The sequence below is a fragment of the Nocardia sp. CDC519 genome (assembly GCF_059509835.1).
Genome location: NZ_CM183377.1, coordinates 1560589 through 2021961 on the forward strand (window position 1 = coordinate 1560589; position 461373 = coordinate 2021961).

The window sequence follows — 461373 nt, forward strand, 5'->3', positions numbered from 1 at the left end:
AAACCCTCGGACGCGCCGTAGACGGCCGCGCCGAGTCCGGCCGGTCCGCCGCCGACGACGATCAGATCGTAGAAATCGCCGACCGGTTCGGTGCTGAGCCCGACGCTGCCCGCCAGTTCACTGTCGCTGGGTTGCAGCAGCGCCCGCCCGTCGGCGGTGATCACCACCGGACATCGCTGCGGATCGGCGCCGGCGGCCTCGAGCAGCCGCGCGCCCTCGGGTTCGTCGGCCAGGTACCAGCGGTAGGGCAGCTGGTTGCGGGCCAGGAATTCGCGCACCTGTGAGGAGCGCGGCGACCATCGATTGCCGATCACCTTGGTCCCGGTCACCGGTTTCTGGTCGCTGCCGCGCCATGCCTCCAGCAAGGCGTCCAGCACCGGATAGAGCTTCTCTTCCGGCGGATCCCACGGCTTGAGCAGATAGTGATCGAGATCGATGACGTTGATCGCGTCGATCGCGGCATTGGTGTCGGCGTAGGCGGTGAGCAGCACCCGCCGCGCGTACGGGTGCAGGTCCATGGCCTGTTCGAGGAATTCGATGCCGTCCATGCCCGGCATGCGGTAGTCGGCGATCAGCACCGCGACCGGCTGGTCGCGCAGTTTCAATTCACGCAGCGCCTCTAGGGCCGCCGGGCCCGATTCCGCGCGCAGGATGCGGTAGTCGGCGCCGTAGCGGCGGCGCAGATCGCGCACGACGGCCCGGGAGACTCCCGGGTCGTCGTCGACGCTGAGAATGGCCGGCTTGGGTGCAGCGGGGGAACTCACCTCATGAGTATGCGCTGCTGTCGTAGCGGCGGAGGGTGCGCTCACACGCGGTGACGCAGTACCAGTTCGAGTTCGCTTGGGGTGAGCAGTCTTTCGAGACGTTCCTCGACGCGCGGGGTGGATTCACCGTCGGGCTCGATCAGCGGCAATTGCGGAAGGTTCGATGCCGCCGACCTCGATTGCGGCGGATGACGATGTAGGAGGGAGCGCAGTTTCACGGCCGATCACCTCACTGTTGCGGGCGGTTCGCTGGTGGCTGTGTTCTCTCGTCTATCCCCATTGTGCGCCGCTCGTTACATTCGGGCCCGCAGACATGCGAAAATGTGACCTGGCCATCATTACGATTAGGATGCGCGTCACTCGTAGTCGCACATAACCGGAGGCAGTGTTGCCGAACAATCTCGAAGCCGCCATCGACATCGCCGCGCCGCCGGAGAAGGTCTGGAAGGTCGTCTCCGACCTGAAGCGGATGCCGGAGTTCAGTCCGCAGTGCGTCAAAATGGTCCCGCTGGGCACGCCGAAGGCCGGCACCTGGACGATCAATCTGAACAAAGACGGGTTCAAGCGCTGGCCGACCACCTCGCGCATCGTGCGGTACGAGCCCAACCAGGCCTTCGCCTTCCGGATGAACGAGAACCGCACCGTCTGGAGCTACACCCTCGAGCCCAGCGCCACCGGTACCCGCCTGATCGAGCGCCGAGACGTGCCCAACGGCGTCACCTGGCTCGTGCGCAAGGCCATCGACGGGGTGCTCGGCGGTGAACAGGCCTTCGAGGACGCGCTGACCAAGGGCATGAACGAAACCCTGGCCAAGATCAAGGTAGCGGTCGAGGCGGGCGCGTAGTCCGCACCCGCCTCGCCTGCGCCGTCAGGACTGCCAGTTCGGCAGCGATACCACCTGCGCGGCCCAGGACAGGCCCGCGCCGAAGGCGATGAGCAGGGCGGTATCGCCCGGCTTGGACTGCCCGGTGCGCAGCAGCTGCTCCATCGCCAGCGGAATCGAGGCGGCCGAGGTGTTACCGGTCTCCTCGATATCGTTCGCGAGCGCGCAATGCTCGGGCAGCTCCAGCACCCGCGCCATGATCTCGATGATCCGGCCGTTCGCCTGATGCGGAATCATCGCGTCGAGATCGCCGGTGGACAGGCCTGCCCTGTCGATGGCCTCCCGGCACACCTTCTCCAGCGAGTGCGCCGCCCAGCGGAACACCGCCGTGCCCTCCATCGCCAGATACGGCCGGACGGCGTCGAGGCCCTTCTCGTCGATCTCGGCGAAGAACTCCATCCAGTCCTTGTCCTGGCGGATGGCGTGATGCTGGGTGCCGTCCGAACCCCACACCGTGGGGGCGATGCCCTGCTCCTCGGACGGGCCGACCACGACCGCGCCCGCGCCGTCGGCGAACAGGAACGCGGTGGAGCGGTCGGTCGGATTGATCGTGTTCGTGAGCTTTTCCACCCCGACAACCAGCACGTTCTTCGATGTGCCCGCGCGTACCAGATCCGAGGCGAGGGCCAGCCCATGGCAGAAGCCGGCGCATCCGGCGGAGATGTCGAAGGCGGCCGCACCGTTCATGCCGAGCTCGGTCGCGATCTGCGGCGCCGCGGCCGGGGTGAGCAGCAAATGGGTCGAGGTGGCGACGATGACGCAATCGACCTGGTCGGCGGCGACTCCCGCCGATTCCAGCGCCCCGCGCGCGGCCGCGACGCTCATGCTCTGGATGGTTTCGGAATCGTCGGCGAAGCGCCGGGTGCGAATGCCGGACCTCGTCCTGATCCATTCGTCGCTCGAGTCGATCGGGCCCGCTACCTCGTCGTTCGTGACCACACGGGCGGGGCGATAGACGCCGAGCCCGAGGATCGCCGTGTGCTCTGCGCCAGTGGTCTGGGCGAAACGAGCAGCCATGGTGCGTCTCCTATGTACCTGCGGCGTCGGCGCCGCCGGGGTGTCCCCGAATATCGATGTGGATCCTCACTGGTCGATAGCTACGAATCAGCTGGTACTACGCGAACTCGTAGACATGAGGCTCCCTCATATTAGCGCTACCCGGGGTACACGCGAGTGCGTATTCTCACAATGACCCGGGTATATCCCAGGCACACGCCGCAAACCGGCGGCGTGCCCAACCACAGATTCGAGGACACCATGCTCGGAATCGGGATCATCGCGTGGATCATCATCGGGGGCCTCGCGGGCTGGATCGCCAGCAAAATCATGAAAACCGATGCTCAACAGGGCATTCTGCTCAATATCGTGGTGGGCGTGATCGGCGGCCTGCTCGGCGGATTCGTCCTGGCACTGTTCGGGGTCGATGTGGAGAGCGCCGGCTGGTTCTTCAGCTTCTTCACCTGCCTCGCCGGTGCGGTCATCCTGCTCTACCTGGTGAAACTGTTCACCGGGCGCCGCTCAGCGCACTGACACCGGGTGCCACGGGCGCGGTTCCCGTAAGGTGTGAACGCTTGCGCCGAACCTGTTCGACGACCGCTTTCATCCGTCGACGGGCATCGAGACCGTCGCCGTGACGGGCCTCGAACGGCGCGTTCGTCTTGCACCGAGCACGAAAGAGGAGCCTGTGGCACGCCGTCCCACCCCGCCCGGCACGCCCGAACGCACCGGCCTCGGCCACGTCGCCGATCTGGTGCGCCATGCGATCCCGCCGTTGCACCCGGCCGGTCTGCCGTTCGTCGCGGCACCACTGGCCGTCGCGGTGCTCGGCGGCAAACGTCGCTGGGTGCGCCGCGGCGGGTTGGCGGCGGCCGCGGCCTGCGCCACGTTCTTCCGGCATCCGCACCGGGTGCCGCCCAACCGGGCCGGCGCCGTCGTCGCACCCGCCGACGGCGAGATCGCGCTGGTCGACACCGCGGTGCCGCCCGCCGAGCTCGGCCTCGGTGATCAGCCCCTGCCCCGCGTCAGCATCTTCCTGTCCGTTCTCGATGTCCACGTGCAGCGGGTGCCCGTCTCCGGGACCGTGCGCACCGTGCTGCATCAGGCCGGCCAGTTCCGCTCGGCCGACCTGCCCGAGGCCAGCTCGGTGAACGAGCGCAACAGCATGGTCATCGACACCCCGTCCGGCGCCCAGATCGTGGTCGTGCAGATCGCGGGCCTGCTGGCCCGCCGCATCGTCTGCGATGCCAAGCCCGGTGACGTGCTCACCATCGGCGACACCTACGGCCTGATCCGTTTCGGTTCCCGGGTCGACACCTACTTCCCGGCGGGCACCGAACTGCTCGTCGACGTCGGTCAGCGCACCATCGGTGCCGAGACCGTGCTGGCCGTATTGCCGACCGCAGGGTCATGATGGAGCCGGGCACTGCCGGACGGCGGCGCCGGTCGATCCGGCTGCTGCCGAGCATGGTCACCATCATGGCGCTGTGCTCCGGCCTGTCCGCGGTGAAGTTCGCGCTCGACGGTGAATTCGGGGTCTCGCTCGCCATGATCGGCGCGGCGGCCGTCCTGGACACCCTCGACGGGCGGCTCGCGCGGATGCTGGCCGCCACCACCAAGATCGGCGCCGAGCTGGATTCGCTCTCCGACGCCATCTCCTTCGGTGTCGCACCCGCTCTCGTGCTCTACATCGGGCTGCTCAGCGACAACAGCACCGGCTGGATCATCGCCCTGCTGTTCGCGGTGAGCATCGTGCTGCGGCTGGCCCGGTTCAACACGCTGATGGACGACGACACCCGCCCGGACTGGGCGCGCGAGTATTTCGTCGGCGTCCCGGCCCCCGCCGCCGCGCTCATCGCCCTGGCCCCGGTCGCGCTGTATGTGCAGTTCGGCGACGGCTGGTGGGTCGGCTTCGGCATGGTCTCGGCGTGGGTGGTGTTCGCCGCCCTGCTTGCGGTGAGCACCATCCCGACCCTGGCGATGAAGTCGGTGTCGGTGGCGCCGCAGGCCGCCGCCGGGCTGCTGGTGCTGGTGGCGGCGGCCGCGGCCGCGCTGGTCACCTATCCGATCGTGCTGCTGCTGGTGCTGATCGTGCTGTACCTGGGGCATATCCCGTTCGCCTGGTATTCGCAGCGCTGGGTCGCGGCCCGGCCGGAGACCTGGGAGCACAAACCGGCCGAACGGCGGGCGCAGCGGCGGGCACAGCGGCGGCGTCCGGCGATCCGGCGGCCCGCCATCCGTCGCCCGGCGATGCGCGGTTCGTCGCGGCTGCGGCTGCGCCGTCCGGGTGGTAAGCGCGAACACAACGGCGTCGAGAGCTGAGCGGCCGCGGGTATCGTCACCGCTGACGGCGCGGGAGGTGGCGGATGGACGCACAGGGGCTGGCGGATTTCGAAGCCGAGCGTCCGCGCTTGTTCTCGCTGGCCTACCGGATGCTCGGCTCGGCGGCCGAAGCCGAGGACGCCGTGCAGGAGACCTACCTGCGCTGGGAAGCCGCCGATCGCGGCGAGATCCGTTCGGCGCAGGCCTGGTTGACCACGGTCGTGGTGAATCTGTGTCGCAGCTGGCTGGATTCGGCGCGGGCACGGCGGGAGAGGTATGTCGGGCCGTGGCTGCCCGAGCCGGTGCCGACCGGTGCGGGGGAGCTCGGCCCGCTGGAATCGGCGCAGGAACGCGAGCTGGTGTCGTTGGCGCTGCTCACCGCGCTGGAACGGCTCACTCCGGTCGAACGCGCGGTGTTCGTGCTGCGCGAGGCCTTCGGATATTCGCATCGTGAGATCGCCGGAATGCTCGAGCTCACCGAATCCAATGCGCAGCAGATCTTCCATCGCGCGGGCCGACGAGTGCGGGATGGCAAGGCGCGCTTCGATATTCCGGCCGAGCAGGCGCGTGCGCTGATGGAGCGGTTCTTCGCCGCCGCCCGCAACGGCGAAATCGCCGCACTGGAGCAGATGCTCGCCGCCGACGTGGTCTCGGTGGCCGACGGTAACGGCATGGTGGGTGTGGCCCGGCGGCCGGTGGTCGGTGCGTCGAAGGTCGCGGTGTACCTCACCAAGCTCTTCGGCTGGGTGGTGCCGGGTGTGACGATCGAGATCGTCGAGGTGAACGGGCTGCCCGCGGTCTGCGCCTGGGCCGACGGCGCGCCCCTCGCGGTCTGTACCGCCGATTCCGACGGTGAGGTGGTGACGGCGCTGCGACTGGTGGTCGCGCCGGACAAGCTAGCCTACTTCGGCACCGCCCGAGCAGTGTGACCGGCCTCACTTCCGCGAGCTGTCAGGGATCGGCGGGTCATCCGGTCTGAGTGGTGTCACCGTCCCCATTCCCTGAGGAGCCCACCATGAGCGCACAGCATCGGATCGTTGTCCTCGGCGCCGGATACGCGGGCTTGGCGGCTGTGCGCCGGTTCGCGAAGAAGACGCCCGGCGCCGACGTCACCGTGGTCGATGCCCGAACACATTTCGTCGAGCGCGTGCGGCTGCACCAGCGCTTCGCCGGCCAGCAGACCCGGGCGTGGGAACTGCGAGAACTCTTGGAACCCAGGGGTATCGGCTTCGTGCACGCCCGGGTGACCGAGCTCGACGCCGAGCGCGCGCTGCTGCGATGCGCCGATCGCGAACCGCTCGGCTACGACACGCTGGTCTACGCGCTCGGCAGCGTCGCCGACGACGCCGGGGTGCCGGGCGTGGCCGAATACGCCTATTCGGTGGCGACGCCGGAAGCGGCGGCCCGCATCCCCGCGGACGGCCCGATCGTCGTGGTCGGCGCCGGCGCGACCGGCATCGAAGTGGCCGCCGAACTCGCCGAATCCCGCAGTGACGTCTGCGTGGAGCTGGTCAGCGCAACGGAACCGGGTGCGTGGTTGTCACCGCGGGCGCAGACGCATATCCGCCGGGTGCTGGAAGGGCTCGGTGTCCGGATTCACGCGGCGGCGAAGGTCATCGAGGTGTGTGCGGACGCGGTGCGGCTGGCCGATGGGACCTCGCTGCAATCCCGTGCCACCGTGTGGACCACCGGTTTCGGTGTGCCGCAGCTGGCCGCGCGGGCAGGTCTCGCGGTGGACGCGCACGGCCGGATCCGCACCGACGCCACCTTGCGTTCGGTCTCGCATCCGAACATCTACGCTGCCGGCGACAGTGCTGTGGTCGCCGGTCCCGGTGATCGTGAGCTGCGGATGGCCTGCGCGACCGCGCTGCCGACCGGCTCCTACGCCGCCGCGGCGATCACCGCTCGCCTGCGCGGCCGGGAACCGGGCGAGCTGAAGTTCCGCTACTACCTCCAGTGCCTGAGCCTCGGGCGTCATGACGGCGTCATCCAGTTCGTGCGCGCCGACGACGCACCTGGACGAATGGTGCTGACCGGGCGCACCGCGGCGCGGGTCAAGGAGACGATCGTGCGCTTCGCGGCCGCCGGGGCAGGCGCGAAGTAGCAATCGTCAACCAATGGTTGACGACACTGGGTCGTCAACCTATGGTTGACGCATGACTTCTTCGCTCAAGCTCGACGACCTCATCGAAGGCATCAAAAAGGCCCGTCCCGACAACGTCCTCGATCAATTGGCCGATGCCATGGTCGCCGCCGGACACCTCGGCGAACTGGCCGATCACCTGATCGGCCACTTCGTCGACCAGGCCCGCCGCTCCGGCGCCTCGTGGACCGATATCGGCGCGAGCATGGGCGTCACCAAACAGGCCGCGCAGAAGCGGTTCGTGCCCAAAGCACCCGGTGACGCGGGTGCCATGGACCCCGAAGCCGGCTTCGCTCGCTTCACGCCACGCGCCAGGAATGTGGTCATGGCGGCTCAGGAGGCGGCCCGCACGGCCGGTAACACGCAGATCGCGCCGCCGCATCTGGTGCTCGCGCTGCTGTCCGAACCCGACGGCCTCGCGGCCAAGGAATTGCTCACCCAGGGCGCCACGGTCGAGTCGGTGCGTGAGGCTGCCACGGCTGCCCTGCCGCCAGGTGGCGGTGAGGTGCCCCCGCTGGTGCCGTTCGACCCCGAGGCGAAAAAGGTGCTCGAACTGACCTTCCGCGAGGCGCTGCGGCTCGGCCACAACTACATCGGCACCGAACATCTCCTGCTCGCCCTGCTCGAGCAGGAGAACGGTACCGGCGTGCTGTCCGGTATCGGCATCGACAAATCGACTGCGGAGGCGCATCTGGTCGAACTGCTCGCCGGTCTCATCGAGAACAACAAATCCTGAATCCCGGCCGCGCTCGCCTCGCCGCGGCCGATCGGCGAGCCGGCATCACCGGATGATTGCCGGAAGGTCGCGGCGGGGTGGCAGCTGGACGTGCGGCCGCCCCGCCGCCGGCACTGCCGGTAACCTATAGCAATGGCGGATGATGAGAACTCCGACCTGATCGCGGGGGAACGGCGCGACGATCTGTTGCGCGCGCTGTCGTATGTCTCGACCGAATCCCTCGATGACGGCAGTTACATCGTCAACGGCGACCTGCCGCCCGAGGTGGCGCCACCGTTCATCCGGGCCATCATGCGGGTGGAGGCCGAACTGCTGATCAACGACGCCGAACTCGTCACCGTGGACGAGGGTGAGCCGCGCTCGCCGGAGGAGCGGCGCGCCGATGCGTTCCTCGCGCTGGCGTTGCGAGTGACCGATCGTTTGCAGGGCTAGCCCGGGCCCGACCTTGCACTCGTCACGGGCGAGTGCTAAAAAGGGCTTGGCACTCTCTACCCGTGAGTGCCAGGTCGGGACGGTGAGATCGGGTATCCAAGACACCCCTGGTCGTCCGTCGCGGGCACCGAGCCTGGCCAGCGTAAATAGGGTGGCCCGACAATGCGGTCATCCTGTGTGTCAGCCTCATTACTTGGAGGATCTCACCGCAATGGCCAAGACAATTGCGTACGACGAAGAGGCCCGTCGCGGCCTCGAGCGGGGCCTGAACAGCCTCGCCGACGCGGTCAAGGTGACGCTGGGCCCGAAGGGTCGCAACGTCGTGCTGGAGAAGAAGTGGGGCGCCCCCACGATCACCAACGATGGTGTGTCCATCGCCAAGGAGATCGAGCTGGAGGACCCGTACGAGAAGATCGGCGCCGAGCTGGTCAAGGAAGTCGCCAAGAAGACCGACGACGTCGCGGGCGACGGCACCACCACCGCCACCGTGCTGGCCCAGGCGCTGGTGCGCGAGGGCCTGCGCAACGTCGCGGCCGGCGCGAACCCGCTGGGTCTCAAGCGCGGCATCGAGAAGGCCGTCGAGGCCGTCACCGCCAAGCTGCTCGACACCGCCAAGGAGGTCGAGACCAAGGAGCAGATCGCCGCTACCGCCGGTATCTCGGCCGGCGACCCGTCCATCGGTGAGCTGATCGCCGAGGCCATGGACAAGGTCGGCAAGGAAGGCGTCATCACCGTCGAGGAGAGCAACACCTTCGGCCTCCAGCTGGAGCTCACCGAGGGTATGCGCTTCGACAAGGGCTACATCTCGGGTTACTTCGTCACCGACCCGGAGCGTCAGGAAGCGGTCCTCGAGGATCCGTACATCCTGCTGGTCGGCTCGAAGGTTTCCACCGTCAAGGACCTGCTGCCGCTGCTGGAGAAGGTCATCCAGGCCGGCAAGCCGCTGCTGATCATCGCCGAGGACGTCGAGGGCGAGGCCCTGTCGACCCTGGTCGTGAACAAGATCCGTGGCACCTTCAAGTCCGTCGCCGTCAAGGCCCCGGGCTTCGGTGACCGCCGCAAGGCCCAGCTCGCCGACATCGCCATCCTCACCGGTGGCGAGGTCATCAGCGAAGAGGTCGGCCTCTCGCTGGAGACCGCGGGCATCGAGCTGCTCGGCCAGGCGCGCAAGGTCGTCGTCACCAAGGACGAGACCACCATCGTCGAGGGCGCGGGCGACGCCGAGGCCATCAAGGGCCGCGTCGCGCAGATCCGCACCGAGATCGAGAACTCGGATTCGGACTACGACCGCGAGAAGCTGCAGGAGCGCCTGGCCAAGCTGGCCGGCGGTGTTGCGGTCATCAAGGCCGGTGCCGCGACCGAGGTCGAGCTCAAGGAGCGCAAGCACCGCATCGAGGACGCCGTCCGCAACGCGAAGGCTGCCGTCGAAGAGGGCATCGTCGCCGGTGGTGGCGTGGCCCTGCTGCAGTCGGCTCCGGCTCTGGACGATCTGAAGCTCGAGGGTGACGAGGCGACCGGCGCGAACATCGTGCGTGTCGCGCTGTCGGCTCCGCTGAAGCAGATCGCCTTCAACGCCGGCCTCGAGCCCGGCGTGGTCGCCGAGAAGGTTTCCAACCTGCCCGCCGGTCAGGGCCTCAACGCCCAGACCAACGAGTACGAGGACCTGCTGGCCGCCGGCGTCGCCGATCCGGTCAAGGTCACCCGCTCGGCCCTGCAGAACGCGGCCTCCATCGCGGCCCTGTTCCTGACCACCGAGGCCGTCGTCGCCGACAAGCCGGAGAAGGCCTCGGCCGCTCCCGCCGATCCCACCGGCGGCATGGGCGGCATGGACTTCTGAGTCCTGCCTCCCGGCAATACATCTCGAACCGAAGGCCGGTCCACCACCAGGTGGGCCGGCCTTCGGCGTTCCTGCCGCGGTACCCCCGTAACCCTCATGCGGCCGGCCGGCTCCTTCATTCGGATGACCTAGGGTGCATCGTGGTATTCCGCGGGGCGTGAACCGCTCCGAGCCGCAACGGGGGCCCAGGCGGTCATGGCGAGCTCGGCGACCCGGCTCAGGAAGTGCCGTGGGCGTCGTCATGGCGAGTGGAGGTCGGTACATTGCTGGGATGGCCGGACGCATGTGGCAAACGTTGCGGGAGAACGCGTGGGCTTATCTGACGTGGTTCCTGCTGACCGGCGCATTGATCGCGTGGGGAGTGGCGGGGTGGCTCGATTCGGACGTGGTGTGCCGCAGGTGGAGCTTCACCGAGATCAGCGGCTACGTGATATCGCCCGACCAACTGTGTAATCCGGATGAGACAGGCCGGTGGGGGACCAGTTACGCCCGAACGAAACAGGCCAACAATGCCCTCGACGGCGTCAAGGTCGTCGTCGGTGCGGCGCTATTGGGGCTGGTGAGCTATGGCGTTGTGCTGAAGGCGCGTGCGCGGACCGAAGATCCGGTGTCCGAGTAGGGAAACGGCGGACCCGAGCCCGAATCACCTGTCCCGCAACCATTTCTCGATCCGATCGATGGTGCTGTCCGGATCGGTGATCCACCCGTTGTGCCCGAGCGGTCGGGTCTCGTGCCAGGTGGTGATGTCGGCGTTGGGTAGCTTCTCCAGCAGGTGGCGGGCGGAGGGTTCGGGGGTGAGGTCGTCGCCGGTCATGGTGATGGACAGGACCGGGAGTTTGAGGCGGGCGATGCGTTCCTCGTAGTCGATGTCGGCGCCGACGGGGACGAAGCGGCCGGTGCGGGCCAGGCGCGCCCAGTCGGAGATCAGGACTTTGGATTGGCGGCCGAAGCCGTTGGGGCCGAAGCGGTCACCGGGCCAGAAGCCGGCCAGGTTGGCCGTCAGCGAGACGGCGGCGGTGCCGACCAGCATGCCGGGCCCGGTGAGCCCACGGTAGCCGCGGTAGTAGGGGGTGCCGGAGGCGATCAGGATGAGGCCGCCGAGGCGGCCGCGGATGCGGGCCGCGTACATGACGCCGAGCTGGCCGCCCATGCTGTGGCCGAGCAGGTAGGGCGTGCTGTCCGGGAAGCGGTCGCGCACCACCTCGAACATGGCGGGGAAATCCACCGAGACCAGTTCGTGGTAGCCGTAAGTGCTCGACGAGTCGGGTTTGGGGGTGCTGGCACCGTTGCCGCGTAGCTCGGTGATCGCCACGTCGAAACCGCGCTCGGACAGCAGCCGGGCGAAGTATCCGTAGTACTCGCCGGGGACGCCGAGGCCCGGCACCAGCACCACGACCGGGCGCGGCACGTCCGGCGTCACCGGATGACGATGGGCACCCGAGGCCGACAGCAGCCGCACCGGGACGGTGCTGCCGTCGGGCATCTGGATCGGTACGGTCTCCACGCGCCAAGGCTACGCGGAGTACCCGGCCTCGATCACGCTCCGACGGCACCCATGATGACCCGGCTGAGCACGCGGATCACGTCGTCGAGGGGGCGGCGCGGTTCCGAGCCGCTCCATTCGTCGACCACATAGTTGACCGCGCCGATGATGGCCAGCATCCGCATCTCGTAGTCGCCGGGCGGGATCTCGCCGTGCATGGCCGCGTCCTCGGCCGCGCCCGCGAGCAGCGAACCCCACATGCGGCGCAGCTCGAGCCGCAGCTTCTCCACCTTCGGCCCGGCGCCGACCACCTCGACCAGTGCCACTCTGGCCTTGCGCGGATCGGTGCCGATGGATTCCACGTACGCGCGGACCGCGGCGTCGATGCTCTCCACCGCGCTCGCTTCGGACCGCTCCGCCAGCGCCGCCTCGACCGCGGCGCGCGATTCCCGATGGATCTGCTCGTACAGCTCGATCAGCAAGGATTCGCGGCCGGTGAACTCCTCGTAGAACTGCCGCGACGACAGCCCCGCATCCTTGCAAATGGCGCCGACCGAACTGTTGGCGTATCCGTCGCGCGCGAAAACGGTCAGACCGGATTCCAGAAAACGCGCACGCCGTTGGCGCTGCCGGTCCTCTACGGGTTGCCCGGCATACATTCGTCCCGTATTCGCATCCTGTGACATTGGGGCAGACAATACCGAAGGGCCCGATCCCCTCGTCATGGATCGGGCCCTTCGCCGCAACTGACGGCCGACCGCGCGTCGGCCGAGTTGGCAAGTCTGCGTCGGCTCGTTATTCGCTCGTGGCGTCGGGGCAGGCGAGATGTTCGACACTCACCGGCCTTCCCCATCGCCGACGGCATGCGAGCGACTATCCGAGCACGTCGGAGGGAACACCTGTCAAACACGAACTCCGATCTGGGATTACCTGGCCAGTGTCACTGGCTGTTTGCCGAATCGGACGATACCGAGAGCTACGGCGGCACGGGCGATTTTGAAGGGAATTCCTAGAATTATTTAGAAGGCTTCGGCGCGGAAACAGAGGCGGTACCGCCCATTGACCTACCGTGGCCGAATGGGGACCGCACTGCTCTACGGATTGGGCACGGCAGTGCCGTTGGTACTCGGCGCCGTTATCGGTCTGCGGTGGTCGTTGCCGAAGCCGTTGCTCGCCTCGCTGATGGCCTTCGGCGCGGGCACCATGATCGCCGCGGTGACCAATGAACTGTTCGAGCCCGCGTTCGTCGAAGCGGGTGCGTGGATCGCCGGTATCGCACTGTTCGCGGGCGCGACGGTCTACGTGGTCGCGAACCGTTTCATCGAACAGCGGCTCGGCCCCACCGCGATCGGCTGGGCGTTGATGCTCGGCACGGTGCTCGACGGCGTTCCGGAGAACACCGCGCTCGGCGTCTCGCTGTCCGGCGGCGGGGGCGTGGTGCTGCTGGTCGCGGTGGCGGTGGGGAATGTGCCAGAGGCGATCGGCGGTTCGGCGCTGATGCGCGACCGGCACGGCTTCGCGCCCGGGCGCGCACTGGCATTGTGGACCATCACCGGCGTGGTGCTGGTCGTGGTCACTGTGCTGGGAAACGTGCTCTCCGACAACCTTTCCGGGACGCAGATCAGCACTGTGCAAGCGTTCGCGGGCGGTGCGACGATCGCCGTCCTCGCGGATTCGCTCATGCCAGAGGCGTACCGCGAAGGTGGATGGTGGGTCGGGATCGCCACGGCCGCAGGTTTCCTCGTAGCTTTCGTCCTCGGCTAGCGCCCGCCGAAGGCGGTGGCCTTACGCAAAGTTCCGACTACCTCACGCAGCTTTCACCCGTACCGAAATGCCACAGCCTACGCTGCGAGCCCGATGACGACCTCGCGCTCAGCGGATGACAGCTCGAATCGGGAGCCGGCGGGTCAGTTCGGGGTCGCGAGGAGGGCGGGTAGGTCTGCTATCGAATCGATGACGTGATCCGGTTGGCGTGGCGACGCTTCCAGTACGGCGGTGCGGAACTTGCCGGTGCGCACCAGGACTCCGGTCATGCCGACATCTTGGGCGGCCAGCACGTCCGAGTGCAGGTCGTCGCCGATCATCACGACCTGCTCAGGTGTCAGGTCCATGGTCGCGGCGCAGGTGCGGAATCCGGTGGCCGACGGCTTCCCGATGACGGTGACGGTGGCGTTGCCCGCGGCTTCGAGGCCGGGCAGGTAGGTGCCGGTGTCGATGCGCAGGCCGTCGTCGGTGGCCCAGGTCATGCCGCCCTGCATGGCGACGACCGGTACCCCGTCGAGCATCAATTCGACGACGCGACTGAGCGCGCGGTGGCTGAATTCAGGGCCTGCGCCACCGAGGACGACGACCTCGGGGTCGGTGTCGTCGAGCCGCAGGCCGGCCAGGTCGGCGTCGATATCGCCGTGATTGAGCACCCAGGTGCGGGCGCCGGGGTGGTTGCGGCGCAGGTACTCGACGGTCATGCGGGCCGCGGTGACGATCTCGTCGGCGGAGACCTCGATGCCCGCCGCGCACAGCCGTTCGGCGATCTCGGCCTGGGTGCGCGAGGTGGTGTTGGTCAGGAAGGCGCGGCGCAGACCCTGCTCGGCCAGGCGCCGCACGGCATCGGGTGCACCGGGCAGGGCGCGCCAGGAAGTCACCAGCACGCCGTCGATGTCGTAGAGCACGCCGGCTGTCCGATTCGGCTCGGCCATAGCGTCACTGTAGACCGGCCGCCGGGGCGCGCGGGGGCGTGTCGGCAGCATGATCGGGTCGAAAGATGCGGGAGCGGACGGGGTTCGAGCGCGCCCGCCCGGCTCTCGCCCGATCGCCCGTCGCCCGCCCGGCTCGGCGATCCGCACGGCCTGCACGGCAAGATCGTCGCGCCGGTCCAGAGCAGCTCGACGACGGCATCGGCCGCACCTGTTAGGGCTAGTGCCGCTCTTGTGCGGCGGGCGCCTCGCCCCGGGTGGCGTCGAAGAGGTCCGCGCAACGGGTGAGCAGATCGATCAGGGTCTGGCGTTCCCCGGCGGTGAATCCGGCCGCGACGGCCCGCTCCACGGCGACGGCGCGGACGTCCGCGTCGCGCATGACCGCCTCACCCGCCTCGGTGAGCCGGGTTTCGAGGACGTTCTTGTGCCAGGCGTGCGGGGTGCGCTCGATCAGGCCGCGGTCGACGAGGTTGGTGAGCACCGTGTTCATCGTCGGCGGCGTCACACCGCACAGCCGGGCCAGCGCGGCGGCGGAGATGCCGGGGTTCTCGGCCAGGTAGAGCAGGGCCGCGTACTGCGCAACGGTGACGCCCGCCGGCTTCAGCGCGGCGTTCTTGGCCGCGTTCAACGCCTGCTCGGCGCGTTTGACATACGAACCGATGCGTTCGTCGGCGGGCATGGACGTCATACGGGCATCGTAACCAGCCTTCCCGTCATTAGAGTCTTGACGAGCATTAGAACTCTAATCTACATTCGTGCACGCCGATCGGTTTGGCTACGAATAAGCTGTCTGCAAAGGGGTCCACACCATGTCTCACGCATCGCCTCGCCGCTGGTCGGCGGCGGTATTCGCGGCAACCGCCACTCTCACCCTCGCCGGATGCGGCGGCACCGCGGAATCGGCGGAACCCGCACCGCGTATCGAGACCGCCTTCGAACTGCCCGGCGATCGCGTCTACCCGGAGGGCATCGCGGTCGACGAGCGCAACGGCGATATCTACGTCGGCTCCTTCGCCGACGGCACGATCTACCGCGCCGCGGCCGGGGCCGAACGGGCCGACGTCTTCCTGCCCAGCGGCACCGACGGCCGCGTCACCGCGAACGGGCTGCGCGTAGACTCGGCCGGGCGGCTCTGGGTGACCGACTCGACGGCCGGGGTGAGCGTGTACGACATCGCCTCGCGCGCCCTGCTCGCCCGGCTCGACGTGCCCGGCAGCGGCGAGCGCTTCGTCAACGACATCGCGATCACCGCCGACGGCACCGCCTACCTGACCGACAGCAAACGCGCCGTCCTCTACCGCGTCAGCCCGGCGGACCTGAACCGCGTCATCGCTGGTGGCGGCCGGGGTGAACTGACCGTTGGCTTCGACCTGAACCCGGTGATCGAACCGCACGGTCCCGAGGCCTACACCCTCAACGGCATCACCGCCGATGCCGCCGGCAGCTTGCTGCTCGTCGTCGATTCGGCCGGTGGCGATCTCTACCGGGTGGACCTCGGCGGCGACGCCGGAGGCGCTATCGGCAAAGTCGATCTGAACGGCGGTGAGGTGTCGATGGGCGACGGCCTCGAGTTGGATGGCACGACGCTGCGGGTAGCCCAGAACATGAAGAACACCGTCGTCCGCTGGACTCTCACCGCGGACGGCACCGGCGCGAAACGCGAGGCCGAAGTGTCCGATCCGACCCTCGCGGTCCCGACGACACTGGTGCATATCGACGACCGAACCCTCGTCGTCGCATCGCAATTCGACAAGGGCGGCCCGCTCGGTCCCGGTACTCCTGCTACCCCGTTCCGCATTCTGTCGGTAACCGGGATCTGAGCTCGCACCGCCGGACGCGTCGCGTCCGTTCGGGCGGATCCGCGGCTCGGCGTCACCAGTCCCATCCGACGGTGGCCGCGCGATCCGCGCACCGTGCACATATATCCATCAGCCGGGAACAAAACTCGCCAACTGAACACATATATTCGTCATACTGTTGTCATGCGACGAGCGGAGTATCGGTGACGGATTCGGGGTCGGCGCTGCTGGTGCGGGCGTTGGAGGCCAATGCGTCGCATACCTCGGAGTCGGTGCGGGCGGTCACCGCCCGGTTGATCCGGGACGGCTCGCTCGAGACGGGGATGCGGTTGCCCACCATCCGGGAGCTCGCGCAGCATTGCGGATTGAGCACGCGCACGGTCGTGGCCGCGTGGGGTGAGCTGCGCAAGGAAGGTCTCATCGCCACCAATCGGCGCGGCGGGACGGTGGTGGCCGCGGTGGATCCGGCGCCGGCCGGGCGCACGCTCGCCGATCGTGACCTGCTCACCGGCAGCCCCGATTACGACCTGCAACCGGATCTGGCGCCCGCGATGCTGGCCGGGCTGCACACCGAGCGGCTCAACCGGCCGGGGCGCGAGTACATCACCGATCGGTTGCGTGACGCGGTCATCGACGGCTGGCCCTTCCCCGCCGAAGCATTCGTCGCCGCGGGCGGGGGTTCGGAGGGGCTTTTCCTCGCCGTTCATGCCGCCGCGCCCACGGGTTCGCTGGTCGCGGTGGAGGAGCCGGTGATGCCGGGCTTCCTCGACACCCTGGCCGACGTCGGCTACGAAGTGGCCGGCATCGAATCCGATGAATTCGGCGCCCTGCCGGACGCATTGGCTGCGGTGCTGCGCCGGTCGCCGTCGGTGGTGGTGCTGCAACCGGAGGGCGCCTATGCCGCGCGCGGAGCGCTGTCGGAGGCCCGCGCCGCCGAACTGGCCGAGGTGTTGCGCGCCGCCGAAACGGTGCCGTGGATCGTGGAGGACGATGCGGTCGGGCCGCTGGCCTACGCGCAGGCTCCGTCGCTCGGCGGCTTCTTCCCCGAGCGCAGTGTCCGGGTGCGCAGCTACTGCAAGGCGTACGGGATGGATATCCGCACCTGCGTCATCGGTGGTAGTGCGGAACTTGTCGAACGAGCCATCCGCGGCCGAGTGCACGGTATCGCGGCCAACAGCCGGATCTTGCAGGATGCCTTGGCGCATCTGATCGCCGACCGGTCCACCGCCGCACTGATCGAGACCGCCCGCGATCGGTATGCGGCGCGGCGCTCCGGGCTGCTCGCGGCCCTGCGGGAGCGTGGCGTCACCGCACGATCCGGAGTGAACAGCCTGGTCGTGTGGGTCGAGGTGGCCGATGAACAGAGCGCACTGCTGGGCCTGGCCAGGCACGGGGTGATCGTGGGTTCGGGCGCGAAATCCCATGTGGCGCCGCAGCGGCCGGGGACGGTCCGGGTCGCGGTGCCCCAGCTTCCCGATGATCCAGCCGCCCTTGCCGAACTCGCCGGCCTGCTGGCCGATGCGGCGGGCGCAACCCTGCGCGAGTTCTTGGACTGAACGGAATCGCTCTCTCGGGTGGAGGGTGCGCCGTCCGCCGCCCACCACGCGCAACGCCCTCCGCGCCACCCGTTGCCGCTGGCCACACCACACGCCGCGCCGCTGGCGCGCAATGGACCGGGCGGCACAAGCCCGGTGCTGGGCCACTGTGAACGCTTCATGGGGCCGAATTCGCTGGGGCAAAACGTGTTTGCCAATGATGCCGGGCGAGCGGGCGCGACCGGATGTCGCAGCGCGTCGCCGAGGGGTTTTCGTACTATCGGATCGGCAACGTGGTCAGTCGCGGCGCGATCTCGGTGCTGATCCGGTGCAGGCATTCCCCGTACCGAGGGTGGCCCACCGCGAGCGGAACATAGAACAGCACCTCGGTCGCGGCTGCCCGGCCCGGATCGGCGCGCAACTCGTCCACGATCTGCGCGGCGGATCCGATGTGGATCCGGTTGTCCGCCAGGTACCGGCGCCGTTCGGATTCGCCCGGCAATTCGGGATAGAAGGCGGGACTCAGCGCGATATCGGTGTCGAGCAGGTCCAGCGAATCGTGTTCGCTCGCGCCCGGCAGTACCGCGACGCTCGAACCGATACGCGGGGTGCCGCGGCACTGCTCCAGGTAGGCGTCGACCAGTTCGGTGACGCTGCCGCCCGCCCGCGCCTGGGAATTGCCGTGCGGCAGCAGGCCGTCACCGGCGGCACCGGCGCGGCGCGCGGTGTCGATATTCCCGGTGGACTGCCACATGCGCGATCGCAGTGTTCCCGGCGGCGGATACAGCGCGACCTCGTCGGTGACCAGGCCGTCGTCCAGGATGCGGTGCACAGCGGTGAGCCGCTCGGCGTAGATCGACTCCCGTTCGCTGTCGGGAACGCCGAATCCGGCCCAGCTGCTGGCCGAAAGCCCGAACCCGAGCCCCTTGCCGACGCCGAGCTCGAGCCGTCCGCCGCTGAGCGCATCGGTGACCACGGCATCCTCCGCCAGCCGGACCGGATGCTCGAACGGGATGCTGACGACGCCGGCACCGAGCCGGATCGTCGCGGTGTGCTGGGCCACGGCGGTGAGAAACGGGAACACCGAGGGCAGCGCCGCGTGATGGGCCCGGAAATGGCGGGTGGCGAACCAGATGGTGCGATATCGGAGCTGCTCGGCGCGCACCGCGATATCGATGGTGTGCCGATACACCTCGGCGGCGGGCGGGCCGCTGCGCAGCTGGACGAACAATGACGGCGCGCTCACAGCCCGTAATGCCCTCTCAGGGTGGTGGTCGCGTATTCGGTGCGGAAGATGCCACGCCGTTGCAGTAGCGGGACCACATGGTCGACGAAATCGGCCAGCCCACCGGGCAATTCATCGATCATCACATTGAAACCGTCGCAGGCGCCGCCGCGGAACCAGTCGGTGATGAAGTCGGCCACCTGCTCCGGCCCGCCGACCACCTTCGCGTGCACGCTGCCCGACGCCAGCAGCCGAGCGGCGCCGCGGGTGTCGGCTCCGCTGGCGCGGACGTATTCGAGCAGCACAGCGCGCTGGCCACGGGAACCGGCGTCGGTGTGCTCGGCGGGGATCTTGTCCCACGGGAACGGCGCGTCCAGATCGAGGTCGGTGGGTGCGATGCCGAGCCGGTCGGCCAGGTTGACCAGCTGGACCTCGTCGGGGATGAGGTCGATCAGTTCGCGTTCCCCCTGCCGGGCGGCGGCCTCCGAATCGGCGAGCACCACGATCAGACCGGGCAGCAGCTTCACGCTGTCGGGATCGCGTCCGGCATGCGCGGCCAGCCGCCGCAGTTCGGTGCGGCGGGCAGCGGCCGAGGCCGGATCGACGTGCGCGGAGTACACCGCGTCGGCGGTCGTCGCCCCCAGTTCCACGCCATGTGTGGAGGCGCCGGCCTGGATCAGCACCGGACGGCCGTGGGTCAGCGGCGGCGCCTTCAACGGACCGGCCACCCGGAAGAACTTGCCATCGTGGCCGATCGGGCGCACCACCGCAGGATCGAGATAGCGCCCGGTCGCCTTGTCGCCCGCGATGGCATCGGCGGGCACCGAATCCCAGAGTGCGAGCACCACATCGAGGAACTCGGCGGCGCGCGCGTACCGCTCGGATTTCGGCAGCGCCTGATCCAGCGAGTAGTTGCGGGCCGCCGCATCGCCGCCGGTGACGACGAAATTCCAGCCAACCCGGCCGCCGGAGATCGCGGACAGCGCGGCGAAGGCGCGGGCCAGATTGTAGGGGTCGTTGTAGGAGGTGGTCGCGGTGATGATCTGGCCGATGCGCTCGGTGCGCGCGGCGATCACCGATTGCGCGATGAACGGGTCGAGCAGCCGGCTCGGCGCGGTCCAGTCCTTGGCCTGGATATCGGGGGAGTCGGCGAGGAAGACGGCGTCGAGCAGGCCGCGTTCGGCGGTGCGCGCGACGTCCAGGTAATGCTCGATGCCGACGAAATGCGCCGCGGGTTCCTCGGCCCGCCGCCATGGGCTGCCGATGGTGCCACCCGGAATCAGATTGGCGTTCAGGATGACGTGACGGGGCTGGTCTGCCATGGAATCTCCTGGCTGGTAGCGGATCAGAGGGCGGGAGCCGGGTCCGGCGTGACGACCGCGCTGCCGACGACCAGACGGGCGGGATCAGCGGTCCACTGCGACAGCGATCCCGGGTACAGGGCGATCTCGAGGCCGAGGGTGGCGAGCACGAAAACCTGGAGCGCGGCGGCCATCGCGCTACCGCAATAGGACGCGGCCGCGGTCGCATCGGTGAGTCCGAGCGAGCGATAGCGGGTCCACAGCGTCTGCTCGTCGCGGAGCAGTCCGTGCTGATCGAAATCGTCGAACACCGGCGCGCTGACGGCTCCGGGAATATGGCCGCCGAATTCGCCGGCGCCGCGATAGTGCGACTGCGGGCGGGCATCGAGCAGCACTCCGCGTTCCGGCAGCGTGGCGACAGCGGCGGTTTCGATGACGGGCAGCCCACCGGGTTGTGCTGTGGCCGTGCCCTTTTCGCGTGGCTCCGAGCCCTCGCCCGACACGACGGGACCGCCCGCGGCGAGCCAGGCCGGTAACCCACCGTCGAGCACGCGCACATCCGGCAGCCCCGCCCACCGCAGCACCCACCAGGCCCGGGCAGCTGGTATCGAACCGGCATCGTCGTAGACCACCACCGTGCTGTCGGCGTGAATGCCCCAGCGCTGCAACGCCGCGGTGAGATCCGCCGGTTCCGGGAGCGGACGGGCGCCGGAGTACGGGGTCGCGCTGCCCGTGAGATCGGCGTCGACGTCGACGAATCGCGCGCCAGGCAGATGGCGTCGCGCGCAGCCGGGGCCGCCCGCACCCGCCCGGACGTCGAGCAGCACCAGCCGCTTCGGCGGATCGGTACGCAGCCGACCTGCGGAAATGAGGTGGGCAGCACGGTGGCCGGACATCGGGCCCCTTTCGGCGATCGGGAGGCAACGCGCTGCCGAGGATATGTATCCCGAATCAGGGAACACATAATTGGAGTCTGCTTGACTTTTTGTGTTCCCGGCAGCGTGGCGGGCCTCTTATGTTTTCGCCACCGAGCTCAACGGAGCCGGTGGTACGAGCGGGAGGTCTGCGGTGGGAAGTGTCGTGACGAGCCGTGTCGTCGACGCGGAATGGTTGCGCTCCCGGCTGACCGATCCGGGCGTCGTCGTCATCGAGGTGACCAATACGCCTGGTGCGGCACCGGGCAGCACCCTCGGCGAAGCAGGTGGTGCGCCGAGCGTTCCCGGTGCGCGCACGGTGTATTGGAAAGACCTGCTGTGGCACCGCACGCGCCGCGAGTTCGCCGCACCGCACGAACTGGTCGCCCGGCTGCATGCCCTCGGCGCGGATGCGGAATCCACGGTGATCTTCGCCGGCGAACCCACCCAATTCGCCGCCTACGCCCTCTGGGTGGCGGCGGCCGTCGGCGTCGGCGGAGACCTGCGCTATCTCGACGGAGGACTGCCGGCCTGGCGCGGAGACGGTCGTGCGCCGGTACCTTCGCGACCGTCTGCGGCTGAACCGCCTGAGGCCATACCGCCTGCGGCTGAACCGCCCGCGCCCGTGTCACCTGCGGACCCATCGCGCGCCCCCTCGGCACCGCCACTTCCCTTGGTGGCTCCGCGTACTGACGAACTCGTCGCCGGCCGTGAGGACGTCCTCGCCGCGATCGCTTCGCCGACCGCGATCGTGGATCTGCGCTCGCCGGAAGAATATTCGGGCGCGCGGGTCGCCCCCGTCACCGAGCCGATCGATCACGGGGCCGAGCGTGGCGGGCATATTCCGGGTGCGTCGAGTCTTCCGGTGCAGGATCTGCTCGATGAGCAGGGGTTGTTGCGGCCGGTGGCCGAGATCCGGGCGCGGGTCGCCGAACTGGGCATCGACGCGGCCACCGAGATCATCGCCTACTGCCGGCTCTCGCATCGGGCCGCGCTCGGGTGGTTGATCTTCGAGGAGCTGCTCGGTGATCGGCGGGTGCGCGTGTACGACGGGTCCTGGACCGAATGGGGCAGCCTGGTCGGCGCGCCCATCGAGGTCTGAGCGATGACTGCGCATCGTCACGTCGTGCTCGGCCGCATCGTCGGCGTCGTGCTGTCCGCGGTCGCGATGATGTGGGCCGCGGTCACCCTGGCCTTCCTCGCCGTACACATCGCACCGGGTGATCCGGTCACCGCGATCATGGGTGAGTCGAGCGATCCCACCCAGCGAGCGCGGATCGAACAGGACTGGGGTCTGGATCAACCGATCGGCGTGCAGTACGTGCGGCATCTGGACCGGCTGCTGCACGGTGACCTCGGCTACTCCTATGTGCGCGGCGAACCGGTGACCGACATCCTGTTCGGCGAACAGCTCGGCACCAGCGCGCAGCTCGCCGGATTCGCCCTGCTCATCGCGGTGGTGCTGGCGCCGCTGCTGGCCGTGCTGACCGCCGGGCGGCGCGATGTGTTCAGCCGCGCACTCGGCACAGCGGAGGTCGTGCTCGCCTCGGCGCCGCCGTTCTGGATGGGGCTCATCCTGATCTGGATCTTCGCCTTCACCCTCAAGGTGCTGCCGGTGACGGCGGGAAACGAGTTCCAGCGGCTGATCCTGCCCGCCGTCACGCTGGCGCTGCCGATCGCCGCGGTGCTCGCACAGGTGATGCGCGAGGGGATCGAGCGCGCGCTGGAGCAGCCGTTCGCGCTCACCGCACGCTCGCGCGGGATCAGCACCACCCGGCTGCGATTGCGGCACGGGCTACGGCATTCGCTGATTCCCGCGGCGACGCTGGCCGGCTGGGCGGTCAGTGGGCTGCTCACCGGGACGGTCGTGATCGAGGAAGTCTTCGGCCGCGCGGGCATCGGCCGCGCGACCGTGGAGGCGGTCACCTACTCCGATGTCCCGGTGGTGCTCGGTGTCGCGCTGCTGACCGCGGCGATCTACCTGACCGTGACGGTGCTTGTCGACATCGCCTACCTCTGGATCGATCCGCGACTGCGGGAGGCCACGCCATGACCACGAAAGTCGCAGCACGCCTGCGCTTTCCCGCGCTGCCCGCGCATCCGGCAGCCGTATGGGCAGCGACAGCGGTGCTGGCGCTCGCGGCGCTGGCCGCGCTCGCGCCCGGCGTGCTCGGGCCGGGAGACCCCCTGCAGACCGATCTGCTCGCCGCGCACCAACCGCCATCGGCCGCCCATCTGTTCGGCACCGATCAGCTCGGCCGCGACGTGTTCACCCGGGTGGTGCACGGGGCCAGGCTGTCGCTGACGATCGGCGTATCGGCGACCGCGCTCGCGGTACTGATCGGGGTGACGCTCGGCCTGATCGCCGGGATCGGCAACCGCATCGTCGACGCGATCGCCTCGCGCACCTTCGATCTGCTCGGCGCCTTCCCGGAGATCCTGCTCGCCCTGGTGCTCATCACCTTCACCGGCACCGGCACGCCGAATCTCATTCTCGCCATCGGTATCGCGGCCGCACCACGCTTCGCGCGGGTGATGCGGGCGGAGACGCGGGCCGTGCGCGGCAGCGAATACGTCGCACAGGCGGGCCTGTTCACCCGGTCGCGCACCCGGATCGTGGTGCGCCACATCCTGCCCAACGCCCTGCGTTCGCTTCCGGTGGTGGTCACGCTCGGGCTCGGCACCAGCATTCTCGGCGCGGCGGCCCTGAGCTTCCTCGGCTTCGGACCGCAACCACCGGAACCGGAATGGGGCTCGATGCTCGCCGAGGGCCACGGCGATCTGCGGATCGCCTGGTGGTCGGTGGCCTTCCCCGGCGCCGCCATCACGGTGGTCGTGCTGGCGACCACCGTGCTCGGCCGCTACGCCGGTCACCGCTTCGAACGGAGGGCACACCCATGACGCTCACGGCCACCGCCGAACCATCCGCGGACACCGAGGCCGAGACCGTGCTGCGGGTGCGGAATCTGCGCATCGGATTCGCGGGCCGCGCCGGCGATGTCGTCGACGGAATCGACTTCGAGCTGCGGCGCGGGGAGATCCTGGCCATCGTCGGCGAATCGGGCTCCGGCAAATCGGTGACCACCCGCAGCCTGGTCGGCCTGGCGGGCGACGGCGCGCGGGTGCGGGCCGACCGGTTCGACCTGTTCGGCACCTCCGCGCAGGAGCTGACCGAGCGGCAGTGGCGCCGGATCCGCGGCACCCGGATCGGCCTGATCCTCCAGGACGCCCTCGTCGCCCTCGACCCGCTGCGCACGATCGCCGCCGAGATCGGTGAATCCCTACCGGCACTCCCGCGTGCCGAACGCGACCGCCGCATCGAGGAACTGCTGACCTCGGTCGGCATCGCCGAACCCGCGATTCGCAAGCGGCAGCATTCCTTTCAGCTGTCGGGCGGGCAGCGTCAGCGCGCACTGATCGCCGCGGCGCTGGCCGGCGATCCGGATATCCTCATCGCCGACGAACCGACCACCGCGCTCGATGTGACGGTGCAGGCGCAGGTGCTCGACCTGCTGGTCAGCCAGGTCGCGGGCGGCCGGTCGATGATCCTGGTCAGCCATGATCTGGCGGTCGTCGCCGCGGTGGCGGACCGGATCCTGGTGATGAAAGCGGGCCGGATCGTGGAGTCCGGCCCGGCCCGGCAGGTGATCGAAGCGCCCGCGCACGCGTACACCAGGCAGCTGCTGGCCGCGGTGCCGCAGGGTAGCGCGGGCGCGCCGCCCCCGGCCGGGCCGCCGATCTTCCGAGCAGATGGACTCGGCAAGTCGTATCGGGTGCGTGGGCGTTCGGTCCCGGCCGCCACCGGCATCTCATTCGAGGTGCAGGCAGGCGAGGTGCTCGGGGTGGTCGGCGAATCCGGTTCCGGGAAATCCACCGTGGCGAAGATGATCAGCGGTCTCGTCGAACCCGACAGCGGTGCGATGCGTTTCGGTGACGCGCCGTTGACCAGAGCCACCCGCCGACCCGGCGAGATCGGGCTGGTGGCACAGGATTCGGTGGGCTCGTTCGACCCCCGTTACCGGGTCGGCGACATCATCGCCGAAAGCGTCGCCGTGCGGTTCGGTCGTGGCGAACGCGCCGCGGCCGAGGTGCGGCGGCTGCTGGACGCGGTGCATCTGCCCGCCGAGGTGATCGATCGCCATCCCCGCGAGCTGTCCGGTGGACAACGGCAGCGGGTCAATATCGCCAGGGCGCTCGGCGCGCAGCCGCGGCTGGTGGTGTGCGACGAACCGGTGTCGGCGCTCGATATCTCGGTCCAGGCCCAGATCCTCGCGCTGATCGCCGAACTCGCGCGCGAACGTCACGTCGCGGTCGTCTTCATTTCCCACGATCTGGCCGTCGTCCGGCAGATCTGTCATCGCGTGCTGGTCCTGCACGACGGGGAGATCGTCGAATCCGGTTCGGCCGACGACGTTTTCACCGCACCGTCGGCGCCCTACACCCGTGCCCTGCTCGAATCCGTTCCGCGCCTGCCCGCGCGGGCCACCACAGAAAGCTATTCGCGTGCGTAACCGCATCACTCGACCCTTCCTGCTACTGCTCGCCACCCTGGCCTTGGCGGTGGCCGGCTGCGCCTCCGACCCGGAACCGGGCAGCGGCGGTGGCGGCCCGACCTCCCCGCCGCAGGCGGGCGGCACCTTCACCATCGCCCTCCCGAACTATCCTGAACGCGGCCTCAACCCGCACTTCGGCGCGGCGTTCGACGCCTCGCAGGTGCTGCGCAACAGCTACGACAGCCTGATCGCCGAGGACCGCGAAGAACAGTTCCACCCCTGGCTGGCCACCGAGTGGACCATCTCACCCGACGGCACCGTCTACGAGTTCACCCTGCGCCAGGACGTGACCTTCCACAACGGCGAGAAATTCGACGCGAACGCGGTCAAGGCGAATATCGATCTGCTGCGCGATCCGCAGTCGCCGTCGTGGACGGTGCTCGGGCTGTTGCAGTATTCGAGCGTCAGCGCCGTCGATGTGCTCGACCCCTACAAGGTGCGGATCACGCTGAGCACGCCGCGAGCGGATTTCCTGTCCACCCTGGCCGGACTCAGCGGCGCCATCGTCGCGCCGAGCACGCTCACCGGCGATAAACAGGCCCTCACCAGCGGTGCCGGTCTCGTCGGATCCGGGCCGTTCATCTTGGACAAGGCGGTGCAGGGCCAGGAGATCAGGTTCCGGAAGAACCCCGATTACCGCTGGGGCCCGGCCACCGCCACGCATCAGGGCGCCGCCTACCTGGACGAGCTGGTGGTCAAGTACATCCCGGAGGCGTCCACCAGGGCCGGTCTGCTGCGCAGCGGTGAGGTCGACGCGATCGGCACCGTCAAGGCCACCGATATCGGGCTCTTCGACGGCATCGACGGGTTCCAGTACGAGCAGATCGGCTCGGCGGCCTCGCCCACGGTCATCATGCTCAATCTCACCAATGGGCCGACCACCGATGTGCGGGTTCGCCGGGCCATCGCCAAGGGCGTCGATATCGCCGCGGTGGTCGACAGTCTCACCAAGGGCTCCCAGCGCCGGGCCTGGAGCCTGATCTCGCCGGACAGCGCCTACTACGACGCCAAGTACGAAAACCGCGGCACCGCAGATCTTCCCGCCGCGCGCGCCCTGCTCGACGAAGCCGGCTGGACCGGCAGCGACGCCGACGGCTATCGCACCGACAGCACCGGCCGACAGCTGGTCATCCGGCTGCTCGCGACCGTACCGACCTATCCCGAAGACGATTTCCTGAAGGCCTGGCAGGCCGAACTGCGCCAGAACCTCGGCATCCGGGTCGACTTGCAGTTCGTGGAGAACGCCCAGGTCTACGACCTGCTCGCGCGCAACCAGTACGAGGCGTTCCCACGCCAGGTGGGCGGGCTGGATCTGTCGCTGCAATTCAACCGCGCCTACGGATCCACCTCGCCGGACCTGAAATACGGCCAGATCGACGGCATCACCATCGGCTCCATCGTCGCCGGCTCCAAACTCGCCGATCCGCAGGTGGACCGCTGGCTCATCGACGCCACCAAGGCGACCGACCGGCAGCAGCGCAAGCAGCTGTTCGATCAGATCACCGCCCACCTGCTCGACAACGCCGTCGCGATCCCGCTCTACACCGACCGCAACAGCGTCGCCGCCACCTCCGCCGTGCACAACGTGACCTCGCTGTTCGACCCGCCTCGCAACAGCGTCAACGCCTGGGCATACGACATCGCCGTCCGCTGACCAGACCGCCGCCACCCCCTCCTGGAAGGCTCGATCATGACCGCAGCAACGCAGACCCCGACCCTGACCTTCGACCGCAATATCCCGCGCGGCATCGTGCACCGGGAATCCATCGCCGAGGTGTTCCTCACCGACGCCCAGCCAGTGCCGGGCGGCGCCGTCTTCGCCGCCCAATTACCCCGCAACCACTCATATTTCAGCGATCACCGCGGCACCTCCACCACCTACGATCCGCTGCTACTGATCGAGGTGTTCCGGCAGGTCGCCATCTACTACGCGCACACCTTTCTCGGGGTGGATCGTTCGGAGAAGTTCATCTTCGGCTCCGCCGATTTCGCCATCGCCGATCCGGACACCCTGCGCATCGGCAACTGCCCCGGACATTGCGTCATCGAGGCGCGGGTGGTCGGCGAGAAGCGCCGGGACGATCAGATCATCGGCCTGTCGCTGGAGATGGTGGCCGAGATCGAGGGCCACGAAGCCGCCAGGGAGGTGATGGTCTATCAGTGGATGCCCGCGCCGGTGTGGAACCGGATCCGGGTGCGCGGGCGCGAATCGCTCGGCCTGCCGCCGCAGCACACGATTCCGGAGCAGCTGCCGGTCGCGCGGATGCGGCCGGGCTCGGTGGGCAGGCACAATCCGCGCAATGCCATCCTCGCCAACCCGGTGCTGGCCGGGCTGGAGCTGTCGGCGCTGACGATCATCGACACCAACCACCCCTCGCTGTTCGATCACGCCCTCGACCATGTGCCCGGCATGTTGCAGTTCGAGGCCGCCCGCCAGATCGCGATGGCCGCCGCGAACGCCGTGCTCGGACTGGACACCAGCCGCATGGTGATGCATCGGCTGGATATCGAGTTCACCAAATTCGGTGAGTTCGAACGCGATACGGTCGCCAAGGCCACCGTGGCCGCGGTGCCCGGTGACGCCGGCGGTGCGCGGGCTCAGGTGAGTCTGGTCCAGGGCGATGACGTGATCGCCGCCGGTGCGGTGGAACTGCGCTTCCGCCCGGCCGACGTCTGGACCATGGTCCAGTGAGCGGGCCGATCACGTCGGGGCCGTTCGTCTGGTTCGATTTCGGTGGCGTGCTCTCCCCACCGCTGGATGAGCTGTTCCTGCGGTACGAGCAGGTGACGGGCATTCCGGTGGACCTGTTCAAGTACGCGATCGCCGAAGTCGGCGCCCAATACGGGCTGCCGCCGCTGGCGCCGATCGAATTGGCCCTGCTCGACGAGCGGGCCTGGGTGCGCAAGCTGCATGCCGCGATCCGGGCCAAGGAACCCGATCTCGACCTCTCGCGCAGCGAAGCGGATTTCGGCCGGCAGTGGTTCGCCGGGCACCAGGTGAACCCGGCGGTGCGCGATTTCGTCATCGAACTGGCCGAAGGCGGAACTCCGGTGGGAGTGCTGAGCAACAACGTTGTCGAATGGGAACCGCACTGGCGCAGCATGATCGATCTCGATGGCGTGCTCAGTGCGCTCGTCGATTCCTGCAAGGTGGGGTTCCGCAAACCCGATGCGCAGATCTTCGCCATCGCGGCCGAGGCCGCGGGCGTCGCACCGGAGCAATGCGTCCTGATCGACGATCTGGCCGAGAATTGTGCCGCCGCACGGGCGTCGGGCTGGACGGCGGTGCGGTTCCGTGATGCCGGGCAGGCCATCGCCGAGGTGCGTGAGGTCCTCGACCGATGGCCCGGCTGACCATTGCCTCACAAGGTGGCGGCAAGGTAACCGTCGGGCCGGATCAGGGCCGAGGTCCACGTCTGGTCCGGGGTTACCTTGCCGGTCACCACCAGGGCATCGGCCGGTGCGTCCGGCACCGGTGTGTGCTCGTCGGGCCGGATCGCCACGAATCGGCCCGCGCGCAGCAACTCCACCAGGGTGCGCTCGCGGCCATCGGCCTCGGTCAGCACCAGATCGTGCTGGAAACCGGGCTGGAACTGCCCGCTGATGAGCTGGGCGACGGCATCATGGATCACCGGAACCGCGAGCATGGCCAGCACGGCATCGCGCAGTTGCGGGGAGTGCGGGTTCATCATCCGCGATTGCAGCACGGTATTGCCCACCACCGCCGAGGCGACGGCCACGCGTTCGCGCGAGTAGTCGTCCAGGATCGTGGGCGGGTCGCCTCCGGTGATGACCCTGGCCAGCCGCCAGCCCAGCGCGAACGCGTCCTGCATGCCGGTATTGAGGCCCTGGCCGCCCAGCGGATAGTGACTGTGCGCGGCATCGCCTGCCAGCAGCAGGCGTCCGTCGCGCAGGCGGGTGCGGAAGCGGCCGTGGTCGCTGAACCGGGTCAGGTGGCTGATCTCGGCCAGTTCCGGCGGAGTGCCGAGCACGTGACCGAGACGGTCGCGGTACTCCTCGACGGTCGGTTCCGGGCGGTGCTCGAGTGGACCGCTGAAATCCATCGCGATGATTCGGGCCTGGCCGTACGGGTTCGGGTTGTGCATGGTCCAGCCGGTGGACGTCGGATTCCAGCCGGGCGGAATCTGTTCCGGCGCTGCGGCGACGGCAAGCCCGGCAATGGCATTCATGCTCGCCGGGTACGTCGTGGCGGGAAAATTGCCGGTCCGCGCGACGAGGCTGCGGGCGCCGTCGGCGCCGACGGCATAGGCCGCGCGAATCCGCAGGGTGCGGTCGCCGGCGAGGTCGAGAACATCGGCGCGCACCGCTTCGGCGGTTTCCGTCAGCCCGGTGACGGTGTGGCCGCGCAGAATTCGCGCACCGAGTTCCCTGGCGCGTTCCTCGAACGCGGCCTCCAGCCGGGCCTGCGGGATCCCCGCGATCGGCGCCGGTTCCACACTCGGCGCGCTGAGGGCGAGCACCGGCTGGGCGGCGAATTGGAATCGTGTCCGGCGCACGCCGTGCGGATCGCGGCGGATGTCCTCGGGCCGGACACCGGGGAGATAACCGCGACGGGCCAGCAGCGACAGCGACCGCGCGTGCACCGTACCCGCGCGCGGGCGCACATCGAGTTCGATGCGGGTTTCCACGACGACGGTCCGGATCTGCTGCAAGGCCAGTTCTGCGGCGACCAGCATGCCCACCGGGCCGCCGCCGACCACCAGGACATCGGTGTCGATGAGGGCATCGGTGCTGCTGTGGTCGGGCCGGGGCGCCGTGGTCATCACATTCTCCTGGGGCGAGGTGGTCGCGGGCCGGTGCGCGGTTGCGGTTGTACTAGAAGGATCGTAGCTACTAGCATCATAGTACCTATCGGCCGGGTAGTCGCCGACTCCGCAGCCAGTCCATCCACCGCCCCAGGGGTATTCATGTCGACAGTCACCACCGAAACCGAAGTACCGAGCGCGACACCGAGCCGGGCGACGCTGCCCGTGGTGCTCGCCGCTCAGTTCGTCACACCGATGGCGATCGCGGGCACCGCGATCGCACTGCCACTCATCTCCGAAGATCTGGGCTCGAATCCCACTGCGCTGCAATGGGTTGTCAACGGATTCAATATCGCGTTCGCGCTCACCACGCTGCTGTGGGGAGCGGTCAGCGACCGGATCGGGCATCGCCGCACCTTCGGTCTCGGTGCCGCGCTGGTGGTCGCGGGCAGCGTCGGCAGCGTCGCCGCGCCGAATCTGCTGGTGCTCGACCTGGCCCGGGTGCTCGCCGGTGTCGGAGCCGCGGCCATCCTCACCGGTTCCACCGCCCTGCTGTCCGCCGCATACGAGGGCCCGGCCCGGACCAAGGCCTTCGCCGTCTTCGGCACGGTGAACGGCCTCGGCCTCGCCCTCGGCCCGACCATCTCCGGCCTGCTGATCTCACTGCTGGACTGGCGCGGTGTGTTCGTGGTGCACGCGTTGATCCTGGCCGCCGCCGGAATCGGCACGCGGCTGCTGCCCGCGGCGAAACCCGCTGCCGCCGACCACGGTCCGATCCTCGATCTCGGCCTGCTGCGCAATCGGGAGTTCCTGGCGATGTGCCTGGTGCCGGTGGCCGGTTCGATCGGTTTCGTCACCCTGCTCACCTATCTGCCCTCGGCCCTGAGCGGTATCACCGACCTGTCGGCCGGCACCTCCGGGCTGCTCATGCTGGCGATGACCATCCCGGTCTTCGTCGCCCCGGTGGCCGTCGGGCAGCTGATCACCCGCTTCCCGGCGCTGACCATCGGCAAGGTCGTCTACCTCAGCCTCGGCGCGCTGATCCTCGGCAACGCCGGTGTGCTCACGCTGTCCCAGGACCGCTCGGTCGCGTGGATCATCGTCCCGATGGTGCTGCTCGGCCTCGGCTTCGGTCTGCCGATCGGCCTGGTCGACGGACACGCGTTGTCGGTGGTTCCCGCCGAACGCGGTGGTACCGCGGCCGGGCTACTGAACTTCTTCCGCATCGGCAGCGAGGCGGTCTTCGTGGCCGGCTACGCCATCGTGCTGGCCGCGGTCGTCGGCACCCAGCTCAGCGGAGCGGCCGCCCATGACACCGCGGCGGGACAGTTCGGCCACCCCGACGTCTACCGGACGGCCTTCACCACCACAGTCGGCGTTCTCATCGCCCTGCTCGTCGTGCTCACCCTCCTCATCGTCGCGGTGCGCGGTCGTGCACGAACCACCGAGAACCGGGAATTCGGTTCCAGCCCAGAAGGAGTCACCTCATGACCCACGCACTCGACGCGGTCCGGGTCGATCTCGACGGTCTCGCCGGTATCGCCCCGCCCACCATGATCGAACCGTTGCCCGAGCGTTCGCGCGGAGGACTACCGCAGGTCACGCTGCCCAGCGGGCATACCGCCGCGCACCTCACCTCCTATCGCGACGTGCACGCGGTGCTGACCGATGTCAGCTTCGCGCGGGCGGAAACCAATGTGGACGACGGTCCCACCTTCCTGCCGACGATCATGCCCACCGAGATGTTGCTCAATCTGGACCATCCCGGCCACGGGCGGCTCAAGGGCTTCGTGGCCTCGGCCTACAGTGCGGCCACCATGGCCCGGCGGGTGCCTGCCGTGCACCGGGTGCTCGACGATGCGCTCGCCGAGCTGCGGGCCCAGCGTGAACGCGGTTCGGCCGACCTCGTGGGTGCGCTGCTCGATCCAGTGACCATCGGCGTCAATGTGGACTACCTCGGCATCCCCACCGCCGATATCGCCCACTTCCGGCATCTGTCGCGGGAGATGCAGCTGGCCCACGACACCGATGTGGACAAGCTGCTCGCCGATTTCTGGACGCTCTACCACTACATCGAGGACCTGGTGGCGCGGCGCCGCGACCTGCGGCCCGGCCTGATCCTCGACCTGCTCGCCGCACGCGATTCGGTATCGCCGCCGGTTACCGATGCCGAATACGCGGCGATTCTGCTCGGCTCGGTGGTCGGCGGGGATCAGAACATCCTGTCGGTGATCACCAAGATCGCCTATGTGGCGCTGGCCCGACCGGAGTTGTGGCGGTACCTGGTGGATCATCCCGACGACATCCCCACTGCCGTGGAGGAGTTCCTGCGACTGCTTCCGCTCGGTCGGATCTCGACGTTTCCCCGGGTGAGCACGCGCGAGATCCAGCTCGGCGCAGGCGTGCTGTACCCCGGTGAGATCGTCTACGCCGACGCGCATGCCGCCAACCGTGACCCGGATGTGTATCCCGATCCGGCAGTGATCGATCCCGCACGTAATGGCAAGCGCCACCTACAGTTCGGCTACGGTATGCATCACTGCATGGGTGCGGCGATGGCGCGGATGGAGATCACCGAAGTGCTGCGCCGCCTGGTCGCCGAACTGCCCACCCTGGAACTCGCGGTGCCGGAGAACACCATTCAGTGGGAAACCGGGGTGCTCGTGCACCGGCCGGTCTCCCTGCCCGTCACCTGGTAGCCGGCGCGGCCGGATGACGACGCCGGTCGGCGGCGAGAATCGCCTCGAGCAGCCCGGGGAACACCCGCTCCATATCGTCGCGCCGCAACTTCGTCATCCGGCCGTTGCCCACATCCCGCTGCCAGATCAACCCGGCCTTGCGCAGCACCCGGAAATGGTGGGTCCGCGTCGACGGCGCCCACGGCATCCCGAACACACTGCAGAACTGCTCGGTCCCCTCCGGCTCGGCATACAACTGCGCGATCACGCTGCGCCGATTGTCATCCGCGAGCGCGGCCAGCACCGTGGACAGATCGAACTCCTCGAGATCAGGATGCCCATCCGCATCGGCCACGATCCACTCCTTCGATGGGTGCCATAGCTATGTCAGCCATAGTACCTTTGGTCGTGGGTGCCGGATGCCCGCTCGTCGCCGAAAAATGCCGGGTCCAGGCGGCTCAGGCGTTCACGGTCGGCGAAAATGTCCAGCTCGGCGATCGTGCCTCCGGCGACGGTGAAGGCCAGTACGGCGAGCGGCTGACCGTGACTCGCCGCGACCAGACCGGCAGCACCGTTGACGAGTGCCGGGCGGGCGTTCTCCGCGCGCGACGCGAACGCGATTGCCTGCTCGGCGATTTCCGATGCGCCTCGGAGGTGCCTGACCACACCGCCGCCGGTTTCGGCATGCACGGCGACATCGGGGTCCAGAGTCGCGACAAGGGCGTCCAGGTCACCGGCTCTCGCCGCGGCGAGGAAGGCGTCGACCACCCGACGCTGTCGACCGAGGTCGGGATCGGGCATCGGTGCGGCCCGGACTCGTCGACGGGCACGACTGGCAAGCTGCCTCGCCGCCGCCTCGGTTCGGCCGACGATCGGGGCGATCTCGTCGAACGGCATCTGGAACATGTCGTGTAGCACGAACGCGACCCGCTCGGCCGGCGCGAGCGTATCGAGGACGATGAGCATCGCGAGCCCCACCGCATCCGCGAGCACCGCCTCCTGCTCCGGGTCTACGCCCGCCCGGGTGATGACCGGTTCGGGTAGGCGCTGGTCGAATGGCTCCTCTCGGCGCGAGGTCCGGGTGCGCAGCATGTCCAAGCAGATATGGCCGACCACAGTGGTCAGCCATCCACCTTCTGGGCCGCGCATGGGGTCGACGGTGCGATCCGCCCGGCCGCGACGATTACCGTCGAGCCGCGCGGTGACCACGGCTGCCGGGTGACCTTCACCCTCGACTTCGACGGCCGCGGGGCGGCCACCGCCCTGGTGCCAATGGTTCGGCGCGTGGCGGCCAAGGGCGCACCGGCCAGCCATCAGCGGTTGAAAGAACTGCTCGAGCGTGGTGAAGGCCCCTCGGCGTAGGCCAAGGCGTCGAACTCCTACCCCCGCTTCTCCACCAGCATCTGGGTGAAGAATTCGTAGATCAGCGCCGCTTGGAACGCGGATTGTTTGTTGTCGGCGGCGCCGCCGTGTCCGCCTTCGATGTTTTCGTGGTACCAGACCTGGTGGCCCAGTTGTTCGAGTAGCGCCGCCATTTTGCGGGCGTGGCCGGGGTGGACGCGGTCGTCGCGGGTGGAGGTGGTGAGCAGGATGGGTGGGTACTGCTTGTCGGCGCGGACGTTCTGGTAGGGGGAGTACTTGCTGATGTACTCCCATTCCTCGGGGTTGTCGGGGTCGCCGTATTCGGCCATCCAGGAGGCGCCGGCCAGCAGGCGGTGGTAGCGCTTCATGTCCAGCAGCGGGACCTGGCAGACGATGCCGCCGAACAGTTCCGGGTAGCGGGTGAGCATGACGCCCATGAGCAGGCCGCCGTTCGAGCCGCCGACGGCGCCGAGCTGTTCAGGGGTGGTGATGCCGCGGGCCACCAGGTCGCGGGCGATGGACGAGAAGTCCTCGTACACCTTGTGCCGGTTGGCTTTCTGCACCGAGGTGTGCCATTCGGGGCCGTATTCGCCGCCGCCGCGGATATTGGTCATCACCCAGGTGCCGCCGCGTTCGAGCCAGCCCATGCCGGAGGCGCCGCTGTAGGCGGGGGTGCGGGATACCTCGAAGCCGCCGTACCCGGACATCACCGTCGGCTGTGGCGAGTCCTTGTGGTCACGGTGGCGGATGACGAAGTACGGCACCATGGTTCCGTCATCGGAGCGGGCGAAGAATTGTTCGGTCTCGATGCCGTCGGTGTCGAAGAAGCCGGGTTCCTGTTTGAGGCGGGTGGTCTCGCCGCCGACGGAACCGGCGAGCAGCGTGGCGGGGGTGGTGAATCCGCTTGTGGTGAGCATGTATTCGTCACCACCCTCGAGCGGGTCGAGGTTCAGCACGCCGGTGGTCGACATCGGCGGAGTGTCGGCGAGCGGTTCGCGGCGCCAGCCGTCCGCGCCGGGAGTGAGGACGTACAGCTTGGTCTGCACATCCTCGAGTGTGACCAGCAGTAGATGGTTCTCGGTCCAGCCGTAGCCGTGCAAGGCGGTGTGGGCGTCGGGTTCGAAGAGCACGTCGAAATCGCGTCCACCGGAAAGGAAATCGTCGAAGTTCGTGACGAGCAGCGCGCCGGCGGGGTAGGTGGTCGACCCGACCTCCCATGGCGATTTCAACCGCACCAGCAACCAATCCTTGTACCAGGATTCACTGGCATCCAGCGGTGTCTCCAGTTGACGCCAGGTGCCGTCGGCCTCGAGCAGGTACACCTCTTCGTTGAAGAAGTCGATGGCGCGCCCGATGTAGTGACGCTCGTAGCCGGGCGTCCGGTCGTAGCCTGCGGACACCGCCACATCGGCGGCCTCGCCCTCGAACACCGTCTCCGCCGCCGCGAGCGGGGTGCCGCGACGCCAGCGCTTGGCGATGCGCGGATACCCGGAATCGGTGAGCGAACCGGGCTCGAAATCGGTGCCGACGTACACCGCGTCGATGTCGATCCAGCTGATCTGCGATTTCGCCTCGGGCAGGAAGAACCCGCCATCCTCCGGAGCGATGAACTTCCTGGTCTCCAGATCGAATTCGCGTACCACCTTCGCGTCGGCGCCGCCGCGGGAGAGCGAGATGAGCGCGCGGCTCTGCGAAGGTCGCAGCACGCCCGCACCGCCCCACACCCAGTTCTCGTCCTCCTCGGCGGCGACGGCGTCGAGGTCGATCAGCACATCCCAGTCCGGGTTGTCGGTGGCGTACTCGTCGAAGGTGGTGCGCCGCCACAGTCCGCGCGGATGTTCGGCGTCGCGCCAGTAGTTGTACAGCCACTGCCCGCGACGGCCCGGGTAGGCGATCTTGGTGTCGGTGTCGAGCATGTCCAGGATGCGGCGCTGCAACTCGGTGAACCGGTCGGCGGAGGCGAAGCGCTCGACCACGACGTCGTTATGCGAGCGGGCGAAGTCGAGGGCGGCCTCGCCGGTCACCTCTTCGAGCCAGAGATACGGATCAGTCACTTCCTCGTCAACGCCGCTCATCCTCACATTGTTGCCCAGCGGTGACGACCGCCACGCGGCTACCCTCGGCCGCCGTCGGCGAGACATAGGATGAGCTGCTCGGATACTGAACTATCCAGGAGGTTGCCGTGCCGCCGTTTCTGTGGGAGCAGCACAGCTGCCTGCCGCTGCTACCGACCGCCGACGTCAGCGAGCTGGCGCGCTACCCGCTGGGGTCGTACCTGTCGGTGAACGTCGGCTATTCGCCGCAGTCGAGCGCCGACACCCTCGCCCTACTGCACAAATTTCGCGCCGACGCCCACGCCGACGGGCGGTTCCGGCTGGTCACGAAGGTTTCCGAGATCGGCGACCCGAACACCATCGCGCTCGCCTTCGACCTCGAGGACGCGGCCCCGCTCGACGGCGACCTGGACAACGTCGCCCGCTTCCGCGATCTGGGCGTCCGCTCGCTGCTGCCCACCTACAACCACGCGAACGCCGCAGGCTGCGGCTGCCTCGATGCCGAGGACACCGGGCTCACCGGCTACGGCCGCGACCTGGTTCGCGCGTTGAACGAGGCGGGCGTGTTCGTCGACGGTGCGCACTGCTCCCGCCGCACCGGCTTGGACCTGGCCGAACTCACCGAGGCCCCGATGATCTACAGCCACGCCAACTTCGACGCGGTCTGGGAGCATCCGCGCAATATCACTGACGATCAGGCCAGGGCCTGCGCGGCCACCGGCGGCGTGATCGGGATCAACGGCGTCGGCATCTTCCTCGGCCGCAATGGCGAGCACGAACGTGCCGAACGGGTGCTGGCGATGGCCGACCACATCGAATACGGCGCGGAACTGGTCGGCATCGACCACATCGGCATCGGTTCCGACTACTCGTTCGACGCCGAGGACTTCAACCACGAGATCCGCACCAATCCCGGCGCCTTCTCCGATGCGTACACCAAGTGGGGCCCTTTGCAGTGGACCCCACCCGAAGACCTGCTCGGCCTCGCCGAGGTGCCAGGACTGGACAACGTGCTCGCCGAGCGCGGATTCAGCGAAGCCGACCGAGCCGCGGTGTTCGGCGGGAACTTCCGCCGCGTCGCTGAGCAGGTCTGGGTCGACTGACGGTCGACGCATCGACCACGCTCGCCGGCGGCGCTGCGGGCGGCCAGGGGCGGGGCGATGACGAGCCCCGTCCCTGACGGCGAGCAGTCCGCGTCTCATCCGAGGCGGACCAGCATCTTGCCCGAGTTCGCGCCGGTGAGGACACCGAGGAAGGCGGCGGGGGCCTGGTCGAGACCTTCGTACACGGTGTGCCGGGTGCGCAGGGTGCCGTCGGCGAGCCATCCGGCGGCCTTGGCGATGTATTCGCCGAAGATCGGGAAGTAGCTGTTCACCAGCATGCCGCGCAGGGTGATTTCCCTGGTGGCGGCCAGGAACAGGTCCGGTCCCCGCTGGGTGGAGTCGCCGTTGTAGCCGCTGATGGCGCCGACCAGGGCGATCCGGCCGTGCGGACGCATCGCTTCGACGGCGACGCGGAGGTGTTCGCCGCCGACGCTGTCGAGGTAGACGTCGATGCCCTCGGGCGCGGCCTGCGCCAATTGGCCGGCGAGGTCGCCGGCGCGGTGGTCGATGGCGGCGTCGAAGCCGAATTCCGTTGTCAGCAATTCGGTTTTGGCCGGGCCACCCGCCGAACCGATCACCCGGCTCGCGCCGAGCTCGCGCGCGATCTGCCCGGCCACGCTGCCGACCGCTCCCGCCGCCGCCGAGATGAACACCGTGTCGCCCGGGCGGACCGGGGCCACGTCGGTCAGCGCCGCGTAGGCGGTGAGGCCGGTGGTGCCGAGGGCGCCGAGATAGTGGTGTGGTTCGGCGAGGGACGGGTCGATGACGGTGGCGGTGTCGCCGTCGATCACCGCGTGCTCGCGCCAGCCCGCGAAGTGGGTGACGGTGGCGCCCAGGGGAATTCCGGTGAACCGGGACGCGATCACCTCACCCAGCGCCGACCCCTCCAGCGCCGCACCCACCTGGAACGGCGGAATGTAGGAAGGCTTGTCGTCCATCCGGCCGCGCATGTACGGGTCGACCGACATCCAGGTGTTGCGGACCAGGATCTGGCCGTCGGCGAGGTCGGGGATCGGCGTGGTGACGAGATCGAAGTCGGCCGCGGTCGGCGCACCGGAAGGGCGTGCGGCCAAACGGATCTCGCGGGTGGTGCTGGGGGCGGGCGAGTGAGCTTGCTCGTTGGCCGCAATCTGCTGTCCGGTGGTGATCTGCATCGTTGTGCCTCTCTCGCTTCGCGGACTGTCCGTCCGGATACGACGAAGGTATGGCGGTTCCGGGACGCATCCCAGGTCCGCGCATGCCACGAACCGGTCCGGACGCGCCGCCCGCCGACGAAGCCAGTCGCAGCCCAGCCGCAGTGGGACTCGTCGCCGCCGGCCCCGTCGGCAGCCGACTGGTCGGGCTCCGGTGCCGGCTGCGCGGGCTGAATCTCAGCGGCGCCGAACAGTTCCTGGCGAGGCTCCGCTCCAGCGCCGAAACGCTTTGCGCAGTGCGCGATCGTCGGTGAAGCCGAGGCGGGCAGCCACGGTGGCGGTCGTCGATCCGGCGCTCAGGAGCTCCTCGGCGCGGCGATATCGCACCCGATCGAGCTCATGACGCCAGGTGGTGCCGTGGTCGGCGAGACGTCGTTGCAGGCTGCGGGGGCTCATCGCCACCCGGGCCGCGACCTCCGCGAGGGTCGGAGCGCCCGCGTCGATGGCAGCGGCGAGGGCGGTACGGAATTCGTCCAGCGGTCCCGCGACCGGACGCGCGGCGGCGAGCACCAGATCCGCGTGACTGCGCAGCAGCTCCGCGAGAGCGGGATCGGCGCGGACCAGCGGGGCGAGGGCGTCGGCTTCGGCGAAGGTGATGGTGTCGGCGGGCGCGTCGAACTCGATGCGGCTGGTGCCGAACGCTTCGGTGAGCATCCGGTGCTCGCGCGGAGCCGGATGGCTGAAGGTGATCCGGGCCGGGACGACGTTCCTGCCGAGACCTTCGCGGGCCCGCCGCAGGTAGTAGCCGAGCACGTACTCGTTGACGACCGAGGCCACCGCCGGATCGCCCGCCCCGGTGCGGTAGCCGATGGTCAGCTCACCAGCATGGTGCAGATCGAAACCTTCGGTCGCGGCGGTGACGAGCTGGTGGTACGGCTGGGCCGCAGTGAGCGAATCGGCGAGAGTCGCGCCAGTGGTGATCAGATAGTCCCAGGTGCTGAGCCGGCCCAGCGGTGCGTCCTCGACGACGGCGAGCCCGGCACCCGGCCCGGCGCTCGCGAGCAGCTCCCACAGCTGGATCAGCGAGCGCATCGGTACCCGGTCGAGTTCGCCGCGCAGTGCGTCGTCCGAGGTGCCATGAATCGTCGCGAGGCGTTCGGGGGCGATGCCTGCCCGCAGCGCGGTGTCGCGGACCAGGCGGATCAGCTGGGTGGAGGCGGTTCCGCCCAGCGTGTCGGCGGCCGCCGCGCCCCGGTGCACTCGTGCGTCGACGTGGTCCGCCTCGGCGCTCCGGGCGACATACGAGCCCACTCGCTCGTCTGACCGGCCGAGGCGCCCGGTATCCGGCGAAGTGCTGAACCGATCCGATCGGCCCGGTTCGGCGCGGGCGGTGCTCGCGGCCCGCGGTCTCGTTCGCGCCCGCGATTCGGCCCCGCCGGACATCGTCGCGGCACTGAGACCGGCACTGCCGTATCGCCCGGTAACCACGGGACCACCGTAACCACCCGCGACAGCTGGAATAACTACTCACGAGTAGCCCCGGACTCCTCACCATTGCGGGGGATAGGCGAGTGAACTTCCAGCAACAGCGTTAGGCTCGAAGCCGTGACTTCCCACTACGATGTCGTCGTTCTCGGTGCTGGTCCCGGCGGTTACGTCGCCGCGATTCGTGCCGCTCAACTCGGCCTGCGAACAGCGATTGTCGAGCAGAAATACTGGGGTGGCGTGTGCCTGAACGTGGGCTGCATCCCATCCAAGGCGCTGCTGCGCAACGCGGAGCTGGCTCATATCTTCACCAAGGAAGCGAAGACCTTCGGTATCTCCGGTGAGGCGTCCTTCGATTTCGGTGCGGCGTTCGACCGCAGCCGCAAGGTCGCCGACGGCCGGGTCAAGGGCGTCCACTTCCTGATGAAGAAGAACAAGATCACCGAATACGACGGTCTCGGTACCTTCACCGACCCGAACACCCTCTCGGTGGCGTTGAGCAACGGCGGCACCGACACCGTCACCTTCGACAACGTGATCATCGCGACGGGCACCGTCACCAAGCTGCTGCCCGGCACCTCGCTGAGCGCCAACGTCGTCACCTACGAGGAGCAGATCCTCACCCGCGACCTGCCCGGATCCATCCTGATCGTCGGCGCGGGCGCGATCGGCATGGAGTTCGGCTACGTGCTGAAGAACTACGGGGTCGACGTGCGCATCGTCGAGTTCCTCGACCGCGCGCTGCCCAATGAGGACGCCGACGTCTCCAAGGAGATCACCAAGGCGTACAAGAAGCTCGGCATCACCATCACCACCGGTGCGGCCGTGCAGTCCATCGAGGACGACGGCTCCAAGGTCACCGTCAGCATCAAGGACAACAAGTCCGGCTCGGTGGAGACCGTCACCGTCGACAAGGTGTTGCAGGCCGTCGGCTTCGCGCCGCGGGTGGAGGGCTACGGCCTGGAGAACACCGGCGTCGCGCTCACCGATCGCGGCGCCATCGCCATCGACGACTACATGCGCACCAATGTGCCGCACATCTACGCCATCGGCGACGTCACCGCCAAGCTGCAGCTTGCGCATGTCGCGGAGGCGCAGGGTGTGGTCGCGGCCGAGACCATCGGCGGTGCGGAGACCATGCCCCTCGGCGATTACCGGATGATGCCGCGCGCCACCTTCTGTCAGCCGCAGGTCGCCAGCTTCGGTCTCACCGAACAGCAGGCCCGCGACGAGGGCTACGACGTGAAGGTCGCGACCTTCCCGTTCACCGCCAACGGCAAGGCGCACGGCCTCGGCGATCCCACCGGTTTCGTCAAGCTCATCTCCGACACCACGCACGGTGAACTGCTCGGCGGCCACCTCATCGGCCCCGACGTCTCCGAGTTGCTGCCGGAGCTGACCCTGGCCCAGAAGTGGGACCTCACGGTCAACGAGCTCGCCCGCAACGTGCACACCCACCCGACGTTGAGTGAGGCCCTGCAAGAAGCCATCCACGGCCTCGCGGGACACATGATCAACTTCTGATCGCGAACCGATCGGTCCCTGCCGACCCGGCGCCGGTGCCACCCGCACCGCGCCGGGTCGCTTGCGTTCATGGGCCTGAAAAATGCGCTGCGGCTCACCGCGCGGTCGTCGGTCGATGCGTCGGTGCTGCCGACCTCATTCGGTGATCGCCCGGCGGCGGTGAAAGTTCCACAGCGGATCACGCGCGTGTTCGTTAGCCTGCCTACATGTCTGATGTGGCGGCGGAACAGGACCGGATCGCGCTGGTGCTCGGCGGGGGCGGGCCGGTAGGGATCTGCTGGCTGGTCGGTCTCGGGGTCGGGTTGCGGGAGGCGGGAATCGATCTGACGCGAGCGGATCGGTTTGTCGGGACCTCCGCGGGCGCTGTGGTCGGCTCGGTGCTGGCGGGCGACGGCGAGCTGTCGCGGCTGATGGCCGCCGAACGGTCGGATTCGGCTCCCGTGCAATACGATTCGACGGTCATGATGGAGATTACCGGCCTCATCGGCCGGCGGGGGCAGGATCCGCAGCAGATGCGCAGGCGGATCGGCGAGCTGGCTCTGGCCGCCAGGACCGGTGAGCCGGCCGAGCATATCGAGCGGATCGGCGCGCTGGTCGGCTTCGCGGACTGGCCGGATGCGGACCTGGTGATCACCGCCATCGACGCGGGCACCGGTGAACTGCGGCCGTGGACCCGCGACGACGTCGCCACTCTCCCGCAAGCGCTGGCCGCCAGCACGGCCGTGCCCGGTGTCTTCCCGCCCATCCCGATCGACGGCAGCCACTACTACGACGGTGGCTACCGCTCCAGCATCAACGCCGATCTGGCCGCCGGGGCCGACGTCGTGGTGATCATGGAGCCATTGGCACACGTGTATCCGCGCAGCCGCGCCGACCGCGAGCACGGCTGCGGACGGGAGATCTCGATCGTGCCCGACGCAGGCGCCATCGAAGCGTTCGGAGTGGACCTGTTCAGCACCGCCGCGCTGCAACCCGCGTACGAGGCCGGGGTACGCCAGGCCGCCGAGGCGGCCGCACGACTGAAAGAAGTGTGGCCGAACCGATGACGGGCCGACGATGAAGCGCCGGGTCTTGATCGGCGCGGCGGTGACGTTGGTGGTGGTCGTTGTGCTGGCCGTCGGCGGCTACTCCTTGATGAACTCGCGGACCTTCCAGTTGGCCGGCCGGATCGTCGATCGAGTCGACACCGACGAGAAGGTGGTCGCACTGACGCTGGACGACGGACCGACCACCAAAACTCCCGAGGTACTGAAGGTGCTGGCCGAGGCCGAGGTGCCCGCCACGTTCTACCTCAACGGGCGTGATCTGGCCGCGCACCCGGAGTTCGGCGCGGCGATCGCGGCGGCCGGTCACGAGATCGGCAACCACACCTACAACCACCGGCGCATGGTGTTCGTGACGCCCGGCACCGTCGCCGACGAGGTGGGCCGTACCGACACCGAGATCCGCAGGACCGGATACCAGGGCCCGATCACCTTCCGCCCGCCCTACGGCAAAAAGCTGTGGACGCTGCCGAAGTATCTCTCCGACCACGACACGACCACGGTGATGTGGGATGTGGAGCCCGACTCCGGGAGCGCGCCGAGCGCCGAGCGGATCGTCGAGCAGACCGTGGCCGAGGTGCGGCCCGGCTCGATCATCCTGCTGCACGTCATGTTCGGGAACCGGGCGAATTCCCTGGCGGCGATCCCGGGCATCGTTGCCGCGTTGAAGGCGGACGGGTACCGGTTCGTCGTCGTTTCGGACCTGCTCGGGCGATAGCAGGCCCTTGTCCGCAGGGCAGGTCCGGCTCTGCATGTCGGGGCCGGACCCGGAGCCGAGGAGGGCCCGATCGTCTCGGCAGCTCGGCAGCTCGGCAGCTCGGCAGCTCGGCAGCTCGGCAGCTCGGCAGCTCGGAAACTCGGGAACTCGGTGGGCGCGGGCTGTCGCGCACCGCGGACGCTGGTGGGTGGTCTCCGGGGCCCCACCCGCAGCCGAGGCGCGGGTAGGCTCGGGCAGGGCCTGCGCGTCCGGTCGTCGCACGGCCGGGTGCACCGAGTTTCGTGAAAGAGGCGAGCGCAGATGGTTTCGACGTCGCAACCACGTGTGTCCCCGGGGCGATTGCGTCAGCTGGGACCGATCAATTGGGTGGTCTGGCAGGTGCTCTCGCGGGCCGCGGGTACCGCGGACGCACATCTGTTCAGCACCCTCGGCCGTACCGGCGGATTGTTCCGCGGCTGGCTGCACTACTCCGGCAAGCTCATGCCCGGCGGCAAGCTGACCAGGCACGAATCCGAACTCGTCATCCTGCGGGTCGCGCATCTGCGCTCCTGCGACTACGAGATGGACCATCACATCAAGCTCGGCAAGCGCGCCGGCGTCACCCCCGAGATCCTGGACCGGGTGCGCACCGGCCCGGACGCCCCCGGCTGGTCCGAAAAGCATCGGGCCCTGCTCACCGCCGTCGACCAATTGGTCACCACCCGTGACATCGACGACGCCGCCTGGGAGCAGCTGGCGACTTACTACGACGACCGCCACCTCATCGAAATCGTCCTGCTGACAAACCAGTACGAGGGTCTGGCCTCGACGATCACCGCGCTGCGCATTCAACGCGACGAGATGAGGCACTAGCACCGACCGGGACGCGGCGTCTGCTGTGCGAGCGTCACGGGCATCGAACCGTGGCTGTTCGCCGAGCGGTGACGTCAGCACGCGGGCTGGAACGGATAGCACGGGGGCGGCGGCGGTTTCGCAGCCGTCGGCGGCGCGGGAACGGGCACCGGCGGCGGCTGCCGTTCGGCATCGACTCCGCTCGACCCGACAGTGCTCACCACCAGCGCGATCAGCCCAGCGATCAGGCCGAAGAACACACACATGATGCCGATGCCCAAGATGCTGTCGATATCGGTGTCGCGTTCGGTGGCGGCCACGGGCCGGGTGCCGTACGGGGAGCCGAAGCTCCGCGATGATCGCCTGACGCGGTAGTGGTGATAACGCGGTGATCGGTATCTGCGTCCTGACGGGCGACGGTCATGGGCGCGGACCGGACGCCCGTTCCTGATATGAGCACGTACGTCGGGCATATTCACATTGTCGCAGCCGGTGCGCGCAATGTGCACCGATCTTGCTGTGGCACAAGGCTTGTCGATCAGTTGCCGGCGCGGCCGATCAATCTTTCCAGTCCGTCGAGCACCCGGGCGAGCCCGAACTCGTAGGCGTGATCGGCGCTGTAGGCGGCATCGTGGGCCGCGCCTGCGGCGGCGCCTACGCGGGTGGCGAGCGGGTATCGGTCTGGGGAGATGAGGGATTCGAGCAGCGGCGCGGCGCGTTCCCACCATTCGGTGTCGGACATCGAGGTGTCGGCGGCGGCGCCGGCGGTGTCGTTCGCGATGCGCGCGACGGAGGTGACGAAGCCGAGCAGGTAGGTCAGGGCGGCGTCCATCTGGACGTCGTCGAGGCCGAGGCCGTCGAAGGCGCGCAATTCGTGGTCGTATTTGGCGGTTTGGCCCGGGCCGAGCGGCGGGCGGGTGGTCGGGATGTAGGCCACCCATGGGTGCTCGGTCAGCATCGCGCGGTTCTCCGCGGCGACGGTCGCGACCCGTTCGCGCCACGGCAGGCCGGTGAGGTCGGCGCGCGGCATGGCGAGGTAGACGGCGTCGAGCATGAGATCGATCAGCTCGGCCTTGCCGGGGACGTAGGTGTAGGTCGCCATCGGGGTGAGCCCGAGGTGGGCGGCCACCGCGCGCATCGTCACGGCGCCGATGCCCTCGGCATCGGCGATCTCGATGGCCGCGGCGACCACCTCGTCGACACTGCTGCGCTGCTTGGGCCCGCGCCCGGACGAACTGGGCACCCGCCACAGCAACTCGAGGGTCCGTACGGGGTCTCCCGCGCTACTGCGTTCCTTCGGCCCGGCCATCCCACCTCCATAGAGTGATTCACATCACAATGCGGCGCATCGGAAATTTCTCTACAAAGTATAGCGTACTTAGTAAAGAGAACCGCCATCAGAAGGAGCCCGGTATGCGCATCACCGAATCCGCCATCTCGCTCAATGTCGCCGACCCGCAGGCCTCGGCGAAGTTCGTCACCGATCATCTCGGGTTCACCGAGAAGATGTCGGCCGACGGGTTCGTCTCGCTCGCCCGGGACGACGCGGGCATGAGCCTCATCTACCTGCGCACCGGCCTGAAGAGCTTCAAGCCGGCCAGTGCCGCGGGCAGCGCGGGCGACGGGCTGCTCGTGGTGTTCGTCGTCGACGACATCGATACCGAATACGCGCGCCTGCGATCCGAAGGCGTCCCGATCGTCACACCGATCGAAACCGAGGAATGGGGCGAACGCTACTTCCAGATGGCCGACCCCAACGGCATTCTCTACCAGCTGGTCCAGTGGGTTTGACCGAATGGCACCCGGCCGCGGTGAACTGCGGGTACACCGCGCGCCGAGGTGCCGCCCCGCGCCCGTCGTCGCCATTCGGGTGGATTTCCCTCGTGCGGGGCGTCATCATCTAGCGGAACGGCTCGGGCGGCGGCCCTGCGTGTGCGTGGCCCGGCGCCGGGAGCGAAGGCTGGATCGGGACGCACGTCAGGGGTAGTGCACGATGCTGGTGAAGATCGAGTCGGACGCGGAACTGTCCGCGCCCGAACGGGAATTCGTCGAATGCCTGCGCAGGCTCCCGACCACCGGTCTGGCCCTCATCGATCTACAGGTGGGCCCCGAACGCGGAAAACGCCAGGTCGACGCCGTCGTCTGGACGCCACGCGGGGTCACCGTGCTGGAGGCGCGCGGGTTCCGGCGCAGGCAGAGCGGGATTCTCGAGGTGGGCGGCGGCGGGCCGTGGACCATCAGCTCCCAGCCCGCCGACCTCGAACAACCCGAGGGCGTCAGCGTTTCCGACCAACTCGAGCACGCGGTGCACGAGGTGAAGGCGGCGCTGGAGCGTTCGCTGCAAGACCCAGGCCATCTCTGCGGCGCCGTTGTGCTGTTGCCGTGGCGTGGGGCAGTGGTCCGGCCCGCCCGCACCACCCTGCGCCCCGGCTTGGACGTGGTGGTCGCCAATGCCGCCGACACCACCGAATTCCGGATCTACCTGGAGAATTTCGCCGCAGGCCCGCGCGCCTGGACCGCCGATCGCGTGCTGGCCGCGGCCTCGGCGCTCATCCGATCCTGCGGCAGCGACATCCAGCTGACCCGCGATGATCTGCTCGCCGAAGGGTTCGACGCCGCCGCGCCGAAACCGAAACCGGTACCCGCCCGCCCCGCGCCGAGCCGCGAACCGAAACCCGAGAACAGCGGCAGGCAGACCGCCGCGGCGTGGGTGGTGTTCACCGCGGGCGTGCTCGGCACGCTCGTGGTGCTCGGCGTGATCGTGCGGGCCGTGCTCACCGACGGACCCGACGTCGAACCGACCGCCACCACGACGACCGGTGCCACCGCCACGCCGCAGAGCCGGGCTACGGTTCCCGCGGTGCCTGCAGGCGGCATCGCATCGCCGCGAGAGCCAGTGGCCTGCTGGCCGTTTCAGCCCGGTTGCTGACTACCGCAGGCCGGTACTGCGCGGCCGTGACCGTGAGGGATACGCAGTGCGCCACGCTGTCGCGCACGCACCGACCTGTACCTGCCCGTGCCGACACGAGCGTTGACTCTCGATCCGCACGACCTGTATCGGTGCGGCCCGACGCGAGCACCGCCCGGTCAGTCCCGCACGACCTGCGCCAGCTTGGTCAGACGCAGCGCCGCCTTCGCCCGCGCGATCACATGCGACCGCGACGAATCGATATGCGTGGTCAGCGTTTCCAGCGCGGCGGCGGGATCGCCCGCCAGTAGCTGTTCGGCGATGGTGATGTGCTCGGCCGTCATGGTGGCGATGCGGTCAGGGGTTGGCATATCCATGGTCCGCACCGGACGCACCCGCACCTGCACCGAGGCCAGGGCGTCGGCGAGCGCCGCATTGCCCGCCGAACGCAGCAGCACGATGTGAAAATGGTCGTCGGCGGCGATGAGCGCCGGCCCGGGTTCGGGCGGTTGTGCTGCCAGCCGACGCCAGTGCTCGAGTTCGGCGCGGACCAGCTCGAGGTCGTGCGTCGGTTCGCCGAGCGCGCGCTGGATTCCCCTGGATTCCAGCACATTACGCAGTTCGTAGAGCTGGTCGAGTTCGTCCAGGCGCGGCCGGAACGGGTACAGCCCGTCGGCGCGGCGCTCCACCAGTCCATCGGCGAGCAGCCGGGCGAGCGCCTCGCGCACGGGTGTGCGCGACACCCCGTAACTATCTGCGAGCCGTTCCTCGCCCAGCCGCTCGGTCGAGGCCAGCGCGCCGGCCGCCAGATCGCGGCGCACCGCCTCGTACACCTGCGCGCTCAGCGGGATCCGCCCCCGTCGCGTCACGGCGGCTCAGATCGCCATCGCCGAACGGACCACGGACTCCGCGCCCGCACCGCCTTCGCCGGACGACGTGATCCGGCCCGATTCCAGCACGTAATAGCGCTGGGCGGCCTGCAAGGCGAAGCCGATGTGCTGTTCCACCAGTAGCACACTCAGCCCGCCGCGCCGGGTGAGATCGATGATGGTGCGTTCGATCTCCGCGACCACCGACGGCTGGATGCCCTCGGTCGGCTCATCCAGGATGAGCAGTTTCGGTTCGGTGATCAACGCCCTGGCAATGGCGAGCTGCTGACGTTGGCCGCCCGACAGCAGCCCGGCCTTGCGGGTGAGCAGTTCGCGCAGCGCGGGGAACAGGTCGAGCGATTCGTCGATCAGCGCCTTGCCGCGCTTGCGGCCGTCGGCCACCACCTGAAGGTTCTCCGCTGTGGTCAGCTGTGGAAAACTCTGCTGCCCCTGCGGAACGTAGGCGATCCCGCGGCGCACCCGGCGCGAGGGCGAAAGTGACGTGATCACCTCACCATTGAACGTGATGCTGCCGGATTTGCAGGTCAGCAGGCCGACGGCGGTGCGGAGCAGGGTGGTCTTGCCCGCTCCGTTGTGTCCCATGACGGCGACGACGCTGTCGTCGGGCACGGTCAGGGAGACGCCGTGGATCACTTCGGTCCGGCCGTAACCGGAATGGATATCAGCCAATTCGAGCATCGGCGCTCTCCTCGTCGTTCGATTCGGCGGCGGTGCCGAGGTAGACCTGCTGCACCTTGGGATCGGCCTGCACCTGTTCCACGGTGCCTTCGCTCAACACCCGGCCGCCGGCGAGCACCGTCACCGAGGTGGCGAAGGCGCGCATGAAATCCATGTCGTGCTCGACCACGACCACGACGCGCTCACCGCCGATGCGCCGCAACAGGTTTCCGGTCTCCTCACGCTCCTCGGCGCTCATGCCCGCGACCGGCTCGTCCAGCAGCAGCACCGACGCGTTCTGCACCAGCAGCATGCCGATCTCGAGCCACTGCTTCTGGCCGTGCGCGAGCACACCGGCGGGCTGATCGCGCAGCGCGCCGAGGCCGGTGATCTCGAGCGCCTCCTCGATGCTGGGCAGCACCGATTTGCGCCGCCGCAGCAGGGTGAGCGCGGAACGTCCGGCACCCGCGGCGATATCGAGATTCTGCACGACACTCAGCTGCTCGAAAACGCTCGCGGTCTGGAAGGTGCGCCCGACGCCGAGCCGCGCGATCTGATGCACCTTCTTGCCGAGCAGCTCCACGCCCGATTTCTGCGCCGACCCGGTGGCCGGGGTGAGGCCGGTGATGGCGTCGATCAGGGTGGTCTTGCCCGCGCCGTTGGGTCCGATGAGGAAACGCAGATCGCCCTGCAACACCGTCAGATCGACCTCGGTGACGGCCTTGAAGCCGTCGAAACTCACCGACAGGCCGCGAACTTCGAGGTATTCGCTGGACATGCCCGCGTTGCCACCGAGCTTGGGTTCGTGATCGCTCATCGCGTGTGCACCTTTTCTTCGGTCCGCACCGGCAAGGGTTCGGCGGCCGGCTGCGCCGGTGGTGCGCTGTCGCGGGGCTTCGGTCTGCGTTCGGCGATCACGCGGCGCAGCGTCGGCCACAGTCCGGCCAGCCCGGCCGGCACGAACCCGACCACCACGATGAACAGCACGCCTTGCAGGTAGGTCCAGCCGGACGGGAACTGCTCCGACAGCGCCGTCTGCGCCCACGCCACCCCGATCGCGCCGAGCACCGGGCCGAGCAAGGTGGTGCGGCCGCCGATGGCGACGCCGATCAAGAACGCGATCGACGGCACGACCCCGATATCGGCCGGTGAGATGATGCCGACGATCGGCGTGAACAGCGCGCCCGCGATCCCGGCGAAGAACGCCGCGACCACATACGCGACGATCTTCACGTTGGCCGGGTCGTATCCGAGGAAACGCACCCGCTCCTCCTGATCGCGCACCGCCACCAGCAGCTCCCCGTATCGGCTGTGCATGAGCTGACGCACCACCGCGACCACCGCGAGCAAGGTGCCCGCCGCGATGAAGAACAGCATCTGCCGGTTGACCGGATCGGTGAGCTTGAAACCGAAGAAGGCCCGGAAATCCGAGAGCCCGGTGAATCCGCCGATGGTCTGCTGACCGGTGAGCAGAATCGCCAGCGCCGCCGCCAGCGCCTGACTCAGAATGGCGAAGTACGCGCCCTTGACCCGGCGCTTGAACACGCCGTAACCGAGCGCCGCGGCGACCAGGGCGGGCAGTACGAGAATGGCGATGATCGCCACCGGCGCCGACGCGAACGGCTGCCAATACGCGGGCAGCTCCCGGATCCCGGAGATCTCCATGAAATCCGGCACATCGTTGCCGAGCCGCGCCGCATCCGCCATCTGCAGATGCATCGCCATGATGTAGGCGCCGAGACCGAAGAACACCCCCTGGCCGAGGGTGAGCATTCCGCCACGCCCCCAGGCCAATCCGATGCCTGCGGCCACGATGGCGAAGCACAGGAATTTCGCGAGCAGATTCAACCGGAAATCGCTGAGCACGGCGGGCGCCACTGCGAACAACAAGATCGCGGCCAGGGCGAATCCGCCCCACACGCGGACCGAGGGATTCGCGAACCAGCGCGCTGCGGTGGTCATGCCAGGCTCCTTGTCCGTACCGTGAACAGGCCCTGCGGGCGGACCTGCAAAAAGATCACGATGATCACGAAGACGATCACCTTGGCGATCGAGGCGGTCGTCGAATACTCGATGAACGAATTGAGCAGCCCGAGCGCGAACGCGGCGATCACCGTGCCCTTGATCTGGCCGAGCCCGCCGATCACCACCACCAGGAACGCATCGATCACATAGCTCTGACCGATGGTGGGGCTTGTGGAACCGATCAACGTGAGCGCCACACCAGCGACACCGGCCAGCCCGGAACCGATGAAGAAGGTGCTGATATCGGTGAAACGTGAAGAAACACCGCTGGTTTCGGCGAGATCGCGGTTCTGCACCACCGCCCGGATCCGCCGGCCCAGCGGCGTCGTCTTCAACACGATCGCCAGCGCCGTCACCGCGACCACGGCGAGCACCAGGATGAAGATTCTGGTCTTGGGCACCACGGCATCCAGGATCGTGACACCACCGCTCAACCACTCCGGGACCAGCACATTCTTGGCCGGCGCCCCGAAGATGTCGCGAGCCAGCTGCTGCAACACCAGGCCGACACCGAAGGTGACCAGCAGCGTGTCCAGCGGACGGTGATACATCCAGCGGATCAATCCCATCTCCAGCGCCGCCCCCAACGCGCCGCCGACCAGGAATCCGACCAGCAACGACACCAGTAGCGACACCCCGGCCGACGACACCACCTGCTGGACAACGTAGGTGGTGTAACAACCGGCCATGATGAACTCGCCGTGCGCCATATTGATCACGCCCATCTGACCGAAGGTCAGCGCGAGCCCGAGCGCGGCGAGCAACAGGATCGACCCGAGGCTCAACCCCGTGAAGAGCTGGCCTACAACGACTTCCATCCAAACTCCGTATCTTCTTGCCGCTGGCGCGGCGTGTTCGCGGCCCACGGGCCGCGAACCGGGCTACTCGGGGTCGCCCGTAGCGTGGCCGGCCCTGTGGTCCTGTTCTCGGCGGGGCGTCTGATGCTGGTCGGGTGGTTCGCGGCCCCCTCATGGGTCCTGGCAACCCGTGGCGGGGATGCTTCGTCGCATCCGGCTCGTGAGCTGCCGGACCAGGCCGCGAACCGCGGTCGTCCAGAACCTGCCGCGGCGGTCGGCATCCGCCGCGGCAGCCGGGCTTACTTCAGTCCCTCGGCCCAGGGGTAGGTGTCGAGGTAGGGGTCGGGTGCGATGGGCTGCCCGGAATCCCAGACCGTGTAGATGAGGCCGTCCGCGCGAATTTCGCCGATCCGTGCGGTCTTGGTGATGTGGTGGTTGCTGCCGTCGATGGTCACCAGGCCCTCGGGTGCTTCGAAACTCACGCCGTCGGCGGCGGCTTGAATATCGGCCACCGCGAAGGAATTCGCCTTTTCCACCGTGTTCTTCCACAGGTACACCGAGGCGTAGGCCGCTTCCATCGGATCGGAGGTGGGCTTGTCGGCGCCGAAGGCGGCCTTGTAGGCGTCGACGAAGGCCTTGTTCTGCGGGGTGTCCACGGTCTGGTAGTAATTCCAGGCGGTGAGCTGGCCCGCGATGTGCTGCGCGCCGATACCGGCCACCTCCTCCTCGGCGATCGACACCGACACCACCGGCATATCGGCCGCGGTCAGGCCCGCGTTGGTGTACTCGCGGAAGAAGGCGACATTGGAATCACCATTGAGGGTGTTGAACACCGCGTCGGCATCGGCGCTGCGCACCTTGTTGATGATCGTGGAGAAATCGGTGGAGCCGAGCGGGGTGTAATCCTCACCCTTGATCTCGATACCGTTGGCCGATGCGTACGCCTTGATCTCACGGTTGGCGGTCTGCGGGAACACGTAGTCGCTGCCGACCAGGTACAGCGATTTCACGCCCTTCTGCTTCAGATAGTCCAGGGCGGGCACGATCTGCTGATTGGTGGTCGCGCCGGTGTAGAAGATGTTCTTGCTGTCCTCCAGACCCTCGTACTGAACGGGGTAGTACAGCAGCGAATTCAGGCTTTCGAACTTGGGTTTCATCGCCTTACGGCTCGACGAGGTCCAACCGCCGAATACCGCGGCCACACAGTCGGAGCTGATGAGCTTTTCCGCCTTCTCGGCGAAGGTCTTCGGGTCCGAGGCACCGTCTTCGAGGACCAGCTCGATCCGCTTACCCAGCACACCGCCCGCGGCATTGATCTGGTCGACGGCCAGCTTGGTCGAATTGGCAACGGTCACCTCGCTGATGGCCATCGTGCCCGACAGCGAATGCAGCGAACCGATCTTGATCGTGTCCTTGGCGGTGTCGACACAGGAGACGGCGTTCGAGCCGTCCGCGGCGGCGTCGTCCCTGGCGCCGCAGGCGGTCAGCAGCACGCCGGCCAGCGCGAGCGCGGTCGGTACCGCGAGGGCCTTGACCGAACGCCGGGATCGGACGCTGCCGCGATGTCGGCGGAATCGGGAGGAATCGGACATGGGCGAACCCTTCTCACTCATCAGTTGTGGTGGCGGCACCGCATGGGTTCCGCACCGAATACCTGCGCGTTCGCCCCGGTCACGGCTGTCGACCGGGTTGTATACAGAGCCTGTATTCGTGCTGCGAAACGTTAGACAGAAGTTGTTGCGCCGGAATATCTCTCGATGACGAGTCGGTTTCCTGCGTTGCCGTGAGGTGAAACCTTGCGCACAAGCGTCCAGTACGGGGCGGTGAGGTCGGCGCGTGCTTACGGTTGCGTAGCTCGTGAGCGGTGCGGCACGCTTCGGTTCGTAGTAGTCACAAGCCGGAAGACCCTCACGGTCGGCTGACCGCGGGCGGTGAGTCGAGGAGGACGCGGTGGGGCATTACAAGGCGAACCTGCGCGATATCGAGTTCAACCTGTTCGAGGTGCTCGGACTGGACAAACTGCTCGACACCGGCGCCTACGGCGACCTGGATTCCGACACCGTCCGCGAGATCCTGGCCGAGGTCAAACGCCTCGCCGAGGGCCCGGTAGCGGAATCCTTCGCCGCCGCCGACCGCGACCCGGTGCGGTTCGTCCCCGCCGAGCACACCGTCACCGTGCCCGACGCGCTGCGCCGGACCCTGACCACGGTGCGCGAAGCCGACTGGAGCAGGCTCGGTCTGCCCGAGGGCATGGGCGGCACGCCCGCACCGTCGGCGCTGGTGTGGGCGGTCAACGAGATGATCACCTGCGCGAACCCGTCGGCCTCGTTCTTCAATATGGGCCCGGTGATGGCGGCGGTGCTCTACAACATCGGCACCGAACAGCAGCAACACTGGGCGACTCGCGGCTACGAGAAGGGCTGGCAGGGCACCATGGTGCTCACCGAACCCGATGCGGGCTCCGATGTGGGCGCCGGGCGGACCAAGGCCATCGCGCAGCCGGACGGCACCTGGCATATCGAGGGCGTGAAGCGGTTCATCTCCGGCGGCGACGTCGGCGATACCGCGGAGAACGTCTTCCATCTGGTGCTGGCGCGGCCCGAAGGCGCCGGGCCGGGCACCAAGGGCCTGTCGCTGTTCTACGTGCCCAAATTCCTGTTCGACCCGGAGACGCTGGAACTCGGCGAGCGCAACGGCGTGTTCGTCACCAATCTCGAACACAAGATGGGCCTGAAATCCTCGCCCACCTGCGAACTCACCTTCGGCGGCGAGGTGCCCGCCGTCGGCTGGCTGGTCGGCGAGGTGCACGACGGTATCGCGCAGATGTTCCAGGTGATCGAGAACGCGCGCATGATGGTCGGCGTCAAATCCAGTGGCACATTGTCGACCGGGTACCTGAACGCGCTGGCCTACGCCAAGGAGCGGGTGCAGGGTGCGGACCTGACCCAGATGACGGACAAGACCGCGCCGCGCGTCACCATCACCCATCACCCGGATGTGCGTCGCTCGCTGGCCATGCAGAAGGCCTACGCCGAGGGCCTGCGCGCGGTGTACCTCTACACCGCCGCACACCAGAACGCGGATGTGGCGCAGCTGGTCTCCGGGGCCGATGAGGAACTGGCGCACCGCGTCGACGATCTGCTGCTGCCGATCGTCAAGGGCGTCGGCTCCGAGCGCGCCTACCAGTACCTCACCGAATCGCTGCAGACCCTGGGCGGATCGGGCTATTTGCAGGATTACCCGATCGAGCAGTACATCCGCGACGCGAAGATCGACTCGCTCTACGAGGGCACCACCGCCATCCAGGCGCAGGACTTCTTCTTCCGCAAGATCGTGCGCGACAAGGGCTTGGCGATCGGCCATGTGACCGGCCAGATCAACGCTTTCCTCGACGCGAAGAGCGGCCGCTTCGAACCCGAACGCGAACGGCTGCGCACGGCCTTGGCCGATGTGCAGACCATGGCGGCCACGCTCACCGGCTACCTGATGGCTTCGCAGCAGGAGCCGAGTGAGATCTACAAGGTCGGGCTCGGTTCGGTGCGGTTCCTGCTGGCCGTCGGCGATCTACTCATCGGCTGGCGCCTGCTGGTCCAGGCCGAGATCGCCGCCGCAGCCCTCGCCGGTGAGGTGAGCGAGAAGGACCGTGCGTTCTACGCCGGAAAGGTCGGCGTGGCGACGTTCTTCGCCAGGAACGTGCTGCCCACGCTGACCTCGGTCAAGAACGTGATCGCGGCGCTGGATACCGACATCATGGCGCTGGACGAGGCGGCGTTCTGAGCGGGGGCCGGGCATCCGGATCTCCAGTGCCCGAAGTAGCCGGGCGTCCGAGTAGCCGGAAGGTCCGTACAGCGGGCGTTCGAACCGGCGGTGGATGCCGCCCGCTAGTCCGCCAGGAGTTTGAGGACGACGGGCCGCGATAGCGTCCCCGAGACCTGGCGGGCCAGCTGGTTGGCGCTGGTACCCGCGGCGTGGGCGTCGCGCAGGGCCGACGCCAGCTCGGCGCGCGCGGCTTCGACGGTGGCTTGGGCGGCGCGTAGGCGTTCGGCTGCCGCGTCGACGGGATCGGAACCGGAAACCTGGGGACCAGCGGTCGCCTGTTGCGTGCGGCCCGCTGCGCGGGAGCTCGCGCCGGGCGTATTCGCGGTGCAGTCCACGCGTCCGGATTCGGTTGCGGCTGATTCAGGGGCGGAGGGCGGCCGGGAATCGTTGGCGGTACCGGCCTGCGCCCCCTCTCTCGGGCTGGTCAAGACATTGACCGGCGAGCTCGGGTCATAGCGCAGGGCAGCGCGGGCGAAATCGGCCATGAACGCGCGGATGGTCGCGGTGTCGTCGGCGGCGTCGCCCAGTAGCAGCCGCGCGGTCTGCGGAAGAGTGTTGGCCCAGTTCGCCACTCCGCACAGGGCGATGAGCAGCAGGCCCGCGCGCTGCTGATCGACGCCGAATTGCTGTTGGGCGCGGTCGAATTTGCGTTCGTAGAAGTCGGCGCGCCAACCGTCGATATCGTGCGCGTCGGCACCGCGGTGCAGTGCCTCCCACAGCATCAGGCGCAACAGCTTCGGGTTGTCGTGGTGGTAGTCGAACAGCTTGGCGACGTAATCGCCGACCTCGGTGTCGGCCAGCGGCTGCACGGTCTCCATGAACTCGCGCAGGCTGTCGATCAGGATGACGTCGAAGAGCTTGTCCTTGCTGCCGAACAGCCCGTAGATGCGTTCCTTGTTGACGCCCGCCGCCTCGGCGATGCGGTCGACCCTTGCGCCGGCCAGCCCGTATTCGGCGAACTCGTCGCGGGCCGCGCGCAACAGAGCCTGCCTGGTGGCGTCGCTGCGTTTGGTGTTGGGCGTCATGGGCAAGACTTTACCATTCCATTAAACCAACTATTTGGTTGACGAATGGTCGATCGCGGACGTACGCTTCCTCGCATGGCATCGCCGACAGCCCCTCTCGCACTTCCCGATTCGATCCCGGCGCCCACCGCGCACGCTTCGACCGCCAAGACCCTCCCGGTCTTCGTCCTCTCCGCCCTGCTCGCCACGGGCCAGATGTATGTACCGATTCCCCTGTTCAGCGCCATGAAATCCGATTGGCACGTCGGAGCGGGTGTGATGACCTGGATCATCAGCGCGTTCGCGTTCGGCTACGCGGGCGGGTTCGTGCTCTTCGGGCCGCTGTCGGATCGGTTCGGTCATCGCCGGGTGCTGTTCACCGGCATGCTCACCGCCGCGGTGGTCACCCTCTTGACCGGTTTGGCCTTCAGTGCGTCGGTGGAGATCCCGCTTCGGGTTGTGCAGGGTTTGGTCGTCGGGTCGATTCCACCCGCGCTCATGGCCTATGTCGCCACCCGGATAGCACCCGGGCACCGGGCGGTGGTGACCATGTCGATGGCCACCTCGTTCCTCGCCGCGACCGTATTGGCACAGATCGTGTCGCAGGCGGTGGTCGGCTGGTTCCCGTGGCGCACCGTGTTCCTCGGCTCCGCCGCCGCGTTCGCCGTGCTCGCCTTCGCGCTGCGTTCGGTCATGCTCGACGACGCCCCCGCCGCCGCGAATCTGCCCCTGCGCCACAGCTACGCGGCCATCCCCGCGGTGCTGCGCATCCGGGCGCTGCTCCCGATGCTGATCGCGGGCGCCCTGAGCATGGCGGTCATGGTCGGGGTGTACACCGGCATCGAAATCGCGGGCTTGGTCCACGGATCCGGAGAACTGCTTGCCCTGCGGGCCGGCGCCCTCCCGGTCATGCTGGCCCTGCCGTTGCTGGCGATTCCGCTTGCCCGGCTCTCCCGGCACGCCCAGATCGTGCTCGGCGTACTGGTCGCCGCGGCCGCCATGATCGCCGCGGCCCTGGCCGGCACGGGCGTAGCCCTGCTGACGGTGCTGCTGGCCGTGCTCGTCGGCGGTCTCGGCGTCATCGCCCCCGCCGTCCTGCAATCGGCGGGCGAACTCGGCGGCGACGCTCGAGCGGCTGCCTCCTCGGTGGCCATGTTCAGCTTCTACGTCGGTGCCACCACCGGCCCCCTGGTCGCCGCCGCGGCCGCCCCGCACGGGTTCGCCGCACTGTCCTGGACCCTCGCCGCCCTACTGCTGCTCGCCTTGATCCTGACCCTCATGGCCCCCCGTCCATCCTCCGATTGATCCGGTTCGCCATCCTCCGATTGGTCCGGTTCGCCGCCAGAGTCACATGAGCCAGCGGTCTACTCGCGCCTCGCCTCGGCCCGTGTGACTCTCGGTCAACCGATAAAAGGGGGAGGCCATACGGTGGGCTCCGGCCATTACCCGAAGTGCCGGAATCTTAGATGAACACGACACGGACGCGATTTGGCATCCGTATGAAAATCGTCAAAACGGATACCGCACACTGGACGGCGTGACCGTTGAATTGCTGGTTCTGCTCATCGTCATCGTCACGGCACTCGTATTCGATTTCACCAACGGCTTCCACGACACCGCCAACGCGATGGCCACCTCGATCGCCACCGGGGCGCTGCGCCCACGGGTCGCGGTCGCGTTGTCGGCGCTGCTGAACCTGATCGGTGCGTTCCTGTCGGTGGCGGTCGCGGCGACAGTGGCCAAGGGAATCGTGCAACTCGACGCGGTGTCCGGGCACGACCTGCTGATCATCGTGTTCGCCGGACTGGTCGGCGGCATCCTGTGGAATCTGCTCACCTGGCTGTTCGGCCTGCCGTCGAGTTCCTCGCACGCCCTGTTCGGCGGTCTCATCGGCGCCACCCTGGCCGCGCTCGGCTGGAGCGGGGTCATCTGGGCCGACGGATCCAGCGGCGTGCTCGCCAAGATCGTCATCCCGGCGGTGCTCGCGCCGGTCATCGCGGCCCTGGTCTCCGCGGTGGGCACCTGGCTGGTGTACCGGATCACCCGCGGCGCCGAAGAAGGCAAGGTCAACGAGGGATTCCGCTGGGGTCAGGTGGGTTCGGCGTCGCTGGTCTCGCTGGCGCACGGCACCAACGACGCGCAGAAGACGATGGGCGTCATCTTCCTGGCGCTGGTCGCGCACGGCAGCCTCACCAAAGACGACGAGATGCCGCTGTGGGTGATGGCCGCCTGTGCCGTCGCGATCGCGGCCGGCACCTACCTCGGCGGCTGGCGCATCATCCGCACCCTCGGCAAGGGGCTGGTGGAAATCGACTCGCCGCAGGGCCTTGCGGCCGAATCGTCCTCGGCTGCGATCATCCTGACCTCGGCGCACTTCGGCCTGCCGCTGTCGACCACGCAGACCGCCACCGGCTCCATCCTCGGCACCGGACTCGGCAAGGGCGCCGAGGTGCGCTGGAGTGTGATGGGCCGCATGGTGGTGGCCTGGCTGCTGACGCTGCCCGCCGCCGGAATCATGGGCGCCATCTGCTGGGCCATCGCGCACTTCATCGGCGGCCTGCCCGGCGTGCTCGTGGTCTTCGCCCTGCTGATCGGCCTGGCCGGGCTGATCTACCTGCGGTCGCGGCGCAACCCCGTCGACACCACCAACGTCAACGAATGGCCGGGTGACGGCCCAGCGGCCGGCGGCGACGGATCCGTGGACACCGGCATCATCGAGGATGTGCGGCACGGCCCGGCGCCTGGCCCCGACACCGGCCACAATCGTTCGGCCCAGGTTTAGGAGCTCGCTGTGCACACTCTTGTCACGAATCTGAACTCGCTGTGGAAGGTCGTCGCGGCCGGTCTGGTGTTCGGCGCGGGGCTGCCGATGATTTTCGCGTTCGGGGTGCGGTTCTGGTCGGCCTCGGAGATCCGCGCCGACGGCGGGGTGATCCGGCGCAACTATCCGGCGCTCGCCGGGGCTCTGGTATGTCTGGGGTTGGTGATCGCCGCGGTGGTGGCGGGTGTGCTCTATACGGCCAAAGCGTTTCTCGCCGCCAGGTTCGGCATCCATCTGTTCGGCGAGTCCTGAAGGGCGTGCAGTGACCGATTCGACCCACCCCATCCAGTCCGAGCCGGAGCGGCCGAAGCTGCTCGGCCGGATCATCGGCTGGCTGCGCGCCGGCTACCCGCAGGGCGTGCCGCGCTCGGATTACGTCGCCCTGTTCGCCGTGCTGCACCGCCACCTCACCGACTACGAGGTGGCCGCCGTCGCGGAGGAGCTGGCGCGGGAGAACCCGGAGCGCGAGATCACCCTCGCCGATATCGAGGACGCGATCGCCCGCATCGCCAAGGAACAGCCCGCCCCGGACGACATCTCGCGAGTGGCCTCGCACCTGGCGGCCGGCGGCTGGCCGCTGGCCGAACCGCTCACCGAGCCCGATTGATGCCCCATGCCGCCCTTCCTGAACGCCATCATCGACTGGCTGCGCGCCGGTTACCCCGAGGGTGTGCCCGAATCGGACTACATCCCGCTGCTGGCGCTGCTGCGCCGCCGCCTCTCCGACGACGAGGTGCGCCAGATCGCCACCGAACTGCTGCGGTCCGGCGAGAACCCGGACCGCATCGACATCCAGGTGCTCATCACCAAGATCACCAACGAGATGCCGTCGGACACCGATGTGGAGCGCATCCAATCGCGGCTCGACCCGCCCACCTGGCCGGAACCCTGAACGCGCCCCTGGCAGCCCGGACGGTCGCCACCGCGCGCCGACTCGGCCGGCCCTGCCGCTCGCCTGCCGCCGGGCGGCGTCGACGTCGACGAACACCGAGCATGTCCCGCGCGGAAAGGGGGCGCCGCCGGTCCGCTCACGGCAGCAACGCGCGCACGGTATCGATCGTGTCGGCCTGCTCGGGCGTCTTGTCCGGCCGGTAGCGGACGACCCGGGCGAAGCGCAGGGCGACGCCGCCGGGGTAGCGGGTGCTGGTCTGCACGCCGTCGAGGGCGATCTCCACCACCAGCTCCGGCCAGAGATACACGGTGTGCTGGTCGCGGGTGCGTTCATGGCGCGGGAATTCGGCGGTCTGCCAGTGCAGCAGGGCGTCGGTGAGGCCCTTGAAGGTCTTGCCGACCATCACCGGTTCGCCGGACGCCGGGTCGCGGGCACCGAGATGCAGATTCGACAGGTAGCCGGTGCGCCGGCCGTAGCCCCATTCCGCGCCGAGAACCAGCAGGTCGAGGGTGTGCGTCGGCTTGATCTTCAGCCAGGACCGGCCGCGCCGCCCCGCCGCGTACGGCGCGTCGAGGGATTTGATCATGACGCCTTCGTGGCCCGAGGCCAGCGCCCCGTCGAAGTACTCCGCCGCCGCCTCCGCATCGGGCCGGATGAGGGCGGGAATGCTGTGTTCCCCGGCCACTTTCGTGAGCGCCGCGCGCCGTTCGAGCAGCGGCTCGTCCAGCAGGTCGCGGCCATCGAGATGCAGGCAATCGAAGAAGTAGGGATGCAGCAGCAGCTCGCGGGTGGAAGTCGGCATCGGCCGTAGCTCCGTCGGGACAGTCGGCTCCGAGCCGGCCGGGTCGACCGAGCCACCCGAGCCGCCCGAGTCGGCGGGGTCGCCTGAACCGCCTGAGCTCCCTGAGCCGCCGGGGCTGCCTTCGCCGCCCGAGTCGCCGGGGCTGCCGGTACCGCCGGGGCTGCCCGAGCCGCCGGGGTCACGGGAACCGCCGGGCACGCCGGAGTCGCCGAATGCGCTGGATGGCGGCGGGACGGCGACGCCCTGCCCTGGATCAGCGGACGCGAACCGCGCCATCGTCTCCTGGAAGGGGCGCGGACGCCCGGTGTCGGTGAGGGCCAGCGTTTCACCGTCCAGGACCACGCTGGTGCAGTTCAGTCCCGCGACCAACTCGACCAGCTCGGGCACGTTGGCGGTGATATCGCGCAGGGTGCGGGTGAAGACCCACACCTGGTCGCCGTCGCGGTGTACCTGGATGCGGGCGCCGTCGAGTTTGTGTTCCACGCTGACGGCGCCGTCGAATTCGGCGAGGGCGTCGTCGAGCGCGGCGCCGGGGGAGGCGAGCATGGGCTGGATCGGGCGGCCCACCTCCAAGCGGAACTCGCGCAGCGCCGCTTCGCCGCCGGTCAGCGCGGCGATGGCAGTGACCGGCAGCTTCCCGGACAACATGTAGGCCCGGCGAACGAGCTCGAGCGGGACGTCGGCGGCGCGGGCCACCGCTTCGGTGACCACGGCGGTGAGTGCGCCCTGCCGCAGCTCACCGGTCAGCAGACGCAGCAGGAAGGCCTGCTCATCGGCGGTCGCGGTGCGCCACAGCTCGCTCAGCAGTTGTTTGCGCCGATTCGCCGAGCCGGGGCCGGAGGTGGCGGCCAGTTCGCCGAACAACTCGTCCACCCGGGCCGCGGTGAGGGTGGGAGTATCGGCGGCAGTCTCGCCGAGCCCGGTGAGGGTGCGCCAGCCGGTGCCGATGCGGCCCTGCCGCAATTCTCCCGACACCCAGGCGACGACGGCGGCGAGCTCGTCGGCCTGCGCCGCGCTCAGCAACTCGGCCAGCGCGGCGATCTTCGTTTTCCGCGAGCGGGTGGCGCGGACGGTCTCCGACGCTCGCACGACATCGGTGAACAGCACCAGACGACGGTAACCCGCCGCTGTGACATATTGCTCGAACCCACTGCTAATTCTGCTATTGGCAGGTTTGCGAAATCAGCCATAAGCTGGACGCATGGCCAAGACTTACGTCGGGGCGCGGCTTCGTCAGCTGCGGACCGAACGCGGGCTCAGCCAGGTCTCGCTCGCTCAACAACTGGAGATCTCGGCGAGCTATCTGAATCAGATCGAACACGACGTGCGTCCGCTCACCGTCCCGGTGCTGCTGCGGATCAACGAGGTGTTCGGCGTCGATGCCACCTTTTTCTCGTCGCAGGACGACACGCGGCTCATCGCCGAACTACAAGAAGTGGTGATGGACGCCGAGCTCGGTATCGAGGCCGACGCCAAGGAGATCGCCGAAATCGTCTCCGCGCATCCGAGTATGGCGCGCGCGCTGGTGAACATGCACAGCCGCTATCGGAATACCAGCGCTCAGCTGGCGGCCGCCACCGAGGATCGTTTCGCCGACGGCTCGGGTAGCGCGACGATCAGCAAACCGCACGAGGAAGTGCGCGACTATTTCTATCAGCGGCAGAACTACATCCACGAATTGGACACCGCCGCAGAGGAACTCGCCAATCGGATCCGGTTCCACGGCGGCGACGTGAACAGCGAGATCGCACGCATGCTGCGCGCGCACGGTGTACGTATCATCGAGCGGATCGACCTCGGTGAGGGCGTGCTGCACCGCTACGATCCGGACAGTCTCCGGCTCGAGATCGCACCGCACCTGTCCGGCGGCCAGCGCACCTTCAAACTCGCCGCCGAACTGGCCTATTTCGAATGCGGGCCACTGCTGGAAAGGCTCGTCGACGAGGGAAGTTTCGCCTCCGAGGACGCCAGGAAGCTGGCCATGCTCGGGTTGGCGAACTATTTCGCCGCGGCGACGGTGTTGCCGTACACGCATTTCCACGAAATCGCCGAGGATTTCCGCTACGACATCGAACGGCTGTCGGCGTTCTTCACCCAGAGCTACGAGACGATCTGTCACCGGCTCTCCACTTTGCAACGACCGGAATTGCGCGGCGTGCCGTTCTCGTTCGTCCGGGTGGACCGGGCCGGAAATATGTCGAAACGCCAGTCCGCCACCGGGTTTCACTTCTCCTCCAGCGGCGGCACCTGTCCGCTGTGGAATGTGTACGAGACCTTCGCCTATCCGGGCAAGATCATGACCCAGATCGCGCAGATGCCCGACGGCCGCAAGTACCTGTGGGTGGCGCGCACCGTCGAACGCCGTGCCACGGCCTACGGGCAGCCGAGCAAGACCTTCGCGATCGGGCTCGGCTGCGAGCTCCGCCATGCCGGACGGGTGGTCTACGCCGACGGCATCGATCTCGGCGAAGCCAAGGCCACCCCCATCGGCGCCGGCTGTCGCGTCTGCGAACGTGCCAACTGCCCGCAGCGCGCGTTTCCCCCGCTGGGCAAGGTGCTCGACATCAGCGAGCACCGCAGCTCGGTATCCCCGTACGTGCTCAAGTAGGCGTTCAGGCCCGCGGCTGTACGGCCTCGGCGATCTCGCGGCCGTCCGGATCGGCGGAGATCTGCTCGACCCGCACGGTGGGTGCGAGATGGCTGCGCAGCCGGCGGTCGATTTCGCCCGCGACCGGGATGACAACGGCCGCGGCCGAGGTGGCGACGGCGTCGGTGAGGATCGCAGGCCAGTCCGGCGCCTTCCTGGTCGACAGCGCCGCGATGACGGCGGCGGTGGCCGAATCGCCCGCCCCGGTCGGATTGCCCGCGAGCGGTTCGGGCAGCGCGGCCGTCCACGCGCCTTCGGCGGTGACCGCGACCATGCCCTCGGCGCCCCGCTTGGCCAGCACCGCGAGCACGCCGCCCGCGATCAGCGGCCGCACCGATTCGACGACCTCGGCGGGTGTCCGCGGATCGGAATCGGTGAGCCGTCGTAGCTCACCGCGGTTGGGGGTGAGTACCACCCCGGGTAGCCGCGCGGCCAGTCGCATCGCCTCACCGTCCAGATCGCAGATGGTCGGCACGCCGTGCTCCAGGGCGCTGCGCGCGATCTGGGCGGGTAGTTCCGGATCGATGCCGCCGGGTAGCGAACCGGCGATCACCAGCCCGGAGATATCGGGCAGCAGACCGGCCACGCGCACCGCGAGTTGTTCGGCCGCATGCGGATTGGTGATCCTCGCACCCGGCTCCCAGAGCGCGGTGGCCGTTCCGGAACCGGATTCGCTGATCACCACGGTTCTGCGCACCCAGGGCAGCGCGTGTACGAAATCGACCGGCAGTTCCAGTTCGGCCGCGGCGGCGAAGGCGTGGTCGGCGAAACCGGTGGCGCGGGCGTATTTGCCGAGCTGGTTGAGCACCCTGGTGACATTGATTCCCTTGCCCCCTATGCGCTGCTCGACCGATCGCACCCGATGCGCCCGACCCCGTTCGAGTTCTTCGACTCGGTAGGTCATGTCGTAGGCGGGATTCATTGTCACGGTGAGGATCACGACCTCAACTGTCCACGCCTACGCGGTGCGCGCAACCGCTGGGGTGCGATCGGTGCGGGTTTATCAGCCGTCCCGAAGTTTCGCGGCGGGCATTTGTGCGATCGCCTGAAATCGGCGGCAGCGGGTGGCCGCGCCCGCCGGCGCGGGTAGTGTCCGCCGCCGGGTAGACGGCGAACCGATCCGGCCTAGGGTGTGAGCGCGGGCGACGGTTGCTCATCGGCCCGATCCGACGCCGCGCGGCGCAGGGTGCGCACCCAGACCGTGAAGCCCCACGCCACGAATCCCGCGTACACCAGATACAGCACCGCCGACGGGTAGTACCCGGCTCGTACGAGCAGCGGGATGCCGACGATATCGACGCCGATCCAGATCAGCCAGAACTCCGCCCATCCGCGCGCCATCCCGTAGGTGGCCAGCACCGAGCCGGTGAAGATCCACGCCTCCGCCCAGGGGCCGTAGGAACCGATCCAGGCGAAGACCTGGGCGAAGCCGAGCGTGCCGACCGCCATGGCCGCGACCAGCAGCCAGCGTTCCCGTGCGCTCGCCCAGCGCGGATCGACCCCGCGGTGCTCGAGCCCGGTCTCGGCGCGCGCATAGCGATACCAACTCCACCAGCCGTAGGCGCTGACCGCGACGAACATCAGCTGACGGCCCGCCTGTCCGGCCATGTTCAACTGCTGCGGGGTATTGAACACCCCGCCGACGAACACCGTGAACAGCAGCGCATTGCCCGCGATGCCGATCGGCCACGCCCACACCCGCCGCCGCATACCGCCGAGCGCCGAGGCCATGCCGAAGCCGTTGCCGACGATCTCGCGCCACAGAATCTCCGAGCCGGCGATGTGGAGTTCGGCGTCGAGCAGGGCGAGGAACGGATTCACCCTGGGTGTAACCGGGCGCGGCCGTCATCTCATCCAACCGGGGGTGGTTCGGCTCGGGGTGAGCCGAACTCATCGTGGCTCAGATCGCGCGCTGGGCGAGTGTGCCGACCGATTGCCTGCGTTCGCCGGTGCGCCCGGCCGCGCGTCCGGCCCGAGCGGCCAGCAGTTCGGCGGCGATGGCGACGGCGGTTTCGGCCGGGGTGCGGGCGCCGATGCTCAGGCCGGCGGGGGAGTGCAGGCGCGCGAGCAGTGCGTCGTCGAAACCGCCCGCGCGCAGATCGTCCACGCGGCGGGCGTGCACCGAGGGTGAACCGAGTGCGGCCAGGTACCCGACCTCGGGCAGCCGCAACGCGACGGTGAGCAGTGGGATCTCGAATTTCGGATCCTGGGCGACCACGATGATGCCGGTGTCGGCGTCGATCTCACCGGCGGCCGAGAGCGTATTGAGGTATCGGTGCGGCCAGTCCACCACCACTTCGGCGCCGGGAAAAGATTCCGGGGTAGCGAAATTGGGCCGGGTATCGCAGATGGTGATTCGATAACCGAGCAGTTGCCCTTGGGTCGACAATGCCGCGGCGAAGGAATTGGCGCCGAAGATGATCAGCCGCGGCGGCGGGGCGAACGAGGAGACGAAGATATCGGACTGCGGCAGCGAGACCAGTTCGGTGTTGTGCCGTTTGTCGGTGATCAGGTGCTGGCCGATCACCTCCGGCTCCGGATTCCACACCACGGTGAAAACGGTGACCCGGCGATGCGCGGCGATTTCGGCGGCGACCGTCGGGAACTCCGGGAAGTGATCGCGCGAGAACGGCTCGGTGAATACGTCGATCACGCCGTCGTCGCGGCCGGGGTCGAGCGAATTGGTGACGCTGAGCCGGTGCATGCCGCGCTGTCCGGTGCGGGCCGAGGTCGCGGTGGCCTCATAGGCGGCCTCTTCGATGCCGCCGGCGGTGATCGAGCCGAAGACACCGCCGTCGGGGTCGACCAGCATGGCCGCGCCCACGGGTAGATCGGTCGCACCATTGGTGCGCACAATGGTCGCCAATCCGCCCGTCCGGCCCGAGTGCCACACCCGCAACAGGTCGTCGACGATGTCCCGCATCACACAACTCCGATCCACCCGTGCACCGGTCGCGCGGGCGTTCACCGGACGACGCCCGTCGCCGAATCCGGCGCACGTGACGCACACCATATCGTCCCGGGAGTACAAATAGGTGTGCCTGCCGCAATCTTGGGTAGCGCTCGTGTGAACGTCACGCCAAGGCTTGTGGCCGGTCACCAAGAAATGTCGCGCGGGCTGTGAAATGCGAGACATATCAACGGGTCAGCCGCCTGGTCACAGCGTTTTCAGACCATGCAAAGCGTTACGGTGCGCCCGATGAATTCAAGCCTGAATGAATGATCGGCCGAGAGTGGTATTCGCCACACTACGACCATCAGCGGGAAGTGGTTCGCGCCACAGTGCGGCGGGCGGCACCGGAAACGAATCGACGCCGCCCGCCGGTGCGGATCTCAGGAAAGCTCGACCCGGATCAAGACGGTCTCACCCGTGGCGTCATCGACGCCGTCGTTATCGGTGACGACATACAGCGCGCCGTTCCCGGCGATCGCCATCCCCTCCACCTTCTCCTGCACCCAGCCGTTGGTGGCCGACAGCTCCGGCAGCAGATCGTGCGCGCGGGTCTTGGGCAGCACCGTGGGCGCCGCGGCGCCCACGACACCCGGCGCACCGGGAATCGCGACCCGGTAGACGGCCTTCACCGCGGCGGCGGGACCGCTGAGCTTGTCCCGTTCGAGCAGCAGCAGCGAATCGCCGTCGACCGCGATCTCCGAGACGCCGATCCAATCGCCGTCGGTCGAGGTGGTGTCGAGTTGGTAGCCGTACCACTGCCATTCGCCCGACGCCGGTGCGTACCTGCCGATCCGCGTCAGGCCCTTCGGATCGGACTTCAGTTCGCGTTGCAACACCACCCAGACGGTTTCCTCGGCGCCCGAGCCCTGGACGGCCACGCCCTCCAGCCCGTACTTGCCGAGTCCTGCGCTGATCTCGCCGGGCAGAGCGATACGCCGTTCGACGACCCCGTTCCGGGTCACCTGAACCAGGGCGTTGCCCGGCCCGTCCGCGCCCTCCACCGCGAGATAGAAGCCACCGTCGGCGCGCGCGGCGAGGCCTTCGATATCCAGGCTCACCGGGGCGCCGTTCTCGGTGATCGGCAGCTCGGTATCGAGGACGGCGGGTTCGGTCGATACGTCGAGGCCGAGGATCCGGGACGGGCCGTACGCCGAGTCGGTGGCGGTGTAGAGGCGGTCGGCGGCGGCCGGATCGGCACTCAGCGCACCGAGCGCGCCCCAGCCGATCGGTGCGCCGTTCGCGCCGTCGGCGGAGACGACGGACGGGAACTGCGGCACACCCCTGCCGGCGAATTCGCCGCCGTAGCCGAAGATCGTCACCGCGCCGCGCAGGCCCTTGTCCGCATCGTCTTCCTCCGACGACACCGCGAGCAGATTGCGCGACGGGATCGGCAGGATCCCCTCCGGCCCCACATTCGTCGCGAGGATCTGCCGGAATCGTGGCGCGGCCGGGTCGGCGACGTCGTAGACCGCGACGAAGTTGCTGCGCTCGGAACCGACCAGCACGACCGGCTTTCCGTCCAGTTCGGTGACGGCGAGGCCCTCCGGTTCCGGTCCCTTCTTCTCCGCGCGGCCCTCGGCGTGCAGCCCGGTGCGCACGGTCAACTGCTCGAAGGTATTGCCCGCATCCCACACCACCTCGCCGGTGGCGGCGTCGAAGACGGTCCAGCCACGGCTGCCGCCCTTCCAATCACCTTCGTTGGCCACCGCGATGTGGCCGTCGCCGATCCAGCCGACGGCGTCGGGCTCGCGCGCGACATCGGTGATCGATCCGGACTGGTCGATGGCGCCGTCCTCGGTGGTGTCGATGCCCTCGACGCCGACCTTGCCCGCCGAGAACACCTTCCGGACGGTCGCGCTCGCGGCGTCGATGATGGCGATGCCGTTGTTCTCCTGCAGCGTCACCGCCACTTCGCCGCGCGAGTTCATGCTCACGTACTCGGGCTCCAGGTCCTGCGGTGTATCCAGACCGGCGTCGCGGGCGGCGTTCTCGTCGATGCGCACCGGCCGCGCCGACCACTGGTTCGGCTCGCCGGCCAGGTCGAGGATCTGCACGAAACCGGTGGGCGGCTGGGGAAGATCACCTTCCTCGCCGCCCTCGGGGGTGAACTTCTCGTCGCGCTGGTTCTCGATGGCGATGGCCGCGCGGGTGCCGTCTTTGCTCACCGCGATGGAGTCGGGCTGGCCGCCGAGATCGATGCTGTGCACCTTGGTGCGGTCGCTGATCCGGACGATATCCACCCGGCCCGAGGGATGCGCGAAATCGCCTCCGCTGCTGTCGATCACGACCAGCACGTAATCGCCTGCCACCGCCACCGAGGTGGGCTGATCGTCGGCATGGCCGAGCTGTTCGAGCGAGATCGAGCCCGCCCCTGCGGGCGCGGCCGGATCGCTGAGGTCGAGGAAGCCGATGCGCTTGCCCGGCGCGTCGGTGTAGATCAGCGTCTCGCCGTCCTCGGTGACCGCCGAGATCTCCGCGACGGTGCTGGCATCCGGCGCGGTGCCCGCGGGCAGATTGCGGAAGACCGGATAGGTGGCCAGCCGGTGGTAACTGGTCGCGGCGTCGCGTTGCCAGCCGTCTGCTGCGGGCGGGCCCGCGTCACCGTCATCGGTTCCGCAGGCGAGAACCGCCACCGAAACCGTTGCCACCGTGGCGATCAACCACGGCCGTCTCATCCTGGCCACCATCGGCCCCTTCCTGCTCGACACGCCTTCTCGCCGCGGCGAGAATTCCGGCGATCGTTACCCAGCCGAATGACGTCGTGGTGACCGGAGGATGAATGCTGCGCGGAGTTAGCCGGGCCGTGGATCCGGCCGGGTTCCGCGCCGCGTCAGGCGAACAGGTCGCGCACGAACGGCAGCGAGTCGGGCAGCGAATCGTTGACGGCGCCGTCGTGGCCGGTCGGATAGGTGTGCAGGGTGACCGGCTCGCCCGCGGCGGCAAGGGTCGCGGCGAAGTGCAGCGTCTGCGGGGTGATGACGTCGGTGTCGCGCAGGCCCTGGCCGAGGAACAGCGGCTTGTCGTAGCCGGATTCGGGCAGGCCCATGTAGCCGCGCAGCAGGCCGTGCAGGTTCGGAATCTGGTTGAGCGGGCGGGCGAACAGATCACCGACGACGACATTGTTCGCGCTCAGTTCGTCGCCGAAGGCCACGATGCAGGCCTGCCGGGCGCGCGCGAGCCAGGCGCGACCGGCATCGGTCAGGAAGGACTCGATGTCGAGCTCGGGATAGGTCGTGCGCAGGCCGTTGAGGATGTAGAGCACGTACGCGGTGGTGTGCGAGCTCAGCTCGATCGGCGGCATGCCCGGGCCGAGGGGCAGCAGGATGTCCTCGATGTAGGCGGGCACGCCGGTGCCGACCGCGCCGCGATAATCCAGTTCCCCGCCACCGAACTCGGTGGCGTAGCGCGCGGTGAACACCGCGGCGCCGCCGCCCTGTGACTGCCCGACCACCACCCACTTGTTCGACAGCGTGTCGAATCGGCGCGTCGCCGCCTTCACCGCGTCGACCACATTGTGGGCCTCGACCACGCCGTTCAGATACGGATGCTCACCGGGCCCGCCCAGACCTGCGTAGTCGGCGGCGACGATGGCGTAGCCCTGATCCAGCCAGGTACCCAGATAGGCCCAGTCCCGTTCCACCGCACCGGGCCCGGCGATGCTGTAGGCGCAGTCGTCACCGAGGCCGACGGTGCCGTGCGCCCACGCGATCACCGGCCAGCCGCCCTCGGGTGCCTGCCCCGGCGGGAAGTAGACCGCGGCGCTGGTCTGCATGGGGACATCGCCCGCGCCGGTGGACGAGTAGGTGATGCGGACCGAATTCACCGAGCCGGGCAGGGTCGCCGCCGGGGAGAGCGGCTGGATCGAGTCGACCACGCCGGTCTCGGCGGGCGCCGCGTGCGCGCTGGGCAGCAACAATGCCGCGGCGGCGCAGCTGGTCACGATGGCGGCGGTGATGCTGGTGGTCCGCATGGTGCTCCTGTCTGACGCACTGCGACTGTGCCTGCCGCACTGCGACTCGTCGCGTGAGCCGTCGATGTAACTGGACGCTCGTCCGGGAGACGACTGGTGTCGAGTCTGCCCGATCGGTCGCTCGCAATCCTGCCCGGCCCGCGTCGGTGCAGGTAGCGATTGGGCTGGCTCGGTCGCTCGGCGTCGCCGATCGCCCGCGGTCATCGGCGCAGGTTCCGGTTCCCATGTGGTTCGGCGTGCCGTGCCGTCGTGTCGCGGATGCGGCCGGATGATTCCGGCGAGTGGGACGAGTGGTCGCTCGGTAACCGGTCCGGGCGGCTTCGCGTGTCCGCGCGTGACGGGTCGCACAATGGCCCGGCCGCGAGCTCTGTGAGTGTGCTCACAACCCGGCGCGTCGGCCGCGCGGGGTGCCGCACCACCCTCTGATCCCAAACAGTACGAGCGTTACGCTAAAACCGCATGTCAGCGCTACTCGCGAGTAGATTTCACGCTTGCAATTAGCCCGCAAATTTCGCAGAGTTAGCAAACGACGGGTGAAACCTAGCTGAGATTCACAGTACCAACAGGTAGACGGCTATTTCTGGATGTGCCATCGTGTGGAAGTACACCCCTTGGGCCTAGCAAGCCTGCAAATTGCCGCTCCAGCAGTTCGAGCGAAACCTCCCTCAGCGGAGCACGAACGGTGCGGCACCGACCGAACGAGGAAGTGGAGTCACAGATGTCGACTGTCGGCACCCCGAAGACCGCTGCCGAAATCCAGCAGGATTGGGACACCAACCCCCGCTGGAAGGGCATCACCCGCAACTACACGGCCGAGCAGGTCGTCAAGCTGCAGGGCACCGTCGTCGAGGAGCACACGCTCGCTCGCCGCGGCTCGGAGATCCTCTGGGATCTCGTCAACAACGAGGACTACATCAACTCGCTCGGCGCCCTCACCGGTAACCAGGCCGTGCAGCAGGTCCGCGCCGGCCTGAAGGCCATCTACCTGTCCGGTTGGCAGGTCGCCGGTGACGCGAACCTGTCCGGCCACACCTACCCGGACCAGTCGCTGTACCCGGCCAACTCGGTGCCCCAGGTCGTGCGCCGCATCAACAACGCGCTGCTGCGCGCCGACGAGATCGCCAAGGTCGAGGGCGACACCTCGGTCGAGAACTGGCTGGCCCCGATCGTCGCCGACGGTGAGGCCGGTTTCGGTGGCGCGCTCAACGTCTACGAGCTCCAGAAGGCCATGATCGCGGCCGGCGTCGCCGGTTCGCACTGGGAAGACCAGCTCGCCTCGGAGAAGAAGTGCGGCCACCTCGGTGGCAAGGTGCTGATCCCGACCCAGCAGCACATCCGCACCCTGACCTCGGCTCGCCTGGCCGCCGACGTCGCCGGCGTGCCCACCGTGATCATCGCCCGCACCGACGCCGAGGCGGCCACCCTGATCACCTCCGACGTCGACGAGCGCGACCGTGAGTTCCTGGACGGCACCCGCACCTCCGAGGGCTTCTTCGGTGTGAAGAACGGCATCGAGCCCTGCATCGCGCGTGCCAAGGCCTACGCCCCGTACTCCGACCTGATCTGGATGGAGACCGGCGTGCCGGACCTCGAGGTCGCGAAGAAGTTCGCCGAGGCCGTCAAGGCGGAGTTCCCGGACCAGCTGCTGGCCTACAACTGCTCCCCGTCCTTCAACTGGAAGGCGCACCTGGACGACGCGACCATCGCGAAGTTCCAGAAGGAGCTCGGCGCGATGGGCTTCAAGTTCCAGTTCATCACCCTGGCCGGCTTCCACTCGCTCAACTACGGCATGTTCGACCTGGCCCACGGCTACGCTCGCGAGGGCATGACCGCCTTCGTCGACCTGCAGGAGCGCGAGTTCAAGGCTGCCGCCGAGCGTGGCTTCACCGCCATCAAGCACCAGCGTGAGGTCGGTGCCGGCTACTTCGACAGCATCGCCACCACCGTCGACCCCAACACCTCGACGGCCGCCCTGAAGGGCTCCACCGAAGAGGGTCAGTTCCACTGATCGGCGTCTGACGGCGTCACCCCCGGGTGGCGCCGTGAGGCCAACTCCATAGCGAGTCCTCTACCCCGGTAGGGGTGTACCGCCCTCCCGCCCGAACAGCCCCGGGCGGGAGGGCATCCCTATAACTTGATCAACTGAAGGTGCCGGTCACCACCGGGCGCCGACAACCCCGACAGCCAAGACCTACCCCAGGAGCTGGACGTGAGCAGCGAAAAGATTCAACGTGTCGGTGTCATCGGCGCCGGACAGATGGGTGCCGGAATCGCGGAGGTGTGTGCACGCGCGCACGTCGACGTGCTGGTCTACGAGCAGACCCGGGAGCTGGCCGCCGCCGGTCGCGCGCGCATCCTGCGCTCGCTGGATCGCGGCGTGAGCAGCGGCAAGATCACCGAACGCGAGCGCGAGCAGGCCGCCTGGCGCCTGCGTTTCACCTCCGACCTGGGCGATTTCGCCGATCGCCAGCTGGTCGTCGAGGCCGTGCTCGAGGACGAGAAGGTCAAGACCGCCATCTTCTCCGAGCTGGACAAGGTTGTCACCGATCCCGCCGCGGTGCTGGCCTCCAACACCTCCTCCATCCCGATCATGAAGATCGCCGTCGCCACCAACAACCCCGAGCGGGTCGTCGGCATGCACTTCTTCAACCCGGTGCCGGTGCTGCCGCTGGTCGAGCTGGTCACCACGCTGAAGACCAGCGATTCGGTGTCCGCGCGCGCCGAGGCCTTCGCCGGTGAGGTGCTGGGCAAGCAGGTCGTGCGTTCGGCCGACCGCTCCGGTTTCGTGGTCAACGCGCTGCTGGTGCCGTACCTGCTCTCGGCCATCCGCATGGTCGAGTCCGGCTTCGCCACCAAGGAAGACGTCGACAAGGCCATGGTGCTCGGCTGCGCCCACCCGATGGGCCCGCTGGCGCTGACCGACCTCGTCGGCCTCGACACCGTCAAGTCCATCGCCGACTCGATGTACGCCGAATTCAAGGAGCCGCTGTACTCGGCGCCGCCGCTGCTGATGCGCATGGTGGAGGCCGGACTGCTCGGCAAGAAGACCGGCGCGGGGTTCTACCAATACAACAGCAAGTAGCTGGCAGTTCCGCCTCGCAGTTCCGCCTCTCCGCGTATTTTGCGGGCGGCGGTGTGCCGATGGGGTTTGGGCATCCGTGCCGGCGGTTGGGTGCCGAACTAATTTTGGGCGTACCCGGCGAGTTACCCGGCCCGCACGAGATCAGTTGTCTCGTTGGGTCGGGTTCGTCGGATTGCCTGGCATGACGCCACCGGCGGCGAGCGTAGTGGCCCGATAGACGTACTTCGCCGGGTATCCGGTAGCTGCCGCCGCTGCCGGGCATAAGCTGCTCAACAGTCGGCCGTTGGATCGGTCGGCGCCGAGCGCAGCGTTCTGCGGCACCCATCTCCGCTGGTGGATGTCGCGCAGGTGATCGAAAGGGAGTGTCCCCGTCATGGTCAACGTCACCGATGGTTTCGGGTCGAGCGTCCTCGGATATCCGCGGATCGGGCCGCACCGGGAACTCAAGCGCGCGCTCGAGGCGTACTGGCACGGCGGCATCACCCGCGATGAGCTGCTCGAGGTCGGGCGCGATATCCAGGAGCGCCAGTTCGACGAGCTGGCCGCCACCGGGTTGACCCAGGTGCCTGGCAATACCTTCTCCTTCTACGACCACATCCTCGACAACGCGCTGCTGTTCGGTGCGGTGCCCGCCCGGTTCCGGGACTTGCAGGAGGGGATGGATCCGCTCGACTTCTACTTCCTGATGGCGCGTGGCCGCCCGGATCTGCCGCCGCTGGAATTGGTGCGGTTCTTCGGCACCAACTATCACTATCGTCAGCCCGAGCTGGACGAGACCACCGAGTTCTCCCTGCACCCCGAGGCGCTGCTGGACGAATGGGATCGCGCCATGGCCCGCGGCATCGAGCTGCGGCCGGTGGTGCTCGGCCCGTTGTCGCTGCTGCTGCTGTCGAAGGCCGGGCACATCCCCGGCGAGTCCGGCGGTTTCGACACCCTGTCGCTGCTGGACAAGCTGCTGCCGGTGTACGAGCAGCTGTTCGAGATCCTGGCCAAGCGCGGCTCCACCTGCGTGCAGCTGGACGAGCCGTGCTTCACCAGCGAACGGTCCGAGGCCGAGCTGGCCGCCTTCGAGCGGGCCTATGAGCGGCTGACCAAGGCGCCGCTGCGTCCGCGCATCCTGGTCACCGGTCAGTACGGCGATTTCGGTGAGGCGCTGACCATTCTGGCGCGCACCAATGTCGAGGCCATCGGACTGGATCTGGCTTCTTACCGGATGCGCCCGGAGGATCTGGCCAAGATTCCCGGCATCCGCCGCAAGCGCCTCTACGCGGGCGTGATCAGCGGCCAGAACGTCTGGCGCGCGGACCGTTACGTCACCCTGGAATACCTCAACGAGCTGGCCAAGGTCTGCCCCGACCTGGTGGTCTCCACCGGAACCACCCTGCTGCACGTGCCCTACGACGTGCTCGCCGAATACGACATCGAGGGCAATGTCGCCGATCGGCTCGCCTTCGCGAAACAGAAGGTGGGCGAAGTCGTTTCGCTGGCCAAGGCGCTCACCGAGGGCCCGTCGGACAAATGGCGCAAGCGCCCGACCGAGGTGCACTTCAAACAGAAGCACGCCGTGCGCCAGCGGGTCTATGCGATCACCCCGGAGATGCGCGAACGTGAGCCGTATGCCGAGCGCCGCGCCGCCCAGCAGGCGAAGCTGAACCTGCCGCTGGTGCCCGCGACCACGCTCGGATCCTTCCCGCAGACCGCCAAGATCCGCCAGGCCCGCTACGACCTGGGCGAAGGCCGGCTGTCCTACGACGAATACCGCAAGCGGATCGAAGCCGAGATCGAGGCGACCGTCCGGTTGCAGGAAGATATCGGCCTCGATGTGCTCGTGCACGGTGAGCACGAGCGCAACGACATGATCCAGTACTTCGCCGAACTGCTCGACGGCTTCGCCACCACGCATTTCGGCTGGGTGCAGGTCTACGGCTCACGGTGTGTGCGGCCGCCGATCATCTACGGCGACGTCTCCCGCCCGAAGCCGATGTCGGTGGAGTGGATCAGCTACGCGCAGTCGCTGACCGACAAACCGGTCAAAGGCATGGTCACCGGCCCGGTCACCATGATCGCGCGCTCGTTCGTGCGTCAGGACCAGCCGCTGTACGAGACCGCCGACCAGGTGGCTCTGGCGATCCGCGATGAGGTGGTGGATCTGGAGAAGGCGGGTATCTCGATCATCCAGGTCGACGAGCCCGCCATCCGGGAACTGCTGCCGCCGCGACCGGAGGGGCGTAAGGAGTACCTGCGCTGGGCGGTCGGTGCGTTCCGGCTGGCCACCTCGGGCGTCAAACCGGAAACCCAGATCCACACGCACATCGGCTATTCCGGGCGCGCCGAGGTGGTGGAGGCGATCGAACAGCTCGACGCCGACGTCACCGCGATCGTGGCCACCCGTTCCATCGAATGGGTGCTCAACGCGCTCAAGGAAGATTGCGCCTCCGGCCAGGGCCTCAGCCACGGCGTCGGCCCCGGTGTGTACGAAAGTCGTTCGGCGCGCATCCCCGATATCGATGAGCTGGATGAATTGCTCACCGCCGCAGCCGAAGCCGTCACGCCGCAGCGGCTGTGGGCGAACCCGGACGGCGGATTGAAGACCAGGCACTACTGGCAGTTGGAGCCGTCGCTGCGGAACATGGTCGCGGCGGCGCGCCGGGTGCGGCGGCGTGCGGAAGCGGCCGCCGCGGCGGAAGCCGAAGCCGGCGCGCCAGCCGAATAGCTCGAATCCACAAGGGCCGCTTTCCCGTTCGCGGGGAGGCGGCTCTTGTCGTCGGTGGACTATTCGGGCGTGGCGTTGGGGGAGAGCCGGTCGGTGAGGGCGCGCAGGCCTGCGCTGAGCTGCTCGGGGCCGGGCGTGTGAGCGGGGTCGATCACCCACTGCACCAGCAGGCCGCTGATCAGGGTGTGCAGGACGGCGCCGACGGCATCGTCGCCGCCGGGGCCGCCGAACTGTGCCAGTCCACGTCGCGCCTCGTCCTGTGCGGCGCCGATCTCGGCGCGCAGCTCGGGCGCGTGCATGGCCTGCGCCAGCCCTTCCATGCTGGCCGACCAGAGGCCGGGATTCGCGCCGAACGAGTCGATCAGCCGGCGCAGGAAGGTCTCGAGCCTGCCTGCCGGGTCGCTGGGATCGTCGGCGGCCAGCGAGTCGAGGATCTGCTGGACCGCCGCACCGCTGGATTCCCGCATCGCCTGATGCAGCAGCGCGTCGCGGGTGCCGAAGTGGTAGTTGATGGCGGCCAGGTTGGTGCCGGATGCGGCGACGATATCGCGCACCGTCGTGCGCGCGTAGCCACGTTCGGCCAGGCACGCCTTGGCCGCGTCGAGTAGATCCTCGCGAGTTCCCACCTCGGCACCATAGCAAGCCGGCTGACGCCTGTTCGTGACGGATGTTTCAAACATACGTCTGTGACAAATGTTTGAAACGCCTGTATGTTCGGCGGTGCAGGCCGAACCGACGCAGGGAAACGAGAGTCCGATGACCGAGCACCGTCCGCTATCGCCCTTCGAGAGCGCCTACTTCACCCCCGACGCCCGCGTCGGCAGCGTCCGCACCGCGGGCATGCCGCTCTATATCGGCTCCACCGTGCGCGGCCGAGTGGACGAGGAACTACTGCGGCTGGCGCTGGATGAGGTCGTCGCCGCGCATCCGCTGCTGCGCAGCCAGGTGGTCCTCGACGCGGCAGGCGTCCAGCACTTCGTGGTCGACGACGATTGGCGGCCTCGGCTCGAGGTGCGCGCCGGAGCCGAGGCCGAATACTTCCGGCTGGTCAACGTTCCGGTGGACTGGTCGAGCGGGCTGTTGCGGGCCCAGCTCCTGCGCGACGGCGACCGGGTCCAGCTCGTGCTCGGCATCCATCACGGAATCGCCGACGGCAGATCGGCTTTCGCGCTGCTGGATCAGCTGTGGCGGCACTATACCGCGCACGTGACGGGCGCGCCGATCCCGAGCGCGGCGACCGACCAGCGGATTCCGCAGGCGCTCGACCATCGCATGGCCGAGCTGGTGGGCGAGGCCGCCGTGTCGGAGTGGGTGGCGCAGGTCCGGGCGCAGGTCGCGGCCGCCCTGCCGGGCTCGGCGCCTGCCGCGTTTCCGTACGACGGAAATGCCGACCCCGGTGGCCGATTCGCTATGGTGCGCATCGAATCGACACCGGACGAGACCGCCGCGCTCATCGCGGCCGCCCGCGCGCACGGTGTTTCGGTCAACAGTCTGTTCACCGGCGCCGCGCTGGTCGCGGTGCGCGAGCAGTTCGATGCGCCGGGGCCGCTGCTGCTGAACTGCGGGCACGCGGCCGATATGCGCTCCCGGGTGAGTCCACCGTTGCCCGACACCGTGCTGGTCAACTTCGCCTCCGGCATCGGGACGCCGGTATTCGTGGACGACGATGCCAGTCCGGTCGAGCTGAGCCGCCGGGTCGACGCCGGTGTCCGTGACGCCCTCGAACGACGGGAAGCGGCCATGGTGCTGCTGGCCGCGCGGCGGGTCGGTGACGATCCGGTGATGGCGGCCGTGCTGTCGACCCCGCCGAGCTTCACCATCTCCAATATCGGTCGCTTGCCTGCGCATTCGCTGCCGAACGGGCTCGTCTTGGTCCGCGATGACATCTTCGCTATGGCGCCGGACATATCGCCGAAGCTGACCGTCTTCACCGTCGGCGACCGGATGACCGTGCAGGTCGAATTCGATACCGCGCGCTACAGCCGCACGCGTCAGCGCAGGGTGCGCGATGCCCTGGAGGCGACGCTGCGCGGAATCGCCGTCGCGGTGCGGGCCGGTCTGGGATGACGTCCGGCGCGGTGCCCGGCCCCCTGGCTTCGGCGTCGGCGATCACCGGACGAGGTGCGCACCTGAGTGGGGCGAGCCGATCGAGGCGCGCCCCGGACGACAGATGATGGCCGACAGGCCGCAGCGGCAGGTGTGACGTAGCTCCCAGTCGGGGCGAGGCCGCCGAGATCACGGCTGTGACCAGTGATCTGGCGGCCGCGTCGATGAGCGGTCCGGCCGGGCGGCGTCGGCCGCCAACGGAGACGGTGCGGATGCGGTAGGGTTGCGGAGGTTCCGTGCGCTGATCTTTCGCGCAGGTTCCCAACTCCGTCGTGGATGTTCAGCTTTCGCGCCGGTCATCGCGGCGCTGCCACCATCGGGTGAGGATTCGAGTCCTGCGCGACGCTGCGGTCTCGCTCCGATGCCGGAAAGGCACCTGTTATCTCCATGTCCGACAAAGCTTCTGCCGCCGTGTCCACGGCTGCCCCCGTCGCGCCCTTCACCGAATTCGGTGTGCGCGCCGCACTGATCGATGCGATGAACGCCGCGGGCATCACCGGCGCGTTCCCGATCCAAGCCGCCACCCTGCCCGACACCATGGCCGGGCGCGATGTGCTCGCCCGCGGTAAAACCGGCAGCGGCAAGACCCTCGCCTTCAGCATCCCCATGGTCGAGCGGCTCGCCGGCGCGACCAGCAGGCCCGGTCATCCCGCCGGGCTGATCCTCGCACCCACCCGCGAGCTCGCCACTCAGATCGCGGCCACCGTCGAGATGCTGGCCCGGCCCTGCGGGTTGCGCGTGGTCACCATCTTCGGTGGCGTGCCGGTGAACCGGCAGACCCGTGACCTGCGTGCGGGCGCCGATATCGTCGTCGCCTGCCCCGGCCGGCTCGAGGACCTGATGCGCCAGGGTGTCGTCTCGCTCGACGCCGTGCGGATCAGCATCCTCGACGAGGCCGATCACATGGCCGACCTCGGCTTCCTGCCCGCCGTCACCCGCATCCTCACCGCCACCCCGGCCGGCGGCCAGCGCCTGCTGTTCTCGGCCACCCTCGACAACGAGGTGGACCGGCTGGTCAAGCGGTTCCTGCGGGAGCCGGTGACGCATTCGGTCGACACCGCCGCGAGCCCGGTGCCCACCATGACCCACCACGTGTTCGAGGTGGCGGGCGCCGACGCCAAGAAGGATCTGGTGCGCGCGCTGGCCTCCGGCACCGGCCGCCGGATCCTGTTCATGCGGACCAAGCATCATGCCCGCAGGCTCGCCAAGCAGCTCACCGACTCCGGCATTCCGGCCGCCGACCTGCACGGCAACCTCTCCCAAGCGGCCCGCGACCGCAATCTCAGCGCCTTTGCCGACGGCACGACGCGGGTCCTGGTCGCCACCGATATCGCGGCGCGCGGCGTGCACGTCGACGACGTCGAGCTGGTCGTGCACGTCGACCCGCCGGCCGAACACAAGGCCTACCTGCACCGTTCCGGGCGCACCGCGCGTGCGGGCGGTTCCGGTGACGTGGTCACCGTGGTGCTGCCCGAGCAGCGCAAGGATGTCGCGGTGCTGCTGCGCAAGGCCGGTCTCACCGTCACCCCGCAGCGTGCCAGCGCGACCTCGCCGGCCGTGACCGCCCTGATCGGCGCGGTGGCCGCGCCCGAGCATCGCGCGGCGAGCCCGCGCCAGGACGACCGTGGTACGCGCGGCTTCCGCCGTAACGCCGAGCCGGGGGCCGCGCAGTCCGCCGGTCGCGGCGGTTCGCGACGCAATCGCCCGGCCGCGGGCCGGGCTGCCACCGAACACCGGGTCGGCGGCCGCCGCGGTGGCCCGCAGGGTGATCGCAACGAACGTCAGGGCGAGCGCCGCGGTACCGGTGCCTCGGAGGCCCGCCACGCCGACGGCCAGGGCCGCACCAGGCAGCCCGCCCGTCGCGGCGAGCAGGCCGGCCGCTCCGATCGGTCCGGCGCTCCGCACGGCTCGAACGCGCGCGGCCACAACGCCGACACTCCGCGCCGGTTCGAGGACTCCGCGCCCACCGGTGCCGGTGCCCGGCATCGTCGCCCGCGCCGGGCCACCCGCGCGGCGGGCTGAGTCGAGCGCGGGCGAGCCGCAGCGTCGGCACGCCCGTAACCGGCATCGTGCACCCGTCCGCCGGCCTGCTGGTCACCCGGCGGATCCAGCCGACAGTTGGCAAACACCCGCATGCGGCGGTAGGCATGAACGCATGAGTACTGCTACCGCTTACGCCATGGCCGGACCGGACGCGCCGTTCGAGAAGGTCGCCATCGAACGTCGTGAGCTGGGGCCACACGATGTGCTGATCGACATCAAGTACGCGGGCATCTGCCACTCCGACATCCACACCGCCCGCAACGAATGGGGCGGCGCGAATTACCCGTGTGTGCCCGGGCACGAGATCGCGGGCATCGTCGCGGCCGTCGGCTCCGCGGTGACCAGGCACAAGGTCGGCGACCGGGTGGGCGTCGGCTGCATGGTCGATTCCTGTGGCGTCTGCCGGGCGTGCCTGGCCGGTGAGGAGCAGTACTGCACCGGCGGGTCCACGATGACCTACAACACGCCCGTCCCCGACGCCGTGCAACCGGGCGGCTACACCATGGGCGGCTACTCCACCCAGGTCGTGGTGACCGAGAACTTCGTGCTGTCCATCCCCGACGGCATCGAGCTCGATGTGGCCGCACCGCTGCTGTGCGCGGGCATCACCCTGTTCTCGCCGCTGCGGCACTGGCAGGCCGGCCCGGGCAAGAAGGTCGCCATCATCGGCATGGGCGGGCTCGGCCACGTCGGGGTGAAGATCGCCGCGGCCCTCGGCGCGGAGGTCACCGTGCTCAGCCACTCGCTGAGCAAACAGGAAGACGGCAAGCGCTTCGGCGCCCACCACTACTACGCCACCAGCGACAAGCAGACCTTCCGTGAACTGCGCGGGCAGTTCGACCTGATCATCAACACCGTCTCGGCCGACCTGCCGATCGACTCGTACATGAAGCTGCTCGCCCTCGACGGCACCCTGGTGATCCTCGGCCTGCCGGAGCAGCCGCTGTCGGTGCGCCCGATGACGCTGGCCGGCTACCGCCGCTCACTGTCGGGTTCGATGATCGGTGGTATCGCGCAAACCCAGGAGATGCTGAACTTCTGCGCCGAGCACGGCATCGGCGCCGAGATCGAGGTGATCGCCGCCGACGAACTGGACGGAGCGTATGACCGCGTGGTCGCCAGCGACGTGCGGTACCGGTTCGTCATCGACGTGGCGACCATGTGAGGCGTCGAACGGTAGCCACGCGCGCGCCTGGGTAACTTGACGGGGTGGCTGCCGAGGACGATCAGAGACCAGCAGACCGGCCCGGTTCCGCGGGCCAATTGAATCCGCCACCGTGGCTGCTGCGGGCGTTCCTGCTCGCCGCGGCGACGGTGGCGGGTTTCGTCGCGGCGTTCTGGCTACTGCAGCAATTGCAGGGGTTGCTGACGGTGCTGATGGTGTCGCTGTTCCTCGCCTTCGCCATCGAACCGTCGGTGAACTGGCTGGCCCGGCACGGCTGGCGGCGCGGCCCGGCCACCGGCGCGGTGTTCCTGACGCTGCTGCTGGTGATGGTCGCATTCGTGTGGACGCTCGGCTCGCTGCTGGTGGAACAGGTCACCACCCTGGTGGAGAACGCGCCACGCTATGCCGACGAGGCCGTCGACCTGATCAACAAGACCTTCCACACCGAGATGTCGGGCGACGACATCGAGAAGTACGCCACCGAGTGGAGTTCCAGCCTGGAGGGCCCGGCGATGGGCCTGGCGGGCAATGTGTGGGGCATCGGCACGACTGCCGTGTCTGCGCTGTTCCAGGCGCTCGGGGTGCTGTTGTTCACCTACTATTTCGCCGCCGACGGTCCGCGCTTCCGCAACGCGGTCTGCTCGCTGTTGCCGCCGAGAAAGCAGCGGCATGTGTTGCGCGCCTGGGATATCGCGGTGGAGAAGACCGGCGGCTACATCTACTCGCGTGGCCTGCTCGCGCTGGTGTCGACGCTGGCGCACTACATCATGCTGCGGGTGTTCGATGTGCCCTCGGCGTTCGCGCTGGCGTTGTGGGTGGGCGTGGTCTCGCAGTTCATCCCGACCGTCGGCACCTATCTGGCCGGTGCGCTGCCGGTGGTGGTTGCGGTGGTGAACAATCCACCCGACGGGCTGTGGGTGCTCGGATTCATCATTCTGTACCAGCAGTTCGAGAACTATGTGCTGCAACCGAGGATCACCGCCACCACTCTCGACATGCATCCGGCGGTCGCGTTCGGCGCGGTGCTCGCGGGCGCGGCGATACTAGGGCCGACCGGGGCCTTGCTCGCCATCCCGGTGACGGCCACCTTGCAGGCGTTCGCGGGCGCGTATATCCGCCGCTACGACGTGGAAGTGCCCACCGAGAACGCGCCACCACCACTGCCCAAACCCGAACGGCCGCACCATCGATTGATCCGCCTCCGGCGCCGTAAATCAGACTGATTCGGGCGTAGAAGCCCAGCTCACCGCCCTGCGACCGGAATTCGCGAGCCTCCAGCCGAGCGCTCGGGAGACAATGGTGTGATCGGCTGCGGGTGAAGTGGGAGGCGCATGGACGGCGACCGGCACGATTCGCGCGATGACCTGCGGGACGACCACCCCCGTCGACGGGGTGGCGCCGGCCGGTTGGGTGCGGCCGTCGTCGCCACGGTCCTTGCCGTCGCGGCCTTCCTCGGATACCGCGGTGAGCTGCCCGGCTGGCCTTCGCTGGAACGGATCCCCGCGGCAGCGCCCGCCGTCGTCGCGCCGCGTCCACCGCTGGATCCGGTGGCCGTGGCGGCCGGAATCGAGCCGGTGCTGGTGAACATCAACGTCGCCACCAAGCCGTTCGGGGTGGGCGCGGCCGGATCGGGAATCGTGCTGACCGCCGACGGCCAGGTGCTCACCAGTCATCACGTGGTCAAGGGCGCCGAGTCGGTGAAGGTCACCCGGGTCTCGGACGGCCTGGTCTACGACGCGCAGGTGCTCGGCTATGACTCGAGCACCGATATCGCCCTGCTCGGACTGGTCGGCGCCACCGGGCTGACGACGGCCAGGCTCGGCAGCTCGTCGGGTCTGCGAGTGCGTGACGAGGTGCTCGCCATCGGCAATGCGGGCGGCACCGGGGAGCCCACAGCGGTGGCCGGGCGCATCTCCGACCTGGACAGCACCATCCTGGCGTTGAATTCCGCGGATCTGTCCCGTAAGGCACTGTCCGGGATGGTCGAGGTGAGCGCCGAGGTGAGTTCCGGCCAATCCGGTGGCGCGCTGGCCGATCACTCGGGCGCGGTGGTGGGAGTGATCGCGGCGGCGTCCGGTGATCAGGAGGACGAGGAGCCTGGTGTGCAAGCGCAACGTCCGCCCGTGGGTTACGCGGTGCCCATCGACACCGCTATGCGGGTGGTGCGCCAGATCCGTTCCGGAACGCCGACCGAGACCGTGCACGTCGGCCCCACCGCCACCCTCGGGGTGTTGATCTCCGACGCCAAGCCGAGTGGCGCCCGGGTCGACGTCGCCATCTACGGATTGCCCGCGCACAATGCCGGACTGGCCGACGGCGAGGTCATCACCTCGATCGACGGCAAGATCGTCACCAGCGCTCGCGCCCTGCGCGCCGCGATCAACAAGCACAGACCGCACGACATCGTCGAACTGGGCGTCAGCGGGCCGGGCGGGCAACGCACCGTCCGCGTCGTCCTCGCGCCGGGGACGCCGAACTAGCCCGCGCTCAGACCAGTGACAGCCAATAGTCCTGGAAGCGCAGGAAGATCAGCAGCAGCACCACCGCGTAGAACAGCGCGACGATCGTCCACCGCCATTCCGCGACCACCCGCATCGGCCCGCGCGAGCCACCCCACAGCGTTTGGGTGAGGACCGCGAGCAGCGGCGTGATGATCGCCCACACCACCATGCAGTACGGGCACAGCGCGCCGATCCGGTACAGACTCTGGAAGATCAGCCAGCAGATGAACACCGTGCCCGCGATGGTGCCGAGCCACAGCCCCACCCAGATCCAGCGCGGCAGGGCCACCCCGGCCACCGCGAGCACGGCCAGCGTGACGACCACCGCGAATCCGGCGACGCCGATGATCGGGTTGGGGAACCCGAACAGCGCCGCCTGATCGGTGGTCATCACCGAGCCGCAGGACAGGATCGGGTTGAGGCTGCACGAGGGCTGGTAGGCGGGGTCGACGAACAGCTTGAACCGTTCGACGGTGAGGGTGAACGAGGCGATCCAGCCGGCCAGACCACCGATCAGCAGAACCCAGGCGGATCTGGGGGCGGCCGCGATCACTGCCCCGCGGCCTGCGCGATCAGCGGCGCCAGCCCACCCGGCTGGAACAGCGCCTCACGGGTCTGGACCTGCTCACCGTTGACGAAGACGGTCGGCGTGCCCTTGATGCCCTCATCCAGCAGCTTCTTCGACTTGGCCTGGACGAACTTGTCGTAGGTGCGATCGTTGATGCACTGCGCGACCTTCGGATCGGTGTAGCCGACCGACTTGGCGATCTCGATCAGCTGCTCATCCGACAGGCCGTTGCCACCCTCGGGCGGCTGCTGCGCGAACATGGCCTGCAACCAGGCCTGGAACTTGTCGACGCCGGTATCGGTAACGCAGTAGGCGGCGTTCGCGCCACGCGAGGAGAACTCGGTGGTCGACATCTGGTCGAGGAACGACGCGATGTTGTATTCGACCTTCACGGTGCCGTCGGCGACGCCATCGGCGAGCACCTGCCCGTTGGCTTCCTCGAACAACTTGCAGATCGGGCATTGCAGGTCGGCGACGACGCGCACGGTCACCTTCGCGTCCGGATTGCCGACGATGATGGCGCCGTTGGAGGCCGCCGGATCCGGGGCCTCCGCGGCCGGGGTCGCGCCCGGATTCGCCGGGGCGCCCGCGATCACGCTGGGGATCGGGCCGAGGTCCTCGGAGTCGGAGCCGCGCATGGCGATCCCGATGCCGATCGCGGCGACGAGGCCGACGAGCACCGCCGCGACACCCACCTGGATCGCGATCTTGCGGTTGCGGTCGGCGCGCTCGGCCGCCGCCAGCGGATTCTTCCGACCCGGGTTGTTGCTCACCGTGCGTTCACCACGCCTTTCGCTCGCTTTCGCGTTGCCTGCTGCCCTGATGGTAGAGCCGGACGCGGTGTTCCGGCGTCAGCGGGCACGCGCACATCATGGTCGGTGAACCTGAGAGTTTCCGAAATACGCGGCGTGTTCTCGCGCGCATTGGGTACAGACCTGGTCAGCGCGGTGTGAGGCCGGCCATCAGCAGGTCGACCGCGGTCTCGGGGAGGTCGTCGGGGATCGTGCCGTCGAGCTGGGTGATGTAGATGTGCACGAGCCCGCCGAGAGTCAGCATGGCGAGCCGCGGATCCACCGTCGCGGCGATCTCCCCGCGCTCGATGCCGCGACGCACGATCTGCTGTGAGGCCGCCAGCCGCACCGCCCAGAATTCGCGCCGGACCGCGTCGGCCTCGGCGTCGGTGTCGGTGATGCTCGTGGAGCGGATGAGGGCGGCACCGGAGGGGCTGCGCGCGAAGCCCACCAGCATCGTCATGAATGCCAGCAGGTCGGCGCGCACCGATCCGGTGTCCGGAATCGGGATCTGGGTTTCCATCCGGGAGAGCAGCGCGTCCAGCAGCAGCCTCGGCAGGGTTTTCCAGCGCCGGTAGATCGAGGTCTCGTGCACGCCCGCGGCGGCGGCGATATCGGCCACGCGCACCTCGTCGATGCCGACGGCCTCGATACGCGCGAGTGTCGCGTCCAGGACCGCGCGCCGCAGTCGAGCGCCGCGCAACTGCGGAGTGTGGTTCGCCTCATCGGCCATGTACCCATTATCGCAAGTGCTCTTGCGTTATCTCGGTCGGGGGCCTAGCGTGGCGGTAACGCAAGTCAACTTGCGATATTCGTAGGAGGAGCGACATGAACGACAGTGACGTCGTGGTGTCCCGAGGGATCCCGTATGCCAGGGCCGCAAGGTTCGGCGCACCGGAGCCGATCGTGTACGAGGGGCCGCACCAGCACCGCTCGCCGGTTACCGCGCCGCAGCTGCCGGGCCGGCTGGAACCGGTGATGGGCGCGCCCGTCCGGTTGCCGCAATCCGAGGATTGCCTCGAGCTCACCGTCACCGCGCCCGCCGCCGCCGAACCGGGCAGTAGGCCGGTCATGGTGTGGATCCACGGCGGGGCCTACCTCGCGGGCGGTGGTGCGTGGAATCTGTACGACGCCACCGAGTTGGTTCGCGAGACCGGCATCGTCGTCGTGTCGATCAACTACCGGCTCGGGGTGCTCGGCTATCTGCGGATGCCCGGCGTCGCGCCGGGCAATCTCGGATTGCTCGACCAGATCGCCGCGCTGGAGTGGGTGCGCGAGCACATCGCCGGATTCGGCGGTGATCCCGGCCTGGTCACGGTGGCCGGGCAGTCGGCGGGGGCGCATTCCATCGTCGCGATGCTCGGCATCGAATCGACGCGCGGACTGTTCCGGCGCGCGATCGTGCAGAGTTCACCGTTCGGAATCGGTTTTCAGAGCGCCGCGAAAGCGCAGCGGGCGGCGCAGGCGTTTCTCACCGCGCTCGGCGGTGATCCACAGGACGCACCGCTGACGCAGATCCTGGCCGCGCAGGCCGCGGCGGCGAAGAAGCTCGCCGGTCCGGGCGGGCTCAATTCGGCACCGCCCTTTCTGCCGGTCGCCGGGGCCGATCCGCTGCCGGACCGGGCGCGCTGGGAACGCGAGGTGCGCGGGCGTGCGGCGGGGACGCAGCTCGTGATCGGCACGACAGCCGAGGAAATGCGGGCGTTCTACGACGGTCCGCATCCGGTGTTCTCGAGGATCCGCTCGGTGCCGTTGGCGGGCGCACGATTGGTGTCTGCCGTGCAGAACCTGGTCGGGCGCAAAGCCTTCGACGACGGCACCAGCGCGTTCGCCGATCTGTTCGCCGCGCATGGCGCCGAGGTCTACCGCTACCGGGTGCACACCCTGCATCCGGACAACCCGTTCGGCGCCTGCCATTGCCTGGAACTGCCCCTGCTCTTCGGTGACGATTCCGCCTGGCACGACTCGGCCATGCTGCGCCCGCTCACGCCCGCCGAGGTTCGCATGCTCGGTGCGCCGACGCGGAAGCAGTGGGGCGCCTTCGTCCAGACCGGTGATCCCGGGTGGACCCGGCATGCGCCCGGTTCTTCTGCCGCTCAACCCATTCCGTGACCGACGAACCCCGATCCCGGTACTGCCGGATTCGTACACAGGGCGCATCCCGCCGCGTACCCAGCTGTCGCCCTGACAGATGGCGAGACCGGGCGACTGCCGGCTCGACCCAGATCCTGCCCCGTCCGGACGAGCCGATCGCGTCGCGTGGCCCGGCACTGTCACATCCCGATCCGCGACCAACGCTGTCGCCCCCAGTTCCACCAGAGAGGACCGCGTTCCATGGCTGACCGGCACGCTGAAGTAATCGGCGGCGGCATCGGCGGGCTGACCGCCGCGACCGCCTTGGCCCGCAAGGGCTGGACCGTGCGACTGCACGAACGGCAGTCCGCGATCCGGGCGATCGGCGCCGGAATCTATATATGGGACAACGGGTTATCCGCGCTCGCGGAGATCGGTGCGTTCGCCGACGCCACGCGTGGCGCGCATATCGGCCCGGCGATCGAAGCCCGGTCGCGCACCGGGCGCACCCTGTACCGGATCGATATCAACGCCGAGGGCGGACCGCGCTGCTACACACTGCTACGTGACCGGCTGATCGACGCGCTGGTGCAGGCGGCCACCCGGGCCGGCGTCGACCTCGTCACCGACTCGGCTGCTGTGGCGGCCGACCCGGACGGACGGGTCGAGTTCAAGGACGGCCGGACCGCAAGGGCGGATCTGGTCGTCGTCGCCAATGGTGTGCATTCGCGGTTGCGTGACCGGCTCGGTCTCACCACCCGCCGCATCCGGATGCGGGAGGGCGCGGCCCGGCTCATGGTGCCCGCGTCCACCGGCTACCTTCCCGCCGCGGACAGCGTCAAACATCTCGAGCACTTCCAAGGCCGGCGCAGGCTGCTGTACACCCCGTGCACCCCCGAACACGTCTACCTCGCCTTGGTCGCTGATGCCGATGACGCCGCCACCCGCGGCGACCACATCGACGTCGACTCCTGGGTGCGCAGCTTCCCTTATCTGGAATCACTGCTGCGCACCACACCGGACGTGCAGATCCGCTGGGACAACTTCGAATTCATCCGGCTGGCGGCCTGGTCGCGCGGCCGGGTGGCCTTCCTCGGCGATGCCGCGCACGCGCAACCGCCGTATCTGGGGCAAGGCGGAGGCACGGCCATGATCAACGCGGTCTCGCTGGCCGCCGCCGTCAGTGCCGACCTGCCGATGTCCGAGGCGCTGCTCAGCTGGGAGCGCGAGCAACGGCCGGGCATCGAACGCACCCAGCAGACGTCCTACCGCATGCGCCTGCTCAACAGCCTGCCCGACGCCGTGCGTGATCCGCTGCTGATGGTGGCCGGTCGCCTGCCCGGTCTCACCGATTCCCAGCTGGCTGCCACCCGGCTGCGGCCGACCATCAGTGATCAGGCCGCCTGAACCGGCGAATCGTCCGTGCCCGCACTGCCGCGGCTCGGGAGAAGGAGAGAAACATGATCAACACGATGAAGATCAACGGCGTCGAGATCGCCTTCGACGACCAGGGCTACGCACCCGATACGCCGGCGATCGTGCTGCTCAACGGCTGGGCCCACGACCACCGCGCCTGGAACCCGCTGCTGCCGTACTTGCGGGACAAGCATCGCGTCATCCGGGTGTGCTGGCGTGGTCACGGACCGGATCGCACACTGGTTGGTGATTTCGGTGTGGCCGAACAGGTTTCCGACACCATCGGGCTGCTCGACGCGCTCGAGGTCGAGTCGTTCGTGCCGCTGTCGCATGCGCACGGCGGCTGGGTCGGCCTGGACATGGCCGACCAGCTCGGTACCGAGCGGGTGCCTGCGGTCCTGCTGCTCGATCTCATCATGACCCCGCCGCCCCCGGAGTTCGCCGCCGGTGTCGCCGCCCTGCAGAACCCGGCCACCTGGAAGGCCGCGCGCGATGAACTGCTGCGATCCTGGCTCGACGGCAGCACCGACGAGACCGTGCTCAACCACGTCCGATTCGAGGCAGGCGGGCACGGCTACGACATGTGGGCCCGCTCCGGGCGGGAAGTCGAAAAGGCTTATCGGACATGGGGTTCCCCGATGGGCCGAATGGAGAAGATGAGCACACCGCAGCCGATCCGGCACGTATTCTCCCATCCGAAGGCCCCCGAATACGATGCGCTGCACGCCGAATTCGCCGCCAAGAATCCGTGGTTCAGCTACTCCCGGCTCAATGGCGAAACCCACTTCCCGGGTCTCGAGCTGCCCGAGCATGTGGCGGGTGAACTGTTCGACCTGCTCGGGTCGATTCGCGTCGGCTGAATCACGGTGACGACCGGCGCCCTGACGTGCGCCGGTCGAACCCACCTGACATTCGGATGCGAGCCCCTGAGCACCCGGCATCGCTGCACGTACTGCGCCTTCGGATGACGCGCACCGATCCGCCCATGCCAGGCGGTTCCGGGACGCTGCGCAGGAGGAGTGCTTGCCGATCTTGTCCCGATCTGTCACTGTTGATCGCATGATCGTTGGAAAGGACGACACCACCGCCATCCGGTGAGTGTTCTCGGGCAGCGGGAAGCTGCGAACATCCGCAAGAAATGGCTCGGCCGGATGCTGTGCACCGAACCGGCCGATCGTCGCGCCGCTGAGGCGGCCATCTCCGAAATCTACGAACTCGCCGGTCTCGGCCCACCACGCTTTCGATGGGTCTCCTCGCCGCTGATCGCCCGTGCGACCGGTGAGCCGGGAGCCAAGCGCGGGCCGCGACCGATAACATCTCCCGAACCCGCTGTCGTGCAGTTACTTTCGCGAATTCACAGCCGCATGCGGGTGACCGTCGGTATGTCGCGACGCGAGTACGACCGATGGGCGTGCGCGCTGGAGCCCTTCGAGCAGAACATCGCCGGTCCGTTGACGTCTTCATGGGCGGGCACTATCGGCCGCATCATCATGGCAGCCGGTGGCGGGCCGAGTTCGATCCGGAACAACGCGCACTGCGGGTCGGGCTCGGTCGTGTGGTCGGATTTCCCGCCCAATCGGGCAGGTGAACATGCCCGCGCGTGGGAGCTGTGGGCGGCGGTAGCGGCGGCCTGTGGCCCGTGGTGGCCGGACGAGGATCTGTGCGTCGTTTCCGAGCGTCCCGAAATATTGGCCGCGGAGGACGCGGGGGACCGGGGCCGGTTGCGCCTGCACTGCGCCGACGGCCCCGCCATCCGCTATTCCGACGGCTGGGAACTGTTCTTCTGGCACGGGACACAGGTGCCCGGCTGGGTGATCACCGACCCCACGGCCGAAGCCATCGACCGGGAAACCAATGTCGAGGTGCGGCGTTGCGCCATCGAACGACTCGGCTGGCCTGCCTATGTCGAGGAAGCCGGCATGGAACTGCTGGCCTGCGCGCCCGATCCCGGCAATCACGGCTACGAACTGATGCTCTACGAGCTACCGGACGACCAGCGAGTGCTGGTCGCGGTGAACGGTTCCGTCGAACGCGACGGCACCCGCCGCCGCTATGGCCTGACCGTTCCCCGATATCTCACCGATCCCGTCGACGCCGCGGCCTGGACCTATGGCCTGACCGGCACGCAATACTCCCAGCTCCTACACCGCACCTGAGGTGATGACCATGACCGAATCCCTTGTCCTGGAACAACTCGACGCATCCCTTCGCATCCCGGTGATCCGCGGCATGCACGCCCAGGGCGACCTGATCGTCATCCCGCTGTACCTGCTCGACTCGGTCACGCCGAGCCCGGACGCGAGCTGGTGGCCCGTCCCGCCCGACGGCATCGAGGTGCTGCGCGGCGCCGCGGGCGGGAATCCGCACGCGCTGGTCGCCGAACCCGGTACCTGCCGGTGGACGACCGACGTCGCCGACCCGTCCGGGCTCGCGCTCGGCATCTTCGCCGCGGAATCCGTTGCCTACCTGATGCATCCCGAACACGGCGCCACCGGCAGCGTGCCGGGGACGTATGTCATCCGGCGGCAGCGCGAACACTCGCACATGCGCACCCGGCTCGTCGCCGACTGACGGCGGTGTCCCGCCGCCGGGCCGATGCCTCGGCGGCGGGACACATCTGGCTCCCGCCCGGGAGCGAACGTCCGCGGAGATCAGGCGACCGCGCGACGAACCGGTTCGCTCCGGTACCGCGACGGCTTCCCGTCGATGCCCAGCACCTTCCACACCAACTTCGACACCGGGTTGATCAGACCGCTCTGTTCGGCCAAGGCGCGCACGTCGGCGAAGATATCGCGCAGGGCATTGCTGGATTCCTCACTGCGCCAGTACATGTCCTTCACCACCGACTGCGGGATCTCGAACTTCTCGATGAACTCCTTCGGCGGGGTCGCGATCATTTCGCACATGATGCGCATGGCGGTGGGGAACAGCAGCGACAGCGCGAAGCGGGTGGCCGGGTGCATCTTCGGCACGTTGCGGCGCAGATATTCGTGCGCGAAGGAGATGTGCCGCGCTTCCTCCGCCACGTGAATCTGCATGACCCGCTGCACCATCGGATGCATCTGGTCGCCGCCGCGCAGAATCGACTTCTGCAAATGGTCGATGGGTTCCTCACCACCGAGCACCATGGTGAAGAAGAACTCGGGGAAGTACTTCACCGCGGGCCAGATGATCATCGTCAGCTTGCGGTCGATGGAGCCCATGCCGATGACGTCCTCGCCGATGCGATTGATCATCTCCTGGAACATGAGCGTGTGGTTGCACTCTTCGGCGGCTTCATGGGTGATGAAGCGGAATTCCGGATCGCCGTTCGGCAGCGACACCACGTACTGCATGAGCCCACGGATCAGCAGTTGCTCGAAGTCGAGTCCCACCTTGGCGATCCCGGCCTGCCGCCACATACCCATCGCGATCTGCTTCTCGACGGGCAGCGACTTGTACCAGGGATGGTGGCCCAGCGGATCGGCCTCGGGCAGGATCCAGCGCCGATCGGTGCGGTCGACGCCGTAGTCGGGGGAGTCCCAGTCGATGTCGACATACGGGTCGAAGTGCTTGTTGACCGACCCCTCTGACAGCCCCTGGAGTACCTCGCGGTAGGTCTGATCAGCGGATGCGGCCTCACGTGCCACAGACAGCGTCATCGGTGTCTCCCTCGTGCCAGCTCCGGGGGAGATTATCTGGGACCCGGAGTCTCATTAAATGGTAGACGGCGCCCCAGTTCCAGACAAGGGTGTATGGAACGGCGGAGCCGCCGCGCGCCATGTCGGTGCCGGGAGGAAACGTTCGAACGTACCTGCCACTCGCCGCTCAGGCAGCCAGGCCTTCGAGCACTGTGTCGACGAAGGCTTGTATCCGGGCGGCAGGGCCGTCGGCATGCCAGACCAGGCCGAACTCGATCGGTGGAGCATCGGCGAAGGGGATGAAGCTCAGCCCGGGGCGCGGGTAGAAGTCGGCGGCGCGAACAGAGCAGGGGCAGGCACCTTTGCCCGCGCTGATGAGCGTGAGAACCTCGGGCCATGTGGCCGCCGCCGGGCCGCGCGGGATCGGTGCGCCGGAGGGGGTGTGGGTCGGGAAATGGAAGCTGTTGATCGCCTGCGACGGGCCGATGCCGTCGATCAGCTGGATGCCGGCCAGATCCTCCATGGTCAGTGACTTCTGCTGTGCCACAGGATGATTCGATGAGATGACCAGCGCCCTCGGTTCGGCGAAGACGACCGGGCCGGTGATGAGATCCGGTTCCTCGATCGGGAACTCACTCATTTGCAGCTCGATCTCCCTGGCACGCAACTGCCGGTAGTCGCCCACCTGCACCTCGCGGATCTGCACTTCGCCACCCGGATAACGTGCGGTGAACCGGTCCGCCGCCGCGATCAGCGTGGTACCGCACCAGGCGGCGGTGTATCCGACCCGCAGCAGCCCGCCGATGCCGCGACCGGTGGCCGTCGCGAAATCGATCGCGCCCTGGATGGTGCGGTAGCCCACCGAGAGCTCCTCGCGCAGCCGTTCGCCCAGCGGGGTGAGTTCCACACGGCGGCTGGTCCGTTCGAACAGCTTCGCCCCCAACCGGCGTTCCTGGAGGCGGATCGCCTGGCTCACCCGTGCGGTGGATATGTGCAGGCGTTGGGCGGTGCGCCCGAAGTGCAGTTCCTCGGCGAGGGTCAGGAATATCTCGATGTCACGTAGCTCCACTGCCGATCCGATCGTGAACACAGGCATTAACGATCGTTGCAGGATACGCCGTTGTTCGCGGCGCTGGCACGGCGGAATCTGGTTACCGCATTCGTCGAAAGGAGCCACACGCCCATGACCAGACCGAACACCCTCGCGCGCTCGCGTGCGCTGAGACTCGCGCGCTGGGTCCCGATCACCGCTGTCTTGGCCGAAACGGCGGTCGGTTCCTATTGGGACCTCGCCCGCATCCGCTATGTCCGAGAAGTTTTCGACCACCTCGGCTATCCCATGTACTTCGCGACGATCCTCGGCACTGCCAAAGTGGCCGCGCTCGCCGCGATCCTGACCCCTGGTCATCCGCGCACCAAGGAGTGGGCCTACGCCGGACTGGTGTTCGTCTACGGCGGCGCCGCTGCCTCGCACATCGCCGCCGGAGACGGCGTCGACAAGTGGGGTGGGCCGATGGCATTCGCCGCCGCCACCTTGGCCACCCGGGCGTGGCTGCCCACGGGCGGCGCCGGATTCGCCGCGCCCGTGCTCGGCAATCGTCCGCAGCCGGCCTGACCAGGTCCCGTGAAATCACACCCGAGAAAGAAGGAATCCTCATGTCCGCAGTTCGTGTGCACCACTACTCCGTCGATCCGGCCGAGCTCGAGCAGATGCTGGCCCAGCGCGCCCAGGTGATCGCAGGCATCCGCTCCGGTTTCGACGGCTTGGTCGAGACTCGGCTCATCCGCCTCGACGACGGCACCTACCAGGACGTATGGCGCTGGGAAACGGCCGAGCAGCTGGCGGCCGCGCTCGACGCCTCGGCCGCCTTCCCGCCCGTCACCGCCACCCTGGCGCTCACCACGGACGGCACCGTGCAGAACGGTGAAATCGTCGACGAGCGTTAGTCGATCGCCATCGCCTGCGGCCGCCCGGTCGTAGGCGATGGCGGGCCGTCCGGCTGACTGATCAGGCCTCGTCGAGGCGGGCGAGCTGCTCGGCGACGTCGAAGTGCGCCGGCGGCCAATCGAGGTCCAGGTCCTGTAAGGCCGCGATGAGCAGTTCGGTGACGGCGAGCCTGGAATACCACTTGTGGTCGGCGGGCAGGACGTACCAGGGCGCCCGCTCGGTACTCGTGCGGTCGAGTATGGCCTGATAGGCCTCCTGATAGGAGGGCCAGTAGGCGCGTTCGTCGATATCGGAGGGGTTGAATTTCCAGTACTTGTCGGGGCGTTCGAGGCGTTGGCGCAGGCGCTTCTTCTGTTCGTCGAGGGAGACGAACATGGCGACCTTCACCAGGGTGATCCCCTCATCGGTGAGTTCGCGTTCGAAGGCGTTGATCTCGTCGTAGCGCTCACCCCAGACGGTGGCGGGAACGAGATTGTGCACCCGCACCACCAGCACGTCTTCATAGTGCGAGCGGTCGAACACGCCGATCTGGCCGCCGCGCGGCAACTCCTTGCGGATGCGCCACAGGTAGTGGTGGCGCTTCTCCTCCTCGGTGGGCACCCCGAAGGCGGCGTGGTCGACGCCCTGCGGATCCACCGACCCGATCACATGCCGCACGATGCCGCCCTTGCCCGCGGTGTCCATACCCTGTAGCACCAGCAGCACGCTGCGTGAATCACCGGATCGGCCGTTGGCGTACAGCTTTTCCTGAAGATCCGACAGCACCTTTCCGCGTTCGGTCAGCAGGGCCTCACCGAGCTTCCTGTCGCCGTCGAAACCGGGACGGGCGGAGGTGTCCAGATCGGCGATACGCACGCCGTCGGCCTGCAATGCTTCCCGGACCGGAACCGACCAGTGCTTCACCATCCGTCAGACCTACCACATTCGCAGGCGCGATCAGCGAATCTGGGCGAGTTTGAGCAGCTGATGGGCGAAATCGGCATCGGACACCGGTGTCAGGGTGAGCTCATCGGCGGTGGTGAGCAGATACCGTCCGTCGCCGCTGACGTCGAGCCAGGTGCGATGCCGGGTCGGCGGCGACATCGGATTGTCCGGTTCCACCGTGACGGTGATGAAGCCGCGCCCGTCGACCGGTTTGCGCAGAGCGCGACGGAAGCGGGCGGCGCCGCGCTCACCGTTGGTGGAGAAGGTCTGGCCATTGCCCGCGTGGTCGGTGGCGCCGAGCACCGCATCCTGCGGTTCGCGTAGCGTGCCTGCCCGGCCCGGGCGCGCCGGCCCGATCACCTCGACCAGCAGCTCGCCGAGGGCGCGGGCATGACTCATCTGCACCGTCACGGTGGTGGGCGCGGCCACCAGGATCGCGGCGTGCTGGTGCACCACGGCGGCGAAGGCCAAGATGCGGTCGGGGCAGTCTCCGTTACCTGAGGCGGTGCGTTCGCCGGACACGGTGACGGTGGTGGCGTCGGCGCGAGCGCACAGCATGAGCGCGGCAGCCAGATCGGGGTCGGCCTGTCTGGCGAACCGCTGCGGTAATCGCAGGCGCAGGTGTTCGCTCTCGGTGCGCACGGTGGCGGCGGGCGCCATGTTGACCGGATAGGGGCGGCGATCCAGATCGGTTTCGTTCTGCCAGACGTAGCTGAATTCGTCCGGGGTGAGTACCCATTTCACAGTGGCAGGCTCCCGCCGCCGGTGGAATCGGTGCGGGGTACCGCGAAGCGGGGCACCCGGTCTCCCGAAGCGGGGATGGCGGGGGAGTAGACGTGTGTCATGAGGTCCTGGACGTCGGCGGTGACGGCCGCCGCCGCGATGTCGTGATCCATTCTTCGTTGCCCGCCGTGCACGGCCTCGGCGGCGGGATCGTCGAGCGGACGATACGGCTGCGGCGGCGGGATCGCAGCCCGAACCGTTTGCGCCGCGTCGCGATCCAGCTCGAACAGCGCGGCGATCGCAGCGCACACCTCGTGGGCATCGGTGCCAACGCGAATGAAATCACGGGTGGCCTGTGCGGCCGCGTCGGCGGTCTGTCCCGACCACCGCGCGAACTCGCGAGCGGTGGCATCGCCGAATACGCGGAACGCCTCGGCCAGCGCGGTGGCATTGGCCTGCCAGACCGCCGCCGCGCGGTCGAGCGCGGCCGGATCCATCACCTCGTGCACGCGGTCCCAGATCTCCTGATGGGTGTAGCCGATGAAATGTTCACGCTCCGGTGCGTATGGGGGATCGGTATCACCGGCGGGTACGGCGTCGTCAGCCATGGTGCGTTCCTCCCTCGACGGCCCGCCTCACCGCGGCGCCAGATGCGCGGCGACGAGGTCGATCGCGGCCTTGTTGGCGGCCTCGGCGTCGGCGAACTTCTTGCCCGCTGCCAGATAAGCCGCCTTGTAGAGCAGCGCGGTCTCTTGGAGGGCGGTCAACGTGTCGAGATATTCGCGACCCTTCATGCCGAATCCGCGGGCCAGCGCATGGCCGGTGGGTAGGTCGGGGAACCCGGAAACCTCGGTGATCACATGTGATCCGGCTCTGGCCCGATCGAGATCGTCGACCAGGATGTCGCAGGCCGCGGCCAGATTCGTGGCCACGTCCTCGTCGAGTTCGAACGGCGTTGCACCGCCGTCCACCGCCGCGACGTACAGCTGCCGAGCCCGGCTCTGCCCCGTTTCCGGTACCGCCATCCTGGGCTCCCCCTTCCGCTCGGTCCATCACATCCCCGCCGCGTCGATTCGGACTCTACCGGTCGGAAATGCGCGGTGTCGCCGCCTTCGGAAGCCGGCACCGGAACCGGGCTGTGATGTCGCGCACGATAGTGATGGTGGCTCGCGGACCCGATCCGACCACCGGAACCTGGGTGAAAACCGCACCGCCACATCGGCTCCCGACTTGAACATCCGCGCTGCGACGGCGTCACCGGCCTCCCGGCAGAGCACGGTGCACCGCTGGCCGAAGCTGATGTGGTCGGCTTCGTATTCGGCAGCGGAGGTAGCAAATTCGATCTCGCCCTGACTGCGCGATCGGCCCGGCCGGCGACGCGAGATCTCAGCCCGGACGGGTCGCCGACACGTATTGCAGCAGCCGATGGATCTCCTGATCGATCTCGACCAACCCGTGCTCGGCGAACAAGGCCGGGAACGTCTCGGTGTCGAACACCCGCAGACCCGACCAGCCACCGACGATCCGGCTCGCATGCCCGAACGCCGAATCATCGCGATGGCTGGTGGTGATCGCGATCCGGCCGCCCGGCGCCAGCACCCGGATCATCTCCCGCGCCGCCGCCAACGGGTCCGGAATCAGATACAGCGCACCGAAACAGCACACCGCGTCGAAGGATCCGTCGGCGAACGGCAGGAACCGGGCATCGCCGCGCAGGTAACCCACCCGCGGCCCCGCGTTGTCTGCCACGGCCCTGGCCAGCATCGGCGGCGAGTAATCCACCCCGACCGCGTAACCGTCATCGGGCAGCCGCTCACTCAGATATCGCGTGAAATTGCCTGGACCGCAGGCGATATCGAGCACCCGATGCGCCTTGTGCAGCCGCAGCGAATCGGCCGCGTAACGCCGATCCGCCGCGGTGGTGCGGCCGCTGGCCAGATAGAACAGCGTTGGACGCCAGGCCCGTTCGTACACCGCGGCCAGCGCCGGGTTGTTCATCGTGCGCCGAGCGAGATTCATCGAGCCGACTCCATTGTCCGCGAGAGATTCATAGCCGTGCCGGGTTCAGGCGCGCTCGACCTCGATGGTCATCCCGGCCGCCCGCAGCCGTTCGGTGAGCGCATCGCCCATCGCCGCGGCCGGGGTGAGCACACCCGCCAATTCCGGCAGCTTCGCGCCGTCGAAGGCCAGGCACAGCCCGCTCTCGCCGAGCAGCACCGCCGTCGCCTGATAGCCGGGATCGCCCTGCCCGGCGAAGGTCGCGACGTATTTCGCGCCCGAGGTGGTGTGCGCGTAGGTCTTCATGGTGAACCAGCCGCTGGTACGCGCCTGTTCGCTGGGGCCGGTGCCCGGCTTGGGCAGCACCCGATCCAGCAGCTTGCGGCCGGCGCTCACCCGCGAGAGCAGCGCGCCCGCCGCCATCGTGGCCACGATCCCGCCCGACATACCGGCCGCCACCAGTGGCGCCACCGGCGATTTACCCGCGCTCATCACCTCGCGGTAGCGGAAGTTCTTGCCGTACACCCAGCCGAGCAGCCCGTTGGAGCGGCGCACGATCTTGGTGTTGTGCATGGCCATCACGAAGGTGCCCACCCAGCCGTCCAGGCTCGGGTCGATCGAGCTCGCCTTCTGCAACGCCTGATCGGACTGCCTGCCCACATCCGGGTCCATCGACTTGTCCGGGCTCAGCGAATACGGGTGGCTGAGCACCGACTGCTTGGCCGGATCGGCGGCCACCGCCTCCATCATCGCGCGCCCGGAATCGATGGTGCCGCCGCTGACCCCGCCCTTGAGCGAGGCGATCAACGTGGTGTCGGTGAGTTCGCCGGTATTGTCCTCGACGGTTCGCCGGTACAGCTGATACACGCTCAGATCCGACGGAACCGAGTCGTAGCCACAGGAATTGACGATCTTGGCCCCGGTGCCGACGGCCTGCTCGTGATACTGGTCGATCGCCTCGCGGATGAACAACGGCTCGCCGGTGAGATCGGCGTAATGGGTGCCCGCCTCGGCGCAGGCGGCGACCAACGGCAGCCCGTAACGCAGGTACGGCCCCACCGTGGTCACCACGACGGTGGTGCGGGCGGCGAGCGCATCAAGGGCGGGCTGATCGGCCGCGTCCGCGACCACCAGCTCCCACTTCGCGGCCGCGGGGCCGAGTTCATCGCGGACCCTGGTCAGCTTGTCCACCGAGCGTCCGGCCAATGCGATCTTGGCGTCCGCCGGCGCGGCGCCCAGCAGATACTGCGCGGTGAGCTTCCCGACGAAACCCGTCGCGCCGAAGAGGATCAGATCGAATTCGCGGCTGTCCGCCATATGTTCCCTCATGCCTTGTGTCGAGTCTTGCCGGATCGTGCAGTGTCGTCGCCGGTGCGTTCGGTCAGCCAGCGGTGATGCTGCTGACCGAGTTCGGTCACCGGCGGCTCGCCGTAGAGCCATTCTCGGGAGATGCGATGCCAGTTGGCCGTCGCCTCGAGCTGGCCGAGCATGCCGAAGGTGAGGAAGTCCGCGCGCCGGGAGAACAGATGCTCCGGCGGCAGGTTCTGCTGCTTCATCCCGGTGAATTCGCTGGCCCGCGGGTCGACGGCGAGCAGGAAGGCGCCGCTGGCCAGTTCCGGAGTGATGGTCAACTCCTCATCGATGAGACACCATTCGGAGGCGGCGAGCACATACTCGAGGCATTCCTCCGGGCCGATCTCCTCGGGCGAGTCGATCACCCCCCGCTGGATCATCAACTGCCGCAGGTCTTCTGCGCGGTCCTCGGCGGCCGCGCGCAGACACGCCGCCTCGAACTGGACGTGCTCGGGATCCATCCGATTGAACAGGCCGAAATCGAGAAACCCGACCCGCCCGTCTTCGGTGAGCATGACATTGCCGGGATGCGGATCGCCGCAGAACTCGTTGAACACGAACAGCGAACCCACATAGAAGCGGTAGATGATCTCACCGATCCGGTCCCGTTCGGCCTGCGGCATCTCCTTGATCTCTTCGAAACCGCTGCCCACCAGGTATTCGCTGACCAGCACCCGCCGGGTACTCAGCTCCGGCACCGGCCTGGGCACCACGATGAACGGATGCCCGGCGTAGAGCTCGGAGATCTGCCGCTGGGTCTCGGCTTCGGCGTGGTAATCGAGTTCGGCCTCCATATTCAGCCGAAGTTCGTCCAGCACCGCCGGCGTCACCCACGGCATTGCCGATTGCAGAACCCGGCGAAACATCGCCAGGTTCTTCAGATCCGCGCGCACCGCGATATCGATGCCCGGATACTGCACCTTCACCGCGACCTTGCGCCCGTCGTGCAGCCGCCCGCGGTAGACCTGGCCGATCGAGGCCGCCGCCACCGGTTCGGATTCGAACTCGGCGAACACCTCGTCGAGCGGGCGGCCGAAATCTTCCTCGATCACCGCGCGCATGGCCTCGAACGACACCGTCGGCGCGGCATTGCGCAGCACCGCGAGGCGCTTCTGGAAACGTTCGCGATGATCGGGCGGCACCAGATCCAGATCCAGCACCGACATCATCTGGCCGAGCTTCATGGCCACGCCCTTCATGGTGCCAAGCACCATGACCACCTGTTCGGTGGTGCGGATCATGGATTCCTCGGCCATCTTCGCGCGCACCGCTTCCGAGCGGCCGCGCATGGACAGCCGCGCGCGCTGATTGCGCAGCACGGATCCGGCCGCGACCGCGCCGAGCTTCGTCCCGCGAGCCAGCCGGGATGTCGGCACTTGTTTCGCCATCGAGGTACCTCCGTTGGTGCCGACGCGCGAACGGAGACGCAACCCCTCTGTAGCGCCCCGCTGGCGTTCAGACTAACCAACCGCGCCGCGATGTCGAGTCCCGCGTCACATCCGGGGCCGCGACTGGCTCAGACGGTGCCTTCGGCGATCTCGGGGGTGTCCACGGGCTTCGGCAGCACATGCGGCAAGGCGTTGAACTTGGTGCGCGAGCCGCCCGCGCGCGCCATGCCCTCGATCGCGCTCCAGGCCATCATCGACAGGTAATCGATGACTTCCTCCCGCGACATGGTCTTGTCCGTGGTCCACCAGTGCGTCGCCAGCTGGATGCCGCCGACCAGCACATACGACCACAGCAGCGCGCCCTCGGTCTCGATCCCGAGATCGTCGGCCCTGCTGATGATGGCGGCGGCGACCACCTCGGCGAACAGCTTCTCGAATTCGGCCAGCGAGGACTGGTCGGCCGAGCCGTTGCCCATGATGAACCGATAGACCTCGGGGTCCTCGTCGACCGCGCCGACGTACTCACCGAGCGCGGTGCGCACCAGCTGGTACTCGTCGGCATCCAGGCTGATCGCGCCGTAGACGCGCGGCATCAGCGTGATCTCGATGAACCGCTGCATGGTGGCGTGGACCAGATCGTTCTTGTCCGCGAAATAGCGGTAGAGCACCGTCTTGGAGACGCCGATCTCGGCGGCGATCTCGTCCATTCCGGCGCTGCTGCCGCGGGCGCGTACGGCGGCCAGGGTGCCGTCGACCAGCTCTTCGCGGCGGTCGATCTTGTGCTGTCGCCACCGGCGTTTGCGGCCATCGGTGTTGCCGGTGCGCACCGCCGCCGGTCGGTCGGCGCGCTCACCGACGTCGACAAGGTCTTCGGTGGACAGGGTGGGCTCCCTCGTTCGAAACGGATCCGTGTCACCCAGCTTAGGTCCCATTACTCCCCAGCAGGACCTTTTGGGGTGCCGATCACCGCATTCGGGGGGTGGATGCGAGCGGAGTCACACCGATGAGGCCACTCTCGGCGACCCTCCGGTTGCGCACGGCGACGCTGCCGGAGCGCAAAGGCCAGCAGAATGGAGGACATGCACAACGCTCCCGGCGATACCGCGGTCCTCGGCGACCGCAGCTCCGAGGCCGCCGGCGCGCAGCCGACGATGCCGAGCAGCTTCACCTCCTTCACCGATGACGCGAGCAAACGTCGTGATCTGTGGAAGATGAAGTCGCTGGCCACCGGACTGCTGGCGCTGGCGACCGCGATCTATCTCGGCTGCCGCTGGCTCGAGTCGCGCGGCGGCGGCGGCGATTGGGTCGGTTATGTGCGGGCCGCGTCCGAGGCGGGCATGGTCGGCGCACTGGCCGACTGGTTCGCGGTGACGGCGCTGTTCCGGCATCCACTCGGTCTGCCCATCCCGCACACCGCCATCATCAAGCGCAAAAAGGATCAGCTCGGTGCCAGCCTCGGCAGCTTCGTCGGCACCAATTTCCTCTCGCCCGAGGTGGTGACCGCGAAGGTCAACTCCGCGCAGGTGTCGTGGCGGGTCGGCCGTTGGATGGCCGAGCCGGCCAATGCCGCGCGAGTGGCGCAGGAGAGTTCGACCATTCTGCGCGCCGTGGTCGGAGTACTGCGTGACGAGGACGTCGAGCAGGTCATCGACAACACCATCGTCAAGCGGATCGCCGAACCGCAGTGGGGTCCGCCGATCGGGCGGGTGCTGGCCGAGTTGCTCGCCGACAATCGTCAGCTGCCGCTGCTGGATCTGCTGGCCGAGCGCGCCCATCAATGGGCGCTCGGCAGTCAGGAGACCATCGACCGGGTGGTGCTGCGCGACGCTCCGCAGTGGGCGCCGAAGTTCGTCAACATCATGTTGTCGGAGAAGATCTACCGCGAGGTCGTCGAATTCACCTGGAAGGTGCGCTCGACGCCCGATCACGAGGTGCGCCTGGCCGCCAATCGCTTCCTCGAGCAGTTCGCCGACGACCTCCAGCACGACGAGGCGATGATCGCCAAGGCCGAACGGATCAAGTCCCAGATCATGGGCCGCGAGGAGATCACCGGTATGGCGGAGGCGACCTGGCGCGCGGCCAAACGGCTGATCCTGGAATCCGCCGACGACCCCAACAGCACGCTGCGCCGCAAGGTTGCCGAAAACGTGCAAGCGCTCGGCGAGCAACTGCGCGATGATGAGATCACGCGCGGCAAAGTGGATGGCTGGATCGAGCGCGGCGCACGGTATCTGGCGGCCAACTACGCCGACGAGATCGCGACCATCGTCAGCGATACCGTTGCCAGGTGGGATGCGGAAGAAGCGAGTAAGAAGATCGAATTGCAGGTCGGGCGTGACCTGCAATTCATCCGGATCAACGGCACGGTGGTCGGTTCGCTTGCCGGACTTGCCATCTACACGGTGTCGCACCTGATGTTCGGCGGCTGAGACAGCGCTGCCGGAAATTTGCCCGAAGGGTGCTAACACAAGTGCTTGCAATAGCTAGCACCCTGTCCTACCATTGGTTACGTACTACCGCCAGAAGGTGAGTGATGGCAGACCAGCCCGAGGTTTCCGCCCAGCACACCGAGGAGCCGGACGATGGTTCCGGTCTCGGGGAACGGGGGGGTCGCGTCTCCAACGCGGCGCACGACATCGGAGGTTTCATCAGGGCGCAACGTGAGGCCGCCCAGGTCTCGCTGCGCCAGCTCGCACAGCTGGCGGGGGTGAGCAACCCGTATCTCAGTCAGATCGAGCGCGGATTGCGCAACCCCTCCGCCGAGGTGCTCGCGCAGATCGCCAAGGCACTGCGAGTGTCCTCGGAGGTGTTGTACGTACGGGCCGGCTATCTCGAACAACGGCCGCACAGCCCGGTCCGGGACGCCCTGCTCGCCGACACGACGATCAGTGAACGGCAAAAGCAGGTTTTGCTGGATATTTACGAATCGTTTCGCCGGGAAAACGGAGGGAACGAATCAGGGGGGGATGACTGGGACAGCGCCGTTCCGCATATTACGACCGACACTCCGCCACGCCAGGAGAACGAAACATGACCGACAACGCCACCACCAAGCCGCTCTACGCGACCGTGGGCGCCGGTGACGCCGTCTACACCGCGGTCCTCGACGCCGTGACCCAGGTGCGCGAGCGCGCCCAGTCCGCCGATGTCACCGGCCGCGTCGACGAGGCCCGCGAGCGCATCGCCAACCTCCCCGCCGACGTCCAGGGCCAGTTCGACTCGCTGCGCGAGCGCCTCTCCGGCCTGCCGTCGGAGCTGCCGGAGGATCTCGCCGAGCTGCGCGAGAAGTTCACCCCCGAGGAGCTGCGCAAGCTGGCCGAGCAGTACTACCGCCAGGTTCTCGACCTGTACTCCGACCTCGCCGTGCGCGGTGAGGAGACCGTGGAGCGGCTGCGCGCCAACCACCTGGTCGAGGAGCAGGTCGGCCGGGTCGAGTCGCTGTACAAGGACGCGGCCGAGCGGGCCGAGGACGTGCTGGGCCGGGTCAACGACCTGATCGGCCGTTCCGCCAAGGTCGTCGAGGAAGAGGCCGAGGCTGCTGCCGACGCCGTCGTCGACGCCGAGGTCGTCGAGGTCACCACCGAGACCGCGCCCGCCCCCGCCAAGAAGGCGCCCGCCGCCAAGAAGGCTCCGGCCAAGGCTCCCGCCGCCAAGGCCGAGACCCCCGCGAAGAAGGCCCCGGCGCGCAAGACCGCCGCGAAGAAGGCTTGATTCGCCTGCCGCACGCCCGGTGACGGGCCTGCGGTCGCGCTACTCGACGACCCCGCGTACCGATCCGGTGCGCGGGGTCGTCGCTTTTCGTTTCCTCGCCCTCGGTAGCCGGTGGGCCGCGGTGGTTGCTCCTATCATGGTGGAGTGGAAATTGCGCAGGGTGTGACCGGCCTTATCGTGCTCGTGCTGTGGCTGCTGGCTTTCGGCGCGACCATCTTCGCGCTGATTCATGCCCTACGTCAGCGTCCGGACGCGTTTACAGCGGTAGACAAGCTGACCAAGCCGATCTGGCTGGCGATCCTCGGCGTGGCGGTGCTGCTTCTGCTGCTGTCGTTCGCGGGGCTGGGGTTGTTCGCCTTCATCGCCATCATCGCGACGGGCATCTATCTCGCCGATGTGCGGCCGAAGGTGGACGAGATCCAGCGCGGTCCGCGCTGGTAAGACGCGACTCTGCCCTGGTCACGGGCCTGGGGCAGCAGTGTGGGTGGTTGTTGAGCAGCCAGGGCTGGCCCTTCGGAACAGCGGCCGTTCCCGAAAAAAATTTCGTTGCCGTCTGCGCTGGTGACGCGCGGTTCTCCGGAATTTCCTGACTGCTAGCACTAGCTAGCACGCGCTCCAGTGGTTACTGTATCTATCAGTAACACAAAGGAGTGTCCGATGCGTGCAATGTTGCCGACGGCGTTGGCGAGCCTCCCGACCCAGCTTCGGGGCCTGCTGGACGTGCACCGTGCGAACCTGCGGTCACGTACCTACCAGAACGCCGCACTGAACCCGCCGACCGTTCCGCACGACGTCATTCCGGTGACCACCCCGGACGGCGTCAAGCTGCGCGTCCACGCGTACGGACCGGCCGACGGCAACGTCATCGTGCTGGTGCACGGCTGGACCTGCGCCATCGAATACTGGTATCCGCAGATCAACGCCTTCGCCGGCGAATACCGCGTCATCGCCTACGATCAGCGCGGCCACGGCGAGAGCGAACTGGGCTCCAGCCCCCTCGACTGCGATCTGCTCGCCGACGACCTCTGCGCGGTCCTCGACACCGCCCTGCGTCCCGGCCAGCGCGCCGTCCTCGTCGGCCACAGCCTCGGCGGCATGACCCTGCAGGCCTGGGCGGGCAAGCATCCCGACCGGGTCCGCGCGCAGGCCGAAGCCGTGTTGCTCAGCAACACCGGCCCGCATTCGCTGATCGCCGAGACCACCGTGGTGCCGCCGTTCAACAAGCCGCTGTCCTGGCTCGGCGGCCGCATCATCCCGCTGCCGTTCTGGTTCGGTCGCCTCGGCCTCGGCACCCCCATCGTCTTCCCGCCGATCGCCCCCGTCCGCTGGGCTTTCGCCCGGCAGATCATGACCCTGGACGCCCCGCGCGAGCTGGTCGATTTCAGCATGGCCGTCGTGCGCTCCTGCCCGGCCTCGGTCCGCGCGAAGTTCGGCTTCCTCCTCGCCGATATGCATCTCGGCGAATCCGCACGGAATCTGGTCGTCCCCACCACATTGCTGGCCGGAGCGTTCGACGATATGACGCCCCCGGTGCACTCCGAGCAGCTCGCCGAAATCCTCGCGGAGGTGGGCAGTCTGGTTCGCTATGAGGTGCTGCCGACCGGGCACCTCGGGAACGTGGAAGCCTACGAACGCTTCAACGAGGAACTGGGGCGCGTGCTCGACTCGGTGTACCAGCCGGTCGAAGCCGTCGGCTGAGCTTGCACCAGCCTGCGTGGTCGGTTCGACGCCTGCCGATCTCGACTGCTGGGGCGCCGGCGACCCCTTGCTCGACCGTGATTTGCGAAGCCGGCTGCGGCATCCCATTCCGAGGCGTCCCATACCTTATGGCGAGCCCACACAGGTCACAGCCGGTGTGAACTCGCCGGAGCCTGCGCGACGACCCGGTCAGGAGAAGACGACCGTCCGCCGGCCGTGCACCAGCACCCGGCCCTCCAGATGCCAGCGCAGGCCGCGCGCCAGCACCACCCGCTCGATATCGCGGCCCTGACGCACCATGTCGCGGACGTCGTCGGCGTGGTCGATGCGGATGACGTCCTGTTCGATGATCGGGCCGGCGTCCAGTTCGGGGGTCACGTAGTGACAGGTCGCGCCGATGAGTTTGACCCCGCGCGCGAAGGCCTGGTGGTACGGCCGGGCGCCGACGAACGAGGGCAGGAAGCTGTGGTGGATGTTGATCGCCTTGCCCGCCCAGTGCTCGCACAGTTCCGCGGGCAGCACCTGCATGAAGCGGGCCAGCACCACCGCGTGCGGGTCGTGCTGGTCGACCAGGGCGCGGACCTGCTCGAAGGCGGGCCCGCGCTCGGCCGGGTCCTTGGGGAACGGCACATGATGGAACTTCACCCCGTGCGCTTCGGCCATCTCGGCCAGATCGAGATGGTTGCCGATCACCGCCTCGATGGTGGCGGGCAGCTCACCGGAGGCCGCCCGGCCGAGCAGGTCGTGCAGGCAGTGGCCATCCTTGCTGACCAGCAGCACCGCCCGGCGCCGCGCGCCCGAATCGAGCAGTTGCCAGTCGGTTTCGGAGCCCAGGCTCGCCGCCACGTCGGCGAAGCGGGTGCGCAGCTCACCGAGATCGAACGGCACCGTGGAAGCCTTGATGGCCTGCCGGGTGAAGAACCAGCCGGTCTCCACATCGGAGTGGTAACCGGCCTCCACGATCGATCCGCCGAAGCCCGCGATGAACGAGGTGATCTCGGCGATGATGCCCGGACGGTCCGGGCAGCCGAGGGTCAGCACGTAACGACGATCGTCGGAGACGGAGGGAGCAGCACTCATGCGCCCATCCTCGCAGGTGAGCAAGGCCCGCTCGCACCGAGTGCGCCGCGGGCCACCGCGATCAGCCGTAGAAGGGCTCCGCGTAACGGAACTCGCCGACGATCTGGGCGTCGTAGGCCGTGAGGGCACGGACCTGGAAGTGGCTCGCCCAGCTCGATTCATCCGGTGCGATGCCGAGGCGGGCGCCGGGGACGAAGCCGAAGCGCGGGTAGTAATCCAGGTGGCCGACCAGCCCGATCAAGGGTTCGTCGAGAGCGTCGGCCGCCCCGATGACGGCATGCATGAGGGCCGCGCCCACACCGTCACCCTGATGGCCCGCCTGCACTCCGATCGGTCCGAGCGCGAGCACCGGGAACGGGCCGACAGCGGCACGGGTGAGGCAGACATGCCCGATGACGGCATCGTGCTCCACCGCGACCATGGACAGCGTCGGGATCCAGCCGGGATCGCTGCGTAGCCGTTCGACCAGATCGACCTCGGGGGGTTCGATGGCCTCCTGGCCGGTGTACTGCGGGCCGAAGGCGCTGCGGTGGACTGCGGCGATGGCGTCGGTGTCGCCGGCGCGTTCGCGTCGGATCAGCACGGTTGTCCTCTCTTCCCGACCAACAGCAGTGTGCGTGAAGCGCCCGCGTCGCGCAATCGGGATTCCGCCGGGCCGAACGGTGTGCAGGCGATATGCCAGACTTTGTCCCCATGGCAGATTCCGCGTCGCTGACCCGGGCCGAAGTGGCCGACATGATCGACCACACCCTGCTGGCGCCGGAGGCGACCGCCGAGCAGGTGGAAGAACTGGTACGCGAGGCCCGCGAACTCGGCGTGTACGCCATCTGCGTGTCGCCGTCGATGCTGCCGGTGCGCGCGCCGGGGCTGGTGGTGGCCACGGTGGCCGGATTCCCGTCCGGCAAACATCATTCGCTGGTCAAGGGGGCGGAAGCGCGGCTCGCCGTCGATCAGGGCGCGGCCGAGGTGGATATGGTCATCGACGTCGGCGCCGCCGTCGCCGGCGACTACAGCGCGGTGCTCGCCGATATCGTGACCGTCCGAGAGGCGATCGGCGACCGGGCGCTGCTGAAGGTCATCATCGAATCGGCCGCGCTGCCGGACGAGGCGATCGTGCAGGTCTGCCGGGCGGCCGAGCAGGCGGGCGCCGATTTCGTGAAGACCTCCACCGGATTTCATCCCGCGGGCGGCGCCGACGTGCACGCGGTCGAGCTGATGGCCGAGACCGTCGGCGGCAGGCTCGGGATCAAGGCCAGCGGTGGCATCCGCACCGCCGAGGCCGCCGCCGCGCTCATCGCGGCGGGCGCCACCCGGCTCGGATTGTCCAAATCCCGTGCGGTACTGGAGGGATTCGCGGCCTGAACTCGGGCCGGTGCGGTGTCGTCGGGCACGCCGGGCGCTCAGCAGGAGGAGCTGCCTTCGCTGCTCGCCGGCAGCTCGGTGCGGCCGCCGGCCAGCTGCACATGGATGCCGTCATCGGTGACCTGCAAGCCCGTCGGCTTCATCTCGAACGGGTACATCTGCAAGCTCTCCGACAGCAGATCGGCGATGCCCTGCACCAGATCGGTCGGCAGTCCGATGCCGAGCACGTGCGCGGATTCGACGTCGACCTGCACGGCGCCGTTGATCACCTGCGGCTGGACCTGCACCTGAGCGAGGCCGCCGAGGACCTCCATGGTCAGCTTGCCCTCGGCCGCCGAAGAGCTGACATTGCTCACCAACCCGCCGAGAGTCTTGGCGATGCCGTCGTTGCTCCAGGTGACGTCGGCGGTGGAGCGGCCGATCGCGGCGCCCCCGCGACCGTTGTCGGTGACCTCGATGTCACGGAAGGTCGCCTGCACCTGCATGCCGACCGCCGGGCCGAACTTCACGTCGTCGCTGTTGACGTTCACCTCGGGCAACTTGCCGTCGACCCAGGTGACCAGCATCGGCTTGGCACCGAATCCGACGTCGATCTTGGAGCCCATCTCTTTCTCGAACTGGCTGCTCACGCAGCTCGAGACCGCGTGCCGCGCGTAGGCCTCGCCGCCGACCAGCACGGTCGCCAGCAGCACGGCCACCGCGACGAGGGCGATCACCAGGGTGCGGCGACTGACCGTCAGGGTGGAGCGGATCTTCGTGGGCATGGACCAGATTCTTCCCGACGTTTCTGTGTCGGCTCTGAGGGTGCGGTGAGGGATGTCTCTTGACGTCCTCCCCGGCCTGAAGGGCGGGGATTCCTACCAGCGCCGTCGGCGCTCTCGGTGGGTTCCTGTTTCACAGAGTCGTGCTCCCCACTCACGCGGGGAGGCTGACCGTCTCTCCGCAGGCGTTTCGTCTCTCCGCCCGTCCGGCGGCGAGGATGTTGATGGCAGCGTTCAGATCCCGATCGTGGATCACCCCGCACGGGCACGCCCAGGTGCGCACCCGGAGCGGTTTCGGTCCATCGACCCGGCCGCACGTCGAGCAAATCTGGGACGACGGGAACCAGCGGTTGATCTTCACGACCGTGCGTCCGTACCGGGTGGCTTTCTCCTCTATCAGGCGTAGGAACAACCCCCAGCCGGCATCGTAGACCGACTTCGCGAGGCGGGTCCGGGCCAGCCCGGAAACGCACAAGTCCTCGACGTAGACCGCTTGGTTCTCGCGGATCACTGTCGTGGCCTGTTTGTGTGCGAAGTCCAGCCGCGCGTCCCGCACCCGTGCATGCGCCCGGGCGACCTTCACCCGAGCCTTGGCCCGGTTCTTCGAGCCTTTTTCCTTTCGGGACAGATTCTGCTGCGCCTTTCGGAGCCGGCGTTCGGCCTGCCGGAAGAACTTCGGAGACAGGATTGTCTTGCCGTTCGACAACACCGCGAATGTGGCCAGCCCGAGGTCGATACCCACTTCGGTGTCGACCTGGGGCATTGGCTCTGGGTCTACCTCGATGACGAAGCTAGCGAAGTACCGGCCTGCCGCGTCCTTGATAACCGTCACCGACGACGGCGGGGCCGGCAGCTCCCTCGACCACCTCACCGCCACGTCGCCGATCTTCGGCAGCCGAAGTTTCCCGCCCGGCGTCACCGCGAAGCGGGCGTTGCGGGTGAACCGGATCGTTTGCCGGTTGTCGCGGCGCGACCGGAACCTGGGCGTGCCGAGTCGCGGGCCTTGACGTTTTCCGGTGACCGACGCGAAGAAGTTGCGGTAAGCGGTGTTCGCGTCGGCGAGCGCCTGCTGCAACACCACCGACGACACCTCACCCAGCCACGCTCGTTCGGGCGTGGCCTTTGCTGCCGTGAGGACTTTCGACAGCTCCCCATCTTTCGGGAGCGGCACGCCGGCAAGTCGGGCTGCCTCCCGTGCTGCGACAGCGTCGTTGAACACGACCCGAGCGCACCCGAACGCCCGCGCCAGTGCCACCCGGTGGCCCGGCGTGGGGTTGAGGCGGTACCGGTAACGGAGCTGCACCCACCGATTGTGACATGAGCCACAGGTTTGCCACGTACTCTGGTTCCCATGGCCGGTGAAGCGGCGCGGTTCAGCCCGGGTTTCCTTCCGGATCCTCTCGCGCCCTCGAGTGCCGATTCCGGGCGGGGTTGGCGGGTGCTGTGCCGGCTGGCCAGCCGTCACGCCGGCTTCTTCACCACCAGTCAGGTGTTGCGCACCGGTTGCGCCGATCGGATTCGCGCCTGCCTCGGCAACGGTTCGGTGACCAGAACCGGCGTCGGAATGCTGCGGATGGCCAACTGGCCGGACGGCCCGCTCGACGAATGCGCCATGTGGGCGGCCTGGTTCGACGGCGCGGTGGCCGTCTCCCATCAGAGTGCCGCCGACCTGCACGGAATCGGCCGGCTGCACCCGACCTACCTGCACCTGTCCGCAGCCGCCGGACGACCACCGGTCACCCAGCGGGTGGTGGTACAGCGCAGGCGACTACCGAGCGCCGATCTCGAATCCGCAGGCCCCTTCCTGGTCACCACCCCCGTCCGTACGGTGCTCGATCTCGCCGAATCCGATATCGCCCAATCCGCCCTCGACGAGGTGGTCGCCGACGCGCTGGCCATCCACCGCTGCGACGCCACCGAAATCCGCATGGCTGGTGAGACTTTGGGTACCTGGGCGTCGGTACGCGTGCGCCGGGCGCTGGCCGCCGGTTAGGAACGCCGACCGACGCGCCCCCGAGCTCCTGCGAACGTTTCGATACGGTTTTCGATAACGTCGAAGTCGAGACTGGTGGTAGGGGAATATGCAGGTAGACCCAGTAACTCTGGCTGATGCGGTCGCCGGACAGGAAGTCCCGCAGATTCGGTCTACGAAATGACCTCGGTTACAAGCTCCGAGGCGCCGTTGGGTGGGGGCGGGGCAGGTCTCCGAATCCTTGGATCGACTGTCATCGGATTGCTCACCGCCTTTTCGGGAGCTGTGCTTCTCGGTCGGTCCTGGAGCGCTTGCGACGTCGGCGAAAATTCCGGAAATACGTTTACTTTGCTATTTTTGTATGCGCCCCTATTATTCTTGGCTGCTGGTGCATGGTGGTATTTCGTGAACGCATTCGCTGCGCGGCGGAGCAATATAGTGGCGGCACGATTTGTGCTGGCGCCGATAGTGGGTTTGCTCGGCGTACTGGCGATCGTCTGGATTGTCTTTGCCTGGCGTCATAATCCGGGCGGCGACTATCCAGTGACAGTCTGCGGGCCAGACAATGTACCCCCGTGGTGGCCGGGGTGGATCCCGGTGTGAGTGCCTGTTCGGGTCAACAGTGCTCAAAATATGAGAGCCCAGCGCATAGTGAAGGTTAGGGCAAGTGTTGCCGAGCCGGCGATCTCAGCCGACGGTGCAGCCACGCCCCTCCGGGCCGTGGTCGACGCGCGCTCACGCAGCGACCAGTGAAACGGGAGCCTTGGACAACGTCTGCCCACGGCTCCCGCTCTGACGACTCAGCGGTCGAACTTGCCGTCCGCTACTCCGGCGGTGAATGCGTCCCACTCACCCGGACCGAACACCAGCGCGCCGCCGGTGGGGTTCTTGGAGTCGCGGACACCTACCAAGCCTCCGTCGACGAAGGCGACTTCTACGCACTCTTTGGAGGCGTCGCTATGGCGGCTCTTGAACCACCGGGCGCCGGATAGATCAAGGTTCATGCTAGAAACTCCTTCGCTACCTGCCGGAGCAGAGCCCTGCTGTCCACTTCGTCCAAGGCTGCGTCCCGAATTGCCTTATGCGCCAGATGGTACCGGGTCACGTCCTGAGGTTTCTCCAAATACAGGTCACCGACGTAGCCGGGGATGTAGACGACGGAGGGCTCGGCCGGGGCTCCGGTCGCGTCGTTGCCGAAGCTCAGGATGATGAATTGGCCGGTGCTTACCGCCGTGGTCGGAGCACCTGCGGCAAAGGGAAGCACACAGACGGTGACGTTGGGTCGAGTACTCATGTCGGCCAAGTGCTTCAACTGCACGGCGGAGATCTTGGGACTGCCGATGACGCGGCGCAGAACGGATTCGTGCAGCACGACATCGACCTCGAGTGGCCGCCGCTTGCGGGTGACGATCATCTGCCGGTACTGCCGCATCTGCACGCGGCGTTCATGTTCGGCCGCGGTCTTATCGGGATACCCATCCCGCACGACCGCACGTGTGTAATCCGCAGTCTGCAAGATTCCCGGCACCAACTCCACGTGGTACGAGATGAACTTCTGCGCAGCAGATTCCAGCCCCATGTACACGTCGAAGTTTTCGGGGATCAGATCCCCGAACTCATGCCACCAACTCTTCTCGCTGGTCTGCCGCGCCAGCCCGGTGAAGGCGGCGACGAGGTGTTCGGGCACTCCATACAGCTCGCAGGCCGCTTCGACGTGGGGCCTATGTTGACTCTGCCGTTCTGTCCGTGCTCGAGCCGGTACAAGCTGGTGGCACCGATGCCGAGTAGGTCTGCCGCCTGCTTCAGGCTGAGCCCGGCGCGGGTGCGCCAGTCCGTGAGATAACTGCCCAGTCGGCGGCGCGGCAAAGTGGTGTCCTGCATCTGTTCCTCCCCATCGAGGGCGGGCCGGTCGACCCGCAAACGGGTAGAGCAATGGCACTGCCGCGGGAGGAATCCTGGGCTTTTGCATCATCCGGGCATTTCGGCCCGGTACCAACCATCCCATTTCCGCGACAGATGATTCGCTGTTGCACGCAGATACCGCTCGAGACCCCCGAGCACCACGATAGCACTATCGAATCAGTTGTAAGTCATTCGCAGACAACGAGATTGGAGCCCACCAGGAATATTCCATCCGAAATATTTAAGTGCAGAAACCCAGTATGTGCGTGCCACCGGAGTGGTCTGCGGGCTCAGATGCGAACGGCTACCGGCTCATACAGGTGCAGCGGCGCCACCACTTCCCACGGCACCGATAGCACGTTGTCGCGCATTCTCCTGCGGTACTCCCGCACTGGGAAACCCTGGTCGCGCAACAGGTTTGCGGCCGCGTGCCAGCGCACACGTGGACCGAACGGCGCCAGCGGCGCCGCGTGGGACCAGGCCCGGTCGGCGGCGGCGAGGAGTGCGTGTACGCCTTCACCGGGGATGTTGCGGTGGATCAGCGCCTTCGGGAGACGTTCGGCGATATCGGAGGGGCGGTCGACGGTGAACGGGTCCCAGGCCAGTGTCAGCGATAGCGGTCCGGTGTGGTCGAGCAGGACCCAGGCGCTGCGGCGGCCGAGTTCGTCGCAGGTGCCGTCGATGAGCAGGCCGCCGGGGGCAAGGCCGGACAGGATGGTCGACCAGGCGTCGGGGACGGCCGCTTCCGGGTATTGGCGCAGCACGTTGAACGCGCGCACGAGGACCGGGCGCAGGCCGGCGAGTTCGAAACCACCGCGCGCGAAGCTGACGCCGTCGCGGCCCGGCACCACCCGATCCGGGTCGATTTCCAGCCCGACCACGCGCACGTCCGGGCGCACCGTGCGCAGCCGGGCGGCCAGTTCGAAGGTGGTCCACGGGCTCGCGCCGTAGCCGAGGTCGACCACGAGCGGATCGGCGGCGGCGTGCAGACGGGTGGTGACCAGGTCGTCGTTGATCAGCCAGCGGTCGCTGCGACGTAACCGGTTGACGCCGGTGGTGCCGCGAGTGATCGTGCCTATCGGATTCAGCTGGTGGGGTTTTGTTCTTCCAGCCACTGCTGGGTCACCTCGGCCTCGGCACGGAACAGGTCGACGAGGTTCACCAGCATCAGCTGCTCCAGGCGCGGACCGACCATCGGGATGAACACCTTCGCCTCGGAGGAGATGCGCATGGCGCAGCCGATCTCGGTGGGGAACAGCCGCATCGTTCCGGTGAGGCTGCCGGGGCCCGCCGGGATGGACGCGGAGTATTTGCCCTCCACCTCGGGACCGAACGGGCCGTAGCTCTCCTTACGGGTGATCACCATGTCCTTGCGGATCACCGTCTGCGCGATCTCGGGCAGGGTGTCGCGCGGGAGGATGTGGTGCAGCACCACCTCGATGCCGTCGTCGTTGGACTCGAGGCTGATCACTTCGTTGGGGGAGTACTTGCGCATCTCCTCCATCCGGGCCTCCCAGTAATCCCGGTTCGACAGCGCCGCGTACAGCTCTTTGGTGGTGTGCAGCGGGTAGCGGGCGGAGTAGTCCAGTCGGCGAGCCATGGGCGGTTACGTTACCGGGACCGGTTGTCACGGCATCGCCGGGCAGCGGAAGAAGTGACCGGGCACAAACCGGTCCCCGGCGACGCCGTGGGCGTCACAACGCGTCAGCTCTCGGAGATCCAGGCGTTGGTGAACTCGGTCTCCTCGGCCAGCAGCTCGGTGAGGCGTTCGGCGATGGCGGCCTCGATCTTGCCGCCGAACAGCGGAACCTTCACCTCGATGCTGCCGTCGATCACGGCGGTGGAGCCCGCGCCGGCGTCGCTGAGGGTGATGGTGCCGCGGACCTCGGCCGGCGCGCCCTCGACGCGGGCCTCGAAGGTGGCGGAGTTGCCGGTCCAGCTCTCGATCCGGGGAATGATCAGGTCACCCGGGCGCACGGCGGTGATGGCGGAGGGCAGCAGTTCGGCGGCGATGGCCTGCACCATCTCGACGCGCACCTGATCGCCCTCGACGGTGACCGACTCCAGCCGGGCATTCGGCCCGCCGACGGCCGCGATCCGGTCCGTCCAGTACTGCTTGTCGGCGACGGCGGCGCGCACGGCGGCAGCCGGATGGGTGTAGCTGGCCGTATACGCCAGGGGTGTAGCCATGGACGGACACGCTACCGTCTGGCTGTGCGAACTTCACGGTTGGTGTCCTCGGAACACGTGCGTGACCTGCTGTCGGGGACCGGTGCGACGGTCCGCGACGAGGTGCGGCTGGCGGAACTGACGACGCTGCGGGTGGGCGGTCCGGCCATCGTCGCCGAATGCGCGAGCACCGACGCCCTGGTCGCGACGGTCCGTGCCCTCGACGGCGCGGGTATCCCGCTGCTGCTGCTCGCCGGTGGCTCCAACCTGCTCATCGGCGATGCCGGCTTCGACGGTGTGGTGGTGCGGGTGGGCAATACCGCTGTCACCTTCGGCGCCGACGGTGTGCTCGCGGAGGCGGGCGCGAACTGGGACGCGGTGGTCGCGGCCACCGTCGACGCCGGGTTCGGCGGTCTGGAATGCCTGTCCGGAATCCCGGGGTCGGCCGGGGCGACGCCGGTGCAGAACGTGGGCGCCTACGGCGTCGAGGTCGATCGGCTGCTGCGCCGGGTCCGGCTGCTCGACCGCGGCACCGGCGATATCCGCTGGGCCGAACCGGCCGAACTCGGGTTCGGATATCGCACCAGCGTGCTCAAGCACAGTGACCGGGCGGTGGTGCTCGCGGTCGAGTTCGCGCTCGATATGAGCGGGCACAGCGCCCCGCTGCGGTACGGCGAACTCGCCCGCGTGCTCGGCGCCGGCGACGGCGAAACACGGCCCGCCGGGCAGGTCAGGGAGGCCGTGCTGAAGCTGCGCGCGGGCAAGGGGATGGTGCTCGACCCGGCCGATCACGACACCTGGAGCGCGGGGTCGTTCTTCACCAATCCAGTGGTGCCGCAGGAGCGGGCCGAGCAGGTGCTGGCCGCGATCCGCGCGCATGTCGGCGACGTCGCGATTCCGACCTATCCCGCACCGGACGGAGTGAAGCTGTCGGCGGGTTGGCTGATCGAGCGGGCAGGCTTCGGGAAGGGGTTCCCGGGGCCGGAGGCCGCCGCCCGGCTGTCGACCAAGCACACGCTGGCATTGACCAATCGCGGCCGGGCGACGGCGGCCGATCTGGCCGCGCTGGCGCGCACGGTCAGGGACGGGGTTGCCGATCGATTCGGCATCGGGCTGGTTCCCGAGCCGGTCACCGTGGGGATCACGCTGTAGAACTCACCCCGATCGAGTTGCTGCGCGATTGCTGTGGCCCCGGCGATGTGCTATCGGCAAACATCGCCCCCGACGTGGCCGAACACACACCGCTACGCGCCCGATTCGACCAGAGGATGGGCCGACCACCGATTAGCCGGGCGTAGATTCGAAGGGGTGAGCAACCGACCAGACACGTTCCGGCCGGCTGCCGCTGTGGCGGGTGTGCTGCTCGCGGTGGTGGCGCTGATCGCCGGATGCACCATCGACCGGGGCGAAGGCTCCGGCCCGGCGTCGGACGAACCGATCGCCTCGGTCACCATCACGCCCGGCGACGACGCCGCCGACGTCAACCCGACCGCACCGGTCTCGGTGACCGTCGAGAACGGCACCATCAACCAGATCGCGCTGACCAACGCCAACGGCAGGCAGGTCACCGGTGAGATGTCGCCGGACAAGCGCAGCTACCGCACCACCGAGCCGCTCGGCTACGACTCCTCCTACACCTGGACCGGCACCGCTATCGGCACCGACGGCAAGCCAGTCCCGATCGACGGCACTTTCAGCACGCTCGCGCCGAAGGCCACCGTCCCGGCCACCCTGAATATCGGCGACGGTCAGGAAGTCGGCATCGCCGCCCCGATCATCGTCCAGTTCAAGGCGCCGGTGCAGAACAAGGCCGCGGTGGAGAAGGCGCTCACCGTCACCACGAATCCGCCCACCGAGGGCGCGTGGGCCTGGTTCCCCGACGACAACGGCGGCTCGCGGCTGCACTGGCGGCCCAAGGAGTACTGGACCCCCGGCACCAGCGTGCACGTGGCGGCCATGCTCTACGGGCTCGACCTCGGCAACGGCAATTACGGCGACTCCGATATCACCTCCGATTTCACCATCGGCCGCGCCCAGATCGTCAAGGCGAACGCGCCGAGCCACCGCATGCAGGTGGTGCGCGACGGTGCGGTCATCTTCGATTTCCCGGTGAGCTACGGCGAGGGCAATGAGGCGCGCAACGTCACCCGCTCGGGCATTCATGTGGTGACCGAGAAGTACGAAGACTTCATGATGTCGAATCCGCCGTACTACGAGAACGTGCGCGAACGGTGGGCGGTGCGGATCTCCAACAACGGCGAGTTCATCCACGCCAATCCGGAATCGCTATCGGCGCAGGGCGCGGCGAATGTCACCAACGGGTGCATCAATCTCTCGCCCGCCGACGCCGAGGCCTATTTCGCGACGGCGTTGTACGGCGATCCGGTCGAGGTCACCGGCACCAGGATCGAACTGTCGGCGGCCGACGGCGATCTCTACGACTGGACCATCGACTGGGAAACGTGGACATCGATGTCGGCGTTGAACGGCAAGCCTGCCACCACTATCTCCGCGACTCCGGTCCCGCCGCAGCCGGCGGGTGGACGCTGAGCCCGGTATCGACCGACGCGCCGAGATTCCGAGCACCGTCGACGCCGAGATCGCGAATCTGCGAATCCTAAGGCGTGTCGGAGGATTCGTCGATCAGATGCTCGAACGCGCGCAGATTCTTCAACGATTCGCCCCGCGATACCCGCCACTTCCATTCCTTGCGGATGGATTCGGCGAACCCCAGTTCGAGCAGGGTGTTGAAATCGAAGTCGACGGCCTCGAGCACCTGGCCGAAGATGCGGTCGAGTTCGTCGGGGTCGACCGCATGGTTGGAGATCCGGCCCACCAGGTAGATGTCGCCCACCCGGTCCAGGGTGTAGGCCACGCCGTAGAGCTTGCGGTTGCGGCGCAACAGGTACTTGTAGACGCCTTCGAAGTTCTCGTCGGGTTTGCGGCAGACGAACGATTCGATGCGCACACCGTGCTTGCCGACGGTGAGCATGAGCGTGGTCTTCAGCTTGCGCTCGCCGGGCAGCACCACGACGAAGGTGTCTTCGGCGGGACGGGTGTATTCGATCTCGCGGTCGGCCAGCGTCGCGTCGATCACGTCGGCGACGGCGGCCGCCTCGGGTACCTGGCTCATCGGCGTGCTCCTGTCCGGCGCCGCCACAGCGCCCGCGATCTGGCCTGACTGTCGCCGAGGATAGTCGTGCGGGCCGAGAGAGCGGCGAGGCCGGCGCGGTCGTCGGCGTAGCGGGACAGCGCCGCCGAATAGCTCGCCAGCAGCCCGTCGGCGGTGTGCGCCCAGGAGAAACCCGCGGCGTGCTCGACCGCGCGGGCGCCCATCAGTTCCAGCCGGGCCGGCGCGTCGAGCAAGGTGGTCAGGGCATCGGCCCAATCGTCGGTGCGATGTCCGGGCACCAGCAAGCCGGTGCGCCCGTCGTCGACGGCGGTGCCGAGCCCGCCCACATCGGCGGCCAGCACCGGAGTTCCGCTGGCCTGCGCTTCCAGCGCGACCAGGCCGAAGGATTCGTTGTAGCTGGGCACGGCGACCAGATCGGCGGCGCGGTAGATCTGTACCAGCCGGTCCGAGGATTGCGGCGGCAAGAACGTCACCCGATCGGCGATGCCGAGTTCGGCGGCCAGTTCGATGAGCGCGTCCGGGCGTTTCAGGCCGCTGCCCGACGGGCCGCCGACGATCAGCACCCGCAGCTTGCGATGCGGTTCGCGGCGTAATACCTCCGCCGCGGCTCGCACCAGCACATCGGGCGCCTTCAACGGCTGGATCCGGCCGATGAACGCGACCACCTGCTCGTCGCGGGGCAGGCCGAACTCCGCGCGCGCGGCGCCCTTGTCGCCGGGCCGGTAGCGGCTCAGATCCGCGCCGGGCGGCACCACGTCGATCCGGGTGGGGTCGGCGCCGTACAGCTCGACCAGCTGGCGCGCCTCCTCACCGGTATTGGCCACCATCCGGTCGGCCTCCGCGATCACCTGCTTCTCGCCGATCTCGCGGGTCGCCGGCTCCGGGCAGTCGCCTTCGGCCAGCGCTGCGTTCTTCACCGCGGCGAGGGTGTGCGCGGTGTGGATCAGCGGCACCCGCCAGCGGTCTCTGGCCAGCCAGCCGACCTGGCCGGACAGCCAGTAATGCGAATGCACCAGGTCGTAATGGCCGGGCAGATGCCTGGCCTCCTGGCGCAGCACCTCGGCGGTGAACGGGCAGAGTTGCGTGGGCAGATCGTGTTTGTCCAGGCCCTCGAAGGGGCCCGCCACCACATTGCGCACCAGCACACCCGGCGCGGCTTCCTGCACCGGGGGAACATTCGAGGAGGTGGCCCGGGTGAAGATCTCCACCTCGGTGCCACGCCGGGCCAGCTCGATGGCGGTCTGCAGCACGTAGACGTTCATGCCGCCCGCATCGCCGGTGCCCGGTTGCGCGAGTGGTGAGGTATGCACCGACAACACGGCGATCCGACGGGGCCGTGGTTCCGGGCGTTGACTCACACTGTCCATACTGCATCGTGTAACGCCGCGTTCAGGTGCCCGCTTCCCGTCGAGTGACAGCCATCACAGGCCGACTGTGAGCCCGCTCACGGCCGCGTTTCGGGGCGCACCGCTCAGGTGCCGCGTGTCCGTTCGAGCGTGCCGGTTCACAGCTCGTCGATGAACTCGCTGACCTCGGTGACGAAGCGTTCGCGGTCCTCGATGAACAGCCCGTGCTGGGCGTCCGCCCAGAACGAGGTGCGCGATTTCGGGGCCAGCTCGGCGATATAGCGGCCGTTGTCGATCGGGACAACGGGATCGGCGGTGCCGTGCAGCACCAGCACCGGAATGTCGAGGTTGCGCAGGGTCTCGGAGTTGTCCACGGTGCGGTAGAACAGCGCCTTGCGCACGAACGGCGGAGTCGAGAGGCTGGCGCCGAACAGGCGCTGTGCGTCGACGCCCTTGTCGGCGCCCGGTCCGGTATTGGAGTTGCCGAACGCCGCGAAACCTCGCATGGCCCGGCCCGCGCTTTCCTCGAACACCGATGGAATCGCGGTCTGCATGGCCGGGCCGACCGCCGCACCCGGGACGTCGGGGCCGATATTGGCCAGCGAGCCGCTGAAGATCACGCCGGCGATCGCGCCGGTGCCGTAGGCGGTCAGGTAGTCGCTGATGGCGATGCCGCCATAGGACCAGCCGAGCAGCACCGCGCCGGACTCGATGGATTCGGCGGACAGCACCGCGGCCAGGTCGGCGGCCCAGTTCTTCGGGTCGTCGTAGCCGGCCCGCGGTGCCCCCGAATAGCCGTGCCCGCGCAGGTCGACCGCGATGACGCGGTACCGCTCGGCGAGATCGTCGGCGGCCCGGCCCCAGCACCGCAGGTTCGCCGACCATCCGTGCAGCAGCACCAGCGGTGTGCCCTCGGCTGGCCCGCTGACCCGGTAGACGATGCTGGTTCCGTCCGCGCTGACGACTTCCCGAATACCCATGGCGTCAGGCTAGCGGCTCGCCGGACGCGGCGGCTCCGCCGAGCGCGCGATCGGCGTCCGGTGGTGTGATCCGTACCGGGCGCGCGGCGATGCCGGTGGGGGCACCTTAGGCTCGGAGTCATGAGTGAGCGCAGCGAGGGAACAGTCGACGCAGCCACGAGCACACGTACCGCCGTCGTCACCGGAGCGAGTTCGGGAATCGGTGCGGCCACCGCTCGCGAGCTCGCGAAGCAGGGCTACCACGTGTACGTCGGGGCCCGCAGGCTCGACCGACTGCAGCGGCTGGCCGAGGAGATCGGCGGGACGGCCCTCGAACTCGACGTGACCTCCGACGACTCGGTGCGGGCGTTCACCGACGCGATCGACCGGGTGGACGTGCTGGTCAACAACGCGGGCGGGGCCAAGGGCCTGGCGACGGTCGCCGAGGCCGACCTCGACGACTGGCGTTGGATGTGGGAGACCAATGTGCTCGGCACCCTGCGGGTGACCAAGGCGCTGCTGCCCAAGCTCATCGACTCCGGTGACGGGCTCATCGTCACCATCACCTCCGTGGCCGCCTTCCACGCCTACGACAACGGCTCCGGCTACACCTCGGCCAAGCACGCCCAGGCCGTGCTGCACCGCACTCTGCGCGGCGAACTGCTCGGCAAACCGGTCCGCCTCACCGAAATCGCCCCGGGCGCAGTGGAAACCGAGTTCTCCCTGGTCCGCTTCTCCGGTGACGAGGAGCGCGCCGCCAAGGTCTACGAAGGCATCGATCCACTGGTCGCCCAGGACATCGCCGAAATCGTCGCCTTCACCGCTTCCCGGCCGCCGCACGTCAACCTCGACCAGATCATCGTCAAGCCGCGCGATCAGGCCGACCCCGGCCGCTTCGCCCGCCGCACCTCCTGAGCCGGCCGCGCGGAAGCCTCGGCCGAATAGCTCTCGGCGGCGCTTTGTCACACTCGCGGGCACCACCTCGTCGGTGTGATGACAACGCCGGATGCAGGAGGTAGTGATGCGAGTTGCGGTGCTCGGTGCGAGCGGACGGATCGGCCGTGAGGTCGTGGATGTTCTGCAGAATCAGGGCCATGAGGTGGCCGAACTGACGCGGGCGGCGGGCGTGGACGCCTTGTCCGGCGCGGGACTGGCTCCGGCGCTGGCCGGAGCGGACGTGGTGGTCGACGCGACCAACGCGTCGACCACGGAAACCGCTGCGGTACAGGACTTCTTCGCCACCATCGCCCGGAACGTCCAGGAGGCGGCCTCGGCGGCGGGGGTGCGGCGGATCGTCCTGGTGTCGATCATCGGCATCGATGCGTTCCCGGCCGGCCACTACGCCGGCAAGCTCGCCCATGAGCGTGCATATCGGGAAGGCCCGGTGCCGGTGCGGATTCTGCGGGCCGCGCAGTTCCACGAATTCACCGAGATGATGCTGGAGTGGACCACCCGCGGTGACACCGCCTACGTCCCGGCGACTCGAACTCGACTCGTCGCCGCGCGCACAGTCGCGGAGCAGATGGTGACGCTGGTGCTGGCCGACTCCGCCCTGGAGATGACCGAGATCGCCGGTCCGGAGGAACTGAACCTGGCCGCGGCCACCGCGCGGCTGGCCGCACGGCGCGGTAGCCCGGCGCGGGTCGAGGAGATCGTCGACGACGACGATCCGAACCGGGACCTCCTCGCCGCGGGTGCGTTGCTACCCGGTCCGGGTGCGATCATCGCGGGCCCGACCTTCGAACAGTGGCTCGATCAGCACTATCCGCAGCACGGCTAGCCCGATGTCGTGCGCCGGTCGGCGGAATGGCCCGGCCGGCCGGCCCGGTGCATCCCGCAGCCGGGGACGATCAGTGCGGACCCTTGCCTAACGCGTCGGCAGGGGAGCATCGTGAAGAGCACCGGTGGCGCCACCGGGCGCTGCCCCGAAGCAGAGAGGGGGTGGATCGTGTACGCGCGATCTACCACGATTTTGGCGCAACCCTCCGCTATCGACGCCGGGATTGCGCATATGCGTGATGTCGTGCTGCCAGAACTCCAAGAGATACCAGGGTGCGTCGGATTGTCCCTGATGGTCGACCGGACCAGTGGCCGCTGCATCGCCACCAGCTCCTGGGAGACCGAGGAAGCCATGCATGCGAGCACGGAGCGGGTGGGCCCGATCCGTGAACGCGCGATCGCCTTGTTCGGCGGGAGCGCGCACGTCGAAGAATGGGAAATCGCCGGCTTGCACCGGGCCCACCGCACCCACGAGGGCGCCTGCGTGCGCGCGACCTGGGTGAAGACCGATGCCAGCCGCATCGACGCGGCCGTCGAGGTCTACAAGGCCAGCACCCTGCCCGCGATGGAGGAACTCGACGGGTTCTGTAGCGCGAGCCTGATGGTCAACCGCAAGTCCGGCCGGGCCGTGTCCTGCACCACCTATGACGACGCCGAGGCCATGCGGCGCAGCCGTGAACAGTCGGCGGCCCTGCGCGTGGACGCCGCCAGGCAGACCGGGGTCGAAGCGCTCGACGTGCGCGAGTTCGAACTGGCGATCGCGCACCTGCGGGTGCCGGAAATGGCATGAGGTTTCCGGCAGCGGGCTGACACGCGAAGGAACCGGCGGGTCGCGAGCAGGCGACCCGCCGGTTCGGCGTGCCGCCTCCGCTGAGCACCGGTGCGGATGGGCCGGTACTAGACCTCGCCCGATGCCCGCCGGAAACTGTGGTGCCGTCGCTGTTCGCAGACGGTGACGGAGTACTCGCTGTAGAAATCGGTGCGACCGAGACGCTGGGCGTTGCGGTGCTCGGCGTCGTTGCGCCACGCGTCGTGATGGGCGCGGTTGTCGAAGACGACGATGGAGACCCGCTCCCCGTCGGCGGCGGTGTAGGACTTGATCTCGACGAAACCGGGCATGGCGCGGGCGCGTTCTTCCATCCGTTCGGCCATGGCGGCGTAGCCGTTGGCCTCGGCGTCCGGGCGTAGGCGCGAGCGGAAGATGGTCACGATCTGCGGGTCGTCATCGGTCACGTGCTGAGCATGCGTGGATTCGAGGGCCGAATGCCAGCGAATTCTCGACACCGGCATTGCCTGCGGGCGACGGAGCTGTACGGCCCGGACCACCGGGCCTGCTGTGTCGCCCACCGAGCCCGTCCGCTGTGGGCGACAATCGCCCCGGCACATCGATCAGGGAGGCTGCGTGGCGATTCTGGCGCTCGATATCGGGGCGACGAAGTTCGCGGCCGGGGTCGTCGACGATGCGGGCCGGGTGAGCGCGGTGCGGCGGGTCGCGGTTCCGGAGTCGGGGGTGTGGGCGGCGTGCCGGTCGCTGCTGCTCGCGGTGGCCGCGGGGGAACCGGTGCGCGCGGTCGGGATCGGATCGGCGGGGCCCGTGGATGTGCCTGCGGGAGTCACCGGCCCACTCAATATCCCGGAGTGGCGCGACGGTTTCGCGATCGGGGCCGCGGTCGGCGAGCTGTTTCCCGGTGCCGCAGTGCGATTCGCCATCGACGGTGCGTGTCTCGCACTGGCCGAACAACATTCGGGCGCGCTGCGCGGTGTGCCGAACGCGCTGGCGATGACGGTCTCGTCCGGGATCGGCGGCGGACTGCTGGTGGATGGCCGCGTCGCCGTCGGGCGTACCGGCAATGCGGGCCACATCGGCCACATCGTGGTGCCCGGCTGGGATGTGCCGTGCGCCTGTGGCGGATACGGCTGCGTCGAGGCCATCGCGAGCGGGATGTCGTCGGCGCGGTGGGCCAGAGAGCAGGGCTGGCCGGGTGCGGACGGGGCCGAGTTGGCGCGGGCCGCCGCGGCCGGTGATCCGATCGCCGTCGCCGCGCTCGAACGGGCGGGCACCGCCCTCGGGCAGGCCATCAGTTCGGCCGCGGCGCTGCTCGATGTCGACACCGTCGTCGTCGGCGGCGGCTTCGCGCACTCGGGGGAACCGCTGTGGGCGCCGATGCGCGCGGCGATCACCCGGCACGCCGGGCTGAACTTCATCCGCGAGCTCCGGGTGGAACGGTCCGCCCTCGCCGACGGAGCGACCCTGGTCGGCGCCGCCATCCTCGCAGCGGACCTGCCCGCGCCCGGCTGATTCCGGTCGACCTCCTGACCGGCGCGTCCACCGCTCGAGGTGCACGCACGCCGCCGATCCGGCCATGGCAGGATGGCCCGCATGACGTACACCCTCGTGTTGCTGCGCCACGGCGAGAGCGAATGGAATGCCCTCAATCTGTTCACCGGCTGGGTGGACGTCCATCTGACGGACAAGGGCATCGCCGAGGGCAAGCGGGCCGGTGAACTGCTGGCCGAGCACGGCATCCTGCCCGACATCGTCTACACCTCGCTGCTGCGCCGCGCGATCAGCACCGCCAACATCGCGCTGGACGCCGCCGACCGGCACTGGATTCCGGTGGTGCGCGACTGGCGTCTGAACGAGCGCCACTACGGCGAGTTGCAGGGCAAGAACAAGGCCCAGATCCGCGACAAGTACGGCGATGAGCAGTTCATGCTGTGGCGTCGCAGCTACGACACCCCGCCGCCGCCGATCGAGGCCGACAACGAGTACAGCCAGACCGGCGATCCGCGGTACGACGGCATCGAGGTGCCGCGCACCGAATGCCTGCTCGACGTGGTGAACCGGATGGTGCCCTACTGGGAGTCGACCATCTCCAAGGAGCTGCTCTCGGGCAAGACCGTGCTGGTCGCCGCGCACGGCAACTCGCTGCGCGCCCTCGTCAAGCACCTGGACCAGATCTCCGATGACGATATCGCCGGTCTCAACATCCCCACCGGCATCCCGCTGCGCTACGAGCTCGACGAGAACCTGCGCCCGGTGCGCCCACGCGAATACCTCGACCCGGAGGCCGCCGCCGCGGGTGCCGCCGCCGTCGCGAGCCAGGGCGGTAAGTAAGCACCTCCCGCATCTCTGTCAGCGCGGGGGGGGGTGGTTTGGGAAAGGGGGAGATGGGGGGTTGGTGCGGTGGCGGCCTCCTCCATCCCACCACGGTAAAAACAAAGAGAAGAAAACCCCCCCCCCCCCCCCCCCCCCCCCCCCCCCCCTTCCCCCCCCCCCCCCCCCCCCGCTGGCGTTTCGGCCCGGTATCCGCTCCATCCGTCTGGGTCGGTCACCGCTGCGGGCCGCCTGTCGAACCGGCAAAACCCTCTCTCGACCGGCCGCCGAGCACATTAAGTGACTGACGATTATTACTCCACGGTAAGGGCTGTGTAGGCTGCTGATCGTCTGACCAGTGCGAGAGGTGGGTCACGTCCGATGAAGTACGTCTTACGGGCCGTTGTGATGATGGTGGCGGCGGTGCTGCTCGTTCCCCTGCTGGGACAGAGCGCGCTCGCGACGCCGGCGGCGGCCGGTCCGGACGGTGGTGCGGCGGGCGCAAGCTGGGCTGCTTCCCACGACGGCCCCCAGCCGTACCCGAAGATTCATATCGAATGGGACGTGCCGATCACGATGAGCGACGGCACGGTGCTCAAGGGCAACGTCTACCGTCCCGCCGACGAGTCCGGGCGTCCGGTCGATACGAAGACGCCGACCATCGTCAACATGACCCCCTACACCAAGTTGGTGTCGAATCTGGCCGATCACGCCGGATCCATCCCCGGCCTGTCGGACGCGCTGTTGCAGGCGCTGCGCGATGTCGATCTCAGCGGCACCCCGCTGTCCGGCGTCACCGACCTCACCAAGGCCTTCGCCGGTGGTGAACTGCGCAATTTCGCCGTCGACCGCCAGCTCGTCAAGAGCGGGTACTCGCAGGTCGTCGTCGACGTGCGGGGCACCGGGTTCTCCCAGGGCGAGTGGGACATGCTGCGCGATCGCGAACAGCAGGACACCGTCGAGGTGATCGACTGGGCCTCGCGCCAGCCGTGGTCGACCGGCAAGATCGGCATGAACGGCATCTCCTACTCCGGCATTAACCAGGTGCAGGCCGCGGAAAAGCAGCCGGCCGCGCTGAAGGCGATCTTCCCGGTGGTGCCCGGCAGCGACCTGGTCAACGATGTGCTCGCACCTGGCGGCGGGTTCGGCTTCAACTTCATCCCGCTGTGGTTGACCGCGATCAACGGCCTGAAATGGGTGCCGGATGTCTCGTCGCTGGTCGTCGGCAATTTCGATCAGCAGTGGCTGGCCGACCGGATGGCCTCGCCGTTCACCTACCTCGACGTCTTCCTCAACGCCTACACCAAGGTCAAGATGGAGGAGCTCGATCCACGAGTGCGCGGCATGCTCAACCGCAACAGCTCCGAACGCCAGTCCTGGCTCGGTGATCCGAGCACGATCAGCACACCGACCTTCGTGGTCGGCGGCTGGCACGATCTGTTCACCTACTCCGAATCCAAGATCTACAACAAGATCCCGCTGCCGCCCGGCCAGAAGCAGCTGCTGATGGGCAACACCTATCACCTGAACTCCGGCAACGAGTACGGCAAGCCGGGCCTGCCGCCGCGCCTGGATGTGTTGCAGCGCGCGTGGTTCGACAAGTGGCTCAAGGGCATCGATAACGGCATCGATAGCTACGGTCCGGTGACCCTGCGCCAGCAGGGCGGCGGCTGGGTCACCCGCAACGGATTCGGTGAGTCGGCGCCGGCCGGCGAGCGCGCCGAACACCGGCGGATGTATCTGTCCGCCGCGGCGAGCGGCACCGCGCGCAGCCTGCACGACGGCTCGCTGACCGCGGGCCCCACCAGTGATACCGCCCGGCTGACCGTGGCGCCCGGCCTGACCAGCCTGTGCTCCAACGACGCCGCCCAGGGCACCGCCGGTGTGCTGTCGATCATCGACGGCTGCGCCAAGGACTCCCGCATCCAGGAGCTCAACGGGCTGACCTTCACCAGCGCGCCGGTCGCCGAGGCGACCACCGTTTCCGGCCCGATCGCGGTGCGGCTCAACACCGTTCAGGACGGCGCCGACGGCTACTGGGTGGTGACCGTCAACGATGTGGCGCCCGACGGCCAGTCCACGGTGTTGTCCTCCGGGCAGCTGATGGCTTCGTTGCGCGAGATCGACGAGGCCAACAGCACCCGCTCGGCCAACGGCGATTACACCGATCCGCGCCCGTACACCTCGCTCGACAAGCGCAAGCCGACCGTCCCGGGTGAGGCCACCACCCTCGACATCACCCTCCCGGCGACCGAGGCGCTGCTGAAGCCGGGCCACCGGCTGCGGGTCGATGTGTACGCGGGCAACTTCCCGAAGGGTCTGCCGATCCTGCCGATGCTGGTCGACACCGCGCTGAAGCCGCAGCACGTCCAGCTGGACCCGCAGCGCCCGAGCTTCGTCAACATCCCGGTGCGCGGCAACACGGGCTGGTGATGCCCGGCCCCGGCCGCCCCTGAACCAGGCGCGGCGATCACGGAGGGGAATCGCCGCGCCGAGCCGCCGGCCGAGCGGGGTCGCGTGAGTATTCGAACTCGCGCGGCCCCGCTCGCTCGTTGTCGCGGGTGAGCCGGCCGTCATCGCTTCGTCCGCCCGGTCCGGGTCGAGTCTCGCCCGACCGGCCCTGTGACGGCCGGGTCGGCCTCGCCTGTCGCTGACAGCGCGCCTGACGCCCGGTGTGGCGAGCGATCAGTCCGCGACCGCGAACGCCGCTTCGACAGGCGGGAATACGGCGCGCGCGTCATATCCGGCGAACCACAGCCCGACCGTGAAAACCGCGGTGGCTTCGAGGTAGCGCGCCCGGTGCAGGCCGCCCGCCGGTGCCGGGACCAGTCCCAGATCCGCTACCAGGCCACCGACCAGGCTCACCGCGGACGGATCGTCACCGCAGATAGGCACGGCCAGTCGGCGATTCTCGAAAACCCTTGCCGGGCCGGCGAATACCTCGGCGGCACACACATTGAACGCCTTCACCACCCGCGCACCCGCGGCGGTGGCCGCGATCCGCTCGGCGACCGCATCCTCGGACAGCACGAAACCGCTGGCGCCCTTCGGGAGCGTGCTGTCCGGGGCGAAGGCGTTGGTGCAGTCGATGACCGTGCGGCCGATCAACGCGTCCGAGGCCACCGTGAGGACGTCGTCCAGCGCGCTGACCGGGACGGCGAGCAGCACCGCCGCGCCGAAGCTCGCCGCATCGCGAATCTCGCCACTGCCCGCGCCATGGCCGATCGCGTCCGCGGCCGCGCGGGCCGCTGCGAGACTGCGAGCGCCGACGACGATCTCATGCCCGGCCGCGGCCCACCCGCCGCCGAGTGCGCGCGCCATCTGCCCGGCGCCGATGATCCCGATTCGCATGTGAACTCCTGTGCTCGAAGACCTGTCGCCCCCGACGGTAGGTATTCCGATAGGCACCTCCGGGTGCCCGACGGCGGTGGCACTCTGGAGGACGTGCAGGTGGAGTTCGCCCCGTACGGCGATTTCGAATCGGACTGCCCGGCCCGCATGGGCGTGGACCTGTTCGGCAATTCGTGGCTTCCGGTCGTGGTGTACATGCTGCGCGACGGGCCGATGCGTCCGCGCGATCTGCGGGCGGCGATCGGCGGCATCAGCCAGAAGATGCTGACCCAGACCCTGCGCCGGATGGAGCGGATGACGCTGGTGGAGCGACGCAGTTATCCGACGGCGCCGCCGCGGGTCGACTATGTGCTCACCGAAGCGGGCCGAGATCTGCTCGTCCCGATCTACGCCCTGGGCGCGTGGGTCGAGACACACGGTGCCGCGGTCAACGCCGCCCTGCACGACACGCCGTAACCACGGTGTTGCCCGCTTACGCCACACTTTGGCCGAACAACAAGTGAACGCCTGGCTAACGTCGCCATAAGCACCTGTGACCTGCGTGAAACTTCGCGGACCTGGCGTCGCGGCCGCATCCGGCGACCGTACGATTCTAGATGTGAGTGTTCCCCAGGCCGTGTTGCTGGCAGTCGTCGCGGCTGTCGTCGGACTGGCGATCGGTGGACTGCTCATCCCGTATATGAACGCCAGGCAGGCCGCGCGCAGACAGGCCGAATCCGGGCTCACGATGTCGCAGGTGCTCGACCTGATCGTGCTGGCTTCGGAGAGCGGGATCGCGGTCGTCGACGAATACCGCGACGTCGTGCTGGTCAACCCGCGCGCCGAGGAACTCGGCCTGGTCCGCAACCGGCTGCTCGACGAACGCGCCTGGGCGGCCGTGGAGAAGGTGCTGGCCAGCGGCGAATCCGCGGAGTTCGACCTGACCGCCAAGAACCCGGTGCCCGGCCGCAGCCGCATCGCGGTGCGCGGCGTGGCCAGGCCGCTCTCACGCGAGGAAACCAACTTCACCGTCCTGTTCGCCGACGACGATTCCGAACAGGCGCGCATGGAAGCCACCCGCCGCGATTTCGTCGCCAACGTCAGCCACGAGCTCAAGACGCCGGTCGGCGCGATGAGCCTGCTGGCCGAGGCGCTGCTGGAATCGGCCGACGATCCCGACGCCGTGCGCCACTTCGGCGAACGCGTGCTCGGCGAATCGCGCAGGCTCGGCAAGATGGTCACCGAACTGATCGCCCTGTCCCGGCTGCAAGGCGCGGAGAAGCTGCCGCAACTGGAAGTGGTCGACGTCGACACCGTGGTGATGCAGGCGGTGGACCGCTCCCGCACCACCGCCGAAGCCGCGGGCATCACCGTCAGCACCGACCGGCCCAGCGGGCTAGAGGTGCTCGGCGACGAGACACTGCTGGTCACTGCGCTGTCGAATCTGGTGGAGAACGCCATCGCGTACTCGCCGGCCGGATCGCACGTCTCGGTGAGCCGGTCGCTGCGCGGGGATCACGTCGCCATGGCGGTCACCGATCGCGGTATCGGCATCGCCAAGGAAGATCAAGAGCGGGTGTTCGAACGCTTCTTCCGCTCGGACAAGGCGCGTTCGCGCTCGACCGGCGGCACCGGCCTCGGGCTGGCTATCGTCAAACACGTGGCCGCCAACCACAACGGTGAGATCACGCTGTGGAGCAAGTTGGGCACCGGCTCGACTTTCACCCTGCGTATACCGGCACATCACGAAACCGACGGCGAGGAAGAGGCCGGCGGCGTGGTGATGAGCAAGAAGGAAACCAGCCCGCGCCCGACGGTGCCGGGCCGAACCAATGGTGTGGAGGCACGCAGATGACGAGTGTGTTGATCGTCGAGGATGAGGAGTCGCTGGCCGACCCGCTCGCCTTCCTGCTGAAGAAGGAAGGTTTCGAGGTCACCGTCGTGGGTGACGGCCCGTCCGCGCTCGCCGAGTTCGACCGGTCCGGTGCCGACATCGTGCTGCTCGACCTGATGCTGCCCGGTATGAGCGGTACCGACGTGTGCAAGCAGCTGCGCACCCGCAGCGGCGTGCCGGTGATCATGGTCACCGCCCGCGACAGCGAAATCGACAAGGTCGTCGGCCTGGAACTGGGCGCCGACGACTACGTCACCAAGCCGTACTCGGCGCGCGAGCTCATCGCCCGCATCCGCGCCGTGCTGCGCCGCGGCGCGGGCGACGAACTCGACGGCGGCAGCGAGAACGGCGTGCTCGAGGCCGGACCGGTGCGCATGGACGTCGACCGGCACACCGTGCTGGTGAACGGCAAGCCGGTGACATTGCCGCTCAAGGAGTTCGACCTGCTCGAATACCTGCTGCGCAATTCCGGCCGGGTGCTCACCCGTGGCCAGCTCATCGACCGGGTCTGGGGCGCGGACTACGTCGGCGACACCAAAACCCTCGACGTGCACGTCAAGCGGTTGCGTTCGAAGATCGAAGCCGATCCGGCGCGGCCGGAGCACCTGGTGACCGTGCGCGGGCTCGGGTACAAGCTCGAGGCCTGATCTCGGCGGCAGCCGCGCGGACGCCCGCCTCGCACGATCGCCCGGCCCGGCTGCCCGAGGCCGGCCGGCAGGGCTGAGCCGGACGTCGCCGAGTCGCGTCGTGCTGCCCTGTAGGAAAGTGCGGGCGGTAGTAAGCCGAGCGCGGTGGCGGGGCGTGCCGGGGCTCGTGACGGCGGCGGGTGGGCCTACGCGGACTGCTCGGCCGCTTCGGCCTGCTCACGTATGCGGTCGGCGTGCACCGTCGCCGGATGCACGGCGATCAGCTCGAGCCCCTCCCGGCGCTTGCAATGCCTGGCCAGCTCGTCGTAGGCCGGCTTGCCGAGCAGTTCGGTGAGCTCGGGGCCATATGACTGCCACACCGGGCGCGCGCCCACATGGGCGTCCGGTGATCCGGAGCAGTACCAGTGCAGATCGAGGCCGCCGGGACCCCAGCCGCGCCGGTCGTATTCGGTGATCACGGTGCGCAGGATCTGCACGCCGTCGGGGCGGTCCACCCAGTCCTGGGTGCGCCGGATCGGCAGTTGCCAGCACACGTCCGGCTTGACCTCGAGCGGTTCGATCCCGCGCCGCAATGCCATGGTGTGCAGCGCGCAGCCGACCCCGCCCGCGAAACCGGGACGGTTGAGGAAAATGCAGGCGCCGTCGTAGCGGCGGGTGCGCAGGGCGGGCTCGTCCTCGAGCTCGTCGAGCTCCAGATAACCCTTCTTGCTGACCTTGCCCTCGGCATTGCGGGCCTGGTCCATGAGCTGCCAATCCTCGGGTGTGAGCATTTTCACAGCTCTTTGCAGGCGTTTGCGGTCGTCGGTGTCGGCGAGGAAGGCGCCGTGCGAGCAGCAGCCGTCATCGGGGCGGTCGTCGAGGATGCCTTGACAGGCGGGCGTGCCGAAGACGCACGTCCAGCGCGACAGCAGCCAGGTGAGGTCGGCGACGATGAGATGCTCGTCGTTTGCCGGATCGACGAATTCGATCCATTCACGCGGGAAATCGAGGTCGACTTCCGGAGTCGGGTCCATCTTTCCCGCTGGTCGCGGCCGGGTCTGGCCGGATGCCGCTGCGCCTGCCGTCACACCTGTCGACGCTAACAGTTCGGTCGCCTGAGCTGAAGCTCGCATCCGTCGTCGTCGACCGCATCAGGTCCGCGCGCCCGGTCGCGAGTACCGTGTTCATGTGCGTCTCGGGGTACTCGATGTGGGAAGCAATACCGTTCACCTGTTGGTGGTGGACGCGCATCGGGGTGGCCATCCGATGCCGATGAGCTCGACGAAAGCGACGTTGCGGCTCTCGGAAAACATGGATGACGAGGGAAAACTCACCCCCGCCGGCGCGCAGCGGCTGATCGCGACGGTCAAGGAATTCGCCAGCATCGCCCAGACCTCGCGCTGCGTGGAGCTGATGCCGTTCGCCACCTCGGCCGTGCGCGATGCCACCAATTCCGACGAGGTGCTCGCGCGGGTACGCGCCGAGGCAGGCGTCGATCTGAAGGTGCTGTCCGGCGAGGACGAGGCCCGGCTGACGTTTCTCGCGGTGCGCCGCTGGTACGGCTGGAGCGCAGGCCGCATCCTGAATCTCGATATCGGTGGCGGCTCGCTGGAGATCACCAACGGCGCCGATGAAGACCCGGATGTGGCGCTGTCGCTGCAACTCGGCGCCGGCCGGCTGACCAGGGAATGGCTGCACGAGGATCCGCCGGGTAAGCGCCGGGTCGCGGTGCTGCGCGACTGGCTGGACGCGGAACTGGTGGCCCCCGCCAAACAGGTGATCGATGCGGGCGCACCGGATCTGGCCGTCGGCACCTCCAAGACCTTCCGTTCGCTGGCGCGGCTCACCGGAGCGGCGCCCTCGGGCGCGGGCCCCCGGGTTCGACGTACACTCACCAGCTCAGGTCTTCGTCAACTGATCGGTTTCATCTCCAGGATGACCGCCTCGGACCGGGCGGAGCTGGAGGGCGTGAGTGCGGACCGGTCCCAGCAACTGGTGGCCGGTGCATTGGTCGCGGAGGCGAGTATGCGGGCTCTATCGCTGGATAGCATCGAAATTTGTCCGTGGGCGCTGCGGGAGGGACTGATCCTGCGCAAACTGGATACCGATATGAACGGTGGACCCCTTGTCACAGGCACACCGGGCACGGCAGCCGGCGTCAGCGCTGCCTCGCCCGGCAGCGCCGCGTCGGCGGGCCCGATCGAAACGGTGCCTTCATGAGTGAGGAATCCAAACAGCTGTCGGTCGCCGAACTGCTGGCCCGCAACGGCCAGCAGGGAGCGGCCTCGTCGGGCGGGGGCCGGCGCCGTCGCTCCGGACGCGGGCTCTCGGTCGCCGAACTGACCGGCGATCTTCCGGTGATCGACGGCGGACGATCCGCGCACTCGGCGCCCGACGACGATGACGAGGCACCAGCGCCGGCTGCGGCCGAAGGCGTCAACGGCTCGCACGGCGCCTACGGCGTGGGCACGAACGGTTCGGCCGGGTCGAACGGTGTGAACGGTTCGCACGGGGTGAACGGCTACGGGTCTGCTTCGTCGGCGACCCAATTCCTCGCTCCCGCTTATGAACCGCCTGCTCCGCACGCCCCTGAGCCCGAGCCGGTGTACTCGCCGATGTCGGGCCCGATCACCCGCTTCGATCCGCTCGCCGGTGACGCCGATACCGAGCCGCGCGAACGTCGCCGCTCACGCCACAGCGCGCCGGGGTCGGAGGACGGCACCGGAGTCGAGACGCCATCGCCGGTCGTCGCCGAGGCTCTCGGTTCCGGGCGCACCGGACGTCGCCGTCGGCGCGCCGATCCCGACGACGAGTACGACGCCGAGCCCCAGGCACCCAACGGCCACGCCACCGATCCGGTGCGTCGTGGCTGGCAGCCCGCCCCCGCGGCCCCCGGTGGTCGCGACAGCTCCGTGAGTGGCCGGGCCGCCCGCCGCCGGGCCGCCGAGGCTGCCGAGGCCCAGGCCGCCGCCGAAGCGCAGGCCGCCGCCGAGGCCCAGGCCAGGGCGGCCGCCGAAGCCGAAGCCGCCGCGCAGGCCAAGGTCGCCGAAGCCAGAGCCGCCCGCGCCGACGCCAGCCCGGCCGCCGCGGCCTGGACCCCGCCGACCAACGGCTACGGCCCCACCCCGCGGGCGTCCTGGCAGCCCGTCGAGCAGGTCGGCCCGCCGGCCCCGCCCGGGCTCGCGGATCCGGGCCCGGCCACCGCCGCCTGGACGCCGCCGCCCGTCAACGGGTTCGCGCCCACGCGTACCGAGCCGGGACCGGCGATCCCGGCCTGGACCCCGCCCAAGGACAACGGCTACGCGCCGGGCCCGCAGCCCGCGCAGGACCAGGGCCCGGCGACCGCCGCCTGGTCACCCACCATCAAAGGTTTCGCACCCGGTCCCACCGCGGCGCCGGAGCCACCCGCCCGCGACACCCGCCCCGAACTGCCGCGTCGGCGCGAGGCGCAGGGCGAGAACGGCCTGCCCGCCTGGTCGGCGCGACGGCATCGTTCCGGTTCGGGCGGCCCCGAGACCGGCGGCATCCCGACGGCTGCGTGGTCGCTGGCCAACCAGGATCAGCAACTGCTCTCGGGCCAGACCGTGGCCGGCGATCTGCTGCGGGACGGCGCCGAGCGCGCCGAAGCCGGCCGCAAGGGCCGTGGCCGATCCGGGCGCGGCGCCTCCCGGCCGGAACCGGCGGAGATCGTCGAACCCGACGATCAGCGCACCGATGTCTATGCCCCGGTGGCGGCGGACGCCGATCTCGACGATGACGCCGAGGATTTCTACGACGAGGACGAGCTGCTCGACGACGAACTCGATGACGAGTTCGACGACGACGAGCCAGGAGAATCATCCTGGGGGCGCCGCACCGCCGCACTGAGCCGCACCTCGTCATCGCTGCGCCGCAAGGCCGGCGCGCTCGGCAAATCCGGTGCGCTCGGCAAGGTGACCTCGCTCGCCGGCGCCAAAGCGGCCGCACTGAGCAAGAAACCGGCCGCGGGCACCAGCGCCGCACTGGCGTCGGGCGCCGCCGCATCGGGCACGCGCGGCTCCCGTAGCGCCCGCAAGGCCGAATACGAGGCGAACAAGCGGCAGTGGATGATCCTCGGCGGTCAGAGCGCGGGCGCGGCGGTCGCGGGCATGTTGCTGTTCAAGGGTTTCGAGCGGATGTGGGAGATGCTGCCGTGGGTGGCGCTGGCGCTGGCCATGGTCGTCATCCTCGGTCTGGTGGCGCTGGTGCGCATCCTGCGTCGCACCGACGACATCCTCAGCACTGTGATCGCTGTCGTGGTCGGCATCTTTGTGACGCTCGGACCGCTAGCCTTTCTTCTCAGTACGAACTGAGTAGGGAGCGGCTGTGGGGAACATCGGGCAGGCGGACGAGACCAGGGTGGAGCCGGGCCACGCGAGCGCGGCGGGGGAGCCGGCTGCCTCGCCCGAGCGCGGCCGGATCTGTGTCGGCTTGTCCACGGCGTCGGTGTACCCGCAGAACACCGAGTCGGCGTTCCGGTATGCCGCCGAATTGGGTTATGACGGCATCGAATTGATGGTGTGGGCCGAGCCGGCCAGCCAGAGCATCGCGATCGTGCAGTCCTACGCCCGCAAGTACGCGGTCCCGGTGCTTGCGGTGCACGCACCATGCCTGCTCATCTCGCAACGGGTGTGGGGCTCCGATCCGGTCGCCAAGCTCGAGCGCAGTGTCCGCACTGCCGAAGCGCTCGGTGCCGACACCGTTGTGGTGCATCCGCCGTTCCGCTGGCAGCGCCGCTACGCGGAGAACTTCGCCGCCCAGGTGGCCGAGCTGGAAGCCGACAGTTCCGTGGTGGTCGCGGTGGAGAACATGTTCCCGATGCGCGCCGATACGTTGTTCGGCCGTCGCGGTGGGGCCGCCAAGCGGCTGGAGCGCCGCGGCGGGCCGGGCTTGGCGCTGACGGCGTTCAGCCCCTCCTACGATCCGACCGATACCGGCTTCGCGCACTACACCCTCGATCTGTCGCATACCGCGACCGCAGGGGCCGATCCGCTGGCGCTGGCCGCGCGGATGGGTGCGGGCCTGGCGCATCTGCATCTGGCCGACGGACGCGGCGCGGCGCACGACGAGCATTTGGTCCCCGGCGACGGCTCCCAGCCGTGTGTGGAGGTGTGCGCGGCGCTGGTGCGGTCCGGGTTCTCCGGTCACGCCGTCGCCGAGATCAATACCCAGAACGCGCGCACCACCGCCGATCGCGCGGCCATGCTCTCCCGGACGCTCGCCTTCGCCCGTGAGCATCTCAACGGGCTCACCCCGGCGCCGGCGCCGCAGCCGCCGCGCAGCGGATCCGCCTGATCGGTCCGCGCGGTCACCCACCCGGGAATATCGACCCGCCCAGCCCGACTTGTACGCTGTACGAACGAGTTGGCCGAACGACAGGAGTGACGATGACGACGGAGCTGACCGCCGACCCCGATCAGGCCACCGCCGCCCCCTTCGGCCAGGTGTGCGCCCTCACCGAGCTCACCACCACCGACGCGGCCACCGGACGCTACGCGGGCACCATCGATCCGATCTGGACCATCGGCCCCAAGGTGCACGGCGGCACCATGGTCGCCGCCTCGGCGGCCGCCGCGACCACCTGGCTGCGCACCGTCGATCCCGAGCGCACCGCCATGGCGCCCATCGCCGCGAGCTCGGACTTCCTCGGCGCACCGGAACCCGGCGCGGTCGAGTACGAGGTGAGCGTGCGCAAGGTCGGCCGCCAGATCTGTCTGCTCGACGCCACGCTGAGCCAGGGCGGAAAGGCCATGGTGCGCACCGCCTTCACCTTCGGCCATCTCGACGACGCCGAGACCCCGCCCGCCTACGCACCGTCGCATACCGATATGCCCGTCGAACCCGGCGCCACCGCGCTCGCCTACGACCCCGACTCGCCGATGGGCCAGATCGTGCACGTCGCGCAGGGCGCCGATCTGTGCATCGACTCCGAGTGGGCGCGCTTCCTGGCCGGCGAAACGGGAGTTCCCCGGCTACGCCTGTGGATGCGCCCGCGTGCCGGTGACCAGAACGATCCGGACGTGTCGATGTACTTCGCCATGATGGCCGCCGATATGAGCCCGCCGGTGCCGGCGAACCTCGGCAGCTTCGGCTGGGCGCCGACCGTGCAGATGACCACCTACCTGCGGCGCAGGCCCGCCCCCGGCTGGCTGCGCATCATCGCCACCACGCACGAGGTGGGCGGGCGGATGTTCGACGAGGATCAGCTCGTCATCGACTCCACCGGCGCCGTCGTCGCACAGAGCCGTCAGCTGGCGTTGATGCCCGTCCCGCGCTGACAGCGGCCGCCCCCGGCCGGGCGAGTTCACGACTGTTGGCAGTGCGGACTGTCGGCCGTCTAGCCTTATGGCTCATGACCAGAATTGCTGTGATCGGTGGCGGGCGCATCGGCGAAGCGTTGATCGCGGGTTTGCTCGAATCCGGACGGGCCGTCAAGGATCTGGTGGTCGTGGAGACCCACCCGGATCGCGGCGAGATGCTCGCGGACCGGTTCGGCATCCGGATCACCGATTCGGTGACCGATGCCGCCGTCGGCGCCGACCTGCTGGTGATCGCGGTGAAACCCGGCGATGTCGACGCGGTTCTCACCGATCTGGGCAAGGCCGAACTCGGCGGCGATCGCGATCAGGTGCTGGTCTCGCTGGCCGCCGGAGTGCCGACGGCTCGGCTGGAGAACAAGTTGCCCGCCGGTTTCCCGGTGGTGCGGGTGATGCCGAATACGCCGATGCTGGTCGGGCAGGGCATGAGTGTGCTCGCGCCGGGTCGCTACGCCAAGGCCGATCAGCTCGAGCTGGTCTCCGAGGTGCTCGGCGCCGTCGGCAAGGTGGTGGTCGTGCCGGAAACTCAGATGGACGCGGTGACCGCCGTATCCGGTTCCGGGCCCGCGTACTTCTTCCTCGTGGTCGAGGCCATGGTCGACGCAGGCGTCGGGCTCGGCCTGACCCGCGATGTGGCCACCCAGCTGGTCGTGCAGACCATGATCGGTTCCGCCGCGCTGCTAGAGGAATCCGGCCAGCAGGCGGCGGATCTGCGCGCCGCGGTGACCTCGCCCGCGGGCACCACCGCGGCCGCCTTGCGCGAGCTGGAGCGCGGCGGCGTGCGTTCGGCGTTCCTGGAAGCGCTGCACGCGGCCAAGCAACGGTCGGTGGAACAGGGTGTGGCCGCCGAGTAGCCGCCGGTCGACGCGCAATATCGGCTGATTTCTCACACCCGTCGCAGCAATCCCACTGGTCCCGCTAAGCTTCAAGGAGCACGTGCGTGTCTGTTCCGCCGGTGGGGAAGCCAGCGGCGCGGACGTGCCGGAGGTCAGTGGTGCGATGATGTCTTCGAACAAGATGTCTCCAAGTGGTGGCGGTTCGCCACAGGGACAACCCGTGCTCGGCGGAGGAACGCAGTTCCTCACCGTCGCCGAGGTCGCGAATCTGATGCGGGTGTCGAAAATGACGGTGTATCGGCTGGTGCACTCGGGAGAGCTACCCGCGGTGCGCGTCGGCCGGTCGTTCCGGGTGCACGCGAAAGCGGTGCACGAATACCTCGAGACGTCCTACTTCGACGCGGGATGAGTCGATTACCGGCGCTTGTGCCCGGGCCGGTACGATGGACCCTCGGTTCGTGTTCACGCACCGGGGCTACCGCATGTTCGTTGGCCGAGGTGGCGCGAACATTGGGAGTGAGGCTTGCCGAGCGACCGGACAGTTGGCGTACGTGAGTGCGTGCGCGCCGAGTAGAGAGAACGCGAGGAACACCCTATGGGTTCTGTGATCAAGAAGCGCCGTAAGCGCATGTCGAAGAAGAAGCACCGCAAGCTGCTTCGTCGTACCCGCGTGCAGCGGCGCAAACTCGGCAAGTAAGCGCTGATGACAGCAGAAGGACCCGTCACCGATCAGGTGGCGGGTCTTTCATTTTGAAATACAAAGATTTGAAACCTGGCGTGTTTCCGGTGACTGAAGTCATCGTTAGAAGGCGGTTAAATCTCGCGGCGGAGGGTACGGCAGCAGTTAGTCTGGAACGGGAATAAATCCGAGGGGGCTCGAAGGTGGGACGGCCCGGTGCGTATGGACGTTGAGGCTAGTAGGGGCGCACGATTGCCCGACGTGGTGATGGTGACCGGCGCGGCCAGGTTCTTCGGCGGCAATGTGGTCTCCCGGCTGGCTCAGGACGAGCGGATCGCGCGCGTCATCGCCGTGGATTCGCTGACCCCGAGCCCCGAGCTGCGCCGTCGGATGGGGCGTGCCGAATTCATCCGCGCCGATATCCGTAATCCATTGATCCGCAAGGTGATCGCGGGCAACGACGTCGACACCGTCGTGCATGCCGCGGTGCTCTCGCATCCGCCGGCCGGTGGCAGTCGTGCGGCGATGAAAGACCTCAACGTGCTCGGCGCGATGCAGTTGTTCGCGGTGTGCCAGAAAGCGCCGGCGGTGCGGCGGGTGGTGCTGCGTTCGTCGTCGGCGGTCTATGGCGGAAGCGCCAAGGACCCGGCGAAGTTCACCGAGGAAATGGGTGCCCGCACCCCGCCGAGCGGCGCGTTCGCGCGCGACATGATCGAAATCGAAGGATTCGTGCGCGGGCTGGCGAGACGTCGTCCCGATATCGCCGCGCCGATTCTGCGCTTCGCGCCCATCGTCGGGCCTGGACTGGCGGGGCGTGGCGCCCAGTTCCTGCGTTCGCCGCTGACACCGACGGTGCTCGGCCGCGACGCACGGATGCAGTTGTTGCACGAAGAAGACGCGGTCGCCGCCTTGGTGCACGCAGCGCTGGGTGCACCCGGAGGTACGTTCAACATCGCAGGCGATGGAGCCTTGGCTCTGTCACAAGCAGTTCGCCGTGCGGGCCGGGTCGCCATGCCGGTCCCGTGGGCGCTGTTCCGCACCATCGGCCGCTCCCTGATGGGTCCGGTGATGCGCGATTTCAGCGCCGAACAGCTCGACTACTTCCATTTCGGTTGTGGCCTGGACACCACTCGTATGCGCACCGAGCTCGGATTCGAGCCGCGGTGGACGACGGTACAGGCGTTCGACGACTTCATCGGGGGCGCAGCGCTGCGGCCCGTCGTCGATCCCTCGTGGATCGATGCCGCGGAACACAAACTGCTCGGCCTGGTAGGGGCCGGTACGGGAGCACATACATGAACGATGTAGCGAAAGTGATCCAGCTGCACGACCTCGCCGTGGAACCACGGCCACGGCCCACGCCACGGGAGTGGAGCACTCCGGTGCCCACCGTGACGTCGCTGACCGATCGGCTGGCCGCCGCGCCGGCCGCACCGCAATCGCTGGCGGAGCTGATGCGCGGTGCGCTCGGCAAGCAGATCAGCAAGACCGCCGAATTCGCCCGCCGCAGGCTCACCGGCGACTATCAGGTCGACGAATTCGGTTTCGATGAGCATCTGCTCGAATCGGTGATCCTGCCCGCGCTGCGCCCGCTGTCGGACTTCTGGTTCCGGGTGCAGGTCAGCGGCATGGAGAACATCCCGGAGGTGGGCGGCGCGCTGATCGTGTCCAACCACGCCGGCACGGTGCCGCTGGACGGGCTGATGCTCCAGCTCGCCATCCACGACCATCACCCGAAGCAGCGCGCGCTACGCCTACTCGCGGCCGATCTGGTCTTCGAGACGCCGGTGCTCGGCGTGCTGGCCCGCAAGGCCGGGCACACCCTGGCCTGCCGTCCCGACGCCGAGCGGCTGCTGCGCACCGGTGAACTGACGGGCGTGTTCCCCGAAGGGTTCAAGGGCGTCGGCAAGAAATACGCCGACCGGTACAAGCTGCAACGCTTCGGCCGCGGCGGATTCGTGGCCGCCGCCGTGCGCACCGGTGTGCCGATCATTCCGTGCTCGATCGTCGGATCCGAGGAGATCTACCCCAAGCTGGCCGATATCAAGCCGCTGGCGCGTCTGCTCGGGCTGCCCTACTTCCCGGTGACGCCGCTGTTCCCGCACCTCGGCCTGCTCGGCGCGATGCCGCTGCCCTCGAAGTGGTACATCGAATTCGGCAAGCCCATCGCCACCACCGAATACGAGCCAGAGGCCGCCGACGATCCGATGACGATGTTCGAGGTCACCGACCAGGTTCGCGAAACCATCCAGCAGACCCTGTACAAGCTGCTCACCAAGCGGCGCAACCCGTTCACGGGGTAGCGCGGGCCGCGCTACCGGCGCTGCTGCCGGTGCGGTTCGGATCGCGACGGCGTCAGTGCAGCTCGCGCCGCCGGGTGATGGCCGCCGCCACCGCACCACCGGCCGCCCCGAGCGCAAGCGCCGTGGGCACGCCGATCTTGGCGGCCTTGCGTCCGGTGCGGAAATCGCGGATCTCCCAGCCGCGGTTCTTGGCGACCTCACGCAGATCCGAATCCGGGTTGATCGCCACCGCGGTGCCCACCAGCGACAGCATCGGCACGTCGTTGTGGCTGTCGGAATAGGCGGTGCAGCGCTTGAGGTTGAGGCCCTCGCGGATGGCGAGGGTGCGCACCGCGTGCGCCTTGCCGAGCCCGTGCAGGATGTCACCGACCAGGCGGCCGGTGAACTTGCCGTCCACACTCTCGGCCACCGTGCCGAGCGCGCCGGTGAGCCCGAGCCGCTTGGCGATCACCTGTGCCAGCTCCACCGGCGTCGCGGTGACCAGCCACACCTGCTGACCCGCGTCCAGATGCATCTGCGCCAGCGCCCTGGTGCCCGGCCAGATCTTGTCGGCGATGATCTCGTCGTAGATCTCCTCACCGAGTGCGGCCAGTTCGGCGGTGGAACGGCCGGCGATGAATTCGAGCGCCTTTTCCTTGCCCGAGGCCATATCGGTGCTGTTTTCTTTGCCGGTCACCCGGAATTTGACCTGTTTCCAGGCGATATCGACCAGATCCGAGGTCTTGAAGTATTTGCGAGCGGCCAGTCCGCGCGCGAAATGCACGATCGATGCGCCCTGCACCATGGTGTTGTCGACATCGAAAAACGCCGCCGCGGTGAGATCGCGCGGAACCTCCGGTCCACCGGTCTCCTCGTCGGCGGCCGAGGCCAATTCCGCGTCGTGCAGCGCCAGCGCGGCGTCGGCGCTGGCCTCACCCGCCAGGTTGGCCCGCAGTTCCTCTTCGCTCGGGCCGAACGGGCTGCGGGAGATGCGGGCGAGCTGATCGGTGAGGCCCTGGCCCAGCGGGCCCAGATTCCACCGCGCCGGAAACTCGCCGAACCGCCCCGCGATGAATCCGGTCCTCGCCACCCTCGATCGTTCCGGCACCAGTACCTCCGCCCGTCGCGCTGTGTCAGTCCGGCGGTCTCCCGGGGCCCCTACGTGGTTACGCAAGCTGCTGCCTCCGGGTCCGTCGCTCGACCGCTGTGTCGATCCGGCGGTCTCCCGGGGCCCCTACGTGGTTACGCAAGGTGCCGCCTCCGGGCCCGTCGCTCGACCGCTGTGTCGGTTCGCGCCTGACCGGGGGCCTGCGTGGTGGCACATTCCACCGCCGCCCGGCCGTGACCTGCCAGGCGCAAGCCACGTCCAACAGTAACCGGATTCCGCCCTCATGACCCCAGGACCGTGCGCAGTCGCACTGGCGTGGCGAGGGGATTTAATAACCTTCATGACCAATCCCACAGAAAGTGCCGGATCCGGCGCGCCGCCGTCGGTCACCCTGCTGACCAGGGCCGGCTGCGGAATGTGTGCCATCGCACTCGAACAGTTGCGGACCATCTGCGCCGATTACGGGGTGCAGGTCGGCACCATCGACGTCGACGAAGCCGCCGCCACCGACCCTGGCCTGCGCGCGGAATACGGCGACCGGCTTCCTGTGGTGCTGCTCAACGGTCGTGAGCACAGCTATTTCGACGTCGACGAACCCCGATTGCGAGCCGACCTGAGCCGATGATCGGCGCGCCGAGCGGCGCTGCGCTGGTCGCGGGGGAAAATGAGGCCAATTTCACCGACTTTGTGCAGGGCTTCACAAGCGGTTACGGTGGTGGCACGCGACCCGCGGGCCGAGGATTCTCGAGAGCGTTCTCGAGCAGCGTTCTCGAGTGTGCCGGCGCGCGGTGAATCAACCCGACATTCGATCCCGTCACCGGAGCAGCCCGGGACGGAGGTCACAGACGAACCGGCCTGACTTCAGGACGGGCGAGGAGCCGAGGACGTGACAGAGCACCATGAGGCGCCGGGTGGCGCCTCCAAAGCTCTGCGGTCGAGCGACGGGCCCGAAGGCGGCGGCTCGCGGAACCACGAGGCCGCCAATCGTACCCATAAGGACATTCCGCAGGCGACGGTGGCGCGGCTGGCCACCTACCTCCGAGTCCTCGCCATGTTGGCCGACGACGGTGTGCTCATCGTATCGAGTGAGGAACTCGCTGTCGCGGCGGGTGTCAATTCCGCGAAGCTGCGCAAGGACCTGTCCTTCCTCGGCCCCAACGGTGTTCGCGGCGTCGGCTACGACGTCGCCAAGCTGCGGACCAGGATCGAAGATGTGCTCGGCCTGTCCGAGGGGCACCGCGTCGTGCTGGTCGGCGCGGGAAACCTCGGTCGCGCCCTCGTCGGCTACGGCGGATTCCGGCGCCGCGGATTCACCGTTGTCGGCCTGTTCGACAACGATCCCGCGCTGATCGGGCGCACGGTGTCCGGGCTCCGGGTCCGTGACGCGGGCGAACTCGATGCGGTGATCGCCACGCTCGAGCCGACCATCGCGGTCATCGCCGTCCCCGACGATGCCGCCCAGCAGGTCTGTGATGCGCTGGTCGCGGCCGGTCTGCAGTCGATTCTGAGCTTCGCCCCCTGCGAGCTGGTGGTACCGGCCACGGTCGAGGTGCGCCGGGTCGATCTGGCCGTCGAGATGCAGATGCTGTCGTTCGAGCGGGTGCGCAATGCCGAGACCGACCGATGGCCGGGCGACGGGCCCGCGGTCGGCGAGCGCGGCGACTCGATCCCGGTCGCCCATCCGCTCGGTTCCGGCCGCGTCGGCCGCCGGGCGGCGAATACCCATCCGCAGCCCGCGCATCCCGGCCGCGCCCATCCGGCGGCGGCCACCCAGCATCCGGCAACCCCACAGCATCCGGCAACCTCGCATTCGGCAACGGAGCCAACCAGCAAGGGATCGGTGGTCACACCATGAGTGTTCTTCTCGTCGGCATCTCCCATCGCAGTGCCCCGGTCTCGGTGCTGGAGAAGGTCGCCATCACCGACTCCGACCGGCCCAAGCTGATCGACCGGCTGCTCACCTCCAGCCACGTGTCCGAGGCGATGATCGTCTCCACCTGCAACCGTGTCGAGGTGTACGCGGTGGTCGACGCCTTCCACGGTGGTCTCGCCGAGGTGGGCGACCTGCTCACCAAGCACTCCGGGTTGCCGCTGCCGGATCTGACCAAGCACGCTTACGTCCGCTACAGCGAGGCGGCGGCCGAGCATCTGTTCGCCGTCTCCAGCGGACTCGATTCGATGGTGATCGGCGAGCAGCAGGTGCTCAGCCAGATCCGCAGCGCCTACGCCACCGCCGACGCCCAGCAGGCCGTCGGGCGCACCCTGCACGAACTGGCTCAGCATGCGCTGCGGGTCGGCAAGCGGGTGCATTCGGAGACCGGGATCGACCGGGCCGGCGCCTCGGTGGTGTCGGTCGCGCTCGACCGCGCGGGCGCCGTGCTCGGCCCGCTCACCGGACGGACCGCGGTCGTGGTCGGCGCCGGTGCGATGGGCGGGCTCGCGGTCGCGCATCTGTCGCGCGCGGGCATCGGACGCATCGTCGTCGTCAACCGCACCATGGCACGGGCACAGCGGCTCGCCGCCACCGCGGGCACGCACGGGGTCGAGGCCGAGGCGATGGAGCTGTCCCGGCTGCCCGAGGCCATGGCGGCCGCCGATGTGGTGATCACCTGCACCGGGGCGGTCGGCGCCGTGGTGAACCTGGCCGATACGCACACCGCGCTCGCCGCGCGCGACCGCGCGCATGAACGTCCGCTGGTGTTCTGCGATCTCGGCCTGCCCCGCGATGTGGAACACGCGGTGGCCGGGCTGCCTGGGGTCACCGTCATCGATATCGAGACCTTGCAGCGCGATCCCGCCGCGGGCGCGGCCGCCGACGACACGGTGGCAGCCCGCACGATCGTCGCCGACGAACTCGCCAAATACCTGGCCGGCCAGCGGATGGCCGAGGTCACCCCGACCGTTGCCGCACTGCGTCAGCGGGCCGCCGAAGTGGTGGAAGCCGAACTGATGCGGCTGGATTCGCGGCTGCCCGATCTGGCCGATCCGGAACGCGACGAGGTCGCGCGCACGGTGCGCCGGGTGGTGGACAAGCTGCTGCACGCGCCGACGGTGCGGGTCAAGCAGCTGGCCTCGACGCCGGGCGGCGACAGCTACGCCGAGGCGCTACGCGAGTTGTTCGAACTCAAACCCGGTGCGGCGCAGGCGGTTGCCGCGCCCATGGAGATCCACGCGGTCCCGGACGACAGCGAAGTCACCCTGGCCGACGATTTCACCGCCGGCCATCTCGGCGACGAAGAGGAGCAGACGGCGTGAACGGGTCGATGGCCGGAGGCGGCAGCCTGCGTAACCACGTAGGCCGTTTCGTCCACGCCCAAAAGGAGTCAGCATGAATGCATCGATGACGGCCACCACCCGGTCGGCTTCGGAGGTGCGCGCCCCGCTGCGGATCGGCACCAGAGGCAGCCTGCTCGCGCTGACCCAGGCGGGCACCGTGCGTGACGCGCTGATCGCCGCCGGTCGGCCCGCGGAACTGGTCGTGGTCAAGACACCCGGCGATCTGTCCTCGGATCCGGTGGAGAAGATCGGCGTCGGCGTCTTCACCTCGGCGTTGCGCGACGAACTCGCCGCGGGCACCGTCGATATCGCGGTGCACTCCTACAAAGACCTGCCCACCGCGCCGGACGACCGCTTCACCATCGCCGCCATCCCGCAGCGCGAGGACCCCCGCGACGCCCTCGTCGCCCGCGACGGCCTGGTGCTCGGTGAGCTGCCCGCCGGTTCGGTGGTCGGCACCTCGGCTCCGCGCCGCGGCGCGCAGCTGCGCGCGCTCGGCCTCGGCTTGCAGATCGTGCCGCTGCGCGGCAATCTCGACTCCCGGTTGCGCAAGGTCAGCGAGGGCGAACTCGACGCGATCGTCGTGGCCCGCGCCGGGCTCGCGCGCATCGGCCGCCTCGACGCGGTGACCGAGGCCCTCGAACCCGTGCAGATGCTGTCCGCACCCGCTCAGGGCGCCCTCGCCGTGGAATGCCGCAGCGACGACGCCGAACTGATCGAGCTGCTCAGCACGCTCGACGATGCCGCCACCCGGGCCGCCGTGATCGCCGAACGGGCGTTGCTGGCCGAGCTGGAGGCCGGATGTACCGCACCGGTCGGCGCCATCGCCGAGGTGGTCGAATCCCTCGACGACGACGGTCGCATCGTCGAGGAACTCTCGCTGCGCGGCTGCGCGGCTGCCATCGACGGCTCCGACGTGCTGCGCGCGTCGGTGGTGGGTGCGCCCGCTGATGCCGCCGAATTGGGGCGGGCGCTGGCCCGCGAGCTGCTGGAGCTCGGTGCGCGCGAATTGCTCGCCGCCGAACCCGCCCCGGCAGCGGCCGCCCCCACAGACGTCACCGATCCCAGTCCAATGGAGAACAACCGATGAGTCGAGCCGCTAAGAAGCATCCCGGTCGAATCCTGTTCGTCGGGTCGGGTCCAGGAGATCCGGCGCTGCTCACCGTGCGGGCGCGTGAGGTGCTCGGCCGGGCAACGCTCGCCTTCACCGACCCCGACGTCGACAAGGGTGTGCTGGCCCTGATCGGCACCGCCGTCGAGCCGGGCCCCGACGGTGAGTCCGCCGTCGACGTGCGGCCCGCTCTCGGTGAGCCGGCCGAGGTCGCCAAGACGTTGATCGCCGAGGCGCGCGCCGGACACGACGTGGTGCGCGTGGTCGCGGGCGATCCGCTGACCACCGACGCGGTGATCGCCGAGGTCACCACCGTGACCCGCTCGCACATGGTGTTCGAGGTGCTGCCCGGTCTGCCCGGCGGGTCGGCGGTGCCGAGCTACGCCGGTATCGCACTGGGATCGGGCCACACCGAGGCCGATGTGCGCGGCGAGGTCGATTGGGCGGCGCTGGCCGCCGCGCCCGGGCCGCTGGTGCTGCACGCCACCTCCGGCCACCTGGCCGAGACCGCGAGCGCGCTGGTCGAACACGGTATGGCGCCGCAGACGCCGGTCGCGGTGACCGTACGCGGCACCACCCGGCAGCAGCGCACCATCGAAGCCACCCTGGCCACGCTCAACAGCGCCGCCTCCGAGCTGGTCGGCCCGCTGGTGGTGACCATCGGCAAGGTGGTCGCGCAGCGGTCGAAGATGTCGTGGTGGGAATCGCGGGCGCTGTACGGCTGGACCGTGCTGGTGCCGCGCACCAAGGATCAGGCCGCCGAGATGAGCGAGCGCCTGGTGACCCATGGCGCCATCCCCATGGAAGTGCCGACCATCGCCGTCGAGCCGCCGCGCAGCCCCGCGCAGATGGAACGCGCGGTCAAGGGCCTGGTCGACGGCCGCTACCAGTGGGTGGTGTTCACCTCCACCAACGCGGTGCGCGCGGTATGGGAGAAGTTCTCCGAATTCGGACTGGACGCGCGGGCGTTCTCCGGGGTGAAGATCGCCTGCGTCGGCGAGGCCACTGCGGAGAAGGTGCGCTCCTTCGGCATCAATCCGGAGCTGCTGCCCAGCGGTGAACAGTCCTCCGAGGGGCTGCTCGCCGACTTCCCGCCCTATGACGACGTGTTCGACCCGGTGAACCGGGTGCTGCTGCCGCGCGCCGATATCGCGACCGAAACCCTCGCCGAGGGCCTGCGTGACCGCGGCTGGGAAATCGACGACGTCACCGCCTACCGCACGGTGCGCGCCTCGCCGCCGCCCGCCGAAACCCGCGAGATGATCAAGACCGGCGGTTTCGACGCGGTCCTGTTCACCTCGTCCTCCACCGTCCGCAACCTGGTCGGTATCGCAGGCAAGCCGCATGCCCGCACCATCGTCGCGTGCATCGGCCCCAAGACCGCCGAGACCGCCATCGAGTTCGGCCTGCGCGTGGACGTGCAGCCCGAAACCGCCCAGGTCGGCCCGCTCGTGGAGGCGCTGGCCGAGCACGCCGCCCGGCTGCGCGCCGAGGGCCTGCTGCCCCCGCCGCGCAAGAAGAGCCGCCGCAGCCGCTAGTCCGGCCGCCGCACCGCACACCACCGTTCGACCCAGCAGCGCGATCATCGATCGCGCTGCTGGTGTGTTCGGGGTGTCCGAGTTAACCACTCCCACCACCGCAGCCCCCTCCGCCGCCACCGCTGGAATCGCCGCCGCTCCAGCCGCCGGAACTCCCACCGCTCCAGCTGTCGCCGCCCGCGCCCCAGTCGACCGGTCCGGGGACGCTGTTCGAGCGATACCAGCTGCTGTCGGCGGACGAACCGCCGCCCTCGCGCGAACGGCCCGTCCGTGAAACGCTCTGTCCCGCAGTGCCCGAGCGTGATCTATTCCGCGCCGCGTCGGTACCGCGCGAACCTCCGCGCTGCGAATTCTTCCCGAACCGGCCACCGCCCGAACTGATTCCGTGGGCGCCACTGCCGCGCGACCCGCTGCTTCGCCGTCCGGTCTCGCCGCGTGCTCGGCCGCCGCGCTGGTCGGGGGCGTTCGCGCCGTTGCCCTGCGGATCGCCGCCGCTGCCGCGCGATGTGTTCCCGGCGCTGGGTGCATCGCCGCCGGCGCGTGCGTCGTCGGCGCGCCGCCAACCGCCGCCGCCAACGGTGCGTGAACTGCCGGCGAGCGGACCGCTGCTGCGAGCAGTCCGGAATGTGACCCCCTCGCCCGGGCCGCCGTCGCGCGAACTCTCCTCACGGCCACCGCTGTTCTCGCCGCCGACGAGATCACTTGCGGCGGATGCGTCCTCGGTGGCGCGGTCGAGGGAGCCGAGGGTGCGTTCGGTGCGGCGCAGCTCGGTATACACATCGGCGAGCGAGCCCGGCAGTTCGATCATCGAACCAGTCGCCGCGCGTTGCCATTTCTCCAGGCGCTGGGTGCGTTCGGCATCGGCGCGTCTGCGCACCCGGGCGGCCGCCTCCTGCGGACGGCGGTGCAGGTGCGAGCCGACCTCCAACAGCAGCAGCCCGAATATCAGCGTTGCGACGAACCAGCCGCCCATCCCGTAGAGGTACCAGCGCGCGGCGTCCGGATGATCCGCGAGCAGCACCCATCCCAGGATGGCCAGGGGAAGAGCGAAGAGGGTGCGCAGCACGAATCTTCCGAGCGTGCGGGCGATATCGCCGGGCGCACGTCGGGCGGATCCCCGCGGCGGGTCGACGTCGGTCGGCTCGGGTTCCACAGGGATATCAGCGATGGCCGCGCGGTTGCGACGCAGCTCCGCCCAGTAGGCTGCGGTCGGCGTGTGCCGCTCCTGCGCCGCGATGTCCGCGCGGAATCGCAGCACCCCGTCTTGCAGATCGGTCGGTGTGACGAAAGCGCGCACCCGGGTGATCGTGCGCGACTCCGGCCGCGTGCGGGCCCACAGCAGTGCACTCTTGCCCGAGACCCGGGTCTGGCCGGTGCTGCGGGGAGCACCGGTGGCCAGTACCTCGATGGTGGCCGGCCGTCCGTCGGATCGGCCCGCCGCCCGCGAGATCCGTTCGATCCAGTGCGGGCCGGCGGCGCGATGGAAGGCGTTCATCGAACTCACTTCCACCAGGTAGTGCCGGTGCCCGCGGCGCGGCGGTTCGTGCGCGGGGAAGCGCCAGGCCCGCCAGAGGCCGACGGCCACCCCGAGCTCGCGAACCGCACCGATGACGGCTCGGTCGCCGCGGTCCATCAGCAGCTCGGCCAGGTCGTCGTTTCCGGAGAGGTCGGTCAGATCGAGTCGATCCGGCATTCGCGACCAGGCCACCCGCAGCACGGCGGCAGGCACCGGCGCATACCGATGACGATGCGGGGCAGGCGCTTCCGCGCTCACCAGGCTGCGCGGCCCCGGCACCTGCCGCCCGCTGATTCCGGCTCGGAACAGGGCGACACCGTCGACGAAAAGCGGTGGCGGTCCAGCGGTCCGCAGATGCTCGGTCAGTGCGGGATCCGGTGCCAATCCGTACTCGTCGAGATAGTGCGCGACCGCTTCCGGCCACACCCAGCGCCCGTCGGTGCGGATCGTCATCGGTACCGGCACAGCGGATTCCGGCTCGACCGTATCCGCCACTCCGGTCGCCCGGCAGACCGCGGGCGCGGTGCGCAGGTAACGCACCGCTGCCCTGGTGTCGGTCAGCCGCGGGTGGTTCGCGGGGAAGCGGACGGGGTGCGCGGTGAACGGGGCGGGGATGCGCGGTGCCGTATCGTCCGCGGCCCACAGCAGGCACGAGCGCGCACGGGCGCCGAGTTGATAGCGCGGGAGATCGTCACCGGTGGTGTAGGCCTCGACCTGCCCGTCCGTCTCGCCCGCCGTGTGCAGCGCCGAGGCCACATCGGCGGCGACGATCCACGGCAGGCCCGCACCGCCCACCTCCACCAGGTAAACCCGCCGCGGTGTGCGCGGCCACCCCTCCGGATACGGTTGCGCGGGCCTGCGCCAGGACCGCCATACGCCGATCACCGAGCTGTGCTCGCGGGCCGCTTCGATGGCAGCGGTATCGATCTCGTCCGGCGCGTGATCGGCGCTGCCGGTGGCACCGGTCAGATCGAGCGCGCGCGGCATCGGCGCTACCGACAGTTCGGCGGAATCCGGTAGCAGCGGGGTGAATTCGAACGGGACCCGCGCGCCCGGCGCGGGTGCCACGACATCGCGCATGCCCCAGCGAGTGAATCGCGTTCCCAGAATCTCGGCCAGGGTCGTGAGTTCGGCAGGGCGTAGCGCGATCTTGCGGCGGCGCGCGATCGCCTCGACGGCGTAGGCGACCTCGCGCTGATCACCGAGGCTCAGGCTGTAGCGAAGATCGGTCAGGTACCGGTCCGGGATACGGCCGGCGAATCCGAGCAGCATGGCGTGCACGGCATCTGCGGATGTCATCGTTGATCCGAATTCGTCTGTGGGCGAGCGGTGGTGGTACCGCGCTCGTGGGCGGTGACCGATGGTAGTCAGCGCGCGGGCGCGCCGACAGGTGTTGTCCGCCGAAAACTCCGACCGGTGAGTGTAATTCGGCGCGGTGCGCCAACGGAGGCGAGCCTGCGCGGCCGATGCGGCGCAGGCCCATCGCCGCTCAGCGGTGCTGACGTAGCAGAGTGCGCACCAGCTCGCAGGTGGCATCCGAGGGCGGCCGCACGCCCGCGATCTCCGCGGCGGCCCTGATCTTGCGGTCGGTGGCAAAGCCCGGCGCGTACACGCCCGAATCGAGCAGGGCGATGGCCAGCCGCATCGCCTTGCGGCGCCGGTTGTGCAGGATGTACCAGGAGCGCGGGCGCCCGGCCGGTAGCGGACGCCGTGCGGGCGCGGTGTGGACGTGGTCGATGTGAGCTGCCTTCGAAGCCATCTGACATCCCTCCCGTGGTGATCCGGGGCACGCGCGCCCCTTCGAACATGTCTTCGATTCTACCCGCGGCCACTGACAAACTTCGTTGTGCGCAACGGTTTTCGGCCGCCCTACCGGCCGTTTCGGCCCATCTCGCCGGGATCGGAGTGCGTCGACGCGGCTGAACGCGGCCGGCGCCGCAGGCGTATCGTGCGGGCTATGACGGGAACGGAACGTCCGCGACGATTGCGGCGTACCCCTGCGATCCGGCGGCTGGTGGCGGAGACCTCACTCGAGCCGCGGCATCTGGTGCTGCCGATGTTCGTCGCCGACGGCATCGATGAGCCGCGCGAGATCGGATCCATGCCGGGCGTGCAGCAGCATTCGCTGGATTCGCTGCGCAAGGCCGCGGTCGAGGCGGTCTCGGCCGGTGTCGGCGGGCTGATGTTGTTCGGGGTGCCGCGTCCGGAGGACAAGGACGCCGCGGGCAGCGGGGCCACCGACCCGGACGGCATCCTCAACCGCGGCCTGCGCGCCCTGGCCGAAGAGGTCGGCTCGTCGACGGTGATCATGGCCGACACCTGCCTGGACGAATTCACCGATCACGGCCACTGCGGTGTGCTCGCCGCCGACGGCTCCGTCGACAACGACGCCACCCTCGACCGCTATGTGGAAATGGCCATCGCGCAGGCCGAGGCTGGTGCTGATCTGCTCGGTACCAGCGGCATGATGGACGGCCAGGTCGCCGCGATCCGGGGCGGTCTCGACGCCACCGGCCACCTCGATACCGGCATCCTCGCCTACGCGGCGAAATACGCCTCTGCCTTCTACGGCCCCTTCCGTGAGGCCGTCGGCTCCTCGCTCCAGGGCGATCGGCGCACCTACCAGCAGGATCCGGCCAATCGCCGCGAGTCGCTGCGCGAGGTCGAGCTGGATCTGGCCGAAGGCGCCGATCTGGTCATGGTGAAACCGGCCATGTCCTACCTGGACATCCTGCGCGAGGTGGCCGACCGCTCGACGGTGCCGGTGGCCGCCTATCAGATCTCCGGTGAATACGCGATGATCACCGCCGCCGCCGAACGCGGCTGGATCGACCGTCGCGGCGCCATCATCGAATCGCTGATCGGTATCCGCCGGGCGGGCGCGGACATCGTGCTCACCTACTGGGCGACCGAGGCGGCGCACTGGCTGTCGTGAACATGCCGAAACCGCCGGGCGCCGACCCGGCGCCCGTCATGCCCGAAGACGTCGGCACCGCGCGTCAGCTGTGGTGGGCCGCCATCGCGGTGGGCCTGGTGCAGTTGATCGCCTCGGTGATCACCGCCATCGGTCAGCGCGACAGCTTCACCGCGGACATGCTCGAACAGGCCCGGACGACCGACCCGCAGTTCAGCGAGGCGACCGCCGACCTCATGGTGACGATCGCGTTCGCGCTCGTCGTGGTGTTCGGCCTGGTGATCGCCGGGATCGGGCTGCTCGTGGTGCATCAGCTGGCTCGCGGCAAGGCCTGGGCGCGCGCGGTGCTCACCTTCGCCGGTGTGTGGCTGGTCTTCATGGCCATCGGGTCGTTGTTCGCGCTGGACGCGGTGAGCGGAATCGCCTCGCTGGTGGCCGGCGGCGCGGCCATCGTGCAGGGCGTGCTCGCGGCCGGCGCGATCTATCTGAGTCACCGTCCGGACTCGACCCGGTACTTCCAGATGAACCGGCGGTGAACGGTCGTCGGGGCCGGGGCTGAGTTTGTCGGGGCCGCGCCGACATGTATCGTGAGGGTTGTCACAGTAGGAGTGGGAACCCGAAGTGGTCGCCCCGACGTTCGGATGTGGACGTCGCGACTGCTCCGGGAGATCGGAGGCAGTAATGCGAGTGGTGATCCAACAGCCACAGAGCGTTCGGCGGGATCTGCTCGTGTTGAGCCTGCTGGTGCTGTTCGGTCTGGTCACCGTCGCCGTCCTGCTGATCCCCGGCCTCCTCGGCTGATCTCCTCGCTGTCGCTGTCCCGGTCCCAGCCGTCATGAGCGGTGCTGCATGAACGATTCCGGGACCGTCCTGTTCGCCGAACCAGGCGGACGATGGCGCGCGGTCGCCTACGGGCCCGCGCTGTGCCTGCTCATCCTCATCCTGGAACTCGCCACCGGAAGTACGCCGCACTGGTTCGCCCTCGTCTTCTGCAGCGTGTTGATCGCCGGCTTCGTCGCGCTGCAAGTGGTCGCCGCGCGCAGGCACGTCAGCGTCGAACTCACTTTCGAAACCCTGCGTAACGGCACCGAGACGCTGCCGCTCGACGCCATCGACGCCGTCCTCGGCGAATCCGATGAGCAGAGCTGGGACGATGAACCCTGGGAGTCCGCGCGTGCGCTCGGCGAACTGTCGGGGGTGCCGCGCCGCCGCACCGGGATCGGGCTGCGGCGCACCGACGGTGACGTGGTGCAGGCGTGGGCTCGCGATCATCGCGGCCTGCGCGCCGCGTTGACGACCGCACTGGACGAGCGCAGGCCCGATCCGCGACCGCGGGCCGGCGACGGGCCCGTCGAAGACGGCGCGCAGGCCGACGCGGGACCACGCGCGGTCGCCGACCCGACGCCCGAGCCGCGTCCCGACGAGAACGGAGCCGAGCGATGAACCGACGAATCGTGCCGATGGCCGTCGATGCGCTGATCGCGGTGGTGTGTGTCGTTGCGGCCGTGCTCAGTTGGCGTCAAGGCGTGCAGACCACGGAGTTCGCGCCGATGGGTGAGGTACCCGGGTTCAGCGCCACCCGCTATTCGGGCCCGTGGCTGGTGCCGGCGTCGCTGCTGATCGCGGCGGCGGGCCTGGCGCTGATCGATGTCGTCACCCGGATCGTGCGTACCCGCCGGGCAAACGATTCCGACCGGAATGTTTTTGCGGCCCAATCCGATTCGGCTACCGTCTGGGCCCGGGGGACCACTAGCGAAGGATGACGCCATGAATCGGCTGGTAACAAGGACCTGTGCGGCCGCAGCGGTGATCGCCGCGATCGGGTTCGCCGCCGCGCCCGCGAGCGCGGCCCCCGGGCTGCCGCTCGAGCCCGCACCACCGGCGGCGGTGTTCGCGCCGGAGACCGGTTCGGCGGGCGTCTACAACAACCTCATGTGCTGGCTGCACACCATCTCCGCCTCCGTGCCCTGCATGTACACCTGAGCGCGGCCCGATCGGGCTGCGGTGTGGGTCACTCCACTACACCCTGTCGTCGACGCGATCGGGTAGGGCTGCCAGACTGGAACGCGTGAGTTCTTCTCCGCGCGTGACCAGGGCAACGGTGCCGGTTTCCGCTCAGCTCTTCGAACGGGCCACCGAGGTGATTCCCGGCGGTGTCAACTCGCCGGTGCGGGCCTTCCACTCGGTCGGCGGCACACCCCGCTTCATCGCCTCCGCCAACGGCTGCACACTCACCGACGCCGACGGAAACGACTACGTCGATCTGGTGTGTTCCTGGGGCCCGATGATTCTCGGGCACGCCCATCCCGCCGTCGTCGAGGCGGTGCAGAAGGCGGCGACCGGCGGCCTGTCCTTCGGTGCGCCGACCGAGGCCGAGATCGAACTCGCCGAACACATCGCCGGGCGGGTCGCGCCGGTGGACCGGGTCCGGCTGGTGAACTCCGGCACCGAGGCCACCATGAGCGCGGTCCGGCTGGCCCGCGGCTACACCGGCCGCACCAAGATCATCAAGTTCGCCGGCTGCTACCACGGCCACGTGGACGCGCTGCTGGCCGACGCGGGCTCGGGTGTCGCCACCCTGGGCCTGCCCACTTCGCCAGGGGTGACCGGCGCCCAGGCCGCCGACACCATCGTGCTGCCCTACAACGACCTCGAGGCCGTGGCCGCCGCGTTCGCCGCGAACCCCGGCGAGATCGCCTGCGTGATCACCGAGGCGGCGGCCGGCAACATGGGTGCGGTCGCCCCGTTGCCCGGTTTCAACGCGGGCCTGCGCAAGCTGACCATCGAGCACGGCGCGCTGCTGATCATGGACGAGGTGATGACCGGTTTCCGGGTGAGCCCCTCCGGCTGGTTCGGGCTCGACGGCGTCGCGGGGGATCTGTACACCTTCGGCAAGGTGATGAGTGGTGGCCTGCCCGCGGCGGCGTTCGGCGGCCGCGCCGAGATCATGAATCATCTGGCCCCGCTCGGTCCCGTCTATCAGGCCGGCACCCTGTCCGGTAACCCGGTGGCGGTCGCCGCCGGCCTGGCGACGCTGCGGGCCGCCGACGACGAGGTGTACGCCACGCTCGATCGCAACTCCGAACGTCTCGGCATCCTGTTCGCCGAGGCACTGGGTGAGGCAGGGGTCGAGCACCAGGTTCAGTTCGCAGGCAATATGGTGAGCGTGTTCTTCGCCGACTCCCCGGTCATCGACTACGCCACCGCCAAGGCGAGCCAGACCTGGCGTTATCCCGCCTTTTTCCACGCCCTGCTGGAGGGCGGGGTCTACGCGCCGCCGAGCGCGTTCGAAGCGTGGTTCGTGTCCGCGGCGCTCGACGAGGACGCTTTCGCCCGTATCGCCGCCGCCCTGCCCGCCGCCGCACACGCGGCCGCGGCCGCCACACCCGAAGGAACCCGCGCGTGAGCCAGCCCGATTCCGAGCGCGAACCCACCGACAACACCGCTGACGCGGCGTCGGCCGTCGAAGCCGCCACGGCCAAGGCCGCCGCGGCCAAGGCGGTCGCCGAGACCGCTGCCGCCGATGCCGTGGTCGCGAAGGCGGTCGCCGAGACCGCCGCTGCCGTCGCCGCCGCGGAATCCGATCCCGCTGTCATCGCCGAGGCCGTCGCCCAGACCACCGCCGCCGAGACCGCGATGGCCGAGGCCGTGGTCGCCGAGGCCGCTGCCGAGACCGCCGCCGCCGAAGCCGCGGCCGCGGCGGCCGCCGCCGAATCCGCCGTCGACGACCAGGACGATGCCGCGCCGGTGGCCGCCACCCAGCCGCGCATCCACGACGGCGGCGGCGCCGTCGAGACCATCGTGCATGTGCTGCGCCACGGCGAAGTGCACAATCCGAAGGGCATCCTCTACGGCAGGCTGCCCGGATTCGGGCTGTCGGTGTCGGGCCGGGCGCAGGCCGGTGCGGTGGCACGGGCGCTGGCCGATCACGACATCGCCGCCGTCATCGCCTCGCCGCTGCAGCGCGCCCAGGAGACCGCCGAGCCGATCGCGGCGCAGCACGGGCTGATCGTGCGCACCGACGAGAACCTGATCGAGGCCGGCAACACCTTCGAGGGCCTGCGCGTATCCGTCGGTGACGGCGCGCTGCGCAAGCCGCGGCACTGGTGGAAGCTGCGCGACCCGTTCACCCCGTCCTGGGGTGAGCCCTACCTGCAGATCGCGCACCGCATGCTGGCTGCGGTGAACAAGGCTCGCGCCGAGGCCACCGGCCGGGAAGCGGTGCTGGTCTCGCATCAGCTGCCGGTGTGGACGCTGCGTCGTTTCCTCCAGGGGCAGCGGCTCTGGCACGATCCGCGCCAGCGCCAGTGCTCGCTGGCGTCGCTGACCTCGCTGGTCTATCAGGGCGACACCCTCGTCGACATCGTCTACTCCGAGCCCGCGGGCGGTTCGGATCCCACGGTGCACGGGGCATGAGGGTGCACGGGGCATGAGAAGGAAGGTGTCGTCACGGCGGGCCCGGCTGATGCCGGTCCTGCTGGCCTGCGTGGCGCTGGTCGCCGCGGCGGTGACCGGTTGCGCGACCGGTGACGACGCGGTGGCTTCCGGCGGCACCTTCGAATTCGTCTCGCCCGGCGGTAAGACCGAGATCTTCTACAACCCGCCCAGCTCACGCGGCACCATCGGGAAGCTGTCCGGCCCCGACCTGATGAACGAGGGCGCCGATATCGCGCTCTCCGATTTCACCGGGCAGGTCGTCGTGCTGAATCTGTGGGGCCAGTGGTGCGGGCCCTGCCGCGCGGAGGCACCCGCGTTGGAGCAGGTCTACGAGCAGACCAAGGATTCCGGGGTCGCCTTCCTCGGCATCAATGTCCGCGATCCGCAGCGCGACAAGGCGCAGGATTTCGTCGTCGACAACAAGATCGGCTATCCGTCGATCTACGACCCGTCCATGCGCACCCTGCTCGCGCTCGGCGGGAACTTCCCCACCAGCGTCATCCCGACGACGCTGGTCCTCGATCGTCAGCACCGGGTCGCCGCCATCTTCCTGCGCGCGGTGCTGGCCGAAGATCTACAACCTGTCGTCGAGAGCATCGCTCGCGAGGAACCTGCCGGGGGGACCGTCAGTCAAGCGCCGGAGGGGCGATGAACACCCTCCGGGAAGCCACACAGGAGAGACGATGAAACCGGTCCGCAGCCGGACGGCGGTGCGCCGCCGCTACCCGTCGACCCGTCCGCCCCGCGGTGTGCGCGCGGAGGTGATGGTTCGCTCCTCGCTCGGCCACTGGGTGCTCGAATATCGCACCGCCCCCGCCTCCGCGGCGCTCACCCGTCCCGATGACGACCACGAGGCCGCCGACACGGCGGCCGATCCGGAGCAGCAGTGACGGTTCTGGCCGGGGTGGGTGATTCGTTCCAGCAGACAGCGGCCACCGGGCCGCTGCTGCTGGCACTCGGCGCCTGCCTGCTCGCCGGACTGGTCTCGTTCGCCTCGCCGTGCGTGGTGCCGCTGGTGCCGGGGTATCTGTCGTACCTGGCCGGGCTGGTCGGGGCGGAGGCGCCCCCCGCGACGGTGGCCGAGGCGAAGGGCACGTCCGGGTCGTCGGTCGCGCTGGCGCAGCGCGCCCCGGTCCGGGCGGCTCGGATGCGGGTCGCGGGCGCGGCCGGATTGTTCGTCGCCGGATTCACCGTGGTGTTCGTCTTGGCGACGGCCACCGTGTTCGGCGTCATCCAGACCTTGAACGTCAATCGCGAGTTGCTGATGCGCCTCGGCGGTGTGGTCACCATCCTGATGGGCCTGGTGTTCATCGGCCTGGTTCCCGCTTTGCAGCGCGACACCAGGATGGAACCGCGCAGACTGACCAGCATCGCCGGCGCCCCGCTGCTCGGCGGTGTGTTCGCCCTCGGCTGGACCCCGTGTCTCGGTCCGACGCTGTCGGGCGTGATGGCCGTGGCGGCGGGCACCGAGGGCACCACCGCGGCCCGTGGCGTCGCGTTGATCGTGGCGTACTGCCTGGGGCTCGGGCTGCCGTTCGTGATTCTGGCGTTCGGGTCGGCCAGCGCGTTGCGCGGCGTCGGCTGGCTGCGGCGCAACTCCAGGACCATCCAGGTGATCGGCGGATTGCTGCTGGTCGCCGTCGGCATCGCGCTGGTCACCGGCGCCTGGGATCAGTTCGTGGCATGGGTGCGCGACGGGTTCGTTTCCGAGGTGACCCTGCCGATATGACCGTGATCGACCGTCCCGACGCTCCGGCGCGACCGCCGCGCCAATCGCTACCAGGTCGGGTACTGGCCTTCGTGCGCAATACCTGGCGCGGACTCACCAGCATGCGCACCGCGCTGGTGCTGCTGTTCCTGCTGGCGCTGGCCGCCATCCCCGGCGCGCTACTGCCGCAACGGGAACTCAACGAGTCGAAGGTCGCCCAGTACATCGCCGACCGGCCGACGCTCGGCCCTTGGATGGACCGCTTCCAGCTGTTCGATGTGTTCTCCAGTTCGTGGTTCACCGCGATCTACGTGCTGCTGTTCATCTCGCTGGTCGGGTGCATCCTGCCCCGCGCGGTCGACCACTACCGCGCGCTGCGCACCCCGCCGGTCCGGGTGCCGCGCAACCTGAAGCGGTTGCCGCACCACTACTCCGCGACGGTCGACGGCACCCCCGACGACGTGATCGCCACCGCGACCGGCCAACTGCGCCGCTGGCGCACCGTAGTCCGGCGCCCGGGCGCGAGCGACGGGCCCGAAGGCGGCAGCTCGCGTAACCACGAAGGGCACCGGGAGCGCCGAGCCGAACACGGTGACCGCGACGGCGAGGTGACGCTCTCGGCGGAGAAGGGGTACTCGCGCGAGCTCGGCAACCTGGTCTTCCATCTGGCGCTGGTCGGGCTGCTGGTGTCGATCGCGGTGGGCAAGCTGTTCGGCTACGAGGGCAGCGTCATCGTCATCGCGAACAACGGTCCCGGTTTCTGCAGTACGTCACCCGCGGCGTTCGACTCGTTCCGGACCGGTTCGGCCAACGACGGCACCGGCATGACGCCGATCTGCGTGCGGGTCAAGGATTTCCACGCCGACTACCTCGACAACGGCCAGGCCGAGATGTTCCGCTCCAACATCGCCTATCAGGCCGGCGAGGACTTCGCGACCGATACCTGGCGGGAGACCGAGATCCGGGTGAATCACCCGCTGCGTGTCGCCGGCGACCGCATCTACCTGCAGGGCCACGGTTACGCGCCGACGTTCACGGTGAAGTTCCCGAACGGCGAGACCCGCACCGAAACCGTGCAGTGGCGCCCCGACGACGCCACCACCTTCCTGTCCAGTGGTGTCCTGCGCTTCGATCCGCCCGGCGGGCTGTACCCGACCGAGCAGGAGCGCCGCGACAACCAGATCGCGATCGAGGGCCTGTTCGCGCCGACCGCCAACCTGCACGGCACGCTGCTCACCTCGTCGTATCCGGAGATGAACGATCCGGCCGTCGCCGTCGACATCTACCGCGGTGACACCGGCTTGGATACCGGGCGTCCGCAGTCGCTGTTCGCGCTCGATCAGGAACTGATCCGGCAGGAACGGCTCACCAAGGAAGCCAGGGTCAACCTGCGTCCCGGCGAGTCCACGACATTGTCGAACGGCACCGTGGTGACCTTCGACGGCGCGGAGGAGTTCGTCAACCTGCAGGTCTCGCATGATCCGGCGCAGCAGTGGGTGCTGGTGAGCGCGGTGACGATGATGGCAGGGCTGTTGGTGTCGCTGCTGGTCTCGCGCCGGCGAATCTGGCTGCGCGTGTACCCGGCCGAGGCCGAAGCGGGTACCGTTGACCAACGACGCGTCGTAGTAGAGATGGGTGGACTCGCCAGGTCCGATCAGGCCGGGTGGGGCGGGGAGTTCGATCGGTTGCGCGCACGCCTGCTCGGTGCGGGCGCGCCCGACGACGCGGCGCCGCCGACCGGGAAGACCACGGGAGATAGATGATGCAGATCGACGAAACCCTCGCGCGCTACAGCGACTTCGCGTACATGTCCGCGATCTTCGTGTACGCGTTGGTGCTCGTACTGCTGATCGTGCAGTACGCGTCGGTGCGCACCCGCAAGGTGGTCGAGCGCGAGCTGGTGGCCGCGGGCGGTGGTTCGGTCGCCGTCGATCCGGCGGTCCCCGGCAAGATCGTCGAAGCGCCGCGGCTGCCGCTGTCGGAGCGCCTGGGCAATATGGCGTTCTCGGTGCTCTTCGTCGCGGTCGCACTGCATGTGCTCTCGATCGTGCTGCGCGGCTTCGCCACCCATCGGTTCCCGCTGGGCAACATGTACGAGTTCGTCACCATGGCGACGGCGGCAACGGCCGTGGTGGGGCTGATCTTCCTGCGCGATCAGAAGTACCGGGCCATGTGGGTGTTCCTGCTGGTTCCGCTGCTGATCCTGATGTTCCTGGCCGGCACCGTGCTCTACGCCGACGCAGCGCCCGTCGTGCCCGCGCTCAAATCGTTCTGGCTGCCGATCCACGTGACGATCGTCAGCGTCGGCAGCGGTGTGTTCATGGTGTCGGGTGTGGCGAGTCTGCTGTTCCTGTACCGCATCCGGCAGCCGCAGGGCCAGGAGTCGGACAACGTCTTCGGCACCATCGCCCGTCGCCTGCCCGACGCGCGCACGCTGGACCGGATCGCCTACAAGACCACCATCATCGGTTTCCCGCTGTTCGGTGCGGGCGTCATCCTCGGCGCCATCTGGGCCGAAGCCGCCTGGGGCCGGTTCTGGGGCTGGGACCCCAAGGAGACCTGCTCGTTCATCGCCTGGGTCCTCTACGCCGCCTACCTGCACGCCCGCGCCACCTCGGGCTGGCGCGACACCAAGGCCGCCTGGATCAACGTCGCCGCCTTCGTGGCGATGCTGTTCAACCTGTTCATCATCAACATGGTGGTCTCCGGCCTGCACTCCTACGCCGGCCTGAACTGAGGCCGGGCGCTGGCGGTGAGTACGGCGCGGACCAGGCACAACTATGCCGGGCGGTCGGTGGCGGAGCGGCGGGCCGAGCGCCGGGCGCTGTTTCTCGAGGCGGGCCTGACGGTCTTCGCGGAGAAGACCTACGCCGCGAGTTCGATCTCGGATGTGTGCGCCGTGGCGGGGCTGTCGCGGCGGCAGTTCTATGAGCAGTACACGGGGCGGGAAGAGCTGCTGGTCGATGTGTACGACCACGTGCAGCAGCGAGCGCGGACTGCCTTCCGGGAAGGGCTGACGGGCGCGGGCGTCGCCGAACCGCGGGCACTGATCGAGGCGGGTCTGCGCGCGTACGTGCATGCGATCACCGATGATCCGCGCTGCGTGCAGGTCGCGTTCGTGGAGATCGTGGGCGTCAGCGACGCCGTGGAACGGCATCGGGCCCAGGTGCGTGACGAATGGGGCGAGGTGATCGCGGAAACGGCGTCGGCGGTGCCTGAGGTGAGTACCCCGCCGGGCGGCTGGCAGCTGGCCATGGCGGGGTTCATCGGGGCGGTGAACGGCGCGGTGCATCGGTGGAGTCAGCAGCGGCCGCGGCCGCCGGTGGACGAACTGCTCGCGGTGCTGTCGACGGTGCTGCTCGCACTGGTCCTGCCTGGTACCGCGACCGATTGATTGCGATCTGGGACACATCCGTGCCATAGTGGGCGCCGAAGTTGAGACGTTGGCGTCTCAAATTGAAGTGAGGATGTGGGTCGATGAAGACCAAACCGGGGTGGGTTCGCCGGATCTGCACGTTGTCCCTCAGCGCCGTCGCCGTATTCGCCGTGGTCGGCACCCCGGCGGCTGCCGAGCCCGCGCCGCAGGCGATCGAACCGGCTCGGGTACTGCCGTTGCCGCCGGAACTGGATCCGGGCTTCTACCATCCGCCCGCCGAGGTGTTCGGCGCCAAGGCGCCGGGTGAGATCATCGCGGTGCGACAGGTGAACGTCGGCAACTTCGGGCTCATCCCGCTCAACGTCGACGCCTGGCAGGTGTCCTACCGGTCCAACAACAGTCGCGACGAGCCCATCCCGGCCGTGGCCACCCTGATCAAGCCGCGCGGCACCTCGCCGACACCGCGCAAGCTGCTGTCGGTGCAGATCGCCGAGGATTCCACCGCCGGCTACTGCACGCCATCCTATGCGCTGCAACATCTTTCGGTCGCACCGTTCGTCGGCCAGATCGTCGCACCCGCGGAGTTCCTCTTCGCCCAGGCCGCACTGCAACAGGGCTGGGCGGTCGTGATCCCCGACCATCAGGGCCCGAATTCGGCGTACGCGGCCGGACCGCTGGCCGGGCGCATCACCCTCGACGGGATCCGCGCGGCCACCTCGTTCGCGCCGCTGGAGGTCGGGCCGGACGCGCCGGTCGGCATGTACGGCTACTCCGGCGGTTCCATCGCCACCGGTCACGCCGCCGAACTGCACCGGACCTATGCGCCCGAACTGAACATCGCGGCGACCGCGATGGGCGGCGTCGGCGCCGATCTCGGTGCGGCGCTGGAGATGTCGAACAACCAGGCCACCTCGGGCCTCGTCTTCGCCGCGGTGATGGGGCTCTCCCGCGAATACCCCGAGTTCGCCGCGTTTCTCGACCGCAACCTCGACCCCTTGGGCAAGACCTTGATGACGCTCAAAGCCCCACTATGCGTGCAGTATCAGTCGAGCCTGTTCCCGTTCCTGAACATGAAGGGCATGATGCGCACCCAGGGTGACCCGATGCGCGATCCGGCCGTCGCGGCGATGCTCGACGACACCCGCATGGGCCGCTCGGTCCCCGCAATGCCCATGTTCATCTGGCATTCCGCCTGGGATGAGATTTTGCCGCTGCACGCGACCGACCAGCTGGTCGACACCTACTGCACGGACCCGAACGCCCAGGTCACCTACACCCGCGACCATGCGAGCGAACACATCGTCGCCGAGGTCACCGGCGGCCCCGCCGCGCTGATGTGGATGCGCGACCGCCTCAACGGCGTCCCCGCCACCCGCGGCTGCACAACCACCGACGTCCCCTCGATGCTCGGCACCCCGGGCCAGCTGGATTTCATGGGCTCCATGCTCGGCGAAACCTTCGCCTCGTTCTTCGGTAAGCCGATCGGGGCGCGGTAACCCGGCGATCCCCGCGCGGAGATTAACGCGACTCTGAGTGACATGTATCACAGATCATCTGGCGTGCCGTTGCCCGGGTGAGCGTGTCGTTCGAGATAGCGCGCTGTGCCGGTGCGTGCGGGAGCTCGAGGAGGGTTGCGCGTGGATGCTGCGGACTTCGCGGGGGAATCGTTCGGACAGAGACCGGGCGATAGCGCCCTGGCGCGGTTGGTGCGGGTGGCGAGCGGGTTGTCGGAGGAGGCGCAGCGGTATCTGGTGATGATCGCCGATCGGCTGCGCGTCAGTGAGGGATTACCGCTCTTGGATGACGCGGGTGAGCTGCGGGAGGACGGTGACGGGCCCGCACCGAGAATCGACCGGGACGGCCACGTCGACTCGTCACACGCGCGCGACTGATCCGAGCGTCAGTGCTCGGCGGGCCCGGGGTCGCCGTCCGGGTGCTGCTGACGCGAGATGCGCCAGAGGAATTCGGGGTCGTCATCCGGGCCGAGGACACGCTTGGGGGCGCGTCGCGGTGGTGCGGGCATACCCGCACCTCGGTCGGGGCCGAACGCCTTCCAGCACAGCACCGCGATCGCCACGACCGCGATGAGTGCCAACAGGTACGTCACGTCGCTCACCTCCTGCTACCGAGGGTAGACCCGCGCCGGGCCCGCGCGCATCGAGACGTGCGATACCCGCCACGACAGCTGCGGACGGACCGTGTCGTGGCGGGCGGATCGAGACCGATCAGCGCGTGGTGGCCTCGGTGGTGAGCGACTTCAGCAGCTGCATGACCTCGGACTCACGGAACCGGCGGTGCCCACCCGGGGTGCGCAGCGACCCGAGCCGACCGGCGTGCGCCCACCGGGTGACGGTCTTCGGATCGACATGGAACAGGGCGGCAACCTGGCCGGGCGTCAGCAGGGTGTCCTGGCCGCCGACGGTGATCGCGGTCATAGCAAACTCTCCGTTCTCGACAGTAACTATCCCTCATCAAGATGCCGCCATAGTCGCACCGCGACCCCCAGGTACTCGAATGACCTACTGTTGGTAAAGGGGAGGTAATAGACAAATCGGATATTGTGCGCATCGGACCGCGCGATGATCGCCGCAGCGGACCCCGTAGGCCAACGAGGTCGGGGGAGCGCCGGGTCGAGTGCCCGAACGACCTCCGCTTACTCTGGACATCGTGAGTGACGCATCGCGACCGGAAGGGGCATCCGCCCGGCAAACCAGTGGTTCGACGGGTGGGCGGCTGGCCCGCAACCTGGCCCTGTACACCGTGGCCCGGCTCGGCCTGGTCGCGCTGATCACCGCGGTGATCGTGGTCGCGGCGAAGCTCATCGACGTGCAGATCCCGCTGGTGGTGGCCGCGCTGTTCGCGCTCATCATCGCGATGCCGCTGTCGCTGATCCTGTTCAAGGGCCTGCGCACCAAGGTCAACGAGGACATCGCCGTGGTCGACGAGCGCCGCAGGCAGGACAAGGCGCAGTTGCGGGCTCGGCTGCGTGGTGACGAGCCGGGCGATCAGGGCGGGTCGAAGGCGTGAAGTACGTCGACCGGAGCGCCCCGCGTGCCTGGGTCGACAATGCCGTCCGGCTCATCGACGCCGACACCCAGCGCAGCGCCGACACCCATCTGCTGCGGTATCCGCTGCCGGTCGAGTGGGATATCCAGCTCTATCTGAAGGACGAGTCCACTCACATCACCGGCAGCCTCAAGCACCGGCTGGCACGTTCGCTGTTCCTGTACGCCCTGTGCAATGGCTGGATCACCGAGAACACCACCGTGGTCGAGGCGTCGTCCGGGTCGACGGCGGTGAGCGAGGCCTACTTCGCGAAACTGCTCGGCCTGGATTTCGTCGCCGTGATGCCCGCCAGTACCTCGCCGCAGAAGATCGCGTTGATCGAGGCGCAGGGCGGACGCTGCCATTTCGTGCAACGCCCACCGGAGATGTACACCGAGGCCGCGCGGCTGGCCGCCGAATGCGGTGGTCACTACATGGACCAGTTCACCCATGCCGAGCGGGCGACGGACTGGCGCGGCAACAACAACATCGCCGAATCCATCTTCGAGCAGCTGAAACTGGAGAATCACTCGGTGCCGGAGTGGATCGTCACCGGCGCGGGCACCGGCGGTACCGGCGCCACCATCGGGCGCTACATCCGCTACCGCAGGCACGCCACGAAACTGGCGATCGTGGACCCGGAGAACTCGGCGTTCTACGGCGGCTACGAAACCGGTGATCCCGGCTACCAGACGGGCATGTCGTCGCGGATCGAGGGCATCGGGCGCCCGCGAGTGGAGCCGTCGTTCATCGCGCAGGTGGTGGACCGGATGATCGAGGTGCCCGACGCCGCCTCCATCGCCACCGCGCGTCATGCGAGCCGGGTGCTCGGCCGGCGCGTCGGTGGTTCCACCGGCACCAATCTGTGGGGCGCGTTCGCGCTGATCGCCGAGATGCTGGCGCAGGGTCGCACCGGCAGCGTGGTCACCCTGCTCTGCGACGGCGGTGACCGGTACGCGGGCACGTATTTCGACGACGACTGGGTTGCCCGACAGGGCTTGGACCTGGACGAACCCGCCGCCGTACTGGCCGATTTCACCGCGACGGGCATCTGGCGCGGCTGAACGCCTGCCCTCCTCGCGCGTCCCGGCCTACCCGGATCGCGCCGCGCTCTGCCGATCGCGCGCGGACCTGCCCGCCTTCGATGTCGACCGGCCGGTCGACTCGGGCCCTGTGCCGGCGGTCGCGCGGACGCCGGCCAGGATCGTGTCCACCAAAGCCGCGATATAGGCGGCGGATTCGGCTTTCGCCCGTTCCCGCAGATGCGGCGGCGTCGCGGTGACGTGATTGGACACAGCTCCGGCGATCAGATCGGCGACCAGGGCGACCGAAGTCTGCGGTGGCAGCTCCCCGCGTTCGATGCCGCGCCGGATGATCGCGCGGGTGGCGCGCAGATGCTCCGGGTAGGGATCGCCGGCGAGAGTGTCGGCGAGTTTCGCGACCCGATGCGCGTCGGCCGACAACTGGCGTGCCAGTGATCCGTCATCGGTGCTTTCGTGCGCCAGCCAGCTGGTGGCGAACTCGATCAGGTCTGTCCGCAGATCGCCGGTGTCGATATGGGCGATGAACCGGATCCGCGAACGCACCGCGTCCACCAGTAGCGCCTCTTTCGATGGCCACCGCAGGTAGAGCGACCCTTTGCCGATGCCGGAGCGCCGTGCCACCTCGTCCAGCGTGAACCCGCTCCAGCCGCGTTCGGCATAGACCGTGCGGGCGGCCTGGTGGGCGCGGTGTTCCAGCTCCGGATCGCGCGGACGCCCGGCTCGTCGCGTGTCAACCACCGACACATTGTGGCACCGGTCTCATTTTCCTATTTACGACGGTTCACGTCCGTAATAGGCTGGCGCGACATTGCTGCGATGTCCGTCACAGTGGCCGCGCCGCTCGCGACGGTGACCTGGAGGTATGCCGATGATCACCCCGCCGACCGACCTCGGTTCCTGGATTGCCCGCAGGGCCGCTTCCGGGCCGGCCCGCCCGGCCATCACCTTCGACGGGCAGACGCTGACCTACGGCGCGCTCCTCGAACGCGTCGACCGGCTGGCCGCGGAACTGGTCGCGGGCGGGGTGCGGCCCGGCGACAGGGTCGGCTACCTCGGACTGAACCATCCCGATTTCCTGGTCACATTGTTCGCGGCGTCGCGGGCGGGCGCGGTGTTCGTCCCGCTCAACTTCCGGCTGACGGCCGCCGAGCTGGGTTACATCCTCGGCGACGCCGGCGTGCACACGTTGATCGCCGATACGGACCGGGCCGAGATCGTCGACCCGGTGCTCGCCGAATCCGGGGTGAGCCGGTCGATTTCGCTGACCGCGCGCCCCGGGTGGGAGGTCCTCGACGAGCTGCTGACGGCCCGGGAACCGATCGCCGAGCCGAAACATCCAGACGCCGACGACGTAGCGGTGATCATGTACACCTCCGGCACCACCGGCAAGCCCAAGGGCGCGATGCTGACCCACGGAAACCTGTTCTGGAACAACGTCAACGCGCTGCTTTCCTTCGACACCCTCCACGACGACGTCTCGCTGGTCTGCGCACCGCTGTTCCATATCGGCGGGCTGAATGTGACGACGCTGGTGTCGTTGCAGAAGGGCGCGCACCTGGTGCTGATGGCCGCGTTCGACCCGGCGCAGGCGCTGGCGCTGATCGCCGAGCACAAGGTCACCACCATGTTCGGGGTGCCGGCGATGTATCTGTTCATGGCCCAGGTGCCACAGTTCGCGACCACGGATCTGTCGAGTGTGCGGACCTTCATCTGTGGTGGCGCGCCGGTACCGGAGGCGCTCATCACCCGCTACGGCGAGCGCGGGGTGCCCTTCGCCCAGGGCTATGGCCTGACCGAAACCGCGCCGCTGGCGCTGGTGCTGTCCACCGACGATGTGGCCACCCGGATCGGCGCCGCCGGGCACAAGGTGTTGCCGCTGTCGGATGTGCGCCTGGTCGATCTGGACAACAACCCGGTGCCCGACGGCGAGCGCGGCGAGATCTGTGTGCGCGGGCCGCAGGTCATGAAGGGCTATTGGAACAACAAGGCGGCTACCGACGCGGTCATCGATGCCGAGGGCTGGTTCCACACCGGTGATATCGGGCAGGCCGACCAGGACGGCTTCGTCTACGTGGTCGACCGGGTCAAGGACATGGTGATCACCGGCGGCGAGAACGTCTACCCGGCCGAGGTGGAGAACGTGCTGTACCGGCATCCGGCGGTGGCCGAGGTGGCGGTGCTCGGACTGCCGCACGAGAAGTGGGGTGAGGCGGTGACGGCCGTCGTCGCCACCCAGCCCGGCGCCTCGCTCACGCTGGACGAGTTGCGCGAATTCGCGCGCGGCGATCTGGCCGGATACAAGGTGCCGTTGCGGCTGGAGTTCGTCGACGCGCTACCGCGCAATGCGTCGGGCAAGGTGCTGAAGTACCGCTTGCGCGAGCAGTTCGGCGCGGCGACAGGCTGATCGCGGCCGGCTGCGATCGGCAGCGCCCCGGTATTCGGCTCTCGGACTCGCCTTCCCGTCGGGTGGAAGCGAGTGAACGTCGAGATTCGGCCGGGGCGCTTTCTTTTCGCCGGTGATGTCAATTTTTATTGACAAGGGCCGTGTCGTCAATCAAAATTGACGTCATGACGGAAGCAACCACGCTGGCAGCGGCGGCCGGCAGCCCCGATCCAGAGGTCGGGCTGCGGGCCGTGCTGGCATTGCGCAGGCTGCTCGAACGGCTCGAAGCGATCCAGGTGGCCAACGCCAGGGATCAGGGCTGGTCGTGGCAGGCCATCGCGGATGCCCTCGAGGTCAGCAAGCAGGCGGTACATCAGAAATACAACCGGAGAGGCAGGGGCCGCTGATGTTCGAACGGTTCAGCAAACACGCGCGCATGGCCGTCGTCGTGGCGCAAGAGGAGGCCAGGCAGCTGCGTGCGCCCGAAATTCGCGTCGAACACGTACTGCTCGGTGTGCTGTCGCAGGCCGAGCCCGTGATGAAGGACGCGCTGGCCTCGGCCGGACTCACCCACGAGCGAGTGACGGCGGCGCTGGCGGAGGACGGAGAGAACGCACCGCTGGGCGACCGCGACGCCGAAGCCCTGCGCTCCATCGGCATCGACCTCGACGCGGTACGCGACAGTCTCGAGGCCACCTTCGGCGAGGACGCGCTCGACCGTGCCGAACCACCGCAGCCGCGTGGACGGTTCGGGCGCGGCGGGATGGCCTTCGGCCATATCCGGTTCTCCCGCGAGGCGAAGAAGACGCTCGAGCTCGCGCTGCGGGAGGCGTTGGCACGTAAGGACAAGGGCATCGAATCCGGGCATATCCTGCTGGCGATTCTGCGGGCGCCGAACGCCACGACGGCGGCGTTGATCGGCGGCGACGAGCAGGCGGACGCGCTGCGCACGCGGGTGCACGCGCTACTGGACCGGGCCGCCTGAACACCGAAGATTCGGCTCGGTGCCGCCCGGATCCGAGATTCGGGCTCTAGCATGGCTCCATGCAGCTTGTGCTTCGGTTGGTCATCAACGCCTTCGCCATCTGGCTGGCCGCGACGTGGATCGACAAGATCGACATCATCAGCCCGGAGGATCAGGGCAACGGCGCCAAGATCATCACACTGCTGGCGGTCGCGGCCGTGTTCACCGCGGTGAACGCCCTCGTCAAGCCGATCGTGCAGCTGCTGTCGCTGCCACTGGTGATCGTGACCCTCGGGCTGTTCCTGCTGGTGGTCAATGCCCTGATGCTGTGGCTGACGGCCTGGATCACCGAATTCACCGATTACGGCCTGCGCATCGACGGCTTCTGGGCCGCGTTCTGGGGCGCGATCATCGTCACGGTGGTGAACTGGCTGCTGGGTGTGCTCGTGCCCGATCGGGACTGAGAGTCCCGCTACCCGGCGGTGCGGTGCGGGCGCCCAGGTCTATTCGCCCTGGCCGGTATTCGTGCGTGACCGTGCCCGCGGTTCACAACCACTCGGTGACGTCCATGGGCGCACCGTCATCGTCGAGCGGCGGCTCGATGCCGCGCGATCGCGGGGTTCCGAAATTCGAGGGCGGTCCGGGTTCGACGGCGACATCCAGCAACGCGTCGAAGTCGGCGAGGGTAGCGGCCAGCCGGGGCGCATTGCCGCGGTGGATCTCCGGTTGCGCCCGGCCACGGAAGTCGTGGGTCAGCCAGATGTCATGGTGGACCTCGAGATCGACGACAGGTTCCGTGCCGGTCAGATCCACCCCCACGCGCACCAGATCGTCCTCGGTGTGCGGGGATCCGGCGGCGTCGAATCGGGTGCCCGGCCCGGTGACGGTGAGCGCACCGATCGTCGCATGGCCGGGAACGTCGGCCGGGCGGGCGGCATCGAGCAGCGCGGGCACGGTGGGATCGGCGAGACCGGCGGCCAGCGCAACCGCGGATTGCGCTCCCGGCACGATCCGCCCCTCGACCAGCCAGCGGCAACTCACCCGCGACGCCGTCAACAGACCGTGCCTGCCTGCGCAACTCGTAAGCCGGTCCGCCAGCTCGAACTGCGCGGCCACGCCTCGTCCGACACCGGTCGGCCACCAGGTCCAGACGAACGAGAACGCCGGCGCCCGAAGCGGTTCGGCCGCGGTCATTCCGGGAAGACTTTCGCGCCGTCGGGAATGATCAGCTCCTTGTCGTCGGAAAAGCGCAGCACGAACGCGATGCCGCTGGAGGCGGAGCGGTCGTGCAGCGAACGCAGCGTATCGGTATCCAGGGCGGTCGACGGCGCGGCGACCTCGAGCACGCCCACCTTCCGCTCGGCGGGCGCGTCCACCAATTGTTTGACCACCGAGGCCGTCGCCGACCGCAAGCCCTTGATCGAGGCGACCTCTTTCGCCTGGTATGCGAAGGTCACCCGACCGTCGGGCCCCTTGATGCCGACGTCGATATCGAAGCGCCCCTGGCCCTCCTTCGTCCGGCCGAACACCAGATCGTGATGGCCGCGCCGGTACAACTCGTCACCGAGGCGCAGTTCCTGCATGGCCGCCGGCCGGGCCGCGGACGGCCCGCGGAACTTCGACACCAGATCTTTGAAGCCCTCCGACCCGGCGAGATGCCCCTTGCCGATGATATCGGCGGCCTCGGCGCCCATCGGGCTGCTGTTCGCATTGCGCAGAGCCTGAATCGTTTTCTGTTTATCGGGCCCGGAAACACCGAGGCGATCCATGACGCTCGACACCGCCGCGACCTGATCCTCGCGCATCGGCTTCCCCGCACCGCCACGCTCCTGGGCCGAACTGCTCGTCCGGTCATAGCGCTGGGTCCACTTCGGCTGGGGCAGCGTGCCACCGGTCTCGGTGTAGCGGCGGTAGCTGTTCGGGGCGTCCTGGGAGATGTCCTTGACCTGGCGGCCCCGGTCGACGGTCTTGTCCTGGAGTTCGGTGACCTGCTGCGGATCGAGGGCACGCACGGTGACCTGGATGGTGGCCGTGATCGGCCGGGTCTGACCGGCGGGGATCAGCTGTGGATCGTAGGTCGCGCTGCACGACAGCGTCGTCGAGCCATTGGCGGGCATGGTGCCGCTACCGTTGCAGCCGGCCCCGAGCGCCACCGGCACCGACGACTGCATGGTGACGCTGTAGTCGAACCTGACGGTGGTGACCCGGATATCCCGCGAGGTGTTCACCGTATTGGTGATGACGAACTGGATCGTGCAGACGCCGAGGCAGGGGTTCTGTAAGAACTGGCCGTTGATATTGCCGCCCACCGAGATCCGCGAATCCACCGCGTTGCCGAGGTCGTTCACCCGGCCCGGCAGTTCCTCGTAGATGCTGAGGGCGTCGTCGGCCTCGCCGGATTCCGGTTCGAGGGTGAACTCGGGTAGTTCAGGGTCCCCGTCACCGGAGTCGGCGGAATCGCCGGACGAGGACGCGCTGACGATCCGGTCGATGACCGGCGGTTCGGACGCGTCGCTCGATTCGCCTGCCGCATCGAAATTGCGCACATAGGTGGTGATGGAGCCGCTGGTGATCGGCGTCGATGGGTGCCCGTCGATCTCGATCGGGTCACCGACGGTGACGTCGGCGCTGCGCTCGGCCTCGGGATCGAGCGCCAGCGCCAGCCGTGCCGGTGCCAGGGTGCTCGCGAGATCGAACCCGAAGCGCTCCGGCCCGATCAGCACCGGCACGTCTTTGTATCGCGCGGCGTCCTCGGCGGATTCGCCGAGCGCGAGCCACGCCTGCTCGCTGCCCCGCAGGAAGGATTTCCCGCCGACCCCGAGGTAGTCCATGTCGATGCCCTCACGCACCGACACCGTGCCCGTCGCATCACCGACGTTGGTGACCGTGAGATCCACCCGAAGCCGCCCGGCCGACGCCCCTGTCGGTTTCACCGTCCCGGTGAAATGCGTGGCGGGCGTATCCAGCAACCGCAACTGCGCGGACGCCAACGCCGACCGGCCGCGCTGCTCGACGGTGGGCCCATCGCCGGTGCGCAGCACGAACACCGCACTGCCCACCCCGATCGCCGCCACGACCAGGATCACCAGCGACGCGATGATCCAAGGCCGCCGCCGCGCCCGCACCGGCGTGCCCGCGCCGAGCATCGGCGCACCACGCTGCGGATCGAACCCGAATCCCGGACCAGGATGCGAGCCGAACGGTCCGCCCTGACCAGGCGGGCCCAGGTGCTGTGGATAGGGACCGCCAGGCCCCGGTCCTCTGGTGTGCGGGGAATAGAGGCCGCCCGGACTCTGCCCGCCGGGCTGCGGGGGAAGGGGACCGCCCGGGCTCTGGCCGCCGGGTTGCGGTGGCGGCGGTGCGCCGATGGGTGCGTGGCCGCCGGGCTGCGGGGGATAGGGCCCGCTGACCGGCATCCATCCGCCGGATTGTGGTGGGTACGGCGCAGCGTGCTGCGCCTGCGGTCCGGGGTGCGGCGGGAAGGGCGCGCTGGGCGGCGTGTGTTCGCCGGGTTGTGCTGGGCGTGGTCCGCTGCCTGGTGGCTGTCCGCTGGGTCGCGGTGGGAACGGCTCACCGCCCGGCCAGTGTTCGCCGGACGGCGGGATCGACGCGGGAGTCGGCGCCGAATGTCCTTGCACCGGAGCCTGGTACGAGCCCGGTCCCGCCGGGCCGGGCGGGTAGGAGCCCGGCGGCACGGGCGGAGGGGGCTGGTTGGGCTCGGGCGGCTGGTGGTCAGGAGGCGGGCCGGAAGCCGGCGACGGTGATCCCATCGGCGGACGCTGCCCGGGCGGTGGCGTCTGTGGCTGCGGTATCGCGGGCCGGTTCTGATCGGCGATATCCGGGTTAGCGGGCAGCCCCGGGCCGTGGGGCGAGTCGGCCGGTTCCGGCGACATCGCACTGGTGCCCGACGGTCCGATCGACGTGGTCGAGCTCGATTCGGCGGTCGCCGGCGAATCCGGCGGCCTCGACTCCGGCGGCGGAGGCGGCGAATCGGGTTGCTGCGCGCGTTTTTCGCGGTCGTCGGCCTCCGACATGGTCCCTCCTCGTGATGACGGGACCGCTGAGCGCCATACCGTCGAGCCCCTCGCCCCTGCTTCAACAGTACGGCGCTGCCACGCTTTTCGTGCGCGATCGATTCGCCTGCACCGGGAATTCGGGACTGCCATCGGTCGTGCCCCGGCCGCGACGGGTGCGGCAGATTCGGGCTCGCAGCGGCCGTCGCCACCTCGGTCCGGACATGTCGCGGAACCGGACCGCCGCCCAGGCTGCGCCGATCCCGCGCCGGCCCATCGCCGCAACCCGGGTGGCCCGCGTTCGTTCGTCACATAGGTGTCGGTACTTCACACAAGTTATGGGTTCAGCAGGCGTCGATAACCTGTGTGCAGTAGTCACAACCTGTGCGAGGTCGACAACGTCAGAGCGACGCCAGCCCGAGCGCACCTGCCGTCAGCACCGACCACGCCAGCAACGCCAATCCGGAATCACGCAGCGCCGGAATCAGTTCGAGGCCACCGCGTCCGCCACGTACCGGGGCGTTGGCGCGGACGGCGAGCGGGATCGCGAGCAGGCCGACGAGGGCGAACGGTGAGCGCGCGACCAGCAGCAGCGTCGCCACGAACGGCACGGCCAGCAGCACCAGGTGCAATGTGCGGGTGCGCGGGTCGCCGAGCTTCACGGCGAGGGTGACCTTGCCGGATTCGGTGTCGGTGCGGATATCGCGCAGGTTGTTCGCCACCAGGACCGCGCTGGAGAAGGCGCCGACGGCGACGGCAAGCACCGCACCGACCCAGTCGATGCGTTCGGCCTGAACGAACTGGGTGCCGAGCACGCCGATCAGGCCGAAGAAGACGAAGACGGCGATCTCGCCGAAACCGCTGTAACCGTAGGGCTTGCTGCCGCCGGTGTAGAACCAGGCGCCGGCCAGGCAGGCGGCGCCGATGAGGACGAGCCACCACGCGGTCAGCACTACCAGGATCAGGCCGAAGACGGCGCCGACGCCAAGGCTGACGATGGCCGCGGTACGGACCGCGGCGGGCGAGGCCAGGCCCGAGCCGACCAGCCGTAGCGGGCCGACGCGTTCGTCATCGGTGCCGCGGATCCCGTCGGAGTAGTCGTTGGCGTAGTTCACGCCGATGATGAGCGCCAGCGAGACGAGCAGCGCGAGAATCGCTTTCCACCACACCAGGCCGTCGATGGACGCGGCGGCTCCGGTGCCGGCGATGACCGGGGCGATAGCGTTCGGCAGAGTGCGGGGCCGGGCGCCCTCGATCCATTGCGCTGCGGTAGCCATGTCCGCAGCCTAATCGGCGCGCTACCGGGACGCGGCTTCGGCGGCCAGCCGCAGCCGGCCGAGACCCTTCTCGAAATCCTTGCCGATCAGGCTGTCCATCGAGATGACCTTGCCCATCAGCGCCATCAGCCCGCGCTGTTCACCGTTCATCCGCCACACCACCTGGGTGCCGCCCCCTTCGGCGGGGGTGAGCGAGAACACGACATTGTTGCTGGCTTTGAACGGTTTCTCGAAGTCGAGCTTGAGGCGGATCTCCTGCTCGGTGCTCGAGGTGATCTCCATCGTCCCGCGCCCGGCCTTGCGGTTGCCCTCCCAGGCGTAGCGCGCTCCGACTCCGGCGTCGGGGCCGCTGTACATGCGGCGCAACTCCGGGTCGAGATCTTCCCATGGCGACCACTCGACCCAGTTGTGGAAGTCGTTGATCAACTCGTGCACGCGTGCCGGTTCGGCCGCGATGACGATCTGGCGCACCACCTCGAATTCGGCCATTGGCCCAGCGTAGGCGACCGACCGGTCGGACCGCAGGTAATTCGCTGCGCTTCATGGCCGGACCAGCGCATACGATGACCACGGCATGGTTTCCGAGTTGAACGGTCCGAGCGGCCGAAGACCAGTGGTGACGCCCGCAGAATCGGTGGTGGTCGGACTGCTGGGCGAGGTTTCGCTGCGCCGCGACGGTGCGCTCACGGCGGTGCCGGGTGTCCGGGCCCGGATGCTGCTCGCCGCACTGGCGGTGACGCCGGGCCGCAGCCGCAGCGCACCGGCGCTGATCGATGAGGTGTGGGGTGAGCAGCCGCTGCGCGCGCCCATGAACGCGCTGCACACGCAGGTGTCCCGGCTGCGCACCGCACTTCCGGACGGTGCCGTGGAGATCGGCCCGGCAGGCTATCGACTGCGGCTCACCGCCGAACAGGTCGATCTCACTGCCGTGTCGATGTTGCTCGAGCAGGCTCGCGAGGCTCGTGCCGGGAACGATCACGCCCGCTGTCTCGGCGTGGTGGCCGAGGCAAGGGCGCTGTGGCGCGGCGAACCGGGAGCCGATCTCACTGCCGGCCCGCTGGCCGACGAACTCGCCGGCGCAGCGGCCGATCTCCGGGCCGAGCTGGACGCGCTGGAACTCAGCGCCCGTGAAGCGATCGGCGACCTGGACGGCGCCATCGCCTTCGCGCGTGAAGCATTCGCGGCGGACCCGCTCAGCGAACCGAACGCCCGCACCCTGATGCGCCTGCTGGCCGCCGCCGGCCACCCCAACGAGGCCCTCGATGTCTTCGCCACCATCCGCGCCACGCTCGCCGACCACCTCGGCACCGATCCCGGTCCGGCGCTGGCCGAGCTGAACACCGCGATCCTGCGTGGCGATTTTCCGCCGGCCGGCGATGACGCCGCTCGATCGATCACCGCGATCGGTCCCGCCGAACGAAACGGGGTCACCGAGCATCCCGAGTCCCCGCGGCCCTCGCAGTGGACGGTGCACCGCCCCGCCGAGCGCGCGCCCGGTGGGCACGCCGAATTGTCGCGCCGAGCCGAGCAATCGAAGTCGCTCGGCCTCCCGGACCGGTACAGCGCGCGGGTGGACGATTCATCGGGATCCGCCGTTCATCGCACGGACGCAGAAGCCGCACGGGTGCCCGCTGCCGAGCCGCCGCCTTCCCGTTCCGCGCAGCGTCCGAGCGCGATCGGGGTGCGTGCGGCGCCGAACGCCCTGCTGGGCCGAGCGGACGACCTGACGGCGCTCGAGGACCTGCTGCGCAACTCGCGCGTCACCACCGTGCTCGGCCCGGGCGGCACGGGTAAGACCAGAATCGCCAATGAACTCGGTGCGCGGATGGCCCGTGAACAGCCGGTTGTGCTGGTCGAACTCGCCTCGGTGCGGGCCGAGGGCGGTGCTGATGCGTGCGGCGAGGTCGAGGCGGCGATCGGGGCGATCCTCGGGCTCGGTGATTTCGCCCGCGACCCGGTGCTGATCCGGGCGGGCATCCGGATCGAACTGCGCGAGCGGCTGCGGGACGCGCTCTCGGAGCGGCCGATGCTGCTCATCCTGGACAACTGCGAACATCTGGTCGACGCCGTGGCCGAAGTGGTGGCCGATCTGGTGGGCAGCTGTGCGCAGCTGACGGTGCTCACCACCAGCCGCGCGCCGCTGGCCATCTCCGCCGAGACCGTGTATCCGCTGGCCCCGTTGACGATCGACGCGGCGGGCTCACCGGCCACCGAACTGTTCATCGCCCGTGCCAAGGCGGTGCGCCCGACCGCGCGGCTGAACCCCGAGGTGGTGGCGCGGCTGTGCCATCGGCTCGACGGTTTGCCGCTGGCTATCGAGCTGGCCGCGGCGCGGGTCCGCTCGATGAGCGTCGAGGAGATCGACACCAGGCTCGAACACCGCTTCGCTCTATTGCGCAGCGGCGACCGGTCCTCGCCGGAACGCCACCGCACCCTGCACTCGGTGATCGCCTGGAGCTGGAACCTGCTCGACGAGCCGCAGCAGATCGCGTTGCGCCGGCTGTGCCGATTCCCGGCCGGGTTCACGTTGGAGGCGGCGGAGTTCGTGGCCGGTGGCCCGGAGGTCGGCGATGTGGTCGCCGCGGTGGAGGGGCTGGTCGGGCAGTCGTTGCTCACCGTGCTCGAGGACGATCGGCCCGATCCCGATGTGAGCCTGCCGCTGCGGTATCGGATGCTGGAGACCGTTCGCGAGTTCGGCGAGGAGCAACTCGCCGCGTCGCCCGGTGCCGACCCCGCCGAACCGAGTGATCCGCGGGCCGAGGCAGATCTGGTGGCCACCCGAATGTGCGGCTGGGCGCGCGAATTCGCCTTGACCGCCGTCCGCCGCTACCACGACCACGACGACGGCCAGGTGGCGCTGGTGCTCACCGTCGCCGCCGAAATGGACAACCTCACCGCCGTGCTGCGGCTGGCCGACGAGCGCCGCGACGCGCACACCATGTACACCGTCTTCCCGGTGTGCGCGATGCTGTGGGTGATGCGCGGCGCGCATATGGAACTCGTCGGCTGGGTGCACCGGATGCTCGCCATGGACCCGCCGGAGAGCCGGGGCATCGATGCCGATCTGGAAATGCTCGGATACGTCTACAGCGGCCTGCATCTGATGTACATGGAGAGCGAACTGCGCGACGCGGCGACGGTGCGCACCCGCGCGCGGCGGTTGCTGCGTCGTGACGGCGAACTCAGCGAATTGGCCCGGTTCTTAGGCAGATTCATCACCTGCCCGATCGACGGCTGGACCGTCTCGCGCCTGCTCGCGGACGCCACTCGCTCGGCCGACCGGGATACCGCGCTGGCCGCGCTGATCGTGCGCGCCAACTCCTGGGAGAACTCGGGTCAACTGCGTGGCTCGACGCGGGACGCGATGATCGCGGCATCGATGATCTCCGACAACGACGTGTGGTCCGGCGCCATGATCAACCAGCATCTCGGCGGCCTGGCCGGGCAGAACGGGCGCTACGCCGAGTCCGTCGGATATTACGAGCTGGCCGCCGAGCAGTTGCGGCGGCTGGGCGCCTACGAGGAAAGCCTGGAGATGCGCAGTTTCCTGGCCGCCTCGCTCACCGCGTCCGGGCAGACGGTGCGGGCGCGGGCCGAACTGGAGATCGCGCTCGGGCTCACCGACTCCGGCGCCTCCCGGCTGGCCGCCCTCGACGATCCCGGCGTCCGGCGCAATCACCGGCTCTCGACCGTCGCGGCGAGCCTGGCCGAGATCGAGCTGGCGGAGGGCAACAGCGGGCGTGGCCTCGAGCTGTTCCGTCGTGCGCTCGAACTGGTCGGCTGGCCCGGCCGCGAGTTCGTGCCGGGTCCCGGCGTGATGATGTTGTGCAGCGCCACGCTCGACGCGCACACCCTCTACGGGCAGGCCGCCGACATGACGGCGATGACCGCGCAACTGGCCGATATCGCGGTGGAACGGCTCATCCAGTTCTGGGATGTGCCGCAGATCGGCGCGGTGGCCTGCGCGGTGGGATCACAGCGGCTCAGCCTGGATCCGGCCTGCGCGATCGGGCTCGAGCTGCTCGCGCTGGCCCCCGCCGCGAAGGCCAGGCAGGACTACCCGGTGATGGCGCTGGCGCGGCATCGCGAACTGCACCGCGACACCGTCGGCTGCGACCGCATCGATCGGGCGACGGCGGAGGTGGCCGGATTGCGCAGGCTGGTCGCGGCGGATCGGATCATGACCCTGCTGAAGGTGGTCGCACGCGCACCGGGCCCGCTCGCACGATGACGCGCGAACGGGCCCGGTCGGGTAGGGCACGGGCTCAGACCCGCCGCATGTAGGCGCGCACGGTCAGCGGCGCGAAGATCACCATGATCACCGCGGCGCCCACCAGCGACCACACGACATGCGAGCCGACATGACCGTCGTTCATCAGGTCACGGCACGCCCACACCAGATGCGAGATCGGGTTGACGTCGATGAAAGCCTGCAACCAGCCCGGCATGGTCTCCTTCGGCACGAACGCCGGGGAGGCGAAGGTCAGCGGGAACATCACCAGCATCGAATAGCCCTGGACGGCCGAGGCCTTGTTGGCGATGACGCCGAAGAACGCCCAGATCCAGCTGGTCGCGAACGAGCACACGATCACCAGCGCGATACCGGCGATCGCACCGAGCGGATCGGGCCGGAATCCCATGATCAGGCCCATGACCAGGGTCAGCACCGAGGCGATGGCGTAACGGACCATATCGGCGGTCAGCGCACCGGACAGCGCCGAGATGCGGGCGATGGGCAGGGATTTGAAGCGATCGAAGACGCCCTTCTCCATGTCCTCCTTGAGCTGTACGCCGGTGACGATGGAGGTCATGATGACCGTCTGCACCAGGATGCCCGGGATGATGACCGGCAGGTAGCTGCGCACGTCACCGGAGATGGCGCCGCCGAAGATGTAGGTGAACATCAGCGTGAAGATGATCGGCTGGATCACCACATCGAACAGTTGCTCCGGGTTGTGCTTGATCTTCAGCAGACCCCGGTAGGCCATGGTGAGGGTGTTGTCGAAGGTCTGTTTCAGGGTGATGGGGCCGGCGGGCTGCGGGACCGGTGTGGTCCGCGCCGGCGCCGTGAGGGTAGTGGTCATGCCACACTCCGTTCGAGTTCGATGTCGTCGGTGTTGTCCTCGGCCGGATGGCCGGTGATGGTGAGGAAGACCTCGTCCAGGCTCGGCTTGCTGACCGAGATCTCCTCGACGCCGATCTCCCATTCGCGCAGCCGGATCAGCAGATCCGCGGTGACACCGGGATCGGGCAGGGCGGCGGTGAGACGCCCGGCTTCCGGCGAGACGGCGGCATCGGTGCCGAGGAAATCGCCGATGATCCGGCGGGCCTCGGCGATCTGATCGCTGTCGGTCAGGGTCAGGTGCAGCGAGGACTGGCCGACCGAGGATTTGAGTTCGTCGGCGGTGCCATCGGCGATCACCCGGCCCCGGTCGATCACCGCGATCCGGTCGGCCAGCTGATCGGCCTCGTCCAGGTACTGGGTGGTGAGCAGCACCGTCGCGCCCTCGCGGACCAGCCGGCGGATGGTCTCCCACATCTGGGCGCGGGTGCGCGGATCCAGGCCGGTAGTCGGTTCGTCCAGGAACAGCAGCGGCGGGGTGGAGATCAGGCTCGCGGCCAGATCCAGTCGCCTGCGCATACCGCCGGAGAAGTTCTTCAACGCCTTGTCGGCGGCCTCGGTCAGGTCGAATTCGTCGAGCAGGTCCGCGGTCTTGCGGCGCGCTTCGGCGCGGGAGAGCCCGAGCAGCCTGGAGAAGATCATCAGATTCTCCGAGGCGGTCAGATCCTCGTCGACAGAGGCGTACTGCCCGGTGACACCGATCAGCGAACGCACCGCGTCCGGTTCGGCGAGCACGTCGTGGCCGAAGATGCGGGCGCTGCCGCCGTCGGGGCGCAGCAGGGTCGCGAGCATGCGGATGGTGGTGGTCTTGCCGGCGCCGTTCGGGCCGAGCACCCCGTACACCGCGCCCTGCGGCACGGCCAGACTCACCCCGTCGACGGCGCGCTGGGCGCCGAACATCTTGACCAGGCCGTCGGCCTCGATGGCGAGGGGGCCGGTCGATGCGTAATCAGTCATGCCGACGACTGTGCGCGGGGCTGCTTGCACCGAGCTTGCACCGCGATTGCGTGGGCGCCGCAAGGCCGACGCAAGCGGAGCAAGCACCAGCGACTTGACCTCAACAATTGTTGAGCTTCTACCGTTGCCGGTGACGGTCGAACGCCGTCGAACAACCCTCCGACCAGCGAAGGTATCTGATGAATCCTGAGACCGCAGTGCACGATCTGCGAGTGGCCGCACTCATCGGCAGCGTCCGCGACGGCCGCTTCGGCGCCCGGATCGGCGCGTGGGTGCACGATCGGCTGACCGGCGCGGGCCTCGACGTCGACCTCCTCGATCTGGCCGCGACGACGATCCCGCACTCGATGGGCGCCGACGCTGATTTCGCGTCCCTCACCGAACGCATCGGCCGCGCGGACGCCCTCATCGTGATCACGCCCGAGTACAACCACAGCTATCCGGGGCCGCTCAAGACCGCCATCGACATGCTCGGGCCCGAATTGCGCGCGAAACCGGTCGGATTCGTCTCCTACGGCGGGATGTCCGGCGGCTTGCGTGCGGTCGAGGCCCTGCGTCCGGTGCTCGCGGAACTGCACGCGGTGACCGTCCGGGAGACGGTCAGCCTGCACAATCCGTGGTCATCCCTGGACCCGGCCGACGGATATCCGGACCAGGCGGCCACCGATGCCCTGCACGTGATGGCGCGCCAGCTGCTGTGGTGGGCGGATGCGTTGCGCACGGCCAAAGAGCGCGTGCCCTACCCGGTGTGATCGGCGTACCGGGGGCACGCCGACATCGCGCGGCGCGTATGCACGGGTGGCCGTCGTGCAGCGCGGGCGGAGTGCGGTGGCATCTCTACCGCGCCGACTCCGATATCAGGATCTCCCGCAGTTTGGCGCGGTCCGGTTTGCCCGGCCCGTGCAGCGGCAGCTCGTCCAGCACCGCGAGTTCGCGGGGTGCGGCGATGGGGTCGAGTTCGCGCAGCACGTGGTCGCGCAGGTCGTCGAGGGTGGGGTCGGCGCCGGGGACGGGTACCACCGCCACCGCCACGCGCTGGCCCAGCCGCTCGTCGGGCAGGCCGAGCACCACGACCTCGCTGATCGCCGGATGGGTGACCAGCACGGCCTCCACGACCTGCGGGATGACGAGCAGCCCGCCGGTCATGATGGCTTCGTCGAGGCGGCCGCTGATGCTGAGCACGCCGTTGTCGAAGGTGCCCGCGTCCTCGGTGCGGAACCAGCCGGGTTCGGCGAACGCCGGGTGGTCGGGCAGGCCGCGGTAGCCGGAGGCCAGCATGGCGCCGCCGAGCAGCACCCGGCCGTCCTCGATGCGCACCTCGGCGCCGTCCAGCGGGACGCCGTCGTAGACGCACCCGCCGCAGGTCTCGCTCATGCCGTAGGTGCGAACCACATTGATCCCCGCGGCTTTCGCGCGCTCGTACACCGGGATCGGTGTGGCCGCACCGCCGACCAGCACGGCGTCGAGCTCGGCCAAGGCGGCGGCGCCGGCGGGGGCGTCGAGTGCCTTGATCAGCTGGGTCGGCACCAGGGAGGTGTAGCGGCGCGGGCCCGGCATGCTCGCGACGGCGCCGGCCAGTGCTTCGGGTAGGAAACCGCCGGAGACGTCGAGCACGGTCGGTTCGGTGCCGGCCAGAATGCTGCGCAGCAGCACCTGGATCCCGGCGATGTGGTGGGTGGGCAGTGCCAGCAGCCAGCTGCCCGGACCGCCGAGCCGGTCGTGGGTGGCATTGCCGCTGGCCCGCAGGGCCGCCGCGCTCAACATCGCGCCCTTGGGCACACCGGTGGTGCCGGAGGTGGTGACCACCAGCGCGACATCGTCTTCGATCGGCTCGCCGGGGGAGAGCGCACTGCTCAACCGGCGGGCCTCACGGCGATCACTGGTCGGAATCGGCAGCCACGCCGGGCCATTGCCCTCGAGGGCCTCGCGCAGGTGCGGCAGCACATCACGCATGCCCGAACCGGTGGGCATCGGCAAGGTTCGCAGGGTACTCATGACTCCACCTCGCTGGCACTCGGCTCCGTCGAGGACGCGGTGGAGGTGCCGAGAGTTCGCTCGCTCACGGCTCCACCTCGTTGCGCTCGCTCACGACAGGGATCGTGTCATGCGCGCGAGTCCGGGTGCGGAACGGGTTGCCGTGCCGGTACGAACCAGCTGCGACCGGCGCGGGAAAATGAGGCTCGGATAGGCCAAACATCGAAACTGCGATTCGTTCGTCGGATGTACGCGGGCTACGGTCACCCGGGCGGGCGGCCATCCGAGCGCTATCGTTCCCCTCCGTTGTCCGGATAGCAACTCGATGGCCTGCCGACAGTCACCGGGCGTGGCCGTGGTCATTCCGGCTTCCTGCGGCTATCGCGACGAATCGGGTGATCGTCGGGCACCTCCACGAGCACGATCGCCACCCCATCGGGATCGCGGACCCACATCTCGATCAGGCCCCACGGCTCCTGCACCGGCGCCCGCTCGATCGACACACCCTTGAGCGTCAGCTCCACCGCGGCGGCCGACACGTCGCGCACCTGCAGCCAGATAGCTCCATCGAAGCTCGACGAGCCGTCCGAACCACCGTGCCCGGCGATCTCGATCAGCGACTGTCCGGCGAAGAACACCGTGCCGCCCGGGTATTCCCTGGCGATGGCCAGCCCCAGATCGTCGCGATAGAACGCGAGCGTCCGGTCGTAATCGGCCGGTCGCAGCAGGATTCGGCTGCTCAGGATGTCCATCGGTCTCCCTCGTGGTGTGGGTCCTCGCCCGGCGGTGGTGACCGGTCAGAAGTACCAGGGGTAGGGGCTCCAGTCGGGTGCGCGCTTCTCCAGGAAGGCGTCGCGGCCCTCGACGGCCTCATCGGTCATGTAGGCCATCCGGGTCGCCTCACCGGCGAACAGCTGCTGGCCGACCAGGCCGTCGTCGGCCAGATTGAACGCGTATTTGAGCATGCGCTGGGCCTGCGGGGATTTGCCGTTGATGTCGGCGGTCCACTCCAGCGCGACGTCCTCGAGTTCGGCATGGTCGACGACCTTGTTCACCGCACCCATCTGGTGCATTTCCTCGGCGGTGTAGGGCCTGCCGAGGAAGAAGATCTCGCGGGCGAACTTCTGCCCGACCATCTTCGCCAGGTAGGCGCTGCCGTAGCCGCCGTCGAAGCTGCCCACATCGGCGTCGGTCTGCTTGAACCGGGCGTGTTCGCGGCTGGCCAGGGTGAGATCGCAGACCACGTGCAGGCTGTGCCCGCCACCGGCGGCCCAGCCGTTGACCAGCGCGATCACCACCTTGGGCATGAACCGGATGAGCCGCTGCACCTCGAGGATGTGCAGCCGGCCCGCCCTGGCCTGATCCACCGTGTCGGCGGTCTCGCCGCTGGCGTACTGGTAACCGCTGCGTCCGCGGATGCGCTGATCGCCGCCGGAGCAGAAGGCCCAGCCGCCGTCCTTGGGGCTCGGTCCGTTGCCGGTGAGCAGCACCGCGCCGACGTCGGAGGTCATCCGCGCGTGGTCGAGCACGCGGTAGAGCTCGTCGACGGTATGCGGGCGGAAGGCGTTGCGGACCTCGGGCCGATCGAAGGCGACCCGGACGGTGCCCTGCTCGATATGCCGGTGGTAGGTGATGTCGGTCAGGTTCTCGAACCCGGGTACGGGCCGCCACAGCGTCGGATTGAACGTCACGTCAGTGATTATGGCCCCGCGGGTGGGCGGTTCCGGCGCAGGTGTGAGCCGCTCGACTCCCGGTCGGCGGGAGGCATCGACTTGACGGTGTAAAAAATCGCGTTAGCGTGCAGGTATGAGTGAGCGAGTAGAACCCGTTATCGACGCGGCGGCCGAGCGACGCGATCGGAGGAGGCAGCCTGCGTCACCACGGAGAGAGCCGGGAGGCCGCCAATCGGATCCGATGGTCGATGAGTCTCGGTACGAGCGGCACGGTGGGTTTCCCAAGATCACCCCGGCGCGCGTTGGGCCGGATTTCGGCCCGTTCGTCGAGGCCATGCGCACGTTGCAGGATCTGACCGTCTCCATCGACGCGCCCGACGACGTGCTCACCGACGCCCTCGCCCAGGCCAACCGCTTGATCGAACTGCTCGAGCCCTATCGCGCACCCGAATTGCAGGGCCCGGCCGGCCGCGCGGTCGAACTCCCCGGCCGCGGCAGTCTGCTGCTGCTCCCGTGGCGCACCGTGGAGGCCGGGCCGGACGGCATCGTGATGAAGGGCGTGTTCCGCCGCTTCCATCTCGGCGGCAATTCCGCCGCGCACGGCGGGGTGCTGCCGCTGCTGTTCGACGACCTGCTCGGCATGATCGTGCACTACGCGGGCCGCCCGATCAGCCGCACCGCCTACCTGCATGTGAACTACCGCAAGGTGACTCCGCTGGAGACCCCGCTGACGGTGCGCGGGCGAGTCGAACGAATCGAAGGTCGCAAAACTTTCATCAGCGCCGAATTGGTCGATGAGCAGGGCACAGTGCTCGCCGATTGTGAAGGGCTGATGGTGCAGTTGCTGCCGTGGCAGCCATAGCCCACGCAAGCCCGAAAGCGATGCGTATAGTTGCGGCTGCTCGTCCATCGAAATAACGATCCGGAGGACCCTGAAAGTGGTTGCAGCACTGTCTGAATCCCTGCTCGACGAGGCCAAGCGCCCGGCCTTCCTCGCTGACGCCGTCCAGGTGCTCGATGCCGAGGTCTCGGACAAGGGTGGTGCGTCCGGCCTGGCTGTGAAGGGTGGATACGCGGCGGTCAAGAAGATCAGCCCGTCCATCGTGCCCGACGCGCTGGAGTCGCTGGCGCCCAAGCTGCTCGCGCAGCTGGAGCCCTACTGGCAGGAGTACACCGCTGCCGGTTCGGGTAGCTTCGCCGACCTGCTCGTGGCCAAGTCGGACGAGGTCGCCGAGGCGTTGCTCGCCGTGACCGACGAGCGGGCCGAAGCCTCCACCCGGCCCGCCATCAAGAAGGTCTACAACTCGATGCGTTCCTCGGCCAAGAAGAACGTCATCGAGGCGCTGCCGCGCGTCGGCGATCTGGTGCAGCGGCACGCGGGCTGACGCCCCCTGGCGGTACCGCTGCGGATCCTCGCGGCGGTACCGCTTTCGTACGGGCCCCCGGCTGTCCGGCCGGGGCGCCCGGCGAATTTCGCGGCCCGGCGGCGTGATTCAGCTCGGCGCGGCCTTGCCGAAGCGCCAATAGCCGGTGAAGGTGACGTCCGCCTTGGGGATTGCGCGTTCGTTCACCAGATGCCGCCGCACCCCCGAAGCCAGCGCCTGCTCCCCGGCGATGAATCCGTACACGCCGGTGCCGGGCAGTTCGGCGGTGCGGACCGTGGCCGCCGCCAATTCGCCGATCTTGGCCGATGCGTCGGTGCGTGGCAGCCAATGCACCTGGACGCCTTCGGGTTCGCCGAGTTCCTGGACGTCATCGGTATGGGGGATCTCGATATAGGCCGCGCCGCGCAGGTCGCGCGGGGCCGACCGCAGGATGCCGGCGAGCGCGGGCAGCGCGCTCTCATCGCCCACCAGCAGCGACCAATTCGTATGCTCCGGCGCCTGATACATCACGCCTTCGTCGAACAGGCCGACCATGGTGCCCGCGCTGACATTGTTCGCCCAGGCCGAGGCCGGGCTGTCGTCGCCGTGTGAGACGAAATCGATGTCGATCTCGGCATGTTCGCCGAACCGGCCCTCGCCCGCGGGACGGAAATCGCGCACGGTGTAGTTGCGCACCAGCGGCCGCGTCTCCTTGCTCATCATCAGGTACTGCGCGTACCAGAGGTTGTTGGCCGCGGTGGGCAGCCTCAGCTCGCTCTGCTGCGGGCGGCGCAGGAACAGCCGGAACCACTGGTCGTAGCCCATCGGCGTGAAGTCGGCGAGATCCGCCCCGCCGACGGTGACGCGGACGAAATGCGGGCTGATCCGCTTGCTCGCGACCACCTCGGCGGTGCAGATCCGCCGGTCTTCCGGCTTGACGTACTTGGTGCGCTTGGCCATGCCACTTAGGTTAGCAAACCCTAAGAAACGCTGGCTGTGAGCAGGCTGACGCGTCGGGACGGCGCACCGTCTGAGAGTCTGGAGAGGTGAACCCGTCAACAGCACAGGCCCAGGTCGTCGTCGACGAGCTGGCGCGCGGGGGCGTGCGAGATGTCGTGCTGTGCCCCGGCTCGCGCAATGCGCCGCTGGCCTTCGCGTTGCAGGCCGCCGACGCCGCCGGACGGCTGCGGCTGCACATGCGCATCGACGAACGCACCGCCGGGTTTCTCGCCATCGGTCTCGCCATCGCCTCCGGCTGTCCGGTGCCCGTCGTGATGACCTCCGGCACCGCCGTGGCCAACCTCGGGCCTGCCGTGCTGGAGGCCAACTACGCGCGGGTTCCGCTCATCGTGCTCAGCGCCAACCGGCCCTACGAGATGCTCGGCACCGGCGCCAACCAGACCATCGAGCAGCTCGGCCTGTTCGGCAGCCAGGTGCGCGCCACCATCAGCCTCGGCCTGGCCGAAACCGACGACGCCGGCGGCTACGACCAGCACAACAGTGTGTGGCGCTCGGCGGTCTGCCGGGTGCTCGCCGCCGCGCGCGGCACCCGTTCCGGCAATGCCGGGCCGGTGCATTTCGACATCCCGCTGCGCGAACCGCTGGTCCCCGACCTCGCGCCCGGCGAGGCGTTGCCGCAGGGCCGCGCCGACGGCAGCGCCTGGACCGCGACCCGCTACGCGACCCTCGATGTGCCGCTCGATATCGACCTGACCCCCGATACCGTTGTCATCTCCGGCCATGGCGCCGGCCTGCGCCCGGAACTGTCGCAGCTGCCGACCGTCGCCGAGCCGACCGCCCCGATGCACGGTCCGGCCCTACATCCGCTGGCGCTGCCGTTGCTGAAGCCGAAGCAGGCGATCATCACCGGACGGCCGACGCTGCATCGTCAGGTGTCGAAGGTGCTGGCCGATCCCGAGGTAACGGTCTACGCGCTGACGACCGGCCCGCGCTGGCCCGATGTCTCCGGCAATGTGGTCGGCACCGGGACCCGCGCCGTCACCACCGGGCAGCCGCGTCCGGAATGGCTGGCGCACTGCCGCGATCTGAACGCCAAGGCCGGTCAGGTCGTGCGCGAGGAACTGGCCGGGCATCCCAAGCCGACCGGTCTGCACGTGGCCGCGGTGGTGATGGACGCGCTGCGCGAGGGCGATCAGCTGCTGCTCGGCGCCTCCAACCCGGTGCGTGACGCCGCGTTGGTGTCGGCGCCCCGCCCCGGCGTGCGGGTGCTGTCCAACCGGGGTGTGGCGGGCATCGACGGCACCGTCTCCACCGCCGTCGGCGCGGCGCTGCACCACGCCGGCCGCACCATCGCGCTGATCGGTGACCTCACCTTCTTGCACGACGCGTCCGGGCTGCTGATCGGGCGCGGCGAGCCACGGCCCGCCGACCTGACCATCGTGGTCGCCAACGACGACGGCGGCGGCATCTTCGAACTGCTCGAACAGGGCGACCCGCAGTACGCGGGCGTGTTCGAGCGAGTGTTCGGCACCCCGCACGGCATGGATCTGGCCGCCCTGTGCGCGGCCTACCGCATTCCGCACCAGCAGGTCACACCGGAAAAGCTGGCCGTGGAGTTGGCCGGGAACGCGCACGGTATCCGGGTGCTGGAAGTGGTGACCGAACGGTCGAGCCTGCGCGAACTGCACGCCACCGTGCGGGCGAAGATCCAGGGCTAGCACGCGCGCGCCGCCGCCCGAACGCTCGGGCGACGGCGTGCACGGGCCCGGTCAGGCGGGCGCTTCGGTCTCCTCGTCTTCGTATTCGTCGTCCATCGGCACCGGAATCGACTGCTCCACCACGTCGGCCGGGTTGGCTTCCCAGTTGTCCCTGGTGCGGAGCTCGGCGGTGTCGAGGCCGGTGTCCTCGTCCTCTGGCGCGATCTCGACCGACTGTTCCGCCAGGTCGGCGGGGTCGGCGGCCGGGACCGGGTCGGGGGTGTTCGGGGTCATCGTGGGCTCCTCTCCGCGTAAGCCCCGCGCGGTGCCGCGACGGGGCGGACAACAGTCCAACGCTGTCGAGCATGCTCCGGTCGGCCCGATCCGGCAACCATCGGCGGGTTGTTTCGCGGCGGCGATGAATTCCGGCGGGTGGACTCGTCTCAACGAGTGGACGCCCACCCGCTCGCTCCAGGAGACACGATGACACCGGAGTTCGATTTCGCCCCCGCCGCCACCACCCTCGCTTCCGTCGTCGCCGACATCACCGACGAACAGCTCGACGCACCCACCCCGTGCGCCGACACCACGGTGCGCGATCTGCTCGCGCATGTGGTCGATCTGACCGAAGCGTTCCGGCAGGCCGCCACCAAGGAGGCCGTCGGCGGATCGGTCGCGCCGACGACCGGGCCGGAGAATCCGCTGGTACCGGATTGGCGCACCCGGATTCCGCGTCAGCTGGACGCGCTGGTCGCCGCGTGGCGGGTGGATTCGGCGTGGGACGGTGACACCGAAGCGGGCGGGGTGAGCATGCCCGCCGCGATCATGGCCCGGGTGGCATTGGACGAACTGGTGATCCACGCCTGGGATCTGGCCCGCGCCACCGGCCGGGAGGTCTCGGTCGCCGATGCGGATCTCGATGTGCTGCTGGAGTTCTTGGCCGACACACCGGCGGAGGGGACCCCGGGCTTGTTCGGTCCGGTGGTTCCGGTTTCGGACGATGCACCGAAGGTCGACCGCTTGCTCGCGCTCACCGGGCGCGCGGCGGACTGGACGGCGGCCGGGTCGCCCGTCTGATTCGGCGCACCTCGGCGGGTGCTGCGGGGCAGAGTTCGCCGGTCTGATGTCGGTCGCCGGGGCTTCATGTGCCGTCGCGCGGACAATGTGCCGGTCTTCGCAAGGTGACCCGCGCGTAGGCGGGGATGATCCGAGTAGCGTCGGCATGACCTGGCCGACGTACCGGACCGGCCGCTGTATCGCACAGACCGCGACGTGTACCGGTGCTCGTCGGGCCGGAAGTGGCGATCCATTCGGCTAGTAAGCTGGCCGGGACATGCTGGCCCTACTTCTCGCACTCGCCGGGTTCGCATTCATCGATTCCCTTGACCTGCTGCTCGTCGGCGTCACCACGGCCATCGTGTTCGACAGCAAGCTGGGCCGCAGGTCGCCGGTTCCGGGTGGATTGAGTTTCATCGCGGGCGTTTTCGCGGTCACCACCACGTTCGGGCTGCTGGCCGTGCTCGGCATCAATTTCCTGACCGGCCTGTTCGACTTCCGGCTGACGCCGACCGTGCGGGCCTGGGGTGAGCTGGTGATCGGCCTCGCGCTCATCGCCGTCGCCTGCCTGCCCGCGGGTGCTCGCGCGCAGCAGCCCGCCTGGGCGACGGCGTTCCGGCGCAAACCGTGGCTGCTCGGCATCGTCGGCGTTGCCATCGGCCTCGCGCAAGCGCCGACCGCCATCCCGTATCTGGCCGGGCTGGCGATGATCTCGGCCCGCGATCCGCTGCCGGCTCTGTGGCCGGTGATCGTGGTGGCCTACTGCGCGCTCGCGCTGCTGCCGCCGCTGCTCGTGCTGGTGTTGGCGACCCGCCGCTCGCCGGGCGCGCAGCGGATCTATCGGACAGTGGTTCGGGTGCTGACGAAATACGGCCCGATCTCGGTCCGCGTCATCTTCGTCCTGCTCGGCCTTGCCCTGCTGGTCGATGCCGGTGTGCACTACCGGCATCTGTGGTGAGCCGCAGGGGTAATCGAGGCAACACCGGTGCGCGCATCGATCCGCGAGTGCGGGCGGTTAATGTCGGTGGCGTGGCGAAAACACACTCGGTCCGGGCCTCGCTGGACAAGCAGCCCCATGAGGTCGCGGCGATGTTCGACGAGGTCGCGCAGCGGTACGACTCCACCAATATCCTCATCTCCGGTGGTCAGGACTGGTACTGGCGGCGCGAGACGCGCAGGGCGATCGCGCCGCGGCCCGGCGAGCGGGTGCTCGACCTCGCCGCGGGCACCGGGGTGTCCACCGCGGAGTTCGCCAAGTCCGGTGCCTGGTGTGTGGCGGCCGACTTCTCCCAGGGCATGCTGAAGGCGGGCCGGTTCCGCAATGTGCCCATGGTCGCGGGCGATGCGATGGCGCTGCCGTTCGCCGACAATTCCTTCGATGCCGTCACCATCTCCTATGGCCTGCGCAATGTGGCCGATCCGGATCTGGCGCTGCGGGAAATGCTGCGGGTGACCAAACCCGGCGGACGACTCGTGGTGTGCGAGTTCTCCACGCCGACGGTGCCCGGCTTCCGTTCGGTCTACTGGCTGTACCTGACCAAGATCATGCCGATGATCGCCAAGGTGGCCAGCAGCAACCCCGAGGCCTACGCCTACCTCTCCGAGTCCATTCCGGACTGGTCGAATCAGCGTCAGTTGGCACTGCGGATCGCTGACGCGGGCTGGTCCGGCGTCCGGTGGCGCAACCTGAGCTTGGGCGCAGTCGCGCTGCACCGGGCCTACAAGCTGGGGTGATATACCTCGCACCCCGGTGAACGCCCAGCTCACAGCGGTGCATACGCCTCGGTGAGCGGAAACGTCATCTGCCGATAACATCGGGCAAACCAGCTGAAACCGAGCGCCGCAATGATCGGTGGCATGTCCGATGCGGCGACCGACCGGCAGCCGGGCACGACCAGGACGGCGTGCTCGTACTGCGGTGTGGGCTGCGGCATCACCGTCGACACCGCCCGCAACGCGACCGGCGCCACCGTCATCGCCAAGGTCAGCGGCGACAAACTGCATCCGTCGAACGCGGGCAGGCTGTGCACCAAGGGCGCCACCCACGCCGAGCTCATGCGCACCGACGGCCGCATGCGCACCGCCTACCGCCGCGACGGCCGTGACGAGGCGCCGACGCCGATCGACGTCGACGCCGCCGTCACCGAGGCCGCCAACCGGCTGCGCGCCATCCTCGACGAACACGGCCCCGACGCCATCGCCCTGTATGTCTCCGGGCAGATGTCGCTGGAAGCGCAGTATCTCGCCACCAAACTCGCCAAGGGATATCTGCGCACGGTGCATATCGAGGCCAACTCCCGGCTGTGCATGGCCAGTGCGGGCACCGGATACAAACAATCGCTCGGCGCGGACGGGCCGCCCGGCTCCTACGACGACATCGATCACGCCGACCTGTTCTTCGTCATCGGCGCGAACATGGCCGATTGCCATCCCATCCTGTTCCTGCGGATGGCCGACCGGTTGAAGGCGGGCGCCAAGCTGATCGTGGTGGATCCGCGGCGCACCGATACCGCCGCCCGCGCCGACCTGTTCTTGCAGATCGCGCCCGGCACCGATCTGGCCCTGCTGAACGGCTTGCTGCACCTGCTGGTCGAGGCGGGCGATATCGACGCCGAATTCATCGCCGAGCACACCGAGGGCTGGGCGATGATGCCGGAATTCCTCGCCGACTACACCCCCGACCGGGTTGCCGAGATCACCGGCCTTGCCGTCGAGGATCTGCGCACCGCGGCCCGCTGGATCGGCGAAGCCGGCGAGTGGATGAGCCTGTGGACGATGGGCCTCAACCAGTCCACGCACGGCACCTGGAACACCAACGCCCTGATCAACCTGCATCTGGCCACCGGAGCGATCTGCCGCCCCGGCAGCGGCCCGTTCTCGCTGACCGGTCAGCCCAACGCCATGGGCGGGCGGGAAATGGGATATATGGGTCCCGGGCTGCCCGGCCAGCGCAGCGTGCTCGACCCCGCCGACCGCACCTTCGTGGAGACGGTGTGGGGCCTGGAACCCGGCACCATACGCGCGGAATCCGGGCCCGGGACCATCGACATGTTCCGCGGACTGTCCGCGGGCACCATCAAGGCGGCCTGGATCATCTGCACCAATCCGGTGGCGACCGTGGCCAATCGGAAGACCGTCATCGCGGGCCTGGAAGCCGCCGAGCTGGTGATCGCCCAGGATGCCTATCTCGACACCGCCACCAACGCCTACGCCGATCTGCTGCTGCCCGCCACGCTGTGGGCGGAGGCCGACGCGGTGATGGTGAACTCCGAACGCAACGTCACGCTGTTGCAGAGCTCGGTGCAGCCGGCGGGCGATGCGCGCCCGGATTGGCAGCTGATCGCCCAGATGGCGACCGCCATGGGTTTCGACGGCTTCGATTTCGCTTCCAGCGCGGAGGTTTTCGACGAGATTCGGCAGTTCGCGAACCCGGCGACCGGCTACGACCTGCGCGGGATGAGCTATGAGCGGTTGCGTGAAGGGCCAATGCAGTGGCCGTGCCCCGAACCCGAGCGGCGTCGCAATCCGATCCGCTACGTCAACGATGGCGTGAGCCAAACGGAGTTCGTCGACGCCGGCGGGCATCGCCCGCGGCTGGCGTTCCCCACCGCGAGCCGTCGCGCGGTGTTCTGGCCGCGCCGGCATCTGCTGCCCGAGGAGATGCCCGATGACGACTACCCGTTCCTGCTCAATACCGGCCGCCTACAACATCAGTGGCATTCGATGACCAAAACCGGCCGCATCGACAAGCTCAACAAACTCAACGGCGAACCGTTCGTCGAAATCCACCCCGACGACGCCCGCGCCCTCGAGCTGGCCCCCGGCGATCAACTCGAGATCACCTCGCGCCGCGGCCGGGCCGTGCTGCCCGCCCGGATCAGCGACCGGGTGCGCCAGGGCGATTGCTTCGCGCCCTTCCACTGGAATGACGAACAAGGGGAGTACCTGACCATCAACGCCGTCACCAACGATGCCGTGGACGCGGATTCGCTGCAACCGGAGTTCAAGGCCTGCGCGGTCGCGTTGCGACGCGTTGCTCCGGTGGCTCGTCCGGTCCAACAGACGCCTATCGCACAACCGCAGACCGGAACCCATCCGCTGGCGGCGATGCTCGGCCTGGACGCGACCGCCACGCCGACGCTGAGCGAGACCGAACGGATCTACCTCGGCGGCTATCTGGCCGCGCTGCACTCGCTGCCGGTCACCGGCCAGCCGGTGCTGCCCGCATCGGCGCCGTTGTCGCCACAGAGCAGGCTGTGGGTGGACGGACTGCTGGCGGGTATGTATTCCCGTGGGGGAGCCGATATCACGGCCGTCTCCGAGTCCGCCGACGAACAGCGCGTAGTGACCGTGCTGTGGGCATCGCAGACCGGCAATGCCGAGGAGTTCGCCGCGACGGCCGCGCAACGCCTCACCGAATCAGGGCTAAGTCCACGGCTGCTCGAGATGGATTCCTGTGAGCTCGGCGCTCTCACCGGTGACGTGCTGGTGATCAGCAGCACCTTCGGCGATGGCGGCCCGCCCGATAACGGTAGCGACTTCTGGCAGCGGCTCGACGACGGCGCCACCCGGTTCACCGGCATGCGCTACGCCGTCTTCGCGCTGGGTGATTCCTCCTACGATGATTTCTGCGGGCACGGCCGCACACTGGATGAGAAGTTCGCCGAACGCGGTGCGACCAGGCTGCTTCCGCGCGTCGACTGCGAACCCGATTTCACCGAACCCGGACAGGCCTGGCTGGACGAGGTCATCGCGGTGCTCACCGGAAGCGGCGGCCAGGTTTCCGGGCCTGCCCCCGATTCGATCGGTTTCCCGCCGCCCGGCGGGTCCGCCGGCACCGCCACGGCTGTGCTCGACCGCACCATGACGGCGCCCGCCCCGCAGCCGGTGCGTCGTGCCCCGGCGCCGTTCAGCCGCAACGCCCCGCTGCGCGCGCCGCTGGTCCGCAACGAGGTGCTGTCCAGTGCCGATTCCTCGAAGGAGGTGCGCAGGTTCGGATTCGATCTGCGCGGACTCGACGCGAGCTACGAGGTCGGGGATTCGCTCGGAGTCTGGCCGACCAACTGTCCGTCGCTGGTGCGGGAATGGCTGGACGCGACCGGGCTGGACGGGCAGCGCACCGTCGAGGTGGACGCCACCGAGATGCCGCTGACCGAGGCGCTGCGCACCCGCTACGACATCACCAAGATCTCCCACGATCTGCTGGAATTCGTCGCCGACCGCAACCCGGATCAGCGCCTGGCCAAGCTGCTGCGCCGGGACAACCGCAACGAGTTGGCCGGCTATCTGTGGGACCGGCAAGCCGTGGATGTGCTGCGCGATTTCCCGGTGCGCGCCGACCTGGTCGTATGGCTGGGCGCGCTGAAAAAGTTGCAGCCACGCCAGTATTCGATTTCGTCGAGCCCGCTGGTGAGCCCGGATCAGGTGGAGCTGACGGTCGGCGTGGTGCGCTACGGCGATCCGGCCGCCGCGGGTTCGGCGGCCCGGCGCGGCGGGGTCTGCTCGACCTTCCTCGCCGACCGCGCCGACACCACCGAGGTGCCGATCTTCCTGCAACGCGCCCCGCATTTCCGTCCGCCGCTGGACCCGAGCGTGCCGATGATCATGGTCGGCCCCGGCACCGGTATCGCGCCGTTCCGTGGATTCCTGCACGAGCGCCGCGCCCTCGGCGCCACCGGCCGCAACTGGCTGTTCTTCGGCGATCAGCACGCCGCGCAGAACTTCTACTACCGCACCGAACTCGAGGATATGTTCCGGTCCGGGCACCTGTCCCGCCTCGACCTCGCCTTCTCCCGTGACCAGCGGGAACGGATCTACGTGCAGCACCGGATGATCGAGCACGGCGCCGAACTGTGGTCCTGGCTGCGCGACGGCGCCCACCTCTACGTCTGCGGTGACGCCGCCCGCATGGCCAAGGACGTCGACGACACCCTGCTCACGCTCGCCCAGATCCACGGCAAGCTCGACGAAGACGGGGCGCTGGCATTCAAGAAGCAGCTCGTCGCGGAGAAGCGGTACGTGCGCGACGTGTACTGAGCGCCCGAGCCGCACGTGAGCGGGGAACTCGAAGTCCACGTGCCGCTCGGTCGACGCGCTGCTTCCGGCGGCGGTGGAGACCTGTGCTGTTCACCGCCCCCCCGGTTCACTGAGGTCGTCGCGCCCGCGCGGGGACAGTTCGGTCGCCGGCGACGGCCGGCTGCTCAGCGCTGGTGACGCATAGTTCCATCCCGGTGTTATCAACAACCATCCGCACCACTGCGTTATCGGCGGCCACCTGGTGCCCGCCGCTTCCGTTGCCGCTTTCGCCGTGAATGCCTCGGCGCAGGTTCGCCGGCGATCCGCCGCGACAACCGATTTCACACCGCCGGCGGGTTGAGCCGGGTGAAGTCGGCCAGCCGGTAGTACGGGTAGTACGGGTACGGCGGCGTGACGGCGCTCGCCTTGTCCAGGCGGGCGATCTGGTCGGCCGTGAGCTGCCAGCCGATGGCGCCGAGGTTCTGGCGCAGCTGCTCCTCATTGCGGGCGCCGACGATGACGGTGGATACCGTCGGGCGGGTGAGCAGCCAGTTCAACGCGATCTGCGGGACGGTTTTGCCGGTGTCGGCGGCGATCTCGTCGAGCACATCGACCACGTCGTAGAGCAGTTCGTCGTTCACCGGCGGGCCCGCTTCGGCGGTCTGATGCAACCGGCTGCCTTCCGGAAGTGGTTGCCCGCGCCGGATCTTGCCGGTCAGCCTGCCCCAGCCGAGCGGGCTCCACACCACCGCGCCGACGCCTTCCTCCCGGCCCAGCGGCATCAGCTCCCATTCGTAGTCGCGGCCGACCAGCGAGTAGTAGACCTGGTGCGCGACATAGCGGGTCAGGCCGTGCCGATCGGCGGCGGCCAGCGATTTCATCAGCTGCCAGCCGGCGAAGTTCGAGGCGCCGAGGTAACGGATCTTGCCGGCGCGCACCAGATCATCGAGGGCGTGCAGCACCTCCTCGATCGGGGTGTTGGCGTCGAAGGCGTGCAGCTGGAACAGGTCGATGTGGTCGACGTCGAGCCGGCGCAGCGAGGCCTCCACGGCGCCGATCAGCCGGGAGCGGCCCGAGCCGGCGTCGAAGGGGCCGGGCCCGGTGGGCAGGCTCGCCTTGGTGGACAGCAGCAGCTGATCGCGTCGTCCCCGGATGGCCGCGCCGAGGACCTCCTCGGAGGCGCCGTCGGAATAGACATCCGCCGTATCGAACATGGTGACGCCCGCCTCCAGGCTGATGTCGACCATCCGCCGCGCCTGCTCGACGTCGGTATCGCCCCACGCGCTGAACAGTTCGCCGCGTCCGCCGAAGGTACCCGCGCCGAAGCTCAATGCGGGAACGAGCAGCCCCGAGGCACCCAACCGCCGGTACTCCATGATGACTCCTAAAGGGTCTATAGTTCCGTTAACAACTCGGAACGTACACCCCTTCGGCGATAAATGAAACTGGAGTCCCGTTATGACGGAAGAATCGCAGGTCCCGGGGTCGGTCCGGCCCGGTGGTCGCACGGCCCGGGTGCGCGCGGCCGTGCTGGATGCGGCCGGTGATCTGCTGGCCGAAAACGGCTTCGCGCGGCTCGATCTGGCCGAGGTCGCCGCCCGCGCCGAGGTCGGCAAGACCACCGTCTATCGCCGCTGGCGTACCCCCACCGGGCTCATCGCCGATCTGCTGGTCGACATGGCCGAAACGTCCGTCTCGCGTGCCGACACCGGTTCCCTGCTCGGTGATCTGACCGCCAACGCCCGCCTGGTCGCGAAGACCCTCACCGATCCTCGCCAAGGCCGGCTCTTCCAGGCCGTCATCGCCGCCGCCACCTGCGACGACACCACCGCCGCCGCCCTGCGCCGCTTCTACGACATCCGCCTCACCGAATGGGCCCCCTGCGTCACCGCCGCCATCGACCGAGGCGAAGCTCCTCCCGGCACCGACCCGCGCGCCGTCCTCGCCGCGGTATCGGGCCCCCTGTACTACCGCCTGCTCGCCAGCGGCGACCCGATCGACGATTTCGCCGCCCGCAGCGCCGCGCAATCGGCCGCCGACGCGGCCGCGCGGGGGACGTTCGTTCGTGAGTCCTCCACCGGCTAGTGCTGCGCTCATCCAGGATGAGCCCGTTCACGGCAGGGAGGACCCGCGTGGCGTCGGCGAACCGTGCTGCGCGCAGCAGCAGGCAACCATGGATCGAGCAAACTAGAACAAGCCGCGCAGGGCGAGGAAGCGCAGACCGCCGCCATCACCGCGAGCACCAGCGACGCCCTGGTGATCTCGTCCAGGCCGGGTGCCAGGAACTCGATGCCCGCCAGCGCGGCCGTGCTGGTGAGCAGGCCGAGCAGCGCCAGCCCGCCGCCCTGCCATTGCGCGGTGAACCAGCCGACTCGGCCGGCTGCCCGGAAAGTGAGCCTGCGGTGTAGTTCGTTGGCGATCATCGTGCTCACGATCGAACCGGCGGCATTGGCGGCCAACGGGCCGAGGCCCGGCGCAACCGAGGAAAAGCAGCAGGTAGGAGATATTGCTGGCGCCGCCGACCGCGGCGAAACGGATCAGCTGCGCGAGGGGGTGCGCACCGAACAGGAACTGCCGTGCGCGGGTGGCCCATTCCGCCGGCATCGTCGAGACGAAGACGGGAGCGGTGGCGGCGAATGCGGTGGTGTTCACGGCAATGACGGTCGCCGACCCGGCTGACGGCGGGCTGACGCCGAACTGACATACCACTGGCACGACACGAGAAGGCGCTGTCAGAACACGCGTCAGGTCGCTGTCAGCGCACGTATCAGGACGGTGTCAGGCCGGTATCAGCTGCACCGGCGACGGTAGTTGCCATGAACAGCACAGCAATTGCGGCCTCCGGGCTGCGGAAGTCCTACGGGGACAAAACAGTCCTCGACGGCGTCGACCTCACCGTCGACGCGGGCACGATCTTCGCCCTGCTCGGCCCCAACGGAGCCGGCAAAACCACGACGGTGAACGTCCTGACCACCCTCTTGAAAGCCGACTCCGGCACCGCCCGCGTGGCGGGCCACGATGTCGATGCCGAGACCAAGGCGGTTCGCGCGTCCATCGGCGTCACCGGGCAGTTCGCCGCGGTGGACGATCTGCTGACCGGCGAGGAGAACCTGCGGTTGATGGCCGATCTGCACCGCCTGCGCGGCAAGGACGGCAAGCGGGTGATCGCCGAGCTGCTGGAACGATTCGATCTGGTCGGATCGGCGCGCAAGCCCGCAGGCAGCTACTCCGGTGGTATGCGCAGGAAGCTGGATCTGGCGATGACGCTGGTCACCAAGCCGGAGATCGTCTTCCTCGACGAGCCGACCACCGGGCTCGACCCGCGCAGTAGGCGCACCATGTGGGAGATCGTGCGTGAGCTCACCGCAGGCGGCGTGACGATCTTCCTCACCACCCAGTACCTCGAGGAAGCCGACCAGCTGGCCGACCGCATCGCGGTCCTCGACCAGGGCCATATCGTGGCCGAGGGTACCGCCGAGGAACTCAAGCGCCGCGTCCCCGGCAGCCACATCCGGCTGCGCTTCACCAGCAGCACCGAACTGGCCGCGGCCGCGCGCATCCTGTCCGGCGCCACCGCCGACGAGGACGCGCTCACGCTGAGCGTTCCCGGCGACGGCAGCTCGGCCGCGCTGCGTGAGCTGCTGGACCGGCTCGCCGCCCACTCCATGGAGGCCGCGCAGGTTTCCATCCACACCCCCGATCTCGACGACGTTTTCCTTGCCCTGACCGGGCACGCCACCACGGAGGCCGAAGCACGATGAGCACCGCGACCGCAACCAGCAGCCTGTCCGCCGCCCTGTTCGATTCGTCGGTGATGTTGCGCCGCAACTTCACCCACATCACCCGCTCACCCGTCACCGTGTTCAACGCGGCGCTGATGCCCGTCGTGATGATGCTGATCTTCGTCTACGTCTTCGGCGACGCCTTCGACGTCGGCGGGGATTACATCGATTACGCCGTGCCGGGCATGCTCATGCTTGCCATCAGCTACGGGCTGTCCGGCACGGCCGTCGCGGTGAGTTCGGACATGACCAAGGGCGTGATCAACCGGTTCAAGGTCATGGATGTGTCCAGGGGTGCCGTGCTCACCGGCCATGTCGCCGCGAGCATGGTCACCGATATCGTCGCCATCGCCGCCGTCCTCGGCGTCGGTTTCGCGCTCGGCTTCCGCTCCCCGGCCGATGCCGTGCAGTGGCTCGGCGCCCTCGGTGTCCTGCTGGCCACCGCGTTCGCCGCCGCCTGGCTCACCGTCGCGCTCGGCATGTCGGCGAAAACCCCTGAGGCCGCGGGCATGTCGGTGGTCCCGCTGATCATGCTGCCCTTCCTCAGCAGCGCGATCGTCCCCGCCGACAAAATGGGCCCCGGCGTGCGCCAGTTCGCCGAATACCAGCCCTTCACCCCGATCATCGAATCCGTCCGCGGCTTCCTCGCCGGCACCCCCTCCACCGCCGACACCCTCACCGCCCTCGCCTGGTGCGCAGGCTTCGCCATCATCGGCTACGTGTGGTCCCGAGCGACTTTCAGCAAGCGAGCGTGAACCCCACACGCTCTTCCCGTCCCCCTCCGCATCGCCCCGGTGACCTCGTCGCCGGGGCGATGCGCCGTTGGTGGGGTACGGCAAGCAGGCCGTAGCCGCGATCACCAGCAACGGGAGCCCACTCGCGACCGCGTACCCGGCGGCTATCCAGCCGCTCACTGCTGGCGTCCGATCGACCAGCGAGCGAAAGACAGGCGAGGACAAACTGATTCGACGTCGCTGTAATGCATGACGGCATTGAGGGTGATCGGATCCAGATGGTCCGGCGCGGGAATGATCAACGCATCGGCGTCGGCTTCACGCACCTGGTCCGCGAGTGGGATAACGGAACCTTCACTTCGTAGAAATCGGCCGCGCACACGCCATGCAGCGCAACTACCGCGACTCGCTGCACGCCCTGCTACGCGCCGAACACGCCGCCCCCCAGCATGTTCGCACCATGGTCCACGTTCGGGAGCTGGTCGGCCACATGATGCGAACAGCCCGCCGCGACCGCACCACAGGCGACCTCGGCCGACTCGCCCAGCGGGTAGGTGTCGTGCCCGCTCGATAGCCACCAGACGTCGCGCGGACTCGCCCCGTACACCGACCTCGCACAGGCTGCCGGCACTTCGCACACCCTATCGAGCCTCTCCGCGCCGACAACCTATGCGACGTTGACATGGTGGAGGTCGTGGTCGGGCTTGCTGGCGGTGAGATCACTCGTTGGAGGGGCGGTTCGTGAGGGAAACGGCGGCATTCCCCCCGATCTCGATAGCAGTCTCACGCACGATGTAGTCAGAATCCTCCAGGGCCTGAATCAACACAGGGCGTGCCGAATCCGGCTCCACGCGAGCCAGATAATCCAGAACGCTCGCCCGGATGAGTGGCGACGAATGCCCTACGAGGCCACGGATTCTGTCCGCGACATCGGTGACACCGAGTGAACCGAGCAGCCTGATCGCGTCCGCCGCAACGATAGGCTCGGCATTGCCGGCCAGCGACTTCGCCCGCTCAACGAACTGCGGATCATCGCCCTGCTGAACTGCCAGCACGGTCAGCGCAGCGCGCAACTGTGGAATCCGCCGACTGGCCAACTCCTGTACCAGCACTTCGATGCCGGCTCGGCCATGCTCGTACAGCCCCTGCGCGACGACCTCGTAGTAGTCGTCGTACTCGCCATCGACCGAAAACCGATCCACCAGATCCGATACCGATGGACCCGCCGGCTGGCCCCGCACCTCTTCGGCCGCCAAGACCTCGGACCACGGACGTTCGCCCGGCGATCCCTCACCTGTGGTCACTTGACGCCACTGATCTCATCGAGCGCGTTGCCCTTGAACTCACAAATTGTCACGAACCGAGCGTCCGCGCTACCAACTCGTCCCGATCCGCCACAGCCCCCTCCTTCATCGCCACTGCAAACCCCTTCTCCCCGAGGTGGATCCGTGCCTCCTCCTCGATGGCAGCCGCGTCCGGATGAGAACGGTCGGGTAGCCCGCGGGCGGCGGTGCTTGCCGCGAGCAGGCGGGCGGCTTGCTCGAAATCTCCGGAGCGCAAGGCCAGATCTGCGATACCGACAAGGATTTGGGCGATCAGGGCGGCGTGCCCGGAGAGGGTGGCGGCTTGGTAGGCGGTGGTGTGGTGGGTCCGGGCCTCGGTGAGGTCTTCGGTGAGGTAGCCGCGCAGGGAATGCAGGGTGGCGGAGACGTTGGGTTGCTCGGCGTCGGGGCCGAGGACGGTGCGGGCGAGGTCGATCTGCTGGTGGGCGAGGGCGGTGTCGCGGGTCCAGCGGGCGAGTTCGGCACGGGCCATGGCGACTTCGGCGAGGGAGGTCGGCCAGCCGGTCTGGTCGGCGCGGCGCTGCGCTTCGGCCAGGGCGGCCGCGCTCGCGTCGGGGTCGTCGAGCAGCCAGTACAGCTGCGCTTTCCTGGCGTGGATCGGCACCAGATCCTCGATCGCGCCGACTTCTGTGATGACGGCGGCGGCCTCGTCGTACAGTTCGCACGCCGCCCGGAATTCGCCGCGTAGGGCGGTCCGAGCGGCCAGCTCGGTCAGCGCGAACGACATGCCCCAGCGCTCGCCGATGGCGCGGAACTCGGTGAGCGCCTGTTCGAGGTATTCGTCGGCCGCGGTGCCCTCGTGTCCGAGCACGGTGCGCAGTTTGCCCAGTTGCAGCCGGGCCAGTGCCCGCACCCAGGGGTCGTCGTCGGTGAGCAGGGCCTCGAAGGCGGGCAGGAACGCGTCGGGGCCGGCGAGCATGCGGTCGAGCGCGGTGGTGAACCGCAGCGCCGGATGGCCGCCCTCGACACCACGGCCGGCCGCGCACGCCTTGCGGATCCATTCCGCGATGTGCTGTTCGTCATTGCGGCCCGCGCTGACGAAGTGCACGACGAGCCCGTAGACCATCGCCTGCGTCTCTGCATCGACGGTGCCGCCCGATTCGGCTGCCGCGACGACGTATTCGGTGCCCTCGGCCTTGTGCCCGCCCAGCCACCAGTACCAGCCGGCGGCCGCCGCGAGCCGCGTCGCTCCGTCGGCGTCGCCTGCGCCGAGTGCACCACGCATGGCCGCGGCGATGTTGTCGTGTTCGGCTTCGAGCACGGCCAGCCATTTCAGCTGTTCCGCGCGGCGCAGGTGGGGTTCGGCGGTGGCGGCGAGGTCGGTGAAGTACTTCAGGTGAGCACGTCGGGCGGTTTCGGCGTCGCCGGATTCGGCGAGCCGATCGGCGGCGTACTGCTTGATGGTTTCGAGCATCCGGAAGCGCGGATTATCGTCCGAGGTGACCAGCAGCAACGATTTCTCGGTCAGCGCGGTCAGCAGCTCGAGCACCTCCCACTGTTCGACCGTGCCGCCGTCGGCGCAAACATGTTCGGCCGCTTCTAGATTCGCGCCACCGGCGAACATCGCGAGCCTGCGCAGCACCGTCCGTTCGGCCTCGCTGAGCAGTTCCCAGCTCCAGTCGACCACCGCGCGCAGGGTCCGGTGCTGGGCGATCGCGGTGCGGCTGCCGCCGGTGAGCAGCCGGAACCGGTCGTCGAGGCGGTGCGCGAGCTGATCGAGGGACATGGTGCGCAAGCGCGCCGCCGCCAATTCGATCGCCAGCGGAATGCCGTCGAGGGCACGGCAGATCCGGGCCATGGTCGCCAGGGTCGCGGGGTCGCTGCCGAGATCCTTGCGCACCGCACCTGCCCGGTCCCGCAGCAGCGCCACGGCGGGGGTTTTCGCGATGGTGTCGGGGTCCGCGTCGGCGCCGGGCAAGAGCAGGGGTTCCACCTGCCACAGCGCCTCACCGGTGATGCCGAGGGGTTCGCGGCTGGTCGCCAGAATGCGCAGCCGCCGGCACTCGCCGAGCAGGCGATGAGCGAAGCCGGCCGCGGCCTCGATCACATGCTCGCAGTTGTCCAGGATCAGCAGGGTTTCCCGGTCGCGGATCGCCGCGATGAGCCGATCCATCGGTTCGGTATCGGCCGTGCTGCCCAGCAGCGCGTCACGCAGCCCGAAGGCCGACAGCGCCGCCTGCGCCAGATCGCCGCTGCCATCGGCGCCCGCCAGTTCCACCAGCCAGGCGCCGTCGGGCAGATCACCGAGCATGGAGTGGGCGGTTTCGGAGGCCAAGCGGGTCTTGCCGGAACCACCGGGGCCGGTCAGCGTGGTGAGCCGGTGCGCGGCGATGAGTTCGCGCACCGCGGCGATATCGCTGCGCTTACCGATGTAGCTGGTGAGTTCGGCGCGCAGGTTCGTGCTGCGCTGCTGCGGACGTGCGCCCACCTCGCCGCGCAGCAGGGCGACGTGCAGCGTGGACAGCTCCGGTGACGGGTCGACGCCGAGTTCATCGGCGAGCGCCTCCCTGGTGCGCTGGAACACCGTCAGCGCTTCGGCCCCGCGCCCCGCCGCGGCGAGCGCCCGCATGAGCGCACCGGCCAGCCGTTCCCGCGCCGGATGCTGGGCGACCAGATCGGTCAGCTCGGTGACCAGCTCGGCCCCGCGACCCAACCGGATCTCCGCTTCGTACAGATCCTCCATCGCCGACAGCCGCAAGTTGTCGTATCGGGTGACGACCGCGGCGACGTCATCGCTGTCGCCCAGATCCTGCATCGCCGGCCCGCGCCACAGTTCCAGGGCCTCCCGCAGCAGCCGGGCCTGAGACGCGTCATCGCCGCCGCGCGCCTGATCGAGCAGTTGATCGAAGCGCACCGCGTCGACGGCTCCCGGCTCGATGGCCAGCCGGTACCCGCCCGCCTGCACATCGAGCGCGCCCTCGGGCAACACCCGGCGCAAACGGGAGACCAACGCCTGCAAGGCATTAGCGGCATCCGCCGGCGGCTGCTCGCCCCAGATCCAGTCGACCAGCTTGGTCTTGGCGACCGCGCGGCCGGGCTCGAGCGCCAGCGCCACCAGCAACGCGCGCAACCGTGCACCCGGTATCGCTATCAATCCACCGTCAGCTGTCCGGATCTCCAGCGGGCCGAGCATCGTGATCTGCACCGGCTCATTCTGCCCGGGTCGTCAACGGCGCGCCCGGCGTCGCCCCCCGGGGGCGGGTGGTCCGGGCGGTAGGCCATGCATGGTGCCGGCGGATTGCCGGTTGCCGGCCGGTCGACCGGCCTGCGTGGTTGGCGCTGCGTGTGGCGCCGACGGATGGTGTCCGGTCGTCAGCCAGCTGTGCGGTCTCGCTGGTGGGCCGTGCCCGGCGCCGCGCGAGATCGTGTCCGTGCGGCCCGACGTGTGCCGACCGGGTGGTGTGCAACGGGATCGTGGATCGTTCCGAGCGGTTCGCGCGAGGTGTTCATCCGGTCGAATGCCGTGGTCAGCGGGGTAGAACCGCGTGCTCAATGAGGCCGCCCGGCATATCAGGCGGGGCATCAGCTCGGTGTCAGGTCCGTATCAGCCGCCCCCGCGACAGTAGTCACATCAACGCAACAGCGACCGCGGCGAGCAGGCAGCGGGAGCACGATCTCGAGGAGAACCCCATGTACACCTTCCAGACCCCGCAGCCGATCGCCGTCACCGTCGACGTCCTGGCCGCCGACGTCACCGTCATCGCCGCCGAACGCACCGACAGCGTCGTGCTGGTCCGGCCGGCCGACGCCGACAAGAAGGCCGATGTGCGCGCCGCCGAGCAGACCGTCGTCGAATTCGAGGCGGGCACCCTGAGCGTGATCACCCCGAAGAACTGGCGCAGCCACACCCCGTTCGGCGGCAACCCGCGCATCGAGGTGACCATCGAGGTGCCCGTCGGCTCGGAGCTGACGGCCACCAGCGGCGTCGGCCGCGTGCTCGGCGCCGGCGAGCTCGGGCACTGCGATCTCACCGTGTCGCTCGGTGACATCATCGTGGAGCGCCCGCAAGGTTCGGTGACCGCCAAGACCGCCAAGGGCGATATCCGCATCGGCGCCGCCACCCGCGGCGATATCCGGTTGGAGACCTCGGTCGGCGAGCTGGAGATCGGCATCAACCCCACCAGCGTCGCCCAGCTGGACACGGCCGCCACCGTAGGCGCGGTGCGCAACACCATCGCGCCCGTCGTCGCCGAGCCGGTGGACACCGTGCAGGTGTTCGCGCGCACCACCCAGGGCGACATCGTCATCCGGCACGCCGTCGCCGCCTGAGCCGGGCGTGACCGTGCCGGAACTCCAGGTAGATCGCGAACGCTGTATCGGCGCGGGCATGTGCGTGCTGACCGCGCCCGCGGTGTTCGACCAGCACCCCGACGACGGCCGGGTACTGCCGCCGGCTTCCGCTCCCGACGCGGAGTGGGAGCCGGCGGTCGCCGAGGCCGCACTGCTGTGCCCCTCAGGGGCCATCACTCTCATCGACCGCGACTAGATCCCGATTCTTCTCTCCGACAAGGACATCCGATGACCGACACCGTCTCCGCCCCGCACGGTCTGCCGCAGCAGCGCGACGCGGGCCCGTTCGATCCACCGAGCGCGATCACCCGGTTGCGTGCGGCCCGCCCGGTCAGCCCGCTGCTCTTCCCGGACGGCCACGAGGGCTGGCTGGTCACCGGTTACGAGGCAGTCCGCGCGCTGTTGGCCGACACCCGGTTCAGCTCCCGCCAGGACCTGGACATCATGCACATCCCGTACGAGACCCCGGGCATGCCGTTTCCCACCGAGCCGTCGCCGCAGATCCCCGGCCTGTTCATCTCCATGGATCCGCCGGACCACACTCGGTTGCGGCGCAAGCTCATCGGCGCGTTCACCGTCCGCAGGATGCGCGCGCTGGAAGAACGCATCGCCGAGATCGTCGAGGAGCGTCTCGACGCCATGGCTGCGCTCACCCCGCCGGTCGATCTGGTCGCCGAATTCGCGCTGCCGGTGCCGTCGCTGGTGATCTGCGAAATGCTCGGCGTGCCCTACGAGGACCGCGCGAACTTCCAGGCCAACTCCGCGCAGTTCCTGGTCAAGGAACAGACGGTGGAGGAGAAGATGGCGGCCTTCGGCGCGATGCACACGTACCTGGCGCAACTGGTCGCCCGTAAACGGGCCGAGCCCGGTGAGGACATCCTGTCCGACCTCGCCCGCGACGAGGATCTCGGCATTGATGAGCTCACCGGTATCGCCTTCCTGCTGCTGCTCGCCGGTCACGAGACCACCGCGAACATGCTGTCGCTCGGCACCTTCGCGCTACTGGAACACCCAGACCAACTGGCGCTGCTGCACGCCGAACCGGAGCTGATCCCCGACGCTGTCGAGGAACTGCTGCGCTATCTGTCGGTCGCCGACATCTTCTATCGCTACGCCACCGAGGACATCGAGCTGTGTGGTGAAACGATTCCGGCTGGCTCCACCGTCGTCGTCTCGCTGCTGGCTGCCAACCGCGACCCGATGCGATTCGAGGAACCCGACCGGCTCGACATCCACCGCAAGGCGCGCGGTCACGTGAGCCTCGGGCACGGGATGCACCAGTGCCTCGGCCAGCAGCTGGCCCGGATCGAGATGGCCGCGGGCTTCGCCGGCCTGCTGCGTCGCTTCCCGACGCTGTCGCTGGCCGTGCCCGCCGACCAGGTGCCGCTCCGAACCGATATGAACATCTATGGCGTGCACGAACTTCCGGTCACCTGGGAGGTCGGGTAGCGACGTTCCATGAATCGGCTCGTCGCACCGGCATCCGGGTTCCGCGCCCGGATGCCGGTCTTCGTCGTTCCTCTCGAAGAGGTGCAGGCGGACGGCATTGGCCGCGGTGTCGAGCGATCGATCTAGGCCGAACGCGGTATCCGGTACTCGGTGCCGATCACGTCCGCGTAATGGCCCATCAACTCTTCGCAGATCGCCGGCCAGGTGCGGTGCAGCACCGATTTCCGGGCCGCACCGGCGAAGCGGGCGCGCAGCACCGGATCACGCAGGGCCGCGACGGCGCTCGGCAACAGTTCGCTGAACCGATCCACCGGCAGCAGATACCCGTTGCGGCAGTGCGCGATGAGGTCGCGCGGGCCGCCGGCATCGGGTCCGATCACCGGAACCCCCGAGGCCAGCGCCTCCTGCACTCCCTGACAGAAGGTTTCGTGTTCGCCGGCGTGCACCATCACATCCAGGCTCGCGTAGGCCTGGACCAGTTCGGCACCGCCGAGTTCCCCGGTGAACACCGCGCCCGGCATCAACCGGGTCAGCCGGGAGCGTTCGGGGCCGTCGCCGACGATCACCAGCTGGATATCCGGATCGTGCGCGAGCGCCGCCAGCCGCTCGACATGCTTCTCCGGCGCGAGCCGTCCGACGAAGCCGACGATCAGCTTCTCCGGGCCGGCCCATGACTCTCGTAGCGCCGCTCGCCGCGCCGACGGCGTGAACCGTCCGATATCCACCCCGCGACCCCACCGATGCACCCGCGGAATGCCGTGCCGAGCCAGATCCGCCGCCGCGGCCGACGACGGCGCGAGCGTACGGGCCGCGCCCTCGTGAATCCGCCGCGTCCATGCCCATGCCGCGCGACTGGCCAGCCCGAGCCCATAACTCTTCGCGAACCCCGCGACGTCGGTCTGATACACCGCCACCGCGGGCAGATCCAGCCGCAGCGCCGCCCCGAGCCCACCGGCGCCGAGCAGGAACGGCGAGGCCAGGTGCACCACATCGGCGTCGAAATCGGCGATGGCGCGCACCATGCCCGGTTGCGGCAGGCCGACGGGCAGGGAACTGATCTTCGGCACCATCACCGCGGGCACCCGGTACACCGGGAACCGCCCGTGGAAGCGCGGCGCGGGCGGCTGCCCACGCAGCGTGTCCGGCGCGATGATCAGCGCGTCGTGCCCGTGCTGGTCCAGATGATCGAGAACCCGGAGCACGGAGTTGACGACACCGTTCATATTCGGCAGGAAAGACTCCGACACGATGGCTACGCGCACGTCTCCAGTGTGATCGGTGGCGCCGTCAGCCCAGTCACGCCGACATGACACCCACGCGAAGTTCCGGCGAACACCTCTCAGACCTTCGCGGTCGCCACCTCGACCGGCCTGCGTTCGGTTCGCCGCAGAATCCACAGCGTGGGCAGCGCGAGCGCCCACGTCACCGCGATCACCGACAGCGCGGGCGGTATCGCGACCCGTACGTCGCGTCCGGCGACCCGCACCAGGTCGGGATCGGCCCGGTTGTATTCGACGTTGATGTGCTCGCCTTTGGTGAGGTTGGTGGGGTAGAGCACCCCGACCTTCGGATTGTGCGTCACACCATCGGGCGTCACATACTTCACCGCCGAGCGCAGCCGGCCAGCCGAGATCACTTCACCGGTGGTGCGGCCCATATCCGAACTGATCAGATAGTCGTTGCGCCAGGCCGCCAGCACCAGCAGACCTATCAGCACACTGACCACGATGGCGGCGGTGAGTACCGCGATCCGCGCCCGCCGCAGGCGTACCGGGCGCCCCTCCGGCTGACTGGTTTCCGACACCGCCACAGGTTACTGGCCCGCCGCACCGCGTGCCCGTCCGCCATGTGCGGCCGATGCCGGGCCGGGCGAGCCGGGGTCGGCTACCGTGACGCCATGTCCCGAAAATTCAGCTTCACGGTGCCCTACACCGTTCCGGTGGAGGACCTGCACCGGGCACTCACCGGCGACGAGCTGTGGCAGGCCCGCTTCGCCGGCGCCGAGACCGCCACCCTCGATCTGGCCCACCCCGGCGGCGAGGGCACCATCCGGCTCGCGATGAGCGAGAAGATCCGTCCCGACAAGATTCCCGGCATCGTGCGCAAGGTGCTCAAGAGCGATCTGGTGGTCTCCCGCACCGACACCTGGCAGCCGCTGACCGGCGAGATCGCCAAGGGCAGCTTCGAAGGCACGTCCAAGGGCGTCAACTCGGAGATGTCGGGCACCTATGAGCTGCGGCCCACCGCCGAGGGCAGCGAAATCGAGGTCGTCGGCACCGTGAAGGTGAAGGTTCCGCTGGTCGGCGGAGCCATCGAGCCGCTGGCCGAACAACTGCATCACCGCGTGCTCGACAGCGAGCGCAAGTTCATCGAGAAGTGGTTCGCCGGGCAGGCCTCTGCCTGATCCGCGAGGTGGATGCACACCGTGCTGGCGTGCATCCACGTCACGCGCCTACGGCGCGAAATCGCTCGGGTCGTAATCCTTCTTCTGCACCAGCACCAGCCAGTTGCCGGAGTTGTCGCGCATCACCGCTTCGACGCCGTAGGGGCGGTCCGAGGGCGGCTGCACGAACTCCACGCCCTTGGCCGACAGTTCCTCGTAGGCCTTCTGGCAGTCGTCGGTGGCCAGGCCGAGCGCGCCGTGCGTGCCGTTGGCGAGCGCGCGCCGGGTGGCTTCGGCGAGGTTCTCGTCCAGCGGCGGGCCCGGCACCATCAGCGTCACTTCCAGTTCGCGATGGTCGGGGTGGGCGATGGTGAGCCAGCGGAAACCACTGTCGCCCATCGTCACATCGGCGGTCTCCACGAAGCCGAGCTTGTCGAGGTACCACTGCTTGGCCGCGTCCATATCGGTCACGTACACCGTGACCAGCGAAACGTGCGTAATCGGAGTCATGAGCTCAGGCTATGTGCGCGCACACCGCGGCGGCTTCTCCGAAATTGCGGCGTCACCGTTCCTTGTCCGGCCGGGGTGCCCGATCGGACAAGCCGTGCATGAACACGTAGCAACCCGGAATCCGTGGCGCGCCGTCGGCGGCGAACTTCGCCTGATACGCCGACGGCGACATCCCGACCAACTCGGTGAACTTCCGGGAGAACGATCCGAGGCTGGTGTAGCCGACGAGCATGCACGCCTCGGTCACCGTGACATTCGTGGCGCGCAGCAGATCCTGGGCCCGCTCGACGCGTCGCTCGGCCAGATACACCGCGGGCGTCTTGCCGTAGGTCGCGGCGAAACAGCGCAGGAAGTGATACTTCGACACACCCGCGGCGGCGGCAAGGCCGTCCAGATCCAGCGGCTGGGCGTATTCACGGTCGGCGAGATCCCGTGCCCGCCGCAGATGCGGGAGCAGATCCTCGGGCACCGGTCGCGGCGTCACCGTTCCACTGTAGGGCGGCGCGGGTCCGCACGCGGCCCCGGCCCGCTCGATGCGGCGATCAGCAGAACGGTGGCCGCTCGTCGAAACGCCGCGACACCCGCCCGGCCATCCGCCAGGCCCGCGCGACCAGATCCACGTCCTCGTCGGTGACCAGATTGCCCATCACCCGAACCGCGGTGCGCTGCAAGAACTTCGACCGCATCACCGGCGGCCCGCCCATCGGCACCATGCGCGGATGGGTGGCCAGGCCCGCGATCCGGCGCGCCACCGAATACGTGCGGCCGTAGCGGGCCCGCAGCAACTCCGGCCACACCGTGCTCAGATCCGGTTCGTCGAGCAGATCGGCGAGCATGTGCCCGCCTTCGAGCCCGTAATCGATGCCTTCGCCGTTGAGCGGATTCACACAGCCCGCGGCGTCACCGACCAGCACCCAGTTGCGGCCGGCGATATTCGACACCGCGCCGCCCATCGGCAGCAGCGCCGACGCCACCGCCCGCAGCGACCCGCTGAACTCCCATTCCTCGTGCCGCAACGCTGTGTAGTGCTCCAGTAGCGGCTTCAACGCGATATGCGAGGGACGCTTCTCGGTCGCCAGCGAACCGACCCCGATATTGACCTCACCGTTGGCCAGCGGGAACACCCAGCCATACCCGGGCACCAGCGAACCGTTCGCGTCCCGCAATTCCAGATGCGAGGTGATCCACTGATCGGCCGAACGTCCGGAGCTGATGTAGGCGCGGGCCGCCACGCCGTAGGCGTACTGCCGATGCCATTCGCGGCCGAGGATCTTGCCGACCGGCGAACGCACACCGTCGGCGACGACGAGGGTCCGGCAGCTGATCGACCGCGTGCCCGCCCCGGTACGCACCGTCACGCCGGTGACACGCTCACCGTCGCGGGTGACGTCGACGACCTTGGCGCCCTCCAGCATCCCCGCCCCCGATTTCACCGCGGTCTCGCGCAGCTTGTCGTCGAGTTCGGTGCGCGGAACGGCACTTCCGTAGGTGGGGAACGATCCACCCGGCCACGGCAGCAGTTCCTCGCGCCCGAAGCCGGTCATCCGCAAACCGTGGTTGACGGTATGCGCGCGCACCCAGTCGCCGAGCCCGAGATGCTCCAATTCGGCGGTGGCGCGCGGGGTCAGGCCGTCGCCGCAGGTCTTGTCGCGCGGGAACACCGCCGAATCGACCAGCAGCACATCGCGGCCGGCTCGTGCGGCCCAGGTCGCCGCCGCCGATCCGGCCGGTCCCGCCCCGACCACGACGACATCGGCGTGCGCGGGGACCGCGCCGTGTGTCTGCTCGTCACCGCCCGCTGGTGTGACATCCGGTGCACCCATGGACCCATACTCGCAGCGCGGCCGCACCGGTGTCGACGCCGGTGCCGTGTGACATGCGGCGGGGTGGCGGACTCGGCCGCCGACGCACCGCCGGGCTCACCGTCCGTCGCCCGGTCCGGTATGCGAAGGTGTGCGGTGCGCCCCAGCGGATATTGCCGGGAGTGACGGTGTTCATGGGGTTATCTACCGTGGACACGCTAGGTTCTTTGACCGTGGGTCGGACGCATCGCTGGGAGAAGAAATGAGCACATCTGCTGTGAGCGACGAGAGCACGGTAGTGGCAGGGGTGGATCTCGGCGATTCCGAACTCGCCGCCACGGTGCGTAACGGCCTGGCGGACGTCGAAAAGCTACTGATCGAGGAGCTGTCCGACGGTGCGTCCTTCCTCCAGGAGGCCGCACTGCACCTGGCCAAGGCCGGCGGTAAGCGGTTCCGTCCGCTGTTCACCATCCTCACCGGCCAGCTCGGCCCGCGCCCGACCGACCCGGACCTGATCACCGCGGGCACCGTCGTCGAACTTGTGCATCTGGCCACCCTCTACCACGACGACGTGATGGACGAGGCCACCATGCGCCGCGGTGCGCCGAGCGTGAATTCGCGCTGGGGCAACAGCATCGCGATCCTCGCCGGTGACTATCTGTTCGCGCATGCCTCCCGGCTGGTGTCGACCCTCGGCCCGGACGCGGTGCGGATCATCGCCGAAACCTTCGCCGAACTGGTCACCGGCCAGATGCGCGAGACGATGGGCGCCGCCGAGGCCAAGGATCCGGTCGCCCATTACCTGCGCGTGGTGTGGGAGAAGACCGGTTCGCTGATCGCGGCCGCCGGCCGATTCGGCGGCACCTTCTCCGGCGCCGACACCGAACACGTCGAGCGGCTGGCCCGCCTCGGCGACGCCGTCGGTACCGCCTTCCAGATCTCCGACGACATCATCGACATCTCCTCCGAATCGGCGCAATCCGGCAAGACACCCGGCACCGACCTGCGCGAAGGCGTGCACACCCTGCCCGTTCTCTACGCCCTGCGCGAGGAGGGCCCCGACGGTGACCGGCTGCGTGCCCTGCTGGCCCGCCCGCTGGAGACCGACGCCGAAGTCGATGAGGCGCTGGAACTGCTGGGCCGTTCCCCCGGCATGACCCAGGCCAAGCAGAAGCTGCAGGAGTACGCCGACCTCGCCTACGCCGAACTCTCCGCGCTGCCGCCGGGCCCCGCCAACGACGCGCTGGTGCGGCTGGTCCGCTACACCATCGAACGAGTGGGCTAGGCCCTCGCCGCGGCGCACCCGGAACTCCGGCAGCGCCGCGATCGTTGCCATTCTGTAGCACTCGAACTGCTGGATTACGTGAAGATCAGTAGCAGTCGAGCAGCGTTGTGCGCCGTCGGGCGGCGCGGAAATCCATACAGGACGGGGGAGCGGCGAGGAGACGTATGCACGGGCATGGGTATGCGAACGGGATCAAGACCTTTGGTTTGATGGTCGGACTATCCGCGCTGATCGTGTTCGCCGGGGCGATGTTCCGCAGCCCGACGATCCTGGTCATCGCGATCCTGCTGGCCGTCGGCATGAACGCCTACGCCTACTTCAACAGCGACAAGCTGGCGTTGAAGGCCATGCACGCCCAGCCGATCAGCGAGCTGGAGGCGCCGGTCATCTACCGGATAGTGCGTGAGCTCGCCACCGCCGCCCGTCAGCCCATGCCGCGGCTCTACATCAGCCCGACCAACGCCCCCAACGCCTTCGCTACCGGCCGCAGTCCCCGCCACGCGGCGGTGTGCTGCACCAGCGGCATCCTGCAGATCCTGGACGAGCGCGAGCTGCGCGCGGTGCTCGGACATGAGCTCTCGCACGTCTACAACCGCGACATCCTCATCTCCTCGGTCGCGGGCGCACTGGCCGCCGTCATCTCCGGTCTGGCCAATCTGGCCTTCTTCGCCACCGCCTTCGGCGGCAACCGCGAGGGTGGGCCCAACATCATCGGCGTGATCTTGGTCTCGCTGCTCGGCCCGATCGCGGCCACCCTGATCAAGCTGGCCGTCTCGCGCTCACGCGAATACCAGGCCGATCAATCCGGGGCCGAACTCACCGGCGATCCACTCGCTCTGGCCTCGGCCCTGCGCAAGCTGGAACGCGGCGTCCAAGCCGCCCCGCTGCCACCGGAACCGCAGCTCACCGCCCAGTCCCATCTGATGATCGCCAACCCGTTCCGCCCGGGCGAGCGCGCCGCCCGCTGGTTCTCCACCCACCCGCCGATGGCCGACCGCATCGCCCGCCTCGAAGAGCTGGCCGGCCGTCCGCGCGGCTGACCTCGGCGCGCAATTCCCGCTGGGCCTGCTCGGCCCCGAAGCTGGGCGTGACGAAGGACTCGCCCCGGCGCCCGGGGCGGTGACCTCGGCTAGCGGTAGTTGACGAACTGCAGGGCGATGCCGAAGTCCTCGCTCTTGAGCAGCGAGATGACGGCCTGCAGGTCGTCGCGCTTCTTGCTGCTCACGCGCAGCTCGTCGCCCTGGATCTGGGCCTTGACGCCCTTGGGGCCCTCATCGCGGATCTTCTTGGAGATCTTCTTCGCGTGCTCGGTGTCGATGCCCTGCACCAGCGAACCGGTGATCTTGTAGGTCTTGCCGGATACCACCGGCTCGCCGGCGTCGAACGCCTTGAGCGAGATATCGCGGCGGATCAGCTTCTCCTTGAACACCTCGAGTGCGGCCTTGACCCGCTCCTCGGCCTCGGCGCTGATCACGATCTTGTCCTCACCGGACCATTCGATCGCCGCACCGGTGCCGCGGAAGTCGTAGCGGGTGTTCAGCTCCTTCTCCGCCTGATGCAAGGCGTTGTCGACCTCCTGGCGATCGACCTTGCTGACGACATCGAAAGACGAATCGGCCACACTGCGCTCCTGTCCTGACGGTCCGGCGTTCGAGGTCGCGCCGGATGGTTCGCCGCACCCACCTAGTTCTACCCGGCCGAACGAGATTAGTCCCCGGACGCGGTCTGTGTCGCCGCAGGCAGGGGCGAGCCGGTCGAACCATGCCGCTGTACAGCCGGTTTGCATTCCGGGTGTGGGTTCGTTGTATTCTGCTCTGCGCGCCGAGAAGCGCGACGGCAGGTTGCCCGAGCGGCCAATGGGAGCAGACTGTAAATCTGTCGGTGAAAGCCTACGTAGGTTCGAATCCTACACCTGCCACCGAGAACCCCCGTGGATCGAAAACGATCCGCGGGGGTTCTTCCGTTTCCGGGCCGGCCGGTGCTGCGCGCGAGGCCACGGCTGGGCCCACGAGATCGGAAATACCCGCTCTGACCAGCCGGTTTGGTGCATAGACGGGTGAGTGTGTAACCTCGTTCAAGACTTCGAAGCGCCGGGGTCACGGAAAGTCGGGTCACGGTGCGTAAGAGGTCATGCCCCCTTAGCTCAGTCGGCAGAGCGTTTCCATGGTAAGGAAAAGGTCAACGGTTCGATTCCGTTAGGGGGCTCGCCGGATTGCCGGTGGTGACCGACTCGGCATCGCTCCCCGCTCGGAGGGGCTGGGCACGGCACCGTAAGGCAATGCGACCCGTGGCGGTGTAGCTCAGTCGGTAGAGCAAACGACTCATAATCGTTGTGTCGCCGGTTCAAGTCCGGCCATCGCTACCACAACCGATCAAGCCCAGTTCCGGAAAGAAGGCATATCGTGGCCGCGAAGTCCACCGATGTCCGGCCAAAGATCACCTTGGCCTGCGAGCAGTGCAAGCACCGCAACTACATCACCAAGAAGAACCGGCGTAACGACCCGGACCGCTTGGAGCTGAAGAAGTTCTGCCCGAACTGCGGCACGCATCGGGCGCACCGCGAGTCCCGCTGAGCCAACCACGCGTGTAGCTACCGCGTGCATCGGCGCCGGGACCTCGATTCCGGCACCAGCCGGAACACAACCGCCGTGACACAAGCATCGGGCCGGACCTCGCGTCCGGCCCGACTGCGTTGGCACGGTGCATCTGGCCAGCGGTGGTCTACGCTCCACCGACTCCGCAGACGGGGTCAGATAGGTACAGTCCTCCCGTGACAATGAACACCGGTACAGACGAAGCGGTCGCGACGGGCGAAAGTTTCGACCCCGCCGAACACGCGGCGGCCATGGTCGGTCACCACTACCGCGTCGACGACTACTACGAGGTCGGCCGCGAAAAGGTCCGCGAATACGCCCGCGCCGTGCAGGACTACCACCCGGTGCACTGGGAGGAAGACGTCGCGCAGGAGTACGGCTACGACGGCCTGCTCGCGCCGCTGACCTTCATCTCCCTGGTCGGGATCCTGGCCCAGCGCAAGCTGTTCGAAGAGGTCGTCACCGGCTACGACCTGAGCCAGATCATGCAGACCGACCAGATCCTGGAATTCCACCGGCCGATCAAGGTCGGCGACCAGCTGACCTGCGACGTCTACCTGCACTCGTTCCGGCAGGCCTTCGGCGGCGACATCATCGTCACCAAGAACATCGTCACCGATCAGCGCGACGAGCTGGTGCTCACCACCTACACCACGCTGATCGGCCGCAGCGGCGGCGATATCGACCCGAACCTGGCCGGCGCGGTTCGCAACGTGCTCATGCACGGCCTCGGCGAGGAGACCCCGCAGCATCACCCGCGCACCGTGCCCACCTCGGCGCCCGCGCCGGTGCCGACCGCTCCCGACGTCGCGCCGAGCAAGCACGCCATCGCCTTCGACTCGATCAGCGCCGGAGACGAGCTGCCCCCGCGCACCGTCCGGCTGACCCGGGGCGACCTGGTCAACTACGCCGGTGTGTCCGGCGACGCCAACCCCATCCACTGGAGTGACGAGGTCGTCAAGCTCGTCGGCCTGGACAACGTTGTCGCTCACGGCATGCTGACCATGGGCCTCGGCGGCGGATTCGTCACCTCGTGGCTCGGCGATCCCGGTGCGGTCAAGGAGTACAACGTCCGCTTCACCAGCCCGGTCTACGTGGGTGTGGACGAACCGGCCGAGGTGGAGTTCACCGGCAAGGTGAAATCGGTCGATCCCGAGACCAAGACCGCGGTCGTCGCCATCGTCGCGAAGTCGGCGGGCCGCAAGATCTTCGGGCGCGCGACCGCCACCGTGCAGCTGTCCTGACCTGGTTCGTGGGGGCCGGATTGGCTAATGCCACCGGTCTTCACGTACACTCGGGTTTCTGGGGTCACCAGCCGATGCGCGCTGCTCTGCAAGGCTGGTTCCAGGCGGCCCGGAGCCCAGCTCCGGAACTTCCGCTGACGGGGCCGGCAACTGCCGGAGCGGCGCGCGTGTTGTGTGGCACCAGGACAACTGAATACAGCACATGTGGCTGGGCATCAGCACCACCGTCCAGCCGAAGGGGCGTAGCTCAATTGGCAGAGCAGCGGTCTCCAAAACCGCAGGTTGCAGGTTCAAGTCCTGTCGCCCCTGCCCTGGATGCCAGCGATGAGAGAGGGTTCTGACGTGAGCGACGAGCGGGACACTCGCGACGACGGCGATGGCACCGCCGCGGCGAGTCGGCCGAGCGGCAAGCGGTCCGCCCGGCGGGCCCGCACCGGTTCGTCGTCCTCGTCGGCCGATAACGGCGCGGTCGCCACGATCGACCGCCCGCGCAAGGCAGCCAAGACCTCCGATCGGGCCGAACGCAAGAAGCCGGGCAATCCGTTCAAGCGTTTGATCAAGTTCCTGCGTGAGGTGATCGCGGAACTGCGCAAGGTGATCTGGCCCAACCGGAAGCAGATGGTCACCTATACGAGCGTTGTTCTGGTGTTCGTGGTCTTCATGGTCGCGTTCATCGCGGGATTGGATGTGGCGTTCGTCAAAGGTGTCGACTGGCTGTTCGGTTAACGAACGCCGCCGGAAGCCGACCCCGGGACGGGACGGACGGACCATTTTCACCGTGTCCGGCCCCGGCACGCAGAGGATTTACGTGACGACACAGGAAGCGAGTGCCCCAGTGAGCACCCCGGAGAACGACACAAACGACGAGTTCCCGGTCGACGACGCGGTGGCCGAGTCGGCCGCCGGCTCCGTCGAGGAATCCGCCGACGAGTCCGTGGCCGTCGACGAATCCGCGCCCGCTGACGAGGCCGCCGCTGCCGAGGAAGCCCCCATCCACGAGGCCCCGGCCGATCCGGTGGAGGAGATGAAGGCCGCGCTGCGTCGCGCGCCCGGCGAGTGGTACGTCATCCACTCCTACGCGGGCTACGAGAACAAGGTCAAGGCCAATCTCGAGACCCGTGTGCAGAACCTCGACCTCGAGGACTACATCTTCCAGGTGGAAGTGCCCACCGAAGAGGTCACCGAGATCAAGAACGGCCAGCGCAAGAACGTCAACCGCAAGGTGCTGCCCGGCTACATCCTGGTCCGCATGGAACTGAACGACGAGTCCTGGGGCGCGGTGCGCAACACCCCCGGCGTCACCGGCTTCGTCGGCGCGACCTCCCGGCCTTCGCCGCTGACCATCAACGACGTGGTGAAGTTCCTGGTGCCCGCCTCGCAGCAGAAGAAGGCGCCGGCCGCTGCTGCCGCTGCCGCCTCCGCCACTCAGGAAGCCGCCACCGAGGCCGTCGCCAAGCCGGTCATCGAGGTCGATTTCGAGGTCGGCGAGTCGGTCACCGTCATGGACGGCCCGTTCGCGACGCTGCCCGCCAGCATCTCCGAGGTCAACGCCGAACAGCAGAAGCTCAAGGTGCTGGTGTCGATCTTCGGTCGGGAAACCCCGGTCGAGCTGGCGTTCACCCAGGTCGCGAAGATCTGATCAAGGGGCCGTGCACCGGCCCCACATGATCGCGCGCGCGGCGATCCCGGTAAGGTGTCAGGGTTCGCGCGCGAGCCGGTGCAGTACTACCGGATTCGTCGGGCGGTGCCGGGCGTGCCCGGCTGCGGGTTCGCGCCCGCGACAGGCTTACGGCAACCGTAAGGAACCGAAACCAAGGAAGAAAGATGCCCCCCAAGAAGAAGAAGCTCGCCGGGATCATCAAGCTGCAGATCCAGGCCGGCCAGGCGAACCCGGCCCCTCCGGTCGGCCCCGCGCTCGGTCAGCACGGCGTCAACATCATGGAGTTCTGCAAGGCGTACAACGCCGCGACCGAGTCGCAGCGTGGCAACGTCATTCCGGTCGAGATCTCGGTGTACGAGGACCGGACCTTCGACTTCAAGCTGAAGACCCCGCCCGCCGCCAAGCTGCTGCTCAAGGCCGCAGGCGTGCAGAAGGGCTCGGCCGAACCGCACCGCAACAAGGTCGCCACCGTGACCATGGACCAGGTGCGCGAGATCGCCAAGACCAAGCAGGAAGACCTGAACGCCAACGACATCGAGCAGGCCGCGAAGATCATCGCGGGCACCGCTCGTTCGATGGGCATCACGGTCGAGGGCTGAGCGTCAGCTCCCTGCAACTGGTGGGAGGGCCGGCCAGGCCCGATAACCACTTCTGAACCACAGCTAAGGACAGAGAAAACATGGCAAAACGAAGCAAGGCGTACCTCGCCGCGGCCGAGAAGGTCGATCGCACCAAGCTCTACTCCCCGCTGGCCGCCGCGCGGCTGGCCAAGGAGACCGCCACCACCAAGACCGACGCGACCGTCGAGGTCGCCGTTCGTCTCGGTGTGGATCCCCGTAAGGCCGACCAGATGGTCCGCGGCACCGTCAACCTGCCGCACGGCACCGGTAAGACCGCCCGCGTCATCGTGTTCGCGGCCGGCGAGAAGGCCGCCGAGGCCGAGGCCGCCGGTGCGGACGCCGTCGGCGCCGAGGATCTGATCGAGCGGATTCAGGGCGGCTGGCTGGACTTCGACGCCGCGATCGCCACCCCGGACCAGATGGCCAAGGTCGGCCGCATCGCGCGTGTCCTCGGCCCGCGCGGTCTGATGCCGAACCCGAAGACGGGCACGGTCACCACCGACGTGACCAAGGCCGTCAACGACATCAAGGGCGGCAAGATCAACTTCCGCGTCGACAAGCAGGCCAACCTGCACTTCGTCATCGGCAAGGCATCCTTCGACGATGCCAAGCTGGTGGAGAACTACGGCGCCGCGCTGGACGAGATCCTGCGTGTGAAGCCGTCGACCGCCAAGGGCCGCTACGTCAAGAAGGTGACGGTCTCGACGAACACCGGACCGGGCATCCCGGTGGACCCGAACCGCACCCGCAACCTCCTCGACGAGGACGCGTAAGCAGCACCTGAGCACCACCGAAACGGCGGGAACGCGATCTGCGTTCCCGCCGTTTCGGCGTTCACCGGCCCTACGCCCCGGCCGCCGAGCGGGCCGCGGCGACCGATTCTGCGGTCGCGCGGATGCTGAGAGAGAATAGGGGTGTGAGCGACGGACTCAGCACAAGGATCAGACATCGGCCCGGTGCGCCGGCCGATGTCGCGGCACCAGGCGGCTGCTAGCTCGATGTCGGATCAGGAAGTACCGGACCAGCGGTCCTCGAAGGTCGTTCCACTCCCGCGGCGCCCGCGGCGGGTGGCAGAGGCCGCTCCACCGAAAACGTGGCGTCCGGAATTCGGCGCGTCGTACGACCCGGCGCCGACCAGGCCGGTCCTGCGGTCGGAGTTGCAGGGCGAAACCGGAGCGTGGCCGGTCGGCTCGTGGTCGGCGAGCCCGACCGACTCACCCGGCACCGGTCGGGCAGGTAGCGTCGTCGATCTCGACGAGCTGCGTCGGAAGCGGTCCGGCGATGACGCCGGAGCCACCGGACACCGGCGCCTGCCCAAACCCCGCCGAATCGGCGAACGATCCAGCGACGACAGTGCGAAGGACAGTCACCGCGACGATGACTCCGGTTCTGCCGGCACCCGTGCCGGGCGGCACCGCAAGTAACCAGACTCCGGTGACGGAGGCCGGCCGGGAGAACCCACCGGCCACCCACACCTGCCGACCGGTCCGCTCAGTCCGACTCCGCCTTCCCGCGCCAGCCGAGCAGCACCGAATCACCCTCCGGCACACCCCAGGGCAGAAAGATCGCGACGATCACCGCGCAGACCACCACCGCGCCCGTGGCCACCAGCGAGGCGGCATGTGAGCCTTCCAAGCAGGCGGTCTTCATCGCGGTGATGATGTTCTCGCGCTGCGAGTCGAAGAACGGCGTCAATTCCCGTTTGCGCATCTCCAGCACGCTCAACGGGGTCGACTTCGCGAAGTCCTTCTCGTTGTCCGACATCAGCGTTCCTGGCACACGGTCGATCAGCGGCGCCACCTTCGTCGTGTAGTACGAGGCGACGATCGAGCCGAGCACGGCCACGCCGAGCGTGCCGCCGAATTCGCGGGTGGTGTCGTTGACCGCGGAGCCGGCGCCCGCCTCGTTCAACGGCAGCGACGACATGATCGATTCGGTGGCGGGCCCCTGCACGATGGCCAGGCCGAGTGCCATCGACACCATCGACGGCAGCACATCGGTGAGATAGCCGCTGTCGACGGTCACCTGACCGCCGAGATAGAGCCCGAGCCCGGTGAGCAGCAAGCCGAACACGATGACCGGGGTGGTGCCGAGGCGTTGCGCGAGCAGGGTGGCGACGGGCGCGCCGATCGCGACCGAGAACGCGAAAGGCAAGGAGGCGATACCGAATTCGAGCGGTGTGTATTCGCGAACCCCCTGGAAATACTGGGTGATCAGGAACAGGAAGCCGAACATCGAGAAATAGCCGACCGCGATGGCAAGGGCGGGCAGCGAGAATCGTCGGTTGCGGAACAGGCGCATATCGAGAATCGGTGCGCCGGTGCGCAATTCCCAGCCGATGAACGCGGCGAGCAGCGCGAGGCCACCGGCCGCCGCGGTGAGCGTCGTCGCCGAGAGCCAGCCATAGCGCGGGGCTTCGATGATGGCCCACACCAGCAGGGTGATACCGGCGATGGACAACGCGATGCCCGCCAGGTCGAGCCTGCCGACCTCCGCCGACCGTGATTCCGGCACCCACAACACGGTGGCTATCAAGGCCACGAGGGCCACCGGCACGTTGATCCAGAAGACGGAGTGCCAGGAGAAATGCTCGAGCAGCCAGCCGCCGGAGATGGGTCCGATCGCGATGGCGAAGCCGGCCATGGCGGTCCAGGCCGCGATGGCAAGGGCGCGTTCCCTTCGGTCGGTGAAGATATTGATGATCAGCGCCAATGTCGCCGGGAACACCGCGGCGGCGAACACCCCCATGGCCGCACGGGCGGCGATGACACCGTCGAGCGAACTCGACAGCGCACCGACCACCGACATCGCACCGACGCCGACCAGGCCGATCATCATCACCCGGCGGCGCCCGTAGCGGTCGCCGAGATTGCCGAAGGCCAACAGCAGGCCGGCGAAGGTGAGGGTGTAGGCGTCGACCACCCATTGCAGGCCGCTGACGCCGGTGGACAGTTCGACACCGATCGACGGAAGGGCCACATTGACGATGGTGTTGTCGAGTACGACGAGCAGTTCGGCGAGGCAGATCACCGCGAGCGCGAGGAATCGGTGCGCACGTCGTTCCAGCAGCACCGGTGGATCGACTAGTGAGGTTGTCATGGCGAGCAGCGTATGTAGTAACAGTTACTTCAAGTAACACTTATGCTCTGCGATCCTGCTCACCTTGCGGGTCGAATGTGATGCACGACACTGAAATTGACTGATTCGCGGGCTCAGTGGACCCCGTTTTGCCAGATGGGGGACCTACCGGTACTCTGAAGCGAAGTTATCGACGTGTTCGATCGCTACCCAATCCGTTCTACCGAAGACCGTTGGTCGCCGTTCCCGCATGGGTTCGGTCGAAGGTCCGGCATCAGCCGGCGGCCCACGCAGGGAGAGCCGAGGCTGGGAGTCGACCACGGGCCCCGGCCCGGATCGGTTCATCCTATTGCGCCCCGGAACGCTCTGCGTCCGGGGCGTTTGTTGTTTCGCCACCTCAGGTCGGTAGTTCGGGTCCGAACCGACATCAGAGAGGAGGCGAAGTATGGCAAAACCCGAGAAGGTCACCGCGGTCGCGGAGATCGCTGAGCAGTTCAAGAGCTCGACGGCCACCGTCGTCACGGAATACCGTGGCCTGTCCGTCGGTGCCCTCACCGAACTGCGCCGCGCGCTCGGTGCCGACGCCACGTACTCCGTCGCCAAGAACACCCTGGTCAAGCGGGCTGCCGCCGAGGCCGGTGTCGAGGGCCTGGACGACTTGTTCGTCGGACCGACCGCTATCGCCTTCATCCAGGGCGAGCCGGTCAACGCGGCGAAGGCGCTCAAGACCTTCGCCAAGGATCACAAGGCGCTGGTCATCAAGGGCGGCTACATGGACGGCAACGCGCTGTCCGTGTCCGAGGTCGAGAAGATCGCCGACCTGGAAACCCGCGAGGTGCTGCTGGCCAAGCTGGCCGGTGCGCTGAAGGGCAACCTGGCCAAGGCCGCAGGCCTGTTCAACGCTCCCGCGTCGCAGGTGGCCCGCCTGGCCGCCGCGCTCGAGGACAAGAAGCGGGCCGAAGGCGCCGAATAAGCGCCACCAACCCCCGCGGCGTGAGCTCAGGGGCCGGAGGCGGAAGCGGAGCGTAACCACGCAGGCCCCGTGAACGCCGCAAATCAAACGGGCGCGATCCGCGTCCGACCCAGACATCATCCACCGAAAGGAAACAACAATGGCCAACGTTGACGAACTGCTCGAGACCTTCGGCAACATGACCCTGCTCGAGCTGTCGGACTTCGTCAAGAAGTTCGAGGAGAAGTTCGAGGTCACCGCTGCTGCTCCGGTCGCCGTCGCCGCCGTCGGTGGCGCCGCTGCCGGTGGTGCCGCCGAGGCCGAGTCCGAGCAGGACGAGTTCGACGTCATCCTCGAGGGTGCCGGCGACAAGAAGATCCAGGTCATCAAGGTGGTCCGCGAGATCGTCTCCGGCCTGGGCCTGAAGGAAGCCAAGGACCTGGTCGAGGGTGCCCCGAAGCCGATCCTGGAGAAGGTCGCCAAGGACGCTGCCGACGCCGCCAAGGAGAAGCTGGAAGCGGCCGGCGCCTCGGTCTCGGTCAAGTAATTTCCGAGCGAAACGCCGTAACGGGCGGTCCCATTTCCTGGGGCCGCCCGTTCGTGTTCTCCGGCCACCTGCCGGGGTCGGCCGAATAACCGGACCGTTCGGGGGTTACTCTTCGGTCAGGTTGGGGTGTGCGACGACATGCCCATGCGATAGAGTGACCGAACCCACTGTGACGTGACACACCGCGAGGTCGAGCCCGCGGTTCGCCGGTGGGGCGGCTCGCTGAGAAATGTGGAGGTTGGCGTGGGCGTCGAGGTCAGGACCGAAGGCATTACCAAGTCCTTTGGTTCCCAGCGGATTTGGCAGGACGTTTCGATCACCCTGCCCGCCGGGGAGGTCAGTGCGCTGCTCGGCCCCTCCGGTACCGGTAAGTCCGTCTTTCTGAAATCGCTGATCGGTCTGCTGCGCCCCGAGCGCGGCTCGATCTACATCGACGGAACCGATATCACCACCTGCTCCAACAAGGAGCTCTACGAGATCCGCAAGCTGTTCGGCGTCCTGTTCCAGGACGGCGCACTGTTCGGCTCCATGCATCTGTTCGACAACGTCGCCTTCCCGTTGCGTGAGCACACGAAGAAGTCGGAGTCGGAGATCAAGAAGATCGTCATGGAGAAGATGGAGATGGTCGGTCTCCTCGGCGCGGAGTACAAGCTCCCCGGCGAAATCTCCGGCGGTATGCGCAAACGTGCCGGCCTGGCCCGCGCGCTGGTGCTCGACCCGCAGATCATCCTGGTCGACGAGCCCGACTCCGGTCTGGACCCGGTCCGCACCACCTACCTGAGCCAGCTGCTCATCGACATCAACGCCCAGATCGACGCCACGATCCTCATCGTGACCCACAACATCAACCTGGCCCGCACCGTGCCCGACAACATCGGCATGCTGTTCCGCCGCCAGTTGGTGATGTTCGGCCCCCGCGAGGTGCTGCTCACCTCCGACGAGCCGGTGGTCAAGCAGTTCCTCAACGGCCGCATGATCGGCCCGATCGGTATGTCGGAGGAAAAGGACGAGGCGCAGATGGCCCGCGAGCAGGCCATGGTCGACGCCGGTCACCACCACGGCGGCGCCGAGGAGATCGAGGGCATCATCCCGCAGATGAAGGCCCAGCCCGGTATGCCGGTGCGCCAGGCGGTGCACCGCCGCAAGCAGCGGGTGCGCGAGATCATGCACACCCTGCCGCACGCCGCGCAGGTCGCCATCCAGCAGTCGCTGGAGGAGAACGATGACACCCAGGTGATGTCCTACGACACCGCCCAGCTCTCGCAGGGTGGCCCGTACGACGCCACCGTGCCGCATCACCAGACTCCGAACAGGTAGACCACACCCCCTCGAATACCGCGCCGGATCACCGGCGCGGTATTCGTCTTTTCGGCGCCTGGTCGCCGATAAACCCCGCGACACGGCGGTTATGCGGGACTGTCGCAAGGTGTAACGCAGGTAACATCGGCCATCGTGAACCCAACGCTCGCGCGTTTACGGACTCCGGTCGAGTCCGGGTTCGCTCAGGCCGGGAAGATCTTCGCGCTGTTTCTCGATGTGGCGCGCAAGGTATTTCGCCGGCCCTTCCAATGGCGCGAATTCATCGAGCAATCCTGGTTCATCGCCAGCGTGTCGATTCTGCCCAGCGCGTTGGTGGCGATTCCGTTCGGCGCGGTCGTGGCGTTGCAGACCGGCTCACTGATCAAACAGCTCGGCGCCGAATCGTTCACCGGCGCGACCAGCGTGCTCGCGACCGTGCAGCAGGCGGCGCCGGTGGTGACGGCATTGATCATCGCGGGCGCGGCCGGCTCCGCGGTGGCCGCCGACCTGGGCTCGCGCACCATCCGCGAGGAGATCGACGCGCTGGAGGTGCTCGGCGTCGATCCGGTGCAGAAGCTGGTCGTACCCCGGGTGCTCGGCATGATGCTGGTGGCGCTGCTGCTCAACGGGCTGGTGTCGGTGGTCGGCATCGCCGGCGGCTATTTCTTCAATGTCTTGTTGCAGGGCGGCACACCGGGCGCCTATCTCGCGTCGTTCTCGGCGCTGGCCCAGCTGCCCGATCTGTGGATCGGTGAGATCAAAGCCGCCGTTTTCGGGCTGATCGCGGGCGTGATCGCCGCGTACAAGGGGCTGCATCCCAGCGGGGGACCGAAAGGAGTCGGCGACGCGGTGAATCAATCAGTGGTGATCACGTTCCTGGTGCTTTTCTTCGTGAACCTGGTGCTGACCTTGATCTATTTGCAGATTGTTCCCGCAAAGGGCTCCTGACCGGTGGCTGTCCGCTACCGCAATCCAGCCCTCGCGAAAACGGCCCGCCGGGCCGGGGAGGCCGCACGCGCGCCGCTGAACGTCATCGACCGCGCGGGCGAGCAGATGTCGTTCTATTCCCGTGCGATCGCCTGGATTCCGCGCACCGCGGTGCATTACCGCAAGGAGGTCATGCGGCTGCTGGCCGAGGTCACGTTCGGCAGCGGTGCGCTCGCGGTGATCGGCGGAACGATCGGCGTCATCGTGTTCATGTCCGGTTCGGTCGGCGTGGTGGTCGGACTCCAGGGTTTCAAGGCGCTCGATTCGCTCGGAAGTTCGGTGCTCACCGGATTCCTCACCGCCTATATCAACACCAGGGAAATCGCGCCGCTGGTGGCCGCGCTCGCATTGTCGGCGACAGTGGGCTGTGGCTTCACCGCGCAATTGGGCGCCATGCGCATCTCCGAGGAGATCGACGCGCTGGAAGTGATGGCGGTGCCCGGGGTGCCCTTCCTGGTGACGACCAGGGTGATCGCCGGATTTCTCGCGGTGATCCCGCTCTACGTCGTCGGTCTGCTCGGGACCTTTCTGGCCTCGCGGATGATCAGCATTTGGTTCAACGGCCAATCCAGCGGGTCCTATGACCACTATTTCGGGCTGTTCCTGCCACCAGAGGACGTGCTGTATTCGTTCCTCAAAGTGCTGGTATTCGCCTTCGTGATCATCATGGTGCACTGCTATTACGGCTTCCACGCCACCGGAGGGCCCGCCGGTGTCGGGGTGGCGGTGGGGCGGGCCGTGCGAGCGGCGATCGTGCTGGTCAATGTGCTGGACTTCTTTCTGAGCCTGGCGATCTGGGGCACCACGACGACGGTGCGGGTGGCCGGATGAGCAGCCGGGTGCAGTGGTGGCGGTCGACGGCCAAGGTGCGCAATCGGCTGCTCGGCATCGCCTTTTTCGTGGTGGTCGCGTTGTTTCTGTGGACGACGGTGGCCATCTACAACAAGACGTTCGTGAACTCGGTCGATGTCCGGCTGATCACCGACAGCGTCGGCAATGCGCTGACCAAGAACGCCGATGTGAAGGCGCGTGGCGTCACCGTCGGCGAGGTGCGTTCCAGCCGCGCCGAGGGCGGCCAGGTGACCCTCGAGCTCGCGATCGATCCGGCGCGCGCGGAGCAGATTCCGGTGAACTCGACCGCGCGGCTGCTGCCGAAGACGTTGTTCGGCGAACGGTATGTCGATCTGTTGATTCCCGAGGATCCGAGCCCGCAGCATCTGACGTCGGGGGTGACGCTGCATCAGGATGCCGGCGGCAATGCCGTCGAGGTGAGCAAACTGCTCGACGATCTGCTGCCGCTGTTGCAGGCGATCCCGCCGCAGGATCTGGCGGCGACCCTCGGCGCGCTGTCGCAGGCGCTGGCCGGGCAGGGGGAGGAGCTGGGTACGACGCTGGACCGGCTCGACGTCATCCTCACCGACGTCAACGCGGTGCTGCCCGAATTGCGTGCGGGTTTGCGCAGTCTCGCCGAGACCGCGATCACCTACGCCGACGCCGCACCGCAGCTCATCGACGCGCTGGACAAACTGCGCACCACCAACGCGACCATCGTGCAGCGCCGCACCGATATCGACGTCCTGCTGGCCACGCTGACGCCCACCTCCGCGGCGACCGCCGATTTCCTGATCGCCAACCACGACAACGTCATCGATGTCGCCGCGGACGCTCGTCCGGCGCTGGAATTGCTGGCCACCTATTCACCGACCTATGCCTGTGCGCTGGCCAATTTCGCCAAGATGCGTCCGCGGATCGACGAGATCATGGGCATGGGCACCGACCGCCCCGGCTCCCGGGTGACGATCGAGCTGGTCAACACCCGCGGCCGGTATCTGCCCAACCAGGACGAACCGCGCTGGCTCGATACCCGCGGCCCGGCCTGCTTCCCCGAGTTCCCGCTGGGTGTGGATGCGGGGCAGTATCCGGGCGGGCCCAACAACGACGGCTCCTATCAGCCACCGAGCCGCAACCCGGGCGATCAGCAGATCGGTGCCATGCAGCCACCGCAGTTCGGGGTGTTCCCGGCCGGGAACACGCCGACCATCGCGGGCTCGCCCGGCGAGCAGCACGCGCTCGGCGCGATCTACGGTGCCGCACAGGGTGTTTCGCCGGACCAGGTGCCGGGCTGGGTGACCAGGATCGCCGCACCGGCCTTTCGCGGGAGCGAGGTGAGTGTGCGATGAGGGCGCAGCTGCGTGGTCTGGGCGGGCCGCTCACCAAACTCGCGGTCTTCGTGGTGGTGACGCTGTTCGCGACGGTGATGCTCGGGCTGTCGATCGCGAACTACACCGGCGGCGGCACCATGTTCAAGGCCCGCTTCACCGACGTCACCTCGCTCAATCCGGGTGATGAGATCCGCATCGCCGGCGTCCGCGTCGGCAAGGTGACCGGGATTTCGATCGTGGACCGCCGGGTGGCGGAGGTGAAGTTCGAACTCACCGACCGCGAGTGGCTGCCCGCCTCGGTGATGGCCACCATCCGCTTCCGCAATCTGGTCGGGCAGCGCTATATCGAATTGGAGCGCGGTCCCGGTGAGCAGGGCCGCAAGATCAACGAGGGTGCGACGATTCCGCTGGAACGCACCCGGCCCGCACTGAATCTGACCACCCTGTTCGACGGATTCCGGCCGCTGTTTCGGACCTTGCAGCCCGAGGACGTCAACAAGCTGTCCTACGAGATCATCCAGGTCTTCCAAGGTGAGCAGGGCACCGTCGCCGACCTGGTCGCCAGCACCGCGAATCTCACCAACAAGATCGCCGACAAGGACGCGGTGATCGGCGAGCTGGTGCGCGATCTGACCGAGGTGCTCGACACCATCAACGCCCGCGAGGACCAGTTCGATCAGCTCGTGGTCAATACCGCGGCGCTGGTGGACGGGCTGGCCGCGCAACGCGACACGATCGGCCGCGCGGTCACCTCCCTCGGTGACGTCGCCACCGCCACCTCCGAGCTGCTGGTGCCGACCCGGCCGTCGCTGCAGGGCACCATCGCCGGCATCAACCAGCTCACCGGGGTGATCAACGAACGCCGCGACGAGGTGGATCAGGCGCTGGCGACGCTGCCGATCAAGATGGAAAAGCTCGGCCGCGTCGGCAGTTACGGCTCCTGGTTCCAGTTCTATCTGTGCGGCATCGACATCGTTGCCGGCCCGGGCGCCCCGGACGCGCCTCAGCTGAATCTGCCCGCCGGCCTGCCGACGATCAATCAGCCGCTCTACACCAATGCCGCGCCGCGTTGCCATGGGGAAGGGGGCCGCTGATGGACGATCGGGTGCTACTCGGCAAGCGCAGTCCCGCCTTCATCGGCGTGCTCGGGCTGGTGATGGTGCTGCTGGTGACGATGTCGGCGTTCTTCCTCGACCGGCTGCCCATCATCGGTGCGGGCATCTCGTATTCGGCCGAATTCTCCGAGGCGGCCGGGCTCGATCGCGGGGACGAGGTGCGGGTCGCCGGAGTCAAGGTCGGGTCGGTGTCGGGGGTGCGCCTCGACGGCGACCGGGTGGTGGTCGATTTCCGCACCAGGGATACCTGGATCGGTGACGAGACCACGGCGTCCATCCAGATCAAGACCCTGCTCGGGCAGAAGTATCTGGCGCTGGACCCGCAGGGTTCGCGGATGGCCGACCCGAGCGAGCGGATCCCGTTGTCGCGCACCGTCTCCCCGTACGACGTGATCGACGCCTTCAGCGACGCCGCCCGCACCCTCGACGAGATCGACACCACCCAGCTGGCCACCTCCATGCGGGTGCTCTCGGACGCCTTCGCCGCCACGCCGCCGCATATCCGCAGCGCGATCGACGGGGTGACCCGGTTGTCGACCACGGTGGCCAAACGCGATGACGAACTGCGCAAATTGTTCGCCGCGACGAAGAAAACCACCCAGGTGCTGGCTGACCGCAATGCCGAATTCGAGCGTCTGCTGACCTCGGGCGGGCAGCTGTTCGCCGAACTCAATATCCGTCAGCAGGCCATCTCGCAGCTGCTGGCGGGCGCCCAGACCGTGTCCACCGAGCTGAGTGCGCTGGTGGCCGACAACGAGAAACAGATCGGCCCGGCGCTGACCAATTTGCAGGCCGCGATCGACCTGCTCAACGCCAACCAGGCCAATATCAGCAAAACCCTGGAGTTGGCGGCGCCGTTCTACGGGCTGTACGCGAATGTGCTCGGCACCGGGCGCTGGTTCGACGCGGTGATCGTCAACATCACCCCGCCCGGCCTTCCGGAGATCCCCGGCTACCGGCCGCCGGTGCGCACGCTGGGAGGCAACTGATGGCGTTGCGGCGGGGCGGCAAGATCGCGATCGCATTGATCGCGGTCATCGCGCTGGTGCTGGCCGCGGCGCTGTGGTGGGTGTTCGACCGGCTCAACACCACCACGATCACCGCCTATTTCGATCGGTCGGTCGGCATCTACGAGGGCTCGGATGTGCGGATCCTCGGGGTGCCGGTGGGCTCGGTGGAATCGGTCGAACCGCTGGGCGATCAGGTGAAGATCGTGATGAGCGTCGACCGCTCCTACGACGTCCCCGCCGACGCCAGAGCCGCCCAGATCACGCCGTCGATCGTCTCGGATCGCTTCATCCAGCTCACGCCTGTCTATCGGGGCGGCCCGAAAATGGAGCGCACCGCGACGATTCCGCGTGAGCGCACCGCCACCCCGGTCGAGGTCGATCGGCTCTACCGCAGCATCACCGAACTGTCCGAAGCGCTCGGCCCGGACGGCGCCAATGCCGACGGCGCGCTGGACCAGCTGGTGCGGACCACTGCGCGCAACCTCACCGGCAACGGCGCCGCGATCGCCGACGGCATCAGCGAACTGTCGGCGGCCGCGCGCACGCTGTCGGATTCGCGCGGCGACATCTTCGACACCGTGAAGAACCTGCAGGCGTTCATCACCATGCTGGCCCGCAACGACCAGCAGGTGCGCCAATTCAACATCCAGCTCGCCGACCTGTCGTCGTTCCTGGCCGGGGAACGGCAGAATCTCGGCAACGCGCTGGAATTGCTGTCCATCGCCCTCGGTGACGTCGCCCGGTTCATCGACGCCAATCGGCAACTGATCCAGGGCAATGCCGATTCGCTCATCACCCTCACCCAGACCCTCGCCGACCGGCGCGACGCACTGGCCGAGGCCCTGCCGGTGCTGCCGGTGGCGTTGAGCAATCTCATCAATATCCACAATGGCGAATCCGGCACGCTGGATATGCGTGCCAACTTCACCGATCTGCAAGACCCGTTCGGCGCCATGTGCCGGATGCTCGACCTGAGCAAGCTCATGCCCGGCGACCCGAAGTTCGAGGCGCTCGGCAAGCAGATGCGACCGCTGCTCGAACGCTGCAAGCACATCACCGACCAGATCACGGCAGCCGTGCAGACGCCGACGCTGATCCTGCCGTTCGGCATCCTCAGCGCGGAGAACCAGCAGCGCGCGCCGGTGCCGGGGACGGTGCCGGGCACGCCGTCGAACCGGCTGCCGCCCTCGCAGGGAGGTCCGAAATGATGCGGCGGACGGCGCTCGCGGCGGCCGCGGTGGTCTCCGGGCTGTTGATGGGTTCGTGCTCGTCGGACGGCATCTACAGCATTCCGCTGCCCGGCGGCGCGGACGTCGGATCAGACCCTGTGCACATCGATATCCGGTTCGACGATGTGCTGGATCTGGTGCCGCAATCGGCGGTGAAAGTCGAAGGCGTACCGGTCGGGCGGGTGGAGGACATCAGCCTCGCCGAGGACGGCTGGACCGCGAATGTCTCCACCGTGGTGAACTCTTCGGTCGATCTGCCGGCGAACGCGCTGGCCGAAGTGCGCCAATCGAATCTGCTCGGTGAGAAGTTCATCGAACTGTCCGCACCCGACGGCGATGATGCGGGGCCGAGACTCGGCGACGGCGCGGTGATCCCGGTGACCAACACCAGGCACGCCACCGAGGTGGAGCAGGTGCTCGGCGCGCTGTCGCTGCTGCTCAACGGCGGTGGGGTGGCGCAATTGCAGCCGATCGTCAGCGAGTTGAACAAGGCGATCGGCGGCCGCGAAGACCGGGTGCGGGCGGTGCTGGAGCAGGCGAACACCCTCATCGGCGGACTCGACGAACAGGTCGATGACATCACAAGAGCACTCGACGGACTGGAGACGCTGAGCAACCGGGTCGCGGCGCAGACCCGCCAACTCGATCAGATCCTCGACGAACTGCCCGAAGGTATCCGGATTCTGGAACAACAGCGGCCGCAGCTGATCGCGCTGCTGGCCCAGCTCGATCGGGTGGGGCGGGCCGGGTTCGACGTCATCGATACCGCCAAAGACGATCTCATCCGCGATCTGCGCGCGCTGCGGCCCGCACTACAAGAGCTCGGGCGTGCCGCGCCGGACCTGGTCACCGCGCTGCCGCTCGTGCCGACCTATCCGTTCCCGGATTCGACGCTGGAGGGCACCTTCGGCGGGCAGGTCAATACCTGGCTGTCGGTGGATCAGCAGATCGGCGTCACCCTGAGCAATCTCGGCGTCGGCAAACCCGATCCGGTGTACATCCCGCCGACCGGGCCGCCGGTCAACGTCGACCCGTCCAATCCGTACTACGGCGGCAACGGGCCGCGGCCCGGCTGGCCGACGGTGTCGCTGTTCCCGCTGCCGCCGACCATGGCCGTCCTTCCTGTGCCGGGCCAACCGGGCGTACCGGGGTTGCCGCCGCAGCTCGGGCCACTGCTGGAACCGTTCGGAGGTGGACCGCGATGACGCGCATGGTGCGGATCCAGCTGATCGCGTTCGCCGTCATCGCGGTGCTCGGTGTCGTCTACGTGGGCGCCCGCTATATCCGGCTCGACCACATGCTCGGATTCGGGCAGTACGAGGTGCTGCTACGCGCCGAGCACACCGGCGGCGCCTACGCGGGCGCCGAGGTCACCTATCGCGGAGTTCCGGTGGGCCGGGTCGGTGGCGTTGACCTCACCGACGACGGCGTGCTGATCAAGCTGACGATCGATTCGAGTTCGCCGCCGATCCCGGCGTCGGCGCGGGCTGTGGTGGCCAACCGATCGGCGATCGGCGAGCAGTATGTGGATCTGCAACCGGACACGGTGGGCGAACCGTATCTGCGCGAGGGATCGATCATCGACTCGGTGACCACGCCGGTGCCGGTGGAAGAGTTGATCGGCAGCGTCGACACCCTCGCGAGCACCGTCGACCTGACCGCGCTGAGCACCACCGTCACCGAACTGGGTCGCGCACTCGACGGCAAGGGCGGCGACCTGCGCGGGCTGCTCGAATCGCTGAACACCTTCACCGAGAGCTTCCGGGAGGCGCTGCCGCAGACGGTGCAGCTCATCCGCGACGGCCGCGTCGCGCTCGGCACCCAGGCCGCGCAATCGGATGCGATCCGCGAATTCAGCGCCGGTCTCGACCAGCTCGCAGCCCAATTGCGGACCAGCGATCCGGCGGTGCGCAGGCTGATCGGCACCGGCACCGACGCCGGTCAGCAAATCGGCGCGCTGCTCGACGAGAGCGGCGCCGCCCTGACCACCGACCTGGCCAACCTGCGCGTGCTGCTGCTGGCCATCTCGCCGAAGTTCTACGCGCTCAAACCGCTGCTGCAAATGCTGCCGCAATTGTCCATCGGTGCCTCGGCCACCGCCCCCGGTGACGGCACCAGCCATTTCGGGCTGGTGCTCGAGACCAACAATCCGCCCGCCTGCACCGTCGGCTACGAGGGCACCAAGGCCATTCTCGACCGGATGAAGGCGCAGAACCCGGACTTCGACGACACCCGCGACGAGTTCCCCTTCAATACCGAGGCCCACTGCGCGGTGCCCTTCGGCAATCCGACCGCCGTCCGCGGCGGCGAACGCGCCGACCTCGCCGACCCGCTCATCGTCCAGCCCTGGGACGACAACCCCAAGGTCGACCCCGACAAGCTCAACCTCACCCCCATCGCCGTCCAGATCTCCACCCTGCTGGGAGTGACCCCGAAACGCTGAACCGAACGACACGAGGTGCGCAGTGAATCTCGACCCACCCGACCCCGAGGACACCAGGGCGCCGTCCCGCGATCCCGACTCCGCCGACAACCCACCCTCCCGTCCTACCGACGGCGCCGCGCCGGACCTCGGCGGCCGCAAGACCAGCGGCCGGTCCGAATCTGCGCAGGAGATGGACCGTGGATCACCTTCCGCCGATGCGGGCGGTAGTGAGCCCGGCGCCGGATCCGAGTCTGCGGTGCGTGGTCCTGGCGAAGTGCCGGCTGCCGAGGCCGGAGTGCGGGGCGGTCGGCCGCGCCGCAGGACCCGCTCGGCGGCTGCCGGGTCCGTCGAGGCGGCTGCTGATCCGGGCGATGCGACGGCTGATTCGGGCGAGGTGACTGCGGTCCGGGGCGAGGTGGCTGCTGATACGGGCGAGGCGGCTGCGGTTCGGGGCGAAGCGGCTGCCGATTCGGACGTGACAGTGGACGGTCCGGTCGCCGGTGTGACCCGCAAGCGCGGTGCGGGCGGTGAGAGCCCCGGTCCGCCGCGGTTCGTGACGGTGGCGGCGGTGGCGGCGCTGGTGCTCGCATCGGTTGCGGCGGCCTGGTTCGGGGCCGGGTGGGTGCGGGCGGCGTACTTCACCGATGGCCCGCGGGCGGCGGCGCGCGATGCGGCGCTGGACGCCGCCCAGCAGGCCGCGATCAATATGACCTCGATGAACATCGATGACGTGGCGGGGTCGCTGGCGATCGCGCGCTCGTCGATGACGGGGCCGATCCTGGCCTCGGCCACCGAACATCAGCAGCAGGCCGAGGCAATGGCGACGCAGGCAGGGGTGCGGATGGAGTCGAGTGTGCTCGGCGCCGCCGTGACCTCGTTGAACTCCGAGCTCGACCGGGCGTCGGCGCTGGTGGTGCTCCGGGTCACCGAGGCCAGGCCGGGCGAACAGCCGTCCGGGTATCGGTACACCTGGAGCCTCGATATGGCGAAGGACGGCGATACCTGGAAGGCCGAGCAGGTGTCCTCGCTCGGGCAGCCGGTGCCATTGAACGATGCGGGGACCAGCCCCGCCGATCCGGCGGCACCCGGGGCCGCCCCGCCCGGCGACCCGGCGCACGGACCCGACCCGAGTGGGGGCGAGGGCGCCGCTCCGGACGAGTCTCGCGACGCGCCTGCCCGGAGTGGGCCGGGCGCGGGCGCCGCACCGGAGGAGTCTCGCGATGTACCTGGCCCGAGTGGGCAAGGTGAGGGCGCCGCTCCAGGCGAGTCTCGCGATGCGCCCGCCCCGGGTGGTCCGGGCGGTGCACCCCCGGCAGGTGAGATCCCGTGAGGCTCCGCACCGGGCATCTACGCAACCGCCTCGGCGGACCGACCCGCCCCGCGCCACGGCGGCCCGCCCACGGCGCGGTCATGCCCACGGCTCCCGGCGGGGTGCCTGCGACCAGCATGTTCATGGCGCAGGGCCGCACCTCGCCGCGCCTCACCGCACGAACCGAGCTGCCGACCGGTGCCAGGAGGAACAGCGATGGCTGAACGCCGACCCGTCAACAAGATCTCCTCGCGCCGCCCGGTCGAACGCACGCCGCGTCCGGTCCGCCGCACCGGCACGCCGTCGACGGGATCGCGTGGTATCGCCGCCTCCGGCGCCCGCGCGGCCGGTCCGCGCGCCGGCTCCCGCGGTGCGGACAGTCGTGGGCCTGCCGCGATGACCGGCGCGAACACCTCCCGCGCGCCCCGCACCAAGACCACCCGCGCGGCCCGGTTGTCGCGCCCGGTGGCGAGCGGACGGGACCGGCGCCGTTTCCTGCCGCGCCGACGACCGCAGGCCGGCCGTGCCCGTTCCTGGACCCTCCCGCTGGCCTGCGGCCTCGCCGCGCTCGCGCTGGCCGCGTTCGCCGTCGTCGCCGCGCTGCGGCCGGGCGTTCCCGACGACAACGCCGCGTTCGTCGACAATGCCGCCACCGAGGAGGTGCGCGCGGCCGCCGAGCACGCACTGCGCACCGTGTACGGGTATCAGCTGAAGGACATCGACGGCTATCAGGCAGCCGTCTCCCAGGTGCTCACCGGCAAGATGCGCGCCGAGCTCGACAGCTACGCCGCCACCACCATCTCGGCCATCAAACAGGCCGGGACCAGCACCGAAGCGCATGTCGAGCCGGTCGGTGTGACCAAACTGACCGGCGATCGCGCCGAGGTTCTGGTCAACCTCGTGGTGAGCGCCGAGAAGGACGGTATCGCGCAGCAGAGCGTGGCCGGGCCGGTGGTGCTGCAGATGCGCAAGGTGGACGGCCGATGGCTGGCCGAGGACATCGTCGACCGTTGACCAGCGCCTGATCAGGGCGGCCGGGAAGCCGGGATAAGCGCAGCGGGGCAGTCGATCTCGCCGACTGTCCACCCGGTGCTGCCACTTGACGAGTCTCGCCGGACCCGTCACGCTATTCACAGCAGCGGCAGCTGTCACCGTGGCGGTAATCCGTCACAGTCGACACTCGGCTCACCGTGGTTCTCGACGCAGCCAGCGGAATCGGACCCGGCCGGAGCAGGGTGGCCGGACACGGCGCGTCGGCCTCGCGAAAATTCGCATGGCTGGTACTTTGACACCTCCGTGTCAGTAGGTGTAAGTTTGGACGTTGCGCTGGCTGCCTCCTGTCCATACCTCGATTTGCACACGTAAGTTCCACCTTCCGGTGTTACTTCCGTTGGTGCCTGTTCGAGTTTCGTTCGGGTTGTAACCAGCGGAATTCGTAGCAGACAAGCGACGGTCGCGGACCACCACGCGACGCGCGTGAGGTGCTGGAAGGACGCATCTTGGCAGTCTCCACCCAGACAAGCGCCAATTCGAAGCTGGGAGTTGCGGGGTCTATCCCCGGGGCCCCGTTGCGGGTGTCTTTCGCGAAGCTCAGGGAGCCGCTTGCGGTGCCCGGGCTTCTCGATCTACAAACGGAATCTTTCGCCTGGCTGATCGGGTCGCCCGAATGGCGTGAGCGGGCAGCCGCCCGCGGCGACGTCGGCCTGGTCGGTGGGCTCGAGGAGGTGCTCGAGGAGCTCTCGCCCATCGAGGATTTCTCCGGGTCGATGTCTCTGTCCTTCTCCGATCCGCGCTTCGAAGAGGTCAAGGCCTCCATCGATGAGTGCAAAGACAAGGACATGACCTACGCGGCTCCGCTGTTCGTCACCGCGGAGTTCATCAACAACAACACCGGTGAGATCAAGAGCCAGACGGTCTTCATGGGTGATTTCCCGATGATGACCGACAAGGGCACCTTCATCATCAACGGCACCGAGCGTGTCGTCGTCTCGCAGCTGGTGCGCTCGCCCGGTGTCTACTTCGACCACACCGTCGACAAGAGCACCGAGAAGGATCTGCACAGCGTGCGGGTCATCCCGAGCCGTGGCGCCTGGCTGGAGTTCGACGTCGACAAGCGCGACACCGTCGGTGTCCGCATCGACCGCAAGCGTCGTCAGCCGGTCACCGTGCTGCTCAAGGCGCTCGGTCTGACCACCGAGGAGATCGTCGAGCGTTTCGGCTTCTCCGAGATCATGATGTCCACCCTCGAGAAGGACAACACCGCCGGTCAGGACGAGGCGCTGCTGGACATCTACCGCAAGCTGCGTCCGGGCGAGCCGCCAACCAAGGAGTCCGCGCAGACCCTGCTGGAGAACCTGTTCTTCAAGGAGAAGCGCTACGACCTGGCCCGCGTCGGTCGCTACAAGATCAACAAGAAGCTGGGCGTCCACCTGGGCGAGCCGGTCACCAGCTCGGTGCTGACGAAGGAAGACATCGTCAACATCATCGAGTACCTGGTGCGCCTGCACGCCGGTGACCGCGCGATGACCGCGCCCGGCGGCGCCGAGGTGCCGGTCGAGGTCGACGACATCGACCACTTCGGCAACCGCCGTATCCGCACCGTTGGCGAGCTGATCCAGAACCAGATCCGGGTCGGCCTGTCCCGCATGGAGCGCGTGGTCCGCGAGCGGATGACCACCCAGGACGTCGAGGCCATCACGCCGCAGACCCTGATCAACATCCGCCCGGTCGTCGCCGCGATCAAGGAGTTCTTCGGAACCTCCCAGCTGTCGCAGTTCATGGACCAGAACAACCCGCTGTCGGGTCTGACCCACAAGCGCCGCCTGAACGCGCTGGGCCCCGGTGGTCTGTCCCGTGAGCGCGCGGGTCTGGAAGTCCGTGACGTGCACCCCTCGCACTACGGCCGCATGTGCCCGATCGAGACCCCGGAAGGCCCGAACATCGGCCTGATCGGTTCGCTGTCGGTGTACGCGCGGGTCAACCCGTTCGGTTTCATCGAGACGCCGTACCGCAAGGTCGTCGACGGCCGGGTCACCGACGAGGTCAAGTACCTCACCGCCGACGAGGAGGACCGCGAGGTCCGCGCCCAGGCGAACTCGCCGATCGACGCCGACGGCAACTTCCTCGAAGACCGGGTCCTCGCCCGCAAGGGCAACGAGGAGATGGAGTACGTCTCCCCGACCGAGGTCACCTACATGGACGTCTCGCCGCGTCAGATGGTGTCGGTGGCGACCGCCATGATCCCGTTCCTCGAGCACGACGACGCCAACCGTGCCCTCATGGGTGCGAACATGCAGCGTCAGGCCGTGCCGCTGATCCGTTCCGAGGCCCCCGTGGTGGGTACCGGTATGGAGCTGCGCGCCGCGGTCGACGCCGGCGACGTGGTGGTGAACGAGAAGGCCGGTGTGGTCGAGGAGGTCTCCGCCGACTACGTCACCGTGATGGCCGACGACGGCACCCGCAAGTCCTACCGGATGCGCAAGTTCGCCCGCTCCAACCAGGGCACCTGCGCCAACCAGCGTCCGATCGTGGACGAGGGCCAGCGGGTCGAGACCGGCCAGGTCCTCGCCGACGGTCCCTGCACCGAGAACGGTGAGATGGCGCTGGGCAAGAACCTGCTCGTGGCGATCATGCCCTGGGAGGGCCACAACTACGAGGACGCGATCATCCTGTCGCAGCGCCTCGTGGAGGACGACGTCCTCACCTCCATCCACATCGAAGAGCACGAGATCGACGCCCGCGACACCAAGCTGGGCGCCGAGGAGATCACCCGGGACATCCCGAACGTCTCCGACGAGGTGCTGGCCGATCTGGACGAGCGCGGCATCGTGCGCATCGGTGCCGAGGTCCGCGACGGCGACATCCTGGTCGGCAAGGTCACCCCGAAGGGTGAGACCGAGCTGACCCCGGAGGAGCGGCTGCTGCGCGCCATCTTCGGTGAGAAGGCCCGCGAGGTCCGCGACACCTCGCTGAAGGTGCCGCACGGTGAGTCCGGCAAGGTCATCGGCATCCGCGTCTTCTCGCGCGATGACGACGACGATCTGCCTCCCGGCGTGAACGAGCTGGTCCGGGTGTACGTGGCGCAGAAGCGCAAGATCCAGGACGGCGACAAGCTGGCCGGCCGCCACGGCAACAAGGGCGTCATCGGCAAGATCCTCCCCACCGAGGACATGCCGTTCCTGCCCGACGGCACCCCGGTCGACATCATCCTGAACACCCACGGTGTGCCGCGTCGTATGAACATCGGCCAGATCTTGGAGACCCACCTCGGGTGGATCGGCAAGGCGGGCTGGAACGTCGACGTGGCAGGCGACGGCACCCGTCCGGATTGGGCGAAGGCCCTGCCGGAGGAGATGCTGGCCGCGCCGGCCGACTCGAACATCGCCACCCCGGTGTTCGACGGTGCCCGCGAGGAGGAGCTCACCGGTCTGCTCGCCTCGACCCTGCCCAACCGTGACGGTGACCGCATGGTCGACGAGAACGGCAAGGCGACCCTGTTCGACGGCCGCTCCGGCGAGCCGTTCCCGTACCCGGTCGCGGTCGGCTACATGTACATCCTGAAGCTGCACCACCTGGTCGACGACAAGATCCACGCCCGTTCGACCGGCCCGTACTCGATGATCACCCAGCAGCCGCTCGGTGGTAAGGCGCAGTTCGGTGGTCAGCGCTTCGGTGAGATGGAGTGCTGGGCCATGCAGGCCTACGGCGCCGCCTACACCCTGCAGGAGCTGCTGACCATCAAGTCCGACGACGTGGTGGGCCGCGTGAAGGTCTACGAGGCGATCGTCAAGGGCGAGAACATTCCGGAGCCGGGCATTCCGGAATCGTTCAAGGTGCTGCTCAAGGAACTCCAGTCGCTGTGCCTCAACGTCGAGGTGCTGTCTTCCGACGGCGCCGCGATCGAGATGCGCGACGGCGACGACGAGGATCTGGAGCGGGCGGCGGCCAACCTGGGCATCAACCTGTCCAGGAACGAAGCGGCCACCGTCGACGATTTGGCGAACTAGGCGGTCGGCCGGATGCCCTCCTCGGGCATCCGGCCCTCCGCGCTCGACTCACTAGTGAACTTTTGCTCGAATTCGACCCGCACAGGGGAAAGGAAGTTACGTGCTAGACGTCAACTTCTTCGATGAACTCCGGATCGGCCTTGCCACCGCCGAAGACATCCGCCGGTGGTCCTACGGTGAGGTGAAGAAGCCGGAGACCATCAACTACCGCACGCTCAAGCCGGAGAAGGATGGCTTGTTCTGCGAGAAGATCTTCGGTCCCACCCGGGACTGGGAGTGCTACTGCGGTAAGTACAAGCGTGTCCGCTTCAAGGGCATCATCTGTGAGCGCTGTGGCGTCGAGGTCACCCGCGCCAAGGTGCGTCGTGAGCGGATGGGCCACATCGAGCTGGCCGCGCCGGTCACCCACATCTGGTACTTCAAGGGTGTGCCCTCGCGGCTGGGTTACCTGCTGGACCTGGCGCCGAAGGATCTGGAAAAGATCATCTACTTCGCCGCCTACGTCATCACCAGCGTCGACGAGGAGCTGCGGCACAACGAGCTGTCCACCCTCGAGGCCGAGATGGAGGTCGAGAAGAAGGCCGTCGCCGATCAGCGCGACGCCGATCTCGAGGCCCGCGCGCAGAAGCTCGAGGCCGATATCGCCGAGCTCGAGGCCGAGGGCGCCAAGTCCGACGTCCGCCGCAAGGTCAAGGACGGCGGCGAGCGGGAGATGAAGCAGATCCGCGACCGTGCCCAGCGTGAGCTGGACCGGCTCGACGAGATCTGGACCACCTTCACCAAGCTGGCCCCCAAGCAGCTGATCGTGGACGAGGTGCTCTACCGCGAGCTCACCGACCGCTACGGCGAGTACTTCACCGGCGCGATGGGCGCGGAGTCCATCCAGAAGCTGATGGAGAACTTCGACATCGAGGCCGAGGCCGAATCGCTGCGCGAGACCATCCGCAGCGGTAAGGGCCAGAAGAAGCTGCGTGCGCTCAAGCGGCTCAAGGTCGTCGCCGCGTTCCAGTCCAACGGCAACTCGCCCATGGGCATGGTGCTCGACGCCGTTCCGGTGATCCCGCCGGAGCTGCGTCCGATGGTTCAGCTCGACGGTGGCCGCTTCGCCACCTCCGACCTGAACGACCTGTACCGCCGCGTGATCAACCGCAACAACCGCCTCAAGCGACTGATCGACCTCGGTGCCCCCGAGATCATCGTCAACAACGAGAAGCGGATGCTGCAGGAGTCCGTGGACGCGCTGTTCGACAACGGCCGCCGCGGCCGCCCGGTCACCGGTCCCGGTAACCGCCCGCTGAAGTCGCTGAGCGATCTGCTCAAGGGCAAGCAGGGTCGTTTCCGGCAGAACCTGCTCGGTAAGCGTGTCGACTACTCGGGCCGTTCGGTCATCGTCGTCGGCCCGCAGCTCAAGCTGCACCAGTGCGGTCTGCCGAAGCTGATGGCGCTCGAGCTGTTCAAGCCGTTCGTGATGAAGCGTCTGGTCGATCTGAACCACGCGCAGAACATCAAGTCCGCCAAGCGGATGGTCGAGCGGCAGCGTCCGCAGGTGTGGGATGTCCTCGAAGAGGTCATCGCCGAGCACCCGGTGCTGCTCAACCGTGCGCCCACCCTGCACCGTCTCGGTATCCAGGCCTTCGAGCCGCAGCTGGTGGAAGGTAAGGCCATCCAGCTGCACCCGCTGGTCTGTGAGGCGTTCAACGCCGACTTCGACGGTGACCAGATGGCCGTGCACCTGCCGCTGTCGGCGGAGGCGCAGGCCGAGGCGCGCATCCTGATGCTGTCGTCGAACAACATCCTGTCGCCGGCCTCGGGTCGTCCGCTGGCCATGCCGCGTCTGGACATGGTGACCGGTCTGTATTACCTGACCCGCCTGCAGGAAGGCGCCAAGGGCGAGTACCGGCCCGCCACCAAGGATGCTCCGGAGCAGGGCGTGTACTCCTCGCCCGCCGAGGCGCAGATGGCCGTCGACCGCGGTGAGCTCACCGTGCGTTCGCTGATCAAGGTGCGGCTGACCGACCAGCGTCCGCCCAAGGACGTCGAGGCCGAGCTGTTCCCCGACGGCTGGCGGCGCGGCGATGCGTGGACCACCAAGACCACGCTGGGCCGGGTGCTGTTCAACGAGCTGCTGCCCGCGGACTACGCGTTCATCAACGAGCAGATGCCGAAGAAGCGGCAGGCGACGATCATCAACGATCTCGCCGAGCGCTACCCGATGATCGTGGTGGCGCAGACCGTCGACAAGCTCAAGGACGCCGGCTTCTACTGGGCCACGCGTTCGGGTGTCACCGTCTCCATGTCGGACGTTCTGGTTCCGCCGGAGAAGGCCGAGATCATGGAGCGCTACGAGGCGCAGTCGGATCAGATCGAGAAGAAGTACCAGCGTGGTGCGCTCGATCACCAGGAGCGCAACAACGCCCTGGTCAAGATCTGGCAGGAGGCCACCGAAGAGGTCGGTAAGGCGCTGCGCGCGCACTACCCGGCCGACAACCCGATCATCACGATCGTCGATTCGGGTGCAACGGGTAACTTCACCCAGACTCGTACCCTCGCCGGTATGAAGGGCCTGGTGACGAACCCGAAGGGTGAGTTCATCCCGCGGCCGATCAAGTCCTCCTTCCGTGAGGGCCTGACCGTTCTCGAGTACTTCATCAACACCCACGGTGCCCGTAAGGGTCTGGCCGACACCGCGCTGCGTACCGCCGACTCGGGTTACCTGACCCGTCGTCTGGTGGACGTCTCGCAGGACGTCATCGTGCGCGAGCACGACTGTGGCACCGAGCGCGGCATCGTGGTGCCGATCGCGGAGAAGCAGCCCGACGGCACGCTGATCCGCGATGCGCACGTCGAAACCTCCACCTACGCCCGCACGTTGGCGCAGGATGCGATCGACGCCGACGGCAACGTCATCATCACGAAGGGTCACGACCTGGGCGACCCGGCCATCGAGGCGCTGCTCGAGGCCGGCATCACCGAGGTGAAGGTCCGCTCCGTGCTGACCTGCACCACCGGCACCGGCGTGTGCGCGACCTGCTACGGCCGCTCCATGGCGACCGGCAAGCTGGTCGACATCGGTGAGGCCGTCGGTATCGTCGCCGCGCAGTCCATCGGTGAGCCCGGTACCCAGCTGACCATGCGTACCTTCCACCAGGGTGGTGTCGCCGGTGACGACATCACCGGTGGTCTGCCGCGTGTTCAGGAGCTGTTCGAGGCGCGCGTGCCGAAGGGCAAGGCGCCCATCGCCGAGGTCTCGGGTCGCGTGCGGCTCGAGGACGACGACCGCTTCTACAAGATCACCATCATCCCGGATGACGGTGGCGAAGAGGTTGTCTACGACAAGCTCTCGAAGCGTCAGCGGCTGCGGGTGTTCAAGCACGACGACGGCACCGAGCGTCTGCTCTCCGACGGTGACCACGTCGAGGTCGGCCAGCAGCTGCTGGAAGGCGCGGCGGATCCGCACGAGGTGCTGCGCGTGATGGGCCCCCGTCAGGTGCAGATCCACCTGGTCCACGAGGTCCAGGAGGTCTACCGCTCGCAGGGTGTGTCGATCCACGACAAGCACATCGAGGTCATCGTGCGCCAGATGCTGCGTCGGGTGACGATCATCGATTCCGGTGCCACCGAGTTCCTGCCCGGTTCGCTCACCGAGCGCGCCGAGTTCGAGGCGGCCAACCGTCGCGTCGTGTCCGAGGGTGGCGAGCCCGCGGCCGGTCGCCCGGTGCTGATGGGTATCACCAAGGCATCGCTGGCCACCGATTCGTGGCTGTCGGCGGCGTCGTTCCAGGAGACCACCCGAGTTCTGACGGATGCGGCCATCAACTGCCGCTCCGACAAGCTCATCGGTCTCAAGGAGAACGTGATCATCGGTAAGCTGATCCCCGCCGGTACCGGTATCAACCGTTACCGCAACATCCAGGTTCAGCCCACCGAAGAGGCCCGTGCCGCGGCGTACGCGGTGCCGTCCTACGACGACACCTACTACAGCCCGGAGGGCTTCGGCACCACCACCGGTGCCGCGGTCCCGCTGGACGATTACGGTTTCAGCGACTACCGGTAACCGGTAGGTAGGCGGCAACTTTTCGGCCCCCGCACCAGCACGGTGCGGGGGCCGAACTGTTCGTGCCGAGTGCTCCCGGGGGCGATACGGTGGCGACCGGTCGGGCAGGCATGGCCGGGCAGGCTGTTCCGGATCGGAAATGCCTAGCCGATCGCGTCGATCAGCAACCTCGCCGCCACCATCGCGCCATCGGTGCGGATCGTCGCGGCCACCGCGCTCGCGCGCTCGCGAGTGGCAGGCATCAGTGCCGTGCCGAGGGCGCGGGCCAGCGAGGCGGGATCGGGATCGGTGTCGTCGCAGGCCGCGCCGATCCCGAGGGCGGAAACCCGCTCCGCCCAATACGGTTGGTCCATCATCTGGGGTACGACCACCTGGGGCACGCCGGCGCGGGCGGCGGCCGTCGTCGTACCGGCACCACCGTGGTGTACGACGGCGGCGACGCGGGGGAAGAGAGCCTGATGGTTGACCTCGCCGATTGTGATGCAGTCGGGCAGGTCGTCACTCGATGCCAGCTCCGCCCAGCCGCGAGATAGAACGGCACGGCAGTTGTGCGCACGGACTGCTGCGATCGCAGTGCGGGCGAGGTTGTTTCGCAGGCGCATGCTGCCGAAGCCGATGTACACCGGTGGTGTACCCGCGTCCAGGAAGGCCTCCACATCGGCGGGGAGGGGGCGGTGGTCCGGCACGAACCAGGCGCCGGTCTGGACGACGGTGCGATCAGGCGATTGCGGCCAGGGCGCCAAGCCCGGATCCGCCGCCAGCCATGGACGGTCGGTGATGACGTGCTCACGTACATCGTCCACCGCCGGTAGCCCGAGCGCGGCCCGATGGGCCGCCAGCGCCTTGCCGTACTGTGCGTTCCAGCCGAGAGCGTCGACCTCCCATTGCCATTGGTTGCCGATCGCCGCCGGCGCGGGCCGATCGCCGGGCATTCGTGGCATCGGCGGATGATGCGGCGACGGCAAACTCGTCGGTTGATAACTCGCGTACTGGTAGTGGATTCCCAGTTTCTCGGCGGCCGACCTGGCGGCGATCACACTGATGCCTGTCGCTATCACCGCATCGCAGTCGACGGCCGCCTCGGGTACTGTGCCGAATTGCGCCGCGGGCCACTGCTCGGCGTAGCCCAGCAGTTCTGCAACGGTCGCTCGCACGCCTTGTGAACCGGGCACCGGCGGCCCCACCGGCACCAACGGCACATCCAGTTCGGCGCAGCGGGTGTCGAAATTCGGCGGCGCACACAGGCACACCTCCGCGCCGAGCGCCCGCAACCCGAGCGCGAGCCCGAGGGCGGGTTCGATATCCCCGCGTGTTCCGCTCGCCGACAACAACACCCGCACGCAGCCACTCCCTAGTCGCCTGTTTCGCGGAACCCTAATCCGGGCGGGAGCGCTCCCGCGATGGCGTTGTCCCCACACATGATGGTGGCGGCACCCCGCCGGCGGCGGGGTGGGGAACAGGCAATGCCGTGCTCGTAGGTTTCGGCCCGCGAACTCAGGGGGCGCGGTTCAGGTAGGCGACCGCGGCATCGATGGCGGGCTGGCCGCCCGAGTGGGCGAGCCCGGCGAACGCGCCGATGGCCGCGCCGACCACGGTGCCGACGGGGACGGTGATGAAATCGAGGACGAACAAGCCGAGCGGCAGGCCCAGGACGAAGCCGATGGCCCCGCCGATGATCGCGCCGGTGATGATGGCCGGTTTGTGGCGTTCGACCTCGGCGAAGAAACGTTCCTCGGCGTTGATGTCGCGCAGCGGCGTCGGCGCGGTTTCCGAGGTGGCCGGTGCGAGGGTGAGGCTGGTGCCGTCGTTCTCGATCAGCGGAGTCAGCTCGACCTGCTTGTCGCCGAGGTGGACGGCCATGGGGAAGGCGGCGACGATGTGTCCGGCACGGTCGGTGAGGGCGACGACGCGACCGTCTTCGACGAGTTCGAAACGTCCACCTTCGATCGTGGTCACGGCAGTGCGCCGGTCCTCGTCGGCGGTGACGCGGTAGTCGATCTGCTGGACCGTTCCGGACAGATCGAGAGCTGCCCGGTCGGGCCCGGGGGTGGCCGGTGCCAGACCGGCCGTGATGCCGGTGGCCGCCAGCGTGAGCAGTGCCGTCGCGGTGATCTTGGTGAGCCTCATCGTGTCCTAGGGTGCTGGCGCCATCGGCGAAATGTCCGGTTCGAGTTGCGAAGACCATACCGGGACCGCGCGGTGAACAGGAACCGAACGCGACGCTGCGGCCCGCTTTCGTGGCGCCGCGCAAACCGGGCCCGCGCCGGGACTTCGCGCTCGGGTATTGACACCGGCGGAATCGATCAGCAACACTGAACTAGATGGTTCAGTATGACTTCCTAGACGCCTCCTTCGGAGCGCTCGCGGACCCCACCCGACGGGGCATCCTCGAGCACCTCGGACATGGCCCCGCCACCGTCAGCGAGCTGGCGGAGCGCTTCGCGATGACCCTCACCGGCATCAAGAAGCACATCCACCTGCTCGAACAGGCGGGGATGGTGGTCACGGAGAAGCGCGGCCGGGTGCGGTACTGCCGGCTCGGCGAGAACGTCTTCGACCGGGAGGTGGCCTGGATGCAGGGCTATCGGCGGATGGTGGAGGCCCGGATGGACCGTCTCGGTGAATTCCTCGAAACAACCGGAATCGAAACTACGGAAACGGAGCACAACCGATGAACACAACCACGAACGACGCCGTCATCTCCACGACCTCGGACACCGAGATCCATGTCGAGCGGGTGTTCAACGCCCCGGTGGATCGCGTCTGGGAGGCCTACAGCCGGATCGAGCAGCTGTCGCGCTGGTGGGGTCGCGGCAATCAGCTCGATGTCGAACGCTGGGAGTTCCGCAAGGGCGGGCACTGGCGCTTCGTCGAACACGCCGATGGTGAATCGCACGGCTTCGAGGGGCGTTTCCGGGAGATCACCCCGAAGGAGAGCATCGTGCAGTCCTTCGAATGGGACGGCATGCCCGCGCACGTCGCCATCGACGCCACGACGTTCGTCGATCTCGGCGACGGCCGCACCAAGGTGGTCACCGACAGCCAGTTCCACACCAAGGCCGAGCGGGACGGCATGCTCCAGTCGGGCATGGAGTCCGGACTCAACGACAGCTACCGTGCTCTCGATGCCCTGCTGGCCGAATCGGCCTGAACACCAGCAGTACCGGCGACCCGGCCCGCGACGGCGGTGCCGGGTCGTCTGCTGTCAATGGCCGCCGAAGCGCCGCTTGCGTGGTCTGAGCCGGAGGCCGGGCAGCGGCGGAGCCGGAATCCGTTGCTGCGGTGGATGTCCCGCGATATCGCCGAACCGCTCGACGTTGTGGTTCTCCCAATCCTCGCGGGCCGCGATGATCTCCTCGTGGCTGCGGCCGACGAAGTTCCACCACATCACCAGATCTTCGCCGAAGGGTTCACCGCCGATCAGCGCGAAATGTGCGCCCCCGTTGCTGGTCAAGGTGAGTTCTTCGCGCTCGGTACCCAGGTACAGCAGTGGGCCGGGGCCGATTTCGGTGCCCGCGACGGTCAACTCGCCCTCGAGCACCAGCACGGCGTACTCGAAACTCGGCTCGACCGGCAGCGTGACCCGTGCCCCCGCATCGAGGCGGGCATCGGCACCGACCAGCGGTGTGTAGATGATCGCGGGCGACGTAATTCCGGCCAGCGTGCCGAGCAGGACCGTCGCGCGCAGGCCCGCGACCTCGTAGGCCGGCAGTTCACGGTGCTGTTCGAAATGCGGTTCGATCCCGGCGGCCGCGCTGGGCAGCGCGATCCACAATTGCAGGCCGTGTCCGGCGGGCGCGCCCGCGACGCCGTACTCCGAATGCGCGATGCCGCGGCCGGAGGTCATCAGATTCAGCTGTCCCGGCTCGATCCGCACATCCGAGCCGACCGAATCGCGATGGCGGATCTCGCCTTCGAACGGCCACGTCACCGTCTGCAACCCGATATGTGGATGCGGATCGATATCCGGCGGCGCCCCGGTCTTGGTGACGGTGGGCGAGCCGAAATGATCCAGGAAGCACCAGGCGCCGACGGTGGGCAGATCACGCTGCGGCAGCACCCGCTCGACGAACACCCCGCGCACACCACCGAGCGGCACCTCACGCGCGGGATACTCCTCGACCACCGGACCCGGCCCGGGCGAGGGCTCGCACAGCGCCTCGTCCGGATGCGGGTCCAGGTCGCTCATCGGCTGATGCCCTTGCCGATCACGTGCGCGTCGTACTCGGAATGTTTATCGAGGTAGGCCTTGATGAACGGGCACACCGGGCGGATCACGCGTCCGCGCACGATCACGTCCTCGACCGCCTCATGCGCGAGCACCGTGCCGAGGCCCTTGCCGCCGAACGCCTCATCGATCTCGGTGTGGATGAACACGATCTGATCGCCGCGTTCCTCGTACTCGGTGAAGCCTGCGAGTTCGCCGCCGTACCAGATCTCGTAGCGGTTCTTGTCCTTGTTGTGGACGACCTCGGTCGCCACCGTCGAATCGGTCATGCTCCGTATCTCCTCTCGCGCACCGGGTGTTTGCTCAGGATCGACACGCGGTTGAACGCGCTGATCGTGGTTGCGGCCCAGATGATGACCGCGAGCTGGTCTTCCGAGAATTGCCGACGAGCGCCAGCGTACTCACGATCGATGCTCGACTCATCGGCAAGCGTCGCCGTGGCTTCGGCCAGTCCGAGGGCCGCGCGTTCGGCGGGGCCGAAGAAGTCGCCGCGCCGCCAGGACGGCAGCATGGCCAGTTCCTGCGCGGTCGCGCCGGCGGAGAGCGCGGCCCGATGATGCAGATCCAGGCAGCTCGCACAGCCGTTGATCTGGGATATCCGCACGTTCACCAGTTCGAGCAGGCGGCGGTCGAGTCCGGCGTCGGCGCCCGCGGCGCGCACTGTTGTCGCGAGCTGGACCAGCGCGCGGTACGCGCTGGGCGTCTGCCGGTCGATCCACACGCGTTCCGGGGCGGCGTCGGGCTCCATGGTCGGATGCTAGCCTTCGCCGCCGCGGCGCGCGCGTGGACCCGAGGACAAACGGACCACGGTCCGAGCGGAGACGGCTACTCGCGACCGGCGGAGGTGAACGACATGTCCGCGTACCTGTCACCGGCCACCTGGCCGGCGATCGGTTCCAGGGCCGCCAGCTCGTCGGCGGACAACACCAGCCCGGCGGCCGCGACGTTCTCTTCCAGCCGGGAGCGCTTGCGGGTGCCCGGAATCGGTACCACCGCGAGCCCGTGGGCTCGGGCCCTGGAATGCACCCAGGCCAGCGCCACCTGGGCGGCGCTCACCCCGCGAGCCTCGGCGATGGCACGCACCGGTGCCAGCAGTGCCGCGTTGCGCGCGGCGTTGTCGCCGGTGAAGCGGGGCATCCTGGTGCGGAAATCGCCGGCGCCGAGTTCGTTCGCGGTGCTGAACGATCCGGTCAGGAAACCGCGGCCGAGCGGGGAGTACGGCACGAACGCGACCCCGAGTTCGGCGGCGGCGGGAACGGCGGTCTTCTCCACGTCACGGGAGAACAGCGACCACTCCGATTGCACGGCGGCGATCGGATGCACCGCGGTGGCGGCCTTCAATTCCGCCCCGGTGACCTCCGAGAGCCCCAGCGCCCGCACCTTGCCCGCCCGGACCAATTCGGCCATGGCGCCCACCGTGTCGTCGATCGGGACCTCGGGATCGCGCCGGTGCATGTAGTACAGGTCGATCACCTCGATGCCGAGCCGGCGCAGGCTGGCATCGACCGAGGCGCGAATGTATTCGGGGGAGTTGTCGAAACCTCGGTAGGCGGGGTCGTCGGCCTTGCGGACAATGCCGAATTTGGTGGCGAGCACCACCTGCTCGCGGTTGGCCCGGAGGAAATCGCTCAGGAACTCCTCGTTGTGGCCTGCGCCGTAGACGTCGGCGGTGTCGAACAGGGTGACGCCCAGTTCCAGCGCGCGGTCCAGCGTCGCGCGGGCTTCGGCGAGATCGGTGGCGCCATAGAACTCGCTCATCCCCATGCAGCCGAGGCCCTGGACGCCGACCTCGATGCCACTGGTACCGAGAGCCGTCGTCGCCATCGTGCCGGTGCCGCTCGGCTCGCCCGCCGCCTCGCCGCCGACCCGCACGGACTCGCTGCGCGATGCGTCATTCATCGGTTGTCCCTTCGCAATGGATTGACCTGATCGGGCGGACCGTCGTCGACTTTCCCTCGTAGAGCTCGATCTTGTAGTCGAGTACGGCGACGGTCCGTTGCAGTTCGGCGATCTTGGCCAAGGTGTCCGCGCGGGTGGCGCGGAACATCTCCAGGCGCTGGGGCAGCGTGGCATCGCCGGCACGCACGAGTTCCGCGTACCGGACCATGTCCGCCACCGACATGCCGGTGGTGCGCAGACGGCCGATCAGCTCCAGCCAGTCCAGGTCACGGTCGCTGAAACGACGCTTGCCGGTGTGATCGCGGCCGATGTAATCCATCAGCCCGATGCGCTCGTACCAGCGCAGCGTGTCCCGGCTCAAGCCGCATCGCTCGGCCACTTCGCCGATCGAATAGCGCGGCCGCTCCCTCTCGCTGCTGTCGACACCCTGACGTGCGGTTTCGCTCACCTGACTGCCCCTCTCGCCGAACGCCGACGACGTTAGTCACCTGGAGTGCACTCCAAGCAAACACGAAATGCGAGGGACCCGGCGGCTACCCGCTCAGCTGGGCGAACCGGCCGCGTAATCGGGCAGTTCCTGCACGGCCCACTTGTTGCCGTCCGGGTCGGCGAAGAAGGTGAACAGGCCCCAGCCGAGATCCTGCACCGGCGTGGCCTCCACACCGGCCGCGCGCAGCTGCTGATACGCCTTCTCGGCGCTGTCCACCACCATCTGCATGCCCTCGACACTGCCGGGCACCGCCTCGGTGATGCCGCGTCCGATACAGATCGAACAGCCGGAGCCGGGCGGGGTGAGCTGCACGAAACGGATGTCCTCGCTGGGCGAGTGATCGTGATCGGCGTTGAAACCGATCTTGGTGTAGAAATCCTTGGCGCGGTCGACGTCGGTCACCGGGATGGCCACGAGTTCGATTTTCCAATCCATGTGACGAGCATCGCATCGAGCACCGACAGGTTTGCCGGTTCCGGCCTACCCTGGAGCCATGCCAGGTAAGGAAATCGACCGCGTCCGGGCTCGTTCGGCCTGGGCCACGGTCAAGGAAAGCCCGGTGATCACCGCCATCGCCGTCGCGCCGTTCGCGCTCGCGCTCGGTGTGGTGTGGTGGTTGTTCGGCGGGTTCGCGGCCTTCGTGCTGCTGGTGCTGCTCGGGGCCGGTGTGGTCTTCGGCGGCAAGCTACTGCGCTGACGGCCGGGTTCGGCAAGGGGCCTCTACGTATTCAGCGCGCCACGTGGAAGCTCACCAGTTCACCGGTCCCCGGATCCACCTGTGACCACGGCCGGTCGAACTGGAGTACAGCCAGTGCCGAGGTGGGGAACTTGCGGCTGAGTTCGATCGCCGGCTCGCTGTCGCGGTTGCCCGCCAGCTCCCACGCCGTCCACGGCATGCCGGGTGCGTGGCCGATCACCAGCAGGGTGGCGACGTCGTCATCGCTGAGCTGGACCAGCTCGATCAGGGTCTGCGGCGAGGCCTCGTAGATGCCGCGCTCGTAGACCACCGGCGCGGTGACGCCGGTCGCGGCGAGTGTTTCGCGGGTGCGGGTGGCGGTCGAACAGCGCACGGCGTCGATGGGCGGCTGGGTCTCACGAAGCCACTGCCCGGCCAGTCCCGCCTCCCGCTGCCCACGGGGTGCGAGCGGGCGTTCGTGGTCCTCGACGCCGTCCGGATAAGCCGATTTACCGTGCCGCATGAGGATCAGAGTCCGCACCATGGCACTACCGTAAGCCCTCCGGTGCGGAGACCCCTGCCACACTCGAGGCAAACTGAAAGCGGCGTCACAGCACGACGGCCCTCCGGTCACCCCGTGATCCGCACCGTGACGCTGCGCCACCCACACCCGGGGTGGTCATAGCCCACGCCCAGTTTTCGAGGATCTGCACAATATGGCCTACGTAATCACGCAGCGTTGTTGCAATGACGCCAGCTGCGTTTCCGAGTGCCCGGTCGACTGCATCCGACCCACCCCGGACCAGCCGGAGTTCGCGACGACCGAGATGCTCTACATCGACCCCGACACCTGCATCGACTGCGGAGCCTGTGTCGACGCGTGCCCGGTGGAGGCCATCTTCTCCGAAGACGACCTGACCGCATCGCTGGCCCGATTCCGCGATATCAATGCCGCCTACTTCCAACGGCATCCGCTGGAGACCAACTTCGATCCGATCGCCGCTCCCATCAGACCACCGAAGGAACTCGGCACGCTACGGGTCGCCGTCGTCGGTGCCGGCCCCGCCGCCTGCTACGCCGCCGACGAACTCCTGCGCCGCTCCGACGTCGAGGTGGAGATGTTCGACCGGCTGCCCACACCGTGGGGCCTGGTGCGCGCGGGCGTTGCGCCGGACCACCCGGGCACCAAGGGCGTGTCGAATATGTTCCAGTCCGCGTTCCGCCGCGACACGCTGCAGTTCTATCTGAACGTCGAGGTCGGCGAGCACATCACCCACGAGGAGCTGCTCGAACATCACCATGCCGTGGTGTACGCCGTCGGCGCGTCTTCGGACCGGCACATGGACGTCCCCGGCGAGGACCTGCCCGGCAGCCACTCCGCGACCGAGTTCGTGGCCTGGTACAACGGCCATCCCGACTATGCCGACCGGGAGTTCGATCTGTCCGGCGAGCGGGCGATCATCGTCGGCAACGGCAATGTCGCCCTCGATGTGGCCAGAGTGCTCACCGTCGACCCGGACGAGCTCGCCAAGACCGATATCGCCGATCACGCCCTCGACGCGCTGCGCCGCAGCAATATCCGTGAGGTCGTCGTGCTCGGCAGGCGCGGCCCGCTGCAGGCCGCCTACTCCTCGCCGGAGTTCATGGCGCTGGCGCACCTGAAGGGCGTCGACGTCGTCATCGATCCGGCCGAGCTGGAGCTGGATCCGGCCAGCCAGGCCATCCTCGACGATCCCGACGTAGAGCCGTCGCTGGCGCTGAAATACACCCTGGCCAAGGAGTACGCGGCCGCTTCCAGCGATCCGGCCAACAAACGGATCGTCTTCCGCTACCTGGCCTCGCCCACCGGGCTGACCGGCACCGACCGGGTGGAATCGCTGGAGTACGTGCACAACGAATTGCTCAGTGAGGGTGAGCAGTTGGTGGCCCGACCGACCGAGCGCACCGGCAGCCTGCCTGCCTCGCTGGTGCTGCGGTCCATCGGATACCGCGGCGAACCCGTCGCCGGCCTGCCCTTCGACGAGCGGCGCGCGGTGGTGCCCAATGAGCACGGCCGGGTTATCGGCGAGGACGGCACACCGGTGCCTGGGGTGTACGTCAGCGGCTGGATCAAGCGCGGGCCGCGCGGTGTGATCGGCTCCAACCGGGTCGACGCCGAGGAGACCGTCGAGGGCCTGATCGCCGATTTCATCGCGGGCAAGCTCGCCACCCCGCGCGCCGACCGGGCCGCGCTGCGGGCCCTGATCCAGCAGCGTCAGCCGGATCTGGTCGACCGCGACGGCTGGCGGGCCATCGACCAGGCCGAGCGCACCGCGGGCAAATCCGCCGGGCGTCCGCGGGTCAAATTCACCAGCCGCCCCGACCTGCTCAAGGCCGCCAACAGCTGAGCGAATCCGGGCCCGGCCGCGGTGAACGCCGAGCGGCGCCCGCGGCCGGTGCCGTTCGATCAGCCGGGCAGCGGCATGACACGCACGATCGTCGTCGTGGTGCCGCCGACGACGAACCACAGTCGCAGCGTCGGCGCCCCCGCGCCGTCACCGGGCTCGTAGCGGCTGCGGACGGTGATGTGCTCGCGCGCGAGCACTGGCGCGACGTATTCGATGACGGCGCGGTGCGGGCCCGCCACCAGCTTCGGATAGTCGACCAGGAACTGCTCGACCGCCTGCCAGTAGCAGGCGTTGTTGACGTGGTTGTACTGGTCGATATCGGTGGCGCGGACCGGGAACGGCTGGTCGGTGTCCGATTCGGGAGGGGTGGCGTCGGTGAGCCAGGGCCGCCAGCGCAGCCGGTGTTCCTGCGCGGTCTGCGCCAGGTAGGCCAGGCCCTCATCGCTGATCCGGGCCGGGCGGTTGTTGGACTCGCTGATATTGATCCAGAATCCCTCGGTCTCGATGAGACCGCCGTTATCGCTGGTGATCCGGACCCGCATATTCGTCCAGCGGGTCGACATGGCCGAGCACCAACGCTCCAGCCGGACCTGATCCGGCCACATGATCGGCCGGACGACGTCGATGACGGTGCGCCGGACGATCCAGTTCGGATCGGTCCGCTCCAGCAGCGTCTGCTGCAGCTGCTCCCAGGCGATGTCCTGGAGATAGCGGGCGACGCCGTCGAATCGCAGACGGTTGTAGGGATCCACATCGCCGGCTCGGACGGGCCACGCCGAGGCAAAGCCCATGCCCTCCTGGGGAAGCGGGGCGAGTGGCTGATCGAGTGACACTTGTGCTCCTCGCGCTGCACGGTGTGCCGCGTTCTCATGCGGTGCTTCTTGTGAGAAGACTTTACGGGGCGTGCGTCACACCCTCGCGTCGAGCCGCCGGGTCGGGGCGCACCGCCTGCCCGCGAACCGGGGTTCCAGCAACCTTGCCGCTTCCTCCTGCACGATCGGCGCCGGGCTTCTAGTAGCCGACGTAACTCTGGTTCTGGCCCATGGCCACGATGCCCGGCACATTGCTCAGTGAGCCGTAGCGTTCGATGGCATACCTGGATCCGGCGATGATGTTGTCGACCGGGTTCCAGATGTCGTCGTGCCCGGCCAGCTTGTAGGAGTTGAAGGTGGGGTCGATGGTCTGCATCAGGCCCTTCGACGGAATGCCCGCGGCGGCGTTGCTGTCCCAGAGGTTGATCGCGTTCGGGTCGCCGCCGGATTCCTTCTCGATGATGGCGGCGATGATCGCGGCATCGGAATCGGAGACGTCGTAACCGTTTTCGCGCAGCACCCGGATGGCTTCCTGGATCCATTGGGCCTGCTCGCCGGTGGGCATCTTGCTCGGCGGGCCGCCGGAGGCAAGGGCGCTCTCCGACCAGCTGCCGCCGCCCGAGGACGAACCGCCGCCGCTGCCCGCTCCGCTGCCGCCACCGGATCCGGAGCCCGACCCCGACATCAGCGGGCTGCTGTTGCTCGGCTTATCGCTCTGCGGCGCCGAGGTCGCCGCCGGCGCGGTACTCGCCGGGACCGCGGGCGGGGCGACGTTGAGCTTCGGATCGCCCAGCGTCTCGAAGGCCTGATCCAGCTTCACGGCCGCGTTCTCGACCGCGACCCGAGCCCGCTCGGCGGCATCGGAGGCGGCCTTGAGGGCATTGGCGATATGCCACTGATGCACCGCGGCCAGATACATCTCGGCCAGGCATTCACCCTCCACATTCGCCTTGCCGTCGGCGTGTTTGCGCAGGTAGTCCATGCGCGCCTGGGCGCTGACGGTGCCGTCGGCGGCGACCTGGAAGCCGGGCATCTCGCCATTGGGTGTCTGCGCGGTATCCCGCAGTTGCAGCACCTTGTTCTTGGTCTCGGTGAGGTTGCCGACCTCGACGTTCAACGCCGTCTGCAGCTCCAGCAGCGCCGCGCTCACCGCACCGGTCCTGGTTTTCTCGGTATCCATCCTGGTCTTGGCGGCGGTGCCGGCCGGACCGCTCCACGGCAAGGTCTCGGCGCTGGTGCGCCCGGAGGTGGCCAGGCCGTCGAGGCGGGTGGCGAGGTTGGCGGCGTTGGTGGCGGCGGTGCCGAGCTGATCGGGCTTCCACTGCTCGACGCCGGGGATGGTGAGCGTCACTGCGACAGTCCGATCGTGCGCAGCTTCTGCTCGAAATCGGCTTCGGTGAGTTCGTAGGCGCCCGCGGTATTGCGCAGACTGTCGGCCACGGTGGTGAGCCGCTCGCTGATGCGCTGTAGGCATTTGCCGCTGGCGTCGACGGCGTGCTGGGCGGCGGCACCGAACGCGGTGCCCGGTAGCGCCGCGACCGCCCCGCTGATGTTCGCGTCCTCGGCCGTGCCGAGCCCGGTGACGTTGCCTGCCTCATCGCCGAGTTGCCCGGCGAAACTGCGCAGCACCTCCGGATCGACGCGGATGGTCGTGCTGCCCTCGTTCTCGCTCACGGACGTCCCCCTTCCCTCCCGATGCACTGTGGGTGAGCTTAACAAAGGTCCCGGCACTGAACAGGGGCTCGGCACAAGCGGATCGGGCCCGCCGAGGTGTCGGCGGGGCGGGCCGGGCGCGGCGGTGTCCGGGTTGGGCACGCGCGGTGCGGCCGCGCCGATTATGTTGGGATCCGGCGTCGCCGATGACGACGGCGCGGAGACGAAAGAGGTCGGCACATGCGCGCAGCCCAGGTCAGCACACTGGAAGGACCCGAGTCCATCGAGGTCGTCGACATCGCCGAGCCCACGCCGTATCCGGGCAGTGTGGTGATCGATGTGCACGCCGCGGGGGTCGCGTTCCCCGATGTGCTGATGACGCGCGGGCTGTACCAGATGAAGCCGCAGCTGCCGTTCGTCGTCGGTGGCGAGATCGCCGGTGTGGTGCGTGAGGCGCCCGAGGGCGCGCATGTGCGCGCGGGCGATCGCGTGATCGCGTTGACGCTGCTCGGCAACGCCATGGCCGAGGTGGCCGTGGTGCCTGCCGAGATGGTGTTCCGGCTGCCCGACAACGTGTCGCTGGAAGCCGGTGCCGGCATCCTGTTCAACGATCTGACCGTGCACTTCTGCCTGCGCAACCGGGGCAGGCTGGCACCGGGGGAGACGGTGCTGGTGCACGGCGCGGCCGGCGGCATCGGCACCTCGACGCTGCGGATGGCGGCCGCGCTCGGCGCAGGCCGGACCATCGCGGTGGTGAGCACCGAGGAGAAGGCCGAGGTCGCGCGGGCCAACGGGGCCACCGATGTGGTGCTCACCGACGGCTGGCTGGATGCGGTGAAGGAGCTGACCGGCGGGCGCGGGGTGGATATCGTGCTCGACCCGGTGGGCGGCGACCGCTTCACCGACAGCATCCGTTCGCTGGCCTCCGCGGGCCGGCTGCTGGTGGTCGGCTTCACCGCCGGCGAGATCCCCACCGTGAAGGTGAACCGGCTGCTGCTCAAGAACGTCGAGGTGGTCGGCGCCGCGTGGGGTGAATGGGTGATGACGCATCCTGGCTACCTGGCCGAACAGTGGGCCGAGGTGGAGCCGCTGCTGGCCTCGGGCGCGATCACCGCGCCGCAGCCGGTGCTGTTCCCGCTGGAGCGAGCCGCCGATGCGGTCGCCTCGCTGGACAACCGCACGGCCACCGGCAAGGTCGTCGTCACCGTCCGCTGAGGCCGGGTGGTTCGCTTGGCGCCTGTCGGTGGCTCGCTCTACCGTGAGCGGACCATGGAACTGACCGCCCGGACCCTGAACCGGACCCTGCTCGCCCGCCAGCATCTGCTCGAACGCACCGAGCTGTCGGTGCCCGACATGTGCGACCACCTGGTGGGTTTGCAGGCCCAGGACACCATGCCGCCGTTCATCGGATTGTGGAGCCGGATTGCCGATTTCGATCCGGCGGCGGTATCGGCCGGGCTGCTTGATCGTTCCTTGGTCCGGATCACCTTGATGCGCGGCACGATTCACCTGGTCACCCCGCCCGACGCCCTGCGGATCGCCCCGTTGATCCAGCCGGAACTGGAGAAGATTCCGTTCCGCAAAGGGTTCAATTACGGCGCCATGGTCGGATTGGACCCGGACGAGGTGCGCGAGCGCGGGGAACAGGTGCTCGGCGAGGAGCCCATCTCCACCGCCGAGCTGCGCAGCAGAGCCGCCGAACTGTTCCCGGATCGCGATCCGGGCGCGGTGGTGCAGACCTGGCTGTATCAGCTGCCGGTATTGCAGACACCGCCGCGAGGCATGTGGCGTGACAACAGCAGACCGGTGTGGTCGCGCGTTCAGCCCTGGCTCGGCGCACCACTGGACCCGGCCTATCCGGTCGCGGAATTGGTGCTGCGCTACCTGCGCGCCTTCGGCCCGGCCAGCACCATGGATATGCAGACCTGGTCGAAACTGACCGGAATGAAATCGGCCGTCGCGCACCTGGGCGACCGGCTGCGCACCTATACCGACGAACGTGGCCGCACCCTCTACGACCTGGCCGATGCCGAACTCGCCGACCCCGATCTGCCTGCCCCGGTCCGCCTGCTCGGCTGGTACGACAACGCCTTGCTCTCCCACCAGGATCGCTCCCGCATCGCACCGGACGGCCTGCCGAACACCGCGCGGATCCAGGCCTCGCCGATTCTGGTCGACGGCTTCCTGGCCGGTATGTACAAGGTGTTCCCGGACAAGAGCACCGCCCGGATGCGGATCAGCCCCAACCGCGCCTGGACAGCGCGAGAGAAGGCCGAGGTGGAGGCCGAGGCGTCGGCCCTGCTGGCCTTCCTCGAACCGGATCTCGCCCCGCACCTCGAGTTTCTCGATGTAGGCGCCGATCTGCGCCCATAGGCCGACGCTGAACACCTGTGAGTCGGGATCGAAGTCGGCGGACCGGTGCCCGGCGTGCGTGCGACGGTGTTCGGTGCGGATGGGCTGGTGCTCGATGCGAACCTGCCGGAACCACCTGCTCGAGCCGGTGCCCGGAGCCCGCGGACCGAGGACCTCGTCAGCGGTTGCCGCGATAGGCAGGCGCCTTACTCGTCCCGGTCGGCGTCAGCGTGCGCAGCAACGGCAGCGTGCGCCGCTCGACCACCGTCGACAGCACGATGACGCTGTGCGAACGCACCACCGGCGGCGTCCGGTCGATGCTGAGCAACACCTCTTGCAGCCCGGTGTGCGAATCCGCGCCGATCCGGCACAGCACATCACCGGACCCGGTGGTCGCGTAGGCCTCGAGCACACCGGGGATCGCCGCGAGTTCGGCGGCGACGGCGTCGAGCGCGCCTTGGGCGATTTCCAGGGTGACGAAGGCCTGCACCTCGAAACCCGCGGCGGTGACGTCGATCTGCGGATCGTAGGACGCGATCACCCCGGCCTCCTCCATCCGCGCGATCCGCGACTGCACCGTGGCCCGCGCGACCCGGGTGCGCCGGGACAGCTCCAGGATCCCCGCCTTCTGGTACTCGTGCATCGCGGTGAGGATCGCGAGATCGAGTTCGTCGAGTTTCGCCGGCGTGCGCGACATGGGCGGCCTCCGTTCGGACACTGCGGTATGCCTCAATGCTAGTCATTCTGCTCAGCATCCGAGGCGGCTTACTAGACCGATCTGCCAGTGTGGATACTCGAAAACCTGCTGGTTGCCTACCGACGCGCACGGCGATTTCCTAGGTGCATGACTCTCGAGCAGTTGCCGGACGCCCGGCGCGCCGGTGCGCCGGCCGACGATGAGCTGCGCACGCTGGTCGGCCTGGTGGACCACGATGTGACTATCGATCCGTTCCCGGTGATCGGCTGGGACGCGCTGGTGTGGGTGGTCGGCAACGCCACCCAGACCGCGCATTTCCTGGAGTCGGCGTTCGGCATGCGGCTGGAGGCCTACTCGGGCCCGGAGACCGGCAACCGCGACCACAAGGCGTTCGTGTTGCGCAGCGGTGGTGCACGATTCGTCGTCAAGGGCGCCGTCGATCCGGACAGCCCGCTGATCGCCCATCACGACCGCCACGGCGACGGCGTCGTCGATATCGCCCTCGAGGTGCCCGATGTGGACCGGTGCATCGACTGGGCGCGCCGCCACGGCGCCACCGTGCTGGTCGAACCACACGACGAGAGCGACGAATTCGGCACCGTCCGCTCGGCCGCGCTGGCCACCTATGGCGAGACCAGGCACACCTTGGTCGACCGGTCCGGCTACCTCGGCCCCTACCTGCCCGGCTATGTCGCCCGGCGCTCGACCTACCAGCCGCGCCCCGGCGCACCGGCCCGGCTGTTCCAGGCGATCGACCACGTCGTCGGCAATGTGGAACTGGGCCGGATGGACGAGTGGGTCGAGTTCTACCACCGGGTCATGGGTTTCACGAACATGGCCGAATTCGTCGGCGACGATATCGCCACCGAGTACTCGGCGCTGATGAGCAAGGTCGTGGCCAACGGCAACCACCGGGTGAAGTTCCCGCTCAACGAACCCGCCGTCGGCAAGAAGCGCTCGCAGATCGATGAGTACCTGGAGTTCTACCGCGGACCGGGCGTGCAGCACATCGCGCTGGCCACCTCCGACATCCTCACCTGCGTGGACAACCTGCGCAGGGAAGGCATCGAGTTCCTGCCGACCCCGGACGCCTACTACGAGGACCCGGAGCTGCGGGCGCGGATCGGGCGGGTCCGAGTTCCGGTGCGGGAGTTGCAATCTCGCGGCATCCTGGTCGACCGCGACGAGGACGGCTATCTGCTGCAGATCTTCTGCCGCCCGCTCACCGACCGGCCGACGGTGTTCTTCGAGCTCATCGAACGGCACGGCTCGCTCGGTTTCGGCAAGGGCAATTTCAAGGCCCTGTTCCAGGCCATCGAGCGCGAACAGGACGCCCGCGGCAATTTGTAGCGCGGCCGGACTCGCGACCGGTCGGTAGAGTTCATCGCATGCGTATCCCGTCGGTCCTCGTCTCGGTGGCGGCCCTGACGTTGTTGCTGTCGGCGTGCGGCTCCAGCGAGGGGGACGAATCTCCGCAGGCCCCGCACCGGCCGCCGCCGAAGGTCGCCACGCTCGGTCCGTTCGTCGGCGAATGCGGCCACGTCACCGATGACGAAGTGCGCCAGATCGCCGGGATGGCCCAGGTCTCGCAGGTGTTCAAGAACTCCACCGGCTGCAATTGGCAGGCCGCGGGCAGCGGATCCACCAGCGTCACCTTCGCCTCCTTCCGCGGCAGTCCGATCGAACGCGAGCGCGCCTGGGTCACCACCCAGGGCCGCAATCCGCAGTCGATCGAGGTGGCGGGCAAGACCGGCTTCCAGGCGCTGGAGCCGAGCGGTTCGGTCTGCGACCTCGCGGTGCAGATCGGCGACGACTTCTTCGAATGGTCGATGTCCTACGGGTTGTTCGAGGCCAACGGCGGCAATCCGTGCGACAAGATGCGCAAGCTGGCCGAGCTGACCGTGCAGAGGCTGCAATGAGGGGAGCGGTGATGAGCGGCACGGGTGGGCGCGTGCGCGCGACGCTGGCGGTGACGGCGGCCGTCGGCCTGACCCTGGTGCTCGGCGGTTGCGGACGCACCGTCGAAGGTTCGGCCCAACCGGCGGGCGCCGCCGAGGCGAGCACGGTCGATACCGATTTCGACAAGTTGCTGCGCGAATGCGATGTGGTCTCCCAGGATCAGATCGCGAAGGTCGTCGACGAGACCGGCTTCGTGCAGCCCTCGTTCTACGGCGCGGTCTGCATGTGGGATCTGGAGGGCGGCGCGACCGGCGGCGGCATGGTCACGCTGAACTGGTACGAGATCGGCTCGCTCAACAACGAGCGCACCAATAACGACAAGCTCGGCTACACCACCACCACGATCACCGTGCAGGGCCGCAGCGCGCTGGAGACACGGCGGCCCGGCGATCCGGACTCCTGTGGCGTGAGCGCGAGTGCCGCGGATACCGGCATCGTGGGATGGTGGGTGAACTACCGCCCCGGCTCGGCACATCCCGATCCGTGCGCCGCCGCCAAGAAACTCGTGGAGCTGACCTTGAATCTGGCCAGGTGAGCGCCGCGCGGCCGGCCGCGTGAGCGACCCCGCTTTGACCCATGCTCCGGCTGCCGAGTATCGTGGATCGCTGTGCCCGGAAGCATGCGGGCAAGTTCGAGCGCAGAACGTAGGCCAGCGAGAGCGGCTGACAGTTCCAGCGTGCCCTGAAATAGGGCCCCTGACCTGCGCGCGACACGCCCGACCTCGGGACGCGAGAAACGTGGCCGGACGTGCGAGTGAATGCTCGATGACACGTATACGACACCGCATTAACCAATAAGGAAAGCCGGTCTATGCCAACCATCAACCAGCTGGTCCGTAAGGGTCGCCGTGACAAGGTCGCCAAGACCAAGACCGCGGCCCTCAAGGGGAGCCCGCAGCGCCGTGGCGTGTGCACGCGTGTGTACACCACGACCCCGAAGAAGCCGAACTCCGCGCTGCGTAAGGTCGCGCGTGTTCGCCTGACCAGCGCGGTCGAGGTCACGGCGTACATCCCGGGTGAAGGCCACAACCTGCAGGAGCACTCGATGGTGCTCGTCCGTGGCGGTCGTGTGAAGGACCTCCCCGGTGTGCGCTACAAGATTATCCGCGGCTCCCTCGACACCCAGGGTGTGAAGAACCGCAAGCAGGCCCGCAGCCGCTACGGCGCCAAGAAGGAGAAGAGCTGATATGCCGCGCAAGGGCCCCGCTCCCAAGCGTCCGTTGATCAACGACCCGGTCTACGGGTCGCCGCTGGTCACCCAGCTGGTCAACAAGATCCTGCTCGACGGCAAGAAGTCGACCGCCGAGCGCATCGTCTACGGTGCACTCGAGCAGGCGCGCGAGAAGACCGGCACCGATCCGGTCGTCACCCTCAAGCGTGCCCTCGACAACGTCAAGCCGTCGCTCGAGGTCAAGCCGCGTCGCGTCGGTGGCGCCACCTACCAGGTGCCGGTCGAGGTCCGTCCGGGCCGCGCCAACACCCTGGCGTTGCGCTGGCTGGTCAACTTCTCGCGTGCGCGCCGGGAGAAGACCATGGTCGAGCGTCTGGCCAACGAGCTGCTCGACGCCAGCAACGGCCTCGGCGCCTCGGTGAAGCGCCGCGAGGACACCCACAAGATGGCCGAGTCCAACCGGGCGTTCGCGCACTACCGCTGGTGACGTCTGCCCGGCCCATCGCTGGTGGGGTCGGCAGGTATCGCGGCTGGGGGCGGCACTTCGGTGCCGCTTCCGGCGTTGACATAGTGGCGACCTCCCCGGTCGTCCCCGAGAATCCCAACTAGCTGATCGCTAACGAAGCAGAGCGGGGAAGATTTCCGTGGCACAGGACGTGCTCACCGACCTGAACAAGGTCCGCAACATCGGCATCATGGCCCACATCGATGCGGGCAAGACGACGACAACCGAACGAATCCTGTTCTACACCGGTGTGAACTACAAGATCGGTGAGACCCACGACGGTGCCTCGACCACCGACTGGATGGAACAGGAACAGGAACGCGGCATCACCATCACCTCCGCGGCGGTGACGTGTTTCTGGAACCAGAACCAGATCAACATCATCGACACTCCGGGCCACGTGGACTTCACCGTCGAGGTGGAGCGTTCGCTGCGCGTGCTCGACGGCGCCGTCGCCGTCTTCGACGGCAAGGAAGGTGTCGAGCCGCAGTCCGAGCAGGTGTGGCGTCAGGCCGACAAGTACGACGTGCCGCGCATCTGCTTCGTCAACAAGATGGACAAGCTCGGTGCGGACTTCTACTTCACCGTGCAGACCATCAAGGACCGCCTCGGCGCCAAGCCGCTGGTCATCCAGCTGCCGATCGGCGCGGAGGACACCTTCGAGGGCATCGTCGACCTGGTCGAGATGAACGCCAAGGTGTGGACCGGCGAGACCAAGCTCGGTGAGAAGTACGAGGTCCAGGAAATCCCGGCCGATCTCAAGGAGAAGGCCGAGCAGTACCGTCAGGAGCTGCTCGAGACCGTCGCCGAGTCGGACGAGGCGCTGCTGGAGAAGTTCTTCGGTGGCGAAGAGCTCACGATCGATGAGATCAAGGGCGCCATCCGCAAGATGACCGTGTCCTCCGAGCTCTACCCCGTGCTGTGTGGTTCGGCGTTCAAGAACAAGGGCGTGCAGCCCATGCTCGACGCCGTCGTCGACTACCTGCCCTCGCCGCTGGACGTCGAGTCCGTGCAGGGTCACGTCCCCGGCAACGAGGAAGAGGTCATCTCCCGCAAGCCGAGCGCCGACGAGCCGTTCGCGGCCCTGGCGTTCAAGATCGCGGTGCACCCGTTCTTCGGCAAGCTGACCTACATCCGCGTGTACTCCGGCAAGGTCGACTCCGGCGCCCAGGTCATCAACGCGACCAAGGGCAAGAAGGAGCGTCTGGGCAAGCTGTTCCAGATGCACTCCAACAAGGAGAACCCGGTTCCCGTGGTCTCCGCCGGCCACATCTACGCGGTCATCGGCCTCAAGGACACCACCACCGGTGACACCCTGTGCGATCCGAACAACCAGATCGTGCTCGAGTCCATGACCTTCCCGGACCCGGTCATCGAGGTCTCCATCGAGCCCAAGACCAAGTCCGACCAGGAGAAGCTCGGCACCGCGATCCAGAAGCTGTCGGAAGAAGACCCGACCTTCTCGGTGAAGCTGGATCAGGAGACCGGCCAGACCGTCATCGGCGGCATGGGCGAGCTGCACCTGGACATCCTCGTCGACCGGATGAAGCGCGAGTTCAAGGTCGAGGCGAACGTCGGTAAGCCGCAGGTGGCCTACCGTGAGACGATCACCCGTCCGGTCGAGAAGCTCGAATTCACGCACAAGAAGCAGACCGGTGGTTCCGGTCAGTTCGCGAAGGTCATCATCGCGGTCGAGCCGTTCGTCGGCGAGGACGGCGCGACCTACGAGTTCGAGAACAAGGTCACCGGTGGCCGCGTGCCGCGCGAGTACATCCCATCGGTCGACGCCGGTGCGCAGGACGCCATGCAGTACGGTGTGCTCGCCGGTTACCCGCTGGTCAACCTGAAGGTGACCCTGCTCGACGGCGCGTACCATGACGTCGACTCCTCGGAGATGGCGTTCAAGATCGCCGGCTCGCAGGCCCTGAAGGAAGCGGCCAAGAAGGCCGGTCCGGTGATCCTCGAACCGCTCATGGCGGTCGAGGTCATCACGCCCGAGGACTACATGGGCGATGTGATCGGCGACCTGAACTCCCGCCGTGGCCAGATCCAGGCCATGGAGGAACGCAGTGGTGCCCGTGTCGTCAAGGCGCTGGTTCCGCTCTCGGAGATGTTCGGCTACATCGGTGACCTGCGGTCGAAGACCCAGGGCCGGGCGAACTACTCCATGGTGTTCGATTCGTACGCGGAGGTTCCGGCCAACGTGTCGAAGGAGATCATCGCCAAGGCGACCGGCGAGTAGTACGACGGGGCAGGACACGTGTCCTGCCCCATCGGCCGGGCGTCTGCACGACCCCTGTAAGTAAAAACCGCACTGCTGCAACTGCACGCACCAACAAGTCCAGGAGGACACCACAGTGGCGAAGGCGAAGTTCGAGCGGACGAAGCCGCACGTCAACATCGGCACCATCGGTCACGTCGACCACGGCAAGACCACGCTGACCGCAGCGATCACCAAGGTGCTGGCTGACAAGTACCCGGATCTGAACGAGAGCTTCGCTTTCGACCAGATCGACAAGGCGCCTGAGGAGAAGGCTCGTGGTATCACGATCAACATCTCCCACGTCGAGTACCAGACCGAGAAGCGCCACTACGCGCACGTCGACGCCCCGGGTCACGCCGACTACATCAAGAACATGATCACCGGTGCGGCGCAGATGGACGGCGCCATCCTCGTGGTCGCCGCCACCGACGGCCCGATGCCGCAGACCCGCGAGCACGTGCTGCTCGCCCGTCAGGTCGGCGTGCCCTACATCCTGGTCGCGCTGAACAAGTCGGACATGGTCGACGACGAGGAGATCCTCGAGCTCGTCGAGATGGAGGTCCGCGAGCTGCTGGCCTCGCAGGAGTTCGACGAGGACGCCCCCGTCGTCCGCGTCTCCGGCCTGAAGGCGCTCGAGGGCGACCAGAAGTGGGTCGACTCGGTCGTCGAGCTCATGAACGCTGTCGACGAGTCCATCCCGGACCCGGTGCGTGAGACCGACAAGCCGTTCCTGATGCCCGTCGAGGACGTCTTCACCATCACCGGTCGTGGCACCGTCGTCACCGGTCGCGTCGAGCGTGGCGTGATCAACGTGAACGAGGAAGTCGAGATCGTCGGCATCCGCCCGGACAAGACCAAGACCACGGTCACCGGTATCGAGATGTTCCGCAAGCTGCTCGACCAGGGCCAGGCGGGCGACAACGTCGGTCTGCTGGTTCGTGGCATCAAGCGCGAGGACGTGGAGCGCGGCCAGGTCGTCGTGAAGCCGGGCACCACCACCCCGCACACCGAGTTCGAGGGCCAGGCCTACATCCTGTCCAAGGACGAGGGTGGCCGCCACACCCCGTTCTTCAACAACTACCGTCCGCAGTTCTACTTCCGTACCACTGACGTGACGGGCGTTGTGACCCTGCCCGAGGGCACCGAGATGGTCATGCCCGGTGACAACACCGAGATGTCCGTCAAGCTGATCCAGCCGGTCGCCATGGACGAGGGCCTGCGCTTCGCGATCCGCGAAGGTGGCCGTACCGTCGGCGCCGGTCGCGTCACCAAGATCATCAAGTGATCTGACGTACCAGCCGAAACGGCGCCGCTCCGAAAGGAGCGGCGCCGTTTTGTTTTTCGCGAGTGGTGTACGGCCGGCCGGTGCGGCCAGGACTTCTCAGTCCGATTCGCCGGCGGCCTGTAACAGTGCCTGGGCGAACTTCACCATCTGGGTGGAGCCGCCGTACCACGCGGAGACCACCTCGACCGCTGCGGCGCGGGTGCGGCGGGCGGTTCGCACGACCTCGTCGGGGGAGAGGGTGCCCGCTTCGGCCTTGGTGGCCAGGGCGTTGAGTTCGTCGCTGGCCAGCAGCAGCCGCATGATGCGGTGTAGGTCGACGCCGCCATCGGCGTTCGGTAGTGGGAGTGGGGGTTCGGCGGGGGCGTCGGCGGCGGCTTCGGCGGCGGCACGGGCCGCGCGGCGCGACGGGATCGCGGGGCGCGGGCTGGGCGCGGGAGCCAGTGCGGGCGAAGGTGTTTCGGCTTCCGCGGTCGCGGGCCGTTCGGTCGGCGTCGGCGCCGGCGCGGCTTGTGCGTTTGCCGTGTTGTCCACGCCGGTCAGGCCGATGCCGTGCGCGGGCTCGGGTTCCGGTGCCGGGGCCGATCGCCGCGGCTCGGGCATGGGCGGAAGCTGAGCCGGGGACCAGTCGAATGCGGAGGGCTGCGCGGCCGTGCGGGTGGGCAGCGACCCATTGGTGATCGCCCCGTTGGTGTTCGTGTCCGCTCCCGTCAAGCCGGCAGCCATGGCGACGGCCGGTTCGGACTGCTCCCGTTCGGTGCGGTGAAAACCCTCCTGGCGAGCGCGAAGTCCATCTCCGAGACCGTTGTAATCGGCATCCATGAGGTCATTCTTACCCGAGGGCGGTGTATTGCGGCGTGTCGGCGTCTGCGGTTCGGCCGCACCGCCGGGCTCCCGCCGCGGCCTGCGTCAGAACGGTTTCGGCGGTCCATTACCTCTGCGGTGGTGGGAGCTGCTGTGGGTCAGTGCAAGTCGGCCTCGATCATCGTCGCAAGACGCGCGGCGTCGTGTGTCTCGCGGTCGCCGTCGGCGAGGGCGATGTCGCGAGTGCCGCGGTAGGCGAACCGTCCGGGGCGGGGATCGTCGATGAGTCGAATGATAGGGCGGACCGCGGATTCCGGGCGCTGGCCGAGTAGCCGTCCGAGCACGGCGGCCGACAGCCGCATACCCATCCCGACCTCGCCGGCAAAGCTGGTGCGGACCAGGCGGCTCGGCCCCCACGTCACGTACATGAGGTTCGGATTCGCCTCCGTCGCGAGGATGCCGAGCAATTCGTTCGCGCGTCGTTGCTGGGCATTGGACCGCCGGAAGGTGAATTCCTCGGTCATCTCCGGATCATCGAAATCGATGGCGTCGGCGCGTGCGCCAGGGACGGCGGTGTTGACCACGACCGGCCGCGGCGATGCGCGCAGCAGTTCGGTGAGGCCGGAAACGACGACGTATTTGCTGAGAAAGAACAGCGCCCAGGACGCTTCGTGCCCCTCGGGCGTCTGCCGGCGGCGTTGCTGGATGAACGATGCCGCGAGTACAAGTGCGTCGACGCGCTCGTACGTCGTCCGCAGTCGATCGACCACGCGACGGCTCTCGGCGACCGATGAGAGATCGGCCTCGAGGAATTCCGCTGCCGAGGGCGTCGAGACGGTGGAGACCAAGGCCTCGAACTTGGCGCGGCTGCGCCCGATCACCACCACATGGTCTCCCGTTTCCAGGAAGTGGTGCGCCAGTGCGGCGCCCATCCCGTCGGTGCCGCCGGTGATCACGATCGTCCGCATTGCATTCTCCTGTTCCGGAACATGTGTTCCGGAACAGCCTAGCATCAACCGGAACTGAGGTTCCGCATAGCTATAGTGTTCGCATGGCAGACGACCGCAGGCAACGCCGTGACGCCGCCGAGAACAAGGAGCGGATCCTGGCCGCCGCGAGCGAGGCCTTCCGCAACAACGGCATGGCCGTGGACATGCGCGCCGTCGCCGCGGCCGCCGGAGTCGGCATCGGCACTCTCTATCGGCATTTCCCCACCCGCGAACACCTCGTGCAGGCGGTGACCGGCACCGATTTCGCCGCACTGGCCGAGGCCGCCCTCCCCGCGCAGGCCTCCGCGATCGAGGCACTGCGCGAGTTCTTCACCACCGCACTCACCGGCCTCGCCGCCAACCAGGCGATGATCGACGTACTCGCCGGCGGCCAACCCTCGGACGCCGATCTCGACCGATGCCTCGCGCACCTCACCGAAATCGGCCGCGCCGCCCTCGCGCGCTCCCACACCGACCACACCCTGGCCGCCGACGTGACCGCCCGCGATATCGCCTACCAGTTCCTGGCGCTCATCCGTGTCGTGCAGTTGCTGCCCGACCGCACGCCACGCGCCATCGAGCACCAGGTGGAGGTGGCGTTACGGGGGCTGGGCGCCGGATAGCGCGACTCAGCAGTTGCTCGGTGCTGGCTCGCCGCGGAAGCGCGCATCCAGCCACGCCACCATCAGCGGCATCCCGAGTACCGCGGCCGATAGATGTTCCGGTGTCGGAATGGTTTCCGCCTGCACCGGCACGCCCGCCGCGCAGTAGCGGCGGTTGATCGAGACGAGCGAGTCGACCGGGATGAGTGGGTCGGTGGGTGAATGCCATTCGAAGATGGGCATGTTCGGCACACCGTCGAAGAGCTCGATGCTGTTCTCCTCCAGCACCGCCCTGGCGTCGGCATCGTGCATGAGCGAGGTATTGCTGGCGTAATCGCGGACGCTGCGGCCTGCGCCGGTGGCGAGGATGTCGTTGGTGCAGCCGTTGGCCATGGCGTCACGTGCCGCGATCCCGGCGGCATTGAGGTTGTCGCTGATCGGGAAGCGGTGCGGGTACTCGCGTTCCAGCCCGATCGCCGCCGCCAGCACCAGCCCGAACGCCGGATGCGGATCGAATTGCAGCGCTTCGATCATGCGCATCAGGTTCGCGGGCACGCCGCCGGCCGCGGCACCGGCGAGTTTCAGCTCCGGCGCGTAGCTCGGCGCCAGCGCGGCCGCCCACGCCGTGGCCATGCCGCCACCGGAGTACCCGGCCATCGCGACGGGGCTGTGCTGCACCGCCAGCTCCGGAACGCGCTGCACGGCACGGATTCCATCGAGCGTGATCTGCCCGCCGAGCTTGGCGGCGCCGTAGGCGAAGGTGGGGCCCAGATGATCCGGCAGTGCGATGCTCCAGCCGCGCAGCAGCAAGGCATTGAGCGCGACGGCCTCGCGGACCTGGAGGTTCGGATCGCTGGTGTAGAGCACCCGCGACACCGCGCAGTTCGGGCCCAGCCCGTTGATGATGTGCTGATACGACAGCAGCGGCCCGTCCGGGCGGTGCCCCGGCGGCGTCACCACGGTGGTGGTGGCCGCGATGGGCAGCCCGCGTGAATTGGTCGACCGGAACTTCACCAGCGTCAGCGTGGATCCGGGAAAGGTCAGTAGCGGCGGCAACCGCCGCACCGCCAGCACATCACCGGGCTGGTACGCCGCGAGATCGGCGGGCTGCGCGTAGAACGGGTCGGGATCGGCCACGGGGTAGCGAGGTAACGCCGGGGCAGGAACCGTCCCGGCCAGCAGAACCGCAGAGGCGCCGAGGAGCGCGCCGGTTATCAAACGCTGGATAACCTGCATGGCAGCTATTGCTACCACGGTTCGGCCCGACGATCGCGCAGGTGAGCCGGGGTGTCGTGGCTGGAGACCGGCGGCCCGACGCCGCTATGCTGGATCAGGTGTCGAGGATTACGTTCGATCCGAATCAGTGCGGGGGCCGTCCCTGCATTCGCGGTATGCGCATCCGGGTGAGCGATGTACTCGAACTACTCGCAGCAGGCGAGACGGAGGACTCCATCCTCGAGGATTATCCCTACTTGGAGTTGGCGGACATCCGCGCCTGCCTCGTGTTCGCAGCGGCCGAGGCAGACCATCCGATTCTGCGGACCGCCTCTTGAGGTTCGTCGTCGACGCACAACTGCCACCAGCACTGGCACGCGCGTTGACGGAGGAGGGCCATGACGCTGTGCACGTCTGCGACATCGGCTTGTTATCCGCCCCGGATGTCGATGTCTGGGCAGAAGCGCTCGAGCGGGGCGCCGCTTCCTGCCGATCCTGCCCACTGTCGTACAGATGCTCGGAGCCGGGGAGAAGATCATCGAGGTCAGGTAGCGGGCTGATCGAGTGCAACCGTTCTCCGGCCGGATGCTCGACGGGTTCAGCCCAGTTGCGTCATGCCAGCGGCGACCACCTGGGCGACGTTGAGGATTTCGTCGGTCGTCGGCAGGGGGACGCCGTCGAGGGCGTGCAGGCGGTCGGTGCTGGCGATGGCGAACATGGCCGAGACCCAGGCGGCGGCGCAGGCGCGCAGGGTGCCGGGGCGGACCGGGGCGGGGGCGCTGGCCTGGAGGACGCGGGCGGTGACGTCGAGGAGTTGATCGCGCAGCTTGCGCACCTGGCGGCGGACGTCGGGGTGGGTGTCGGCCTCGCGCCACATGATGACGCGCAACACCGAGGAATGATGGTCGCGAAGGTTCAGCGCCGCATCGAGATTGACCAGACTGGCCACCGGATCACCCGGCTCGACCACGGTGTCGATGTCGCTGATCGGTTGTTGCGGTACCCGTTCGGCCATCAGGGCCGACAGAATCGAGTTCTTGGTGGGGAAATAGTAGAAAACCAGGCCCTTGGGCACGGCCGCGGCCTCGGCGATCGCCGCCGTCGGGGTGCCGTCGAATCCCTGTGCGGCGAACAGCTTTTCGGCCGCGTCCAAGATGAGTTGACGGGCGTCGCCGTCGGTTTTCGCGCTGCGGCGACGCCCGGCTCGACGGGGTCTGGTCATGGCCGTCTCAGTGGTGCGGAGCCATATCGTGCAACCGTCCCGAGACCGCGGGCAGCGCCGCCACCGCGACCACGACCGTCACGACGCCGACCACCCATGCGGTCCAGGATGCGCCACTGAAGCCGCTGAAGTCCATGACCCACGGGGACAGGAACATCAGCACGCCGAACAGGCCCATCGCGTAATCGGCGGAGGCCATCTCAGCTCGGTACATCTGCGCCAGACCGGTCAGTGCGATGAGCACACCGAGCACGATCAACGACCACATGGCCCGATCGTTGGTCTCCACCCATAGCGGTGAGAGTGCGGCGAAGACGCCCAGCACTACGGCCAGGAAATCTTGCGCACGGCTTTCGGTGAACATAAATGCCTCCTTGCATTTGCTGGTGCGGACAGACCCGAAAATCTGTCCTGACCTCGGTATAGGCCTGATTGACCGCCCGGTCGATATAGGAATGGACACGATTGCGTGGCAATCGATGGCACGGTGAAGGTGATGGTCCTCACTACAGCACCGACCAAGCGGACGTTAGGGTGGACTGTCGTCAGCGAGGTGGCCGAACGGACGGCCCGAAGGAAGGGATGCCGGCATGACTGCAGCGCCGATCGTGATCGTGGGGGCCGGTCTGGCCGGCTTGCGCACCGCGGAGGAGTTGCGCCGCGCGGGCTACGAGGGTGAGTTGATCCTGCTCGGCGACGAATCGCGGCCGCCGTACGACCGCCCCCCGCTGTCGAAGCAATTCGTGCGCGGCGAGACCGACGACACCACGCTGCGGCCCGCGGAGTTCTTCGCCGAGAAGAAGATCGATCTGCGGCTGAACCAGGAGGCGGTCGGCGTCGACACCGCCGCCCGGCGCTTGCGGCTGGCCGACGGCTCGGTGCTCGACTACAGCGAACTGATCATCGCCACCGGGCTGCGCCCGCGCAGGCTGCCCAGCCTGCCCGAGCTCGACGGCGTGCATGTACTGCGCGATCACGCCGACGCCAGCGCACTGCGCGCCGAACTCGGCGACGCCACGACCGCCCTGGTCATCGGCGCCGGATTCATCGGCTGCGAGGTGGCCGCCAGCTTCCGCGCGCGCGATGTCCAAGTGGTGCTGGTCGAGCCGCAGCCGACGCCGCTGGCCTCGGTGCTCGGCGAGCAGGTCGGTGCGCTGGTGGCGCGCATGCACCGGGACGAGGGCGTCGACCTGCGCTGCGGCATCGGCGTCGATTCGCTGCTCGCCGCCGACGACGGCCGAGTGCGCGGCGCGCTGCTGACCGACGGGACCGAGGTCGCGGCCGAGCTGGTGGTGATCGGCGTCGGGTCACGTCCGGTGACCGAATGGCTGGCCGATTCCGGCATCGAACTGGCCGAACCGGCGGCGGGCGGTGGCGTGCTCGCCGACGAGGTCGGCCGCACCTCCGCACCGGGTGTGTGGGCTGTCGGCGACGTCGCGGCCTGGCTGCACGATGACGGCGCACGCACCCGCGTCGAGCACTGGACCAATGCGGGCGAGCAGGCGAAGCTGCTGGCCTGCGCGCTGCTGGGCGCCGAGCCGCCCACCGCCGCCCGGGTGCCCTACTTCTGGAGCGATCAGTACGACGTGAAGATCCAGGCGCTCGGCACGCCACGGCCCACCGACGAGATCCACATCGTCTCCGATGACGGGCGCAAGTTCCTGGCCTACTACACCCAGGACGGCAAGCTCACCGGCGTGGTCGGCGCCGGGATGACCGCACAGGTGATGAAGACCAGGGCGAAGATCGCGGCGGGTGCCCCGGTGGCGGAGCTGCTCGGCGCGGGCTAATACCTTTGTCTGTGTGATCGTCGCGCTCATCGATTCCGGTCTCGGCTCGCTGCCGACAGCGGCATGGCTGCGCAAGCTGCGCCCGGATGTGGATCTGGTGCTGCAACTGGATCCCGACGGAGCCCCCTGGGGGCCGAAACCCGAGGAATGGGTGATCGAGCGGGTGGTCGCGACCGCACGCGCCTCGCTGACGATGGGCGCCGAGGTGATCGTGCTGCCGTGCAATACCGCGAGCGTGACCGCGCTCGACCAGGTGCGCGCGGACGTCGGCCCGGACATTCCGGTGATCGGCACCGTGCCGGCGATCAAACCGGCCGCGGCCGCCTGCCGCTCGGTGGCGGTATGGGCCACCGCGGCCACCACCGCGAGCCGCTACCAGGCCGATCTCATCGCCCGCTTCGGCGGTAACGCGACGGTGACCGGCGTGGCCTGCCACGGTCTGGCCGATGCGATCGACGCCGGCGATCTGGTGGCTGCCCGTGCCGCGATCGCGGCGGCGGCCGAGCGGACTCCCGACGACGTGGAGGGTGTGGTGCTCGGCTGCACCCACTATCCGCTGGTCGTCGACAGCATCGTGGCCGCGCTGCCGGACGGGGTGCGATTGTTCGACAGCGCCCAGGCCGTTGCCGCGCAGACGATCCGGCGCATGGACGCGCTGGGCCGGCCGAGCACCGGCAACGGTACGGTGCGGGTGCTCAACAGCGGCCGCCCCGGCGAACTGCCCGCCGCCGCTGCCGCTTTCGAACCCGGGCGGGCGCTCGGCGCGACCGGCTGACCGCCCGGCACATCGCGATCGGAGGCCACACGTTGACCGAGAACGCCACCGCCGAGCAGGTGCGGGCCGCCCTCGCCGAGCACGCCGATCCCGCCGACGCGGTGCACCTCCAGCGGTTCTTCAAGACCGGCCCCGGCGAATACGGCGAGGGCGACGTCTTCATCGGCGTCCGGGTGCCCGCCACCCGCACCGTCGCCAAACGGTTTGCGGCGCTTGCGCTCACCGAGATCGACGAACTGCTCGACAGCCCGGTGCACGAGGAACGGCTGGCGGGTCTGATCATCCTCAACACTCGTTTCGAGAGGGCCTCCAAGCCGCGCACCTTCGACGAGGCCGCCCGTGCCGAGATGGTGCGGTTCTACCTGGACGCGGTGCGGCGCGGCCGGGTGAACAACTGGGATCTGGTCGACGTCTCGGCCGAGCGCATCGTCGGCCCGTGGCTGCTGGACAAGCCGCGCGAGCTGCTGTTCGAGCTGGCCGACTCGGATTCGCTGTGGGAGCGCCGGGTCGCGCTGCTGTCCACCTTCGCCTTCATCAAGGCCGGTGACGCCTCCACCACGTTCGCGCTGAGCGAGCGACTGCTCACCGACCGGCACGATCTGATCCAGAAGGCGCTGGGCTGGATGTTGCGCGAGGTCGGCAAGCGTGTGGATCGTCAGCTGCTGATCGATTTCCTCGATCGGCACGCGGCCGAGATGGGGCGTACCGCTTTGAGTTACGCCACCGAGCATCTGGATCCGGAAAGCCGCGCCCGCTACCGCGCGATGCGATAGCGGAGCGCGGGAATCCCGATATACCGCTTCGCCGACCGAACCGACCCGGCCGGAGTCAGGCGCCGAACCGGCTCAGAACTGGATCTTCAGGTGATCGGTGACCGGCCGCGCCTGGCAGCCGAGGATGTAACCGTTCTCGATGTCCTCGGGATCCAGGATTTCGGCGTTCTCCATCTCGACCTTGCCTTCGAGGACGGTGCAGGCGCAGGAGCCGCATTCGCCTTCCTGGCAGGAGTAGGGGACGTCGAGGCCCTTGGACAGCATGATGTCGACCAGGGTCTGCTTGCGCGGCCAGCGCAGTTCGTGCACCTCGCCGTCGAGCTCGACCTCGACGGTGGCGGCGTCGGCGGCCTCTTCGTCGCTGACCTCGACCGGCGCCTGATCGGCGAACGGGTCACCGGCCAGTGAGTTGAAGATCTCGGCGTGGGTGCGGTTACGCGGGACGTCGAGCTGGGCCAGCGCGTCGTGCACGCGGTCCATGAACGGGCGCGGGCCGCACATGAAGGCGCGGTAGCCGGTGTAGGGGCGGACCAGGCCGGCGAGCGCGTCGGCGGTGGGCAGGCCTTGCAGCGGTTCCAGCCAATGGATGACGGTGAGGCGCTGCGGATGCTTGTCGGCGAGTTCACGCAGTTCGTCGGCGAAGATCACCGATTCCGGGTCGCGGTTGGCGTAGACCAGCACGATCTTTCCGGTGCCGCGGGCCAGCGCCGATTTCAGGATCGACATGACCGGGGTGATACCGCTGCCCGCGCCGAACAGCAGCAGATCCTCGTCGAGATCCTTCGGGGTGAACACGCCCGACGGCGGCAGCACCTCGATCTCGGAACCGGCGGTGATGTTGTCGCAGAGCCAGTTGGAGCCGTAGCCGCCCTCGGTGCGCTTGACGGTGACCTTGGGCCGGTCGTCGGTGTAGGGCGAGCTGGCCAGCGAATAGCAGCGCGCGACCGAGCCGGTCAGGTCGCTGGGAATGCGCAGGGTCAGGAACTGGCCCGGCTGGTACTGGAAGCGTTCGCGCAACTCTTCGGGAACGTCGAAGACCAGTGAGCAGGTATCGGCGGTCTCGGCGATGACCGCGGCTACCCGCAGCACGACCGATCGTGAGCCGTGTGGAACTTCGACGGTGGTCATGGCGTCCTCTCGAACGTGTGCGCGGCCGATCCGGTGCCGGACGGCAAAACTAGAACGTGTTTCAGTTTTATCGTACGTCGGGATCGGGCTGCTGGACAAGCTGGGCTTCCAGCCCGGCGATCAGCACACCCATGCCGAAGTCGTACGAATACTTGCCGCGCAGGTCGGGCATGTATTTGGTGGCGCGGGCCACCGCATCGGGCAATGTGACGTCGGTCAGCACCGACCGGTCACGCGGGTTCACCCGGCTGCGACCGAACAGGAAGGTGTGGATGGTCGCGTAGGCGGCCAGCACGTTGCGATCGCTGAATCCCGCGTCGAACAGGATCTCCATCACCGCGGCGATGATGTCGAGCTGCTTACCGAGCATCTGCTCGATCAGCACATCGCCGAGGCCGGGGTGCTTGCGTAGTTTCTCATCGATCTGGTCGATGAGTTCACGCAGCCGCTGTTGCCACGGGCCCGACTCCGGCGGCGGTTTGCGCACACCGGCCAGTGCCGCGGTGGCCACCAGGTCGAGTAGCTCCCGTTTATCGGCCACGTAGTAGTACGGGGCCATCGGGGAAACGCCCAGTTCGCGCGATAGCCGGCGCATCGACAGCTTGTCCACACCGTCGGCGCGGACCACCCGTAGCGCGGCTTCCACGATCTCTGATTCGGAGAGGGTATTACCGCCCCCGCTGGCCTGCGTTCGCCCGACTCCCATGCCACCTCTACCACCGCGGGCGCGTGCGCCCGTCACGTCCTGTTCAGCTGCTTGCCACCGGAAAGTTTAGAGGGCTCGGTGCGGGCGCTGTCGGTTCGTCGGCCGAAACGGCTTCTTTTTGTCAGTTCATGACGTTATGGTGTGTGAGCGCGGCTACACCTGTGGCCGCGACCACAGTGCCCAACAGAGTGGAGGTAGCCATGCCGGACAAGGGGCTCAACGGACCCGCCGACACCGACAACCGCGGCCCGATCGCCGCGGTCGCGCAGCGCTCGGCCGAGGACACACCGCTGGTGGAGGAATCGCTCATCGAAGAGGTCTCCATCGACGGTATGTGCGGCGTCTACTGAGCTGAGAGGAGCGGTGACCATGCTCGATCTCGATACGCGCTGGCAACTGCATCCGCGGGTTGCCCTGCGGCCGGAACCGTTCGGCGCGTTGCTGTATCACTTCGGCACGCGGAAGCTGTCGTTTCTGAAGAACCCGAGGATCGTCGAGATCGTGCGGTCACTGCCCGCACAGCCGTCGGTGCGCACCGCCATGCGGGCCGCCGGCATCGATGACGCCGCGGCCGCGCCGTATGTGAAAGCGCTGGCGCAGCTGGCCGATTCGCAGATGATCGTCGGCGCCCCCGAGGCGGCGCCGCTGGCCGCGGCCCCGGAGCCGATGACCTTCGCGGCCGACGACGACCGCGCCGTGCGGCTGGTGGATCGCTTCGAATCCGGCCTGGCCGCGCCGATCTGCCTGACCTGGGAACTCACCTACGCGTGCAATCTGTCCTGTGTGCACTGCCTGTCGTCGTCGGGCCGGCGCGATCCGCGCGAGCTGAGCACCGAGCAGTGCAAGGCGCTCATCGACGAGTTCCAGCGCATGCAGATCTTCTACGTCAATATCGGCGGCGGCGAACCGACTGTGCGCCCGGACTTCTGGGAACTGGTCGATTACGCCACCGCGCACCAGGTGGGAGTCAAGTTCTCCACCAACGGCGTCCGGATCACGCCGGAGGTCGCCGCGCGGCTGGCCGCCAGTGACTATGTGGATGTGCAGATCTCGCTCGACGGCGCCGATGCCGCCGTCAACGACGCGGTGCGCGGTCCCGGTTCGTACGACATGGCCATCCGAGCGTTGGAAAACCTTGCCGCGGCGGGTTTCCAGGATGCCAAGCTGTCGGTGGTGGCGACCAGGCACAATATCGCCCAGCTCGACCAGTTCAAGGAGATCGCCGACCGCTACGGCGCCACTTTGCGGTTGACGCGGCTGCGCCCGTCCGGGCGCGGCGCCGATGTGTGGGACGAACTGCATCCGCTGCCCGAACAGCAGCGCGAACTCTACGAATGGCTGCTGCGCAACGGTGACGGTGTGCTCACCGGCGACTCGTTCTTCCACCTGTCGGCCTTCGGTGAGGCGCTGCCCGGGTTGAACATGTGCGGCGCGGGCCGGGTGGTGTGCCTGGTCGATCCGGTGGGCGACGTCTACGCCTGCCCGTTCGCCATCCACGACCGCTTCCACGCCGGAAACGTCGTCGCCGACGGCGGTTTCGCGACGGTGTGGAAGGAATCGGCGTTGTTCGGGCAGCTGCGCGAACCCACCGGCGGCGGCGCCTGCTCGTCGTGTGCGCATTACGATGCGTGCCGCGGCGGCTGCATGGCGGCGAAGTTCTTCACCGGTCTGCCCGCCGACGGGCCGGACCCGGAGTGCGTGCAGGGCTACGGCGCGGCGGCCCTCGCCGACGCGGGCCGGGTGGTGCCGCGTTCGTCGGTCGACCACTCGCGCCGCAGCACCCCGCGGCGTTCTGGTGGCCGCAAATCCGGGCCGGTGCCGCTCACCCTGAGCACGCCGCCGCGGCGGCCGTCACGGGCCTGTGACGAAAGCCCGCTGGGCTAGGCGCGCGGCGTTAGCCGGAACCGGTGCGCGGGCCGCGAGCGGCTCGCGCACCGACCGCGCGGTACGCGATTGCCATTCGGTTGCCGTCGGAGCGAGGACTCGCTCAGTAATCCTTCAGCAACGCAGATCCTGTCGGTTACCGGGCCTACCACGCGAAATACTCCGGAACTGGTTGCGTGTTTCGCGACTGTTGATGTCAGCCGAGCGAACTCCGTCTAACATGCCAGGAATGCGCCATGATCGCCTTCCCGACGGATTCGGGGTGCGGATCGATCCACGGGTACGCGCATACTCCGGGGGACGCATCCTGATCGGAGGAACACCCGCGAGGTTGCTGCGCCTTGCCCCGGAAGCCGCCGAAATGATCGGCGACGGGTACCTCGAGGTCAACGGCCCGAAGTCCGCCGTCGTTGCCAGGCGGCTGCTCGATTCCGGGGTGGCCAACCCCCGGCCGCGACTGCTGCCCTCGCCCGAGGACGTCACCATCATCGTGCCGCTGCACAACAATGCCGAGGGTCTGGCGCGGCTGTTGGCGGCCCTGCGCGGGCACAATGTGATCGTCGTCGACGACGGCTCCGACCTGCCCGTGCGGGTACCGCCGGTGGCCGGTGGCCGCTGCCAGGTCAGCGTGCTGCGGCATGAGCGCGCGCTCGGCCCGGCCGCCGCGCGCAATGCCGGATTGCGGGCGGCGACAACCGAGTTCGTGGCGTTCCTGGATTCCGATGTGGTGCCACGCAGCGGCTGGCTCGAGGTCATGCTCGGGCATTTCAGCGATCCGGAGGTCGCGCTGGTCGCGCCGAGGATCGTCGCGCTGGATCCGGAATCCAACGCGCTGGCCCGCTACGAGCACACCCGATCCTCGCTGGATCTGGGCAGGCGCGAATCGGCGGTGCAATCGCGCGGGATGGTGTCCTACGTGCCGAGTGCGGCGTTGCTGGTGCGGCGGGGCGCGCTGCTGGCCGAGGGCGGGTTCGACGAGTCGATGCACGTCGCCGAGGACGTCGACCTGTGCTGGCGGCTGGAGCGGGCGGGCTGGCGGTTGCGCTACGAACCCGCCGCGCACGTCGCCCACGATCACCGGGTGTCCTTCCGGGCCTGGTTCAACCGGAAGATGTTCTACGGCACCGGCGCCGCGCCGCTGGGCGCACGGCATGCGGGCATGGTGTCGCCGCTGTCGGTGCCGTCGTGGACCATGCTGGCCGCGGTGCTGTTCGGCACGCTGACCCGCTGGGGATTCGTCGGCGGCGTGCTCACCCTGGTGGCCGCGCTGGGCCGGTTGCGCCGCGTCTTCGGCGAACTCGACAATCCCACCCGGATCGCGTCGATCTATCTGGCCCGCGGCTTCTTCGCCGGATTGTGGCGCCTCGCCTCGGCCATGTGCAGGCACTATTGGCCGGTCACCGTGCTGGCGATGGTGGCCTCCCGGCGGATCCGGCGCATCGCGGTGACGATGGCGCTGGCCGACGGCCTGGCCGACTGGTTCACCCACCGCGACGCGGGCGGGCTCGACCCGTTGCGCTACATCGCCTTCCGCCGCATCGACGACATCGCCTACGGCACCGGCCTGTGGCTCGGCGCGTGGCGGGCCCGCAGTATCGAAGCGCTCAAGCCCACCGCCCCGCCGCGCTGAGCGCCGATGGGTCCGGATGGCTGACACGCTGATCGTCGGCGGAGGCAGCGCGGGCTGCGTGCTCGCCGCGCGCCTGAGCGCCGACCCGGATCACCGAGTGCGACTGCTGGAAGCCGGGCCGATCTGGACCTCGCCCGATGGCTTCCCGCCCGGCCTGCGTGACGGCACCGAACTGCCGCTCGACGACGAGGCGCTGCTGTGGCGCTATCCGATCCAGCTGACGGCGACCACCACGTCCACCACGGTGCGCGGACGGGTGATCGGCGGGTCGGGGTCGATCAACGGGTGCTATTTCGTGCGCGCGCCCGCCGCCGATTTCGCCGCGTGGAGCCGCGAGATCGGCACCGGCGGCTGGACTTACGACGAGCTGATCGAGCCGATGCGCCGCCTCGAACATGATCACGACTTCGGCGCGCAGCCCGGGCACGGCGCCGAAGGGCCCATCCCAGTGCGCCGCCCGGCCACCCGGAGCCCGCTGACCGAGGCGTTCGTGCGGGCGGTCGCGGCGACCGGATTCGACGAGATACCGGACCTGAACGCGCCCGACGCGGCGGACAAGGGTTTCGGCGCGGTGCCGGCCAATATCGATCGGCGTGCCGGCACGAGCCTGCGCGTCGGCAGTGCACAGGCCTACCTGCTGCCGGCGCTCACCCGGCCGAACCTCACCGTGTCGGCCGGCACCAGCGCGCTCGGGATCCGGTTCAAGGGGACCAGGGCGATCGGGGTGGAATGCCTGCGTGCGGGCGTCGTGGAATTCATCGCGGCGGATCGGATCGTGCTGTGCGCGGGCGCGATCGAATCGGCCGCACTGCTGCTGCGTTCGGGCATCGGTGATCCGGCGCGGTTGCGCGCGCTGGGCATCCCGGTCGTGCAGGCGCTGCCGGTGGGCGAATGGTGCACCGACCATCCCGAGATCGGCATCGACTACCGGCACGACGCGCCACACCGGCGCAGCCAGGTACTCGAATACGTGCTCGAGCTCGGCGATATCGAAATCCGGCCGTACACGATGGCTTTCACGCCGGGAATCCGGCAGTTCGCGCTCGCATTGATGCGCCCGCACGGGTCGGGCGAGCTGCGGCTGCGTTCGGCCGATCCGGCTGACCGGCCGTGGATCGACCAGCGCTACCTGGAACAGCGGCTGGATCGGGACCGGCTGCGCGCGGCCGTGCGGTTGTCGGCGGAGATCATGGACGCGATGGGGGCGGTCCCCGGGGAGCCGGTTCCCGGGGTGGTCTCCGACGACTGGCTGACCGCGCATCTGGCCACCTCACAACATCTGTCCGGTACCTGCCGCATGGGCTCTGCCGGCGACACCCGCGCCGTGGTGGACGCGCGCTGCCGGGTGCACGGCGTCGACGGTCTCGCGGTGGCCGACCTGTCCATCGTGCCGGTGCCGCTGGGCCGTGGTCCGCAGGCGACGGCGGTGCTGATCGGCGAGCGCGCCGCCGAACTGTTGTCCGGCTGACCCACGCCCCGCGATGCCAGGTGGCTCACACTCACGGGACGGGCGTGACGTGTGTGACCTGGCGGACAAACCTGATCATCCGCCGGTCGTTGCCGGTACCCGCCGGTACAGTTTGTCGTAGGTGAAAGGCAAATGGTCAGCAATCTTGCGGGTGGTCGCCCCTCGCGGCATGGAGTAGAACCTGGCACGCAGCTCGGTGCACTGGAAGCCTATGCCGCTCAAGCGCATGGATATCTCGGTGCCGGTGGTGAGCGGCTGTCCCGGCTCGCCGGTCTGTTGCGCCCCGCGGTGCTCGAATCGTGGTTGCGCAGTGTTCGCGGTGGCATCGATCCGATGGACGTCGTCGACGGTCGCGGGCTGCGCGGCGCGGACCTCCAGCGCTACCGCGATGCCCATCCGATCGCCGCGCTGATGCCGTTGATCGACAAGCTGCTCGTCGAGGACGCCGCCCGGACCGGTTTGATCGTCGTGGTGGCCGACCAGTTCGGGCGGGTGCTGTCGGTGCACGGCGACGCCGAGCGGATCAGCGCCGCCGCCGAGATCGGGCTGCGCGCTGGCGACGACCTGAGCGAGCGCCGTATCGGCACCAATGCCGTCGGCATGGTGGTGCGCACTGGACGCGCCGCCTGGATCCACGGCCCGGAACACTTCCTGCACCGGATGCATCAGCTCACCGGTGCCGCCGCCCCCGTGCACGATCCGGATGGCCGGCTGGTCGGCGTGCTGATGATCGCCGGCGGAGTACGAGTGGCCAGGCCCGAGATCCTGGCTCTGGTGAAAGCCGCCGCCACGGCAGCGGAAATGGATCTGCTGCTCACGGCCATGCGGGCCGATCGGCACGCACCGGCCGGTGCCCGCGATCGACACCAGGCGGCGCCGGATCGGGGCAGGCTCGGGCTCGATGTGCTCGGTCTCGGCCAGCCGCAGCTGAGCATCGCCGGGAAGCGGGTGCCGCTGTCGCAACGTCACGCCGAGATCCTGCTGCTGCTCACCGAGCACCCCGAAGGGCTCGGCGCCGACCATCTGGCCTTGCTGCTCGACGACACCGACCTGGACAACGGCACCATCCGCGCCGCCATGTCCCGGCTGCGCACGGTGGTCGGGCCCGAGGTGTTCGGTTCCCGGCCGTATCGGCTGAAGGTGCCGGTGGCCACCGATATCGACTTCCTGCGCGCCGCCCTGGACTCCGGTGACGTCGATGCGGCATTGCGGTTGTATGCGGGCCCGGTGCTGCCGCGTTCGAACGCGCCCGGCATCGTCGATCTGCGCGATGAGCTGCGGGTCCGGCTGCGGACCTCGGTGCTGGATTCGCGTGATCCCGCGGCGCTGCGGCGCTGGACCGCCACCGCCGAGGGACGCGACGACGCCGCCGCGTGGGTCGCCTACCGCTCGACCGTTGATCGCGATTCGCCGCTGTTCGCCCAGATCGAGGCCAAGATCCGGGTGCTCGATCGGCGCCTGGGCGCGGATGCAACGCAGATGCAACGTTTCGGCTCATAGTCTGCCCATCTGAAAGTGCGATAGCTCACATGCGGGGGCCCGAGCTGCTCGCGGGTAGAAAGCCGCCCGCGGCCGGTCGCACCGGTCCCTATCTGGACGCTTGTCCGATTTTTTTAGAGCATTTAGTTCCTTTTTATTTCGACCTGGCCTAGTGTTCGCAATACGTGGATGACATCCATGTGATGTAGCTGACATACCGCCGTTATCGAATCCGTGGCGGCAGTGAAGTTGGAGGAAAGATCACTAGCTAGGCACTTCGTCTCCGTTCCGGACACCGTCCCATCAGGCGCCGGCTCCGGACGGCACGGCGGCGACCACACGGTCGCCGATTCCAGTTCACGCACATCTGACGAATACGCGCGAGCGCCCAGACGAGCGTCGCGTGTCATTCGCCCACACCTCATGCGGTAGCCGCCCGCGCCCGGGACTCCGACCCGCCGCGCAGGCTTATTCGTGCTGCCCAAAAGCATTCGGCCAGCCGTTAATTCGCCATTTCGAGGAGGCTCTGGTGCACGGTACGGAGTTGGGTGGACCCAGCGCGCGGAAGCAGGCGACGCTGCATACCGAGGCGCGAACATCCGCGCCGGCCCGCTTCCCGCTCGCACCCGCGCAGCTGGGAGTCTGGTACGCCCAGCTCCTCGATCCGCAGGTGCCGATCAATGTGGCGCAATACGTGGACGTGCGTGGTGCGGTGGACGCCGAACTGCTGCAAGAGGTTTCGATCGAGGCGGCGCGTGAGTACGAATCGGTGCTGGTTCGCATCGGGGAAGCCGACGGGGTGCCGTACCAGTGGGTCGACGCGCAGGCCTCGGTCCACATTCCGTTGATCGATGTCCGTTCGTATCCCGATCCGATTGCGGCAGCGAAAGAATGGATGCGGGCCGAATCCAGTACGCCGGTCGATCTACTCCACGATCAGCTTTTCGCGGGCGCGCTGCTGCGGGTCGAGGCCGACCGCTATTTCTGGTATCTGCGCGCGCACCACATCATCCTCGACGGATTCGGCGCACTCACCAACACCATGCGGGTGGCCGAGCGTTACACCGCGCGGGTGCTCGGACGCGAGCCGGAGCCGGTCTCACCCGCCACCCTTGCGACGCTGGTCGAGGGCGAGCACGCCTATCGCGACAGCTCCCGTTTCGGCGCCGACCGCACGCACTGGGCCGAACGGGTGGCCGGGCTGGATGCACCGACCAGCCTCGACGGCCGCACCGCGCCGCGCGCCGCGGCCAACCTCATCGCCGGACGGCCGCTGCCCGAGGCGCTCACCCAACGGATGAACACCCTGGCCGCGAGCCAGGATTCGACCCCGGCGGTGGTGCTGCTCGCCGCCTTCGCCGCCTATCTCGGCCGGCTCACCGACCGCAATGACGCCGTGCTCAGCCTGCCGGTGACCGCTCGCACCACCGCGGTGATGCGCCGCTCGGCGGGCATGCTGTCCAATATCGTGCCCTTGCGGCTGTCGACCGGCGGCAGCTGGGGCGAGCTGCTGCACGCCACCCGGGTGGAGGTCGCGGGCGCGCTGCGGCACCAGCGCTACCGGGCCGAGGACATCCGCCGCGACGCCGAGCACGACGGGCGCCCGGCCCGGCGCGCCCTGTTCGGTCCGCTGGCCAACATCATGCTGTTCCGCAGCGACCTCACCCTCGGCACGGCGACCGGCCAGTACCACGTGCTGTCCACCGGGCCGGTGGAGGATCTGAGCCTCAACGTCTACTACGGCGAACGCGACCGGGTGCACGTCGACTTCGAGGCCAATCCCAACCTCTACGACGCCGACGACATCGCCCGGCACCACGCCCGCTTCATCGGGTACCTGGACCGGCTGCTCGCGACCGACCTGGACGCGCCCCTGGCCGGTGTCGAGGTCGCCACCGAGCTGGAGCTGGAGGTCAGCACCAAGATCTGGAACGCCACCGGCCATCCGGTGGACCCGCGCGCCACGCTGGTGTCGATGTTCGAGGCGCAGGTGGCGCGCACCCCGGACGCGGTCGCGCTGCGCTTCGCCGGCAGCCCCGACCTGACCTACGCCGAGCTCGCGGCCCGGGCGAATCGGCTGGCCAGGGCGTTGATCGCGCGCGCGGTCGGCCCGGAGTCGCTGGTGGGGCTGCATATCCGGCGCTCACCGGAGCTGGTGATCGCCATGTACGCGGTGCTCGCCGCGGGGGCCGCCTATGTGCCGCTGGACCCCGACCATCCGGCCGACCGCACCGCGCACATCATCGCGACCGCGCGTCCGGCCTGTGTGCTCACCGCGGGTGACCGGCCGGATCTGGCCGACGGCGTGGTGCCGGTGCTCGACCTCGACGAACTGCCCGCCGACGGCCCCACCGGCCCTATCTGGGACCGGGAACGCGGCACCGCACTGCGCCCGGCCCATCCGGCCTACGTGATCTTCACCTCCGGCTCCACCGGCAAACCCAAGGGCGTCGTGGTCTCGCATGCCGCGATCGTGAACCGGCTGGTGTGGATGCAGCGCGCCTATCGGCTCACCCCGGCCGATGTGGTGTTGCAGAAGACGCCTGCCACCTTCGACGTGTCGGTGTGGGAATTCTTCTGGCCGCTGCAGATCGGCGCGACGCTGGTGCTGGCCCAGCCCGACGGCCACCGCGACCCCGCCCACCTGCGCGCGGTGATCGCCGAATACGGCGTCACCACCGCACATTTCGTGCCGTCCATGCTCGAGGCGTTCCTGGCGCACCAGGACATGGCCGCCGAGCCCTCGCTGCGCACGGTGTTCGCTTCCGGCGAGGCGCTACCCGCCTCGCTCGCCCAGCGGCTACGGGTGCTGACCGGCGCCCGGCTGCACAACCTGTACGGTCCGACCGAAGCGGCGGTGGACGTCACCTTCCACGAGGTGACCGACGCCGATACCGTTTCGGTGCCGATCGGCGCCCCGGTGTTCAACACTCGGGTCTACGCGCTGGATTCGCGGTTGCGTCCGGTACCGGTCGGGGCGCCGGGTGAGCTGTATCTGTCGGGGGTACAGCTCGCCCGGGGATATGCGGGTGCGCCCGGCCTGACGGCGGCCCGGTTCGTCGCCGATCCGTTCGGCGATCAGCCGGGGGAGCGGCTGTACCGCACCGGCGATGTGGTGCGCTGGACGACCAACGGTGAACTGGAATATCTCGGTCGCACCGATTTCCAGGTGAAGCTGCGCGGGCTGCGGATCGAACCGGGCGAGATCGAGGCCGTGCTGGCCGCCGTGGACTCGGTGGTGCGGGCGGTGGTCGTGGTGCGCGACGACCACGGCGTCGGCGAACAGCTGGTGGCCTATGTGGTGGAAGCCGAACCGGACACGGTGACCCCGGAGCGGTTGCGGGCCGCCGCGGCGCGGGCACTGCCCGGGTACATGGTGCCCGCCGCGTACGTGGTGCTGGACGCGCTGCCGGTCAATGCCTCCGGCAAGCTCGACCGGGCCGCGCTACCCGCACCGCAGCGCGGCACCGCGGAATACACCGCCCCCGCCACTCCCGTGGAGCAGGCGGTGGCCGCGGTGTTCACCGAACTGCTCGGACAGCAGCGGATCGGCCGCGACGACGACTTCTTCGCTCTCGGCGGCAACAGCCTGATCGCCACCCAGGTGGCGGCCCGGCTCGGCGCCGACCTCGGCTGCCGGCTCGGGGTGCGCGAACTGTTCGCCGCGTCCACGGTGGCGGGGCTGGCCGAGCTGATCGAGCAGCGCGCCGATTCCGGTGCGCTCGCGCCGCTGTACGCCCGGCCGCGTCCGGAGTATGTGCCGCTCTCGCCCGCGCAGCAGCGGATCTGGTTCCTCAACCGGTTCGAGGACACGAGCGCGAGCTACAACATGCCGTTCGTGGTGCGGCTGCGCGGCGCGGTGGATCTGCCCGCCCTCGGCGCCGCCCTCGGCGACCTGGTGCAACGCCACGAGGTGCTGCGCACGGTCTTCCCGGCGACCCCGCCCGGGGTGGACGCCGCCGGATCGGCCGCCCATCAGGTGGTGCTCGAGCCGGCGCAGTTCGTGGTGACGCCCGAAGCGATCGGCGCGGACGCGCTGGACGGCGAACTCGCGGCGTTCGCGTCGGCCGGTTTCGATCTCGAACGCGAGATACCGTTCCGTGCGCGTGTTTTCGTGGTGGACGACGGCAGCGTCGCCCTGGCCGTCGTCGTGCACCACATCGCCGCGGACGGGCTCTCGCTGCGGGTCCTGGCGCGCGACGTCATGGGCGCCTACACCGCCCGCCGCGACGGCGCCGTCCCCGCACCGACGCCGCTGCCGGTGCAGTACGCGGACTACAGCATGTGGCAGCGCGAGCTGCTCGGCTCGGCCGCCGACCCGGCCGCACCGCTGGGACGGCAGCTGGATTTCTGGACCACCACGCTCGCCGGCGCCCCCGATCTGCTCGAACTTCCCGCCGACCGCCCGCGCCCGGCCGTCGCCTCCGCCCGTGGCGCCATCCATCGATTCGAGATCCCGGCCGAGCTGTACACCGCGCTCACCGAAACCGCGCGCACGCACCAGCTGTCGACGTTCATGGTGTTGCACGCCGGATTCGCGGCACTGCTGTCGCGCCTGGCCTGCGCCGACGACATCGTGATCGGCACACCCGTCGCGGGCCGCGGTGATCGCGCCCTCGACGACCTGATCGGCATGTTCGTCAACACCCTGCCGCTGCGCACCGTCATCGACCCCGACGGCACCGTCGAACACCTGCTCACCGAGGTCAAGGCGGCCGATCTGGCGGCCTTCGCCCATGCCGACCTGCCGTTCGAGCAACTGGTCGACGCCATCAACCCGCCACGGTCGCAGGCCAGGCACCCCCTGTTCCAAGTGTTGTTCTCCTTCGACAACACGGGCGACATCAGCTTCGAACTCCCCGGTATCGCGGCGCGGACCAGTACCCTGGACACCGGCGTGACCAAGTTCGATCTTCAACTCACGGTCACCGATCACCTCGGCGGGGCCGGACACAGGGAAGGTCCGGCGCCGACCGGGGTGCCCGCCGAATTCACCTACGCCACAGATCTTTTCGATGCGGAAACCATCGAAGAATACGCGCGTCTGCTGCTGCGGGTGCTGCGGGCGATCGTCGAGGAGACCGAGCGCGTAGTCGCCGATCTACCGCTGCTCGACGCCGCCGAACAACGGCGGGTGCTCGCCTCCGGGGACGCGACGGCGGTGCGGCCGAAGCGGCGCGCGATCGCGGTCGATGTGGCCACCGCCGTCTCTCTCGGCGCAGGCAACCTGCCAGACCTGCCCCCGCACAGGCGGATTCCCGCGCCGGGCGAACCGACCCTGTTGGACGCCTTCACCTACCAAGCCGAGCGTCGGCCGGCCGCCATCGCCCTCGTCGACGGTGACCAGCAGCTCACCTACGCCGAACTCGCCGGGCGCGTCAACCGGCTCGCGCGCCGCCTGATCGCCGCCGGTGTCGGGCCTGAAACGCTTGTCGCGCTGGACATGCCCCGTTCGGCGGAATTCGTGATCGCCGCGTACGCCGTGCTCATCGCGGGCGGCGGGTACGTTCCGCTCGACCCCGAGCAGCCTGCCGCGCGCATCGGCCAGGTGCTGGAGACGGCGCGTCCGGTGTGCGTGCTCGTCCGCTCGTGCGATACCTGGACCGGCACAGATGTTGCCGTACTGACCGTCGACGACGAGCTCGCCGAGTACTCGACCGCGCCCGTCACCGATGCGGAGCGGCGCGCACCGCTCCGATCGGCGCACACCGCCTATGTCATCTTCACCTCCGGTTCCACCGGGCGCCCCAAGGGCGTCGCGGTGCAGCACGCCTCGGTCGTCAACCAGATCGATTGGATCACCACCGAATACGACATCACTCCCGACGATGTGGTCCTGTTCAAGACGCCCGCCACCTTCGATGTCTCGGTGTGGGAGCTGTTCGCCCCGACGGCGGTGGGCGCGCGGCTGGTCGTCGCCGCACCCGGCGGGCACCGCGATCCCGGCTACCTGGCCGCGACCATCGCGGCGCAGCGGGTGAGCATGACCTCGTTCGTGCCGTCCATGCTGACGGTCTTCGCCGAGACCGCGCCCGCCGCAGCGCTGGCCTCGCTGCGCACGGTGCTGGTGGCCGGCGAGGCGATGACCGGTGCGGCAGCGGCCGCGTTCGCCGCGGTGAGTTCCGCGGCGTTGCACAACCTCTACGGCCCGACCGAATTCACCGTCCACGCCACCCATGCGCCGGTATCGCCGCAGGTCGATGGCTCGGTACCGATCGGCCGCCCGGTGCCGGGCAGTCAGGTGCTCGTGCTCGACGCCCGCCTGCGTCCGGTGCCCGACACCGTGGTGGGCGAACTGTACCTGTCCGGTGTGCAGGTGGCGCGCGGCTACCACGGACGCGCTGATCTGAGTGCGGCCCGTTTCGTCGCCAATCCCTACGGCCCGGCCGGTGCGCGGATGTACCGCACGGGCGACCTGGTGCGGCGCAACCGGGCGGGCGAACTGGAATACCTGGGCCGCAGCGATTTCCAGGTCAAACTGCGCGGCCAGCGCATCGAGCTCGGTGAGATCGAGGCAGCGCTGAGCGCATGCCCCGAGGTGCGCTCGGCCGCCGCGCGGGTGTACCGGCACACCGCCGGTGAGCTGCTGGTGGCGTATGTGGTGACCGGCGATTCCGATACCGACCCGACGGCAGTACTCGATTCCCGGCTGCGTGCGGTGCTGCCCTCGTACATGGTGCCCGGCGCCTACGTCCGGCTGGACGCGATGCCGCTGACCAGCTCGGGCAAGCTCGATCGCAAGGCGCTGCCCGATCCCGAGCTGGCCACCGCGACCTTCCGTGCACCCGTCACCCGGGCCGAGCGCACGGTGGCGGAGATCTTCGCGCAGGCCCTCGGCGCCGACCGGGTCGGCCTCGACGACGATTTCTTCGCCCTCGGCGGAAACTCGCTGGTCGCCACCCAGATCGCGGCCCGCATCGCCGCCCTGCTCGATACCGATGTGCCGGTACGGATGCTGTTCGAATCCCCGACGGTCGGCGCGCTCGCCGCCCGGCTGGGCGAGGGCGATGGTGGCCGAGCGCGGCCCGCCCTGGTCGCGCGGGAGCGGCCCGAGTTGGTGCCGCTGTCGTACGCACAGCAACGCATGTGGTTCCTCAACCAGTTCGACGCCGAATCGGTCGCCGACAATCTGACCGCCGCCGTCCGGTTGACGGGGACGCTCGATCGGGAAGCCCTGCGTGCGGCGGTGGCCGACGTCATCGAACGGCACGAAACGCTGCGCACGGTGTACCCGGCGGTGCACGGGGTTGCGTGCCAGCGCGTCCTGCCCGCAGGCACGCCCATGCGGTTCGACGACATCGCGCCCGACCGGCTCGACCACCGGATCCGAGCCGAAGCCGCCACCCCGTTCCGCGTCGACCGGGAACCACCGGTGCGCCTGACCCTGCTGCGCCTGGCCGCCGGCGACCACGTCCTGGTCGTGTCGATGCATCACATCAGCGCCGACGGCTGGTCGATCGCGCCGCTCACCCGCGACCTCATGCGCGCCTACGGCGCCCGCTGTGCCGCGACCGCGCCGGACTGGGCGCCGCTGCCGGTGCAGTACGCCGATTACACGCTCTGGCAGCGCGAGGTACTCGGCGCCGAGGACGACCCGGATTCACTACTCGCCGAACAGATCCGGTTCTGGTCGGCGGAGCTGGCGCAGCTACCCGATGTGCTGGATCTCCCCGCCGACCGTCCCCGTCCGGCCGTCGCGACCGGCCGCGGCGCGCGGTACGCCTTCACCATCGACGCCGCCACCCATCGCGGCATCCGCGCTGTGGCGCGCCGCTCGAACGCCTCGCTGTTCATGGTCGTGCACGCCGCCTTCGCAGCGCTGCTGTCGCGCCTGACCGGGCACACCGATATCGCCCTCGGCACCCCGGTCGCCGGTCGCGGTGATCAGGCGCTGGACGAGCTGGTCGGCATGTTCGTCAACACGCTGGTGCTCCGTTCGCAGGTGCCTCCCGATCGCAGCTTCACCGAGCTGCTCGAGGCGGTCCGCGACGGCGATCTGCGGGCCTTCGCGCACGCCGACGTCCCGTTCGAGCGGCTGGTCGAGGTGGTGAACCCGCCGCGTTCGGCGGCACGGCATCCGCTGTTCCAGGTGATGCTCGATGTGCAGAACACCGCGACGACACGCCTGGAATTGGCCGGTGTCACGGCCACCCGGCTCGATCTCGATACCGGCACCGCGAAATTCGACCTGCACCTGACGATCACCGAAACCGTGGACGGCGACGGGCCGGCCGGGCTCGACGCGGTCTTCGAATACGCGACCGATCTGTTCGACGCGGGCACCGTCGCCACCTTCGCCGACCGGCTGCGGCTGCTGCTGGCCGCGGCGCTCGCCGATCCGCAGCGTCCGGTGGGCGATCTGGAGGTGATGAGCCCGGCCGAGCGCGCGCTGGTGCTCGATACCTGGAACGCCACCGCGGCCGAGGTGCCCGCGGGGCAGACGCTGGTGTCGCTGTTCGAGGCGCAGGCCGCCCGCACCCCGGACACGGTCGCGCTGGTGTATCCCGGTGTGCCGCAGCGCGCGGCGACCATGAATTACGCGGACTTCGCCGGTCGAGTGAATCGGCTGGCCAGGCTGCTGGTCTCCATCGGTGTGCGCCCCGACAGCCGGGTCGCGGTGGCGATGCCGCGGTCGCTGGATCAGGTGGTCGCGATGTACGCGGTGATCACCGCCGGTGGCGCATATGTGCCGGTGGATCCCGAGCATCCGGCCGAACGGATCGGTCATGTGCTGCGGACAGCGCGGCCGGTGTGCGTGCTCACCCGCTCCACCGACGGCTTGGACCTGGCCGACGGCGACGAGGCGCGGCGGTGGGCGGTGCTCGACGTCGACCAGTTCGACACCTCCGACTATTCGGACGCGCCGTTGACCGACGCTGACCGCCTCGGCACGCTGACCGCCGCGCACACGGCGTACGTGCTCTTCACCTCGGGGTCGACGGGCAGGCCCAAGGGCGTCGCGGTCACGCATGCGGCGATCGTGAACCGTCTGGTGTGGATGCAGTCGGCGTACGGGCTCGACGCCTCGGACGTGGTGTTGCAGAAGACGCCGTCCACTTTCGATGTGTCGGTGTGGGAGTTCTTCTGGCCCTTGCAGATCGGTGCGCGACTGGTGCTTGCCGAGCCGGAGGGGCACCGCGACCCCGCGTATCTGGCCGAGGTCATCGATGCCGAGGGCGTCACGGTGGCGCACTTCGTGCCGTCCATGCTTGCCGCGTTCGTTGGCTCACCCGCGATGGCCGAACCCGGCCGCTGCACGTCGCTGCGGATGGTGTTCGCCTCCGGTGAGGCGCTGCCCGCCGGTCCCGCGCACCGGCTGCGCGAACTGACCGGCGCGCGGCTGCACAACCTGTACGGCCCGACCGAGGCCGCGGTCGACGTCACCTGCCACGAGGTCACCGAGGCCGACACGGTGTCGGTGCCCATCGGTTCGCCGGTGTTCAACACCCAGGTGTACGTGCTGGACTCGCGGCTGCACCCGGTGCCGCCGGGTGTCGCGGGCGAGCTGTACCTGGCGGGGGCGCAATTGGCGCGCGGCTACATCGGCCGCTCGGATCTGACGGCCGATCGGTTCGTGGCCAACCCCTTCGGCCCCGGCGGGCGCATGTACCGCACCGGCGACGTGGTGGCCTGGAACCGCGACGGCGAGCTGGAGTACCTGGGCCGCAGCGATTTCCAGGTGAAACTGCGTGGTCAGCGGATCGAACTCGGGGAGATCGAGGCGGCACTCGACGAGCTCGCCGGTGTCGCCCGTTCGGTCGTCCTGCTGCGCGCGGCTGCCGCCACGGGCGAGCAGCTGGTGGGGTACCTGCTCGCCGAGCGGGACGCCGAGATCGACCTGGCGGCGGTGCGGGCCGCGCTGGCCGAGCGACTCCCGTCGTATATGCGCCCGTCCGCGTTCGTGGTGCTCGACGAGTTCCCGGTCAATGCCTCCGGCAAGCTGGACCGCACAGCCCTGCCCGCCCCCGTGCACGAGGCGGCCGTTTTCCGGGCGCCGAGCACCGACGCCGAGCAGCTCGTGGCCGAGGCGTTCGCCGCGGTACTCGGCATCGAGCGGGCCGGCCTGGATGACGATTTCTTCGCCCTCGGCGGCAACTCACTGAACGCGACGCAGGTCGTCGCCCGGGTGGCGACCGCATTGGACGCCGAGCTCGGTGTGCGGGAGTTGTTCGACGCGCCGACCGTCGCCGCGTTCGCCGTCCGTGCGCTGGCTCGGCGCGGCACCAGGGCCGGGCGCCCGCTGGTGCGGCGGGAGCGACCGGCCCGGATTCCTTTGTCGCCGGCGCAGCAGCGGATGTGGTTCCTCAACCGTTTCCTCAGCGAGGACACCGGCGTTGGCGATGCCGTCGACAACATCCCGGTGGCGTTGCGGTTGACCGGCGAGCTGGATCGCGCAGCCCTCGCCGCCGCCCTGACGGACATCGTCGGACGTCACGAAACGCTGCGCACCGTCTACCCGGACGGTCCGGAGGGGCCCGAGCAGCGCATCCTGCCGGCCGCGGGTGGCCACGCCGCCGGGCCCGCGATCGTCCTGCGTACCGAGACCGCTACCGCTACCGAGCTATCGCAGCGGCTCACCGCGCTGGCGGCCGAACCGTTCGACCTGACCACGGAAACTCCGTTGCGGGCGGCGCTGTTCACCCTCGCCCCCACCGATCATGTGCTGGCACTGGTCCTGCACCACATCAGTGCCGACGGCTTCTCGCTCGGACCGCTGGCCCGCGACCTGATGACGGCCTACTCCGCCCGCCGCGGCGGACGCGCCCCCGTATGGGACGCGCTGCCCGTGCAGTACGCCGACTACACGCTCTGGCAGCACGACCGCGCCGACTCCGACGAGCATCGGCGCGCGCTCGAGCACTGGCGCCGCACCCTCGACGGCCTGCCCGAGCAGCTCGAACTGCCCACCGACCGGCCGCGGCCCGCTGTCACCAGTCATCGCGGCGCCACCTTCCGGCTGCGCATCGACGCCGAACTGCACAGCGAACTGCGCGAACTCGCCCGCAAACGGGAGACCACGTTGTTCGGCACCGTGCACGCCGCGCTGGCGGTGCTGCTGTCGCGGCTGTCCGGCAGCGCCGATATCGCCATCGGTACTCCCGTGGCCGGACGGGGTGCACCCGAGCTGGATGGGCTGGTCGGCATGTTCGTCAACACGCTCGTCCTGCGCACCCACATCGACACCAGGCTGCGCTTCGAGACCCTGCTCGACCAGGTGCGGGCCGTCGATCTGGACGCGCTCTCGCACGCCGAGGTGCCCTTCGACCAGTTGGTCGACCTGGTCGCGCCGACCCGCGCACGTAACCGTCATCCGCTGTTCCAGGTGGCGTTGACCTTCCAGAACTTCGCCCTGCCCGCCATGGAATTGCCCGAGCTGACCGTCCGGCCGCTCGAATTCGACGCCGGTGCGGCGAAATTCGATCTCCAGTTCACCGTCCGCGAATCCGATCCGGACGGCCGCGCCGACGGCATGGACATCGACATCACCTACGCCACCGATCTGTTCGACGCGGACACCGTCGCCGTGCTCGGCCGCCGCTTCACCCAGGTGCTCGCGGCGGTCGCGGCCGATGCGACCGTGGTGGTGGGCGATATCCAGATGCTCTCCGCCGAGGAACAGCATCGCGCGCTCTACGAATGGCCGGTCACCGGCGACGACCGCGCGGCCGACGGCACACTCGCCGAGCGGTTCGCCCGCGCCGCCGCACTCGACCCGGCGGCGGTCGCGGTGCGTGCCGACCACCGCACACTGACCTACGCCGAACTCGATGACTGGTCGAATCGACTGGCGCGGCGGCTCATCGCCGCCGGAGTGGGCCCGGAAACCCTTGTCGCGGTGGCATTGCCGCGCTCGGCGGAACTGGTGGTCGCGCTGCTGGCGGTGGTCAAGGCAGGCGGCGGCTATCTGCCGATCGATCCCGCCTACCCGGCCGACCGGATCGAATACGTCCTCGACGACGCCCGCCCGGTGTGCGCCATCACCAGTGCGACGACCGAACTCGCGCGCGGATGGTTCGGCGGGCCCGTCATCGACATCGCCGTCACCGATCCCGCCGACCCGGAGAACGCCGGCCAGGGTCGCTGCGCGCCGATCGGTGACGCCGACCGTCGCGCACCACTCGATCCGGCCGCGACCGCCTACGTCATCTACACCTCCGGCTCCACCGGACGGCCCAAGGGCGTCGTCGTCCCGCACCGCAATGTGCTGCGACTGCTCGACAACACCCAGCGCCACTTCGAGTTCGGGCCCTCGGATGTATGGACGCTGTTCCACTCCTATGCCTTCGACTTCTCGGTGTGGGAGCTATGGGGTGCGCTGCTGCACGGCGGAACGCTGGTCGTCGTCGACTACTACACCTCGCGCTCGCCGCAGCAGTTCCGCGAACTGCTCGCCGCCGAAGGCGTGACCGTGCTCAATCAGACCCCGTCGGCGTTCTATCAGCTCGCGGCCGCCGATCTGGCCGAACCCGCCCGCGACGACCTCGCGCTGCGCTACGTGATCTTCGGTGGTGAAGCACTCGAGCCGCAGCGGTTGACCGGCTGGTTCGCGCGCTACCAGCGCACGCCGCGACTGGTGAACATGTACGGCATCACCGAGACCACGGTGCACGTGTCGTACCGGCCGATCGAGGCGGGCACCGGCTCGGCCAGCGTCATCGGTGGTGCGCTGCCGGGGCTGGCGGTGCGGCTGCTCGATGACCGGCTGCGTCCGGTGCCGGTGGGCGTGCCCGGCGAAATCTATGTCTCCGGTGGCCAGTTGGCCCGCGGCTACCTCGGCAGACCCGCCCTGACCGCCGCCCGCTTCGTCGCCGACCCCTACGCTGCCGACGGCTCCCTGGCCTACCGCTCCGGCGACCTCGCCCGCTGGACCGCCGACGGCGAACTGGAATACCTGGGCCGCGCCGATCAGCAGGTGAATCTGCGCGGGTTCCGGATCGAGCTGGGTGAGATCGAGGCGGCGCTGCTGGACGAGGCCGCGCTGCAGGATCTGTCGGCGCCGGCCGATGAGGCGGCGCGGCCGGGTACTGCGCTGCCGCTGGACCGATCGGCTCTGTTCGATGGCGCGGCGCCCGGCCGAGCAGCGCTGGACGACGGGACGACGGGACCGGCCGAGGCCTCGCGGCCCGATGAGGCGTCGGTGGACGGTGGGCCGGGGGATTCGAGCCGGACGACGTCGGGCGCGGCCCTGCCCGGCGGTGCTGACAGCGGGCGCGCCGGTGCCGTGCCGAACGCTGGCGCGAACGGCTCCGCCGCGTCCGCGGGCGGCCGGGCTGTAGTCCGGGAGGCCGCCGTCGTGGTGCGCACCGATCTCGCCGACGAGGCGCGGATCGTCGCCTACCTGGTCGCGCCGGGTGCGGTCGATCTCGCCGCGCTGCGGCAGGGGCTGGCGCGCAGGCTGCCCGAGCACATGGTGCCCGCGGCGATCGTGCGGGTCGAGCGGATTCCGTTGACGGTCAACGGGAAGCTGGATCGGGCCGCCCTGCCCGCGCCGGTGTTCGAGGGCACCGCCTATCGCAAGCCCGCCACACCGGCCGAGGAGATCGTGGCGGGGGTGTTCGCGGAGGTGCTCGGGCTCGGCACCGGCGCCGGGCACCGGGTCGGCGCCGACGACGATTTCTTCGATCTCGGCGGCAGTTCGCTGCTCGCGGCGAAGGCGGCCGCGCGGATCGGGGCGGCGTTCGGCCGCACGGTCGGGGTGCGCGCGCTGTTCGAGCATTCGCGAGTCGCCGAACTGGCCGCGCTGGCCGGCGCCGACGACGCCGAGCCGAGCCGTCCGCCGCTGATCGCTGGGGCACGTCCGGCGCGGCTGCCGCTGTCGCCGGCGCAGCAGCGCATGTGGTTCCTCAACCGCTTCGACCGCGCGTCGACCGCCTACAACATCCCGCTGGCGCTCCGGTTGACCGGCGCCCTCGATGTCGCCGCGCTGCGGGCCGCGGTCGCCGATGTGATCGCCAGGCACGAATCGCTGCGTACCCGGTACCCGGAGGTCGACGGCACCGCCGAACAGCTGATCGTGCCGACGGCCGAGGCGATCCCGGCCGTCGAGCCGGAGCCGGTGACCGAGGCCGAGCTGCCCGCGCGGATCCGGGAGCTGGCCGAGACCACCTTCGACATCGCCGCCGAGATCCCGGTGCGGATGCGGCTGCTGCGGCTGAGCGACACCGAGTTCGTCTTCGCCGCGGTGCTGCATCACATCGCTGCCGACGGCTCCTCCATCGCCCCCTTCGTCCGGGACCTGATGGCGGCGTACTCGGCGCGGCTCGACCAGTGCGCTCCGTGCTGGAACCCGCTCGCGGTGCAGTACGTCGATTACGCGCTGTGGCAGCACCGGCTGCTCGGAGCCGAGGACGACCCGGAGTCGCTCGCGGCCCGGCAGCTCGCCTTCTGGAAGGACGCCCTCGCCGGGCTGCCCGATCAGCTGACCCTGCCCACCGACCGTCCGCGCCCGGCCAAGCAGAGCCTGCGTGGTGCGAAGATCGCCCGCACCGTCGATGCGGAACTGCACGCGGCACTGACCGCACTCGGCCGCCGCAACGGCGCCACGCTGTTCATGGTGGTGCACGCGGCCTTCGCCGCCCTGCTGGCGCGGCTGTCGGGCACCGGCGATATCGCTGTCGGTACCCCGGTGGCCGGACGCGGCGCGGCCGAACTCGACGACGTCATCGGCATGTTCGTCAATACGCTGGTGCTGCGCACCGCGGTCGACGGCGCCGAACCGTTCGATGCGCTGCTCACCCGCGCCCGGGAAACCGATCTGGCCGCCCTCTCACACGCGGATGTGCCGTTCGAGCGGCTGGTCGAGGTGCTGAACCCGCGCCGTTCCACCGCGCGGCATCCGCTGTTCCAGGTGGGCTATTCGTTCCAGAATCACGAACGCGGCGAACTGCGGTTGCCTGGCCTCGACATCGACGAGATCGAGTTCGACAGTGCGACAGCACAATTCGATCTGCATCTGTTCGCGGTAGATCAGTACGCCGCCGATGGCGCCGCAGCCGGCATCGAGCTGGCCCTCGGCTACGCCACCGATCTGTTCGACTCCGGCACCGCCGAACGCATCCTCGATCACCTGCATCGCGTCCTGGCCGCCGTCGCGGCGCACCCGGAACTGCCGGTCGGCGAGATCGATCTCCTCGGCGAGAACGATCACGCGCAGCTCGCGCGCTGGAACGAGACCGCGTACCCGGTTCCCGCGGTCACGCTGGCCGATCTGGCGGTCTTCGCGGCCACCGATGCCGATCGAACGGCGCTCATCGACACTGTCAGCGGCGCGCACCTGCGTTACGGCGAGGTCGACGCCCGGGTGAATCGTCTTGCGCGCACCCTCATCGCGCACGGCGTCGGCCCGGAGACCACGGTCGTGCTCGCCCTGCGCCGCTCGGTGGAATTGGTGCTCGCCATGTACGCGGTGGTGCGGGCGGGCGGGGCGTATGTGCCGATCGACCCCGATCATCCGGTCGACCGCATCCGCCATATCGTCACCACCGCCGCGCCGGTGTGCGTGCTCACCACGGCCGCCGACGGCATGCCGATCGAGACCGATGTCCCGGTGCTGGTCCTGGACCGGCTCGAACTCGGCGGCGATGCCACACCCCTGCGGGACGCCGACCGGATCCGGCCGCTGCGGCCCGAACATCCGGCGTACCTCATCTTCACCTCCGGCTCGACCGGCCTGCCGAAGGGCGTGACCGTCCCGCACGCCGCCGTGGTGAACCAGTTGATCTGGCTGCGCCGGTATTTCGGCCTCGGCCGGGACAACCGCGCCCTGCTCAAGACCCCGGCGACCTTCGATCTGTCGGTGTGGGAGCTGTGGTCGCCGTTGACGACCGGAGGCACGCTCGTCATCACCGCACCCGGCAGCGAACGCGATCCGGACCGGCTGCGTGCGCTCATCACCGAACACGAGGTCACGGTGCTGCACGCGGTGCCGTCGCTGATCGGCATGCTGGTGGCCGCCGGTCGGCCGCTGCCTGCGTCCCTGCGCCATGTGCTCGCGATCGGCGAGGCGCTGCCCGCGGCCACTGCCGCCGAATTCGCGGCATGCGCACGGGAGGCCGGGGATCACGTCGCCGAGGCGGATGCGCCGTCGCCTGCTCCCGCGCGTCCGGGCGCATCCGAATCGGGCGCACGCCTGTACAACCTCTACGGGCCGACCGAGGCCGCGGTGTCGATCACGGCCTACCCGGTGGCGGGCGAGCTGGCACACACCGTGCCGATCGGGCGTCCGGTGTGGAACAGCGGCGTCCATGTGCTCGACGCCCGGCTGCGTCCCGTGCCGATCGGGGTGGCCGGTGAGCTGTACCTGTCCGGTGCGCAACTGGCCCGCGGCTACCACGGACGCCCCGGCCTGACCGCGGATCGGTTCGTCGCCGACCCGCACGGCACCGGCGCCAGGATGTACCGCACCGGCGATATCGTGCGCAGACTGCCCGACGGGAATCTGGAATACCTCGAGCGCGCGGATTTCCAGGTGCAGATCGGCGGCTTCCGGATCGAGCTCGGCGAGATCGAAGCGGCGTTGCGGCGCGATCCGCGGGTGCGGGCGGCGGTGGCCGTCGCCCGGCGTGCTGCCCTATCGGGCGACCGGCTGATCGCCTATGTGGCTGCACCGCAGGCGGATTCCGATCTCGACGACCAGCTGCGGGCGGCGTTGACGGCCGGGCTGCCGGCCTACATGGTGCCCTCGGCGATCATGGTGCTCGACGCGCTGCCGTTGAACGCCAACGGCAAGGTCGACCGGGCTCGACTGCCCGAACCGGTCTTCACCGAGGCCGAATTCCGGGCGCCGGCCGGCGAGCTCGAACGGCTCGTCGCGGAGACCTTCGCCGAGATCATCGGCGCGCGGACCATCGGAGCGGACGACGACTTCTTCGCGCTCGGCGGCAATTCGCTGATGGCGACGAGGCTGACCGCACGTCTCGGTGCCGCCCTCGGCAGGCAGGTACCGGTCGCGGCCGTCTTCGAGGCGCCGACGGTCGCGGGGCTGGCCGCGGCACTGAAATCGTCGGAGGGCACCGCACGCCCGCCGTTGCTGCCTCGCACCGATGCCGGCCCCGCCCGGCTCTCACCCGCGCAGCAGCGCATGTGGGTGGTCAGCCGGCTCACGCCGGACTCCTCGGCCTACCACGTGCCCGCCGCGTTGCGGCTGACCGGCGCACTCGATGTCGCCGCGCTCACCGCCGCGATCACCGACGTGCTCGACCGACACGAAGTGCTGCGCACCCGTTACCCGGATACCGACGGCGGACCGATTCAGGAGGTGCTCGCCGCCGATGCGGTCGCGTTCGACCTGACGCCGACGCCGGTGTCCGAGCCCGCCCTCGCGGCCACCATCGACGAATTCGTCGCCACCGGCTTCGATATCACCGCCGCGCCGCCGGTGCGGGCCGCACTGTTCCGGCTCGCCTCTGACGACCACGTCCTGGTGGTGGTGCTACACCACATCAGCGCCGACGGTTACTCCATCGCGCCGATGACCCGCGATCTGGTCACCGCGTACCTGGCACGCGCCGCGGGGCGCGCTCCGGACTGGCAGCCGCCGGCCATCCAGTACAGCGACTTCAGCGAATGGCAGCACGAGCTGCTCGGTGCGAGCGACGACCCGGACAGCTCGGCGGCGCGCCAGCTCGCGTACTGGACCGGCGAACTGCGCGACGCACCCGAACTACTCGCCCTGCCCACCGACCGTCCTCGGCCCGCCAGGCGCGACATGCGCGGTGGCACCACCGAATTCACCATCGACGCGGAGCGGTTGGCCGCACTCGATGTGATCGCCCGCGCTCAGGGCACGACGGTCTTCTCGCTGATCCACTGCGCTCTGGCGGTGCTGCTGGCGAAACTGACCGGCAGCACCGACATCGTCATCGGCGCGCCGGTGGCCGGACGCGGTGAACGCGCACTCGACGACCTCATCGGCATGTTCGTCAACACCGTCGCACTGCGCACCGAGGTCGACCCGCGCACCCGCTTCGCCGACCTGCTGCGCGACACCGGCCGCCGGGACCTGCGCGCACTGGCGAACGCCGACATCCCCTTCGAGCAGGTCGTCGATGCGCTGGGCCGCACCCGCTCCAGCAGCTACACCCCGCTGTTCCAGGTGATGTTCACCTACCAGAACATGCCGCACAGCGTGGTGAATCTGCCCGGACTGGAAGTGCGTGCCCTCGATCTCGGCCTCGCCGAAGCCAAGTTCGATCTGCACCTCACCGGCATCGAACGCCCCGGCCGGGCCGGGCTGGACTTCCAGTTCGGCTATGCCACCGACATTTTCGACGCCGACACCGTCCGCCGCTTCGCCGAGCGGTTGCTCCTGGTCATCGACGCCATCGCCGCCGACCCGGAGATAAGTGTGCGAGCGATCGATATCCGCACGGATGCCGAACGCGCAGGTCGATCCGCGACAGTCAGGACTTCCGCACGGGACGTGCCGGCTGCGGGAGTGCGCTCGGAGTCGATGGAGGGCTCGAGTGCTCCGGGCGATGCGGACGTGACCGTTCCAGCCGGGGTCTCAGGTTCGCCGGCGCACACACCTGCCGACCTCCCGGCACTGGTTGCCGCCGCGGCCGCCATCCGCCCGGACGGCATCGCCTTCACGCACGGCGACAGCACCGTCAGCTTCGGGCAGCTCGCCGCGAAGATCGCCGCGGTCGGCAAGGCGATGGGCGCGGCCGCGAAGCCGGAGACGCTCATCAACGTCGGTCTGGCCGGACTGGTCCCCGGTGTCCTGGCCGCGCTCGGCGCCGACGGCTTGGCGACCGCCACCGCGAACCTGCGGACGGCGGCCGCCGAAATCATCGCCACGCCGACATCCGGCGCGCCCGACCGCGCCGCGTCCGACATCGCTGTACCCGACAGCGCCGCGACCGATCCCGCCGTGTCGCGCGGCGACACGACCCCGCCCAGCGACACCACCCCACCCGGCGGGCGCGCGGCGAGCACCACCACCTCGAACGTCGATTCGGAAGGAAACTGCTGATGACTCACGCGGATTCGATCGCGGCCGGTTCGATCGGCATGGACGGCGCTGCGGGTGATCTGGTCGCTTTGCGGCGCGCCTACGGTATCGACGATCTGCCCGGGCTCGTTCGCACGGTGGCCGAGCTCGAACCCGACCGCGCCGCCATCGCGCACGAGGGGACCGCGATCGGGTACGCGGAGCTGGCCGCCGAGCTGACGGCACTGGACGAGGCCATGGGCGGTGCGCTCGGCGCGGGAGAACTGCTGCCGATCGTGGTGTCCGGGCGGTTCCCGGCGCTGCTGGAATCCGGCGACGGCGGGCTCGGCGAACTGCTGGAGCGGCTGCTGACCGACGCCGTCATCGCCGCCGCACCGGTGCTGACACCACTCGCCCCGGCCGAGACGCTGATCAGCCTGTTCGAGGAGCAGGTGCGCCGCACCCCGGACGCCGTCGCGCTGGAGTTCGCGGGCGCCACCCTCACCTACGCCGAGTTCAGCGCCCGCGTCGACGCCCTCGCCCGCCGCTTGCGTGACCTCGGCGTCGGCCCGGATGTGCTGGTCGGGCTCGCGCTGCGCCGTTCGCTGGAGCTGCTGGTCGGCATGTACGCGACGGTGAAGGCGGGCGGGGGATACGTCCCGATCGATCCGGATCACCCCGCCGACCGGATCGCCTACGTCCTCGATGTCGCGCGTCCGGCGGTCGTGCTCACCACCGCGGCAGACCGGTCGGCGTTCGAGACCACCGTGCCGACGTTGTGCGTCGAGGGTGGTGGGGCCGGGGATCGGCCGGGCGCAGGCTTCGAGGTGAACAGCACGGTCGATCAGGCTGTCGCGGCCCCTGACACGTGCTGGCCCACCGTTTCTCCGGACAATATCGCCTACGTCATCTTCACCTCCGGCTCCACCGGCCGGCCCAAGGGGGTCGCCGTTTCGCATCGCGCGATCGTGGCGAATCTGCGCTGGCGGCAACGGCTGTACCGGTTGGGCGCCGACGATGTGGTGTTGCAGAAGACCCCGTTCACCTTCGACGTGTCGGTGTGGGAGTTCTTCTGGCCGTTGCAGGTGGGGGCCCGGCTGGTGATCGCGCGCCCGGAAGGGCATCGGGATCCGGCCTACCTCGCGCGCGCGATCCGCGAATCCGGGGTGACGGTGGCTCATTTCGTGCCGTCGATGCTGTCGGTGTTCGTGGCCGAGCCCGATGTCGCGGAATCCGTCGACAGTCTGCGGCTGGTCTTCGCCTCCGGTGAGGCGCTGCCCGCGGCGACCGCGGCGGCGTTCCGCGAGATCAGCGGCGCCACCCTGCACAACCTGTACGGGCCCACCGAGGCGGCGGTCGACGTCACCGCGCACGAGGTGACCGGCGCCGACCGTGTCAGCGTGCCGATCGGCACCGCCGCCGACGACACCGACCTGCTGGTCCTCGACGACAACCTGCGTCCCGTCCCCACCGGCGTGGTGGGTGAGCTGTACCTGGCGGGCGTGCAACTGGCTCGCGGCTACCTCTGCAGGCCAGGGCTCACCGCTGACCGTTTCGTCGCCAACCCCGAGGGCGCCCCCGGCGACCGCATGTACCGCACCGGCGACCTGGTCCGGTGGGCACCGGGCAGCGACGGCGGCCCCGATGAACTGGAATACCTGGGCCGCATCGACTTCCAGGTCAAGGTGCGCGGGCTGCGGATCGAGCTGGGCGAAATCGAGGCGGCCCTGCTGGACCAGGACGAGGTCGCCCAAGCGGCTGCCGTCGTGCATCACTCGCCGGCAGGCGATCAGCTCGTCGCCTATGTGGTCGGCGCACGCCGAGGCACCCGTCCGGGCACATCGCCGGATACCGCCGCGCTCGATCCCGCTGCGCTGCTCGACGCGGTCCGCAAGCGGCTGCCCGACTACATGGTCCCGGCCAAGGTCATCGTGTTGGACGAGATGCCGCTGAACCCGAGCGGCAAACTCGATCGCCGTGCGCTGCCCGAACCCGATTTCGGCACCGCCACCACCGAATACCGCGAACCGGCGACCGAATCCGAGCGCGCCGTCGCCGCCATCTTCGCCGACCTGCTCGGCCGCGACCGCATCGGCGCTGACGACGACTTCTTCGCCCTCGGCGGCAACTCACTCATCGCCACCCGGGCGCTGGCCCGCATCAACGCGGCCCTCGACACGACCGTCGACGTGCGTGATTTCTTCGACAACCCCACCCCCGCCGGCCTGGCGGTGCTCGCACCGGGCAATGGGCGCGCGGCCGCGGGGGTCGCATCAACCGCAGGACTCGGCAGCGGCGCAGCGGGTGCGGCATCGATCGAACCGACCGCGGCCGAAGTCGGCGGCAGCCCGGCAGCGGCGGCGGTCCGTCGCACAGCCGAGGCCCCACCGACCCCCACCCCACCCCCCCCCCCCGCAGCCTTCCCGCCCCCCCCCCCGGACCGGGTTCCGCTGTCCCCGGCGCAGCGGCGGATGTGGTTCCTCAACCGATTCGCCGTCGAATCCGGCGGCGCCACCGCCGCGGTCGACAACATTCCGGTGGCCCTGCGGTTGCGCGGCGAACTGGACCTCGACGCCATGTCGGCGGCGGTCACCGATCTGCTCGGCCGCCATGAGGTCTTGCGCACGGTCTATCCCCGGCACGAGGACGGTCCGGTCCAGAAGGTGCGCCCGGTCGCGGTCGTCGAGCTCGCCGCGGAGCCGATGGCGGATATCGCCGCCGCGGTGCGGGAGACCGCGGGCATCGGATTCGATGTGGCCGAGCAGGTCCCGGTGCGGATCCGGCTGCTGCGCGCGGCCACCGACGATCACACGCTGGTGCTGGTGGCGCACCACATCGCCGCCGACGGTGTGTCCATGGGCCCGCTCCTGCGCGATCTGATCATCGCCTACGCGGCCCGCCGCGAGGGGCACGCACCGCAGTGGGCACCCTTGGCGGTGCAGTACGCCGATTACGCGCTGTGGCAGCAGCAGATGCTCGGCGACGACGCCGATCCCGCATCGGTGGCCGCGCGGCAGCTCGAATTCTGGACCGCCGAACTGGCCGATCTGCCCGCGCAGCTCGATCTTCCGGCGGACCGTCCGCGTCCGGAGCAGGCCTCCTATCGGGGCGCGGTCCACGAATTCGGCATCGACGCCCGGCTGCGTGCCGATATCGACCGCCTGGCCGCCGAGACTCGCTCCACCCCGTTCATGGTGCTGCACGCCGCGCTCGCCGCCCTGCTGGCCCGGCTGTCCGGCACCACCGATATCGCCATCGGCACCCCGGTCGCGGGTCGTGGTGCGGCCGAACTGGACGATCTGGTCGGCATGTTCGTCAACACCCTCGTGCTGCGCACCGATGTGCCCGCCGGGCTACCCTTCGCCGATCTGCTCGCCCATGCCCGCGACCGCGATCTGCGCGCCTTCGCCCACAGCGACGTCCCGTTCGAGCGTCTGGTCGAGGTGCTGAACCCGGCCCGCTCCCAGGCCAGGCACCCGCTGTTCCAGGTGGCGCTGTTCATGCAGAACCTCGGCCCGCTCGCCCTGGAACTGCCGGGACTCACCGCCGAGACGGTGGACTTCGGCGCCGAATTCGCCAAGTTCGACCTGCAACTCACCATCTCGGACTCCGGCGACGGCTACCGTGCCGAATTCACCTATGCCACGGACCTGTTCGATGCGCCGACGGTCCGCGAGTTCGCCGTGAAGTTCCTCCGGCTGCTTCGTGCCGCACTCGCCGACCCGGCCACGCCGGTCGGAGATATCGAGCTGCTGGACGCCGGCGAACTCGACTACGTCACCGCGAGCTGGAATGCCAGCGGCCACAAGGTGGCCGACCGTTTCCTGCACGAGGGTTTCGACAACCAGGTGCGCCGCAGCCCGAACGCCCTCGCCCTGGTGGCCGAGGATCCGGTGCCGGTCGAGCTGACCTACGCGCAGCTGTCCGAGCGGGTCAACCGCCTGGCCCGCTTCCTGATCGGTACCGGCGTGGGCCCGGAATCGCTGGTGGTGCTGGCGATGCCGCGTTCGGTGGAGCTGGTGGTGGCCATGTACGCGGTGGCGCGGGCCGGCGGCGCGTACGTGCCGGTGGACCCGGCGCATCCGGTCGAACGGATCGGCCACATCCTCGACACCGCACGGCCACACTGTGTACTGAGCACGCGGGCAGCGGGTTTCGCGGCGGCGACGGAAGCGCCGGTGCACCTGTTGGACGCGCTGGACCTGTCCGAGGTGCCCTCGCGCGCCATCGCCGAGAGCGAGCGCCGAACCCCGTTGCGCCCCGATCATCCGGCGTACGTGATCTTCACCTCCGGCTCGACCGGCAAGCCCAAGGGCGTGGCGGTGCCGCATCGCGCCATCGCCAACCAGCTGGCCTGGATGGAGCACGAGTACCGGCCGCGCACCGGCGATGTGTATCTGCAGAAGACCGCGACCACCTTCGACGTGTCGCTGTGGGGCTATTTCCTGCCGCTGCGCACCGGCGCGGCCCTGCTGCTCGCCGCGCCCGACGGGCATCGCGACCCCCGCTACATCGCCGAGACGATCGCGCGCCACGGCGTCACCCTGACCGACTTCGTGCCGTCCATGCTGACGGTGTTCGCCGCCCACGCCCGCCGCGAGGAGCTGGACTCGCTGCGCGATGTCTTCGTCATCGGCGAGGCGCTGCCGCCGGAGACCGTGACGGCGTTCCACGCGGTGAGCGACGCCGGACTGCACAACCTCTACGGCCCGACCGAGGCCGCGGTCTCGATCACCTACCGTGAGGTCACCGCGGCCGACGCGCCGCTGGTGCCGATCGGTGAACCGGAATGGAATTCGCAGGTTTACGTGCTGGATTCGCGGCTGCGTCCGGTGCCGATCGGGGTGCCGGGCGAGCTGTACCTGGCCGGCGAGCAGCTGGCGCGCGGCTACCACGGCCGCGTCGACCTCACCGCGGACCGGTTCGTGGCCAATCCGTTCGAGTTCGACGGTGCGCGGATGTATCGCACCGGCGATCTGGTGCGCTGGACCGCCGACGGCGAACTGGTGTATCTGGGCCGCGCCGACTTCCAGGTGAAGTTCCGTGGACAACGGATCGAACTGGCCGAGATCGAGAGCGCGTTGCTGGCCGATCCGCGGGTGAGTCAGGCGGCGGCGCGGTTGATCAGCGGCGCGGAGGGGGATTTCCTCGCCGGTTACGTCATCGCGGCGGTGGGCGCGGACCTGGACGTCGCCGAGCTGAAAGATTCGCTGTTCCAGCGGCTTCCCGCGTATATGGTGCCGACCGCGGTGGTCGAGTTGACGGAGTTCCCGCTCAATACCAGCGGCAAGCTCGATCGTAAGGCGCTGCCGGTGCCGACCTTGCGGACGGTGCGTTTCCGCGCGCCCGTCGACGCCGATCAGCGGCTGGTCGCCGAGGTGTTCGCCGAGGTCCTGCGGGTGGAACGGGTCGGCCTGGACGACGATTTCTTCGCCCTCGGCGGCAGCTCGCTCGACGCCACCCGGGTCACCGCGCGTGCCGGTGCGGTGGCCGGTGTGCGGGTCCCGGTGCGCGCGCTGTTCGACGCCCCGACCGTCGCGGGCTTCGCCGCCGCCGTCGCGGAACTGCGCGCCGGAGCACACCCGCGCCCCGCGCTGACCCGCCGCCAACGTCCCGAGCGCATTCCGCTCGCGCCCGCCCAGCAACGGCTGTGGTTCCTCAACCGCCTGGAAGCCCAGGGCTCGGCGGCTACCGGCGTCTACAACCTGCCGGTGGTCTTGCGGTTGACCGGAACTCTTGATCCGCGAGCCATGCGGCAGGCTGTGCTCGACGTGCTGACCAGGCACGAATCACTGCGCACGCTCTACCCGGAGAGCGAGTCCGGGCCCTATCAGTCGATTCTGCCCGCGGCGGCGATCGGCCTCGACGTGCCTCCGGTTGCGGTGCGCTCCCGCGATATCGCGGCGACGGTGGCCGCCATCGCGCGCGGCGGATTCGACGTGACCACCGAACTGCCGGCGCGGGTCGCGCTGCTGGCCGTCGACGGCACCGACGAACACCTGCTGGTGTTCGTCGTCCACCACATCGCCGCCGACGCACTGTCGCTGACGCCGCTGGTGACCGATCTGATCGCCTCCTATACGGCACGGGCCGCCGGCACCGCACCCGAACTGCCCGAACTTCCGGTGCAGTACGCCGACTACAGCCTGTGGCAGCGCGAGCTGCTCGGTGTCGCCGACCAGCCCGGCGATCCGGTCCATCAGCAACTCCGGTTCTGGCATGCGGTGCTCGACGGGCTGCCCGCCGATCTGGCGCTGCCCACCGACCGGCCGCGTCCGCCGCAGCCGACACAGCGCGGTGCTGTCGTCGAGTTCGCCGTCACCGCAGCGGTTTCCGAGGGGCTGCGCGCCCTCGCGCGTCGGGCGAGCGCCTCCCTGTTCATGGTCGTGCACGCGGCGTTCGCGGCGACGCTCGCGCGGCTGAGCGCCACCACCGACGTCGTCGTCGGGACCCCGGTGGGCGGGCGCGGCGCACGTGAGCTGGACGCGCTGATCGGCATGTTCGTCAATACCGTCGTGCTGCGCAGCGAGGTGCGGCCCGAGGCCACCTTCACCGAACTGCTCGACGCGGTGCGCGCCACCGACCTCGCGGCCTTCGCCCATGCCGAGCTGCCGTTCGAGCAGCTGGTCGACAGCATGGATGTCGACCGGAGCAGCGGCGCGCATCCGCTGTTCCAGGTGATGCTGAGTTTCGGTGAGCAGCGCGCTGCGGCCGAGGCGATCGAGCTGCCCGGGCTGCGGGTGCAGCCGGTGGACATCCCCGACGAGACCGTCAAGTTCGATCTGCATCTGGTGGTCACCGACACCGGTGGCGCCGCCCTGACGGGCAACCTGCGCTACGCCACCGATCTGTTCGACGCCACCACCATCGAATCGCTGACCGCGCGTTTCCTGCGCGTACTCACGGCCGTCAGCCAGGATCCCGAGGTCCGGGTGGGCGATATCGAGCTGCTCGACCCGGCCGAGCGCACGCGGATCCTCACAGCCTGGAACGACACCGTCCACCCGGTCCCCGCCGGGACCCTCGCGGACCTGTTCGCCGAGCAGGCCGCCCGCACCCCGGACGCTCCTGCGATCACCTTCGACGGGGAAATCGCCGAGCGTATTTCCTCCGGCCAGAACACGGCCTCCGGTCGGCCGGAGCCGGCACCCGTCGGGCAACCGTCGGCGAGCTCGTTGGACGACCAGGTGCGCGCCGAGGAAGAGCGCTCGGCCCGCAGCGCGCACCGGTTCGGGTCGGCAGCCGGCGACACCCTCTCCTACGGCGAGTTCGCCGCGCGGGTCAACCGGCTCGCCCGGTATCTGATCGCGCACGGCGTCGGCCCGGAAACACGGGTCGCGCTGGAGATGCGCCGGTCGATCGATCTCGTGGTCGGTATGTACGCGGTGACCGTGGCCGGCGGCGCCTATGTGCCGCTCGATCCGGATCATCCGGTGGAGCGCACCGCGCACATCCTCGAAACCGCCGCACCGCTGTGCGTGCTCACCTCCGATATGGATGCGGAACTCCCGGTCGAGGCGATCCGCATCGATCGCCTCGACCTCGCGCCGTACTCGTCGGCTCCGGTGACCGACGCCGACCGTCGCGCTCCGCTGCGCGCCTCGAACACCGCGTATGTGCTGTTCACCTCCGGTTCCACCGGCCGCCCCAAGGGGGTGGCGATGAGCCACGGCGCCATTGTGAACCGGCTGCGCTGGATGCAGTCGGCGTACGTGGCGATCGACTCCACCGACGCGTTGCTGCAGAAGACGCCCGCGACCTTCGACGTCTCGGTGCCGGAGTTCTTCTGGCCCTTGCAGGTCGGGGCCCGGATGGTGCTCGCCAAGCCCGACGGCCACCGCGACCCGGCCTATCTGGCCGACCTGATGCGCCGCGAATCCATCACCGTCGCGCATTTCGTGCCGTCCATGCTGGCCGCCTTCCTCGCCGAAGAGCCGGTAGAGGTCCCGGCGCTGCGGCACATCTTCTGTTCCGGGGAAACCCTGCCCGCCGCCATCGCGCATCGCGCCCGCGCGCTGACCGGCGCCCGCGTGCACAACATGTACGGCCCCACCGAAACGGCCGTGGAGATCACCGCGCACGAGGTGACCGATGCCGACGACACCGTGCTGCCCATCGGCGGGCCGGTGTGGAACAGCCAGGCTTACGTCCTCGACAGCCGGCTGCGTCCGGTCCCCGCGGGAGTGCCCGGTGAGCTGTACCTCGCCGGTGCCCAGCTCGCGCACGGCTATCTGGGCCGCCCCGACCTGACCGGCGACCGTTTCGTCGCCAATCCCTTCGGCGCTCCCGGCTCCCGCATGTACCGCACCGGCGATCTGATGTCGTGGACCGCGGACGGTGAATTGAACTTCCTCGGCCGCACCGACTTCCAGGTGAAGGTGCGCGGCCTGCGCATCGAGCTGGGCGAGGTCGAGGCCGCGCTGCTGGCATTGCCTGCGGTGGCCCAGGCGGTTGTCCTGGTGCGCGACGATCACGGATCCGGTGCCCAGCTGGTCGCGTACCTGGTGCCCGAGGCCGCCGCGGACACCGTTACCGCGCCCAGCACCGATATCGAGTCCATCCGCGCCCAACTGGCCCGGGTGCTCCCCGCCTACATGATCCCCACCGGTTTCGTCGTGCTCGACGCGTTCCCCGTGAACGCCTCCGGCAAGCTGGACCGCAAGGCGCTACCCGCTCCGGTCGCGGCACTGGTCGAGTTCATCGCTCCCGAGGGCGCCGCGGAAACCCTGGTGGCCGAGCTCTTCACCGCGCTGCTCGGCGCACCGCGGGTGGGTGCAGGCGACGACTTCTTCGGCTCGGGCGGCAACTCGCTCATCGCCACTCAGCTGGCCTCGCGCCTGAGCAAGGCCACCGGCAGGCAGGTGCCGGTGCGCGCGATATTCGACGCCCCGACCGTCCGCGAGCTGGCCCGCCTGATCGAGGCGGACGCGCCGGCCATCGCGCCGGACCTCCCGCCGCTGACGGCTCAGGACCGCACCGCGCCCATCCCGCTGTCCATCGCCCAGCAGCGCATGTGGTTCCTCAACCGCTTCGATGCCGCGAGCGCGGGCTACAACATTCCCTTCGCACTGCGGCTCACCGGCCCGCTCGATGTGGCGGCCCTGAACGCGGCCATCGAGGACCTCATCGCCCGCCACGAGACGCTGCGGACGCTCTACCCCGAACACGATGGCACCGCCTCGCAACTGGTGCTGCCCGCCGCTGCCCGGGCGCTGACGCTCGAGCCGCGCACGGTCACCGCTGCCGAGGTGCCGCATCTGGTGGCCACGGCCGCCGGGACAGGTTTCGACGTGACCAGCGAGGTGCCGCTGCGCATCGAGCTGCTGCGGCTGACCGGGCCGACGGAACCCGTCGACGACAGCGAGACCCATGTGCTGCTGTTCGTCATCCATCACATCGCCGCGGACGGCTGGTCCTTCGCCCCGCTCACCCGTGACCTGGCGCTCGCCTACCTCGCGCGGACCTCCGGCACCGCACCCGAATTCGCGCCGCTCCCACTCCAGTACGCCGATTTCGCGCTCTGGCAGCGCGCTGCTCTCGGCCGTCCGGACGATCCGAATTCCGTGCTGTCCCAGCAGCTCACGTACTGGATCGAACGCCTCGCCGACCTGCCCGACGTGATCACGCTGCCCGCGGACCGCCCACGTCCCGCGGTCGCGTCCCATCGCGGCGCCGCGCTCACCGCACGTCTCGACGCCGAACTGCACCGCCGCGTCCAGAAGTTCGCCACCGACCATCGCGCCACCCCGTTCATGGTGTTGCATGCCGCGTTGGCCACCCTGCTGTCGCGGCTGGCCGGCACCGATGACGTCGTGATCGGCACGCCGGTGGCCGGTCGCGGCGATCAGGCCCTCGACGATCTGGTCGGCATGTTCGTCAACACACTGGTGCTGCGCACCCGGGTGCGCCCGGACGTCACCGCCGCCGAGCTGATCGCGCAGGTCAGGGCCGTCGATGTGGCCGCCTTCGAGCACGCCCACGTTCCGTTCGAGCAGTTGGTCGACGCCCTGAACCCGGTGCGTTCCCAGGCCCACGCCCCGCTCTATCAGGTGGCGCTGACCCTCCAGAATCAGGCCGCACCGGACCTGCGCCTGGACCGGCTCGCCATCAGCGCTCTCGACGTGGACGCCGCGCCGATTCAGCTCGATCTGGACTGGACGCTGACCGACCGCTACGCCGCCGACGGCGCCCCAGACGGCATAGACGTGCACCTGCACTACGCGCTCGACCTGTTCGACGCCGACACCGCCGCCCGCTTCCTGGCGAGCTTCGAGCAGGTGCTGCGTGCCCTGGTCGACACTCCGAACGCACGCGTCGGCGATCTCGATCTGCTGTCGCCTGCCGAACGCGACCTGCTGCTGGCCGAAGGCAATGCCACCGATCAGGTGCTGCCCGCGGAAACCCTGGACGACCTGTTCGCCGCCCGGGTCGCCGCTACCCCGGATGCCGTGGCGATCCGTTTCGAGGGTGTGGCCCTGACCTATGCCGAGCTGGGTTCGCGGGTGAACCGCTTGGCCCGCAGGCTCATCGCCGAGGGCGCGGGCCCGGAGACGATCGTCGGCCTCGGCGCGCTCCGCTCGATCGACATGCTGGTGGCGATGTACGCGATCGTCCGGTCGGGCGCGGCCTATGTCCCGATCGATCCCGATCATCCGGCCGAGCGGTTCGCGCAGGTCATCGCCGGAGCGGCGCCGCTGCTCGTGGTGCGGGCCGGCGGTGCCCGGCTCCCGGAACTCGCTGTGCCCGTGCTGGATTACCCGACGCTGGATCTGTCCGAGGTGGATGACGCGCCGGTCACCGATGCCGACCGCAGGCATCCGCTGCGCCCGGACAACGCCGCCTACGTGCTGTTCACCTCCGGCTCCACCGGCCGCCCCAAGGGCGTGTCGATCTCGCACCGGGCGATCACCAACCAGCTGCGCTGGCTGGAATCCCGGTACGAGATCACCGGACGCGACCGCCTGTTGCAGCGCGCCCCGCTGACCTTCGACGTCTCGGTATGGGAATGCTTCCTGCCGGTCGTGGTCGGCGCGCCACTGATCGTCGCCCGTCCGAGCGGCCATCTCGACCTGGACTACCTGTCCGGCCTGCTGCGTGCGCACCGCATCACCTTCGCCGAGTTCGTGCCGTCGGTGCTGGCGGCGCTCATCGGTGAAGGCATGGGCGATGCGCTCGCCTCGCTGCGGCACCTGCACTGCGGTGGTGAGGCCCTCACCCCGGATCTGCTGGCCGCGCTGCGCGCCGATGTCCCCGGCGCGGTGCACAACTCCTACGGACCCACCGAGGCCGCGATCTCGGCGGTGTTCCACGAATTCACCGATCCGGACTCCGAATCGGACCGGGACGTGGCGATCGGGCGGCCCTGCTGGAATACCCGCGCCTACGTGCTCGACTCGCGGCTGCGCCCGGTACCGATCGGCGTCACCGGTGAGCTGTATCTCGCGGGGGAACAGCTGGCACGCGGATATCAGGGCCGGGCCGCGCTCACCGCGGAACGCTTCGTCGCCGACCCCTTCGGCGCGCCGGGACGGCTGATGTACCGCACCGGCGATCTGGTGCGCTGGAACCGGAACGGCGATCTGGTGTACCTGGGCCGCAATGATTTCCAGGTGAAGCTGCGTGGTCAGCGCATCGAGCTGGGGGAGATCGAGGCGGCGCTCACCGCGATCGCCGGGGTGCGCAACGCGGCGGTGGTCGCGGCCCGCGATGCGTCGGGGCAGGACTGCCTCGTCGGCTACGTCAGCGGTGACGCGCTGTCGGCCGAGGTGGTGCTGGACGAGGTGCGCGGCCGGCTGCCCGCCTACATGGTGCCCGCGCGTCTGATGGTGCTCGAACAGATGCCGCTCACCACCGCGGGCAAACTCGACCGCAAGGCGCTGCCCGCCGTCGAGGTCGCCGCCGCCGGTCCGGCCTACCGAGCCCCGCGCGAAGGTGCCGAAGCGGTGCTGGCCGCGCTAATCGCCGATCTGATCGGCGCCACCACCCCGGTCGGCGCCGATGACGACTTCTTCGCCCGTGGCGGCAATTCCCTGCTGGCCATGCGGCTGGTGGCCCGAGCCAATGCGGCGCTGGGTTCGGCGCTGACGGTGCGCGAGGTGTTCGAGGCGCCGACCGTCGCAGGCCTCGCGGCGCGCGTCACCACGGAGTCGGCGTCGCGTCCGGCGCTCGTGGCCGGCCCGCGGCCGGACCGGATTCCGTTGTCGCTGGCACAGACCCGGATGTGGCTGCTCAACCGGATCGACCCGGAGTCGGCGGTCTACAACATCCCGATCACCATCCGGTTGACCGGTGCGCTGAACGTGCCCGCCCTGGAGAAGGCACTGCGGGACGTGGTGGCTCGGCACGAATCGCTGCGCACGATCTTCCCCGCCGACGCCGAGGGTCCCACCCAGGTGGTGCTAGACCGCGTTCCCGCCGGCGAACTGAGCCTGCGCCCCGTCGAGGTGTCCGAGGCGGACCTGATGGATGCGGTACTGGCCGCTGTCTCCGGTGGGTTCGATCTGCGCACCCGTATCCCGGTCCGCGCGGCGCTGCTGCGCGCCGCCCCCGACGATCATGTGCTCGCGGTCGTGGTCCACCACATCGCCGCCGACGGGGTCTCGACCGCGCCGCTGGCCCGCGACCTGATGACGGCCTACACCGCCCGCACGGCGGGCGCCGAGCCCGGCTGGTCGCCGCTGCCGCTCCAGTACGCCGATTTCACGCTCTGGCAGCACGCCGCCCTCGGTTCGGCCGACGATCCGGATTCGGTGCTGGCAGCCCAGATCGCGCACTGGCGGCAGGAACTCGCGGGTCTCGCGCCCGTGCTGGAACTGCCCACCGACCGGCCGAGGCCGGCCGTGGCCTCGGGGCGCGGCGCGGCGGTGGAGTTCGTCATCGGAGCCGAGCTGGCTGCACGGGTCGCCGAACTCGCTACGTCCCACGGTGTTTCAATGTTCATGGTGGTGCACGCCGCCTACGCGGCTCTGCTGGGCCGGTTGGCGGGCGTGGACGATATCGCCATCGGCACCCCGGTCGCGGGGCGGGCCGAGGAAGCGTTGGACGATCTGGTCGGCATGTTCGTCAACACGCTGGTGCTGCGCACCCGGGTCGATGCCGACAGGTCGTTCGCCGATCTGCTCGCCGAGGTCCGCGCGGCCGATGTGCGTGCCTTCGCCCATGGCGAGCTGCCCTTCGAGCGGCTCGTGGAGGAGCTCGATCCGGTGCGCTCGCAGGCACATTCGCCGATCGTGCAGACGCTGCTCACCTTCGAGCACCGCGAGGACACCGTGCTGCGGCTGCCCGGGCTCGAGGTCGCCGCGTATCCCATCGACAACCGGGTCGCGCAGTTCGATCTGGCGCTGGAACTGAGCGAACAGGCCGACGCCTGCGCCACCGTCCTGCGTGGTGTGCTGCGCTATGCCACCGACCTGTTCGACCGGTCCACCGCGCGGTCGGTGGCCGAGCGGTTCGTGCGGCTGCTGGAGGCCGTCGTCGCGGCGCCGGAGCTGCCGGTGGGTGATATCGACCTGCTCGGTGAGGCCGAACGCCGCGCGCTGGAACACTGGAACGACACCGCGCACCCGGTCGACCCGGCGGCGACGCTGGTCTCGATGTTCGAGGCGCAGGTCGCCCGAACCCCCGACGCGACCGCGGTGACCTTCGAGACGGCGGGCATGTCGCGCGGCCGTATCAGCTACGCCGAGTTCGCGGACCGGGTGCACCGCCTGGCGCGCTGGCTCGTGGATCAGGGCGTCGGCTCGGAATCGGTGGTCGCGCTCGGTATGCGCCGGTCGCTGGATCTGGTGACGGCCATGTACGCCGTCACCGCCGCGGGCGCGGCCTACCTGCCGCTGGACCCGGACCATCCTGCCGAACGCACCGAGTACGTGCTCACCACCGCCCGCCCGGTATTCGTGCTCACCTCCGGTCTCGATCTCGACGCCCGCATCACCCGTCAGGTGCGGATCGACCGGCTCGATCTGTCCGGCTACGCCACGCACCCACTGACCGCCGCCGACCGCATCGGCACGCTCACCTCCGGTTCCACCGCCTACATCATCTTCACCTCCGGCTCCACCGGCCGTCCCAAGGGCGTCGCGGTGCCGCATCGCGCCATCGTCAACCGGCTGGTGTGGATGCAGGAGCAGTACGCGCTGACCGCCGCCGACACGGTGGTGCAGAAGACCCCGGCCACCTTCGATGTGTCGGTGTGGGAGTTCTTCTGGCCGCTCCAGGCCGGCGCTCGGCTGGCGCTCGCCCGGCCCGACGGGCACCGCGACCCGGCCTACCTGGACCGCCTGATCCGCGAGGAGCAGGTCACCGTCGCCCACTTCGTGCCGTCGATGCTCGCGATGTTCCTGGACGCTCGGGCAGCCGACGATGGGCGTTGCGGCGGCCAGGGCGCGGGCCAGACCCTGCGCCTGCTGTTCGCCTCCGGCGAAGCTCTGCCCGCCGCCACCGCGCAACGCGCCCGCGACCTGACCGGCGCGGCCGTGCACAACCTCTACGGCCCGACCGAGGCCGCGGTCGACGTCACGTTCCACGAGGTCTCCGATGACGACCAGACCTCCGTGCCGATCGGCCGTCCGGTGTTCAATACCGCACTGCTGGTGCTGGATTCGCGCTTGCGGCGAGTTCCGCCCGGCGTCGCGGGTGAGCTGTACCTGAGCGGTGCGCAGCTGGCCGCCGGATATGTGGCCAGGCCCGAGCTGACGTCGGAGCGTTTCGTCGCCAACCCGTTCGGCGCGCCCGGCGAGCGGATGTACCGCACCGGCGACCTGGTGCGGCAGCGGGCCGACGGCGAGGTGGAATACCTGGGCCGCACCGATTTCCAGGTCAAGCTGCGCGGCCTGCGCATCGAGCTGGGTGAGATCGAGTCGGCGCTCACCGACCTCGACGCCGTGCGTCGCGCGGTGGTCGTGGTGCGCGCGGACGCACGGCTCGGCGACCAGCTGGTGGCCTATATCGTCGCGGCCGACGGCGGCCTCGACACCGACGCGATCCGTACGGAACTCGCCGCCGCGCTGCCCGGGTACATGGTGCCAGCGGCGTTCGTCGTGCTCGACGAGTTCCCGCTGAACTCCTCCGGCAAGCTCGACCGCGCCGCCCTGCCCGCCCCGCGGTTCACCGCCGCACCGTTCCGTGCGCCTGCCGCGGGCCTGGAACAGACCGTGGCCGCTCTGATGGGTGAGTTGCTCGGACGCGAGACCGTCGGCGCAGACGACGATTTCTTCGCCCTCGGCGGCAACTCCCTCATCGCCACCAGGCTGGCCGCCCGGCTCGGCGCCGAGATCGACGCCGAGATCCCGGTGCGGCTGCTGTTCGAGGCGCCGACGGTCGCCGCGCTCGCCGCGCGGGCGGGAGGATTGCGTGGCAGCGGCGCCACGACGGCGCCGACCCGCAGGGAACGCCCGGACCCGGTGCCGCTGTCGCTCGCTCAGCAGCGCATGTGGTTCCTCAACCGGTTCGATCCGGACGAGACGGTCAACAACATCCCGGTCGCGATCCGGCTCACCGGCGGCCTCGATACGGCAGCCTTGACCGCCGCCGTCGCCGATGTGGTGGGCAGGCACGAAACACTGCGTACGGTCTACCCCGATATCGGCGGGGTCGGCAGCCAGCGGGTGCTCGATGCCGGGCAGGTGCCGCCCATCGTCGCACTGGACGCGCGGCATGCCGCCGAGGCCATCGCCGAATTCGTCGGCACCCCGTTCGATGTGACGAGCGAGGTCCCGGTCCGCATCGGCCTGGCCCGGCTCGACGCCGATGACCACATCCTGGTGCTGGTCGTGCACCACATCGCGGCCGACGGATACTCGATGGCACCGCTGGCCCGCGATATCGCCACCGCCTACGCCGCCCGCGTCGCCGGCCGCGCACCGAGCTGGCGCGAGCTGCCGGTGCAGTACGCCGATTACGCGCTGTGGCAACGCGAAACGCTCGGCGCCGAAGACGATCCGGCATCGCCCGCCGCCACCCAGCTGGCCTACTGGCGGCACCGCTTGCGTGGCCTGCCCGCCCAGCTCGACCTGCCCGCCGACCGGCCCCGCCCGGCCATCGCCTCACACGCGGGCGCCACCGTCACCATCGGCCTGAGCGCCGAACTCGGCGACCGCATCGCGGCACTGGCCGCGCGCACCGGCAGCACTCCGTTCATGGTCGTGCACACCGCCTTCGCCGTGCTGCTGGCCCGGCTGTCGGGTACCTCCGATATCGCGATCGGCGCACCGGTCGCCGGCCGCGGCGACGCCGCGCTCGACGATCTGGTCGGCATGTTCGTCAATACCGTGGTGCTGCGCACCGACGTCGACGCGGCCACCGGCTTCGCCGAGCTGCTGCGCCGGGTGCGCGAGCGCGATCTGGAGGCCTTCGCGCACGCCGAGCTGCCCTTCGAACGCCTGGTGGAGGTGCTGGATCCGCCGCGTTCGCAGGCCAGGCATCCGCTGTTCCAGGTCGCGCTGTTCTTCCAGAATCTGGAACCGGTGCGGCTCGAACTCGACGGGCTCACCCTCAGCGAATACGACTCCGGCCACGACACCATCCGCTTCGATCTGCAACTCACCGTCACCGAAGACCAACTGCGGTTCGGTTATGCCACCGACCTTTTCGACGCCGATACCGTCATCGGATTCGGCACCCGGCTGTTGCGGCTGCTGAACGCGGCGGCAGCGGACCCGGACCTGCCGGTCGGCGATATCGACCTGTTCGGCTCCGGCGAACGCCACCGCGTGCTCACCGAATGGAACGATTCGGCACACACCGCCTACATCCCGGAGCTGCTGCTCGACGAATTCGAGGCGCAGGCCGTGGCCACGCCGGAGGATCCGGCGCTGGTCTACGCCCCCGATGACGGTTCCCCGGCGATCGTCCTCACCTACGGTGCGCTCGACAGCCGGGCCAACCGGCTGGCCCGCCACCTCATCGCGCTCGGTGTCGGCCCGGAATCCCTGGTGGCCTTGTCGATTCGCCGCTCCGTCGACCTGGTGATCGCCATGTACGCGGTGCTGAAGGCGGGCGGCGCGTACGTGCCGATCGACCCCGATCATCCGGCGCAGCGCATCGCCCACATCCTCGGCACCGCGCGGCCCGCCGCGCTGCTGACCACCGAACGCGATCGGATCGACGTCGGCTATCAGGGGCCGACGGTGTGCGTCGACACGGTCGAACTCGAGCTCTCCGACGAGCCGATCACCGCCGAGGAACGCACCGGCGCCCTGCTTCCCCAGCATCCGGCCTACGTCATCTTCACCTCCGGCTCCACCGGAAAGCCCAAGGGCGTCACGATCTCCCATGCGGCGATCGTCAACCAGCTGAACTGGATGCAGCACCGGTATCGGCTCGACGGCGACGACGTCTACCTCCAGAAGACCGCCACCACCTTCGACGTGTCGCTGTGGGGGTACTTCCTGCCGCTGCGAGTGGGCGCGACGGTCGTGCTCGCCACACCCGACGGCCACCGCGATCCCGGCTACCTGGCCGAGGTGATCGGCGGATACGGGGTCACCGTCACCGATTTCGTCCCGTCGATGCTGAGTGTGTTCGCCGCTGAGGTAGCGGCGGCCGGTCAGACCGGCGCGCTGCGGTCGTTGCGGTCGGTGTTCGTCATCGGTGAGGCGCTGCCCGCCGAAACCGTGCGCGCCTTCGGCGCGGTGAGCACCGCCGGACTGCACAACCTGTACGGGCCCACCGAGGCCGCGGTCAGCATCACCTACCGCGAGGTGACCGGCGAGGTCGAGCGCACCGTCATGCCGATCGGCAAACCCGAATGGAACAGCCGGGTGTACGTGCTGGACGCGCGGCTGCGGCCGACGCTGCCCGGCGTCGCGGGTGAGCTGTATCTGGCGGGCACGCAGCTGGCGCGCGGCTATCACGGGCGCCCGGCCATCACCGCCGACCGGTTCGTCGCCAACCCGTTCGGCGCCCCGGGCGAACGGATGTACCGCACCGGCGATCTGGTGCGCTGGGAACACACCGCCGACGGCGCGGAACTGGTGTACCTGGGCCGCACCGACTTCCAGGTGAAGTTCCGCGGCCAGCGCATCGAGCTCGGTGAGATCGAAGCCGTGCTGGCCGCCGCACCCGGCGTCGCGCAGGCCGCGGCCCGCGTGGCCGGTGAGCATCTGGTCGCATACGTGACCACACTGCCGGGCACGGCGGTGCACCAGGACGAGTTGCTGCGGGTAGCGGCCGCCGCGCTGCCGTCGTACATGCTGCCCTCGACGGTCATGGTGCTGGACAGCTTCCCGCTCAACGCCTCCGGAAAGCTCGACCGCGCCGCGCTGCCGGATCCGGTGTTCGATCGCGTCGCCTACCGCACGCCCGTGACGCCGGCCGAGCGGCTGGTGGCCGAGGCCTTCGAGGCGGTGCTCGGCGTCGAGCACGTCGGCCTCGACGACGGCTTCTTCGACCTCGGCGGCAATTCGCTGTCCGCCACCAGGGTGCTCGCGCGGCTGGGGGAGCGGCTGGGCCGGCGGGTGCCGGTGCGGCTGCTGTTCGAAGCGCCCACCGTGCACGGACTGGCCGCCCGCCTCGGCGAGGCCGGTGAGCAGGCCGTCGAACTGGTCGCGGGCCCGCGCCCCGAGCGGATTCCGCTGGCGCCGGTGCAGCGTGGCATGTGGTTCCTCAACCGGCTCGATCCCGCGTCGGCGGCGCACAACATCCCGGTGGCGGTGCGCATCCGCGGCGAGCTCGACACCGCGGCCCTGACGGCGGCCTTCGATGACGTCATCGCCAGGCACGAAGCGCTGCGCACCGTCTACCCCGTCGATGACGCGGGCACCGGCCACCAGGTCGTGCTGCCGGTCGAATCCACGGGCATCGCGTTGCGCCTCGAAACACCGGCCGGTTCGGTCGAGGATCGCATCGCCGAGTTCATCGCCGCCGGTTTCGACGTCACCACCGAGGTGCCGGTGCGCGCGACGCTGTTGCGCGAACACGACACCAGCCATGTGCTCGTCGCGGTGGTGCATCACATCGCCGCCGACGGCTACTCGATGAACCCGCTGCTGCGCGACCTGCTGGCCGCCTACCTGGCCCGCGTCCTCGGCAGCACACCGCTGTGGCCGCAGCTGACGGCGCAGTACGCCGATTACGCGCTGTGGCAGCACGCCGCGGTGGCCGCGGTGGCCGACGAGCAGCTGGCCTACTGGGCGCAGACCCTGCGGGACCTGCCCGAAGAACTCGCGCTGCCGATGGACCGGCCGCGTCCGGCCGTCGCCGCCAAGCGCGGGGCGAGCATCCGCGCCCGCATCGGCGGCGAGGTCGGTGCCCGCGTGCGCGAACTCGCGGCCGAGCACCGGGCCACCCCGTTCATGGTGCTGCATGCCGCGCTGGCGGCGCTGCTGGCGCGGTTGTCGGGCAGCACCGATATCGCCATCGGCACGCCGGTGGCCGGTCGCGGCGCCGCGGCGCTCGACGATCTGGTCGGCATGTTCGTCAACACGCTGGTGTTGCGCACCCGGCCCGAGCTCACGCTGACCTTCGCCGAACTGCTCGACCACACCCGCGAGGCCGATGTAGCGGCCTTCGCCCACGCGACGGTGCCGTTCGACCAGGTGGTCGACGCGCTCGGCATCGAACGCACCCAGGCCCGCCATCCCCTGTTCACGGTGGCGCTGAACTACCTGAACACCGGATCCGGCACCTTCGCGGTGCCCGGGCTGGAAGTGACGCCGGTGCCGTTCGACGAGCCGGTGGCCCGCTTCGATCTGCAATTCACCGTCGCCGCCGAACCCGATGCGGACGGGCACCTGGGCATCGAACTCGATTACGCCACCGACCTGTTCGATCGCAGCACCGCCGCCGGACTGCTGCGCCGCTTCGGCCGCTTGCTCGGCGTGCTCACCGCCGATCCGGAACAGCCCATCGGCGCCGCCGAACTGCTCGCGCCGCTCGAACGCGCGCATCTGCTGGCCCGCCGCGGCGCCGCGCCGGTGCCGCCGTGCACGCTGGCCCAGCTCATCGCGGCCGCCGTGGTCTCCGATCCCGGCGCCGTCGCGGTGGTCGAGGGCGAGCGCGAACTGACCTACCTGGCCATGGACGAACAGTCCTCGCGGCTGGCCCGGCTGCTGATCGGCGCCGGTATCGGCGCCGAAGACGTGGTGGCGGTGGCCATTCCGCGCTCGGCCGAGTCGATGCTCGCGGTCTGGGCGGTGGCCAAGACCGGCGCGGCGTTCGTGCCGGTCGACCCGACCTACCCGGCCGAACGCATCACCCACATGCTGACCGATTCCGGTGCCGCGCTCGGGCTCAGCACGGTCGCCGCGCGCGCGGGCCTGCCCGGCGACGTGGACTGGCTGGAGATCGACGCCCCCGCCACCGCCGCCCGGCTGCGACAGGCCAGTGCCGCACCGATCGCCGCCACCGAACTGGTGCGGCGGGTGCGCATCGGCAATCCGGCCTGGATGATCTACACCTCCGGGTCCACCGGCGTGCCCAAGGGTGTCGTCGCCACCCATGCCGGCATCGCCGGAGTCGCGGTGGCGCAACGCGATCGGTACGAGGTCGGCCCGGCGTCGCGGGTGCTGCACGTCGCCTCGCCCAGTTTCGACGCCTCCATGCTGGAACTGCTGCTCGCGCTCGCCGCGGGTGCCACGCTGGTGATCGCGCCGGCCGGGGTGTACGGCGGTAGCGAACTGACCGCGCTCATCCGCGATCAACGGGTGAGCCACGCGTTCCTGACCCCGGCCGTCCTGCAGACGCTCGACCCCGCTGAACTGGATTGCGTGGTTCGGCTGACCGTCGGCGGCGAATCGTTCGGCCCGGAGGTGGTGCGCCGCTGGGCGGGCCGGCGGCGCGACGTCCACAACACCTACGGTCCGACCGAGACCACCATCATCACCACGATCAGCGCTCCCATGCGTCCGGGCGACCCGTTCGACATGGGCACACCGATTCACGGCATGTCCGCGGCGGTGCTCGACGCACGGCTGCAGCCGGTGCCGGTGGGCGTCACCGGTGAGCTGTACCTGCGCGGCCCCGGCCTGGCCCGCGGCTATCACGCGCGGGCGGCGCTGACCTCCCAGCGGTTCGTCGCAGACCCCTACGGCCCGGCCGGCGGGCGGCTGTATCGCACGGGTGATCTGGTGCGCTGGACGGCCTCCGGCGCGATCCAGTACGTCGGCCGCTCCGACCAGCAGGTGAAGGTGCGTGGGCTGCGGATCGAGCTGGGGGAGATCGACGCCGTGCTCGCCGCGCATCCGAGCGTGGAGTACGCGGTCACCGTCGGTCATACCGGCAGCGCGGGCATGGTGTCGCTGGTGTCGTATGTCGTTGCCGCACATGGCCACGTCATCGACACCGATGCCCTCACCGCGCATGCCGCCGAATCGCTGACGGCCTACATGGTGCCGAGCGCCATCATGGTCCTCGATGAGCTGCCGCTGACTCCGGTCGGCAAGCTGGATCGGAAGGCATTGCCGGAACCGGAGTTCCGCACCGCCGAATTCCGCGCGCCGACCACGGACACCGAGCGCACGGTGGCCGCGGTCATCACCGGCGTGCTCGGGCTCACGCCCGCCGAGACCGACGCCACCGCCGATGCGGCGGTCTCGGAAAAGCCGCTCGTCGGACTCGATGACGATTTCTTCGCCCTCGGCGGGAACTCGCTCACCGCCACGCAACTGGCCGCCAGGCTGGGCAGCGCGCTCGGCGTCTCCGTCGGTGTGCGGACCATCTTCGAGAACCCCGCCGTCGCCGCGCTCGCCGCCGTCCTCGATGACGCTCGCGGCGGCGCGGAACCCGCCCGCCCGGTGCTGGCCCGGCGCACCGGCGACGGTCCTATCCCCCTCTCGCTGGCTCAGCAGCGCATGTGGTTCCTCAACCGGCTCGACCGCCAGTCCACCGCCTACAACATCCCGCTGGCGGTGCGGCTGTCCGGTGCACTCGACGTCGCCGCGCTCAATGCCGCCATCACCGATGTGGTGGCCCGGCACGAGGTGCTGCGCACCGTGTATCCGCAGCAGCAGGACGGCCCGGTGCAGCTGGTACTGCCGATCGAGCGGGCGGGTACGCCGGTGCTGGCGCCGATCGCCGTCACCGCCGACGATCTCGGCGCCGCCGTGGCGGACTTCGTCGGTGACGGTTTCGACGTCACCGATACCGTGCCGATCCGGGCCCGGCTGCTCGCCCTCGCCCCGGAAGAGCATGTGCTGGTGGTGGTCGTGCACCACATCGCTGCCGACGGCTCCTCGCTGGCCCCGCTGGCCCGCGATGTCATGCTCGCCTACGCCGCCCGCAAACGCGGCGCCGCACCCGACTGGGCTCCGCTGCCGGTGCAGTACGCCGACTACAGCCGCTGGCAGCGCGAACTGCTCGGCAGCGAGGACGATGCCGATTCGCTGATCTCGCGTCAGCTGGCATTCTGGACCGACGCCTTGGCCGGGCTACCCGCCCAGCTCACCTTGCCCACCGACCGGCCACGGCCGGCCGTGGTGTCCACCAAGGGCAGGCACCTCGATTTCAGCATCGACGCCGCCCTGCACGCCCGGCTCACCGAACTCGGCCGCGCGGCGGGCGCGACATTGTTCATGGTCACCCACGCCGCCTTCGCGGTGTTGCTGGCTCGGCTGTCGGGCACCACCGATATCGCGGTCGGCACCCCCGTCGCCGGACGCGGTGAGGCGGTCCTGGACGAGCTCGTCGGCATGTTCGTCAACACCCTGGTGCTGCGTGCGCAGATCGAACCCGCGGCCGGGTTCACCGAGCTGCTCGACCGGGTGCGCGCCGCCGACGTCGCCGCCTTCGCGCACGCCGATGTGCCGTTCGAGCGGCTGGTGGAGGTGCTCAACCCGGAACGCTCCACCGCACGCCATCCGCTGTTCCAGGTCGGCTTCTCCTTCCACAACCAGGTCGAAGCCGATTTCGCACTCGACGGATTGACCGTCACCGCAGCGGATTTCGATTCCGAGGTCGCCCAGTTCGATCTGCACCTGGTGGTGACCGACCGCTACCACGCCGACGGCACCCCCGCCGGGATGGCCGCCTCGCTCACCTACGCCACGGCGCTGTTCGACGAGTCGACCGTCGCCGGATTCGCGGGCCGCCTGCACCGGCTGCTCACCGCCATCTGCGCGGCACCGCGGACCCCGGTCGGTGATCTGCCGCTGCTGGATCCCGCCGAATCCGAACGAGTGCTGCGCGCCTGGAACAGCTCGGCCCACGCATTCGCCCCGGCACTGCTCACCTCGGGCTTCGAGGCGCAGGTGACCCGCACGCCGGGCGCGATCGCGGTGCTCACCGCCGACACCGCCCTCACCTACGCGGACTTCGCCGCCAGGATCAACCAGGTGGCCCGGGCGCTCATCGACCGCGGCGTCGGACCGGAAACCCTGGTGGCACTGGCGATGCCGCGCAGCATCGATCTGCTGATCGCCATGTACGCGGTGGTGACGGCGGGCGGTGCGTACGTCCCGCTCGACCCGTCGCATCCGCTGGACCGCACCGCCGCTGTGCTCGCGGCGGCGACACCGGCACTGGTTCTCAGCTCGTCTCGGGCGCCGATGCCGCTGCCGGAGAGCGACACCACGGTGCTCGACATCTGGTCCGCCGACGCCGCCGCTGCCGCCGCCGCACCGGTACGCGCACATGAGCTGCGGGCTCCGCTGCGGCCGACGAACACCGCCTACGTCATCTTCACCTCCGGATCCACCGGCACTCCCAAAGGTGTGGCGGTCCCGCACGCGGCGGTCGCGCATCAGCTCGACTGGACGCAGGCCGAATACGGGCTCGGCGTCGGCGATGCGGTGCTGCAATCGACCTCGGCCGCCTTCGACCTGTCGATCTGGGAACTGTGGTGGGCCACCCGCACCGGCGCCCGCATCGTGCTGGCTCCGCACGGCGCCCAGCGTGATCCGCACCGACTGCTCGATGTGATCGAGCGTGCGGCGGTGACCACGCTGACCCTGGTGCCGTCGCTGCTGGCGATGCTCGTCGAGGCCGCCGGCGAACGTCCGCTGCCCGCCTCGCTGCGCAGGCTCCTGGTGATCGGTGAAGCGCTGCCCGCCGCGACCGTGCGGCGCGTCGCGGCGTGCACCGACGCGCGCATCGACAACCTGTACGGCCCCACCGAAGCGGCCGTGTCGGTGACCCGGTTCCGCACCGACCGCGGCACCCGGCAGCCGGTCGTGCCCATCGGCACCCCCGAATCCGGCAATCAGGTGTACGTGCTGGACGACCGGCTGCACCCGGTGCCCGCCGGGGTGAGCGGCGAGCTGTATCTCGGTGGCGCGCAACTGGCCCGCGGCTACCAGCACCGCCCGGAGCTGACCGCGGAACGTTTCGTCGCGAATCCGTTCGGCGCACCGGGCAGCCGCCTCTACCGCACCGGCGATCTGGCCCGCTGGAACGCCGACGGCGACCTCGAATACGTGGAACGCCGTGACTTCCAGGTGAAGGTCGGCGGTTACCGCATCGAGCTCGCCGAGATCGAACACGCGCTGCGGTCACGGCCCGAGGTGGTCGACGCCATCGTCGTCGCGCATCGCACCGACGGCGAGAACGCCGTGCTGGTGGGTTATTTCACCGCGGCCGAACCGATCGAGGAGGCAACTCTGCGCGCCGCGCTGACGCAGCTGCTGCCCAGCTACATGGTTCCGGCGGCGTTGATGCGGCTGCCCGCGCTGCCGCTGACCGCGAACGGCAAGGTTGATCGCCACGCACTGCCGCGCCCGACGGCCGGCAGCCGGGAGTTCCGTGCCCCGGTCACCGAGCTGGAACGCACGGTGTGCGAGGCATTCGGCGAAGTTCTCGGAGTGGATCCGGACGTGGCGTCGCCGGCGCGTATCGGCCTGGACGACAACTTCTTCGAACGCGGCGGCAACTCCCTGCTTGCCACCCGCCTGGCCGCCCGGCTCGGTGCCGCGCTCGGTGAACAGATCCCGGTGGTGTGGTTGTTCTCCGCGCCCACACCTGCCGGGCTGGTCGCTCAGATCGAGCAGCGCCGGGCGGGCCGTGGCCACATCGACACCGACGCCGCCTTCGACGTCCTGCTGCCATTGCGGCCGGTCGGCTCGCGCGAACCCCTGTTCTGCGTGCATCCGGTGGGCGGCGTGGCGTGGTCGTTCGCCGGCCTCGCCGCCCATATCGAACCAGATCGCCCGCTGTACGGGCTGCAATCGCCGGTGCTCAATTCGGCTGAACCGCAGGCCGGTTCGATCGAGGAATGGGCTCAGCGCTACGTCCGGGAGATCCGGGCGGTGCAGCCGGAAGGCCCCTATCACCTGCTGGGCTGGTCACTCGGCGGTGTGCTCGCCCACGCCATCGCCGTGCTGCTGCAAGACCAGGGCCAGCACGTCGCCACCCTGGCCATGATGGACAGTTCGCTCACCGGCGAGGTCGATCCGGCCGCACCGATCCCGGTGGCGGAACTACTCGGCGGCCTGCTCGGCGATGACGCCGACATCGACCTGGAACCCGGCCGGCTGGCCGGGTACCTGTCCGCACTGCCGGAGCCGTTCGCCTCCTTCGGCGCCGATCGGCTCACCAGGGTGCTGGACTCCGGCACCGAATCGCTGCGTTTGATCGCCCGCTACCACCCCCGTCCCTACAAGGGCGAGCTGGTGTATTTCACCGCAGCGGCCGACGACCCGACCGGCGCCACCGGCGCCGCCACCTGGTCCGACGCCGTCGACGGCACCGTGCACAACCACGCCGTCCAGACCACCCACTGGCGGATGACCACCGATGCCGCGCTCGCCCGCATCGGTCACGTCCTCACCAGCCGCTGGACCGACCACGACCGCGCATAACCCCTACCCTTGCGCACTATCGAAAGGCCCCACCGTGACCAACCCGTTCGACAATGACGACGCCCAGTTCTACGTCCTGATCAACGCCGAGGGCGAACACTCCATGTGGCCGACCTTCGCCACCGTCCCCGGCGGCTGGACCATCGCCCACGGCCCGACCACCCGTAAGGCCTGCCTGGACTACGTCGAAGCGCACTGGCTCGATATGCGTCCGAAATCGCTCGTCCGAGCCATGGGGGCGGAAGCGAATTGAGATAATCGCGCCGAATCCTTCTCATCGGCCGCCTCCCCGCGCGACGATGAGGTATGGCCACACGCGCGTCCATCTCCACCGCATCCTCCGACCGGCCCGCCTCCGGCGACGGCACGCGGACCGGGCTTCGCACCTGCCCGCTGTGTGAAGCGGTCTGCGGGCTCGAGCTGACCCTCGATCGCGACGACCGGGTGCTCTCGGTCCGCGGCGACCGGCAGGATCCGTTCAGCCAGGGCTTCCTCTGCCCGAAGGGCGCCAGCCTCGGCACCCTCGATGCCGATCCCGACCGCCTGACCGAGCCGATGGTCCGCGATCGCGCCACCGATACCTGGCGCACTACCTCATGGGATGACGCGTTCGACCTGATCGCCGAGCGGTTCCCGGCGGTGACGGCCGAGTACGGCAAGCAGGCCGCCGCGCTGTATCTGGGCAACCCGAATGCGCACAGTGTGGCCGGTGCGCTGTATGTGCCCGCGCTGATCCGTGGGCTCGGCACCAAGAACCTGTATTCGGCCAGTACCGCCGATCAGATGCCCAAGCAGGTCGCGTGCGGTCTGATGTTCGGTGATCCGCTCGCCATCCCGGTGCCCGATCTCGAGCGCACCGACTACCTGCTGATGCTCGGCGCGAACCCGCTGGAATCCAACGGTTCGCTCTGCACCGCACCGGATTTTCCCGGCCGATTGAAGGCGCTGCGCGCTCGCGGCGGGCGGCTGGTGGTGGTGGATCCGCGCCGCACCCGCACCGCCGAGCTGGCCGACGAGCACCTGTTCGTCCGGCCGGGCAGTGACGCGTATCTGCTGTTCGGCATCGTGCACACATTGTTCGCCGAGAACCTCATCGATATCCGGACAGACGTGCACGGCCTCGACGAGGTGCGCGCCGCCGCCGCTGATTTCGCACCAGAGGCGGTCGCGGGCCGTACCGGCGTGCCTGCCGAGACCGTGACCCGGCTGGCTCGTGAACTCGCCGAGGCGCCGACCGCCGCCGTGTATGCCCGGATCGGCACCTGCACCGCCGAGTTCGGCACGGTGACCCAGTGGCTCGTCGACGTGATCAATACCCTCACCGGAAATCTGGACGTACCGGGCGGGGTGATGTTCGCCTCGGCCGCGGCGCTCGGCATCGTGCGCACCAAACCATTCCGGCTGGGCCGCTGGCGCAGTCGGGTCCGGGAACTACCCGAGGCCATGGGCGAATTCCCGATCGCCACCCTGGCCGACGAGATCACCACCCCGGGCGAGGGCCAGGTGCGCGCGTTGATCACGGTGGCCGGAAATCCGGTGTTGTCGGCGCCCAATGGTGCCCGGTTGGATTCCGCGTTCGCCGAACTCGACTTCATGGTGAGCGTGGACTGCTATCTGAACGAGACCACCCGTCATGCCGATGTGATCTTGCCGCCGCCGCCCCCGTTGCAATCGCCGCATTATGATTTCGCGTTGCTGCAATTCGCGGTCCGCAATTACGCGCGCTACTCCCGCCCGCTGGTGCCGCTGGGGGAGCGGCCGTCCGAGGCGGCGGTCATCGCACGGTTGGCGGCGGCGGTCACCGGAGCGGATCACCGCGGCACCGACGGGCGCGACGCCGTCTCCGCATTCGACGAATTCGTCATCGCAGGCACCCTGCACAAAGCCGGTCTCGCCGAGCGCAGGGGCGAACTGGCGGGGGTGAACACCACCGAGCAGCGCATCGACATGATGTTGCGCCTCGGGCCCTACGGCGCGTGGAACGACGGAAGCCTCAGCCTGACGACGTTGCTGGAGAATCCGCACGGTATGGATCTCGGGCCGCTGCGACCGCGGCTGCCCGAGGTGCTGCGCACCGAATCCCGTCGCGTCGAACTCGCGCCGCCGCAGCTGCTCGCCGACGTCGACCGGCTGCGCGCCGGATCGACCGCCGCCGCACCGGACCTGGTGTTGATCGGGCGTCGTCACCTGCGCTCCAACAACAGCTGGATGCACAATATGCCGCGCCTGGTGAGCGGGACGAACCGTTGCACGCTGCACATCCATCCCGATGATGTCGCCCGGCTCGGCCTCGGCGATCACGCGGTGGTGAAATCGGCCGCCGGTGAGCTCACCGTGGATCTGGAACCGACCGAGGCGATCATGCCCGGCGTGGTGAGTCTGCCGCACGGTTGGGGTCACACTGTCGGCGGTCAGCGGGTGGCGCGCGAGCACGCCGGTGTGAACACCAATGTGCTCACCGATGACACGGTGATCGACATTCCGTCCGGGAACGCAGTGTTCAACGGAGTACCGGTGTCGGTGACGCCGGCCTAGCCGTCGCGGCTGACCGGCCGGTATCGGTATTCGGTATCGCCCGGGTGATCGCAGTTCCCGCCCGGGCGATTTCGAAACCGTTCCCGCACAACGATAAACGCGCGTACCCTCGCACGGCGAGAACCCGCACCCGTCGCGCGGGGAATTCCGCGCCCGGTCGCGGACATTGTCTTGATTGGCATGGAATCGGGTATATCCGTTATGTTTCGCACGGCACTGGCTGTGCTGTCACCTGTGTTCGATACCGGGTGACACGACCATGATCTGGATAGCAGGAGCGGCGACAATGGCCAAGAGATTCACCGATGCGGAAAAAGCCAGGGCGGTCAAGAAGGTGGAAAAGCTCCGCGCCGAAGGCAAGTCGTTGAACGCGGCATGCGAGGAAGTGGTGCAGAAGGCGGGCTGGCCGTCGGTGGGCGCCCTCACCAACTGGGTGAAGGCGGCGGCCAACGGCGCCGCAGCCGAGGAGCCCGCCGCCGAGGCCGAGGCCCCGGCGCCGCGCAAGCGCGTGGTGAAGAAGGCGCCGAAGGCGCGTGCCACCACCGCACGTAAGCGGGCCGCGTCGACCAACGGTTCGGCTGCGAAGAAGGCCGCGCCGAGCCCGCAGGCCGTTGTGGCGACCGCCGCGACGCTCGTCGCCGAGCCCGAGCCCACCCCCGTCGTCGAGGAGGTCACCGCCGTGGCCGAGGCGCCCGCGGCGGACGAGGCAGCGCAGCCGGAGCAGCGGGAAGCCGCGCTCGTCGCGGTGACCACCACCCCGACCCAGACGGTAACCCCGGTCGCCGACCCGGAATTCGGCCATCGCAGCGCCGACGACCTGGCCAACGAGGTCCGCCGCCTGCGCATCGCGCTCGAGGAACTGCACGGCGAGAACCGTGCCCTCAAGGACCTGGTCGGGATCTACGTCCGCCGGTGAACCGAGCGAGCTACCCCGGCGGGATCGGTCCGGGGTAGCGCGCGATCACCCGCATCCGGCGGTGCCGCGCTGCGCCGCCGGTGCGCGTGCTTCTCAGATCAGGCTCTTCTGCTTGCGGATACGCCTGCGCAGATCCGTCATCAGCGCGTGCGATCCGCCGAACCGCAGGAACCTGGGGATGAATCGGTTGACGAAACCGACGAACAGGAAAAGGTTGTCGAAGCGCCGCTGATCGGCCTCGGACCATTCCACCCGCAGCTGTTCGCGGAAGTAGGGCGCGAGGAATCCGATGGTCAGGAATTTCAGCAGCCCGCGGAACGGGATTCGCAGATACCAGTGGATCATCCGCAGGTTGAGCAGATCATCCAGGTAGCCGCGGACGAAATCGTCGAGCACGGCCTCGCGGGCCATCGTGTTCCAGTAGGCGTCGAAATCCTTGCGGGTGGCCGGCCACATCTCCCGCGGCACCTGCAGGCCCGTCGCCAGCGGCGAGGAGGTCTGATAGAACTGCTCGGCCTGCTCATCGGTCATCTTCCCGTTGAGCAGCTGGTAGGTGTCCTCGAATCCGATGAACAGGCATGCCGCCACCCACAGCTGTAGATGGCGATCGAAGGCGTTGTACTTCACCTTGCTGTCCGGGCCCGAGCGCACCTGCCGATGCGCCACATTCACCGCCTCGCGGAACGCGTCCTTCTCCTCCTGAGTGCCGAGGATGGAGACGGCCAGATATTGCGTGGTCGTGCGGGCCCGCTTCCACGGATGAACCATGAGCGCACCGGATTCGACCCGGCTCTCCGCGACGCCGTAGCCCACGCCCGGGCGCGCCATCTGCATGACGACGTTGGCGGCGGCGCCGCCGAAGCTCCAGAAGTCCAGCGCGTCGGTCAGTGCCAGGGGGCGTTTGGTGAACGGCCGGTGGTGGGTGCGGATCGGGATGCGGGTCTGCTCGGTGGTCAGCGGCGGCAGGCCATGCTGCTCGAAGGATCGCGCGACTGCGGTCATGGGCATATTTCCGTTCTCTTGCCGGTGCGCCGGACGGGCCGAGTGTGCCTCTCCGGGTGCCACTGCGCCCATTATGTTACTCGTGATTCTTCCTCGCAAGGCTGCTTCGGCTAGCGAACAGTCGATAACTTATGTGGCCGCTCTGCTGGCATCGTGCCTGGCTGATCTGGTCAATCTCGCCAGAGCTCGATGGAATCTTGCCGAATCGCTTCCGTATCGAGCGGAATGGTGCGTAACATACCGATCCAGCCGGACCGGTTGGGAGGCGCGCCGTACACGTGCGGCGCTGCGCCTGCGCGCGGCGGCGGGGATCGTGCGCCGGACGGGGTCGGCCGGCAGGAAAGGACTAGGGCGATGCTCAAGAAGCTGGATCGAATATTCAGCTACGAGATGAAGGTCTCCGAATTTCTCGGGACGCTCATCATCCTCGGCATTCCATACGGGCTGATCGGCGTCATCTGGACGCTGACGCACACCGCTCATCTACGCGATATGCACGGAATCGATGTGGTGATCTCGTTTCTCGGCTCGATCGTGTGCTGGCCGGTGCTCACTTTCGCGAATGTGTGCATGACCTGATGATGATCCTGGTGTGGCTCATCGACATCTTGGTGATCGGCGTCAAGATTCTCGGCGGGCGGATGAAGGTGAACCCGATTCTGCGATTCGGGCTGTGGCTTGCGGTGCTGAGCACCGTGGCCGCCGGCGTCGCGGTGGTGGGGTACGGGCTGGTGGCGCTCGAGCATCAGCTCAGCGGTGAGGTCGCAGCGATGGGAATGCGGAGCCGATGACGACAGTCGAAAAGCCCTCCCCGCCCACGGATCTGGAGCGGGCGCTGGCCGATGCCAGGGGCCTGTGGAAACGTCATCCGCAGCGTTCGCTGGAAACGCTCGGCCGCCAGGTCACCCTCGGTCGCGATGCGCTCATCGAAACCTTCCGCGCCATATTCGCGCGGCGTTTCCCGTTCCACGAGTTCATCAAGCAGTGCGCCTTCATGGCGAACGTGTCGGCCGCGCCGACGGTCTTCGTCGCCATCCCGATCGCGGTGGTGGTGTCGATCCAGGTGGGCGCGCTGGTGAACCAGGTCGGCGCGACCACCTTCATCGGCGCGGTCGCCGGCCTTGGCATCATCCGCCAGGGCGCGCCGCTGGTGACCTCGCTGATGATCGCGGGCGCAGTCGGTTCGGCGATCTGCGCCGATCTGGGATCACGCACCATCAGGGAGGAGATCGACGCCATGATGGTGATGGGCGTCGACCCGGTGCGCAGGCTCGTCGCGCCACGGCTGGTGGCTGCGGTGCTGGTGAGCATGCTGCTGTGCGGGTTCATCGTCTTCGTCGGCTTCGCGACCGCCTACATGTTCAACGTGTACGCGCAGTCGGGGACGCCGGGTTCGTTCATCGGTTCGTTCGCCTCCTTCGCCGTCGCCAACGATCTGATCGTCGCGCTGGTGAAGGCCGCGGTATTCGGCCTGCTGACCGCGATCATCGCCTGCGATATCGGGTTGCACGCCAAGGGCGGCCCCGGTGGCGTGGCCGACGCCGTGAACTCGGCGGTGGTCAGCTCGGCGCTGATGTTGTTCGCCACCAACATCATTCTGACTCAGCTCTACAACACCCTGTTCCCGACGAAGGTGATCTGAGGTGGGCAGCTCCTACACTCCGCCCGCGCTGAAACCGGTGCGGATGGCCGGTGCGGCGGCCGCGGTCCCGATTCAGGCCAACCGCAGGGTCGGCCACCAGGCGATCATCTTCTTCCAGGCGGTGGGCGCGATTCCGTTCGTGCTGCGGCATTACCGCAAGGAAGTACTCCGATTGACCGCCGACGTCGGCTTCGGTAACGGCTCACTGATCGTCGGCGGCGGCACCGTCGGCGTGGTGATCATTCTGTGCGCGTTCGGCGGCATCACCGTCGGCATGGAGTCGTTCACCGCGCTGAATCTGCTCACCATGGGCCCGCTGACCGGCGCCATCTCCGGTTTCGCGACCACACGCGAGCTGGCGCCCATCCTGGCCACGCTGGCCTTCGCCATCCAGGCCGGCTGCCGCTTCACCGCGCAACTGGGGTCCATGCGGATCTCCGAGGAGATCGACGCCCTCGAATCCATCGCCATCCGGCCGCTGCCGTATCTGGTGACCACCAGGATGATCGCGGCGACGCTGACCATTGTCCCGCTCTACAGCATCGGCCTCGCGGTGGCGTATCTGGCGACGAAGTTGTCGGTGCTGTTTCTCGGCGGCACCTCGGCGGGCACCTACGACCACTATTTCTTCCAGTTCCTCATCGGTCCCGATGTGTTCTTCTCACTGCTCAAGGTGATCGTTTTCGTGATGTTGTCGACGTTCATCCAGTGCTACTACGGCTATTTCGCCTCCGGCGGCCCGGAAGGTGTCGGCGTGGCGGCGGGCCGGGCGATCAAGATGGTCATCGTCGTGATGGTGTTCGCCAATCTGTTCCTGACCCTCGCGATCTGGGGTATCGATCCCGGATTCCGGATCTCGGGGTAGGCGCGATGATTCTGGATCCGAGTGGGCGTGGACCCACCGCCCGTCAGCTGACCTTGTCCGGGCTCGCGGTGCTGGCCACCATGGTGTTGCTGCTGAGCCTGCTGGCGCTGCGCTACACCGGCTACTTCGAGGCGAAGGTGCCCGTCACCGTCACGCTCACCAGCACCGGTGACGGGCTGCCCGCGCGCGCGGACGTGAAGTTTCGCGGCATGGTGGTCGGCGCGGTCAGCGCGGTCGACGTGGTGGCGGCCGGGCAGAGCCAGGAAGTGTTCGTCGATCTGAAACCCGCGGTGGCCGAAACCATCCCGGACAATGTGACCGCCCGGGTGATTCCGAACAACCTGTTCGGTGTCACCGCGATCGAACTGGTCGACAACGGCCCGACCGAGGGTGTCCTGCATGCGGGTTCGACCATTGCCGAGGACACCAGCGCGGGCACCGTCCAATTGCAGACCACGCTGACGGTGCTGCGCGATGTGCTCGACAATATCCAGCCCGAGAAGCTGGGCCGGGTGCTGGCAACCTTCTCCGCGGCCCTCGATCCCGGCGCCCGCGTGCCCGGCTCGACCATCGAACGGCTCGACAACTGGATCACCCAGGTGCGTGCCATCGACGGAGTGGGTGAGCTGCTCGGCGATCTCGGCCGCGCCACCACCGCGTTGAGCCAGTCGGCGCCCGAACTGGTCGGCGTCCTGTCCGAATCGGTGACGACCGCGCGCACCCTCACCGAACGCCGCGACAAACTGATCGCCCTGCTGGCCAATGCCAGCGGCGCCGTCGACTCGGTGAACAGCCTGTTCGCCCGTAACCCGAACGCGGCCAAGGAATTGGTGCCCGGCCTGGACGAACTGTTCGGCTCATTGGCCCGCGACCCCGACGCCATCCCGTACACGGCGGCCAACCTCAACGCGACCTTGGAAAAGATGCAGTCGGTGTTCAGCTTCGGCCCACGCAAGCAGATGGTATGGAAAATGGACGTCTCGTTCACCCCGTTCCAGCAGTACACGGCCGAGGATTGCCCGCACTACGGCGACATGTACGGCCCGCGCTGCGGTGGGCCGACGGTGCCGACAGTGGCGCCGCCGCAGGAGTATCCGCCGCAGATGTTGCCGCGGCGGCTCGATTCGGCGGGCCCGGCGCCGGCCGCGATCCCGGTGCCCGGTGTCGCGCCTGCGCCCGCACAGCCCGGCGCGCCCGCCATCCCCGGCTTGCCGTTCATTCCCGGGCTGCCCGCGATTCCCGGGATCACCGCGCCGGCTCCCGCTGCTCCCGCGCCAGCGGGTGCGGTGCCGCGGGCCGCTGGTAGCGCACCTGGTGGCGTGGTGCCGGGGGCCGCTGGTCGCGGACCTGGTGGTGCGGCGCCTGGTGCCGCCGGTAGCGCACCTGGTGGTGCCGCACCAGGGGCCGCCGGTGCGCCCGCTGGTTCGGCTCCGGGAGCCGCTGGTGCCGCGCCCGCGGCTGTGGCACCTGGACCGGCTGATGCCGCGCCTGCGGCCTCCGGCCCCGGATCGGGTGGTGCGTTACCTGACGTCGCCGCGCCCGGTGGTGCTCGCGTCGATTCCACCGGCGGCGCTCCGGTCGCGGCACCTGTGCCGGCAGGCCCGAAGCGCGTCGTCCCCCTCTCGGGTGCGACGGGTGCCCGTCCGGTCGCCACGGTGCGCGGTCACGCGGCGGTCGCCCAGATCGTCGGCGGCAAACCCACTGCCGCTCAGCTCCTGCTGCTCACGCCGCTGCTGGCCGGTGGATCCGTGGAGGTCTACGCATGAAGTCGAGCAAGGCGCTGATCGGATTCAGCCTGTTCGCGGTGCTGGCAATCGTGCTCACCTACACCATCTGGTCCACCATGCAGCGCTCGGTGTCCGGCGATACACACAGCTACTCGGCGACCTTCTCCGATGTGCTCGGCGTGCGCGTCGGTGACGACGTGCGCATGGCAGGCGTGCGGGTCGGCCGGGTCGACAGCATCGAATTCGATGCCGACTACAAGGCCCGGCTGGAATTCCGTATCCAGGACCGGCAGCGGCTCACCACCACCACCAAAGCCCTGGTGCGGTATCAGAATCTGATCGGCCAGCGCTATATCGCGCTGATTCCCGGCGAAGGCGACGGCACGGTGCTCGAACCGGGCAGCCATATTCCGCTGGAGCGCACCGAACCGTCGTTCGACGTGTCGGCGCTGCTGTCGGGTTTCGAGCCGCTGTTCTCGGTGCTGCAACCAGACCAGGTGAATTCGCTGTCGGAGACGCTGATCCAGGCCCTCCAAGGTGACGGTGTATCGCTGAGTGCGCTGATCACGCAGGCGGCCGAGCTGGCCACCACCTTCGGCGAACGCGACGAGATCCTCGGCCAGGTGATCACCAATCTGAGCAGCGTGATCGCCGGCCTGGCCAATCGCAGCAAGGAATTGGAAACGCTCATCACGCAGGCCAGATCGCTGGTGGAAGCGCTGTACACCGAGGGTGAATCGTTGAAGAGTTCGGTCGACCAGGTGGCGACCTCCACCGATGCGCTGGTCGGGTTGATCACCCAGGTCAAACCGGATATGGCACGGGCGCAGAACATGGCGACCAGTGGTGTGGCGTTGCTGCTGCTCAATGGCGCCGCACTGGATCAGGCCGCGATCGAGCTGCCGAATGTGCTCAATGGCCTGGCCCGGTTCACCAGCTACGGCGCTTACGCCAATGCCTATATCTGCCGCCTCGATGTGTCGCTGTGGGGCGTGCTGCTGCCACCGGGACTGTTCTCGCAGGTCGGTGGCGAATCCCAATCGGAGGTGTGCCGGTGATGGCACGAATACGACTGCCGAAGTATTCCTCGAATCGGTTTCTGTGGCTCGGGGTCGGCGCTGCCGCGGCGGTGGTGCTGCTGCTGGTCGGTTCCAGCGTGATCTCCCAGGCGCGGTTGTCGGACAAGACCATTCAGGTGGAGTTCGCGCAGGCGGCCGGTTTGCGGCCGGGGGCGACAGTGGATGTCTCGGGCATCGAGGTCGGTGCGGTCCAGGCGGTACAGCTGGTCGACGACAAAGTGGTGGTCGATCTGCGGATTCGCCGCGATATGCGGCTGGGCCCGGATGCCCGTGCCGCAATCAAGATGTCGACCATTCTGGGCCGACTGCACATCGAGCTCACCCCGGGCGACGGTAAGGGGTTGCCGGACAACCGGATTCCGATCGAGAACACCTCGGTGCCCTACAACCTCGGCAAGGTGATCCAGGACTCGAAGTACAAGTCCTCGTTCGAACGCATCGAACGCATCGATCCGGAGAAATTGCGCACGGCACTGGATGTGTTCGACCAGCAGATGGGTGAATCCCCGGAGCTGGCGATCACCGCGCTCGACAGCATCGGTGCGCTGGCCAAGGTGATCAATGATCGCCGCGACGAGGTCGATGTGCTGTTGAAGGGCCTCGACCAGGTGTCGCAATTGGCTGCCGACAATCAGAACAGTGTGCTGTTGCTGCTCACCCGCGGCGAGGCGATCGGCAACGCGGTCGCGCTGCGGCAGAACCTGCTGCGGCAATTGCTCGACAATGTGGCCGCGCTGTCGGCACTGCTGCGCGAGATGGGCATCGAGAACAACGATCAACTCGGGCCGCTGATCCAGAACCTGAACACCATGACCCAGGGTCTGGAGAAGAACCGCGACAACCTCGACCGGCTCTACGAGATCATGCCGATCGCCCTGCGCCAGTTCAACAATGCTCTCGGCAACGGGCCCTACGGCGATGTCTGGGCGCCGTGGTTCCTGCCGGACAACTGGCTGTGTTTCGCCCAGGCCGTACAGGGGTGCAGCTGATGAGAATCCGCACGATCATTCGCACCGCCGCGTTGTGTGTTGCGGCGACGCTGGCGGCGGGATGCGCGCTGCTGCCGGAGAGCATCAGTTCGCTGCCGAACGAGTATCTCGGCGAACACATGCGGATCAGCGCCGATTTCGAGAATGTCGCAGGCCTGTACGCGGGCAATGAGGTGGCCATTCTCGGCGTGCCGGTGGGCCGGGTGGACACCGTCACGGCCAAGGGCAGTTATGTCCAGGTCACCATGTCCATCGATAAGGGCGTCAAGGTGCCCGAAAACGCGATGGCAGCGCTCATTTCACCGCAGCTCATCACCAACCGGCACGTCGAATTGGCGCCCGCCTATTCGGGGGAAGGCCCGCTGCTGGCCGACGGCGCGCATATTCCGCTGGAACGGACGCGGGTGCCGGTGGAGCTCGATCGCATTCTGGAGAACTTCGATCAGCTCGGCGCCGCGCTCAAAGGCGATAACGCCCAGGGCCCGATGGCGAGCCGGGTGCTGTTTCCGCTGCTGGAAGGCAATGGCGATCGACTGCGCGCGACGCTGGACGCGCTGTCGTCGGCGTTCGAGGTGTCCTTCGCCAACAAGGACCAGATCGCCAACACCATCATCAAACTCAACGAGATCACCCAGATCATCGCCCAGAACGATCAGACCGTCCGCGATTTCAGCGGCAGGCTCACCGAGCTGGTGCAGTTGATGGGCGAGCAGTCACCCGGCCTGCAGGCCGTGCTGACCCAGCTCAACGATTTCGTGAACAACACCTCCTCGGTGGTCGGCCAGAATTCCGATCAGCTGGCCGGTGCGTTACAGCGGTTCACCACCATCACCGCCCAGATGCGCGCCAACGCGCGCGGCCTCACCGAATTGGTCGACGTCGCGCCGCTGTTCTTCGAGAACTTCTCCAACGCCGTCAGCCGTGAACACCGGGCACTGCGGTTGCACGGACTGCTGGACAAGGCGGTGCTCGACGGCGAGGTGCTCTCACTGTTCTGTGAGCGCGTGCAGATGCGCTCCGACGGTTGCCGCACCGGCAAGATCCAGGATTTCGGTCCCGATTTCGGGCTGACGGCCGCATTGCTCGGACTCACGAAATGAGAGTGATGATTCGCAGGACAGTGCTGATCCGCAGGACACTCGGCGCCTTCGCCGTCGTACTCACCGTGGGCGCCGCGACCGGCTGCGGGATCACGGTGGAGAACGTGCCGATGCCGAAGCCGGGTATCGGCGGCCCCGGCTACACCATTCGCGCGGCCTTCCGTGACGCGCTGAATCTGCCCGATCGCGCGCATGTGAAGATCGGCGGCACCGATATCGGTGTGGTCACCGATATCTCCACCACCAATTTCATCGCCGATGTGGAAATGCTCATCCGCGAGGACATCGAGCTGCCGCGCGGCACCACCGCCGAATTGCGCCAGGCCACCCCGCTCGGTGACATCTTCATCGCGATGACCCTGCCGCCGGCCACCGCCGAGACCGAGCTGCTGCAGCCCGGCGATGTCATCAGCACCGAGCACACCGGAGCCGGCGCGTCCGTGGAAGAGCTGATGGTGTCGGTATCGATGCTGATCAACGGCGGCGGTCTCAATCAGGCCGCCGAGATCACCGCGCAGATGGATTCGATGTTCGGCGGGCGCGCACCCCAGGTGGCGCACATGATCACCGAACTCACCAGCGTGCTCGCCGCGCTCAATGCCCGCACCGGCGATATCGACAGTGTGCTGTCCGGGGTGAATGTGCTGACCGGCGAACTCGCCGCGCGCAAGGCGGAATTGGGCCAGGCGGCCGATACCTTCCCCGGACTGCTCGGACTGGTGGCCGAGAACAATCGCGATATCTCCGCGCTGATCAACAACGTGTCGGTCACCATGGCCGCACTCGGCGATTTCACCAACACCACCGGCGACGATTTCGTGAGCCTGTTCGACAGCATCCAGCGGTTGATGTCGGGGTTCACCCAGATGGGCGGCGATCTCGGGCAGCTGCTCGAGCGGTTCCATGCGATCTACCCCTCACTGGAAGCCACCCTCGAGGGGCCGACGCTGGCCGTCGCGGCGACGGTGTCGTACCTGAGTGTCGGCGCGCTGACCGATCCGACCGGCAGCCGGCTGCCCGAGGTCGGCGATGTGCCCGCGTTCATCGGCAGCCTCGCGCAGGTGATCCAGAAGGTGATCGGCCGGGTCACCAGTCCGCCGCAGCCGGTGCCGGGGCAGCCGGCGCCGCAGCCCGCTCCGCAGGATGGTGAGCGGTGAATATCCCGCTGTGGAATTACCTGGTTCGTCGTCGCGTCGCGATCGCGAACCTCGGGCTCGTGGTGATCCTGGTGCTCGGGTCCTGGTATCTGGGTGCCGAGGTGCTGCGGATCAATCCGCTGCCGAACACCTACGCGGTGACCGTCGAACTGCGCGGTTCCGGCGGGTTGCTGGCCGGCAACGACGTCACCTTCCGCGGCACCAGGGTCGGCCGGGTGCGCGAGGTGCGGGTGACCGAGACCGGCATCGCCGCGGTGGCCGAGATCGACTCGTCGGCCCGGATCCCGGTGGGCGGCACCGTCGCCGTCGGGCGGCTTTCGGCGGCGGGCGAGCAGTACCTCGATTTCCGGCCGGATGCCGATACCGGGCCCTACCTGGACGACGGCGCGGTCGTGGATGTGGCGAACACCTCGACGCCGGTGTCGGTGCAGTCGGTGCTGACCAATGTCAGCGGTCTGGTCGGCGGGCTCAATCCCGAACGGCTCACCGTCATCGTGAACGAGCTGGACAAGGCGCTGGCCGGCGGCCCGGATCGGTTGCGCAACATGATCTCCGGGATCAGCCGGGCCATGGCCGGGCTCAATGATCTGCTGCCGCAGACCCGTCAGCTGATCGAGAATCTCGGCGTCATCGCCGAGACCACCTCGCACGCCCAGCCCGACCTGACCACCCTCACCACAGGTGCGGGTGCGCTGTTCGACCAGCTCACCGCCGCCGACCAAGAGGTGCGCCGGTTCCTGGATCTGGCTCCGGATCAGCTCGCGACTCTCGGCGGCTTCGTGCAGGCCACCGAGGATCCGATCACCAACCTGGTCACCAATTTCGTCGCCATCACCAAGGCCGCGAAACTGCGCGCCCCGGCCATCGCCGCACTGTTCCCGGCGCTGCGCGAAGGGTCGGCCGCCATCGGCATCCCCGCCCACGACGGCGCCTATCACACCCTGGTGGACCCCTGGCCGCGCCCGACCTGCGAATACGACACCATCCCCGTCGTCCCGACCACCGCGACCGCGGACACCCGGGTGCGCCTCTACAACTACTGCATCACCACCAACCCGGCCTTGCAGGTGCGCGGTTCCGCCAATGCCCCGCGCCCGAACGTCCCCGACAACACCGCGGGCCCGCCGCCGGGCGTCTCCGGCAACGAACTCTCCCGCCCGATCCCCGGCAGATAGGACCGAATCAGTATGAACACCAAAGACACCGACCCTGCCGCCACGGACGCAGTGAACGAGCTGAGCATCGCGGTGGAACGGACGGAAACGCGGTCGCGCGGAACCGCCGCACCCAGCTCGGCAAGCTCGGCTACTGATCCAGTTGCCGAACACGGATCCGAGTCCGCCGTGGTCGGCGCGCCCGCAGTGACCGCCGATGCGTCCGCCGGCGAACAGGACGCGGCGGCGACCGAAACGGTTCAGCAGGCAGACAGCGATCCAGAGTCGACCGTGGCCCCCGCACTCTCGAAGCAGGACCGCCCGGCCGCCCCGCCGCCGTCCGAGGAGGCGACCACACCCGGCGAACCGCCCGCCACGCGCATACGCCCACTCGGGAAGCTGACCGCCATGGTCGGCCGGCGTGGCGGGCAACGACCGACCGCGCGCGTCCTGGCCGCCCGGTGCGCCGTGGTGGTGCTGCTGGTCGCCGCCGCCGCGTCGACGTTGTACTTCTACCTCCAGGATCGCGACAAGGACGCGGTGCTGGACGCGCAGGAACAGGCGCGGCAGGCGGCCTGCGAATACGCCCCGGTACTGGCGAATTACGACGCGAAGAACCTCGACCCGTACTTCCGCGCGGTGCTCGACGGTGCCACCGGCGACTGGCGCCAGCAGTTCGAAGCCACCAGCCAGGAGTTGCGCGACGTGCTCGCGCAGGGGCAGGTCGTCTCGGCGGCCAGTGATGTGCAGTGCGCGATCAAATCCGGTGACCAGACTTCGGCGGAGGCCATCGTGGTGATCGGCCAGACCATCACCAGTCTCGGCACCCAGGGGCAGCCTGCGCCGGGGCAGCTGTCGATGGTGATGCGGATGGAGAAGTCCGGGGACCGCTGGCTGGTCAACGACATGAACGCACCGCTGGCGCCGTCACCGCAGCCCTGACCGCCGGGCTCACCGCCCGAACAGCACCTGCCGCATCAGCGCGGCCACCCGCCGGCGGGAGCAGGCCGGGTCCACCGAACCGAACCGCTGCCCGAGATCGACCACCATGGCCAGCGCGGCGTGCACCAGCACCCGCGCGGATGCCGCGGGAAGTTCGGGCCGCACCGCCATCAGCAGCTTGGCCCACTCTTCGACATTGAGCCGCTGGATGTTTCGCAGCACGGTGCGTTCCTCGGCGGGCACATTACTCATCTCGGCGTAGTAGACGAAGGTCAGCTCGCGTTCGGCGAAGGAGCCGTCGACGAACAGGTCGATGAGGGTGTGCAGGGCCTGCTCGGGGCCGTCGGATCCGGCGACGGCGGGGCCGATGGCGGCCGAAACCCGGTCGGCCGCACGGCGAAACGCGGCGGCCAGGATATCGCCCTTCCCGCGATAGAAGCGGTACACCGCCGAGGACGCGGGCAGCCCGGCGGCGGTCGCGATGTCCTCGACACTCACATTCGGGTAGCCGCGTTCGTGGAACAGTTCCACCGCGCGCACCAGCAGCAGTTCGTGTTTGAAGGTCAGCGGGATCTCGCGCGCCGTGGTGGCCTCGGTGTCGTCGCCGGGCAGGGGCAGCCGGGTGTCGGCCAGGGCGCGGCAGGCGGCGCCGAGCTGATCGGTCAGCGAGCGCACCGGGATCGCCACATGGTGGTCGCCGATGCTGCTCAGCACGCTCAGCAGCGCCGCCGTCAGCACTGCGCGGTCGCGTACCGGCAGGTCGGGGCGGTAGTCGCCGAGGGCCTCGCGCAGTGCGCTGTCGACCACCGTGAGCTGGGTGTGCAGCAGGGCGGCGTCATCGGGTTCGAGGTAGCGGCGTTGCCAGCGCAGCAGCGCGGCACTGCGCCGGTTGACGATGGAGGCGCCGATCAGCGCGTCCAGCTCGTGTTCGAGCCGCTCGCGCGCGGTCCACTGCCGTGCGTCCTCGGGGAGCCGCACCGCTTCCACGCTCAGCCTGCCCAGCCGCAGCGTTTCCTCACGGAACAGCGCGTATTTGCTCGGGTAGTGCCGATACAGCGCGGTGGAACTGATATCGAGGCGCGAGGCGATGTCCTCCATGCTCACCCCGTGATAGCCGAGCGAACCGAACGCTTCGGCCGACGCCGCGGCGATCTGCGCGCGGCGGTCGCGCGGCCTGCGCCGCACCGACCGAGACCCGGTGGTCTCGCCCGCGGCCGTCTCCCGCGTCGCGCGGCGATTCCGGGCACCCATGCGGCGATGATAGCCCGGCCGTGCCCGTGCTCACCCCGACTTTCTCCCCGGGCGGGAGAAGTGAATTAGAAATCACAAAAGAGTCGGTAACGACTACAATTGCCGCACTGATAGTAAGAATGACCCATAACTTACCGTGCGCGGGATGAGCAGGGTCGAGCCCCGTCGGGCCATCGGGGAGAGCGGGAATCAGACCTGGGCGCGGCGCCCGAACAACACGATCTGCATCAGCGCCGCTACCCGCCCCTGCGAGGCGATCGGCGCGGTACCGAACGAGCGCCCCAGATCCACCACCAAGGCGAACGCGGCGTGCACCAGGAACCGGGATTCGGCAGGCGCGAGCTCCGGACGCACCTCACGCACCAGCCGCGCCCACTCCTCCACGCTGAGCCGCTGAATATTGCGCAGCACCGTGCGTTCCTCGGCCGGAACGTGCTGGAACTCGGTGTAGTAGACGAAGGTCAGCGCCCGCTCGGTGAACGAGCCTTCCACGTACTGGTCGATCAGCGAGACCAGCGCGGCCTCGGCGCTGTCGGCGGAGGCGACCGCGGGGCCGATCGCGCTCGAAACCCGTTCGGCCGCACGGCGGAACGCCGCGGCCAGCAGATCGCTCTTACCTCGATAGAAGCGGTACACCGCCGATGCCGCCGACAGCCCGGCCGCGGTCGCGATATCTTCCACGCTGACATTCGGGTACCCGCGATCGTGGAACAGCTCGACCGCCTTGCGCAACAGCAGTTCGTGCTTGAACGAATCCGGGATCTCCGCCGCCGCGGCGGGTTCCACCGCATCGCCGACGGCGGGCAGCTCGGCCCGCGCGATATCCCAGCAGGCCGAGGACAGCAGGCGGGTAAGCGATTTCGCGGGCAGCGCGGCGTGGTGGTCGGCGATGCTGGTGATGGTGCTCAACATCGCGGCGCGCAGGACCCGGAGATCGTCGTCGTCGAGCTCGGGGCGCAGCGCGTGCAGCTCGGCGCCCAGTGCGTCGACCACCGTCGCCTGCTGTTCGTTGAGCAGGTCCAGATCCTCGGCCTCGAGGTAGCGGCCCTCCCAGCGCACCAGGGTGACGCTGGCCCGGTTGTCGATGGTGGCGGTGATGAGCGCGTCGAGCACCTGCCGCAGCCGCTGCTCGGGACCGGCGTCGGCGGCGGCCTCGGGTCGGTGGACCGATTCGGTCATGGCCCGGCCCACGCGCAGCAGTTCCTCCCGGAAAAGGGCGTACTTGCTGGGGTAATGCCGGTAGAGCGCGGCCGAGCTGATGCCGAGACCCGAGGCGATGTCCTCCATGCTGACACCGTGGTAGCCGAGGGAGCCGAAGGCCGAGGCGGCGGCCGCCGCGATCTGGGCTCGCCGGTTCTTCGGCCTGCGCCGGATCTCCCGTGGCGCCGAGTCGCCGTTGCCCTTCGCACGCACCGTACGGCGATTGTCGACACTCATTCCGACATGGTATCGCTCGGTAACCAGCGGCAATGTGGCGCTCCCCGCCGTGAGTCGTGGATCACCCGCGCCCGGGGGGACGAATCCGCGCGTACCAGTCGAGCAGATCGGGATCGTCGACGGCGCTGCGTTCGACGACACGGGCCGGGTCGGCGCCCTGGAACAGCTTCTTGATCGGCACCTCGAGCTTCTTGCCGGTGCGGGTGTGCGGGACGGCGGGCGCGGCAAGGATCTCGTCGGGCACATGCCGCGGCGATACCTCGCGGCGGATCACGTCCTTGATCCGTTCGGCCAGCTCATCGGTCAGTTCCGTGCCGGCCGCCGGCACCACGAACAGCGGCATCCAGTAGCCGCCGTCGGGTTGCTCGGCCCCGATCACCAGCGCCTCGGCGACCTCGGGCAGTCGTTCCACGGCCTGATAGATATCGGCGCTGCCCATCCGGATGCCGTGCCGATTGAGCGTGGAATCCGAGCGTCCGTGCACGACGACCGAGCCGTGGTCGGTGATGGTGATCCAGTCGCCGTGCCGCCACACACCGGGGTAGGTATCGAAATAGGCGTCGTGATAACGCTTTCCGTCCGGATCGCGCCAGAAACTCACCGGCATGGACGGCATCGGCCGGGTGACCACCAGCTCGCCGACCTCCCCGCGCACCGGATTGCCCGACTCGTCGTAGGCGTCCAGTGCCACACCCAGATACGGCGCCGACAGCTCGCCCGGCCATACCGGTACCGTGCGTACCCCGCCGATGAACGCAGACACCACATCGGTGCCGCCGCTGATCGAGGAGATCGGAATATGGTCGCCGACGTTGTCGCGCAACCACAGTGCCGACGACGGTGGCAGCGCCGAGCCGGTGATGCCGATCATCCGCAGGGCCGACAGATCGTGCTCGTCCTTGGGCACCGAGCCCGCCTTGATGCAGGCCAGCACATAGCCGGGGCTGGTACCGAGCACCGTCGCGCGCACCTTCGCCGCGATCCGCCACAGCGCGTCCGGCTCGGGATAGGTGGGGCTGCCGTCGAAACAGACGATGGTCGCGCCCGCGAGCAGTCCGGCCACCTGGAAGTTCCACATCATCCAGCTCGGGCTGGTGTACCAGAAGAACGTATCGTCGGGTCCGATATCCGATTGCAGCGCCACGGCTTTCAGATGTTCGAGCAGCACGCCGCCGTGACCGTGCACGATGCCCTTGGGCAGGCCGGTGGTGCCGGAGGAGAACACGATCCACAGCGGGTGGTCGAAGTCGACGGCTTCGGTCTCGATCACCGGATCGGCGTCGGTGCCCGCGACGGCGTCGGTCCAGGCCAGCGTGCCCGGCATATCGAGTCCGAGGCGGGAGACCACGATGGTCTCGCGCACGCTGCTCAGGCCGGCGCGCAGCTGCTCGATATCGGCGCGCTTGTCGTGCGCCTTGCCGCCGAAGCGGTAGCCGTCGGCGGTGACCAGCACCGTCGGTTCCAACTGGCCGAGCCGGTCGAGGGCCGCCTTGGCGGTGTAGTCCTGGCCGCAGGCGCTCCACACCGCACCCACCGCCGCGGTACCGAGGAACGCGATCACCGCCTCTGGGATATTCGGCAGATATCCGGCGACCCGATCGCCCGGACGTACCCCGAGCGAGCGCAGGGTCCGGGCGAATGCCGCGGTGCGGTCGATCAATTCGGTCCAGGAGACCTCGGTGACCTCTTCGCCGCCGTCACCGAGCGCCACGATCGCCGGGCGGTCGGTACGGAATTGCCGCACCACCTGATCCACATAGTTCAACCGGGTGCCGGGGAACCAGCGCGCGCCGGGCATGGTTTCCTCGGCCAGCACCTCGCCCGCGGTCTCGCCGAGCTCGAAGTAATCCCACAGCGCCTGCCAGAAACCCGCCAGGTCCCGCACCGACCACTGCCACAGCGCGGCGTAATCGGGTGTGGGGACACCCGTGCGTGCGGTGACGAAACGGGCGAAATCGGTGATCTTCGCTTCGGCGATATCCCGGTCGGTGGGCACCCACTGTGGCTGCATCGTGGTTCTCCTGGCTCGGTATGTGGATCAGCGGCGGGCGCGCCGCACGACTTGCTCGGCGTGCCGCAGCACGGGGGCGTCGACCATCCGGCCCTGGTAGGCGAAGACACCGCGATGCTGCGGTGCCTCGTCGAGAACGCCACGCGCCCAGGCGAGTTCGTCGTCGGTGGGGGCGTAGGCGTCCCGGATGACGGCCACCTGGCTCGGATGGATGGCCACTTTGACGTCGAACCCGACGGCCACCGCGTCCTCGGCCTCGGCCCGCAGACCGTCCAGGTCGGCGATGTCGAGATACACCGAGTCCAGGGCCAGCCGCCCGTGTGCCTTGGCGGCCAGCAGCGAGGTCGAGCGCACGTGCCGGGCGACGTCGCGGTAGCTGCCGTCGGCGTGCCTGCTGGACGCGCCGCCGAGTCCGGCGACCAGATCCTCCGCACCCCACATCACGCCGATGGTGTTGTCGGCCGCCGCCGTGCGCGCCACCTCCAGCGCGCCGAGCGGCGATTCGATCAGCGCGATCACCTCATAGGCCGACAGCGCCGCCAGCTGGGCGGTCGACTCGCATTTGGGCAGCATGAGCCTGCGATAGCCCGTCTCGATGAGCGTGGCCAGGTCGTGGCGGTGCTCATCGGTGCCCGCGGCATTGACCCGCACGATCGTGGTCTCCGGGTCCAGCGGGGTCTCGACCAGTGCCTTGCGCGCGGCGGCCTTGTCGTCCGCGGCGACACCGTCCTCCAGATCGAGGATCACCACATCCGCGGCGGCGGCCGCCTTGGCGAACCGCTCCGGCCGGTCGGCCGGGCAGAACAGCCAGGCCGGGCCCGCGGGCACCCAGGGTTCGCTCACGCCGCACCGTCCTCGGACTGCGGCCGGACGCGGATCATCGCATTGCGGACCGCCACCGCCACCACCGTGCCGTGCTGGTTGCGCGCGGTGTGCCGGAAGGTCACGATGCCTTCGCCGGGCCTGCTCTTGGACAGACGCTTGTCCAGCACCTCGGTCTCGGCGTAGATGGTGTCGCCGTGGAACAGCGGCGCCGGGAACTTCACCTCGCTGAAGCCCAGGTTCGCGACGGTGGTGCCCTGGGTCAGATGTGCGACCGCGAGGCCGACCATGGTGCCGAGGGTGAACAGCGAATTCACCAGCCGCTGATGAAACGGCTCCTGCGCTTCACTGTAGGCGGCGTCGATATGCAGGCCCTGCGGATTCATCGTCAGCGTGCTGAACAGCACGTTGTCGGTTTCGGTCATGGTGCGGCCGGGCCGGTGCTCGTAGATGACGCCGGTCTCGAGTTCCTCGAACCACAGTCCGGTCTGCACGACGCGGCGCATCTGGGCGGGCGCGGTGTTCTGCTCGGCGCTCACAGGCCCAGCTCCCGTGCGATCAACATCAACTGCACCTCCGTCGTGCCCTCGCCGATTTCCAGGATCTTGCTGTCGCGGTAGTGCCTGGCCACAGGGTATTCGTTCATGAAGCCGTAGCCGCCGAAGATCTGCGTGGCATCGCGGGCGTTGTCCATGGCCGCCTCGCCGGCGATCAGCTTGGCGATCGAGGCCTGCTTCTTGAACGGCTTACCGGCCAGCATCAGCGCCGCCGCGTCGTAGTAGGCCGCACGTGCGGTGTGTGCGCGTGCCTCCATCCGGGCGATCTTGAAGGCGATGGCCTGGTTGGTGCCGATCGCGCGGCCGAAGGCCTCGCGTTCCTTGGCGTAGCGCACGCTCTCGTCCACACAACCCTGCGCCACACCGGTGGCCAGCGCGGCGATGGCGATGCGGCCCTCGTCGAGGATGCGCAGGAAGTTGGCGTACCCGCGGCCGCGTTCACCGAGCAGGTTCTCCTGCGGCACCCGGACATCGGTGAACGAGAGCGGATGGGTGTCGGAGGCGTTCCAGCCGACCTTGTTGTAGGCCGGTTCGGCGACGAAACCGGGGGTGTCGGTGGGCACCAGGATGGTGGAGATCTCCTTCTTGCCGCCCGATTCGCCGGTCACCGCCGTCACCGTCACCAGGGTGGTGATGTCGGTGCCGGAGTTGGTGATGAACTGCTTGCTGCCGTTGATCACCCAGTCACCGCCGTCGGCGACGGCGGTGGTGCGGGTGCCGCCCGCGTCGCTGCCGGCGCCGGGTTCGGTGAGGCCGAACGCGGCCAGGTTGCGGCCGCTGGTGAGCTGGGGCAGCCACTGCTGCTTCTGCTCCTCGTTACCGAAGCGGTAGATCGGCATCGCGCCCAGCGACACACCGGCTTCCAGGGTGATGGCCACGCTCTGGTCGACCTTGCCCAGTTCCTCGAGGGCGAGGCACAGCGCGAAGTAGTCGCCGCCCATGCCGCCGTACTCCTCGGGGAACGGCAGCCCGAACAGGCCCATCTCGGCCATGCCCTGCACCACCTTGTACGGGAAGGTGTGGTTGGCGTCGTGTTCGGCGGCGACCGGGGCCACCACCTGGTTGGCGAAATCGCGGACGGTGAGCGCGAGGTCGCGGTAGTCGTCGGGAAGTGTTCCGGTGGAAAGGAAGTCGGTCATCGTGTGGTCCTATCGGTCGGCAGCCGTTGTGGCAGCGGGGGAGTCGGTCGTCGGCGCCGGGGCGGCGTGGATCCTGGCGAGCACCTGGTCCAGGCTCACCTGATCGCCTGGCCGCACGAGCACTTCGACGGTGCCGGCGGTCGGCGCGGTCAGCGAATGCTCCATCTTCATCGCTTCCACCACGACCACCGGCGCGCCCGCGGCGACCTCGGCGCCGGGTTCGACCGGCACCGCGATCACCGAACCCGGCATGGGACTGCGGATTTCGGCGTCACCCAGATCGGCGTCGCCGGCGCGGACGTTCACCTCGGCCATCTCGCGCAGCGAGCAGACACCGGACGGGCCGGCCACCCACAGCCGGTTGTCGTGTTCGGCCAGGCGGTAGTCGTGGCGCACATCGTCGACGGTGATCGTCAGCGCGCCGGGGGCGGTGAGCTCGGCGGATACCGAGACCGGCGAACCGTCCTCGCCGATCCACAGCTGCGCCGCCGCCGGGGTGCCGGTCAGGTAGACGTGCTCGGTGCGGTTACCGCCCTCGAGCCGGATCGAGGTGGGTGCGGCGGATCCGAGGCGCCAGCCGGTCGGCTGATCCCACGGGTCGCCCGGCCGGGTAGGCCAGCGGCGCAGCCAGTGGTAGACGGCGGCCGCGGCGAACGCGTCGTCGGGCACCGGCGCAGGCGTGAAGTCGACGGCCCGGCGATCCAGCAGCGCGGTGTCCAGACGCCCGGCCACGACATCGGGGTCTTCGAGCAGGAACCGCAGGAACTCGATATTGGTGGTCACGCCGAGCACGACGGTCTCGCCCAGCGCCCGATCCAACGCCGCGAGCGCGGCCGCGCGGTCGGGACCGTGCGCGATGACCTTCGACAGCATCGGGTCGTAATCGCTGCCGACGACGGTGCCGACCCGCAGCCCGGAATCCACCCGCACGCCCTTGCCGCTCGGTTCGGCCAGGTCGACCACCGTGCCGCCGGTGGGCAGGAAGCCGCGCCCGGGATCCTCGGCGTAGACCCGCGCCTCGACGGCATGCCCGATGAGCCGGATGTCCTCCTGCGCCAAGGTGATCCGCTGCCCGGCCGCCACCCGCACCTGACATTCGACCAGGTCGACACCGGTCACCATTTCGGTGACCGGATGCTCCACCTGGAGGCGGGTGTTCATCTCCATGAAGAAGAACTCGTCCGGGCGGTCGGCCGAGACGATGAATTCCACCGTGCCCGCGCCCACGTAGTCGACGCTGCGCGCGGTATTGCAGGCCGCCGCACCGATCCTGGCCCTGGTGGCCGCGTCCAGCAGCGGCGAGGGCGCCTCCTCGATCACCTTCTGATGCCTGCGCTGCAAACTGCATTCACGTTCGCCCAGGTGCACCACATTGCCGTGCTGGTCGGCGAGGATCTGCACCTCGATATGGCGGGGCCTGGTGACGAACCGCTCGATGAACAGGGTGTCGTCGCCGAACGCCGCCGCGGCCTCGCGGCGGGCGCTGACCAGTGCGGCGGGCAGCTCACCCGGTTCGTGGACCAGCCGCATCCCCTTGCCGCCACCACCCGCGGACGGCTTGACCAGCACCGGATAGCCGATGTCGGCGGCGGCCGCGATCAGCGCGTCGTCATCGAGGCCGGGCTCGGCGATACCCGGCACCACCGGCACGTCGAACGCGGAGACGGTGTTCTTGGCGGTGATCTTGTCGCCCATCACCTCGATCGCCTTCGCCGGCGGACCGAGGAACACGATGTCCTTTTCGGCCAGCGCGGCGGCGAAAGCGGCGTTCTCGGACAGGAATCCGTAACCGGGGTGCACGGCCTGGGCGCCGGTGCGCACGGCGGCGTCGACCACCTTGGCGATATCGAGATAGCTCTCGCGGGCGGGCGCGGGACCGAGCCGGACCGCGACATCGGCCTCGCGCACATGCCTGGCACCGGCGTCGGCATCGCTGTAGACCGCGACCGAGCGGATGCCCATGGAGCGCAACGTGCGGATGACGCGCACCGCGATCTCGCCGCGATTGGCGACCAGAACGGTGTCGAAACCGACGGGATGATTCGTGTTCAGCATGGTCATCACATCCGGAAGACGCCGTAGGAGACAGGTTCCAGCGGAGCCTGCGCACAGACCGACAGGGCGAGGCCGAGCACGGTTCTGGTGTCGGCGGGATCGATCACGCCGTCGTCCCAGATCCGCGCGGTGGAGTAGTACGGGTTGCCCTGCCGCTCGTACTGATCCCGGATCGGGGCCTTGAACGCCTCCTGATCCTCCTCGGTCCAGGGCTTTCCGCTGCTGTCGAGCTGATCGCCGCGCACCGTCGACAGCACCGACGCCGCCTGCTCACCACCCATCACCGAGATCCGGGCATTGGGCCACATCCACAGGAAGCGCGGTGAGTACGCGCGCCCGCACATGGAGTAGTTGCCCGCACCGTAGGAACCGCCGATGACGACCGTCAGCTTCGGCACCCGCGCGCACGCCACCGCCGTCACCATCTTCGCGCCGTGCTTGGCGATGCCGCCCGCCTCGTAATCGCGTCCCACCATGAACCCGGTGATGTTCTGCAAGAACAGCAGTGGGATCTTTCGCTTATCGCACAGTTCGATGAAATGCGCGCCCTTCATGGCGGATTCGCTGAACAGCACGCCATTGTTGGCGACGATGCCGACCGGATGGCCGTGGATGTGGGCGAATCCGGTGACCAGGGTCTTGCCGTACTCGGCCTTGAATTCGTGGAAGCCGCTGCCGCCGTCGGGATCGCCGTCGACGATGCGGGTGATCACCTCGCGCACGTCGTACGGGGTGCGCAGGTCGACCGGCACCACGTCGTAGAGCTCCTCGACCGGCGCCGCGGGCTCGATGGGAGTGCGTACCTCCCAGGGGCTTTCGGGCCGGGGGCCGAGCGTGCTCACGATGCGGCGCACGATGCGCAGCGCGTCCTGATCGTCGTCGGCGAGATGGTCGGTGACGCCGGAGGTCCGCGAATGCAGCGCGCCGCCACCGAGCTCCTCGGCGGTGACCACCTCGCCCGTGGCCGCCTTCACCAGCGGCGGACCGCCGAGGAAGATGGTGCCCTGATCGCGCACGATCACCGCTTCATCGCTCATCGCGGGCACATACGCGCCACCCGCGGTGCAGGAACCCATCACCGCCGCGATCTGGGCGATGCCCTTGGCGCTCATATTCGCCTGGTTGTAGAAGATCCGGCCGAAATGCTCGCGGTCGGGGAACACCTCGTCCTGATGCGGCAGGTAGGCCCCGCCCGAATCGACCAGGTACACGCAGGGCAGATGGTTCTGCAACGCGACTTCCTGGGCACGCAGATGCTTCTTCACCGAGAGCGGGTAGTAGGTGCCGCCCTTGACCGTCGCGTCATTGGCGACGATCACGCATTCGCGCCCCGACACCCGGCCGATGCCGGTGATGACGCCGGCGCCGGGGCATTCGTCGTCGTACATGCCGTTCGCGGCCAGCGGTGAGAGCTCGAGGAACGGGCTGCCCGGGTCGAGCAGTTGATCCACCCGCTGCCGCGGCAGCAGCTTGCCGCGTGCGATATGGCGCTGCCTGGCCTTCTCCGGGCCACCGAGCGCGGTCGCGGCGAGCCGGGCACGCAGATCGGCGACCAGCGCCTGATGCGCCGTGTAGTTGTCGGAGACCGCAGCGCTCGCGCGCGGGTCCTGAGTCATCGTCATCACGCCATCCTGCCGGTCAGTTAATCGCTGATAACTGGAATACAGGTTAATCTTGACTAACCGAGTTGTCCAGACCGGCTGGGAGGAGCGCCGATGACCGGCACGGAAACCGGCACGCTCACGCGCCGTGAACAGCAGAAAGCCGAGCGCAGGCGGCAGTTGCTCGATGCCGGCGCGCGCCTGATCGCCGACCGCGGCTTCCTCGGCGTGCGGCTCGATGATCTGGGCGCGGCGGTAGGCATTAGCGGGCCCGCGGTGTACCGGCACTTCCCGAACAAGGAAGCGCTGTTGGTCGAACTGCTGGTCGGGGTCAGTCGCAGGCTCTTCGAGGGCGGCGAGGCCGTGGTGGCCGATGCGTCCTCGCCCGCCGAGGCGCTCGGCAGGCTGGTCGATTTCCATCTCGATTTCGCGCTCGGCGAGCCCGAACTGATCCGCATCCAGGATCGCGATCTCGACAACGTCCCCGAACCCGCGCGCCGGGAAGTGCGCCGCTTCCAGCGCCGCTACGTCGAGATCTGGGTGGGCGTGCAGCGCGAACTGCATCCGGAACTGGCCGAGGACGCGGCCCGGGTGAAGGCGCACGCCGCGTTCGGCCTGATGAACTCCACCCCGCACAGCGCGACACCGGCGACGGCAGCGCGGGCGCGGGCGATCTTGCGCGATATGGCGATCGCCGCGCTGAGCTGACCGGTGCGCGGGGCGGCGAGTGCTGGACATGTAATGGCTGTGACCGGCCCGGTGGGCGCCGCACCCTGCTTGGCTGTGAACGGTCAAGTGGGCGCCCTGCTCGCGACGGCTGCGCTCGAGGCGCGTGTCAGGGCTGCGGCCGCCTGGCAAGATATGGCGGCTGTCGGTGTGCCGGATCGGCCCCCTCATAGCGCCGACCCGGCACGTCGGGTGCTGGAGCGAGCGGCGCGGCCTCTGGCCTGACCAGGTGGACTCGCCGCGGCCCCGCGCACCGGCACCCGCCACCGACCGATCACCGGGCGCTCCAACCTCCGTCCATCGTGTAGGACGCGCCGGTGACCATGCCCGCCTCCGGCCCGGCCAGCCAGGCGGTGAGCGCGCCGACCTCCTCCGGCTCCACCAGCCGCTTGATCGCGCTCTCGGTGAGCAGAATGCGTTCCAGCACTTCACTTTCCGCGATGCCGTGGGTGCGGGCCTGGTCGGCGATCTGCTTGTCGACCAGGGGGGTGCGCACATAGCCGGGGTTGACGCAGTTGCTCGTCACACCGTGCCTGCCGCCCTCCAACGCGGTGACCTTGGAGATGCCCTCCAGCGCGTGCTTGGCGGCGACGTAGGCGACCTTGTACTCCGAGGCGCGCAGCCCGTGCACCGAGGAGATATTGACGATCCGGCCGAACCCGTTGGCATACATGTGCGGGAGCGCGGCCCGGATCAGCAGGAACGGTGCCTCGGCCATCAGCGTCATCAGGGTGCGGAACCGCTCGGGCGCGAACTCGGGGATGGGGTCGATGCTCTGGATACCGGCATTGTTCACCAGGATCTCGACCTCTAGCGTCAGCGCTTCGAGTTCGCCCACCGCCAGCAGATCGACACCCCACGCGCTGCCGCCGAGCTCCTCGGCCAGCGCCTTCGCGCCGACCTCATCGATATCGGCGACGGTGACGTGGGCCCCGCGGGCGGCGAGCGCCCGGGCGCAGGCCGCGCCGATCCCGCTCGCCCCGCCGGTCACCAGGGCGCGGCGCCCTTCGAGCGTGTTCACCGCGCCGTCCTCCGAGTGCATGGGCTCGCAGCGGATGTGCTGGTTCTCGCGCGTCCGGGCGCGGTGCCGGGACGGTCGTCCCGGCTGACCGGCCCATGCTGGATGCCGATCATTTCGCCGTCACCGGGGCCGGGGTGGGTGCGGGTGCGGTGGCCCGTGCGGCCTCGCCCGCCAGGTACTTCGCATCGGCCGAGTCGATCTGGGCAAGATCCAGCCCACTCGTCTCGCGGGCGACGATCACCGCGACGGCGGTGAGCGCGCAGGCTCCGGCCAGGTACCAGGCGATGGGCACCGAGGAGTCGAAGGTGTCCAGCAGCCGCACCGCGATGATCGGGGCCAGCGAGCCCGCGACGATCGAGGTCACCTGATAGCCGAGCGAGACACCGGAGTACCGCATCCGGGTCGGGAACATCTCGGCCATGATCGCCGGCTGCGCGGCGTACATGAGGGCGTGGAACAGCAGGCCGATGATGATGGCGGCCAGGATGACCGCGTTGTGGCCGCTGTCCATCATCGGGAAGGCGAAGAAGCCCCAGGTGCCCGCGGTGATCGCGCCGAGCAGGTACACCGGGCGCCGGCCGAACCGGTCGCTGAGCCTGCCGACCATCGGGATCGCGAAGAAGTGGATCGCGTGCGCGATCAGCAGCCACCACAGGATGGTGTCGGTATCGACGTCGACCTGCACCTTCAGGTACGTGATGGTGAACGTGACCACCAGGTAGTACATGATGTTCTCGCCGAAGCGCAGGCCCATCGCGGTGAAAACCCCACGCGGGTAACGCTTCAGCACCTCGACCACGCTGAACGAGGTGGCACGGGCCTTCTCGGCCTCCTGCTGCGCGGCCACGAAGATCGGCGCGTCGGTGACCTTGGTGCGCACGTAGTAGCCGATCAGCACCACCACCGCCGACAGCCAGAACGCGACCCGCCAACCCCAGCTCAGGAATGCCGCGTCCGACAGCGTGGAGGTCAACGCCAGCAACACCACCGTGGCCAGCAGATTGCCCGCGGGCACACCGGCCTGCGGCCAGCTCGCCCAGAATCCGCGGCTGCGGTTGGGGCTGTGCTCGGCCACCAGCAGCACCGCGCCGCCCCATTCACCGCCGACGGCGAATCCCTGGATGAACCGCAGGATCACCAGCAGCGTCGGCGCCCAATAGCCGACCTGGCCGAAAGTGGGCAAACAGCCCATCAGGAACGTCGCCGCACCCACCAGCAGCAGGCTGAACTGGAGCAGCTTCTTGCGGCCGTACTTGTCACCGAAGTGACCGAAGACGACGCCGCCGAGCGGGCGGGCCGCGAAGCCCACCGCGTAGGTGACGAACGCGGCCAGGATCGCATCCAGATCGCTGGTGGTCTCGGCGAAGAACACCTTGCTGAACACCAGCGTCGCGGCGGTGCCGTACAGGAAGAACTCGTACCACTCGACCACCGTGCCCGCCATCGACGCGGCGACCACTCTCCGCAGGCCGGTCGGTACTCCTTTGTCATCGGTCTTCGCCGCGTCGTGCACGCTCATCGTCGAAACTCCCTCATCATCGCGACCACATCACTGATCGAATGTGATGGCCGCCACAGGCCATGACGATGAGTATCAGCGCACACCGATGTCGGCGGCAATGACCAGATGCGCAGGGCGTATCTGCAAAAATGCAGAAATGAACGCGTCCGCTCCGGGTCCGGCTCGTCGTCCCAGCGCCGATGATCTGCTGGTCCTGCTGGCCGTCGGACGGTCGGGACGCTACGTCACCGCGGCGAACGAGCTCGGTATCAACCACACCACCATCGCCCGCCGGATCGCCGCGCTGGAACAGGCCCTCGGCGGGCGGGTGCTCACCCGGGCCGCGGGCGGCTGGGAGCTCACCGAACTCGGCCGCACCGCGCTGGTCGCGGCGGAGACCATCGAGACGGCCGTCAAGTTCATGGCGGGCCCGCGGGGGCAGCGCGAGCTGGAGGGGGTGGTGCGGATGTCGGCGACCGACGGTTTCAGCGCCTATCTCGCCGCGCCCGCCGCCGCGCGGGTGCGGCGAGAGCATCCGCGGGTGGCGGTCGAGATCGTGGCGACGACTCGGCGCGCGTCCCAGCAGCGGTCCGGGTTGGATATCGAGGTGGTGGTGGGCAAACCACAGGTGCAGCGGGCCAAGGCGATTCGACTCGGCGACTATTGTCTCGGCCTCTACGGCTCCCGCGATTACCTGGCCGAGCACGGAACGCCTGCGTCCATCGCCGATCTGGCCGGACATCCGCTGGTCTACTTCATCGACTCCATGCTCCAGGTGGACGATCTGGATCTGGCCTCCAGCTTCGTCCCTACCCTGCCCGACTCGGTGACCTCCACCAATGTCTTCGTCCACGTCGAAGCCACCCGCGCCGCCGCGGGCCTCGGCCTGCTGCCCTGTTTCATGGCCGACCGCCACGCCGACCTGGTCCGCGTCCTGCCCGAAGCCGTCGCCATCCGGCTGTCCTACTGGCTGGTGTCGCGTCCCGAAACCCTGCGCCGCCCGGAGGTGTCGGCGGTCGTCGACGCTCTGGTGCAGTTGGTCGCCGAACAGCAGCCTGCGCTACTCGGCAGGCACTGAGGGTTCGTGCGGCCCGGCGCCACGCCCGTTCACCGGCGCCGGACCGTTGACGGCAGATGCCCCTTCCGGTACCACTCGACCACCGATCGCGAGGCGTGGGCGATATCGGTGCCGGGGACGACGACCGTGTACCACGTGCCGAGGCCGTGCAGCCCGTTGATCGAACATTCGTAGCCGATGCGATGTGCCAGTCCGCGCACCCAGCGGATCGCTTCCGCCCGCTCCGCTGGCGACGTTCGACCGGCGTCGCAGACGATGAGCAGGCGGCGTGCGGCGATGCTCAGCGCCGAATTGGTTGCCATATCCCGCATCCGGCGTTCGATCGAGCGGATTCGCCGGGCGCGGTCGAGCCGCCGGATGACCGTCGCGCTGCCCGTCCAGTCGCCGAACGAGAACTCGATCAGCGAGCGATCCACGAGGACGATGATCGCCGCGGTTCCGGGTTCGGCCGCCGTCGGTGGGCTCGTCTTCCCGGTCGCTCGGTGGTGGTTTCGATCTCGATCGTCCACCCGGTGGGCCTCGGGCAAGGGCACCGAAATATTAGGTGCGCCACCGTAGCTCGCGGGTATGCCGTTGCGGCGGAGCTCTGCGACCACCGCCTCGAGTAGGCGCGTCGGCCGGCCGATCACGACCGGTGATCGTCCGGCTCCCGAGAGTGTCGACGGCGTACAGCGTTGCGGCCGCGCGCGTATCGCGCTGCCGCTACGGTTCCCCTTCGTCACGATCACGACTGCCGTTCCCGTCTGCTCGTACGTGCTGCGTCCTGGCGTCGAACATGTCCTTGATGCGGGCCTTGATCTCCGCGGTGCTGAAACTCGACCCGCGGTGTGTTCTTCGCTCCGCGATTCCGGATGAAGTCATGAGTACTCCTCAGGTAAAACGACCGGCCTTTTAACGGCAACCGCCGCGCTTTTTTGCACGGCGGTACATCCTGCTGTGAATCCCGTATTCGACCGGGAAAAAAATAGTCGCCAACTAGTCGGTGTGAATTTTCTGGGTGCTGTGGATCGAAACGCCGCCTGCCCGGTTCCGTGTGGCTCGGCGCGAGCGAAAATCCGATCAGCCCTTGCGCTTACGGACGATCACCGACTCATTCGCCGCCTGCTCACGCTTCGCGGCCCGGCGCTCCTTGATCGTGCTGGCCGGTTTCTTCATGGTCTTGCCGCGAGATTTGTCACCCATTGTCGCTCCTGCTTTCGAAGTTCCAACTGGCTTCGACCATACGTCAGAAAAAAATAAAAGCCAGTCCGTTCGCGGCGGGTGCGAAAACTGCTGATGGGCGTGATGACCACCTGGCCCTTCGGCGCCGACCGACCGGAGCGGGTGTGACATGCGTTCGTTGTGCGCGGGCATCGGACGATCGCGGCTCTAGGCTGGGTGGATGGCTTCGTTGACGGATCCGAAGGTGCGTGAGTTTCTCGGTCACGGCACTCGCACGGCCAAGGTGGCGTTCACGGCGGGGGACGGGCGGCCGGTGGTGGTGCCGGTGTGGTTCATCGTCGAGGGCGAAGAGCTGGTGTTCAACACCGGTAAGACCTCGGCCAAGGGCAAGGCGCTGGCGCGCGACAATCGCGTCGCGCTGTGCGTGGATCTCGAGCAGGAGCCGTATGCGTTCGTGCAGGTCCAGGGCACGGCGACGCTGTCGGAGGATCTCGATGAGCTGGTGCGCACCGCCACCGCGATCGGCAGCCGCTACATGGGTGCCGACCGGGCCGAGGAGTTCGGCAAACGCAACGGCGTGCCGGGCGAGCTGGTGGTGCGGGTGCGGCCGCACAAGGTCATCGCGGCCTTCGATATGACCGGCTGAATAGACTCACCGCATGACCGTGCACTTCATCGGCGCCGGCCCGGGCGCCGCGGACCTGCTGACCGTCCGCGCGGTCGAACTGCTGCGCAGCTCCCCGGTCTGCCTGTACGCGGGAACCTACCTCGACCCCGAGGTGCTCGCGCACTGCGCGCCCGGCACCGAGCTGATCGACACCCAGCACCTGGATATCGACCAGATCATTGCCCACCTGGTGCGCGCCCACGAATCCGGCCGCGACGTCGCCCGTCTCTGCTCCGGCGACCCGTCGATCTATTCCGCCCTCACCGAACAAACCCGCCGCCTCGACGCGCACGGCATCCCCTGGGACGTCACTCCCGGCGTCCCCGCCTACGCCGCCGCGGCTGCCATCCTCGGCACCGAACTCACCGTCCCCGAGGTGGTGCAATCGGTAGTCCTCACCCGCACCCAGGCCCGCTCCACGGCCATGCCCGAATCCGAGGCCCTGGCCGAATTCGCCCGCACCGGAGCCACTCTCGTCCTGCACCTGGCCATCACGCGCATCCGCACCCTGGCCGCCGAACTCGCCGAGTTCCACGGCCCCGATTGCCCCGCGGCGGTCGTCTACCGGGCCAGCCAGCCCGAGGAACTGGTGTTGCGCGGCACGCTCGCCGATATCGCAGACCAGGTAGACGCCGCGGAATTGCGCCAGGCCGCCGTCATCCTCGTCGGCCGAGCCCTGCAATCCGGAATATCCTGTGTGGGGTCCCATTTGTACGACCCGGGCCGGGACCGTGACCTCGGCGGTGCCGGATCGTTCGGCGGTTAGCGTCGCGATCCAGCTGGCACGCAGCCGTCATCGAGTGCGTTGTCGCCTCGAATCCGGCGTGATGCGCCCGGCCGCAACCAATGTGACGAACGCGGCGCGCTTACGAGCACAATCGTGCTCGCGGTGATGCTGCATCGCGCGATGCGCGTCCTCGAGCGAGAGCGGCGCCAACGGCAACCCGCAGGTCCACGCCGTCGGATCGAAGCCCGGCACCGTCGGCCGCGTCGCACGCGCCCGCCGAGGTGCCGGCGGTTCCGGCCGGTCGGCCGGCCACACGCACCCCACGATCAACACTGCCGCACCGCACCCCGCGAGCGCCGAAACAACCCCCGTCAACACATGCCAAGAATCCACCCCGCTCACCCCCGCTCCACAAGCCGCACCAGCCCATCACGAACCGCCACCAACATCGCGACCTCCCTTGCCAACTCCTCGCCCGACATCTGACGAGGGGGACATGGGACCGGCCGCTGCGGCGCGCAGCCCGCCTGACGTCGTCGAATCGCTGTGTCCATGGGTGCCTTTCGGGTCGGGCACTCGGCGCCGGGGGCTTTCGCCACCGGGCGGCGGCCTTGCCGGTCGGTGTGCCGAGTGGATCGGCATCGGCCCGGCGCCGGGTGCGGGATCAGCTTCGCGGGCGGGCGGGGGTGCGGCGACGCCGAAAACTGCGCAGCAGTGATGTGCAGAATCTGCCGTTGACATCCCTGACGTGCGGTTTCGGGACTAGAGTTCGCTGACCGCACATCGCAGGGGGCAATGGATGGACGACGAAAAGCTCACCAACGCATGGGAAATGCCCGCGTTCCGCACGCTCCTCGCCGCGGGCAGGCCCGGCCGGGCGCTGGCCCTGGTGCGCCAACAGATGGGCCTGTCCCAAGCCGACTTCGGGGCACTACTGCACTGGGATCGCACGCACACCGGCCGAGTGGAGCGCGGCGAAGTCGGCACCATCTTCGACGTGCGCGAACTGTGCCGCGCCGCCGACGCACTGGGCATCCCACGCACTGCCCTCGTCCCACTCTTGCTCGGAACCGAAGGTCCGGGGACCATCGGAAGCGGGGACGAAGGAGCCGAGGACGTGAACCGCAGACAGTTCGGCCTGGCAACGACGGTCGCCATCACCGGCGCCGCCGCCGATACCTCTGGCCCGGTGAAGGTCGGCACCCCGCACATCACCTACCTCCACGACCTGACCCGCCGACTGTGGGAGCACGACAACCGCTTCGGCGGGGGAGGGATCGCGCGCTACGCGCTGGAGCAGTACCGGTTGGCGCGGAGGTTGCTCGATTACGGGGAGTACGGGCCGCGCATCGGTGCCGAATTGATCGCCGCCACCGGTTGGCTTTCGAGCTGCGTCGGCTGGCTCACCTACGACGCGAACGAGCGTGCTGTGTCCCGCCGCTGCTACACCGACGCTGTCATGCTGGCCGAGCACAGCGGCGACGACGACCTGATGGCCGGTGCGCTGGGCGGGCTCAGCATCACCTTGACGGACCGTCCGACAAAGAGCCGCGAACCGATCCGGGTGACGCAGCGAACCAGTGAGCTGGCCAGGCACGTTCCCTCGGCGCGTCTCAACGCACTACGAACCGCACGTTTGGCTACCGCCTACGCGGCGGTCGGCGAACGCCGGGAGTTCGAACGTGCAACGAATTCGGTATGGCGCGAAGTCGATCGCGGTCTCGATGACGCCAACGATCCCGTATGGCTGAGGTTCGTCACCGAGCCCGAGCTGCGCGTCCTAGCAGCCAAAGGCCACCAGATGCTCGGCCAACACCACCGCGCCGCCACCCTCTTCCACGAAAGCCTCACCCGCCCCGGCAACCTCCCCCGGGACGAAGCCTCCTACCGCACCTACTACGCCGCCTCCCTGGCCGGCCTCGGCGACCTCACCGAAGCCATCACCGCAGCCAACTCCGCCTTGGACCTTCTCGACGGCCCCGTCCGATCCCCCCGCCTACTCGCCGACCTCCGCCCCGTCCGAGCCGCCGCCCACCACGCATCCTCCGACACAGCCGCCCGCTTCCGCCGCCGATACGACCGGTTGGTCAGAGCTCGGTAATCAGCACAGAGTCGAGTTCTCGCGAGGGCAGCTGCACCCGGGCAGGTCCGAACTGGTCCTCTCAGATGTCCACTTCACCAGCAGTCCGGGTAGGGATGGACCGTCAGGCGGCGGTATCGGAAAGCTTTAGTTGCCCACAGTCCTTATTAAAGGTTGCTCGCTAACCTTTAATAAGGACTACACCTGTAGAGGCTTGTGTAGCGTCCTCCTGGCGCCGGGTCCGGTTCACCGGCAGGATGGGGTACGTGCCCGAAAGTTCCGCTGATGCAGTCGATATGGCTGTCGATAACGACTACGACGGCTTCGCCGAGGGCTATACCGCCGAAACCGAAGACAACCTCATCAACGGCTACTACGCGCGGCCCGCGATCGTGGACCTGGCCGGCGACGTGACCGGCCGCCAGGTTCTCGATGCCGGCTGCGGCTCCGGACCGATATTCGCGGCGCTGCGCGACCGAGGCGCCATCGTGACCGGCTTCGACTCCAGCACGAAGATGGTGGAGCTTGCCCGCCAGCGACTCGGCGCCGACGCTGCTGTCCGAGTCGCCGATATCCGGGATCCGCTGCCGTACCCAGATGCCGCGTTCGACGACGTCATCGCCTCCCTGGTGCTGCACTACCTGGAGGACTGGACCGCCCCGCTGGCCGAATTCCGCCGCGTGCTGAAACCCGGCGGCCGGCTCATCATCTCCGTCAACCACCCATTCATCTTCAAACTCGCCTACCGCGACTCCGACTATTTCGCCACCGTCGAGCACTCCGAGGAATACAGCTTCAACGGTCAAAGGGCCGTGCTCACCTACTGGCACCGCCCCCTGCACGCCATGACCGACGCCTTCACCACCGCCGGCTTCCGCACCACCACCATCAGCGAACCCCCACCTGCACCAGGCGCCCGCCAACGTTTCCCCGACGCCCTGCCGAAAACCACCTCCGGAGCGTTCCTGAGCTTCCTGTTCTTCGTTCTGGAGGCCGTGTAGCGGTCGGATGATGTGCGCGCCCAGGGCCTCGATGAGACGACCCCTCGTGAGCCGTCCTCGGCCGTCCTTCGTCGAGCACCACATGTGGACCGGACAATCGACGCCAGCCGTGGCGTATCGCAGCAGACTCGACGCTCGTCGATACGCACGGCAGAGTCGGGGGACAGGCGACACCGGCGGTGGTGACTCAGCTCCTACGTCTGCCCTCGACGCTGAGAGGAGCGTTGCGGTGGGTCTTGTCGGTCCGTTCGCGCGACGGCGGGATCACATTGCGGTCAGCCGGTCGCGATGTGTCGCACACAGGTCCCAGATGGTGTTTCGGGTCCTTTCGTCCAAGGCGGCGTCGGGCCATCGGGTCGGGGCGGCCTTGCTGTTGAAGTAGGTGCCGCTGGTTTCTCGAACCTCGGGACTGGACGCGAGATAAACACTGGACCGCGTGGCCGCGAGCAGCGCCCGGTGCCCATAGACGACCGGCATCGCCAGTCGCAACAGCGGCACGATCGGGCGGGCCAGTAGTGGGTACGTGCCGATGGTGAGGCTCTTGTTCATCGAGGTGTAGGCGTGACCGGGGTAAGCCACGTTCAGCGTCACCGGCCTCCCTTCGAGCTCCTGGGCGAAGCGGTAGCTCATCGCCATCTGTGCCAGCTTGGTCTGGTTGTAGAAGGAGAGGCCGACGTAGGACTTCTCGCCCTGGAGGTTGTCCAGGTCGATACCGCCTTTCGGGATGCCGCCGGTGATGTTTATGACCCGACCGGCGCCCGAGGCTATGAGCGCCGGCATCAGCCAGTGCGTCAGACAGAACGGTGCGACGACGTTGACCGCAAACGCGGTTTCGAGGCCGTCCTCGGTCACCTCTCGGTGCGACCTCGTCGCTCCCGCATTGTTGATCAGCACGTCGACGCTGCTGTTCCGGCTGCCGACCTCGTCGGCGAGGCGCTTCACTTCGCCGAGCCGTGACATGTCCGCTGTGATCGCCTCGACGCTGTTGTTGCCGCTGGAGCCGCGGAGTTCCGCTGCCGCGGCTTCGGCACGGTCTCTGTCGCGCCCGACCAGGATGACGCTCGCGCCGAGCCCTGCCAGGCGCCGCGCGGTCTCCTTCCCGATCCCTCCAGTGCTCGCCGAGATAGCCATCGACCTGTTCGCCCGACAGGGCTTCGAGAACACGACCGTCGATCAGATCGCGCGAGCAGCCGGCATGACCAAGCGCAGCTTCTTCCGGTACTTCCCCACCAAGGAAGACGTGGTCTTCGACGGCATCGACCTCACTGGCGAGGACGTGGTCGCCGACATCTCCGCCCGACCCGCGGACGAAGACCCCTGGGATTCCCTCCATCACGTATTCCGTGCCCGGCTGGACGATATCCAGGCCAGCGAGCAGGTCCTCGTCACCCTGCAACTCATCGAGGCCACGCCTGCACTGGTCGGAAGACTCCACCAGCGACGAGCGGAATGGCGACAGCGAGTCAGCGACGCGCTCAAAGACCGACGAGGCTCAGCGGTCGACGCATACACAGCCGACTTACTCACCAACGCCGCAACGGCCGTACTCGATGCAGTGTCCAGCCACTGGGTGCGATCAGGCGGGAAGTCGGACCGCCGAATGCTTCTCGACCAAGGATTCGATCAAGTCCAGGTGGCCCCCGACACGCCTCAGCGCTGACGGTCGATACCCTGCCGTCGGCGACAAACGCCTTGCCCCGCAACAACTAGGAATCGGGTGCGCTGATAGGCCGGCCACTGGGCATTGTGATCGGCAGCAGGGCCGCTCGGCATCTGTTCCTGCTAGAACTCGAACGTCCCGGTCGGCGGCCACATCCCGTTCTGGCGGCTGCGGGCCTGCGCCCATCCCGTCGCTTGTCTGCAGGTGACGTGGGTCGCGCGGGTGTCCGTGTGATACCGGAGGCTGTGTTTGTTGATCGTGAGTAGGCGTTGCACTGGCGGTTCCGCCGGCGGCACCGTCAATGATTCGGCCTGGACTCGATATTCGATCTCCGCCGGGGTCTCCCTTGTCCGCTCGATGTGCACCCTCCACGTCGCCGGATACACCTGGTAGCCCTGCACCGGCCGGCCCGTCCGGATCGCTTCGTCGTACATTTCCCCGATCGTTTGGGGCGCCAGACTCGAGTGAGCCGTGATAACCCCGGTCTGCCGGTTGACGACGTAATTCCCCAGACCCACACCCTGGCCGCTCGCCATCTCCTCTGGTGTAAGGACTTCCTGCGCTACCCAGCCGTGTTCGGTCGGAAGAACCCAGAACGTGCGATTTGTTCGGAGAGCGCCCGCCAGGTATTCCCGCACCTGCTCCGGCGTTTCGAACCGCCCCACCATGTTCCGTCCCCCTCCTGCTCGTCCCAGTGAAACCTATTGTGCACGAAAACTTTCGCACCTAGCTATTGCTGAGCTCGGGAACGTCGATACATGTCGGCTACTTGCTTGTGCGGGAGATTCGGCCAGAGCGACAGACTGCCGGTTTGTCTGTCGATTACCCCTACTCCACCGCCGGCTCGTCGCGATCTGGGACGACGTGGTGTCGATTCGCTGGTAGGTGTTTCCTCGATCGCCGGTACCAGCGGATAGACCACGAACCCCTCGTCGAACTCGTACACTCCGCCACGACCTGGCTTGCCGGAGGTGGCGCGGCCCATCCACTCGTCGGCGATGGCTTGGGCTTGATAGATGTCGACCGGTCCGGCGCCGGGCCGCGGTGCAGGCTCCATGCTTCGGGGGAGGAGCGGGATAGCGACCCCCTCCACCCTCGGGACCGCGCCACTTTCGCGTTGCCGGTAGATCTCCAGCGCAGCGTTCTCGGCCGTCACCGGTGTTGCTTCTGGATCCTCGGCGGGATCTGATATTTTCACGGCTTCCCAGGTGCCGGCCGGGCCGAAGGATTCGGTGCGGCCGCCAGGGATCTGACGCAGGATGCCGGTCCTCCCGGAGGCGTTGCGCCGGGCGAAATACGAGACCAGCTCGGAACCTGCTGATACGAACTCGGTCAAAGGGTGGACCTGTAGCTGAACGACGGCGGTTGCCCGGCATCCTGTCTCGCGAACTCGTCCTCCCACATCTTGAAGGTGCGTTTGTAGAGGGTGGTGATAAGTGCGAGCTCGTCGGGGGTCAGTTTGCGTTGCTCTTCGTGCCTGCGATCAAAGGTTGCCTCTATTGTTTCGTACAAGGCGAAGATCGGCCCTTCGCCGCGGAGGTAGTGCATGCGAAGCTGCTCGGTAGCGCGAATGAATTCGCTCTCGGAACCGATAGTTGAAATGTCACTTTCTGTTCGGGCGCCGAGAATGGCTTCGACTATCTCGATCGATGCTTCCTCGAACCGGCCGGTCCGATTGTTGAGGATGATGCCGACATCGCGCCCATCAGGAGTCTTTTCGAGTCTGACCGAGCGGGCGAAATACCTGAAGAAGCGCGGTTTCATGGTCCAATCCGGAGGTGCGGGCGGTTATGACTCTCCCGACCTCGGTGCCAGGCCAGGAGCATCAATCTGGTAGGGATTACAGGCCGTCGAGCGGGCAGGTCGAGGGAAATGTCGGGACCTACGGTCCACCGATCTCGCCGGCCGCAGCCTCGCTCACGAGTATCCGTCCCGATTCCGGCCAGAACCCATGCTGGTTCAGCCTCTCGACCAGCCAAGATGTCACGGCTGTGGCGGTCGTCTCCGTCGGTTGATATCCCAGGGCGCCTTTCTCGATGACCAAACGGAACTCGTGCGGCGGCCGGCGGCGCGGTAGTTCGGTGACGAGGTATTCGATGCGGTCAGCGTTCTCCGTGATCCGCTGGAGGCTTACTCGCATCAACGGCGGGTGGACCTGACCGCCCGCGGGTGATCGCCCCGTCCGCATTGCTTCGGCGTAGTCTTCGGCGATCTTCGGACCGGGCCAGCTCGGATACTGATGCACCACGCCCGTCTCGGTGTTGACGACGAGGCTGGTCATTCCGATCGTTTGGCTGAACGTGATGTGCGGTCCCGGTTGCGGGCTGCACAGCCAGCCATGCTCGATCGGGCCGATGCGGTAATCCCGATCGGGGCCGAAGATTTGTTCCAGGTAGTGCTGGACCTGCTCGATTGATCGAAATGGCGGCGGCATCAGACGACTCCTGGACTGCATGCGAATTGTGGTACGAGCCAACCGGGTTGGGTGTGACGGCGGCTCAGCTCCGATTGAGTATGTCGGTGACCAGCATTCGCCCGCCGAGCAGGCGGAGGGCGGCGAGGCGGGAGTTGGCGCGGCCCAGGTTCTGGGTTCGGCAACCGCGTTCGTAGTAGAACACATCCCACCAGCCGTCCTCGGCTTCGATCATGCACCAGGCTTGTTCGCGCAATCGGCCCTCGGACACCAGCGAACTCGGAGTTTCGACGTTGGAGAACTGGGCCAGCTGGCTGGTCGGGTCCTGGGGAAAGAGCCCAGCTCCGGTCATTGTGCGATCTCCTCGATGAATTTCGAGCCCACCAGGTCGACGACGGGCATGAGGGTGAAGTATTGGGTGCCGCCGCCGGGCTGGCCGAACCATGGTGCGACCGGGCCCGCCCACACCGCCGTCTCGCTGATCACTCGCCAGCGGCGATAACCCGAATGCGCGTAGTCGATCGGGAGCGAGCGTTCGACGAAGGGCGTTCCCATGTCGTACATCAGACGGGTGTACGTCGAGCCGAACGAGTCCAGAATGCGGCCCGGTTGGAGCCGGATCGGTGCCCGGCCCGTCGGGTCGGCGAATCCGTCCGGGTGTTGTTTCGGATCCGGCCAGATCAATCGACGGACGCCCATCGGCAGTGTGCGATCCTCCGGCACGACGAACCGTTGAACCCAATCATCTTCGGTGAACTCGCCGAAAACGCCGCCCGCATCATCGTCCAGCAAAGCCTGCACGGCTGGATGCGAAATCGGCGCACCGCCAAGCGCACCCGCGGTCCCTCTGCCAGGAGCCAGCGGCTGCGACCCGTCGAGTCCGCCGCCGATCATGCCGAGCATGCCCCAGCACGCGGCATCCTGCCGGGTGTACACGCACCGATCGTGCCGGCCGCCGCGTTCGTACCAGAAGACCTCGAACGTGCCGTCGTCCTCTCCGGGCACCAGGCAATAATGATCGTCGGCCAACCGGCCGATCGAGTAGATAGATTCGGGTACGCGCAGCCCGCGCAGGATCATCCCGAGCTCGTTGTAATCCACGTCCTGCCCTCTCCTCAGCCTGCCGACTCAGCCCAGCAGCTTCTCGAACTCGCGTTCCGCAGCCCGCAGCCCATCCCGATCGAGAACCCCAGGAGCGAAGTTCCGTTCCCGCACATGGGCAATGAACTCGGCAGGCACCTCCACCCCGTACTGCCGCACAAAATACCCCCAATACGAAGGCCACGCCCACGTCCCATCGGTCGAATAACCGATCGACACTACCCGTTTCTTGCTCGGGTCCAAGGGATCATCGATCGACGCGGTAACCCAGAGAGCGTTGGATTGATCCAGGTACGCAGCCAGGGGTGCGCGAAGATCCTCGTCCAGCACACCGACCCGCTCCCGCAGGGGTACCTGCTCGAGCGGCGACTCATCGTCGGCGTCATCGAGTTGTGCGACGACTTCATCGAAATCGGGCAGTATGTACATCGCTCAGGTCTCCTTGTCGGATCGTGCCAAGTCTTCCGTATGCGCATCCGCCGTCGTCGAGCGGATACTATTCACCACTGCGGAACTCGATTATCGTTTCTGGCCATTTGTGCCGGCGAATTGCTAGATCAAGCGCGTCGGGAAAATTGTCGCCCAGCAGCCGAATGCCACCGGACCAATCTTGTAGTACAGATCCGTTCTCCGCGATGAGTAACGCACTTTCCCCTCCGCAGTCGGCCAGCGGCGAAAGCATCTGGCCCAAGCGGGATTCGATCCCTTCGTATCGCTCGCGCATGCCATCGCCGACCTCCATGGGGTCGAACTGAATCCGGGTGCCGGCGTACAGCGCTCCCTCTATGCGCTGTGGCGGGATTACGAGACCTCCGAAGCTCGTGATGACATCTATCGAATATTCCGAGAAGAAGAATCCCTGATCCCTCAACTCTTCGAGCCACGGCTGTGCGTTGAATTTTCGCTCAGGTGTCCATCCCGCCGCGGTCACGACTTCGGATGTTGTGCGGGTTGGCCATGCAAAGTCTGTCATTTCTACCACCTGATCTCGAGTAGTCCCAGAAGGTAAGAGTCTCCCAGGCATGGCTGTCGCCATTTCCCATGGTTCGACGAGTTTCGGCCTCTGATCTGGGCGGCGGAGCTCATTGCCCCTGCCAGGTCCGAGAGCTTGTAGCCTGCTCTGAGTGCTTGGGTTATGCAGTCTAGTTCTGCACATTGCCATGCGAACTGAGACTGGTTCTCCGCAGGGATCGACTGAATTACAGCTTCGAGTTCGGGGAACTCGGTGATGTCGATGGACCTGTTGCTCGCGCCCGAGAACATTGTGCCATCCGGCAACTGTAGGGCAGCTGCCATTCGCGGATCACCTTCCTTTGGCGGCCGCGGCATGCGATCAGCCATCTCGATTGCGGCAGTGCGTACGGCATCCCATTCGGAACCCGTCGGCTCCGAGTACTGTGCGTCCGGCGCAGGGGTGCGGTCAGCGGGCAGCGGGCTACCTAGGTGGTCGACATTGGAAAGCGGCCTGGGGGAGTTCGAGCTGGCCGGTTGGTCGGTGGGTTCCGGCGATGTACCCGGCGAGTGTTGCTCTGTGGCTGCGGCAACCGCCGTGGGAGGTGTCGGCCGGAGTGCTTCGGAGGGATCCGCACCAACGGGACGAATTTCTGTTGGTGACGACGATGCATGTGTCGCGGTGTTGCCGGCCTCCGATTGTGTGCCCGCGACATCGGATCGTTCTAACTCTTCCACTCGCCCATCTGGATGGAACCGATGGAATGTGTTGGGCAGATCCGGGACTCGCGACGGGTGGAGGGTGCGGCGAAGCGCTCGGTCCACACCCAGCTCCCCGGATGCATTGATGTAGAGATACCCGTCCGGCGCCACGACCGGGGCATTGAGGCAGCGCGCGAGCCGCGAGGCGAAGTTTCCGTCGAGGTGACCCGTGTTGCATGACAGTAGACGGACCGGAGTGCCGGGCTCGTAGTCTGCGCGATGGCGGATCAGGTTCGCTAACTCGCGCGGAGTCATTGGCCTGCCGTCCGTGGTGTCCATGGAGATCGAGTTCGGCGTGCCGTGAGCAATCACGTCGTAGTGACCTGGTAGCGGTTCCAGCTCGCGCGCGTATCGGTAGAACCGATCGTTTTCGTCCATGAGCGAGAAGCCGGGATGGCCGTCGTCGAACGGATGGGTCTGCGCCTGCGAGCCCGATTCGGAACCGCTGCCGGAATCTTCTGCGGTCGAAAAGTCGTGGCTACTGCCGGGCGCACTCATGTCCAACGGTGTTGGGGGGACCTCTCGTAGATATCCGCCCGCGATAAGAGCCTGTACCGATACTGGTAAATAGTGCTGGGTGCCGAGCCCTGCCTCTCCCATTTGCGGAGCGATCGGTCCTCGCCAGACTGGCAGAGGGCGAATCACCTCGTATTGGTGGTACCCGTTATCGAGGTTGGTCGGGGGTAGCGCACGTTCGGGATACGAGACGCCGGGCGGCGAGGTGAACCTGCCCACCGGCGGCCCGAAGCGGTCGATCACCTCACCGACCGGCAGGACCACCGGGTGTCGATCGGTCGCACTGAGGAAGCCCTCGGGGTGTGTAGTCTTATCCGCCCACATCAGGCTGCCATCCGGATTGGTGATCGAATCCATCCACGCGTCGCGACCGAGACCATGGTACGGATCGAAGCCATCCGGGATCAGCGACTCGACGGCAGGGTGGTCGCGGTCGACGCCCGGTGCAGTCGGCGGCCACGCACCGGTCCTGTCCCGGTAGTCACTCGCGCTCTTGTTCAGACTTTCCTGGATCTCTTTCAGGCGTTTCAGCTCGGCTGCATCCATGTCCGGATGCACCAAGTCGTCCGTCGGTACCGGGTCACCATTCGGCTGGAAGTATTGCTCGCGCGGAAGTGATGGGTCCGGTGTGGACTGGCCCGCAACCGGTGCGACGGATTCTCGAGCGTCCGCCGGTGATGCCGGGGCTGTCTTGGCAGGCATCTCAGGGCCGGAGTCGCGGCGTGGAGTTGACTCGTCCGTCCGACGTGTGGAATGGCTTCGCTCGACTCGAGGCGGCGCGTCAGGAAGTCTGCCTTCCGCGCGATCGCGGCTGGGTGGTACGTCGGTTCCTGGCGTGGTGCTCGGTGCAGGCGCGGTGTGGGAGGGGCCGGGCCGGGCTGCCTCGGCTGAGGCGCTGCTGGTTGGCGGCTCGGCCGGCTTCGGCCCTGCGGTGGTGTTGTGCTCGGTGGGTGCGGTCGGTTGGGAGCCCTGCGGGGCTGAGGCAGGAGAAGATGCGTCCTCTAGAACTCGAATGTCCCGGTCGGTGGCCAGGTCCCGTTCTGACGACTGCGGGCTTCCGCCCAGCCCATCGCTTCGCGGCACGTCACGTGAGTTGCTCGGGTGTCCGTGTGATAGCTGAGGGTCTGTTTGTTGATCGTGAGCAGGCGTTGGACCGGCGGCTCCGTCGGCGGCACCGTCAGTGATTCGGCCCGCAGCTGATACTCGATCTCCGCGGGAGTCTCCTTCGTTCGCTCGATGTGCACCCTCCATGTCGCTGGGTAGACCTGATAGCCCCGCACCGGTTGGCCGGTCCGAATCGCTTCGTCGTACATTTCCCCGATCGTCTGGGGTGCCAGACTCGAGTGCGCCGTTATCACTCCGGTCTGCCGGTTGACCACGTAGTTCCCCAGGCCCACTCCCTGGCCGCTCGCTCTCTCCTCCGGTGTCAGGACTCCCTGTGCCACCCAGGCGTATTGGGTCGGCAGTACCCGGAATTTGCGATCCGTTCGGAGCGCCCTCGCCAGGTACTCCCGAACTTGTTCCCGCGTTTCCAATGTTTCCGGCATGTGGTCCTCCATTTGCATCAATTGGGATGAAGATCAGTGAGCATGCGTTTTGATATAGCGACGCGGGTGGGGAGTCGGACGTTGTGCCGTGCTGAGGATCCCACCACACCGGTCCGCTGGCACCAGGCGGGAAGACGATGACAGTAGAGTGCCCACCGTCGATTACCGGTCGACCATTCTCGTCGAACTCCCAGTTTCCGTTGTCATCCAGCGAGGGCCAGTAGCTGTTGACCAACGCGGAAGATCCAGGTCCGAGGGACGTGATGTACGCGTGCAGAGACGCGTACTGCTCAGGTATGGATTGATTGGTGCTTTCGTAGGTACTCCACGCGCCTCCGAGCCAACGCGCGGCTCGTTGCGGCCCGTGACGCTCGCCACCCTGCTCGTCGATGCTGCCGTCGGGTAACCGATCAGGAAACCTGGGTGCGGAGACCTGGGGTGACCCATAGAACGAGGACAGCGCTGACACAGCGCAGTCGAGGCAGTTATTGCTACGTCCTCGGAAGTCGGGGCCGCCGTCGTTGATCAACCTGCCGTACGGATGGGTTCGGGGGTCCGCGCCCGTGGTGAACTGGTTTCCATCGCGCAGGGAGTCTTCGACATCAGCCTGGAATTGCGGGCTTTCGATGTAGTCCAGGCGGAGTGGGCCTTCGATCCTGGTGTCAGCCGGATTGCTGAACCGGGGTCCGGTGTTTGCCGAGGCGATGTCATTGCTGATCTGGCGCAGTTCGTCCGGGGAAAGCGTGGGATCTGCGCCGGTTGCGGTGGGCATCAGGCCCATATGCTGGCGAATGTTGTCAGTGAGAGCTTGCTCGGAATCTCTGAGCGACCACGTAGTGCGATTGCCCTGATGTCGGTGGCTCGTATCGGCTCGCAGGTGCGCATCGGAGGGGTCGTCGGTGAAGACGACGTCGACGAGGAGTCGGTCGTGACTGAGCAGTTGGGGCGCGGTGTTCAAGGACCGGTCGACCGCTTGCTCGGTTCTGGCCATGAGCCGACGCATGTCATCTGGCGTCACTCCGGTCCCCGGCGTGAGGTGGACACGGATGGTGACCACGGAGACGTGCTCGCCGGATGCGAGGCGATGGCGACGTACGTCGTAGGAAGGCCGCCCCCCGGTGTAGCGGGTGCCGGTTGCCGCTACCGGTGTGGTCCGACCATCGATCGGCGGTTGGTTGCGGAAGAACTCGCGGGCAGCGCGCGCCTGTTCGGCCGGTGTTTGTCGTGGTGGCTGGTTGCGAGGCGGCGTGTTGAGCTGCGGATGACGCGAAAAAGGTTGTGCGCCTGCCGGATTGTGGCTCGGGTTGCTCGCGCGGCCCGGATCGGGTGCGCGATTTTCACGGGGCTGATCCGGGGTGAGGGCGGAATTCTGAGGAGTTGTCGATGGGGGTGTGGTCGGGTTATGTGGCGTGCTTTGGGCAGCTGTATTGGTGCCGTTGGGATGAACTGCCGGAGCAGTAGATTCGGGGGTCGATGGGTACGACAGGTTGTTCGCGGGCTGGTTGTGGGACGCCGACCCGTGGTTGGGATCGGTCGTGTGGGGCCGGGCTGGTGCGAAGGGGGCGGGGCGGTCCCGGGTTGGAGTCGAAGGAGATTCGCTGCGGGTGTGGTGGGGAGGAGGGGTGGATTCGGGGGCGCGGGCGTCCGGGAAGGTCGGGGTCGGGCGCTGCTGGTTCGGAGGGAAGGGGCTCGGAGAGTGGGCGGTGGAGTCGCGGGCGCTGTTCGCTTGGTCCCGGGCAGGGTTGGGCCACCAGCTCGGGAGCTGGGTGCGTGCCCGGTGGGCTTCGAGGTTGGTGAAATCGTGGAGATCGGCTGAGGCGGTGTCTGTTGGTGCTCCGGTGGCAGGGACGCCGTCATTGAGTGACGGAGTGGAGCCCGAAGAGTCGCCGGGTTCGGTGCGAGAGGGTGCGGTGGGCTCCGAGTTGGTTGCTGTCGGATCGGGGCGGGTGTGGTCCGACGCGGGCGGGTGTTGCTCGGGCGGCGACGCGGTCTCGGGTGGGTTGGCAGCGAGTTGGGCTCGTTCGGCTTGGAATTCGGCTTCGGTGGGTTGGTAGCGGCCGATGTGGGGGTTGTATTCGCCGGCGAAGAAGGGGTCGCGGGGGATGGGGCGGCCGTCGTTGAAGTGGGCTACGTATTTGTGGATGGTGGGGTCGTAGCCGGGACGGTGGGGCGCGGGATCGGTGGGGTTCGCGGGCGTGGTTCGGCCGGCATCGGAGTCAGGGGCGGTGGACTGAGGTGCGCTGTGGTCCGGCTCCGGGGTGTGGGGAGCGGGAGAGCCGTCTTTCGGGTTCGGGCCGGGGGAGGTGGGGGCTGCGTTCGAGGTCGGAGCGGGGCGCGCGGAAGAGGGGCGGCCGCTCTGCGGGCTCGGGCCGGGTTGGGTTGTGGGGGTTGGGGTTTGGGCCGGTTGGGTGGCGGGGTTGGCCGGCGGGGTGGTTGCAGAGTTGGGGGTGTTCGCAGGGGGTGTGGTGGTGGGCTGGGTCGTCCCATCGAGTGTTGGAGCGGTGGCGGATGCTGCCGCAGTGGTGCTCGTTGGTGCGGCGGGAGCGGTGGCGGGTGCGCCGACGGTCGGTTGGGCGGTGGGGTCGTCGTTCGTCGGTGGGGTGCGGTTGGGTCCGGTGGAATTGTCCGGCTGGGATGCGGACTGGGGTGGGGTGGTCGTGGATCCGGTGGTTGACGTGGGCGCGCCCAGACTCGACGGTGTGCCCGTGCCCGTGCCCGTGCCCGTGCCCGTGCCCGTGCCCGTGCCCGTGCCCGTGCCCGTGCCCGTGCCCGTGCCCGTGCCCGTGCCCGACTCGCTGGAGGAGTCCTGGGTCGGCGCGCTCTGGGGATTGGAATCGGTGGTCTGGACTGGCAGGTCCAGTGGGGTCTGGGGTGCGCTCGGCGCGGGATCTTGTGGCGGGAGGTCGAGGGGGCTCGAATCCGGGTTCGCGGGTGCGGTGGACTGGCCCTGGTCCGGGAGATCGAGGGGGCTCGGGTCGGTGGTGGTGGGGGACGCGGGTTGGTCGGGGAGGTCGAGCGGGCTCGGCTGGGGGACGCCCGGCTGGTTGTCCTGCGGGGGCAGGTCGAGGGACGTGGGGTCCTGGGAAGGCTGCGTGGATTCGGGTCCGGGCGAGTCCTGGGTGGGCAGGTCGAGCGAGTTCGGTTGGCCGCCGGTGGACGGCTCATCGCCGCTGCGGCCGTTGTCGCCGGTGGTCTGATTGCCCGGGTCGTCCGCTGCGGTCTGCTGGGGCTGAGCAGGTGGTTCGTTGCCAGCGGGAGAGATTTGGGGAGACTGCTGGCTGGGATTGTCGGCACCGGTGTTGGCAGGGTCGCCGGTAGCTGCCGGATCGGTGTCGGCGGGAGGCTCGTTGCCGTTGCCGTTGCCGTTGCCGTTGCCGTTGTTGACGGAATCGTCGGTGCTGTCGGCGTTGGCGGGTGCGGTTTGGCCGGGTTGACGGTCGGTGTTTTCGGGGGTGTCGTCGCTCCCGTGGTCGTTGGAGCCCGTGGGGTTGGCCGGGTTGCGGGCGCCATCGTTGCCGGTGGGGTCGCCGGTGGATGCCGGTTGAGTGTTGGCGGGAGGCTCGTTGCCGTTGCCGTTGCCGTTGCCGTTGCCGTTGCCGTTGCCGTTGCCGTTGCCGTTGGGGTTGTCCGAGCCGCCGTCGTTGCCCGTGTTGTTGGCGGGGTTCTGGTTCCCGCCGCGGTCGCCGTTGTTGCTGCCGCGGTCGCCGTTGTTGTCCCCGCGGTCGGAGTTGTCGTTGTTCTGTGGTTCGCGGTCGTTGTTCCCGGAGTCGGGGTCGTTGTCGGAGCCGCCGGGCCCGTTGCCGCCTGCTTCGTCTCCGCCGTTGTTTCCGCCGCTGTCGAGTTGGTTGTGGGCGGCGCCGGCGGCGGCGCTGGTGAAGGTGTCGGCGGATAGTTCGAATTCTTCGCCGGTGATGGCGGCCATGGCGGCTTGGGAGCCGATGTCGGAGGCGACTTCGGTGGTGTAGTCGGTGGCGATCATCCACCCCGCCTCCACCACCCACTCCCAACTCACCCCCGACCAACAACTCGCCGCCGGCGTCACCCCCGGCCTGGTCCGCCTCGCCGTCGGCATCGAAGGCATCGACGACATCCTCACCGACCTACGCGCAGGATTCGACGCGGCTCGATAGATCGCGCGCGCGGATTCGGTTGCGTCCACACCGAATCCGTTCCCCGCGAACCCGTATCGCGTACCGGTTGGTGAGGGGACCGGTGCGTCACCGGCTGATGCCGGTGTGACGGCCGCGGGAACACGCGGCCAACTGGCCGGGGCATCCATTCCGTCGGCGTACTGCCGGAAACCGGCGGGATGGACCCGGCCGAACCACGCGCGGATGCGCCCGCGAAGGCCCGGCTCCTGCTTGAATCCGAGGAGACCGGTCCTGGTCGGGCGCAAGGTGGGAGGTCGTGGTGCGGAAGGTTTCCTCGCTGTTCCTAGCGGCACTGGTCGCGCTGATGTGCGGATGTGGCGATGCCGGGACGACGGCGCCGCCGAGCACCTCACCCGCGGCTGTCGATCCCCTGCGGATCAGCTACGGCGAGGCCGACGACAACTTCGGCGATCTCTATCTCCCCGCGGGCAGCTCCGGCGACCTCCCGGTGGTCGTGCTCGTGCACGGCGGCGGCTGGGAACAGGTGCACGATCTGAGCTATACGGCGGTGCTGGCCGAGGATCTGGTCGCCCATGGTGTGGCGGTGTGGAATGTGGAGTACCGCAGGGTCGGCGGGGTGGGTGGTTGGCCGACGACACTCGCCGACGTCGACGATGCGACCGAGTCGCTGGCGACGGTGGTGCAGCAGCGCGCCGGTGGCCGGCTCGACCTGAGTCGGGTACATGTTGCCGGGCATTCGGCCGGCGGGCACCTGGCGGCGTGGCTGGCCGGGCGGCACACCATCGACGGCACCGATGCCCCCGGCGCCGACCCGAAGGTGCGTCTGGCCGGCGCGACCATCATGGCCGGGGTGCTGGATCTGCGCCTGGCCGCGATCACCGGCCACGACCGGTTCGTGCGCGATCTGCTCGGTGGCATGCCGGACGAGCAACCCGACCGCTACCGGATCGCCTCGCCCATCGAGCATCTGCCGGTCGGGCTGCCCGTCACCGTCGTCCACGGTGACAACGACGGCACTGTCTCGCCCGACCAGAGCCGCAACTACGCCGCGGCCGCCCGCGCGGCAGGCGATCCGGTCACGCTGCACCTGGTACCCGGCGGCGGTCACGCCGACTTCGGCGACGTGCATTCCGCGGCCTGGGCTGCCGCGAAAACCGCACTGCTGGACCGGCTCGGCGCCTGAACCGGCCCGCCCACGGCCTACGGACGGGTTCAGCAGGTCGTGGGCCCCGGATCGGCGCCCGCGGTGACCGCGACCAGCCAGGCGACCGTGGCCAGTTCGGGGACCAGCTCCGCGCTGATGTGCTCGGAGGCCGGAACCTTGTGGTAGCGCAGGTTCACCCCGCGCTCGCAGTAGCGGCGCACCACATCGTCGATGGCCAGTTCGGCGGGCAGCAGCTGATCGGTCCACGAATGCCACATCAGCAGCGGCATGTCCGGGGTGTTCGCCGGATGGCCGAGGCTCGCGTCCCGGAGCACCTGCTGGACCACGGGGTCCGACAGGGCATCCGGGGAGGTGAGGTACTCGCGCACCGGACGCAGCAGGGTGGTGGCGACGGTGGTGTAGAGGCAGCGGTCGGATAGATCCGCGGCGACCTTCTTGCCGTCGGGGGTGAGGTAGCGATCCAGTACGGCGGCCATCTCCGGGTATTCGCGGGCCAGGCCGAGGATCGCGAGCCAGCCGGTGAAGTTCGCCTGCGGTTGCGTGCCCGAGATCGCGAACGGTGCGATCGCGGCCTTGTCGCCCGGGATACCGCCCTGAGCGCTCGCGCGGACATTCAGCTCGGGTGCGTAGCCGCGGTGCTGTTCGGCCGCCGCCGCCGAGGCATTACCGCCTCCGGAATAGCCCCACAGGCCGACCGGCGCCGTCTCCAGACCGAGCCCGGCCCGCTGTGCGGCGCGGATGCCGTCGAGCACCATCCGGCCCTCCGCCGGCGACATGATGGCGTTGTTCTTTCCGTCGAAATCGGTGATCACCACCGCCGTACCCGCCGCAAGGAACTGGCCCAGCAGCGTCGTCTCCTTCATCAACCCGGCTCGCAGCGTGTAGGAGGGATTGCACTGCTGGCCGAGGCTGTCGATGGCTTCCTGATACGAGATCAGCGGGCGCGGCCCCGGGCCGAGCCACGGAATGCCCGGCATCAGCACCGTCGACGCCGTCGCCAGCGGTTCGCCCTGCGCGTCGCTGGAACGGACCAGCAGCTGGGTCGCGTGCACTGGAATGGGCACTCCGAGCAGATAGGTCTGCACGACCCGGGTCCGGATGACGTCGCCGTTGCGGTAACCGGCCAGATCGTCCGGGTCGGCGTACCACGGGTCCTGCTGCGGCGTCGGGAGCGGAATCGCCGGGTACACCTCGGCCTCGTTGGGCAACGGCGGCAGCGGGATATCGGCCGTCGCCGGTGCGGCGACGGCGCAGGTCGCCGCCAGCGCGGCCAGTGCGAGGCAGCGCGCGAGGCGACGGCCACGAGAGTGGTTGGGCAGCATGGATAACTCCGTTCGTCGCCTCCAAGCACACCGCGCGGGGGTATCGGCCGGCTATTCGCAAAGTCCAAGTCTTCGCCCCTGGCAGCTTGTGCATCTGCCCAAACGCAGCCCGTTTACCATTCCCGGGTGAGCGGATACGAGCATCTCGACACTTCGACGCTGCCGCCGCGGCAGCGTGACATCCTCGCCACCATCCAGCGGTGGGTGCTCGAGCGTGGCTATCCGCCCAGCACCCGCCAGCTCGGCGATGCGGTGGGGCTGCGGTCGGCGTCGTCGGTGTCGCGGCATCTGAAGGCCCTGGAGGAGAAGGGTTTTCTGCGTCGCGGGGAGGCGATGGCGCGGCCCATCGATGTGCGGCTGTTCCTGCGCGAGACCGAACAGCGGGTCGCGGCCGAAGGCACCGTCGCGGTGCCGGTCGTCGGTGACATCGCGGCGGGCGCGCCGATCCTGGCCGAGGAACACACCGACGACATGCTCACCGTCTCGCGCGAATTGGTCGGTCGCGGCACGGTATTCGGGCTGCGGGTGCGCGGCGATTCGATGATCGAGGCGGCCATCTGCGACGGCGACATCGTGGTGGTGCGCAGGCAGCAGGAAGCCAACTCCGGCGATATCGTCGCCGCCATGATCGACGACGAGGCCACGGTGAAGGTGTACCGGCGCCGCAACGGGCACGTGTATCTGGAACCGCGCAATCCCGCCTACGACGTGATCGACGGCGATCGCGCGGTGGTGCTCGGCAAAGTCGTGTCGGTGATGCGGCGGGTCTGAGCCGGGGCGCCCGCGCCGCCTGGTCGCGACTGCCGGAGATAGCGAACAGGCGGCAAATTTATCTGTTCGTGACCTGCGAGTGGATAATGAGCAAAGGCTAGGCTAACCTTTTGGCTTTGGTCCGCTAGTTGCAAGGTAGAGCGCGATGAGATCGTCCGGCGATGTCGGTGAATCCCTGCCGTTGACGTCGGCGCAGCGGGAAGTCTGGTTTGCCCAGCAGCTGCTGGGCGAGGTTCCGCTGACCACCACGCAGTACATCGACGTCGTCGGACCGCTCGACCGCGAGGTCTACCAGGCGGCCGCGCGGCAGGCGGCCCGCGAGCTGGGCGCCTACCTGCGATTCGACGTCGAGCTCGACGGCCAGGTGCGGCAGTGGATCGACTACGACCAGTACGACGAGATCGGCTACCTCGATCTACGCGACGAACCCGACCCCGAATCCGCCGCGAGCGCCTGGATGCGCGCGGACCAGTGCACCCCGTTCGACCTGCGCAACGACCCGCCGGTGCAGACGACGATCCTGCACATCGGCCCCGACCGGCACTTCATCTACGGCCGCGCCCACCACATCGCCCTCGACGGTTACGGCGCCATGCGGTTGCAGCAGCGCCACGCCGAGCTGTACGCGGCGATGATGCGCGGCCAGCAGCCGCCCGCAGGCACCGAGCACGCGCCCGCCGACCTGGTCGACGCCGATATCGCCTACCTGCACTCGACCCGGTACGAGACCGATCGCCGATACTGGGCCGACAAGGTCGACGGCCTGCCCGAACCGGTGACGCTCGCGACCAGGCCGGGGCCTCCCGCCGCGCAGGCCATTGTCGTGGGTGGCGCGCTCGAACCGCAGCTGCACACGGCGCTGGAGCGGGCCGCGGGCGCGACCGGAACCGCCGCCGTGCTGGTGGCCGCGCTGGCCGGATACCTCGCCCGGATGACGGGTGCGCCCGAGGTGACGCTGAGCCTGCCGGTGACCGCACGCACCACAGCCGTCCTGCGTCGTGCCGGCGGCATGGTGACCAATGTGGTGCCGCTGCGCGTGGGCACCGGGCCCGCGACGTCCATCGCCGAGCTGTTCGCCGCCGCGCGCCGGGAGTTGAGCGGGGCGCTGCGCCATCAGCGGTTCCGCGGCGAGGAGGTCGCCAGGATCGCGCGGCGCGGCCCGGACGCGGGCGGATTCGGCCCGGCCGTGAACATCATGAACTTCCGTGCCGGCGTCGATCTCGGCGCCGCGACCGGCACCCTGCACCTGCTGTCCACCGGGCCGGTGGCCGACCTCGCCCTCAACATCTACCCGGCCGCCGACACCGGCCTGCGGGTGGAATGGGAGGCCAACCCGAACCGGTACACCCGCGCGGAGCTGACCGCCCAGCACCGGCGTTTCCTGGACTTCCTGAGCGAACTCGTCACCGCACCCGCCGACAGCGCCGTGCATGCCGTCGAGGTGCTGCGGCCGCAGGAACGGCGGCGGTTGGTGCCCTGGCAGGGATCCGACGCGGTGCCCGCGGTGCCGATGGCGGAGCTGATCGCGGCGGCAGTCGCGCGTAATCCGGACGGCACGGCCGTGGTGCACGGCGATCGGCGCTGGACCTACGCGGAATTCGACGCCTGGACCGACCGGCTCGCGCGTGCCCTGATCGCCGCGGGCGCCGGACCGGAGACCCTGGTCGCGATGGTGCTGGAACGTTCGGCGGAATCGGTGGCGGCCGTGTGGGCGATCAGTAAGGCCGGTGCCGCGTTCGTGCCGATCGATCCCGGCTATCCGGCCGAGCGCATCGCGCACATCCTCGGTGACAGTGCGGCCCGGCTCGGCGTGAGCACCGCGGCGTTGCGGGCGGGCCTGCCCGAGTCCACCACCTGGCTGCTGCTGGACGATCCGGCGACCACCGCCGGAATCGACGCGGGACCGGTCACCGATGCCGAGCGTCGGACCCCGCTGGACCCGGCCCATCCGGCGTATCTGATCTACACCTCCGGCTCGACCGGCACACCGAAGGGCGTCCTGGTCACCCATGGCGGCCTGGCCAATCTGGCCGCCGAACGCCGCGACCGCTACGACCTGCATCCGGGTGCGCGCACGCTGCATCACGCCTCGCCCGGATTCGATATGGCCGTCGGCGAGCAGTTGTGCGCGCTCGCCGGCGCCGCCACCCTCGTCGTCGCGCCGCGGTATGTGGTGGCCGGCGAGGATCTGGCCGAGCTGATCCGCCGCGAATCGGTGACCAACGCGATCATCACGCCCGCCGTGCTGGCGACGCTGGACCCGGCGGCGCTGCCGTCGCTGCGGGTGCTCGGGGTCGGCGGTGAGGCCATCCGCGCCGATCTGGTCGAGGCCTGGGCGCCGGGACGGCTGATGCGCAACGGGTACGGCCCCACCGAAGCCACCGATATCGCCACCATCGGCGAACTGGTCGCCGGCCGTCCGGTCACCATCGGCGCACCGCTGCGCGGCTTCCGCGCACTGGTGCTCGACGCGTTGCTGCGGCCGGTGCCGCCGGGGACGCCCGGTGAGCTCTACATCGGCGGCCCCGCACTGGCACGCGGCTATCACGGTAAGCCGGGCCTGACCGCGGCCCGTTTCGTGGCCGACCCGTATCGCCCTGGTGAACGGCTCTACCGCACCGGCGATCTGGTCACCGTCACCGAAGGTCGCGATCCCGCGCTGACCTACCACGGCCGCACCGACTTTCAGATCAAGGTGCGCGGGCATCGCATCGAACCGGGCGAGGTCGAGTCCGTCCTGACCGCGCGCCAGGAGATCGCGCGCGCCGCCGTCACCGTGCACACCGACGAGCGCACCGGACCACATCTGGTGGCCTACCTGGTCCCCGCGCCCGGCGCGAGCGTCGACCTCGACGCACTGCGGGCCGAACTCGCCGACGAGTTGCCCGCCTATCTGCGTCCGGCCGCCTACACCGTGCTCGACGCGCTGCCGCTGACCGCCAATGGCAAGCTCGATACCCGCAGGCTGCCCGCACCGGTCTTCGGCCGCACCGGATTCCGCGCACCGGCCACGCCGTCCGAACGCCGGGTGGCGGCGGTGTTCGCGCAGGTGCTCGGCCTCGAATCGGTCGGTGCGAGTGCGGATTTCTTCGCCCTCGGCGGCACCTCGCTGACGGCGACACAGGTCGCGGCGCGGCTCGGCACCGGTGTGCGGACGATCTTCGACGCCCCCACCGTGGCCGGTCTGGCTGCCCGCCTCGACACCCGCGCCGATGACGCACCCGCGCCGGCGATGCGGCCGCGCCCGGAACGCATCGCGCCCGCGCCGGCCCAACTGCGGCTGTGGCTGCTCAACCAGCTGATGCCGGAATCGTCGGCCTATCACCTGCCGGTCGCGCTCGGCCTGCGCGGGCCGCTGGATCCGGTGGTGCTCGCGGCCGCGGTCACCGCCGTGCTGGACCGGCACGAGGTGCTGCGCACGGTCTACCCGGAGACGTCGGCGGGGCCCTATCAGCGAATCCTGGCGACCACGCGCGCGGCCGAACTGATCGACCTCGCGCCGGTAGAGGCCGAACGCCATGATCTCGATCGGCGGCTGTCCGAACTCGCCGGCGCACCCTTCGACCTCACGCGCGATCTCCCGGTGCGGATGCGGTTGCTCCGGCTGGACGCCGAGGAGCATGTGCTCGCGCTCGTCGCCCACCACATCGCCGCCGACGGCTGGTCGTTCGGCCCCCTGATCGCCGATCTGACCACCGCCTACGCCGCGCACGCCGCCGGACGCACGCCCGGCTGGTCCGCGCTGCCGGTGCAGTACGCCGATTACGCACTGTGGCAGCAGGATCGGCTCGGCGAGCGCACCGACGCCGACTCGATCGCGGCCCGTCAGCTCGCGTACTGGACTCGCACGCTGGCCGGGGCGCCCGCGTATCTGCCGCTTCCCGCGGACCGCGACGGCGCGAGCGAAGGCCCCGGCGGCACCGTCGATATCGAACTGCCTGCGGTGACGGACTCCGCTCTGGCCGAGCTGGCCCGACGCCACGACGCCACCGTCTTCATGGTCACCTACGCCGCCTATATCGCACTGCTGCACGAACTGTGCGGCAGCACCGATATCACGATCGGCACCCCGGTCGCGGGCCGCGGCCATCCCGCGCTGGACCATCTGGTCGGCATGTTCGTCAATACCCTGCCGGTGCGCGTCGCGGTCGAGCCGGGGGAGCCGTTCACGGCGCTGCTGGCCCGGGTGCGCGAGGCCGCGCTCGCGGCGTTCGACAATGCCGACGTCCCGTTCCACCACATCGTCGAGGCGGTGAATCCGCCTCGTGCCGAGGGCCGTTCGCCGTTGTTCCAGACCGTGTTCTCCTTCGAGAACCTGCCGGCGCTGCCGGCTCTCGAACTGGTCGGCCTCCGGGTGGAGGTGCTCGACATCCCGCGGGACACCACCCATTTCGAACTCGCCCTGACGGTCCGGCAGGCGCCGGGGCGCGATGGTCTCACCGCCGAATTCCGTTATGCCACCCAACGTTATGACCGGTCGACGGTGTCCGATATCGCGCTGCGGTTCCAAGAGATGGTGGCGCGCATCGTCGGTGATCCGGCGAGCGCGATCGGTGGGCCGCGACGAGCGAAGGATGGGCTCGCCTCCTCGGCCGATCGGCAACCGGTCGGAACAGCCGGTGCCGGGCCTGCGCGTCAGCCCATCGCCGACGCCGGCTCCGCCGCCGTGCGCGGGAACGCTGCCGCCGCAGGCGAACCCGGCAACCTGCCGACCACCGACCGCGAAATCGCCGTGGCCGCGGTGTTCGCCGAGCTGCTCGGCACCGACGAGATCACCCTCGACGACACCTTCTTCGACCTCGGTGGCACCTCACTGCTCGTCTTCACCCTGCGCACGCGGCTGGCCGAACGACTCGGGATCGAGGTCGACCCGCGCACGGTATTCGAGCAGCCCACGGTGCGGGCGCTGGCCGCTGTCGAGCCGGCCGCCGAGCGCGACGACCGCTGGGTCGCCGAACTCGTCGCCGACACCCGCCTCGACCCCGCGATCGATATCGCCGGCCTGGTGCCGCCGGTGGACACCGGCGACGTCCTGCTCACCGGCGCCACCGGCTTCCTCGGCGTCCATCTGCTGCGGGAACTGCTCGACCGCACCGATTCCCGCATCTGGTGCCTGGTGCGGGGCCGCGACCACGCCGACGGCTTGCGCCGGATCACCGCCGCGCTGGCCCGCTATCGGCTGCCCCACCACGATCTGGCCGACCGAGTGGTGGCCGTGCCCGGTGATCTGGAGCAGCCGCGACTGGGACTGAGCGAAGCCGATTTCGCCGATCTGGCCGCCCGGATCAGCGTCATCCACCACAACGGCGCCCGGGTCAACCATCTGGAGTCCTACGCGGATCTGCGCGCGGCCAATGTCGGCGGCACCACCGAGGTGCTGCGGCTGGCGACGACCGTCCGGATCAAACCGGTGCACTTCGTCTCCACCCTCAACGCCGTACTCGGCACCGAAACCAGCGGAGTAGTGCTCGAGGACAGCGACATCCCCGCCGCCGAGGTCACCAGACACGGCTATGTCGCCGCCAAATGGGTGGCCGAGCAGCTGGTGCTGGAGGCGGGTGCACGCGGCGTGCCCGTCGCGGTCTACCGGCCCGGCCTCATCTGCGGCTCGGTCGAGACCGGCGTGATGAGCGCCGACGATTCGATGTGGACGATGGTGCGCGCGGCCGCCCTGCTCGGCGTCACGCCGGACCTCGGCGATACCGCCGTTTCGCTCGCCCCGGTCGATTACGTGGCCCGCGCCCTGGTCGCCATCGCCAATACCGGCCTGCCGGACTCGGACCGCTATCACCTGGTCAACACCACTCCGACCCGGGTGGCCGAGATCCTCGACGGGCTGGTGCGGATGGGCTACCGCATCGATACCGTCGACGTGGACGCGGCGAAGCAGCGACTGGCCGAACAGGCCGTCGACCACGACGACTTGATGCGCGCGACCCTGCTCATCGGCAACTACGCCGATCTCGGCGATTCGGGCGTCGCCGATGTCATCCTCGACGACAGCCGTGCGCGCGAGGCCCTCGAGCCGGCCGGGATCAGCTGCCCGCCGATCACCTCCGAGGTCATCGACCGCTACCTCGCCGCCTTCCGCGCCGACGGTGTGCTGCCCGAGCCTCAGGAGGTCGAGCGGGTCTCGACGTAATCCGCCGTGGTCTGCTGCTTGCGTGAGCGTGCGAACGCCACGGTCGCGATGCCCGCCGGGATGTTCATCAAGAATCCGTAGACCGCGGCGGGCACCGCCATCGCGTCGTTGTTCAGCACCGTCGCCGCGACCGCGATGGCAAGGGCGGCGTTGTGCACACCGATTTCCATGCTCGAGGCGATCGCGTCCTCGTGGCGCACACCGAACAGCCTCGGCACGCCGTACCCGATGCCGAGCCCGATGGTGCACAGCAGCAGCGCGATCGCGCCGAGTTCGCCGACATGGTCGGTGAAGGCGTCGAATTCGGAGAACAACGCGGCGCAGACCACCAGCACCAGCACCACTCCCGAGCCGATCTTGACCGTGCCCTGCCTGCGCAGCGCCCACGCGGTCCACCGGTTGCGCACCCACATGCCCAGCGCGACGGGCACCAGCACGATGGCGAAGACCTGCAGGAATTTGGCCGGTTGCAGCCCGAGGCCGGCGCCGTCATCGAGGAAGACCGAATACGACAGGCCGACCACGACCGGCAGCGTGAACACCGCGAGCACCGAGTTGATCGCGGTGAGCGTCACATTCAACGCCACATTCCCGCCCGCGAGATGGCTGAACAGATTGGCCGACGAACCACCGGGGGAGGCGGCGAGCAGCATCATGCCGACCGCGAGCGCGCCGTCGAGCCCGAAGATCCGCACCAGCCCGAAACAGATGATCGGCATCACTACCAGCTGGCAGGTCAACGCGACGACCGCCGCCTTCGGATAGGTCACCACCCGAGCGAAATCGGCGACGGTCAGCGTCAGCCCGAGGCCGAACATGACGATGCCGAGAGCGATCGGCAGCGCGACCGCGAAAACAGTTGAGCCCATGCGCGTCCTTCCGAAGCCGGCCCGTCGGCCGCTCGCCGATGGTGTCATATCGCGATGCTCGGTGCCGTCCCCAGGACCGGAGAACTACTGTGACGCGCCCCATTTCAAGCCACTGTGTCCGGCGTCACATTTCGTCGCTGAAGCGCAGGTCGGCACGGCGGTTCTCCTACCGGGTCTGGGTAGCGGGGTGTTTACTGCCGACCGGGAACGGGTAACGAAGTTCTTCGTGTCGAGCCCTCGGCCACCACTGCCGCCGATGGGCTGATCGGATCAGTGCCGGTCGAGCCAGCAGGGGTGGTTCGGCGGCCGGAGAGGACGTGCTCGTGACGGACCGGACACCGGAAGCCGGGCGAATCAAGAGATCGGTCGCCGCGTCGGCGATGGGCAATGCCACCGAGTGGTTCGACTACGGCGTCTACGCCGCGACGGCCACCTACCTCACCGATGCGTTCTTCCCGGGCGACCTGGGGACGCTCGGCACCATGCTCGGCTTCGCCATCTCCTTCGTGCTGCGCCCGCTGGGCGGCATGGTGTGGGGCCCGCTCGGCGATCGCATCGGCCGCAAGGCCGTCCTGGCCACCACGATCCTGCTGATGGCCGCGGCCACCGGTCTAATCGGCGTGCTGCCCACGCACGGCCAGGTGGGTGTGATCGCCCCGATCCTGCTGATCCTGCTGCGGGTGATCCAGGGCTTCTCCACCGGCGGTGAATACGGCGGCGCCGCCACCTACCTCGCCGAATGCGCCAACGATCGCAAACGCGGTTTCCTCGGCAGCTTCCTCGAATTCGGCACCCTGGGCGGATTCGTCGGCGGCTCGGCCGTTGTGCTGGCCTGCCAGCTCGCCGTCGGCTCGGAGGCCATGCACGACTGGGGCTGGCGCATCCCGTTCCTGCTGGCCATTCCGCTCGGCCTGATCGGGTGGTATCTGCGCGCCAAGCTCGACGAATCCCCGGTCTTCACCGAGGTCGCCGAGAACCCGCACCCGCCCACCGGGCTGCGCGAGCTGATCAGCCACTACCCGCGTGAACTGCTCACCCTCGCCGGATTGGTCGTCGCACTGAACGTGGTGAACTACACCCTGCTCACCTATCAGCCGACCTACCTGCAGAAGACCATCGGCCTCGACGAGTCGACCACCACCACGATGATGCTGATCGGCCAGCTGGTGATGATGGTGTGCATCCCGTTCTTCGGCGGCCTGTCCGACCGGGTCGGGCGCCGCCCGCTGTGGCTGGTCTCGCTGGTCGGGCTCGCGGTGCTGGCGGTGCCGATGTATTGGCTGATGGGGGTTGGCACCGGCTGGGCCGTGCTCGGCTTCGTGGTGCTCGGGCTGTTCTACATCCCGCAGCTGGCCACCATCAGCGCGACCTTCCCCGCCATCTTCCCGACCCACGTGCGCTACGCGGGGTTCGCGCTCGGCTACAACGTGTCGACGGCGGTGTTCGGCGGTACCGCGCCGCTGGTGAACGAGGCCGTCATCGAATCGACCGGCTGGTCGCTGTTCCCGGCGTTCTACATGATCGGCGCCACCCTGATCGGCCTGGTGGCCTGGGCGTTCCTGCGGGAGACGGCCGGCACTTCGATCCGTGGCACCGAGGTGCCCGACGCGAACACCGACGAGATCCCGCTGCCGGTGCGGGTGGCCACCGCCTGATCCGCCTGATCCGGGGGCGTCAGTGGGCCAGCTTCAGGCCCACCACACCGCCGACGATCAGCACCAGCAAGCCGATCTTCAGCAGGGAGACGCTCTCGGTGCCGGTGGCCATCGCGTACACGACGGTGAGGGCAGCGCCGATGCCAACCCACACCGCGTACGAAGTGCCCACCGGCAGGGTGCGCATCGCGTAGGCGAGGCCGATCATCGAGAAGATGAGCGCGACGGCGAATACCGCCGAGGGAACGAGCCGGGTGAAGCCTTCGGATTTGCCGAGCGCGGTGGCCCAGACGGCTTCGAGAACGCCGGAAACGATCAGTACTGCCCATGCCATGGCGGTGTCCCTTTCGGAAATACCGTCTTGTCGGTGCCCGGGTACGGTTTCGATCGTCCGGTCGGCCGCTGGGAGGTGGCGGCCTCGTTTCTCATGATAACCACCTACCGCGGGAGGCTCCGCCATGCCAGTATTGGCGCAGTGCCAATATCGGGGTACCGAGGGCACCCATCTGGTCCGGGCACCACGTCCGGGCGTTCGAGTCTGTCGAAAGGACTGTTGCGCATGAGCGAGGTCACCCCTCCCTTCGCCGAGATCGTGAACGCGGCGATGGAGCACACCATCCCGATCGCGCACACCATGGGGGTGCAGGCGGTCGAGGTGCGTCGCGGATACGCGGCCACCACGGTGCCCGTGGCGGGCAACGGCAACCACTTCGGGGTGATGTACGCCGGCGTGCTGTTCACCGTCGCCGAGATCCTCGGTGGTGCGATCGCCGTCGCCACCTTCGACAACTCGGAGTTCTATCCGCTGGTCAAGGATCTGCACATCTACTTCCGTAAGCCGGCCAAGACCGATGTGCGGGCCGAGGCGACACTGTCCGACGCCGAGATCGACCGGATCGTCGCGGAGGCCACCGCGGCGGGCAAGTCCGATTTCACCTTGACGGCGGTGGTCACCGACGCCGACGGCGTGGTGGTCGCGGAAACCGAAGGGCTCTACCAGCTCCGGGCGCACGGCAAGTAGCGTGCGGGCGGGCGGTAGGCGATGGCCCGCCGCCCGTCGTCGATCGTCAGTTCCCCTGGTTCAACCGGATGCGCAGCACATCGCCGCCCTCGGTGCCGGCGAACACCGTCGAGTCCGGGCCGGGGGACACCGCGAGCGCGGTGATCGGCTGGGTGGTGGCCACGGTGCAGGTGGCGCCGGTGGCGACGTCCACGCGGGCCAGCCTGCCGGTCGCGGTGCTCACATAGAGCATGCCGTCCGGGGCGATGGTGAGATCGTCGGGCAGCGCGGGCGGATTCGAATGCGGCGACAGATCGGCCACCACGCTCGGATGCGCCGGATCGGCGATCGGCACCCGCAGCACGCGCGCGGTCGGACTCGACAGCAGCGTCACATACAGCGCGTCGTCGTGCGCCACCAGGCCGTTGAGGCCGAAATCCTGTGGTGCGGCTGCGGTCCACTCACGATCGATGCTGCCGTCGCGGCGCACCCGGATGATGCCGCCGCCGGTGTCGGTGATGTAGAGGTAGCCGTCCTCGTCGAACGCGGCGCCATTGGCCATGCCGATGTTGTCGACGAAGACCTCCGGCACCGGGTTCGCCGCGGTCGGGTCGAACCGGACCACGCCGCCGGTCTTCATGATCGTGCTGGTGGTGATGTTGCCGAAGTTGACGTACATCAGCCCGTCCGGGCCGGGCCGTACGGCGCCGGGGAAGGTGACCGGCACGGTGGCGGTGAGGTTGCCCGCCCTGTCGTAGCGCTCGACGACATTGCGGAAGATGCGCGAAACCCAGAGGTTGCCCTCGGCATCGAAGCCGACGTTCTCCGACCAGTCCAGCAGCGGGACCCGCGCCGCCGTCGCCGTGGACACCGCGGCGGGCGGGCAGGAGGCCGGGTCGGCGAGGGCGGGAGCCGGTGCCAGGAAACCGGCAGCGACCGCGAGCAATGCGGCAGCGGGTGCGCCGAGGAGGCGGCGGCCGGTGAAGCGACGGCGCGGACTGCGGGGTCCCGGATGCGCGTTCGGCAAGACAATCCCGTCTCTGCTGGTGTTCGGTGGGCCGAGCGGGATCGTAGGATGCCGGGCGAGGCCCTCGCAACCCGTCGGGATGGGGGAGCGGGGGCGCGCGGAGTTCGCGGAAAGGTTGCCGCCGTGCGTTTTTGCGCGCCGCCCGGACCTGCTCCCCCCTCTCGGAACAGGTCCGGCCGGCATCGATGACGATGCCGCCGGACTCTCGAGACGGGCTTAAGACCGGCTTAAGGGGCCGCAGGCCCGATCACAGCACGGCTTGGGTCTGGGTCACCTTCGCGACGAGTTTGTCGGCGTCGTCGCGGATTTCGGTTTCCACCACGATGAACTTGCGGCCGGGGTGCAGCACGGTGCTGGAGGCGACCGCGTGGCCGGACCGGATCGCGCGCAGGAAGTTCGACTTGGACTCCACGGTCGTCGTACCGCTCGCGCCCTCGGGCAGGTTGAGGAACGCGCAGACCGCTGCCGTCGCATCCGCCAGCGACATGAGCACGCCGCCGTGCATCGCCCCGCCGAGGGTGCACAGCGACTCGTCCCAGGCGAGCCTGCTGCGGACCAGGCCGGGACCGTGTTCGAGTACTTCGACGCCGAGCCGTTCGGTGAACGGCATGGACTGGTGGAACAGCTGTGTACCTTCGGTATCGATCATGATCTCGAGTGTGCCGGACGCCGGTCAGCCGATCTTGGCGATCACCGCACGCGGCAGCCGGGGGAGGACGAGATCGAACAGCCGCCACGGCCATCCGGGTACACACGCACGCACCCGCTCGGCCTCGATCGCGGCGACCATCGCGGCGACGCCCTTGTCCAGCGGGGCGATCAACCGGGTGTCGCCGGCCTGGGTGACCATCTCGGTGGCGATGAAACCGGGCAGCAGGGTGGTCACCGCGATCGGCGAGGTGCGCAGTTCGGTGGCCAGCCCATCGCCGAGCGCGGCCAGCCCGGCCTTGCTCGCCGCGTACGCGGCCCGCTTGCCGGGGAATCCCCGGACGGCGCTCATCGAGGAGACCAGCACCAGGTGGCCGGAGTTCTGCTCACGGAAGATCTCCAGCGCGGCCTCCGCCTGGGCCAGTGCACTGACGAAATCGGTGGTGGCGGTCGCCAGATTGGCATCGGCGCGACCGGTGCCGACCTTGGCGCCCTTGCCGATCCCGGCGTTCACGATCACTCGATCGAGACCATCGAGCTCGTCGCGGAGTTCGCCGAACACCCCGGGGATCGCGGCGTGATCGTCGACGTCGAGCGCGCGCACCGCGACGGTGATACCGGGGTGCGCGGCCGTCAGTTCGTCGCGCAAGGCCTCGAGCGCGTCCACGCGGCGCGCGCACAGCGCGAGATCGCGGCCCTTGGCGGCGAATTGGCGCGCCATGCCCGCGCCGAGACCCGCGCTGGCGCCGGTGATCAGAATCCTGGTCCTCGTCATGGTTCGACCCTAGTGATGCTGAACAGTGCTCGATAGCGACCGGCGAGCCGGTGGCATTCGATCAGCCGCGGGTCGGGAGGGCGCCGGCGGACCCGCTGTTCGGCGGCGTGGGCAATTGTCGCCACGGACCGCAATTCACCGTTCGGAAGGCCACATCGTGCGCTTCGATCAATACCCGGACCGGCCGTTCGCGGGTGTAATTGTTGGCCCGGACATATCGCATATCGGTGTTGTCGCCCTCGACCTTCCACAGCCGCCGCCAATCGCAGCCGTGTGCCGGGTCGGGTGTGCCGGGCGCTTCCCACAATCCGGGGTTGATATCGACGCCGACGATATAGACGCCGTCGTGCGGCATCTCGGGGGCCGGTGCGGCGGCAGCGGTCCCACCGCCGAGCAATGTGGTGACCGAAGCGATGGCTCCGGCGATGACCAGCGTGCCTGCACGCATGACGATGTCTCCTCGAATCCCGCAAGGTCGCCGCCGGGAAGCGGCCGGTCTGAGATCCCCGAATCTCCCCGGCAGATCTACCAGACGGGTGCACCCCCATTGGGCGATTCGGGGAATTTCGTCGATTCGCACAATTTCCTCGATGTGAGTGATGTCACCGAGGCCGCGATGCGCGATATCTCTTACATGACAGGTCGTCGCTCGGCTCGAATGGTTTCCGGATCCGCGTGTGGGACGCGGTGCGCTCGTTTGTGCACCGACGACGGCCTGGCCTCCGTGCTGGCCGAGGACCGCGCATTACTGCACTGGCGCGCCATGCACGCGCTCGGCGATCAAGGGCTGGCCGAGCAGGCCGTCCAGGAGACGCTGCTGCGGGCCTGGCGTTCCTGTGCCCGCTTCGACGAACGTAAGGGCAGCCTGCGGACCTGGCTGCTGGCCATCGAGCGCAATGTCCTGATCGATATGGCGCGGGCGCGCGCGAGCAGGCCCGGCGACACCGGGTGGGAAGAGGTCTCCGAACTCAGCGATGTCCGCTATTCGCATCCGGACTTCGCCGACGGCCTTGTCGACGGTTTGCTGGTCGACGATCTACTCGCCCGATTGACCGATTCGCAGCGCGCCGCGGTGGTCGAAGTGATCCTGCGGGACCGCGCCTATCAGGAGGTCGCGGCCGAATTCGGCGTCCCGGTGGGCACGGTGAAGACCAGGGTGCACTACGCGCTGCGCACCCTGCGGCAGCTGCCGCAAGCCGCCTGACCTGCGCTGACACCCCTTCCTCCGGCCCCCGGCGCGAAACGGTCGTGGCTCAGATCACACTTCCGTAACGAGGGTTGCGCTGCGGTTGCCGCTGTGACCAGAGTGAACCACTGGGTTTGGTGTTGCTAGTGGGAAGCTAGTGGGAAGGGAGGGGCGCTCCGTCCCGGAGCGCCGACCGCATATGAAGCCGAACTTCGTCAAGGCTGGTCTCTGCGCCGTCGTCGGTACGGCCATGGCGCTCGCTCCGTCCGCCGTCACCGCGACCGCCGCACCGGTATCGCCCGACATGGCCACCAAACTGGCGGGCAGAACCGTCTTCCTCGATCCGGGCCACCAGGGGCCGAACCACACCGAGAACCTCGCGCGCCAGGTCAGCGACGGCCGCGGCGGCACGAAGGACTGCCAGACCACCGGCATGACCACCGTCAACGGCGTCGCCGAACACACCATCAATTGGAACGTCGCCCAGCTGGTCAAGACCTCACTGGAAAGCCTCGGCGCCCGCGTCGTGCTCAGCCGCCAGGACGACAGCGGTTGGGGCGGGTGCATCGACGAGCGCGCCGCGGCCGCCAACGCCTCCGGGGCCGCCGTGGCGGTCAGCATCCACGCCGACGGAGCGCCCGCGCAGTATCGCGGGTTCCACGTCATCGTGCCGCAGTTGCCGATCCCCGACCCCGCGGCCGACCGGGTGCAGTCGACGGCCGGGTTGGCGGCGTCGAAGGCGATGCGCGATGCCTACCTGTCGTCGGGCTTCCCGTCGGCGAACTACGCGGGCGTGGTGGACGGCTTGCAGACCCGCGCCGACGTCGCCGGGCCCGCGTTGACGACCGTGCCCGATGTGTTCATCGAGATGGGCAACGGCGCCAACCCCGAGGATGCCGCGCTGCTGGAATCCGGCGACGGGCAGTTGAAGCACGCCATCGCCATCACCACCGGACTGGTGAGCTTCCTGCTCGGCGCACCGCCGTCGGCCGATACCCCGGTCGGGGCGCCCGATACCGGCGTCGATACCCCCGCGGTGGCTCCTGCGCCGCAGGACCCGGCTCCGACGACGACCTCTGCGGCGCCGACCACGACCGCCGCTGCGGAACCGGCCCCGGCCGGGGCGCCGACTCCCGCGCAGACCACCGCGCCGGCGCCGACCACCACCACGCCACCGGCGGCTCCCGCGCAACGGCCTGGCGTGAACAACTCCCGTACGGCACCCGGCTCCGACGCGCCGCAGACCCGGTCCGCGCCGGCGACCACGCCGAAGTCGACGCCGAGCACCACCAAGGCGCCGAGCGGGTCCAGCAGCACCTCCCCGGAAGCGCGGACCGGCGATTCCGACGACGGCGTCGTCGGCACCGTGATGGAACTGCTGATGCCGCTGGCGAAGGCGCTCGGCATGGACGACACCGCGATCACCGCGGAGCTGATCAACCTGGCCTACACGCTGGCCGCCGCCCTGTTCGCGCCGACGGACTGACCCTAGGCCGCATCCGGCCGTGGGGAGAGGGTGTCGGCGGATGCCAGTAGGGTGTCCGGGTGGCCCAGTCGATTCCTGTCGTGATCGTCGCCGGGTTCCTCGGGTCCGGCAAGACGACATTGCTCAACCATCTGCTCCGCGATAATCGCGGCACCCGGATCGGGGTCGTCGTCAACGACTTCGGCGCGATCAATATCGACGCGATGCTGGTGGCGGGCCAGGTCGACGCCATGGTCTCGCTCGGCAACGGCTGCGTGTGCTGTGCGGTCGACGTCAGCGAATTGGATGAGCTCTTCGACCGGCTCGCCCAGCCGAGCGCCCGCATCGACGTCATCGTGGTCGAGGCCAGCGGCCTGGCCGAACCGCGCAACCTGATTCGCATGGTGGCGGCCAGCGAGAATCCGCGCATCCGCTACGGCGGCCTGGTGGAAGTGGTCGACGCCGAACAGTTCCCGGCGCACCGGGAGCGTCATCCGGAACTGGCCGATCATCTGCGGCTGGCCGATCTGGTGGTGGTCAACAAGGCCGATCGGGTCGAACCGGCGCAGCTCGCACCGCTGCGCGCGGAGATCGCCACGCTGATCGAGCCTGCCCCGGTGTACGCGACCAGCCACGGCCGGATCGAACCTGGCCTGCTGTTCGACGAACCGTTGCGCGAAGCTCCGCGGGTGGCCGAGCAATTGAGCTTCGACGAACTGCTCGCCGAGCATCAGCACGATCCCACCGACGGCCACCGCCATCTGCACGACGAGTACCTCACCGTGTCGTTCACCAGCTCCCGCGATCTGGATCCGAGGCAACTGATCGGCTTCTTCGAGGATCCGCCGCCGGGATTGTTCCGCGCCAAGGGATTCGCCGCATTCGCGGTCGCCGGTGAGCATCGCAAGTTCGTTCTGCACATGGTAGGAAGACATCTCGTATGCGAGCCGGCCGCATGGCGGCGCGGCGAGGATCGCCGCAGCAGGCTGGTTCTCATCGGTGCCGGTCTGGATACCGAACTGGCGCTGAAACGCCTGAACGAGACGGTGCACGCCGGCGAGCAATTGCTGGACGAGGCCTCGATGCTGCCGGTATGGCGATACGTGCCGCACTGAGTCGGCGGCCGGATAATCCGAAATTGGCGCGTTTATCACCAATGTGGCGCAATAGGCGCTGGCGCGACCGTGCCGGTCGCACAAAACTCGTCATCATGTTCGTCGTGTCGCCGCACTAGGCGTGTCGCCTCGTGGGCCCCCGGTGCACTGCGGACAGTTTCGAAGTTCGCTTGTTGACGAGGGGAGAGTGTCATGTACGCGACCAGGGAGACTGCCACTGCATATGTGATCGCCGCGCTGGAGGCCAAAGGTACGGCCACCCGCTACGATTTCGACGTACCGGCCATTGTCGCCGCGTCCCACGCGGCCGCCAGAAGCTGGGACTTCCGTTCCCTCGAGGGCGGCACCTTCTGGCGCATCGCCGCGCGATTCCTGAAATAACATCCGGACCGGTGCAACGTCGCCGGCCCCGGGTCGGGTCGGCGGCGTTCAGTCCAACTGCTCGCACCGGCGATGCGAGCCGGTGATCGACCAGCGTCGCGCCGCCCGCCGCAGCGAACCCGGATCGGTGTACCCGAGCAGCTGAGCCTGCCGGGCCCGGGTGATCGGACCGGTCGCGGTGGCCTCCGCGAGCCGCGCCGCGCGCGCCCGGTCCACCTCCTGACGCCAGGTCGTTCCGGCCTCCATCAGCCTTCGCTGCAGGGTGCGTGGGCTGGTCGCCATCCTGCGCGCTACCGCTTCCAGCGATACCTCACCGACTTCCAAGGCCTTGGCCAGAGCCGTCGCGACCTGCTCCGCCCAGGTGGTGGCCAGCGGCGGAGGCGGCGGCAGCGCGTCGGCCAACGGCTTGAGCACCGTGGCGAGAGTGGGATCGGTGGAGGTGAGCGGCAGATTCATATCTGCGGCGCGGAAGGTCACCGCGTCGATGGGTGCCCGGAATTCGATATCGGTGGTGCCGAAGAGTTCGACAAAGGCGTTCAGCGACGGCGGTGGCTCGCGCCGCAGCTGCACCCGTATCGGGATCACCGGCGCGGCGATCACCAGGCGGCTGCGCGCCACGACGGCGGCCAGCCCCCACAGATGAATCCGGTCTCGGCTGTAGCCATCGGTGTCGACCATCTCGATCGACAGCGTCACTTCGTCGTCGTCCTGGACCAGACCCCAGCGATGGTTGGTGGTCACGGCGGTGACATACGGTCCGAGAGTGCGCAACCCGGAGCCGAGATCGGGTGCGGTGGAGAACAGGTAGTCGTACAGGCCGAGCGCGCCCATGCTGTAGCGGTTCGCCACGCGCAGCGGGACGGCCGGATCGCCGAGCTCGTGTTCGGCGACCTCCCACAGGCGCGCGAAGATCTCGCTCGGCACATACGCCTCGGGGCTGGCAAGGGCCCATGACGGGAGCCCGATGTCCCGGATCAGTTTGTCTCGGTCCAATCCGGCCGCAGTGAGTTCGCCGATGACGAACCGATGCAACGTGACTTGGTCAGAACGCATGCCCTCTCCTGCGGGAGATCTACAAGCACCTGACGGCCACCGTATACGGACATCCCATGACTCGTCACGAAACGAGGCCAGAGTTTACCCGAAAGAATCCCCGCGTAAACACGGAAAATCTGTCTCGTATGCGACATCTCGCGAGCGCGTCATCCTGTCGCGGTAACGACAATCCGGCCGTGGCTCGAGTGCTCCGCCGCAGGTCGAACGCTCAGCCGCAGGCGTTGACCCATTCCGATAGCCCGTCGGCGAACAGCTGTCGCTTCCAGATCGGCACCTCGTGTTTGATCCGGTCCACCAGTTCGGCACAGGCGGCGAAGGCTTCGGCCCGATGCGGCGCGGCGACGGCCACCACGATGGCGAGATCGCCGATCGTCAGGCTGCCCACCCGGTGTACCGCGGCCACCGGCAGCCCGGAGGCGTCGGCCTGCTCCGCGCAGCAACGACGCAGAAAGCGTTGCGCGTCCGGATGTGCCGAATACTCCAGCGCCGAGACCGCCTGCCCACCATCGTGGTTGCGTACCACCCCGGTGAACACGACCACCGCGCCGTGCTCGGGGCCCGCGACGGCGGCGTCGACCACCGCCGGATCCAGTGGCCGATCACTGATCTCGGCCAGCCGCACCAGATCACCCGTTGTCATGGTCACCGCCTCCCGCGACCTGAGCCAGCAGATGCCCGAGCAACGGCTCGAGCACCGCGATACCGTCTTTGACCCCGCCGGGGGAGCCGGGCAGGTTCACGATCACCGTCCGGCCGGCCAGTCCCGCCACCCCGCGGCTCAATGCGGCGAGCGGGAACTTCGCGGTGCCGCGCTGCCGGATGGCCTCGGCGACGCCGGGCAGCTCCCGATCCAGCACGGCGAGGGTGGCTTCCGGGGTGGCGTCGGTGGGGGAGGCGCCCGTGCCGCCGGTGGTGACGACCAGCTCGGGCGCGTCACCCAATGCCTCGGCCAGGCCGGCCGCAATATCGGCGTCGGCGTAGATCAGCGGGCCACGTACCGAGAACCCGAGGCCGCGCAGCCATTCGGTGAGGGCGGGACCGGTGGTATCGGTGCGCGTGCCCGCGGCCGCGCCGGTCGAGGCGACCAGCACGACGGCGGACTTGCCGGGCCGCGCGGACTCGGTGGACACCTCGGTGGCACGCGCATCGGAGGGGGTGGCGGGAACCACCCGATCGGCGCCGCCGGACTCGGCCGCGGGCCGTTCCCAATGCCCGTGCTTGCCACCGTCTTTGGTGAGTAGTCGGACTCCGGTCAGCACGGCCGCCGGATCGACGGCCTTGACCATGTCGTGCAGTGTGAGCCCGGCGACGGCCACCGCGGTCAGCGCCTCCATCTCGACACCGGTGGGCCCCTTGGTCTTCGCGGTGGCCTCGATGGTGATCGAATCCTCGGTGAACCCGAAGGCCACCTTTACCGAGGACAACGCCAGCTGATGGCACAGCGGAATCAGCTCGGAGGTCTTCTTCGCGCCCGCTATGCCGGCGATCCGGGCGGTGGAGAGTACATCGGCCTTGGGCATATCGTCGGCGCGCACCAAGGCGACCACCTCGGCGGTGGTGCGCAGCTCACCCGCCGCGACCGCGACCCTGGTCGTCTCGGCCTTGGCGCTCACATCAACCATATGGGCGCGGCCCTCGGCGTCCACATGCGACAACTCGTTCACAGCGACCACACTCGCACAGTCGCGCCGACCGGCAGAGCATCGACCTCGGCGGGCACATCGATGAGCACATCGGCCGCCGCCATGCTCGCGACCAGGTGCGAGCCGGGCCCGGACACCACCTCCACCGCGCGCGGCCCGCCCGCGGTACGGGCCAGCCGGCCCCGAAGGAATTGGCGGCGGCCCCGTGGTGAACGGATGGCGCTCAGCAGGGGCAGTTCGAAGACCTCCACCTCGGGCAGCCCGGCCAGGCGGCGCAGCATCGGACGGGCGAACACCTCGAACGAGACCATCGCGCTGACCGGATTACCGGGGAAGCTGAGCACCGGAACGCCATCGACCACGGTCGAACCCTGCGGGCCACCCGGCTGCACCGCCACCGAGCCGAACTGCCCGCCCATCGGTTCCAGGACGTCCTTGACCACTTCGAAATCGCCCTTGGACACCCCGCCGGTGGTGAACACCACGTCGGCCGAACGCGTTGCGGCCGACAGTATCCGGCGGAACTGCGCGGGCTGGTCGCCGCTGTGTTCGACGCCGGCGACGGCGACGCCGTTCGCGGTGAGCGCGGCGGCCAGCGCGATGCCGTTGGAGTCGTAGATCTGGCCCGGCGCCAGCGCGGTGCCCGCGGGGACCAGTTCGTCACCGCTGGTGATCACCACCGCCCGGATCGGCTCGAACACCCGCACCGACGGCAGGCCGACCGCCGCCAGCGCGGCGATATGCCGTGGCGCGAGCAGCGTCCCGGCGGGGACCAGTTCGTCACCGGCCCGGACGTCGGTGCCCGGTTCCCGCACGAACTCGCCCCGGCTGCGCCCGCGCTCGACGACGACGGCACCCGCCTCGCCGCGCGCGTCTTCCACCGGGACCACGCAGTCGGCGCCCGGCGGCACCGGCGCACCGGTCATCACCTTGCGCGCGGTGCCAGGCGCCAGCGGCTCCAGGCCGGGATCGCCTGCCGCGACCACGCCCGACAGCGGCAGTGTCACCGGTGTGACGGCCACGTCGGCGGCGCGCACCGCGTAGCCGTCCATCGCGGAGTTACGGAAGACCGGCAGGTCGACGGGGGCGCGCACGGTGTCGGCCAGCTGCCTGCCCAGGGCGGCGGACACGGCGACGGTCTCGACCGGTCGCGCCGCGAGCGGACGCAGCAGCGTCTCGATGCTGTCGCGATATTCGTCGACGGACCGGACGGCGACGGTGGCGGACCGGGTAGTCATGCGCTCAGCCTAATCGCAGGTCGCGGCCATGGTCGCGGCCATCGTCTCACCCCTGGACCGCGGCGATTGTGAGGTGTGGCGACGGTGACGGCGCCGTGGTGCCCAGCGGCCGACGGGTCATAATGGAGGGGTGACGCTGGTCGAGATGGGCATCCCCGCCGTGCGGTCCGGGCGTCCCTCGCTCGACGGCCGCCCCGAAACACCGCTGCTGGTGGACCGATTCGGCCGCGTCGCCCGCGACCTCAGGGTCTCGATCACCGAGAAATGCTCGCTGCGCTGCACCTACTGCATGCCGGAAGAGGGCCTGCCCGCCATTCCGCACGAGGAATTGCTGACCGCCGCCGAGATCGTCCGGTTGGTCGCGCTCGCCGTGCGTGAGCTGGGCATATGGGAGATCCGCTTCACCGGCGGCGAGCCGCTCATGCGCCGCGATCTGGAAGAGATCATCGCGGGCTGCCATGCGCAGGTACCGCAGACGCCGCTGGCCATGACCACCAACGGGGTCGGTCTGGAACATCGCGCCGAGGGACTGGCGCGCGCCGGGCTCGGCCGGGTCAACGTCTCGCTCGACACCGTCGACCGCTTCGGCTTCGCCACCCTCACCCGCCGCGACCGGCTCGACTCCGTGCTCGCAGGCATCCGCGCCGCCCGCGACGCCGGCCTGGCCCCGATGAAGGTCAACGCGGTGCTGATGCGCCAGACGCTCGCCGGTGCGCCCGACCTGCTGCGCTGGTGCCTGGACGAGGGCTGTGAGCTGCGGTTCATCGAGGAAATGCCGCTGGACGCCGATCACGAGTGGGCGCGCACGAACATGGTGACCGCGGCCGAACTGCTCGAGGTGCTCGGCACCCGATTCGAACTCACCGCCGCCGGGCGATCGGATCCGTCGGCGCCGGCGGAGCGCTGGCTGGTCGACGGCGGGCCCGCGACCGTCGGCATCATCGCGTCGGTGACCAGGAAGTTCTGCGATACCTGCGACCGCACCCGGCTCACCGCCGACGGCATGCTGCGCTCCTGCCTGTTCAGCGATCAGGAGTTCGACCTGCGCGCGGTGCTGCGCTCGGGCGCCGATGATGCCGAGATCGCCCAGCTGTGGCGGGGCGCGATGTGGAACAAGTGGGCGGGCCACGGCATCGACGCGGCCGGTTTCGTCCCACCCGAACGGACGATGGGAGCCATCGGTGGTTGAGGTCCGCTATTTCGCCGCCATCGCCGACGCGGTCGGCAAGGACACCGAAACGCTCGACCTACCCGCCGGGGCCACCGTCGGTGACCTGCGCACCGCCCTGGCCCGCGAGTACGGCCCCGACCTGGACAAGATGCTCGACGTCTGCGCCTATCTCGTCGGTGACGAACTCACCCGCGATGCCGCCGTCGCGTTGCCCCCGCGCGTCGACGTCCTGCCGCCGTTCGCCGGCGGCTGACCGGTTTTCGCACGGGCGTGAGCGGCCGGGCAGGCTGATCCGCATCGATGTCGGCAGCGATGTCGAGAACCGCGATCGTCATCCGTCGTGCTGATGAGAGGGGTATCGGGCTCCTCCGATTCGAGGAAGGATGACGCCATGCAGTACCTGGCATTGCTCGTCGGGCGCGATGACGATCCGGAAGCACTTCCGGGCAGCGCGGAGTTCGACGCGGAGGTCCAGCGGTACGCGGAATTCGAGGAGCGGGTCGCCGCCGCCATCGCGGGCGGTGCGGCGCTGTATCCGTCCAGTACCGCGGTGAACGTTACCCGTGACGGTGACACCACACTGCTCACCGACGGCCCGTTCGCCGAGGGTGCCGAGGTGGTCGGCGGGTTCTACGTCTTCGACGTGGCCGACCTCGACGAGGCCATCGGACTCGCCAGGCAGCTCCCCGCGGTCGAGACGGGTGCGGTCGAGTTGCGCCCGCTGGTGCAGTGGACCCCGCACGACACACCAGGGGCCGATTGGTGGATGGCGCTGCTGTGGGATCGCGCCGACGCGGTGATCGTCCCGGACACCCCGGAATGGGCGGCCGCGCTCACCGAGCACCAGCGCTTCGCCGACCGGGTCGGTGCGGCGAAACGCGGGGGCGGTGCGCTGCGGCCACCGTCATCGGCGACGACCTTGCGCATGCGGGAGGGCGAACTGTCCATCACCGACGGCCCCTTCGCCGAAACCGCGGAGGTGGTCGACGGGTTCTATCTGTTCGCGGCCCCTGATCGGCAAGCGGCCTCGGAGATCGCCGCCCAGATCCCGCTGGGCGCCAAGGGGCGCACCGAACTGCGCCAGATCGTCGACCTCGGCCAGTAGTAGCACTGTGTCCGTGACCACCGAGCCGGCCGAATTCGATCGCGTCTACCGCGCCGAGTTCGGCCGGGCTGTCGCCACGCTCGCTCGGCTGACCGGCGATGTCGGTCTGGCCGAGGACGCCGTTCAGGAAGCGTTCGCCGACGCGCTGCGCACCTGGCCCCGCCGCGGCAGTCCCGACAACCCCGGCGCCTGGATCACCACCGCCGCCCGGCACCGGGCCCTCGACCGTCTGCGGCGCGAATCCTCCCGCGAGGCCAAGGAATACGCTGCCGCCCGACTCGCACCCGAGGACGAGGAGCCGGATGTGGGCTCGATCGCCGACGATCAGCTGCGCATGATCTTCACCTGCTGTCATCCCGCGCTGGCGCCGGAATCCCGGGTCGCACTGACCTTGCGGCTGGTGTGCGGGCTGCGCACGGCCGAGATCGCGCGGGCGTTCCTGCAACCGGAATCCACGGTCGCGCAACGCCTCAGCCGGGCCAAGGCCAAGATCCGTGACGCGGGCATCCCGCTGCGGGTGCCGCCCCCGCAGCTGCTGCCCGAACGCACTCCGGCCGTGCTGGCCTGCATCTACCTGGTGTTCACCGAGGGCTATTTCGCCACGTCGGGCCCTGAGGCGGTGCGAGATGAGCTGTGCGATGAGGCGATTCGGCTCGGCACCCTGGTGTGCGAGCTGATGCCGGACGAGCCGGAGGCCAGGGCCCTGCTGGCGTTGATGCTGCTGACCGACAGCCGCCGCGCCCAACGTCGCGGTGCGGGCGGTGAGCTGATTCCGCTGGAGGAGCAGGATCGCCGCCGCTGGCACCGGACGAAAATCCGGGCGGGCCTCTCGTGTCTGGTCGCGGCCGCCGAGGAGGGCGGCGGCGGAAAGTACCTCGCGCAGGCCAGGATCGCCGCCTCACATGCCGTCGCCCCGAGCTGGGAGCAGACCGATTGGGCCGCCATCGTTTCCGCCTATGACGAGCTGAAGGCCGGTGCCTGGACACCCGCGATCGAGGTGAATCGCGCCGTCGCCATCGGCTTCCTCGACGGCCCGGAGGCCGGGCTCGCGGCCCTGGACGAGATCGCGGACCATCCGCGGCTCGCGGGCAACCATCTCGTCTCGGCCACGCGTGCGGACCTGTTGCGCCGGGCCGGTCGACATCGTGCGGCGGAGCGGCACTACCGCCAGGCCCTGGCGCGGATCGGCACCGATCCGGCGGCGCGGTTTCTGCGACGGCGCCTGGATGAGGTGATCGCCGCGCAGCAGGCGCACCCGGAGCAGCCGGAGCCGTCGAACTAGCGGCCGCTCAGCGCGTCGCGCCGGCGGAGTTCGGCGAGTCGCGCGGCTCAGCGCCACCAGTCGTCGAGCGGGGTGACCGGCACCGTGCGCTTGTGCCGGGTCTTCAGGAAGATGTCCTCCACCCGCTGCGCCACCTCCGCGCTGACCTCTTTGCCCTCGAGGTAGTCGTCGATCTCGCTGTAGCGCAGGCCGAGTGCTTCCTCGTCGGGCAGGGCGGGGCGATCGTCTTCCAGATCGGCGGTCGGCACCTTGGACCAGACCGAGGCCGGTGCGCCGAGCTCCTGGAGCAGCGCCGCGCCCTGACGCTTGGTGAGGCCGGTGAGCGGAGTCAGGTCGACGCCACCGTCACCGAACTTGGTGAAGAAGCCGGTGACCGCCTCGGCCGCGTGGTCGGTGCCCACCACCAGCAGATTCTCCTGACCGGCGATGGCGTACTGGATCACCATCCGTTCCCTGGCCTTGATATTGCCGCGCACGAAATCGCGCAGCTTCGGCACCTGCAATCCCGAGGCGACCTCGGCGGCAACGGCATTGGCGCCGGGGCGCACATTGACCACTACCGACCGCTGCGGCGCGACGAAGTTCATCGCGATCCGCGCATCGGCCTCATCGGCCTGCACGCCGTAGGGCAGCCGCACCGCGATGAAGGTGGCCTCGACACCCTCGGCCAGCAGCTCCTCGGTGGCGAGTTGGCACAGCCGCCCGGCCAGCGCACTGTCCTGGCCGCCGCTGATGCCGAGGACGTATCCCTTCGCCGGTGTGGCGCGCAGATAGTCCTTGAGGAAATCGATCCGGCGCCGGACCTCGGTTTTCGGCTCGATGGACGGCTGGACGCCGAGCTCGGCGATGATCTGTGCACGCAGGTTCCCCATAGCCGCTCACTCTACTGGCGGATGGGGCCCCGCCACACGCCGAACGAGACCTTCCCAGTGATCGCCGATCTGCTCTCTGGTGTAGCCCTGAGCGCGGATCTGGTACAGCACCAGCGCGGCGCTCAGCGCGGCGAGCAGCGCATCGGCCAGCAACGGGATGTCGCCGGGAGTCACCGCCTGCCGCAGCAGCATCGAGACGTGGGTCTTGAGCAGGTTGTAGGGCCGTCCGCCGTACCGTTCGTCGGCCGAGCCCATCTCCGCCGCCCGGTGCAGTTCGCCCTCGACCTCGATGTCGAGCAGTCGCGCCCGCCCGAAGGCCACCAGTCGCTGCACCGGCGGGGCGCCCGGGCCCAGCGGCGGCGGCCCGAACATGAACGCCTCCTGGAACTTGCGTTCGGAATGGTCGAGCAGGGCGAGCATCAGCCCGGTCCGGTTGCCGAAGCGGCGAAAGACCGTGCCTTTGCCGACGCCGGCACGCTTGGCCAGCGCGTCCATGGTGAGTCCGTCGACGCCGTGCTCGCGCACCAGCTGCTGGGCGGCATCGAGCAGGAGCGCACGGTTGCGCGCGGCGTCGGCGCGTTCGGTGGGTTCGCTGATTCCCGGCAGCGGCGCGCCGATGTGGAGCAGCGGTCCGGCATCGCCCGCCCTGGCCGAGGTGTCGGCGGTACCGGGTATGAGGGGTTCGGGCACAGGGGTGTTGTAGCTCACTGGTGGCACGCCTACTTCGGTAGGAATTATTCGGACCACGGTCCGGTTATCAACCCATAGCTTACATCGGCAGTCGCTACCAGTAGACCAGGAGAAGACATGAGCACGACCCGCATCCTCACCCTCGTCGGCAGCCTCCGCGCCGGCTCGATCAATCGCCAGCTCGCCGAGGCCGCGGTGCAGATCGCCCCGGACGACGCCGCGATCTCGATCTACCAGGGCCTGGCCGAGATCCCGTTCTACAACGAGGACCTCGACGTCGAGGGTTCGGTGCCGGCCGCCGCGCAGGCGCTGCGGGCCGCGGCCGCCGAGGCCGACGCCCTGTTGCTGGTCACCCCCGAATACAACGGCACCTTGCCCGCCGTGCTGAAGAACGCCATCGACTGGCTCTCGCGCCCGTACGGCGCCGGTGCCATCAAGGACAAGCCGGTCGCGGTGGTGAGCGCCTCCATCAGCCCCAACGCGGCGCGCTGGGCGCACGGCGACGCGGTCAAGTCCGTCGGCGTCGCGGGCGGGCGGATCGTCGAGACCGCGCATCTGCACTTCGCCACGATCGGCGAGCGGTTCGGCGCCGCGCATCCGCGCGAGGACGCCGAGGCGTTGACCGCCCTGTCGGCCACGATCGCCGAGCTGGTCGGCGCCGCGCGAGACGAGCTCGTCTCGGCCTGATCCCGCGTACCGCCGACGGTGCCGCCCGCTTCCTTCGCCGGATGCGGGCGGCACCGTCGTTTCTGGGTCGCGACGGCCTCATGCGAGGGTGGTGACGATGGGGCGGGATAGGCGCAGGAGGCGCTCGAGGCGCTTGTGACCGACGTGATGCAAGGGTTTGCTGGGGAAGCGCCGAAGTATCGAATTGTGATCTGTGACACGGTCGTGTCGGCTTGCGAATCGACTGTCCAGGGACTTACGGCGACGAAATTTCATTCTTGTGACTCGCAACATGTCGTGTTGTTCCAAAGTGTCGGCCACTAGGTGTAGTGTCTTCGGTACTGGAGCGGGGCAAGCGAGAGCACCTAGCCCGACCCAGTGAGGACCGGCCCGAGCAGGGGATTTCGGGCCAGATCCAGGAGTTTGCGCAGCAACCAGGATCTTGCTGTCACAGGCACTGCATACGGATCACCGGCTGTGGATCAGGCATAGGAGAGAGGGACATCATCAATGACCATCACCGTGTACACCAAGCCCGCTTGCGTCCAGTGCAATGCCACCTACAAGGCCCTCGACAAGGCCGGGGTGGACTACGAAGTCATCGACATCTCCGAGAACGCCGAGGCGCGTGATTACGTCATGGCGCTGGGTTACCTGCAGGCCCCCGTGGTCGTCGCGGGCGACGTGCACTGGTCCGGTTTCCGGCCCGACCGCATCAAGTCGCTGGCCGTCGCGGCCTGATCCGACGCATCCGTCCTTCCGATGTGAGAGGGAGGTGGCCATGTCCGAGTCCTCCGACGCCTCGGACAACGCGCTGGTCTACTTCTCCAGCGCGTCGGAGAACACACATCGTTTCGTCGAGAAGCTGGGTCTCCCGGCGACTCGCATACCACTGCACACCGCCGATTCGCTGCGCGTCGACGAACCCTACGTGCTGATCGTCCCCACCTACGGGGGCGGTCGGCACGTTCTCGGGGGGAGCCGGTCCGATAAGGACTTCGTACCGCGGCAGGTCGCCAAGTTCCTCAACGATCCGCACAACCGCGCCCTGCTGCGCGGAGTCATCGCGGCCGGCAACACGAACTTCGGCGAGACCTTCTGCTATGCGGGAGAGGTGATCTCGCGCAAATGCGGGGTGCCGTACCTGTATCGCTTCGAACTCATGGGAACCGCGGAGGACGTCGAGCGCGTCCGAGAGGGATTGGGATTGTTTTGGCAGCAACAACGACAGCACCGACCGGTAAGACGGCCCGCCTAGAGCAGGCCCCCATCCGGGGCGCGGAGGGCGGCGAGGTACTCGATTACCACGCCCTCAACGCGATGCTGAACCTGTACGGCCCGAACGGCGAGATCCAGTTCGACAAGGACCGTGAGGCCGCCCACCAGTACTTCTTGCAGCACGTCAATCAGAACACCGTCTTCTTCCACAACCTGGACGAGAAGCTGGACTACCTGATCGACGAGAACTACTACGAGCGCGAGGTACTGGACCAGTACAGCCGCGAGTTCATCAAGAGCCTGTTCCAGCAGGCCTACGCCAAGAAGTTCCGGTTCCCGACCTTCCTCGGCGCGTTCAAGTACTACACCTCCTACACCCTCAAGACCTTCGACGGTAAGCGCTACCTGGAGCGGTTCGAGGACCGTGTGTGCATGGTCGCGCTGACGCTGGCCGCAGGCGATGAGCAGCTGGCCCGCGAGCTGGTCGAGGAGATCATCGACGGCCGCTTCCAGCCGGCCACCCCCACCTTCCTCAATTCGGGCAAGAAGCAGCGCGGCGAACCGGTGTCGTGCTTCCTGCTGCGCATCGAGGACAACATGGAGTCCATCGGACGCTCCATCAACTCCGCCCTGCAGCTGTCCAAGCGCGGTGGTGGTGTGGCGTTGCTGCTCAGCAACATCCGTGAGCACGGCGCGCCGATCAAGAAGATCGAGAACCAGTCCTCCGGCGTCATCCCGATCATGAAGCTGCTGGAAGACTCCTTCTCCTACGCCAACCAGCTCGGCGCGCGGCAGGGCGCGGGCGCGGTGTACCTGCACGCGCACCACCCCGACATCTACCGCTTCCTCGACACCAAGCGGGAGAACGCGGACGAGAAGATCCGCATCAAGACCCTCTCGCTCGGCGTGGTGATCCCCGACATCACCTTCGAACTGGCGAAGAAGAACGAGGACATGTACCTGTTCTCGCCGTACGACGTAGAACGCATCTACGGCAAGCCGTTCGCCGATATCGACGTCACCGAGAAGTACTACGAGATGGTCGACGACAAGCGCATCCGCAAGTCGAAGATCAAGGCGCGCGAGTTCTTCCAGACCATCGCCGAGCTGCAGTTCGAGTCGGGCTACCCGTACATCATGTTCGAGGACACGGTGAACCGGGCCAACCCGATCGCGGGCAAGATCACCCACTCCAACCTGTGCTCGGAGATCTTGCAGGTCTCCACGCCGTCGGAGTTCAACGACGATCTGTCCTATTCGAAGGTCGGCAAGGACATCTCCTGCAACCTCGGCTCGCTCAATATCGCCAAGACGATGGACTCGCCGGATTTCGCCAAGACCATCGAGACCGCGATCCGGGCGCTCACGGCGGTCTCGGACCAGACCCACATCTACTCGGTGCCCTCCATCGAGCAGGGCAACAACTCCTCGCACGCGATCGGTCTCGGGCAGATGAACCTGCACGGTTTCCTGGCGCGCGAGCGGATCCACTACGGGTCCGACGAGGGCATCGACTTCACCAACATCTACTTCTACACCGTGGTCTACCACGCGCTGCGGGCGTCGAACCGGATCGCCATCGAGCGCGGTAGCTACTTCGGTGGCTTCCCGGAATCGAAGTACGCCAGCGGCGAGTACTTCGACAAGTACACCGATCAGGTGTGGGAGCCCAAGACCGATCGGGTGCGGCAGCTCTTCGACGAGGCGGGCGTGCGCATCCCCACCCAGGACGATTGGCGTGAGCTGAAGGCCTCGGTCATGGAACACGGCATCTACAACCAGAACCTGCAGGCCGTGCCGCCCACCGGCTCGATCTCCTACATCAACCACTCCACCAGCTCGATCCACCCGGTGGCGTCGAAGATCGAGATCCGCAAGGAAGGCAAGATCGGGCGCGTCTACTACCCGGCGCCCTACATGACCAACGACAACCTCGAGTACTACGAGGACGCCTACGAGATCGGCTACGAGAAGATCATCGACACCTACGCCGCGGCCACCCAGCACGTGGACCAGGGCCTGTCGCTGACGCTGTTCTTCAAGGACACCGCCACCACCCGCGATCTCAACCGGGCCCAGATCTACGCCTGGCGCAAGGGCATCAAGACCTTGTACTACATCCGGCTGCGTCAGATGGCGTTGCAGGGGACCGAAATTGAGAACTGCGTCAGCTGTATGCTATAAGCGCTGCTCGTCGTAGGCGCAGGGCGGGGGTTCTCATGGATAGGCCAGCTCATGGTGTTATCTATGGAGTTCGCCTCTGTGCTGAGTCGAAGCCAATCCCAACTTCGGAAAATTCGGTCACGCGCACCCGCGGTTCGGACACGCGATGCCGGCGGAATCCCGGCAGCGACTATCGGAGATGCGAAAGGGCGCGGGAAATCCGAACTATGGGCGGGCAGCAGGCACTGAGACTCGGGCAAAGATGTCTGCCGTTCGAAAGGGCCGACCGATGCCGTCGCGTAAGCGTAGCGCGCACACGCGGTATCACACGAACATCGGCAGGTTCAAACAGTCTTGTATGTACTGCGTGGAGGATCTGGCGAACCAGAACGCCTCTCGACCGGACGGGTCGGTGAACTCGGCCGTCAGCCCAGGTCCTGAGACGTCGACGTAGGCCCAGCGGCACTGGCATCGGCACCGGCCCGGCTGACCACGGCAGCGGCCGCACCGGCGCGCTCGTCGGTGGCGCGGATCGGTGAACACCGGTCCGCGCCATTTCTTTTGGCGACGTTGTCGGTGGCCGGCGCTATTGTGGTCGCATAGGGAGTGTGTGTGACCAGAGGGGTGGCGGCCGTGGGTGATGTTGTATTCGTGATCGATGGCGGTGGTCGCCGTGGCCCGGACTGGCTCGATCAGGTCACCGGCGAGCTACGCGCCGACCTCGAGGAGATCCGCGGGGTGCGGGTGCGCTCGGTGCCCGTCGCCGTGCCAAAGGGCGCGAAATCCGGTGTGGTCGAACAGATCGGCCAGCTCGCCGTATCCGGCGGTGCGCTCGGCACCGCCGCCTGGGTGGTGCGCGATATCGTGGCCAAATTCATCGACCGGGCGGGGGCACGGTCGATCACCATCAAGAAGGGTGAGGACGAGCTCACCATCACCGCGGCCTCGGCCGAACAGATCGACCGGCTGCTGGATCTGCTCACCGATGAATAGCCCGGCCGGACAACGCATCGCGCTGTTCATCGCCAACGACACCTACCATTTCGACGGGCTGTCGCGGCTCTACGCGCCGGTCTCCGATGCCGAACAACTGCGAGAGTTGTTGCGCGATCCGGAAATCGGCGGCTTCCGGCCCACCGATCTACTGATCAACGAATCCAAGGCCGAAATCGAGCGCAGCATCGAGCGCCTGTTCCGCGGGGCAGGCCCCGACGACGTGGTGCTGCTCTACTTCTCCGGCCACGGCCTGCGCACCCGGCAGAACCTGTACCTGGCCACCAGCAATACCGATCCGCAACTGTTGTCGAGCACGGGGATCTCGGCCACGTTCATCCGGGAGCTCATCAAGGATTCGGCGGCCGCGGCGAAGGTCATCCTGCTCGACTGCTGCTACAGCGGGGCCTTCCTCGGCGCCGACGTGATGAAGTCGACGCCGACCATCGACGACGTCGGCCAGGAGCTCGCCGCCGGTGAGGGCATCTGCGTGCTCACCGCGACCAGTGCGGTGGAAACCGCCGAAGACGGGCGCGGCGGTGCCGATCAATCGGCGCCGCTATCGATCTTCACCGCTGCCATGGTGAAAGGCATCGGCACCGGCCTGGCCGACAACGGCAGCGGCCGCATCAGCGCCCACGACCTGTGGACCTACACCCTCGCCGAAGTGCGCGCCCGCACCAGCAGGCAGACGCCGAACCACTACGGCTTGCTCAAGGACGAGGTGTACATCGCCAAGGTGCGGCGCAGGCATCCCGGTGCGGTCGAGGTGGGCGACCGTGTACAGCTCGGCGGCCTGCTCGGGCGGCTGGAGCAGGACGCGACCCTCGGGCTGCGGGCCGAAGCCTGGTGGGGCACCGGACGATTGAAGGTGCCGGTCGGGCAGGAACGCCGCACCGACGGCGCCGCCGGGGAGACCGTCTGGCTGGACCTCGCGGGCCCCGACGGCAATCTGCTCGTCGTCGGGCGTGCCGGCGCGGGCAAGAGCACGCTGCTGCGCACCCTCACCGGCTCGCTCGCGCTCACCCACGCTCCGGACGAAGCGCAGATCTATGTCCTGGAGTCCAGCAATCGGCTCGGGTCGATGGGCGCGCTACCACATATCGCCGGGGTGGCCGGCGACGACGAACCCGAGCAGGTGCTCTCCCTGCTGCAGACCATCGTCGCCGAGATCCGTTCCCGCAAGAAGATGTACCGCGCCAACAACATCGACTCGCCTGCCAGCCTGCGCGCGGCGCGGTCGGTACTGGTCGGCGGGCCCGCCGCCGATATCTTCCTGCTGCTGGACCGGTGGGGCGATTTCTGCGAGCAGATCCCCGATTTCGCCGCCATCCTGCGCCAAGTGGCCAGCGCCGGCCCCGAATACGGCGTGCACGTGGTGGCGACGGTACGCGATTGGAGCGAGGCGCCGGATTGGCTCGCGGATCTGCTGCCCTCCCATATCGAGCTGCGCCTGCACCGCCCGCACGAATCGCGGATCCACCCGGAGCGGGCCGCCCGCCTGCCCGACGGTCCCGGTTGGGCCCTGTACCGCGGCCGCCCGTTCCGCATCGCCATGCCCGACCTGCGGGAACTGCCGCCGGACAAGATGGTGCTGCCCGATCTGGCCGACGGTGCCGCCGAACTGGTCAGCCGGGTCGCGGCGGCCTGGCCGGCTCGCCGGGCCGACGGCGAGATCCGCCGCCCCTCCTTCGACGGCAACGTCGATTTCGCCGACCTGTTCGGTATCGGCGCAGACGACCGGCTCGACCTCGAAGTGGCCTGGCAGCACCGTTCCAAACACGAGCGGTTGCGCATCCCGATCGGCGTCACCCATCTGGGTGAGACGGTGGAGCTGGATCTGAAACAGGTCGGCGAATCGGGGATGGGTCAGTACGGGCTGGTGGTCGGCGCCGCCGGATCCGGTAAATCGATGCTGCTCAAGGACATCGTGCTCGGTTTGGCCGTCACCCATCCGCCGGACGCGGTGAACTTCCTGCTCGTCGACTTCCGGGGTAGCGAAACCTTCGACGGACTCCAGCCGCTGCCGCACGTCTCGGCCGTGGTGAACGACCTGGCCGCGGAATTGCCGCTGGTGGATCGGCTGATGGCCACCCTCGCCGGTGAGATCGAACGGCGCAGGCAGGTGCTGCGCAGGCACAATTACGCCGATATCGGCGCCTACGATTCCGCCCGCAGGCGCGGCCGCGATCTCGAGCCCCTGCCCGCCCTGGTCCTGGTGATCGACGAGTTCACCGAATTACTCGCCCAGAAACCGGATTTCGGCGACACCCTGGTCGCCATCGCCCGCCGCGGCAGGGCGCTCGGTCTGCATCTACTGCTGTCCTCGGCGCGTCTCGAGGGCTATCGGCTCGGTCCGTTCGAGGCCTACCTGTCCTTCCGGATCGGGTTGCGGATGTTTTCGGCGGCCGAATCGCGCATGGTGCTCGGGGTACCTGACGCCTATGAGTTGCCGAGTACGCCCGGCTTCGCGTACCTGAAAGCCGATGCCGCGGCACCTATCCGATTCAAAACCGCCTATCTGGCGCGGCCGGAGCGGCGCCACGACCAGGATGCCGAGGCGCGCGGTGTGCAACGGACCCTGCTCGATTCGCTGGTATCGCAGGTGCGCGCGGCCGGTGTGCCCGCCCGCCGGATCTGGCTGCCGCCGCTGTCGGAGCCTGCCACCATCGACGAACTGATCACCGATCACCGCTGGGCACCCGGCGGTTTCGGCATGCTGGAACTACCGGTCGGGGTGGTGGACGATCCGTTCGAACAGCTGCAACGTGCCCTGGTGCTGCCGCTGGCCGGCGAAGACGGCAACGTCGCGGTGGTGGGCGGGACGCGCTCGGGCAAATCCACCACCTTGGCCACGATCGTGCTGTCGGCGGCCGCCACCCACACACCCGAGCAGGTGCAGTTCTATGTGCTCGATATCGGTGGCGCACTCGCCGACCTCGAGCAGGTGCCGCATGTGGGTGCGGTGGTCGGGCGCGGCGAGCCGGACCGTATGCGCCGCACCGTCGCCGAAGTCGCCGCGGTGCTGAGCAACCGGCGCCAGCTGTTCCAGGAACTGGGGATCGCCTCGATGGCCGAGTACCGGCGACGGCGCGCGACCACGCCGGATCCGGCGCGGGCGGACGCGTTCGGCGATGTCTTCCTCGTCGTCGACGACTGGGGCTACGCTCGCCGGCACGACGAGGCGCTGGAACAGCATCTGATCGATCTCACCGCCGATGGCCTCGGCTACGGGGTGCACGTCATCGTGTCGGCGGTCCGGTGGGCCCATCTGCGCCCGGTGTTCCGTGAACGTTTCGGCACCAAACTCGAACTGCGCCTCGACGATCCGGGCGAATCGGAGTTCAACAAGAACGACGCGGCGCGCGTGCCAGGAACGCCGGGCCGGGGGCTGGTCCGCGCCGGAACGCGGATCAAGGCCATGATGATCGCGATGCCGCGGCTGGAATCGGGCGCCGAGCTGAGCGCCCCGGCAGGTGATCTGCTGTCCTCCGGTCGGATGCTCGCCCAGCGCTACCCGGGCAGGCGCGCACCCGAGGTGCGGGCGCTGCCGATGCGGGTGGCGCGGGAGAATCTGCTGGCCATCGCCGACGCGGAGGGGATCGAGCAGAGCGCCCGCCATGTGGTGATCGGCCTGCGGGCGACCGACCTCGCCCCCTTGGTGCTGGATTTCGCCAAACAGCCGCATTTCGTGGTCTTCGGCGACGCCGAATCCGGGAAGACGACGCTGCTGGCCAATATCGTCGACGGTCTCGGCCGCGCGGCCACCAAGGACGAGGCGGCGCTGGTCATCATCGATCCCGCGCGCCGGTTGCTGGAGATGTCCTCCGGGCTGCCGCAGGTGGCGCGCTATTCGCCCACACCGCAGACGATCACCGAGGCCGTCGACACCGTCGTGCAGTTCATCGAGAAACGCACCGCAGGCCCGGACGTTTCGCCGCAACAGTTGCGTGACCGCAGCTGGTGGCGGGGGCCGGAACTGTTCGTCATCGTCGACGATTACGAGCGGGTCTGCGCCGCCTCCACCGGCAACCCGCTGGCGCCGCTGGCGGAATTCCTCGCCCAGGGCCACGACATCGGCCTGCACGTGATCATCGCCCGCGCCAGCGCCGGCGCCGCACTCGCCCTGCACGACCCGGTCCTCGGCCGGCTGCGCGACCTCGGCGCCGACGGCCTGGTCCTGAGCGGTTCCCCCGAGGAAGGCGCGCTGCTCGCCAACGTCCGCCCCACCACCCAACCCCCCGGCCGCGGCACCTTCGTCACCCGCTCCCGCCCCCCGGAATTGGTGCAGCTCAGCTACCTGCCGCAGCTGTGAAGGGTGGTCCGCCTCATCCTGGCGGGCCGGCAATCGCGGCCACGCCGAGTAGCCGGGGCTCGACCGAGTCCGCCAGGCCCGGAGTGGCTTCTGGCTGCGTCCGCCCGGCTGCCGGTGCGACGCCCGGCGGGTGTGACGGCGGCGACGCGGGGAGCTGTAGTCCGACACGCCCGGGGTGTGAAACGCCGTGTGACGAACGTGTCGGTGCGCGGGTGGGACAGATGGGATGTATCCTGCACGGGAATGCGTTTGCATAAGAACCGGTGGGCGTCCGCCTGCCGGTAGTGGGGACCGGCCGCGATATGACGCGGCGGCGAATTCCGGAGGAGGTGGTGTTGCGATGCGCAGCGAACCTCCCAGTCGAAGGCCGCGCGGCGCCGCGCCTTCGCGTTCCCGGTAGCAGGTTCTTCCGGCGGTAGCGACTGGCGTGAGCGCCCGCGGTGTGATGTCGATTTCCGATTCACTCGCCAACTCACTGCTGTGCCGAGGACTTTGCCATGTCGCAGACCGAACTGATCCACGAGCGTCCCACGCTGTCGGAATCCCTGCAGGATGTCGTCGAACGCCACCGCGTCGACGCGGCCCTGCACTGGCTCGACACCCACCCACCCCACGTCATCGCCGACGAGATCGCCCGCATGGACGCCGTCGGCGCCGGTGTCGCGTTCCGGCTGCTGGACAAGGACCTCGCGCTGGCGGTGTTCGAAGAGCTGGAGCCGGTCGACCAGCAGCAGATCCTGCAGGGCATGCGGGATCAGAGTTTCCGCGAACTGGTCGAGGCCATGGCGCCCGACGACCGTGCCCGGATGCTGCGCGAGGCACCGGCCAAGGTCGCCAAGAAGGCGTTGGCGGGGCTGAGCCCGCGGGAACGCCGGATGACCGCCGCCCTGCTCGGCTACCCGGAGGGCTCGGTCGGCCGGTATATGACGCCGGAAGTCGTTGCGCTGCCGGGGAATCTGACCGTCGCCGAAGCCTTGCGCACCGTGCAGCTCAAGGGTGCGGGCGCCGAAACCGTCTACACCCTGCCCGTGGTCGACACCGGACGCCGGTTGCGCGGCATCGTGGAACTGCGGGAGCTGGTGCTCAGCAGCCCCGAGACGATGGTGGCCGATCTGGTCGTCACCGAGCCCGCGTTCGTCCGCGCCACCGACTCCGCGGAGAAGGCGGCCCGGTTGATGCGCGAGACCAACGACCTCAACCTGCCCGTCGTCGACAGCGAGGATCGCCTCGTCGGGCTGCTGACCTTCGATGACGCGGTGGAGGTCATCGAGGCCGCCGACACCGAGGACGTCGCCAAGCAGTCCGGTTCGGCGCCGTGGGAAGGCCACTACATGGCGGCGGGGGTCTTCCAGCTGGCCCGGTACCGGGCGCTGTGGCTGCTGCTGTTGCTGCTGGCGGCCACCTTGACCGTCAGCGTGACCGATTTCTTCGAGGGCACCCTCGAACAGGCCGCGCAGCTGGCGCTGTTCATCCCGCTGCTGATCGGAGCGGGTGGCAATGCGGGTGCGCAGGCCGCCACCGCGTGCGTGCGCGCGCTGGCGGTCGGTGAGGTTCGTGGCAGCGATCTGCTGAAGGTGATCTGGCGCGAATGCCGGGTGGGGCTGGTACTCGGGGCCATGCTGGCCGGGGCAGGCGTGGTGATCGGGGCCTTCTTCGTCGGCCCGCGCATCGCGGTGGTCGTCGGCGTCACGCTCATCATCATCTGCGGGTGGGCGGCGACCATCGGCGGCACCATGCCGCTGCTGGCCAAGCGGTTGCGGATCGACCCGGCCGTGGTGTCGGCGCCGATGGTGACCACGCTGGTGGACGCGACCGGCCTGATCATCTACTTCACCACCGCGAAGCTGGTGCTCGGGATCTGAGCCGGACCGCCGCGCTCAGGGCAGCGGGTACATGGTCATCAGCTGGTCGCGGGCCCGCTCGACCTCCGGCTGATTCTTACCGAGCACGGTGATCACGGGCAGTGCGCCGCCGGGCAGCTCCTGGCCCACCGCGAAGGTGTAGCCGATGAATTGGCCGCCGCCGACGCGGCCGACGTAGACGGTGCGGTTGTCCATCGTGACGGTCTGATCGCGGCGGATCTCGTCTTCGGCCTGGTAGCCGTACTCGATGGCGGTGGGCGCGTCGGCGGTGCCGAACCGGCAGGTGTGGGCGGTCTGATAGTCGTGCACGGGCAGTGGGGTGGCGGCGAGCTTCGGCAGCGCCTCGCACGGGTCGGCGCCGGTGAGCACGGTGCGCACCGAATCCGGCGAGGTGCCGTAGCCGGGGCTGCTCGGCAGCTGCTCGATCGCGGTGTCGATCAGCGCGTTGCCGATCGCGCAGGTGTCGACCGGGGTCGGCGCCTCGACGGTCAGCACGATCTGTGCCATCGACGGGAATTCCGCGGTGGCCCAGCACTGTTTCGGCTCCCCGGTGGACCCGAGATCCTCCGGTGAGAGCACCTCGACCTTGACCTCACCGACCCGCCGGGTCTCCTGGACGGTGCTGGCGGCCGGCGCCCACGCCAGCGCCCAGGTGGTGTCGACCGCCGATCCGCCGGCGTCGAGGCGGGCCCGGCAGCCGTTGATCGTCTGCCCACCGACGTGCACCTCGCCGACGGTCCCGTGCTCTTGCAGTGCCGACCGCGGTATCAGGGCGCACGGATCGACCGTGCGGATGCGCTGGAACACCTCGGAGACCTGCGCCTCGGAGACGGCGGGGGTGAACCAGATCTCATCGACCGGACTCGACGCGCTCTGCTGCTGACAGCCGACGCCGCCGATCACTACTGCGGCAACGATGGCCAGGCGACGCAACAACGAAACTCCCTCGGGTGGGCGCCGACCCACCGAGGGGGACCGGTCTTCGGACAAAATAACTCGAGCCCGACGCCACGATCGAATCGTGGACGCCGGGCTCGAGCAGACCGCCGGTTCTAGAACTCCCAGTCTTCGTCTTCGGTGTTGACGGCCTTGCCGATGACGTAGCTGGACCCGGATCCGGAGAAGAAGTCGTGGTTCTCGTCGGCGTTGGGCGAGAGCGCCGACAGGATGGCCGGATTGACTTCGGTTTCGTCCTTGGGGAACAGGCCCTCGTAGCCGAGGTTCATCAGCGCCTTGTTGGCGTTGTAGCGCAGGAACTTCTTGACGTCTTCGGTGAGGCCCACCTCGTCGTAGAGATCCTGGGTGTATTCGACCTCGTTGTCGTAGAGCTCGAACAGCAGCTCGAAGGTGTAGTTCTTGAGCTCGTCGCGTTCGGCCTGGGTGACCTGCTCGAGGCCCTTCTGGTACTTGTAGCCGATGTAGTAGCCGTGCACCGCCTCGTCGCGGATGATCAGCCGGATCATATCGGCGGTGTTGGTGAGCTTGGCCCGCGATGACCAGTGCATCGGCAGGTAGAAGCCGGAGTAGAACAGGAAGCTCTCCAGCAGGGTTGAGGCCACCTTGCGCTTGAGCGGCTCGTCGCCGCGGTAGTAGTCGAGCACGATCTCGGCCTTGCGCTGGAGGTTGCGGTTCTCCTCCGACCAGCGGAAGGCGTCGTCGATCTCGCGGGTGGAGCACAGCGTGGAGAAGATCGAGCTGTAGCTCTTCGCGTGCACCGATTCCATGAACGCGATGTTGGTGAGCACCGCCTCCTCGTGCGGGGTGAGCGCGTCGGGGATCAGGCTCACCGCGCCGACGGTGCCCTGGATGGTGTCGAGCAGCGTGAGGCCGGTGAAGACCCGCATGGTCAGCTGCTTCTCGTCGGCGGTCAGGGTGTTCCACGACGGGATGTCGTTGGACACCGGCACCTTCTCCGGCAGCCAGAAGTTGCCGGTCAGCCGGTCCCAGACCTCGGCATCCTTCTCGTCGGGCACCCGATTCCAGTTGATGGCCGACACCCGATCGATCAGTTTCATCCTGCCTCCACGCCTTTCCCGCGCACATCCGAGCACGCTGCTGTCACGGAATTCCCTACACCCAGAACACTACTCCTTGTGGGTGACAACTCCGGACAACACAACACCTTGTGTCGAGCGGCCATCCTCACCGGCCAGGTGGGGAGCTGTGGCGGCCGCTGCCGTGCGCCCCATTGTCCGCCATCGCCGGGCCGGGGCGTGCATCGGTGCCGGGTGCGTCGCGCGCGATCGCGGAGTATTTGCCAGACCCGCAGGTGGGGCGCCTCGGGCGGCCGGGGACCGGGGCGGGATCGCTCAGTTGCCGGGCTGCGGGCGGGTGCCGCCGGGCGGTGGCCCCGGCGGGCGGCCGTTGCTCGCGCCCGGTGGCATCCCGCCGGGGGCGCCGCCGTCGGGGGAGGTGTTGGCCGATTTTTCCGCGACGCCGATGGTGAGGGTGGCGGTGAGGCCGGCGGCGGGGGAGCCGGTGACGTCGGCGAGCTCGGCGTCCCAGCCGTCGCCGAAGACCATGTCCGAATCAAGCGATACCGCCGACAGATTCGGGATGCTCGCCGAATAGCCGGAGTCGTAGGCGTAGACGGCTTCACAGACGTCCTCGGGCAGTGCGATCTGTGAGGTGAGGCGGGCGTTGTCGCCGGCGACCGCGGCTTCGAGGGAGTCGTAGACCTCGAAATGCAGGTGCGGCCAGCGGCCGTCGTAGCAGGCCGGGAAGATCGAGGCGAAGGTGATCTTGCCCGCACTGTCGGCGATCTGGACTCCGCGCAGATAGTTCTGTTCGGTGACGCCGTCGCTGTAGAGCGAATAGCGGCCTTCCCGGTCGCACTGCCACAGATACAGCGCCATGCCCGCGCCGAGGGTCCCGGCGGCCAGATCGTGCAGGGTGAGGTCGATGGTGAGCGGCACACCCTCCGCCACACCGGTGTAGGCGCCGAAGCTGCCGGTGATATCGGAGCGGACGACACCGGATTCGATCAGCACGTTCGGGCCATTGGAACCGTCGCCGGGGTAGGGGCCGGCGGTTTCGGCGGGTGCGGCGACGGGCGTCTCGGTCGACGCCGCCGTGCTCGTCGTCACGGCCTCGGCGCCGTCGTCGCTCGCGCACCCGGCTGCCACCGCGGCAGCCCCCGCGGCGCCCGCCGCACCGAACATCCACAGCGCCCGTCGACGCGACATCACCCGCAGATCGTGCGCGAGCCCCCGATCGTGCTCGTGTTCGCCGCCGCGCCTGTGCTGTCTGCCCACGAGATGTCCTTCCCTCGATCCACGTTGTCGCTTTCGACGCTATGGCTGCCGGCTCCGGCCGGGCTGGGCATTCGCTGGGAGTCGGCTGTGAGCCGGGAGGGTCAGCGCCGGCTGGCCCGCCGGTACCCGATGGTGGCCGGTACCGCGAACAGCACGATCGCGGCGGCCGACCACAGCAGGGTCAGGGTGAGCGGCCGGGCCAGTTCGCCGCCCTTGGCGAGGGCGCGCATGGTGTCCACGGCGGTCGACATGGGCTGGTTGTGCACGATCGGTTGCAGCCACTGCGGGTAGGCGGCCAGCGGGACGAAGCCGGTGCTGAAGAACATCATCAGCGAGGTGAGGATCGTAATCGCCTCCACCAGGGTGGCTTTGGCGGTGTAGACCGCGACGGCGGTGACCACGGTGGCGAACGCCAGGCCGAACAGGGTGGGCACGAGCAGGAACGCGACCGTCGCGGCCAGACCCTGCTGGAAGCGGAAGCCGAGCAGGTAGCCGACGATGACCACGGTGACGGTGCCGGCGAAGATCCGGCAGCCCTCGGCGAGAATCCGCGAGGCCAGGCCCGACGCTCGATGCACCGGCAGTACCCAGAACCGCGCCAGCAGCCCGGCATCGCGTTCCCGTCCGAGCAGCACCCCGCCGGCGACCGCGCCCGAGAGCGCACCGACGACGGCGACCATCGGGACCGAACCGTAGAGCGCGTCCTGGCCGGTGAACTTCTGGATCTGCCCGCCCACCACGATGTCGAGCATGAGCAGCAGCAGGCAGGGGATGAGCAGGGTCTCCAGCAGGGTGATCGGGTTGCGCGCCCAGCGCAGCAGCAGCCGCTGGGTCTGGATGACGGTGTGCCGGATCAGCGCGGTAGCCGAGGTTTCCGGCGCGGTGCGCAGGTCGGCGGGGTCGGCGGCGGGCAGGGTCATCATCGCCTCCTGGCACTCAGCCGCACCGCCGCGGGCGCGCAGACCGCGAGGATGCCGAAGGCCCAGGCCAGCGGCGGCCCCATGAGCGACCACGACACGTCGCCGGCATTGCCGAGGGTGTCGCCGGCCAGCGCGCGCAAGGCGATGACGAACTGGGAGACCGGCTGGTTGCGCACGAACGGTTGCACCCACTCCGGGAATTGGGCCGCGGGTGCGAGTCCGGTGGACAGCATGCCGAGGATCAACGGCGGCAGCACCAGCGCCTGCGTGGTGGCCTCCGGGCTCTTCGACAGTGTGCCGATGACGTCGGCCGCCAGCGTCAACGCGATGCCAACGAGCAGCGCGAACAACAGGAACCCCAGTGTGTGCACGGCATCGAGGCGGAACCGGAACCCGATGACGTACCCGCAGACCAGCGCCGTGGTGAGCGCGATGACCAACCGGAAGACGTTGCCCGCCATCCGCGCGGCGACCGGAACGAACGGGTTGATCGGCATGGCGCCGAAGCGGCGGTTGAGTCCGGCGACAGCGTCGGTGGCCGACCGGAAGGCCGCCGAGATGGCGGTGAACGCGGCCGCCTGCAGGATCACGATCGGCATCATGAACTGGGCGTAGCTGCTGAAACCGGTGCCCGCGAACATCATCACGGTCTTCATCGGCAGATAGAAGCTCGCGGTGAAGGCCGCCGGTGCGAGGATCGAGGACAGGATCTCACCGGACCGCACCGACGGCACGATGAACCGGGCGGTGAGCACCCACCACTGCGCGGGGGTCACCTGCCGGGCCCGCGTGCCCGTCAACCAGACCGCGGCGGTCATGGCAGTGCCTGTGCCGCAGCGGGTTGCGGCTCGGCCTCGGACTCGGTGGCGGCGAGGTGGCCGGTGAGCTGGAGGAAGACGTCGTCGAGCGACGGGCGGCGCAGCGCGATATCGACCAGTTCGACCCCGGCCGCGTCCAGTCGCCGCAGCGCCTCCGCCAGCGTTTTCGCGCCATCGGGGGCGGGGATCGCGATGCGGTCGGATTCGGTGGTGAACATCGCCCGATTGCCCTGCGGCAGCAGCGAACCGAGCGCGTCGGCGATGGCCGGCAGATCGCCGAGATCCAGCGGCACGACCTCGCAATAGCTGCCACCGGTGCGGGCCTTGAGTTCGTCGGCGGTGCCCGCGGCGATCACCACGCCGTGATCGATGACGATGATCCGGTCGCTGAGCGCGTCGGCCTCTTCCAGGTACTGGGTGGTGAGCAGGGTGGTGATGCCCGCCTGCTGGAAGCCGCCGACCAGATCCCAGACGCCCTGTCTGCTGCGTGGATCGAGGCCGGTGGTCGGCTCGTCCAGGAACACCACCTCCGGGCGCACGACCAGCCCGCAGGCGATATCGATGCGGCGCCGCATACCGCCGGAATAGGTGCCGACCCGCCGTCCCGCCGCGGCGACCAGGTCGAAGGCGGCGATCAGTTCGTCGGCGCGGGCGCGGGCGGCGCGTTTGCGCAAACCCATCAGCCTGCCGAACATCACCAGGTTCTCGTAGCCGCTGAGCATGTCGTCGAGGGCGGCGTACTGGCCGGTCAGCATGATGGATCGGCGCACCGCGGCCGGGTCGGCGACCACATCGTGGCCGGCCACCACCGCGCGCCCGCGATCGGGCGGGATCAGCGTGGACAGGATGTTCACCGTCGTGGTCTTGCCCGCGCCGTTGGGGCCGAGGATGCCGAGCACCTCGCCGGGGGCGGCGTGGAAGTCGACGCCGCGCAGCGCGTGGACGGCGCCGAAGGATTTCTCGATGCCTTCGACGAGGACGCCGTGATCGGGACTCATTGCGGGCCTCCCAGATGGGTATCGAGCTCCTGCGCGATGATCGAGAGCGCGTAGGGGGTGGTCATTTCGTCGTGGGTGACGTCGACGTCGTGGTCGGTGATCGTCCCGCTCACATAGGGCCGCCAGCCCTCGGGCCCGAAGATGTCGGAGCTGTCGACGGTGGCGCTGAAATACACCAGGTCGCCGTCGTAGCGCGGCCGCTGGTAGCCGGTGCGGGTGCGGGCGGAGGCGTTGTAGGAGGCCGCCATGCGTTCGATGGTGTCGGCGTCGATGATCGAGACGCCGCCGAAGCGTTCCCGGATCAGTTCGGCCGCTTCTCGCGCGGTGGCCTCGGCGGGCACGTTGTCGATGCCGAACACGGCGCCGAAACTGTTGACGAAACCGCCGGGGGTGAGCCGCTCGATGCTGTCGCCGTCGATATCGGCGGTGTCGGCGTCCAGCAGCGCGACCACGCCCACCGTCGCGCCCTGCGCGCGCAGTTTCGCCGCCATGTTGTGGGCGATGAGTCCGCCGAAGGACCAGCCGAGCAGGTGGTAGGGCCCGTCGGGCTGAAGGGCACGGATTTCGCGGATATAGCGGTCGGCGAACTCGTCGATGGAGCGGGCCGAGGGTTCGCGACCGGACAGGTCGGGCGCTTGCAGGCCGTAGATCGGGCGGCCCGGCCGCAGCCGTTCGGCCAACCCGAGGTAACTCCAGGCCATGCCCGAGGAGGGGTGGACGCAGAACAGTGCCGGTTCGCTGCCGTCGGGGCGGATCGGCAGCAGCACGTCGAGGCCGAGTCCCGTTGCCGGGGCGGGTGTCTGCGGCGCGGCTTCGGTGCGCTGGGCCTCCGGTGACGCGGCGTAGGTGGCGAGGGCGGCGAGGGCTTCGATCCACAGGTCCGCCAATTCGGTGACGTCGGCGCCGTCCAGCAGGGTGCGCGGATAGCCGAATGTCGCGTGCAGCCGGTCGCCGATGACCACCGAATCCACTGCGAGCGCGGACATCAACGGGACATCGGGATGTTCGGGGGCGGGCAGTTCGCCGAGATCGTCGGTCGGTAGCCAGCCAAGACCCTCCAGGCCCGCCGGGATGTCGGCGGTGGAGTACCGGCCGAGATAGTTGAACGCGATCTGCCCGGGCAGTGCGCGCGGAAGCCGCTGCGCGGTCTCGGGATTCAGGTAGCGCAGCAGGCCGAATCCGATGCCCTTGTCCGGCACCGCGCGCAGCGTGCGTTCGACCGCGCGCACCGCGGCGCCCATCGCGTGGCCGCCGGTGAAGGCGTCGTCGACGTCGATACCGGTGAGCGCCAAGCGCACCGGGTAGAGGCTGGTGAACCAGCCGACCGTCCGCGACAGGTCGGCCCCTGGCACGACCTCCTCCTGCCGGCCGTGGCCTTCGAGCCGGATCAGCGCGGTGGATTCGGTGGTGCCGCGCCGGGCGCGCCAGCGCATCAGGGCCAGCGCGAGCGCGGCGAGCAGGCCGTCGTTGACGCCGCCGCCGGACAACCGTGGCAGGTTGCCGAGCAGGGCCGCGGTGACGTCGGCGGTGACCGTCACCTCGACCGTGCGCAGCGTGTCGGACAGGTCGATCGCCGGATCCAGTGCGCGGGGGCCGAGCAGCGGGTCGGGTCCGGCCACGACCGCGCGCCAGTAGTCGAGTTCGGCGATGCGGTGCTCGGTGTGGGCCTGCTCGGTCAGTGCGTGCGACCAGCGGCGCATGGAGGTGCCGGTCTCGGCGAGCACCGGCGCTGTCGCGGTGCTGACCTGCGCCCAGGCCGCGATCAGATCGGGCACCAGGATGCGCCAGGACACCGCGTCGACGGCGAGATGATGCAGCACCACGATCAACCGGCCCGATGCGGTCCTGGTGCCGGCCGCGCCGACCGGATCCAGCCACAGGAACTGCGCCAGGACCCCCTCGGCCGGGTCGAGCCGGTGCAGCGCCGAATCCAGTTCGGTGACCGCGAATTCGTGCAGCTCGACGGTATCGGCCACGGCGTCGAAGGTGATCCGGTGCAGGAGAGCCCCGACGTCGACCGCGCCAGGGGCCGCGACACTCCACCGCCAGTCCGTACCGTCGTGGCGCAGCCGCGAGCGCAGCATGTCGTGCCGGTCGACCACGGCGGTGAGGGTCGCGACCAGCTGCTCGCGGTCGATTCCCAAAGGCAGCTCGAGTACCGCCGTCTGGGCGAACCGGCCGAAATCACCGCCCCGCTCGATCATGTAGCGCACGATCGGGGTGAGCGGCAGGTCGCCGACGCCGCCGCCGGGTAGCTCCTCCAGCGTGACGGCGGGGCCTGCCGCGTCGGCGGCCGCGGCCAGCGCCGCGACGGTGCGGTGTTCGAAGACCTGTAGTGGCGTGCAGGCGATCCCGCGCAGTTTCGCCCGCGACACCAGCTGGATGGCCAGGATGCTGTCGCCGCCGAGGGCGAAGAAGGAATCGTCGGCGCCCACTCGTGGTCGGCCGAGCAGTTCGGCGAAGATCTCGGCGAGGGCCTGCTCGGTCGGGGTGCCCGGCGGCCGATAGGCGGTCTGCTCGGTGGCGAAGACCGGCGCCGGCAGCGCGTCGCGGTCCAGTTTGCCGACGGCGGTGCGCGGTATCTCCTCCAGCACGACGAACGCCGCGGGCACCATGTACGACGGCAGGATGTCGGCGGCGAACGCCTGCACCGCGGTCAGGTCGATCTCCGCGCCAGGTGCGCGCACCAGATAGGCCGCCAGTGCCGTGGATCCGGTGGGGCCGGGGACACCGAGGGTGACGGCGAAGTCGACGCCCTCGGCGCGTCCAAGCACCGCATCGATCTCGCCGAGCTCGACGCGCTGCCCGCGCACCTTGATCTGGAAGTCGGTGCGCCCCAGATATTCCAGCTCCACCGTGCCCGTGTTCGTGCGCACCCAGCGGGCCAGGTCACCGCTGCGATACAGGCGAGTGCCTGGCGCGCCGAACGGGTCGGCGACGAAGCGCGCGGCGGTGAGGCCGGGCCGGTTGTGGTAGCCGCGCGCCAACGCGGGGCCGGTCAGATACAGCTCGCCCGCGACGCCCACCGGGACCGGGCGCAGGTGATCGTCGAGCACCAGCACCGCCGCTCCGCGAATCGGTGCGCCGATGGTGACGGGCGAGTTCGGCAGCAGCGGCCGCGATGCCGTCGCCCAAATGGTGAATTCGGCGGGACCGTACAGGTTCAGCATGCGGCGATGGGGGCCGCTGCACCAGCGCTCGACCAGCTCGGCGCCCACCGCCTCGCCCGCCACCGCCAGCATCCGCACGCTCGACACCGCGTCGGCGTCGACGGTGGCCAGCGCCGACGGCGTGATCACCAGATGGCTGACCTGCTCGGCCTCGATCAGCTCGGCCAGCGGGCTGCCACCGTAGACCTCCGGCGGTGCGACGACCGCAGCCGCACCCGATCCGAACGCCATCAGCGCCTCGAAGATCGAGGCGTCGAAGCTCGGTGACGCTACCTGAAGGACACGGGCCTGCTCGTCGAGCCCGAGCAGCTCACCTTGTGCGGCAACGAGATCGGCCAGCCCACGGTGGGTGACGGTGACGCCCTTCGGGGTGCCGGTCGAGCCGGAGGTGTAGATCAGCCAGGCGGGCTGATCCGGGTGCGGCTCGGGGACCGGATGCGGTGACGAAGCCACAGCGGGCTCGCCGTCCAGGACTACCCAGTGCGTGCTGTCGGGCAGTGCGGGCCGATGGGCGGGGACCGTGACACCGAGCCGGGCACGGGAATCGCCCAGCATGTGCTCGATCCGGTCCACCGGATGCTTCGGATCGACCGGCAGGAACGCCGCGCCGGTCTTCGCGGTGGCCCACAGCGCGATGAGCAGCTGCGCTGATCGTGGCATGCCGAGGGCGACAACGGTTTCCGGTCCGGCGCCGGCCTCGATCAGTTGCGCGGCGAGCCGGTCGGAGTCGGTATCGAGGTCGCGATAGGTCCGCGTCCGCCCGTCGGCGATGATCGCGGGACGGTCCGGATACCGCTGAACCGAGCGGGCCAGGAGCTGCGCCAGCGTCGTGGTCCCCACGCTGCCGGGCCCGCGCACCGGAACCAGCTCGGCGCGCTCGGCGTCGTCGAGGAGATCGATCTCGGCCAGCGGCGCCCCGGGATCGGCGACGACGGCGGCGAGCAGCCGCACCCAGCGCCGGGCCAGCGTCGCGGCGGTGTCGGGTTCGAACAGGTCGGTGGCGTAGGTCAGCAGGCCCTGCACACCCTCCGGCCCGCCGGGGCCGAAGCGTTCGCGGAGGTCGAGGATGAGATCGAATTGCGCGCTGTCACGCTGGAAGTTCTGCACCTGCACCCGCAGACCGGGCAGTTCGAGCATCGGTTCGACGAAGTTCTGCAACGACAGCGAGACCTGGAAGATCGGATGATGCGCGGTCGAGCGCGGCGGGTCCAGGACCTGCACCAGCCGTTCGAACGGCACATCGGCCGCGGCGAACGCGTCCAGATCGCGTCCACGCACCGAGGCGAGGAATTCGGCGAAACTCAGCCGTTGATCTACTGGGGTGCGCAGGGCGAGCGTGTTGACGAACATGCCGACCAGCCGGTCCAGCGCTGCATCGCCGCGACCGGCCACGGGCGTGCCGATCACGATGTCGTCGGTGCTGCCGAGCCGGGCGAGCACGGCCGCCAGCGTCGCGTGCAACACCATGAACACGCTGGTCTCGGTGGTCGCGGCCAGTTCGGTGAGCCGGCGATGCAGCGCGGGATCGATGGTGAGCGGCACATCCGCACTGCGCATCGACTGCACCGCCGGACGCGGCCGGTCGGCGGGCAGATCGAGCACGTCGGGCGCGCCTGCCAGGGTTTCGGTCCAATACCGGATCTGCTGCGCGGCCAGGGATTCCGGATCGGATTCGTCGCCGAGTAGCTCACGGTGCCACAGCGCGAAGTCCGCGTACTGGACGGGCAGCGGCGCCTGCTCGGATTCGGTGACGGTCGTCGACGGCCCATCCACCGCCACGGAACGATGCCTGGCGTAGGCGGCCATCAGGTCGGTGGCCAGCGGCGCCATGGAGAACCCGTCGGCGCTGATGTGATGGACCACCAGGACCAGCACATGCTCCGGTTCGGCCGTGCCGATGAGGCGGAAGAGGCCGAGCCGCAGCGGGGGCTGCTCGGTGATGTCGAAACCGGCACCGGTCAGCTCCGCGATGCGGACCCGGAGTGCGGCACCGTCATCGGTATTGGTGATCTCGAGTGCCGGCGTGGCGACCTCGGCGCCGATCACCACCTGACGCGGCCCCTCGGCATCGGCGGGGTAGATCGTGCGCAGGCTCTCGTGGCGGCCCACCACATCGCCGAGTGCCCGGCGCAGCGCGGCGAGATCGAGGTCGCCGGTCAGGCGCAGCGCGACGGCGATGTTGTAGACCGCCGACGCCGGGTCCATCCGGTTCAGCACCCACATGCGCTGCTGGGCGGGCGAGAGCGGCACCCGGTCCGGGCGCACCCGGGGCGCGAGCACGAACCGGCCCCGCGCGCCGTCGATGGCGGGCACGATCCGGGCCGAGAGCTGGGCGACGGTCGGTGCGTCGAACAGGTCGCGCAGCGCGATGGTCGAGCCCAATGCCGCGTTGACCCGCGCCACCACCCTGGTCGCGCTGAGGGAATTGCCGCCCAGTTCGAAGAACGACTCGTCCGCACCGACCCGTTCGCTGCCGAGCACGTCGGCGAAGACCTCGGCGACGGCCTGCTCCACCGGTCCGCGCGGCGCGAGGTAGGGCCGCCGAGCCGCGGCGAAGTCCGGCACCGGCAGCGCGGCCCGATCCAGCTTGCCGACCGGCGTCAACGGGATCTCGTCCAGCACCACCAGATAGGCGGGCACCATGTATCCGGGAAGTTCAGCGGCGACGCGGGCGCGTAGCTGTTCCGGGTCGAGCGTCGCACCGGCGACGGGCAGCACATACGACACCAGCACCGTCGCCCCCGCCGGCCCGGCCCGGCCGATGGTGACGGCGTATTCGACGTCATCGACCGCCGACAGCACCGCGTCGATCTCACCGAGTTCGATGCGCAGACCACGGATCTTCACCTGGAAATCGCTGCGCCCCAGATACTCCAGCGCCAACGCGGAGTCGCCGTCGCGCACCCACCGCACCATGTCCCCGGTGCGGTACATCCGCTCGCCCGCGTTACCCGAGGGGTAGGCGACGAATCGCCCCGCCGTCAAGGCGGGCCGGTTGAAGTAGCCGCGGGCCAGCGCCGGGCCCGCCAGATACAGCTCGCCCGCGACACCGACCGGCACCGGACGCAACCAGGTATCGAGCACCAGCGCCGACGCGCCACGAATCGGGCCGCCGATGGTGATCGGCGCACCCGCGGTGAGTTCGGCCGGACCGGTGGCCCACACACTGAACTCGGTGGGGCCGTACACGTTCACCATGCGCCTGCCCGGTGCCCAGCGCGCGATCAGCTCGGGGGTCGCGGCCTCACCGGCGACGGCGAGTACCCGCAGTTCCGACAGGTCCGTCGGTTCCATGGTGGCCAGCGCCGAGGGCGTGATCACGGCATGGGTGACGCGCCGAGTGCGCAGCAAACGCTGGAGTTCGCTGCCGCCGTACACCTCCGGCGGCGCGACCACCAGCCGCGCGCCCGCGCTGTGCGCCATCACCAGCTCCGACACCGACGCGTCGAAACTCGGTGAGGCCACCTGCAATACCGCCGCGGAGGCATCGATGCCAAGGGTTTCGCGTTTGCCCGCGGCGAGATTGGCGATCCCGCGATGGCTCACCAGCACGGCCTTGGGTTTGCCGGTGGAGCCGGAGGTGTAGATCAGATACGCGGTCTGGTCCAGATCGATCGGGCCGCCGCGCTCGGCGTCGGTGATCGGGTGCGCCGAGACGGTCATGGCGCGGCGCATGGTGGGCAGGTCGTCGAGCAGCAGCCAGTCGATGGTGCCGGGCAAGCTCTCGCCGATCTCGGTGACCGTCACGCCGATGGGGGCCTTCGAATCGGTGAGCATGTGCTCGATCCGTTCCACCGGATGACTCGGATCCAGCGGCACGAACGCCGCGCCCGTCTTGGCCAGCGCCCACACCGCCACCACCGATTCCAGCGAGCGGGTCAGGGCCAGCACCACGAACACCTCGCGGCCGACGCCGCGCCGCAGCAGCACCCGGGCGAACCGGTTCGACCAGGCATCGAGATCGCCGTAGGTCATGGTGAGTTCGCCGGCGTCCACCGCGAGGGCGGCGCGGTCGAGGCGGGCGCCGTCGGCGAGGATGTCGGGCAGCGGTCGCTGCGGCGCCGACGGCGGCCCCTGCACCGGCGCGAGTGCGGCGAGTTCGACGTCGTCGCAGTACCGCAGCCGGGCCACCGGGCGCCCGGGATCGTCGGCGAGCTGCACCAGCAGCCGGACGAAACGATCCAGCAGCGGGCCCGCCTGGCTCGCGTCGAAGTGGTCGGCGAGGTATTTCAGCGTGATCCGCAGCGAATCGCGGCCGTCGAGCCCGCGCAGTGGAATCACCATGAGATTCAGCGGATACGGCGTGGCATCGGTGCCCGCCACATCGAGCACCCGCATCCCGGCGATGTCGAGGGCCTGCGACAGCGCTTCCCGATCGATCGGATACGACTCGAACACCGCGAGCGTGTCGAACAGTTCCGGCAGTCCGACGGCCTGATGGATGGCGGCGAGCCCGACATGCTGATGATCGAGCAACCGCGCCTGCTCGGCCTGCACCCGCGCGAGCAGGTCCGCCACCGATTCGCCCGGCGCGAACCGCACCCGCACCGGCAGGGTGTTGATGAACAGCCCGACCATGTCCTCGACGCCGGCCAGTTCGGGCGGCCTGCCCGACACGGTGCCGCCGAACACCACGTCGGTGCGTCCGGTGAGCATGGCGAGCAGCATGGCCCACGCCGCCTGCACCATCGTGTTGACCGTCGCCCCGCAGTCGCGGGCCGCCGATTCGAGCCGGGCGAGGGTCGTCGCGGTGAGCTCGGCGGAGACCTCGGCGGTCTGCGGGGATTCGATATCGGCCAGCGATGCGACCACCCGGGTGGGTGTGTCGACACCCGCGAGATACCGCGACCACGCCTGGACCGAGGCGTCCTGATCCTGTTCGGCCAGCCAGGCCAGGAATTCCCGGTAGGACCGGGCGGGCGCGAACGCGGTGGTGTCACCCGAGGTGACGTAGAGGGTGAGCAGTTCGCGCACCAGCAGCGGCGTGGACCAGCCGTCCAGCACCAGATGATGGTTGGTCATGATCAGCCGGTAGGTGTCCGGTCGGAGGTGGATGAGGGTGAACCGCAGCAGCGGCGGATGGGTGAGATCGAAGCGGGTGTTCGCGTCCAGGGCGATCAGCCGGTGCAGTTCCCGATCACGTTCGGCCTCGCCGGTCGCGGTGAGATCGATCTCCTGCCAGCCGACCTCGGCTGCCCCGAGCACCAATTGACGTGGGCCGTCCTCGGTTTCGGTGAACGCCACCCGTAGGTTCTCGTGCCGGTCGACCAGCGCCTGCGCGGCGCTGCGCAGCCGGTCCGCGTCGACGGCGCCGGCGAGGGTGAGCAGCGACTGCACCGTGTAGCCGTCGGCGGTGTCGGAGTCGTAGCGGGCGTGGAAGAGCAGGCCGTACTGCAAGGGCGAGAGCGGCCACACGTCCACCAGGTCGGGGTAGCGCTGCTCCCAGTCGTCGATCTGGGCCTGGGTGAGCGGGACGAGGTCGAAGTCCGACGGCGACCGTCCACCGGCGCCCGCGTGGCCCGCATGCGTGACCAGCGCTCGCAGGGCCGCGCTCCACAGCTCGGCGAGCTCGGCCACGTCGTCGGCGTCGAGCAGGTGGCCCGCATAGTCCCAGGTCACCTCCAGCCCGCCGTCGGTAAGCACGGCATTGATATCGATCACGGCGGGCAGCGGTGCGCCATCGTCCTGGGTGGCGGCGAAGCGGCGCGGCAGCCACGCGCCGGAGGTGGCGGTGCCCGCCCGGCCGAGGTAGTTGAATCCGAGCTGCGGCTGCGGTGTCTCGGCCAGGGCCGCGGCGGTTTCGGCGTCGAGGTGACGCAGCATGCCGTAGCCGACGCCCTTGTCCGGGACCGCGCGCAACTGTTCCTTGGTCGCTTTCACCGCGGCGCCCGCGGCGGCGCCACCGGCGAACGCGTCGTCGAGGTCGATGCCGGCCAGGTCGATCGCGACCGGGTACACGCTGGTGAACCAGCCGACGGTGCGCGCCACATCGGCGCCGGGCAGGATCTCCTCGGCCCGGCCGTGCCCTTCGAGGGTGATCAGCGCGCCGGTGCGGGTTCGCCAGCGGCACAGCGCCATCGTCAGTGCGGCGAGCAACACATCGTCGGCGCCGCAGTGGAATCGATCGGGCACGGTGGTCACCGCGGTATCGGCGATCTCGGCCGGGATCACCGTCTGATGGCGGCCCATGGTGGCGACCACGTCGACCGCGGGATCGAGGGCGCGGCGGCCGAACGCGGGATCCTCGGTCGACAGGATGCGTTGCCACACCGGCAGTTCGGCCGCGCGGGTCGCGACCTGCTCGGTCTGCGCCCGCGCCCAGCGCCGGAACGACGTGCCTACCGGCGCGAGCTCGCCGCCCGCGGCCGCGACGGCCAGATCGGGCAGCAGGATGCGCCACGAGATTCCGTCGGTGACCAGATGATGCAGCACCAGCCAGCACAGCGGTTCGGCGTCGCCGTGCTCGATGATGACGAAGCGGGCCACCACTCCGGCTTCGGGATCGAGCCGGTCGGCGGCGTCCTGGAGTGCGCGCTCACAGGTGGTTTCGGGGTCGGGCCCAGCCTCGATGACGTCGATCAGCGCGTCGACCTCGACCGAACCCGGCCCGGCGACAACCCATTCCCACGCCTCGCCGACCGGTCGTAACGTCGATCGCAGCACATCGTGGTGGTCGATGACGGTCCGCAGCGCGGCACGCAACCGGTCCCGGGTGAACCCGTCCGGCAGCCCGATCAGCACGGCTTGCGCGAACCGATGCCATGGGCGCCCGTGCTCCACCATCGCCCACACGATCGGCGTGAGGTCCACCGGACCCACCCCACCGCCGGGCAACTCGCGCACCTGCTCCGCCGACACCTCGGTAGCGACAGCGGCCAACGCGGCCACCGTCTTTCGCTCGAACACATCGCGCGCGCTGAACCCCAGTCCGGCCGCCTTGGCCCGCGACACCAGCTGGATCGAGACGATGCTGTCGCCGCCGAGCGCGAAGAAACTGTCGTCGACGCCCACCGCGTCCAGGCCGAGGACCTCGGCGAACAGGGCGGCGAGCGTGTGCTCGGCTGGAGTGGACGGCGCCCGCCCGGTGGTCGGCGCCGGAGCGAAATCCGGTGCGGGCAGTGCCTTACGGTCCACCTTGCCCAGCGGGGTGAGCGGCACCTGGTCGAGCATCATGATCGCCGAGGGCACCATGTAGGCGGGCAGGCTCCGGCCCAGCGCCGCACGCAGAGCCTCCGGATGGACGTCGCCGGCGGCCAGCACATACGACACCAGAGCTGTTGACCCCGCAGGGGTCTCGGTCCCGAGGGTCAACGCGAACTCCACCCCCGGTTGCCGCTGCAGCGCATCGTCGATCTCGCCGAGCTCGATCCGGAAGCCGCGGATCTTGACCTGGAAGTCGCTGCGGCCCTGGTATTCCAGCTCGTGCCGCCCGTGCGCGGCGATCCAGCGCACCAGATCGCCGGTGCGATACATCCGCGCGCCGGGGGAGTACGGGTCGGCGACGAACCTGCTCGCCGTCAGCCCGGTACGCCGGTGGTAGCCGCGCGCCACCCCTGGACCCGCGAGATACAGCTCGCCGACGGCGCCGGGCGCCACCGGGCGCAACCACGCATCCAGCACCACCGCACAGACCGCACGGGCCGGGCCACCGATGGTCACCGGGGCGCCGGGCGTCATCGGCGCGGTGAGGGTGGCGGTGACGGTGGTCTCGGTCGGTCCGTAGCCATTGATGAGCGCGCGGCCCGCCCAGGTGGTCACCAGTTCCGGCGGGCAGGCGTCACCGCCGACGACCACCGTCCGCAGCCGCGGCAGCGACGCCGGATCCAGCGATCCCACCACCGTCGGCGTCACATTGAGATGGGTGACCTCGAAGGTGCGCAGCACCTCGGCCAGCTCCTCGCCCGCGAACGCGGCGGGCGGCACCACCACCAGCGTGGCCCCCGCGGTGTAAGCGATGAGGATCTCCTCGACCGAGATGTCGAAGCTGGGCGAGACGGCATGTGCGACAACAGCGTCGGCGTCGACGCCGAAGCTCGCGCCGGAGCCGGCCGCCAGATCGGCGAGACCACGATGGGTGACCAGCACGCCTTTGGGCAGACCGGTGGAACCGGAGGTGTAGATGATGTAGGCGACCTGATCCAGACGCACGGGCGCGCGTCGGTCGGCGTCGTGAACCGGCCCCGGATCCCGCGCGGCCACCGATTCGGCGGTGGCGAGATCGTCGAGCACCAGCCACTCCACGTGCTCCGGCAAGGTCTCGCGCGCGTCGGCCACCGTGACGCCCGCGACCACACCGCTGTCGTCGAGCATGTGCTCGATACGGTCCAGCGGATACGTGGGATCGATCGGCACGAACGCCGCGCCGGTCTTCGCGATCGCGAACATCGCCAGCACCGATTCCACCGAACGCGGGATGGCCGTGGCGACACCGCGTTCGGGCCCGGCCCCGGCCGTGATCAGCACCCGGGCCAGCCGGTTGGTGTACTCGTCGACCTCGCGGTAGGTCAGCCGCGCCGCACCGCCCACCAGCGCGACGGCCTCCGGGTCGCGCACCGCGGCGAGCAGTTCGGGCAGCGTCCGCTCGGCGCCACCGGCAGGGCCGTGCGCAGGCACCAGCTCACCCCGCTCGGCGTGGGTCAGCGCCACGATGCCTGCCAGCGGGGCGTCGACCCCCGCGGCCAGGAATCGGTGCAGGAACAGCAGGAACCGTTCGTGGTGTGCTGCCAGTTCGGTATCGCTGTAGAGATTGGCGTTGGCCTGGAAATCGATGTGGGTGCTCTCCCCGCCGATGCCCGGATACAGGTTGACGAACAGATCGTCGATCAGCCCGGAGGTGAGCACATGCAGCCGGCCGACGACCGAGCCGAGCGTGATCCTGGTGTCGGCCATCATCAGATTCACCGTCGGACCGAAGGAAGCGGCCTCGTCCATGGACCAGCCAAGATCGCGGACGATGTCCTCCTGCCGGTAGCGCTGTCGCCGCAGCGCACCGGTCAGCTCGCCCTGCGCGGCCAGGATCGTCGCACCCACCGTCATCGTCGGCGACAGCGTCAGCCGCAGCGGGACCACATTGGCGATCATCCCGCCCGAACGCCGCAGCGTCGCGGTGATCCGCGCCGACACCGGCAGGCTCAGCACCACCTCGCCGGCGCCGGTCATCGCCGACAGGTAGGCGGCGAACGCGGCCACCACCGTCGGCGCCATCCCGGAACCGGCCGCCTCGGCCACCTCGTCCAGTAGGGCCGCGGTCTCGGCGGGCAGCGCGCCCGCGACGCGGGCCGGATGCGCCTCGACCTCGGCGGTGCGCCCGGCCAGATTCACCGGATCGGCCATTCCGGCCAGATGGTCACGCCAGTACTCACGGTCGGCGGCGAACCGGTCGGAGCTGCGATAGGCCAGATCGGCGTCGACGATGCGGCGCAGATCCTCGGCCTTGCACGGCGGCGCCTGCCTGCCCTCGGCGGCCGCGTTGTACAGCTCGGCGGTGCGCTGCACCATGGCCAGCGCGCCCATGCCGTCGAGCACGATGTGGTGGATGCGCGAATACCAGAACCAGCGCTCATCGCTCAGCCGCAGCATCGCCATCCGCACCAGCCGATCCCGGGTCAGCTCCAGGGGCGCGGAATATTCGGCGCGCATCCAGGCGTGTGCCGCGGCCTCCGGGTCCGGCTCCGCGCGCAGGTCCAGTTCGCGGATGCTGTCGTCCAGCGTGGGATCGACGACCTGGAACGGATGGCCGTCGACCTCGATCAGTCGCAGATACCCGGTGCCGAACTCGCGCCCGGCCTGCCGGGCGGCCGCTGCCAGGGCTTGCGCGTCGATCGGCCCGGCCAGCTCGATGTACTGGGCGATCGAGATCGGAGTGTCGCCCGCGACGTGCTGGGCGAACCAGATACCGCGCTGGGCCGCAGAGAGCGGGAACGCGCCCGCCGGGAGAGCGGGTGCGGAGTCGGTGGGTGCGGAGGATAGCTGTGTCATGGAAGTCCTACGTTCCGACCGCGCTGTAGCCGACCGAGGCATTCGCCCCCGAGCTACCCCGGTGGTGGTAGTACTCGCCGCGCAGCAACAACACGGCAAGTCCAGTGTGAACCGGCGCGCGCCGCGCCGGGGGCGTATCGGCCACACTGCGCGCCCGCGATTTTCCGGGCCGGGCCGCGCCGCGCGACGAGCAGAAAACGCCGATCAGGCCGAGCGTGCGGTGACCGCGAAATCCGCCTCGGTCAGCGGGCCGTCCGAGCCGGCCAGGTAGCGCCGCAACGTCGACCGGTCATCGAGCACCAGCCAGCTGATCCGATCGTCGAGCTGCGGACGTTCCTGCTTGGTGGTGACACCGATGCCGGTGCCGAAGGCGGTGGATTCGCCCTCGTGCATCGTCATCGGGATCGCGCCGATCTTGACGACGGCGCGTTCGGCGACCACGGCCTCCACCGGCTCGTCGACGGCGATCGCCACGCGGATCCCCGGGCCCGCGCCGATCTCGAGCAGCAGCCTGGCCAGTCGGTTCGACCAGCTGTCCAGCTCGGCATAGGACAGCGAGACATCCGCGGCGTCCAGCACGACCGCCTGCGGGTCGACGGCGGCGGGCCGGGCCGTCGGCAGCACGGTGACGTTGCCGGTGTGCGATTCGACTGGAGTGTGCATGGTGTCCCCTCGGAGGAATGGAAGGCGCTGTTGGTTGTCTTCCACTCTCGCCGTCACGGGGCCGCGGCCCCAGCACCCCAAGGCGCGGGCTCACACCCTCTCAGGGTGGTGGTTTGCCCACCCAGGGTGGCCCCGGCCGGGGAATCAGTCGTTGACGTAGGCGTTGAGGGTGTTGCGCAGATCGGTGAGCACGGCGCGGGCCGCGGTCAGGCCCTTGGTGTGCCAGATGGTGTCGTCCACCGCGAACACCCGCCGGTCGGTGGCGGCGCCGAGCGCCTTCCACTCATCCGAACGCAGCACCGTCTCGCCGTGTTCGCGGCCTTCGGGGCCGGCGAACATGACGTAGATCAGATCGCCTTCCACCGGCGTCAGCTCGGATTCGTCGACGTCGAACGAGCCCGCGCGCTGGGCGGTCGGACGATGGGCGCCGAGGGCCGCGAGCACCTGCGCGGGCATGGTCTCGTTGCCGAGCACCCTGGTGCCGTCGCCGGTGAAGCGGACGAGGGAGGCCTGAGTGAGGTTGGCGGCCACGGCGTTTCCGGCGTCTGCCGCCTCGGTGCGGAAGTTCGCCAGCGCCGTCTCCGCCGCCGCGGACCGTCCCATTGCCGCGGCGAGGGTGGTGAACTGGTGCTGCCAGTCGCCCGTGTCACCGATCAGCACCGTCGGCGCGATCCCCGACAGCGCACCGAAATCGGCGCCGGCCGCGGGCAGGTCACCGATGATGAGATCGGGGTGCAGGGCCGCGATCAGGGCGGGGTCCGGCGCGGCGACGGTGCCGACGCCGGGGATCTCGGAGATGCCGGTGCCCAGGTAGCTCGGCTGCGGGCGCGGGCCATCGACGGTGGCGGCGCCGACCACCCGCTCCCACAGGCCCACCGCACACACCGCGTCCAGCGCCGCGGTGCTGAGCACCACGATGCGCTGCGGGTCGGCGGGCACCTCGGTGACGCCGAACGGGTGGGTGACGGTGCGGGTGGCGCCGGCGGCCGGATCGGGCGCGGTGGGCAGGCTGCACGCGCGCGCGGTATCGCGCTCTAGCCCCACCACACCCGCACCGGCGATATTGGTGGTGGTGCGGATGATCGAGGCCGAATCATCGGCGGGCGTCGCGCAACCCGCGCCGAGCATCGCGGCGCAGCCGACGACGACGGCACCCATGATCGTGCGGATTCGGGTGCGTGCATGACCCATCGCGCTCACCGGCATGCCGGTGAGGGTACATGCGCGCACCCTCGATCCGCAGGTGAGGTCGGCCGGTGCTCAGCCCTTGTCGCCGCCGAGGCTGAATCGCGCACCGTTCGGGTCGACGAGGGTGGCCAGCCGCCCGTACGGGGTGTCCTCGGCGGGCGCGGTCACCGTCGCACCCAGCCGCACCGCTTTTGCGACGGTGGCGTCGACGTCGTCGGCGCCGAAATACACCGACCATCCGCCCGGTGACCCCTCCGGCAGGAAACTCGAACCGTCCATCACGCCACCGAGCATGGGGCTGGTGGAATGCAGCGTGCTGTAGCGGAACTCCGGGGTGTCGGAGATCGGGAACAGGTCGTCCCAGCCGAAGACGGTCCGATAGAACTCGACCGAGCCGGCGAAATCGCGGGTGGTGAGTTCGAACCAGGACGGGGCGCCGTGATGATCGCTCCACTGCCCGCCCTCGACCAGCCCGGCGGTCTCGAAACCGCCGAAGGTGCCCGCCTGCCAGATGCCGACCCCCGCGCCGCGGGAATCGCCGAGGACCGCCATCGAGCCGAGATCGCCGACCGCCATCGGCGCCACCACGATCTGCCCGCCGCGCGCGACGGCGGCCGTCGCGGTCGCCTCGGCGTCCTCGACGGCCAGGTAGACCGTCCACTGATCCGGGCTGTCGGGATCATCGGGCATTCGGCCCATCCCGCCGCCGACGGCCTTACCGTCGGTGCGGAAGGTGAGATAGCCGCCGAAATCGTCATCGCGTTCGGCGGTCCAGCCGAACAGTTCCCCGTAGAAGGCGATCGTGCGATCGGGGTCGGAGCTGTAGACATCGACCCAGCAGGGATCGCCGGGCCGGTGCGCTGCGTTCTGTGCCATCTGCGCTCTCCTCGGTGTTCGCACCGCCGCCGGGATCAGCGGCGATGTCCATCGATAGAGACGGCGCGGTCGAGCCGGACTCATCGGTCCGCGCCGCGCCGACACACCGGGCCAGGGCAGCGGAAACGGGTGTCGAGGGGCCGCGAATACGACACAGAGTAGGACCCGCTCGGTCGCCTGCGGCAGCACGGTTTACGATTCGAAGAGCGCAAGCTAACCGTCGTGTGCCCGGGCGCCACCGGACACATGCTGACAGTGGAGCCTGCGGAGCGACCTAAAGGCACCTTCAGGAGGATCAGTGACTGCCGTAGAGCCCCAGCCAGTCCCTCAATTAGAAGCGACTAGGCCTTTTCCGGCGCGGACCGGTCCCAAGGGGTCGTTCATCTACAAGATGGTCACCACGACCGACCCGAAGGTCCTCGGCGTCATGTACCTGACGACCTCGATGGTCTTCTTCCTCATCGGCGGCCTGATGGCGCTGATGATGCGTGGCGAGCTGGCGCGCCCGGGTCTGCAGTTCCTCTCGCCCGAGCAGTTCAACCAGCTGTTCACCATGCACGGCACGATCATGCTGCTGTTCTATGCGACCGCGATCGTGTTCGGCTTCGCCAACATCATCCTGCCGCTGCAGATCGGCGCCCCCGACGTCGCCTTCCCGCGACTGAACGCCTTCAGCTACTGGCTGTACGCGTTCGGCGCCACCATGGCGACCGCGGGCTTCATCACCCCCGGCGGCGCGGCCGACTTCGGCTGGACGGCCTACGTCCCGCTGACCGACATCCTGCACTCCCCGGGCGTCGGCACCGACCTGTGGATCCTGGGCCTCGCGGTCTCGGGTCTCGGCACCATCCTCGGTGGTGTCAACATGCTCACCACCGTGGTCTGCCTGCGTGCGCCCGGTATGACCATGTTCCGGATGCCGATCTTCACCTGGAACATCGCCGTCACCAGCGTCCTGGTCCTGCTCGCCTTCCCGCTGCTGACCGCCGCCCTGTTCGGCCTGGCCTACGACCGCCACCTGGGTGGCCACATCTACGACCCGGCCACCGGCGGCATCCTGCTCTACCAGCACCTGTTCTGGTTCTTCGGCCACCCCGAGGTGTACATCATCGCGCTGCCGTTCTTCGGCATCGTCTCCGAGATCTTCCCGGTCTTCAGCCGTAAGCCGATCTTCGGTTACACCACCCTGGTCTACGCCACCCTCGGCATCGCCGCCCTGTCCATCGCGGTGTGGGCGCACCACATGTACGCCACCGGCGCGGTGCTGCTGCCGTACTTCTCGTTCATGACCTTCCTGATCGCGGTCCCGACCGGTGTGAAGTTCTTCAACTGGATCGGCACCATGTGGAAGGGGCAGCTGACCTTCGAATCGCCGATGCTGTTCTCCATCGGCTTCATCGTCACCTTCCTCTTCGGTGGTCTGTCCGGTGTCATCCTGGCCAGCCCGCCGCTGGACTTCCACGTCACCGACTCCTACTTCGTGGTCGCGCACTTCCACTACGTGCTCTTCGGCACCATCGTGTTCGCCACCTACGCCGGCATCTACTTCTGGTTCCCCAAGATGACCGGCCGCATGATGGACGAGCGGCTGGCCAAGTGGCACTTCTGGACCACCTTCATCGGCTTCCACACCACCTTCCTGGTGCAGCACTGGCTGGGTGCGGAGGGCATGCCGCGTCGTTACGCCGACTACCTGCCCAGCGACGGCTTCACCACGCTGAACACGGTCTCCACCATCGGCGCGTTCGTGCTGGGCGCCTCGATGCTGCCGTTCCTGTGGAACGTCTTCAAGAGCTACCGTTACGGCGAGGTCGTCACCGTGGACGATCCGTGGGGCTACGGCAACTCGCTGGAGTGGGCCACCACCTGCCCGCCGCCGCGGCACAACTTCTACGAGCTGCCGCGGATCCGGTCCGAGCGTCCGGCCTTCGAGCTGCACTACCCGCACATGGTCGAGCGGATGCGGGCCGAGGCCCACGTCGGCTGGGGTTCGGGCAAGCATGCCACCGAGGTGCATGAAGGCGCCCTGACCAAGTAGCGGAAGACAGCATTCGACGATGAGTGTGCACTCGCCGGGGTGACCAGCGGGTGCATGCGCAGCAGACAATTCGTAGTTGCGGCGTCGGCGGCCCCCCGGGGTATCCGTTGTACGCCGCTTCTGCGTTTCACACAGACTGGAGCGCAGGTTTTGGCAGACACCACAGTTCTCGTCACCGTCACCGGTCCCGACCGGCCGGGCGTGACGTCGGTGCTACTCACGGCGATGTCGCGCCATCAGGTCAGCCTGCTGGATGTGGAGCAGGTCGTCATCCGGGGCCGTCTGACCCTCGGGGTGCTGGTGACCTGCCCGAACGATCCCGAAGAACTGCAGGACGAGCTCGAAGAGGCGATGAACACCGTCGGCATGCACGTCGACGTCGACATCGATGCCGAGCCTGCCCGCGCGCCGGTGCCCACCCATGCTGTGGTGATCCTCGGCGCACCCGTCACCGCCCGTGCCTTCAGCGCCGTCTCCCGTCAGCTCGCCGCGCTCGGCGCCAATATCGATGCCATCCGCGGTGTCGCCGACTACCCGGTGACCGGTATGGAGCTGATGGTCAGCGCCACCGACCCCGGCGAGGACACCGATTCCCGGCTGCGCACCGCACTGGCCGACGTCGCGGTGGCCGAGCAGGTCGACGTGGCGGTGGAGCGGGCCGGACTGGCGCGCCGGGCCAAGCGGCTCATCGTCTTCGACGTCGACTCCACGCTGATCCAGGGCGAGGTGATCGAGATGCTGGCCGCGCACGCCGGCGTCGAGGACGAGGTCCGCCGGGTCACCGAATCGGCCATGCGCGGCGAGATCGATTTCGGTGAATCGCTGCGCCAGCGGGTGGCGACCCTCGAGGGGCTGGACGAGTCGGTGATCGAGGAGGTCGCCGAACGGATCGAGCTCACCCCCGGTGCCCGCACCACCATCCGCACCCTGCGCAGGCTCGGCTTCCGCTGCGGGGTGGTCTCCGGCGGTTTCCGCCAGGTGATCGAACCGCTGGCGCACGATCTGGAATTGGATTTCGTGCAGGCCAACACGCTCGAGATCGTCGACGGCAAGCTCACCGGACGGGTGGTCGGCGATATCGTCGACCGGGCCGCCAAGGCCACCGCCCTGCGCAAATTCGCCGCCGAGGCCGGGGTGCCGATGGAGCAGACCGTCGCGGTAGGCGACGGCGCCAACGACATCGACATGCTCAACGCCGCCGGACTCGGTGTCGCCTTCAACGCCAAGCCGGCGTTGCGCGAGATCGCCGACGCCGCGCTGTCGCACCCCTACCTGGATGCGGTGCTGTTCATCCTCGGCGTCACCAGGGACGAGGTGGAGGCGGCCGACGCCATGGACGGACTGCTGCGCCGGGTACCGCTGGGCTGAGCCGATGACCGATACGCCGCAGCAGGCCGCCCCGGTCGAGGAGATCGAGGACACCGCGCCCGCCGAACCACGCCCGACCGACGGTGATTTCGCCGCAAGGCACGCCGAGCTCGCCGCGGGCTACGGCGGTGCGGGCGACCCCGACGATCCGGCGCTGGTGCAGGCCATGCAGATGGTGCTGTACCTGCCCAAAACCGACCCGCCCGCCCGCAGCGCGCTGCTGGCGTCCGCGGCGGCGTCCGCGGTGGCGCTGTGCCTGGATCCGCGCGTCGGCCCCGGCGGGGAATGGGCCGACCGATACCTGGCGTGGAAACGGTCCCGGATCCGCAAGGTCGCCCGGCGTGCGCGCGGGGCGCAGTGGGCCGCGGCGAACGAGGTCGACGGCGTCACCGTGGAGCTCGGTGGCGCACAGGCCCGCGCGCTCGTCCCCGGCCCGGTCGGCGCGATCGACCCGCGGATCAGGAAGCTGCAGATCGGCGGCACCGACCTCGACCATGACGACCCGGGCCCGCCGGATCCCGAACTGCCCGTGCTGTGGGTGAATTCGGCCCTCGGCATGACCCTCGGCAAGGCCGCGGCACAGGTGGGGCACGCGAGCATGCTGCTCGCCGGTGCGCTGCCCGAGCGTGCCGCGCTGGCCTGGGCCGAGCGTGAGTTCGCCTGCGCGGTGCGCGAATCGGATCCCGAGCACTGGGCCGAGCTGAGCCGCGCGGTGCACGCGGGCACGGCCGTCGCGGTGCGCGATGCCGGATTCACCGAAGTGGCACCGGGTTCGATGACGGTCATCGCCACACCCGGCCTGCTCACTCGCTGAATCGCCCGGTATCTGTCACCGCCGGTACGCGGCCCGGTCGTACGCGCGCGTGGCTTTTGAGCCAAGATGGAGCGCGTGCCGCAACCGGATCCCGATCTGCTCATCGATTTCACCGACGTCACCATCCGCCGCTCGGGCCATACCCTCGTCGGCCCGGTCACCTGGCAGGTGGAGCTCGACGAACGCTGGGTCGTGCTCGGCCCCAACGGCGCGGGCAAGACCTCGCTGCTGCGGATGGCCGCCGCTGAGGTGCATCCCACCTCGGGCATCGCGCATCTGCTCGGCGAGGTGCTCGGCAAGGTCGACGTCAGCGAACTGCGCCCGCGCATCGGTCTGTCCTCGGCCGCGGTAGCGGGCCGGGTGCCGCGCGAGGAGAAGGTCAGCGATCTGGTGGTCTCGGCCGGCTACGCGGTGCTCGGCCGTTGGCGCGAACGCTACGACGACGTCGACACCGACCGCGCCATCGACATGCTGGAAAGCCTCGGCGCCGAGCACCTGGCCGACCGCACCTACGGCACCCTCTCCGAGGGCGAGCGCAAACGCGTGCTGATCGCCCGTGCGCTGATGACCGACCCGGAACTGCTGCTGCTCGACGAACCCGCCGCCGGCCTGGATCTCGGCGGCCGCGAGGAACTGGTCGAGCGCCTGGGCGATCTGGCCGCCGATCCGGACGCACCGGCCATCGTGCTGGTCACCCACCACGTGGAGGAGATCCCACCGGGGTTCACCCACGGGCTGCTACTCAACGAGGGCTCCGTCGTCGCCCAGGGGCTGCTGACGGATGTGCTGACGGCGGAGAACCTCAGCGAGGCCTTCAGTCAGTCCATCGCGCTCGATCGAGTCGACGGACGATACTTCGCGCGCCGGGCGCGCCGCTTCGGCAAACACCGTTCTCGCTGAGTGGTCGGAACCCCACGCCGTCGGCGTGCCCGTTCCCAAGCGAGCGTTAGGGTGCAGGAATGAGTGATGTGGTGCTGCCCAAGGATGCTTCGACGGTGATGCTGGTGCGCGACGGGGCCACCGGCCCCGAGGTGTTCCTCCAGCGCCGGGTCGGAGCCATGGCCTTCGCCGCGGGCATGACCGTCTTCCCCGGCGGCGGCGTCGACGCCTCCGACGCGACCGCCGACATCGCCTGGGCCGGGCCGGAACCGGCCTGGTGGGCCGAGCGTTTCCGCACCACCGAACCGCGCGCACAGGCCCTGGTCTGTGCCGCCGTGCGGGAAACCTTCGAAGAGTGCGGAGTGCTGCTGGCCGGCCCGGCCGCCGACCAGGTGGTCGCCGATACCACCGGCTATCGCGAGGCCAGGGGCAAGCTGGAGCGGCGTGAGCTGTCGCTGGCGCAGTTCCTGGTCGAGGAGACCCTGGTGCTGCGCGCCGATCTGCTGCGCCCGTGGGCCAACTGGATCACCCCCGAGGTCGAGAAGCGTCGCTACGACACCCGATTCTTCGTCGCCGTGCTGCCCGAAGGCCAGCGTGCCGACGGCGCGACCTCCGAAGCCGACGAGGTCCAGTGGCGTACCCCCGCGGAAGCGCTGGACCGCTGGCGAGCCGGGGCCGACATCCTGCTGCCGCCCACCTGGGCTCAGCTGGACGCGCTGTCCGGCTACGCCTCCACCGCCGAGATCCTGGCCGCCGAGCGCGCCATCGACCCGATCGAACCGGTGTTCAGTGCCGCCGAGGGCAGGAAGGCGCTCAGCTTCCCGGACTGCGCCCGGTACTTCGACGACCTTCCCGATCAGCGCAAGCTGCAGGGCTCCACGCGCGAATGAAAGATCCGGCGCGCACCCGGTAGGTTGCCAGCCATGGCCGAATTCGTGACCGTGGACGAGCTGGACGGCGAGACCGAACGCCGGGTGGCGGTACTGCGTATCGCCCGTGCGCCGATGAACCTGCTGAACATCCAGGTGGTGCGGGAGCTGGCCGCCGCGGCGCATGCGGTCGGCGTGGATCCGCGCATCGGCGCGGTGGTGGTCTACGGCGACGAACGCGTCTTCTGCGCCGGCGACGATCTCGCCGAACTGGCCGCGCTCTCCGCCGAGCAGGCCGGCGCCGTGGCCGCCGATCTGCAGCACGCGCTCGGCTGCCTGGCCCGGCTTCCGCAGCCGACGGTGGCCGCGATCAGCGGCTACGCGCTCGGTTCCGGCCTGGAACTCGCCCTCGGCGCCGACCGCCGCGTCATCGGCGACAACGTCAAGCTCGGGCTGCCGCAGATCAAGGCGGGCCTGATCCCGCTGGCAGGCATCCGCAGGCTCACCGCGCTCATCGGGCCGGGCGCCGCCAAGGATCTGGTGTACACCGGCCGCTTCGTGGAACCGGACGAGGCACGCGCCCTCGGACTGGTCGACGAGGTCGTGGCACCCGATGACGTCTACACCGCGGCGGTGGGTTGGGCGCGTGGTTTCCTCGACGGTCCGGCCCGCGCGTTGGCGGCCGCGAAAGCGGTCTTCGAGGCGGGCCCGCACGGCCACGATCGGGCCCGAATCGCGTGGTCGGAGCTGTTCGGCACGGAAGACCGCCTGATAGGAACACGTTCTTATTTGGCCGACGGGCCCGGCTCGGCGGAGTTCGTCGGACGCTGATCCGCCGCCGCGCGCGCGATCCCACCCACTGGTATGTGACGACCTACAGCGAGGGTTTAGGCTAGGCCACCATGACGGTACGCCACGACGACCCCGCGCCGAACCCGCATGCCACCGAGGCCGAGGTCGAAGCCGCGCTCAAGGACACCAAACTCGCCCAGGTCCTCTACCACGACTGGGAAGCCGAGACCTACGACGACAAGTGGTCGATCTCCTATGACGAACGGTGTATCGAGTACGCGCGCGGCCGCTTCGACGCGGCGGTCGGGCCGGTGGCGCTGCCCTACGGCCGGGCGCTGGAACTCGGTTGCGGCACCGGCTTCTTCCTGCTGAACCTGATGCAGGCCGGGGTGGCCAAGAGCGGTTCGGTGACCGACCTGTCGCCGGGCATGGTGAAGGTCGCCCTGCGCAACGCGCAGAACCTCGGCCTGGACGTGGACGGCCGCGTCGCCGACGCCGAAACCATCCCCTACGAGGACAACACCTTCGACCTGGTGGTCGGCCACGCCGTGCTGCACCACATCCCGGATGTCGAACTCGCGCTGAAGGAATGCCTGCGCGTGCTCAAGCCGGGCGGGCGCCTGGTCTTCGCCGGCGAGCCCACCACCGCCGGCAATTTCTACGCGCGCTGGCTCGGGCGGATCACCTGGGGCGCCACCACCAACCTCACCAAGCTGCCCGGTCTGGCGAGCTGGCGCCGTCCGCAGGAGGAGCTGGACGAGTCCTCGCGCGCCGCCGCCCTCGAGGCCGTCGTCGACCTGCACACCTTCACCCCCGACCAGCTCGAGGCGATGGCCCGCTCGGCCGGCGCGGTCGAGGTCGCCGCGCACACCGAGGAGTTCGCCGCGGCGCTGTGGGGCTGGCCGGTGCGCACCTTCGAGGCCGCCGTGCCCGCCGAAAAGCTCACCTGGCGCTACCGGATGGCGATGTACAAGGCGTGGCTGGGCCTGAGCTGGGTCGACGAGAACGTCATGCGCCGGGTGGTGCCGCGCCAGTTCTTCTACAACGCCATGATCACCGGTGTGAAGCCGGGCGCCCCGGGCCAGTAGTGGGCTACGGCTTCAGCCACGAGGACGTCGTCTTCCTGGCCGGTGCGGCGGGCGCCGCCGCACTGGCCGACGTGGACCGGCTGGAGCTGACCCCGTCGACGCACCTGCGCGATCTGGAGCGGGTGCGCCGCGACCATGGCGACCGGGCGGCGGCACTGATCGAGACGGTGCGGCTACGCCGCCGGGCCGCCGCCAAACTCGCCGACGCGGGGGAGTGGCTGTTCACCGACGACGCGCTCCAGCAGGCCACGCCAACAGTGGTGGCGCGGCACCGGGCGGCCCGGCTCGCCGGTCGCGCCGTCCACGATGTGACCTGCTCGATCGGCGCGGAACTGGCCGAGCTGGCGCGGGTGTGCCCGGCCGTGATCGGCAGCGACCTGGACGACGTTCGCCTCGCGATGGCGCGGCACAATCTAGGCCGATCGGCGCTGTCGCTGGCGCGGCGGCCGGCCCGAACGATTGGCATTATCGGCACGACGGCTGCTGTCGACGAACCGGCCGACTATGCATCGACCGGTTCGGTGTCGTCCGACAACACGTCCGCCGGGGTTGTCGTGCCGGAGCGAATCGCACCTGCTCGGCGGCCCGGCGACGACGCGGTAACCGCCCGAAATGTGCTGCTGGTCAAGGCGGATGCATTGGTCCCGTGTACCCGGGACATTGTGATCATCGCTGATCCAGCGCGCCGAGCCGACGGCAGGCGAACGCACGATCCGGCGAAACTCCAACCACCGCTGCCGAACCTCCTCGCCGCCTATCCCGGTCGTGATCTGGCCGTGAAATGCGCCCCCGGACTGGATTTCGATAGCCTCGACTGGACCGGAGAGATCGAGGTCGTGTCCCTCGACGGTTCGGTCCGGGAAGCCTGCCTGTGGTCGCCCGGACTGACCGACTCCGGCGTCACCCGCCGTGCGACGGTGCTGTCGTCGACTGGCCGGGCCACCATCCTCACCGACGCCGAGCCCGACGACATCCCCGAACGCGCCCCCGGCGAATGGATCATCGACCCCGACGGCGCCATCGTCCGCGCCGGCCTGGTCCGCCAGTACGCGGCGAAACACGGTCTCTGGCAGCTGGACCCGCGTATCGCCTACCTCACCGGCGACCGGGTGCCCGAGGGCGTGCGCGGCTTCCGGGTGCTCGACCAGCTGGATTTCCGCGAGAAGTCGTTGCGCTCCGAGCTGCGCCGACGGGACTGCGGCGCGCTGGAGATCCTGGTGCGCGGCGTCGACGTCGACCCGGACCAGCTGCGCCGCCGCCTGAAACCGACCGGCTCCCAGCCCTTCACGCTCGTGATCATGCGCATCGGCCGCCACGCCACCGTGTTCCTGTGTGAGGCCGTAGCTGCCGCTCGGCCCGACTCCGGATAGCTCTGCCCGACCGCCGCCGAGGACGCCAGGCACATGATCGATCTCGGGCGCGACCCGGAAGCCTGCCGCGTTACGCCTCGCTGCGTGATCGCGCGCGGCCCGGGTGCTCAGGTGATCGCTTCCATCTTCTTCACCACCCGCTGCACCGTGAGCCAGGTGCGGGTGGTGATGTCCTTGCCGTAGGTGCGCTCCAGCCAGGCCATGAAATCGGGAGTCCTCGGCGTGCTGTTGTCGACGACGAACAGGAAGACCCGGGCGGCGGGGTCGTAGCCGACCACGCGGGTGAGTGGATCGGGATCGTCGGGCAGCTCGATCGGCTCGTTGCTGGTGCTCTTCAGGAAGGTCGCGGTCAGGTAGGTGCCGCGCCCATGGGTCAGTCCCTCGAACGGCTCGGAGTCCAGCAGCGTGCGCAGCTCGTCGTAGTCGCGGATGATGGTGCCGCCCGGGATGCCCAGTTCCCGATTGAGTGCCCGCTGGATCCGGTCCTCCAGCTCGGCCGGATCGGCCTCGCCGGTGCGGAAGACGATATTGCCGCTCGACAGCACCGAGGCGACCGCCTCGAAGCCGAGCCCGGTGAACACGCCTCTGAGCTTGTCGTTGGTCATGTTCGGGTTCATCGGGGCGATCCCGCGCAACAGCGCCGCGTACCTCGTCATGGGGCAGACCGTAATGGATCGCGCCGACAACCGGGCGTTACCGCAGCCGTGATCGGGCCCCGCGCGGGCGGCGGGCCCGCCGCTCAGGCCTGAGCCGGGGCGCCGTTCTTCTTGCGTTCGATGTCCTCGAGCGCGGCGAGGTAGGCCGCGCGCTGTTCGGCACCGGACTCCCAGGCCGCCTTGCGGTTCTTGACCACCTTGGCCGGTGCGCCGACGGCAATGGAGTAGTCGGGGATCTCGCCCTTGACCACGGCGTGCGCGCCGAGCACGCAGCCACGGCCGACGCGGGTCTCGCGCAGCACCGTCACCTTGGCCGCGATCCAGGTGTCCGGGCCGATGCGGACCGGGCTCTTCACGATGCCCTGATCCTTGATCGGCATGGTGATGTCGTCCATCTTGTGGTCGAAGTCGCAGATGTAGCACCAGTCCGCGACCAGCGTCGACTCACCGATCTCGATATCGAGGTAGGTGTTGACGACGTTGTCCTTGCCGAAGACCACCTTGTCGCCGATGCGCAGCGAACCCTCGTGGCAGCGGATGGCATTGCCGTCGCCGATGTGCACCCAGCGGCCGATCTCCATCCGGCCCAGCTCCGGGGTCGCGTGGATCTCCACCCGCCGGCCGAGGAACACCATGCCGCGCAACACGATATGCGGGTTGGTCAGCCGGAACTTGAACAGTCGGTAGTAGCGCACCAGGTACCACGGCGTGTAGGCACGGTTGGCGATCACCCAGCGCAGCGACGCCATGGTGAGAAAGCGTGCCTGCTGCGGATCGCGGCGCCGCGATCCCCGCCACCGTGAACGCAACGGTGCGCCCCACATGCTCGTCACGAACTGTTCTCCCGTCGTGTGTCCGCCTATCGCGCACACAGCCTACTGACGTGCTGCCCCGAGCGGATCGATACCCGTCGGCTAACCTCACTGGCACGCGCGGGCGCGCGGGGAGATGATCACGGCAGATCGCGTGTGAAGGAGAGCAGCAGGTGCGAATCGGCAGCGTACGAGCTGTATCCGGGCGGCAACGGCTGCGGGTGAATACGGCGGCGGCGCTACTGGCAGTGGGCGCGGTGGTGCTCACCGGCTGCGGCACCGATGTCGATGACATCACCGTCGGCCCCGGCCTCGGCTGGCCCGGCGCCCATCACGACGCCCGCAACAGCGGTACCAGCCCGGTCACCGGCGCGCACGCGGTGGAGTTGAAGTGGTCGCGCCCGGTGGGCGGGCCGATCGCGACTCCGGTCGGGGTGGCGGCCGAGGGCCAGATGTTCGTCACCACCCGCACACCGTCGGGCTGCAATATCTTCTCCTTCCAGATGCCCACCGGCCGCAAACGGTTCTGTAACCCGATGGGGCCGAACGCGATCTCCTCGCCGACGCTGATCGATGGCCTCGCCAACGTCTACGTCGGCGACGACAGCGGCGTGACGTCGATGAACTACCTCGGCCAGCCGCGCTGGCGCACCGCGGTGGCGGGCGTGCCCGTCTCGTTGCAGTTCACCGGCGACAGCAACCTGCTCACCATCACCCAGGCCGGCCAGATCGATGTGCTGTCACGGCAGACCGGTCAGCGGCTGGTGCCCACCATGCAGTTGCTCGGCCAGCCCGATCATCTCGAACTTCCCGCTCTCAGCTGGCCGCCGTCCGGTGACGGCCTCGACGACTGCCCCACCGGCGGCCCGCAGTGCGCGGTGGCCAATGTCTCGCCCATCGACACCGACTCCGGGCGCTTCTACGCCACCGTGTGGCGTCCGGGCGACGCCAGGGCCTCGCTGGTGGCGTTGCGCTACATCGACGGCGAGATCGAGCGGTTGTGGAGCGCCGAGATGCTGGAGGGCGGCAGCGCCACCAGCCCGGCCCTGTCGGCCGACGGCAGCACCGTCTACGTGGGCGACAACAGCGACCGGCTGATCGCCGTCGACGCCATGGAGGGCAGCACCAAATGGGTGCATCCGCTGGAGTGGACTCCGCGCCGCGGCATCTCCGTCTCCGCCGACGGGCTGATCATCCCGGCCGGCGACGACGGCTACCTGCTGGCCCTGCGCGACAACGGCGACAGCGTCGAACAGGTCTGGGAGCGTAAGGATCTCGGCCACCGGGGCACGCCCGCCCAGACCGCGGGCCACACCGGCTACACGGTGGCGGCCATCGGTGACGGCCTCAACCTGATCACCTTCGATACCGAGACCGGCCAGACCCTCGACTCGGACGTGCTGCCCGGTGCGAGCGGCACCACCACCGGAACCTCGGTCAGCGCCGACGGCGAGGTGGTCGTGGCCACCCGGATCGGCGAGATCTTCGTCTTCGCCCCGCAGGAATGAGCCGGCCGGTCAGACCGGCTGGTTGGGATCGCGTTCCGGCAGTGGGCGCATGGTGATCACCGGACGCCCGAGCGGGGTCCGCACCCGTCGCTTGGCGGACTGATACACCTGCGCGGTCTCGGCGGCCACCACATCCCAGGAGAAATCGGCGGTCAGGCGTTCGCGGGCGGCGTAGGCGCGTTCCTGGGCGGCGGCCGGATCGTCGAGCACGGCGCGCACCGCCTGCACGAGTCCGTCCACGTCGGCCGGTTCGAAGGACGCCCCGGTCACGCCGTCGATTACGGCCTCACCGAGCCCACCGGCCGTGGAGGTGACCAGGGGGGTGCCCGCCGCGGCCGCCTCCAGCGCGACGATCCCGAAGGGTTCGTAGCGACTCGGCAGCACGATGGCGTCGGCGCCGTGCAGCCAGCCGAGCAGTTCGGTGTGGTCGAGCTGGCCGGCGAAGGTGACCGCCCGCGCCACCCGGTGCACCCTGGCCCGCTCGCGCAGCCATTCGAACTGGGTGCCGACCCCGGCGATGGTGAGCGTGGTGCCGGGGTGGGCGCGCCGGATCCGCGGCAGCGCCGCGATCGCGTCCTGCACGCCCTTCTCGTATTCGAGCCTGCCCACATACAGCAGCCGCGGCGGTCCGGTGCGCGGCGGCCGCGGCCGGAAGGTCCAGGCGCCGACATCGATACCGTTGCGGATGACGGTCAGCGGGATGCGGTCGGGGCTGTAGAGCCGCTCCACCTCGTCCTGCATGGAGGCCGAACAAGTGATGAGCGCGTCGGATTCATTGGCCAGCCACCACTCCACCGAATGGACCTGGCGATTGACCCGGCCGGAGACCCAGCCGCTGTGCCGGCCGGCCTCGGTGGCGTGAATGGTCGAGACCAGCGGCACGTCGTAGTACTCGGCCAGGGCGATGGCCGGATGGGCCACCAGCCAGTCGTGGGCGTGCACCACATCGGGGGTCCAGCCCTCGCCGATGCCGGGCTTGTTCAGTGCGACGCCGGCGCGCACCATCGCGTGGCCCATCGCCAGCGTCCACGCGAGCATGTCCTCGCCGAAATCGAAGAACGGCGGGTCCTCGGCGACCGCGACCACCAGGACGCCGTCGGCGATGTAGGAATGCGTGGGGTGGGTCGACGGGTCGGTGCCGGTGGGGCGGCGCGCCAGCACGACCACTTCGTGGCCCGCGGCGGCGAGCTCGGTGGCCAGGTGATGGACGTGTCTGCCCAGCCCGCCGACGACGACCGGCGGGTATTCCCACGACACCATCAAGATCTTCATGTATGTCCTTCTGAGGTGGCAGCGCGCAGCCGACGCGCGTCCAGGGCCGGGAAGAATCCGTCGGCCGCCCCCCATCCTGCCGCCAACTGCCGTGCTTTGGCGAGCTGACCGGCCCCGACGGCCGCGGCGATCTCACGCACCGCGTGCGCGTGCTGGTGTGCGCGTTCGCGGGCGTAGCCGGCGGCGGAGTCCTTGCTGACCATGAACGCCCAGTCGCTGGACACGGTCAGGATGGCCTCGCGCAGGAGTTGATCGGCCACCTGGTCGCGGCCGGTCGCCGAGGAATCCGCGCGCATCTTGTCGACGGTGTCCAGCGCGAGGGCGACGATATCGTCGTTGAGCTCCACCAGATCGCGCACCTGATCGCCGGCCCAGACCCGCCAGTCCTTACCCGAGCCCCACGACGAATCGGTCAACTGCACCGGCTCGCCGACATAGCCGTTCGCCCGCGCGTCGGCCAGGGTGCCGACGGTGACGCCCGCCTCGGGCAGCGCGCGCAGCACCTGCCCCAGCCACTGCGGACCCTCGTGCCACCAGTGCCCGAACAGCTCGGTGTCGAAGGCCGCAACCACCAGCGCGGGCCTGCCGATCCGCTCGGACTCGCCGATCAGCCGTTCGCGCACGGTGGCGACGAAATCGTCGACGTCGGCGCGCACCGCGGCGGCTGCCAGCTCGGGGTCGTAGGGCGCCTTGTCCGGCCCGGCGACCGATTTGCCGGTGACCCGGGCCGGTTTGAGACCGGTGGCGTGGTCGTAGTGATGGAAATCGCGGTAGGCACTGTGGCCCGGATAGCCGGACTTCGGCGACCAGACCCGGTAGCTGACCTGGAGATCGCGGCCGAAGGCCACCACATCGGATTCGCGAACCGGCCGTCCGAGGCTGGAATCGCCGCGCAGCGCCGGCCCGTCGACCATGAAATGCGTCACACCCGCGGCGGCGTAGCCGACCTCCATGCCGGGGGTGTAACCGCATTCGGGCGCCCAGATCCCGGACGGGGTGTGGCCCCAGCGCAGCCGGGCGTCGGCGAGCCCTTCGGTGAGCTGGAATTCGCGCAGTCGGGGATCGAGCAGCGGCTGGAACGGATGGGCCAGCGGGCCGCCGAGCAGTTCGATCGCCTCGGCATCGATCAGCTGCCGCCACACCGGGGCGGCGCCATGACGCCAATGCTGTTCGAACTCCGCCAATGCGGCCGCGGCCAGCCGGTGCTCATGCCTGCCGAGCGCGATGTTGCCGGCCATCGCGGCCTCGTCGGCGCGCAACTGCCAATTGCCCAGCCAGTGATGCATACCGGCCAGGCAGTGCGGATCGTCGAGCTGGGCGGCGAGCACCGGGGTGATGCCGAGCGTCAGCAGATGCGAACGGCCTTCGGCGGCAAGGGTCCTCAGAACGTCGACGACCGGAAGGTAGGACGCGGCCCAGGACTGATAGAGCCATTCCTCACCCACCGGCCAGCGGCCGTGATGGGCCAGCCACGGCAGATGCGAATGCAGGACCAGGGTGAACTGGCCGGGCACGGGTTGTGCGTTATCGGTCAAGGCTTCACCGCGATGGCCACCAGGTCCAGGCTGGCATCGATGTCGTCGGTGGTCAGGGCGAAATCGTCGACGGTCACCGCGGCGACGTCGGCGGTGAGTTCGGCAGGCCAGGGTTCACCGGCCAGCGCGCGCTCGATCTGCGCATCGATGAACGAGCCACCGTGCTTGGCGTCCAGCGCTTTCAGCGTCTCGCCGTGGTGCACGCCGGTCATCACCGACACCTCGAAACCGGCCTCCACCAGCAGTTCGGTGAGTTCGGCGGCATTGAGTTCCCTGGTGTGGAACGGGTTGAGCGGAGTGTCGCGGCCGGGGGAGAAGGTGATCCGGTTCGGCGTGCTGATCAGCAGCTCGCCGCCCGGTCGCAGCACCCGCAGGCATTCCCGCAGGAACTGTGCCTGATCCCAAAGATGTTCGATCACTTGGAAATTCACCACCACGTCGACCGAGGCGTCGTCCAGCGGCAGATCGGCGAGATTGCCCTGGATCATCTCCACGCGCGGGTAGCGCGCGCGCACGTGCTCGACCGCGCTCGCGTCATAGTCCAGCCCGATCACCCGGGTGGCGACGCCGGCGATCATGTCGGCGCCGTAGCCCTCGCCCGAACCCGCCTCGAGCACCACCTTGCCCGCGCAGCGCTCCAGCAGTCGCGCGTAGACGATCTCGTGCCTGCGGAACCAGTAGTTCTCCTCGGCGATTCCAGGCACGGTGCGCTCGCCGGTCAGCGGCAGCGGGTCGAGTGCGCCCGGCGTCGCGGCGGTCATGGGTGCCGGTTCGCCTACTGCGGCAGGAATCACAGCCTCACTCATCGTTCTGACGTTACTGGTACGGGCCGGTGAACTTGTTCCCGGTCTGGTGTTCAGGACCCTCGCGGAGTAAGTTACCCACGAGTAACTTAACGTAGGGTAGTGTCACGCCCTGAGCGACTCACATGGACGTACGGCCCGCCGGATCGTGCGACCGACCGCCCATACCCCGTGTACCCAGAACAGGAGGTCGACGAAGACCGATGCCGAACATCGTCGTACTCATCAAGCAGGTTCCCGACACCTGGTCCGAGCGCAAGCTCTCCGATGGTGATTTCACCCTCGACCGCGAGGCCGCCGACGCGGTGCTCGACGAGATCAACGAGCGCGCCGTCGAGGAAGCGCTGCTGATCAAGGAGGCGCAGGGCGGCGAGGTCACCGTGCTGTCGGCCGGACCCGACCGCGCCACCGAGGCCATCCGCAAGGCGCTGTCCATGGGCGCCGACAAGGCCATCCACATCAACGACCCGGCGATCCACGGCTCCGACGCCGTGCAGACCGCGTGGGTGCTGGCCGGCGCACTCGGCCAGGTGGAAGGCGTGGAGCTGGTCATCGCCGGTAACGAGGCCACCGACGGCCGCGCCGGCGCCGTGCCGGCGATCATCGCCGAATACCTCGGCATCCCGCAGCTCACCCACCTGCGCAAGCTGACCGTCGACGGCGACAAGATCACCGGCGAGCGCGAGACCGACGAGGGCGTGTTCAAGCTCGAGGCCAACCTCCCGGCCATCGTCTCGGTCACCGAGAAGATCAACGAGCCGCGCTTCCCCTCCTTCAAGGGCATCATGGCCGCCAAGAAGAAGGAAGTGCAGACCTTCACCCTGGCCGACCTCGGTATCGACCCCTCCACCGTGGGCGTGGCCAACGCCGGCACCGCGGTCACCGCGTCGACCCCGAAGCCCCCGCGTACCGCAGGCGAGAAGATCGCCGACGAGGGCGACGGCGGCACCAAGATCGCCCAGTACCTCATCGGTCAGAAGATCATCTGATCCCGCCCGTACCAGACTGCTTCGCGATGTGAATCCGATGCCCGCCCCGGTACCGCGCAGGGCATCGCGAACACCGCAATCAGACACAGGAGAACACAAATGGCAGAAGTACTTGTGCTCGTCGAGCACGCCGACGGTGCGGTCAAGAAGGTCAGCACCGAACTGATCACCGCCGCCCGTACCCTCGGCTCGCCGTCCGCCGTGGTGCTCGGCGCCGCGGGCACCGGTGAGAAGCTGGCCGACGCGCTCGCCGCGGCCGGCGCCGAGAAGATCTACATCGCCGAGTCCGACGATGTGGACAACTACCTGGTGACCCCGAAGGTCGACGTGCTGGCCGGTCTGGTCGAGGCCGCCTCGCCCGCCGCCGTCATCGTCGCCGCCTCCGCCGAGGGCAAGGAGGTGTCGGGCCGCCTCGCCGCGCGCATCGGCTCCGGCCTGCTCGTCGACGTCATCGGCGTCAACGCCGATGGCTCGGCCGTGCACTCCATCTTCGGTGGCGCCTTCACCGTCGACGCCAAGGCCACCGGCGACGTGCCGGTGATCTCGGTGCGCCCGGGTGCCATCGAGGCCGCCCCGCAGGCCGGTGCCGGCGAGAAGGTGACCGTCGAGGTTCCGGCGCAGGAAGAGGGCGTGGTCAAGGTGACCTCGCGCGAGCCCGTCGTCGCCGGTGACCGTCCGGAGCTCACCGAGGCCGGCATCGTCGTCTCCGGTGGCCGTGGTGTCGGCTCGGCCGACAACTTCTCGGTCGTCGAGGCGCTGGCCGACTCGCTGGGTGCCGCCGTCGGTGCCTCGCGTGCCGCCGTCGACTCGGGCTACTACCCGGGCCAGTTCCAGGTCGGCCAGACCGGTAAGACGGTCTCCCCGCAGCTCTACATCGCCCTCGGCATCTCCGGCGCCATCCAGCATCGCGCCGGTATGCAGACCTCGAAGACCATCGTCGCGGTCAACAAGGACGAAGAGGCCCCGATCTTCGAGATCGCGGACTACGGCATCGTGGGCGACCTGTTCAACGTCGCGCCGCAGCTGACCGAAGCGGTCAAGTCGCACAAGGGCTAGTCCGCCGCGCAGCGACGTGTGGCCCCGGCCGGAATTTCCGGCCGGGGCCACATGCGTTGGACGGCTGTATCGGTGCTGGTGGGTACCATGAGCGCATGACCGTGCCGAGTGCCTCGCGCACCGACCGTCCCGATCTTCCCGAGTACATGACCTGGGAAGAGCTGGAAAAGCTGCCCGAGGAGATCGCCGATCAGATCGAGCTGTGGGATCGGCGCGTGGTGTGGCTACGGCGTGGGCCGGGGGAACATCAGTTGGCCACATTGTTGCTGGCGCAGGAGATCAGGAGTTGCGCCGGCGACGACAGGGCCTCTCATCCTGAGCGGTGCTGGCGCGGGAATCTCGAAACCAATGTCTTCTTTGGAACGACCGGTAAATCCGACTTCGTCACGCCCGATTTCCTCGTCCACCGTTGCCTCCCGCCGGGCGCCGATGTCCGCGCCACCGACACGGTATTGGTCGGTGAGGTGTTGTCACCGTCGAATACACCAGGCGATGTCGAGGCGAAGAAGGCCCGGTACGCCGGCGCCGGCATCCCGTCGTACTGGGAAGTCGACCTGAAACCCGACCTCACCGGTATCGGAGCGATCCGCGTCTACATCCTCGAGATCGGCCATGCCGAACTGCCTTCCGGCGTACGCCCGCTCCGCTCGTCGAACTACCTGCTGGCCGGTGAATGGACACCAGATTCGGCGGACGGGGTGTCGTTCCCGTACCCCTTCCCGATCGAGATTTCCTGGTCCGCGCTGGCTTTCTGATCCGCACACCACGGCCGTTTCCCGGCACCCCGATGCGGTAGCGTCGCGGTGTTCGACCGCGATCGGAAGGAGCAGGCGTGCTGGGGGTGGGTACGACCTTCGCCGGGTATCAGCTCGAGGGTGTGCTGGGGCAGGGCGGGATGGGGACGGTGTATCTGGCCAAGCATCCGCGGCTGCCGCGCAGTGTGGCGTTGAAGCTGTTGAACAAGGCTGTGTCCGATGATCCCGAGCTCACGCGGCGGTTCGAGCTGGAGGCCGATGTGGTTGCGCGGCTGGATCATCCGGGGATCGTCGGGGTGTTCGATCGCGGAGCCGACGAGGGTCATCTGTGGATCGCGATGCAATATGTGCGCGGCACGGATGCCGGTTCCTGGAATGCGGGCATGCACCCGGCGTCGACGGCGGCGCGGCTGATCGGTGACACCGCCGGCGCGCTCGATTACGCGCACGGCCAGGGCGTACTGCACCGCGACGTGAAACCCGCCAACATCCTCATCGCCGATGCCGACGCGGGCCGCGAATCACACGCGGTGCTCACCGATTTCGGTATCGCCAGGCTCACCGAGGCCAACACCACACTCACCGCCACCGGAACCTTCACCGCCACCATCGCTTTCGGCTCACCGGAACAGCTCTCCGGTGAGGTCGTCGACGCGCGCAGCGATCAGTATTCGCTGGCCTGCACGCTGTTCGCGATCCTCGCTGGTCGCTCGCCGTACGCCTCGACCAATCCGGGCCAGGTAGTGATGGGGCACATCTCCCAGCCGGTGCCCCGGCTCACCGATATCCGCAAGGATCTGCCCCCGAGCGTCGACGCGGTGCTCGGCCGCGCCATGGCCAAACGGCGCGATGAGCGGTTCGGCAGTTGCACCGAATTCGCCACCGCGATGCGTGATGCGCTGGAGGGCAGGCATGTGGCTGTGCCGGTGCGTCCGTCGTCGCCGACCATCCGGCAAGCGGGGCCGATCGGTCCCGCCGGTGGCGCGAGTGTCTCCGGGCCGCCCGCCGCGTGGGCGCCGCACGGTGGCGTCCCGATGCCCGGTCCCGGGGCACGGTTCGCCGTGCCCGGCTACGGCCCGGCGCCATCGAATCCGGCGTACGGCCCGAAACCCTCGATGAAGACCGTGCTGACCGCCGGAATCATCACGCAGCTGTTCGGATTGCTCTTCGCCGGCATCTTCATCCTCGGCGTGACCGATACCGTCAAGGCGATCGGCGAAGGAAACGACAAGCTGGTGCAGCAGAACATTCCGCTACTCGGGGTGGTAGCGGCGGTCGCGCTGCTGTGGAATTCCGCAGGCCTTCTACTGCTGACCGGCAGACCTTCCGGACGGATACTGACGATCATCTGCTCGGTACTGGCCACTCTGCTGTGTCTCATCGCGTGTGTCGCGATCGGCGTCACCGGCGAATGGCTCGCGCTGATCGCCTATGTCCCGCTCCTGGTCATCGTGGGCACCGCGCTGGTCTGCGCCACCTCCCCGTCCACCAAACGATGGATCGCCTACCGGGTGGCGCTGCGCGGTGCGCATCGTTGGGGCTGAGCGGCACATCGTCGGCATCACAGGAGCGCCACCGGACCGGGCACCCGCCGGAAACGCAGACCCGCCGGACACGCAGCAAGAATTCGCTTGCCCGTGGCCGGCCCCGAGCCGCAGGCTGACCGGGTGACCATCGCACTGCCGCCGGACGTGGCCGCATCGATCCGCGATTTCTTCGGCGACGAGGGCGAGCACTGGCTGGCGACCCTACCGGGACTCGTGGCGGCCCGGTGCCGCGACTGGAGCCTCGAACTCATCGGCGAACCATTCGGGGGCGGCACCCATTCGTTCGTCGCGCCGGTGCGGCGCGACGATGGTTCGGTCGCGGTGCTGAAGGTTCCCTTCGTCGACGTGGAGAACGCCGGTGAGCCCGCAGGGTTGTACTGCTACGCCGGTGACGGCGCCGTGCGGCTGTTCGACTTCGATCCCGGTAGCGGTGCGATGCTGCTGGAATGGGCGCGACCCGGTCTTCCCTTGCTGGGACAGCCGACGCCGCCGCTGGAGGGTGCGCCCGAAAACGCAGGCAAAGTGCTGATCGCGGCCGAGTTGTACCGGCGCCTGCGGCGCGAACCCGGCGAGCTACCTCCCGGATATCCGGCACCGCCGTCGGCCGTGGAAGCAGTGGCCGAATGGGCGCAGTGGTCCGACGATCCGGAGATCGTCGCGGCGCTCCCCGCGCTGCTGCTCGATCGGGCTCGCCGCTGGTGCGCCGAGCTGGCCGAGCTCGACGGCCCGCTGCTGATCGTCAACCGTGACACCCACCTGGGCAATATCGTTGCCGCCGAACGCGAGCCGTGGTTGTTGATCGACCCGAAGCCGTACCTGGGTGAGGCGGCCTACGACGCCGGGTTCCTGATCCTCAAACAGGTGCAGAGCGAGCCGAACCCGGCCGACGCGCGCCGGATGATCGCCATGACCGCCGACGCGCTCGGAGTAGATCGGGAACGTGCCCGCGGCTGGGCGTTCATGCGTGCGGTGGAGCAGGTCGTCTGGTCGATCGAGGACGAGGGCTCGCAACTGGAGCGGGATCTCGCGGTGGCGTGGGCCCTGGCCTGATCCGACCACCGCTCATGCGCAGTGCAACGCCGCCAGCAACGTCGTCAGAATGGGCGATCGGCGCGCACCCGTGCGCAGGACCGCCGAGACCGGCACGCGCAACGGGTGACCGGCCAACTCCAGCGTCGCGATGCCTTCGGTGGGGCTGTTGGCGTACAGGATCGTCCACGCGTCCGGGTGGTTGATCAGCTCCATGGTCGCCGTGTGATCCGGCGGGATGGGTGGACCGAAGGTGGGGCCGGAGGGCTGGTCGGCGAAGGCCGCGCGCACCACATTGTGCAGCAGCACCTGCTCGGATTCCGGCGGTAGCAGCAGGGGATAGGCGCTGAGTTCGGTCAGCGTCACGTCGGTGCGTCCGGCCAGCGGATGCGCGGGCGCGGTGGCGATCATCAGGTCCTCCACCCACAGCTGCTCCACCGTCAGCCCCGGCTGGTCCACGCTGCCGCGGATCAGCGCGAGGTCACAGTCGCCGTCCGCGACGGCGGCGATACGCTGGCGGAAGGGCTTGATGACGAACTCGATCTCGGCGCCGGGGTGGGCATCACGGGCGCCCGCGATCGCCGAGAGCGAGCGCGTCGCGAACGACATGTTCGCCGCCAGCCGGATGCGCGGGCGCGAGGTGCGCACCGCGGCCCTGATGGCAGACTCCAGGCTGAGCATCTGCTTGGCCAGCGGAAGGAGCCTGGTACTCGCGTCGGTGGGAACGACCGATCGGGTGGATCGCTCGAAGAGCTGGACGCCGAGGTCGTGTTCG

At 68.7% G+C, this 461373-nt stretch carries 389 protein-coding genes, 4 tRNA genes and 1 riboswitch (2 of these 394 cut by a window edge); of the genes, 231 read left to right on the forward strand and 162 right to left on the reverse strand.

Annotation, left to right across the window (positions count from 1 at the left end):
- Together AC5W7N_RS07020 and AC5W7N_RS07025 are read right to left on the reverse strand one after the other, a co-directional pair.
- Nucleotides 1-764, reverse strand: the 5' end (the start) of a protein-coding gene (locus AC5W7N_RS07020) for an NAD(P)/FAD-dependent oxidoreductase (protein ID WP_195006837.1). 904 nt of this gene lie to the left of the window's left edge; only the first 764 of its 1668 coding nucleotides appear in the window; its start codon is at nucleotides 762-764; its stop codon lies off the left edge, out of view.
- A 41-nt stretch (nucleotides 765-805) separates the two neighbouring features.
- Nucleotides 806-982: a hypothetical protein gene (locus AC5W7N_RS07025; protein ID WP_194992723.1), complete on the reverse strand. Its 177-nt coding sequence runs from the start codon at nucleotides 980-982 to the stop codon at nucleotides 806-808.
- Between the two features lie 170 nt (nucleotides 983-1152).
- Here AC5W7N_RS07025 and AC5W7N_RS07030 point away from each other — a divergent pair, with 170 nt between their 5' ends.
- Nucleotides 1153-1608, forward strand: a complete 456-nt coding sequence (locus AC5W7N_RS07030; RefSeq protein ID WP_163810445.1) for an SRPBCC family protein — start codon at nucleotides 1153-1155, stop codon at nucleotides 1606-1608.
- 24 nt (nucleotides 1609-1632) lie between these two features.
- Here the strand turns inward: AC5W7N_RS07030 and AC5W7N_RS07035 are convergent, their stop codons facing one another.
- Nucleotides 1633-2664, reverse strand: a complete 1032-nt coding sequence (locus AC5W7N_RS07035; protein ID WP_163810442.1) for a beta-ketoacyl-ACP synthase III — start codon at nucleotides 2662-2664, stop codon at nucleotides 1633-1635.
- A gap of 240 nt (nucleotides 2665-2904) precedes the next feature.
- On the opposite strand from AC5W7N_RS07035, the gene AC5W7N_RS07040 reads away from it, so the two are divergent.
- The 9 genes from AC5W7N_RS07040 (at nucleotide 2905) to AC5W7N_RS07080 (ending at nucleotide 10732) form a co-directional block, all read left to right on the forward strand.
- The gene (locus AC5W7N_RS07040) at nucleotides 2905-3177 is read left to right on the forward strand and encodes a GlsB/YeaQ/YmgE family stress response membrane protein (RefSeq protein ID WP_163810572.1); all 273 of its coding nucleotides are present in this window, start codon (nucleotides 2905-2907) and stop codon (nucleotides 3175-3177) included.
- A 154-nt stretch (nucleotides 3178-3331) separates the two neighbouring features.
- Nucleotides 3332-4057, forward strand: coding sequence for a phosphatidylserine decarboxylase (locus AC5W7N_RS07045; protein WP_163810440.1), 726 nt, complete (start codon nucleotides 3332-3334; stop codon nucleotides 4055-4057).
- Nucleotides 4054-4965, forward strand: coding sequence for a CDP-alcohol phosphatidyltransferase family protein (locus tag AC5W7N_RS07050; protein WP_163810438.1), 912 nt, complete (start codon nucleotides 4054-4056; stop codon nucleotides 4963-4965). Before AC5W7N_RS07045 ends, AC5W7N_RS07050 begins: the two co-directional genes overlap by 4 nt.
- A gap of 44 nt (nucleotides 4966-5009) precedes the next feature.
- Nucleotides 5010-5894, forward strand: coding sequence for an RNA polymerase sigma-70 factor (locus AC5W7N_RS07055; protein ID WP_195020174.1), 885 nt, complete (start codon nucleotides 5010-5012; stop codon nucleotides 5892-5894).
- Nucleotides 5895-5980: 86 nt separating this feature from the next.
- Nucleotides 5981-7069 carry an NAD(P)/FAD-dependent oxidoreductase gene (locus AC5W7N_RS07060; RefSeq protein ID WP_195020173.1) on the forward strand — a complete coding sequence of 363 codons (1089 nt, stop codon included), beginning with the start codon at nucleotides 5981-5983 and terminating at the stop codon, nucleotides 7067-7069.
- Nucleotides 7070-7121: 52 nt separating this feature from the next.
- Complete coding sequence (locus tag AC5W7N_RS07065; RefSeq protein WP_194990586.1) at nucleotides 7122-7844, forward strand: Clp protease N-terminal domain-containing protein; 723 nt, start codon at nucleotides 7122-7124, stop codon at nucleotides 7842-7844.
- 132 nt (nucleotides 7845-7976) lie between these two features.
- Nucleotides 7977-8276 (forward strand): DUF222 domain-containing protein, encoded by a 300-nt coding sequence (locus AC5W7N_RS07070; RefSeq protein ID WP_104360706.1) that lies wholly within the window; start codon nucleotides 7977-7979, stop codon nucleotides 8274-8276.
- A 211-nt stretch (nucleotides 8277-8487) separates the two neighbouring features.
- Nucleotides 8488-10113: a chaperonin GroEL gene (groL, locus tag AC5W7N_RS07075; protein ID WP_163810430.1), complete on the forward strand. Its 1626-nt coding sequence runs from the start codon at nucleotides 8488-8490 to the stop codon at nucleotides 10111-10113.
- Between the two features lie 271 nt (nucleotides 10114-10384).
- Nucleotides 10385-10732, forward strand: coding sequence for a hypothetical protein (locus AC5W7N_RS07080; protein WP_194990587.1), 348 nt, complete (start codon nucleotides 10385-10387; stop codon nucleotides 10730-10732).
- Between the two features lie 24 nt (nucleotides 10733-10756).
- Here the strand turns inward: AC5W7N_RS07080 and AC5W7N_RS07085 are convergent, their stop codons facing one another.
- Nucleotides 10757-11617, reverse strand: a complete 861-nt coding sequence (locus AC5W7N_RS07085) for an alpha/beta fold hydrolase (protein ID WP_194990588.1) — start codon at nucleotides 11615-11617, stop codon at nucleotides 10757-10759.
- 32 nt (nucleotides 11618-11649) lie between these two features.
- A complete protein-coding gene (locus AC5W7N_RS07090; RefSeq protein WP_228783132.1) occupies nucleotides 11650-12282 on the reverse strand; it encodes a TetR/AcrR family transcriptional regulator in 633 nt (210 codons plus the stop codon).
- 391 nt (nucleotides 12283-12673) lie between these two features.
- Here AC5W7N_RS07090 and AC5W7N_RS07095 point away from each other — a divergent pair, with 391 nt between their 5' ends.
- A complete protein-coding gene (locus tag AC5W7N_RS07095; RefSeq protein ID WP_163810413.1) occupies nucleotides 12674-13360 on the forward strand; it encodes a ZIP family metal transporter in 687 nt (228 codons plus the stop codon).
- Nucleotides 13361-13503: 143 nt separating this feature from the next.
- Here AC5W7N_RS07095 and AC5W7N_RS07100 read toward each other — a convergent pair whose 3' ends face one another.
- Together AC5W7N_RS07100 and AC5W7N_RS07105 are read right to left on the reverse strand one after the other, a co-directional pair.
- On the reverse strand, nucleotides 13504-14292 hold the full coding sequence (locus tag AC5W7N_RS07100) for an HAD-IIA family hydrolase (RefSeq protein ID WP_163810411.1): 789 nt from the start codon (nucleotides 14290-14292) through the stop codon (nucleotides 13504-13506).
- 217 nt (nucleotides 14293-14509) lie between these two features.
- Complete coding sequence (locus AC5W7N_RS07105; RefSeq protein WP_228815172.1) at nucleotides 14510-14977, reverse strand: MarR family winged helix-turn-helix transcriptional regulator; 468 nt, start codon at nucleotides 14975-14977, stop codon at nucleotides 14510-14512.
- 121 nt (nucleotides 14978-15098) lie between these two features.
- Between AC5W7N_RS07105 and AC5W7N_RS07110 the strand changes: the two genes are divergently transcribed.
- Entirely contained in the window at nucleotides 15099-16109 is a 1011-nt protein-coding gene (locus AC5W7N_RS07110) for an SMP-30/gluconolactonase/LRE family protein (RefSeq protein ID WP_195020172.1), read from the forward strand.
- Between the two features lie 182 nt (nucleotides 16110-16291).
- On the forward strand, nucleotides 16292-17644 hold the full coding sequence (locus AC5W7N_RS07115) for an aminotransferase class I/II-fold pyridoxal phosphate-dependent enzyme (protein WP_195020171.1): 1353 nt from the start codon (nucleotides 16292-16294) through the stop codon (nucleotides 17642-17644).
- Between the two features lie 256 nt (nucleotides 17645-17900).
- On the opposite strand, the gene AC5W7N_RS07120 is transcribed toward AC5W7N_RS07115, so the two are convergent.
- From AC5W7N_RS07120 to AC5W7N_RS07130, 3 genes are read right to left on the reverse strand one after another with little or no spacing between them, the layout of a single operon-like run.
- Nucleotides 17901-18869 carry an LLM class flavin-dependent oxidoreductase gene (locus AC5W7N_RS07120; RefSeq protein ID WP_195020170.1) on the reverse strand — a complete coding sequence of 323 codons (969 nt, stop codon included), beginning with the start codon at nucleotides 18867-18869 and terminating at the stop codon, nucleotides 17901-17903.
- Nucleotides 18866-20170 (reverse strand): NtaA/DmoA family FMN-dependent monooxygenase, encoded by a 1305-nt coding sequence (locus AC5W7N_RS07125; protein WP_195020169.1) that lies wholly within the window; start codon nucleotides 20168-20170, stop codon nucleotides 18866-18868. The genes AC5W7N_RS07120 and AC5W7N_RS07125 overlap by 4 nt, the downstream gene beginning before the upstream one ends.
- Before the next feature lie 23 nt (nucleotides 20171-20193).
- The gene (locus AC5W7N_RS07130) at nucleotides 20194-21045 is read right to left on the reverse strand and encodes a sulfurtransferase (RefSeq protein WP_495923417.1); all 852 of its coding nucleotides are present in this window, start codon (nucleotides 21043-21045) and stop codon (nucleotides 20194-20196) included.
- Between the two features lie 184 nt (nucleotides 21046-21229).
- Between AC5W7N_RS07130 and AC5W7N_RS07135 the strand changes: the two genes are divergently transcribed.
- From AC5W7N_RS07135 to AC5W7N_RS07165, 7 genes are read left to right on the forward strand one after another with little or no spacing between them, the layout of a single operon-like run.
- Nucleotides 21230-22165: a sulfurtransferase gene (locus AC5W7N_RS07135; protein ID WP_495923418.1), complete on the forward strand. Its 936-nt coding sequence runs from the start codon at nucleotides 21230-21232 to the stop codon at nucleotides 22163-22165.
- Between the two features lie 3 nt (nucleotides 22166-22168).
- On the forward strand, nucleotides 22169-23116 hold the full coding sequence (locus AC5W7N_RS07140) for an ABC transporter permease (RefSeq protein WP_163810399.1): 948 nt from the start codon (nucleotides 22169-22171) through the stop codon (nucleotides 23114-23116).
- Nucleotides 23113-23964: an ABC transporter permease gene (locus tag AC5W7N_RS07145; protein ID WP_495923419.1), complete on the forward strand. Its 852-nt coding sequence runs from the start codon at nucleotides 23113-23115 to the stop codon at nucleotides 23962-23964. The genes AC5W7N_RS07140 and AC5W7N_RS07145 overlap by 4 nt, the downstream gene beginning before the upstream one ends.
- Nucleotides 23961-25574, forward strand: a complete 1614-nt coding sequence (locus tag AC5W7N_RS07150; RefSeq protein WP_495923420.1) for an ATP-binding cassette domain-containing protein — start codon at nucleotides 23961-23963, stop codon at nucleotides 25572-25574. Before AC5W7N_RS07145 ends, AC5W7N_RS07150 begins: the two co-directional genes overlap by 4 nt.
- Nucleotides 25567-27270 (forward strand): ABC transporter substrate-binding protein, encoded by a 1704-nt coding sequence (locus AC5W7N_RS07155; protein WP_163810393.1) that lies wholly within the window; start codon nucleotides 25567-25569, stop codon nucleotides 27268-27270. Before AC5W7N_RS07150 ends, AC5W7N_RS07155 begins: the two co-directional genes overlap by 8 nt.
- Nucleotides 27271-27306: 36 nt before the next feature.
- Nucleotides 27307-28308 carry an AfsA-related hotdog domain-containing protein gene (locus AC5W7N_RS07160; protein WP_163810391.1) on the forward strand — a complete coding sequence of 334 codons (1002 nt, stop codon included), beginning with the start codon at nucleotides 27307-27309 and terminating at the stop codon, nucleotides 28306-28308.
- Nucleotides 28305-28970, forward strand: a complete 666-nt coding sequence (locus AC5W7N_RS07165; protein ID WP_495923421.1) for an HAD family hydrolase — start codon at nucleotides 28305-28307, stop codon at nucleotides 28968-28970. The genes AC5W7N_RS07160 and AC5W7N_RS07165 overlap by 4 nt, the downstream gene beginning before the upstream one ends.
- 8 nt (nucleotides 28971-28978) lie before the next feature.
- Here the strand turns inward: AC5W7N_RS07165 and AC5W7N_RS07170 are convergent, their stop codons facing one another.
- A complete protein-coding gene (locus AC5W7N_RS07170; protein WP_495923422.1) occupies nucleotides 28979-30400 on the reverse strand; it encodes an FAD-dependent monooxygenase in 1422 nt (473 codons plus the stop codon).
- A gap of 144 nt (nucleotides 30401-30544) precedes the next feature.
- Here AC5W7N_RS07170 and AC5W7N_RS07175 point away from each other — a divergent pair, with 144 nt between their 5' ends.
- Entirely contained in the window at nucleotides 30545-31873 is a 1329-nt protein-coding gene (locus AC5W7N_RS07175) for an MFS transporter (protein ID WP_495923423.1), read from the forward strand.
- A complete protein-coding gene (locus tag AC5W7N_RS07180; protein ID WP_495923424.1) occupies nucleotides 31870-33081 on the forward strand; it encodes a cytochrome P450 in 1212 nt (403 codons plus the stop codon). The genes AC5W7N_RS07175 and AC5W7N_RS07180 overlap by 4 nt, the downstream gene beginning before the upstream one ends.
- On the opposite strand, the gene AC5W7N_RS07185 is transcribed toward AC5W7N_RS07180, so the two are convergent.
- Nucleotides 33071-33415 (reverse strand): ArsR/SmtB family transcription factor, encoded by a 345-nt coding sequence (locus AC5W7N_RS07185; protein WP_194990540.1) that lies wholly within the window; start codon nucleotides 33413-33415, stop codon nucleotides 33071-33073. The genes AC5W7N_RS07180 and AC5W7N_RS07185 overlap by 11 nt on opposite strands.
- Nucleotides 33416-33447: 32 nt before the next feature.
- The gene (locus tag AC5W7N_RS07190; protein ID WP_495923425.1) at nucleotides 33448-34152 is read right to left on the reverse strand and encodes a sigma factor-like helix-turn-helix DNA-binding protein; all 705 of its coding nucleotides are present in this window, start codon (nucleotides 34150-34152) and stop codon (nucleotides 33448-33450) included.
- Nucleotides 34153-34164: 12 nt separating this feature from the next.
- On the opposite strand from AC5W7N_RS07190, the gene AC5W7N_RS07195 reads away from it, so the two are divergent.
- Nucleotides 34165-34422 carry an SRPBCC family protein gene (locus tag AC5W7N_RS07195; RefSeq protein WP_163810381.1) on the forward strand — a complete coding sequence of 86 codons (258 nt, stop codon included), beginning with the start codon at nucleotides 34165-34167 and terminating at the stop codon, nucleotides 34420-34422.
- 17 nt (nucleotides 34423-34439) lie between these two features.
- Here AC5W7N_RS07195 and AC5W7N_RS07200 read toward each other — a convergent pair whose 3' ends face one another.
- A complete protein-coding gene (locus tag AC5W7N_RS07200; protein WP_495923426.1) occupies nucleotides 34440-36497 on the reverse strand; it encodes a prolyl oligopeptidase family serine peptidase in 2058 nt (685 codons plus the stop codon).
- A 107-nt stretch (nucleotides 36498-36604) separates the two neighbouring features.
- On the opposite strand from AC5W7N_RS07200, the gene AC5W7N_RS07205 reads away from it, so the two are divergent.
- Entirely contained in the window at nucleotides 36605-37579 is a 975-nt protein-coding gene (locus AC5W7N_RS07205; protein ID WP_495923427.1) for a dipeptidase, read from the forward strand.
- A 95-nt stretch (nucleotides 37580-37674) separates the two neighbouring features.
- Here AC5W7N_RS07205 and AC5W7N_RS07210 read toward each other — a convergent pair whose 3' ends face one another.
- Nucleotides 37675-38733 (reverse strand): NADP-dependent oxidoreductase, encoded by a 1059-nt coding sequence (locus AC5W7N_RS07210; protein WP_495923428.1) that lies wholly within the window; start codon nucleotides 38731-38733, stop codon nucleotides 37675-37677.
- 216 nt (nucleotides 38734-38949) lie between these two features.
- Nucleotides 38950-40023, reverse strand: a complete 1074-nt coding sequence (locus AC5W7N_RS07215; RefSeq protein ID WP_495923429.1) for a helix-turn-helix domain-containing protein — start codon at nucleotides 40021-40023, stop codon at nucleotides 38950-38952.
- A 294-nt stretch (nucleotides 40024-40317) separates the two neighbouring features.
- Here AC5W7N_RS07215 and lpdA point away from each other — a divergent pair, with 294 nt between their 5' ends.
- The 4 genes from lpdA to AC5W7N_RS07235 all read left to right on the forward strand — a co-directional run bounded on the left by lpdA (nucleotide 40318) and on the right by AC5W7N_RS07235 (nucleotide 44334).
- A complete protein-coding gene (gene lpdA / locus AC5W7N_RS07220) occupies nucleotides 40318-41721 on the forward strand; it encodes a dihydrolipoyl dehydrogenase (RefSeq protein ID WP_163810373.1) in 1404 nt (467 codons plus the stop codon).
- 206 nt (nucleotides 41722-41927) lie between these two features.
- The gene (locus AC5W7N_RS07225; protein ID WP_195006833.1) at nucleotides 41928-42767 is read left to right on the forward strand and encodes a patatin-like phospholipase family protein; all 840 of its coding nucleotides are present in this window, start codon (nucleotides 41928-41930) and stop codon (nucleotides 42765-42767) included.
- A 10-nt stretch (nucleotides 42768-42777) separates the two neighbouring features.
- Nucleotides 42778-43482, forward strand: coding sequence for a polysaccharide deacetylase family protein (locus AC5W7N_RS07230; RefSeq protein WP_495923430.1), 705 nt, complete (start codon nucleotides 42778-42780; stop codon nucleotides 43480-43482).
- A gap of 300 nt (nucleotides 43483-43782) precedes the next feature.
- Complete coding sequence (locus AC5W7N_RS07235; protein ID WP_495923431.1) at nucleotides 43783-44334, forward strand: carboxymuconolactone decarboxylase family protein; 552 nt, start codon at nucleotides 43783-43785, stop codon at nucleotides 44332-44334.
- Between the two features lie 74 nt (nucleotides 44335-44408).
- Here the strand turns inward: AC5W7N_RS07235 and AC5W7N_RS07240 are convergent, their stop codons facing one another.
- Nucleotides 44409-44633, reverse strand: a complete 225-nt coding sequence (locus AC5W7N_RS07240) for a hypothetical protein (protein ID WP_495923432.1) — start codon at nucleotides 44631-44633, stop codon at nucleotides 44409-44411.
- Nucleotides 44634-44851: 218 nt separating this feature from the next.
- Nucleotides 44852-45622, reverse strand: a complete 771-nt coding sequence (locus AC5W7N_RS07245; protein ID WP_495923433.1) for a TetR/AcrR family transcriptional regulator C-terminal domain-containing protein — start codon at nucleotides 45620-45622, stop codon at nucleotides 44852-44854.
- Nucleotides 45623-45726: 104 nt separating this feature from the next.
- Between AC5W7N_RS07245 and AC5W7N_RS07250 the strand changes: the two genes are divergently transcribed.
- Complete coding sequence (locus tag AC5W7N_RS07250; protein ID WP_163810360.1) at nucleotides 45727-46104, forward strand: VOC family protein; 378 nt, start codon at nucleotides 45727-45729, stop codon at nucleotides 46102-46104.
- 202 nt (nucleotides 46105-46306) lie between these two features.
- Nucleotides 46307-47242, forward strand: coding sequence for a nuclease-related domain-containing protein (locus AC5W7N_RS07255; RefSeq protein ID WP_495923434.1), 936 nt, complete (start codon nucleotides 46307-46309; stop codon nucleotides 47240-47242).
- Nucleotides 47243-47400: 158 nt separating this feature from the next.
- On the opposite strand, the gene AC5W7N_RS07260 is transcribed toward AC5W7N_RS07255, so the two are convergent.
- The 6 genes from AC5W7N_RS07260 to urtA all read right to left on the reverse strand — a co-directional run bounded on the left by AC5W7N_RS07260 (nucleotide 47401) and on the right by urtA (nucleotide 53182).
- Nucleotides 47401-48090 (reverse strand): GntR family transcriptional regulator, encoded by a 690-nt coding sequence (locus AC5W7N_RS07260; RefSeq protein WP_495923435.1) that lies wholly within the window; start codon nucleotides 48088-48090, stop codon nucleotides 47401-47403.
- A gap of 6 nt (nucleotides 48091-48096) precedes the next feature.
- On the reverse strand, nucleotides 48097-48789 hold the full coding sequence (gene urtE / locus AC5W7N_RS07265) for an urea ABC transporter ATP-binding subunit UrtE (protein ID WP_163810354.1): 693 nt from the start codon (nucleotides 48787-48789) through the stop codon (nucleotides 48097-48099).
- Nucleotides 48773-49585, reverse strand: a complete 813-nt coding sequence (urtD, locus tag AC5W7N_RS07270; RefSeq protein WP_495923436.1) for an urea ABC transporter ATP-binding protein UrtD — start codon at nucleotides 49583-49585, stop codon at nucleotides 48773-48775. The genes urtE and urtD overlap by 17 nt, the downstream gene beginning before the upstream one ends.
- Nucleotides 49582-50730, reverse strand: coding sequence for an urea ABC transporter permease subunit UrtC (gene urtC / locus AC5W7N_RS07275; RefSeq protein ID WP_163810350.1), 1149 nt, complete (start codon nucleotides 50728-50730; stop codon nucleotides 49582-49584). The genes urtD and urtC overlap by 4 nt, the downstream gene beginning before the upstream one ends.
- Nucleotides 50727-51611 (reverse strand): urea ABC transporter permease subunit UrtB, encoded by an 885-nt coding sequence (gene urtB / locus AC5W7N_RS07280; protein WP_495923437.1) that lies wholly within the window; start codon nucleotides 51609-51611, stop codon nucleotides 50727-50729. Before urtB ends, urtC begins: the two co-directional genes overlap by 4 nt.
- A gap of 278 nt (nucleotides 51612-51889) precedes the next feature.
- A complete protein-coding gene (urtA, locus tag AC5W7N_RS07285; RefSeq protein WP_195020151.1) occupies nucleotides 51890-53182 on the reverse strand; it encodes an urea ABC transporter substrate-binding protein in 1293 nt (430 codons plus the stop codon).
- A gap of 358 nt (nucleotides 53183-53540) precedes the next feature.
- Between urtA and AC5W7N_RS07290 the strand changes: the two genes are divergently transcribed.
- The gene (locus AC5W7N_RS07290; protein ID WP_195020150.1) at nucleotides 53541-55367 is read left to right on the forward strand and encodes an acyl-CoA dehydrogenase; all 1827 of its coding nucleotides are present in this window, start codon (nucleotides 53541-53543) and stop codon (nucleotides 55365-55367) included.
- Nucleotides 55368-55471: 104 nt separating this feature from the next.
- Here the strand turns inward: AC5W7N_RS07290 and AC5W7N_RS07295 are convergent, their stop codons facing one another.
- Nucleotides 55472-56434 carry a TetR/AcrR family transcriptional regulator gene (locus AC5W7N_RS07295; RefSeq protein WP_228815169.1) on the reverse strand — a complete coding sequence of 321 codons (963 nt, stop codon included), beginning with the start codon at nucleotides 56432-56434 and terminating at the stop codon, nucleotides 55472-55474.
- A gap of 75 nt (nucleotides 56435-56509) precedes the next feature.
- Here AC5W7N_RS07295 and AC5W7N_RS07300 point away from each other — a divergent pair, with 75 nt between their 5' ends.
- The 5 genes from AC5W7N_RS07300 (at nucleotide 56510) to AC5W7N_RS07320 (ending at nucleotide 60126) form a co-directional block, all read left to right on the forward strand.
- The gene (locus AC5W7N_RS07300) at nucleotides 56510-57718 is read left to right on the forward strand and encodes an MFS transporter (RefSeq protein ID WP_195020148.1); all 1209 of its coding nucleotides are present in this window, start codon (nucleotides 56510-56512) and stop codon (nucleotides 57716-57718) included.
- Nucleotides 57719-57950: 232 nt separating this feature from the next.
- Nucleotides 57951-59195: an inorganic phosphate transporter gene (locus tag AC5W7N_RS07305; RefSeq protein ID WP_280212090.1), complete on the forward strand. Its 1245-nt coding sequence runs from the start codon at nucleotides 57951-57953 to the stop codon at nucleotides 59193-59195.
- A 9-nt stretch (nucleotides 59196-59204) separates the two neighbouring features.
- Nucleotides 59205-59486, forward strand: coding sequence for a hypothetical protein (locus tag AC5W7N_RS07310; RefSeq protein ID WP_195020147.1), 282 nt, complete (start codon nucleotides 59205-59207; stop codon nucleotides 59484-59486).
- Nucleotides 59487-59496: 10 nt separating this feature from the next.
- Nucleotides 59497-59841 carry a DUF3349 domain-containing protein gene (locus AC5W7N_RS07315; protein ID WP_280212087.1) on the forward strand — a complete coding sequence of 115 codons (345 nt, stop codon included), beginning with the start codon at nucleotides 59497-59499 and terminating at the stop codon, nucleotides 59839-59841.
- A gap of 6 nt (nucleotides 59842-59847) precedes the next feature.
- The gene (locus tag AC5W7N_RS07320; RefSeq protein WP_036540677.1) at nucleotides 59848-60126 is read left to right on the forward strand and encodes a DUF3349 domain-containing protein; all 279 of its coding nucleotides are present in this window, start codon (nucleotides 59848-59850) and stop codon (nucleotides 60124-60126) included.
- Between the two features lie 136 nt (nucleotides 60127-60262).
- Here AC5W7N_RS07320 and AC5W7N_RS07325 read toward each other — a convergent pair whose 3' ends face one another.
- The gene (locus tag AC5W7N_RS07325) at nucleotides 60263-62035 is read right to left on the reverse strand and encodes an ATP-dependent DNA ligase (RefSeq protein ID WP_324197360.1); all 1773 of its coding nucleotides are present in this window, start codon (nucleotides 62033-62035) and stop codon (nucleotides 60263-60265) included.
- A gap of 94 nt (nucleotides 62036-62129) precedes the next feature.
- Between AC5W7N_RS07325 and ramB the strand changes: the two genes are divergently transcribed.
- Nucleotides 62130-63536, forward strand: a complete 1407-nt coding sequence (gene ramB / locus AC5W7N_RS07330) for an acetate metabolism transcriptional regulator RamB (RefSeq protein ID WP_163810335.1) — start codon at nucleotides 62130-62132, stop codon at nucleotides 63534-63536.
- A 4-nt stretch (nucleotides 63537-63540) separates the two neighbouring features.
- Here ramB and AC5W7N_RS07335 read toward each other — a convergent pair whose 3' ends face one another.
- The 5 genes from AC5W7N_RS07335 to AC5W7N_RS07355 form a co-directional block, all read right to left on the reverse strand.
- Nucleotides 63541-64515, reverse strand: coding sequence for a hexose kinase (locus AC5W7N_RS07335; RefSeq protein ID WP_163810333.1), 975 nt, complete (start codon nucleotides 64513-64515; stop codon nucleotides 63541-63543).
- 185 nt (nucleotides 64516-64700) lie between these two features.
- On the reverse strand, nucleotides 64701-65396 hold the full coding sequence (locus AC5W7N_RS07340; protein ID WP_163810331.1) for a nicotinamide mononucleotide transporter family protein: 696 nt from the start codon (nucleotides 65394-65396) through the stop codon (nucleotides 64701-64703).
- A 79-nt stretch (nucleotides 65397-65475) separates the two neighbouring features.
- Nucleotides 65476-66498, reverse strand: coding sequence for an XdhC family protein (locus AC5W7N_RS07345; protein ID WP_163810329.1), 1023 nt, complete (start codon nucleotides 66496-66498; stop codon nucleotides 65476-65478).
- A 410-nt stretch (nucleotides 66499-66908) separates the two neighbouring features.
- The gene (locus AC5W7N_RS07350) at nucleotides 66909-69203 is read right to left on the reverse strand and encodes an esterase-like activity of phytase family protein (protein ID WP_490724425.1); all 2295 of its coding nucleotides are present in this window, start codon (nucleotides 69201-69203) and stop codon (nucleotides 66909-66911) included.
- Between the two features lie 155 nt (nucleotides 69204-69358).
- Complete coding sequence (locus AC5W7N_RS07355; RefSeq protein WP_195020145.1) at nucleotides 69359-70498, reverse strand: alpha/beta hydrolase family protein; 1140 nt, start codon at nucleotides 70496-70498, stop codon at nucleotides 69359-69361.
- A 718-nt stretch (nucleotides 70499-71216) separates the two neighbouring features.
- Here AC5W7N_RS07355 and aceA point away from each other — a divergent pair.
- From aceA to metE, 3 genes are all read left to right on the forward strand, one after another.
- A complete protein-coding gene (gene aceA, locus AC5W7N_RS07360; RefSeq protein WP_163810323.1) occupies nucleotides 71217-72506 on the forward strand; it encodes an isocitrate lyase in 1290 nt (429 codons plus the stop codon).
- A 201-nt stretch (nucleotides 72507-72707) separates the two neighbouring features.
- Complete coding sequence (locus AC5W7N_RS07365; RefSeq protein ID WP_163810321.1) at nucleotides 72708-73580, forward strand: 3-hydroxybutyryl-CoA dehydrogenase; 873 nt, start codon at nucleotides 72708-72710, stop codon at nucleotides 73578-73580.
- 373 nt (nucleotides 73581-73953) lie between these two features.
- On the forward strand, nucleotides 73954-76293 hold the full coding sequence (gene metE, locus AC5W7N_RS07370; RefSeq protein ID WP_195020144.1) for a 5-methyltetrahydropteroyltriglutamate--homocysteine S-methyltransferase: 2340 nt from the start codon (nucleotides 73954-73956) through the stop codon (nucleotides 76291-76293).
- Nucleotides 76294-76352: 59 nt separating this feature from the next.
- On the opposite strand, the gene AC5W7N_RS07375 is transcribed toward metE, so the two are convergent.
- Nucleotides 76353-76919 carry a TetR/AcrR family transcriptional regulator gene (locus AC5W7N_RS07375; protein ID WP_195020143.1) on the reverse strand — a complete coding sequence of 189 codons (567 nt, stop codon included), beginning with the start codon at nucleotides 76917-76919 and terminating at the stop codon, nucleotides 76353-76355.
- Between the two features lie 130 nt (nucleotides 76920-77049).
- On the opposite strand from AC5W7N_RS07375, the gene AC5W7N_RS07380 reads away from it, so the two are divergent.
- From AC5W7N_RS07380 to AC5W7N_RS07400, 5 genes are all read left to right on the forward strand, one after another.
- Complete coding sequence (locus AC5W7N_RS07380; protein WP_195020142.1) at nucleotides 77050-78360, forward strand: phthiocerol/phthiodiolone dimycocerosyl transferase family protein; 1311 nt, start codon at nucleotides 77050-77052, stop codon at nucleotides 78358-78360.
- 426 nt (nucleotides 78361-78786) lie between these two features.
- Nucleotides 78787-80421: a DEAD/DEAH box helicase gene (locus AC5W7N_RS07385; protein ID WP_195020141.1), complete on the forward strand. Its 1635-nt coding sequence runs from the start codon at nucleotides 78787-78789 to the stop codon at nucleotides 80419-80421.
- A gap of 133 nt (nucleotides 80422-80554) precedes the next feature.
- Nucleotides 80555-81607 carry an NAD(P)-dependent alcohol dehydrogenase gene (locus AC5W7N_RS07390; RefSeq protein ID WP_163810311.1) on the forward strand — a complete coding sequence of 351 codons (1053 nt, stop codon included), beginning with the start codon at nucleotides 80555-80557 and terminating at the stop codon, nucleotides 81605-81607.
- A gap of 44 nt (nucleotides 81608-81651) precedes the next feature.
- Nucleotides 81652-82830: an AI-2E family transporter gene (locus AC5W7N_RS07395; RefSeq protein WP_195020140.1), complete on the forward strand. Its 1179-nt coding sequence runs from the start codon at nucleotides 81652-81654 to the stop codon at nucleotides 82828-82830.
- 108 nt (nucleotides 82831-82938) lie between these two features.
- Nucleotides 82939-84087, forward strand: coding sequence for a S1C family serine protease (locus AC5W7N_RS07400; RefSeq protein WP_495923438.1), 1149 nt, complete (start codon nucleotides 82939-82941; stop codon nucleotides 84085-84087).
- A gap of 7 nt (nucleotides 84088-84094) precedes the next feature.
- Here the strand turns inward: AC5W7N_RS07400 and AC5W7N_RS07405 are convergent, their stop codons facing one another.
- From AC5W7N_RS07405 to AC5W7N_RS07415, 3 genes are all read right to left on the reverse strand, one after another.
- Complete coding sequence (locus AC5W7N_RS07405) at nucleotides 84095-84661, reverse strand: vitamin K epoxide reductase family protein (protein WP_163810304.1); 567 nt, start codon at nucleotides 84659-84661, stop codon at nucleotides 84095-84097.
- Nucleotides 84658-85449 (reverse strand): DsbA family protein, encoded by a 792-nt coding sequence (locus AC5W7N_RS07410; protein ID WP_194991140.1) that lies wholly within the window; start codon nucleotides 85447-85449, stop codon nucleotides 84658-84660. Before AC5W7N_RS07410 ends, AC5W7N_RS07405 begins: the two co-directional genes overlap by 4 nt.
- A gap of 166 nt (nucleotides 85450-85615) precedes the next feature.
- Nucleotides 85616-86200 (reverse strand): TetR/AcrR family transcriptional regulator, encoded by a 585-nt coding sequence (locus AC5W7N_RS07415; protein WP_194991141.1) that lies wholly within the window; start codon nucleotides 86198-86200, stop codon nucleotides 85616-85618.
- 95 nt (nucleotides 86201-86295) lie between these two features.
- Here AC5W7N_RS07415 and AC5W7N_RS07420 point away from each other — a divergent pair, with 95 nt between their 5' ends.
- The 5 genes from AC5W7N_RS07420 to AC5W7N_RS07440 all read left to right on the forward strand — a co-directional run bounded on the left by AC5W7N_RS07420 (nucleotide 86296) and on the right by AC5W7N_RS07440 (nucleotide 91527).
- The gene (locus tag AC5W7N_RS07420; protein WP_495923439.1) at nucleotides 86296-87579 is read left to right on the forward strand and encodes a carboxylesterase family protein; all 1284 of its coding nucleotides are present in this window, start codon (nucleotides 86296-86298) and stop codon (nucleotides 87577-87579) included.
- 222 nt (nucleotides 87580-87801) lie between these two features.
- The gene (locus AC5W7N_RS07425; RefSeq protein ID WP_495923440.1) at nucleotides 87802-88947 is read left to right on the forward strand and encodes an FAD-dependent oxidoreductase; all 1146 of its coding nucleotides are present in this window, start codon (nucleotides 87802-87804) and stop codon (nucleotides 88945-88947) included.
- A gap of 56 nt (nucleotides 88948-89003) precedes the next feature.
- A complete protein-coding gene (locus tag AC5W7N_RS07430; RefSeq protein WP_280498731.1) occupies nucleotides 89004-89816 on the forward strand; it encodes an alpha/beta fold hydrolase in 813 nt (270 codons plus the stop codon).
- A gap of 234 nt (nucleotides 89817-90050) precedes the next feature.
- A complete protein-coding gene (locus AC5W7N_RS07435; protein ID WP_195006827.1) occupies nucleotides 90051-91112 on the forward strand; it encodes a DUF6745 domain-containing protein in 1062 nt (353 codons plus the stop codon).
- 10 nt (nucleotides 91113-91122) lie between these two features.
- Nucleotides 91123-91527 (forward strand): DUF8820 family protein, encoded by a 405-nt coding sequence (locus AC5W7N_RS07440; protein ID WP_194989289.1) that lies wholly within the window; start codon nucleotides 91123-91125, stop codon nucleotides 91525-91527.
- A gap of 80 nt (nucleotides 91528-91607) precedes the next feature.
- Here the strand turns inward: AC5W7N_RS07440 and AC5W7N_RS07445 are convergent, their stop codons facing one another.
- Both AC5W7N_RS07445 and AC5W7N_RS07450 read right to left on the reverse strand, forming a co-directional pair.
- Nucleotides 91608-92597 (reverse strand): AurF N-oxygenase family protein, encoded by a 990-nt coding sequence (locus tag AC5W7N_RS07445; RefSeq protein WP_194989288.1) that lies wholly within the window; start codon nucleotides 92595-92597, stop codon nucleotides 91608-91610.
- Nucleotides 92598-92763: 166 nt separating this feature from the next.
- Nucleotides 92764-93753, reverse strand: a complete 990-nt coding sequence (locus tag AC5W7N_RS07450) for a LysR family transcriptional regulator (protein ID WP_495923441.1) — start codon at nucleotides 93751-93753, stop codon at nucleotides 92764-92766.
- A 6-nt stretch (nucleotides 93754-93759) separates the two neighbouring features.
- On the opposite strand from AC5W7N_RS07450, the gene AC5W7N_RS07455 reads away from it, so the two are divergent.
- Nucleotides 93760-94191: a DoxX family protein gene (locus AC5W7N_RS07455; protein ID WP_194989286.1), complete on the forward strand. Its 432-nt coding sequence runs from the start codon at nucleotides 93760-93762 to the stop codon at nucleotides 94189-94191.
- Between the two features lie 41 nt (nucleotides 94192-94232).
- Nucleotides 94233-94523: a hypothetical protein gene (locus AC5W7N_RS07460; protein ID WP_163810282.1), complete on the forward strand. Its 291-nt coding sequence runs from the start codon at nucleotides 94233-94235 to the stop codon at nucleotides 94521-94523.
- Between the two features lie 61 nt (nucleotides 94524-94584).
- Here the strand turns inward: AC5W7N_RS07460 and AC5W7N_RS07465 are convergent, their stop codons facing one another.
- The 8 genes from AC5W7N_RS07465 to AC5W7N_RS07500 all read right to left on the reverse strand — a co-directional run bounded on the left by AC5W7N_RS07465 (nucleotide 94585) and on the right by AC5W7N_RS07500 (nucleotide 101737).
- Nucleotides 94585-95430 carry a polyphosphate kinase 2 family protein gene (locus AC5W7N_RS07465; protein WP_163810279.1) on the reverse strand — a complete coding sequence of 282 codons (846 nt, stop codon included), beginning with the start codon at nucleotides 95428-95430 and terminating at the stop codon, nucleotides 94585-94587.
- A 30-nt stretch (nucleotides 95431-95460) separates the two neighbouring features.
- The gene (locus tag AC5W7N_RS07470; RefSeq protein WP_163810278.1) at nucleotides 95461-96192 is read right to left on the reverse strand and encodes an ESX secretion-associated protein EspG; all 732 of its coding nucleotides are present in this window, start codon (nucleotides 96190-96192) and stop codon (nucleotides 95461-95463) included.
- On the reverse strand, nucleotides 96189-96779 hold the full coding sequence (locus AC5W7N_RS07475; RefSeq protein WP_194989285.1) for a hypothetical protein: 591 nt from the start codon (nucleotides 96777-96779) through the stop codon (nucleotides 96189-96191). Before AC5W7N_RS07475 ends, AC5W7N_RS07470 begins: the two co-directional genes overlap by 4 nt.
- 27 nt (nucleotides 96780-96806) lie before the next feature.
- Nucleotides 96807-97196 carry a hypothetical protein gene (locus tag AC5W7N_RS07480; protein WP_163810274.1) on the reverse strand — a complete coding sequence of 130 codons (390 nt, stop codon included), beginning with the start codon at nucleotides 97194-97196 and terminating at the stop codon, nucleotides 96807-96809.
- Nucleotides 97197-97557: 361 nt separating this feature from the next.
- Nucleotides 97558-98190, reverse strand: coding sequence for a class I SAM-dependent methyltransferase (locus AC5W7N_RS07485; RefSeq protein ID WP_163810272.1), 633 nt, complete (start codon nucleotides 98188-98190; stop codon nucleotides 97558-97560).
- Between the two features lie 45 nt (nucleotides 98191-98235).
- Nucleotides 98236-99486 (reverse strand): saccharopine dehydrogenase family protein, encoded by a 1251-nt coding sequence (locus tag AC5W7N_RS07490; RefSeq protein ID WP_194989283.1) that lies wholly within the window; start codon nucleotides 99484-99486, stop codon nucleotides 98236-98238.
- An 8-nt stretch (nucleotides 99487-99494) separates the two neighbouring features.
- Nucleotides 99495-100910: an ABC1 kinase family protein gene (locus AC5W7N_RS07495; RefSeq protein ID WP_194989282.1), complete on the reverse strand. Its 1416-nt coding sequence runs from the start codon at nucleotides 100908-100910 to the stop codon at nucleotides 99495-99497.
- Between the two features lie 128 nt (nucleotides 100911-101038).
- Nucleotides 101039-101737, reverse strand: coding sequence for a TetR/AcrR family transcriptional regulator (locus AC5W7N_RS07500; RefSeq protein WP_195020865.1), 699 nt, complete (start codon nucleotides 101735-101737; stop codon nucleotides 101039-101041).
- A gap of 252 nt (nucleotides 101738-101989) precedes the next feature.
- Between AC5W7N_RS07500 and AC5W7N_RS07505 the strand changes: the two genes are divergently transcribed.
- From AC5W7N_RS07505 to AC5W7N_RS07525, 5 genes are all read left to right on the forward strand, one after another.
- Nucleotides 101990-103339, forward strand: a complete 1350-nt coding sequence (locus AC5W7N_RS07505; RefSeq protein WP_375139364.1) for a DUF445 domain-containing protein — start codon at nucleotides 101990-101992, stop codon at nucleotides 103337-103339.
- A 104-nt stretch (nucleotides 103340-103443) separates the two neighbouring features.
- Nucleotides 103444-103944 (forward strand): helix-turn-helix domain-containing protein, encoded by a 501-nt coding sequence (locus tag AC5W7N_RS07510; protein WP_138458789.1) that lies wholly within the window; start codon nucleotides 103444-103446, stop codon nucleotides 103942-103944.
- On the forward strand, nucleotides 103941-104621 hold the full coding sequence (locus tag AC5W7N_RS07515) for a heparin-binding hemagglutinin (RefSeq protein WP_194989281.1): 681 nt from the start codon (nucleotides 103941-103943) through the stop codon (nucleotides 104619-104621). Before AC5W7N_RS07510 ends, AC5W7N_RS07515 begins: the two co-directional genes overlap by 4 nt.
- A 144-nt stretch (nucleotides 104622-104765) precedes the next feature.
- Nucleotides 104766-105062, forward strand: coding sequence for a DUF2516 family protein (locus AC5W7N_RS07520; protein WP_104360649.1), 297 nt, complete (start codon nucleotides 104766-104768; stop codon nucleotides 105060-105062).
- A 216-nt stretch (nucleotides 105063-105278) separates the two neighbouring features.
- Complete coding sequence (locus AC5W7N_RS07525; RefSeq protein ID WP_163810262.1) at nucleotides 105279-106319, forward strand: alpha/beta fold hydrolase; 1041 nt, start codon at nucleotides 105279-105281, stop codon at nucleotides 106317-106319.
- Nucleotides 106320-106508: 189 nt separating this feature from the next.
- Here AC5W7N_RS07525 and purU read toward each other — a convergent pair whose 3' ends face one another.
- The gene (gene purU / locus AC5W7N_RS07530) at nucleotides 106509-107399 is read right to left on the reverse strand and encodes a formyltetrahydrofolate deformylase (protein ID WP_195020131.1); all 891 of its coding nucleotides are present in this window, start codon (nucleotides 107397-107399) and stop codon (nucleotides 106509-106511) included.
- Between the two features lie 61 nt (nucleotides 107400-107460).
- On the reverse strand, nucleotides 107461-107982 hold the full coding sequence (locus AC5W7N_RS07535) for a GNAT family N-acetyltransferase (RefSeq protein ID WP_163810256.1): 522 nt from the start codon (nucleotides 107980-107982) through the stop codon (nucleotides 107461-107463).
- Nucleotides 107983-108092: 110 nt separating this feature from the next.
- Between AC5W7N_RS07535 and deoC the strand changes: the two genes are divergently transcribed.
- The gene (gene deoC / locus AC5W7N_RS07540) at nucleotides 108093-108761 is read left to right on the forward strand and encodes a deoxyribose-phosphate aldolase (protein ID WP_163810258.1); all 669 of its coding nucleotides are present in this window, start codon (nucleotides 108093-108095) and stop codon (nucleotides 108759-108761) included.
- Nucleotides 108762-108799: 38 nt separating this feature from the next.
- On the opposite strand, the gene AC5W7N_RS07545 is transcribed toward deoC, so the two are convergent.
- Together AC5W7N_RS07545 and AC5W7N_RS07550 are read right to left on the reverse strand one after the other, a co-directional pair.
- The gene (locus AC5W7N_RS07545) at nucleotides 108800-109525 is read right to left on the reverse strand and encodes an LmeA family phospholipid-binding protein (RefSeq protein WP_163810260.1); all 726 of its coding nucleotides are present in this window, start codon (nucleotides 109523-109525) and stop codon (nucleotides 108800-108802) included.
- Nucleotides 109526-109676: 151 nt separating this feature from the next.
- Nucleotides 109677-110825 (reverse strand): RNA-guided endonuclease InsQ/TnpB family protein, encoded by a 1149-nt coding sequence (locus tag AC5W7N_RS07550; protein ID WP_495923442.1) that lies wholly within the window; start codon nucleotides 110823-110825, stop codon nucleotides 109677-109679.
- 48 nt (nucleotides 110826-110873) lie between these two features.
- Between AC5W7N_RS07550 and AC5W7N_RS07555 the strand changes: the two genes are divergently transcribed.
- Complete coding sequence (locus AC5W7N_RS07555; RefSeq protein ID WP_228815166.1) at nucleotides 110874-111515, forward strand: type IV toxin-antitoxin system AbiEi family antitoxin; 642 nt, start codon at nucleotides 110874-110876, stop codon at nucleotides 111513-111515.
- A gap of 779 nt (nucleotides 111516-112294) precedes the next feature.
- On the opposite strand, the gene AC5W7N_RS07560 is transcribed toward AC5W7N_RS07555, so the two are convergent.
- The 6 genes from AC5W7N_RS07560 to AC5W7N_RS07585 all read right to left on the reverse strand — a co-directional run bounded on the left by AC5W7N_RS07560 (nucleotide 112295) and on the right by AC5W7N_RS07585 (nucleotide 115586).
- Nucleotides 112295-112498 carry a DUF397 domain-containing protein gene (locus AC5W7N_RS07560; RefSeq protein WP_194989275.1) on the reverse strand — a complete coding sequence of 68 codons (204 nt, stop codon included), beginning with the start codon at nucleotides 112496-112498 and terminating at the stop codon, nucleotides 112295-112297.
- Entirely contained in the window at nucleotides 112495-113181 is a 687-nt protein-coding gene (locus AC5W7N_RS07565) for a DUF5753 domain-containing protein (protein WP_495923443.1), read from the reverse strand. Before AC5W7N_RS07565 ends, AC5W7N_RS07560 begins: the two co-directional genes overlap by 4 nt.
- On the reverse strand, nucleotides 113097-113375 hold the full coding sequence (locus AC5W7N_RS07570) for a helix-turn-helix domain-containing protein (RefSeq protein ID WP_495923444.1): 279 nt from the start codon (nucleotides 113373-113375) through the stop codon (nucleotides 113097-113099). The genes AC5W7N_RS07565 and AC5W7N_RS07570 overlap by 85 nt, the downstream gene beginning before the upstream one ends.
- Before the next feature lie 311 nt (nucleotides 113376-113686).
- Nucleotides 113687-114511, reverse strand: a complete 825-nt coding sequence (locus tag AC5W7N_RS07575) for a class I SAM-dependent methyltransferase (protein WP_195020129.1) — start codon at nucleotides 114509-114511, stop codon at nucleotides 113687-113689.
- On the reverse strand, nucleotides 114481-114996 hold the full coding sequence (locus AC5W7N_RS07580; RefSeq protein WP_195020128.1) for a DUF2505 domain-containing protein: 516 nt from the start codon (nucleotides 114994-114996) through the stop codon (nucleotides 114481-114483). The genes AC5W7N_RS07575 and AC5W7N_RS07580 overlap by 31 nt, the downstream gene beginning before the upstream one ends.
- 104 nt (nucleotides 114997-115100) lie before the next feature.
- Nucleotides 115101-115586, reverse strand: coding sequence for a DUF2505 domain-containing protein (locus tag AC5W7N_RS07585; RefSeq protein WP_163810249.1), 486 nt, complete (start codon nucleotides 115584-115586; stop codon nucleotides 115101-115103).
- Between the two features lie 39 nt (nucleotides 115587-115625).
- Between AC5W7N_RS07585 and AC5W7N_RS07590 the strand changes: the two genes are divergently transcribed.
- Together AC5W7N_RS07590 and AC5W7N_RS07595 are read left to right on the forward strand one after the other, a co-directional pair.
- Nucleotides 115626-116717 carry a UDP-N-acetylmuramate dehydrogenase gene (locus tag AC5W7N_RS07590; RefSeq protein WP_194989290.1) on the forward strand — a complete coding sequence of 364 codons (1092 nt, stop codon included), beginning with the start codon at nucleotides 115626-115628 and terminating at the stop codon, nucleotides 116715-116717.
- A 156-nt stretch (nucleotides 116718-116873) separates the two neighbouring features.
- Nucleotides 116874-118115: a L,D-transpeptidase gene (locus AC5W7N_RS07595; protein ID WP_280498678.1), complete on the forward strand. Its 1242-nt coding sequence runs from the start codon at nucleotides 116874-116876 to the stop codon at nucleotides 118113-118115.
- A gap of 67 nt (nucleotides 118116-118182) precedes the next feature.
- Here AC5W7N_RS07595 and AC5W7N_RS07600 read toward each other — a convergent pair whose 3' ends face one another.
- The 3 genes from AC5W7N_RS07600 to AC5W7N_RS07610 form a co-directional block, all read right to left on the reverse strand.
- Complete coding sequence (locus AC5W7N_RS07600) at nucleotides 118183-118698, reverse strand: type III secretion system chaperone family protein (RefSeq protein WP_014353195.1); 516 nt, start codon at nucleotides 118696-118698, stop codon at nucleotides 118183-118185.
- On the reverse strand, nucleotides 118695-120065 hold the full coding sequence (gene mshA, locus AC5W7N_RS07605; protein ID WP_195020127.1) for a D-inositol-3-phosphate glycosyltransferase: 1371 nt from the start codon (nucleotides 120063-120065) through the stop codon (nucleotides 118695-118697). The genes AC5W7N_RS07600 and mshA overlap by 4 nt, the downstream gene beginning before the upstream one ends.
- A gap of 137 nt (nucleotides 120066-120202) precedes the next feature.
- Nucleotides 120203-121024 carry an alpha/beta fold hydrolase gene (locus AC5W7N_RS07610; RefSeq protein WP_163810245.1) on the reverse strand — a complete coding sequence of 274 codons (822 nt, stop codon included), beginning with the start codon at nucleotides 121022-121024 and terminating at the stop codon, nucleotides 120203-120205.
- A gap of 120 nt (nucleotides 121025-121144) precedes the next feature.
- Between AC5W7N_RS07610 and AC5W7N_RS07615 the strand changes: the two genes are divergently transcribed.
- From AC5W7N_RS07615 to AC5W7N_RS07625, 3 genes are all read left to right on the forward strand, one after another.
- Nucleotides 121145-121918: an SDR family NAD(P)-dependent oxidoreductase gene (locus AC5W7N_RS07615; RefSeq protein ID WP_195020126.1), complete on the forward strand. Its 774-nt coding sequence runs from the start codon at nucleotides 121145-121147 to the stop codon at nucleotides 121916-121918.
- Nucleotides 121919-122024: 106 nt separating this feature from the next.
- The gene (locus AC5W7N_RS07620; RefSeq protein WP_228805876.1) at nucleotides 122025-122783 is read left to right on the forward strand and encodes an SDR family oxidoreductase; all 759 of its coding nucleotides are present in this window, start codon (nucleotides 122025-122027) and stop codon (nucleotides 122781-122783) included.
- Between the two features lie 168 nt (nucleotides 122784-122951).
- Complete coding sequence (locus tag AC5W7N_RS07625) at nucleotides 122952-123572, forward strand: antibiotic biosynthesis monooxygenase (RefSeq protein ID WP_194989268.1); 621 nt, start codon at nucleotides 122952-122954, stop codon at nucleotides 123570-123572.
- A 107-nt stretch (nucleotides 123573-123679) separates the two neighbouring features.
- Here AC5W7N_RS07625 and AC5W7N_RS07630 read toward each other — a convergent pair whose 3' ends face one another.
- The gene (locus tag AC5W7N_RS07630; protein WP_280213300.1) at nucleotides 123680-124015 is read right to left on the reverse strand and encodes an antibiotic biosynthesis monooxygenase family protein; all 336 of its coding nucleotides are present in this window, start codon (nucleotides 124013-124015) and stop codon (nucleotides 123680-123682) included.
- 169 nt (nucleotides 124016-124184) lie between these two features.
- Between AC5W7N_RS07630 and AC5W7N_RS07635 the strand changes: the two genes are divergently transcribed.
- The 3 genes from AC5W7N_RS07635 (at nucleotide 124185) to AC5W7N_RS07645 (ending at nucleotide 128312) form a co-directional block, all read left to right on the forward strand.
- Nucleotides 124185-125081, forward strand: coding sequence for an ROK family protein (locus AC5W7N_RS07635; RefSeq protein ID WP_195020125.1), 897 nt, complete (start codon nucleotides 124185-124187; stop codon nucleotides 125079-125081).
- Nucleotides 125082-125162: 81 nt separating this feature from the next.
- A complete protein-coding gene (locus tag AC5W7N_RS07640) occupies nucleotides 125163-125900 on the forward strand; it encodes a phosphoglyceromutase (RefSeq protein WP_163810240.1) in 738 nt (245 codons plus the stop codon).
- Between the two features lie 360 nt (nucleotides 125901-126260).
- On the forward strand, nucleotides 126261-128312 hold the full coding sequence (locus AC5W7N_RS07645; protein ID WP_495923445.1) for a CocE/NonD family hydrolase: 2052 nt from the start codon (nucleotides 126261-126263) through the stop codon (nucleotides 128310-128312).
- A gap of 252 nt (nucleotides 128313-128564) precedes the next feature.
- Here the strand turns inward: AC5W7N_RS07645 and AC5W7N_RS07650 are convergent, their stop codons facing one another.
- The gene (locus AC5W7N_RS07650; RefSeq protein WP_163810236.1) at nucleotides 128565-129230 is read right to left on the reverse strand and encodes an NADPH-dependent F420 reductase; all 666 of its coding nucleotides are present in this window, start codon (nucleotides 129228-129230) and stop codon (nucleotides 128565-128567) included.
- Nucleotides 129231-129293: 63 nt separating this feature from the next.
- Between AC5W7N_RS07650 and AC5W7N_RS07655 the strand changes: the two genes are divergently transcribed.
- From AC5W7N_RS07655 to AC5W7N_RS07665, 3 genes are all read left to right on the forward strand, one after another.
- On the forward strand, nucleotides 129294-129686 hold the full coding sequence (locus tag AC5W7N_RS07655; RefSeq protein WP_280213306.1) for a winged helix-turn-helix transcriptional regulator: 393 nt from the start codon (nucleotides 129294-129296) through the stop codon (nucleotides 129684-129686).
- A 142-nt stretch (nucleotides 129687-129828) separates the two neighbouring features.
- Nucleotides 129829-131064 carry a sensor histidine kinase gene (locus AC5W7N_RS07660; RefSeq protein ID WP_163810234.1) on the forward strand — a complete coding sequence of 412 codons (1236 nt, stop codon included), beginning with the start codon at nucleotides 129829-129831 and terminating at the stop codon, nucleotides 131062-131064.
- On the forward strand, nucleotides 131061-131750 hold the full coding sequence (locus AC5W7N_RS07665) for a response regulator (RefSeq protein WP_014353185.1): 690 nt from the start codon (nucleotides 131061-131063) through the stop codon (nucleotides 131748-131750). Before AC5W7N_RS07660 ends, AC5W7N_RS07665 begins: the two co-directional genes overlap by 4 nt.
- Before the next feature lie 185 nt (nucleotides 131751-131935).
- Here AC5W7N_RS07665 and AC5W7N_RS07670 read toward each other — a convergent pair whose 3' ends face one another.
- On the reverse strand, nucleotides 131936-132763 hold the full coding sequence (locus tag AC5W7N_RS07670; RefSeq protein ID WP_495924053.1) for a DUF3109 family protein: 828 nt from the start codon (nucleotides 132761-132763) through the stop codon (nucleotides 131936-131938).
- A gap of 154 nt (nucleotides 132764-132917) precedes the next feature.
- Here AC5W7N_RS07670 and AC5W7N_RS07675 point away from each other — a divergent pair, with 154 nt between their 5' ends.
- From AC5W7N_RS07675 to AC5W7N_RS07715, 9 genes are all read left to right on the forward strand, one after another.
- Complete coding sequence (locus tag AC5W7N_RS07675; protein WP_194989264.1) at nucleotides 132918-133949, forward strand: Ppx/GppA family phosphatase; 1032 nt, start codon at nucleotides 132918-132920, stop codon at nucleotides 133947-133949.
- Nucleotides 133946-136060, forward strand: coding sequence for an Rv0497 family membrane protein (locus AC5W7N_RS07680; protein ID WP_495923446.1), 2115 nt, complete (start codon nucleotides 133946-133948; stop codon nucleotides 136058-136060). Before AC5W7N_RS07675 ends, AC5W7N_RS07680 begins: the two co-directional genes overlap by 4 nt.
- Before the next feature lie 106 nt (nucleotides 136061-136166).
- Complete coding sequence (locus tag AC5W7N_RS07685) at nucleotides 136167-137042, forward strand: sugar phosphate isomerase/epimerase family protein (RefSeq protein WP_163810535.1); 876 nt, start codon at nucleotides 136167-136169, stop codon at nucleotides 137040-137042.
- Between the two features lie 92 nt (nucleotides 137043-137134).
- Nucleotides 137135-138025: a thioesterase family protein gene (locus tag AC5W7N_RS07690; RefSeq protein ID WP_163810228.1), complete on the forward strand. Its 891-nt coding sequence runs from the start codon at nucleotides 137135-137137 to the stop codon at nucleotides 138023-138025.
- A gap of 74 nt (nucleotides 138026-138099) precedes the next feature.
- A complete protein-coding gene (gene proC / locus AC5W7N_RS07695; RefSeq protein WP_194992506.1) occupies nucleotides 138100-138918 on the forward strand; it encodes a pyrroline-5-carboxylate reductase in 819 nt (272 codons plus the stop codon).
- 145 nt (nucleotides 138919-139063) lie between these two features.
- Entirely contained in the window at nucleotides 139064-139309 is a 246-nt protein-coding gene (locus AC5W7N_RS07700; RefSeq protein WP_036540611.1) for a helix-turn-helix domain-containing protein, read from the forward strand.
- Between the two features lie 186 nt (nucleotides 139310-139495).
- Nucleotides 139496-139597: a 30S ribosomal protein bS22 gene (locus AC5W7N_RS07705; RefSeq protein WP_003402602.1), complete on the forward strand. Its 102-nt coding sequence runs from the start codon at nucleotides 139496-139498 to the stop codon at nucleotides 139595-139597.
- Between the two features lie 204 nt (nucleotides 139598-139801).
- Complete coding sequence (locus AC5W7N_RS07710) at nucleotides 139802-140878, forward strand: NAD-dependent epimerase/dehydratase family protein (RefSeq protein WP_194992407.1); 1077 nt, start codon at nucleotides 139802-139804, stop codon at nucleotides 140876-140878.
- A complete protein-coding gene (locus tag AC5W7N_RS07715; RefSeq protein ID WP_194992404.1) occupies nucleotides 140875-141882 on the forward strand; it encodes a lysophospholipid acyltransferase family protein in 1008 nt (335 codons plus the stop codon). The genes AC5W7N_RS07710 and AC5W7N_RS07715 overlap by 4 nt, the downstream gene beginning before the upstream one ends.
- Before the next feature lie 52 nt (nucleotides 141883-141934).
- Here the strand turns inward: AC5W7N_RS07715 and AC5W7N_RS07720 are convergent, their stop codons facing one another.
- The gene (locus AC5W7N_RS07720; RefSeq protein ID WP_228807032.1) at nucleotides 141935-142894 is read right to left on the reverse strand and encodes an HAD family hydrolase; all 960 of its coding nucleotides are present in this window, start codon (nucleotides 142892-142894) and stop codon (nucleotides 141935-141937) included.
- A 415-nt stretch (nucleotides 142895-143309) separates the two neighbouring features.
- Here AC5W7N_RS07720 and AC5W7N_RS07725 point away from each other — a divergent pair, with 415 nt between their 5' ends.
- The 5 genes from AC5W7N_RS07725 to AC5W7N_RS07745 all read left to right on the forward strand — a co-directional run bounded on the left by AC5W7N_RS07725 (nucleotide 143310) and on the right by AC5W7N_RS07745 (nucleotide 148894).
- Entirely contained in the window at nucleotides 143310-143594 is a 285-nt protein-coding gene (locus AC5W7N_RS07725) for a glutaredoxin family protein (protein WP_163810220.1), read from the forward strand.
- Nucleotides 143595-143855: 261 nt separating this feature from the next.
- A complete protein-coding gene (locus AC5W7N_RS07730) occupies nucleotides 143856-144824 on the forward strand; it encodes a redox-sensing transcriptional repressor Rex (protein WP_195006824.1) in 969 nt (322 codons plus the stop codon).
- Nucleotides 144821-146224, forward strand: a complete 1404-nt coding sequence (locus tag AC5W7N_RS07735) for a glutamyl-tRNA reductase (protein ID WP_194992270.1) — start codon at nucleotides 144821-144823, stop codon at nucleotides 146222-146224. The genes AC5W7N_RS07730 and AC5W7N_RS07735 overlap by 4 nt, the downstream gene beginning before the upstream one ends.
- A gap of 73 nt (nucleotides 146225-146297) precedes the next feature.
- A complete protein-coding gene (hemC, locus tag AC5W7N_RS07740) occupies nucleotides 146298-147335 on the forward strand; it encodes a hydroxymethylbilane synthase (protein ID WP_163810214.1) in 1038 nt (345 codons plus the stop codon).
- The gene (locus tag AC5W7N_RS07745) at nucleotides 147332-148894 is read left to right on the forward strand and encodes a bifunctional uroporphyrinogen-III C-methyltransferase/uroporphyrinogen-III synthase (protein WP_163810212.1); all 1563 of its coding nucleotides are present in this window, start codon (nucleotides 147332-147334) and stop codon (nucleotides 148892-148894) included. Before hemC ends, AC5W7N_RS07745 begins: the two co-directional genes overlap by 4 nt.
- Before the next feature lie 82 nt (nucleotides 148895-148976).
- Here the strand turns inward: AC5W7N_RS07745 and AC5W7N_RS07750 are convergent, their stop codons facing one another.
- Entirely contained in the window at nucleotides 148977-151709 is a 2733-nt protein-coding gene (locus AC5W7N_RS07750; protein WP_495923447.1) for a hypothetical protein, read from the reverse strand.
- A 190-nt stretch (nucleotides 151710-151899) separates the two neighbouring features.
- Nucleotides 151900-152169, reverse strand: coding sequence for a hypothetical protein (locus AC5W7N_RS07755; RefSeq protein WP_195020117.1), 270 nt, complete (start codon nucleotides 152167-152169; stop codon nucleotides 151900-151902).
- A 198-nt stretch (nucleotides 152170-152367) separates the two neighbouring features.
- On the opposite strand from AC5W7N_RS07755, the gene hemB reads away from it, so the two are divergent.
- From hemB to AC5W7N_RS07830, 15 genes are all read left to right on the forward strand, one after another.
- Nucleotides 152368-153345, forward strand: coding sequence for a porphobilinogen synthase (gene hemB / locus AC5W7N_RS07760; RefSeq protein ID WP_163810207.1), 978 nt, complete (start codon nucleotides 152368-152370; stop codon nucleotides 153343-153345).
- Between the two features lie 2 nt (nucleotides 153346-153347).
- A complete protein-coding gene (locus AC5W7N_RS07765) occupies nucleotides 153348-153860 on the forward strand; it encodes a hypothetical protein (RefSeq protein ID WP_228806699.1) in 513 nt (170 codons plus the stop codon).
- Between the two features lie 313 nt (nucleotides 153861-154173).
- Nucleotides 154174-154767, forward strand: coding sequence for a transport-regulating membrane protein Mce1N (mce1N, locus tag AC5W7N_RS07770; protein WP_195020116.1), 594 nt, complete (start codon nucleotides 154174-154176; stop codon nucleotides 154765-154767).
- Nucleotides 154764-155087 carry a hypothetical protein gene (locus tag AC5W7N_RS07775; protein WP_195020115.1) on the forward strand — a complete coding sequence of 108 codons (324 nt, stop codon included), beginning with the start codon at nucleotides 154764-154766 and terminating at the stop codon, nucleotides 155085-155087. Before mce1N ends, AC5W7N_RS07775 begins: the two co-directional genes overlap by 4 nt.
- Nucleotides 155088-155091: 4 nt before the next feature.
- The gene (locus AC5W7N_RS07780) at nucleotides 155092-155307 is read left to right on the forward strand and encodes a hypothetical protein (protein ID WP_163810198.1); all 216 of its coding nucleotides are present in this window, start codon (nucleotides 155092-155094) and stop codon (nucleotides 155305-155307) included.
- 85 nt (nucleotides 155308-155392) lie between these two features.
- Nucleotides 155393-156730: a glutamate-1-semialdehyde 2,1-aminomutase gene (gene hemL / locus AC5W7N_RS07785; protein ID WP_163810196.1), complete on the forward strand. Its 1338-nt coding sequence runs from the start codon at nucleotides 155393-155395 to the stop codon at nucleotides 156728-156730.
- 230 nt (nucleotides 156731-156960) lie between these two features.
- Complete coding sequence (locus tag AC5W7N_RS07790) at nucleotides 156961-157740, forward strand: histidine phosphatase family protein (RefSeq protein ID WP_416383089.1); 780 nt, start codon at nucleotides 156961-156963, stop codon at nucleotides 157738-157740.
- A gap of 13 nt (nucleotides 157741-157753) precedes the next feature.
- Nucleotides 157754-158413 (forward strand): TlpA disulfide reductase family protein, encoded by a 660-nt coding sequence (locus AC5W7N_RS07795; protein WP_163810194.1) that lies wholly within the window; start codon nucleotides 157754-157756, stop codon nucleotides 158411-158413.
- Between the two features lie 31 nt (nucleotides 158414-158444).
- Complete coding sequence (locus AC5W7N_RS07800; RefSeq protein ID WP_163810192.1) at nucleotides 158445-158651, forward strand: hypothetical protein; 207 nt, start codon at nucleotides 158445-158447, stop codon at nucleotides 158649-158651.
- Nucleotides 158648-159490: a cytochrome c biogenesis CcdA family protein gene (locus tag AC5W7N_RS07805; protein ID WP_195020114.1), complete on the forward strand. Its 843-nt coding sequence runs from the start codon at nucleotides 158648-158650 to the stop codon at nucleotides 159488-159490. Before AC5W7N_RS07800 ends, AC5W7N_RS07805 begins: the two co-directional genes overlap by 4 nt.
- Complete coding sequence (gene resB / locus AC5W7N_RS07810; RefSeq protein ID WP_195006822.1) at nucleotides 159487-161232, forward strand: cytochrome c biogenesis protein ResB; 1746 nt, start codon at nucleotides 159487-159489, stop codon at nucleotides 161230-161232. The genes AC5W7N_RS07805 and resB overlap by 4 nt, the downstream gene beginning before the upstream one ends.
- Nucleotides 161232-162206 carry a c-type cytochrome biogenesis protein CcsB gene (gene ccsB, locus AC5W7N_RS07815; RefSeq protein WP_163810185.1) on the forward strand — a complete coding sequence of 325 codons (975 nt, stop codon included), beginning with the start codon at nucleotides 161232-161234 and terminating at the stop codon, nucleotides 162204-162206. Before resB ends, ccsB begins: the two co-directional genes overlap by 1 nt.
- A 15-nt stretch (nucleotides 162207-162221) precedes the next feature.
- Nucleotides 162222-162863, forward strand: a complete 642-nt coding sequence (locus AC5W7N_RS07820; protein ID WP_195020113.1) for a TetR/AcrR family transcriptional regulator — start codon at nucleotides 162222-162224, stop codon at nucleotides 162861-162863.
- Between the two features lie 83 nt (nucleotides 162864-162946).
- Complete coding sequence (locus AC5W7N_RS07825; RefSeq protein ID WP_195020112.1) at nucleotides 162947-164341, forward strand: lipase family protein; 1395 nt, start codon at nucleotides 162947-162949, stop codon at nucleotides 164339-164341.
- 141 nt (nucleotides 164342-164482) lie between these two features.
- Nucleotides 164483-164737 (forward strand): hypothetical protein, encoded by a 255-nt coding sequence (locus AC5W7N_RS07830; protein WP_195020111.1) that lies wholly within the window; start codon nucleotides 164483-164485, stop codon nucleotides 164735-164737.
- 8 nt (nucleotides 164738-164745) lie between these two features.
- Here AC5W7N_RS07830 and AC5W7N_RS07835 read toward each other — a convergent pair whose 3' ends face one another.
- Entirely contained in the window at nucleotides 164746-164952 is a 207-nt protein-coding gene (locus AC5W7N_RS07835) for a hypothetical protein (RefSeq protein ID WP_195020110.1), read from the reverse strand.
- A 118-nt stretch (nucleotides 164953-165070) separates the two neighbouring features.
- Entirely contained in the window at nucleotides 165071-165280 is a 210-nt protein-coding gene (locus AC5W7N_RS07840; RefSeq protein ID WP_036540564.1) for a BldC family transcriptional regulator, read from the reverse strand.
- Nucleotides 165281-165512: 232 nt separating this feature from the next.
- On the opposite strand from AC5W7N_RS07840, the gene AC5W7N_RS07845 reads away from it, so the two are divergent.
- Both AC5W7N_RS07845 and cds1 read left to right on the forward strand, forming a co-directional pair.
- Nucleotides 165513-165872, forward strand: coding sequence for a DUF4229 domain-containing protein (locus AC5W7N_RS07845; RefSeq protein WP_175585787.1), 360 nt, complete (start codon nucleotides 165513-165515; stop codon nucleotides 165870-165872).
- Nucleotides 165869-166954 carry an L-cysteine desulfhydrase Cds1 gene (cds1, locus tag AC5W7N_RS07850; protein ID WP_163810175.1) on the forward strand — a complete coding sequence of 362 codons (1086 nt, stop codon included), beginning with the start codon at nucleotides 165869-165871 and terminating at the stop codon, nucleotides 166952-166954. Before AC5W7N_RS07845 ends, cds1 begins: the two co-directional genes overlap by 4 nt.
- Before the next feature lie 27 nt (nucleotides 166955-166981).
- Here cds1 and AC5W7N_RS07855 read toward each other — a convergent pair whose 3' ends face one another.
- A complete protein-coding gene (locus tag AC5W7N_RS07855) occupies nucleotides 166982-167671 on the reverse strand; it encodes a TetR/AcrR family transcriptional regulator (RefSeq protein WP_163810173.1) in 690 nt (229 codons plus the stop codon).
- A gap of 124 nt (nucleotides 167672-167795) precedes the next feature.
- Here AC5W7N_RS07855 and AC5W7N_RS07860 point away from each other — a divergent pair, with 124 nt between their 5' ends.
- The 4 genes from AC5W7N_RS07860 to AC5W7N_RS07875 all read left to right on the forward strand — a co-directional run bounded on the left by AC5W7N_RS07860 (nucleotide 167796) and on the right by AC5W7N_RS07875 (nucleotide 170744).
- Nucleotides 167796-169337: an acyl-CoA synthetase gene (locus AC5W7N_RS07860; RefSeq protein WP_195020109.1), complete on the forward strand. Its 1542-nt coding sequence runs from the start codon at nucleotides 167796-167798 to the stop codon at nucleotides 169335-169337.
- Between the two features lie 164 nt (nucleotides 169338-169501).
- Entirely contained in the window at nucleotides 169502-169723 is a 222-nt protein-coding gene (locus AC5W7N_RS07865; RefSeq protein ID WP_130917983.1) for a helix-turn-helix domain-containing protein, read from the forward strand.
- The gene (locus AC5W7N_RS07870; RefSeq protein WP_163810169.1) at nucleotides 169723-170301 is read left to right on the forward strand and encodes a Clp protease N-terminal domain-containing protein; all 579 of its coding nucleotides are present in this window, start codon (nucleotides 169723-169725) and stop codon (nucleotides 170299-170301) included. The genes AC5W7N_RS07865 and AC5W7N_RS07870 overlap by 1 nt, the downstream gene beginning before the upstream one ends.
- Before the next feature lie 59 nt (nucleotides 170302-170360).
- Entirely contained in the window at nucleotides 170361-170744 is a 384-nt protein-coding gene (locus AC5W7N_RS07875; protein WP_163810167.1) for a phage holin family protein, read from the forward strand.
- Nucleotides 170745-170826: 82 nt separating this feature from the next.
- On the opposite strand, the gene AC5W7N_RS07880 is transcribed toward AC5W7N_RS07875, so the two are convergent.
- The 4 genes from AC5W7N_RS07880 to AC5W7N_RS07895 all read right to left on the reverse strand — a co-directional run bounded on the left by AC5W7N_RS07880 (nucleotide 170827) and on the right by AC5W7N_RS07895 (nucleotide 176059).
- Nucleotides 170827-171474 (reverse strand): hypothetical protein, encoded by a 648-nt coding sequence (locus AC5W7N_RS07880; protein WP_195020108.1) that lies wholly within the window; start codon nucleotides 171472-171474, stop codon nucleotides 170827-170829.
- Nucleotides 171471-173426, reverse strand: a complete 1956-nt coding sequence (locus tag AC5W7N_RS07885) for a LolA-like protein (RefSeq protein ID WP_495923448.1) — start codon at nucleotides 173424-173426, stop codon at nucleotides 171471-171473. The genes AC5W7N_RS07880 and AC5W7N_RS07885 overlap by 4 nt, the downstream gene beginning before the upstream one ends.
- A gap of 1268 nt (nucleotides 173427-174694) precedes the next feature.
- Nucleotides 174695-175570 (reverse strand): 1,4-dihydroxy-2-naphthoate polyprenyltransferase, encoded by an 876-nt coding sequence (locus AC5W7N_RS07890; RefSeq protein ID WP_280212791.1) that lies wholly within the window; start codon nucleotides 175568-175570, stop codon nucleotides 174695-174697.
- A gap of 21 nt (nucleotides 175571-175591) precedes the next feature.
- Entirely contained in the window at nucleotides 175592-176059 is a 468-nt protein-coding gene (locus AC5W7N_RS07895; protein WP_495923449.1) for an SRPBCC family protein, read from the reverse strand.
- Nucleotides 176060-176144: 85 nt separating this feature from the next.
- On the opposite strand from AC5W7N_RS07895, the gene AC5W7N_RS07900 reads away from it, so the two are divergent.
- On the forward strand, nucleotides 176145-179801 hold the full coding sequence (locus AC5W7N_RS07900; RefSeq protein WP_495923450.1) for an AfsR/SARP family transcriptional regulator: 3657 nt from the start codon (nucleotides 176145-176147) through the stop codon (nucleotides 179799-179801).
- A 34-nt stretch (nucleotides 179802-179835) separates the two neighbouring features.
- On the opposite strand, the gene AC5W7N_RS07905 is transcribed toward AC5W7N_RS07900, so the two are convergent.
- Together AC5W7N_RS07905 and AC5W7N_RS07910 are read right to left on the reverse strand one after the other, a co-directional pair.
- Nucleotides 179836-180654 (reverse strand): ABC transporter permease, encoded by an 819-nt coding sequence (locus AC5W7N_RS07905; RefSeq protein WP_163810153.1) that lies wholly within the window; start codon nucleotides 180652-180654, stop codon nucleotides 179836-179838.
- Entirely contained in the window at nucleotides 180651-181649 is a 999-nt protein-coding gene (locus AC5W7N_RS07910; RefSeq protein WP_194990425.1) for an ATP-binding cassette domain-containing protein, read from the reverse strand. Before AC5W7N_RS07910 ends, AC5W7N_RS07905 begins: the two co-directional genes overlap by 4 nt.
- A gap of 179 nt (nucleotides 181650-181828) precedes the next feature.
- Between AC5W7N_RS07910 and AC5W7N_RS07915 the strand changes: the two genes are divergently transcribed.
- Nucleotides 181829-182401, forward strand: coding sequence for an NADPH-dependent FMN reductase (locus AC5W7N_RS07915; protein ID WP_194990426.1), 573 nt, complete (start codon nucleotides 181829-181831; stop codon nucleotides 182399-182401).
- 85 nt (nucleotides 182402-182486) lie between these two features.
- Here AC5W7N_RS07915 and menE read toward each other — a convergent pair whose 3' ends face one another.
- The 3 genes from menE to AC5W7N_RS07930 all read right to left on the reverse strand — a co-directional run bounded on the left by menE (nucleotide 182487) and on the right by AC5W7N_RS07930 (nucleotide 185314).
- Entirely contained in the window at nucleotides 182487-183644 is a 1158-nt protein-coding gene (gene menE / locus AC5W7N_RS07920; RefSeq protein WP_163810149.1) for an o-succinylbenzoate--CoA ligase, read from the reverse strand.
- A 338-nt stretch (nucleotides 183645-183982) separates the two neighbouring features.
- Nucleotides 183983-184375, reverse strand: a complete 393-nt coding sequence (locus tag AC5W7N_RS07925; RefSeq protein ID WP_163810147.1) for a VOC family protein — start codon at nucleotides 184373-184375, stop codon at nucleotides 183983-183985.
- Nucleotides 184376-184420: 45 nt separating this feature from the next.
- Nucleotides 184421-185314, reverse strand: a complete 894-nt coding sequence (locus tag AC5W7N_RS07930) for a 1,4-dihydroxy-2-naphthoyl-CoA synthase (protein ID WP_163810145.1) — start codon at nucleotides 185312-185314, stop codon at nucleotides 184421-184423.
- 223 nt (nucleotides 185315-185537) lie between these two features.
- Between AC5W7N_RS07930 and AC5W7N_RS07935 the strand changes: the two genes are divergently transcribed.
- The gene (locus AC5W7N_RS07935; protein ID WP_495923451.1) at nucleotides 185538-186158 is read left to right on the forward strand and encodes a PaaI family thioesterase; all 621 of its coding nucleotides are present in this window, start codon (nucleotides 185538-185540) and stop codon (nucleotides 186156-186158) included.
- Nucleotides 186159-186234: 76 nt separating this feature from the next.
- Nucleotides 186235-186681, forward strand: a complete 447-nt coding sequence (locus AC5W7N_RS07940) for a DUF6918 family protein (RefSeq protein ID WP_036540534.1) — start codon at nucleotides 186235-186237, stop codon at nucleotides 186679-186681.
- 108 nt (nucleotides 186682-186789) lie between these two features.
- Here the strand turns inward: AC5W7N_RS07940 and AC5W7N_RS07945 are convergent, their stop codons facing one another.
- Nucleotides 186790-187620: a siderophore-interacting protein gene (locus AC5W7N_RS07945; protein ID WP_280212796.1), complete on the reverse strand. Its 831-nt coding sequence runs from the start codon at nucleotides 187618-187620 to the stop codon at nucleotides 186790-186792.
- Nucleotides 187621-187706: 86 nt separating this feature from the next.
- Between AC5W7N_RS07945 and menD the strand changes: the two genes are divergently transcribed.
- Nucleotides 187707-189338, forward strand: coding sequence for a 2-succinyl-5-enolpyruvyl-6-hydroxy-3-cyclohexene-1-carboxylic-acid synthase (gene menD / locus AC5W7N_RS07950; protein ID WP_280212797.1), 1632 nt, complete (start codon nucleotides 187707-187709; stop codon nucleotides 189336-189338).
- Nucleotides 189339-189389: 51 nt separating this feature from the next.
- On the opposite strand, the gene AC5W7N_RS07955 is transcribed toward menD, so the two are convergent.
- Nucleotides 189390-189611 (reverse strand): Rv3202a family protein, encoded by a 222-nt coding sequence (locus AC5W7N_RS07955; RefSeq protein ID WP_051016825.1) that lies wholly within the window; start codon nucleotides 189609-189611, stop codon nucleotides 189390-189392.
- Between the two features lie 189 nt (nucleotides 189612-189800).
- On the opposite strand from AC5W7N_RS07955, the gene AC5W7N_RS07960 reads away from it, so the two are divergent.
- From AC5W7N_RS07960 to AC5W7N_RS07975, 4 genes are all read left to right on the forward strand, one after another.
- Nucleotides 189801-190394 carry a TIGR03086 family metal-binding protein gene (locus AC5W7N_RS07960; protein ID WP_163810136.1) on the forward strand — a complete coding sequence of 198 codons (594 nt, stop codon included), beginning with the start codon at nucleotides 189801-189803 and terminating at the stop codon, nucleotides 190392-190394.
- Between the two features lie 256 nt (nucleotides 190395-190650).
- Nucleotides 190651-191331 (forward strand): GAP family protein, encoded by a 681-nt coding sequence (locus AC5W7N_RS07965; protein WP_495923452.1) that lies wholly within the window; start codon nucleotides 190651-190653, stop codon nucleotides 191329-191331.
- 71 nt (nucleotides 191332-191402) lie between these two features.
- Nucleotides 191403-192107 carry a demethylmenaquinone methyltransferase gene (locus AC5W7N_RS07970; protein ID WP_495923453.1) on the forward strand — a complete coding sequence of 235 codons (705 nt, stop codon included), beginning with the start codon at nucleotides 191403-191405 and terminating at the stop codon, nucleotides 192105-192107.
- A 123-nt stretch (nucleotides 192108-192230) separates the two neighbouring features.
- Nucleotides 192231-196409, forward strand: coding sequence for a bifunctional nitrate reductase/sulfite reductase flavoprotein subunit alpha (locus AC5W7N_RS07975; RefSeq protein WP_495923454.1), 4179 nt, complete (start codon nucleotides 192231-192233; stop codon nucleotides 196407-196409).
- Nucleotides 196410-196729: 320 nt separating this feature from the next.
- On the opposite strand, the gene AC5W7N_RS07980 is transcribed toward AC5W7N_RS07975, so the two are convergent.
- A complete protein-coding gene (locus AC5W7N_RS07980) occupies nucleotides 196730-197764 on the reverse strand; it encodes an aldo/keto reductase (RefSeq protein ID WP_194990436.1) in 1035 nt (344 codons plus the stop codon).
- 82 nt (nucleotides 197765-197846) lie between these two features.
- Between AC5W7N_RS07980 and AC5W7N_RS07985 the strand changes: the two genes are divergently transcribed.
- Nucleotides 197847-198473 (forward strand): TetR/AcrR family transcriptional regulator, encoded by a 627-nt coding sequence (locus AC5W7N_RS07985; RefSeq protein WP_195006818.1) that lies wholly within the window; start codon nucleotides 197847-197849, stop codon nucleotides 198471-198473.
- An 8-nt stretch (nucleotides 198474-198481) separates the two neighbouring features.
- Here AC5W7N_RS07985 and AC5W7N_RS07990 read toward each other — a convergent pair whose 3' ends face one another.
- On the reverse strand, nucleotides 198482-198811 hold the full coding sequence (locus AC5W7N_RS07990; protein ID WP_495923455.1) for a hypothetical protein: 330 nt from the start codon (nucleotides 198809-198811) through the stop codon (nucleotides 198482-198484).
- Between AC5W7N_RS07990 and AC5W7N_RS07995 the strand changes: the two genes are divergently transcribed.
- From AC5W7N_RS07995 to AC5W7N_RS08005, 3 genes are all read left to right on the forward strand, one after another.
- Complete coding sequence (locus tag AC5W7N_RS07995) at nucleotides 198801-199067, forward strand: hypothetical protein (protein WP_495923456.1); 267 nt, start codon at nucleotides 198801-198803, stop codon at nucleotides 199065-199067. The genes AC5W7N_RS07990 and AC5W7N_RS07995 overlap by 11 nt on opposite strands.
- Before the next feature lie 137 nt (nucleotides 199068-199204).
- Entirely contained in the window at nucleotides 199205-200149 is a 945-nt protein-coding gene (locus AC5W7N_RS08000) for an ATP-binding cassette domain-containing protein (protein ID WP_194991274.1), read from the forward strand.
- Nucleotides 200146-200925 carry an ABC transporter permease gene (locus AC5W7N_RS08005; RefSeq protein WP_495923457.1) on the forward strand — a complete coding sequence of 260 codons (780 nt, stop codon included), beginning with the start codon at nucleotides 200146-200148 and terminating at the stop codon, nucleotides 200923-200925. The genes AC5W7N_RS08000 and AC5W7N_RS08005 overlap by 4 nt, the downstream gene beginning before the upstream one ends.
- Before the next feature lie 155 nt (nucleotides 200926-201080).
- Here AC5W7N_RS08005 and AC5W7N_RS08010 read toward each other — a convergent pair whose 3' ends face one another.
- From AC5W7N_RS08010 to AC5W7N_RS08020, 3 genes are all read right to left on the reverse strand, one after another.
- A complete protein-coding gene (locus AC5W7N_RS08010; RefSeq protein WP_195020094.1) occupies nucleotides 201081-201230 on the reverse strand; it encodes a hypothetical protein in 150 nt (49 codons plus the stop codon).
- A gap of 393 nt (nucleotides 201231-201623) precedes the next feature.
- Nucleotides 201624-202208 (reverse strand): HEAT repeat domain-containing protein, encoded by a 585-nt coding sequence (locus tag AC5W7N_RS08015; RefSeq protein ID WP_195020093.1) that lies wholly within the window; start codon nucleotides 202206-202208, stop codon nucleotides 201624-201626.
- Between the two features lie 49 nt (nucleotides 202209-202257).
- Nucleotides 202258-205392 (reverse strand): AfsR/SARP family transcriptional regulator, encoded by a 3135-nt coding sequence (locus tag AC5W7N_RS08020; RefSeq protein WP_495923458.1) that lies wholly within the window; start codon nucleotides 205390-205392, stop codon nucleotides 202258-202260.
- 485 nt (nucleotides 205393-205877) lie between these two features.
- On the opposite strand from AC5W7N_RS08020, the gene AC5W7N_RS08025 reads away from it, so the two are divergent.
- From AC5W7N_RS08025 to AC5W7N_RS08035, 3 genes are read left to right on the forward strand one after another with little or no spacing between them, the layout of a single operon-like run.
- A complete protein-coding gene (locus AC5W7N_RS08025; protein WP_163810110.1) occupies nucleotides 205878-206516 on the forward strand; it encodes a DUF4097 family beta strand repeat-containing protein in 639 nt (212 codons plus the stop codon).
- A gap of 7 nt (nucleotides 206517-206523) precedes the next feature.
- Nucleotides 206524-206733: a ferredoxin gene (locus AC5W7N_RS08030; RefSeq protein ID WP_194991270.1), complete on the forward strand. Its 210-nt coding sequence runs from the start codon at nucleotides 206524-206526 to the stop codon at nucleotides 206731-206733.
- A gap of 32 nt (nucleotides 206734-206765) precedes the next feature.
- Nucleotides 206766-207986: a cytochrome P450 gene (locus tag AC5W7N_RS08035; protein ID WP_495923459.1), complete on the forward strand. Its 1221-nt coding sequence runs from the start codon at nucleotides 206766-206768 to the stop codon at nucleotides 207984-207986.
- Between the two features lie 122 nt (nucleotides 207987-208108).
- Here AC5W7N_RS08035 and AC5W7N_RS08040 read toward each other — a convergent pair whose 3' ends face one another.
- Nucleotides 208109-209248, reverse strand: a complete 1140-nt coding sequence (locus tag AC5W7N_RS08040; protein ID WP_495923460.1) for a glycosyltransferase family 4 protein — start codon at nucleotides 209246-209248, stop codon at nucleotides 208109-208111.
- A 77-nt stretch (nucleotides 209249-209325) separates the two neighbouring features.
- Nucleotides 209326-209790, reverse strand: a complete 465-nt coding sequence (locus tag AC5W7N_RS08045) for a DUF3592 domain-containing protein (RefSeq protein ID WP_163810104.1) — start codon at nucleotides 209788-209790, stop codon at nucleotides 209326-209328.
- A gap of 93 nt (nucleotides 209791-209883) precedes the next feature.
- On the opposite strand from AC5W7N_RS08045, the gene AC5W7N_RS08050 reads away from it, so the two are divergent.
- Nucleotides 209884-210390 carry a DUF2505 domain-containing protein gene (locus AC5W7N_RS08050; protein WP_130917954.1) on the forward strand — a complete coding sequence of 169 codons (507 nt, stop codon included), beginning with the start codon at nucleotides 209884-209886 and terminating at the stop codon, nucleotides 210388-210390.
- Nucleotides 210391-210438: 48 nt separating this feature from the next.
- On the opposite strand, the gene AC5W7N_RS08055 is transcribed toward AC5W7N_RS08050, so the two are convergent.
- The 3 genes from AC5W7N_RS08055 to AC5W7N_RS08065 form a co-directional block, all read right to left on the reverse strand.
- Nucleotides 210439-210879: a VOC family protein gene (locus AC5W7N_RS08055; protein WP_194991267.1), complete on the reverse strand. Its 441-nt coding sequence runs from the start codon at nucleotides 210877-210879 to the stop codon at nucleotides 210439-210441.
- Between the two features lie 52 nt (nucleotides 210880-210931).
- Nucleotides 210932-211348, reverse strand: coding sequence for a helix-turn-helix transcriptional regulator (locus tag AC5W7N_RS08060; protein ID WP_163810525.1), 417 nt, complete (start codon nucleotides 211346-211348; stop codon nucleotides 210932-210934).
- Between the two features lie 73 nt (nucleotides 211349-211421).
- Nucleotides 211422-212702: a geranylgeranyl reductase family protein gene (locus AC5W7N_RS08065; protein ID WP_495923461.1), complete on the reverse strand. Its 1281-nt coding sequence runs from the start codon at nucleotides 212700-212702 to the stop codon at nucleotides 211422-211424.
- A gap of 241 nt (nucleotides 212703-212943) precedes the next feature.
- Between AC5W7N_RS08065 and AC5W7N_RS08070 the strand changes: the two genes are divergently transcribed.
- Together AC5W7N_RS08070 and htpX are read left to right on the forward strand one after the other, a co-directional pair.
- On the forward strand, nucleotides 212944-213966 hold the full coding sequence (locus AC5W7N_RS08070; RefSeq protein WP_163810100.1) for a polyprenyl synthetase family protein: 1023 nt from the start codon (nucleotides 212944-212946) through the stop codon (nucleotides 213964-213966).
- A 164-nt stretch (nucleotides 213967-214130) separates the two neighbouring features.
- The gene (htpX, locus tag AC5W7N_RS08075) at nucleotides 214131-215006 is read left to right on the forward strand and encodes a zinc metalloprotease HtpX (protein ID WP_163810098.1); all 876 of its coding nucleotides are present in this window, start codon (nucleotides 214131-214133) and stop codon (nucleotides 215004-215006) included.
- Between the two features lie 89 nt (nucleotides 215007-215095).
- Here the strand turns inward: htpX and AC5W7N_RS08080 are convergent, their stop codons facing one another.
- Nucleotides 215096-215587 (reverse strand): YajQ family cyclic di-GMP-binding protein, encoded by a 492-nt coding sequence (locus AC5W7N_RS08080; RefSeq protein ID WP_495923462.1) that lies wholly within the window; start codon nucleotides 215585-215587, stop codon nucleotides 215096-215098.
- Between the two features lie 214 nt (nucleotides 215588-215801).
- On the opposite strand from AC5W7N_RS08080, the gene AC5W7N_RS08085 reads away from it, so the two are divergent.
- From AC5W7N_RS08085 to rplA, 10 genes are all read left to right on the forward strand, one after another.
- Nucleotides 215802-215884: transfer RNA gene (locus AC5W7N_RS08085), tRNA-Tyr, on the forward strand.
- Nucleotides 215885-216098: 214 nt separating this feature from the next.
- A tRNA-Thr gene (locus AC5W7N_RS08090) sits at nucleotides 216099-216171 on the forward strand.
- Between the two features lie 84 nt (nucleotides 216172-216255).
- A tRNA-Met gene (locus AC5W7N_RS08095) sits at nucleotides 216256-216331 on the forward strand.
- A 37-nt stretch (nucleotides 216332-216368) separates the two neighbouring features.
- Nucleotides 216369-216539, forward strand: coding sequence for a 50S ribosomal protein L33 (gene rpmG / locus AC5W7N_RS08100; RefSeq protein ID WP_011211653.1), 171 nt, complete (start codon nucleotides 216369-216371; stop codon nucleotides 216537-216539).
- A 203-nt stretch (nucleotides 216540-216742) separates the two neighbouring features.
- Nucleotides 216743-217804: a fused (3R)-hydroxyacyl-ACP dehydratase subunits HadA/HadB gene (locus tag AC5W7N_RS08105; protein ID WP_163810521.1), complete on the forward strand. Its 1062-nt coding sequence runs from the start codon at nucleotides 216743-216745 to the stop codon at nucleotides 217802-217804.
- A gap of 236 nt (nucleotides 217805-218040) precedes the next feature.
- Nucleotides 218041-218113: transfer RNA gene (locus AC5W7N_RS08110), tRNA-Trp, on the forward strand.
- Nucleotides 218114-218146: 33 nt separating this feature from the next.
- Nucleotides 218147-218530 (forward strand): preprotein translocase subunit SecE, encoded by a 384-nt coding sequence (secE, locus tag AC5W7N_RS08115; RefSeq protein WP_163810093.1) that lies wholly within the window; start codon nucleotides 218147-218149, stop codon nucleotides 218528-218530.
- A gap of 109 nt (nucleotides 218531-218639) precedes the next feature.
- Nucleotides 218640-219443 (forward strand): transcription termination/antitermination protein NusG, encoded by an 804-nt coding sequence (gene nusG / locus AC5W7N_RS08120; RefSeq protein WP_194991155.1) that lies wholly within the window; start codon nucleotides 218640-218642, stop codon nucleotides 219441-219443.
- A 185-nt stretch (nucleotides 219444-219628) separates the two neighbouring features.
- Nucleotides 219629-220063, forward strand: a complete 435-nt coding sequence (gene rplK, locus AC5W7N_RS08125) for a 50S ribosomal protein L11 (protein ID WP_014353103.1) — start codon at nucleotides 219629-219631, stop codon at nucleotides 220061-220063.
- Between the two features lie 80 nt (nucleotides 220064-220143).
- Nucleotides 220144-220857 (forward strand): 50S ribosomal protein L1, encoded by a 714-nt coding sequence (gene rplA, locus AC5W7N_RS08130; protein ID WP_036540481.1) that lies wholly within the window; start codon nucleotides 220144-220146, stop codon nucleotides 220855-220857.
- A gap of 718 nt (nucleotides 220858-221575) precedes the next feature.
- Here rplA and AC5W7N_RS08135 read toward each other — a convergent pair.
- Nucleotides 221576-223183: an MFS transporter gene (locus tag AC5W7N_RS08135; protein WP_194991154.1), complete on the reverse strand. Its 1608-nt coding sequence runs from the start codon at nucleotides 223181-223183 to the stop codon at nucleotides 221576-221578.
- 424 nt (nucleotides 223184-223607) lie between these two features.
- Here AC5W7N_RS08135 and rplJ point away from each other — a divergent pair, with 424 nt between their 5' ends.
- The 16 genes from rplJ to AC5W7N_RS08215 all read left to right on the forward strand — a co-directional run bounded on the left by rplJ (nucleotide 223608) and on the right by AC5W7N_RS08215 (nucleotide 245257).
- A complete protein-coding gene (rplJ, locus tag AC5W7N_RS08140; protein WP_014353098.1) occupies nucleotides 223608-224135 on the forward strand; it encodes a 50S ribosomal protein L10 in 528 nt (175 codons plus the stop codon).
- Between the two features lie 139 nt (nucleotides 224136-224274).
- Nucleotides 224275-224661 carry a 50S ribosomal protein L7/L12 gene (rplL, locus tag AC5W7N_RS08145; protein ID WP_014353097.1) on the forward strand — a complete coding sequence of 129 codons (387 nt, stop codon included), beginning with the start codon at nucleotides 224275-224277 and terminating at the stop codon, nucleotides 224659-224661.
- 243 nt (nucleotides 224662-224904) lie between these two features.
- On the forward strand, nucleotides 224905-225978 hold the full coding sequence (locus AC5W7N_RS08150; RefSeq protein ID WP_280211884.1) for an ABC transporter ATP-binding protein: 1074 nt from the start codon (nucleotides 224905-224907) through the stop codon (nucleotides 225976-225978).
- A gap of 135 nt (nucleotides 225979-226113) precedes the next feature.
- A complete protein-coding gene (locus AC5W7N_RS08155) occupies nucleotides 226114-226908 on the forward strand; it encodes an MlaE family ABC transporter permease (RefSeq protein ID WP_036540477.1) in 795 nt (264 codons plus the stop codon).
- A 3-nt stretch (nucleotides 226909-226911) separates the two neighbouring features.
- The gene (locus AC5W7N_RS08160; protein WP_163810089.1) at nucleotides 226912-227778 is read left to right on the forward strand and encodes an MlaE family ABC transporter permease; all 867 of its coding nucleotides are present in this window, start codon (nucleotides 226912-226914) and stop codon (nucleotides 227776-227778) included.
- A complete protein-coding gene (locus AC5W7N_RS08165; RefSeq protein ID WP_195020088.1) occupies nucleotides 227775-229127 on the forward strand; it encodes an MCE family protein in 1353 nt (450 codons plus the stop codon). Before AC5W7N_RS08160 ends, AC5W7N_RS08165 begins: the two co-directional genes overlap by 4 nt.
- Nucleotides 229124-230203, forward strand: coding sequence for an MCE family protein (locus AC5W7N_RS08170; protein ID WP_490724454.1), 1080 nt, complete (start codon nucleotides 229124-229126; stop codon nucleotides 230201-230203). Before AC5W7N_RS08165 ends, AC5W7N_RS08170 begins: the two co-directional genes overlap by 4 nt.
- The gene (locus AC5W7N_RS08175) at nucleotides 230203-231213 is read left to right on the forward strand and encodes an MCE family protein (RefSeq protein ID WP_490724455.1); all 1011 of its coding nucleotides are present in this window, start codon (nucleotides 230203-230205) and stop codon (nucleotides 231211-231213) included. Before AC5W7N_RS08170 ends, AC5W7N_RS08175 begins: the two co-directional genes overlap by 1 nt.
- Nucleotides 231213-232442 (forward strand): MCE family protein, encoded by a 1230-nt coding sequence (locus tag AC5W7N_RS08180; RefSeq protein WP_195020086.1) that lies wholly within the window; start codon nucleotides 231213-231215, stop codon nucleotides 232440-232442. Before AC5W7N_RS08175 ends, AC5W7N_RS08180 begins: the two co-directional genes overlap by 1 nt.
- Nucleotides 232439-233668 carry an MCE family protein gene (locus AC5W7N_RS08185; protein ID WP_194991638.1) on the forward strand — a complete coding sequence of 410 codons (1230 nt, stop codon included), beginning with the start codon at nucleotides 232439-232441 and terminating at the stop codon, nucleotides 233666-233668. The genes AC5W7N_RS08180 and AC5W7N_RS08185 overlap by 4 nt, the downstream gene beginning before the upstream one ends.
- Nucleotides 233665-234906 (forward strand): MCE family protein, encoded by a 1242-nt coding sequence (locus AC5W7N_RS08190; RefSeq protein WP_495923463.1) that lies wholly within the window; start codon nucleotides 233665-233667, stop codon nucleotides 234904-234906. The genes AC5W7N_RS08185 and AC5W7N_RS08190 overlap by 4 nt, the downstream gene beginning before the upstream one ends.
- A 457-nt stretch (nucleotides 234907-235363) precedes the next feature.
- Nucleotides 235364-236218 (forward strand): hypothetical protein, encoded by an 855-nt coding sequence (locus AC5W7N_RS08195; protein ID WP_495923464.1) that lies wholly within the window; start codon nucleotides 235364-235366, stop codon nucleotides 236216-236218.
- Nucleotides 236215-236421, forward strand: coding sequence for a hypothetical protein (locus AC5W7N_RS08200; protein ID WP_163810077.1), 207 nt, complete (start codon nucleotides 236215-236217; stop codon nucleotides 236419-236421). Before AC5W7N_RS08195 ends, AC5W7N_RS08200 begins: the two co-directional genes overlap by 4 nt.
- Nucleotides 236414-237211, forward strand: coding sequence for a hypothetical protein (locus AC5W7N_RS08205; RefSeq protein WP_228815163.1), 798 nt, complete (start codon nucleotides 236414-236416; stop codon nucleotides 237209-237211). Before AC5W7N_RS08200 ends, AC5W7N_RS08205 begins: the two co-directional genes overlap by 8 nt.
- Before the next feature lie 467 nt (nucleotides 237212-237678).
- Nucleotides 237679-241203: a DNA-directed RNA polymerase subunit beta gene (rpoB, locus tag AC5W7N_RS08210; protein WP_375139361.1), complete on the forward strand. Its 3525-nt coding sequence runs from the start codon at nucleotides 237679-237681 to the stop codon at nucleotides 241201-241203.
- Between the two features lie 100 nt (nucleotides 241204-241303).
- The gene (locus tag AC5W7N_RS08215) at nucleotides 241304-245257 is read left to right on the forward strand and encodes a DNA-directed RNA polymerase subunit beta' (RefSeq protein WP_163810072.1); all 3954 of its coding nucleotides are present in this window, start codon (nucleotides 241304-241306) and stop codon (nucleotides 245255-245257) included.
- Nucleotides 245258-245400: 143 nt separating this feature from the next.
- Here the strand turns inward: AC5W7N_RS08215 and AC5W7N_RS08220 are convergent, their stop codons facing one another.
- Both AC5W7N_RS08220 and AC5W7N_RS08225 read right to left on the reverse strand, forming a co-directional pair.
- Complete coding sequence (locus AC5W7N_RS08220; protein WP_495924057.1) at nucleotides 245401-246597, reverse strand: glycosyltransferase; 1197 nt, start codon at nucleotides 246595-246597, stop codon at nucleotides 245401-245403.
- A 154-nt stretch (nucleotides 246598-246751) separates the two neighbouring features.
- On the reverse strand, nucleotides 246752-247384 hold the full coding sequence (locus AC5W7N_RS08225; protein ID WP_495923465.1) for a DUF8020 domain-containing protein: 633 nt from the start codon (nucleotides 247382-247384) through the stop codon (nucleotides 246752-246754).
- 194 nt (nucleotides 247385-247578) lie between these two features.
- On the opposite strand from AC5W7N_RS08225, the gene AC5W7N_RS08230 reads away from it, so the two are divergent.
- Both AC5W7N_RS08230 and AC5W7N_RS08235 read left to right on the forward strand, forming a co-directional pair.
- Nucleotides 247579-247932 (forward strand): ArsR/SmtB family transcription factor, encoded by a 354-nt coding sequence (locus tag AC5W7N_RS08230; RefSeq protein ID WP_495923466.1) that lies wholly within the window; start codon nucleotides 247579-247581, stop codon nucleotides 247930-247932.
- Nucleotides 247929-248408 (forward strand): SRPBCC family protein, encoded by a 480-nt coding sequence (locus tag AC5W7N_RS08235; RefSeq protein ID WP_495923467.1) that lies wholly within the window; start codon nucleotides 247929-247931, stop codon nucleotides 248406-248408. Before AC5W7N_RS08230 ends, AC5W7N_RS08235 begins: the two co-directional genes overlap by 4 nt.
- 54 nt (nucleotides 248409-248462) lie before the next feature.
- Here the strand turns inward: AC5W7N_RS08235 and AC5W7N_RS08240 are convergent, their stop codons facing one another.
- From AC5W7N_RS08240 to AC5W7N_RS08265, 6 genes are all read right to left on the reverse strand, one after another.
- Entirely contained in the window at nucleotides 248463-249446 is a 984-nt protein-coding gene (locus AC5W7N_RS08240) for a pirin family protein (protein ID WP_495923468.1), read from the reverse strand.
- Nucleotides 249443-249754 carry a GNAT family N-acetyltransferase gene (locus AC5W7N_RS08245; protein ID WP_163810060.1) on the reverse strand — a complete coding sequence of 104 codons (312 nt, stop codon included), beginning with the start codon at nucleotides 249752-249754 and terminating at the stop codon, nucleotides 249443-249445. The genes AC5W7N_RS08240 and AC5W7N_RS08245 overlap by 4 nt, the downstream gene beginning before the upstream one ends.
- Nucleotides 249751-250233, reverse strand: coding sequence for a carboxymuconolactone decarboxylase family protein (locus tag AC5W7N_RS08250; RefSeq protein ID WP_163810058.1), 483 nt, complete (start codon nucleotides 250231-250233; stop codon nucleotides 249751-249753). Before AC5W7N_RS08250 ends, AC5W7N_RS08245 begins: the two co-directional genes overlap by 4 nt.
- A gap of 77 nt (nucleotides 250234-250310) precedes the next feature.
- Nucleotides 250311-251384 carry an aldo/keto reductase gene (locus AC5W7N_RS08255; RefSeq protein ID WP_163810055.1) on the reverse strand — a complete coding sequence of 358 codons (1074 nt, stop codon included), beginning with the start codon at nucleotides 251382-251384 and terminating at the stop codon, nucleotides 250311-250313.
- On the reverse strand, nucleotides 251377-251832 hold the full coding sequence (locus AC5W7N_RS08260) for a MerR family transcriptional regulator (RefSeq protein ID WP_194989244.1): 456 nt from the start codon (nucleotides 251830-251832) through the stop codon (nucleotides 251377-251379). Before AC5W7N_RS08260 ends, AC5W7N_RS08255 begins: the two co-directional genes overlap by 8 nt.
- A gap of 93 nt (nucleotides 251833-251925) precedes the next feature.
- Entirely contained in the window at nucleotides 251926-252309 is a 384-nt protein-coding gene (locus tag AC5W7N_RS08265) for a VOC family protein (RefSeq protein WP_194989245.1), read from the reverse strand.
- A 58-nt stretch (nucleotides 252310-252367) separates the two neighbouring features.
- On the opposite strand from AC5W7N_RS08265, the gene AC5W7N_RS08270 reads away from it, so the two are divergent.
- Nucleotides 252368-252571: a hypothetical protein gene (locus AC5W7N_RS08270; RefSeq protein WP_036540424.1), complete on the forward strand. Its 204-nt coding sequence runs from the start codon at nucleotides 252368-252370 to the stop codon at nucleotides 252569-252571.
- 31 nt (nucleotides 252572-252602) lie between these two features.
- On the opposite strand, the gene AC5W7N_RS08275 is transcribed toward AC5W7N_RS08270, so the two are convergent.
- Nucleotides 252603-253094, reverse strand: coding sequence for a SixA phosphatase family protein (locus AC5W7N_RS08275; protein WP_163810051.1), 492 nt, complete (start codon nucleotides 253092-253094; stop codon nucleotides 252603-252605).
- A gap of 172 nt (nucleotides 253095-253266) precedes the next feature.
- Between AC5W7N_RS08275 and AC5W7N_RS08280 the strand changes: the two genes are divergently transcribed.
- Nucleotides 253267-254937, forward strand: coding sequence for an FAD-dependent oxidoreductase (locus tag AC5W7N_RS08280; RefSeq protein WP_194989246.1), 1671 nt, complete (start codon nucleotides 253267-253269; stop codon nucleotides 254935-254937).
- Between the two features lie 59 nt (nucleotides 254938-254996).
- Here the strand turns inward: AC5W7N_RS08280 and AC5W7N_RS08285 are convergent, their stop codons facing one another.
- The 3 genes from AC5W7N_RS08285 to AC5W7N_RS08295 all read right to left on the reverse strand — a co-directional run bounded on the left by AC5W7N_RS08285 (nucleotide 254997) and on the right by AC5W7N_RS08295 (nucleotide 257423).
- Entirely contained in the window at nucleotides 254997-255770 is a 774-nt protein-coding gene (locus tag AC5W7N_RS08285; RefSeq protein ID WP_194989247.1) for an acyl-[acyl-carrier-protein] thioesterase, read from the reverse strand.
- 178 nt (nucleotides 255771-255948) lie between these two features.
- Nucleotides 255949-257100 (reverse strand): transglycosylase SLT domain-containing protein, encoded by a 1152-nt coding sequence (locus AC5W7N_RS08290; RefSeq protein WP_490724456.1) that lies wholly within the window; start codon nucleotides 257098-257100, stop codon nucleotides 255949-255951.
- The gene (locus tag AC5W7N_RS08295; RefSeq protein ID WP_163810046.1) at nucleotides 257097-257423 is read right to left on the reverse strand and encodes a type VII secretion target; all 327 of its coding nucleotides are present in this window, start codon (nucleotides 257421-257423) and stop codon (nucleotides 257097-257099) included. Before AC5W7N_RS08295 ends, AC5W7N_RS08290 begins: the two co-directional genes overlap by 4 nt.
- A gap of 219 nt (nucleotides 257424-257642) precedes the next feature.
- On the opposite strand from AC5W7N_RS08295, the gene AC5W7N_RS08300 reads away from it, so the two are divergent.
- Complete coding sequence (locus AC5W7N_RS08300; protein ID WP_163810044.1) at nucleotides 257643-258617, forward strand: NADPH:quinone oxidoreductase family protein; 975 nt, start codon at nucleotides 257643-257645, stop codon at nucleotides 258615-258617.
- 54 nt (nucleotides 258618-258671) lie between these two features.
- Nucleotides 258672-259775 (forward strand): winged helix DNA-binding domain-containing protein, encoded by a 1104-nt coding sequence (locus AC5W7N_RS08305; RefSeq protein WP_490724457.1) that lies wholly within the window; start codon nucleotides 258672-258674, stop codon nucleotides 259773-259775.
- 157 nt (nucleotides 259776-259932) lie between these two features.
- On the opposite strand, the gene AC5W7N_RS08310 is transcribed toward AC5W7N_RS08305, so the two are convergent.
- A complete protein-coding gene (locus AC5W7N_RS08310; protein ID WP_195020078.1) occupies nucleotides 259933-260451 on the reverse strand; it encodes an Lrp/AsnC family transcriptional regulator in 519 nt (172 codons plus the stop codon).
- A 147-nt stretch (nucleotides 260452-260598) separates the two neighbouring features.
- On the opposite strand from AC5W7N_RS08310, the gene hppD reads away from it, so the two are divergent.
- The 7 genes from hppD (at nucleotide 260599) to tuf (ending at nucleotide 267633) form a co-directional block, all read left to right on the forward strand.
- On the forward strand, nucleotides 260599-261801 hold the full coding sequence (gene hppD, locus AC5W7N_RS08315) for a 4-hydroxyphenylpyruvate dioxygenase (RefSeq protein WP_163810038.1): 1203 nt from the start codon (nucleotides 260599-260601) through the stop codon (nucleotides 261799-261801).
- 38 nt (nucleotides 261802-261839) lie between these two features.
- A complete protein-coding gene (locus tag AC5W7N_RS08320) occupies nucleotides 261840-262370 on the forward strand; it encodes a DUF3558 domain-containing protein (RefSeq protein WP_163810036.1) in 531 nt (176 codons plus the stop codon).
- An 11-nt stretch (nucleotides 262371-262381) separates the two neighbouring features.
- Entirely contained in the window at nucleotides 262382-262945 is a 564-nt protein-coding gene (locus tag AC5W7N_RS08325; protein ID WP_228805870.1) for a DUF3558 domain-containing protein, read from the forward strand.
- Between the two features lie 275 nt (nucleotides 262946-263220).
- Nucleotides 263221-263595 (forward strand): 30S ribosomal protein S12, encoded by a 375-nt coding sequence (rpsL, locus tag AC5W7N_RS08330; protein ID WP_014353064.1) that lies wholly within the window; start codon nucleotides 263221-263223, stop codon nucleotides 263593-263595.
- 1 nt (nucleotide 263596) lies between these two features.
- Nucleotides 263597-264067 carry a 30S ribosomal protein S7 gene (gene rpsG / locus AC5W7N_RS08335; RefSeq protein ID WP_014353063.1) on the forward strand — a complete coding sequence of 157 codons (471 nt, stop codon included), beginning with the start codon at nucleotides 263597-263599 and terminating at the stop codon, nucleotides 264065-264067.
- A gap of 157 nt (nucleotides 264068-264224) precedes the next feature.
- Nucleotides 264225-266327: an elongation factor G gene (gene fusA / locus AC5W7N_RS08340; RefSeq protein WP_036540397.1), complete on the forward strand. Its 2103-nt coding sequence runs from the start codon at nucleotides 264225-264227 to the stop codon at nucleotides 266325-266327.
- 115 nt (nucleotides 266328-266442) lie between these two features.
- The gene (tuf, locus tag AC5W7N_RS08345) at nucleotides 266443-267633 is read left to right on the forward strand and encodes an elongation factor Tu (RefSeq protein ID WP_194989251.1); all 1191 of its coding nucleotides are present in this window, start codon (nucleotides 266443-266445) and stop codon (nucleotides 267631-267633) included.
- Nucleotides 267634-267729: 96 nt separating this feature from the next.
- On the opposite strand, the gene AC5W7N_RS08350 is transcribed toward tuf, so the two are convergent.
- Both AC5W7N_RS08350 and AC5W7N_RS08355 read right to left on the reverse strand, forming a co-directional pair.
- The gene (locus tag AC5W7N_RS08350) at nucleotides 267730-268452 is read right to left on the reverse strand and encodes a hypothetical protein (RefSeq protein ID WP_195020077.1); all 723 of its coding nucleotides are present in this window, start codon (nucleotides 268450-268452) and stop codon (nucleotides 267730-267732) included.
- Between the two features lie 140 nt (nucleotides 268453-268592).
- Nucleotides 268593-269402: an SDR family NAD(P)-dependent oxidoreductase gene (locus AC5W7N_RS08355; protein ID WP_195020076.1), complete on the reverse strand. Its 810-nt coding sequence runs from the start codon at nucleotides 269400-269402 to the stop codon at nucleotides 268593-268595.
- Between the two features lie 83 nt (nucleotides 269403-269485).
- On the opposite strand from AC5W7N_RS08355, the gene AC5W7N_RS08360 reads away from it, so the two are divergent.
- Nucleotides 269486-270046, forward strand: coding sequence for a TetR/AcrR family transcriptional regulator (locus tag AC5W7N_RS08360; protein ID WP_195020075.1), 561 nt, complete (start codon nucleotides 269486-269488; stop codon nucleotides 270044-270046).
- Nucleotides 270047-270052: 6 nt separating this feature from the next.
- Here AC5W7N_RS08360 and AC5W7N_RS08365 read toward each other — a convergent pair whose 3' ends face one another.
- On the reverse strand, nucleotides 270053-271261 hold the full coding sequence (locus AC5W7N_RS08365) for a lipase family protein (protein WP_163810028.1): 1209 nt from the start codon (nucleotides 271259-271261) through the stop codon (nucleotides 270053-270055).
- A gap of 155 nt (nucleotides 271262-271416) precedes the next feature.
- Between AC5W7N_RS08365 and AC5W7N_RS08370 the strand changes: the two genes are divergently transcribed.
- Nucleotides 271417-271578, forward strand: coding sequence for a DUF433 domain-containing protein (locus tag AC5W7N_RS08370; protein ID WP_228805874.1), 162 nt, complete (start codon nucleotides 271417-271419; stop codon nucleotides 271576-271578).
- 260 nt (nucleotides 271579-271838) lie between these two features.
- Here the strand turns inward: AC5W7N_RS08370 and AC5W7N_RS08375 are convergent, their stop codons facing one another.
- Together AC5W7N_RS08375 and AC5W7N_RS08380 are read right to left on the reverse strand one after the other, a co-directional pair.
- A complete protein-coding gene (locus AC5W7N_RS08375; protein WP_163810024.1) occupies nucleotides 271839-272462 on the reverse strand; it encodes a TetR/AcrR family transcriptional regulator in 624 nt (207 codons plus the stop codon).
- A gap of 7 nt (nucleotides 272463-272469) precedes the next feature.
- Nucleotides 272470-272826 (reverse strand): SPW repeat domain-containing protein, encoded by a 357-nt coding sequence (locus tag AC5W7N_RS08380; protein WP_163810022.1) that lies wholly within the window; start codon nucleotides 272824-272826, stop codon nucleotides 272470-272472.
- Between the two features lie 226 nt (nucleotides 272827-273052).
- On the opposite strand from AC5W7N_RS08380, the gene AC5W7N_RS08385 reads away from it, so the two are divergent.
- From AC5W7N_RS08385 to AC5W7N_RS08395, 3 genes are read left to right on the forward strand one after another with little or no spacing between them, the layout of a single operon-like run.
- Nucleotides 273053-274252, forward strand: coding sequence for an NAD(P)/FAD-dependent oxidoreductase (locus tag AC5W7N_RS08385; RefSeq protein ID WP_495923469.1), 1200 nt, complete (start codon nucleotides 273053-273055; stop codon nucleotides 274250-274252).
- A 13-nt stretch (nucleotides 274253-274265) separates the two neighbouring features.
- Nucleotides 274266-275027, forward strand: a complete 762-nt coding sequence (locus AC5W7N_RS08390) for a glutamate racemase (RefSeq protein ID WP_495923470.1) — start codon at nucleotides 274266-274268, stop codon at nucleotides 275025-275027.
- A gap of 32 nt (nucleotides 275028-275059) precedes the next feature.
- Complete coding sequence (locus AC5W7N_RS08395; RefSeq protein WP_163810015.1) at nucleotides 275060-275800, forward strand: DNA alkylation repair protein; 741 nt, start codon at nucleotides 275060-275062, stop codon at nucleotides 275798-275800.
- Nucleotides 275801-275872: 72 nt separating this feature from the next.
- On the opposite strand, the gene AC5W7N_RS08400 is transcribed toward AC5W7N_RS08395, so the two are convergent.
- Nucleotides 275873-276928 (reverse strand): ferredoxin--NADP reductase, encoded by a 1056-nt coding sequence (locus AC5W7N_RS08400; RefSeq protein WP_163810013.1) that lies wholly within the window; start codon nucleotides 276926-276928, stop codon nucleotides 275873-275875.
- Between the two features lie 67 nt (nucleotides 276929-276995).
- Complete coding sequence (mftR2, locus tag AC5W7N_RS08405) at nucleotides 276996-277634, reverse strand: mycofactocin system transcriptional regulator MftR2 (protein ID WP_138450426.1); 639 nt, start codon at nucleotides 277632-277634, stop codon at nucleotides 276996-276998.
- A gap of 251 nt (nucleotides 277635-277885) precedes the next feature.
- On the opposite strand from mftR2, the gene mftA reads away from it, so the two are divergent.
- From mftA to AC5W7N_RS08455, 10 genes are all read left to right on the forward strand, one after another.
- The gene (mftA, locus tag AC5W7N_RS08410; protein WP_197731646.1) at nucleotides 277886-277984 is read left to right on the forward strand and encodes a mycofactocin precursor MftA; all 99 of its coding nucleotides are present in this window, start codon (nucleotides 277886-277888) and stop codon (nucleotides 277982-277984) included.
- A 19-nt stretch (nucleotides 277985-278003) separates the two neighbouring features.
- Nucleotides 278004-279518 (forward strand): mycofactocin radical SAM maturase, encoded by a 1515-nt coding sequence (gene mftC / locus AC5W7N_RS08415; protein ID WP_163810009.1) that lies wholly within the window; start codon nucleotides 278004-278006, stop codon nucleotides 279516-279518.
- 229 nt (nucleotides 279519-279747) lie between these two features.
- Nucleotides 279748-281148 (forward strand): mycofactocin biosynthesis glycosyltransferase MftF, encoded by a 1401-nt coding sequence (gene mftF, locus AC5W7N_RS08420; protein ID WP_163810000.1) that lies wholly within the window; start codon nucleotides 279748-279750, stop codon nucleotides 281146-281148.
- 16 nt (nucleotides 281149-281164) lie between these two features.
- Entirely contained in the window at nucleotides 281165-282616 is a 1452-nt protein-coding gene (mftG, locus tag AC5W7N_RS08425; protein ID WP_495923471.1) for a mycofactocin dehydrogenase MftG, read from the forward strand.
- A gap of 132 nt (nucleotides 282617-282748) precedes the next feature.
- Nucleotides 282749-284116, forward strand: a complete 1368-nt coding sequence (locus tag AC5W7N_RS08430; RefSeq protein ID WP_175585783.1) for a GAF domain-containing protein — start codon at nucleotides 282749-282751, stop codon at nucleotides 284114-284116.
- A 508-nt stretch (nucleotides 284117-284624) separates the two neighbouring features.
- Entirely contained in the window at nucleotides 284625-303068 is an 18444-nt protein-coding gene (locus AC5W7N_RS08435; protein ID WP_495923472.1) for a non-ribosomal peptide synthase/polyketide synthase, read from the forward strand.
- Nucleotides 303068-328753 (forward strand): non-ribosomal peptide synthase/polyketide synthase, encoded by a 25686-nt coding sequence (locus AC5W7N_RS08440; RefSeq protein ID WP_495923473.1) that lies wholly within the window; start codon nucleotides 303068-303070, stop codon nucleotides 328751-328753. The genes AC5W7N_RS08435 and AC5W7N_RS08440 overlap by 1 nt, the downstream gene beginning before the upstream one ends.
- A 34-nt stretch (nucleotides 328754-328787) precedes the next feature.
- Complete coding sequence (locus tag AC5W7N_RS08445; RefSeq protein ID WP_194991642.1) at nucleotides 328788-329006, forward strand: MbtH family protein; 219 nt, start codon at nucleotides 328788-328790, stop codon at nucleotides 329004-329006.
- 53 nt (nucleotides 329007-329059) lie between these two features.
- Nucleotides 329060-331288, forward strand: a complete 2229-nt coding sequence (locus tag AC5W7N_RS08450) for a molybdopterin oxidoreductase family protein (RefSeq protein ID WP_495923474.1) — start codon at nucleotides 329060-329062, stop codon at nucleotides 331286-331288.
- A gap of 286 nt (nucleotides 331289-331574) precedes the next feature.
- On the forward strand, nucleotides 331575-332204 hold the full coding sequence (locus tag AC5W7N_RS08455) for a hypothetical protein (protein ID WP_495923475.1): 630 nt from the start codon (nucleotides 331575-331577) through the stop codon (nucleotides 332202-332204).
- Nucleotides 332205-332297: 93 nt separating this feature from the next.
- Here the strand turns inward: AC5W7N_RS08455 and AC5W7N_RS08460 are convergent, their stop codons facing one another.
- The gene (locus AC5W7N_RS08460; RefSeq protein ID WP_194991641.1) at nucleotides 332298-333206 is read right to left on the reverse strand and encodes an oxygenase MpaB family protein; all 909 of its coding nucleotides are present in this window, start codon (nucleotides 333204-333206) and stop codon (nucleotides 332298-332300) included.
- A gap of 354 nt (nucleotides 333207-333560) precedes the next feature.
- Between AC5W7N_RS08460 and AC5W7N_RS08465 the strand changes: the two genes are divergently transcribed.
- The 11 genes from AC5W7N_RS08465 to AC5W7N_RS08515 are packed head-to-tail and all read left to right on the forward strand — an operon-like array spanning nucleotide 333561 to nucleotide 343861.
- Nucleotides 333561-333785 carry a hypothetical protein gene (locus tag AC5W7N_RS08465; protein ID WP_138455458.1) on the forward strand — a complete coding sequence of 75 codons (225 nt, stop codon included), beginning with the start codon at nucleotides 333561-333563 and terminating at the stop codon, nucleotides 333783-333785.
- On the forward strand, nucleotides 333785-333997 hold the full coding sequence (locus AC5W7N_RS08470; protein ID WP_163815224.1) for a hypothetical protein: 213 nt from the start codon (nucleotides 333785-333787) through the stop codon (nucleotides 333995-333997). Before AC5W7N_RS08465 ends, AC5W7N_RS08470 begins: the two co-directional genes overlap by 1 nt.
- Nucleotides 333994-334848 carry an MlaE family ABC transporter permease gene (locus AC5W7N_RS08475; protein ID WP_163815227.1) on the forward strand — a complete coding sequence of 285 codons (855 nt, stop codon included), beginning with the start codon at nucleotides 333994-333996 and terminating at the stop codon, nucleotides 334846-334848. Before AC5W7N_RS08470 ends, AC5W7N_RS08475 begins: the two co-directional genes overlap by 4 nt.
- Nucleotide 334849: 1 nt before the next feature.
- Nucleotides 334850-335713: an ABC transporter permease gene (locus tag AC5W7N_RS08480; protein WP_163815229.1), complete on the forward strand. Its 864-nt coding sequence runs from the start codon at nucleotides 334850-334852 to the stop codon at nucleotides 335711-335713.
- A 5-nt stretch (nucleotides 335714-335718) separates the two neighbouring features.
- Complete coding sequence (locus AC5W7N_RS08485) at nucleotides 335719-337479, forward strand: MCE family protein (RefSeq protein WP_495923476.1); 1761 nt, start codon at nucleotides 335719-335721, stop codon at nucleotides 337477-337479.
- The gene (locus tag AC5W7N_RS08490) at nucleotides 337476-338498 is read left to right on the forward strand and encodes an MCE family protein (RefSeq protein WP_495923477.1); all 1023 of its coding nucleotides are present in this window, start codon (nucleotides 337476-337478) and stop codon (nucleotides 338496-338498) included. Before AC5W7N_RS08485 ends, AC5W7N_RS08490 begins: the two co-directional genes overlap by 4 nt.
- Nucleotides 338498-339508 carry an MCE family protein gene (locus tag AC5W7N_RS08495; RefSeq protein WP_163815235.1) on the forward strand — a complete coding sequence of 337 codons (1011 nt, stop codon included), beginning with the start codon at nucleotides 338498-338500 and terminating at the stop codon, nucleotides 339506-339508. Before AC5W7N_RS08490 ends, AC5W7N_RS08495 begins: the two co-directional genes overlap by 1 nt.
- Nucleotides 339508-340608 (forward strand): MCE family protein, encoded by a 1101-nt coding sequence (locus tag AC5W7N_RS08500; protein ID WP_163815237.1) that lies wholly within the window; start codon nucleotides 339508-339510, stop codon nucleotides 340606-340608. Before AC5W7N_RS08495 ends, AC5W7N_RS08500 begins: the two co-directional genes overlap by 1 nt.
- Before the next feature lie 5 nt (nucleotides 340609-340613).
- A complete protein-coding gene (locus tag AC5W7N_RS08505) occupies nucleotides 340614-341765 on the forward strand; it encodes an MCE family protein (RefSeq protein WP_495923478.1) in 1152 nt (383 codons plus the stop codon).
- Entirely contained in the window at nucleotides 341762-342940 is a 1179-nt protein-coding gene (locus tag AC5W7N_RS08510; RefSeq protein WP_495923479.1) for an MCE family protein, read from the forward strand. Before AC5W7N_RS08505 ends, AC5W7N_RS08510 begins: the two co-directional genes overlap by 4 nt.
- Nucleotides 342941-342952: 12 nt before the next feature.
- Nucleotides 342953-343861 (forward strand): hypothetical protein, encoded by a 909-nt coding sequence (locus AC5W7N_RS08515; protein ID WP_495923480.1) that lies wholly within the window; start codon nucleotides 342953-342955, stop codon nucleotides 343859-343861.
- Between the two features lie 9 nt (nucleotides 343862-343870).
- Here the strand turns inward: AC5W7N_RS08515 and AC5W7N_RS08520 are convergent, their stop codons facing one another.
- The 8 genes from AC5W7N_RS08520 to AC5W7N_RS08555 form a co-directional block, all read right to left on the reverse strand.
- Complete coding sequence (locus AC5W7N_RS08520) at nucleotides 343871-345112, reverse strand: TetR/AcrR family transcriptional regulator (protein ID WP_495923481.1); 1242 nt, start codon at nucleotides 345110-345112, stop codon at nucleotides 343871-343873.
- A gap of 189 nt (nucleotides 345113-345301) precedes the next feature.
- Nucleotides 345302-346549: a TetR/AcrR family transcriptional regulator gene (locus AC5W7N_RS08525; RefSeq protein ID WP_495923482.1), complete on the reverse strand. Its 1248-nt coding sequence runs from the start codon at nucleotides 346547-346549 to the stop codon at nucleotides 345302-345304.
- Between the two features lie 61 nt (nucleotides 346550-346610).
- A complete protein-coding gene (locus AC5W7N_RS08530) occupies nucleotides 346611-348560 on the reverse strand; it encodes an acetoacetate--CoA ligase (protein WP_280498749.1) in 1950 nt (649 codons plus the stop codon).
- A 27-nt stretch (nucleotides 348561-348587) separates the two neighbouring features.
- A complete protein-coding gene (locus tag AC5W7N_RS08535) occupies nucleotides 348588-349403 on the reverse strand; it encodes an HpcH/HpaI aldolase/citrate lyase family protein (protein ID WP_280498750.1) in 816 nt (271 codons plus the stop codon).
- A complete protein-coding gene (locus AC5W7N_RS08540; RefSeq protein WP_195020857.1) occupies nucleotides 349400-349888 on the reverse strand; it encodes a MaoC family dehydratase in 489 nt (162 codons plus the stop codon). The genes AC5W7N_RS08535 and AC5W7N_RS08540 overlap by 4 nt, the downstream gene beginning before the upstream one ends.
- A 29-nt stretch (nucleotides 349889-349917) precedes the next feature.
- Nucleotides 349918-351078 carry an acyl-CoA dehydrogenase family protein gene (locus AC5W7N_RS08545; protein WP_163815247.1) on the reverse strand — a complete coding sequence of 387 codons (1161 nt, stop codon included), beginning with the start codon at nucleotides 351076-351078 and terminating at the stop codon, nucleotides 349918-349920.
- Nucleotides 351079-351087: 9 nt separating this feature from the next.
- Nucleotides 351088-353133: an ATP-binding protein gene (locus tag AC5W7N_RS08550; RefSeq protein ID WP_195006809.1), complete on the reverse strand. Its 2046-nt coding sequence runs from the start codon at nucleotides 353131-353133 to the stop codon at nucleotides 351088-351090.
- Nucleotides 353134-353138: 5 nt separating this feature from the next.
- Complete coding sequence (locus AC5W7N_RS08555) at nucleotides 353139-354755, reverse strand: carboxyl transferase domain-containing protein (RefSeq protein WP_495923483.1); 1617 nt, start codon at nucleotides 354753-354755, stop codon at nucleotides 353139-353141.
- 93 nt (nucleotides 354756-354848) lie between these two features.
- Here AC5W7N_RS08555 and AC5W7N_RS08560 point away from each other — a divergent pair, with 93 nt between their 5' ends.
- Complete coding sequence (locus AC5W7N_RS08560; protein ID WP_194992342.1) at nucleotides 354849-355442, forward strand: SACE_7040 family transcriptional regulator; 594 nt, start codon at nucleotides 354849-354851, stop codon at nucleotides 355440-355442.
- A 292-nt stretch (nucleotides 355443-355734) separates the two neighbouring features.
- Here AC5W7N_RS08560 and AC5W7N_RS08565 read toward each other — a convergent pair whose 3' ends face one another.
- The gene (locus tag AC5W7N_RS08565) at nucleotides 355735-356481 is read right to left on the reverse strand and encodes a 3-hydroxybutyrate dehydrogenase (RefSeq protein ID WP_194992341.1); all 747 of its coding nucleotides are present in this window, start codon (nucleotides 356479-356481) and stop codon (nucleotides 355735-355737) included.
- Nucleotides 356482-356590: 109 nt separating this feature from the next.
- The gene (locus AC5W7N_RS08570; RefSeq protein WP_495923484.1) at nucleotides 356591-358000 is read right to left on the reverse strand and encodes an MFS transporter; all 1410 of its coding nucleotides are present in this window, start codon (nucleotides 357998-358000) and stop codon (nucleotides 356591-356593) included.
- A gap of 139 nt (nucleotides 358001-358139) precedes the next feature.
- On the opposite strand from AC5W7N_RS08570, the gene AC5W7N_RS08575 reads away from it, so the two are divergent.
- Complete coding sequence (locus tag AC5W7N_RS08575; protein ID WP_163815258.1) at nucleotides 358140-359060, forward strand: LysR family transcriptional regulator; 921 nt, start codon at nucleotides 358140-358142, stop codon at nucleotides 359058-359060.
- Between the two features lie 29 nt (nucleotides 359061-359089).
- On the opposite strand, the gene AC5W7N_RS08580 is transcribed toward AC5W7N_RS08575, so the two are convergent.
- Nucleotides 359090-359689, reverse strand: a complete 600-nt coding sequence (locus tag AC5W7N_RS08580; protein ID WP_495923485.1) for a hypothetical protein — start codon at nucleotides 359687-359689, stop codon at nucleotides 359090-359092.
- A gap of 430 nt (nucleotides 359690-360119) precedes the next feature.
- Nucleotides 360120-360242 carry a hypothetical protein gene (locus AC5W7N_RS08585; protein ID WP_256673438.1) on the reverse strand — a complete coding sequence of 41 codons (123 nt, stop codon included), beginning with the start codon at nucleotides 360240-360242 and terminating at the stop codon, nucleotides 360120-360122.
- A gap of 199 nt (nucleotides 360243-360441) precedes the next feature.
- Between AC5W7N_RS08585 and AC5W7N_RS08590 the strand changes: the two genes are divergently transcribed.
- From AC5W7N_RS08590 to AC5W7N_RS08605, 4 genes are all read left to right on the forward strand, one after another.
- The gene (locus AC5W7N_RS08590; protein WP_195020062.1) at nucleotides 360442-360867 is read left to right on the forward strand and encodes a PPOX class F420-dependent oxidoreductase; all 426 of its coding nucleotides are present in this window, start codon (nucleotides 360442-360444) and stop codon (nucleotides 360865-360867) included.
- A 13-nt stretch (nucleotides 360868-360880) separates the two neighbouring features.
- The gene (gene cobM / locus AC5W7N_RS08595; protein ID WP_195006808.1) at nucleotides 360881-361654 is read left to right on the forward strand and encodes a precorrin-4 C(11)-methyltransferase; all 774 of its coding nucleotides are present in this window, start codon (nucleotides 360881-360883) and stop codon (nucleotides 361652-361654) included.
- A 760-nt stretch (nucleotides 361655-362414) separates the two neighbouring features.
- Nucleotides 362415-363716, forward strand: coding sequence for a helix-turn-helix domain-containing protein (locus AC5W7N_RS08600; RefSeq protein ID WP_195020061.1), 1302 nt, complete (start codon nucleotides 362415-362417; stop codon nucleotides 363714-363716).
- A 275-nt stretch (nucleotides 363717-363991) separates the two neighbouring features.
- A complete protein-coding gene (locus AC5W7N_RS08605; RefSeq protein ID WP_228815156.1) occupies nucleotides 363992-364696 on the forward strand; it encodes a class I SAM-dependent methyltransferase in 705 nt (234 codons plus the stop codon).
- 264 nt (nucleotides 364697-364960) lie between these two features.
- On the opposite strand, the gene AC5W7N_RS08610 is transcribed toward AC5W7N_RS08605, so the two are convergent.
- Nucleotides 364961-365827: an SDR family NAD(P)-dependent oxidoreductase gene (locus AC5W7N_RS08610; protein ID WP_194990070.1), complete on the reverse strand. Its 867-nt coding sequence runs from the start codon at nucleotides 365825-365827 to the stop codon at nucleotides 364961-364963.
- Between AC5W7N_RS08610 and AC5W7N_RS08615 the strand changes: the two genes are divergently transcribed.
- Nucleotides 365808-366356 carry a TetR family transcriptional regulator gene (locus AC5W7N_RS08615; protein WP_324197355.1) on the forward strand — a complete coding sequence of 183 codons (549 nt, stop codon included), beginning with the start codon at nucleotides 365808-365810 and terminating at the stop codon, nucleotides 366354-366356. The genes AC5W7N_RS08610 and AC5W7N_RS08615 overlap by 20 nt on opposite strands.
- Before the next feature lie 122 nt (nucleotides 366357-366478).
- Here AC5W7N_RS08615 and AC5W7N_RS08620 read toward each other — a convergent pair whose 3' ends face one another.
- The 9 genes from AC5W7N_RS08620 to AC5W7N_RS08660 all read right to left on the reverse strand — a co-directional run bounded on the left by AC5W7N_RS08620 (nucleotide 366479) and on the right by AC5W7N_RS08660 (nucleotide 377625).
- Nucleotides 366479-367024, reverse strand: a complete 546-nt coding sequence (locus AC5W7N_RS08620; RefSeq protein WP_195020059.1) for a hypothetical protein — start codon at nucleotides 367022-367024, stop codon at nucleotides 366479-366481.
- Nucleotides 367025-367086: 62 nt separating this feature from the next.
- Complete coding sequence (locus tag AC5W7N_RS08625) at nucleotides 367087-367692, reverse strand: SUKH-4 family immunity protein (protein WP_195020058.1); 606 nt, start codon at nucleotides 367690-367692, stop codon at nucleotides 367087-367089.
- Complete coding sequence (locus AC5W7N_RS08630) at nucleotides 367689-368120, reverse strand: hypothetical protein (protein WP_495923486.1); 432 nt, start codon at nucleotides 368118-368120, stop codon at nucleotides 367689-367691. Before AC5W7N_RS08630 ends, AC5W7N_RS08625 begins: the two co-directional genes overlap by 4 nt.
- A 118-nt stretch (nucleotides 368121-368238) precedes the next feature.
- Nucleotides 368239-368790 (reverse strand): hypothetical protein, encoded by a 552-nt coding sequence (locus tag AC5W7N_RS08635; protein ID WP_495923487.1) that lies wholly within the window; start codon nucleotides 368788-368790, stop codon nucleotides 368239-368241.
- A 64-nt stretch (nucleotides 368791-368854) separates the two neighbouring features.
- Nucleotides 368855-369121: a hypothetical protein gene (locus AC5W7N_RS08640; RefSeq protein WP_163815281.1), complete on the reverse strand. Its 267-nt coding sequence runs from the start codon at nucleotides 369119-369121 to the stop codon at nucleotides 368855-368857.
- Nucleotides 369118-369870, reverse strand: a complete 753-nt coding sequence (locus tag AC5W7N_RS08645; RefSeq protein ID WP_163815283.1) for a TNT domain-containing protein — start codon at nucleotides 369868-369870, stop codon at nucleotides 369118-369120. The genes AC5W7N_RS08640 and AC5W7N_RS08645 overlap by 4 nt, the downstream gene beginning before the upstream one ends.
- Nucleotides 369871-369897: 27 nt before the next feature.
- Nucleotides 369898-370299 carry a hypothetical protein gene (locus tag AC5W7N_RS08650; RefSeq protein ID WP_495923488.1) on the reverse strand — a complete coding sequence of 134 codons (402 nt, stop codon included), beginning with the start codon at nucleotides 370297-370299 and terminating at the stop codon, nucleotides 369898-369900.
- A 67-nt stretch (nucleotides 370300-370366) separates the two neighbouring features.
- Nucleotides 370367-370843 carry an SUKH-3 domain-containing protein gene (locus AC5W7N_RS08655; RefSeq protein WP_194990076.1) on the reverse strand — a complete coding sequence of 159 codons (477 nt, stop codon included), beginning with the start codon at nucleotides 370841-370843 and terminating at the stop codon, nucleotides 370367-370369.
- Nucleotides 370844-370845: 2 nt separating this feature from the next.
- Nucleotides 370846-377625: a glycohydrolase toxin TNT-related protein gene (locus tag AC5W7N_RS08660; RefSeq protein ID WP_495923489.1), complete on the reverse strand. Its 6780-nt coding sequence runs from the start codon at nucleotides 377623-377625 to the stop codon at nucleotides 370846-370848.
- Here AC5W7N_RS08660 and AC5W7N_RS08665 point away from each other — a divergent pair.
- Together AC5W7N_RS08665 and AC5W7N_RS08670 are read left to right on the forward strand one after the other, a co-directional pair.
- Entirely contained in the window at nucleotides 377615-377776 is a 162-nt protein-coding gene (locus AC5W7N_RS08665) for a PLP-dependent transferase (RefSeq protein WP_495923490.1), read from the forward strand. The two genes, AC5W7N_RS08660 and AC5W7N_RS08665, sit on opposite strands and share 11 nt — an antisense overlap.
- A 325-nt stretch (nucleotides 377777-378101) precedes the next feature.
- The gene (locus AC5W7N_RS08670; RefSeq protein WP_495924059.1) at nucleotides 378102-378941 is read left to right on the forward strand and encodes an alpha/beta hydrolase family protein; all 840 of its coding nucleotides are present in this window, start codon (nucleotides 378102-378104) and stop codon (nucleotides 378939-378941) included.
- Between the two features lie 29 nt (nucleotides 378942-378970).
- Here the strand turns inward: AC5W7N_RS08670 and AC5W7N_RS08675 are convergent, their stop codons facing one another.
- Nucleotides 378971-380245 carry a lipase family protein gene (locus AC5W7N_RS08675; protein ID WP_495923491.1) on the reverse strand — a complete coding sequence of 425 codons (1275 nt, stop codon included), beginning with the start codon at nucleotides 380243-380245 and terminating at the stop codon, nucleotides 378971-378973.
- 126 nt (nucleotides 380246-380371) lie between these two features.
- Here AC5W7N_RS08675 and lexA point away from each other — a divergent pair, with 126 nt between their 5' ends.
- Nucleotides 380372-381016 (forward strand): transcriptional repressor LexA, encoded by a 645-nt coding sequence (gene lexA / locus AC5W7N_RS08680; protein WP_163816904.1) that lies wholly within the window; start codon nucleotides 380372-380374, stop codon nucleotides 381014-381016.
- Between the two features lie 145 nt (nucleotides 381017-381161).
- Nucleotides 381162-387158 carry an amino acid adenylation domain-containing protein gene (locus AC5W7N_RS08685; protein ID WP_495923492.1) on the forward strand — a complete coding sequence of 1999 codons (5997 nt, stop codon included), beginning with the start codon at nucleotides 381162-381164 and terminating at the stop codon, nucleotides 387156-387158.
- On the opposite strand, the gene AC5W7N_RS08690 is transcribed toward AC5W7N_RS08685, so the two are convergent.
- The gene (locus AC5W7N_RS08690) at nucleotides 387131-388027 is read right to left on the reverse strand and encodes a bile acid:sodium symporter family protein (protein ID WP_194992446.1); all 897 of its coding nucleotides are present in this window, start codon (nucleotides 388025-388027) and stop codon (nucleotides 387131-387133) included. The genes AC5W7N_RS08685 and AC5W7N_RS08690 overlap by 28 nt on opposite strands.
- A gap of 380 nt (nucleotides 388028-388407) precedes the next feature.
- Between AC5W7N_RS08690 and AC5W7N_RS08695 the strand changes: the two genes are divergently transcribed.
- Nucleotides 388408-389682 (forward strand): MFS transporter, encoded by a 1275-nt coding sequence (locus tag AC5W7N_RS08695; protein WP_163816953.1) that lies wholly within the window; start codon nucleotides 388408-388410, stop codon nucleotides 389680-389682.
- Between the two features lie 19 nt (nucleotides 389683-389701).
- On the opposite strand, the gene AC5W7N_RS08700 is transcribed toward AC5W7N_RS08695, so the two are convergent.
- Nucleotides 389702-390016 (reverse strand): DMT family transporter, encoded by a 315-nt coding sequence (locus AC5W7N_RS08700; protein ID WP_163816907.1) that lies wholly within the window; start codon nucleotides 390014-390016, stop codon nucleotides 389702-389704.
- A gap of 16 nt (nucleotides 390017-390032) precedes the next feature.
- Nucleotides 390033-390104: riboswitch (guanidine-III (ykkC-III) riboswitch) on the reverse strand.
- Between the two features lie 137 nt (nucleotides 390105-390241).
- Here AC5W7N_RS08700 and AC5W7N_RS08705 point away from each other — a divergent pair.
- A complete protein-coding gene (locus AC5W7N_RS08705; protein ID WP_195019801.1) occupies nucleotides 390242-390703 on the forward strand; it encodes a PaaI family thioesterase in 462 nt (153 codons plus the stop codon).
- 46 nt (nucleotides 390704-390749) lie between these two features.
- On the opposite strand, the gene AC5W7N_RS08710 is transcribed toward AC5W7N_RS08705, so the two are convergent.
- The 4 genes from AC5W7N_RS08710 to AC5W7N_RS08725 all read right to left on the reverse strand — a co-directional run bounded on the left by AC5W7N_RS08710 (nucleotide 390750) and on the right by AC5W7N_RS08725 (nucleotide 393580).
- The gene (locus AC5W7N_RS08710) at nucleotides 390750-391709 is read right to left on the reverse strand and encodes an SMP-30/gluconolactonase/LRE family protein (protein WP_195019800.1); all 960 of its coding nucleotides are present in this window, start codon (nucleotides 391707-391709) and stop codon (nucleotides 390750-390752) included.
- Between the two features lie 247 nt (nucleotides 391710-391956).
- A complete protein-coding gene (locus AC5W7N_RS08715; RefSeq protein ID WP_163816911.1) occupies nucleotides 391957-392358 on the reverse strand; it encodes a PaaI family thioesterase in 402 nt (133 codons plus the stop codon).
- A 24-nt stretch (nucleotides 392359-392382) separates the two neighbouring features.
- A complete protein-coding gene (locus AC5W7N_RS08720) occupies nucleotides 392383-393132 on the reverse strand; it encodes an SDR family oxidoreductase (protein ID WP_163816913.1) in 750 nt (249 codons plus the stop codon).
- A 61-nt stretch (nucleotides 393133-393193) separates the two neighbouring features.
- Nucleotides 393194-393580 carry an Rv1352/Rv1906c domain-containing protein gene (locus tag AC5W7N_RS08725; protein ID WP_195019798.1) on the reverse strand — a complete coding sequence of 129 codons (387 nt, stop codon included), beginning with the start codon at nucleotides 393578-393580 and terminating at the stop codon, nucleotides 393194-393196.
- Between the two features lie 249 nt (nucleotides 393581-393829).
- Here AC5W7N_RS08725 and AC5W7N_RS08730 point away from each other — a divergent pair, with 249 nt between their 5' ends.
- The 4 genes from AC5W7N_RS08730 (at nucleotide 393830) to AC5W7N_RS08745 (ending at nucleotide 397279) form a co-directional block, all read left to right on the forward strand.
- Nucleotides 393830-394336 carry a sigma-70 family RNA polymerase sigma factor gene (locus AC5W7N_RS08730; protein ID WP_228806743.1) on the forward strand — a complete coding sequence of 169 codons (507 nt, stop codon included), beginning with the start codon at nucleotides 393830-393832 and terminating at the stop codon, nucleotides 394334-394336.
- A gap of 181 nt (nucleotides 394337-394517) precedes the next feature.
- Nucleotides 394518-395804, forward strand: a complete 1287-nt coding sequence (locus AC5W7N_RS08735; RefSeq protein WP_195019797.1) for an N-acetylmuramoyl-L-alanine amidase — start codon at nucleotides 394518-394520, stop codon at nucleotides 395802-395804.
- Nucleotides 395805-395863: 59 nt separating this feature from the next.
- Nucleotides 395864-396898 (forward strand): CobW family GTP-binding protein, encoded by a 1035-nt coding sequence (locus tag AC5W7N_RS08740; RefSeq protein WP_195019796.1) that lies wholly within the window; start codon nucleotides 395864-395866, stop codon nucleotides 396896-396898.
- A 192-nt stretch (nucleotides 396899-397090) separates the two neighbouring features.
- A complete protein-coding gene (locus AC5W7N_RS08745; RefSeq protein WP_163816922.1) occupies nucleotides 397091-397279 on the forward strand; it encodes a hypothetical protein in 189 nt (62 codons plus the stop codon).
- Between the two features lie 48 nt (nucleotides 397280-397327).
- Here AC5W7N_RS08745 and AC5W7N_RS08750 read toward each other — a convergent pair whose 3' ends face one another.
- The 4 genes from AC5W7N_RS08750 to AC5W7N_RS08765 form a co-directional block, all read right to left on the reverse strand.
- Nucleotides 397328-398332: an AraC family transcriptional regulator ligand-binding domain-containing protein gene (locus AC5W7N_RS08750; RefSeq protein ID WP_163816924.1), complete on the reverse strand. Its 1005-nt coding sequence runs from the start codon at nucleotides 398330-398332 to the stop codon at nucleotides 397328-397330.
- Between the two features lie 211 nt (nucleotides 398333-398543).
- A complete protein-coding gene (locus AC5W7N_RS08755; protein WP_195019795.1) occupies nucleotides 398544-398975 on the reverse strand; it encodes a molybdenum cofactor biosynthesis protein MoaE in 432 nt (143 codons plus the stop codon).
- A complete protein-coding gene (moaCB, locus tag AC5W7N_RS08760) occupies nucleotides 398962-399957 on the reverse strand; it encodes a bifunctional molybdenum cofactor biosynthesis protein MoaC/MoaB (protein ID WP_228815571.1) in 996 nt (331 codons plus the stop codon). Before moaCB ends, AC5W7N_RS08755 begins: the two co-directional genes overlap by 14 nt.
- 38 nt (nucleotides 399958-399995) lie before the next feature.
- Complete coding sequence (locus AC5W7N_RS08765) at nucleotides 399996-401216, reverse strand: molybdopterin molybdotransferase MoeA (protein WP_195019794.1); 1221 nt, start codon at nucleotides 401214-401216, stop codon at nucleotides 399996-399998.
- Between the two features lie 130 nt (nucleotides 401217-401346).
- On the opposite strand from AC5W7N_RS08765, the gene moaA reads away from it, so the two are divergent.
- The 4 genes from moaA to AC5W7N_RS08785 all read left to right on the forward strand — a co-directional run bounded on the left by moaA (nucleotide 401347) and on the right by AC5W7N_RS08785 (nucleotide 404774).
- A complete protein-coding gene (gene moaA / locus AC5W7N_RS08770) occupies nucleotides 401347-402405 on the forward strand; it encodes a GTP 3',8-cyclase MoaA (protein ID WP_195019793.1) in 1059 nt (352 codons plus the stop codon).
- A complete protein-coding gene (locus AC5W7N_RS08775) occupies nucleotides 402398-402640 on the forward strand; it encodes a MoaD/ThiS family protein (protein WP_163816931.1) in 243 nt (80 codons plus the stop codon). Before moaA ends, AC5W7N_RS08775 begins: the two co-directional genes overlap by 8 nt.
- A 138-nt stretch (nucleotides 402641-402778) precedes the next feature.
- On the forward strand, nucleotides 402779-403492 hold the full coding sequence (locus tag AC5W7N_RS08780) for a YciI family protein (RefSeq protein ID WP_163816933.1): 714 nt from the start codon (nucleotides 402779-402781) through the stop codon (nucleotides 403490-403492).
- A gap of 13 nt (nucleotides 403493-403505) precedes the next feature.
- Nucleotides 403506-404774 (forward strand): RNA polymerase sigma factor, encoded by a 1269-nt coding sequence (locus tag AC5W7N_RS08785; RefSeq protein ID WP_195019792.1) that lies wholly within the window; start codon nucleotides 403506-403508, stop codon nucleotides 404772-404774.
- 47 nt (nucleotides 404775-404821) lie between these two features.
- Here the strand turns inward: AC5W7N_RS08785 and nadE are convergent, their stop codons facing one another.
- Together nadE and AC5W7N_RS08795 are read right to left on the reverse strand one after the other, a co-directional pair.
- Nucleotides 404822-405646: an NAD(+) synthase gene (gene nadE, locus AC5W7N_RS08790; RefSeq protein ID WP_163816938.1), complete on the reverse strand. Its 825-nt coding sequence runs from the start codon at nucleotides 405644-405646 to the stop codon at nucleotides 404822-404824.
- Between the two features lie 6 nt (nucleotides 405647-405652).
- A complete protein-coding gene (locus tag AC5W7N_RS08795; protein WP_228806544.1) occupies nucleotides 405653-406273 on the reverse strand; it encodes a TetR/AcrR family transcriptional regulator in 621 nt (206 codons plus the stop codon).
- A gap of 180 nt (nucleotides 406274-406453) precedes the next feature.
- On the opposite strand from AC5W7N_RS08795, the gene AC5W7N_RS08800 reads away from it, so the two are divergent.
- The 7 genes from AC5W7N_RS08800 (at nucleotide 406454) to mgtE (ending at nucleotide 417553) form a co-directional block, all read left to right on the forward strand.
- Nucleotides 406454-407023, forward strand: a complete 570-nt coding sequence (locus tag AC5W7N_RS08800) for an NAD(P)H-dependent oxidoreductase (protein ID WP_195019791.1) — start codon at nucleotides 406454-406456, stop codon at nucleotides 407021-407023.
- Nucleotides 407024-407512: 489 nt separating this feature from the next.
- A complete protein-coding gene (locus tag AC5W7N_RS08805; RefSeq protein ID WP_163816944.1) occupies nucleotides 407513-407743 on the forward strand; it encodes a redoxin NrdH in 231 nt (76 codons plus the stop codon).
- A gap of 40 nt (nucleotides 407744-407783) precedes the next feature.
- A complete protein-coding gene (nrdI, locus tag AC5W7N_RS08810) occupies nucleotides 407784-408260 on the forward strand; it encodes a class Ib ribonucleoside-diphosphate reductase assembly flavoprotein NrdI (RefSeq protein WP_163816946.1) in 477 nt (158 codons plus the stop codon).
- A 62-nt stretch (nucleotides 408261-408322) separates the two neighbouring features.
- The gene (nrdE, locus tag AC5W7N_RS08815; RefSeq protein WP_495924061.1) at nucleotides 408323-410404 is read left to right on the forward strand and encodes a class 1b ribonucleoside-diphosphate reductase subunit alpha; all 2082 of its coding nucleotides are present in this window, start codon (nucleotides 408323-408325) and stop codon (nucleotides 410402-410404) included.
- A gap of 612 nt (nucleotides 410405-411016) precedes the next feature.
- Entirely contained in the window at nucleotides 411017-411376 is a 360-nt protein-coding gene (locus AC5W7N_RS08820; protein WP_228815128.1) for a hypothetical protein, read from the forward strand.
- A complete protein-coding gene (gene eccCb / locus AC5W7N_RS08825) occupies nucleotides 411369-415691 on the forward strand; it encodes a type VII secretion protein EccCb (protein WP_495923493.1) in 4323 nt (1440 codons plus the stop codon). The genes AC5W7N_RS08820 and eccCb overlap by 8 nt, the downstream gene beginning before the upstream one ends.
- Nucleotides 415692-416188: 497 nt before the next feature.
- Nucleotides 416189-417553, forward strand: coding sequence for a magnesium transporter (gene mgtE, locus AC5W7N_RS08830; RefSeq protein ID WP_163816198.1), 1365 nt, complete (start codon nucleotides 416189-416191; stop codon nucleotides 417551-417553).
- A 15-nt stretch (nucleotides 417554-417568) separates the two neighbouring features.
- On the opposite strand, the gene AC5W7N_RS08835 is transcribed toward mgtE, so the two are convergent.
- From AC5W7N_RS08835 to AC5W7N_RS08880, 10 genes are all read right to left on the reverse strand, one after another.
- Entirely contained in the window at nucleotides 417569-418489 is a 921-nt protein-coding gene (locus AC5W7N_RS08835; RefSeq protein WP_495923494.1) for a hypothetical protein, read from the reverse strand.
- Between the two features lie 116 nt (nucleotides 418490-418605).
- Nucleotides 418606-419568, reverse strand: a complete 963-nt coding sequence (gene nrdF, locus AC5W7N_RS08840) for a class 1b ribonucleoside-diphosphate reductase subunit beta (protein ID WP_014352279.1) — start codon at nucleotides 419566-419568, stop codon at nucleotides 418606-418608.
- Nucleotides 419569-419862: 294 nt separating this feature from the next.
- Entirely contained in the window at nucleotides 419863-420738 is an 876-nt protein-coding gene (locus AC5W7N_RS08845; protein WP_495924062.1) for a dioxygenase family protein, read from the reverse strand.
- Nucleotides 420739-420908: 170 nt separating this feature from the next.
- Nucleotides 420909-421730, reverse strand: a complete 822-nt coding sequence (locus AC5W7N_RS08850; RefSeq protein WP_194992217.1) for an ABC transporter permease — start codon at nucleotides 421728-421730, stop codon at nucleotides 420909-420911.
- Nucleotides 421727-422545 (reverse strand): ABC transporter permease, encoded by an 819-nt coding sequence (locus AC5W7N_RS08855; RefSeq protein WP_495923495.1) that lies wholly within the window; start codon nucleotides 422543-422545, stop codon nucleotides 421727-421729. Before AC5W7N_RS08855 ends, AC5W7N_RS08850 begins: the two co-directional genes overlap by 4 nt.
- Entirely contained in the window at nucleotides 422542-423543 is a 1002-nt protein-coding gene (locus AC5W7N_RS08860; RefSeq protein ID WP_163816189.1) for an ATP-binding cassette domain-containing protein, read from the reverse strand. Before AC5W7N_RS08860 ends, AC5W7N_RS08855 begins: the two co-directional genes overlap by 4 nt.
- A complete protein-coding gene (locus AC5W7N_RS08865) occupies nucleotides 423540-436691 on the reverse strand; it encodes an amino acid adenylation domain-containing protein (RefSeq protein ID WP_495923496.1) in 13152 nt (4383 codons plus the stop codon). Before AC5W7N_RS08865 ends, AC5W7N_RS08860 begins: the two co-directional genes overlap by 4 nt.
- 204 nt (nucleotides 436692-436895) lie before the next feature.
- The gene (locus tag AC5W7N_RS08870) at nucleotides 436896-437354 is read right to left on the reverse strand and encodes an AMP-binding protein (protein ID WP_195019785.1); all 459 of its coding nucleotides are present in this window, start codon (nucleotides 437352-437354) and stop codon (nucleotides 436896-436898) included.
- A gap of 144 nt (nucleotides 437355-437498) precedes the next feature.
- The gene (locus tag AC5W7N_RS08875; protein WP_495923497.1) at nucleotides 437499-438560 is read right to left on the reverse strand and encodes an ABC transporter substrate-binding protein; all 1062 of its coding nucleotides are present in this window, start codon (nucleotides 438558-438560) and stop codon (nucleotides 437499-437501) included.
- Nucleotides 438561-438614: 54 nt separating this feature from the next.
- Complete coding sequence (locus tag AC5W7N_RS08880) at nucleotides 438615-439418, reverse strand: VOC family protein (protein ID WP_195019784.1); 804 nt, start codon at nucleotides 439416-439418, stop codon at nucleotides 438615-438617.
- Nucleotides 439419-439716: 298 nt separating this feature from the next.
- On the opposite strand from AC5W7N_RS08880, the gene ctaD reads away from it, so the two are divergent.
- From ctaD to AC5W7N_RS08920, 8 genes are all read left to right on the forward strand, one after another.
- Nucleotides 439717-441456, forward strand: a complete 1740-nt coding sequence (gene ctaD / locus AC5W7N_RS08885) for an aa3-type cytochrome oxidase subunit I (protein WP_138447082.1) — start codon at nucleotides 439717-439719, stop codon at nucleotides 441454-441456.
- A gap of 150 nt (nucleotides 441457-441606) precedes the next feature.
- On the forward strand, nucleotides 441607-442824 hold the full coding sequence (gene serB, locus AC5W7N_RS08890) for a phosphoserine phosphatase SerB (protein WP_163816181.1): 1218 nt from the start codon (nucleotides 441607-441609) through the stop codon (nucleotides 442822-442824).
- Nucleotides 442825-442828: 4 nt separating this feature from the next.
- Nucleotides 442829-443638 (forward strand): peptidyl-tRNA hydrolase, encoded by an 810-nt coding sequence (locus tag AC5W7N_RS08895; RefSeq protein ID WP_495923498.1) that lies wholly within the window; start codon nucleotides 442829-442831, stop codon nucleotides 443636-443638.
- A gap of 66 nt (nucleotides 443639-443704) precedes the next feature.
- Entirely contained in the window at nucleotides 443705-444538 is an 834-nt protein-coding gene (locus AC5W7N_RS08900) for an ABC transporter ATP-binding protein (protein WP_163816179.1), read from the forward strand.
- 59 nt (nucleotides 444539-444597) lie between these two features.
- A complete protein-coding gene (locus tag AC5W7N_RS08905) occupies nucleotides 444598-445407 on the forward strand; it encodes an NUDIX hydrolase (RefSeq protein ID WP_495923499.1) in 810 nt (269 codons plus the stop codon).
- 33 nt (nucleotides 445408-445440) lie between these two features.
- Nucleotides 445441-446217, forward strand: coding sequence for an enoyl-CoA hydratase-related protein (locus AC5W7N_RS08910; RefSeq protein ID WP_163816175.1), 777 nt, complete (start codon nucleotides 445441-445443; stop codon nucleotides 446215-446217).
- A gap of 71 nt (nucleotides 446218-446288) precedes the next feature.
- Nucleotides 446289-447266 (forward strand): class I SAM-dependent methyltransferase, encoded by a 978-nt coding sequence (locus AC5W7N_RS08915; protein WP_014352264.1) that lies wholly within the window; start codon nucleotides 446289-446291, stop codon nucleotides 447264-447266.
- Complete coding sequence (locus tag AC5W7N_RS08920) at nucleotides 447266-448636, forward strand: THUMP-like domain-containing protein (RefSeq protein WP_495923500.1); 1371 nt, start codon at nucleotides 447266-447268, stop codon at nucleotides 448634-448636. Before AC5W7N_RS08915 ends, AC5W7N_RS08920 begins: the two co-directional genes overlap by 1 nt.
- 107 nt (nucleotides 448637-448743) lie before the next feature.
- On the opposite strand, the gene AC5W7N_RS08925 is transcribed toward AC5W7N_RS08920, so the two are convergent.
- Both AC5W7N_RS08925 and AC5W7N_RS08930 read right to left on the reverse strand, forming a co-directional pair.
- On the reverse strand, nucleotides 448744-449292 hold the full coding sequence (locus AC5W7N_RS08925) for a DUF1697 domain-containing protein (RefSeq protein ID WP_195019781.1): 549 nt from the start codon (nucleotides 449290-449292) through the stop codon (nucleotides 448744-448746).
- Nucleotides 449293-449375: 83 nt separating this feature from the next.
- On the reverse strand, nucleotides 449376-450125 hold the full coding sequence (locus AC5W7N_RS08930; RefSeq protein ID WP_163816169.1) for an acyltransferase: 750 nt from the start codon (nucleotides 450123-450125) through the stop codon (nucleotides 449376-449378).
- A 152-nt stretch (nucleotides 450126-450277) separates the two neighbouring features.
- Here AC5W7N_RS08930 and AC5W7N_RS08935 point away from each other — a divergent pair, with 152 nt between their 5' ends.
- On the forward strand, nucleotides 450278-451612 hold the full coding sequence (locus AC5W7N_RS08935) for an outer membrane protein assembly factor BamB family protein (RefSeq protein ID WP_280212970.1): 1335 nt from the start codon (nucleotides 450278-450280) through the stop codon (nucleotides 451610-451612).
- Between the two features lie 9 nt (nucleotides 451613-451621).
- On the opposite strand, the gene AC5W7N_RS08940 is transcribed toward AC5W7N_RS08935, so the two are convergent.
- The 3 genes from AC5W7N_RS08940 to AC5W7N_RS08950 are packed head-to-tail and all read right to left on the reverse strand — an operon-like array spanning nucleotide 451622 to nucleotide 455180.
- On the reverse strand, nucleotides 451622-452884 hold the full coding sequence (locus tag AC5W7N_RS08940; protein ID WP_163816167.1) for a glycosyltransferase family 4 protein: 1263 nt from the start codon (nucleotides 452882-452884) through the stop codon (nucleotides 451622-451624).
- Nucleotides 452881-454419: a 1,4-alpha-glucan branching protein domain-containing protein gene (locus tag AC5W7N_RS08945; RefSeq protein ID WP_495923501.1), complete on the reverse strand. Its 1539-nt coding sequence runs from the start codon at nucleotides 454417-454419 to the stop codon at nucleotides 452881-452883. Before AC5W7N_RS08945 ends, AC5W7N_RS08940 begins: the two co-directional genes overlap by 4 nt.
- The gene (locus AC5W7N_RS08950) at nucleotides 454416-455180 is read right to left on the reverse strand and encodes a class I SAM-dependent methyltransferase (RefSeq protein WP_163816202.1); all 765 of its coding nucleotides are present in this window, start codon (nucleotides 455178-455180) and stop codon (nucleotides 454416-454418) included. The genes AC5W7N_RS08945 and AC5W7N_RS08950 overlap by 4 nt, the downstream gene beginning before the upstream one ends.
- Nucleotides 455181-455425: 245 nt before the next feature.
- Between AC5W7N_RS08950 and AC5W7N_RS08955 the strand changes: the two genes are divergently transcribed.
- The 5 genes from AC5W7N_RS08955 (at nucleotide 455426) to AC5W7N_RS08975 (ending at nucleotide 460619) form a co-directional block, all read left to right on the forward strand.
- On the forward strand, nucleotides 455426-456211 hold the full coding sequence (locus AC5W7N_RS08955; RefSeq protein WP_163816163.1) for an electron transfer flavoprotein subunit beta/FixA family protein: 786 nt from the start codon (nucleotides 455426-455428) through the stop codon (nucleotides 456209-456211).
- A 99-nt stretch (nucleotides 456212-456310) separates the two neighbouring features.
- Complete coding sequence (locus AC5W7N_RS08960; protein WP_163816161.1) at nucleotides 456311-457267, forward strand: electron transfer flavoprotein subunit alpha/FixB family protein; 957 nt, start codon at nucleotides 456311-456313, stop codon at nucleotides 457265-457267.
- A 95-nt stretch (nucleotides 457268-457362) separates the two neighbouring features.
- Nucleotides 457363-458022, forward strand: a complete 660-nt coding sequence (locus tag AC5W7N_RS08965; RefSeq protein WP_228815125.1) for a Uma2 family endonuclease — start codon at nucleotides 457363-457365, stop codon at nucleotides 458020-458022.
- A gap of 77 nt (nucleotides 458023-458099) precedes the next feature.
- Complete coding sequence (locus tag AC5W7N_RS08970) at nucleotides 458100-459566, forward strand: serine/threonine protein kinase (protein WP_495923502.1); 1467 nt, start codon at nucleotides 458100-458102, stop codon at nucleotides 459564-459566.
- Between the two features lie 123 nt (nucleotides 459567-459689).
- Nucleotides 459690-460619 (forward strand): aminoglycoside phosphotransferase family protein, encoded by a 930-nt coding sequence (locus AC5W7N_RS08975; protein WP_495923503.1) that lies wholly within the window; start codon nucleotides 459690-459692, stop codon nucleotides 460617-460619.
- Between the two features lie 12 nt (nucleotides 460620-460631).
- On the opposite strand, the gene AC5W7N_RS08980 is transcribed toward AC5W7N_RS08975, so the two are convergent.
- On the reverse strand, nucleotides 460632-461373 hold the 3' portion of the coding sequence (locus AC5W7N_RS08980; protein WP_280211802.1) for a LysR family transcriptional regulator. The gene runs 116 nt beyond the window's last position; only the last 742 of its 858 coding nucleotides appear in the window; its start codon lies beyond the right edge, outside the window — the gene reads right to left on this strand; it ends in the stop codon at nucleotides 460632-460634.

Excerpts from the sequence above, each read along its gene's own strand:
- AC5W7N_RS07715 (WP_194992404.1), top strand. The coding sequence starts at position 140,875 with ATGAACGATGTAGCGAAAGTGATCCAGCTGCACGACCTCGCCGTGGAA.
- AC5W7N_RS08620 (WP_195020059.1), bottom strand. The coding sequence starts at position 367,024 with ATGGTGGGGCGGTTCGAAACGCCGGAGCAGGTGCGGGAATACCTGGCG.
- AC5W7N_RS08055 (WP_194991267.1), bottom strand. The coding sequence starts at position 210,879 with ATGACTCCGATTACGCACGTTTCGCTGGTCACGGTGTACGTGACCGAT.
- AC5W7N_RS08845 (WP_495924062.1), bottom strand. The coding sequence starts at position 420,738 with ATGTCGCGTCGACGGGCGCTGTGGATGTTCGGTGCGGCGGGCGCCGCG.
- AC5W7N_RS07570 (WP_495923444.1), bottom strand. The coding sequence starts at position 113,375 with ATGCAGGACACCACTTTGCCGCGCCGCCGACTGGGCAGTTATCTCACG.
- AC5W7N_RS08670 (WP_495924059.1), top strand. The coding sequence starts at position 378,102 with ATGTGCGGATGTGGCGATGCCGGGACGACGGCGCCGCCGAGCACCTCA.
- AC5W7N_RS08695 (WP_163816953.1), top strand. The coding sequence starts at position 388,408 with ATGGGCAATGCCACCGAGTGGTTCGACTACGGCGTCTACGCCGCGACG.
- AC5W7N_RS07955 (WP_051016825.1), bottom strand. The coding sequence starts at position 189,611 with ATGACCCCGAACACCCCCGACCCGGTCCCGGCCGCCGACCCCGCCGAC.
- AC5W7N_RS08865 (WP_495923496.1), bottom strand. The coding sequence starts at position 436,691 with ATGACACAGCTATCCTCCGCACCCACCGACTCCGCACCCGCTCTCCCG.
- AC5W7N_RS07895 (WP_495923449.1), bottom strand. The coding sequence starts at position 176,059 with ATGGCCGAATTCGAGGTGGTGCGCCAGATCGTCATCGCGGCCGAACCG.
- AC5W7N_RS07750 (WP_495923447.1), bottom strand. The coding sequence starts at position 151,709 with ATGACATCCGCAGATGCCGTGCACGCCATGCTGCTCGGATTCGCCGGC.
- AC5W7N_RS07510 (WP_138458789.1), top strand. The coding sequence starts at position 103,444 with ATGGCAGACCAGCCCGAGGTTTCCGCCCAGCACACCGAGGAGCCGGAC.
- purU (WP_195020131.1), bottom strand. The coding sequence starts at position 107,399 with ATGAGTGCTGCTCCCTCCGTCTCCGACGATCGTCGTTACGTGCTGACC.
- AC5W7N_RS07380 (WP_195020142.1), top strand. The coding sequence starts at position 77,050 with ATGACCGAGCACCGTCCGCTATCGCCCTTCGAGAGCGCCTACTTCACC.
- AC5W7N_RS08915 (WP_014352264.1), top strand. The coding sequence starts at position 446,289 with ATGACGGTACGCCACGACGACCCCGCGCCGAACCCGCATGCCACCGAG.
- AC5W7N_RS07415 (WP_194991141.1), bottom strand. The coding sequence starts at position 86,200 with ATGGCCGATGAGGCGAACCACACTCCGCAGTTGCGCGGCGCTCGACTG.
- AC5W7N_RS07860 (WP_195020109.1), top strand. The coding sequence starts at position 167,796 with ATGCCGATGATCACCCCGCCGACCGACCTCGGTTCCTGGATTGCCCGC.
- AC5W7N_RS08440 (WP_495923473.1), top strand. The coding sequence starts at position 303,068 with ATGACTCACGCGGATTCGATCGCGGCCGGTTCGATCGGCATGGACGGC.
- AC5W7N_RS07110 (WP_195020172.1), top strand. The coding sequence starts at position 15,099 with ATGTCTCACGCATCGCCTCGCCGCTGGTCGGCGGCGGTATTCGCGGCA.
- AC5W7N_RS07090 (WP_228783132.1), bottom strand. The coding sequence starts at position 12,282 with ATGTCACAGGATGCGAATACGGGACGAATGTATGCCGGGCAACCCGTA.
- AC5W7N_RS07495 (WP_194989282.1), bottom strand. The coding sequence starts at position 100,910 with ATGGCGAAACAAGTGCCGACATCCCGGCTGGCTCGCGGGACGAAGCTC.
- AC5W7N_RS08960 (WP_163816161.1), top strand. The coding sequence starts at position 456,311 with ATGGCAGAAGTACTTGTGCTCGTCGAGCACGCCGACGGTGCGGTCAAG.
- AC5W7N_RS08895 (WP_495923498.1), top strand. The coding sequence starts at position 442,829 with ATGACCGATACGCCGCAGCAGGCCGCCCCGGTCGAGGAGATCGAGGAC.
- AC5W7N_RS07640 (WP_163810240.1), top strand. The coding sequence starts at position 125,163 with ATGACGTACACCCTCGTGTTGCTGCGCCACGGCGAGAGCGAATGGAAT.
- nrdI (WP_163816946.1), top strand. The coding sequence starts at position 407,784 with ATGTCCGAGTCCTCCGACGCCTCGGACAACGCGCTGGTCTACTTCTCC.
- AC5W7N_RS07800 (WP_163810192.1), top strand. The coding sequence starts at position 158,445 with ATGAAACCGGTCCGCAGCCGGACGGCGGTGCGCCGCCGCTACCCGTCG.
- AC5W7N_RS07190 (WP_495923425.1), bottom strand. The coding sequence starts at position 34,152 with ATGCTGCGCACCCGGACCTCGCGCCGAGAGGAGCCATTCGACCAGCGC.
- AC5W7N_RS07875 (WP_163810167.1), top strand. The coding sequence starts at position 170,361 with ATGCAGCTTGTGCTTCGGTTGGTCATCAACGCCTTCGCCATCTGGCTG.
- AC5W7N_RS07060 (WP_195020173.1), top strand. The coding sequence starts at position 5,981 with ATGAGCGCACAGCATCGGATCGTTGTCCTCGGCGCCGGATACGCGGGC.
- AC5W7N_RS08000 (WP_194991274.1), top strand. The coding sequence starts at position 199,205 with ATGAACAGCACAGCAATTGCGGCCTCCGGGCTGCGGAAGTCCTACGGG.
- AC5W7N_RS08905 (WP_495923499.1), top strand. The coding sequence starts at position 444,598 with ATGAGTGATGTGGTGCTGCCCAAGGATGCTTCGACGGTGATGCTGGTG.
- AC5W7N_RS08105 (WP_163810521.1), top strand. The coding sequence starts at position 216,743 with ATGAACACCGGTACAGACGAAGCGGTCGCGACGGGCGAAAGTTTCGAC.
- AC5W7N_RS07125 (WP_195020169.1), bottom strand. The coding sequence starts at position 20,170 with ATGGCAGACCAGCCCCGTCACGTCATCCTGAACGCCAATCTGATTCCG.
- AC5W7N_RS08400 (WP_163810013.1), bottom strand. The coding sequence starts at position 276,928 with ATGACCACCGTCGAAGTTCCACACGGCTCACGATCGGTCGTGCTGCGG.
- AC5W7N_RS07105 (WP_228815172.1), bottom strand. The coding sequence starts at position 14,977 with ATGACGTCCATGCCCGCCGACGAACGCATCGGTTCGTATGTCAAACGC.
- AC5W7N_RS08450 (WP_495923474.1), top strand. The coding sequence starts at position 329,060 with ATGGCCACACGCGCGTCCATCTCCACCGCATCCTCCGACCGGCCCGCC.
- AC5W7N_RS07525 (WP_163810262.1), top strand. The coding sequence starts at position 105,279 with ATGCGTGCAATGTTGCCGACGGCGTTGGCGAGCCTCCCGACCCAGCTT.
- AC5W7N_RS08900 (WP_163816179.1), top strand. The coding sequence starts at position 443,705 with ATGGAGCGCGTGCCGCAACCGGATCCCGATCTGCTCATCGATTTCACC.
- AC5W7N_RS08870 (WP_195019785.1), bottom strand. The coding sequence starts at position 437,354 with ATGCACACTCCAGTCGAATCGCACACCGGCAACGTCACCGTGCTGCCG.
- AC5W7N_RS07585 (WP_163810249.1), bottom strand. The coding sequence starts at position 115,586 with ATGGCTACACCCCTGGCGTATACGGCCAGCTACACCCATCCGGCTGCC.
- AC5W7N_RS08600 (WP_195020061.1), top strand. The coding sequence starts at position 362,415 with ATGGACGACGAAAAGCTCACCAACGCATGGGAAATGCCCGCGTTCCGC.
- AC5W7N_RS08560 (WP_194992342.1), top strand. The coding sequence starts at position 354,849 with ATGACCGGCACGGAAACCGGCACGCTCACGCGCCGTGAACAGCAGAAA.
- AC5W7N_RS08545 (WP_163815247.1), bottom strand. The coding sequence starts at position 351,078 with ATGACCGACTTCCTTTCCACCGGAACACTTCCCGACGACTACCGCGAC.
- AC5W7N_RS07725 (WP_163810220.1), top strand. The coding sequence starts at position 143,310 with ATGACCAATCCCACAGAAAGTGCCGGATCCGGCGCGCCGCCGTCGGTC.
- aceA (WP_163810323.1), top strand. The coding sequence starts at position 71,217 with ATGTCGACTGTCGGCACCCCGAAGACCGCTGCCGAAATCCAGCAGGAT.
- AC5W7N_RS08275 (WP_163810051.1), bottom strand. The coding sequence starts at position 253,094 with ATGGTGCGGACTCTGATCCTCATGCGGCACGGTAAATCGGCTTATCCG.
- AC5W7N_RS07905 (WP_163810153.1), bottom strand. The coding sequence starts at position 180,654 with ATGACCACTACCCTCACGGCGCCGGCGCGGACCACACCGGTCCCGCAG.
- AC5W7N_RS08370 (WP_228805874.1), top strand. The coding sequence starts at position 271,417 with ATGCGCATCCGGGTGAGCGATGTACTCGAACTACTCGCAGCAGGCGAG.
- hemC (WP_163810214.1), top strand. The coding sequence starts at position 146,298 with ATGAATGCATCGATGACGGCCACCACCCGGTCGGCTTCGGAGGTGCGC.
- mce1N (WP_195020116.1), top strand. The coding sequence starts at position 154,174 with ATGAACGATTCCGGGACCGTCCTGTTCGCCGAACCAGGCGGACGATGG.
- AC5W7N_RS08590 (WP_195020062.1), top strand. The coding sequence starts at position 360,442 with ATGGCTTCGTTGACGGATCCGAAGGTGCGTGAGTTTCTCGGTCACGGC.
- AC5W7N_RS08585 (WP_256673438.1), bottom strand. The coding sequence starts at position 360,242 with ATGGGTGACAAATCTCGCGGCAAGACCATGAAGAAACCGGCCAGCACG.
- rplL (WP_014353097.1), top strand. The coding sequence starts at position 224,275 with ATGGCCAACGTTGACGAACTGCTCGAGACCTTCGGCAACATGACCCTG.
- AC5W7N_RS08605 (WP_228815156.1), top strand. The coding sequence starts at position 363,992 with ATGGCTGTCGATAACGACTACGACGGCTTCGCCGAGGGCTATACCGCC.
- AC5W7N_RS08350 (WP_195020077.1), bottom strand. The coding sequence starts at position 268,452 with ATGGATGCCGATTACAACGGTCTCGGAGATGGACTTCGCGCTCGCCAG.
- AC5W7N_RS08430 (WP_175585783.1), top strand. The coding sequence starts at position 282,749 with ATGGTCAGCAATCTTGCGGGTGGTCGCCCCTCGCGGCATGGAGTAGAA.
- mshA (WP_195020127.1), bottom strand. The coding sequence starts at position 120,065 with ATGGACAGTGTGAGTCAACGCCCGGAACCACGGCCCCGTCGGATCGCC.
- AC5W7N_RS08035 (WP_495923459.1), top strand. The coding sequence starts at position 206,766 with ATGACCGACACCGTCTCCGCCCCGCACGGTCTGCCGCAGCAGCGCGAC.
- AC5W7N_RS08280 (WP_194989246.1), top strand. The coding sequence starts at position 253,267 with ATGGCCTACGTAATCACGCAGCGTTGTTGCAATGACGCCAGCTGCGTT.
- AC5W7N_RS08735 (WP_195019797.1), top strand. The coding sequence starts at position 394,518 with ATGAAGCCGAACTTCGTCAAGGCTGGTCTCTGCGCCGTCGTCGGTACG.
- AC5W7N_RS08700 (WP_163816907.1), bottom strand. The coding sequence starts at position 390,016 with ATGGCATGGGCAGTACTGATCGTTTCCGGCGTTCTCGAAGCCGTCTGG.
- AC5W7N_RS07180 (WP_495923424.1), top strand. The coding sequence starts at position 31,870 with ATGACCCACGCACTCGACGCGGTCCGGGTCGATCTCGACGGTCTCGCC.
- AC5W7N_RS08070 (WP_163810100.1), top strand. The coding sequence starts at position 212,944 with ATGAGCACATCTGCTGTGAGCGACGAGAGCACGGTAGTGGCAGGGGTG.
- AC5W7N_RS07140 (WP_163810399.1), top strand. The coding sequence starts at position 22,169 with ATGACTGCGCATCGTCACGTCGTGCTCGGCCGCATCGTCGGCGTCGTG.
- urtB (WP_495923437.1), bottom strand. The coding sequence starts at position 51,611 with ATGGAAGTCGTTGTAGGCCAGCTCTTCACGGGGTTGAGCCTCGGGTCG.
- deoC (WP_163810258.1), top strand. The coding sequence starts at position 108,093 with ATGGCAGATTCCGCGTCGCTGACCCGGGCCGAAGTGGCCGACATGATC.
- AC5W7N_RS08540 (WP_195020857.1), bottom strand. The coding sequence starts at position 349,888 with ATGCGCCGCGTCGTGCAGACCGGACTGTGGTTCGAGGAACTCGAGACC.
- AC5W7N_RS07445 (WP_194989288.1), bottom strand. The coding sequence starts at position 92,597 with ATGACGCTGTCTGTGGCACGTGAGGCCGCATCCGCTGATCAGACCTAC.
- rplA (WP_036540481.1), top strand. The coding sequence starts at position 220,144 with ATGGCAAAACGAAGCAAGGCGTACCTCGCCGCGGCCGAGAAGGTCGAT.
- AC5W7N_RS07210 (WP_495923428.1), bottom strand. The coding sequence starts at position 38,733 with ATGCAGATCACCACCGGACAGCAGATTGCGGCCAACGAGCAAGCTCAC.
- AC5W7N_RS07755 (WP_195020117.1), bottom strand. The coding sequence starts at position 152,169 with ATGGCTTCGAAGGCAGCTCACATCGACCACGTCCACACCGCGCCCGCA.
- AC5W7N_RS07885 (WP_495923448.1), bottom strand. The coding sequence starts at position 173,426 with ATGCTCGGCGCGGGCACGCCGGTGCGGGCGCGGCGGCGGCCTTGGATC.
- AC5W7N_RS07480 (WP_163810274.1), bottom strand. The coding sequence starts at position 97,196 with ATGGCGGTACCGGAAACGGGGCAGAGCCGGGCTCGGCAGCTGTACGTC.
- AC5W7N_RS08705 (WP_195019801.1), top strand. The coding sequence starts at position 390,242 with ATGAGCGAGGTCACCCCTCCCTTCGCCGAGATCGTGAACGCGGCGATG.
- AC5W7N_RS08875 (WP_495923497.1), bottom strand. The coding sequence starts at position 438,560 with ATGCCGGTGAGCGCGATGGGTCATGCACGCACCCGAATCCGCACGATC.
- AC5W7N_RS08800 (WP_195019791.1), top strand. The coding sequence starts at position 406,454 with ATGAGCACGACCCGCATCCTCACCCTCGTCGGCAGCCTCCGCGCCGGC.
- AC5W7N_RS07145 (WP_495923419.1), top strand. The coding sequence starts at position 23,113 with ATGACCACGAAAGTCGCAGCACGCCTGCGCTTTCCCGCGCTGCCCGCG.
- AC5W7N_RS08505 (WP_495923478.1), top strand. The coding sequence starts at position 340,614 with ATGATTCGCAGGACAGTGCTGATCCGCAGGACACTCGGCGCCTTCGCC.
- AC5W7N_RS08745 (WP_163816922.1), top strand. The coding sequence starts at position 397,091 with ATGTACGCGACCAGGGAGACTGCCACTGCATATGTGATCGCCGCGCTG.
- AC5W7N_RS07440 (WP_194989289.1), top strand. The coding sequence starts at position 91,123 with ATGACCGAATCCCTTGTCCTGGAACAACTCGACGCATCCCTTCGCATC.
- ccsB (WP_163810185.1), top strand. The coding sequence starts at position 161,232 with ATGCAGATCGACGAAACCCTCGCGCGCTACAGCGACTTCGCGTACATG.
- rpsL (WP_014353064.1), top strand. The coding sequence starts at position 263,221 with ATGCCAACCATCAACCAGCTGGTCCGTAAGGGTCGCCGTGACAAGGTC.
- rplK (WP_014353103.1), top strand. The coding sequence starts at position 219,629 with ATGCCCCCCAAGAAGAAGAAGCTCGCCGGGATCATCAAGCTGCAGATC.
- AC5W7N_RS08725 (WP_195019798.1), bottom strand. The coding sequence starts at position 393,580 with ATGCGTGCAGGCACGCTGGTCATCGCCGGAGCCATCGCTTCGGTCACC.
- AC5W7N_RS08660 (WP_495923489.1), bottom strand. The coding sequence starts at position 377,625 with ATGATCGCCACCGACTACACCACCGAAGTCGCCTCCGACATCGGCTCC.
- mftR2 (WP_138450426.1), bottom strand. The coding sequence starts at position 277,634 with ATGGGAGTCGGGCGAACGCAGGCCAGCGGGGGCGGTAATACCCTCTCC.
- rpsG (WP_014353063.1), top strand. The coding sequence starts at position 263,597 with ATGCCGCGCAAGGGCCCCGCTCCCAAGCGTCCGTTGATCAACGACCCG.
- AC5W7N_RS07485 (WP_163810272.1), bottom strand. The coding sequence starts at position 98,190 with ATGAATCTCGCTCGGCGCACGATGAACAACCCGGCGCTGGCCGCGGTG.
- AC5W7N_RS07355 (WP_195020145.1), bottom strand. The coding sequence starts at position 70,498 with ATGCGGACCACCAGCATCACCGCCGCCATCGTGACCAGCTGCGCCGCC.
- AC5W7N_RS07980 (WP_194990436.1), bottom strand. The coding sequence starts at position 197,764 with ATGGAGTACCGGCGGTTGGGTGCCTCGGGGCTGCTCGTTCCCGCATTG.
- AC5W7N_RS08065 (WP_495923461.1), bottom strand. The coding sequence starts at position 212,702 with ATGGGTGCACCGGATGTCACACCAGCGGGCGGTGACGAGCAGACACAC.
- AC5W7N_RS07840 (WP_036540564.1), bottom strand. The coding sequence starts at position 165,280 with ATGACCGCGATCACCGTCGGCGGCCAGGACACCCTGCTGACGCCCGGC.
- AC5W7N_RS08475 (WP_163815227.1), top strand. The coding sequence starts at position 333,994 with ATGACGACAGTCGAAAAGCCCTCCCCGCCCACGGATCTGGAGCGGGCG.
- AC5W7N_RS07610 (WP_163810245.1), bottom strand. The coding sequence starts at position 121,024 with ATGGGTATTCGGGAAGTCGTCAGCGCGGACGGAACCAGCATCGTCTAC.
- AC5W7N_RS07245 (WP_495923433.1), bottom strand. The coding sequence starts at position 45,622 with ATGGCCGGGCCGAAGGAACGCAGTAGCGCGGGAGACCCCGTACGGACC.
- AC5W7N_RS07100 (WP_163810411.1), bottom strand. The coding sequence starts at position 14,292 with ATGGCCGAGCCGAATCGGACAGCCGGCGTGCTCTACGACATCGACGGC.
- AC5W7N_RS08365 (WP_163810028.1), bottom strand. The coding sequence starts at position 271,261 with ATGCAGGTTATCCAGCGTTTGATAACCGGCGCGCTCCTCGGCGCCTCT.
- AC5W7N_RS08165 (WP_195020088.1), top strand. The coding sequence starts at position 227,775 with ATGAGCAGCCGGGTGCAGTGGTGGCGGTCGACGGCCAAGGTGCGCAAT.
- AC5W7N_RS08250 (WP_163810058.1), bottom strand. The coding sequence starts at position 250,233 with ATGGAGCCCGACGCCGCCCCGGAACGCGTGTGGATCGACCGGCAGACG.
- AC5W7N_RS07975 (WP_495923454.1), top strand. The coding sequence starts at position 192,231 with ATGTCCGATGCGGCGACCGACCGGCAGCCGGGCACGACCAGGACGGCG.
- mftF (WP_163810000.1), top strand. The coding sequence starts at position 279,748 with ATGCGCCATGATCGCCTTCCCGACGGATTCGGGGTGCGGATCGATCCA.
- AC5W7N_RS08025 (WP_163810110.1), top strand. The coding sequence starts at position 205,878 with ATGTACACCTTCCAGACCCCGCAGCCGATCGCCGTCACCGTCGACGTC.
- AC5W7N_RS08910 (WP_163816175.1), top strand. The coding sequence starts at position 445,441 with ATGGCCGAATTCGTGACCGTGGACGAGCTGGACGGCGAGACCGAACGC.
- nrdF (WP_014352279.1), bottom strand. The coding sequence starts at position 419,568 with ATGAAACTGATCGATCGGGTGTCGGCCATCAACTGGAATCGGGTGCCC.
- AC5W7N_RS08575 (WP_163815258.1), top strand. The coding sequence starts at position 358,140 with ATGAACGCGTCCGCTCCGGGTCCGGCTCGTCGTCCCAGCGCCGATGAT.
- AC5W7N_RS07040 (WP_163810572.1), top strand. The coding sequence starts at position 2,905 with ATGCTCGGAATCGGGATCATCGCGTGGATCATCATCGGGGGCCTCGCG.
- AC5W7N_RS07710 (WP_194992407.1), top strand. The coding sequence starts at position 139,802 with ATGGACGTTGAGGCTAGTAGGGGCGCACGATTGCCCGACGTGGTGATG.
- AC5W7N_RS07460 (WP_163810282.1), top strand. The coding sequence starts at position 94,233 with ATGTCCGCAGTTCGTGTGCACCACTACTCCGTCGATCCGGCCGAGCTC.
- AC5W7N_RS08185 (WP_194991638.1), top strand. The coding sequence starts at position 232,439 with ATGATGCGGCGGACGGCGCTCGCGGCGGCCGCGGTGGTCTCCGGGCTG.
- AC5W7N_RS08805 (WP_163816944.1), top strand. The coding sequence starts at position 407,513 with ATGACCATCACCGTGTACACCAAGCCCGCTTGCGTCCAGTGCAATGCC.
- AC5W7N_RS08780 (WP_163816933.1), top strand. The coding sequence starts at position 402,779 with ATGCAGTACCTGGCATTGCTCGTCGGGCGCGATGACGATCCGGAAGCA.
- AC5W7N_RS07250 (WP_163810360.1), top strand. The coding sequence starts at position 45,727 with ATGCGCATCACCGAATCCGCCATCTCGCTCAATGTCGCCGACCCGCAG.
- AC5W7N_RS07945 (WP_280212796.1), bottom strand. The coding sequence starts at position 187,620 with ATGGCCAAGCGCACCAAGTACGTCAAGCCGGAAGACCGGCGGATCTGC.
- AC5W7N_RS07065 (WP_194990586.1), top strand. The coding sequence starts at position 7,122 with ATGACTTCTTCGCTCAAGCTCGACGACCTCATCGAAGGCATCAAAAAG.
- AC5W7N_RS07225 (WP_195006833.1), top strand. The coding sequence starts at position 41,928 with ATGTCTGATGTGGCGGCGGAACAGGACCGGATCGCGCTGGTGCTCGGC.
- AC5W7N_RS07580 (WP_195020128.1), bottom strand. The coding sequence starts at position 114,996 with ATGGCTCGCCGACTGGACTACTCCGCCCGCTACCCGCTGCACACCACC.
- AC5W7N_RS08655 (WP_194990076.1), bottom strand. The coding sequence starts at position 370,843 with ATGACAGACTTTGCATGGCCAACCCGCACAACATCCGAAGTCGTGACC.
- AC5W7N_RS08170 (WP_490724454.1), top strand. The coding sequence starts at position 229,124 with ATGAGGGCGCAGCTGCGTGGTCTGGGCGGGCCGCTCACCAAACTCGCG.
- AC5W7N_RS07170 (WP_495923422.1), bottom strand. The coding sequence starts at position 30,400 with ATGACCACGGCGCCCCGGCCCGACCACAGCAGCACCGATGCCCTCATC.
- AC5W7N_RS07960 (WP_163810136.1), top strand. The coding sequence starts at position 189,801 with ATGACACCGGAGTTCGATTTCGCCCCCGCCGCCACCACCCTCGCTTCC.
- eccCb (WP_495923493.1), top strand. The coding sequence starts at position 411,369 with ATGAATAGCCCGGCCGGACAACGCATCGCGCTGTTCATCGCCAACGAC.
- AC5W7N_RS08550 (WP_195006809.1), bottom strand. The coding sequence starts at position 353,133 with ATGCTGAACACGAATCATCCCGTCGGTTTCGACACCGTTCTGGTCGCC.
- AC5W7N_RS08685 (WP_495923492.1), top strand. The coding sequence starts at position 381,162 with ATGAGATCGTCCGGCGATGTCGGTGAATCCCTGCCGTTGACGTCGGCG.
- proC (WP_194992506.1), top strand. The coding sequence starts at position 138,100 with ATGACCAGAATTGCTGTGATCGGTGGCGGGCGCATCGGCGAAGCGTTG.
- AC5W7N_RS07765 (WP_228806699.1), top strand. The coding sequence starts at position 153,348 with ATGCCGAAACCGCCGGGCGCCGACCCGGCGCCCGTCATGCCCGAAGAC.
- hemB (WP_163810207.1), top strand. The coding sequence starts at position 152,368 with ATGACGGGAACGGAACGTCCGCGACGATTGCGGCGTACCCCTGCGATC.
- mgtE (WP_163816198.1), top strand. The coding sequence starts at position 416,189 with ATGTCGCAGACCGAACTGATCCACGAGCGTCCCACGCTGTCGGAATCC.
- urtA (WP_195020151.1), bottom strand. The coding sequence starts at position 53,182 with ATGTCCGATTCCTCCCGATTCCGCCGACATCGCGGCAGCGTCCGATCC.
- AC5W7N_RS07965 (WP_495923452.1), top strand. The coding sequence starts at position 190,651 with ATGCTGGCCCTACTTCTCGCACTCGCCGGGTTCGCATTCATCGATTCC.
- AC5W7N_RS08500 (WP_163815237.1), top strand. The coding sequence starts at position 339,508 with ATGAGAATCCGCACGATCATTCGCACCGCCGCGTTGTGTGTTGCGGCG.
- AC5W7N_RS07425 (WP_495923440.1), top strand. The coding sequence starts at position 87,802 with ATGGCTGACCGGCACGCTGAAGTAATCGGCGGCGGCATCGGCGGGCTG.
- AC5W7N_RS07620 (WP_228805876.1), top strand. The coding sequence starts at position 122,025 with ATGCGAGTTGCGGTGCTCGGTGCGAGCGGACGGATCGGCCGTGAGGTC.
- AC5W7N_RS07080 (WP_194990587.1), top strand. The coding sequence starts at position 10,385 with ATGGCCGGACGCATGTGGCAAACGTTGCGGGAGAACGCGTGGGCTTAT.
- AC5W7N_RS07255 (WP_495923434.1), top strand. The coding sequence starts at position 46,307 with ATGCTGGTGAAGATCGAGTCGGACGCGGAACTGTCCGCGCCCGAACGG.
- AC5W7N_RS08360 (WP_195020075.1), top strand. The coding sequence starts at position 269,486 with ATGGCAGACGACCGCAGGCAACGCCGTGACGCCGCCGAGAACAAGGAG.
- AC5W7N_RS07745 (WP_163810212.1), top strand. The coding sequence starts at position 147,332 with ATGAGTCGAGCCGCTAAGAAGCATCCCGGTCGAATCCTGTTCGTCGGG.
- AC5W7N_RS08270 (WP_036540424.1), top strand. The coding sequence starts at position 252,368 with ATGCCAGGTAAGGAAATCGACCGCGTCCGGGCTCGTTCGGCCTGGGCC.
- AC5W7N_RS07735 (WP_194992270.1), top strand. The coding sequence starts at position 144,821 with ATGAGTGTTCTTCTCGTCGGCATCTCCCATCGCAGTGCCCCGGTCTCG.
- AC5W7N_RS07230 (WP_495923430.1), top strand. The coding sequence starts at position 42,778 with ATGAAGCGCCGGGTCTTGATCGGCGCGGCGGTGACGTTGGTGGTGGTC.
- AC5W7N_RS07870 (WP_163810169.1), top strand. The coding sequence starts at position 169,723 with ATGTTCGAACGGTTCAGCAAACACGCGCGCATGGCCGTCGTCGTGGCG.
- AC5W7N_RS08650 (WP_495923488.1), bottom strand. The coding sequence starts at position 370,299 with ATGTACATACTGCCCGATTTCGATGAAGTCGTCGCACAACTCGATGAC.
- AC5W7N_RS07400 (WP_495923438.1), top strand. The coding sequence starts at position 82,939 with ATGGACGGCGACCGGCACGATTCGCGCGATGACCTGCGGGACGACCAC.
- AC5W7N_RS07880 (WP_195020108.1), bottom strand. The coding sequence starts at position 171,474 with ATGACCGCGGCCGAACCGCTTCGGGCGCCGGCGTTCTCGTTCGTCTGG.
- AC5W7N_RS07515 (WP_194989281.1), top strand. The coding sequence starts at position 103,941 with ATGACCGACAACGCCACCACCAAGCCGCTCTACGCGACCGTGGGCGCC.
- AC5W7N_RS07825 (WP_195020112.1), top strand. The coding sequence starts at position 162,947 with ATGAAGACCAAACCGGGGTGGGTTCGCCGGATCTGCACGTTGTCCCTC.
- AC5W7N_RS07925 (WP_163810147.1), bottom strand. The coding sequence starts at position 184,375 with ATGGACATCCTGAGCAGCCGAATCCTGCTGCGACCGGCCGATTACGAC.
- AC5W7N_RS08515 (WP_495923480.1), top strand. The coding sequence starts at position 342,953 with ATGAACACCAAAGACACCGACCCTGCCGCCACGGACGCAGTGAACGAG.
- AC5W7N_RS07505 (WP_375139364.1), top strand. The coding sequence starts at position 101,990 with ATGCACAACGCTCCCGGCGATACCGCGGTCCTCGGCGACCGCAGCTCC.
- AC5W7N_RS07780 (WP_163810198.1), top strand. The coding sequence starts at position 155,092 with ATGAATCGGCTGGTAACAAGGACCTGTGCGGCCGCAGCGGTGATCGCC.
- AC5W7N_RS07490 (WP_194989283.1), bottom strand. The coding sequence starts at position 99,486 with ATGGCGGACAGCCGCGAATTCGATCTGATCCTCTTCGGCGCGACGGGT.
- AC5W7N_RS08950 (WP_163816202.1), bottom strand. The coding sequence starts at position 455,180 with ATGACCGCCGCGACGCCGGGCGCACTCGACCCGCTGCCGCTGACCGGC.
- metE (WP_195020144.1), top strand. The coding sequence starts at position 73,954 with ATGGTCAACGTCACCGATGGTTTCGGGTCGAGCGTCCTCGGATATCCG.
- AC5W7N_RS07350 (WP_490724425.1), bottom strand. The coding sequence starts at position 69,203 with ATGAGACGGCCGTGGTTGATCGCCACGGTGGCAACGGTTTCGGTGGCG.
- AC5W7N_RS08720 (WP_163816913.1), bottom strand. The coding sequence starts at position 393,132 with ATGACGAGGACCAGGATTCTGATCACCGGCGCCAGCGCGGGTCTCGGC.
- AC5W7N_RS08255 (WP_163810055.1), bottom strand. The coding sequence starts at position 251,384 with ATGAATGACGCATCGCGCAGCGAGTCCGTGCGGGTCGGCGGCGAGGCG.
- AC5W7N_RS07055 (WP_195020174.1), top strand. The coding sequence starts at position 5,010 with ATGGACGCACAGGGGCTGGCGGATTTCGAAGCCGAGCGTCCGCGCTTG.
- AC5W7N_RS08460 (WP_194991641.1), bottom strand. The coding sequence starts at position 333,206 with ATGACCGCAGTCGCGCGATCCTTCGAGCAGCATGGCCTGCCGCCGCTG.
- AC5W7N_RS08180 (WP_195020086.1), top strand. The coding sequence starts at position 231,213 with ATGGCGTTGCGGCGGGGCGGCAAGATCGCGATCGCATTGATCGCGGTC.
- AC5W7N_RS08630 (WP_495923486.1), bottom strand. The coding sequence starts at position 368,120 with ATGAAACCGCGCTTCTTCAGGTATTTCGCCCGCTCGGTCAGACTCGAA.
- AC5W7N_RS07790 (WP_416383089.1), top strand. The coding sequence starts at position 156,961 with ATGGCCGAGGCCGTGGTCGCCGAGGCCGCTGCCGAGACCGCCGCCGCC.
- AC5W7N_RS07130 (WP_495923417.1), bottom strand. The coding sequence starts at position 21,045 with ATGTCCGGCCACCGTGCTGCCCACCTCATTTCCGCAGGTCGGCTGCGT.
- AC5W7N_RS08925 (WP_195019781.1), bottom strand. The coding sequence starts at position 449,292 with ATGACGAGGTACGCGGCGCTGTTGCGCGGGATCGCCCCGATGAACCCG.
- AC5W7N_RS07795 (WP_163810194.1), top strand. The coding sequence starts at position 157,754 with ATGAGAAGGAAGGTGTCGTCACGGCGGGCCCGGCTGATGCCGGTCCTG.
- AC5W7N_RS07600 (WP_014353195.1), bottom strand. The coding sequence starts at position 118,698 with ATGAGCCAGGTACCCGAGGCGGCCGCCGTCGCCGACGTGATCGACGCG.
- AC5W7N_RS07775 (WP_195020115.1), top strand. The coding sequence starts at position 154,764 with ATGAACCGACGAATCGTGCCGATGGCCGTCGATGCGCTGATCGCGGTG.
- nrdE (WP_495924061.1), top strand. The coding sequence starts at position 408,323 with ATGCTGAACCTGTACGGCCCGAACGGCGAGATCCAGTTCGACAAGGAC.
- AC5W7N_RS07890 (WP_280212791.1), bottom strand. The coding sequence starts at position 175,570 with ATGGCTACCGCAGCGCAATGGATCGAGGGCGCCCGGCCCCGCACTCTG.
- AC5W7N_RS08520 (WP_495923481.1), bottom strand. The coding sequence starts at position 345,112 with ATGGGTGCCCGGAATCGCCGCGCGACGCGGGAGACGGCCGCGGGCGAG.
- AC5W7N_RS08470 (WP_163815224.1), top strand. The coding sequence starts at position 333,785 with ATGATGATCCTGGTGTGGCTCATCGACATCTTGGTGATCGGCGTCAAG.
- AC5W7N_RS07650 (WP_163810236.1), bottom strand. The coding sequence starts at position 129,230 with ATGCGAATCGGGATCATCGGCGCCGGGCAGATGGCGCGCGCACTCGGC.
- AC5W7N_RS08175 (WP_490724455.1), top strand. The coding sequence starts at position 230,203 with ATGGACGATCGGGTGCTACTCGGCAAGCGCAGTCCCGCCTTCATCGGC.
- AC5W7N_RS08690 (WP_194992446.1), bottom strand. The coding sequence starts at position 388,027 with ATGGGCTCAACTGTTTTCGCGGTCGCGCTGCCGATCGCTCTCGGCATC.
- AC5W7N_RS07455 (WP_194989286.1), top strand. The coding sequence starts at position 93,760 with ATGACCAGACCGAACACCCTCGCGCGCTCGCGTGCGCTGAGACTCGCG.
- AC5W7N_RS07545 (WP_163810260.1), bottom strand. The coding sequence starts at position 109,525 with ATGCCCACGAAGATCCGCTCCACCCTGACGGTCAGTCGCCGCACCCTG.
- AC5W7N_RS07985 (WP_195006818.1), top strand. The coding sequence starts at position 197,847 with ATGACGGAAGAATCGCAGGTCCCGGGGTCGGTCCGGCCCGGTGGTCGC.
- AC5W7N_RS08555 (WP_495923483.1), bottom strand. The coding sequence starts at position 354,755 with ATGACGATGACTCAGGACCCGCGCGCGAGCGCTGCGGTCTCCGACAAC.
- AC5W7N_RS07200 (WP_495923426.1), bottom strand. The coding sequence starts at position 36,497 with ATGAGCGGCGTTGACGAGGAAGTGACTGATCCGTATCTCTGGCTCGAA.
- AC5W7N_RS07555 (WP_228815166.1), top strand. The coding sequence starts at position 110,874 with ATGGCCGGTGAAGCGGCGCGGTTCAGCCCGGGTTTCCTTCCGGATCCT.
- AC5W7N_RS08765 (WP_195019794.1), bottom strand. The coding sequence starts at position 401,216 with ATGACTACCCGGTCCGCCACCGTCGCCGTCCGGTCCGTCGACGAATAT.
- AC5W7N_RS08860 (WP_163816189.1), bottom strand. The coding sequence starts at position 423,543 with ATGAGTCCCGATCACGGCGTCCTCGTCGAAGGCATCGAGAAATCCTTC.
- rplJ (WP_014353098.1), top strand. The coding sequence starts at position 223,608 with ATGGCAAAACCCGAGAAGGTCACCGCGGTCGCGGAGATCGCTGAGCAG.
- AC5W7N_RS07420 (WP_495923439.1), top strand. The coding sequence starts at position 86,296 with ATGAACGACAGTGACGTCGTGGTGTCCCGAGGGATCCCGTATGCCAGG.
- AC5W7N_RS08755 (WP_195019795.1), bottom strand. The coding sequence starts at position 398,975 with ATGACAACGGGTGATCTGGTGCGGCTGGCCGAGATCAGTGATCGGCCA.
- AC5W7N_RS08850 (WP_194992217.1), bottom strand. The coding sequence starts at position 421,730 with ATGATGACCCTGCCCGCCGCCGACCCCGCCGACCTGCGCACCGCGCCG.
- AC5W7N_RS07900 (WP_495923450.1), top strand. The coding sequence starts at position 176,145 with ATGGTTTCCGAGTTGAACGGTCCGAGCGGCCGAAGACCAGTGGTGACG.
- AC5W7N_RS08495 (WP_163815235.1), top strand. The coding sequence starts at position 338,498 with ATGGCACGAATACGACTGCCGAAGTATTCCTCGAATCGGTTTCTGTGG.
- AC5W7N_RS07095 (WP_163810413.1), top strand. The coding sequence starts at position 12,674 with ATGGGGACCGCACTGCTCTACGGATTGGGCACGGCAGTGCCGTTGGTA.
- AC5W7N_RS07235 (WP_495923431.1), top strand. The coding sequence starts at position 43,783 with ATGGTTTCGACGTCGCAACCACGTGTGTCCCCGGGGCGATTGCGTCAG.
- AC5W7N_RS08205 (WP_228815163.1), top strand. The coding sequence starts at position 236,414 with ATGGCTGAACGCCGACCCGTCAACAAGATCTCCTCGCGCCGCCCGGTC.
- AC5W7N_RS08940 (WP_163816167.1), bottom strand. The coding sequence starts at position 452,884 with ATGAAGATCTTGATGGTGTCGTGGGAATACCCGCCGGTCGTCGTCGGC.
- AC5W7N_RS07705 (WP_003402602.1), top strand. The coding sequence starts at position 139,496 with ATGGGTTCTGTGATCAAGAAGCGCCGTAAGCGCATGTCGAAGAAGAAG.
- AC5W7N_RS07560 (WP_194989275.1), bottom strand. The coding sequence starts at position 112,498 with ATGAACCTTGATCTATCCGGCGCCCGGTGGTTCAAGAGCCGCCATAGC.
- ramB (WP_163810335.1), top strand. The coding sequence starts at position 62,130 with ATGGCCAAGACTTACGTCGGGGCGCGGCTTCGTCAGCTGCGGACCGAA.
- AC5W7N_RS08005 (WP_495923457.1), top strand. The coding sequence starts at position 200,146 with ATGAGCACCGCGACCGCAACCAGCAGCCTGTCCGCCGCCCTGTTCGAT.
- nadE (WP_163816938.1), bottom strand. The coding sequence starts at position 405,646 with ATGGGGAACCTGCGTGCACAGATCATCGCCGAGCTCGGCGTCCAGCCG.
- urtE (WP_163810354.1), bottom strand. The coding sequence starts at position 48,789 with ATGCTCGAATTGGCTGATATCCATTCCGGTTACGGCCGGACCGAAGTG.
- AC5W7N_RS07700 (WP_036540611.1), top strand. The coding sequence starts at position 139,064 with ATGATGTCTTCGAACAAGATGTCTCCAAGTGGTGGCGGTTCGCCACAG.
- menE (WP_163810149.1), bottom strand. The coding sequence starts at position 183,644 with ATGAGTACCCTGCGAACCTTGCCGATGCCCACCGGTTCGGGCATGCGT.
- AC5W7N_RS07035 (WP_163810442.1), bottom strand. The coding sequence starts at position 2,664 with ATGGCTGCTCGTTTCGCCCAGACCACTGGCGCAGAGCACACGGCGATC.
- AC5W7N_RS08635 (WP_495923487.1), bottom strand. The coding sequence starts at position 368,790 with ATGCCGCCGCCATTTCGATCAATCGAGCAGGTCCAGCACTACCTGGAA.
- AC5W7N_RS08485 (WP_495923476.1), top strand. The coding sequence starts at position 335,719 with ATGATTCTGGATCCGAGTGGGCGTGGACCCACCGCCCGTCAGCTGACC.
- AC5W7N_RS07665 (WP_014353185.1), top strand. The coding sequence starts at position 131,061 with ATGACGAGTGTGTTGATCGTCGAGGATGAGGAGTCGCTGGCCGACCCG.
- AC5W7N_RS07160 (WP_163810391.1), top strand. The coding sequence starts at position 27,307 with ATGACCGCAGCAACGCAGACCCCGACCCTGACCTTCGACCGCAATATC.
- AC5W7N_RS08610 (WP_194990070.1), bottom strand. The coding sequence starts at position 365,827 with ATGGCTATCTCGGCGAGCACTGGAGGGATCGGGAAGGAGACCGCGCGG.
- AC5W7N_RS08300 (WP_163810044.1), top strand. The coding sequence starts at position 257,643 with ATGCGCGCAGCCCAGGTCAGCACACTGGAAGGACCCGAGTCCATCGAG.
- AC5W7N_RS07050 (WP_163810438.1), top strand. The coding sequence starts at position 4,054 with ATGATGGAGCCGGGCACTGCCGGACGGCGGCGCCGGTCGATCCGGCTG.
- AC5W7N_RS08320 (WP_163810036.1), top strand. The coding sequence starts at position 261,840 with ATGCGTATCCCGTCGGTCCTCGTCTCGGTGGCGGCCCTGACGTTGTTG.
- AC5W7N_RS07690 (WP_163810228.1), top strand. The coding sequence starts at position 137,135 with ATGACGACGGAGCTGACCGCCGACCCCGATCAGGCCACCGCCGCCCCC.
- AC5W7N_RS07295 (WP_228815169.1), bottom strand. The coding sequence starts at position 56,434 with ATGACGCCCAACACCAAACGCAGCGACGCCACCAGGCAGGCTCTGTTG.
- AC5W7N_RS08230 (WP_495923466.1), top strand. The coding sequence starts at position 247,579 with ATGGTTCAGTATGACTTCCTAGACGCCTCCTTCGGAGCGCTCGCGGAC.
- AC5W7N_RS07300 (WP_195020148.1), top strand. The coding sequence starts at position 56,510 with ATGGCATCGCCGACAGCCCCTCTCGCACTTCCCGATTCGATCCCGGCG.
- mftC (WP_163810009.1), top strand. The coding sequence starts at position 278,004 with ATGCTCGATCTCGATACGCGCTGGCAACTGCATCCGCGGGTTGCCCTG.
- AC5W7N_RS07390 (WP_163810311.1), top strand. The coding sequence starts at position 80,555 with ATGAGTACTGCTACCGCTTACGCCATGGCCGGACCGGACGCGCCGTTC.
- AC5W7N_RS08240 (WP_495923468.1), bottom strand. The coding sequence starts at position 249,446 with ATGAGCGACCTGGACCCGCATCCGGACGAGGCGCTGTGCGAGCCCTCG.
- AC5W7N_RS08375 (WP_163810024.1), bottom strand. The coding sequence starts at position 272,462 with ATGACCAGACCCCGTCGAGCCGGGCGTCGCCGCAGCGCGAAAACCGAC.
- AC5W7N_RS08525 (WP_495923482.1), bottom strand. The coding sequence starts at position 346,549 with ATGAGTGTCGACAATCGCCGTACGGTGCGTGCGAAGGGCAACGGCGAC.
- AC5W7N_RS07615 (WP_195020126.1), top strand. The coding sequence starts at position 121,145 with ATGAGTGAGCGCAGCGAGGGAACAGTCGACGCAGCCACGAGCACACGT.
- urtC (WP_163810350.1), bottom strand. The coding sequence starts at position 50,730 with ATGACCACCGCAGCGCGCTGGTTCGCGAATCCCTCGGTCCGCGTGTGG.
- AC5W7N_RS07990 (WP_495923455.1), bottom strand. The coding sequence starts at position 198,811 with ATGATCGCCAACGAACTACACCGCAGGCTCACTTTCCGGGCAGCCGGC.
- AC5W7N_RS07645 (WP_495923445.1), top strand. The coding sequence starts at position 126,261 with ATGAAGTACGTCTTACGGGCCGTTGTGATGATGGTGGCGGCGGTGCTG.
- AC5W7N_RS08265 (WP_194989245.1), bottom strand. The coding sequence starts at position 252,309 with ATGGATTGGAAAATCGAACTCGTGGCCATCCCGGTGACCGACGTCGAC.
- resB (WP_195006822.1), top strand. The coding sequence starts at position 159,487 with ATGACCGTGATCGACCGTCCCGACGCTCCGGCGCGACCGCCGCGCCAA.
- groL (WP_163810430.1), top strand. The coding sequence starts at position 8,488 with ATGGCCAAGACAATTGCGTACGACGAAGAGGCCCGTCGCGGCCTCGAG.
- AC5W7N_RS08880 (WP_195019784.1), bottom strand. The coding sequence starts at position 439,418 with ATGGCACAGAACGCAGCGCACCGGCCCGGCGATCCCTGCTGGGTCGAT.
- AC5W7N_RS08235 (WP_495923467.1), top strand. The coding sequence starts at position 247,929 with ATGAACACAACCACGAACGACGCCGTCATCTCCACGACCTCGGACACC.
- mftG (WP_495923471.1), top strand. The coding sequence starts at position 281,165 with ATGGCTGACACGCTGATCGTCGGCGGAGGCAGCGCGGGCTGCGTGCTC.
- AC5W7N_RS08750 (WP_163816924.1), bottom strand. The coding sequence starts at position 398,332 with ATGCGTTCTGACCAAGTCACGTTGCATCGGTTCGTCATCGGCGAACTC.
- AC5W7N_RS07175 (WP_495923423.1), top strand. The coding sequence starts at position 30,545 with ATGTCGACAGTCACCACCGAAACCGAAGTACCGAGCGCGACACCGAGC.
- AC5W7N_RS07195 (WP_163810381.1), top strand. The coding sequence starts at position 34,165 with ATGGCCGACCACAGTGGTCAGCCATCCACCTTCTGGGCCGCGCATGGG.
- AC5W7N_RS07670 (WP_495924053.1), bottom strand. The coding sequence starts at position 132,763 with ATGGACCCGACTCCGGAAGTCGACCTCGATTTCCCGCGTGAATGGATC.
- AC5W7N_RS07150 (WP_495923420.1), top strand. The coding sequence starts at position 23,961 with ATGACGCTCACGGCCACCGCCGAACCATCCGCGGACACCGAGGCCGAG.
- AC5W7N_RS07910 (WP_194990425.1), bottom strand. The coding sequence starts at position 181,649 with ATGACTGATTACGCATCGACCGGCCCCCTCGCCATCGAGGCCGACGGC.
- AC5W7N_RS07070 (WP_104360706.1), top strand. The coding sequence starts at position 7,977 with ATGGCGGATGATGAGAACTCCGACCTGATCGCGGGGGAACGGCGCGAC.
- AC5W7N_RS08965 (WP_228815125.1), top strand. The coding sequence starts at position 457,363 with ATGACCGTGCCGAGTGCCTCGCGCACCGACCGTCCCGATCTTCCCGAG.
- AC5W7N_RS08955 (WP_163816163.1), top strand. The coding sequence starts at position 455,426 with ATGCCGAACATCGTCGTACTCATCAAGCAGGTTCCCGACACCTGGTCC.
- AC5W7N_RS08310 (WP_195020078.1), bottom strand. The coding sequence starts at position 260,451 with ATGTCGCGCACGCCGGCGAAACTCGACGAACTCGATCTCGCGATCCTC.
- AC5W7N_RS08305 (WP_490724457.1), top strand. The coding sequence starts at position 258,672 with ATGGAACTGACCGCCCGGACCCTGAACCGGACCCTGCTCGCCCGCCAG.
- AC5W7N_RS07935 (WP_495923451.1), top strand. The coding sequence starts at position 185,538 with ATGGTCGATGAGTCTCGGTACGAGCGGCACGGTGGGTTTCCCAAGATC.
- urtD (WP_495923436.1), bottom strand. The coding sequence starts at position 49,585 with ATGAGCGATCACGAACCCAAGCTCGGTGGCAACGCGGGCATGTCCAGC.
- hppD (WP_163810038.1), top strand. The coding sequence starts at position 260,599 with ATGACTCTCGAGCAGTTGCCGGACGCCCGGCGCGCCGGTGCGCCGGCC.
- AC5W7N_RS08490 (WP_495923477.1), top strand. The coding sequence starts at position 337,476 with ATGAAGTCGAGCAAGGCGCTGATCGGATTCAGCCTGTTCGCGGTGCTG.
- AC5W7N_RS08675 (WP_495923491.1), bottom strand. The coding sequence starts at position 380,245 with ATGCTGCCCAACCACTCTCGTGGCCGTCGCCTCGCGCGCTGCCTCGCA.
- AC5W7N_RS08245 (WP_163810060.1), bottom strand. The coding sequence starts at position 249,754 with ATGACCGATTCGACGGTGGCGACCGAGGTCGTCCACAACAAGGACAAG.
- AC5W7N_RS08135 (WP_194991154.1), bottom strand. The coding sequence starts at position 223,183 with ATGACAACCTCACTAGTCGATCCACCGGTGCTGCTGGAACGACGTGCG.
- AC5W7N_RS08855 (WP_495923495.1), bottom strand. The coding sequence starts at position 422,545 with ATGACCGCCGCGGTCTGGTTGACGGGCACGCGGGCCCGGCAGGTGACC.
- htpX (WP_163810098.1), top strand. The coding sequence starts at position 214,131 with ATGCACGGGCATGGGTATGCGAACGGGATCAAGACCTTTGGTTTGATG.
- AC5W7N_RS07345 (WP_163810329.1), bottom strand. The coding sequence starts at position 66,498 with ATGCGGGACATCGTCGACGACCTGTTGCGGGTGTGGCACTCGGGCCGG.
- AC5W7N_RS08325 (WP_228805870.1), top strand. The coding sequence starts at position 262,382 with ATGAGCGGCACGGGTGGGCGCGTGCGCGCGACGCTGGCGGTGACGGCG.
- AC5W7N_RS08225 (WP_495923465.1), bottom strand. The coding sequence starts at position 247,384 with ATGAGGCTCACCAAGATCACCGCGACGGCACTGCTCACGCTGGCGGCC.
- AC5W7N_RS08455 (WP_495923475.1), top strand. The coding sequence starts at position 331,575 with ATGGCCAAGAGATTCACCGATGCGGAAAAAGCCAGGGCGGTCAAGAAG.
- AC5W7N_RS08050 (WP_130917954.1), top strand. The coding sequence starts at position 209,884 with ATGTCCCGAAAATTCAGCTTCACGGTGCCCTACACCGTTCCGGTGGAG.
- AC5W7N_RS08715 (WP_163816911.1), bottom strand. The coding sequence starts at position 392,358 with ATGATCGATACCGAAGGTACACAGCTGTTCCACCAGTCCATGCCGTTC.
- AC5W7N_RS08570 (WP_495923484.1), bottom strand. The coding sequence starts at position 358,000 with ATGAGCGTGCACGACGCGGCGAAGACCGATGACAAAGGAGTACCGACC.
- AC5W7N_RS07465 (WP_163810279.1), bottom strand. The coding sequence starts at position 95,430 with ATGGTGAAGCACTGGTCGGTTCCGGTCCGGGAAGCATTGCAGGCCGAC.
- cobM (WP_195006808.1), top strand. The coding sequence starts at position 360,881 with ATGACCGTGCACTTCATCGGCGCCGGCCCGGGCGCCGCGGACCTGCTG.
- AC5W7N_RS08530 (WP_280498749.1), bottom strand. The coding sequence starts at position 348,560 with ATGCAGCCACAGTGGGTGCCCACCGACCGGGATATCGCCGAAGCGAAG.
- AC5W7N_RS08640 (WP_163815281.1), bottom strand. The coding sequence starts at position 369,121 with ATGACCGGAGCTGGGCTCTTTCCCCAGGACCCGACCAGCCAGCTGGCC.
- AC5W7N_RS08380 (WP_163810022.1), bottom strand. The coding sequence starts at position 272,826 with ATGTTCACCGAAAGCCGTGCGCAAGATTTCCTGGCCGTAGTGCTGGGC.
- AC5W7N_RS08190 (WP_495923463.1), top strand. The coding sequence starts at position 233,665 with ATGACGCGCATGGTGCGGATCCAGCTGATCGCGTTCGCCGTCATCGCG.
- AC5W7N_RS08355 (WP_195020076.1), bottom strand. The coding sequence starts at position 269,402 with ATGCGGACGATCGTGATCACCGGCGGCACCGACGGGATGGGCGCCGCA.
- AC5W7N_RS07320 (WP_036540677.1), top strand. The coding sequence starts at position 59,848 with ATGCCGCCCTTCCTGAACGCCATCATCGACTGGCTGCGCGCCGGTTAC.
- AC5W7N_RS07865 (WP_130917983.1), top strand. The coding sequence starts at position 169,502 with ATGACGGAAGCAACCACGCTGGCAGCGGCGGCCGGCAGCCCCGATCCA.
- AC5W7N_RS07680 (WP_495923446.1), top strand. The coding sequence starts at position 133,946 with ATGAGTGAGGAATCCAAACAGCTGTCGGTCGCCGAACTGCTGGCCCGC.
- AC5W7N_RS08385 (WP_495923469.1), top strand. The coding sequence starts at position 273,053 with ATGACTGCAGCGCCGATCGTGATCGTGGGGGCCGGTCTGGCCGGCTTG.
- AC5W7N_RS07475 (WP_194989285.1), bottom strand. The coding sequence starts at position 96,779 with ATGGCTGACGACGCCGTACCCGCCGGTGATACCGATCCCCCATACGCA.
- AC5W7N_RS07385 (WP_195020141.1), top strand. The coding sequence starts at position 78,787 with ATGTCCGACAAAGCTTCTGCCGCCGTGTCCACGGCTGCCCCCGTCGCG.
- AC5W7N_RS08465 (WP_138455458.1), top strand. The coding sequence starts at position 333,561 with ATGCTCAAGAAGCTGGATCGAATATTCAGCTACGAGATGAAGGTCTCC.
- AC5W7N_RS07915 (WP_194990426.1), top strand. The coding sequence starts at position 181,829 with ATGAATCCTGAGACCGCAGTGCACGATCTGCGAGTGGCCGCACTCATC.
- moaCB (WP_228815571.1), bottom strand. The coding sequence starts at position 399,957 with ATGGTTGATGTGAGCGCCAAGGCCGAGACGACCAGGGTCGCGGTCGCG.